At 66.2% G+C, this 443,394-nt stretch carries 459 protein-coding genes, 4 tRNA genes, 5 pseudogenes and 2 riboswitches (2 of these 470 only partly in view); of the genes and pseudogenes, 196 read left to right on the top strand and 272 right to left on the bottom strand.

Translation table 11 applies throughout. From position 1 onward, the window contains the following. A protein-coding gene (locus O2K97_RS08075; protein ID WP_269218864.1) for a hypothetical protein crosses the window boundary here: on the bottom strand, positions 1 to 255 show its start. It extends 513 nt beyond the left edge of the window; the window shows 255 of its 768 coding nt (coding positions 1-255); it begins with the start codon at positions 253 to 255; its stop codon lies off the left edge, out of view. A gap of 51 nt (positions 256 to 306) precedes the next feature. Further along, positions 307 to 1,095: a hypothetical protein gene (locus O2K97_RS08070; protein ID WP_269218863.1), complete on the bottom strand. Its 789-nt coding sequence runs from the start codon at positions 1,093 to 1,095 to the stop codon at positions 307 to 309. A gap of 817 nt (positions 1,096 to 1,912) precedes the next feature. On the opposite strand from O2K97_RS08070, the gene O2K97_RS08065 reads away from it, so the two are divergent. After that, complete coding sequence (locus O2K97_RS08065; protein WP_269218862.1) at positions 1,913 to 2,602, top strand: hypothetical protein; 690 nt, start codon at positions 1,913 to 1,915, stop codon at positions 2,600 to 2,602. A 47-nt stretch (positions 2,603 to 2,649) separates the two neighbouring features. Here the strand turns inward: O2K97_RS08065 and O2K97_RS08060 are convergent, their stop codons facing one another. From O2K97_RS08060 to O2K97_RS08040, 5 genes are all read right to left on the bottom strand, one after another. Further along, positions 2,650 to 4,146: a nuclease domain-containing protein gene (locus O2K97_RS08060; protein ID WP_269218861.1), complete on the bottom strand. Its 1,497-nt coding sequence runs from the start codon at positions 4,144 to 4,146 to the stop codon at positions 2,650 to 2,652. 113 nt (positions 4,147 to 4,259) lie between these two features. Continuing rightward, positions 4,260 to 6,557, bottom strand: coding sequence for an McrB family protein (locus tag O2K97_RS08055; RefSeq protein WP_269218860.1), 2,298 nt, complete (start codon positions 6,555 to 6,557; stop codon positions 4,260 to 4,262). 380 nt (positions 6,558 to 6,937) lie between these two features. Beyond that, the gene (locus O2K97_RS08050) at positions 6,938 to 7,828 is read right to left on the bottom strand and encodes a plasmid partitioning protein RepB C-terminal domain-containing protein (protein WP_240893505.1); all 891 of its coding nucleotides are present in this window, start codon (positions 7,826 to 7,828) and stop codon (positions 6,938 to 6,940) included. Next, positions 7,828 to 8,706 carry a plasmid partitioning protein RepB C-terminal domain-containing protein gene (locus O2K97_RS08045; protein ID WP_269218859.1) on the bottom strand — a complete coding sequence of 293 codons (879 nt, stop codon included), beginning with the start codon at positions 8,704 to 8,706 and terminating at the stop codon, positions 7,828 to 7,830. The genes O2K97_RS08050 and O2K97_RS08045 overlap by 1 nt, the downstream gene beginning before the upstream one ends. Then, on the bottom strand, positions 8,703 to 10,388 hold the full coding sequence (locus O2K97_RS08040) for a recombinase family protein (protein ID WP_269218858.1): 1,686 nt from the start codon (positions 10,386 to 10,388) through the stop codon (positions 8,703 to 8,705). The genes O2K97_RS08045 and O2K97_RS08040 overlap by 4 nt, the downstream gene beginning before the upstream one ends. A 12-nt stretch (positions 10,389 to 10,400) precedes the next feature. Here O2K97_RS08040 and O2K97_RS08035 point away from each other — a divergent pair, with 12 nt between their 5' ends. The 3 genes from O2K97_RS08035 (at position 10,401) to gor (ending at position 12,753) form a co-directional block, all read left to right on the top strand. Continuing rightward, on the top strand, positions 10,401 to 10,709 hold the full coding sequence (locus O2K97_RS08035; RefSeq protein ID WP_088582789.1) for a hypothetical protein: 309 nt from the start codon (positions 10,401 to 10,403) through the stop codon (positions 10,707 to 10,709). Positions 10,710 to 10,775: 66 nt separating this feature from the next. Continuing rightward, on the top strand, positions 10,776 to 11,087 hold the full coding sequence (locus O2K97_RS15705; protein ID WP_174085765.1) for an excalibur calcium-binding domain-containing protein: 312 nt from the start codon (positions 10,776 to 10,778) through the stop codon (positions 11,085 to 11,087). Between the two features lie 283 nt (positions 11,088 to 11,370). Then, positions 11,371 to 12,753: a glutathione-disulfide reductase gene (gene gor / locus O2K97_RS08030; protein ID WP_269218857.1), complete on the top strand. Its 1,383-nt coding sequence runs from the start codon at positions 11,371 to 11,373 to the stop codon at positions 12,751 to 12,753. A gap of 9 nt (positions 12,754 to 12,762) precedes the next feature. Here gor and O2K97_RS08025 read toward each other — a convergent pair whose 3' ends face one another. Continuing rightward, the gene (locus O2K97_RS08025; RefSeq protein WP_269218856.1) at positions 12,763 to 14,283 is read right to left on the bottom strand and encodes a carboxylesterase/lipase family protein; all 1,521 of its coding nucleotides are present in this window, start codon (positions 14,281 to 14,283) and stop codon (positions 12,763 to 12,765) included. Positions 14,284 to 14,442: 159 nt separating this feature from the next. On the opposite strand from O2K97_RS08025, the gene O2K97_RS08020 reads away from it, so the two are divergent. Together O2K97_RS08020 and O2K97_RS08015 are read left to right on the top strand one after the other, a co-directional pair. Then, a complete protein-coding gene (locus tag O2K97_RS08020) occupies positions 14,443 to 15,912 on the top strand; it encodes a sensor histidine kinase (RefSeq protein WP_269218855.1) in 1,470 nt (489 codons plus the stop codon). Then, positions 15,909 to 16,286 carry a response regulator gene (locus tag O2K97_RS08015; protein WP_269218854.1) on the top strand — a complete coding sequence of 126 codons (378 nt, stop codon included), beginning with the start codon at positions 15,909 to 15,911 and terminating at the stop codon, positions 16,284 to 16,286. The genes O2K97_RS08020 and O2K97_RS08015 overlap by 4 nt, the downstream gene beginning before the upstream one ends. 3 nt (positions 16,287 to 16,289) lie before the next feature. Here O2K97_RS08015 and O2K97_RS08010 read toward each other — a convergent pair whose 3' ends face one another. The 5 genes from O2K97_RS08010 to O2K97_RS07990 are packed head-to-tail and all read right to left on the bottom strand — an operon-like array spanning position 16,290 to position 23,028. Continuing rightward, positions 16,290 to 16,877, bottom strand: a complete 588-nt coding sequence (locus tag O2K97_RS08010) for a hypothetical protein (protein WP_269218853.1) — start codon at positions 16,875 to 16,877, stop codon at positions 16,290 to 16,292. After that, positions 16,874 to 19,687 carry a class I SAM-dependent DNA methyltransferase gene (locus O2K97_RS08005; RefSeq protein ID WP_269218852.1) on the bottom strand — a complete coding sequence of 938 codons (2,814 nt, stop codon included), beginning with the start codon at positions 19,685 to 19,687 and terminating at the stop codon, positions 16,874 to 16,876. Before O2K97_RS08005 ends, O2K97_RS08010 begins: the two co-directional genes overlap by 4 nt. Positions 19,688 to 19,721: 34 nt before the next feature. Continuing rightward, positions 19,722 to 20,933 carry an imidazolonepropionase gene (gene hutI / locus O2K97_RS08000; RefSeq protein WP_269218851.1) on the bottom strand — a complete coding sequence of 404 codons (1,212 nt, stop codon included), beginning with the start codon at positions 20,931 to 20,933 and terminating at the stop codon, positions 19,722 to 19,724. After that, a complete protein-coding gene (hutC, locus tag O2K97_RS07995; RefSeq protein WP_269218850.1) occupies positions 20,930 to 21,655 on the bottom strand; it encodes a histidine utilization repressor in 726 nt (241 codons plus the stop codon). The genes hutI and hutC overlap by 4 nt, the downstream gene beginning before the upstream one ends. Continuing rightward, the gene (locus O2K97_RS07990) at positions 21,652 to 23,028 is read right to left on the bottom strand and encodes a formimidoylglutamate deiminase (protein ID WP_269218849.1); all 1,377 of its coding nucleotides are present in this window, start codon (positions 23,026 to 23,028) and stop codon (positions 21,652 to 21,654) included. The genes hutC and O2K97_RS07990 overlap by 4 nt, the downstream gene beginning before the upstream one ends. 77 nt (positions 23,029 to 23,105) lie before the next feature. Between O2K97_RS07990 and hutG the strand changes: the two genes are divergently transcribed. From hutG to hutH, 3 genes are read left to right on the top strand one after another with little or no spacing between them, the layout of a single operon-like run. Next, the gene (hutG, locus tag O2K97_RS07985) at positions 23,106 to 23,924 is read left to right on the top strand and encodes an N-formylglutamate deformylase (RefSeq protein ID WP_269218848.1); all 819 of its coding nucleotides are present in this window, start codon (positions 23,106 to 23,108) and stop codon (positions 23,922 to 23,924) included. Next, the gene (gene hutU / locus O2K97_RS07980; protein ID WP_269218847.1) at positions 23,921 to 25,585 is read left to right on the top strand and encodes a urocanate hydratase; all 1,665 of its coding nucleotides are present in this window, start codon (positions 23,921 to 23,923) and stop codon (positions 25,583 to 25,585) included. The genes hutG and hutU overlap by 4 nt, the downstream gene beginning before the upstream one ends. 3 nt (positions 25,586 to 25,588) lie before the next feature. Further along, positions 25,589 to 27,118, top strand: coding sequence for a histidine ammonia-lyase (hutH, locus tag O2K97_RS07975; RefSeq protein WP_269218846.1), 1,530 nt, complete (start codon positions 25,589 to 25,591; stop codon positions 27,116 to 27,118). A 6-nt stretch (positions 27,119 to 27,124) separates the two neighbouring features. Here the strand turns inward: hutH and O2K97_RS07970 are convergent, their stop codons facing one another. Together O2K97_RS07970 and O2K97_RS07965 are read right to left on the bottom strand one after the other, a co-directional pair. Next, a complete protein-coding gene (locus tag O2K97_RS07970) occupies positions 27,125 to 27,697 on the bottom strand; it encodes a manganese efflux pump MntP family protein (RefSeq protein ID WP_269218845.1) in 573 nt (190 codons plus the stop codon). Between the two features lie 27 nt (positions 27,698 to 27,724). Next, positions 27,725 to 27,867, bottom strand: a riboswitch (yybP-ykoY riboswitch). Between the two features lie 76 nt (positions 27,868 to 27,943). Continuing rightward, positions 27,944 to 29,833 (bottom strand): PPC domain-containing protein, encoded by a 1,890-nt coding sequence (locus O2K97_RS07965; RefSeq protein ID WP_269218844.1) that lies wholly within the window; start codon positions 29,831 to 29,833, stop codon positions 27,944 to 27,946. 92 nt (positions 29,834 to 29,925) lie between these two features. Between O2K97_RS07965 and O2K97_RS07960 the strand changes: the two genes are divergently transcribed. The 5 genes from O2K97_RS07960 (at position 29,926) to O2K97_RS07940 (ending at position 33,902) form a co-directional block, all read left to right on the top strand. Beyond that, positions 29,926 to 30,849, top strand: coding sequence for a bifunctional methylenetetrahydrofolate dehydrogenase/methenyltetrahydrofolate cyclohydrolase (locus tag O2K97_RS07960; RefSeq protein ID WP_269218843.1), 924 nt, complete (start codon positions 29,926 to 29,928; stop codon positions 30,847 to 30,849). A 61-nt stretch (positions 30,850 to 30,910) separates the two neighbouring features. Then, positions 30,911 to 31,594 carry a LemA family protein gene (locus O2K97_RS07955; protein ID WP_269218842.1) on the top strand — a complete coding sequence of 228 codons (684 nt, stop codon included), beginning with the start codon at positions 30,911 to 30,913 and terminating at the stop codon, positions 31,592 to 31,594. Further along, positions 31,591 to 32,415, top strand: coding sequence for a TPM domain-containing protein (locus O2K97_RS07950; protein ID WP_269218841.1), 825 nt, complete (start codon positions 31,591 to 31,593; stop codon positions 32,413 to 32,415). The genes O2K97_RS07955 and O2K97_RS07950 overlap by 4 nt, the downstream gene beginning before the upstream one ends. Continuing rightward, positions 32,415 to 33,092 carry a TPM domain-containing protein gene (locus O2K97_RS07945; RefSeq protein WP_258522496.1) on the top strand — a complete coding sequence of 226 codons (678 nt, stop codon included), beginning with the start codon at positions 32,415 to 32,417 and terminating at the stop codon, positions 33,090 to 33,092. Before O2K97_RS07950 ends, O2K97_RS07945 begins: the two co-directional genes overlap by 1 nt. A 72-nt stretch (positions 33,093 to 33,164) precedes the next feature. Further along, complete coding sequence (locus O2K97_RS07940) at positions 33,165 to 33,902, top strand: endonuclease/exonuclease/phosphatase family protein (protein WP_269218840.1); 738 nt, start codon at positions 33,165 to 33,167, stop codon at positions 33,900 to 33,902. On the opposite strand, the gene O2K97_RS07935 is transcribed toward O2K97_RS07940, so the two are convergent. Then, entirely contained in the window at positions 33,887 to 35,365 is a 1,479-nt protein-coding gene (locus tag O2K97_RS07935; protein WP_269218839.1) for a phospholipase D-like domain-containing protein, read from the bottom strand. The two genes, O2K97_RS07940 and O2K97_RS07935, sit on opposite strands and share 16 nt — an antisense overlap. Before the next feature lie 157 nt (positions 35,366 to 35,522). On the opposite strand from O2K97_RS07935, the gene O2K97_RS07930 reads away from it, so the two are divergent. The 5 genes from O2K97_RS07930 (at position 35,523) to pip (ending at position 40,523) form a co-directional block, all read left to right on the top strand. Beyond that, on the top strand, positions 35,523 to 35,705 hold the full coding sequence (locus O2K97_RS07930; protein WP_269218838.1) for a hypothetical protein: 183 nt from the start codon (positions 35,523 to 35,525) through the stop codon (positions 35,703 to 35,705). A 139-nt stretch (positions 35,706 to 35,844) separates the two neighbouring features. Then, positions 35,845 to 38,427: a tipN gene (locus O2K97_RS07925; protein WP_269218837.1), complete on the top strand. Its 2,583-nt coding sequence runs from the start codon at positions 35,845 to 35,847 to the stop codon at positions 38,425 to 38,427. A 72-nt stretch (positions 38,428 to 38,499) separates the two neighbouring features. After that, complete coding sequence (locus O2K97_RS07920) at positions 38,500 to 39,105, top strand: hypothetical protein (RefSeq protein ID WP_269218836.1); 606 nt, start codon at positions 38,500 to 38,502, stop codon at positions 39,103 to 39,105. 48 nt (positions 39,106 to 39,153) lie between these two features. Next, positions 39,154 to 39,516: a DUF423 domain-containing protein gene (locus tag O2K97_RS07915; protein WP_153924279.1), complete on the top strand. Its 363-nt coding sequence runs from the start codon at positions 39,154 to 39,156 to the stop codon at positions 39,514 to 39,516. Positions 39,517 to 39,542: 26 nt separating this feature from the next. Further along, on the top strand, positions 39,543 to 40,523 hold the full coding sequence (pip, locus tag O2K97_RS07910; protein WP_269218835.1) for a prolyl aminopeptidase: 981 nt from the start codon (positions 39,543 to 39,545) through the stop codon (positions 40,521 to 40,523). Positions 40,524 to 40,571: 48 nt separating this feature from the next. On the opposite strand, the gene O2K97_RS07905 is transcribed toward pip, so the two are convergent. Continuing rightward, on the bottom strand, positions 40,572 to 40,970 hold the full coding sequence (locus O2K97_RS07905) for a DoxX family protein (protein ID WP_269218834.1): 399 nt from the start codon (positions 40,968 to 40,970) through the stop codon (positions 40,572 to 40,574). Positions 40,971 to 41,042: 72 nt separating this feature from the next. Beyond that, complete coding sequence (locus O2K97_RS07900; RefSeq protein ID WP_269218833.1) at positions 41,043 to 41,756, bottom strand: pirin family protein; 714 nt, start codon at positions 41,754 to 41,756, stop codon at positions 41,043 to 41,045. Between the two features lie 120 nt (positions 41,757 to 41,876). On the opposite strand from O2K97_RS07900, the gene O2K97_RS07895 reads away from it, so the two are divergent. Then, entirely contained in the window at positions 41,877 to 42,803 is a 927-nt protein-coding gene (locus O2K97_RS07895) for a LysR family transcriptional regulator (RefSeq protein ID WP_269218832.1), read from the top strand. Positions 42,804 to 42,806: 3 nt separating this feature from the next. Here O2K97_RS07895 and O2K97_RS07890 read toward each other — a convergent pair whose 3' ends face one another. From O2K97_RS07890 to O2K97_RS07870, 5 genes and pseudogenes are all read right to left on the bottom strand, one after another. Further along, positions 42,807 to 43,103, bottom strand: a complete 297-nt coding sequence (locus O2K97_RS07890; protein WP_017506303.1) for a hypothetical protein — start codon at positions 43,101 to 43,103, stop codon at positions 42,807 to 42,809. A 21-nt stretch (positions 43,104 to 43,124) separates the two neighbouring features. Continuing rightward, positions 43,125 to 43,481 (bottom strand): hypothetical protein, encoded by a 357-nt coding sequence (locus tag O2K97_RS07885; RefSeq protein ID WP_017506304.1) that lies wholly within the window; start codon positions 43,479 to 43,481, stop codon positions 43,125 to 43,127. Continuing rightward, on the bottom strand, positions 43,439 to 43,891 hold the full coding sequence (locus tag O2K97_RS07880; RefSeq protein ID WP_269221121.1) for a DNA polymerase III subunit chi: 453 nt from the start codon (positions 43,889 to 43,891) through the stop codon (positions 43,439 to 43,441). Before O2K97_RS07880 ends, O2K97_RS07885 begins: the two co-directional genes overlap by 43 nt. Before the next feature lie 141 nt (positions 43,892 to 44,032). Continuing rightward, positions 44,033 to 44,230, bottom strand: a pseudogene (locus O2K97_RS15700) (endonuclease domain-containing protein); the annotation flags it as partial. Between the two features lie 171 nt (positions 44,231 to 44,401). Further along, positions 44,402 to 45,877: a leucyl aminopeptidase gene (locus O2K97_RS07870; RefSeq protein ID WP_269218831.1), complete on the bottom strand. Its 1,476-nt coding sequence runs from the start codon at positions 45,875 to 45,877 to the stop codon at positions 44,402 to 44,404. A gap of 143 nt (positions 45,878 to 46,020) precedes the next feature. Here O2K97_RS07870 and O2K97_RS07865 point away from each other — a divergent pair, with 143 nt between their 5' ends. The 7 genes from O2K97_RS07865 to O2K97_RS07835 all read left to right on the top strand — a co-directional run bounded on the left by O2K97_RS07865 (position 46,021) and on the right by O2K97_RS07835 (position 55,282). Next, positions 46,021 to 47,157: an LptF/LptG family permease gene (locus tag O2K97_RS07865; RefSeq protein WP_269218830.1), complete on the top strand. Its 1,137-nt coding sequence runs from the start codon at positions 46,021 to 46,023 to the stop codon at positions 47,155 to 47,157. After that, positions 47,154 to 48,293 carry an LPS export ABC transporter permease LptG gene (lptG, locus tag O2K97_RS07860; RefSeq protein WP_269218829.1) on the top strand — a complete coding sequence of 380 codons (1,140 nt, stop codon included), beginning with the start codon at positions 47,154 to 47,156 and terminating at the stop codon, positions 48,291 to 48,293. Before O2K97_RS07865 ends, lptG begins: the two co-directional genes overlap by 4 nt. Positions 48,294 to 48,326: 33 nt before the next feature. Beyond that, complete coding sequence (locus O2K97_RS07855; protein WP_269218828.1) at positions 48,327 to 50,765, top strand: LPS-assembly protein LptD; 2,439 nt, start codon at positions 48,327 to 48,329, stop codon at positions 50,763 to 50,765. A 72-nt stretch (positions 50,766 to 50,837) separates the two neighbouring features. Further along, positions 50,838 to 52,205: a peptidylprolyl isomerase gene (locus O2K97_RS07850; protein WP_269218827.1), complete on the top strand. Its 1,368-nt coding sequence runs from the start codon at positions 50,838 to 50,840 to the stop codon at positions 52,203 to 52,205. Then, complete coding sequence (gene pdxA, locus O2K97_RS07845; protein ID WP_269218826.1) at positions 52,202 to 53,203, top strand: 4-hydroxythreonine-4-phosphate dehydrogenase PdxA; 1,002 nt, start codon at positions 52,202 to 52,204, stop codon at positions 53,201 to 53,203. The genes O2K97_RS07850 and pdxA overlap by 4 nt, the downstream gene beginning before the upstream one ends. 145 nt (positions 53,204 to 53,348) lie before the next feature. Beyond that, positions 53,349 to 54,161: a 16S rRNA (adenine(1518)-N(6)/adenine(1519)-N(6))-dimethyltransferase RsmA gene (gene rsmA / locus O2K97_RS07840; RefSeq protein ID WP_269218825.1), complete on the top strand. Its 813-nt coding sequence runs from the start codon at positions 53,349 to 53,351 to the stop codon at positions 54,159 to 54,161. Beyond that, a complete protein-coding gene (locus tag O2K97_RS07835; protein ID WP_269218824.1) occupies positions 54,158 to 55,282 on the top strand; it encodes a pyridoxal phosphate-dependent aminotransferase in 1,125 nt (374 codons plus the stop codon). The genes rsmA and O2K97_RS07835 overlap by 4 nt, the downstream gene beginning before the upstream one ends. Here O2K97_RS07835 and O2K97_RS07830 read toward each other — a convergent pair. The 8 genes from O2K97_RS07830 to fabD form a co-directional block, all read right to left on the bottom strand. Further along, complete coding sequence (locus O2K97_RS07830) at positions 55,279 to 57,030, bottom strand: ATP-binding protein (RefSeq protein WP_269218823.1); 1,752 nt, start codon at positions 57,028 to 57,030, stop codon at positions 55,279 to 55,281. The genes O2K97_RS07835 and O2K97_RS07830 overlap by 4 nt on opposite strands. Positions 57,031 to 57,225: 195 nt before the next feature. Beyond that, positions 57,226 to 57,867: a guanylate kinase gene (gene gmk / locus O2K97_RS07825; RefSeq protein ID WP_269218822.1), complete on the bottom strand. Its 642-nt coding sequence runs from the start codon at positions 57,865 to 57,867 to the stop codon at positions 57,226 to 57,228. Next, on the bottom strand, positions 57,857 to 58,741 hold the full coding sequence (locus O2K97_RS07820; RefSeq protein ID WP_269221072.1) for a YicC/YloC family endoribonuclease: 885 nt from the start codon (positions 58,739 to 58,741) through the stop codon (positions 57,857 to 57,859). Before O2K97_RS07820 ends, gmk begins: the two co-directional genes overlap by 11 nt. Next, positions 58,738 to 59,898 carry an endolytic transglycosylase MltG gene (gene mltG, locus O2K97_RS07815; RefSeq protein ID WP_153924322.1) on the bottom strand — a complete coding sequence of 387 codons (1,161 nt, stop codon included), beginning with the start codon at positions 59,896 to 59,898 and terminating at the stop codon, positions 58,738 to 58,740. Before mltG ends, O2K97_RS07820 begins: the two co-directional genes overlap by 4 nt. A gap of 1 nt (position 59,899) precedes the next feature. Further along, positions 59,900 to 61,171, bottom strand: a complete 1,272-nt coding sequence (gene fabF / locus O2K97_RS07810; protein WP_269221071.1) for a beta-ketoacyl-ACP synthase II — start codon at positions 61,169 to 61,171, stop codon at positions 59,900 to 59,902. Between the two features lie 151 nt (positions 61,172 to 61,322). Continuing rightward, positions 61,323 to 61,562 (bottom strand): acyl carrier protein, encoded by a 240-nt coding sequence (locus O2K97_RS07805; RefSeq protein WP_008264317.1) that lies wholly within the window; start codon positions 61,560 to 61,562, stop codon positions 61,323 to 61,325. 179 nt (positions 61,563 to 61,741) lie between these two features. Then, on the bottom strand, positions 61,742 to 62,482 hold the full coding sequence (gene fabG, locus O2K97_RS07800; protein WP_055808649.1) for a 3-oxoacyl-[acyl-carrier-protein] reductase: 741 nt from the start codon (positions 62,480 to 62,482) through the stop codon (positions 61,742 to 61,744). 87 nt (positions 62,483 to 62,569) lie between these two features. After that, on the bottom strand, positions 62,570 to 63,511 hold the full coding sequence (gene fabD, locus O2K97_RS07795; protein WP_269221070.1) for an ACP S-malonyltransferase: 942 nt from the start codon (positions 63,509 to 63,511) through the stop codon (positions 62,570 to 62,572). An 802-nt stretch (positions 63,512 to 64,313) separates the two neighbouring features. On the opposite strand from fabD, the gene ettA reads away from it, so the two are divergent. Then, on the top strand, positions 64,314 to 65,981 hold the full coding sequence (gene ettA, locus O2K97_RS07790; RefSeq protein ID WP_269221069.1) for an energy-dependent translational throttle protein EttA: 1,668 nt from the start codon (positions 64,314 to 64,316) through the stop codon (positions 65,979 to 65,981). Between the two features lie 29 nt (positions 65,982 to 66,010). Next, positions 66,011 to 66,937 (top strand): 2-hydroxyacid dehydrogenase, encoded by a 927-nt coding sequence (locus O2K97_RS07785; protein ID WP_269221068.1) that lies wholly within the window; start codon positions 66,011 to 66,013, stop codon positions 66,935 to 66,937. Between the two features lie 2 nt (positions 66,938 to 66,939). Here O2K97_RS07785 and O2K97_RS07780 read toward each other — a convergent pair whose 3' ends face one another. Continuing rightward, positions 66,940 to 67,344: an EF-hand domain-containing protein gene (locus O2K97_RS07780; RefSeq protein WP_269221067.1), complete on the bottom strand. Its 405-nt coding sequence runs from the start codon at positions 67,342 to 67,344 to the stop codon at positions 66,940 to 66,942. Positions 67,345 to 67,463: 119 nt separating this feature from the next. On the opposite strand from O2K97_RS07780, the gene O2K97_RS07775 reads away from it, so the two are divergent. The 4 genes from O2K97_RS07775 to metH are packed head-to-tail and all read left to right on the top strand — an operon-like array spanning position 67,464 to position 73,125. Next, positions 67,464 to 68,423 carry an ArsR/SmtB family transcription factor gene (locus O2K97_RS07775; protein WP_055808527.1) on the top strand — a complete coding sequence of 320 codons (960 nt, stop codon included), beginning with the start codon at positions 67,464 to 67,466 and terminating at the stop codon, positions 68,421 to 68,423. Beyond that, a complete protein-coding gene (metF, locus tag O2K97_RS07770) occupies positions 68,423 to 69,379 on the top strand; it encodes a methylenetetrahydrofolate reductase [NAD(P)H] (RefSeq protein WP_269221066.1) in 957 nt (318 codons plus the stop codon). The genes O2K97_RS07775 and metF overlap by 1 nt, the downstream gene beginning before the upstream one ends. After that, positions 69,376 to 70,458: a homocysteine S-methyltransferase family protein gene (locus O2K97_RS07765; protein ID WP_269221065.1), complete on the top strand. Its 1,083-nt coding sequence runs from the start codon at positions 69,376 to 69,378 to the stop codon at positions 70,456 to 70,458. The genes metF and O2K97_RS07765 overlap by 4 nt, the downstream gene beginning before the upstream one ends. Then, on the top strand, positions 70,459 to 73,125 hold the full coding sequence (metH, locus tag O2K97_RS07760; protein WP_269221064.1) for a methionine synthase: 2,667 nt from the start codon (positions 70,459 to 70,461) through the stop codon (positions 73,123 to 73,125). 45 nt (positions 73,126 to 73,170) lie between these two features. Here metH and O2K97_RS07755 read toward each other — a convergent pair whose 3' ends face one another. Beyond that, complete coding sequence (locus O2K97_RS07755; protein WP_269221063.1) at positions 73,171 to 73,638, bottom strand: hypothetical protein; 468 nt, start codon at positions 73,636 to 73,638, stop codon at positions 73,171 to 73,173. A 234-nt stretch (positions 73,639 to 73,872) separates the two neighbouring features. Further along, on the bottom strand, positions 73,873 to 76,848 hold the full coding sequence (locus tag O2K97_RS07750; RefSeq protein WP_269221062.1) for a TonB-dependent receptor plug domain-containing protein: 2,976 nt from the start codon (positions 76,846 to 76,848) through the stop codon (positions 73,873 to 73,875). A gap of 431 nt (positions 76,849 to 77,279) precedes the next feature. Here O2K97_RS07750 and O2K97_RS07745 point away from each other — a divergent pair, with 431 nt between their 5' ends. Next, entirely contained in the window at positions 77,280 to 77,663 is a 384-nt protein-coding gene (locus O2K97_RS07745) for a hypothetical protein (RefSeq protein WP_269221061.1), read from the top strand. 3 nt (positions 77,664 to 77,666) lie between these two features. Here the strand turns inward: O2K97_RS07745 and O2K97_RS07740 are convergent, their stop codons facing one another. Next, positions 77,667 to 77,813 carry a hypothetical protein gene (locus O2K97_RS07740; protein WP_181669112.1) on the bottom strand — a complete coding sequence of 49 codons (147 nt, stop codon included), beginning with the start codon at positions 77,811 to 77,813 and terminating at the stop codon, positions 77,667 to 77,669. Positions 77,814 to 77,879: 66 nt separating this feature from the next. On the opposite strand from O2K97_RS07740, the gene O2K97_RS07735 reads away from it, so the two are divergent. Continuing rightward, on the top strand, positions 77,880 to 78,782 hold the full coding sequence (locus O2K97_RS07735) for an MBL fold metallo-hydrolase (protein ID WP_269221120.1): 903 nt from the start codon (positions 77,880 to 77,882) through the stop codon (positions 78,780 to 78,782). On the opposite strand, the gene O2K97_RS07730 is transcribed toward O2K97_RS07735, so the two are convergent. Both O2K97_RS07730 and O2K97_RS07725 read right to left on the bottom strand, forming a co-directional pair. Continuing rightward, a complete protein-coding gene (locus tag O2K97_RS07730; protein WP_269221060.1) occupies positions 78,779 to 79,447 on the bottom strand; it encodes a DUF1499 domain-containing protein in 669 nt (222 codons plus the stop codon). The genes O2K97_RS07735 and O2K97_RS07730 overlap by 4 nt on opposite strands. A gap of 18 nt (positions 79,448 to 79,465) precedes the next feature. Then, positions 79,466 to 81,094, bottom strand: a complete 1,629-nt coding sequence (locus tag O2K97_RS07725) for a long-chain-fatty-acid--CoA ligase (protein WP_269221059.1) — start codon at positions 81,092 to 81,094, stop codon at positions 79,466 to 79,468. A 158-nt stretch (positions 81,095 to 81,252) separates the two neighbouring features. Here O2K97_RS07725 and udk point away from each other — a divergent pair, with 158 nt between their 5' ends. Both udk and O2K97_RS07715 read left to right on the top strand, forming a co-directional pair. Then, complete coding sequence (gene udk, locus O2K97_RS07720) at positions 81,253 to 81,900, top strand: uridine kinase (RefSeq protein ID WP_269221058.1); 648 nt, start codon at positions 81,253 to 81,255, stop codon at positions 81,898 to 81,900. A gap of 58 nt (positions 81,901 to 81,958) precedes the next feature. Continuing rightward, a complete protein-coding gene (locus O2K97_RS07715) occupies positions 81,959 to 82,246 on the top strand; it encodes a hypothetical protein (RefSeq protein WP_269221057.1) in 288 nt (95 codons plus the stop codon). A gap of 570 nt (positions 82,247 to 82,816) precedes the next feature. Here O2K97_RS07715 and O2K97_RS07710 read toward each other — a convergent pair. Next, a complete protein-coding gene (locus O2K97_RS07710) occupies positions 82,817 to 83,599 on the bottom strand; it encodes a HisA/HisF-related TIM barrel protein (RefSeq protein ID WP_269221056.1) in 783 nt (260 codons plus the stop codon). A 61-nt stretch (positions 83,600 to 83,660) separates the two neighbouring features. After that, positions 83,661 to 83,861, bottom strand: a complete 201-nt coding sequence (gene thiS / locus O2K97_RS07705) for a sulfur carrier protein ThiS (protein ID WP_066551876.1) — start codon at positions 83,859 to 83,861, stop codon at positions 83,661 to 83,663. A gap of 186 nt (positions 83,862 to 84,047) precedes the next feature. On the opposite strand from thiS, the gene aroQ reads away from it, so the two are divergent. The 5 genes from aroQ (at position 84,048) to lepB (ending at position 87,909) form a co-directional block, all read left to right on the top strand. Continuing rightward, complete coding sequence (aroQ, locus tag O2K97_RS07700) at positions 84,048 to 84,494, top strand: type II 3-dehydroquinate dehydratase (RefSeq protein WP_137721405.1); 447 nt, start codon at positions 84,048 to 84,050, stop codon at positions 84,492 to 84,494. A 47-nt stretch (positions 84,495 to 84,541) separates the two neighbouring features. Next, positions 84,542 to 85,033: an acetyl-CoA carboxylase biotin carboxyl carrier protein gene (gene accB, locus O2K97_RS07695; RefSeq protein ID WP_055808514.1), complete on the top strand. Its 492-nt coding sequence runs from the start codon at positions 84,542 to 84,544 to the stop codon at positions 85,031 to 85,033. A 3-nt stretch (positions 85,034 to 85,036) separates the two neighbouring features. Continuing rightward, positions 85,037 to 86,389, top strand: coding sequence for an acetyl-CoA carboxylase biotin carboxylase subunit (gene accC / locus O2K97_RS07690; RefSeq protein ID WP_269221055.1), 1,353 nt, complete (start codon positions 85,037 to 85,039; stop codon positions 86,387 to 86,389). A gap of 86 nt (positions 86,390 to 86,475) precedes the next feature. Next, complete coding sequence (aat, locus tag O2K97_RS07685; protein WP_419466112.1) at positions 86,476 to 87,066, top strand: leucyl/phenylalanyl-tRNA--protein transferase; 591 nt, start codon at positions 86,476 to 86,478, stop codon at positions 87,064 to 87,066. 78 nt (positions 87,067 to 87,144) lie between these two features. After that, the gene (lepB, locus tag O2K97_RS07680; protein ID WP_269221053.1) at positions 87,145 to 87,909 is read left to right on the top strand and encodes a signal peptidase I; all 765 of its coding nucleotides are present in this window, start codon (positions 87,145 to 87,147) and stop codon (positions 87,907 to 87,909) included. On the opposite strand, the gene O2K97_RS07675 is transcribed toward lepB, so the two are convergent. From O2K97_RS07675 to O2K97_RS07665, 3 genes are read right to left on the bottom strand one after another with little or no spacing between them, the layout of a single operon-like run. Then, positions 87,906 to 88,244, bottom strand: coding sequence for an EF-hand domain-containing protein (locus tag O2K97_RS07675; RefSeq protein ID WP_112861796.1), 339 nt, complete (start codon positions 88,242 to 88,244; stop codon positions 87,906 to 87,908). The genes lepB and O2K97_RS07675 overlap by 4 nt on opposite strands. 26 nt (positions 88,245 to 88,270) lie before the next feature. Further along, positions 88,271 to 88,924, bottom strand: coding sequence for a DUF2155 domain-containing protein (locus O2K97_RS07670; protein WP_017506522.1), 654 nt, complete (start codon positions 88,922 to 88,924; stop codon positions 88,271 to 88,273). Next, entirely contained in the window at positions 88,921 to 89,313 is a 393-nt protein-coding gene (locus O2K97_RS07665) for an NADH:ubiquinone oxidoreductase subunit NDUFA12 (RefSeq protein WP_269221052.1), read from the bottom strand. Before O2K97_RS07665 ends, O2K97_RS07670 begins: the two co-directional genes overlap by 4 nt. A 206-nt stretch (positions 89,314 to 89,519) precedes the next feature. On the opposite strand from O2K97_RS07665, the gene O2K97_RS07660 reads away from it, so the two are divergent. The 3 genes from O2K97_RS07660 to O2K97_RS07650 all read left to right on the top strand — a co-directional run bounded on the left by O2K97_RS07660 (position 89,520) and on the right by O2K97_RS07650 (position 93,581). After that, positions 89,520 to 92,063 (top strand): TSCPD domain-containing protein, encoded by a 2,544-nt coding sequence (locus O2K97_RS07660; RefSeq protein WP_269221051.1) that lies wholly within the window; start codon positions 89,520 to 89,522, stop codon positions 92,061 to 92,063. Between the two features lie 57 nt (positions 92,064 to 92,120). Beyond that, positions 92,121 to 92,612: a pentapeptide repeat-containing protein gene (locus tag O2K97_RS07655; RefSeq protein WP_269221050.1), complete on the top strand. Its 492-nt coding sequence runs from the start codon at positions 92,121 to 92,123 to the stop codon at positions 92,610 to 92,612. An 81-nt stretch (positions 92,613 to 92,693) separates the two neighbouring features. Further along, positions 92,694 to 93,581, top strand: a complete 888-nt coding sequence (locus O2K97_RS07650; protein WP_269221049.1) for a pentapeptide repeat-containing protein — start codon at positions 92,694 to 92,696, stop codon at positions 93,579 to 93,581. A 254-nt stretch (positions 93,582 to 93,835) separates the two neighbouring features. On the opposite strand, the gene tuf is transcribed toward O2K97_RS07650, so the two are convergent. The 3 genes from tuf to O2K97_RS07635 all read right to left on the bottom strand — a co-directional run bounded on the left by tuf (position 93,836) and on the right by O2K97_RS07635 (position 95,329). Continuing rightward, complete coding sequence (gene tuf, locus O2K97_RS07645; protein WP_017506879.1) at positions 93,836 to 95,026, bottom strand: elongation factor Tu; 1,191 nt, start codon at positions 95,024 to 95,026, stop codon at positions 93,836 to 93,838. A gap of 64 nt (positions 95,027 to 95,090) precedes the next feature. Further along, positions 95,091 to 95,164: transfer RNA gene (locus tag O2K97_RS07640), tRNA-Gly, on the bottom strand. A gap of 81 nt (positions 95,165 to 95,245) precedes the next feature. After that, a tRNA-Tyr gene (locus O2K97_RS07635) sits at positions 95,246 to 95,329 on the bottom strand. A 149-nt stretch (positions 95,330 to 95,478) separates the two neighbouring features. On the opposite strand from O2K97_RS07635, the gene rlmB reads away from it, so the two are divergent. Genes rlmB through O2K97_RS07620 form a run of 3 tightly spaced genes read left to right on the top strand, consistent with a single transcriptional unit; the run spans position 95,479 to position 97,533 of the window. Continuing rightward, positions 95,479 to 96,363, top strand: a complete 885-nt coding sequence (gene rlmB, locus O2K97_RS07630; RefSeq protein ID WP_269221048.1) for a 23S rRNA (guanosine(2251)-2'-O)-methyltransferase RlmB — start codon at positions 95,479 to 95,481, stop codon at positions 96,361 to 96,363. Positions 96,364 to 96,394: 31 nt separating this feature from the next. Next, positions 96,395 to 97,201 (top strand): TerC family protein, encoded by an 807-nt coding sequence (locus tag O2K97_RS07625; protein ID WP_269221047.1) that lies wholly within the window; start codon positions 96,395 to 96,397, stop codon positions 97,199 to 97,201. Then, complete coding sequence (locus O2K97_RS07620; RefSeq protein ID WP_269221046.1) at positions 97,198 to 97,533, top strand: rhodanese-like domain-containing protein; 336 nt, start codon at positions 97,198 to 97,200, stop codon at positions 97,531 to 97,533. Before O2K97_RS07625 ends, O2K97_RS07620 begins: the two co-directional genes overlap by 4 nt. A 103-nt stretch (positions 97,534 to 97,636) precedes the next feature. Here O2K97_RS07620 and metG read toward each other — a convergent pair whose 3' ends face one another. Genes metG through O2K97_RS07605 form a run of 3 tightly spaced genes read right to left on the bottom strand, consistent with a single transcriptional unit; the run spans position 97,637 to position 101,200 of the window. Continuing rightward, a complete protein-coding gene (gene metG / locus O2K97_RS07615; protein ID WP_269221045.1) occupies positions 97,637 to 99,337 on the bottom strand; it encodes a methionine--tRNA ligase in 1,701 nt (566 codons plus the stop codon). A gap of 54 nt (positions 99,338 to 99,391) precedes the next feature. Beyond that, positions 99,392 to 100,750: an MATE family efflux transporter gene (locus O2K97_RS07610; protein ID WP_269221044.1), complete on the bottom strand. Its 1,359-nt coding sequence runs from the start codon at positions 100,748 to 100,750 to the stop codon at positions 99,392 to 99,394. 51 nt (positions 100,751 to 100,801) lie between these two features. Continuing rightward, entirely contained in the window at positions 100,802 to 101,200 is a 399-nt protein-coding gene (locus O2K97_RS07605; RefSeq protein ID WP_269221043.1) for a DUF1489 family protein, read from the bottom strand. Between the two features lie 103 nt (positions 101,201 to 101,303). On the opposite strand from O2K97_RS07605, the gene O2K97_RS07600 reads away from it, so the two are divergent. Beyond that, positions 101,304 to 101,594 (top strand): putative quinol monooxygenase, encoded by a 291-nt coding sequence (locus tag O2K97_RS07600; protein ID WP_269221042.1) that lies wholly within the window; start codon positions 101,304 to 101,306, stop codon positions 101,592 to 101,594. Here O2K97_RS07600 and O2K97_RS07595 read toward each other — a convergent pair. Continuing rightward, positions 101,591 to 103,552 (bottom strand): acetyl/propionyl/methylcrotonyl-CoA carboxylase subunit alpha, encoded by a 1,962-nt coding sequence (locus O2K97_RS07595; protein WP_269221041.1) that lies wholly within the window; start codon positions 103,550 to 103,552, stop codon positions 101,591 to 101,593. The two genes, O2K97_RS07600 and O2K97_RS07595, sit on opposite strands and share 4 nt — an antisense overlap. A gap of 87 nt (positions 103,553 to 103,639) precedes the next feature. On the opposite strand from O2K97_RS07595, the gene O2K97_RS07590 reads away from it, so the two are divergent. Beyond that, positions 103,640 to 104,251 carry a TIGR02466 family protein gene (locus O2K97_RS07590; RefSeq protein WP_269221040.1) on the top strand — a complete coding sequence of 204 codons (612 nt, stop codon included), beginning with the start codon at positions 103,640 to 103,642 and terminating at the stop codon, positions 104,249 to 104,251. Positions 104,252 to 104,400: 149 nt separating this feature from the next. Here the strand turns inward: O2K97_RS07590 and O2K97_RS07585 are convergent, their stop codons facing one another. Both O2K97_RS07585 and O2K97_RS07580 read right to left on the bottom strand, forming a co-directional pair. Continuing rightward, positions 104,401 to 105,300 (bottom strand): enoyl-CoA hydratase-related protein, encoded by a 900-nt coding sequence (locus O2K97_RS07585; protein ID WP_269221039.1) that lies wholly within the window; start codon positions 105,298 to 105,300, stop codon positions 104,401 to 104,403. Between the two features lie 50 nt (positions 105,301 to 105,350). Continuing rightward, positions 105,351 to 106,943 carry a carboxyl transferase domain-containing protein gene (locus tag O2K97_RS07580; protein ID WP_091746159.1) on the bottom strand — a complete coding sequence of 531 codons (1,593 nt, stop codon included), beginning with the start codon at positions 106,941 to 106,943 and terminating at the stop codon, positions 105,351 to 105,353. A 219-nt stretch (positions 106,944 to 107,162) separates the two neighbouring features. Between O2K97_RS07580 and rpsF the strand changes: the two genes are divergently transcribed. The 7 genes from rpsF to alr all read left to right on the top strand — a co-directional run bounded on the left by rpsF (position 107,163) and on the right by alr (position 114,444). After that, positions 107,163 to 107,549, top strand: coding sequence for a 30S ribosomal protein S6 (gene rpsF / locus O2K97_RS07575; RefSeq protein WP_026108635.1), 387 nt, complete (start codon positions 107,163 to 107,165; stop codon positions 107,547 to 107,549). A 12-nt stretch (positions 107,550 to 107,561) separates the two neighbouring features. Continuing rightward, entirely contained in the window at positions 107,562 to 107,840 is a 279-nt protein-coding gene (gene rpsR / locus O2K97_RS07570) for a 30S ribosomal protein S18 (RefSeq protein WP_008259463.1), read from the top strand. Position 107,841: 1 nt separating this feature from the next. Beyond that, positions 107,842 to 108,426: a 50S ribosomal protein L9 gene (rplI, locus tag O2K97_RS07565; RefSeq protein ID WP_055754943.1), complete on the top strand. Its 585-nt coding sequence runs from the start codon at positions 107,842 to 107,844 to the stop codon at positions 108,424 to 108,426. Positions 108,427 to 108,807: 381 nt separating this feature from the next. Next, positions 108,808 to 111,231 (top strand): TonB-dependent receptor plug domain-containing protein, encoded by a 2,424-nt coding sequence (locus tag O2K97_RS07560; RefSeq protein WP_269221038.1) that lies wholly within the window; start codon positions 108,808 to 108,810, stop codon positions 111,229 to 111,231. Between the two features lie 160 nt (positions 111,232 to 111,391). Beyond that, positions 111,392 to 111,757, top strand: a complete 366-nt coding sequence (locus O2K97_RS07555) for a hypothetical protein (protein ID WP_269221037.1) — start codon at positions 111,392 to 111,394, stop codon at positions 111,755 to 111,757. A gap of 111 nt (positions 111,758 to 111,868) precedes the next feature. Continuing rightward, positions 111,869 to 113,359 carry a replicative DNA helicase gene (locus O2K97_RS07550; protein ID WP_205680753.1) on the top strand — a complete coding sequence of 497 codons (1,491 nt, stop codon included), beginning with the start codon at positions 111,869 to 111,871 and terminating at the stop codon, positions 113,357 to 113,359. Between the two features lie 38 nt (positions 113,360 to 113,397). Next, positions 113,398 to 114,444: an alanine racemase gene (alr, locus tag O2K97_RS07545; RefSeq protein WP_269221036.1), complete on the top strand. Its 1,047-nt coding sequence runs from the start codon at positions 113,398 to 113,400 to the stop codon at positions 114,442 to 114,444. Here the strand turns inward: alr and O2K97_RS07540 are convergent. Then, positions 114,438 to 115,085 (bottom strand): Yip1 family protein, encoded by a 648-nt coding sequence (locus O2K97_RS07540; protein WP_269221035.1) that lies wholly within the window; start codon positions 115,083 to 115,085, stop codon positions 114,438 to 114,440. The genes alr and O2K97_RS07540 overlap by 7 nt on opposite strands. 172 nt (positions 115,086 to 115,257) lie before the next feature. Here O2K97_RS07540 and radA point away from each other — a divergent pair, with 172 nt between their 5' ends. The 3 genes from radA to purF are packed head-to-tail and all read left to right on the top strand — an operon-like array spanning position 115,258 to position 118,788. Beyond that, positions 115,258 to 116,628, top strand: coding sequence for a DNA repair protein RadA (radA, locus tag O2K97_RS07535; protein ID WP_269221034.1), 1,371 nt, complete (start codon positions 115,258 to 115,260; stop codon positions 116,626 to 116,628). 31 nt (positions 116,629 to 116,659) lie between these two features. Further along, positions 116,660 to 117,256, top strand: coding sequence for a CvpA family protein (locus tag O2K97_RS07530; RefSeq protein WP_269221033.1), 597 nt, complete (start codon positions 116,660 to 116,662; stop codon positions 117,254 to 117,256). A 26-nt stretch (positions 117,257 to 117,282) separates the two neighbouring features. After that, the gene (purF, locus tag O2K97_RS07525; RefSeq protein ID WP_045810557.1) at positions 117,283 to 118,788 is read left to right on the top strand and encodes an amidophosphoribosyltransferase; all 1,506 of its coding nucleotides are present in this window, start codon (positions 117,283 to 117,285) and stop codon (positions 118,786 to 118,788) included. A gap of 11 nt (positions 118,789 to 118,799) precedes the next feature. Here purF and O2K97_RS07520 read toward each other — a convergent pair whose 3' ends face one another. Then, entirely contained in the window at positions 118,800 to 119,114 is a 315-nt protein-coding gene (locus O2K97_RS07520) for a type II toxin-antitoxin system RelE/ParE family toxin (RefSeq protein WP_269221032.1), read from the bottom strand. After that, positions 119,111 to 119,368, bottom strand: a complete 258-nt coding sequence (locus O2K97_RS07515; RefSeq protein WP_269221031.1) for a CopG family ribbon-helix-helix protein — start codon at positions 119,366 to 119,368, stop codon at positions 119,111 to 119,113. The genes O2K97_RS07520 and O2K97_RS07515 overlap by 4 nt, the downstream gene beginning before the upstream one ends. Positions 119,369 to 119,438: 70 nt before the next feature. Here O2K97_RS07515 and O2K97_RS07510 point away from each other — a divergent pair, with 70 nt between their 5' ends. After that, the gene (locus tag O2K97_RS07510; protein WP_269221030.1) at positions 119,439 to 120,194 is read left to right on the top strand and encodes an SDR family NAD(P)-dependent oxidoreductase; all 756 of its coding nucleotides are present in this window, start codon (positions 119,439 to 119,441) and stop codon (positions 120,192 to 120,194) included. 7 nt (positions 120,195 to 120,201) lie between these two features. Here O2K97_RS07510 and O2K97_RS07505 read toward each other — a convergent pair whose 3' ends face one another. After that, positions 120,202 to 121,089 (bottom strand): oxidoreductase, encoded by an 888-nt coding sequence (locus tag O2K97_RS07505; protein WP_269221029.1) that lies wholly within the window; start codon positions 121,087 to 121,089, stop codon positions 120,202 to 120,204. 143 nt (positions 121,090 to 121,232) lie between these two features. Between O2K97_RS07505 and O2K97_RS07500 the strand changes: the two genes are divergently transcribed. After that, complete coding sequence (locus tag O2K97_RS07500; RefSeq protein ID WP_269221028.1) at positions 121,233 to 122,111, top strand: AraC family transcriptional regulator; 879 nt, start codon at positions 121,233 to 121,235, stop codon at positions 122,109 to 122,111. 3 nt (positions 122,112 to 122,114) lie between these two features. Here O2K97_RS07500 and O2K97_RS07495 read toward each other — a convergent pair whose 3' ends face one another. From O2K97_RS07495 to O2K97_RS07460, 8 genes are all read right to left on the bottom strand, one after another. Further along, on the bottom strand, positions 122,115 to 122,576 hold the full coding sequence (locus tag O2K97_RS07495) for an NUDIX hydrolase (RefSeq protein WP_269221027.1): 462 nt from the start codon (positions 122,574 to 122,576) through the stop codon (positions 122,115 to 122,117). 4 nt (positions 122,577 to 122,580) lie between these two features. Beyond that, entirely contained in the window at positions 122,581 to 124,200 is a 1,620-nt protein-coding gene (gene der, locus O2K97_RS07490) for a ribosome biogenesis GTPase Der (RefSeq protein WP_269221026.1), read from the bottom strand. Between the two features lie 31 nt (positions 124,201 to 124,231). Further along, complete coding sequence (locus O2K97_RS07485) at positions 124,232 to 125,614, bottom strand: PQQ-binding-like beta-propeller repeat protein (RefSeq protein WP_045810561.1); 1,383 nt, start codon at positions 125,612 to 125,614, stop codon at positions 124,232 to 124,234. A 26-nt stretch (positions 125,615 to 125,640) separates the two neighbouring features. After that, the gene (locus tag O2K97_RS07480) at positions 125,641 to 126,471 is read right to left on the bottom strand and encodes a tetratricopeptide repeat protein (RefSeq protein ID WP_269221025.1); all 831 of its coding nucleotides are present in this window, start codon (positions 126,469 to 126,471) and stop codon (positions 125,641 to 125,643) included. 79 nt (positions 126,472 to 126,550) lie between these two features. Beyond that, positions 126,551 to 127,387, bottom strand: coding sequence for a 3-methyl-2-oxobutanoate hydroxymethyltransferase (gene panB / locus O2K97_RS07475; protein ID WP_269221024.1), 837 nt, complete (start codon positions 127,385 to 127,387; stop codon positions 126,551 to 126,553). A 71-nt stretch (positions 127,388 to 127,458) separates the two neighbouring features. Further along, positions 127,459 to 127,875: a hypothetical protein gene (locus O2K97_RS07470; RefSeq protein WP_112862236.1), complete on the bottom strand. Its 417-nt coding sequence runs from the start codon at positions 127,873 to 127,875 to the stop codon at positions 127,459 to 127,461. Beyond that, a complete protein-coding gene (locus O2K97_RS07465; RefSeq protein WP_269221023.1) occupies positions 127,865 to 128,422 on the bottom strand; it encodes an RNA polymerase sigma factor in 558 nt (185 codons plus the stop codon). Before O2K97_RS07465 ends, O2K97_RS07470 begins: the two co-directional genes overlap by 11 nt. Before the next feature lie 25 nt (positions 128,423 to 128,447). Next, positions 128,448 to 128,843 (bottom strand): DUF6249 domain-containing protein, encoded by a 396-nt coding sequence (locus tag O2K97_RS07460; RefSeq protein ID WP_269221022.1) that lies wholly within the window; start codon positions 128,841 to 128,843, stop codon positions 128,448 to 128,450. A 175-nt stretch (positions 128,844 to 129,018) separates the two neighbouring features. Here O2K97_RS07460 and O2K97_RS07455 point away from each other — a divergent pair, with 175 nt between their 5' ends. Together O2K97_RS07455 and O2K97_RS07450 are read left to right on the top strand one after the other, a co-directional pair. Further along, complete coding sequence (locus O2K97_RS07455) at positions 129,019 to 129,258, top strand: DUF2188 domain-containing protein (RefSeq protein WP_269221021.1); 240 nt, start codon at positions 129,019 to 129,021, stop codon at positions 129,256 to 129,258. Positions 129,259 to 129,265: 7 nt separating this feature from the next. After that, positions 129,266 to 130,075, top strand: coding sequence for an endonuclease/exonuclease/phosphatase family protein (locus O2K97_RS07450; protein WP_269221020.1), 810 nt, complete (start codon positions 129,266 to 129,268; stop codon positions 130,073 to 130,075). Here the strand turns inward: O2K97_RS07450 and O2K97_RS07445 are convergent. Beyond that, on the bottom strand, positions 130,068 to 130,415 hold the full coding sequence (locus tag O2K97_RS07445) for an ArsC family reductase (RefSeq protein ID WP_269221019.1): 348 nt from the start codon (positions 130,413 to 130,415) through the stop codon (positions 130,068 to 130,070). The two genes, O2K97_RS07450 and O2K97_RS07445, sit on opposite strands and share 8 nt — an antisense overlap. A 121-nt stretch (positions 130,416 to 130,536) precedes the next feature. Then, positions 130,537 to 130,745: riboswitch (cobalamin riboswitch) on the top strand. Between the two features lie 107 nt (positions 130,746 to 130,852). On the opposite strand from O2K97_RS07445, the gene O2K97_RS07440 reads away from it, so the two are divergent. From O2K97_RS07440 to O2K97_RS07430, 3 genes are read left to right on the top strand one after another with little or no spacing between them, the layout of a single operon-like run. Then, on the top strand, positions 130,853 to 131,839 hold the full coding sequence (locus O2K97_RS07440) for a DUF1852 domain-containing protein (RefSeq protein WP_269221018.1): 987 nt from the start codon (positions 130,853 to 130,855) through the stop codon (positions 131,837 to 131,839). Between the two features lie 29 nt (positions 131,840 to 131,868). Next, positions 131,869 to 132,930, top strand: a complete 1,062-nt coding sequence (locus O2K97_RS07435) for a methionine synthase (RefSeq protein WP_269221017.1) — start codon at positions 131,869 to 131,871, stop codon at positions 132,928 to 132,930. Beyond that, on the top strand, positions 132,927 to 133,673 hold the full coding sequence (locus O2K97_RS07430; protein WP_265150033.1) for an acyl-CoA thioesterase: 747 nt from the start codon (positions 132,927 to 132,929) through the stop codon (positions 133,671 to 133,673). The genes O2K97_RS07435 and O2K97_RS07430 overlap by 4 nt, the downstream gene beginning before the upstream one ends. 296 nt (positions 133,674 to 133,969) lie before the next feature. Here O2K97_RS07430 and O2K97_RS07425 read toward each other — a convergent pair whose 3' ends face one another. Next, positions 133,970 to 134,686, bottom strand: a complete 717-nt coding sequence (locus O2K97_RS07425) for a hypothetical protein (RefSeq protein WP_269221016.1) — start codon at positions 134,684 to 134,686, stop codon at positions 133,970 to 133,972. 68 nt (positions 134,687 to 134,754) lie between these two features. Further along, entirely contained in the window at positions 134,755 to 137,373 is a 2,619-nt protein-coding gene (locus tag O2K97_RS07420) for a TonB-dependent receptor domain-containing protein (RefSeq protein ID WP_269221015.1), read from the bottom strand. 173 nt (positions 137,374 to 137,546) lie between these two features. Between O2K97_RS07420 and O2K97_RS07415 the strand changes: the two genes are divergently transcribed. Further along, positions 137,547 to 138,635 (top strand): ABC transporter ATP-binding protein, encoded by a 1,089-nt coding sequence (locus tag O2K97_RS07415; protein ID WP_269221014.1) that lies wholly within the window; start codon positions 137,547 to 137,549, stop codon positions 138,633 to 138,635. A gap of 155 nt (positions 138,636 to 138,790) precedes the next feature. Here O2K97_RS07415 and O2K97_RS07410 read toward each other — a convergent pair whose 3' ends face one another. From O2K97_RS07410 to O2K97_RS07360, 11 genes are all read right to left on the bottom strand, one after another. Beyond that, complete coding sequence (locus O2K97_RS07410) at positions 138,791 to 142,006, bottom strand: discoidin domain-containing protein (protein WP_269221013.1); 3,216 nt, start codon at positions 142,004 to 142,006, stop codon at positions 138,791 to 138,793. 18 nt (positions 142,007 to 142,024) lie between these two features. Further along, positions 142,025 to 142,840, bottom strand: coding sequence for a carbohydrate ABC transporter permease (locus O2K97_RS07405; protein WP_269221012.1), 816 nt, complete (start codon positions 142,838 to 142,840; stop codon positions 142,025 to 142,027). Beyond that, complete coding sequence (locus O2K97_RS07400; RefSeq protein WP_269221011.1) at positions 142,837 to 143,781, bottom strand: carbohydrate ABC transporter permease; 945 nt, start codon at positions 143,779 to 143,781, stop codon at positions 142,837 to 142,839. Before O2K97_RS07400 ends, O2K97_RS07405 begins: the two co-directional genes overlap by 4 nt. Then, positions 143,778 to 145,046: a sugar ABC transporter substrate-binding protein gene (locus O2K97_RS07395; protein ID WP_269221010.1), complete on the bottom strand. Its 1,269-nt coding sequence runs from the start codon at positions 145,044 to 145,046 to the stop codon at positions 143,778 to 143,780. Before O2K97_RS07395 ends, O2K97_RS07400 begins: the two co-directional genes overlap by 4 nt. Continuing rightward, on the bottom strand, positions 145,043 to 146,509 hold the full coding sequence (locus tag O2K97_RS07390; protein WP_269221009.1) for a glucoamylase family protein: 1,467 nt from the start codon (positions 146,507 to 146,509) through the stop codon (positions 145,043 to 145,045). The genes O2K97_RS07395 and O2K97_RS07390 overlap by 4 nt, the downstream gene beginning before the upstream one ends. A gap of 76 nt (positions 146,510 to 146,585) precedes the next feature. Beyond that, positions 146,586 to 149,588, bottom strand: a complete 3,003-nt coding sequence (locus tag O2K97_RS07385) for a TonB-dependent receptor (RefSeq protein WP_269221008.1) — start codon at positions 149,586 to 149,588, stop codon at positions 146,586 to 146,588. Positions 149,589 to 149,637: 49 nt separating this feature from the next. Then, the gene (locus O2K97_RS07380) at positions 149,638 to 150,708 is read right to left on the bottom strand and encodes a LacI family DNA-binding transcriptional regulator (RefSeq protein ID WP_269221007.1); all 1,071 of its coding nucleotides are present in this window, start codon (positions 150,706 to 150,708) and stop codon (positions 149,638 to 149,640) included. Between the two features lie 355 nt (positions 150,709 to 151,063). After that, entirely contained in the window at positions 151,064 to 151,966 is a 903-nt protein-coding gene (mmsB, locus tag O2K97_RS07375) for a 3-hydroxyisobutyrate dehydrogenase (protein WP_269221006.1), read from the bottom strand. A 28-nt stretch (positions 151,967 to 151,994) separates the two neighbouring features. Next, a complete protein-coding gene (locus O2K97_RS07370; RefSeq protein WP_269221005.1) occupies positions 151,995 to 153,044 on the bottom strand; it encodes an enoyl-CoA hydratase/isomerase family protein in 1,050 nt (349 codons plus the stop codon). Next, positions 153,041 to 154,177 carry an isobutyryl-CoA dehydrogenase gene (locus O2K97_RS07365; protein WP_269221004.1) on the bottom strand — a complete coding sequence of 379 codons (1,137 nt, stop codon included), beginning with the start codon at positions 154,175 to 154,177 and terminating at the stop codon, positions 153,041 to 153,043. Before O2K97_RS07365 ends, O2K97_RS07370 begins: the two co-directional genes overlap by 4 nt. Before the next feature lie 7 nt (positions 154,178 to 154,184). After that, on the bottom strand, positions 154,185 to 155,687 hold the full coding sequence (locus tag O2K97_RS07360; protein WP_269221003.1) for a CoA-acylating methylmalonate-semialdehyde dehydrogenase: 1,503 nt from the start codon (positions 155,685 to 155,687) through the stop codon (positions 154,185 to 154,187). A 111-nt stretch (positions 155,688 to 155,798) separates the two neighbouring features. On the opposite strand from O2K97_RS07360, the gene O2K97_RS07355 reads away from it, so the two are divergent. Together O2K97_RS07355 and O2K97_RS07350 are read left to right on the top strand one after the other, a co-directional pair. Continuing rightward, the gene (locus O2K97_RS07355) at positions 155,799 to 156,680 is read left to right on the top strand and encodes a LysR family transcriptional regulator (protein ID WP_269221002.1); all 882 of its coding nucleotides are present in this window, start codon (positions 155,799 to 155,801) and stop codon (positions 156,678 to 156,680) included. 109 nt (positions 156,681 to 156,789) lie between these two features. Then, positions 156,790 to 157,131, top strand: a complete 342-nt coding sequence (locus O2K97_RS07350; protein WP_269221001.1) for a TonB family protein — start codon at positions 156,790 to 156,792, stop codon at positions 157,129 to 157,131. Positions 157,132 to 157,253: 122 nt separating this feature from the next. Here O2K97_RS07350 and O2K97_RS07345 read toward each other — a convergent pair whose 3' ends face one another. From O2K97_RS07345 to O2K97_RS07320, 6 genes are all read right to left on the bottom strand, one after another. Then, positions 157,254 to 158,519 (bottom strand): PQQ-dependent sugar dehydrogenase, encoded by a 1,266-nt coding sequence (locus tag O2K97_RS07345; protein WP_419466111.1) that lies wholly within the window; start codon positions 158,517 to 158,519, stop codon positions 157,254 to 157,256. A gap of 38 nt (positions 158,520 to 158,557) precedes the next feature. Further along, positions 158,558 to 158,983, bottom strand: coding sequence for a DUF2231 domain-containing protein (locus O2K97_RS07340; protein ID WP_269220999.1), 426 nt, complete (start codon positions 158,981 to 158,983; stop codon positions 158,558 to 158,560). 100 nt (positions 158,984 to 159,083) lie between these two features. After that, the gene (locus tag O2K97_RS07335; RefSeq protein ID WP_269220998.1) at positions 159,084 to 159,392 is read right to left on the bottom strand and encodes a hypothetical protein; all 309 of its coding nucleotides are present in this window, start codon (positions 159,390 to 159,392) and stop codon (positions 159,084 to 159,086) included. After that, positions 159,389 to 161,935, bottom strand: a complete 2,547-nt coding sequence (locus O2K97_RS07330) for a cbb3-type cytochrome c oxidase subunit I (RefSeq protein ID WP_269220997.1) — start codon at positions 161,933 to 161,935, stop codon at positions 159,389 to 159,391. Before O2K97_RS07330 ends, O2K97_RS07335 begins: the two co-directional genes overlap by 4 nt. Next, positions 161,932 to 162,909 (bottom strand): cytochrome c oxidase subunit II, encoded by a 978-nt coding sequence (gene coxB / locus O2K97_RS07325; RefSeq protein ID WP_269220996.1) that lies wholly within the window; start codon positions 162,907 to 162,909, stop codon positions 161,932 to 161,934. Before coxB ends, O2K97_RS07330 begins: the two co-directional genes overlap by 4 nt. Beyond that, positions 162,899 to 163,297: a c-type cytochrome gene (locus tag O2K97_RS07320; protein WP_269220995.1), complete on the bottom strand. Its 399-nt coding sequence runs from the start codon at positions 163,295 to 163,297 to the stop codon at positions 162,899 to 162,901. The genes coxB and O2K97_RS07320 overlap by 11 nt, the downstream gene beginning before the upstream one ends. A 225-nt stretch (positions 163,298 to 163,522) precedes the next feature. On the opposite strand from O2K97_RS07320, the pseudogene O2K97_RS07315 reads away from it, so the two are divergent. Continuing rightward, positions 163,523 to 163,987: pseudogene (locus O2K97_RS07315) on the top strand (c-type cytochrome); the annotation flags it as partial. Positions 163,988 to 163,994: 7 nt separating this feature from the next. On the opposite strand, the gene O2K97_RS07310 reads toward O2K97_RS07315, so the two are convergent. From O2K97_RS07310 to O2K97_RS07290, 5 genes and pseudogenes are all read right to left on the bottom strand, one after another. Beyond that, a complete protein-coding gene (locus tag O2K97_RS07310; protein ID WP_269220994.1) occupies positions 163,995 to 164,714 on the bottom strand; it encodes a cytochrome b in 720 nt (239 codons plus the stop codon). Next, a complete protein-coding gene (locus tag O2K97_RS07305; RefSeq protein WP_269220993.1) occupies positions 164,711 to 165,448 on the bottom strand; it encodes a cytochrome c oxidase assembly protein in 738 nt (245 codons plus the stop codon). Before O2K97_RS07305 ends, O2K97_RS07310 begins: the two co-directional genes overlap by 4 nt. A 162-nt stretch (positions 165,449 to 165,610) precedes the next feature. Beyond that, positions 165,611 to 166,477 (bottom strand): aldose 1-epimerase, encoded by an 867-nt coding sequence (locus O2K97_RS07300; protein WP_269220992.1) that lies wholly within the window; start codon positions 166,475 to 166,477, stop codon positions 165,611 to 165,613. Continuing rightward, the gene (locus O2K97_RS07295) at positions 166,474 to 167,328 is read right to left on the bottom strand and encodes an SMP-30/gluconolactonase/LRE family protein (RefSeq protein ID WP_269220991.1); all 855 of its coding nucleotides are present in this window, start codon (positions 167,326 to 167,328) and stop codon (positions 166,474 to 166,476) included. The genes O2K97_RS07300 and O2K97_RS07295 overlap by 4 nt, the downstream gene beginning before the upstream one ends. Positions 167,329 to 167,331: 3 nt before the next feature. Further along, a pseudogene (locus tag O2K97_RS07290) lies at positions 167,332 to 168,288 on the bottom strand (aldehyde dehydrogenase family protein); the annotation flags it as partial. On the opposite strand from O2K97_RS07290, the pseudogene O2K97_RS07285 reads away from it, so the two are divergent. The 10 genes and pseudogenes from O2K97_RS07285 to O2K97_RS07240 form a co-directional block, all read left to right on the top strand. Next, positions 168,288 to 168,857, top strand: a pseudogene (locus O2K97_RS07285) (MBL fold metallo-hydrolase); the annotation flags it as partial. The pseudogenes O2K97_RS07290 and O2K97_RS07285 sit on opposite strands and share 1 nt — an antisense overlap. A gap of 12 nt (positions 168,858 to 168,869) precedes the next feature. Beyond that, the gene (locus tag O2K97_RS07280) at positions 168,870 to 169,304 is read left to right on the top strand and encodes a YeeE/YedE family protein (RefSeq protein WP_228184658.1); all 435 of its coding nucleotides are present in this window, start codon (positions 168,870 to 168,872) and stop codon (positions 169,302 to 169,304) included. Further along, on the top strand, positions 169,301 to 169,720 hold the full coding sequence (locus O2K97_RS07275) for a DUF6691 family protein (protein ID WP_228184657.1): 420 nt from the start codon (positions 169,301 to 169,303) through the stop codon (positions 169,718 to 169,720). Before O2K97_RS07280 ends, O2K97_RS07275 begins: the two co-directional genes overlap by 4 nt. A gap of 29 nt (positions 169,721 to 169,749) precedes the next feature. Beyond that, entirely contained in the window at positions 169,750 to 170,172 is a 423-nt protein-coding gene (locus O2K97_RS07270) for a TIGR01244 family sulfur transferase (protein WP_228184656.1), read from the top strand. Beyond that, positions 170,169 to 171,446 carry an NAD(P)/FAD-dependent oxidoreductase gene (locus O2K97_RS07265; RefSeq protein ID WP_228184655.1) on the top strand — a complete coding sequence of 426 codons (1,278 nt, stop codon included), beginning with the start codon at positions 170,169 to 170,171 and terminating at the stop codon, positions 171,444 to 171,446. Before O2K97_RS07270 ends, O2K97_RS07265 begins: the two co-directional genes overlap by 4 nt. 8 nt (positions 171,447 to 171,454) lie before the next feature. Further along, complete coding sequence (locus O2K97_RS07260; protein ID WP_228184654.1) at positions 171,455 to 172,249, top strand: sulfite exporter TauE/SafE family protein; 795 nt, start codon at positions 171,455 to 171,457, stop codon at positions 172,247 to 172,249. A gap of 9 nt (positions 172,250 to 172,258) precedes the next feature. Further along, the gene (locus O2K97_RS07255) at positions 172,259 to 173,686 is read left to right on the top strand and encodes a cytochrome ubiquinol oxidase subunit I (RefSeq protein ID WP_228184653.1); all 1,428 of its coding nucleotides are present in this window, start codon (positions 172,259 to 172,261) and stop codon (positions 173,684 to 173,686) included. Then, positions 173,676 to 174,677 (top strand): cytochrome d ubiquinol oxidase subunit II, encoded by a 1,002-nt coding sequence (gene cydB, locus O2K97_RS07250; RefSeq protein WP_228184652.1) that lies wholly within the window; start codon positions 173,676 to 173,678, stop codon positions 174,675 to 174,677. Before O2K97_RS07255 ends, cydB (O2K97_RS07250) begins: the two co-directional genes overlap by 11 nt. Continuing rightward, positions 174,677 to 174,805, top strand: coding sequence for a hypothetical protein (locus tag O2K97_RS07245; protein ID WP_266100426.1), 129 nt, complete (start codon positions 174,677 to 174,679; stop codon positions 174,803 to 174,805). The genes cydB (O2K97_RS07250) and O2K97_RS07245 overlap by 1 nt, the downstream gene beginning before the upstream one ends. 71 nt (positions 174,806 to 174,876) lie before the next feature. Further along, positions 174,877 to 175,278, top strand: coding sequence for a methyltransferase family protein (locus O2K97_RS07240; protein WP_269220989.1), 402 nt, complete (start codon positions 174,877 to 174,879; stop codon positions 175,276 to 175,278). A gap of 646 nt (positions 175,279 to 175,924) precedes the next feature. On the opposite strand, the gene O2K97_RS07235 is transcribed toward O2K97_RS07240, so the two are convergent. Further along, positions 175,925 to 176,350, bottom strand: a complete 426-nt coding sequence (locus tag O2K97_RS07235; RefSeq protein WP_008259726.1) for a DUF305 domain-containing protein — start codon at positions 176,348 to 176,350, stop codon at positions 175,925 to 175,927. A gap of 58 nt (positions 176,351 to 176,408) precedes the next feature. Continuing rightward, positions 176,409 to 176,684: a metal-sensitive transcriptional regulator gene (locus O2K97_RS07230; RefSeq protein WP_040349360.1), complete on the bottom strand. Its 276-nt coding sequence runs from the start codon at positions 176,682 to 176,684 to the stop codon at positions 176,409 to 176,411. A gap of 101 nt (positions 176,685 to 176,785) precedes the next feature. Between O2K97_RS07230 and O2K97_RS07225 the strand changes: the two genes are divergently transcribed. From O2K97_RS07225 to O2K97_RS07200, 6 genes are all read left to right on the top strand, one after another. Next, entirely contained in the window at positions 176,786 to 179,140 is a 2,355-nt protein-coding gene (locus tag O2K97_RS07225; RefSeq protein ID WP_269220988.1) for a heavy metal translocating P-type ATPase, read from the top strand. Positions 179,141 to 179,302: 162 nt separating this feature from the next. Continuing rightward, on the top strand, positions 179,303 to 179,782 hold the full coding sequence (locus O2K97_RS07220) for a DUF305 domain-containing protein (protein ID WP_419466110.1): 480 nt from the start codon (positions 179,303 to 179,305) through the stop codon (positions 179,780 to 179,782). A 117-nt stretch (positions 179,783 to 179,899) separates the two neighbouring features. After that, positions 179,900 to 180,262: a copper homeostasis periplasmic binding protein CopC gene (gene copC, locus O2K97_RS07215; protein WP_045811500.1), complete on the top strand. Its 363-nt coding sequence runs from the start codon at positions 179,900 to 179,902 to the stop codon at positions 180,260 to 180,262. A 4-nt stretch (positions 180,263 to 180,266) separates the two neighbouring features. Then, a complete protein-coding gene (gene copD, locus O2K97_RS07210) occupies positions 180,267 to 181,181 on the top strand; it encodes a copper homeostasis membrane protein CopD (protein WP_269220986.1) in 915 nt (304 codons plus the stop codon). A 62-nt stretch (positions 181,182 to 181,243) separates the two neighbouring features. Further along, the gene (locus O2K97_RS07205) at positions 181,244 to 181,576 is read left to right on the top strand and encodes a hypothetical protein (RefSeq protein WP_269220985.1); all 333 of its coding nucleotides are present in this window, start codon (positions 181,244 to 181,246) and stop codon (positions 181,574 to 181,576) included. 48 nt (positions 181,577 to 181,624) lie between these two features. Beyond that, positions 181,625 to 181,771, top strand: coding sequence for a hypothetical protein (locus O2K97_RS07200; protein ID WP_228184644.1), 147 nt, complete (start codon positions 181,625 to 181,627; stop codon positions 181,769 to 181,771). Positions 181,772 to 181,869: 98 nt separating this feature from the next. Here O2K97_RS07200 and O2K97_RS07195 read toward each other — a convergent pair whose 3' ends face one another. Genes O2K97_RS07195 through O2K97_RS07185 form a run of 3 tightly spaced genes read right to left on the bottom strand, consistent with a single transcriptional unit; the run spans position 181,870 to position 183,822 of the window. Further along, complete coding sequence (locus tag O2K97_RS07195) at positions 181,870 to 182,361, bottom strand: YybH family protein (RefSeq protein WP_228184643.1); 492 nt, start codon at positions 182,359 to 182,361, stop codon at positions 181,870 to 181,872. A gap of 49 nt (positions 182,362 to 182,410) precedes the next feature. Further along, a complete protein-coding gene (locus tag O2K97_RS07190) occupies positions 182,411 to 182,671 on the bottom strand; it encodes a DUF411 domain-containing protein (RefSeq protein WP_331276140.1) in 261 nt (86 codons plus the stop codon). Continuing rightward, a complete protein-coding gene (locus tag O2K97_RS07185) occupies positions 182,668 to 183,822 on the bottom strand; it encodes an acyltransferase family protein (protein ID WP_269220984.1) in 1,155 nt (384 codons plus the stop codon). Before O2K97_RS07185 ends, O2K97_RS07190 begins: the two co-directional genes overlap by 4 nt. 128 nt (positions 183,823 to 183,950) lie before the next feature. Here O2K97_RS07185 and O2K97_RS07180 point away from each other — a divergent pair, with 128 nt between their 5' ends. The 7 genes from O2K97_RS07180 (at position 183,951) to O2K97_RS07150 (ending at position 189,014) form a co-directional block, all read left to right on the top strand. Continuing rightward, positions 183,951 to 184,229: a hypothetical protein gene (locus O2K97_RS07180; RefSeq protein WP_269220983.1), complete on the top strand. Its 279-nt coding sequence runs from the start codon at positions 183,951 to 183,953 to the stop codon at positions 184,227 to 184,229. After that, positions 184,226 to 184,666, top strand: a complete 441-nt coding sequence (locus O2K97_RS07175) for a Spy/CpxP family protein refolding chaperone (RefSeq protein ID WP_183204306.1) — start codon at positions 184,226 to 184,228, stop codon at positions 184,664 to 184,666. The genes O2K97_RS07180 and O2K97_RS07175 overlap by 4 nt, the downstream gene beginning before the upstream one ends. A 9-nt stretch (positions 184,667 to 184,675) precedes the next feature. Further along, positions 184,676 to 185,245, top strand: coding sequence for an RNA polymerase sigma factor (locus O2K97_RS07170; protein WP_228184639.1), 570 nt, complete (start codon positions 184,676 to 184,678; stop codon positions 185,243 to 185,245). Positions 185,246 to 185,373: 128 nt separating this feature from the next. Beyond that, complete coding sequence (locus O2K97_RS07165; RefSeq protein ID WP_228184638.1) at positions 185,374 to 187,185, top strand: copper resistance system multicopper oxidase; 1,812 nt, start codon at positions 185,374 to 185,376, stop codon at positions 187,183 to 187,185. Continuing rightward, on the top strand, positions 187,182 to 188,375 hold the full coding sequence (locus tag O2K97_RS07160) for a copper resistance protein B (RefSeq protein ID WP_228184637.1): 1,194 nt from the start codon (positions 187,182 to 187,184) through the stop codon (positions 188,373 to 188,375). The genes O2K97_RS07165 and O2K97_RS07160 overlap by 4 nt, the downstream gene beginning before the upstream one ends. A 17-nt stretch (positions 188,376 to 188,392) precedes the next feature. Beyond that, complete coding sequence (locus O2K97_RS07155) at positions 188,393 to 188,779, top strand: copper resistance protein CopC (protein ID WP_228184636.1); 387 nt, start codon at positions 188,393 to 188,395, stop codon at positions 188,777 to 188,779. Between the two features lie 10 nt (positions 188,780 to 188,789). Beyond that, entirely contained in the window at positions 188,790 to 189,014 is a 225-nt protein-coding gene (locus O2K97_RS07150; protein ID WP_228184635.1) for an ammonium transporter family protein, read from the top strand. Between the two features lie 52 nt (positions 189,015 to 189,066). On the opposite strand, the gene O2K97_RS07145 is transcribed toward O2K97_RS07150, so the two are convergent. Genes O2K97_RS07145 through O2K97_RS07135 form a run of 3 tightly spaced genes read right to left on the bottom strand, consistent with a single transcriptional unit; the run spans position 189,067 to position 190,063 of the window. Continuing rightward, complete coding sequence (locus tag O2K97_RS07145; protein WP_228184634.1) at positions 189,067 to 189,426, bottom strand: bleomycin resistance protein; 360 nt, start codon at positions 189,424 to 189,426, stop codon at positions 189,067 to 189,069. Positions 189,427 to 189,461: 35 nt separating this feature from the next. Then, on the bottom strand, positions 189,462 to 189,680 hold the full coding sequence (locus tag O2K97_RS07140; protein WP_114818253.1) for a GDCCVxC domain-containing (seleno)protein: 219 nt from the start codon (positions 189,678 to 189,680) through the stop codon (positions 189,462 to 189,464). After that, positions 189,677 to 190,063 (bottom strand): MFS transporter permease, encoded by a 387-nt coding sequence (locus O2K97_RS07135; protein ID WP_114818252.1) that lies wholly within the window; start codon positions 190,061 to 190,063, stop codon positions 189,677 to 189,679. The genes O2K97_RS07140 and O2K97_RS07135 overlap by 4 nt, the downstream gene beginning before the upstream one ends. A 62-nt stretch (positions 190,064 to 190,125) precedes the next feature. Here O2K97_RS07135 and O2K97_RS07130 point away from each other — a divergent pair, with 62 nt between their 5' ends. Next, positions 190,126 to 190,530 (top strand): MerR family transcriptional regulator, encoded by a 405-nt coding sequence (locus tag O2K97_RS07130; RefSeq protein ID WP_040349355.1) that lies wholly within the window; start codon positions 190,126 to 190,128, stop codon positions 190,528 to 190,530. A 40-nt stretch (positions 190,531 to 190,570) separates the two neighbouring features. Here O2K97_RS07130 and O2K97_RS07125 read toward each other — a convergent pair whose 3' ends face one another. Then, positions 190,571 to 190,969, bottom strand: a complete 399-nt coding sequence (locus O2K97_RS07125) for a four-helix bundle copper-binding protein (RefSeq protein WP_008261099.1) — start codon at positions 190,967 to 190,969, stop codon at positions 190,571 to 190,573. Between the two features lie 947 nt (positions 190,970 to 191,916). Here O2K97_RS07125 and O2K97_RS07120 point away from each other — a divergent pair. Beyond that, on the top strand, positions 191,917 to 192,345 hold the full coding sequence (locus tag O2K97_RS07120; RefSeq protein ID WP_008263799.1) for a DUF411 domain-containing protein: 429 nt from the start codon (positions 191,917 to 191,919) through the stop codon (positions 192,343 to 192,345). A 19-nt stretch (positions 192,346 to 192,364) separates the two neighbouring features. Here the strand turns inward: O2K97_RS07120 and O2K97_RS07115 are convergent, their stop codons facing one another. Beyond that, complete coding sequence (locus tag O2K97_RS07115) at positions 192,365 to 194,524, bottom strand: heavy metal translocating P-type ATPase (RefSeq protein ID WP_269220982.1); 2,160 nt, start codon at positions 194,522 to 194,524, stop codon at positions 192,365 to 192,367. A gap of 190 nt (positions 194,525 to 194,714) precedes the next feature. Here O2K97_RS07115 and O2K97_RS07110 point away from each other — a divergent pair, with 190 nt between their 5' ends. After that, a complete protein-coding gene (locus O2K97_RS07110) occupies positions 194,715 to 195,254 on the top strand; it encodes a Fur family transcriptional regulator (protein ID WP_269220981.1) in 540 nt (179 codons plus the stop codon). Between the two features lie 71 nt (positions 195,255 to 195,325). Here the strand turns inward: O2K97_RS07110 and O2K97_RS07105 are convergent, their stop codons facing one another. From O2K97_RS07105 to O2K97_RS07060, 10 genes are read right to left on the bottom strand one after another with little or no spacing between them, the layout of a single operon-like run. Then, on the bottom strand, positions 195,326 to 196,315 hold the full coding sequence (locus tag O2K97_RS07105; RefSeq protein WP_269220980.1) for a contractile injection system protein, VgrG/Pvc8 family: 990 nt from the start codon (positions 196,313 to 196,315) through the stop codon (positions 195,326 to 195,328). Next, the gene (locus tag O2K97_RS07100; protein WP_269220979.1) at positions 196,306 to 196,503 is read right to left on the bottom strand and encodes a tail protein X; all 198 of its coding nucleotides are present in this window, start codon (positions 196,501 to 196,503) and stop codon (positions 196,306 to 196,308) included. The genes O2K97_RS07105 and O2K97_RS07100 overlap by 10 nt, the downstream gene beginning before the upstream one ends. Positions 196,504 to 196,511: 8 nt before the next feature. After that, positions 196,512 to 196,904, bottom strand: coding sequence for a phage tail protein (locus O2K97_RS07095; RefSeq protein WP_269220978.1), 393 nt, complete (start codon positions 196,902 to 196,904; stop codon positions 196,512 to 196,514). After that, positions 196,901 to 199,483 (bottom strand): hypothetical protein, encoded by a 2,583-nt coding sequence (locus tag O2K97_RS07090; RefSeq protein ID WP_269220977.1) that lies wholly within the window; start codon positions 199,481 to 199,483, stop codon positions 196,901 to 196,903. Before O2K97_RS07090 ends, O2K97_RS07095 begins: the two co-directional genes overlap by 4 nt. 3 nt (positions 199,484 to 199,486) lie before the next feature. Beyond that, the gene (locus O2K97_RS07085; protein WP_269220976.1) at positions 199,487 to 199,651 is read right to left on the bottom strand and encodes a GpE family phage tail protein; all 165 of its coding nucleotides are present in this window, start codon (positions 199,649 to 199,651) and stop codon (positions 199,487 to 199,489) included. Beyond that, entirely contained in the window at positions 199,651 to 199,905 is a 255-nt protein-coding gene (locus O2K97_RS07080) for a phage tail assembly protein (protein ID WP_269220975.1), read from the bottom strand. The genes O2K97_RS07085 and O2K97_RS07080 overlap by 1 nt, the downstream gene beginning before the upstream one ends. 10 nt (positions 199,906 to 199,915) lie before the next feature. Beyond that, positions 199,916 to 200,419 carry a phage major tail tube protein gene (locus O2K97_RS07075; protein WP_269220974.1) on the bottom strand — a complete coding sequence of 168 codons (504 nt, stop codon included), beginning with the start codon at positions 200,417 to 200,419 and terminating at the stop codon, positions 199,916 to 199,918. 13 nt (positions 200,420 to 200,432) lie between these two features. Beyond that, a complete protein-coding gene (locus O2K97_RS07070) occupies positions 200,433 to 201,647 on the bottom strand; it encodes a phage tail sheath subtilisin-like domain-containing protein (RefSeq protein ID WP_269220973.1) in 1,215 nt (404 codons plus the stop codon). Next, positions 201,644 to 201,850 (bottom strand): phage tail assembly chaperone, encoded by a 207-nt coding sequence (locus O2K97_RS07065; protein ID WP_269220972.1) that lies wholly within the window; start codon positions 201,848 to 201,850, stop codon positions 201,644 to 201,646. Before O2K97_RS07065 ends, O2K97_RS07070 begins: the two co-directional genes overlap by 4 nt. Positions 201,851 to 201,855: 5 nt before the next feature. Beyond that, positions 201,856 to 202,047 (bottom strand): hypothetical protein, encoded by a 192-nt coding sequence (locus tag O2K97_RS07060; RefSeq protein WP_269220971.1) that lies wholly within the window; start codon positions 202,045 to 202,047, stop codon positions 201,856 to 201,858. 83 nt (positions 202,048 to 202,130) lie between these two features. Between O2K97_RS07060 and O2K97_RS07055 the strand changes: the two genes are divergently transcribed. Next, positions 202,131 to 202,745, top strand: coding sequence for a hypothetical protein (locus O2K97_RS07055; RefSeq protein WP_269220970.1), 615 nt, complete (start codon positions 202,131 to 202,133; stop codon positions 202,743 to 202,745). Between the two features lie 198 nt (positions 202,746 to 202,943). Here the strand turns inward: O2K97_RS07055 and O2K97_RS07050 are convergent, their stop codons facing one another. Continuing rightward, on the bottom strand, positions 202,944 to 203,855 hold the full coding sequence (locus O2K97_RS07050) for a phage minor head protein (protein WP_269220969.1): 912 nt from the start codon (positions 203,853 to 203,855) through the stop codon (positions 202,944 to 202,946). A 25-nt stretch (positions 203,856 to 203,880) separates the two neighbouring features. Here O2K97_RS07050 and O2K97_RS07045 point away from each other — a divergent pair, with 25 nt between their 5' ends. Then, entirely contained in the window at positions 203,881 to 204,123 is a 243-nt protein-coding gene (locus O2K97_RS07045) for a hypothetical protein (protein WP_269220968.1), read from the top strand. A gap of 60 nt (positions 204,124 to 204,183) precedes the next feature. Next, a complete protein-coding gene (locus O2K97_RS07040; protein ID WP_269220967.1) occupies positions 204,184 to 204,369 on the top strand; it encodes a hypothetical protein in 186 nt (61 codons plus the stop codon). Here O2K97_RS07040 and O2K97_RS07035 read toward each other — a convergent pair. Genes O2K97_RS07035 through O2K97_RS07025 form a run of 3 tightly spaced genes read right to left on the bottom strand, consistent with a single transcriptional unit; the run spans position 204,339 to position 206,043 of the window. After that, on the bottom strand, positions 204,339 to 204,935 hold the full coding sequence (locus O2K97_RS07035) for a hypothetical protein (RefSeq protein ID WP_269220966.1): 597 nt from the start codon (positions 204,933 to 204,935) through the stop codon (positions 204,339 to 204,341). The two genes, O2K97_RS07040 and O2K97_RS07035, sit on opposite strands and share 31 nt — an antisense overlap. 32 nt (positions 204,936 to 204,967) lie before the next feature. Further along, entirely contained in the window at positions 204,968 to 205,282 is a 315-nt protein-coding gene (locus O2K97_RS07030) for a hypothetical protein (protein WP_191559116.1), read from the bottom strand. Positions 205,283 to 205,290: 8 nt separating this feature from the next. After that, on the bottom strand, positions 205,291 to 206,043 hold the full coding sequence (locus tag O2K97_RS07025; protein ID WP_191559117.1) for a hypothetical protein: 753 nt from the start codon (positions 206,041 to 206,043) through the stop codon (positions 205,291 to 205,293). Positions 206,044 to 206,222: 179 nt separating this feature from the next. Between O2K97_RS07025 and O2K97_RS07020 the strand changes: the two genes are divergently transcribed. Together O2K97_RS07020 and O2K97_RS07015 are read left to right on the top strand one after the other, a co-directional pair. Further along, entirely contained in the window at positions 206,223 to 206,633 is a 411-nt protein-coding gene (locus tag O2K97_RS07020; RefSeq protein WP_153923400.1) for a hypothetical protein, read from the top strand. A gap of 273 nt (positions 206,634 to 206,906) precedes the next feature. Then, on the top strand, positions 206,907 to 207,296 hold the full coding sequence (locus O2K97_RS07015) for a hypothetical protein (protein WP_240893577.1): 390 nt from the start codon (positions 206,907 to 206,909) through the stop codon (positions 207,294 to 207,296). Here O2K97_RS07015 and O2K97_RS07010 read toward each other — a convergent pair. Further along, positions 207,262 to 208,029 (bottom strand): IS6 family transposase, encoded by a 768-nt coding sequence (locus O2K97_RS07010; RefSeq protein ID WP_066521070.1) that lies wholly within the window; start codon positions 208,027 to 208,029, stop codon positions 207,262 to 207,264. The two genes, O2K97_RS07015 and O2K97_RS07010, sit on opposite strands and share 35 nt — an antisense overlap. 91 nt (positions 208,030 to 208,120) lie before the next feature. On the opposite strand from O2K97_RS07010, the gene O2K97_RS07005 reads away from it, so the two are divergent. From O2K97_RS07005 to O2K97_RS06995, 3 genes are all read left to right on the top strand, one after another. Continuing rightward, complete coding sequence (locus O2K97_RS07005) at positions 208,121 to 209,848, top strand: type IV secretory system conjugative DNA transfer family protein (RefSeq protein ID WP_269221119.1); 1,728 nt, start codon at positions 208,121 to 208,123, stop codon at positions 209,846 to 209,848. Positions 209,849 to 209,964: 116 nt separating this feature from the next. Further along, positions 209,965 to 210,243 carry a type II toxin-antitoxin system ParD family antitoxin gene (locus O2K97_RS07000; protein ID WP_021233332.1) on the top strand — a complete coding sequence of 93 codons (279 nt, stop codon included), beginning with the start codon at positions 209,965 to 209,967 and terminating at the stop codon, positions 210,241 to 210,243. After that, complete coding sequence (locus O2K97_RS06995) at positions 210,240 to 210,536, top strand: type II toxin-antitoxin system RelE/ParE family toxin (protein ID WP_021233331.1); 297 nt, start codon at positions 210,240 to 210,242, stop codon at positions 210,534 to 210,536. The genes O2K97_RS07000 and O2K97_RS06995 overlap by 4 nt, the downstream gene beginning before the upstream one ends. Positions 210,537 to 210,547: 11 nt before the next feature. On the opposite strand, the gene O2K97_RS06990 is transcribed toward O2K97_RS06995, so the two are convergent. The 13 genes from O2K97_RS06990 to O2K97_RS06930 form a co-directional block, all read right to left on the bottom strand. Further along, positions 210,548 to 211,090, bottom strand: coding sequence for a PRC-barrel domain-containing protein (locus O2K97_RS06990; protein ID WP_021233330.1), 543 nt, complete (start codon positions 211,088 to 211,090; stop codon positions 210,548 to 210,550). A gap of 91 nt (positions 211,091 to 211,181) precedes the next feature. Beyond that, complete coding sequence (locus O2K97_RS06985) at positions 211,182 to 212,003, bottom strand: family 1 encapsulin nanocompartment shell protein (protein ID WP_062127258.1); 822 nt, start codon at positions 212,001 to 212,003, stop codon at positions 211,182 to 211,184. Then, on the bottom strand, positions 211,996 to 213,093 hold the full coding sequence (locus tag O2K97_RS06980; protein WP_082824898.1) for a Dyp-type peroxidase: 1,098 nt from the start codon (positions 213,091 to 213,093) through the stop codon (positions 211,996 to 211,998). The genes O2K97_RS06985 and O2K97_RS06980 overlap by 8 nt, the downstream gene beginning before the upstream one ends. 56 nt (positions 213,094 to 213,149) lie before the next feature. Then, the gene (locus tag O2K97_RS06975; RefSeq protein ID WP_269220965.1) at positions 213,150 to 215,804 is read right to left on the bottom strand and encodes an excinuclease ABC subunit UvrA; all 2,655 of its coding nucleotides are present in this window, start codon (positions 215,802 to 215,804) and stop codon (positions 213,150 to 213,152) included. A 22-nt stretch (positions 215,805 to 215,826) separates the two neighbouring features. Further along, positions 215,827 to 217,794 carry an excinuclease ABC subunit UvrB gene (gene uvrB / locus O2K97_RS06970; RefSeq protein ID WP_269220964.1) on the bottom strand — a complete coding sequence of 656 codons (1,968 nt, stop codon included), beginning with the start codon at positions 217,792 to 217,794 and terminating at the stop codon, positions 215,827 to 215,829. Between the two features lie 64 nt (positions 217,795 to 217,858). Further along, the gene (locus tag O2K97_RS06965) at positions 217,859 to 219,133 is read right to left on the bottom strand and encodes a DUF3422 domain-containing protein (protein ID WP_082824897.1); all 1,275 of its coding nucleotides are present in this window, start codon (positions 219,131 to 219,133) and stop codon (positions 217,859 to 217,861) included. Between the two features lie 40 nt (positions 219,134 to 219,173). Further along, positions 219,174 to 220,532: an NAD(P)/FAD-dependent oxidoreductase gene (locus O2K97_RS06960; protein ID WP_237237782.1), complete on the bottom strand. Its 1,359-nt coding sequence runs from the start codon at positions 220,530 to 220,532 to the stop codon at positions 219,174 to 219,176. Further along, the gene (gene fghA, locus O2K97_RS06955; protein WP_062126555.1) at positions 220,529 to 221,359 is read right to left on the bottom strand and encodes an S-formylglutathione hydrolase; all 831 of its coding nucleotides are present in this window, start codon (positions 221,357 to 221,359) and stop codon (positions 220,529 to 220,531) included. The genes O2K97_RS06960 and fghA overlap by 4 nt, the downstream gene beginning before the upstream one ends. Before the next feature lie 147 nt (positions 221,360 to 221,506). Next, the gene (locus O2K97_RS06950) at positions 221,507 to 221,905 is read right to left on the bottom strand and encodes a VOC family protein (RefSeq protein ID WP_062126553.1); all 399 of its coding nucleotides are present in this window, start codon (positions 221,903 to 221,905) and stop codon (positions 221,507 to 221,509) included. A 52-nt stretch (positions 221,906 to 221,957) separates the two neighbouring features. Further along, the gene (locus O2K97_RS06945; protein ID WP_017980840.1) at positions 221,958 to 223,067 is read right to left on the bottom strand and encodes an S-(hydroxymethyl)glutathione dehydrogenase/class III alcohol dehydrogenase; all 1,110 of its coding nucleotides are present in this window, start codon (positions 223,065 to 223,067) and stop codon (positions 221,958 to 221,960) included. A gap of 341 nt (positions 223,068 to 223,408) precedes the next feature. Then, positions 223,409 to 224,620 (bottom strand): glutathione-independent formaldehyde dehydrogenase, encoded by a 1,212-nt coding sequence (locus O2K97_RS06940; protein ID WP_020486678.1) that lies wholly within the window; start codon positions 224,618 to 224,620, stop codon positions 223,409 to 223,411. A 231-nt stretch (positions 224,621 to 224,851) separates the two neighbouring features. After that, on the bottom strand, positions 224,852 to 225,772 hold the full coding sequence (locus tag O2K97_RS06935; RefSeq protein ID WP_062126550.1) for a LysR family transcriptional regulator: 921 nt from the start codon (positions 225,770 to 225,772) through the stop codon (positions 224,852 to 224,854). Positions 225,773 to 226,098: 326 nt separating this feature from the next. Further along, entirely contained in the window at positions 226,099 to 226,389 is a 291-nt protein-coding gene (locus O2K97_RS06930) for a metal/formaldehyde-sensitive transcriptional repressor (RefSeq protein WP_062126547.1), read from the bottom strand. A gap of 183 nt (positions 226,390 to 226,572) precedes the next feature. Here O2K97_RS06930 and O2K97_RS06925 point away from each other — a divergent pair, with 183 nt between their 5' ends. The 6 genes from O2K97_RS06925 to O2K97_RS06900 all read left to right on the top strand — a co-directional run bounded on the left by O2K97_RS06925 (position 226,573) and on the right by O2K97_RS06900 (position 231,222). Next, positions 226,573 to 228,090, top strand: a complete 1,518-nt coding sequence (locus O2K97_RS06925) for a cytochrome ubiquinol oxidase subunit I (RefSeq protein WP_240893578.1) — start codon at positions 226,573 to 226,575, stop codon at positions 228,088 to 228,090. Then, the gene (gene cydB, locus O2K97_RS06920) at positions 228,087 to 229,097 is read left to right on the top strand and encodes a cytochrome d ubiquinol oxidase subunit II (RefSeq protein ID WP_205499249.1); all 1,011 of its coding nucleotides are present in this window, start codon (positions 228,087 to 228,089) and stop codon (positions 229,095 to 229,097) included. The genes O2K97_RS06925 and cydB (O2K97_RS06920) overlap by 4 nt, the downstream gene beginning before the upstream one ends. Beyond that, a complete protein-coding gene (locus tag O2K97_RS06915) occupies positions 229,097 to 229,213 on the top strand; it encodes a DUF2474 domain-containing protein (protein ID WP_082824896.1) in 117 nt (38 codons plus the stop codon). The genes cydB (O2K97_RS06920) and O2K97_RS06915 overlap by 1 nt, the downstream gene beginning before the upstream one ends. 67 nt (positions 229,214 to 229,280) lie before the next feature. Next, positions 229,281 to 230,177 carry a bestrophin family protein gene (locus O2K97_RS06910; protein ID WP_062126538.1) on the top strand — a complete coding sequence of 299 codons (897 nt, stop codon included), beginning with the start codon at positions 229,281 to 229,283 and terminating at the stop codon, positions 230,175 to 230,177. Positions 230,178 to 230,304: 127 nt separating this feature from the next. After that, positions 230,305 to 230,568, top strand: coding sequence for a DksA/TraR family C4-type zinc finger protein (locus O2K97_RS06905; RefSeq protein ID WP_024310576.1), 264 nt, complete (start codon positions 230,305 to 230,307; stop codon positions 230,566 to 230,568). A 423-nt stretch (positions 230,569 to 230,991) separates the two neighbouring features. Further along, on the top strand, positions 230,992 to 231,222 hold the full coding sequence (locus O2K97_RS06900) for a WGR domain-containing protein (protein ID WP_205499247.1): 231 nt from the start codon (positions 230,992 to 230,994) through the stop codon (positions 231,220 to 231,222). A gap of 219 nt (positions 231,223 to 231,441) precedes the next feature. Here the strand turns inward: O2K97_RS06900 and O2K97_RS06895 are convergent, their stop codons facing one another. From O2K97_RS06895 to O2K97_RS06885, 3 genes are read right to left on the bottom strand one after another with little or no spacing between them, the layout of a single operon-like run. Further along, positions 231,442 to 232,179: an ATP-binding cassette domain-containing protein gene (locus O2K97_RS06895; protein WP_269220963.1), complete on the bottom strand. Its 738-nt coding sequence runs from the start codon at positions 232,177 to 232,179 to the stop codon at positions 231,442 to 231,444. After that, positions 232,176 to 233,159 (bottom strand): hypothetical protein, encoded by a 984-nt coding sequence (locus tag O2K97_RS06890; RefSeq protein ID WP_037533440.1) that lies wholly within the window; start codon positions 233,157 to 233,159, stop codon positions 232,176 to 232,178. The genes O2K97_RS06895 and O2K97_RS06890 overlap by 4 nt, the downstream gene beginning before the upstream one ends. Continuing rightward, entirely contained in the window at positions 233,156 to 233,788 is a 633-nt protein-coding gene (locus tag O2K97_RS06885) for a recombinase family protein (RefSeq protein WP_419466098.1), read from the bottom strand. The genes O2K97_RS06890 and O2K97_RS06885 overlap by 4 nt, the downstream gene beginning before the upstream one ends. A 203-nt stretch (positions 233,789 to 233,991) precedes the next feature. Between O2K97_RS06885 and O2K97_RS06880 the strand changes: the two genes are divergently transcribed. The 3 genes from O2K97_RS06880 (at position 233,992) to O2K97_RS06870 (ending at position 240,176) form a co-directional block, all read left to right on the top strand. Next, positions 233,992 to 236,895 carry a Tn3 family transposase gene (locus tag O2K97_RS06880; protein WP_419466097.1) on the top strand — a complete coding sequence of 968 codons (2,904 nt, stop codon included), beginning with the start codon at positions 233,992 to 233,994 and terminating at the stop codon, positions 236,893 to 236,895. Positions 236,896 to 236,980: 85 nt separating this feature from the next. Beyond that, positions 236,981 to 238,159 carry a zinc-dependent alcohol dehydrogenase gene (locus tag O2K97_RS06875; RefSeq protein ID WP_165118103.1) on the top strand — a complete coding sequence of 393 codons (1,179 nt, stop codon included), beginning with the start codon at positions 236,981 to 236,983 and terminating at the stop codon, positions 238,157 to 238,159. 827 nt (positions 238,160 to 238,986) lie between these two features. Then, a protein-coding gene (locus O2K97_RS06870) for an IS3 family transposase (RefSeq protein WP_269218895.1) occupies positions 238,987 to 240,176 on the top strand; the annotation gives its coding sequence in 2 pieces (ribosomal slippage) (positions 238,987 to 239,245 and positions 239,245 to 240,176; 1,191 coding nt in all). Positions 240,177 to 240,191: 15 nt separating this feature from the next. Here the strand turns inward: O2K97_RS06870 and O2K97_RS06865 are convergent. From O2K97_RS06865 to O2K97_RS06850, 5 genes are all read right to left on the bottom strand, one after another. After that, positions 240,192 to 240,976 (bottom strand): IS5 family transposase gene (locus O2K97_RS06865; protein WP_419466096.1). Its coding sequence is split into 2 segments (ribosomal slippage): positions 240,192 to 240,614 and positions 240,617 to 240,976, totalling 783 coding nucleotides; the frame shifts between segments, so codons are not numbered across the junction. A gap of 84 nt (positions 240,977 to 241,060) precedes the next feature. Continuing rightward, positions 241,061 to 243,790, bottom strand: coding sequence for an N-6 DNA methylase (locus tag O2K97_RS06860; RefSeq protein ID WP_269220962.1), 2,730 nt, complete (start codon positions 243,788 to 243,790; stop codon positions 241,061 to 241,063). Further along, positions 243,790 to 244,689, bottom strand: a complete 900-nt coding sequence (locus tag O2K97_RS06855; protein WP_269220961.1) for a DNA-methyltransferase — start codon at positions 244,687 to 244,689, stop codon at positions 243,790 to 243,792. The genes O2K97_RS06860 and O2K97_RS06855 overlap by 1 nt, the downstream gene beginning before the upstream one ends. Before the next feature lie 4 nt (positions 244,690 to 244,693). Continuing rightward, on the bottom strand, positions 244,694 to 244,885 hold the full coding sequence (locus O2K97_RS15695; protein WP_419466095.1) for a ribbon-helix-helix protein, CopG family: 192 nt from the start codon (positions 244,883 to 244,885) through the stop codon (positions 244,694 to 244,696). A 187-nt stretch (positions 244,886 to 245,072) separates the two neighbouring features. Further along, a complete protein-coding gene (locus O2K97_RS06850; RefSeq protein ID WP_066521070.1) occupies positions 245,073 to 245,840 on the bottom strand; it encodes an IS6 family transposase in 768 nt (255 codons plus the stop codon). A 211-nt stretch (positions 245,841 to 246,051) separates the two neighbouring features. Here O2K97_RS06850 and O2K97_RS06845 point away from each other — a divergent pair, with 211 nt between their 5' ends. Beyond that, a complete protein-coding gene (locus tag O2K97_RS06845) occupies positions 246,052 to 247,002 on the top strand; it encodes a chromate resistance protein ChrB domain-containing protein (RefSeq protein WP_176695932.1) in 951 nt (316 codons plus the stop codon). Further along, positions 246,920 to 247,408, top strand: coding sequence for a Rap1a/Tai family immunity protein (locus O2K97_RS15690; RefSeq protein WP_367118267.1), 489 nt, complete (start codon positions 246,920 to 246,922; stop codon positions 247,406 to 247,408). The genes O2K97_RS06845 and O2K97_RS15690 overlap by 83 nt, the downstream gene beginning before the upstream one ends. 373 nt (positions 247,409 to 247,781) lie before the next feature. On the opposite strand, the gene O2K97_RS06840 is transcribed toward O2K97_RS15690, so the two are convergent. Then, complete coding sequence (locus O2K97_RS06840) at positions 247,782 to 248,117, bottom strand: hypothetical protein (protein ID WP_269220960.1); 336 nt, start codon at positions 248,115 to 248,117, stop codon at positions 247,782 to 247,784. A 152-nt stretch (positions 248,118 to 248,269) separates the two neighbouring features. On the opposite strand from O2K97_RS06840, the gene O2K97_RS06835 reads away from it, so the two are divergent. Beyond that, on the top strand, positions 248,270 to 248,608 hold the full coding sequence (locus O2K97_RS06835; protein ID WP_153923404.1) for a hypothetical protein: 339 nt from the start codon (positions 248,270 to 248,272) through the stop codon (positions 248,606 to 248,608). A gap of 68 nt (positions 248,609 to 248,676) precedes the next feature. Here O2K97_RS06835 and O2K97_RS06830 read toward each other — a convergent pair whose 3' ends face one another. Continuing rightward, positions 248,677 to 249,414: a hypothetical protein gene (locus O2K97_RS06830; protein ID WP_269220959.1), complete on the bottom strand. Its 738-nt coding sequence runs from the start codon at positions 249,412 to 249,414 to the stop codon at positions 248,677 to 248,679. 42 nt (positions 249,415 to 249,456) lie between these two features. Here O2K97_RS06830 and O2K97_RS06825 point away from each other — a divergent pair, with 42 nt between their 5' ends. The 3 genes and pseudogenes from O2K97_RS06825 to O2K97_RS06815 form a co-directional block, all read left to right on the top strand. After that, entirely contained in the window at positions 249,457 to 249,795 is a 339-nt protein-coding gene (locus O2K97_RS06825) for a hypothetical protein (protein ID WP_269220958.1), read from the top strand. A gap of 202 nt (positions 249,796 to 249,997) precedes the next feature. Further along, positions 249,998 to 250,366, top strand: coding sequence for a hypothetical protein (locus tag O2K97_RS06820; protein ID WP_153923430.1), 369 nt, complete (start codon positions 249,998 to 250,000; stop codon positions 250,364 to 250,366). A 357-nt stretch (positions 250,367 to 250,723) separates the two neighbouring features. After that, positions 250,724 to 251,260: pseudogene (locus O2K97_RS06815) on the top strand (helix-turn-helix domain-containing protein); the annotation flags it as partial. 425 nt (positions 251,261 to 251,685) lie between these two features. Here the strand turns inward: O2K97_RS06815 and O2K97_RS06810 are convergent. Genes O2K97_RS06810 through O2K97_RS15685 form a run of 6 tightly spaced genes read right to left on the bottom strand, consistent with a single transcriptional unit; the run spans position 251,686 to position 254,591 of the window. Continuing rightward, positions 251,686 to 252,450 carry a DNA-binding domain-containing protein gene (locus tag O2K97_RS06810; protein WP_269220957.1) on the bottom strand — a complete coding sequence of 255 codons (765 nt, stop codon included), beginning with the start codon at positions 252,448 to 252,450 and terminating at the stop codon, positions 251,686 to 251,688. Further along, positions 252,447 to 252,923 (bottom strand): hypothetical protein, encoded by a 477-nt coding sequence (locus tag O2K97_RS06805; protein WP_269220956.1) that lies wholly within the window; start codon positions 252,921 to 252,923, stop codon positions 252,447 to 252,449. Before O2K97_RS06805 ends, O2K97_RS06810 begins: the two co-directional genes overlap by 4 nt. Continuing rightward, positions 252,916 to 253,161 carry a hypothetical protein gene (locus tag O2K97_RS06800; protein ID WP_269220955.1) on the bottom strand — a complete coding sequence of 82 codons (246 nt, stop codon included), beginning with the start codon at positions 253,159 to 253,161 and terminating at the stop codon, positions 252,916 to 252,918. Before O2K97_RS06800 ends, O2K97_RS06805 begins: the two co-directional genes overlap by 8 nt. Before the next feature lie 55 nt (positions 253,162 to 253,216). Next, complete coding sequence (locus tag O2K97_RS06795; RefSeq protein ID WP_269220954.1) at positions 253,217 to 253,429, bottom strand: hypothetical protein; 213 nt, start codon at positions 253,427 to 253,429, stop codon at positions 253,217 to 253,219. After that, positions 253,426 to 254,295: a ParB/RepB/Spo0J family partition protein gene (locus tag O2K97_RS06790; protein ID WP_269220953.1), complete on the bottom strand. Its 870-nt coding sequence runs from the start codon at positions 254,293 to 254,295 to the stop codon at positions 253,426 to 253,428. The genes O2K97_RS06795 and O2K97_RS06790 overlap by 4 nt, the downstream gene beginning before the upstream one ends. 26 nt (positions 254,296 to 254,321) lie before the next feature. Next, complete coding sequence (locus O2K97_RS15685; RefSeq protein WP_419466094.1) at positions 254,322 to 254,591, bottom strand: helix-turn-helix domain-containing protein; 270 nt, start codon at positions 254,589 to 254,591, stop codon at positions 254,322 to 254,324. A 56-nt stretch (positions 254,592 to 254,647) separates the two neighbouring features. Here O2K97_RS15685 and O2K97_RS06785 point away from each other — a divergent pair, with 56 nt between their 5' ends. The 4 genes from O2K97_RS06785 to O2K97_RS06770 are packed head-to-tail and all read left to right on the top strand — an operon-like array spanning position 254,648 to position 256,226. Next, positions 254,648 to 255,319 (top strand): XRE family transcriptional regulator, encoded by a 672-nt coding sequence (locus tag O2K97_RS06785; protein ID WP_269220952.1) that lies wholly within the window; start codon positions 254,648 to 254,650, stop codon positions 255,317 to 255,319. A gap of 13 nt (positions 255,320 to 255,332) precedes the next feature. Next, positions 255,333 to 255,758 carry a hypothetical protein gene (locus O2K97_RS06780; RefSeq protein ID WP_269220951.1) on the top strand — a complete coding sequence of 142 codons (426 nt, stop codon included), beginning with the start codon at positions 255,333 to 255,335 and terminating at the stop codon, positions 255,756 to 255,758. Then, complete coding sequence (locus tag O2K97_RS06775) at positions 255,758 to 255,949, top strand: hypothetical protein (RefSeq protein WP_269220950.1); 192 nt, start codon at positions 255,758 to 255,760, stop codon at positions 255,947 to 255,949. The genes O2K97_RS06780 and O2K97_RS06775 overlap by 1 nt, the downstream gene beginning before the upstream one ends. Positions 255,950 to 256,004: 55 nt before the next feature. Beyond that, positions 256,005 to 256,226, top strand: coding sequence for a hypothetical protein (locus tag O2K97_RS06770; RefSeq protein ID WP_269220949.1), 222 nt, complete (start codon positions 256,005 to 256,007; stop codon positions 256,224 to 256,226). Positions 256,227 to 256,690: 464 nt separating this feature from the next. Here the strand turns inward: O2K97_RS06770 and O2K97_RS06765 are convergent, their stop codons facing one another. The 9 genes from O2K97_RS06765 to O2K97_RS06725 form a co-directional block, all read right to left on the bottom strand. Beyond that, positions 256,691 to 257,896 carry an acyltransferase family protein gene (locus O2K97_RS06765; RefSeq protein ID WP_269220948.1) on the bottom strand — a complete coding sequence of 402 codons (1,206 nt, stop codon included), beginning with the start codon at positions 257,894 to 257,896 and terminating at the stop codon, positions 256,691 to 256,693. Continuing rightward, entirely contained in the window at positions 257,897 to 258,319 is a 423-nt protein-coding gene (locus O2K97_RS06760) for a hypothetical protein (RefSeq protein WP_112863181.1), read from the bottom strand. Positions 258,320 to 258,322: 3 nt separating this feature from the next. Continuing rightward, positions 258,323 to 258,766 carry a DUF305 domain-containing protein gene (locus tag O2K97_RS06755; protein WP_114818249.1) on the bottom strand — a complete coding sequence of 148 codons (444 nt, stop codon included), beginning with the start codon at positions 258,764 to 258,766 and terminating at the stop codon, positions 258,323 to 258,325. After that, on the bottom strand, positions 258,763 to 260,829 hold the full coding sequence (locus tag O2K97_RS06750) for a heavy metal translocating P-type ATPase (RefSeq protein ID WP_088582519.1): 2,067 nt from the start codon (positions 260,827 to 260,829) through the stop codon (positions 258,763 to 258,765). Before O2K97_RS06750 ends, O2K97_RS06755 begins: the two co-directional genes overlap by 4 nt. 150 nt (positions 260,830 to 260,979) lie before the next feature. Next, positions 260,980 to 261,669 carry a methyltransferase family protein gene (locus O2K97_RS06745; protein WP_008264189.1) on the bottom strand — a complete coding sequence of 230 codons (690 nt, stop codon included), beginning with the start codon at positions 261,667 to 261,669 and terminating at the stop codon, positions 260,980 to 260,982. After that, positions 261,666 to 262,226 carry a cation transporter gene (locus tag O2K97_RS06740; RefSeq protein ID WP_269220947.1) on the bottom strand — a complete coding sequence of 187 codons (561 nt, stop codon included), beginning with the start codon at positions 262,224 to 262,226 and terminating at the stop codon, positions 261,666 to 261,668. Before O2K97_RS06740 ends, O2K97_RS06745 begins: the two co-directional genes overlap by 4 nt. Before the next feature lie 38 nt (positions 262,227 to 262,264). Next, positions 262,265 to 265,486, bottom strand: a complete 3,222-nt coding sequence (locus O2K97_RS06735; protein WP_269220946.1) for an efflux RND transporter permease subunit — start codon at positions 265,484 to 265,486, stop codon at positions 262,265 to 262,267. Positions 265,487 to 265,497: 11 nt separating this feature from the next. Further along, on the bottom strand, positions 265,498 to 266,706 hold the full coding sequence (locus tag O2K97_RS06730) for an efflux RND transporter periplasmic adaptor subunit (protein WP_040349349.1): 1,209 nt from the start codon (positions 266,704 to 266,706) through the stop codon (positions 265,498 to 265,500). After that, positions 266,706 to 267,959, bottom strand: coding sequence for a TolC family protein (locus O2K97_RS06725; RefSeq protein ID WP_040349348.1), 1,254 nt, complete (start codon positions 267,957 to 267,959; stop codon positions 266,706 to 266,708). The genes O2K97_RS06730 and O2K97_RS06725 overlap by 1 nt, the downstream gene beginning before the upstream one ends. 141 nt (positions 267,960 to 268,100) lie before the next feature. On the opposite strand from O2K97_RS06725, the gene O2K97_RS06720 reads away from it, so the two are divergent. Then, positions 268,101 to 268,436, top strand: a complete 336-nt coding sequence (locus O2K97_RS06720) for a hypothetical protein (protein WP_162790673.1) — start codon at positions 268,101 to 268,103, stop codon at positions 268,434 to 268,436. 223 nt (positions 268,437 to 268,659) lie between these two features. Here O2K97_RS06720 and O2K97_RS06715 read toward each other — a convergent pair whose 3' ends face one another. Next, positions 268,660 to 269,142 carry a hypothetical protein gene (locus O2K97_RS06715; RefSeq protein WP_146756750.1) on the bottom strand — a complete coding sequence of 161 codons (483 nt, stop codon included), beginning with the start codon at positions 269,140 to 269,142 and terminating at the stop codon, positions 268,660 to 268,662. Between the two features lie 204 nt (positions 269,143 to 269,346). On the opposite strand from O2K97_RS06715, the gene lspA reads away from it, so the two are divergent. The 6 genes from lspA (at position 269,347) to O2K97_RS06685 (ending at position 275,815) form a co-directional block, all read left to right on the top strand. Continuing rightward, positions 269,347 to 269,871 (top strand): signal peptidase II, encoded by a 525-nt coding sequence (gene lspA / locus O2K97_RS06710; protein ID WP_008258720.1) that lies wholly within the window; start codon positions 269,347 to 269,349, stop codon positions 269,869 to 269,871. A 190-nt stretch (positions 269,872 to 270,061) separates the two neighbouring features. Then, complete coding sequence (locus tag O2K97_RS06705; RefSeq protein WP_153923203.1) at positions 270,062 to 270,409, top strand: MAPEG family protein; 348 nt, start codon at positions 270,062 to 270,064, stop codon at positions 270,407 to 270,409. Positions 270,410 to 270,487: 78 nt separating this feature from the next. Further along, positions 270,488 to 270,892 (top strand): MerR family transcriptional regulator, encoded by a 405-nt coding sequence (locus O2K97_RS06700; protein WP_008263014.1) that lies wholly within the window; start codon positions 270,488 to 270,490, stop codon positions 270,890 to 270,892. Between the two features lie 112 nt (positions 270,893 to 271,004). Further along, the gene (locus tag O2K97_RS06695; protein WP_228184631.1) at positions 271,005 to 272,264 is read left to right on the top strand and encodes a cytochrome P450; all 1,260 of its coding nucleotides are present in this window, start codon (positions 271,005 to 271,007) and stop codon (positions 272,262 to 272,264) included. A 63-nt stretch (positions 272,265 to 272,327) separates the two neighbouring features. Beyond that, positions 272,328 to 273,740: a dihydrolipoyl dehydrogenase gene (gene lpdA, locus O2K97_RS06690; protein WP_008259848.1), complete on the top strand. Its 1,413-nt coding sequence runs from the start codon at positions 272,328 to 272,330 to the stop codon at positions 273,738 to 273,740. Positions 273,741 to 273,877: 137 nt separating this feature from the next. Further along, positions 273,878 to 275,815 (top strand): cytochrome c/FTR1 family iron permease, encoded by a 1,938-nt coding sequence (locus tag O2K97_RS06685; protein WP_228184629.1) that lies wholly within the window; start codon positions 273,878 to 273,880, stop codon positions 275,813 to 275,815. A gap of 114 nt (positions 275,816 to 275,929) precedes the next feature. Here the strand turns inward: O2K97_RS06685 and O2K97_RS06680 are convergent, their stop codons facing one another. Further along, the gene (locus O2K97_RS06680) at positions 275,930 to 277,141 is read right to left on the bottom strand and encodes an NAD(+) synthase (RefSeq protein ID WP_331276138.1); all 1,212 of its coding nucleotides are present in this window, start codon (positions 277,139 to 277,141) and stop codon (positions 275,930 to 275,932) included. Positions 277,142 to 277,203: 62 nt separating this feature from the next. Further along, positions 277,204 to 277,749, bottom strand: coding sequence for a hypothetical protein (locus O2K97_RS06675; protein WP_269220945.1), 546 nt, complete (start codon positions 277,747 to 277,749; stop codon positions 277,204 to 277,206). 527 nt (positions 277,750 to 278,276) lie between these two features. On the opposite strand from O2K97_RS06675, the gene O2K97_RS06670 reads away from it, so the two are divergent. Continuing rightward, positions 278,277 to 278,558, top strand: a complete 282-nt coding sequence (locus O2K97_RS06670) for a helix-turn-helix transcriptional regulator (RefSeq protein ID WP_228184604.1) — start codon at positions 278,277 to 278,279, stop codon at positions 278,556 to 278,558. Between the two features lie 259 nt (positions 278,559 to 278,817). Here the strand turns inward: O2K97_RS06670 and O2K97_RS06665 are convergent, their stop codons facing one another. From O2K97_RS06665 to guaB, 7 genes are all read right to left on the bottom strand, one after another. After that, entirely contained in the window at positions 278,818 to 279,357 is a 540-nt protein-coding gene (locus O2K97_RS06665) for a hypothetical protein (protein ID WP_228184603.1), read from the bottom strand. A gap of 136 nt (positions 279,358 to 279,493) precedes the next feature. Then, a complete protein-coding gene (locus O2K97_RS06660) occupies positions 279,494 to 280,747 on the bottom strand; it encodes a tyrosine-type recombinase/integrase (protein ID WP_228184602.1) in 1,254 nt (417 codons plus the stop codon). 290 nt (positions 280,748 to 281,037) lie between these two features. Continuing rightward, entirely contained in the window at positions 281,038 to 282,600 is a 1,563-nt protein-coding gene (gene guaA / locus O2K97_RS06655; RefSeq protein ID WP_269220944.1) for a glutamine-hydrolyzing GMP synthase, read from the bottom strand. After that, positions 282,597 to 283,310, bottom strand: a complete 714-nt coding sequence (locus O2K97_RS06650; protein WP_269220943.1) for a 5'-methylthioadenosine/S-adenosylhomocysteine nucleosidase — start codon at positions 283,308 to 283,310, stop codon at positions 282,597 to 282,599. The genes guaA and O2K97_RS06650 overlap by 4 nt, the downstream gene beginning before the upstream one ends. Then, a complete protein-coding gene (locus tag O2K97_RS06645; RefSeq protein WP_269220942.1) occupies positions 283,307 to 284,695 on the bottom strand; it encodes an RsmB/NOP family class I SAM-dependent RNA methyltransferase in 1,389 nt (462 codons plus the stop codon). The genes O2K97_RS06650 and O2K97_RS06645 overlap by 4 nt, the downstream gene beginning before the upstream one ends. Before the next feature lie 9 nt (positions 284,696 to 284,704). Further along, entirely contained in the window at positions 284,705 to 285,100 is a 396-nt protein-coding gene (locus O2K97_RS06640) for an MAPEG family protein (protein ID WP_269220941.1), read from the bottom strand. Between the two features lie 6 nt (positions 285,101 to 285,106). Then, positions 285,107 to 286,564: an IMP dehydrogenase gene (guaB, locus tag O2K97_RS06635; protein WP_269220940.1), complete on the bottom strand. Its 1,458-nt coding sequence runs from the start codon at positions 286,562 to 286,564 to the stop codon at positions 285,107 to 285,109. Between the two features lie 127 nt (positions 286,565 to 286,691). Between guaB and O2K97_RS06630 the strand changes: the two genes are divergently transcribed. Continuing rightward, positions 286,692 to 287,237, top strand: coding sequence for a DUF2061 domain-containing protein (locus O2K97_RS06630; protein ID WP_161638682.1), 546 nt, complete (start codon positions 286,692 to 286,694; stop codon positions 287,235 to 287,237). Between the two features lie 4 nt (positions 287,238 to 287,241). Here O2K97_RS06630 and O2K97_RS06625 read toward each other — a convergent pair whose 3' ends face one another. Beyond that, positions 287,242 to 287,952, bottom strand: a complete 711-nt coding sequence (locus O2K97_RS06625) for an RlmE family RNA methyltransferase (RefSeq protein ID WP_269220939.1) — start codon at positions 287,950 to 287,952, stop codon at positions 287,242 to 287,244. Positions 287,953 to 288,024: 72 nt separating this feature from the next. Here O2K97_RS06625 and O2K97_RS06620 point away from each other — a divergent pair, with 72 nt between their 5' ends. The 3 genes from O2K97_RS06620 (at position 288,025) to O2K97_RS06610 (ending at position 290,702) form a co-directional block, all read left to right on the top strand. Beyond that, a complete protein-coding gene (locus tag O2K97_RS06620; RefSeq protein WP_017504078.1) occupies positions 288,025 to 288,486 on the top strand; it encodes a peptidylprolyl isomerase in 462 nt (153 codons plus the stop codon). A 70-nt stretch (positions 288,487 to 288,556) separates the two neighbouring features. Further along, on the top strand, positions 288,557 to 289,654 hold the full coding sequence (locus tag O2K97_RS06615; protein WP_269220938.1) for a glycosyltransferase family 4 protein: 1,098 nt from the start codon (positions 288,557 to 288,559) through the stop codon (positions 289,652 to 289,654). After that, a complete protein-coding gene (locus tag O2K97_RS06610) occupies positions 289,647 to 290,702 on the top strand; it encodes a glycosyltransferase family 4 protein (protein ID WP_269220937.1) in 1,056 nt (351 codons plus the stop codon). Before O2K97_RS06615 ends, O2K97_RS06610 begins: the two co-directional genes overlap by 8 nt. On the opposite strand, the gene O2K97_RS06605 is transcribed toward O2K97_RS06610, so the two are convergent. The 7 genes from O2K97_RS06605 to O2K97_RS06575 form a co-directional block, all read right to left on the bottom strand. After that, on the bottom strand, positions 290,648 to 291,880 hold the full coding sequence (locus tag O2K97_RS06605) for a glycosyltransferase family 4 protein (protein ID WP_269220936.1): 1,233 nt from the start codon (positions 291,878 to 291,880) through the stop codon (positions 290,648 to 290,650). The genes O2K97_RS06610 and O2K97_RS06605 overlap by 55 nt on opposite strands. Continuing rightward, positions 291,856 to 293,043, bottom strand: coding sequence for an O-antigen ligase family protein (locus O2K97_RS06600; protein ID WP_269220935.1), 1,188 nt, complete (start codon positions 293,041 to 293,043; stop codon positions 291,856 to 291,858). The genes O2K97_RS06605 and O2K97_RS06600 overlap by 25 nt, the downstream gene beginning before the upstream one ends. A 35-nt stretch (positions 293,044 to 293,078) precedes the next feature. After that, complete coding sequence (locus tag O2K97_RS06595) at positions 293,079 to 293,993, bottom strand: glycosyltransferase (RefSeq protein WP_269220934.1); 915 nt, start codon at positions 293,991 to 293,993, stop codon at positions 293,079 to 293,081. Beyond that, on the bottom strand, positions 293,990 to 295,138 hold the full coding sequence (glf, locus tag O2K97_RS06590; RefSeq protein ID WP_269220933.1) for a UDP-galactopyranose mutase: 1,149 nt from the start codon (positions 295,136 to 295,138) through the stop codon (positions 293,990 to 293,992). Before glf ends, O2K97_RS06595 begins: the two co-directional genes overlap by 4 nt. Beyond that, positions 295,122 to 296,372, bottom strand: a complete 1,251-nt coding sequence (locus O2K97_RS06585) for an oligosaccharide flippase family protein (protein WP_269220932.1) — start codon at positions 296,370 to 296,372, stop codon at positions 295,122 to 295,124. The genes glf and O2K97_RS06585 overlap by 17 nt, the downstream gene beginning before the upstream one ends. Before the next feature lie 104 nt (positions 296,373 to 296,476). After that, positions 296,477 to 296,890, bottom strand: a complete 414-nt coding sequence (locus O2K97_RS06580) for a DUF2177 family protein (RefSeq protein WP_269220931.1) — start codon at positions 296,888 to 296,890, stop codon at positions 296,477 to 296,479. An 11-nt stretch (positions 296,891 to 296,901) separates the two neighbouring features. Beyond that, positions 296,902 to 297,927, bottom strand: a complete 1,026-nt coding sequence (locus O2K97_RS06575) for an SAM-dependent methyltransferase (RefSeq protein WP_269220930.1) — start codon at positions 297,925 to 297,927, stop codon at positions 296,902 to 296,904. A 343-nt stretch (positions 297,928 to 298,270) separates the two neighbouring features. Here O2K97_RS06575 and O2K97_RS06570 point away from each other — a divergent pair, with 343 nt between their 5' ends. After that, positions 298,271 to 298,996 (top strand): CoA transferase subunit A, encoded by a 726-nt coding sequence (locus O2K97_RS06570; RefSeq protein ID WP_017504088.1) that lies wholly within the window; start codon positions 298,271 to 298,273, stop codon positions 298,994 to 298,996. 2 nt (positions 298,997 to 298,998) lie between these two features. Then, complete coding sequence (locus tag O2K97_RS06565) at positions 298,999 to 299,655, top strand: 3-oxoacid CoA-transferase subunit B (RefSeq protein ID WP_269220929.1); 657 nt, start codon at positions 298,999 to 299,001, stop codon at positions 299,653 to 299,655. Positions 299,656 to 299,675: 20 nt separating this feature from the next. Here the strand turns inward: O2K97_RS06565 and O2K97_RS06560 are convergent, their stop codons facing one another. Next, entirely contained in the window at positions 299,676 to 300,455 is a 780-nt protein-coding gene (locus O2K97_RS06560; RefSeq protein ID WP_269220928.1) for a hypothetical protein, read from the bottom strand. 76 nt (positions 300,456 to 300,531) lie between these two features. Here O2K97_RS06560 and trmFO point away from each other — a divergent pair, with 76 nt between their 5' ends. Next, on the top strand, positions 300,532 to 301,929 hold the full coding sequence (gene trmFO / locus O2K97_RS06555; RefSeq protein ID WP_269220927.1) for a methylenetetrahydrofolate--tRNA-(uracil(54)-C(5))-methyltransferase (FADH(2)-oxidizing) TrmFO: 1,398 nt from the start codon (positions 300,532 to 300,534) through the stop codon (positions 301,927 to 301,929). Here the strand turns inward: trmFO and O2K97_RS06550 are convergent. The 3 genes from O2K97_RS06550 to O2K97_RS06540 form a co-directional block, all read right to left on the bottom strand. Next, a complete protein-coding gene (locus tag O2K97_RS06550) occupies positions 301,926 to 302,621 on the bottom strand; it encodes a VIT1/CCC1 transporter family protein (protein ID WP_269220926.1) in 696 nt (231 codons plus the stop codon). The genes trmFO and O2K97_RS06550 overlap by 4 nt on opposite strands. An 80-nt stretch (positions 302,622 to 302,701) precedes the next feature. Beyond that, positions 302,702 to 303,337: a squalene/phytoene synthase family protein gene (locus tag O2K97_RS06545; RefSeq protein WP_269220925.1), complete on the bottom strand. Its 636-nt coding sequence runs from the start codon at positions 303,335 to 303,337 to the stop codon at positions 302,702 to 302,704. Next, a complete protein-coding gene (locus tag O2K97_RS06540; RefSeq protein WP_269221116.1) occupies positions 303,334 to 304,275 on the bottom strand; it encodes a polyprenyl synthetase family protein in 942 nt (313 codons plus the stop codon). Before O2K97_RS06540 ends, O2K97_RS06545 begins: the two co-directional genes overlap by 4 nt. 198 nt (positions 304,276 to 304,473) lie before the next feature. On the opposite strand from O2K97_RS06540, the gene O2K97_RS06535 reads away from it, so the two are divergent. The 3 genes from O2K97_RS06535 to tgt all read left to right on the top strand — a co-directional run bounded on the left by O2K97_RS06535 (position 304,474) and on the right by tgt (position 306,882). Beyond that, positions 304,474 to 305,232 carry a tRNA1(Val) (adenine(37)-N6)-methyltransferase gene (locus O2K97_RS06535; RefSeq protein WP_269220924.1) on the top strand — a complete coding sequence of 253 codons (759 nt, stop codon included), beginning with the start codon at positions 304,474 to 304,476 and terminating at the stop codon, positions 305,230 to 305,232. Between the two features lie 63 nt (positions 305,233 to 305,295). Further along, the gene (locus tag O2K97_RS06530; RefSeq protein WP_269220923.1) at positions 305,296 to 305,769 is read left to right on the top strand and encodes a hypothetical protein; all 474 of its coding nucleotides are present in this window, start codon (positions 305,296 to 305,298) and stop codon (positions 305,767 to 305,769) included. Continuing rightward, positions 305,770 to 306,882, top strand: coding sequence for a tRNA guanosine(34) transglycosylase Tgt (gene tgt / locus O2K97_RS06525; RefSeq protein WP_269220922.1), 1,113 nt, complete (start codon positions 305,770 to 305,772; stop codon positions 306,880 to 306,882). A 3-nt stretch (positions 306,883 to 306,885) separates the two neighbouring features. Here the strand turns inward: tgt and O2K97_RS06520 are convergent, their stop codons facing one another. Together O2K97_RS06520 and O2K97_RS06515 are read right to left on the bottom strand one after the other, a co-directional pair. Continuing rightward, positions 306,886 to 307,443 (bottom strand): hypothetical protein, encoded by a 558-nt coding sequence (locus O2K97_RS06520; RefSeq protein WP_269220921.1) that lies wholly within the window; start codon positions 307,441 to 307,443, stop codon positions 306,886 to 306,888. 65 nt (positions 307,444 to 307,508) lie between these two features. Continuing rightward, positions 307,509 to 307,585, bottom strand: a tRNA-Lys gene (locus O2K97_RS06515). Positions 307,586 to 307,673: 88 nt separating this feature from the next. Between O2K97_RS06515 and O2K97_RS06510 the strand changes: the two genes are divergently transcribed. From O2K97_RS06510 to O2K97_RS06495, 4 genes are all read left to right on the top strand, one after another. Beyond that, positions 307,674 to 308,762: a CaiB/BaiF CoA transferase family protein gene (locus O2K97_RS06510; protein WP_419466093.1), complete on the top strand. Its 1,089-nt coding sequence runs from the start codon at positions 307,674 to 307,676 to the stop codon at positions 308,760 to 308,762. 75 nt (positions 308,763 to 308,837) lie between these two features. Beyond that, a complete protein-coding gene (locus O2K97_RS06505) occupies positions 308,838 to 309,104 on the top strand; it encodes a hypothetical protein (protein ID WP_269220919.1) in 267 nt (88 codons plus the stop codon). Between the two features lie 44 nt (positions 309,105 to 309,148). Continuing rightward, positions 309,149 to 310,939, top strand: coding sequence for an autotransporter assembly complex protein TamA (locus O2K97_RS06500; RefSeq protein ID WP_269220918.1), 1,791 nt, complete (start codon positions 309,149 to 309,151; stop codon positions 310,937 to 310,939). Beyond that, on the top strand, positions 310,936 to 315,171 hold the full coding sequence (locus O2K97_RS06495; RefSeq protein ID WP_269220917.1) for a translocation/assembly module TamB domain-containing protein: 4,236 nt from the start codon (positions 310,936 to 310,938) through the stop codon (positions 315,169 to 315,171). Before O2K97_RS06500 ends, O2K97_RS06495 begins: the two co-directional genes overlap by 4 nt. A 21-nt stretch (positions 315,172 to 315,192) precedes the next feature. On the opposite strand, the gene arsC is transcribed toward O2K97_RS06495, so the two are convergent. Beyond that, positions 315,193 to 315,534: an arsenate reductase (glutaredoxin) gene (gene arsC, locus O2K97_RS06490; RefSeq protein WP_269220916.1), complete on the bottom strand. Its 342-nt coding sequence runs from the start codon at positions 315,532 to 315,534 to the stop codon at positions 315,193 to 315,195. Beyond that, complete coding sequence (locus O2K97_RS06485; RefSeq protein ID WP_161638657.1) at positions 315,534 to 316,076, bottom strand: hypothetical protein; 543 nt, start codon at positions 316,074 to 316,076, stop codon at positions 315,534 to 315,536. Before O2K97_RS06485 ends, arsC begins: the two co-directional genes overlap by 1 nt. A gap of 95 nt (positions 316,077 to 316,171) precedes the next feature. Here O2K97_RS06485 and O2K97_RS06480 point away from each other — a divergent pair, with 95 nt between their 5' ends. Genes O2K97_RS06480 through O2K97_RS06460 form a run of 5 tightly spaced genes read left to right on the top strand, consistent with a single transcriptional unit; the run spans position 316,172 to position 322,471 of the window. Continuing rightward, a complete protein-coding gene (locus tag O2K97_RS06480; RefSeq protein WP_269221115.1) occupies positions 316,172 to 317,422 on the top strand; it encodes a hydrolase in 1,251 nt (416 codons plus the stop codon). 1 nt (position 317,423) lies between these two features. Beyond that, positions 317,424 to 318,431: an arginine N-succinyltransferase gene (locus O2K97_RS06475; RefSeq protein ID WP_269220915.1), complete on the top strand. Its 1,008-nt coding sequence runs from the start codon at positions 317,424 to 317,426 to the stop codon at positions 318,429 to 318,431. After that, positions 318,428 to 319,843, top strand: a complete 1,416-nt coding sequence (gene astD / locus O2K97_RS06470; protein WP_269220914.1) for a succinylglutamate-semialdehyde dehydrogenase — start codon at positions 318,428 to 318,430, stop codon at positions 319,841 to 319,843. Before O2K97_RS06475 ends, astD begins: the two co-directional genes overlap by 4 nt. Then, positions 319,840 to 321,177: an N-succinylarginine dihydrolase gene (astB, locus tag O2K97_RS06465; RefSeq protein WP_269220913.1), complete on the top strand. Its 1,338-nt coding sequence runs from the start codon at positions 319,840 to 319,842 to the stop codon at positions 321,175 to 321,177. The genes astD and astB overlap by 4 nt, the downstream gene beginning before the upstream one ends. A 7-nt stretch (positions 321,178 to 321,184) precedes the next feature. After that, the gene (locus O2K97_RS06460; protein ID WP_269220912.1) at positions 321,185 to 322,471 is read left to right on the top strand and encodes an MFS transporter; all 1,287 of its coding nucleotides are present in this window, start codon (positions 321,185 to 321,187) and stop codon (positions 322,469 to 322,471) included. 6 nt (positions 322,472 to 322,477) lie between these two features. Here O2K97_RS06460 and phhA read toward each other — a convergent pair whose 3' ends face one another. Then, positions 322,478 to 323,353: a phenylalanine 4-monooxygenase gene (gene phhA / locus O2K97_RS06455; RefSeq protein ID WP_269220911.1), complete on the bottom strand. Its 876-nt coding sequence runs from the start codon at positions 323,351 to 323,353 to the stop codon at positions 322,478 to 322,480. A gap of 55 nt (positions 323,354 to 323,408) precedes the next feature. Continuing rightward, on the bottom strand, positions 323,409 to 323,717 hold the full coding sequence (gene hspQ / locus O2K97_RS06450; RefSeq protein ID WP_017504111.1) for a heat shock protein HspQ: 309 nt from the start codon (positions 323,715 to 323,717) through the stop codon (positions 323,409 to 323,411). A gap of 145 nt (positions 323,718 to 323,862) precedes the next feature. Here hspQ and O2K97_RS06445 point away from each other — a divergent pair, with 145 nt between their 5' ends. Then, positions 323,863 to 324,963 (top strand): Ppx/GppA phosphatase family protein, encoded by a 1,101-nt coding sequence (locus O2K97_RS06445; protein ID WP_269220910.1) that lies wholly within the window; start codon positions 323,863 to 323,865, stop codon positions 324,961 to 324,963. Here the strand turns inward: O2K97_RS06445 and O2K97_RS06440 are convergent, their stop codons facing one another. The 5 genes from O2K97_RS06440 to gyrA form a co-directional block, all read right to left on the bottom strand. Continuing rightward, positions 324,964 to 325,839: a peptidylprolyl isomerase gene (locus O2K97_RS06440; RefSeq protein ID WP_269220909.1), complete on the bottom strand. Its 876-nt coding sequence runs from the start codon at positions 325,837 to 325,839 to the stop codon at positions 324,964 to 324,966. 26 nt (positions 325,840 to 325,865) lie between these two features. After that, complete coding sequence (locus O2K97_RS06435) at positions 325,866 to 326,729, bottom strand: peptidylprolyl isomerase (protein WP_269220908.1); 864 nt, start codon at positions 326,727 to 326,729, stop codon at positions 325,866 to 325,868. Between the two features lie 13 nt (positions 326,730 to 326,742). Beyond that, a complete protein-coding gene (coaD, locus tag O2K97_RS06430) occupies positions 326,743 to 327,228 on the bottom strand; it encodes a pantetheine-phosphate adenylyltransferase (RefSeq protein WP_039245542.1) in 486 nt (161 codons plus the stop codon). A gap of 53 nt (positions 327,229 to 327,281) precedes the next feature. Next, positions 327,282 to 328,121: an aminotransferase class IV gene (locus tag O2K97_RS06425; protein WP_269220907.1), complete on the bottom strand. Its 840-nt coding sequence runs from the start codon at positions 328,119 to 328,121 to the stop codon at positions 327,282 to 327,284. Between the two features lie 130 nt (positions 328,122 to 328,251). Beyond that, entirely contained in the window at positions 328,252 to 331,023 is a 2,772-nt protein-coding gene (gene gyrA, locus O2K97_RS06420) for a DNA gyrase subunit A (RefSeq protein WP_269220906.1), read from the bottom strand. A 122-nt stretch (positions 331,024 to 331,145) separates the two neighbouring features. Here gyrA and O2K97_RS06415 point away from each other — a divergent pair, with 122 nt between their 5' ends. Further along, entirely contained in the window at positions 331,146 to 331,721 is a 576-nt protein-coding gene (locus O2K97_RS06415) for a superoxide dismutase family protein (protein WP_269220905.1), read from the top strand. A 39-nt stretch (positions 331,722 to 331,760) separates the two neighbouring features. Here the strand turns inward: O2K97_RS06415 and O2K97_RS06410 are convergent, their stop codons facing one another. The 23 genes from O2K97_RS06410 to O2K97_RS06300 all read right to left on the bottom strand — a co-directional run bounded on the left by O2K97_RS06410 (position 331,761) and on the right by O2K97_RS06300 (position 348,856). Beyond that, positions 331,761 to 332,294 (bottom strand): DUF1003 domain-containing protein, encoded by a 534-nt coding sequence (locus tag O2K97_RS06410; RefSeq protein ID WP_269220904.1) that lies wholly within the window; start codon positions 332,292 to 332,294, stop codon positions 331,761 to 331,763. 29 nt (positions 332,295 to 332,323) lie between these two features. Beyond that, positions 332,324 to 333,262, bottom strand: a complete 939-nt coding sequence (locus O2K97_RS06405) for a DMT family transporter (protein WP_199060327.1) — start codon at positions 333,260 to 333,262, stop codon at positions 332,324 to 332,326. 63 nt (positions 333,263 to 333,325) lie between these two features. Beyond that, complete coding sequence (locus O2K97_RS06400) at positions 333,326 to 333,796, bottom strand: DUF2269 family protein (protein WP_199060328.1); 471 nt, start codon at positions 333,794 to 333,796, stop codon at positions 333,326 to 333,328. After that, positions 333,793 to 333,990, bottom strand: a complete 198-nt coding sequence (locus O2K97_RS06395) for a DoxX-like family protein (RefSeq protein WP_419466092.1) — start codon at positions 333,988 to 333,990, stop codon at positions 333,793 to 333,795. The genes O2K97_RS06400 and O2K97_RS06395 overlap by 4 nt, the downstream gene beginning before the upstream one ends. Positions 333,991 to 334,047: 57 nt before the next feature. Beyond that, entirely contained in the window at positions 334,048 to 335,082 is a 1,035-nt protein-coding gene (locus O2K97_RS06390) for an NAD(P)H-binding protein (RefSeq protein ID WP_269220903.1), read from the bottom strand. Positions 335,083 to 335,090: 8 nt separating this feature from the next. Continuing rightward, complete coding sequence (locus tag O2K97_RS06385) at positions 335,091 to 335,546, bottom strand: thiol-disulfide oxidoreductase DCC family protein (RefSeq protein WP_269220902.1); 456 nt, start codon at positions 335,544 to 335,546, stop codon at positions 335,091 to 335,093. Between the two features lie 10 nt (positions 335,547 to 335,556). Then, positions 335,557 to 336,054 carry a single-stranded DNA-binding protein gene (gene ssb, locus O2K97_RS06380; protein WP_017504124.1) on the bottom strand — a complete coding sequence of 166 codons (498 nt, stop codon included), beginning with the start codon at positions 336,052 to 336,054 and terminating at the stop codon, positions 335,557 to 335,559. Positions 336,055 to 336,217: 163 nt separating this feature from the next. Beyond that, entirely contained in the window at positions 336,218 to 336,643 is a 426-nt protein-coding gene (locus O2K97_RS06375) for a hypothetical protein (RefSeq protein ID WP_269220901.1), read from the bottom strand. After that, entirely contained in the window at positions 336,643 to 337,314 is a 672-nt protein-coding gene (locus tag O2K97_RS06370; protein WP_269220900.1) for a hypothetical protein, read from the bottom strand. Before O2K97_RS06370 ends, O2K97_RS06375 begins: the two co-directional genes overlap by 1 nt. A gap of 81 nt (positions 337,315 to 337,395) precedes the next feature. Continuing rightward, positions 337,396 to 340,095 carry a transcriptional regulator gene (locus O2K97_RS06365; protein ID WP_269220899.1) on the bottom strand — a complete coding sequence of 900 codons (2,700 nt, stop codon included), beginning with the start codon at positions 340,093 to 340,095 and terminating at the stop codon, positions 337,396 to 337,398. Positions 340,096 to 340,156: 61 nt separating this feature from the next. Continuing rightward, positions 340,157 to 341,074: a flagellin gene (locus tag O2K97_RS06360; RefSeq protein WP_112862609.1), complete on the bottom strand. Its 918-nt coding sequence runs from the start codon at positions 341,072 to 341,074 to the stop codon at positions 340,157 to 340,159. Positions 341,075 to 341,212: 138 nt separating this feature from the next. Further along, on the bottom strand, positions 341,213 to 341,485 hold the full coding sequence (locus O2K97_RS06355; protein ID WP_269220898.1) for a flagellar protein FlaG: 273 nt from the start codon (positions 341,483 to 341,485) through the stop codon (positions 341,213 to 341,215). Between the two features lie 86 nt (positions 341,486 to 341,571). Next, positions 341,572 to 342,309, bottom strand: a complete 738-nt coding sequence (locus O2K97_RS06350) for a flagellin (protein ID WP_112862419.1) — start codon at positions 342,307 to 342,309, stop codon at positions 341,572 to 341,574. 111 nt (positions 342,310 to 342,420) lie between these two features. Further along, on the bottom strand, positions 342,421 to 343,239 hold the full coding sequence (locus tag O2K97_RS06345; protein ID WP_112862420.1) for a flagellin: 819 nt from the start codon (positions 343,237 to 343,239) through the stop codon (positions 342,421 to 342,423). A gap of 112 nt (positions 343,240 to 343,351) precedes the next feature. Continuing rightward, positions 343,352 to 344,095, bottom strand: coding sequence for a flagellin (locus O2K97_RS06340; protein WP_269220897.1), 744 nt, complete (start codon positions 344,093 to 344,095; stop codon positions 343,352 to 343,354). A gap of 272 nt (positions 344,096 to 344,367) precedes the next feature. Continuing rightward, positions 344,368 to 345,183 carry a flagellin gene (locus O2K97_RS06335; protein ID WP_269220896.1) on the bottom strand — a complete coding sequence of 272 codons (816 nt, stop codon included), beginning with the start codon at positions 345,181 to 345,183 and terminating at the stop codon, positions 344,368 to 344,370. Positions 345,184 to 345,401: 218 nt separating this feature from the next. Beyond that, positions 345,402 to 345,584 (bottom strand): hypothetical protein, encoded by a 183-nt coding sequence (locus O2K97_RS06330; protein ID WP_197458562.1) that lies wholly within the window; start codon positions 345,582 to 345,584, stop codon positions 345,402 to 345,404. Beyond that, entirely contained in the window at positions 345,544 to 346,023 is a 480-nt protein-coding gene (locus O2K97_RS06325; RefSeq protein WP_269220895.1) for a hypothetical protein, read from the bottom strand. Before O2K97_RS06325 ends, O2K97_RS06330 begins: the two co-directional genes overlap by 41 nt. Continuing rightward, positions 346,020 to 346,400, bottom strand: a complete 381-nt coding sequence (locus tag O2K97_RS06320; protein ID WP_269220894.1) for a M15 family metallopeptidase — start codon at positions 346,398 to 346,400, stop codon at positions 346,020 to 346,022. The genes O2K97_RS06325 and O2K97_RS06320 overlap by 4 nt, the downstream gene beginning before the upstream one ends. Beyond that, positions 346,397 to 346,666, bottom strand: a complete 270-nt coding sequence (locus O2K97_RS06315; protein WP_269220893.1) for a hypothetical protein — start codon at positions 346,664 to 346,666, stop codon at positions 346,397 to 346,399. The genes O2K97_RS06320 and O2K97_RS06315 overlap by 4 nt, the downstream gene beginning before the upstream one ends. Next, entirely contained in the window at positions 346,663 to 346,818 is a 156-nt protein-coding gene (locus O2K97_RS06310) for a hypothetical protein (RefSeq protein ID WP_269220892.1), read from the bottom strand. Before O2K97_RS06310 ends, O2K97_RS06315 begins: the two co-directional genes overlap by 4 nt. Continuing rightward, a complete protein-coding gene (locus tag O2K97_RS06305; protein WP_269220891.1) occupies positions 346,815 to 348,251 on the bottom strand; it encodes a DUF2793 domain-containing protein in 1,437 nt (478 codons plus the stop codon). Before O2K97_RS06305 ends, O2K97_RS06310 begins: the two co-directional genes overlap by 4 nt. Before the next feature lie 143 nt (positions 348,252 to 348,394). Further along, the gene (locus O2K97_RS06300; protein ID WP_174087228.1) at positions 348,395 to 348,856 is read right to left on the bottom strand and encodes a DUF4112 domain-containing protein; all 462 of its coding nucleotides are present in this window, start codon (positions 348,854 to 348,856) and stop codon (positions 348,395 to 348,397) included. A 68-nt stretch (positions 348,857 to 348,924) separates the two neighbouring features. Here O2K97_RS06300 and O2K97_RS06295 point away from each other — a divergent pair, with 68 nt between their 5' ends. Continuing rightward, positions 348,925 to 349,878 carry an endonuclease/exonuclease/phosphatase family protein gene (locus O2K97_RS06295; protein ID WP_269220890.1) on the top strand — a complete coding sequence of 318 codons (954 nt, stop codon included), beginning with the start codon at positions 348,925 to 348,927 and terminating at the stop codon, positions 349,876 to 349,878. Here the strand turns inward: O2K97_RS06295 and O2K97_RS06290 are convergent. The 6 genes from O2K97_RS06290 to O2K97_RS06265 are packed head-to-tail and all read right to left on the bottom strand — an operon-like array spanning position 349,856 to position 354,717. Further along, entirely contained in the window at positions 349,856 to 351,067 is a 1,212-nt protein-coding gene (locus O2K97_RS06290) for a CCA tRNA nucleotidyltransferase (protein WP_269220889.1), read from the bottom strand. The genes O2K97_RS06295 and O2K97_RS06290 overlap by 23 nt on opposite strands. Beyond that, entirely contained in the window at positions 351,064 to 351,726 is a 663-nt protein-coding gene (locus O2K97_RS06285) for a CoA pyrophosphatase (protein ID WP_269220888.1), read from the bottom strand. The genes O2K97_RS06290 and O2K97_RS06285 overlap by 4 nt, the downstream gene beginning before the upstream one ends. Further along, the gene (locus tag O2K97_RS06280) at positions 351,723 to 352,268 is read right to left on the bottom strand and encodes a DUF1285 domain-containing protein (protein WP_269220887.1); all 546 of its coding nucleotides are present in this window, start codon (positions 352,266 to 352,268) and stop codon (positions 351,723 to 351,725) included. The genes O2K97_RS06285 and O2K97_RS06280 overlap by 4 nt, the downstream gene beginning before the upstream one ends. A 38-nt stretch (positions 352,269 to 352,306) precedes the next feature. Beyond that, a complete protein-coding gene (locus tag O2K97_RS06275) occupies positions 352,307 to 352,801 on the bottom strand; it encodes a GNAT family N-acetyltransferase (RefSeq protein ID WP_269220886.1) in 495 nt (164 codons plus the stop codon). A gap of 60 nt (positions 352,802 to 352,861) precedes the next feature. Next, a complete protein-coding gene (locus O2K97_RS06270) occupies positions 352,862 to 353,635 on the bottom strand; it encodes an enoyl-CoA hydratase (RefSeq protein ID WP_269220885.1) in 774 nt (257 codons plus the stop codon). Then, complete coding sequence (locus O2K97_RS06265; protein ID WP_269220884.1) at positions 353,632 to 354,717, bottom strand: MBL fold metallo-hydrolase; 1,086 nt, start codon at positions 354,715 to 354,717, stop codon at positions 353,632 to 353,634. The genes O2K97_RS06270 and O2K97_RS06265 overlap by 4 nt, the downstream gene beginning before the upstream one ends. A 126-nt stretch (positions 354,718 to 354,843) precedes the next feature. Between O2K97_RS06265 and O2K97_RS06260 the strand changes: the two genes are divergently transcribed. The 4 genes from O2K97_RS06260 to O2K97_RS06245 all read left to right on the top strand — a co-directional run bounded on the left by O2K97_RS06260 (position 354,844) and on the right by O2K97_RS06245 (position 358,212). Then, the gene (locus O2K97_RS06260; protein WP_269220883.1) at positions 354,844 to 355,809 is read left to right on the top strand and encodes a hypothetical protein; all 966 of its coding nucleotides are present in this window, start codon (positions 354,844 to 354,846) and stop codon (positions 355,807 to 355,809) included. Between the two features lie 101 nt (positions 355,810 to 355,910). Then, the gene (gene xth / locus O2K97_RS06255) at positions 355,911 to 356,696 is read left to right on the top strand and encodes an exodeoxyribonuclease III (RefSeq protein WP_269220882.1); all 786 of its coding nucleotides are present in this window, start codon (positions 355,911 to 355,913) and stop codon (positions 356,694 to 356,696) included. Between the two features lie 5 nt (positions 356,697 to 356,701). Then, positions 356,702 to 357,217, top strand: coding sequence for a hypothetical protein (locus O2K97_RS06250; protein WP_055753176.1), 516 nt, complete (start codon positions 356,702 to 356,704; stop codon positions 357,215 to 357,217). A gap of 89 nt (positions 357,218 to 357,306) precedes the next feature. Further along, on the top strand, positions 357,307 to 358,212 hold the full coding sequence (locus O2K97_RS06245) for a cobalamin biosynthesis protein CbiG (RefSeq protein ID WP_269220881.1): 906 nt from the start codon (positions 357,307 to 357,309) through the stop codon (positions 358,210 to 358,212). Here the strand turns inward: O2K97_RS06245 and O2K97_RS06240 are convergent. Together O2K97_RS06240 and O2K97_RS06235 are read right to left on the bottom strand one after the other, a co-directional pair. Further along, a complete protein-coding gene (locus O2K97_RS06240; protein WP_269220880.1) occupies positions 358,209 to 358,931 on the bottom strand; it encodes a hypothetical protein in 723 nt (240 codons plus the stop codon). The genes O2K97_RS06245 and O2K97_RS06240 overlap by 4 nt on opposite strands. Then, positions 358,928 to 359,401, bottom strand: a complete 474-nt coding sequence (locus tag O2K97_RS06235) for an RNA polymerase sigma factor (RefSeq protein WP_269220879.1) — start codon at positions 359,399 to 359,401, stop codon at positions 358,928 to 358,930. Before O2K97_RS06235 ends, O2K97_RS06240 begins: the two co-directional genes overlap by 4 nt. A 183-nt stretch (positions 359,402 to 359,584) precedes the next feature. Here O2K97_RS06235 and O2K97_RS06230 point away from each other — a divergent pair, with 183 nt between their 5' ends. After that, a complete protein-coding gene (locus tag O2K97_RS06230) occupies positions 359,585 to 360,841 on the top strand; it encodes a S8 family serine peptidase (RefSeq protein ID WP_269220878.1) in 1,257 nt (418 codons plus the stop codon). A gap of 90 nt (positions 360,842 to 360,931) precedes the next feature. Then, positions 360,932 to 361,519 (top strand): hypothetical protein, encoded by a 588-nt coding sequence (locus O2K97_RS06225; RefSeq protein WP_269220877.1) that lies wholly within the window; start codon positions 360,932 to 360,934, stop codon positions 361,517 to 361,519. A 51-nt stretch (positions 361,520 to 361,570) separates the two neighbouring features. Here O2K97_RS06225 and recN read toward each other — a convergent pair whose 3' ends face one another. Beyond that, positions 361,571 to 363,268, bottom strand: a complete 1,698-nt coding sequence (recN, locus tag O2K97_RS06220) for a DNA repair protein RecN (protein ID WP_269220876.1) — start codon at positions 363,266 to 363,268, stop codon at positions 361,571 to 361,573. A gap of 76 nt (positions 363,269 to 363,344) precedes the next feature. Beyond that, positions 363,345 to 364,199, bottom strand: coding sequence for an outer membrane protein assembly factor BamD (locus O2K97_RS06215; RefSeq protein ID WP_269220875.1), 855 nt, complete (start codon positions 364,197 to 364,199; stop codon positions 363,345 to 363,347). A 190-nt stretch (positions 364,200 to 364,389) separates the two neighbouring features. On the opposite strand from O2K97_RS06215, the gene O2K97_RS06210 reads away from it, so the two are divergent. Next, positions 364,390 to 365,325: a ribose-phosphate pyrophosphokinase gene (locus O2K97_RS06210; protein ID WP_039245590.1), complete on the top strand. Its 936-nt coding sequence runs from the start codon at positions 364,390 to 364,392 to the stop codon at positions 365,323 to 365,325. Positions 365,326 to 365,452: 127 nt separating this feature from the next. On the opposite strand, the gene O2K97_RS06205 is transcribed toward O2K97_RS06210, so the two are convergent. The 9 genes from O2K97_RS06205 to O2K97_RS06165 all read right to left on the bottom strand — a co-directional run bounded on the left by O2K97_RS06205 (position 365,453) and on the right by O2K97_RS06165 (position 369,931). Beyond that, the gene (locus tag O2K97_RS06205) at positions 365,453 to 366,799 is read right to left on the bottom strand and encodes a site-specific integrase (protein ID WP_269220874.1); all 1,347 of its coding nucleotides are present in this window, start codon (positions 366,797 to 366,799) and stop codon (positions 365,453 to 365,455) included. A gap of 9 nt (positions 366,800 to 366,808) precedes the next feature. After that, entirely contained in the window at positions 366,809 to 367,111 is a 303-nt protein-coding gene (locus O2K97_RS06200) for a hypothetical protein (protein ID WP_269220873.1), read from the bottom strand. Beyond that, entirely contained in the window at positions 367,108 to 367,524 is a 417-nt protein-coding gene (locus tag O2K97_RS06195) for a helix-turn-helix domain-containing protein (protein WP_269220872.1), read from the bottom strand. The genes O2K97_RS06200 and O2K97_RS06195 overlap by 4 nt, the downstream gene beginning before the upstream one ends. A 35-nt stretch (positions 367,525 to 367,559) precedes the next feature. Beyond that, entirely contained in the window at positions 367,560 to 367,862 is a 303-nt protein-coding gene (locus O2K97_RS06190) for a hypothetical protein (RefSeq protein ID WP_269220871.1), read from the bottom strand. Next, positions 367,859 to 368,068 (bottom strand): hypothetical protein, encoded by a 210-nt coding sequence (locus tag O2K97_RS06185; protein ID WP_269220870.1) that lies wholly within the window; start codon positions 368,066 to 368,068, stop codon positions 367,859 to 367,861. Before O2K97_RS06185 ends, O2K97_RS06190 begins: the two co-directional genes overlap by 4 nt. A gap of 67 nt (positions 368,069 to 368,135) precedes the next feature. Further along, on the bottom strand, positions 368,136 to 368,408 hold the full coding sequence (locus O2K97_RS06180) for a hypothetical protein (RefSeq protein ID WP_269220869.1): 273 nt from the start codon (positions 368,406 to 368,408) through the stop codon (positions 368,136 to 368,138). Beyond that, positions 368,408 to 369,313 carry a hypothetical protein gene (locus O2K97_RS06175; protein ID WP_269220868.1) on the bottom strand — a complete coding sequence of 302 codons (906 nt, stop codon included), beginning with the start codon at positions 369,311 to 369,313 and terminating at the stop codon, positions 368,408 to 368,410. Before O2K97_RS06175 ends, O2K97_RS06180 begins: the two co-directional genes overlap by 1 nt. A gap of 13 nt (positions 369,314 to 369,326) precedes the next feature. Further along, positions 369,327 to 369,590, bottom strand: a complete 264-nt coding sequence (locus O2K97_RS06170; RefSeq protein ID WP_269220867.1) for a hypothetical protein — start codon at positions 369,588 to 369,590, stop codon at positions 369,327 to 369,329. Beyond that, the gene (locus O2K97_RS06165) at positions 369,587 to 369,931 is read right to left on the bottom strand and encodes a hypothetical protein (RefSeq protein ID WP_269220866.1); all 345 of its coding nucleotides are present in this window, start codon (positions 369,929 to 369,931) and stop codon (positions 369,587 to 369,589) included. The genes O2K97_RS06170 and O2K97_RS06165 overlap by 4 nt, the downstream gene beginning before the upstream one ends. Before the next feature lie 135 nt (positions 369,932 to 370,066). Here O2K97_RS06165 and O2K97_RS06160 point away from each other — a divergent pair, with 135 nt between their 5' ends. Further along, positions 370,067 to 370,519 (top strand): hypothetical protein, encoded by a 453-nt coding sequence (locus O2K97_RS06160; protein WP_269220865.1) that lies wholly within the window; start codon positions 370,067 to 370,069, stop codon positions 370,517 to 370,519. Here O2K97_RS06160 and O2K97_RS06155 read toward each other — a convergent pair. Continuing rightward, a complete protein-coding gene (locus tag O2K97_RS06155; RefSeq protein WP_260394559.1) occupies positions 370,516 to 371,121 on the bottom strand; it encodes a helix-turn-helix domain-containing protein in 606 nt (201 codons plus the stop codon). The genes O2K97_RS06160 and O2K97_RS06155 overlap by 4 nt on opposite strands. Before the next feature lie 103 nt (positions 371,122 to 371,224). Here O2K97_RS06155 and O2K97_RS06150 point away from each other — a divergent pair, with 103 nt between their 5' ends. The 4 genes from O2K97_RS06150 to O2K97_RS06135 all read left to right on the top strand — a co-directional run bounded on the left by O2K97_RS06150 (position 371,225) and on the right by O2K97_RS06135 (position 373,495). After that, positions 371,225 to 371,452, top strand: a complete 228-nt coding sequence (locus O2K97_RS06150) for a hypothetical protein (protein ID WP_269220864.1) — start codon at positions 371,225 to 371,227, stop codon at positions 371,450 to 371,452. Between the two features lie 70 nt (positions 371,453 to 371,522). Further along, complete coding sequence (locus tag O2K97_RS06145) at positions 371,523 to 371,699, top strand: hypothetical protein (RefSeq protein ID WP_269220863.1); 177 nt, start codon at positions 371,523 to 371,525, stop codon at positions 371,697 to 371,699. 81 nt (positions 371,700 to 371,780) lie between these two features. Further along, positions 371,781 to 372,053: a hypothetical protein gene (locus O2K97_RS06140; RefSeq protein ID WP_269220862.1), complete on the top strand. Its 273-nt coding sequence runs from the start codon at positions 371,781 to 371,783 to the stop codon at positions 372,051 to 372,053. Between the two features lie 311 nt (positions 372,054 to 372,364). After that, positions 372,365 to 373,495 carry a hypothetical protein gene (locus O2K97_RS06135; RefSeq protein ID WP_269220861.1) on the top strand — a complete coding sequence of 377 codons (1,131 nt, stop codon included), beginning with the start codon at positions 372,365 to 372,367 and terminating at the stop codon, positions 373,493 to 373,495. Between the two features lie 69 nt (positions 373,496 to 373,564). On the opposite strand, the gene O2K97_RS06130 is transcribed toward O2K97_RS06135, so the two are convergent. Both O2K97_RS06130 and aceA read right to left on the bottom strand, forming a co-directional pair. After that, positions 373,565 to 373,774, bottom strand: coding sequence for a hypothetical protein (locus O2K97_RS06130; protein WP_045810109.1), 210 nt, complete (start codon positions 373,772 to 373,774; stop codon positions 373,565 to 373,567). Between the two features lie 19 nt (positions 373,775 to 373,793). Beyond that, positions 373,794 to 375,074 (bottom strand): isocitrate lyase, encoded by a 1,281-nt coding sequence (gene aceA / locus O2K97_RS06125; RefSeq protein WP_066550775.1) that lies wholly within the window; start codon positions 375,072 to 375,074, stop codon positions 373,794 to 373,796. Positions 375,075 to 375,231: 157 nt separating this feature from the next. On the opposite strand from aceA, the gene O2K97_RS06120 reads away from it, so the two are divergent. Beyond that, complete coding sequence (locus O2K97_RS06120) at positions 375,232 to 376,662, top strand: helix-turn-helix domain-containing protein (protein WP_269220860.1); 1,431 nt, start codon at positions 375,232 to 375,234, stop codon at positions 376,660 to 376,662. Positions 376,663 to 376,665: 3 nt separating this feature from the next. On the opposite strand, the gene O2K97_RS06115 is transcribed toward O2K97_RS06120, so the two are convergent. From O2K97_RS06115 to petA, 5 genes are all read right to left on the bottom strand, one after another. After that, positions 376,666 to 378,306 (bottom strand): M28 family peptidase, encoded by a 1,641-nt coding sequence (locus tag O2K97_RS06115; protein WP_269220859.1) that lies wholly within the window; start codon positions 378,304 to 378,306, stop codon positions 376,666 to 376,668. Between the two features lie 72 nt (positions 378,307 to 378,378). After that, positions 378,379 to 380,046 (bottom strand): M28 family peptidase, encoded by a 1,668-nt coding sequence (locus tag O2K97_RS06110; RefSeq protein ID WP_419466091.1) that lies wholly within the window; start codon positions 380,044 to 380,046, stop codon positions 378,379 to 378,381. 151 nt (positions 380,047 to 380,197) lie between these two features. Further along, positions 380,198 to 381,061 (bottom strand): cytochrome c1, encoded by an 864-nt coding sequence (locus O2K97_RS06105; protein ID WP_269220857.1) that lies wholly within the window; start codon positions 381,059 to 381,061, stop codon positions 380,198 to 380,200. A 17-nt stretch (positions 381,062 to 381,078) separates the two neighbouring features. Continuing rightward, complete coding sequence (locus tag O2K97_RS06100; protein WP_269220856.1) at positions 381,079 to 382,383, bottom strand: cytochrome b; 1,305 nt, start codon at positions 382,381 to 382,383, stop codon at positions 381,079 to 381,081. 16 nt (positions 382,384 to 382,399) lie between these two features. After that, positions 382,400 to 382,957 (bottom strand): ubiquinol-cytochrome c reductase iron-sulfur subunit, encoded by a 558-nt coding sequence (gene petA, locus O2K97_RS06095; RefSeq protein ID WP_045810115.1) that lies wholly within the window; start codon positions 382,955 to 382,957, stop codon positions 382,400 to 382,402. A gap of 194 nt (positions 382,958 to 383,151) precedes the next feature. Between petA and O2K97_RS06090 the strand changes: the two genes are divergently transcribed. Then, positions 383,152 to 383,601 (top strand): tRNA (cytidine(34)-2'-O)-methyltransferase, encoded by a 450-nt coding sequence (locus O2K97_RS06090; RefSeq protein WP_269220855.1) that lies wholly within the window; start codon positions 383,152 to 383,154, stop codon positions 383,599 to 383,601. A gap of 109 nt (positions 383,602 to 383,710) precedes the next feature. Then, the gene (locus O2K97_RS06085; protein WP_269220854.1) at positions 383,711 to 384,271 is read left to right on the top strand and encodes a DUF2726 domain-containing protein; all 561 of its coding nucleotides are present in this window, start codon (positions 383,711 to 383,713) and stop codon (positions 384,269 to 384,271) included. Here the strand turns inward: O2K97_RS06085 and O2K97_RS06080 are convergent. Next, entirely contained in the window at positions 384,268 to 385,512 is a 1,245-nt protein-coding gene (locus tag O2K97_RS06080) for a dipeptidase (RefSeq protein WP_269220853.1), read from the bottom strand. The genes O2K97_RS06085 and O2K97_RS06080 overlap by 4 nt on opposite strands. A gap of 103 nt (positions 385,513 to 385,615) precedes the next feature. On the opposite strand from O2K97_RS06080, the gene hemF reads away from it, so the two are divergent. Continuing rightward, positions 385,616 to 386,497, top strand: a complete 882-nt coding sequence (hemF, locus tag O2K97_RS06075; RefSeq protein WP_269221113.1) for an oxygen-dependent coproporphyrinogen oxidase — start codon at positions 385,616 to 385,618, stop codon at positions 386,495 to 386,497. On the opposite strand, the gene O2K97_RS06070 is transcribed toward hemF, so the two are convergent. Beyond that, positions 386,494 to 387,369, bottom strand: a complete 876-nt coding sequence (locus tag O2K97_RS06070) for a LysR family transcriptional regulator (protein ID WP_269220852.1) — start codon at positions 387,367 to 387,369, stop codon at positions 386,494 to 386,496. The two genes, hemF and O2K97_RS06070, sit on opposite strands and share 4 nt — an antisense overlap. A 76-nt stretch (positions 387,370 to 387,445) precedes the next feature. Between O2K97_RS06070 and O2K97_RS06065 the strand changes: the two genes are divergently transcribed. After that, complete coding sequence (locus O2K97_RS06065; RefSeq protein ID WP_269220851.1) at positions 387,446 to 388,507, top strand: YeiH family protein; 1,062 nt, start codon at positions 387,446 to 387,448, stop codon at positions 388,505 to 388,507. Here O2K97_RS06065 and O2K97_RS06060 read toward each other — a convergent pair. Together O2K97_RS06060 and rlmJ are read right to left on the bottom strand one after the other, a co-directional pair. Beyond that, complete coding sequence (locus O2K97_RS06060) at positions 388,504 to 389,235, bottom strand: glutamine amidotransferase-related protein (protein WP_269220850.1); 732 nt, start codon at positions 389,233 to 389,235, stop codon at positions 388,504 to 388,506. The genes O2K97_RS06065 and O2K97_RS06060 overlap by 4 nt on opposite strands. A gap of 22 nt (positions 389,236 to 389,257) precedes the next feature. Continuing rightward, positions 389,258 to 390,073 (bottom strand): 23S rRNA (adenine(2030)-N(6))-methyltransferase RlmJ, encoded by an 816-nt coding sequence (gene rlmJ / locus O2K97_RS06055; protein WP_269220849.1) that lies wholly within the window; start codon positions 390,071 to 390,073, stop codon positions 389,258 to 389,260. Between the two features lie 91 nt (positions 390,074 to 390,164). Between rlmJ and O2K97_RS06050 the strand changes: the two genes are divergently transcribed. The 6 genes from O2K97_RS06050 (at position 390,165) to O2K97_RS06025 (ending at position 394,859) form a co-directional block, all read left to right on the top strand. After that, positions 390,165 to 390,509, top strand: a complete 345-nt coding sequence (locus tag O2K97_RS06050; protein ID WP_269220848.1) for a hypothetical protein — start codon at positions 390,165 to 390,167, stop codon at positions 390,507 to 390,509. Then, entirely contained in the window at positions 390,509 to 391,531 is a 1,023-nt protein-coding gene (locus O2K97_RS06045) for a DNA topoisomerase IB (protein ID WP_269220847.1), read from the top strand. Before O2K97_RS06050 ends, O2K97_RS06045 begins: the two co-directional genes overlap by 1 nt. 67 nt (positions 391,532 to 391,598) lie before the next feature. Further along, positions 391,599 to 392,402, top strand: a complete 804-nt coding sequence (locus O2K97_RS06040; protein WP_269220846.1) for a YgfZ/GcvT domain-containing protein — start codon at positions 391,599 to 391,601, stop codon at positions 392,400 to 392,402. Between the two features lie 9 nt (positions 392,403 to 392,411). Then, a complete protein-coding gene (locus tag O2K97_RS06035; RefSeq protein ID WP_269220845.1) occupies positions 392,412 to 393,170 on the top strand; it encodes a 3-oxoacyl-ACP reductase in 759 nt (252 codons plus the stop codon). A gap of 446 nt (positions 393,171 to 393,616) precedes the next feature. Next, positions 393,617 to 394,225, top strand: coding sequence for a DNA-3-methyladenine glycosylase I (locus O2K97_RS06030; protein WP_269220844.1), 609 nt, complete (start codon positions 393,617 to 393,619; stop codon positions 394,223 to 394,225). After that, complete coding sequence (locus O2K97_RS06025) at positions 394,218 to 394,859, top strand: ribonuclease HII (protein WP_407060802.1); 642 nt, start codon at positions 394,218 to 394,220, stop codon at positions 394,857 to 394,859. The genes O2K97_RS06030 and O2K97_RS06025 overlap by 8 nt, the downstream gene beginning before the upstream one ends. A gap of 8 nt (positions 394,860 to 394,867) precedes the next feature. Here O2K97_RS06025 and O2K97_RS06020 read toward each other — a convergent pair whose 3' ends face one another. From O2K97_RS06020 to O2K97_RS05990, 7 genes are all read right to left on the bottom strand, one after another. Next, positions 394,868 to 395,146, bottom strand: coding sequence for a hypothetical protein (locus O2K97_RS06020; RefSeq protein ID WP_269220843.1), 279 nt, complete (start codon positions 395,144 to 395,146; stop codon positions 394,868 to 394,870). A 62-nt stretch (positions 395,147 to 395,208) separates the two neighbouring features. After that, positions 395,209 to 396,246, bottom strand: a complete 1,038-nt coding sequence (locus tag O2K97_RS06015) for a DNA adenine methylase (RefSeq protein WP_269220842.1) — start codon at positions 396,244 to 396,246, stop codon at positions 395,209 to 395,211. 79 nt (positions 396,247 to 396,325) lie between these two features. Further along, positions 396,326 to 396,982, bottom strand: a complete 657-nt coding sequence (locus tag O2K97_RS06010) for an OmpW/AlkL family protein (RefSeq protein ID WP_269220841.1) — start codon at positions 396,980 to 396,982, stop codon at positions 396,326 to 396,328. 129 nt (positions 396,983 to 397,111) lie between these two features. Further along, positions 397,112 to 398,488, bottom strand: a complete 1,377-nt coding sequence (gene hemN / locus O2K97_RS06005) for an oxygen-independent coproporphyrinogen III oxidase (RefSeq protein WP_269220840.1) — start codon at positions 398,486 to 398,488, stop codon at positions 397,112 to 397,114. After that, complete coding sequence (gene cydX / locus O2K97_RS06000; protein ID WP_017504187.1) at positions 398,475 to 398,624, bottom strand: cytochrome bd-I oxidase subunit CydX; 150 nt, start codon at positions 398,622 to 398,624, stop codon at positions 398,475 to 398,477. The genes hemN and cydX overlap by 14 nt, the downstream gene beginning before the upstream one ends. Before the next feature lie 19 nt (positions 398,625 to 398,643). Then, on the bottom strand, positions 398,644 to 399,792 hold the full coding sequence (gene cydB, locus O2K97_RS05995; RefSeq protein ID WP_269220839.1) for a cytochrome d ubiquinol oxidase subunit II: 1,149 nt from the start codon (positions 399,790 to 399,792) through the stop codon (positions 398,644 to 398,646). 24 nt (positions 399,793 to 399,816) lie between these two features. Continuing rightward, positions 399,817 to 401,397 (bottom strand): cytochrome ubiquinol oxidase subunit I, encoded by a 1,581-nt coding sequence (locus tag O2K97_RS05990; RefSeq protein WP_269221112.1) that lies wholly within the window; start codon positions 401,395 to 401,397, stop codon positions 399,817 to 399,819. A 196-nt stretch (positions 401,398 to 401,593) separates the two neighbouring features. Here O2K97_RS05990 and cydD point away from each other — a divergent pair, with 196 nt between their 5' ends. Then, entirely contained in the window at positions 401,594 to 403,198 is a 1,605-nt protein-coding gene (cydD, locus tag O2K97_RS05985) for a thiol reductant ABC exporter subunit CydD (protein WP_269220838.1), read from the top strand. Continuing rightward, on the top strand, positions 403,195 to 404,841 hold the full coding sequence (locus tag O2K97_RS05980; protein ID WP_269220837.1) for an amino acid ABC transporter ATP-binding/permease protein: 1,647 nt from the start codon (positions 403,195 to 403,197) through the stop codon (positions 404,839 to 404,841). The genes cydD and O2K97_RS05980 overlap by 4 nt, the downstream gene beginning before the upstream one ends. On the opposite strand, the gene O2K97_RS05975 is transcribed toward O2K97_RS05980, so the two are convergent. From O2K97_RS05975 to O2K97_RS05955, 5 genes are all read right to left on the bottom strand, one after another. Further along, positions 404,838 to 405,575, bottom strand: coding sequence for a helix-turn-helix domain-containing protein (locus tag O2K97_RS05975; RefSeq protein ID WP_112862464.1), 738 nt, complete (start codon positions 405,573 to 405,575; stop codon positions 404,838 to 404,840). The genes O2K97_RS05980 and O2K97_RS05975 overlap by 4 nt on opposite strands. An 85-nt stretch (positions 405,576 to 405,660) precedes the next feature. Beyond that, positions 405,661 to 407,076 (bottom strand): TonB-dependent receptor, encoded by a 1,416-nt coding sequence (locus O2K97_RS05970; RefSeq protein ID WP_269220836.1) that lies wholly within the window; start codon positions 407,074 to 407,076, stop codon positions 405,661 to 405,663. 39 nt (positions 407,077 to 407,115) lie between these two features. Beyond that, positions 407,116 to 407,994: a TonB-dependent receptor plug domain-containing protein gene (locus tag O2K97_RS05965; RefSeq protein WP_269220835.1), complete on the bottom strand. Its 879-nt coding sequence runs from the start codon at positions 407,992 to 407,994 to the stop codon at positions 407,116 to 407,118. A 63-nt stretch (positions 407,995 to 408,057) separates the two neighbouring features. Beyond that, a complete protein-coding gene (locus O2K97_RS05960; RefSeq protein WP_269220834.1) occupies positions 408,058 to 409,029 on the bottom strand; it encodes a FecR family protein in 972 nt (323 codons plus the stop codon). Positions 409,030 to 409,114: 85 nt separating this feature from the next. Then, positions 409,115 to 409,678: an RNA polymerase sigma factor gene (locus O2K97_RS05955; RefSeq protein ID WP_269220833.1), complete on the bottom strand. Its 564-nt coding sequence runs from the start codon at positions 409,676 to 409,678 to the stop codon at positions 409,115 to 409,117. 121 nt (positions 409,679 to 409,799) lie between these two features. Here O2K97_RS05955 and O2K97_RS05950 point away from each other — a divergent pair, with 121 nt between their 5' ends. The 6 genes from O2K97_RS05950 to O2K97_RS05925 all read left to right on the top strand — a co-directional run bounded on the left by O2K97_RS05950 (position 409,800) and on the right by O2K97_RS05925 (position 414,650). Beyond that, positions 409,800 to 410,486, top strand: coding sequence for a thermostable hemolysin (locus O2K97_RS05950; protein ID WP_269220832.1), 687 nt, complete (start codon positions 409,800 to 409,802; stop codon positions 410,484 to 410,486). Beyond that, positions 410,483 to 411,907 (top strand): AMP-binding protein, encoded by a 1,425-nt coding sequence (locus O2K97_RS05945; RefSeq protein ID WP_269220831.1) that lies wholly within the window; start codon positions 410,483 to 410,485, stop codon positions 411,905 to 411,907. The genes O2K97_RS05950 and O2K97_RS05945 overlap by 4 nt, the downstream gene beginning before the upstream one ends. Positions 411,908 to 412,057: 150 nt before the next feature. Beyond that, the gene (locus O2K97_RS05940) at positions 412,058 to 412,594 is read left to right on the top strand and encodes a TenA family transcriptional regulator (protein ID WP_419466090.1); all 537 of its coding nucleotides are present in this window, start codon (positions 412,058 to 412,060) and stop codon (positions 412,592 to 412,594) included. Beyond that, positions 412,584 to 413,336 carry an SDR family NAD(P)-dependent oxidoreductase gene (locus O2K97_RS05935; protein ID WP_269220830.1) on the top strand — a complete coding sequence of 251 codons (753 nt, stop codon included), beginning with the start codon at positions 412,584 to 412,586 and terminating at the stop codon, positions 413,334 to 413,336. Before O2K97_RS05940 ends, O2K97_RS05935 begins: the two co-directional genes overlap by 11 nt. 25 nt (positions 413,337 to 413,361) lie before the next feature. Continuing rightward, complete coding sequence (locus O2K97_RS05930) at positions 413,362 to 414,009, top strand: tetratricopeptide repeat protein (protein WP_269220829.1); 648 nt, start codon at positions 413,362 to 413,364, stop codon at positions 414,007 to 414,009. A gap of 11 nt (positions 414,010 to 414,020) precedes the next feature. Then, positions 414,021 to 414,650 carry a methyltransferase family protein gene (locus O2K97_RS05925; RefSeq protein WP_269220828.1) on the top strand — a complete coding sequence of 210 codons (630 nt, stop codon included), beginning with the start codon at positions 414,021 to 414,023 and terminating at the stop codon, positions 414,648 to 414,650. A 33-nt stretch (positions 414,651 to 414,683) separates the two neighbouring features. On the opposite strand, the gene O2K97_RS05920 is transcribed toward O2K97_RS05925, so the two are convergent. The 7 genes from O2K97_RS05920 to O2K97_RS05890 form a co-directional block, all read right to left on the bottom strand. Beyond that, positions 414,684 to 414,770, bottom strand: a tRNA-Leu gene (locus tag O2K97_RS05920). Positions 414,771 to 414,828: 58 nt separating this feature from the next. Continuing rightward, positions 414,829 to 416,274, bottom strand: coding sequence for a M20/M25/M40 family metallo-hydrolase (locus O2K97_RS05915; protein WP_269220827.1), 1,446 nt, complete (start codon positions 416,272 to 416,274; stop codon positions 414,829 to 414,831). A gap of 43 nt (positions 416,275 to 416,317) precedes the next feature. After that, on the bottom strand, positions 416,318 to 416,557 hold the full coding sequence (locus tag O2K97_RS05910) for a DUF3297 family protein (protein ID WP_045810378.1): 240 nt from the start codon (positions 416,555 to 416,557) through the stop codon (positions 416,318 to 416,320). Positions 416,558 to 416,880: 323 nt separating this feature from the next. Next, positions 416,881 to 417,801, bottom strand: coding sequence for a MotE family protein (locus tag O2K97_RS05905; RefSeq protein ID WP_269220826.1), 921 nt, complete (start codon positions 417,799 to 417,801; stop codon positions 416,881 to 416,883). Positions 417,802 to 417,818: 17 nt separating this feature from the next. After that, positions 417,819 to 418,400, bottom strand: a complete 582-nt coding sequence (locus O2K97_RS05900) for a DUF6468 domain-containing protein (protein WP_055754138.1) — start codon at positions 418,398 to 418,400, stop codon at positions 417,819 to 417,821. After that, positions 418,400 to 419,443, bottom strand: a complete 1,044-nt coding sequence (gene fliM / locus O2K97_RS05895; protein WP_017504455.1) for a flagellar motor switch protein FliM — start codon at positions 419,441 to 419,443, stop codon at positions 418,400 to 418,402. The genes O2K97_RS05900 and fliM overlap by 1 nt, the downstream gene beginning before the upstream one ends. Before the next feature lie 2 nt (positions 419,444 to 419,445). Then, positions 419,446 to 420,120, bottom strand: coding sequence for a flagellar basal body-associated FliL family protein (locus O2K97_RS05890; RefSeq protein ID WP_269220825.1), 675 nt, complete (start codon positions 420,118 to 420,120; stop codon positions 419,446 to 419,448). A 179-nt stretch (positions 420,121 to 420,299) separates the two neighbouring features. Here O2K97_RS05890 and flgF point away from each other — a divergent pair, with 179 nt between their 5' ends. From flgF to O2K97_RS05855, 7 genes are all read left to right on the top strand, one after another. Next, positions 420,300 to 421,040, top strand: coding sequence for a flagellar basal-body rod protein FlgF (gene flgF / locus O2K97_RS05885; RefSeq protein ID WP_269220824.1), 741 nt, complete (start codon positions 420,300 to 420,302; stop codon positions 421,038 to 421,040). 14 nt (positions 421,041 to 421,054) lie between these two features. Next, positions 421,055 to 421,843, top strand: coding sequence for a flagellar basal-body rod protein FlgG (flgG, locus tag O2K97_RS05880; RefSeq protein WP_112862478.1), 789 nt, complete (start codon positions 421,055 to 421,057; stop codon positions 421,841 to 421,843). 10 nt (positions 421,844 to 421,853) lie between these two features. Beyond that, on the top strand, positions 421,854 to 422,462 hold the full coding sequence (locus O2K97_RS05875) for a flagella basal body P-ring formation protein FlgA (RefSeq protein ID WP_419466089.1): 609 nt from the start codon (positions 421,854 to 421,856) through the stop codon (positions 422,460 to 422,462). A gap of 12 nt (positions 422,463 to 422,474) precedes the next feature. Continuing rightward, positions 422,475 to 423,197 (top strand): flagellar basal body L-ring protein FlgH, encoded by a 723-nt coding sequence (gene flgH, locus O2K97_RS05870; RefSeq protein ID WP_269220823.1) that lies wholly within the window; start codon positions 422,475 to 422,477, stop codon positions 423,195 to 423,197. A gap of 142 nt (positions 423,198 to 423,339) precedes the next feature. Beyond that, complete coding sequence (locus O2K97_RS05865; RefSeq protein ID WP_112862481.1) at positions 423,340 to 423,768, top strand: hypothetical protein; 429 nt, start codon at positions 423,340 to 423,342, stop codon at positions 423,766 to 423,768. Positions 423,769 to 423,779: 11 nt separating this feature from the next. Then, complete coding sequence (locus O2K97_RS05860) at positions 423,780 to 424,280, top strand: hypothetical protein (RefSeq protein ID WP_269220822.1); 501 nt, start codon at positions 423,780 to 423,782, stop codon at positions 424,278 to 424,280. Between the two features lie 49 nt (positions 424,281 to 424,329). Then, complete coding sequence (locus tag O2K97_RS05855) at positions 424,330 to 426,117, top strand: DUF885 domain-containing protein (protein ID WP_269220821.1); 1,788 nt, start codon at positions 424,330 to 424,332, stop codon at positions 426,115 to 426,117. A gap of 163 nt (positions 426,118 to 426,280) precedes the next feature. Here the strand turns inward: O2K97_RS05855 and O2K97_RS05850 are convergent, their stop codons facing one another. The 5 genes from O2K97_RS05850 to cysG are packed head-to-tail and all read right to left on the bottom strand — an operon-like array spanning position 426,281 to position 431,702. Next, positions 426,281 to 427,279, bottom strand: coding sequence for a cysteine synthase A (locus O2K97_RS05850; RefSeq protein ID WP_184278824.1), 999 nt, complete (start codon positions 427,277 to 427,279; stop codon positions 426,281 to 426,283). A 35-nt stretch (positions 427,280 to 427,314) separates the two neighbouring features. Then, positions 427,315 to 428,391 carry a phosphoadenylyl-sulfate reductase gene (locus O2K97_RS05845; RefSeq protein WP_269220820.1) on the bottom strand — a complete coding sequence of 359 codons (1,077 nt, stop codon included), beginning with the start codon at positions 428,389 to 428,391 and terminating at the stop codon, positions 427,315 to 427,317. Then, entirely contained in the window at positions 428,378 to 430,045 is a 1,668-nt protein-coding gene (locus O2K97_RS05840; protein ID WP_269220819.1) for a nitrite/sulfite reductase, read from the bottom strand. Before O2K97_RS05840 ends, O2K97_RS05845 begins: the two co-directional genes overlap by 14 nt. Next, entirely contained in the window at positions 430,045 to 430,320 is a 276-nt protein-coding gene (locus O2K97_RS05835; RefSeq protein WP_269220818.1) for a DUF2849 domain-containing protein, read from the bottom strand. Before O2K97_RS05835 ends, O2K97_RS05840 begins: the two co-directional genes overlap by 1 nt. After that, on the bottom strand, positions 430,317 to 431,702 hold the full coding sequence (gene cysG, locus O2K97_RS05830) for a siroheme synthase CysG (RefSeq protein WP_269220817.1): 1,386 nt from the start codon (positions 431,700 to 431,702) through the stop codon (positions 430,317 to 430,319). The genes O2K97_RS05835 and cysG overlap by 4 nt, the downstream gene beginning before the upstream one ends. A gap of 123 nt (positions 431,703 to 431,825) precedes the next feature. Here cysG and gcvA point away from each other — a divergent pair, with 123 nt between their 5' ends. Beyond that, a complete protein-coding gene (gene gcvA, locus O2K97_RS05825) occupies positions 431,826 to 432,755 on the top strand; it encodes a transcriptional regulator GcvA (protein ID WP_017504469.1) in 930 nt (309 codons plus the stop codon). A gap of 46 nt (positions 432,756 to 432,801) precedes the next feature. After that, positions 432,802 to 433,533, top strand: a complete 732-nt coding sequence (locus tag O2K97_RS05820) for an NYN domain-containing protein (RefSeq protein WP_269220816.1) — start codon at positions 432,802 to 432,804, stop codon at positions 433,531 to 433,533. A gap of 1 nt (position 433,534) precedes the next feature. On the opposite strand, the gene dxs is transcribed toward O2K97_RS05820, so the two are convergent. The 5 genes from dxs to O2K97_RS05795 all read right to left on the bottom strand — a co-directional run bounded on the left by dxs (position 433,535) and on the right by O2K97_RS05795 (position 438,385). Then, complete coding sequence (dxs, locus tag O2K97_RS05815) at positions 433,535 to 435,448, bottom strand: 1-deoxy-D-xylulose-5-phosphate synthase (RefSeq protein ID WP_269221109.1); 1,914 nt, start codon at positions 435,446 to 435,448, stop codon at positions 433,535 to 433,537. Positions 435,449 to 435,505: 57 nt separating this feature from the next. After that, positions 435,506 to 436,381: a polyprenyl synthetase family protein gene (locus O2K97_RS05810; RefSeq protein ID WP_269221108.1), complete on the bottom strand. Its 876-nt coding sequence runs from the start codon at positions 436,379 to 436,381 to the stop codon at positions 435,506 to 435,508. Between the two features lie 79 nt (positions 436,382 to 436,460). Next, on the bottom strand, positions 436,461 to 436,712 hold the full coding sequence (locus O2K97_RS05805) for an exodeoxyribonuclease VII small subunit (RefSeq protein WP_269220815.1): 252 nt from the start codon (positions 436,710 to 436,712) through the stop codon (positions 436,461 to 436,463). A 48-nt stretch (positions 436,713 to 436,760) separates the two neighbouring features. Then, a complete protein-coding gene (locus O2K97_RS05800; protein ID WP_269220814.1) occupies positions 436,761 to 437,423 on the bottom strand; it encodes a histidine phosphatase family protein in 663 nt (220 codons plus the stop codon). 41 nt (positions 437,424 to 437,464) lie between these two features. Next, positions 437,465 to 438,385, bottom strand: coding sequence for a histone deacetylase family protein (locus O2K97_RS05795; protein WP_269220813.1), 921 nt, complete (start codon positions 438,383 to 438,385; stop codon positions 437,465 to 437,467). Positions 438,386 to 438,458: 73 nt separating this feature from the next. Between O2K97_RS05795 and O2K97_RS05790 the strand changes: the two genes are divergently transcribed. Both O2K97_RS05790 and O2K97_RS05785 read left to right on the top strand, forming a co-directional pair. Beyond that, positions 438,459 to 438,986: a GNAT family N-acetyltransferase gene (locus O2K97_RS05790; protein ID WP_269220812.1), complete on the top strand. Its 528-nt coding sequence runs from the start codon at positions 438,459 to 438,461 to the stop codon at positions 438,984 to 438,986. A gap of 20 nt (positions 438,987 to 439,006) precedes the next feature. Further along, on the top strand, positions 439,007 to 440,185 hold the full coding sequence (locus O2K97_RS05785) for a vWA domain-containing protein (protein WP_269220811.1): 1,179 nt from the start codon (positions 439,007 to 439,009) through the stop codon (positions 440,183 to 440,185). A gap of 68 nt (positions 440,186 to 440,253) precedes the next feature. On the opposite strand, the gene O2K97_RS05780 is transcribed toward O2K97_RS05785, so the two are convergent. From O2K97_RS05780 to O2K97_RS05760, 5 genes are all read right to left on the bottom strand, one after another. Beyond that, positions 440,254 to 440,433, bottom strand: coding sequence for a CsbD family protein (locus O2K97_RS05780; protein ID WP_017504479.1), 180 nt, complete (start codon positions 440,431 to 440,433; stop codon positions 440,254 to 440,256). Between the two features lie 83 nt (positions 440,434 to 440,516). Then, positions 440,517 to 440,960: an NUDIX domain-containing protein gene (locus O2K97_RS05775; protein ID WP_269220810.1), complete on the bottom strand. Its 444-nt coding sequence runs from the start codon at positions 440,958 to 440,960 to the stop codon at positions 440,517 to 440,519. A 14-nt stretch (positions 440,961 to 440,974) separates the two neighbouring features. Then, positions 440,975 to 441,937 carry a histidine kinase dimerization/phosphoacceptor domain -containing protein gene (locus O2K97_RS05770; RefSeq protein ID WP_419466088.1) on the bottom strand — a complete coding sequence of 321 codons (963 nt, stop codon included), beginning with the start codon at positions 441,935 to 441,937 and terminating at the stop codon, positions 440,975 to 440,977. Positions 441,938 to 442,014: 77 nt separating this feature from the next. Next, the gene (locus tag O2K97_RS05765) at positions 442,015 to 442,437 is read right to left on the bottom strand and encodes a response regulator (RefSeq protein WP_017504482.1); all 423 of its coding nucleotides are present in this window, start codon (positions 442,435 to 442,437) and stop codon (positions 442,015 to 442,017) included. Continuing rightward, positions 442,434 to 443,394: the 3' portion of a sensor histidine kinase gene (locus tag O2K97_RS05760; RefSeq protein WP_269220809.1), read on the bottom strand. 485 nt of this gene lie beyond the right edge of the window; only the last 961 of its 1,446 coding nucleotides appear in the window; its start codon lies beyond the right edge, outside the window; it ends in the stop codon at positions 442,434 to 442,436. The genes O2K97_RS05765 and O2K97_RS05760 overlap by 4 nt, the downstream gene beginning before the upstream one ends.

Here is a 443,394-nt window from a genome sequence, read left to right as displayed (position 1 = left end):
GGACCGATAGGTCCGCGTGTCGGTCTGGTTGCCTGTCCCTTCCTCACGCGCGATCGGGGGCGGCCCGCCCCACGCGACTCTGAACGCCAGCGCGGTGAGCTGGTCAGGGGTAAGCGGATCCGCTGTCGGCGTGACGACGGCGGCTGCTGGTCCAGCTTCGGCAGAAGCGCGGTCGGCCGGCGCTTTTGGTTTAGGCGATCGGTCGCAGCTGATCAGCAGAAGGCAACCGAGCGCGATGACGGGAATGGGTTTCACGCTAATCTCCAAGCGCATTCAAAGGTCGGAGCCTCAAAGGCGAGAACCTAATCAGTCGCTGAGTTGAAGGATCCGATCTTCGTACACTTTGTATAGGCAGCCAGTATCCGAGCACGTGTTGCGCATCGCGATCCAAGCAGTCTGCTCACTTCCAGATCCCGGCTGAGCTTGGCGCCGGCGCGCATAGGCGGCTGCCATTTGACGATCGAGTTCGCCCAAACGAGGGTCTGCACAGATCATCTGCTCGACCGAGGTGCGAGCGCGGCGGCAATCGAAGCTCGCGATTCCGACAGATGCCGATGGCTGGACACTGAGTGATGGCGCGGTCGCCGGTGCAGAACTTCCGGAGCGGCTTTGGTTGAACTGACCCAGATCGGCATAGCCAATCAGACCTGGAATGCGCCCAAACTGGTCAACTTGGTAGACAAGCCCGGTTCCGTCTGCGGCTGGTTGCATTGAGTATGTCACATCGGCGACTAGGTCATCAGGACCAAACAGACTGCGGGCGCCGACGGGCACTTCAATGCGAAGACGGCCCGAACAGGTTGTGCGATCTAGCGCCTTATCGTGCGCGTTCAAAAGCGGCATCTCTAGCTTGGCGATCGATTGCCGCTGGAGATCATTCATACGAACCGGATCGGCCGTCGACAGACGTCGGGCTGCATCGAATGCCATCGTTTTGAGCTGCTCAACAGTCTCAGGAGCAATGCACCGAGCATTCGGCTGTAACGCAACGGCGGAAATTTCCCCGTCCGTTCCGGCTGGGGTTTTCGGAGTTTTGTCGCCGCAACCGCATAGAAAAGACGCGGCAATGAAAGCCGCTAGCATCAGTTTTTTCAAATCTGCCCCCATTCCACTGTGCCGTCCTACCACCTCAGATTGGGTTTCGGTTAGCCAAAGAGATGAAAATCCCCACTGCGCCCGCCAGCACTCGGCAGTGCTTCACCAGCGAAACTACGGAATCTTTTTCGCGCGCAGTGTGCTTTCCGAATGTGCACTATGACAGATCTTTGTCGCGAGAAGAGCAGACCGAACTGATGCGATTCACGACCCTTCTAGTCGCCTCGGCCTGTCGTCTCATCACCAAGCAGCAGCATTTTCAGTCTGCGCAGCGCAGCTTTCATCGGAGCTGGAGGCTCTGGAGCCTACGTTCTGGCGAGGCCTCGTCGGAGCGTGGTCTACAAGCTGAGTGATGATCCCGGCATGGCCGCGTTTGCTATCTTCATCCGCACGAACCCATCGCTGCCCGGCTTAGCAACAATCTACCGGATCACCGGCGCTCATCTGGAATGGACAGGGCTCATTCTGGAGAAGCTGCGTCCGATGACGTCAATAGAATTGGCATCTTGGTCAAGCTGGTTCGTGGCTGAGATCATTAAGACCAGGTGCACTCCCTCACCGATCCGTTTGGACTCGCAACCGCCGCCTGCCTGGCATTCCAGCACGCTAGCGCTTCGGGGGTCGGCGTCGATCTTTTAAAGCCGGACAACGTTATGGTGAGCATTTCAAGCGGCGTGATCGTGCTGAGCGACCCGTTTTTCTGACGGAGCCGGCGCGATCGACTTCAAAGCCGAGCGGGCTTCCGGTGCACTTTCCCTCAGCGAGGGCACCAGCTGCAGTATCTTCCATTCCGCCAGACAACCTCGACGGATAGCCCATGTCGCAATCGTCCCCGTTCGAAAAAACCGCCCTCACCGCCCTCTACGAAGCGCACTTCGCTGATCGGCCCGAATACCGTATGGGCTGGTCATTCATGTATTGCCCAGAGGCGCGACTAAAGACCGCCCGACTGGGCATCATCGGGCTGAACCCCGGCGGTGGTGACGAGTCGAGCCCTGAACAGGCCGCCGAAGCCTATTGGGATTGGGACGACGACGGTCTGGCGTATGTCGATCAGCCATGGGGCGCCAATGGCTCGCTCAACCCACTGCAGTGTCAAATCAAATTGCTGCTGGAAGCGCTCAGCGTAGACAGCAGCGAAGTATTCGCGGCGCAACTCGTGCCATTCAGAAGCCAGTCCTGGAACAGCCTTCCCGACCCACATGCGGCGGTCAGAGCCTGTCGTCCCTTGTGGCAGCACATCGCTCGTGTATCGCCGACAATCACGCTCTGGGTTTCTCTCGGAAAGGAGGCCGGGCGAGAGTTAGCGCGTTTGTTGCAAGCGTCAGGTACTCGACGTTTGGACGTGGGCTGGCGTCGCCATTTTGCGGAGCTCTACCAAGCTCCAGACGGCCGCGTCGTGCTCGCCCTTCCCCACCTCAGCCGGTTTAAGCTCCTAAGCACCGAGGATCGTACCGAAATCCTTGCGTGCCTCGCTGAGGCGAAACGCCTCAGCGGACTGGCATGATTTAGGCCTGCCACCGCAGCTCATCCGCTCAGTGCGAAATCCCCCATCTACACCGAAGCCGCTTTTAGCTGATGCAAGACGCCCAGCGCATAGAAGATTGGCGCGCTCCAGCCTTGGCCTGTTAGCTGCAATACGCCAAACCGGTGCACTGAGTGGTAAGCGCTCTGTGCGTAGATCGCTTTATCGTCCGAAACCCGCGGCACGATGATGAAGGCGGCATCCGCGCGCACGCCCCTGACACGCAGGGCGTCCCGGTATCGATGGATGTCTCCCAACCCTTGATCGATTGGCTGGCGGCTTGCGCGATACTTGGCGTCGAGAATGACCCACGACACGACCTTTCCGGCGCGACGTCGTATCAAGACATAGTCGGGAACGTTAACCCCGGACAGACTGCCAAAGTTGCGCTGATCCTCAACATCCTTGGCGCGCGAAAACCACTGTTGATACCTCAGTTCGATAGTCTCCAGGCGTGGACCGACGAACCACCAACTTGCCTGATTCGATGGTCGCTCCTCGCGTCTAGCCATTGCGCGCAGATTAACTTTTGAAAGCCGCCATCCCGCCCCGAGCGTCGCCTCAACTTCGTCGATCAGCCGGTACAGCGTAAATAGCTCGAATAGATCATACGTGCGCTTTAAAGCCGCTTCTAAATTGCCGCTGACATCATAACCAAGACCTGGATCCAGTAGTCGTCTGCCCAGACGTTGGATCGCGCTGTAGAGCGGGTGGTCTCCGATCTGCTGGAGCGCGGTTTCCGCAGGCGGCTCACGACCAGCGCGACGAAACACGCGGCTCTCTGCAAGCGAGTTCAGACGGCCCCGCGCAGCATCTAGTCGTTCAGCAAGAATCTCTGCGTGGGCCTCTGATGCCGGATCTTCAAATGGACCAGCTCGCTTACGCAGAATGGCCGCGCTTTGGTCAAGACGCGCTGTCACCCGACCTAACAGGTGGGCGAAGTAGCGTGTTACTGGATGGTCGAAGGTCTCGATCCCGACCGGCTGATCAATGAGGGCTCGTTGTGCGTCTCCGGCCAGTTCGCGCTTTCGTAAGGATGAAAGCAAAATAGGTCGGCGACCAAGCCAGCGCAGTGTCGCGACGTCCGCCCGGCGAGTCAGATCAAACTGGGCCAGCTGCCGCGTGACACGCCGTACTTTTGGCGGATCAGCCATAAACCGTCGCACAAGGCGCTCGAATATGGGCAGCAGCGCATCTACCACAATGGGGTGGACGACCGCCGGCGCTTGGCCTGCCTCGCTGCCGCCTGTTTTGCCTTGGGATAGTCCCCACAGAAGCGTGGGGGAGCGGACCGACAGCTCTTCAAGCATGTCGTCAAACTCCGCCTCACTGAGCTTATTATCGCTCGGCCGGATGTCGAGCGTGATTTGATCGCAGACGACGTCATCCACGCAAAGCTCGACAGCCATCCTGCCCGCCCAGGTGTCGATCAGAAATTCATACCGTGCTTCAAAACCATCTTCGACCTGCGTGATCTCGGAGTGCTCGATGCGCGAGCCACTCGACCGCAGCTGGGGCAGCCTCACGCTAAAAGTTCGCAAGATTACGCGTTGCCCCTCCGCGCATATCCAGCCGTTCGCGCCCAGCGAGAGAGCGTTGACCTGACCTTTGCTCCAGGCATCTTTGCTAGTGAAGCGGCCTATGACCAAAACCGAACCATGCCCTGCGAGACCAGCGAATCCTGCATCGCCCTCAGCTTATGGGCGGACGCTTCCAGCGCATGCGCTGAGCAAACAGCGTGTGCGTCAGCAAGAGCTTTCCTAAGCGTCGCGGTGTCTTCCCCGCGGACTTTGGGCAGCACTTTTGCGATCACCGCCGCATCCAGGCCCTCCGCTACCGAAAGCCCGTGATTCCCTCCGCAGAACCTGAGCACCTCATCGAACGTGCGATACCCGAAGTGTCGCCGAGCCGGCTCGAGCGCCCCATAGAGATCGCCGAGCACACCCAGCACCTCCTCACGCATCACTGCTTCGTACGACAGCGCATTCTTTTCAGCCCACTTCGCGACATCAGCTGTCCAGAACTCGAACGTGAACGCGCGATCGAGCACCTTGTCGGAGAAGGGGTGCGTCGTCTCATCCATGTTGACGGTGCCGATCAAAAAGAGGTTTTTAGGCCAGGGGATGCTCGACGGAATTTGATCGACAGCATCGGCTCCACCATGAAGCACTAGACGCCCTCCCCGTCCCTCCATTGCGGTTAGGAAGGGCGCGAAATAGTGCTCTACTCGCGCGAGGTTCATTTCATCGAGGCAGAGGAAATAAGGCTCTTCGGGATGCGCATGCGCTCGGAGCAAAAGACGAAGTGCCGGGGTTTCGTGGAAGATCGGTGGATCCGCCAGCGGGTTCGTATAGCCCAGCAACCCGGACGGATCGGTCCAATCAGGCCAGACCGAAACCTGCTCGTAATGTTGCTCGACGCCAAGCCCCAGCTCGTCGCAGTAAGCGCGCGCATAAGTCCGCGCCATCGATGTCTTGCCGGTGCCTGACAGGCCAGCCAGCAAGATAAATCGCTTGCTGTCGCCTGCATGAAGCGCGGCATGAACAAGTCTGATCTGAGCGTCGTCGAAAACGAAACGTTGTAGTTCATCGTCGGCTTTGAAGCGCGCGATCACGCGCTCAACATCGACGGTTTTGAGCACGACATCAGAGACTGCAGCTTCTTGCTCGACGTCAATCGCTATGGCGATCGGGTCTGACGGTTTCGGGAGTTGAGCAGGGTCCCTGATGTCGTCTGGAATACCACTAGCCCAGTACTCTCCGGCCTCTGTGAGCGTGACTCTAGCGAGCTTTCCACCCCCGTCGATCTCAGCGAGACCGAGGTCGCGAAGCCATCTCACCAGCGAGTTAGGTGCAAAATCAGTCGTCCAACCGGCGTAGTAGTCGCGACAACGTTTGGCTATTTCGCCGAGGGTCTTGGCGGTTTCATCGCGCAGGTCCGCGAGGACGAGCCCGAATCCAAAAACGTTTCGCACGAACGTTGGCGTGAGAATGTCAGCAGCGGCACTCCCCTCAAGAAGGGCCTTGCCAGACGGCCCCAGCGTCAGCACCGCCCCATCTACTTTCAGCAAGCTTAGGGACACGGCTTGCGCAATGACGTTCTGACGCGATGACTGCTTCAGTCCAGGAGCTTCCTCGGTAAGCTGATTTACGAGGTCACCTCGCTCCATCCCGTGCTCTGCTGCGCGAACCAGCGACAGCAAGAGATCGAGATTGTTTGAAACATAAAACATCCCCTTGCGCTGCATCTGCGCAGGAAGGAGAGCCAGAGTCGGAGCGTCTGTCGGTCTGTGCGGCTGGTCAGGCTGAGGCGTCGGGCGAGTTCCCTCATCGTCGGCCGCTTTAATGTTTTCCCAGAGAAACCAGCCAAACTGGCTCTGAGATACTGCTTCGGCAATCGAAGAAGGATTACCAAGCTGCTCGATCGCAGTGCGACGCGCTATGACGTTCTGGCCGATCAAACCCAGACTCATCGAGCCTGCCCCGACGTACTGACGCACCTTGATCGTCCGATGCCAATCCATGAGGCAGAACAGGTCTTCAGGTCGCAGCGTCACGAACAGACGTACGAGGCGCGCGAGCGGGCGGCGCGAACTATATCGAGGCGAAACCATGTCGATTATGGTTTTGAAGTCGGCGTCGAGCTGCTGCGCGAGCTGTCGCGCTTCGGTCGCCCGATCGTACTGACGAACTCGCCAAAGCACGTCGACAACGGCAGCGTCCGTGTAGGCTCCCGGAACAGTTACGGAGCTCCCCGGGCCAATTCCAGAGACCTCCCGTTCCTCCCAAAGCGACTGTTGGAAAGCTGCAGATCGAAACTCAGCTTCTGCTGCGTTGCGTGCTCGCTCGCACGCCGCCACGAAGCCCTTGTGCCAGCTCTCATCGTCTGGCCTGCGTTTGGTCTCTTCGTACAGAGCGCGAAGTTCCGGCACCGTCATCCCCCTTAGGTCTCTCGGTTTCAACGAGAGTTCCACTTGGGACCCTAGTGAGCCAATCGCGCTAGTCGAGTGGTGATTGCAACTTTCCCGACGGAGCCCAACGGTAGCAATCCGAAGGAGCCCTTCGGACCAGTGCGTTTGCCTGAATGCACACTGAGACGCCAAATCGATCTTAGTCGAGCGCAGCGGTCGTCGAGCTTGGCGCACGATCCCAACGGCGGGTCGGCCCGCCGGACCGACCCTAGATGGGCAGATGACGCCCATCCTAGCGGGCTCCGAACGGGATCGCCGTCATCCCCGCCACCACCCTTGATCCGCCTCCGCCGACGGCTTCTCCGGTGGTCCCGGCGCTTGAAGGGTCCCGGTCCCCTTAGGCGTGCTCAAGCCGCTTGGGCGGGAGGGTCTAACGAGGTTGCTGCGACAACGGATCGGAAGGTCTCCAGCATCTCGCGATGCGAGTTTGCGAGAAAGGTTTCGATCGACCGTTTGGTGAGCAACCGCTCCAAAAAGCCTGCCGCGATGACCAGCAGCAGCGTGTCGTCGCCAAACGCTGTCTCCAACTCGTGAAAGTCTTCAGACACCGCAGCGAGCTCCCGCTCAAGCCGCTCGATCTGTTCCGGGCTGACGCCGCGTATCGCCTTCGCTTCGGGCTTCACGAGATCGGCGGGTTTGGTCGTGACCAGAAGCGCCCTCGCATATGTGGCGCTGTAGTTGTTTGCCGAGATCATCAGCTCCGCAACTTCGAGCTGACGCATAGCTTTCATCTTGCGCAGCTTCTGAAAGGCATTGATGCCCACGGGCTTGTCCTTGAGCAGCTCAGCGACGTCGTCATGAATCCCGTTGAGCATGTGACGTCTGGCTCGAATTGAGCCGACATCGACATTGAGCGCCCGCGCGAGTTTGGCTTCGGATACCCCTCGCTCAATGGCGCGAACAATCATGTAGTGCTCTTGAATCGGTTGAAGCCGATTGACGCGCTTGTTGTAGGTAAAGGCCTCATCGTCCTTAGCGACGATGCATCGCGCTTCCACTGCGCCCTGCTCCTTCAACACGGCCAATCGCACGTGGCCGTCGAGAAGAGTGAAGGCATCGCCTGACCGGGCTTGGGCGAGGATCAGCGGCTCGACCAAACCCACTTCTAAGATCGATGCGGCGATGCGCTTGTACTTTGCGCTTTCGGTGACCGCCGCCGACAGCATCTTGGAGGGCAGAATGCGGTCGAAAGAGATAGATCGAACGCGTTGCTGGAAGGCGATTTTGACGGAGGCCATCACGGATGCTCCAAACCGACGCGCGCCGCGAGCGCGGACGGAAGATTGGTGATCCCTTCAGCGCGCATAAGCGCAGCGAAATGATCATCGGCAAGCAGATGCTTCAGTGCGTTGACGACAAAAACGAGACGCGTGCGCGTCAGAGAGGCCCGTCTGACAAAGGTCTCGCGACGTTCCGTCTCGCGTTGTAGCGACCGAACAAGCGTGTCGGCCGTGATCGGTTTTTGATTGCGGACGCCACGATTGCGATTGTGGATCCCTTTGCCGCTTGTGCTGCGTTGCTCGATAATGTGGCGAATGGCCAAAACCTGATTGCCCGGAATGGCCTTTTCTTCGAAGGCCTGAGCCAGAGCACGCTGCACCTCCCCTTCCTTGGAATGCGCGATCTCCATAGCGACAGTGTGAGGGATCACGCCGCGCTCGACCGCTGAGATCAGTTTTTCTTCGCCGTTCTCCAAAAGATGGCAGATCGCCCCAACATATTCCGTACTGTAGTCAACCTTCGCAGCGATTTCGCTATGGCTGTACCCACGCTCTCGAAGCGATCCGATGGCTCGAACCAGCTCGAGCGGTGTGTGCTGTCGACGAGCGAGGTTTTCGACCAAGCTCATCACAAAACAGTCTTCCTCGGCGGCATCGATCAACACCGCCGGGATCTGCTCTTGCCCAAGCGCGATGAACGCCTCTAGCCGCCCTTGACCGCAGACCAGATCGTATCGCGCTCGACCGGGCCGCTGACTGACGGTGATCGGCTTTTTCAGCCCGAGATGCTCGATGCTGGTCACCAGCTCTTGAAACACTCTCTTATTTCGAGCGCGAGGGTTCAGCACCGTGATGTCATTGACCGGGATGAGACGAATTTCAGCGACGTCGGTCATGCTGCATGGACCTCCACCCGCTGCGTGAGATCGAAGAACGCGTCGAGTGTGTCGAAGCGAAACGAGTCCAGCAGCACGCCATTGTCGGGCGCCAACCTCATGCTTGGATCCGCGCCACACTCGAACCAGGGGAGCAGGTAGTAGTCGCGGATTTCAGCGTTCCCGACCTCCATCCGCACTGCGATGGTGATGTCGGGGCGCAGACCCTGATCTAGCCGAATTTTCCACCGCAATCCGCCCGCCGGCGTTTCTAGGCAGCGTACGATCACGACCGATGCAGTGAACTCGTCATTGATGGTCAGCAGTCCGTTGCACGGGTCTTCTGAAACAACCGCTCCGCCCCGCTCGATTCCACCAACGACCTGGGCGACGACATCCGGGTGTATCGCCCGGAGAGCCTGATTGATTTCGATGTAGCGATAGTCGCGAGCTGGCGAATAGCCGATCAGTTGGTAAGCACGAACGAGGCTCCCGAACCGGTGGCGAAATGCCGAGCTTGACGGCATGTCATCGACTTCGTCGATCACGAGCCCCGATAGCCATCCCTTTTTCGCCAGCAGGTCAGACAACCGAGCCAGCAGCTCTTCGTCACTGTATCGCACGCACCTGGCCTGGATGATGCGCTGTGCGGCCTCGAAAAAGTCCGGTTCAACGATCCCTTCGAACGCACCGTCGCGACGCACCCAGTTGTCTGGATCGTTCACCACGCGCTTTGCCTTCAACTTGAAGGAAGAGCGATTGTACACATTGTTGCCGATGTACTTTTCGTTCGTAAGAACCTGGTGGACCGTGCCGCGGGTCCAGGGACGTCCCAAATCCGTAAGCCGGCCCTCCCCGTTCAGCACCGTAGCAATTTCGCTTTCTGAGCGACGCTGAACGACGAACATCCGATAGAGACGTCGAACGACTTCGACTTCCTCGGGCGGCCCGGGGGTGAGCACCACACGATCGGTTTGAATGCTCTTTTGCTCGCCTCGCTCAAGCAGACCTTTCGGCGACAAATGCTCATCAACCAGTTGCCGACGCAGACCATATCCAGCCGCGCCACCTTGCCGAAAACCCAGCGTGATGAGGCGACACTGACCAGCAAAGACCTTGGCCGAGAGCTCGCGACTATACTCCCCCGCCATCGCGCGCTTCATGCTCTTTATGATTGTCGCGCTTAGGCTCCCGTCGTTCTCAAACTGCTCAGCACAGTAATGCACCGACAGCCCAGCCTCACGGCAGATGAACTCGTAATAAGCGCTCTCGTCAGCATCCTGGAAACGACCCCAACGGCTCACATCATAAACGAGGATAGCCTCAAATCCCGGAGCGCCGTTGCGAACGTCGGCGATCAGCTCCTGTAAAGCCGCTCGCCCATCAAGCCTCAGTCCGCTCTTTCCCGCGTCTGTGTAGGTACGAACGACATCAAACCCACGTCGAGCCGCGTAGGCCGCGATCGCCTCAGACTGGTTTTCGGTCGAGTACTTTTGGTGCTCCGTCGACATGCGGACGTACTGAGCCGCCCGCACCGATTTTGCGGCTCCCATCTCGTGCTGACCGTCTTTTGGGTCCATAATGCACGCCAGAAACATCCGTCCGAATGGACGGCGAGAATCGAGCCGTAATCGCAGACCGAATGGATGTCCTTTCAAAAGATGGTCTGAAAACTTCAGCCCAAAATCGGAAAACTTCTCCATCAGGAGGCATCGATGCAGGCCTTCCCGCAGTTGATTGCTGGAGCACTTCGCGAGGAATGGGGCGAGAGTCCCTCTGCGCGCAAGGCGGTCGGCCTCATCACCAATGCAAATGAACGTGCTGTGCGAAACTGGTTTGATGGCCGTAACGGGCCCAGCGGCGAAAATCTGGTGCGCCTGATCCAGCACTCAGACGCCGTATTATCAGCGGTGCTACGAGCTTCGCGACGAGATCAGCTCCTACCTGCCGTGGCGCTAATGCGCCTTAAAGCTTCGCTTCAAATGGCAATCGATAGTCTCGACGAAGCCTTTCCTAGCCGGTGACCAAACCACGCGAGCTGGACGCGCGCAAAAGTTGCGAGCTATGAAGCCCTGGCACGGGGCACCGACATGAAGTTCATTATTGCGTTCGTCGTCATTGCGGCCTCGGCGGTACCGATAGCTGTAGCTGCGCATTCCGGCGGACTGAACGCAGAGGGGTGCCACAACGATCGCAAGCGAGGCGGTTACCACTGCCATCGTGCGGGCGGAGGCTCTTCGTCGCCCTCTCGTCCACGGGGCTTGAGGTCGTCGCCCCCGTCTAGCGGCGCGTTTGCGAACTGCACTGCGGCCCGTGCGGCAGGTGCGGCTCCCGTGCGTAGGGGCGATCCCGGTTATGGACGGCACTTAGATCGAGATGGTGACGGCGTCGGCTGCGAATGAGCACGCCCAAACTGAATGGTTTCAATGAGTTATCAAACCGGCAGCAACGCAATTCCATTTGGAAAACCCGCTGTAACCCATTGAATTTGCTCGTATCAGCTTGATCCTGTTTGGAGGCTTTCTTCTTTTATTTCAATGTACTTACAGCGTCTCTTAATCAGCGGGTCGTAGGTTCGAACCCTACATCACCCACCATCGTCTTTCCCTAGCTTCCAAACAGCCTCTTGGATTTCGCGCGGCGCGGCTTAAATGCCGATGCCTGCCGCTGAACGGAATCCGACCTATGGCCGACTACGACTACGACCTTTTCGTCATCGGCGCCGGTTCGGGCGGGGTGCGGGCGGCGCGGCTGACGGCGCTGGATGGCAAGAAGGTCGCGGTCGCCGAGGAATATCGGGTCGGCGGCACCTGCGTCATCCGTGGCTGCGTGCCCAAGAAGTTCATGGTCATGGCGTCCGAGGTCAGCCACGCGCTCGAGATCGCCGAGGGCTACGGCTGGTCGTTCGACAATGCGAAGTTCGACTGGCCCACCTTCCTTGAAGCCAAGGATGTCGAGATCGCGCGCCTGTCCGGCATCTACGCCGCCAATCTGGGCAAGGCCGGGGTCGAACTGGTCCACGGGCGGGCGGTCCTGAAAGACGCCCATACGGTGGAGATCGTCGGCAAGGATCGCACCATTACCGCCGAAAAGATCCTGATCGCCACGGGCGGCCGCCCCTGGAAGCCGGACGAACTGCCGGGGATCGAGCACGCTATCACGTCCGAAGAAGCCTTCCACCTTCCGGAACTGCCTAAGCGCATCCTGATCGCGGGCGGCGGCTATATCGCGGTGGAGTTCGCCGGCATCTTCGCGGGCCTGGGCGTCGAGACGACCCTGATCTATCGCGGCCCCAACATCCTGCGCGGCTTCGACGACGATGTGCGCGCCCATCTAGCAGGCGAGATCGAAAAGCGAGGCATCAAGGTCATCCTGGGCTGCCAGCACGAGAAGATCGAAAAGACCGAGACGGGCCTCGTCAACCACCTCGAAAACGGCATGAAGCTGGAGACGGACGTCGTAATGTTCGCCACGGGCCGCATCCCCTACGTCAAGGATCTGGGGCTGGAGAGCGCCGGCGTCGAGCTGAACGAGGCGGGCGCAATCAAGGTCGATGCCCATTCCAGGACCTCCGCCGACAACATCTGGGCCATCGGCGACGTCACCGACCGGATGAACCTGACGCCTGTCGCCATCCGCGAAGCCGTCGCCTTCCATCAGACCGTCTATCGCGACAATCCCCAGCACTTCGACTACGAGGCCGTGGCCACCGCCGTCTTCAGCCAGCCGCCGGTCGGGGTTGTGGGGCTAAGCGAGGCGGAGGCGCGGCGGTCGTGCTCGAACGGCGTGGACGTCTACGTCACCCGTTTCCGCCCGATGAAATACGCCTTCACCGGCTCGGATGAGCGGGTGTTGATGAAACTGGTGGTCGATGCCGAAAGTCAACGCGTGGTCGGCGTCCATATCGTCGGCCCCGACAGCCCCGAGATGATCCAGCTGGCCGCCATCGCGGTAAAGGCCGGCCTGACCAAGGCGCAGTGGGACGCCACCTGCGCCGTGCACCCCACCATGGCCGAAGAGCTGGTCACGTTGAAGGAGAAGCAGTCGGGCGCGACCTCCGCCGGCTGACGCGTGCGCTCAGGGCCGGGGCCGCTCGCGGAACCGTTCCAGCAGGTCCAGCCGGGCGCTGAACGGCACGGGCGTGACGGTCGGTCCCGGGTTGACGAAGTTCATCAGCCGGGTGTCCCTCAATGTCGCTGTGGGCCAGCGTGGCCGCCCGACGCCGTTGGGATCGCCCGAGCGCGCGAAGGCAGTCCAATAGCCCATCATGGCCTCCGACGCCTTCCGATCCCGATCCTCGACCGGATACGGCAGGGTGTTCAGCGTGCCGAAGACATAGGGCCGCTCGATCGCATGCGTCGCGCCGCCGTGTGGCTCAGGGTTCTGCGGCGACGAGATATCGAATCGATAGAGCCAGGCCGGATGGCCCGCCTTGGCATGCAGCCGCGCCAGCATCCGGGCCGGCTCCGAAAACACCAGATCCGTGATCGCAAGCTTGTCGAACGCTTCCAGCCCGCCATAGGCCTGAACGGCGTCGGCGCGCTCGAGCCAGGTCATGTCGTCGTCGATCTGACCATAGCCGTTACGATCCGTGGGCCGCATCCACCAGAATTCGGCGCTGTTGCTGCCGATGATGAAGGGCACCGGGGCCTGCCGGCCCGCCTTGAAGGCCGCCTCGACGGTGGACGGCAAGATCCGCCCGTCGATCAGCGTCAGGTCGCCGTTGGCGAAGACCGGCGGCGGCGTCAGGAACAGATCGGCCGGCGCCGCGCGCAAATCCGCCGCCGTCCGCAATCCCGCGCCATAGGCCCAGACCTCGCCCCGTTCCCGCGCGGAGGGCGCGCCATAGGCGCCCTTGCGGTCCAGCGGCGTCTGCAACTCCCGCCCCAAGCCGGACTGAACGATCGCCCGGTCGAACAGACCGCGCGCCGGCGGCGAGATCATCAGTCGCGTGACGATCGCCCCGCCCGCCGATTCGCCGAAGATGGTCACGTTCTCGGGGTCGCCGCCGAAGGCCGCGATATTGGCGCGCACCCATTTCAGCGCCGCCGTCACGTCCATCAGCCCATAGTTGCCCGCCGCCTCGCCCGCCGGCCGCTCGGCCGCCAGCGCCGGATGATCGAAGAAGCCCAGCCGCCCCAGCCGATAGTTCAGCGTCACCACGACCATGCCGCGCTTGGCCAGGTTGGTACCATCATACAGCGGCGCGGTTCCCGACCCGTTGACCAGACCGCCGCCGTGAATCCAGATCATGACCGGGGCAGGTTGCGCCGCGCTGATCGGCCGCCAGACGTTCAGGTTCAGACAGTCCTCGCTCATCGGCAAAGGACCGACGCCGGGGTCGCCGTTCGGCGGCGCCTGGATGCACAGCGGACCGTAGGCCGAGGCGTCGCGCTGGCCCTGCCAGGTCGGCGCGGGGCCGGGCGGTCGCCAACGCCGCTCGGCCGTCGGCGGCGCGGCATAGGGAATGTTCTTGAACGCAGCCACTTCGGCATCCGCGCGTCCGGTCAGGACGCCCTGCGGAATGCGGACGGTGGGCTGGTCGGCTGCGGGCGCCATCATGAGCGAGAGGGTGGCGAAAACGCCGGCGATTGTCATGCGCGCTGATTAGCAAATTACGGCGGCGCGCCAATAATCTTGCGATCACAGTTCACGACAGCGAAGCCAGAGAACCGATTTCGATGTCGCGCGTTATCGCCAAGCTGTGCGGGGTAAGCGTTGAACGAAGCGGCAAAATCCGGAGATCCGACCATTAACTTGGGTGCGGCTTTCGAGGCCTCGCCCAATCCCTATGTGCTGCTCACGCCTGACCTGCGGATCGCCGAGGTCAATCAGGCCTATATGGATGTCACGGGCGCCAAGCGCAGCGAAGTGTTGGGCCAACCGCTCTTTGCCGCCTTCGACTCGGGCCCTGGCTCGGACGCCCCGGAGAACGTCCGCCAAGTCCGTGCGTCACTGGAAAAGGCGCGCGACACTCGACAGCGCGATCATCTGGCGGTCGTGCGCTTTTCGATCCCGAAAACGCAGCCCGACGGCAGTGAAACCTTCGAAGAGCGGCTCTGGAGCGCCACCCATACGCCCATACTGAACGCCGACGGCGAAGTGGTCATGCTGCTTCAGCACACCATGGATGTGACGGACCTGGCGCCCGTCATCCGCCCGGACGAGCCGACGACCGCTTTGGACGCCATCATCGGCGGCTCAGTGCTTCGTCGGGCCCAGTCGGTTCAGGAGGACAATCGTCGCCTTGAGACCGAGCGCAATCGTCTCGTTGAGATGTTCATGCAGGCCCCCGGCTTCGTCGCGATCATGTCCGGACCGGATCATCGCTTCCAGATGCACAACGACGCCTACAGCCAGCTCATAGGTCACCGGGATATTGCAGGGAAGCCGGTCAGGCAGGCCCTGCCGGAACTGGAAGGCCAAGGTTTCTATGATCTGCTCGACAGCGTCTTCACCACCGGCGAACCCTATGAAGGCCGCGAAAGCGCGGCGCAGCTGCAGCGACAGCCCGACGGGCTGCTCGAAACCGTCTATCTCAACTTCATTTATCAACCGATCCGCGACGACGCGGGCGCGGTGGTGGGCATCTTCGTGCAGGGCCACGACATCACCGAGAACGTCTTGGCCGCCCAGCGCCAGAAGTTGATGATCGACGAACTGAATCACCGCGTGAAGAACACCCTCGCCACGGTGCAATCCATCGCCATCCAGACCGCTCGCTCCAATACTGACCCGGCCAGCTTCGCCGAGACCTTCCAGTCGCGGATCATGGCCCTGTCGCATACGCACAACCTGTTGACACAAAGCCATTGGGAAGGCGCAGATCTGCGAGCCATTCTTGAGCACGAGACGGAGGCCTATGGACCGACCCGGATCAGCCTCAACGGCCCGCCGATTTCTCTCGAACCTGCTGTCGTCCTGTCGCTCGGCATGATTTTCCATGAACTCGCGACGAACGCCGCCAAATATGGCGCGCTGCATACGCCGGACGGCCGAATCCTCATCGACTGGGGATTGGCCGACCAGAGACACCGAAAGCTGAAGTTGAGCTGGCGCGAAATCGGCGGCCCCACGGTTGCGGTTCCGGCCAGGAAGGGCTTTGGCAGCCGTTTGATTGAGCGAAACATTCGCCATGATCTGGCGGGCGAGATCGATCTGGTCTACGCCCCCGAAGGATTGATCGCGGAACTGACAGTTCCATTGGACAGGACCGCCGCACAATGACCCAGCCCCTCACCGGCCGCCGCGTGCTTGTCGTCGAAGACGAATCGCTCGTCGCCATGCTCCTGGAAACGATCCTGGAGGACATGGAGTGCGTGCCGATCGGTCCCGCGTCCAGTGTGGACGAAGGCCAAAAGCTGGCGCGCGAGACGGAGAACCTCGACGCCGCCCTGCTGGACGTTAATGTCGCCGGTCGTCAGGTCTTTCCCGTCGCCGAGACGCTGAAGGAACGCGGCGTGCCATTCGTCTTTTCGACCGGCTACGGCGAAGGCGGTCTGCCCGACGAATGGCGCGGCCAACCCACGATTCAGAAGCCGTTCACAGAAGTCGCCATCCGCGACGCGCTGATGAAGGCCATGGGCGTGACCCAAGCCTAAGGCCTAGCTCGGCATTCGCCGCGGCGCGAACCATCCGTCATCGGTATTCTGCACGGACCCTGCGACGGCCAGCACCGTGAGTGTGTGTGTAATCAGCCGCTTCGCACGCGGCCGACTGCCCTCGAACTCGTCCATCAACTCGGTCGGCGACATCGGAACCCCCTGTCGGCGCAGGATTGAGAGCAGGCTGGACGCCAGAACGCCGGGCTGTTCGGGAAACAGGGCCTTCTGCTTTGATGTCGGTAGAAGAGGCTGCGGCGGTCTTGCAGTCCCTTGGCGCACCTTGCCGGTTTGATAGTCCGGTCGCAGGAAGTGGATGTCGCCCTGCGCCTCCTGCTCAGCCCTGGCCTGGTTCAGCTGGATCAGGCGCTCGACGATCTGCCTGTCCGCCAGGTCGTCAGGCCAGCCATAGGCCTTGGCGACCAGCTGATCGAGGCGTTGATGCAGATGGTCGATGATGCCGACGCGCCCTTGGTCATAGATCGCACGTTCAGCGTCCGACACGTGATCGCCCAGGCCTATCCTGGCTCTGGCGTTGTAAAGGCCGGTCATCGTCAAGGCGTCGCTGTCGCGAAGGACGTCAGCCCTCACGGCATCGAGTTCTTCGGCCAGGACGCCGATCTCTGCCGCCAAGCGGCGCCTGCGTCCGGAAATGGAAAGGTGTCGAAACAGGCGCCTTTCACATAGACGGCCTCGCGTTCGTATTCGCCGATGCGGCCGGCGTTGGCGGCGAACCACGCGCGATGCTGGCGCGAAGACAAGACGCCAAGCACGAACGGATCATCGCTGGCGATCACCACCAGCTTGTTGTCCGGCAAGGTGGCGGCATCCATGAATCTAAACCAGCGATGTTTGGCGGTTTCTATGGTGACGATAAAGCGGCTCAATCCCTCCAGGGCGTCGCGCAGATCACGACGCGGCTCTCCAAAGATCCACCAGTTTTCGCGATAGGCCGCCCGGTTGTTGCGATCCCGATCCGGCTTCACCGTCTCCAGAAGATGCTGGAACAGCAGCGGATGCCGACGACGCGCCTCGCCTTCGTCCCAGCCGGGGAAATCAATGACCTGCAGCCCGCGTGATCGATCCGCCAGATCTCGGCCATTCCGATAGTCACGAACCGGCGACGGCGCCTGCGGGTCTGAGCCGGACAGGAGGCGTTCGGCCTTCTCTGACGCGACCTGAAACCCCGAGCCCATCAACTGCACGCCGCGATAGGCCAGCACCGCGTTGGCCTTCAGCTGTCGAACGCGCGTCAGTCGACTGTCCAGCATCAGGTCCGCGCCGATGTCGCCGTGACGCTCCTTGAACGTCGTGGCATCCGCATCCTTGACCCTCAGCCATCGTCCCTGTCCGTCCGGCTCGCCCCGCTCGGCGACCGACATGGCGATCCTGACGTCAGCGCATCCTACGCCTCTGGCCCACGGATGGTCCGCGATGGCGAAGACAATCCTGATCGGCGGTCGTTTGGCCAGATGGTGTTCGATCACCCGTCGCGAGAAGGTCTGGGTGATCGAATTGGTGGTGATGAACCCGAAGCGCCGCAACCGCGTATCTGGCTCGATCAGGATTTCCGCCGCCCGATCCCACCAGGCCATGACCAGGTCTGCCGAAAGAAATCGACCGCCCCGGATCGCTGCAAGGGCATCGACGTAGCCGTCGCCCAACTCTCGTCTCAGGCCTTTGCCCCCAATGAAGGGCGGATTGCCGACGATGAATTCAACTTCCGGCCAAGGTGTGGGGCGCGGGTCGATATAGCGAACTCGCTCTCGCTCGGCGTGATCACGCCCATGCACCATCTCGACGCGCGAGAACTCCAGCAGGGCGTCGGCCTGTCGGATGGTGCGAAAGTTCTTGAGGATGGGCTCCGACGGCATCGGCGCGCCGGATATGCGGAAGTGCCACTGAAGATGGCCGATCCACATGACCATCTCAGCGATCCAGGCGGCGTTGGCGTTCTTTTCTATGCCATAGAATTGCTCGGGGCTGACCACCCGCCCGTCGAAGGCCAGCACGCCCTGATGCTCGCCCATCTCTGCCAGTGTGCTGAAGATTTCCTCTTCCAGCTCCTTCATCATCCGCATGGCGACATAGAGAAAATTGCCCGTGCCGCAGGCGGGATCCAGCACGCGCGTCTTGCAAAGCCGATCATGAAACGCGTGCAGGCGGCGACGCGCCTTGACTACGTCGCCCTGCATGAAATCCGCAACCGCTTCGCCCTCCACCGCCTCCCAATCCGCGCGCAACGGTTCCATGATCGTCGGCGCGATCAGGCGCTCGACATAGGCGCGAGGCGTGTAATGCGCGCCCAGTTCGGCCCGCTCAGCCGGGTCTAGCGCCTGCTCCAGCAGGGTTCCGAAGATGGCTGGCTCGACGTCGGTCCAGTCGCTCTTCGCCGCAGCGATCAAGGCCTCCAACTCGCCTTCCTCGATGGGCAGCGTCTCGACCGTGCTGTAAAGGCCGCCGTTGAACCGGCGGATTTGTTGGCGGGTAGCGACGCAATAGCCGCCCTGATCCATCGCCATGAACAACGACCGCGCGCCCTGGTGGAAGCGCTCCGCCTCCCCGCGATAGCTTTCGAGCAAGCTCAGAAAGCTGCGCCGCTCGATCAGGCCGACGCTGTCCGCGAACATGGCGAAGATGCATTGCATCACGAAACGCGCGGTCTTGCTCGCCTGCGCGGCGCGATCGACTGGCCCAAGCCCGACCTGTCGCCGACCGTTAATCGATTTTACCAACCAGGCCAGAGACTTTGCGATTTCCGTCGTGACCGCCGCCGACCGCGCGGCCGGATCGAGCGACATCGGATCGGTCCAGACCCGGCGCAGCCGCTCTCTGACCTCGGGCGAGCGCAGCTGGTCTAGGGTGATCCGATAGCCCGCCCGATCCGGGAACGGCGCATAGATCTTGCCTTGCCTCGCAAAGTCCGACCACAGCTCGATCGACCGTCCGACATCCACCGTGATCAGAAACGGCGGCCATTCGGCCAAGGCCTTGGCGTAGTTTTCAGCCTGCCGCTTGGCGACCCGCATGACGCGATCGAGCGCCTCCACCGACGGGGCATGCGCCTTTCCGGCGGACTTGCCCAATAAGGCCAGTTGCGCGGCGGGGTCCAGCGGACCTCCGTCGCGGCGTTTGCGCGACTGTTTGGCCTCCAGGACGAAACAGTCCCGTTTGGCGCAATCGATCCAGCCCGCCGTCGTCTGCCCATTGTCGTGATGAAAGCGGATCGGCCGCTCGAAGCAATAGTCCAGATCGCCCGCGCGTTCGTCGTCCGGCGCGGGGACGCCGATCAGGCGGCAGAGCTGAATGATGAAGGTCTGATAGTGGGCGCGTTCGCTGATCGGCGCAGCAGACCAATGTTTGATGAAAGCTTCGACATCGTCTGATTGTTCTGCGTCCATGCAGACAATCTATGGTTCGATTCCTGAACGCAATCTATACGTGTTTGCTGTCTCTGTATGCAGCGTTAAGCAAGGGCTTGCCCAGCCAGTAACAAAGCTCGGCCGGTCGCGAGATATCCCAGATCGCAAGGTCGGCCGCCTTTCCGGCTTCGAGTGTCCCAATCTCGGCCAGCATCCCAAGCGCCCGCGCCGCCTCTCGCGTCGCGGCGGCCAAGGCCTCTTCCGGCGTCAGGCGGAACTGAACACAGGCGAGGTTGAGCGCGGCGGTCATCGAAGCGACGGGCGAGGTGCCAGGATTGCAGTCGGTGGCGACGGCCATCCGCACGCCGTGGCGGCGCAGTAGATCGATGGGCGGCGCCTGGGTCTCGCGCAGCATCAGAAAGGCGCCGGGGAGCAGCACGGCGACCACACCGGCCGCGGCCATGGCGGCGACGCCCTCTTCGTTGGCATGTTCGATATGATCAGCGGACAGGGCCTGATATCGCGCCGCCAGGGCCGCACCGCCGCCGTTCGACAACTGGTCGGCGTGCAGCTTGACCGGCAGCCCCAGCGCGCGCGCCTTGCCGAAAAGACGCGACACTTCTGCGGTCGAGAAGGCGATGGGTTCACAATAGGCGTCGACCGCATCGACCAGACCTTCGGCATGGGCGGCAGGCAGGATGTGGTCGATGGCCAAATCGACATAGGCGGCCCTGTCCTCACGATACTCGGGCGGCACGGCATGCAGGCCCAGATAGCTGGTACGGACACGCACGCCGCCCTCTCGCCCGATCCTGCGCGCGACGCGCAGCATCTTCAGCTCCGTCTCAAGGTCGAGACCATAGCCGGACTTGATCTCGACGGTGCTGACTCCGGTGGCCTTCAGCCCCGCCAACCGCGTCATGGCGGAGGCGAACAGCTCATCCTCCGACGCGGCGCGCGTGGCCTTCACGGACGAGACGATGCCGCCGCCAGCTCGCGCGATCTCCTCATAGGTCGCGCCGCCCAGCCGCTGTTCAAACTCGGCCGAACGGTCTCCGCTGAACACCAGGTGGGTGTGGCAGTCGATCAGGCCAGGCGTGATCCAGCGGCCGTCCAGCCGCTGGGTTTCAGCCGCCTCTATGGCCGGCAGGTCAGCGCGCGGTCCCACCCAGGCGATGCGGTCATCGGCGACGACCACGGAGGCGTCATGGATGGCGCCATAAGGGACCGGTCCCTCAACCATGGTGGCGACATGGCAATCGATCAGCAGACGATCGGCCTTCATCGGCGAGGCTCCTTTGCCAAAACGGGTGAATGGGCGGACGAGAAGCGCGCGACCAGATCGTAGCGGTCGCCGGGGAAAATCTGCCACACCCGCGTCACCCCCTGCCCGTCCCGCCATGTCCGGCGTTCGACGCACAGACAGGCGGCGCCGGGCTTGAGTTCCAGCAGGCGTGCAGAGCGGGCGTCCGCCGCAATCGCTGAAATGCGGTTCTCAGCCTCAGTCCAGGGCGCCGAGTCCAGCAGCCAGCTTCCTGGCGGAACCGTATGAAAATCCACGTCTATAGCTTGAGGCGCCGCGCCGACCGCGATGAGCCTGTGTTCCAAGGCCAGGGGCGCGCCGTCGGCGCTGTGCAGACAGGTCAGATCCAGCAGAAGACCACCCGACGCCAGTTCGATTTCGTCCGCACCGTCCGGCTCGCGTTCGAGCCGGTCCAGCAGGACATAGCCGTAAGCCTGCCCGCGCTCGATCACCTCGGCCCGCAGGTCGGGAATAGCCAGGACGGCGGCGTGGGCCTTGGGCTGGGCGACGAAGGTGCCGGCGCGACGCCGACGCGTCACCAGCCCCCGCCCCGCCAGTTCCGAAATGGCCTTGGACACCGTCATGCGTGAACAGCCGTAGCGTTCGGTCAGCTCATGCTCGAACGGAATGCGGTCGCCGGGCGACAGCTCGCCAGACAGGATAAGCCCCTCAAGATCGGCATAGATGCGGCGATGCAGGCTCACCCCAACACCGCCGACAGGGCCTTGCGATAGCGCGCCTCGATGCCGTCCCGCGCGATATGGCGGCCGTTTTTCACGACCTCCCGCCCCGCGCGCCAAACCGAACGGATCGAGCCCGTCGGCGCGCCGAAGATCCAGCTGTCCAACACCGCATCGCCCGACCGTCCCGCAAAGGCGACGCCGCTTGTATCCAGCGATACGATGTCCGCCGACGCCCCGACGCTCAGACCCGACGCCGCGCCCGTCGCCTGAACGCCGCCCGCCAGCGCGCGATCGAACAAGGCGCGCCCCGTCGAGCGTTCAGGATCCGCCATGACGGCGCGACCGCGCAGCGCCAGCCGTTGACTGTATTCCAGCATTCGCAGTTCCTCTGCGACGCCGATCTGCACGTTGGAATCGGTCCCGATGCCGAACCGCCCGCCGGCGCGCGTGAAATCGACCGCTGGGAAGACGCCGTCGCCCAGATTGGCCTCCGTGATTGGGCACAGACCGACCACGGCGTCGCGCGCCACGACGCCCTGCCACTCGGCCTCGGTCACATGGGTGGAGTGGATCAGGCACCAACGCGGATCGACCGGCGCATTGGCCAAGAGCCATTCGACCGGCCGCGCGCCCGACCAGGCCAGGCAGTCCGTGACCTCCTTGGTCTGTTCCGCCACATGGATATGGATCGGCCCATCGCCCGCCAGCGCAGGCATGGCCGTCAGCTCATCCGGGCTGACGGCGCGCAGACTGTGCGGGGCGACCCCGACCACGGCGTCGGGCAGATCGGCGGTCAGGGTGCAGCATCGCGCGACCAGATCGGCGAAACCGTCCAGGTCGTTGATGAAGCGCCGCTGTCCATGCGCCGGCGGTTGACCGCCGAACCCGGCATGGGCGTAGAAGACCGGCAGCAGGGTCAGGGCGATGCCCGTCGCCTGCGCCGCCGCCACGATCCGCGCGGCGATCTCGGCCAGGTCCGAATAGGCCGCGCCGGACGGGTCGTTGTGCAGATAATGGAACTCGGCGACGCGGGTGAAGCCGCCCTCCAGCATTTGCATGAAGGCCAGGGCGGTGATGGCCTCGATCTCTTCCGGCCCGCCCCGATCCAGGAAGCGGTACATCAGCTCGCGCCACGTCCAGAAGTCGTCGTCCGAAGGCCCGCGCGCTTCGGTCAGGCCCGCCATAGCACGCTGAAAGGCGTGGCTGTGGACATTGGCGACGCCCGGCAGGGCGACGCCGCCCCCCTCGTCCGCAGGGCTGCGCGCCACGCCGGCTTCCAGACTGACAATCCGCCCGCCCGCTACACCGACCCGTACATCGCGCGCCCAGCCGCTCGGCAACAGAGCCGCCTCGAACCAGAGGGTGCGATCCACGGGCTGCGGCTGAAGGGTCACTGGACAGGTCCGTGTCGTTTCGATCAATATGTCTAGACATACCACGATAGATCGATTTGGCGAGGGAGGCCGAACGGATGCAGGACTGGCTGACCATCCACGAAGGTTCGGCGCCGCTGGTGATCGGCCTGCCGCACACGGGGACCGAGATTCCGGCCGTCATCGAGGCGCGGATGGCCTCGCCCTGGCTGGCCCGCAAGGATGCGGACTGGTGGGTGGATCGGCTGTACGACTTCGCGATCGATATGGGCGCCACCCTGGTGCGAACGGGCGTGTCACGCAGCGTCATCGACGTGAATCGCGATCCGTCTGGCGTCTCGCTCTATCCCGGCATGACCACGACCGGCCTGTGCCCGACCGAAACCTTCGACGGGGAGCCGCTGTATCGCGCAGGTCAGGAGCCCGACTCGGCCGAAACGGAGGAGCGACGTGCGATCTGGTTCGATCCCTATCACGCCGCCCTGCAGGGCCAGTTGGAGCGACTGCGCAGCAGAGGTCCGGTCGTCCTCTACGACGCCCATTCGATCCGGTCTGTCGTGCCGCGCCTGTTCGAGGGCGAACTGCCGCAGTTCAATATCGGCGACAACGACGACGCCACCTGCGCCAGCGAGCTGACGCAGGCTGTCGAAAAAGCCTGTGCCGTCAGCGGCGACAGCGTCGTCGTCAACGGCCGCTTCAAGGGTGGCTGGACCACGCGCCATTATGGCCGTCCGCAAACCGGCGTCCACGCCATTCAAATGGAACTGGCTGACCGGGGCTACATCCTCGATCCCGCCGGCCCGGTGTCGCCCGACAATTGGCCCAGCCCCTACCAGCCGGACCGCGCCGAGCCGATGCGCGGCCATCTGCGCCGCGTCCTGACCGCCTGCATCGCCTTCGCCGAGAGCCAACGATGAACACGCCCAACGCCCGGATCGTCCGCAGCCCGCGCGGACCCGAAAAGACCGCCAAGACCTGGGCCGCCGAAGCGGCCATGAGGATGCTGATGAACAACCTGGATCCCGAGGTCGCCGAGCGGCCCCAGGACCTCGTCGTCTATGGCGGCATTGGCAAGGCGGCGCGGGATTGGGCCGCGTTCGACAGGATCGTCGAGACGCTGAAGACGTTGGAGGCCGACGAGACCCTGCTGGTTCAATCCGGCAAGCCGGTCGGCGTCTTCCGCACCCATGCCGACGCCCCGCGCGTCCTGATCGCCAACTCCAACCTGGTGCCGAAATGGGCGACCTGGGAGCATTTCAACGAGCTCGATCGCAAGGGCCTGGCCATGTATGGCCAGATGACCGCCGGCTCGTGGATCTACATCGGCACCCAGGGCATCGTCCAAGGCACCTACGAGACCTTCATGGAGGCGGGCCGCCAGCACTACGGCGGCGACTGGTCCGGCAAATGGATCCTGACCGCAGGTCTTGGCGGCATGGGCGGGGCCCAACCTCTGGCCGCGACCATGGCGGGTGCGTCCTGCATCACGATCGAATGCCAACGCAGCCGCATCGAGTTCCGTCTGCGGACGCGCTACGTGGACGTCATGGCCGAAACCCTGGACGAGGCCCTGGCGCTGCTGGAGCAATCGTTCCGGGACAAGAAACCTTTGTCGATCGGCCTGTTGGGCAATGCAGCCGATCTGTTGCCTGAAATGGTCCGGCGCGGCGTGCGGCCCGATCTGGTCACCGACCAGACCAGCGCGCACGATCTGATCAACGGCTACCTCCCCGCGGGCTGGACCGTCGCGCAGTGGGAAGACAAGCGCGTCAGCGATCCAAACAGCGTCGCCGCCGCTGCGCGCACCTCCATCGCCGCTCATGTGAAGGCCATGCTGGACTTCCAGGCGATGGGCGTGCCGACCACCGACTACGGCAACAACATCCGTCAGGTGGCCTTCGACGCGGGCGTCTCCAACGCCTTCGACTTCCCCGGCTTCGTGGCCGCCTACATCCGCCCGCTGTTCTGTCGGGGGATCGGTCCGTTCCGCTGGGCGGCCCTGACCGGCGATCCGGAAGATATCAGAAAGACAGACGCGGCGATGAAGCGCCTGTTCCCCGACAATGCAGGTCTGCATCGCTGGCTCGACATGGCGGGCGAGCGCATTGCCTTTCAAGGCCTTCCCGCCCGTATCTGCTGGATCGGATTGGGTGACCGCCACCGCGCCGGCCTGATGTTCAACGACATGGTGGCGTCGGGCGAACTGTCCGGCCCCATCGTCATCGGACGCGATCACCTGGACAGCGGTTCGGTGGCCAGCCCGAACCGCGAGACCGAGGCCATGATGGACGGATCGGACGCCGTTTCCGACTGGCCTCTGCTGAACGCCCTGCTGAACACGGCCTCGGGCGCCAGTTGGGTGTCGCTGCACCACGGCGGCGGCGTCGGCATGGGCTATTCCCAGCACTCGGGCGTCGTCATCGTCGCGGACGGGACGCCGGAGGCCGCCCAACGCCTTCAGCGGGTGCTGTGGAACGACCCCGCCACGGGCGTCATGCGTCACGCCGACGCCGGCTATGAGATCGCCCGCGCGGCCGCGCGCGAGCACGAACTGAACCTTCCGAGCCTGAAGGCCTGAGCCATGACCGCGATCACCCTCGGCCAATCGCCTCTCACCCTCGCGCAGCTTCGTGCGGTGCTGGAGGGCCCCGCTACCGTTTCACTGACGCCCGCCGCCTGGGCCGATGTGGACAAGGGCGCAGCGACCATCGCAGCCATCGTCGCCGAGGGGCGCACCGTCTATGGCGTCAACACCGGCTTCGGTTTGCTGGCCAACACCTCCATCGCGCCTGAAGATCTGGAGACGCTGCAGCGTAATCTGGTTCTCAGCCACGCCTGCGGGGTCGGGCCGCTGCTGCCGGATGCGGTGACGCGTCTTCTGATGGTGCTGAAAATCGCCAGTCTGTCGCGTGGCGCCTCCGGCGTTCGGCGCGAAACGCTGGAGGCCCTGATCGCCCTGGTCAACGCCGACATCCTGCCCTGCATTCCGTCCAAGGGATCGGTCGGCGCCTCGGGCGACCTGGCGCCCCTGGCTCATATGTCCTGCGTCCTGATCGGCGTGGGCGAGGCGCGGCTGAACGGCGAAACCTTGGAGGCCGAAGCGGCTCTGGCGAAGGTCGGCCTTGAGCCTCTGACGCTGGGCCCGAAGGAAGGCCTGGCCCTGCTGAACGGCACCCAGTGTTCGACGGCGCTGGCCCTTGCCGGTCTGTTCGCGGCGGAGGCGGCGTTCGCCGCCGGCATCGCCGCCGGCGCCTTGTCGGTCGATGCGCTGAAAGGTTCCGACGCACCCTTCGATCATCGCATCCACGCCATGCGCGGCCAACCGGGCCAGATCGCCGTCGCCGCGCGGCTGCGCGAGTTGACGGCCGGTTCCGCCATTCGCGATAGCCATCGCGACGACTGCTCCAAAGTCCAGGACCCCTACTCTCTGCGATGCCAGCCGCAGGTCATGGGCGCGGTCCTCGATGTGTTGACCAGCGCCGCCGTCACGCTGGCGCGCGAGGCGAACGCCGTCACCGACAATCCGCTGGTCTTCATCGAGGATGGCGACGTCATTTCGGGCGGAAACTTCCACGCCGAACCCGTTGCTTTCGCTGCCGATCAGATCGCCATGGCTCTGTGCGAGATCGGCAATATTTCGGAACGTCGCACCTCGATTCTGGTCGATCCCAAGATGAGCGAACTGCCGGCCTTTCTGGTCAAGGAAAGCGGCCTGAACTCCGGCTTCATGATCGCCCAGGTGACGGCGGCCGCCCTGATCGCCGAGAACCGCATGGTCGCTCATCCGTGCAGCGTGGACACCGTGCCGACCAGCGCCAATCAGGAAGATCACGTCAGCATGGCCACCCACGGCGCCCGCCGCCTGCTGGACATGGCCGAGAACACGGCGACAGTGGTCGGTATCGAGCTTCTAGCGGCGGCGCAGGGACTGGAGTTCCATCGGCCGCTCACCAGCTCGCCGGCGCTGGAACAGGTCTTCGCCATCGTGCGAGAAGCCGCAGCCCCCTATGCCAGCGACCACTATTTCGCCCCGGACATCGCCCGTGCGACCGACGCCGTGCGCGCCGGTCGTTACCGAACCTTCGCGGCGGACCTGCTGCCGTCGGCCTGATCCGGCTCAGCCGCCGAGAACACCCAGGTGTTCCAGCAGAATGGCCGTGCCCAGACCGATCAGGGCCACGCCGCCGATGATCTCGGCCGTCTTGCCGAAGCGCGTGCCCACGGCCTTGCCGATCAACATGCCGATGGTGGTCAACACGAAGGTGGTGAAGCCGATCGAGGCGGCGATCACCCAGATATTGGCCCCGATGAACGCCAGCCCAACGCCCACGGCCGCAGCGTCGATGCTGGTGCCGACCGCCGTCGCCACGAGCGCCCAGGGGCCGGACCGGCGCGGCGCCTCATCCTCGCCCGCGCTCCGCGGTTGAACGCCTTCCCAGATCATCTTGCCGCCGACGATCAGAAGCAGGGTGAAGGCGATCCAGTGATCCACCTTTTCGACCAGGCCGGCGGCGATGATGCCCAATCCCCAGCCAATCAGGGGCGTGATCGCCTCGATGACGCCGAAGACCAGGCCGGCTTTGACGGCGTCCTTGACGGCAGGTCGATGCGACGCCCCGCGTCCGACGGCGGCCGCAAAAGCGTCAGTGGACATGCTGAGCGAGAGAATGGCGATGGCGCCTGGGGTCATGGGACAGCACTCGACCGGACGCGTGACAGCGGTCCTGCACCGGCCGGTCGCGGCGTCAGGACACGCTGGTCTCGCTAGGCGGTGGTTCCGCTGATCGCGCCACGCGCCGAAGCGCGAGTATGTTGACGCGATCCCGACGACAACGCCGGAAGCTACTCCCCAACAGGAGGCGGCTCTCTACACGCGGCGTCCCGCGCTTGGCAACCGTGCAGCTCGATCCAAGGGACGAAGGCGCGCGCCTGGCGCCTACTTCGGATTCATGATCATCGGCGGATTCTCGGGCGACGGAGTGTTCGCGCTGGCAGGCTGACGCGCGACCGTCAGGGCATAGGCGCCCATCTGATTGGGCCCATAGGCGCGGGCGCGCACGACATACCAGCCGTCGTCCGGCGCGGTCCAATCCAGCTTTGCGTGCGCGTCGGACAGGCTGTCATCATCGGTGGCCAGGCTGGTGAAATCGCCGTCCTGGTCTTCCTTGCCCAGATCGATGAAGGAATCGAAAGCGTTCGACACCATCGTCAGACGCAGCTTCTCATCCTTCTTGGCCTGGAACCGATAGGCGTCGAAAAACGCGCCTTCGTCGCTCATGGCGGCGCTGTTGGACAGGGTTCCGCGCACGGTCGAACCGACCAGCAGACTGCCGGGCTTGGGCTCCGGCCCGCGATCCAGCAGTTCCAGCGAATAGAGGCCCTTGCTTTCCGCATCCAGCGGCATGGCGCGGACCACATAGTTCCCGTCCGACGGCAGGGTGAAGTTCAGCCGCGAATCCGTGCCCTCGGCCAGGCCGTCGTCATCGCTGGCCAGGGCCTCGAACTCACCGTCGGCCTTGCCGATCTCCAGATAGGCGTTGAAGTCGCCCGACCGCAGGATCGCCTGGACGCGCTGCCCCTCGGTTCCGGAAATGACGTAGGCGTCATAGTGTTTGCCGTCGTCCGCCTGGGGGTCGTCATCCGCGATCTCGCCCTCGACCTTTTGCCCGAGGCTCGCCGTGGTCGGCGGAGGCGGCGGCGCGGTTTCGGTGAGCTTCAGCGTGTAGTCGCCCTCGGCGTCGTCGCTGAACCCGCGCGCCTCGATGATGTAGTCGCCATCGGCATCCAAGGTGCGCGCGATGCGGGCGTCGGTGCCCGAGCCGGCGCCGTCATCATCCTCCGCCAGCACGGTATCGTCCGATGCACGGCGGAGCGTCAGATAGGCGTCGAAGTCGCTCGACTTCATCTCGATGGCCACGCGCTGACCGTTCGTTCCGGTGAAGCGATAGGTCTCCGCGCGCTGGCCGCCGTCGTTCGTGGCGCTGTCCGAGCCCAGTTCGCCCTTGATCTCGTCACCGATCGCGATGGGCTTTGACGGCGGCGCGGGCGGCGCCTCGGCCAGGCCCAGTTCGTAGCGACCCAGCCCGTCTTCCAGCGCCGTTGCGCGGATCACATATTCGCCCGCCGTCGGCGCCGTGAAGGTCAGCCGCGAGTTCAGCCCGCCGCCGGGCGCATCATCGTTCGAACTGATCTCGACGAAATCTGGACCGTTCATCCGTCCCACCCGCACCAGGGGATCGAAGGCCTCGGAGTCCAGCGTCACCACGAAACGATCGCCGGCATTGGCGCGGAAGGCGTAGGCGTCATAGCGCCCCCCGTCTTCCTGCTCAGGATCGCGAGCCGTCAGTTCGCCGCTCTGGGTCGCCCCAACGCGAATGCCGCCGGGTCGCGGCGCACGCGGGGGCGCCGGACGTTCCTGCAACGACAGCTGATAGTCGCCGCCGTCCAGTCCGCTCAGCGTCCGGGCTCTCAGAACATAAGTCCCCGCCTGCTCCGGCGTGAAGCGCAGCCGCGCATGAGTGCCGTCCCCCAATCCGTCGTCGTCGGACGCCAGCGGCTCGCCCGCTGCGCCGTCGGCATAGACTTCCAGATAGGCGTCGAAAGCGTCCGATCTCAGCGTGGCTTCCAGCCGCTGCCCCGCCCGCGCCTCAAACCGATAGTCGTCATAGCGATATTCGTCGGCCGACGCCTTGGCGTCGCCGTCCGTCAGGGCGCCATTCACATCGGCGCCGATGCGCAACGACTGCGCGTCCTGGGCCACGGCCGGCGCGACCGCCCACAACAGGGCCAGGGTGCTGACAGCCACGGCGAGCGACGGACGGTTCATGAATTCCTCCAGCATAGGCTGCGGATCATAGACGCCGAACCGTGACGGCTGTAAATCGCCGCCATCCTGATTTCCCGCCAGACGGAGCTGCCATGTCGGCCCAATCCACGCCTGCGACCCTGATCGACGGCAAGGCTTTCTCGGCCGCCCTAGTGGATCGCGTCGGCGCGGCCGTCGCCCGGCTCGAGGTCGCGCACGGCGTCAAACCCGGTCTGGCCGTCGTCATCGTCGGCGAGGACCCCGCCAGCCAGATCTACGTCCGTAACAAGGGTGAGACGACGCTGCGCGCCGGCATGCGCTCCGACACCCACCGCCTGGCCGACACCGCCAGCCAGGCCGAACTGCTGGCCCTGATCGCCCAGTTGAACGCGGATGCCGGCATCCACGGCATCCTGGTGCAACTGCCCCTACCCTCTCACATCGACGCGACGGTGGTTCTGGACGCCATTTCGCCGGACAAGGATGTGGACGGCTTCCACGTCGTCAACGCCGGTCGTCTGGCCGTCGGCCTGCCGGGTCTGGTCCCCTGCACCCCCCTGGGGTGTCTGATGCTGCTGAAGGATCGGCTCGGCGATCTGTCAGGTTTGAACGCCGTCATCGTCGGCCGATCCAACATCGTCGGCAAACCGATGGCGCAGTTGCTGCTGGGCGAAAGCTGCACGGTCACCATCGCCCACTCGCGCACGCGGGACCTACCCGAGGTCTGCCGCCGCGCCGACATTCTGGTCGCCGCCGTCGGTCGGCCCGAAATGATCAAGGGCGACTGGATCAAGCCGGGCGCGACCGTCATCGATGTAGGCATCAACCGCGTTCCCTCGGCTGATCCCGTCAAGGCCGCCGAGGGCAAGACCCGCGTCGTCGGCGACGTGGCCTTCAAGGAAGCGGTCGAGGTCGCCGGCCGCATCACGCCGGTGCCGGGCGGCGTCGGTCCCATGACCATCGCCTGTCTACTCGCCAACACCTATTCGGCCGCCTGCCGCCTCAACAATCTCCAACCGGAGCCATTGGACGCTTGATGCATTCACTGGGCCGGTGAATAGTCCCGCTCAACGGCGCTATTGCCTAACGGGAGATGTCATGGTCCGCTTCAACGCTCGCGCCTTCGCTCTGACCGGCGCTCTTATGATCGTCCCCGCCGTGGCGGGCTGCGGCTACAACACCATTCCAACCAAGCAGGAACGCGCCGAGGCGGCCTGGGCCGATGTGCAGAGCCAGTATCAGCGCCGCGCCGACCTGATTCCAAACCTGGTCGCGACCGTTCAAGGCGCCGCGATCCAGGAACGCACCACCCTGACGGACGTCGTCAACGCCCGCGCCCGCGCCACCTCGGTCAACGTCTCGGCCGACGACCTCGATAATCCGCAGGCCTTCCAGCAGTATCAGGAGGCCCAAGGCCAGCTGTCCGGTGCCCTGTCGCGCCTGCTGGTGACGGTCGAAGCCTATCCGCAACTTCAGGCCAATCAAAACTTCCTGACCCTTCAGTCCCAGCTGGAAGGCACCGAGAACCGCATCCAGATCGCGCGCCGCGACTACAATGAGGCCGTTCGCGACTACAACACCACCCTGCGCACCTTCCCGCAGGTGATCTGGGCCAAGACCCTGCATGGCGGGTCGCAGCCGATGCAGCTGTTCACCGCCACCGCCGCCGCCCAGTCGGCGCCCCAGGTCAACTTCAACCTGAACGCCCCGCCCGCCAACGCCTCTGCGCCCGGCGGCGGCGCACCGGCCGTGGCGCCGGGCGCGACCCCGCCCGCCAAGTGACGAGCCTTCAAACGGCGGCGCGGCGTTCGCCCGGCGTCGCCGCCCTCCTTTTTGGCGTTGTCATAGCCTTGCTGCTCGTCTTTCCGGCGGCGGCGCAGAGCAAGATCGACTTCCCGCCGCTGACCGGCCGCGTGGTCGATCAGGCCAATCTGCTCGATCCAGCGACCGAACAGGCGCTGACAGAGAAGCTGGCGGCGCTGGAAGCCAGTTCGACCGACCAGTTGGTCGTCGTGACGGTCAACAGCCTTCAGGACCAGGAGATCGAGGACTACGGCTATCAGCTGGGTCGCGCCTGGGGCATCGGTCAGAAGGAAAACGACAACGGCGCCCTGCTGATCGTCGCGCCGAACGAACGCAAGGTGCGTATTGAGGTCGGCTATGGGCTGGAGCCCATCCTGACCGACGCCTTCTCGTCTCAGGTCATCCGCAACGACATCCTGCCATCGTTTCGAGACGGCGATTACCAAGCCGGGGTGATCAAGGGCGTCGACGCCCTGATCACCCAGCTTTCGCTCGACCCGGCTGAGGCGCAGGCGCGCGCCCAGGCCGCCGCTGCCGAGCAGGCCGACACCAAGGGCGACTCCATCATTCCTCTGGTCATCATCGCCGGGCTTTTCCTGTTCATCTTCTTGATCGCCATGCGGTCCGGGCGCGGACGACGCAGCAATGTCAGCTCGGTCCTGCTGTGGGCGGCGTCAGAGGCGCTGCGGAACTCCGGCAGAGGCGGCGGCGGTTGGGGCGGCGGCGGATTTGGCGGTGGTGGAGGGTTCGGCGGCGGCGGCGGCAGTTTCGGCGGCGGCGGGGCCTCGGGGGGATGGTGATGCAGATCACGGACAACGACCGCACCCGCATCGCCGAAGCCATAGCGGCGGCCGAGCGTCAGACGTCGGGTGAAATCTTCTGCGTCGTCGCGCGTCGGGTCTCGACCTATGTGGACGTCAGCCTGGCCTGGGCTGCGGCGATGGCGCTTTTGGCCCCGATCGTCTTCGTTCCGTTCGTGCTGGATCTTCGCTGGCCCGGCGACGGCTGGGAAGCGGCCCACCAGGCCGCGCAGGACGCCACGACAGCGCAGGCCCTGGGCCTCTACGCCCTGTCGCAGGCCGTCGTTTTCGTCTGCGTCTTTCTGATGACCCGTATCCCGGCCGTGCGCCGTCTTGTGACTCCGGCCGGCGTCAGGCGCGGCCGCGTCAGGGAGGCCGCCTTGCAGCAGTTCCTCGCGCACGGCGTCCACGTCACTCAGGAGCGTACGGGCGTCCTGATCTTTGCGGCCCTGGACGAACATCAGGTCGAACTGATCGCCGACGAAAGCATCTACGCCAAGGTCGACGAGGACGCCTGGGCTCAGGCCGTCGCCGTCCTGACCCGCGAACTGCGCGCCGAACGCCCGGTCGATGGTTTCGCGGCCGCCATCGGTCTGTGCGGCGAGGTTCTGGCCCGCCACTTTCCGCCGCGCGCCGACAACCCGAATGAGTTGCCCGATCATCTGATCCTGCTCTGATCGTCGCATCGGGGTCGCATTCGCGCGCCAGAAGGCCTAGCCCACGGTCATCTTTCAAACAGCCGCCAGCTCATGCCTCGCCTTCTTACCTACAATGTCCACCGCTGCGTCGGCACGGATCGTCGTCTGGACGTCGATCGGATCGTCGCCGTCATCGCCGAGTTCGAGCCGGACATCGTCTGCCTGCAGGAACTGGATGTGGGCCGCGCACGCACGGGCGGGGTTGATCAGGCCGAGGCGATCGCCGACGGTCTGGCCATGACCTCTCGCTTTCACCCGGCGATGCGGGTCGAGGCCGAACAGTACGGCGACGCCATTCTGACCTCTCACCCCGAACGGCTCGTCCGCGCCGACGCCTTGCCGACCGTCACCGGCATTCCGGGATTGGAACCGCGCGGCGCGATCTGGTCGGAAATCGAGATCGACGGGACAGCCGTCAACGTCATGAACACCCACCTGGGTCTGGTCCCGCGCGAGCAGCGGCTTCAGGCCGCCGCGCTGGCTGGATCCGGCTGGGTCGGCGGATGCAGGGGCCCGACCCTGCTGGCCGGCGACTTCAACGCCACTTCGATCACCCGCCCCTATCAGACCCTGTGCCGCAGCCTGCAGGACTGCCAGCGTCAGTTGGGCCAGAAACCCAGTGTGAAGACCTTCCCTTCGGCCTTCCCCGCCATCCGCATCGACCACTGTTTCGTCAGCCCGCATATCCGCATCCGCGCGGTGCGAACGGCCTTCTCGCCCCTGGCCCGCGTCGCCTCCGATCACCTGCCGCTGATTGTCGACTTCGAGGTCGTTCAGCCGGGCGCCTGACCCCCCTCGGACGCCGGTCGCGTGCGTTGCGAGCGGTTCAGACGCTTCCACGGTCGCCAGGCGTCGCTGGAAGACGTTGGGTCGCCCAACTGCCATTCGGCGAACATCCGCTGGATTCGCGTCGGCGGCTCCGAGCCCAGCGGCTTGAGCCTATCCGTCTCGAAGTTGCAGATCGCCTGCCCCACCGAGCCGAAGACGCCCTCGACCGCCGCGTAGTCCTCCGTCGCGACGCCCAGCCAATGGGCGATCGTCCGGTGACGATGCGCCGTGATGAAGGCCCGACCCGCCGCGTCGACCGGCTCGGCGGCGATGTCGCATTCGGTATCCAGCCCCATCGAACGGTTGTTCAGATTGGTGGACCCGATCCGCAGCAGCCGATCATCGATGATGGTCACCTTGGCGTGGACGATGATCCGGTCGCCCTCCGCCGTCAGGGGCGCAAAGGCGAAGAAGCGGTTGTATTTGTCCGCCTGTTCCAGCCGGTGCAGCACCTCGGCCCGGGCCGTGTCCATGGTCATGCTGTCGAACCAGCTCGGGCTCTTGGCGGTCGAGATGACGATGACCTGCGGCCCCTCCACCTCGGCAAGTCGTTCGGCCAGCGCGGCGGCGATGACCGGCGAGGTGAAATACTGGTTTTCGATATAGATCAGCCGCTTGGCGCGCCGGATTGATTCTAGGTGCAAGGCCTCGCTCTCGCGCACCTCGTGACGCCCCGACCACTTCGGCTCTGTGCGGGCGATGCCGACGGGCACGTCGGTCATCTGCACCGGCACGCCGTCGGGCCAGGGATCGTCCTCGACCTCGTCCGGGATGGTGCGCTCCCACGTCGCCTTGAACCAGCGTTCGCGCGCCAGATCGCCCAGCGCACGCGCCGCAGGGCCGTCCATCACGCTCATCACCTCGTGACGCGCCTTGCAGATCAGGCCGCTAGGCAGAGCGCGGCGCGGGTCGCCGTCCAGATGTTCGTCGGAATCCCAGCGATCGGTCGAGATGTCGCCGCCGCCGCAGAAGGCCACCTTGTCGTCGATGACCACCACCTTCTGATGATGACAGGCGCCGATAGGACCGGGGGAATCGAGCCGGAACTCCACCATCCGCTTACGGAACCAGCGCTGCGCCTTGTGCGGATAGAAGCCCTGCGACGCGGCGATCAGCAGCGGCGATTTCCAGATGAGCAGTCGCACATCCAGGTCCGGCTTCTTCTTGACCAGCATGCGCAGCTGGCGACCGATTTCGGCCGACTTGTCACCGGGCCGCGTCTCCGGGTCCAGATGGGTGCGTGGATCGAACTGCCATCCCAGCAGCACGATGGAGCGTTGGGCCTTGTGGATCGCAGACGACAGGGCGTCGAAATAGGCTTCGTTTTCCATCAGCACGGAAAAGCGGTGCGCGACGGCGGACGTCCACAGGCCGGGCCCTGGCTCCAGCAGACTGCCTTCGTAAGTGTCGCTGCCGTTCGTCATGCGACCTATCTGTCTGATTCGCGTGACATGGTGTCGAAGCGCATGCATCCTCCGTTCCACGCGCGTGTCCTTCGGTCAATCTTTCAGGGCGGGATTGTGACGTTCGCCGATTTGGCGCATAAGGAGCGTAGCCATACAGGCTGCGAGGGAGGGTAGAATGCAGGCGCTTGTCGAACTGATCGCTGGCTTCATCGCCCTGCTGGCCGCCGCCGTCCTGACGCAGTTCGGCGTCGACACCCACAAACCGAACCAAGGCGACCGCGAAGTGCGTCGTGTGGTGGAGTGTCGTGACACCGGCTCCAACACCACCCTGCTGTCCGAATCCAAGCGCGACTGCTGATCGCGACGTCAGATGTGACGCCGCAAGCCACAGTTCATCGACAGGTTGCGGACTTGAGTCGGTTTCGTCCGCACCAATCATGCTCTAGGGTTTGCATGGCGCTGTCGGACGCCCGCGCAGAGATCGAGTTGTTGAGCTTATGAAGTCTCCCAAACGGCCGCCGCTGAAGCTGACCGATGACGAAGTCGTTGCGCCCATAGAGCTCTCGACGACGGACGAAACGCCGCCCGACGAGGCGACGTCTGAATTCGAACCGATCCCCGAACCTGATTTCGAAATCGTGCAGCCGAAGTTCGAGCCTCCGATGTCGGAGCGCCGTCGCCGGCGCCTGCTGGAAGAGCAGCGGCTGGCCGAGGAACGCGCTCTGGCCGCAGAGCGCAACACTGCCGAGGGCGATAAGAAACCGACGCCCGACGCACCGATCGAGATGGCCGTTACAGCCGGTCAGCCGCCTGCGCCGTTCGAGCTGTCTAAACCGCCGGCTGTGAAAACCGTTCAAGCCAAGGCCCAGGCCGAGCCGTTAGGGCGCCATGCCTATGTGATTGCGGGTATCGCCTCCGCGCTGTGGATCGGCGGCGTCGCGTCATGGGCGGCCTATGAGTTCGGCGCGGGCGGCGCCGAACTGGATCCGCTGCGGATCGCCATCTACGCCCTGATCGCCCTGGCCCCTGCGGGTCTGGCCATCATGCTGGCCCATGCCGTCCGACAGGGCGCCGGTCTGGCCGCAGAGACGCGTCGCGCCCGCCAACTGGCCGAGGCCCTCGTCGCCCCGACCGCCCTGGCCGCCCAGCAGACCGGCGAGGTGCTTCAGTCGCTGCGCTCCGACATCGATCACGCCACCCTGGCGGCGGAACGCGCACGCAACGATATGGCCCTGCTCAGAGAGGCGCTGGCCCAAGAGACAACGCGGCTGAACGAGGCGGCCGAGAACGCCGGCCGCACCGCGCGTCGTCTCACCGAAAACCTGGGCCGCGAGCGCGACCAGATGCAGACCCTGGGCATCCATCTGGATACGCAGGTGTCGGGCGTCATCGACGCCGTCGAGCGGCAATCGCGCATGGTCGCGGACGCCTCTGATTTGGCTCAGGCGCAACTTCGCGAAGCCGAGGCCGCCCTCGCCGCCCGTGCCGCCGACCTCGCCGCCGCCGCAGGCGAAGCGCAGGACGCCGCCCGCGTGGCGTCCGACGATCTGGCGCGCCAGACCATCCGACTTGAGAACGCCGGTTCGGGCGTCGCCGAGCAGATCCAGTCCGTCGAGGAAGGCCTCAGCCAGCAGCGCGCCGCCCTGGTCACTGCCGCCTACGCCCTGCGAACCGATCAGGAAGACTTCTCCGCCCAAGTCGAAAGCCAGCGCGCTCAACTGATCGAGCATCTCTCCGCCACGCGCAGCGCCGCGGGCGATCTGGATCGCACCACCCAGACCTCGGTCGAGTCCATGCGCGATCTGGTCGAGGCCGCCACCGACCAGTTCCGCGCGCTGGTGGATATGTCGCAACGCGAGGCCGACGGCTTCGATTCCGCCACCAAGCTCGCCCTCGACCGCTTCGAGGCCTTGGCGGCCGAGGCGCGCGACGCCCTGATGGAAGAGACGCGCCGCGCCCTGGAGCAGATGCGCGCCACGGCCGAGGATTCTCGCGCCGCCGCCGCCGACGCCGCCGAACAGGCGCGTCTGCGCACCGACCGCCTGGGCGAATCCTTGTTTGACGCGGCCCAAAAGGCCGACACCGCCGCCGACGCCCGCATCGCCGACGCCCGCCGCATCGTCACCGAAACCTCCGGCCTGGTCGAAGAGACCGGCGAGCGGATGGTCAGCCGCCTGGAAACCCTGGTGGCACGCCTCAACAGCGCCTTGTCGGAAATCGACACCGCCGTCGCCGACATCGACGAGCGCGCCGCGCGCCTGCCTCAGGAAGCCCGCGCCCGCGCCGACGCCGTGCGCGCCACTGTCGAAGAAGGCCTGGCCTCCCTTTCCGCCGCCTCGCGAAAGGCGGCCGAGGACACCGAGGCGCTGGATGTCGGCTTCCAGGATCGCGTGCGCCGGAACTACGACATGCTGACCGAGGCCGTGCGTTTGATGGGCGTGGTGTCGGGCGATACGACACCGGCACGCCGTCGCGAGCCCGCCGCAGAGATCGAGGCCCGGCCCGAACCTCGTCCCGAGCGCCGGACCGATCGCCCAACGCCTCCCGCCTCGCCGCCCGTCGAAGAGCGGCGATTCGGTCTGCGCAGTCGCCTGCGGCTCGAGCCCGCAGAGACGCCCCCGCCGTCGGCGGACAAGGGCCTGGACTGGAGCGATCTGATCGACGGCGATGACGACAACGAGGCGCCGCTGGAGCTGGACACGCCCTCCCCCTCGCCTGCCGAGGCCGAGGCCCTGTCCGAGCGGGTCGCCGCCGCCATCCGGCGTATGGGGGTCGATCCCAACGCCCTTCTGCCTCGTTCTCGCGTCGAAGAGGCCGCCCGCGCCTTCAGCAATGGCGACCCCGACGCCGCGCGTCAGATTGTGCGTCGCGTCGCTCCGGCCGCTGTCCGCAGCGTGTCTCGCCGCGTGCTCAGCGACGCCGAACTGCGCGCCGACGCCGAACGCTACGTTCGCAACTTCGCGGTCATGCTGAACGCTTCCGCCCGCGCCGGAGACAGCGCGGCGGTTCAGTCCAGCCTGGCGTCCGACAGCGGTCGCGCCTTCATGTTGCTGGATGCGGCGGTCGGCGACCTGGGCTAAGACTTTTGCGGACTTGACGGCGTCGGGAAGTTACAGCCTCTTGCACGTCACCGAACTGTCATGGATGGGGCTATGGCTGGCACGATGAACCAAATCGACAGTCGTGCCAGTGGTGATCGCCGCCCTGGCATCATCATCTGCGCCTATGACGGCGACGATGACGGGTGGGACTTGGTCGAGGATCTGTCGGGCGAAATCTGGAGTCCCAGCGGGGCCCGCGCCGTGCCCATCGCCGCCGCCGATCCCGACGAGCTCGCCTCGACCCTGGCCGCACGTATCGGCAGCGGGGAATGCCGGGCTGTCCTCCTGGTCGGACGCACGCAAAAGGGCTCTGGCTTCCGGGTCCAGATGCGCGCTGAGAACCGCACTCTCGACTACAAGCACCGCCTGTCCAGCACCGGGCCGGGCGTGGCCCGCACCACGGCGCCCGTCGCCGACATGGTTCGCGCACTGACCGCCGCCGGGCTACAGGCCGACGCCTCGTCCGACATTGAGGAGGACGCCGGCTCCTACCTTCTCTACCGCGTGCTCTCGGACCTGCCGGATGGCCCTCTGACGCCGTCGATAGGCCTGCTGCGCGCGCCCGCCCCCGCCAATGAGGCCGCGGTGCGCAAGGGCGTCAAGGCGGCTGCCTCGGCCATGGCCAGCCACCTGACGCCGCTGCCGCGCATCGGTTAACCCTTTTGGGTCGCAGACATCGGGCGCCCTTCGGTCTAGGGTTTCCAAATGACAGTGAGTCGCAACCTGATCGTCTTCGCCGCATTGAACGGCGCCCTGGCCGTGGCGCTGGGCGCCTTCGCCGCGCATGGCGCCGGGCCGCAGATCAAGACCCTGCTGACCACTGGCGCCCAGTATCAGATCGTCCACGCCGTCTTCGCCTTCGCGTGCGCACAGTGGACAGGGGGCGGCGGGCTGGCCCGGCTTGCGGGCTGGCTCGGATCGATCGGCGGTCTGATCTTCTGCCTCGCCCTGGCGGCGATCGCCTTTCTCGGCGTGCCGGCGTTCGGCGCCGTGGCCCCGATCGGCGGCCTTCTGATGATCGCCGGCTGGCTCTGCCTGGCCTTTTCGGCCTTGCGTTCTCGCCCCTGATTCCCTCGTAGAAAGACCAAGCATCCATGGCCTTCCCCACGCCCGCCGAGCCGCGTCGTGTGCTCCACCCCGAGATCGAGGCCTATGCCTCGGGTTGGATGCCGACCGAAGGCGTGCATGAAATCTATTACGAGGAATCCGGCAATCCGCACGGTCTGCCGGTCCTGGTTCTGCACGGCGGGCCTGGCGGCGCGGTCAATCCGGGCATGCGCCGCTTCTTCGATCCCGCCGTCTATCGCATCATCATGTTCGACCAGCGCGGCTGCGGTCAGTCGCGGCCCCACGCCTCGCTGGAAGACAACACGACTTGGACCCTGATCGACGACATCGAGCGTCTGCGCGCCCTGTGCGGCGTCGACAAATGGGTGGTGTTCGGCGGGTCCTGGGGTTCGACCCTGTCGATGGCCTACGCCATCACCCATCCTGAGCGGGTCATCGCGCTGCTGCTGCGCGGAATCTTCCTGCTGACGAAGAAGGAGTTGCACTGGTTCTATCAGCACGGCGCCTCGATGATCTTCCCGGACGCCTGGGAACGCTTCATCGCCCCCATCCCCGAGGCCGAGCGCGGCGACCTGATGGCCGCCTATTACAAGCGGCTGATCGGCGATAATGTCGCAGAGCGCGAGCGATGCGCCGTCGCCTGGTCCAGTTGGGAGGGCGAGACCGTCAGCGTCGAGGGTCCCAACGCCCGGCCGGACAAGTTCGCCGAGCCCGACTTCGCCGTCGCCTTCGCTCGGATCGAGAACTGGTTCTTCACCAACGCCGGCTTCTTCGAGGAGGACGGCTGGCTGCTGAAGAATGTGGACCGGATGCGGCATATCCCGTGCTGGATCGCGCAGGGCCGGTTCGACGTGGTGACGCCGATCTCAGGTGCCTGGGCGCTGCACCGCGCCTGGCCCGAGGCGCATCTGGACATCGTCGGCGACGCCGGCCACGCCTCGTCGGAACCCGGGATCGTCGACAGCCTGGTGCGCGCCGCTGACTGGGCCGCGAGCCTCAAGGCATGACAAAGCCGCCGCGCAGGACAGCGCGGCGGCTATTCTCATTCTGAAAAATCAGAACCGCTTTGCGGTTCGATTGTCGATGCTCCACGCGCCCGGACCGGCGGTGAAGATATACAGGAAGATGAAGCAGTACAGGATGGCCGCGTCGCCGCCATTCACCGCCGGATAGGGGCTGCTGGAGAAGTGGAACATCCAGTAGGCCACGGCCATCTGGCCCGAGGCGATGAAGGCGGCCGGACGCGTGAACAGGCCCAGGATCAGCAGTAGGCCCGTGATCAGCTCGATCACCCCGCCGATGCCGAACAACGACAGCAGCTCCTGCTGACCGGGTTCGGCCCCGGCCGGGAAGCCGAAGACCTTGATGACGCCATGCGCCAGGAACAACAGACCGGCGACGATCCTGAGCGCCGCCAAGGCGCGGGAAGACCAGCCATTCACTTGATTGAACATTCTCTTTCCTCGCCCTTTTAACGCGGTTGTTCCCGGTCGGATCGGGTCCGACCGTGAAGCTTGTTCCGAAAATCAGGCGGCGTCCACCAGCACGATCTCGGCGTCGGACAGCGCCTTGACCGTCACGACATCCTCTTGGGCGATGGCCGCGCCGTCACGGGCGTTCAGCCGGACGCCATTGACCTCGACCTCGCCCTTCGCCGGGACCAGATAGGCCCGCCGCGCGCCGCCCAGCAGATAGTCGGCGCTGTCGCCCGCCTTCAGCGTCGCCGCCACGATCCGCGCATCGGTACGGATCGGCAGGGCGTCCCCACCGCTTTCAAGAGCGTCGCCCTCGAAGCCCGAGGCCAGGACCACGAACTGACCCGATCGCTCGCCCTTGGGGAAGGGTTTGGTGCCCCAACTCGGCGCATCCCCGCGCCGGGTCGGCTCGATCCAGATCTGAAAGATCCGCGTCAGGTCCGGCTCGGCGTTGTATTCCGCGTGACGGATGCCGGTTCCGGCGCTCATCACCTGGACATCGCCCGCGACGGTGCGCCCCTTGTTGCCCAGACTGTCCTCATGGGTGATGGCCCCATCGCGGACATAGGTGATGATCTCCATGTCGGCGTGCGGATGCGGCGGGAAGCCGGTTCCGGCGGCGATCTCGTCGTCGTTCCAGACCCGAAGATTGCCCCAGCTCATCCGCTTGGGATCATAGTAGTTCGCGAAGGAAAAATGGTGTTTGGCGTTCAGCCAGCCGTGGTTGGCGCCACCGAGGGATTCAAATGGTCTGCGCTCGATCATCGCACTCGTCCTTTCGCGTCGGAACCGTCCGACGCCTTTGCTTGACGCCAAGATAGAGATCGGCGACCGATCAGAAATAGAAACAACCGAAACTCATCGTTTCAGGACGCAAGGCCGCCCATGTCCCGCCTGCCCGATCTGGAAGCCCTGGCCATCTTCGCCAAGGTCGCCGACAGCCAATCCTTTTCCGGCGCAGCCGAGACGCTGAGCCTGTCCAAGGCGACGGTGTCCAAGGCGGTGACGCGCCTGGAACAGCAGCTGAAGACCACCCTGCTCCACCGCACCTCGCGCCGCTTCGCCCTGACCGATGCAGGCCGAACCCTGGCCGCCCGCGCCGCCCACATGCTGGCCGAGGCCGAGGGCGCGGTGTCAGAGGCGCTGGACATGTCCGTCACGCCGCGCGGCCTGGTGCGACTGGCGGCGCCCATGTCGTTCGGCATGGCCTATGTGGCCCCGGCCCTGCCCGAGTTCCTCGCCACCCACCCCGACGTATCGGTCGATCTGCACCTGTCGGACGAGGTCATCGATCTGGTCGGCGGCGGCTTCGATTGCGCGCTTAGGATCGCCGCCCTGGCCGATTCCTCGCTGACGGCGCGCAAGCTCCGGCCTGTGGCGCGCGCCCTGGTCGCCTCGCCGTCCTATCTGGATCAGCGGGGGCGCCCCACCCATCCCGACGATCTGGCCCGTCACGCCTGCCTCGGCTACGCCTATATGCCCAGCCCCGACACCTGGCGGTTCAGCAATGCGGCGGGTGAAGAAGTGGTGGTGCATCCGCGCGGGCCATTGCGCGCCAACAACTCCGACGCCCTGACGGCGTCCTTGTGCGCAGGTCTGGGGCTCTTTCCCCAGCCGGACTTCATCTACTGGAAGGATGTCGCCGACGGCCATCTCGAGACGGTGATGACCGACTGGCGCCTGCCGCCCATCGCCCTGCATCTGGTGGCGCCCAGCGGCGGCCCGCGCCCGGCCAGGGTCACGGCCTTCATGGACTATCTGGCGGCGAAGTTCAGCGGACCGCTGTGGCCGGGCGATACGGTGGGGCGCTAAGGCTCAACCGCACTTCACTTCGCGCACGATATTCGTCGCCTCGTCATAAACGAAGTTCACCCGGTTTTCGCGATAGTCCATGGTCGCCGCGCAGGTGGTGCAGAGCACGCGGAACGTCTGGCCGGCGGGCGCGGTCGGGATGGCCGAGCGGTTGCGGCCGACATAGCTCTGATAGTCCGAAACCTTGCACGCCTTGAAGGCGGTGTCCGATCCGGACGCATGCTCGGCGGTCTGGACCGGCGCGCAGGCCGACACGGCCAAGGCGCCGGCGGCCAGCAGGGTGCTCACAATGATCTTCATGCTCGTCTCCTCGCGTCGGCGTCAGCCGCAGCGAACCTGTTCGATGATGCCGGTCTGTTCGTTGTAGAAGATATTCAGCCGATAGGCGGAAAAGTCGTGCGTCACGGGGCAGGTGGTGCAGGTCACGCGCCGATTGACGACGTCCACGGGCACCGGAATTTCGGTCCGGGACTTGCCGACCAGATACTGCATCTCGCCGGCCTTGCAGAAGTCTTCCGTCTGTCCGGTCGGCATGCGGCTGCCGACGGGCGGGTTCAACTGGGCCTGCTCGACCGCACGCGGCGCAGGCGCCTCGGAGACCGGCGTCGAACAGCCGGCCAGCAGAACCAGTCCGATCAGGCCGCCTTTTCCCAGCGCCCTTCGTCCGTTTGACGCCAATAGGCCAGGTTCGCGCCCTGCCCCTTCAACGCCTTCCAACGTCCCCGCGCATTTTGCAGAGCCGGCTCGTCCCGACCGTCGAAAATAATGAAGCATCGTTCGAAACCCTCCGTCACGCCCAGTTCTGCGTCGTCGATTATGAACAGCGCCTGAGCGCCGTTCAGGTTCTCGCCCGTTTCACTCAACAGCACAGGCTGGCGCTCGGCATGGAGCTGATCAGCCCGGCCATGCGGCAGGAAACTGTCATCGCGAAACGTCCACAGCGTCTCGTCGACCTCGTCCAGTCGATGCGAATGCGACGATTTGATCATGGCCCGCCAGCCCCGCTCGATTGTCTTTTCGAGCAGGGTTGGCAGCACCTGATCCAGCGACGAACGCTCCAGGTGATAGAACCAGATTTCGGGCTTCATGGCCTTCCCCCCTTGCGGGGGAAGGTGGCTCGCGTCAGCGAGACGGATGGGGGGTAAAACTTGGTGATGGCGCTGAGCGACCGCTCGCACCGAATCCAGCACAACGTTGGGATTGCGAGCCGCCGCTTCGTTCGAAAATCTGAGAACTTCAAAGCCCTGTTCTCCTAGCCAGGCGTCTCGCGCAGCATCGCGTTCTTCTCGCAATCGATGGATGCCGCCGTCCAGTTCGATCACCAGTTTCAGGGCATGACAACAGAAGTCCGCAATATAAGGCCCCAGCGGAACCTGACGCCTGAACCTCAACCCCTCCAGTTGCCGATCACGTAGCAATCGCCACATGGCGCGCTCGCTCATCGTCTGCGACTTGCGCAGTTCGCGAGCGAAAGCGTGAGCGCGGTCGGAATGGACGGCCATAAGGCAAAGGCTAACCCGGCTAAGGCCGAGTTTCACCCCCCATCCGACCCGCTGACGCGGGCCACCTTCCCCCGCAAGAGGGGGAAGAATTTAAGATCAGTTTTCGTAGGAATCCGCGACCATCCGGTCCAGCGTCCGCACAGCAAAGCCGACGCCGCCTTCCGGCACGGTGGGGCTGGGGCTCTTGTTGGCCCAGGCCGTCGGGGCGATGTCCAGGTGCGCCCACGGCACGCCATTGGTGAAGCGTTGCAGGAACAGGGCGGCGGTGATCGAGCCACCGGCGCGGCCGTTGCCGGTGTTCTTCACATCGGCGATCTTGGAATCGATGTGCTGCTCGTAGATGGCCGGGATCGGCATGCGCCAGAAGTTCTCGCCGACCTTCTTGGCCGCCGCCAGGATCGGATCGGCGACATCGTCGGAGTTTGAGAAAACGCCGGCGTAATCCAGGCCCAGGGCCACGATCATGGCGCCCGTCAGGGTGGCCAGGTCGATCATGAACTTCGGCTTGAAGCGCTGCTGCGTGTACCAGAGGGCGTCGGCCAGAACGAGACGACCTTCGGCGTCGGTGTTGATAACCTCCACCGTCTGACCCGACATGGACACGACCACGTCGCCCGGACGCTGGGCGTTGCCGTCCGGCATGTTCTCGACCAGACCCAGCACGCCGATGACGTTGGCCTTGGCCTTGCGGCTGGCCAGGGCGATCATGGTTCCGGTCACGGCGGCGGCGCCGCCCATGTCCCACTTCATGTCTTCCATGCCGTCCGCCGGCTTGATCGAGATGCCGCCGGTGTCGAAGCAGACGCCCTTGCCGACGAAGGCCAGGGGCTGAGCGCCGGCTTCGCCGCCGTTCCACTTCATGATCGCAAGCTGGCTTTCGCGACGGCTGCCCTGGCCCACGCCCAACAGGGTGCGCATGCCCAGCTTCTCCATCTCGGCTTCGCCGAGGATTTCGACTTCAAGGCCCAGGCTCTCCAGCGCCTTCACCCGCTTGGCGAACTCGGCCGGGTACAGGACGTTGGCGGGTTCGGACACCAGGTCGCGCGCGAAGATCACGCCGTCGGCCACCGCCGACAGCGGCTCCAGCGCCGCTTCCGCGCCTCGCAGGTCAGTCGTGACCACTCGGATGGCCGTGATGGACGGAATCTTGTCGGCCTTTTGCGTCGTGCGATATTTGTCGAAGCGATAGGCGGCCAGACGCGCGGCGAAACCGACGCGGGCGGCCTGCTCAGGCGACAGGTCCGAAGCGTCGATCGTCAGCACCTCAGCGCCCGACAGCTTGACCGCCGCATAGGCGTTGCCGCCGAAGGCCTCGACCGCCAGATCGTCCAGCTTGTCCTTGGCGCCCGCGCCGACCAGCAGCACGGCGTCCGCCTCGACGCCCGCCGGCGCGGCGATGCTCAGGCTCTGCCCGGCCTTGCCGGTGAAACGTCCCTTGCCCGCCGCCTTGGTCAGGGCGCCGTTGGCCTTGCCGTCCAGCGCGGTCCCGGCGGCGGTGAAGGTGCGGTCTTCAAAAACCGGAACGGCCAGAATCTCGGCGGCGTCCACGGCGGCGGCGAATTCGATCTTCATTCAATCAACTCCAGCCAGGCCCCACCCGGCGTCTGCAAACAGCAAAATGACAACGGCGCGTCTGCTTGTCGCGGACGCGCCCTGATGTGCTACTAGATGCGCCTCAATGTCGCCGCCTGCAACCGGGCGAAGTCCATCCGCCCATGACCCTGATTCAAAGATACCTTTTTCGGCAAATCCTGTTCCCTGTGATCGCCGCGTGCGCAGCGCTGGCGGGAATCGGGATTCTGAGCCAAAGCCTCGACCAACTCCAGGTCATCGTGGAGCGCGGCCAGAGCGTGTGGATCATGGTCAAGCTGACCCTGCTCGCTCTGCCGCAACTGCTGTCGGTGATTCTGCCGATCGGCCTTTTCGTCGGCGCCCTGATCGCCCTGACCCGGCTGCAACGCGAACAGGAGCTGACGGCGGCCTTCGCGGGCGGCATGACCCGGTGGCAGGTCATATCCCCCGCCGCCCGCATCGCCGTGCTGGTCGCCCTGGTCACCTTGCTGGTCAACGTCTTCGTTCTGCCCTGGGCGCAGCAGGAGGCGCGGCGACAGGCGTTCGACATCCGCACCGACCTCGCCGCTCTCTTGGTCGAGGAAGGCCAATTCGTTCAGGGGCCTGACGGTCTGACCGTCTATGTGCAGCAGATCGAGCAGAACGGTCTGTTGAAGAACCTGTTCGTCTATCTGGACGACAAGGACAAGGTCACGACCTGGAACGCGTCCGAGGCGCGCTTCAGCCGGGACGCCGGCGGCATTCCCATCCTGACCATGATCGACGGCTCGGCCCAACGCTACTCGTCGGGCGGCGTGCTGGAGACGCTGTCGTTCGGGCGATACGACTTCTCTCTCGCGCCCTTCGTCGGGGTGACCGACACCCTTCGCTACAAGCCGACCGACCTCTATCTGCGCCAGCTGCTGAACCCGACGGCCAAGGTGCTTGAGGTCGCCGGCTCGCGGGGCGAACTGCTGGCCGAGGCGCATTCGCGGCTGGCCTCGCCGCTCTACGCCATGGTCGCCATGGCGCTGGCGCTTTCGGCCATCCTGGGCGGCGCCTTCAGCCGCACCGGCTATACCTTGCGCATCGCCAAGGCGGCGGGCCTGTTTCTGGTCCTGCGCGTCATCGGTTATGGGCTTGTCGCCGCCAGCGCCTGGAACGGCTGGATGAACGTGCTGCAATATGTCGTGCCGATCGTGGCCATCGTCGTCGCCCTGCGGGTTCTGTTCCGCGCGCTGAAGCCGCGTCGCAGCCGGACCACCGCCGCCCTGCGCGATCTGAGGGCCAAGTTCGCATGACCGCCGTCGCCGCCTCCGCTCGTCGCTCGCCTCATATCCCCCGTCTCGGCGGCATCGAACGCTATGTGCTGGTCCAGCAGCTGAAATCGCTGGGCGTGGCCCTGGCCGTGATTTCGGCCCTCGTCATGCTGATCGACTTCGTCGAGGTCTCGCGCGGCGTCGGCTCCGCCCAGGATCTCTCGGCTGTCCGCATTTTCGGCCTGGTGCTGCTGAAGTCGCCCTCGGTCATCGTACAGTTGATGCCGTTCGTTTTCCTGTTCGGCACCCTGTCGGCCTTCATCAGCCTGAACCGGCGCAGCGAACTGATCGCCATGCGCGCGGCGGGCGTCTCCGCCTGGCGTTTCGTCCTGCCCGCCGCCGGCATGGCCTTCGTCCTGGGCGTGCTGACCGTCACGGTGTTGGGTCCGATGGCGTCGGCCGGCGACGGTCTGTGGCAGCGCGAGCGCGCGCGGATTTCCGGCACGGCGCCCGGCGGCGATCCCAAGGAGGCGATCTGGCTGCGCGAGGGCGACGATCAGCGCCAGATGATCATCCGCGCTGGACAGCAGGATCGCGCCAACGCCCGACTGCTGAACGTCAGCTTCTTCATCTACACGACCGCGCCCGGCGGCGGTCGCACCTTCTCCGAGCGGATCGACGCCAAGTCGGCCTCGCTGAACGCCGGCAGCTGGCGCCTGACCGACGCCGTCGGCGCTCAGATCGGCCAGCGCGCCGTCACCTATTCCAGCCTGACCTTGGTCTCCAGCCTGGCCGACGACGAGGCCTTCGAGCGCTTCGCCCGGCCGCAGGCCACGCCCTTCTGGTCGCTGCCCAACCAGATCAGCCGAATCGAAAACGCCGGCTTCACCTCGACCGCCTACCGCCTGCGCTTCCAGCAACTTCTGGCGACGCCGCTGGTGTTCGCCGCCATGTCGATCCTGGCCGCCGCCTTTTCGCTCAGGCTGATGCGTCTGGGTGACCTGGCGCGCATGAGTGTGGCGGCCGTGGTGCTGGGCTTCGCCTTCTTCTTCCTGAACCAGTTCTCGTCGGCGATGGGATCGGCCGAGGTCGTGGCGCCCTTCGTCGCCGCCTGGCTGCCGCCTGTTCTTACCGCGCTCGCAGCCTTGACCTTGCTGTTCTATACCGAAGACGGCTAATCGGGCGCTCGCTTCTCAGACTACGGATGGCCTATGCAGGGTGATCGGCGCTTCGACGCTTTCAAAGCAAGGCTTCTCGCCGGTGCGGCCCTGGTCGCCTGCGCGCCCTTGGCGACGCCCGCATGGGCGCAGACCACCCCGCCCGCCGCGACCGCGCCGTCCGACGGCCTGCCGCCCGAGGCGGTCTATGTCGATGCCGACAATGCGCGTCGTGAAGGCGACACCATCATCGTCAGCGGCACGCCCGAGAACCGCGCCTATGTCCGCACGCGCGGCCATGTGCTGCGCGGCGAGAACCTGTCCTATGATCTGAACGCCGGTTCGGCGACGGCTGAAGGCCGCGTCGAGGCCATCGCACCCGATGGCGCCGTGGTCTACGCCAGCCGTCTCGAGCTGGACGAAAACCTGGAGACCGGCGTCGCCGTGGATTTCGCCACGCGTCTGGCCAACGGAGCCAGCCTGATGGCGGCAACGGCTGTCCGCCGCAGCGAGAACGTCAGCGAACTGAACTACGCCCGCTTCACCCCCTGCCCGATCTGCGACGATGGCGGCCCCAAGACGCCGACCATCTCGATCCAGGCGGAGAAGGTGACGCAGGACGAGCAGTTGCGCGCAATCCTCTATCGCAACGCCGTCTTCTATATCGGGCCGGTGCCCGTCTTCTACACGCCCTTCTTCGCCCACCCCGATCCCTCGGTGGAGCGGGCCTCGGGCTTCCTGGTGCCGATCGTCAACTATGACGAGGGTCGCGGCGTCTCCGTCGAGGTTCCCTATCTCCACGTTGTGTCGCCGTCCGAAGACTGGCTGATCAGCCCGCAGATCAACACCAGGGTCGCGCCGCTGCTGAACCTGCAATGGCGCCGACGGTTCGCTGACGGCATGATCGTGGCGCGCGGCGGCTATACCTACGAGCGCGAGTTCGGCGACTTCGATCGGGACGGCGACGGCGATTTCGAAAGCAACGTCAAGTTCGGCGACCGCGAGCATCGCAGCTATCTGCTGTCGCACGGCGAGTTTGATCCCGACGGCCCGTGGCGTTTCGGCTTCACGGCCGAGCGCACCTCGGACAAGACGCTGTTCGACCGCTACGACGTGCGCTCTCCCTATCAGGACAACGGCCTCTACTACGGCGACCGGCGTCGCCTGATCAGCCAGATCTACGCCGAACATCAGACTGATCGGTCCTATGTGTCGATCGCGGCCTTCTCGATCCAGAGCCTGCGCCTGAACCCGGCCTTCGCCGCGACGGACTTCCGCGACGCCAACGGCTTCAAGGTGTTCGAGGACGACGACACCCTGCCCTTCGTCGCCCCGCTGATCGATGCCCGCTGGGAGCCGCGCGAACTGGTCTTCGGCGGTCGGCTGCGCCTGAAGGGCTCGGCCGTGTCGCTCTACCGCGACGCCTTCGTCGGCGCGCCGATCCTGAACCCGGAAATTGTTCCCGCCGTCACGACAGGCCTCGCCGGCGTCGACAGCCGCCGTATCACGGGTCAGGCCGAATGGCGCCGCGCGATCATTCTGCCCGTTGGCGTGCGCGTGGAGCCGTTCGTCGACACTCGGGTCGATCTCTATTCCATGTCCGACCTCCCGCCGATGATGGGCATCGACAGCGACGAGACGGTCAGCCGATCCCGGTTCAGCGCAGGCGTGGACGTCGCCTATCCTCTGATCAAGCGCATCGCCGACGCCGACATCATCCTGGAGCCGGTGGGTCAGTTCTCGGTGTCCAACAAGGTCAACCTGGATCGCCGCATCCCCATCGAGGATTCGCAGGTTCTGGAGTTGGACGAGTCGTCGCTGTTCCGCATGGATCGCTTCTCCGGCTACGATCTGCTGGAAGGCGGCGCGCGCGTGACGGCGGGCGGTCGCGCCACCATCCGCTGGGCTGAAGGCCGCAAGGCCAGCCTGTTCGTGGGACGCAGCTATCGCTTCGATCAGCAGGATGACTTCAAGACGTCGATTCCCGATGATCCTGCACGTCTCTACGACCCCACGGGCCTCGCCTCCGAGACCTCCGACTGGGTGGTCCAGGGCGACTTCGCGCCGTCGGATCGCATCCGCAGCTGGTTCCACGCCACGGTGGACGGTTCGGGCGAGGTGCGCCGCGCCGAGGCGGCGCTAGACGGCCGCTGGGGTCGCCGCAACCTGGCGACCGTCAGCTACATTCTGGATCAATCGAACCCGGTCGATGGTCCGCTGAACCGCAACTACGAATTCGTTCAACTGGCGGGCCAGCAGTTCGTCTTCCAGAACTGGGGCTTCACCGTCGCCGGTATCGCCGATCTGGAGGAAAACCAGATCACGCGATCCGAAGTCGGCGTGCTGTTCGATGACGACTGTCTGCGGTTTGAACTGGGTTATCGTCGCGACAACACCCGTGCGCGGCCAGGCGGCCCGTCGGAAGGCGTCTATGTGCGCCTAAACCTCGCCACTTTCGGAGGTTCAGGTTATGGACAGGGCGAAATGCGTTGAGCATGACGCTTCAAGGGGCGCGACTGCCTGCCGGTTTGGCCGGCGGACCGCTGTGAGGAATCAGGACGAACAATGGGTTTGATGCGTTATTCGACGGGGGCTGCGCTCGCGGCAGTCCTCCTCGCCGGTTCGGCCTATGCCCAGACGGCGCCCGCTCCGGCGCAAGCCTCGACACCCGCGCAGAGCCCTGCGGCCGGCGCGCCGAATCCTGCGGCCGAAGAGGCGCCCACGACGGCGCGCGCCGAACCTCAGTTCGAAATGGCCGACGGCATCGTCGCCACGGTCAACGACAAAATCATCACCGGCTATGACCTGCGTCAGCGCATGCTGATGCTTATCGCCTCGTCCCAGGTCCAGCCGACCGAACAGAACCTGCCCGCCATCCAGCAGGCCGCCCTGAACGCCCTGATCGAGGATCGCCTCAAGGATCAGGAGATGGCCAAGTTCGAGAGCCTGAAGGTCACCGACGAGGAAGTGGACGGCGAGATCGCCGAAATGGCCCGCGCCGCCGGCACGACGCCGCAGGCCTATATGCAGTTCCTGCAGCAGGGCGGCATCCAGCCCGCCGCCTTCCGCGACAACCTGCGCACCCAGATCGGCTGGAGCCAGCTGATCCCGGGCCGCTTCAACAGCCGCGCCCGCGCCAGCACCCTTCAGGTCGACCAGGAAGTCCGTCGTCTGAACGAGGCGGCGTCAAAGCCCCAGTTCCTGCTCGGGGAAATCTACATCGACGCCGCTCGTGTCGGCGGTCCGCAAGCCGCGCTGAACGGCGCCCGCCAGCTCGTGCAGCAGATCATCCAGGGCGCACCGTTCCAGGCCGTCGCCCAGCAATTCTCCGCCGCCCCTTCGGCCAGCGCCCGCGTACCAGGCGATGCAGGCTGGGTCGTCAAGGATTCGCTCCAGCCGGCCGTGCAGTCGGTGCTCGAACAGCTCCAGCCGGGACAACTGTCGAACCCCATCGTCGTCGATGGCGGCGTCTATATCCTCTACCTCCGCGACAAGCGTGACGGCGCCTCCACCAGTCTGGTTTCGCTGAAACAGGTTATGGTCGAACTGCCCGAGACTGCGTCGGAAGCCGACGTGGCCGCCGCGACCGCCAAGCTGAAAGGTCTGCGAAATGGCCTGACCTGCGACAACATCATCTCCCAGGCTCGCGCGACGCAGGGCGTCTTGGGCGCCGACCTCGGCGAATCGGATGTGGCCAATCTGGCGCCCCAGTTCCAGCAGTTCGCGCGCACCGGCGAAATCGGCTCGGTCTCGACGCCGATCCGCACCCCGCTGGGCCTGCACCTGGTCGCCGTCTGCGGTCGTCGTGTCGGCGGACCGGAAGCGCCGAACCGTCAGCAGGTCGAAAACCGTCTGCGCGCCCAGAACCTGTCCGTGCTGGAGCGCCGCTATCTGCGCGACCTGCGCAGCGACGCCCTGATCGAGTTCAAATGACCCCAGCGGTCGCGCCTTTGGTCCTGACGCTTGGCGAACCCGCCGGCGTCGGGCCGGAGATCGTGGCCGCCGCCTGGAAGGCGTTGCGCGCCGACCAGACGGCCTTCGCCGTCATAGGCGACGCGGCGCTGTTGCGCGCGCAGGGCGTTGTTGTGGCCGAGGTCGGCGCTCCCGGCGACGCCCATGGCCTGTTCGGCTCCGCCCTTCCCGTCATCCATCGCCCCCTCCCCGCGCCGGTCCTGGTCGGGTCGCCCGATCCGGCCAATGCCTCGGCCGTCGCGGACGGCATCGAGGAGGCGGTTAGCTTCGCCCTGTCCGGCGAGGCGTCCGGCGTCGTCACCGCCCCCATCGCCAAGGCGCCGATGTACGCCTCGGGCTTTCGCTTCCCCGGCCATACCGAGTTCATCGCCGAACTCACCGCCGATGCGCCCTACGCCGGAACGCGCGGACCGGTGATGATGCTGACCGCGCAAGACCTGCGCGCCTGTCTCGTCACCATTCACGTCGCCCTGGACCAGGTGCCTGAACTGGTCACGGCCGAGCGCGTGGCCCGCACAGCCCGCGTCGTCCACGAAAGCCTGAAACGCGACTTCGCCATCGCCCGTCCACGCTTGGCCATGGCGGCCCTCAATCCCCACGCGGGCGAAGGCGGCGCCCTGGGTCTGCAGGAACGCGACCTCCTGATCCCCGTCGCCGAACAGCTTCGCGCCGAGGGGATCGACATCACCGACCCCCGAGCGGCCGACACTCTGTTCCATGAGCAGGCGCGCGCAACCTATGACGCCGCCATCTGCATGTATCACGATCAGGCCCTGATCCCGGTCAAAACGCTGGACTTCTGGGGCGGGGTCAACGTCTCCTTGGGCCTGCCGATCATCCGCACCTCGCCCGATCACGGCACCGGCTTCGACATCGCCGGCAAGGGCGTCGCGCGTCCCGACAGCCTCATCGCCGCCATTCGCCTGGCATCGGAGATGGCGGCGGCCAGGTCTCGCTAGATTTATTCTCCGCTCATCCCCGCGAAAGCGGGGACCCAGTGCTTTAGGCGCGCGGCCGTATGGGGTAGGGCTGGGGGATCGATCCGGAGCCTTTTGCTCTGAAAGAACTGGGTCCCCGCTTTCGCGGGGATGAGCGGAATTTTTCTTGTCCAACGACCTTCCCTCTCTCCGCGAAACCCTCGACGCCCACGGCCTTTCGGCCAAGAAGAGCTTTGGCCAGCATTTCCTGCTGGACCTGAATGTCACCCGCAAGATCGTGCGCCTCGCCGGTCCATTCGACGGTCGCGCGGTGATTGAGGTCGGCCCCGGCCCTGGTGGCCTGACCCGTGCCCTGCTGGAATCCGACGCCGGCCCCGTGATCCTGGTGGAAAAGGATCCGCGCTTCATTCCCCTGCTGACCGAACTGGACGACGGCTCCGGCCGTCTGACCCTCGTCGAGGCCGATGCGCTGAAGGTGAAGGAGGCCGATCTGGTGTCCGGCCCGACCCATCTGGTATCCAACCTGCCCTACAATGTCGGCACCGCCCTGCTGATCAAATGGCTGACTGGCCCGTGGCTGCCCCATAGCCTGACCCTGATGTTCCAGAAGGAAGTCGCCGAGCGCGTCGCCGCGGGGCCAGGGGAGGACGCCTACGGCCGTCTGGCGGTCATCGCCCAGGCCGTCTGCACCGCCCGCATCGTCATGCATCTGCCCGCCGCCGCCTTCACCCCGCCGCCCAAGGTGGCCTCGGCCGTCGTCCATCTGGTTCCGCTGGATGAGCGCCCGTCGCCGGAACGGCTGAAGAAGCTGGAACGCGTCACCGCCGCCGCCTTCGGCCAACGCCGCAAGATGCTGCGGTCCAGTCTGAAACAGCTGGGCGGCGCCGCCCTGTGCGAGGCCGCCGGCATTGAGCCCGACGCCCGCGCCGAAACCATCGATGTCGCGGGCTTCCTGCGACTGGCGGATGCCCTTCAATGACCGTCGAACCGTTCCGCGCCATCTCCGTCAGCCGCCTGGCGCATCAGCTCAAGAGCGAAGGCCGCTCGATCATCCATATGGAGTTCGGCCAGCCCTCAACCGGCGCGCCCGCCGCCGCCATCGCCCGCGCCCATCAGGTGCTGGACGCCGACGCCATGGGTTATTGGGAAAGCCCTGACCTGCGCGGTCGGATCGCGCGCCTGTACGACGAGCGGTACGGCGTCGCCGTCGATCCCAACCGCATCCTGCTGACCTGCGGGGCCTCCCCGGCCTTGGTGCTGGCGCTCAGCACCCTGTTCAAGCCCGGCGACCGGATCGCCCTGGCCCGCCCCGGCTATGTCGCGTATCGCAACACCCTGCGCGCCCTTCATCTTGAGCCGGTCGAGATCGCCTGCGGTCCCGACACCCGGTTCCAGCTCACCGCCGCCCAACTCCAGGCCATGAACCCCGCCCCCGCCGGCGTCATCATCGCCAGCCCGGCCAATCCGACCGGCACCATCATCCCCGTCGCGGAGCTGGCCGCCATCGCCGACGTCTGTAGAGCGCGCAACATCGCCATCGTGTCGGACGAGATCTACCACGGCCTCAGCTACGTCGGCCCGACGCCTTCGATGCTGCAGTTTGCGCCCGACGCCGTGGTCATCAACAGCTTCTCCAAATACTGGAGCATGGCGGGCTGGCGCCTCGGCTGGCTGCTGGTTCCCGAGGACCGGATCGACGCCGCCCGCGCCTATATCGGCAACATGTTCCTGACGCCCCCCAGCCTCAGCCAGCATGCCGGTCTGGTCGCCATGGACGCGATCGACGAGCTGGAAGGCCATATCGAGACCTACGCCCGCAACCGCCAGCTCATGCTGGAGGCCCTGCCCGCGCTGGGTCTGCGCAAGATCGCGCCTCCCGACGGCGCCTTCTATATCTGGGCCGACATCGGTCATCTGACGAACGACAGTGTGGCCTTCTGCGAGCAGTTGCTGCGCGACACCGGCGTCGCCACCGCGCCCGGCGTCGACTTCGACCCTGTCGAAGGCCACCACTTCATCCGCTTCAGCTTCGCCGTCTCGACGCCGGAGATCGAAGACGCATTGAGCCGCCTGCGCCCCTGGTTTGCAGCCTGGGCTTAGGCCGCCTTGGCCTGCGCCGCGGCCGAGGTCGCCCGGTGCAAGGCGTCGTAAAGCTTCTTCGGCTCCAGCGGCTTGGCCAGCCAGTCCGTCATGCCGGCCGCATAGCAGGCCTGCACCTGTTCGGATTCCGTGCCTGCGCTGAACCCGATCACCGGGGTGACGGCGTTGGGCCCGTCCGAGGCGCGCAAGCGGCGTGTCGTCTCGTTGCCGTCGATGCCCGGCATGTTCACATCCATCAGCACCACGTCGAACGCCTTCTCCGACAGCAGCGCCAGCGCCAGATGGCCGTCCGAGGCCGTGGTCAGATCGACGTTCAAAGGTTGAAGCACGAGCGCGATGGTTCGGCGATTGATCTCGTGATCGTCCACGGCCAGCACGCGAAGACGCCGAGCCAGAACGGGCGTCGCCGCCTCGTGTCCGTCCAAGGCCTTCGTCGGCTGACCCGCCGGCAGATCGACACACAGGGTGAAAGCCGCTCCCTGCCCCGCCTTGCTCTCGACCGTCAGATCGCCGCCCATCAACCGCGCCAGTTCCCGACTGACGGTCAGGCCCAGGCCGGTCCCGCCATAGGTGCGCGCCACCTCGGCGGACCCCTGCGCGAAGGGGGTGAAAAGCCGGCTCATCGCCTCGGGCGCGATACCGGCGCCCTGGTCGATCACGGTCAGGGTCAGACAATGCTTGCCGTCCCCGCCCGGCGCCGACGCCTCGAGACGGATCGCGCCCGACGGTGTGAACTTGATCGCGTTGGACACCAGGTTGTTGATGATCTGGCGCAGACGATAGGGATCGCCGCGCAGCCACACCGCCTCGCCGTCCACGCCCGACATCTCCAGCGTCAGCCCCTTGTCCGCCGCCGGCGCCGCCCAGAACCGCACCGTATCGCGCATCAAATCGCCCAGTTCGAAGTCGCGGCTTTCCATCGCCATGGCGCCGGCCTCCATCTTGGAGTGGTCCAGAAGGTCGTTGAGCATGCCGGTCATCAATCGTCCGGCGTCGATGATCAGATCTGCCGTCTCTACGCGGTGTTCCTTCAACTTGCCGTCGCGAATAACATGGGCGCCGGCCAGGATCGCGCTGACGGGCGTGCGCAGTTCGTGGCTGACGATCGCCGCCATCGCCGCGCGATCGGCCATGGCCGCCTGCGCCTGTTCCAGCCGCGTCTCCGCCTCCGCCCGAGATTTCACCTCGGCTTCACGTGATCCGTGCACCCGCCAATAGATGTTCAGCACCATGCCGACGAACAGGACGGCGGACAGGGTCATGACCACGACCCCGCGTGTATCGCCCTGCATCACCTTGATCACCGGCATCAAGGCCAGCGCCGCCAGATAGGGACTGCCACCGATGAAGAAGATTCGACGCGAGGCGATGCCGGACGCGACGTTGGTCAACAGCCCGCCTGCCATCGTCAGGGCGGCGAGCGTGACCAGCGCCGGATGGTTGGTGGACCAGATGATCAGACCCATCGCGGCATAGGTGGTCGCCATCACGGTGGTGGACGCCAGGGCGACAAACACGGCCAGCGGACTCTGTGAGGCCTCGGCGCGTCTGAACGGCGCCATGGCCCACAGTTCGAATGCCTGCACCAAGACCGCGACCGCCAGCCACAGCGGGACCCATCGCAGCATTCCGGCTTCATTCATGGCCCAACCGACCAAGGCGGCGAGCAGAAGCCTGACCGGAACCTGCTTGACCCTCTCCTTGGCGCTGCTGGCCAAAAGAGGCGCGATCGAATGAAGAAAACCCATGACACCCCCGTTCACCACCTGACGTTAGGTCAAGAGGACGAACAGGACGTAAACCTGAGCAGTGGGCAGCTACGGAATAGTCCCTATCGCTGTGTTTACCGTCCGAAATCTCCTTCCCGGCAAAACAGCATCAGTAGCGTAGCGTTGAGTACCCACAGCGCCGCAGGTCCCCATGGCCTGTGGCGCTGTTTCTATTCAGACGGCTTCGCTCAACAGAGCCGCCTTGTAGTCGCCGACCCACAAGTTCCTGAACCGGCGCGAACGCTCGGCGTGATAGATGTGGGCCAGTTCGGCGTAGGAACGGTCGAAGTCCTCGTTCACCAGCACATAGTCGAAGGCGTCGCAGTGTTCGATCTCGCCCTTGGCGTTGGCCACACGGCGCTCGATCACGTCGTCGGCATCCTGTGAGCGGGTGACAAGGCGGCGACGCAGCTCTTCCAGGCTAGGCGGCAGGATGAAGACGCGCACCGCGTCCTCCGGGCATTTCTCGGCCACGTCGCGCGCGCCCTGCCAGTCGATGTCGAACAGCACGTCGCGTCCCTCGGCCAGCGCCTTGTCCACCGGCGCGCGCGGGCTGCCGTAGCGATTGCCGTGGACGTCCGCCCATTCCAGGAAGGCGTCCTCGTCGATCAGGCGCTGAAACTCGTCATGGCCGACGAAGTTGTAGTCGCGCCCATGCACTTCGCCCGGCCGGATGCCGCGCGTGGTCATGGAGACGGACAGCTCCAACCCGCCATGATCGGCCATCAACCGGCGGCACAGCGAGGTCTTGCCGGCGCCCGAAGGACTGGCGACGATCAGGAGGACGCCCCGGCGGGGGCTGCGTTCATTCGACATTCTGGACCTGCTCACGCAACTGTTCGATGACGGCCTTGAGCTCCAGGCCGATTCCGGTGAGCGCGGTCGTAGCGGATTTCGAGCACAGCGTGTTGGCCTCACGCATGAATTCTTGCATCAGAAAGTCGAGTTTCCGCCCGGCGGGCGCCGAGGCCACAAGCTGACGCGCCGAGGCGACATGGGCGGTCAGCCGATCCAGCTCCTCGCGCACGTCGGCCTTGGTCGCCAAAGCGGCTGCTTCCAGGAAGATCCGGTCCTCAAGCCCCGGCGCATCGGGCGCCAGTTCGGAAATTCGGCGGGTGAAGCGATCGCGAATGGCCTCGACCTGCGCGGTCGCCTCGCCTTCCGCCTGGGCGACCAGTGCCTGGATCCGAGCGATGAATTCGTCCAGCACCGGCGTCAGTTGCGCGCCCTCGTTCTGGCGTGACGCCTTCAGCGCATCCAGCGCCTCTTCGACCGTGCGGGTCATGGCCGCCTCGACCGCCGCGCGCGCCTCCGGATCGTCCGCCTCTTCGGGCGCCTCGATCACACCGCGCAGGGCCAGCAGGCCGTCGGCGGACGGCGGCGTTGCTCCGTCCTCGGCCAGTTCGTTCGCCAGCGTCAAATAGCGCGCCAGCACGGCGGCGTTGATCGTGACCGCCGCCTCGCCGGCTTCGGTTCGCTTTGCCTGAACGCCGATGGTGACCTGACCCCGCGCGAACCGCGCCTGGCCGGCCGCCTTGGCTGCGCGCTCCAGCCCGTCGAAACCGTTCGGTCCCCGGAAGCGGACCTCCAGATTGCGCCCGTTGACGGAGCGCGCCTCGACCGACCAGGTCCAGCCTTCGCCGGCCCCGTCGGCCCGGCCGAAGCCGGTCATGCCAGAAAGCGTGCTCATCGGGGCCCCTGCGTCGCGCCGGCCGGAAGGGTGATCGTCGCCTGACCATTCTCGATCGACGCGGCGGCCGGCTCGGTCGTCATCGGCGCCGCACTGGTTCCCGGCGTTGCGGGCGGCGTGGCCTCCGGCGGCAAGCCCGCCTTTTGGCGCTCGATCTGACGCCACCGCGCGACGTTCTGCAGGTGCTCGTCATAGGTCAGGGCGAAGGCGTGTCCGCCGGAGCCATCCGCCACGAAGAACAGTGCCGGATCGGCCGGCGGGTTCAAGACGGCCTTGACGGCTTCCTTACCCGGATTGGCGATCGGCGTCGGCGGCAGCCCGTTGATCTGGTAGGTGTTCCATGGCGTCTGAGCCAGCAACTCCGAACGCCGGATGCCACGCCCCAAAGGCCTGCCCTTGGTCACGCCATAGACGATGGTCGGATCGCTCTCCAACCGCATCCCCGCCCGCAGACGGTTCGTGAACACCGCCGCGACACGCGGCCGTTCCGCCGCCAGCGCGGTTTCCTTCTCCACGATGGAGGCCAGAATCACAGCCTCCTCCGGCGTGCGCGCCACGGTCGCGGGCGACCTCTGGCTCCACAGCAGACGCAGGTTCTCGGTCGCCGCGCGCTGCATCCGGTCGATCACCGACTGGCGGGTGTCGCCGCGCGAAACTTCATAGGTGTCGGGCCACAGGCTGCCTTCCTCGGGCGTCTCGGCGACCGTCCCGGTCAGCACCGCCTCCTTGTTCAGGATGTCCACCGCCTGCAACGACGACCAGCCCTCAGGCAGGGTCACGAAATGGCGCACTACCCGCCCCTCGACCAACAGGTTCAGCACCCCGGCCAGCGACGTGCCGGACGGCACCTCGTATTCGCCGGCCCTCAGCCGACGATCCGCGCCGGTCAGGGTCGCCGCCGCACGGAACAGGTCTGTCGAACGGATCACACCCGCGGCCTTCATCCGCGCGGCGATGGCGGAGACGCCGGACCCGCTGGGCAGGGTGACCACCGTCGTCTGCCCCTGCCGCGCGGACGGTCCCGGAGCATAATAGACCGCCCAGACGGCGATCAGCGCCACCAACAGGAACAGGCCGAAGGTCGCGGACGCGGTCAGCAGCGAGACCGTAAAACCCGACCGCCCGCTGGATTTCTCGACCCGCCCGCGCCCGAACATCTCAGTCGACCTTCTTGAAGATCACCGAGGCGTTTGTGCCTCCGAAGCCGAAACTGTTCGACATGGCCACATCGATCTTCATCGGCTTGGCCTTGTTTGGGACCAGGTCGATGGGCGTCTCCATCTCGGGGTCGTCCAGATTGATCGTCGGCGGCGCGATTTGATCGCGGATCGCCAGCACGCAGAAGGCCGCCTCGATGGCGCCCGCCGCGCCCAGCAGGTGGCCGGTCATGGACTTGGTCGAAGAGACGGTCAGATTCTGCGCATGATCGCCGACCAATCCCTCGATCCCCTTCAGCTCGATCCAGTCGGCCATGGTCGAGGTGCCGTGGGCGTTGACGTAGTCCAGGTCTGACGGTTGAAGACCGGCCCGCTTCAGCGCCGCCTTCATGGCCCGCACCCCGCCTTCGCCGTCCTCGGACGGGGCGGTGATGTGATAGGCGTCGCCGCTCATGCCGTAGCCCACGACCTCGGCATAGATCTTGGCCCCGCGCGCCTTGGCGTGCTCGTATTCTTCCAGCACCAGGATGCCGGCGCCTTCGCCCATGACGAAGCCCGCATGGCCCCGATCATAGGGACGCGACGCCTTCTCGGGCGTGTCGTTATAGGCGGTGCAAAGCGCCTTGCAGGCCAGAAAGCCCGCGATGCCGATCGGCACGACCGAGCTTTCGGCCCCGCCCGCCACCATCACGTCCGCGTCGTCCAGCGCGATCATCCGGGCCGCGTCGCCGATGGCATGGGCGCCCGTGGCGCAGGCGGTCACCGCCGCGTGGTTCGGCCCCTTCAGGCCATGACGGATCGAGATTTGGCCACCGGCCAGATTGATCAGGGCGCTGGGAATGAAGAAGGGGCTGACGCGACGCACGCCCTGTTCCTTCAACACGATGGCCGTGTCGGCGATGGGGCCCAGGCCGCCGATGCCGGAGCCGACCATGACGCCGGTGCGCTCCTTGTCCTCGTCCGTTTCTGGCTTCCAGTTGGCGTCGGCCAGGGCCTCGTCCGCCGCCGCGATGGCGTACAGGATGAAGTCGTCGACCCGCTTCCTGTCCTTGGCGGACATGATCTTCTCGGGGTCGAAGTCGCCCTCGCCGCCGCCGCCGCGCCCATCCACGCTCGGCACTTCGCCCGCGATGGTGCAGCCGTATCCCTCGGTATCGAAGGCCGTGATCGGACCGATGCCCGACCGTCCCTCGACGATGCCCTTCCAGCTCTTCTCGACGCCCCAACCCAGGGGGGTCAGCAGACCGATGCCCGTAACGACGACGCGGCGCATGGTGCGTGCTCCCTTATCTCCAGCCCGACCCTTCGGAATCATCGCGGATTCGCGCGGGTCAGAAACAGTAAAGGCCGCCGGGCGTCTCCGCTAGGAGCGCCGGGCGGCCCTGTGAACCGTCAGCCTGTTCGGCCGAGATCGGCGACTGAGATCAGCCGGCCGACTTTTCGTCGATGAACTTGACCGCATCGCCGACCGTCTGGATGTGCTCGGCGGCGTCATCCGGGATCTCGATGTCGAATTCTTCTTCGAAGGCCATCACCAGCTCGACGTTGTCGAGCGAGTCGGCGCCCAGGTCGTCGATAAAGCTGGCCTTTTCGGTGACCTTGTCCGGATCGGCGTCCAGATGGTCGATGACGATCTTGCGAACGCGCTCGAGGGTGTCGGACATGAGTGTCTCTCTGCCTGTTTGAAATCGCCGTAGAGGCGGGGGTAGCTCAGAAATCGCCGTCTCACGGCAGCGATGGCGACGCAAGCCCGAAAGCCCGAACCGCCGACGCATTCAACCCTTTAGCACAGGCTTTCGGGCTGGAAATAGTCTGTTGCGCGACGTGATAAGGGCCGCAGCCCTTAAATCATCGCCATTCCGCCATTCACGTGCAGGGTCTGGCCCGTCACATAAGCGGCTTCATCGGACGACAGATAGACGGCGGCGGCGGCGATCTCGTCGCCCGAACCCAGCCGGCCCGCCGGAATCCGGCCCAGAATGGTTTCGCGCTGCTGATCATTCAGCACGTCAGTCATCGGCGAGGCGATGAAGCCCGGCGCGATGCAGTTGACCGTGATGCCGCGCGAGCCGACCTCCTGCGCCAGCGACTTGGAAAAGCCGATCATCCCGGCCTTGGACGCCGAATAGTTGGTCTGGCCCGGATTGCCGGTCACGCCGACGACCGAGGTGACGCCGATGATTCGCCCCGAACGGCGCTTCATCATCCCCTTCACCGCCGCGCGGGTCAGGCGGAAATAGCTTTCCAGATTGACGGTCAGGACCGACTGGAAATCCTCGTCCTTCATCCGCATCAGCAGGCCGTCCTTGGTGATGCCTGCATTGGCCACCAGGATGTCCAAGGCTGAGCCCGCCGCCGTTTCGGCTGCGTTGACCAGATTGTCGACCGATTCCGGGTCCGACAGGTTCGCCGTGGCGAAATGCGCCCGCTCCCCCAGCTCCTTGGCCAGATCGGCCAGCACGGCCTCGCGTGTGCCCGACAGCACCACGGTCGCGCCCTGGGCATGCAGCGCCCGCGCCACCGCCCCGCCGATCCCGCCCGTCGCGCCGGTCACCAGCGCGGTCTTGCCTGCAAGATTGAACATTTTGTCTCTCCGTCGTGGCGAGTGATTAGTGCCGAGTGGCGAGGAAAAGCAAAGTCGCGTGACGAAGCCGTCGCCACGCGTCCCGCGTCAGCCCTTGGCGAACGCTTCCAACTCTTCGGGCGTATTCAGCGGCAAGGCCTCGGCGTCCGGTGCGATCCGCTTGGCCATGCCGGTCAGCACCTTGCCCGAGCCGATCTCGACAAAGCGCGTCACGCCGCCTTCGGTCGCCATCCATTCCATGCTCTCGCGCCAGCGCACCCGGCCGGTGACCTGTTCAACCAGCAGGCGGCGGATGACTTCCGGATCGCTCTCGGGCCGCGCCAGGACGTTGGCGACGACGGGCACGACCGGCGCGGCGATCTTCGCCTCGGCCAGGGCGGCGGCCATCTCGTCGGCCGCCGGCTGCATCAGCGGACAGTGGAACGGCGCCGACACGTTCAGCGGGATCGCGCGCGCGCCCAGTTCCTTGGCCTTCTCGATCGCCCGGTCCACGGCGGCCTTCTCGCCCGAGATGACGATATTGCCGTTGTTGTTGTCATTGGCGACCAGGCAGACGCCGATCTCGGCCCCGGCCGCCGCCGCTGCTTCAGCCAGCGCCAGATCGGTCTTGGGCCCGATCAGCGAGGCCATCGCCCCCTGCCCCACCGGCACGGCGCGCTGCATGGCCTGACCGCGCAGCTTCAACAGCCGCGCCGTATCCGACAGCGAAATCGCGCCCGCCGCCGCCAGCGCCGAATATTCGCCCAGCGAGTGACCGGCCACATAGGCCGCGCTCGCCACGTCAAAGCCGAACTCGGCCTTCAACGCCCGGATCGCCGCCACGGACACCGCCATCAGGGCGGGCTGGGCGTTCTCGGTCAGGGTCAGTTGATCCTCGGGGCCTTCGCGCATCAGCACCGACAGCTTCTGGCCCAGCGCCTCGTCCACCTCGGCGAAGACGTCGCGAGCGGATTGGAAGGCGTCCGCCAACGGCGCGCCCATGCCGACGGCCTGGCTGCCCTGTCCCGGAAACAGAAGTGCGAGGGTCATCGACCGCTCCCTGAATCGTTCATCAAGGCGCGGACCCGTAAGCCCAGACTTACCCGAGGGCAAGCACCGCCCATCGTCTCCTCCCCGCTTGGCGGGGAGGGGGACCGCGAAGCGGTGGAGGGGTTCTTCAAGTCCCACGGGCACAGGGGATGCGCGAAGCCCCCCTCCGTCTCTCCGCTGCGCTTCGAGCCACCCCCCCATGAATGGGGAGGAGACGATGCTCAGCCATCGCAATGCCGCTGGTCTATCCGATGCGATTCCAATCGCTTGCCGATTTATGTCCCCCGTCTCCCATCCACGGGGTCAAACGGCCCCATAATGCATCCGTCTCGTCGCATGGAGGGCTCGTAAGGCCTGCGACCTTGCGGCGGCGAGAGCGGAGGGAACGGGGGCGATGGTGAGATCCCATCGCGGCGCCGGGGCTGATCGGTCGGGGAATCGCCCCGGCGTCCGCAGTCGCGTCGCAGGGTCGAGGGGGATACTCGGCCGCACCGGGGATCGGGGATCGCTGCTCCGACCCGCCCGTCGCAGGCTTATGGGGTTAGGCGATAAGACCGCCACCGCTCGGCGCCCCGAGCTTGCAGGCCAACCTTCCGCGCGGAGCGTCATACCCTTCGTCGAAACGGTAACTCCAACCACAGAACTCCGGGCGAAGGCCCGGCGCTCCGCCCAGCCCTCCAAACTTCGCTGCGACCGCGCGAGGGCGAAGACGCTTGCCCGCCATATTTGCCCTTCGCGCGCAGGATCGCTACATCCGGCGCAACTCCCCATTCAGACGAACCCGAAGGGCGCACCGCACCTCATGGCGCAGCAATATATTTTCCAGATGCAGGGTCTGACCAAGACCTTCCCCGGCGGCCGCAAGATCTTCGAGAACATCTGGCTCAGCTTCTACAACGACGCCAAGATCGGCGTCGTCGGCGTCAACGGCTCGGGTAAGTCCACCCTGCTGAAGATCATGGCTGGCCTGGACAACGAGTTCAACGGCGAGGCCCGCGCCGCCGACGGCATCAAGCGCGGCTATCTGGAACAGGAGCCCCAGCTCGATCCCGCCCTGAACGTGCGCCAGAACGTCGAGGCCTGGTGCGAAGAGAAGCAGTGGGTCAACCGCTTCAACGAAGTCGCCGCCGAACTGGGCGAGAACTACACCGACGAACTGATGGAGGAGATGACCTCCCTTCAGGAGAAGATCGACGCCGGCGACGTCTGGGACATCGACGCCCGGATCGACCAGGCCATGGGCGCCCTGCGCTGCCCGCCCGACGACTGGGAAGTCACCAATCTGTCCGGCGGTGAGAAGCGCCGCGTGGCCCTGGCCCGCCTGCTGCTGTCCAAGCCCGACATGCTGCTGATGGACGAACCGACCAACCACCTGGACGCCGAATCCGTCGCCTGGCTGCAGCACCACCTGGAAAACTTCCCCGGCTGCGTCATCCTGGTCACCCACGACCGCTACTTCCTGGACCAGGTCACCAAGTGGACGCTTGAGCTGGACCGCGGCAAGGGCCACCCGCACGAGGGCAACTATTCCTCGTGGCTGGAAGCCAAACAGAAGCGCGTGGTTCAGGAGCAGTCGGAATCCGAAGCGCGCCAGCGCGCCCTCACCCGCGAGCTGGAATGGGTCCGTTCGGGCGCCAAGGCCCGTCAGGCCAAGTCCAAGGCCCGTCTGGCCGCTTACGAGCGGATGGTCGAGGAACAGGAATCGATGCGCGGCGCCCAGACGCACGCCCACATCCAGATCCCGCCCGGACCGCGCCTCGGCAATGTCGTTCTGGAAGTCGAGGGTCTGCAGAAGTCGTTCGGCGACAAGACCCTGTTCGACAACCTGACCTTCAAGCTGCCGCCCAACGGCATCGTCGGCGTCATCGGCCCGAACGGCGCTGGCAAGTCGACCATGTTCAAGCTGATCACCGGCCAGGAACAGCCTGACGGCGGCACGATCCGCGTCGGCGAGACGGTCAAACTGGCCTATGTCGATCAGTCGCGTGACGACCTGAAGCCGGACGAAACCATCTGGCAGGCCATCTCGGGCGGCACCGACGTGATGATGGTCGGCAAGCGCGAGATCAACACCCGCGCCTATGTCGGCAGCTTCAACTTCAAGGGCGGCGACCAGCAGAAGAAGGTCGGCCAGCTGTCTGGCGGTGAGCGCAACCGCGTCCACCTGGCCAAGACCCTGGCCTCGGGCGGCAATCTGATCCTGCTCGACGAACCGACCAACGACCTGGACATCGAGACCCTTCAGAACCTCGAAGAGGCTCTGGAAGAGTTCGCGGGCTGCGCCGTGGTCATCTCCCACGACCGTTGGTTCCTTGACCGTCTGGCCACCCACATCCTCGCCTTCGAGGGCGACGGCCATGTGGAATGGTTCGAGGGCAACTTCGAAGCCTACGAACAGGACAAGATGCGCCGCCTGGGCGCCGACAGCATCATACCCAAGCGTATTCAGCACCAGAAGTTCGGCCGCTGATCGCCTGACCTGACAAGAGGAGCCGCTGCATGACCCAACGCCCCGCCGTTCTCATCATGCAGCGGCATCTTGCGCCGCTCTCGGGATTTCTGGAGAGCGCCTACGACGTCTATCGCTTCTGGGAAGGTCCGCCGATCGAGGCCGCCCATGACATCCGCGTCATGGTCGTCGCCGGCGAGGCGGCCCTGGACAAGGCGCTGATCGAACGCCTGCCCAATCTCGACCTCGTGGCCTGTTTTACCTCCGGCTATGACGGGATCGACATCGACTGGTGCCGCCAGCGCGGCCTGCCCGTCACCCACGCCCCCGGCGTCAATCACGAGGATGTCGCCGATCACGCCATGGGCCTGATCCTGGCCGCGCGTCGCCAGATCGCCTCGGGCGACCGTCAGGTCCGCGCCGGCGGCTGGACCTTCGAGACGCGCACCATCACAACGTCGCTCGCCGGCCAGAAGCTGGGCATCGTCGGCCTGGGCCACATCGGCAGGGCCGTCGCCGACCGCGCCGAGGCCTTCCGCATGGCGGTCAGTTGGTGGGGGCCGCGGCCGCACGACGCCGAATGGCCGCGCGCCGACAGCCTGCTGGCGCTAGCCAAGGCCAGCGACATCCTGGTCGTCGCCTGCAAGGCTGACGAGACCAATCGCGGCCTGATCTCGCAGGACATCATCGAGGCGCTTGGCCCCGACGGCCTGCTGGTCAATGTCTCGCGCGGCCAGGTCGTGGACGAGGATGCTCTGATCACCGCCTTGAAGTCAGGGACATTGGGTCAGGCCGCCCTGGATGTCTTCATCGAAGAGCCGACCGATCCAGCTCGCTGGGCCGACGTGCCCAATGTCATTCTGACGCCCCACACCGCAGGGGCCACGACCGCCGGGGTGCAGGGCATGCTGATGCTGCTGATCGAAAATCTGCAGGCGCATTTCGCGGGCGAGCCGCTGAAGACGCCCGTCGTCTGACTTCAGCGGGGACGCTGCGGCCGCTCGTTCGCCGTCACCACGCCGTCGCCGTTCTTGTCCATCGCCTTGAAGGCGGCGGCGAGGCCCACGTCGAACTCCTCGCGAGTAAGGCGCCCGTCCGCATCGGCGTCGAAGCGCGCCAGCATCCGACCGCCCCGCGCATTGGCCAGTTCACTGGCGTCGACCACGCCGTCTTCATTGGCGTCCAGACGGTTGAACATCTGGGTCATGCGCGCCTGCATCTGGGCCAGGTTTTCGCGCTCCGGCGGCCGCATCTGTCCGCCCATAGGCCGCCCTGACATTTCAGGCCCAGACATTTGAGGCATGGGCGTCTCGGGAAAGTCGCTCTGGGCCAACGCCGGACCGGCGGCGGCGACAGCAAGAGCGGCGATGAACAGGCTACGCATGAGATCACTCCAAGACGGGTCTGCTGGCTTTAACGCGCGCACGAACCATTCCCGTCGATGCGTTTCCAAGAAACCGATTTCGCTTGCCAAATCATATAAGGATATCTTTATATGAGCATATGAGTTTGTCCGCCGATCAGACTGTCGAAGCCCTCCGCGCCGCCGGCGAACCCACCCGTTTGCGCGTTCTGTCGCTGCTCGCGGGCGAAGAGCTTTCGGTCATGGAAATGTCCCGCATCCTGGACCAGAGCCAACCTCGGGTGTCCCGCCATCTCAAGCTGATGACCGACGCCGGGCTGATCGAACGCTTTCCCGACGGCGCCCGCGTCTACTACCGCCTGTCGCATGACGCCCAGGCGCGCCGGCTGATCGACACGGTGCTGGACATCCTGGCCGAGGACGCCGGCGAGGCGGATCATCGGCGTCTGGACGAGGTCCGCAAGGACCGCGAGGAAGCCGCCGCCAGCTATTTCGAACAGGTCGCTCCCCAGTGGGATCGCCTGCGTTCGCTCTACGTGAGCGAAAGCGCTGTCGAGGCGGCGCTGGAAAAGGCGGTCGGTCCCGGCCCCTTCGAACGCGTCGTCGATCTGGGCACAGGTTCTGGCCGGATGCTGACCCTGTTCGGCAAGAAGGCCAAGATGTCAGTCGGGCTGGATCTCAGTCAGAACATGCTGAACATCGCCCGCACCAACGTCACCAAGGCGGGCGTGGAGCAGGTCGAATTGCGCCACGGCGACATCTTCGCCACCCGCCTGCCCGCCGCCAGCGCCGATCTGGTGATCGTGCATCAGGTGCTGCACTACCTGTCCGATCCGTCCGCCGCCGTCGCTGAGGCCGCCCGCCTGGTCAGTCCGGGCGGCCGCCTGGTCATCATCGACTTCGCCCCGCACGACTTCGAACATATGCGCGAGGCGCATCAGCATCGCCGCCTGGGTTTCGCCGACAGCGAGATCAACGGTTGGCTCATTGACGGCGGCCTGACGCCATCGGCCCCCATCGCCCTGCCCCACGATGCCGAGGGCCTGACCGTGACCATCTGGACGGCGGAACGCCGCGTCCAGGATAGAAAGACCGCCTGATGGCCTCCTCCGCCTCCCTCAACCTGGCCGACGCTCGCGCCCTGCTGCTGTCGCCTCTTGGCCCTGTGGCCCGCGCCGGATCGAACCGCGACGCCGTGCGCGTCTCGTTCGAGTTCTTTCCGCCCAAAACCGATGAGGCCGAGGCCAATCTGTGGAAGGCGATCCGCCGTCTGGAGCCGCTGAACCCCGCCTTCGTCTCCGTCACCTACGGCGCCGGCGGTTCGACCCGCGAGCGGACCCACCGCACAGTCCAGCGCATCATCACCGAGACTTCGCTACGCCCCGCCGCCCACCTGACCTGCGTCGAGGCCAGCCGGGAAGAAGTCGATGAGGTCATCGAAGGCTATAAGACCATCGGCGTCGATCACATCGTGGCGCTGCGTGGCGATCCGCCCGGCGGGGCTGGCATCGGCGGCGTCTATCAGCCGCGCGCCGACGGCTATGCCAACGCCACGGAACTGACCGCCGCCATCAACCGCATCGGCGGATTCGACGTCACGGTCGGCGCCTATCCCGAACGCCACCCCGAAAGCCCCTCCATCGATCACGACATCGAGGTGCTGAAGGCCAAGATCGATGCCGGCGCGACCCGCGCCGTCAGCCAGTTCTTCTTCGACATCGACGCCTTCCTGCGCTTCCGCGACCGGGTGCGGGCGGCGGGCGTCACCATCCCCCTGATCCCCGGCGTCATGCCGGTGTCCAATTTCGCCGGTCTTCAGCGGATGTGCGGCGCGTGCGGCGCCAGCATCCCCGACTGGCTGAAGGCGCATTTCGACGGCCTGGACGACGATCCCGAAACCCGCAAACTGCTGGCCGCCTCCGTCGCCGCCGAGACGTGCGCGCGTCTGCAGGAAGAGGGTTTCTCCGACTTCCACTTCTACACCCTGAACCGCGCCGACCTGGTCTATGCGATCTGTCGCGTTCTGGGCGTGCGCGAGACGGCGGCAGCCCAATGACCCGCACGGAACGCATCGCCGCCCTGTATCAGGCGGCCAAGAAACGCATCCTGGTCCTCGATGGCAGTTGGGGCGTCATGATCCAGCGTCGCGGGCTGGACGAGGCCGACTTCCGCGCCAACCGCTTTGTCGCAGCCAACGGCTATGACGAGAAACATCAGATGAAGGGGAACAACGACATCCTCTGCATCACGCGGCCCGACATCATCGCCGACCTGCACGACCAGTATTTCGCCGCCGGCGCCGACATCTCAGAGACCAACACCTTCTCGGGCACCACTATCGCACAAGAAGACTACGCCCTGGACGCCCAGGCGGTGTGGGACATCAATCTGGAGGGCGCGAAACTGGCCCGCGCCTCGGCCGATCGCTGGACCGAGAAGGAGCCGCACAAGCCGCGCTTCGCCGCCGGTTCCATCGGCCCGCTGAACAAGATGCTCTCAATGTCGTCCGACGTGAACGACCCCGGCGCACGCAGTGTGACCTTCGACCAGGTCTATGAGGCCTATCGCCATCAGGTGAAGGCGCTGAACGAAGGCGGGGTCGATCTCTATTTGATCGAAACCATCACCGATACGCTGAACTGCAAGGCCGCGATCAAGGCGATCAAGGACCTGGAAGACGAAGGCATGGACGCTCTGCCCATCTGGATCAGCGGCACCATCACCGACCGCTCGGGCCGCACCCTGTCAGGCCAGACAGCCGAAGCCTTCTGGAACAGCGTACGCCACGCCAAACCGTTCGCCGTCGGCTTCAACTGCGCCCTGGGCGCCGACCTGATGCGACCCTTTATCGCCGAGCTGAGCCGCGTCGCCGACACCCTGGTCGCCGCCTACCCCAACGCCGGCCTGCCCAACGCCATGGGCCAGTACGACGAGGAGCCGCACGAGACCGCCCACTTCATCGAGGAATGGGCCGCCTCCGGCCTGGTCAACATCGTCGGCGGCTGCTGCGGCACGACGCCGGACCACATTCGTCACGTCGCCGAAGAGGTCGCGCCGCTGAAGCCCCGCGCCATCCCGGAACGGCCTGTGGCCTTGCGCCTGTCCGGCCTCGAACCTTTTGAATTGGTAGCGTAAGTGCGTCCTGTCTTCATCAACGTCGGCGAACGGACCAACGTCACCGGCTCGGCCAAGTTCCGCAAGCTGGTGGTCGAGGGCGACTATTCGGCGGCGCTGGACGTCGCTCGCCAGCAGGTCGAGGCCGGCGCCCAGATCATCGACGTCAATATGGACGAGGGGCTGCTGGACGGCGTCGTCGCCATGCGGACCTTCCTGAACCTGATCGCGGCCGAGCCCGACATCGCCCGCGTGCCGGTGATGATCGACAGCTCCAAGTGGGAAGTGATTGAGGAGGGCCTGAAGTGCGTTCAAGGCAAGCCCATCGTCAACTCGATCAGCATGAAGGCGGGCGAGGCTGAGTTCCGCGAACAGGCGGTCAAATGCCTGCGCTACGGCGCCGCCGTCGTCGTCATGGCCTTTGATGAAGTGGGTCAGGCCGACACCGCCGCGCGCAAGATCGAAATCTGCACCCGCGCCTATGACATCCTGGTCAACGAGGTCGGCTTCCCGCCCGAGGATATCATCTTCGACCCCAACATCTTCGCCGTGGCGACGGGGATCGAGGAGCACGACAACTACGCCGTCGACTTCATCGAGGCGACGCGGGAGATCAAACGCACCCTGCCCTACGCCCGCATCTCGGGCGGGGTGTCGAACGTCTCGTTCAGCTTCCGCGGCAACGAGCCGGTGCGCCGCGCGATTCACAGCGTCTTCCTGTACCACGCCATCAACGCCGGCATGGACATGGGGATCGTCAACGCCGGCGACCTGCCGGTCTATGACGACATCGACGCCGAACTGCGCGAGGCGGTCGAGGACGTCATTCTGAACCGGCCGCAGCGAGCCAATGTCACAAATACCGAGCGTCTGGTCGACATGGCGCCCCGCTACAAGGGCGAGAAGGGTCAGGCCCGCGTCGTCGATCTGAAATGGCGCGAACAACCGGTCGGCAAGCGGATCGAACACGCCCTGGTCAACGGCATCACCGAGTTCATCGAGGCCGACACCGAAGAGGCGCGCCAGGCGTCAGAGCGCCCGCTGCACGTCATCGAAGGCCCGCTGATGGACGGGATGAACGTGGTCGGCGACCTGTTCGGCTCGGGCAAGATGTTCCTGCCGCAGGTGGTGAAGTCCGCCCGCGTGATGAAACAGGCCGTCGCTTGGCTGGAGCCCTTTATGGAAGCCGAAAAGGCCGGCAAACCCCGCGAACAGGCGGGCCGCATCCTGATGGCCACCGTCAAGGGCGACGTCCACGACATCGGCAAGAACATCGTCGGCGTCGTGCTGCAATGTAACAACTACGAGGTCATCGACCTCGGCGTCATGGTCCCGGCCGACCGCATCCTGGACGAGGCCAAGGCCCACAACGTCGACATCATCGGCCTGTCGGGCCTGATCACGCCGTCGCTGGACGAAATGGTCTTTGTCGGCGCCGAGATGGAGCGGCGCGGCTTTGACATTCCCCTGCTGATCGGGGGCGCCACCACCAGCCGCACCCATACGGCGGTCAAGATCGAGCCGGCCTATCGCCGGGGCTCGACCACCTATGTCGTCGACGCCTCGCGCGCCGTCAGCGTCGTTTCGGGCCTGCTGTCCAAGACCGAGCGCGCGAAGAACGAGGCCGCCACCCGCGACGAATACATCCGCATCCGCGAGCAATATGCGCGCGGCCAGGAGGTGAAGGCCCGCGCCACCCTGGCTCAGGCGCGCGAGAACCGCTTCCGCATCGACCCCGCCCAGCCCCTGCCCGGCAAGCCGGCCTTCCTTGGCGTGAAGGCGTTTGACGCCTGGGACCTGCAGGATCTGGCCGACCACATCGACTGGACACCCTTCTTTGCCAGCTGGGAGCTGATCGGCCGCTATCCGCTGATCCTGGACGACGAGGTCGTCGGCGAGGCCGCGCGCGACCTGTTCGCCGACGCGCAAGTCATGCTGAAGCGTATCATCGACGAGAAGTGGTTCACGGCCAAAGGCGTCGTCGGCTTCTGGCCGGCGCGCGCGGACGGTGACGATGTCATCGTGTACGCCGACGAAGGCCACGACACGGAAATCGCCCGCTTCCACACGCTACGCCAGCAGATCGAGAAGTCGAACGGCAAGCCAAATCTGGCCCTGTCCGACTTCATAGCCAATGTGGGCGATGACTATATTGGCGCCTTCGCCGTCACCGCAGGACACGGCGAGTTGGAGATCGCCAAACGCTTCAAGGACGTTGGCGACGACTATTCCGCTATCCTGGTCACCGCCCTGGCCGACCGGTTGGCCGAGGCTTTCGCCGAACGGCTGCACAAGGAAGTTCGCACCACCCTGTGGGGCTACGCCGCCGACGAAACGACCAACATCGATGCGCTGATCGCCGAACAATACCAGGGGATCCGCCCTGCCCCGGGCTATCCCGCCCAGCCTGATCACACAGAAAAAGCAACGCTATTCCGCCTGCTTCAGGCCGAGGACAATGCCGGCATGGCCCTGACGGAAAGCTTCGCCATGACGCCCCCGGCCTCTGTCTCGGGCCTCTACTTCGGCCATCCGGGCAGCCACTATTTCGGCGTCGGCAAGATCGATCTCGACCAGGTCGAGGATTACGCCCGCCGCAAGGGATGGGACGTCGGCACCGCTGAGCGCTGGCTGGCCCCCATCCTCAACTACGATCCCTACGCTGCCAAACGCGAAACGGCGGCTTGAGCCGAACTCAAGCCGCCGTCTGTCATCGGATAACCGCCGAACTGATCAGTTGATGCCGACGCTCTCCAGCGTGGCGGGCGGCGTGGTGATGTTGTCGCGCAGGCGGCGCGCGGCGTGCTCGCAGCGGCCCGGCAGACCGAAGAATAGGCCGAACGACTGGCTGCGCGCCTCGGCGTCGGGATTGGCCATCAGCGGGGCCCACTGCGCCTTGACGGCGGCGACGGCCTGCTCGGCCTCAGCCTTCGAAGCGGCCGATTGGCGCGGCGCGGCCGCCGCCAGGGCGCTGCGGAAATCCTGGGCTTCGAGACGGCCCAGACGCACCAGCTCGACATCCTCCGGCGCGCGCGACGTCAGCGTCTCGCCCAGATCGGCGTGCCCGGTCACCAGCGCATCGCACCACGCCACCAGCGGATAGTCGGCGCTCGGCGCGCCCCGCGGCAGCGGCCGTGCATAGGCGATGGCCTCGCGCGTCTTCACCGCATCGGCAGTCTCCGTCGGCCGGTTTCCGGTCACAATCGGACCGTCTTGAGCTACGGCACGATCGTGAGCCGAAAGGTTCGTGATCACAACAGCGGCAGCCAGTAGGGCAGCGGTCTTTAGCATGGTCATCCTTGGGTAAGAGCCTCCCGGCTCTGGTCTTGTGGTCGTCATAACGTTCGTCAAACGAAATGGTTTTTCCATGACTACAAAAAACAAGGGCGGCAAACCCTCAAGTTTGCCGCCCCGTCTCCTAACCGATTTCTAGACTTAGAAGTCGGCCGTTATACCGATGAACATGAAACGTCCCATCGCATCGTAGGTTTGCGGATAGGTGTTGTTGTTTCCGGTCGTGCCAACCGAATACGACAGTGGTGGATCACGGTCGAGGATGTTGTTGATGCCGGCACGCAACTTCAGATTGTCGCGCAGTTGAATGCTACCGGACAGATCGAAGTAGTTTTGCGCATCAAACTTGCTGTCCAGACGTCCGGCGCCAGCGACGTTCTCCACTTCGCCGTAGTAGCGCCATGTCGCCGAAAGATCGGCATTCCAAGGCATCTGCCAGGTCACGCGAGCGCGGTGACGCCATTCGTTCTTGGGCGTGCCGCATTCACCGGCGAACTTGCCGACGCAGTCGTAAGCTGCAGCGCCGGCACCCGGATCAGTTTCAAGCTTCTCCAACCAAGATCCGACCATATTGAATGCCAGACTGCCATAGGATTCGAGCCCAACGCGCTCCAGATCCATGCTGTAGTTGGCGTTGATATCGATGCCCGAAGTCTTTAGGCCGCCTATATTAGTGTTGAAGGCTTCAATATAGCCGCCCGTCGTCCAAAGGGTCCCAATATCGCTGCGGACAATACGGGAGCAGGCAGCCGCTTCATTATTGACGTAGCAGTTATCCAGCGTGACCAGCGGATCGATGATGTCGATCCGGTCCTTCAAATCGATATCGTAATAGTCGATCGAAACGTTCAGGCCCGGCAGGAACGACGGGGTGATAACGGCACCAACCGTAAAGGTGTCCGCCGTCTCCGGAGCCAGATCAGCATTGCCCTTTTGCAGGAAGTTATACTGGCCCGCAGGGCTTTCAAGCAGGCCGCCATTGTCGGTCGCAAGCCCGTACTGCCCGGCAGGAACGCCCGTCGCCACACACTGCGCTAGCGTTGCGGTAGGGTTCGGTCCGCAGGGGTCGCCATCCGCATCATAGAGGTTCAAGCCTTCCGGCCGGAACAGTTCGATCACGTTGGGAGCGCGGGTCGTCCGCGCCAGACTGGCGCGGAAGCGAAGGTCGCTGATCGGCGCCCAGTCGACGCCAAGGCCATAGGCGTCCGAGTTGAACTTGTCGTAAGTCGATCTACGGTAGGAGCCGTTGATCGACACTTGCTCGGCAAACGGACGACCTTCGATCAGCGGCATTCGGAACTCACCGAACAGATCATAGACCTGAACCGATCCGGCCACGCTTTGGGTAGGCCCGCCTTGTCCAGCCAGGTCGCCGGTTTCAAACGCCTGGTCCGATGTGGCGACCAACTTGTCACGACGATATTCGGCGCCGAACGCGACCTGAAGGCCGCCTTCCGCAAGCGGGCTGCGTACATACTGTGTCAAATCGCCCGTGGTCGCCAGGGTGATGACTTGCTGCTCGGTGATGCCGCGCTGCAAACCGGGTACCTGAATATAGTTCAGGGCCGCTTGGGTGACTCCCCCCGGAGCATAAAGATTGTAGGGCACGCAGGCCGCGTCAACGGCCGCCAGCGGTCCGGTCGGCCCATCGGGATCGATCGCAGAAACGCACGCGGCCTGACCTGTGGCGGGATCAATAGCGACATCAAGCGCGCGGCCGATACGAGTGTTCGAAAACTCGTTGCGATAGATGCGGCTCAGGCTGACCTTCGAATAGGATGCTGCCAGATCGTAGCTCCACACATCGCTCAGATCGCCTCGAATGCCAACCACGCCGCGGTAGTTCTGAGAGCTGATGTCATCTTGACGTCCGCCGCCTTCGACGTTGCGGCGACCGATCAGCACTTCGACCGAGCCGACGCCAGGGGCGCATCCCAACTGCGCAGCTTGCGCGGGCGTCAGGAGCGGATTGGAGCAACTGATGTTGTAGCCGCCGTTTGCCGAAGTCCCGCCGCCGAAGAAGATGCCAGACGGCGCGATCTGCGCGACCGTGCTGTAGTCGCTGAAGTTCAGCGACGCGAACGCTTCAATCTTATCGTTGACTTGATAGTTTCCGAAAGCGCCCAGAGTGTAGCGCTCGTCAGGCCGTTGATAATAGTTCAATGGGCCGAAGTTGTAGGCGTCGTTTGCGGTGTAGTTACGGAAACCGCCGCCGTCCGCGACAGTGAGATTGGCCCCGCTGTCCAGAGACAGGAAACGGCCCGTAGCGTTAGTGGAGGAACCACCGCACGTGAAGCTACCCGCCGACTCCCCGCCAAGCGAACAAGCCGAGTAATCACGATCACGGCCAAGAATCTTGTTGTTCTTCCGGTAGCCAGCAAAGGCCGTAACGTTGCCGCGCCCGTCCGGGGCGTTAACGCCCATGGCGATCGTGACTTCACGGCTGAAGCCGTCCATCACATCGTCATCAGGCAGCTTGAACTGAGCAGGGTTGCCCGCAGACCGTCCTTGGATCACGGTTCGCAGATTACCCGGGCCATCGTAGTCGTTGTGGTGCTGGAAGAAGCCGTATTGAGCGTCAACCTGAAGCCCTTCGAAGTCCTTCTTCATGATGAAGTTCACGACACCGGCGATCGCGTCGGAGCCATAAACTGCAGCAGCCCCGCCGGTCAGCACTTCAACACGCTCAACAAGTTGCCCGGGGATCTGGTTAAGGTCAGCAGCAGTGTCGTTGGGCGAGCCGTAACCCATACGGCGACCGTCGATCAAAACCAGCGTTCTGTCCGGGCCAAGCGCGCGCAGGTCCACCGTTGCCGTGCCCGAAGCGCCGTTGGAGACAGTCGAGTTCTGGGCTGCGAACGCTTGAGGAAGTTGGTTCACCAGATCTTCCACGCGCGTAACGCCCTGGACGCGGATATCTTCGCCAGTAACCTGCGTCACTGGGCTGGTGGTGCGCAGATTTGCCTGGGGAATGCGCGATCCGGTAACGACGACTTCATCGACATTTACGGCTTCGTCCGTCGACTGCGCCAGAGCGGGGGTGCTCAGGCCGATCATGGCGAAGCCAGCGATAATGGTGGACTCAAGCAGACGCCTGCGCTGGTTCTGAGATCTCACGTAATTTTCCCCTCTGAGGTTTGCCGAAACTCAGCGACAATAGCCGCCGCAACATTGTCCCCTGACATCTATGCGCTCTGAAGCATGATGTAGACTCAGCGAGAGTGACCCGGCTTTGCTCTCCTCGCCATGGCAATTACACCTGAGCAACACCATTGAGGCAGAACTGTCGCAAAATCACCACGCTTCTTGTAGGCAGAAATATCTGATAGCTTTTAGGTCGATCTGGCCTTTTTTGACCAAATCAACTCCAACACGGCTCTTTTTAGGGTACGAAAATGCGCAATAGGGGGCTGTTTGTAGTCGCCACAGCTTCGGCCTTGATGGTCATTGGTGAGCCGAGGTTGGCCATCGCTCAAACGCAACCAGACCGTGCGGCAGCGCTAAAGGATGTGGCCGCTTGCCGTAGCATCTCAGCAGAGACAGCACGATTGGTCTGCTACGATGAGGCAGTGGCGCGGCTAGATTCTGCCGAACAGACCGGCGACATCGTCGTGATGGACCGCGCCCAAGTCCGAGACGCAAACCGTCAGTTGTTCGGTTTCCAGTTCACCAACCCCTTTGCAGCTCGTCTGGGAGGAACCGCAGAACCTGAAGTGGAAGCCATTGAAACGACGTTGACTTCCGCAACCGCTACCGTCGATGGGAAATGGCTTTTCCGCTTGGCAGACGGGTCTGAATGGCGCCAAGTCGATTCAGATTCAGTGAGGTTCCCCAATAGAGCGGGCGTGCAAGTACGTATCCGCCGCGCAGCATTAGGCAGCTTCATGATGACGCTGGACCGTAGCCGCGCGGTTCGCGTCCGTCGCCAATAGAAGCTACCGCTGAACGAGAACCCGCGCCGCATAGGGTGCGGGCTCCGGCGTGCAGGAGGCGGCGATCAGTTGCACCGCGGCGAGACACAGGATCGCCGCCGCGACGAACGGGAGCCGATTTGATACAGCGTTGGCGATCGAACGGGCCATTGTGGGCGCTCCAGGCATGATTACCGAGACGTTAACGCAAGCTCTGCGCCAAACGCGTCCGTGCCGATGATCCCGTTCGTGAGAGCGTTCGATTTCGCCTATGGGCGGCGCGATCAGTTGTCGCCATTGATCCAGCGGGTGATCGCCGACAATCCGGGGCCTTTCACCTTCACCGGGACGGGGACCTATATCGTCGGCCGGCCGGAGGCAGGCGCCGAGGTCGCGGTGATCGATCCGGGGCCGCTGAATCAGGCGCATCTGGCGGCGCTGATGGCGGCGGTCGAGGGGCGGCTGGTCAGCCATGTGCTGGTGACGCATACGCATCGGGATCATGCGCCTCTGGCCCGGCCGTTCGCCGAGGCGACCGGAGCACGGATTTGGGCGGCCCGGCCTCCGATGCGGGAAACGCATGCGTCGGGTGCGCTGGACGAGGATGAGGATGCGGACTTCGCGCCCGATGTGGTGCTGACGAGCGGCGAGGTCATCGAAGGCGACGGCTGGACGATCGAGGCGATGTTCACGCCCGGCCATGCGTTAAATCATATGGCTTTTGTTCTGCGCGAGGAGAACGCGCTGTTTTGCGGCGACCATGTCATGGGCTGGTCAACGACGGTCGTGGCGCCGCCAGATGGAAGCATGCGCCAGTATATGGCCAGCCTGGAGGCGGTGATCGCGCGCGACTTCGACGTGCTGTGGCCGACGCACGGAGCGCCGGTGACGGAGGTGCGGCCGTTTCTGGAGGCCTATCGCGCTCATCGGCTGGAGCGGGAGGCGCAAGTGCTCCAGCGGCTTGCGGCGGGGGATCGGACGATCGCGCAGATGGTCCCGGTTCTGTACGCCGCAGTCGATCAGCGGCTGTGGCCGGCCGCTTCGCTGTCGGTGCTGGCAAATCTGATCAAGCTGGTCGAGGACGGCGCGGCGATCAGCGACGGCGCGCCCGGCCTGTCGGCGCAGTTCCGGCTGGCCTAGCGTCCCGCCTCCAGGTTTCGAGCAATCTTGGCGGCGAGGCGGCAGGTGGCGCCGCCGTCAGGACGGCTGCCGCGTGCGGCGACGCGGATGTCGGTGCGGCCGGGGCGGATGCGGACGACGGCGTCGGTGGCGAAGCCGAACCAGGCGCCGGCGTGCACGGCTTCGACCTGGAAGGTTGTGGCGCGGGTGACGACGAAGCCGGCGTCGACCAGCGCCGAGGTCGCCTGCTGGGCCAGGACCTGGGTCGGGCTGGCGTCTACGCCCACACAGGTCTGCGGCGTGCCGCTGCGCAGGCCGGCGGCGCGCGGCAGGCCGGGCGGCTCGTCAAGATTGGTGCTGACGTCACGCGGATGGGGCGTCGCATCCTGCCCCTGACGCAGCACGAAGCCGGCGACGGTCGCACCCGAGAGAGCTAACGCCGCCAGCGCATAAAGACCCCTGCCCTTCAGGTCGCGCAGCGCCAGCACCGCCGCCACCAGAGCCGCCGCCAGACCGACCCAGGCCAGGAGGCGCGCTACGGTCCAGGTCAGCAGGTCATAGCCGATCGCCAGATCGAGCCCGCCGAACCGCGTCGCCGTAACGGCCGCCACAATCAGAACAAAGGGCGCCGCCGCAAGCGCCGTCAGCCAGGGCAGAATGGCGGGTACGGGCTTTCTGGTCGGCATTCAGGCTCCGGTTTTCACTTAGGCAGCGGTCGGCAGACGATAGTCCTTCATCCGGTCGCGCAGAAGCTTCTTGTCGATCTTGCCGGTCGCGCCCAGCGGGATGTCGTCCACGGCGACCACATCGTCGGGCATCCACCATTTGGCGATCTTGCCGGTCAGGAAGTCCAGATGCTCCTGCTTGTCCAGCGTCTCGTCGGGTTTCAGCTTCAGGATCAGCACGGGCCGTTCGTCCCATTTGGGGTGGGCCGCGCCGATGACGGCGGCGATCTCGACCTTGGGGTGACCCACGGCGATGTTTTCGATCTCGATGGAGCTGATCCACTCGCCGCCCGACTTGATCACGTCCTTGGCGCGGTCAGTGATCTGCATGAAGCCCAGGTCGTCGACCGTGGCTACATCGCCGGTGTCGAAGAAGCCTTCGCCATCCAGGATCGAGCCGTCTTCCTTGAAATAGACGCGGCTGATCGTAGGGCCCTTGACCATCAGACGACCGAATGTCGCGCCGTCATGCGGCAATTCGGCGCCCGCCTCGTCCTTCAGCTTCAGCTCGACGCCCAGCGGCGGCACGCCCTGCTTCAGGCGGTATTTCATCTGCTCGTCGTAGGAAAGCTTCAGGATTTCGGGCGGCAGGTTGGCGATGGTGCCGATGGGCGAGGTCTCGGTCATGCCCCAGGCATGGGTCACCTCGACGCGGAAATCGTCCTGGAAGCCGCGGATCAGGCTTTCCGGGCAGGCCGAGCCGCCGATCAGCACGCGTTTCAGGGTCGAGAAGCCCAAGCCGTTCTGTTTCATATGGGCGAACAGGCCCTGCCAGACGGTCGGCACGGCGGCCGAGAAGGTGACGCCCTCCTGTTCGATCAGCTCATAGATCGACTGACCGTCCATCTTGGCGCCCGGCATGACCAGCTTGGTCCCGGCGGCGGGGCCGGCGAAGGCGATGCCCCAAGCGTTGGCGTGGAACATCGGCACGACCGGCAGGATCACTTCCTTGGGCGTGGCGCCCATCACCGTGGCCTGAAGGCCCATGAAGGTGTGCAGGAAGTTGGAGCGGTGCGAATACAGCACCCCCTTCGGATTGCCCGTGGTGCCGGAGGTGTAGCAGAGGCCGCAGGCCGTCTGTTCGTCGAAGTCGCCCCAGACGACGTCGGTCGATTGACCGGCGATCGCGTCCTCATAGGCGACGGCCTTGGGCAGCTTCGTCTGCGGCATATGGGCGGCGTCCGTCATGATGACGACGCGCTCGACCTTCGGGATATGCGGCAGGATGGCTTCCAGCAGCGGCACGAAGGTCAGGTCGACGAAGATGATCCGGTCTTCGGCGTGATTGATGATGTAGACGAGCTGTTCGGGGAACAGACGCGGGTTCAGGGTGTGACACACCCCGCCGATGCCCATGATGCCGTACCAGGCCTCGATGTGGTTGGCGGTGTTCCAGGCCAGGGTGGCGATGCGGTCGCCCGGCTGGACGCCCCAATCCTTCAGCGCGCTGGACACGCGTTTGGCCCGGTCGTGGATCTGGGCGTAGGTCGTGCGGACAATGGGCCCCTCGACCGAGCGCGTCACCACTTCGCGCTCGCCATGCCAGTTTTTGGCGTGGTCGATGATCTTGTCGACCGTCAGCGGCCAGTCCTGCATCAAGCCCAGCATGTCGTATCCTTGTCCCTTGGATGCGTCTGCTTTGATGCGACGCTTGAGCCGACGCTAACATCGGTGATCGGCGATAAGCAACGTGACGTAGCGTCAGCAACGGCGCGGCGGATCGTCCCCCGTGGCGTCGGCCGGTTCAGCGGTCTAGAAGGCCGCCCATGACCATATTGATCGCGATCACGGGGGGCTCCGGCTCCGGCAAAAGCACCCTGGCCGAGGCGCTGGTCTCGGCCCTGCCGGAGGGCTCGGCCGTGCTGGTGCGGGAGGACAGCTATTACAAGGATGCGGCCTCCCTGCCCGGCTTCGACGCCGCGACCTTCGACTTCGACGATGTGACGGCGCGCGATCACGACCTGATGATCTCGGACCTGAAGGCATTGAAGGCCGGGCGCGCGGTGACGGCGCCGGTCTATTCCTTCATCCATCACGGCCGCGAGCCGGGCGGCGAGCCGATCCCGGCGGCCGAGGTGGTGATCGTCGAGGGCACGCACGTTCTGTGCACCCCCGACCTGACCGCCCTGTTCGACATCCGGGTCTTCGTGGACACCCCTGCCGACATCCGCTTCATCCGCCGCCTGCTGCGCGACCAGGCCGAGCGGGGACGGTCGGCGGATTCGGTCGTGGCGCAATATCTGGCCACGGTGCGTCCGGGTCACGAGCGCCTGACCGAACCGTCGCGCACCCACGCCGACTTCATCGTTGCCGATGCGACGGCGGCGGTGCGTCTTGAAGATCCCCAGGCCGTGGTGCGTCTCGCCGCGCCTGTCCTGGCCCATCCGCTGCTGCAGGCCCTGCTGGACGATTAGCGAAGACGTCTCCGACCCGGAATTCTCCCGGTCGGAGCGCGACCGGCTCAGCGGGCGGATGACCATTCATCGCCCTGATGCGCGCCCGTTCGGCGGCTTCGGCCTGTTTCTCGACCAGGATGGCGTCCAGCCGGACGTATTCGAGTTCCAGCAGGGCGCGAAGGCGGTCATCCTCGGCCTCTTCCTCGGGCGTCTGTCTGTAGGGCGGCGGCAGGCCGCGCCCGGGTTTGGGACGGCGAGGTTTGGGGCGGGCCATGCGGGTCTCCGAACACGGGTTATCGGCTTCGCGCGGTCGCAGCGAAGTCTGGAGGGCTGGGCGGAGCGCCGGGCCTTCGCCCGGAGTTGATTTGTAGTGTTACCGTTTCGACGAAGGGTATGACGCTCCGCGCGAGGGGTTGGTCTGCAAGCTCGGGGCGTCGAGCGGTGGCGGTCTTATCGCCTAACCCCATAAGCCTGCGACGGGTCGGCGGTCCCTGCGAGGACCGTCCCGAGTGCGGCCGAGTATCCCCCTCGACCCTCCGACGCGACTGCGGACGCCGGGGCGATTCCCCGACCGATCAGTCCCGGCGCCGCGATGGGATCTCACCATCGCCCCCGTTCCCTCCGCTCCCGCCGCCGCAAGGTCGCAGGCCTTACGAGCCCTCCATGCGACGAGACGGGTGCATTATGGGGCCGTTTGACCCCTGGGATGGGAGACGGGGGACATAAATCGGCAAGCGGTTGAAATCGTTTGGGAGCGGCCAGCGTCATTGCGATGGCTGAGCATCGTCTCCTCCCCATGTCATGGGGAGGTGGCTCGAAGCGCAGCGGAGAGACGGAGGGGCTCTTCGCGCATCCCCGACCTCTGTGGGACGTCAAGAGCCCCTCCACCGCTTCGCGGTCCCCCTCCCCGCAAAGCGGGGAGGAGACGGTTGGATCAGATCAGTCCCGCCAGCGGCGACGACGGGTCCGCATACATCCGCTTGGCCATCCGCCCGGCCAGATAGGCGTCGCGGCCGGCGATGACGGCGTGTTTCATGGCGCGGGCCATGCGGATGGGATCCTTGGCCCCGGCGATGGCGGTGTTCATCAGGACGGCGTCGCAACCCAGTTCCATCGCGCGGGTCGCGTCCGAGGCCGTGCCGACGCCCGCGTCGACCAGAACCGGCACCTTGGCCTGTTCGACGATAAGGCGGACGTTGACCTCGTTCTGGATGCCCAGGCCCGAGCCGATCGGGGCGGCGGCGGGCATGATGGCGGCGGCCCCGGCGTCCTCCAGCCGCTTGGCCATCACCACGTCGTCGGTGCAATAGACCATGACGTCGAACCCGTCCTTGATCAGCAGTTCCAGCGCCCGCAGCGTCTCGATCATGTCGGGATACAGGTGGGCGGTGTTGGACAGCACCTCCAGCTTGACCAGACTCCATCCCCCCGCCTCGCGCGCCAGGCGCAGGGTCCGCACCGCGTCCTCGCCCGTGAAACAGCCGGCGGTGTTGGGCAGGAAGGTGAAGCGATCCGGCTTCACATAATCGACCAGCATCGGCTGGGTCGGATCCGACAGGTTCACACGGCGCACCGCGACAGTGACGATCTCGGCCCCGGCCGCCTCGGCGGCGGCGGCGTTCTGGGCGTAGTCGGCATATTTGCCGGTGCCCACGATCAGTCGCGAGTTAAAGGTGCGGCCGGCGACGGACCAGGTTTCGTTGGCTGTATCAGTCATGGATGCTGACCTAGGCCTCTCCGGCGCGCGGGGGAACCCGTCGTAGCCCGATTTGATCGGATCACCCGCCGCCGACGAACTGGACCAGTTCGATACGGTCGCCTGCGGCCACCGGCGTAGCGGCATGAAGGGACTTGGGCACGATCTCGAGATTGCGTTCGACGGCGACCTTGCGCGGGTCCAGCGACAGCTCTTCGACCAGGGCCAGGATGGTGGCGGCTCGAACCTGGCGCGGCTCGCCGTTGAGATGGATCTGGTGCATCGGTCGGGTCTCTCGGCGTTGTCGGCGCGACCTTTCAGATAGCGACTGAAGGATCGGATCGCCAGACCGCGCTGCGCCGGCCCGGTGACCTTGGGTAAGGTTCAACGCCGCGAGCGTTTGACCCACGCCCTGCGTCCGCTAAAAGGCCCCTCTTGCGCCGCGCTGCGCCGGATCGATTCTGGAACCATGGCCGAAACGCCCGTCATTCATGTGCTGAACGGCCCCAATCTGAACCTGCTCGGGGTTCGGGAGCCGGACATCTATGGCCGCGACACCCTGGCGGACATCGAGCAGCGCTGCGTCCGGGCGGCCGGCAAGGCGCAGATCGTGTTTCGCCAGACCAACCATGAAGGGGTGCTGGTCGACTGGATCCAGGAGGCGCGCGAGGGCGCCGACGCCCTTATCCTCAATCCGGCGGCCTACGGGCATACGTCGGTGGCGCTGCACGATGCCCTGAAGACGCTGTCGATCCCGGTGATCGAACTGCATCTGTCCAATCCGGCGGCGCGCGAGGCGTTTCGCCATCACTCCTATGTGTCCTCCGCGGCGACCGGCGTCATCGCCGGCTTCGGCGCGGCGGGCTATGAACTGGCCGTCCAGGCGGCCCTCACCCAGGTTCGGGAACGCGGCTAAGCCCCGTCCCGTTTATCAAAGACCACGAAAGACAAGGCGCAACTCCAATGGCCGATGACAAGAAACACGCCGAAATCGACGCCGCACTGGTTCGCCAGCTGGCCGAGATCCTGAACGAGACCGATCTGACGGAAGTCGAGGTCGAGCGCGGCGAATTGCGCATCCGCGTGGCGCGCGAAGTCACCGTCAACGCCGCCCCGGTTCAGTACGCCGCCGCCCCCGCTCCGGTCGCCGCTGCGCCCGCCGCTGCTGCTGCGCCGGCCGCCATGCCGTCGGATCCCGCCACCATCGTCGCCCGCGCCGGCGAAGAGGTGAAGTCGCCGATGGTCGGCACCGCCTATCTGCAGGCCTCGCCGGAGGCTCCGGCCTTCGTCCAGCCCGGCGACAAGGTCAAGAAGGGCCAAACCCTGCTGATCGTCGAAGCCATGAAGACGATGAACCCGATCCAGGCCCCGCGCGACGGGGTTGTGGCCGAAATCCTGGTCGGCGATGCCCAGCCGGTCGAGTTCGGCGAACCCCTCGTCCTGCTGGAAGCCTAAGCCGTGTTCACCAAGGTCCTGATCGCCAACCGCGGCGAGATCGCGCTGCGCATACACCGGGCGTGCAAGGAGATGGGCATCTCCACCGTCGCCGTGCACTCCGAAGCCGACCGCGGCGCCATGTGGGTGCGGCTGGCCGATGAGAGCGTCTGCATCGGCCCCGCATCGGCCACCAAGTCGTATCTGAACATCCCCTCGATCATCGCGGCGGCCGAGATAACCGGCGCGCAGGCGATCCACCCTGGCTATGGGTTCCTGTCCGAGAACGCCCGATTCGCCGAGATCGTCGAGGCCCATGGCATGACCTTCATCGGTCCCAAGCCCGAGCATATCCGGGTGATGGGCGACAAGATCAGCGCCAAACAGACGGTCAAGGACGCCGGCATCCCCGTCGTCCCCGGCTCGGATGGCGAAGTCGAGACCGTCGAGGCCGCGATTGAGGCGTCCAAGTCCATCGGCTTCCCCCTGATCGTCAAGGCGGCGGCGGGCGGCGGCGGACGTGGCATGAAGGTCGCCCTGACGCCTGACGATCTGGTCGAAGCGGTCCAGACCGCCCAGTCGGAGGCCAAGGCCGCCTTCGGCAACGGCGCCGTCTATATGGAGCGCTACCTCCAGAAGCCGCGCCACATCGAGATCCAGGTCATCGCCGACAGCCACGGCAATGTCGTCCACCTGGGCGAACGCGACTGCTCGCTGCAACGCCGTCACCAGAAGGTGCTGGAAGAGGCCCCCTCGCCCGCCCTGTCGGCCGAAGGTCGCAAGCAGATCGGCGAGACGGTCAACAAGGCCATCGCCGCCATCGGCTACTTGGGCGTCGGCACCATCGAGTTCCTGTGGGAGGACGGCGAGTTCTTCTTCATCGAGATGAACACCCGCCTGCAGGTCGAGCATCCGGTTACGGAAATGATCACCGGCGTCGATCTGGTGCGTGAACAGGTGCGCATCGCCGCCGGTCTGCCGCTGTCCTTCACCCAGGACGACATCCACTTCGAGGGCCACGCCATCGAGGTGCGGATCAACGCCGAAAACCCGGAGACCTTCACCCCCTCGCCGGGCAAGATCACCGACTTCCACGCACCGGGCGGCCTGGGCGTGCGGCTGGATAGCGCCATCTACGCCGGCTATTCGATCCCGCCCTATTACGACAGCCTGATCGGCAAGCTGATCGTCCACGGTCGCGACCGCGAAGAGGCCATCGCCCGCCTGAAGCGGTCGCTGAACGAGGTCGTCATCGGCGGCGTCGATACCACCATCCCCCTGTTCCAGAAGCTGCTGGCCGAGCCGGACATCCTGTCGGGCGACTACGACATCCACTGGCTGGAGAAATGGGCGGCCCGTCAGAAGGGCGACGCCTGACCGACCCCGATTTCAGCGCCAGCGGGCCTTTCGGCGGTTTCGGCCCCGAGGACCTGCTGGCCTGTTACGCCAGGGGCGTGTTTCCGATGGCCGAGGCGCGCGATGATCCGCGCGTCTTCATTATCGAGCCGGAACAGCGCGGCGTCATTCCGCTGGACGCCTTCCACATCCCCTGCCGCCTGCGCCGCACCGTGCGGGGCGAGCCGTTCGAGGTGCGGGTCGATACCGCCTTCGAGGCGGTGCTGGATGGATGCGCGGCGGCGCAAGGGCCGGATCGCGAAGACACCTGGATCAACGGCCCGATCCGGCGGCTGTACGCCGCCCTGTTCGCCATGGGCTTCGTCCATTCCATCGAGTGCTGGCGTGACGAGCGGCTGGTGGGCGGCCTTTACGGCGTGTCGCTGGGCGGGGCGTTCTTCGGCGAGAGCATGTTCAGCCGCGAGCGGGACGCCTCCAAGGTCGCACTAGTGCATCTAGTCGCGCGCCTGCGAAAGGGCGGCTGGACCCTGCTGGACGCCCAGTTCCTGACCGACCATCTCAGCCAGTTCGGTGCGGTTGAAACGCCGCAAGCGACCTATCTTGAGCGACTTCAGCCCGCGCTGTCGGTCAGACCGGACCAAGGCGCGTTGCGCGCACCCCTGACCGGCGCAGAAGCGGTCGCCTTAGCCAGCGCCTAGTCTGTCCGGACACAATTCGGGGCCTGTCCCGACAGCTTAGGATTGGCGTCTTCGCCCGGCCCGGCGGTCAATGGCGGCATGACACAGACCCCGCCAAAAGCCCCGCCCCGCCCGTCCCTTCTTCGCGAGGTGCGAGAGATCGCCCTGACGCTGATCTTCGCCATCATCCTGGCGCTCGCGATCCGCATCGTGCTGTTCCAACCCTTCACCATCCCCTCGTCGTCGATGGAGCCGGGGCTGGTGACCGGCGACTATATCGTCGTGTCGAAATATCCCTATGGCTGGAGCACGGCGTCTCTGCCGTTCAATCCGGCGATGTCGCCGGGACGGCTGTTGGGGCGCGAGCCAAGACGCGGCGACGTCGCGGTGTTCCGCCTGCCGCGCGATCCCAGCGAGGCCTGGATCAAGCGCGTCGTCGGCCTGCCGGGCGACACGGTCGAGGTGCGGGGCGGCGTAGTGTTCGTCAATGGCGATCCGGTGCGCCAGACCCGACTGGATGTGGTCGCCGATCACGATGCGCCGCAGCGACGGGTCCAGCAGGTGCGCGAGACCCTGGCCGACGGACGATCCTACGTCACCTACGACGGCGGGCCGGACCTGCCGGGCGACGACACGCCTGTGCGCCGTGTGCCGGCTGGCCACTATCTGATGATGGGCGATAACCGCGACAACTCGTTGGACAGCCGCTGGCCGCCCGAGATTGGCGTCGGCCTGCTGCCGGCCGAGAACATCATCGGCCGGGCCGAGGTGGTGCTGGCGTCCTGGAAGCCGGGCGCCAGCCTGTTCAAACCCTGGACGTGGTTAGACCTTCAGTGGGACCGATTCCTGGTCCGCATCCGCTAACGCGCGCGGTACTCTTCGAAGCTGACGACGCCGTCGTGATTGCGATCCAGCCGGTCGAAATCGGCGCGGGTGGGCGACGACTGGGCCAGGGAGGGCGCGGCGACGGCGCCGAGCGCCAGGCCCGCGACGGCGGCGGCCAGCAGGGGCCGCCAGCTCAGGCGGGGTTGAGGACGCGCGGATGACGTCGTGTTCAACTCGGCGTCGATGAAGCGGCGAATGGCGTCGCTGGCCGTCCGGCCTTGGTCACGGCACCGGGCCATGAAGGCGGTCTTGGTCGCGTGGGGCAGTCGGATTTCGACCGTTTCGGTCTTCTTGGGCGGCTTGTTGCGATCCATGGCGCGCCTCCTCGCGGCGTCAAAGCTCAGTTCTTACACCCCACGACCCAGGCGTCGTAATAGGGGTTCTGGACCCCGCTGACGGCGGGTGACGAAGCGAACATCCAGCCGCGGAAGATCTGGCGTCCTGCCTGGCGGCCGCGCGGCTGAAGCGAGACGTCCATATAGGCGATGGCGTCCTCGGTCAGTTCGTCGGGCGTCGTGACCTCGCAGGCGCGGGCGGCGAAGATCAGATTCTGGTTGAAGCGCACGGGACGACCGCCGACCTCGACCTCGAACTTCATCGTCTCGGCGGTGACCTTGTCGATGGCCTGGATGATCGCGAACTTGCGACGCTGACGGCGCGCGGGCGTGGCGGGTTGATCGACGGCCTTCTCCGCGACCGGCTTTTCGGCCTTGACCTCTTCCTCGGCCTTTTCCTCGACGGCGGCGTCCTCGGCGATCACTACGGCCGGCGGCGGGGTTACCGCGACGGGCGCTCGAGGCGCGGGCGCGCCCGCGGGCGGCGTCTCGGTCGGGACCGAGGGCTGGGTCGGGGTGGTGCGCAGAATGTCGCCGATCGGATCCTGAACCGGACGCGCATCGCGCGGCGCGTCCTGAAGCACGCTGGCGGTCACCGCACCGGCGCTCAGCACAGCCGCGACGGACGCCGCGCCCAACAGGATGCGGCGGATTTTCACTCGGGCATCCAGGCCTGATAGTCGCCGGTCGCGGCCGGGCGCTTGGCGTCGCCCGCCAGCGAGCCGGGCGGACGCCAGGCCAGAGGCGTGCCGGTCAGATTGGGCAGATGATCCTTTTCCCAGGCGCGACGCGGCAGCGGCTGCTCGGTCGGCGGCAGGTCGAAGGTGTAGTGCAGCCAGCCGTGCCAGTCGGGCGTCACCTTGGACGCCTCGGCATAGCCGTCATAGATGACCCACCGACGCTTGCGGCCGTCGTAGCTGACGTTGTCGCGGCTCTCGTAATAGCGATTGCCGTTCTCGTCCTGGCCGACGAAGCGACCGCGCTTGGCGATGGTGAACCGGGTGCCGATCGTGGCGCCCTCCCACCAGCCGAAAATCTTGCTCAACACGTCGTGGAATCCAACCGTAAGGGGTCGCCGGAAAGGGAGGCGGCGTCTGGGTCGGATCATAGAAACCCGCGCCCTCTTCGTCCAGCGTTCAAGCGCCTGGCGGTGAATCGATATCTTGTGGGCAACCCCGCCCAGCGACACCAGATGTATTGGCTAAGCCGCGTGCGCATCCTAGGCTCGCCCGAACCTTTCCGAGAGACGCCGCCATGCGCTTTCAATCCGGCTTCGCCGCTCGCGCCGACCGAGTCGCGATGGAGACCCGCGCCATCGAGCGCCCCGCCGGCGTGCAGCAGGTCCTGGCCCCCGCCGGCTGGTCCGACGTCCGGATCGAGGCCTGGCTGGATTGGGTCGAGGCGGAAGGGTTCGCAACGCCCCTGTCCGGCGACTGGCTGAATGGCGGCGCCGACGCCTGGGCCGAGCGGCTGGCGGCGACGGGCGTGGCCGAGGGCGTGTTCGACCGGGCCGAGGCCGCCGCGTTCGTCGAGGAGCTGTCGGGCGCCTTCAGGCTGGGCCTGGCGGCGCCGGCGGCGTCTGGCCCTGCGGCCGTCGGCGTCGTCGATCTGAACGACCCCGGCGCGGCCGCGCGTTTGAAAGCGCACGCCGGACGGCGCGCGGCCCTGCGTCTGGGGGCCCAGGCGGCCGACGCCTTGGCCGAAGCGCTGGCCGGCGTGGCCGATGCGGTGGATCGCTGCGAAGGTCCTCGCGGCGACTGCGGCGACCCTTCGCGCAATCCGGCCCTGGGCCGGGCGGCGGCTTTGGCGCGGCGGTGCGGCGCGAGCGACGCCGATATCCTGAGAGCGATCGACGGCGAACGGCCCGCAATGGCCCTGGAGCCTATGGTCGAAGGCGCGCCTTTGGTCGCCCTAGCGGACCGCACCCAGATCGCGGCGGGCGCGCCCGAAGCCCTGCTGGCGGCCGAAGCGGCGCTGGACGGCGGGCTGATCGTCGCCTTCGACCCGCGCGATGCGGAGACCGCGACGGCGCAGACCGCGCGGGCTTTGATCGATCTAGGCGCCGTCCTGGCGCTTGACGGAGACACAGCGACCGATCTGGCGGATATGACCCGCCTGCTGACCGTGGCGCTGGACCTTCAGTCCGCCCGGCCTGGTCCCATCGCGCTGGGACTGGACGGTCTGCTGGACGCTCTGGCGGCCAGCGACGACCGCATGGATCAGGCGCAGGCGCTCGTGGGCCTGATCGCGGCGACGGCGGCGCAGACCTCGGCCGAACTGGCCACCCTGCGCGGTCCTTGCCCCGACTGGGAAGACCCGGAGAAGCCGCGTCGCCATTCGGCCATCGGCCTGTTCGTCGAGGATGCTGAGGCGCGGCTGCGGCTGGGCCTGGGCCGCGTCGCGGCAGTCGACGTGTTCCAGACCGCGGACGGGGAGATCGGTCGCCGGCTGCATCCCGCGCTCGCCACGGCCATCTCCGCCGCCGGCGGCGATGTGGAGGCGGCGGAACGGTGGACGTTCGGTCGTCGCACCCTGGTCGAGGCGCCAGGCATCGACCATACAGCCTTGCGCGCGCTGGGCTTCACCGACATCGAACTGGCCGCCATCGAGACCGCCCTGGGCTGGGCCGAGGATTTCGACACGGTCTTCGCCGCCCCTGTCCTTGACCCCGGCTTCATCCGCGACGTCCTGGGCGTAGAGGACGGCGACGGTCTGCTGCTGACCCTGCTGGGCGTGTCCGAAGAGGCGGAGACGGCGGCGACGCGCTGGGTCTTCGGTCATGGCGATCTGCGCGACTGGCCCGAGGCGCCGGCGTCCGTCGCCGCCCTGCTGGCCGATCCGGCGGCGGCGGCGGCCGACCTGCGGCGCGCCGTCGAACCGTTCAGCGACATGCCGGACATCGCCATCGAACCGATGGACTGGCGCACGACCTCGACCCAGGCCGCGCGCCTGCTGAGCCAGGGCGCGCTGGACGGCCGACGGGCCCTTCGCCTGTTCCGCGCGGCACCGCCAGCGGGACCGTTGCTATCGCTGCCGTCGCTCGACACCGCCCGCCCCGAGATTGGCCGCCCAGAGCCGGCCCGCGAAGCGCCCCGCCCGGCTCCGACGGAACGGGTCGTCGAACGCGTGGTCGAGCGCGAACGCGCGCGCCGCAAACTGCCCGACCGGCGCAAGGGCTACATCCAGAAGGCCGCCGTCGGGGGCCACAAGGTCTATATCCACACTGGCGAATACGAAGACGGCGAGCTCGGCGAAATCTTCATCGACATGCACAAGGAAGGCGCCGCCTTCCGCAGCCTGATGAACAACTTCGCCATCGCCATCTCGATCGGCCTGCAATACGGTGTGCCGCTGGACGAGTTCGTGGACGCCTTCGTCTTCACCCGGTTCGAGCCCGCCGGCCGCGTCACCGGCAACGATTCCATCAAGTCGGCGACCTCGATCCTGGACTACATCTTCCGCGAACTGGGCGTCTCCTATCTGGAACGCGCTGAACTGGCCAACGCCGAGACGGAGGCGCAGAACCCCGACGATCTGGGCGACGGAAAGCCTGACGCCAACGCGGCCGTGCCCGCCGCCCGCTTCATCTCCAAGGGATTTGCGCGCGGTTCCGCGCCCGACAATCTGGTCGTCCTGCCCTTTGGCAAGAAAGGCGATCCAGAGGCTCGCGCCGCCGCCAACAGCGAGGCCGTCGCCTGCCCCGCCTGCGGCGATTTCAGCCTGCAGCAACGCGGCGCCGCCTGGGTGTGCGACACCTGCGGGGCGGCCCCGGCGCTGAAGGGCGGCGATCAGGGCTAGGTTAAGGGTTATGGCCTAGGGTTTGCTGACAGACGATCAAACGTCGGAGCCCGGTCCATGAAACGCACACTTTCCCTCGGCCTGATCGCCGCCCTGCTGGCCGTCGCCGCGCCGGCGCTGGCCCAGAACGCGGGTCAGATCGCCAGCGTGCGGAGCGGCGCCTCCTGCGCCGGTTGCAATCTTTTTCAGGGTGACTTTTCGGGGCTAGAGGCGCGCGGCCTGAACCTGGCCGGCTCACGCCTGCGTCAGGCGGATCTCAGCCTTTCGGTGATGAACCGCACGCGCTTCTCCAACACCGACATGCGTGATGTCGAAGCCTATGGCGGCGTTTTCTCGGGCTCGAACTTCTCGCGCGCCAACCTGACCAACGCCAGCTTCGTCGGCGCCTATCTCGAAGGCGCTAGCTTTGCCGGCGCGACCCTGTCGGGGACCAATCTGTCGGGCGCCCAGCTGGCACGAGCCACCGGCCTGACTCAGGGCCAACTGAACCAAGCGTGCGGCGACGGCTCCACCGTCCTGCCGCGCGGTCTTCGCATTCCGGCCTGCTGAGCGGCGCCGACCTTGCCTCGATTTCATGAAGTTACCTCGATTTAAGTAGGTGCGGCGGGGGTTTCGAGGCATTCAGAGTGCGTGAAACAGATCGCTGAACATATCCGTGTCCGCCCCACATTGGCCCTGCTGACGCTGGGACTGGCGCTCGCCGCCTCGCCCGCCTTCGCCGGGGTCGAGATGTCGATGCAGGACCGCGACGTGGCCCGTTCGGTGTCGCTGGGCGGATCGTGCAATCGCTGCGAACTGTCCGGCCGCAATCTGTCGGGCGCCACCTTCACCGGCGCCAGCTTCATGAACGCCACCCTGGTCGGCGCCAATCTGCGCGGCGCCGAGATGATGGGCTCCAACTTCACCGGCAGTGATTTCAGCCGCGCCAACATGGGCGGCGTCGAGATCGTCGGCGCCAACTTCACCTCCGCCAACTTCACCGGGGCGCAAATCAACGGCGCCGAGGCGCAAGGATCGTCCTTTGTTCGCGCCAACCTGACCCGCGCCAACCTTTCGGGCAGCGAGATGCACGGCGTCAACTTCACCGGCGCCACTCTGGCCGGAACCAACTTCTCCAACTCGGAGCTGTTCGGCGCCACACTGGCCAATGTCCGGGCGTCGGGCGCCAACTTCGCCAGCGCCGAGGTCACAGCCTCGAACCTTTCGGGCGGCGATTTCTCCAACGCGGACTTTTCGAACGCCAGCCTGGATGGGGCGCGGTTGACCGGCGGCAGCTTCTCGCGCGCCGACTTCTCCAACGCCTCGCTGCGTCGAACCGACATTCGCGGCGCCGACCTGTCGGGCGCGCGAGGCCTGACGCAAGACCAGATCAGCGAGGCCTGCGGCGACGGCTCCACACGCCTGCCCGGCCGCCTCTCGCCCCAGGCCTGCCGCAGCAGTTCGATCCGCATCGTCCGCGCAGCCCCCACGCCGCCCGCGCCGCCTCGTGTGCGCAACCTGGTCAACGCCGAAAACTAGGCTGTCCGCCCCGGACTCGTTCTTTGGGACTGCCCCGCATTTCAGGTCGGACCGCGCCACGGAGACCGGAGGCCTTGGCCTGCGGCGCAACCCGGTCGAATTCGGCACTTTAACAGCGCCCTCTGGCCAGGCCTGAAAGATAGCCCGCACAGCAAAACGGCCCCCGGATTGCTCCGGAGGCCGTTCTGTTACGCGACTTTGTCTTTCGGCCGATGCGCGCCTCGCGGAGGCGCGCGGCTTGAGGCCGTTTTAGCTTAGGCGATGATCTTGGCCACGACGCCGGCGCCGACGGTGCGGCCGCCTTCACGGATGGCGAAGCGCAGGCCCTGGTCCATCGCGATCGGGGTGATCAGCTCGACGTTCAGCTCGGCGTTGTCGCCCGGCATGATCATCTCGACGCCTTCCTTCAACTGAACGATGCCGGTCACGTCCGTCGTGCGGAAGTAGAACTGCGGGCGATAGTTCGTGAAGAACGGGGTGTGACGACCGCCTTCTTCCTTGGTCAGGATGTAGGCTTCGGCCAGGAACTTGGTGTGCGGGGTGATGGAGCCCGGCTTGCACAGCACCTGGCCGCGCTCGACGTCTTCACGCTTGGTGCCGCGCAGCAGAACGCCGACGTTGTCGCCCGCTTGACCTTGGTCCAGCAGCTTGCGGAACATTTCCACGCCCGTGCAGGTCGTCTTCTGGACCGGACGGATGCCGACGATCTCGACTTCCTCACCGACCTTGATGATGCCCTTCTCGACGCGGCCCGTGACCACGGTGCCGCGGCCCGAGATCGAGAACACGTCTTCGACCGGCATCAGGAACGGCAGGTCGACCGGACGCTCCGGCTGCGGGATGTAGGCGTCGACGGTTTCCATCAGGGCCAGAACGCGCTGTTCGCCGATTTCCGGGTTCACGCCGTCGGTCGCGGCCTTGGCCGAACCCTTGGTGATCGGAATGTCGTCGCCGGGGAACTGGTACGACGAGAGCAGCTCGCGCACTTCCATCTCGACCAGCTCGAGCAGCTCTTCGTCGTCGACCAGATCGACCTTGTTCATGAAGACCACCAGGGCCGGCACGCCGACCTGACGGGCCAGCAGGATGTGCTCGCGGGTCTGCGGCATCGGGCCGTCAGCGGCCGACACCACCAGGATCGCGCCGTCCATCTGCGCGGCGCCGGTGATCATGTTCTTCACATAGTCGGCGTGGCCGGGGCAGTCGACGTGGGCGTAGTGACGGTTGGCCGTCTCATATTCCACGTGCGCGGTGTTGATCGTGATGCCGCGGGCCTTCTCTTCCGGCGCAGCGTCGATGTCGGCGTAGTTCATCGCCTTCGCGCCGCCGGCCTTCGCCAGCGTCATCGTGATCGCTGCCGTCAACGTCGTCTTGCCGTGGTCAACGTGACCAATCGTGCCGATGTTGCAGTGCGGCTTCGTCCGTTCGAACTTTTCCTTGGCCATGGCCAAACTCCTGATGGCCCGGGTCCGTCAGCGGAGGGGCGCGATGCTGATCTTTTTAAAAACCTGGAGCGGGTAGACGGGATCGAACCGACATCCTCAGCTTGGAAGGCTGCTGCACTACCATTGTGCTATACCCGCGCGGAGACTGCGGAAGTTCTTTCGGAACGCCGCAGCCGGTTCCTCTCCGTCGTCCTGATCCGTCGTATCCGTCAAGGCGCGTGGTGGGGGAAGAAGGACTCGAACCTTCGAAGCTTACGCAGGGGATTTACAGTCCCCCCCCTTTGCCGCTCGGGACATTCCCCCAGCGCGCCTTGTCGAACCGTCGGACCCCTCGTTTCCGCCCATAAAGAAGCGGGACGAAACAAAAGCCTTCGGCTTGTCGCCTCCTCTAGGATAGAGGGGGCGCCCAGACCCGAAAGCCCTTGGGGCTCCAAATCGGAGGGCGTCTTATAGTGTCGTCGAAATCAGAACGCAACGACCGTAAAAGCGGTAAAAAACCGGTCTTCGGAAACCGTCCCGACGGCCCCCGCGACAAGGGTCAAAAGCCCGCTGCGCAAGGGTTTGGCCGGCGCGAGGAAACCCCTCGGCAGCCCCGTTCGCCCGATCGGGGCAAGTCGGACGCCGATAATTTTCTGTGGGGGCGCCACCCGGTTCTGGCCGCTCTGGCGAATCCCGCCCGTCGCGGCATGGGTCGTCTGCTGGCCACGGCCGAGCGCGCCGCCGAGATCGAGAACAATGCTCTCGCAAACGGCCACAGGATCGAGGTGGTCGATATCCCGACCCTGACCCGTATGCTGCCCCCCGGCGCCGTGCATCAGGGACTGGCCTTCAAGGTCCAGCCGCTGGAAGGCGTGTCGCTGGAAGAGCTGGCCGAGCCGGCTGAGGGCGTCATCGTCATGCTGGATCAGCTGACCGACCCCCAGAACGTCGGCGCCATCTTCCGATCGGCCCTGGCGTTCGGCGCGCGGGGGATCATCGTTCAGGACCGTCATGCTCCGGCCCTGGCGGGCGCCCTGGCCAAGGCGGCCGTCGGCGCCACCGAACGCCTGCCCCATGCGCGCGTCACGAATCTGTCCCGTGCGCTGGAGCGGCTGGCCGATCTGGGCTGGCGCGCGGTCGGGCTGGACGGAACGGGCGAACAGACGCTGGAAGAAGCGCTGGATCATCAGCCGACCGTTCTGGTCATGGGGTCCGAAGGCGACGGCATTCGTCGTCTGGTCGCCGAACATTGCGACGTCCTGGCCAAGATCCCCATGCCGGGCGGATTTGAAAGTCTGAACGTGTCCAACGCGGCGGCGGTCGCGCTTTATGAAGCGGCGCGCGCGCAACGCGGCTGACAGAACGCCGCACCGAGGCTAAGGAGCGGAAATGGAATTCCTCTCGTCTCCCGAACTCGCCAGCCAGGCCACGGCCCTGGGCCAGGTCCTGCTGATGGATCTGGTCCTGGCCGGCGACAACGCCGTCGCCGTGGGCCTGGCCGCCGCCGCCCTGCCCCAGGACCAGCGCAAGAAGGCCATTCTGATCGGCCTGGCCGCCGCCGTCGTCATGCGAATCGGCTTTGCGCTGATCACCGTGCAGCTTCTGGCCCTGGTCGGCCTGCTGCTGGCCGGCGGCCTGTTGCTGCTGTGGGTGTGCTGGAAGATGTGGCGCGAACTGCGCGAGCAGGCGACGCACGATCAGGCCGAGGCCGAGAAGGAACTCGAACTGGCCATGAGCATCGAGCACGGCTCTGGTCCATCGCCCGAGGAACTGGGAATCAAGCGCAAGAGCTTCGGCGCCGCCCTGATTCAGATCATGGTCGCCGACATCACCATGTCGCTGGACAATGTGCTGGCCGTCGCCGGCGCTGCGCACGAACACCCGTGGATCATGGTCTTCGGCCTGGTGCTGTCGATCGCCCTGATGGGCGTCGCCGCCACCTATATCGCCAAGCTGCTGCATCGCTTCAGCTGGATCGGCTATATCGGTCTGATCGTCGTCCTTTATGTCGCCCTGCACATGATCTGGGACGGTGCCCGTCAGGTGGTGGTCCGCACCGGCCATATGGACGAGTTCAACGCCTCGGCCCCCGCCTTCCTTGAGATCGGTCCCGAGGAAGCGGCCAAACACCTGGGTCAGAAGCGCACCGAGGACAGCCCGACGCCGGCGCCCGCTGAACCGACGGTCGCGCCATGACCGTCGCCACCGTCACCGTCGAAGAGGCCGCCGCCTGGCTGCAGGCCGGCGAAGCGGTGCTGATCGATGTGCGCGAGCCGGACGAGTTCGCCGCCGCCCGCATCGACGGCGCGATTCTGGCCCCGCTCAGCCAGATGCCCGCCGCCTGGGAGGCGCTGGACCTTCCGGCCGACAAGAAGATCATCGTCCAATGCCTGAAGGGCGGCCGCAGCCACCAGGTCTGCGCCTTCGTCGGGCCGACGGGCCCCGAGGGCCAGCCGCTGTTCAACCTGACGGGCGGCATCCAGGCCTGGAACGCGGCGGGGCTTCCGGTCGTGTTCGCCGAACAATAATACCGCTCATCCCCCCGAAAGCGGGGACCCAGTTCTTTGGGCCGTCCAATGTCGGATCAGTCGAGTACGCTCGCGATCCCACGCATTGGTAGCGGAGTGGAGCTTACTCCGCGCCGCCGAAGCGGTCGGACCATTCCGCGACCTGGGCGTCCTCGATCTTGGCGAACAGCACGCCCTGAGCTTCGACCTTGCCGCCCACAGGCAGGCGGTTCAGCAAATCTTCGTCGGCGCCAGGCCAGCTCAGGTCCTCCACCCCAACCGACGCCGCGATCTTGGGCGCGGTGAAGGGCAGGATCGGCGCGGCCAGACGCGCGAACAGGGCGACCAGATTCAGCCCCGTGCGCACCCCGACCGCCGCGCGGTCGCGATCGGTCTTCAGCGCCGTCCAGGGCGCCGCGACCTGCAAATACTCGTTGCCCAACACCCAGGCGGCGCGGATGGCGACGGCGGCCTTTCTGAACTCCATCGCCTCCAGCTGTTCGGTCGCCTCGGCGACGGCGGCCTTGATGTCGGCCTCCAGCTGGATTTCGACCGGTCCGGCCTCGCCGCCCTCGGGCACCACGCCGTCGAACTTGGATTCCGCGAACTTGACGATGCGGTTGACGAAATTGCCCAGCACATCGGCCAGGTCCTTGTTGGTCGAGGCCTGGAAGTCCTCCCAGGTGAAGGCCGAATCTGCGTGCTCCGGCCCATAGGCCGTCAGGCGCCAGCGCCAGTAGTCGGCGGGCAGCAGCTCCAGCGCCTGATCCATGAAGACGCCGCGCTTTTGGCTGGTGGAGAACTTGCCGCCGTACCAGTTCAGCCAGTTGAACGCCTTCAGCTGGTCCACCGTCTTCCACGGCTTGCCCGAGCCGATGATGGTCGCGGGGAAGCTGACGGTGTGGAAGGCGACGTTGTCCTTGCCCATAAACTGGACATAGCGAACGTCCTCTGCCCCCTCGTCCAGGCGCCACCAGTCACGCCATGACCCGCCCGTCGACTCGGCCCATTCCTCGGTCGCGGCGATGTATTCGATGGGGGCGTCGAACCAGACGTAGAAGACCTTGTCCTCCATTCCGGGACGCGGAAAGCCGTCCTTGGTCACCGGCACGCCCCAGGCCAGGTCGCGGGTGATGCCCCGGTCGATCAGCCCCTCGTCCAAATGTTTGTAGGCGATGGACTTGGCCAACTGTTGCCAGCCCGTCTTGCCGTCGACCCAGGCGCGGATCTCGGGCTCGATCTTGGTCTGGAGCAGATAGAGGTGACGCGTATCGCGCACCTCCAGATTCTTGGACCCCGACACCGACGAATAGGGATCGATCAGGTCGGTCGGGTCCAGCAGGCGGCCGCAGTTGTCGCACTGATCGCCGCGCGCGCCGACATGGCCGCAGTGAGGGCAGGTTCCCTCGACATAGCGGTCGGGCAGGAAGCGCGCGTCGTCGATCGAATAGATCATCCGATCCACCCGCTCCTCGATCAGGCCGTTCTTCTCCAGCGCCTCGGCGAAATGCTGGGTCAACCGGTGGTTCTGTGGGTTCGACGATCGGCCGAACCAGTCGTAGCTGAGGCCGAAGGCCTGACCCGCGGCCTTCTGGATTTCGTGCTGCTCGTCGCAATAGGTGCGCACATCCTGGCCGGCCGCGGCGGCGGCCAGCTCGGCCGGGGTGCCGTGCTCGTCGGTGGCGCAGATGTAGAGGACCTCATGCCCCTGGGCCCGCTTGAACCGCGCCCAGACGTCGGCCGGCAACATCGAGCCCGCCAGATTCCCCAGGTGCTTGATGCCGTTGATGTAGGGCAGCGCCGAGGTGATGAGGATACGGGCCATGATCGTCCAGGTGTTCGGGGAAGCGCAGGGATATAGAGCGGCGGCGCGGTTTCCTCAAACGCCTTGCGGCAGACGGCGCGCAATACGGATGAAACGCCCGGTCAGCAGGGTCGAGGACGCCAGACTGGCGATGACCACCGCCCAGACCAGGCCATTGACGCCCATCTGATGCGCCAGCACCCAGCCCAGCGGCATCATCACCGCGCCATAGGCGGCGAAATGCATGATGGTAGGCCACCAGACGTCGCCCGCCGCGCGGTTGGCCTGGGCCGCAACGACCTGAATGCCGTCCGCAACGAAGAATAGCGTCGCCAGCACCAGGGCCGGCGCGGCGATGGCCAGCAGGGCCGGATCGCGATTATAGGCGCCGACGATCAGATGGGCGCTAGGCCAGACCAGCAGGGCGACCACCAAGGTCAAGGCTGTCACGACGCCCAGCCCCACCAGCCCGGCACGCATCACCCCTCGCCCGTCGCCGGCGCCATAGCTGCGGCCCACCAGCACCGCCGTCGCTGACGACAGTCCCATCGGCAGCATGAAGACGATCGCCGAGACGTTCAGCACCACCGCCCAGGCCGCGGTCTCGGCCGTGCCGATCTGACCAGCGAAGAAGGTGAAGCCCGAAAAGGCCCCGACCTCGATGAAGTAGGAGGCCCCGGCGCCCAGGCCGACCTTGACCTGCTCACGCGCGGCCCCGGGATCGCGCTCGGGCTTGTCGAAGATGCCCAGCGCACGCGCCTCGGGCAGACGCAGGATGTAGATCACCAGAAAGATCGCCAGCGCCGCCCGCGCCCCGAACGTCGCCCAAGCCGAAGCGAAGGCGCCGTCGAAGCCGAAGCCCAGAAGGTCCGGCACCAGCACGATGTTCAGCGCCAGATTGACCCCGTTCGCCACCCACATGGCGACCATGCCGGGCTTGGGCCGGCCCAGAGCCTCCAGGAAAAACTGGCCCGTCACCGAAATCAGATAGAAGGGCATGGACAGGGCGAAGACGACCAGGGCAGGCCCGGCGCCCTCCGCCAGACCATCCTCCAGCCCCAGCTTGCCCAGTCCCCACGGGCCAATGGCGATCAGGGCGATCATCGACACCACGCCGATCTGCAACGAATAGGTCAGACCGCGACGCAGCACTGAGCCGACAGCGTGCCGACGCCCCTCGCCCAGCATCCGCGCCGTCATCACCTGCACGCCCAGCATCAGGCCCACCGCCGTCGTCACCACGATCGACGTCGGCGCCCAGGCCAGAGAATGGAACGCCAGTTCCTTGCTGGAATAGTTGCCCACCACGATGGCGTCGGTCAGCCCCATGGTCATGATGCCGATGCGCGCCAGGATCACCGGCCATGCCAGGTTCAGCAGGTCGCGGAAGGCGGTACGGGTCTGGGGGCTGAGCGCGATCATCGGACGCGGCACAGGCCACGCCGACCCGCCGGGGTCAACTCCCAAAAACTTTGAGGGCTCGGCCTACCAGGCGCCCAGTTCGCGCAGCTGACGCACCAGTTCCTCAGGAGCCTCGCCGGCGTCGAGGTCGGTCAGATCGACCGGCGCATCCTTGGGCTCGAAATATCGCCAGCCCTGGAAGGGTCGCCGGGCCATGGGCGCAGTGCGGATGACCTTGGGTTCGAGGGTGATCTCGCATCGGCTTTGCTTACCTTCGCCGAAGGTGGCGATGTCCAGCACCGGTTGGCGACAGACGATCGTCCCCTTCACCACCCAGTAAAGCGAGCCGCCGTCCTCGATCTCGGTCGCCCGTTTCGGCGTCATGCGCGTGTGGACGACGAGCGGTCCGCCCTTGGCGGCGCGGGCCTCCAGCCATTCGACGTCCGGCACCCCGACGCCCAGCTTGATCATGTGAAGCGGCATGGCGCCCACGTAGTGCCCCTTAGGCACATTAGCCAGATTCTTAATGAACAGCCCGCTAGGGATGGTAGCGCGCTCTCCCCTCCCGGCGCAGCCAGAGACCAGTATGTACGGATTGATTACCCGGCTGTCGGCCCATCCTGGTCGTCGCGACGAACTTGGGCTGTGCCTGATGGACCCGAACATGAGGCGTCCAGGCTGTCACAGCTACGTGGTGGCGCACGATCCGAATGACGCCGACACCCTGTGGGTCACCGAGGTGTGGATGAGCAAGGCGACGCACGACGCCTGGTCGGTTAGCATCCGCGAGACAGGCGTCATGCGACCCGCCCTGGCGCTCATCGCCACCTTTGGCGACACCGTCTTCACCCGCCCCATCGGCGGCGTGGGGCTTTAGTTCGCCTTCACCACCGCCAGCACGGCCGCCTCCACGACCTGATCGCCCAGGGCTGAGACGCTTTCCACCACGCCGTCGAACGGCGCGGTCAGGGCGTGTTCCATCTTCATGGCTTCCAGCACCACGACCGGCTGTCCCTTAGTGACGGCGTCGCCCGCCTTGACCGGCGTCGCCACGATCTTGCCAGGCATGGGCGCGCGCAGCGAACCATCCGACACCGCGCCCGCGCCTGAACCCACGGCGGCACGATAGGGCGTGACGCGACGCGCCTCGCCATCGACGAACAGGACGAACCCGTCGTCGACGGCCTGATAGCCGAACAGGCGATCCCCCGCCTGGACCTGATCGAAGCCGACGTGGGCCAGTTCGCCCTGCGAACCGCGCCAGCCCGTTTCGACCGGCGTCACCGCAGCGGACACGCCCTGGCCGTCGACATGGCCCCAGACGGTCGTCTGCGCCGGCGCATTCAGGCGCACGCCATAGGACAGACCTGGCTGCCCGCCCCAGGGGCTGAAACGGTCCGAACGCGCCTCGACCGCATCCGCCGCCGCTTCCGCAATCAGGGTCAGGGCCGCCAGCGTCGCCGCGTCGGACGGCCGCGGCTGCAACGCCGCCTCCTCCGCCGCGATGAAGCCCGTATCCACATCCCCCGCTGCGAAGCGCGGGTGCTCCAGGCAGCGTTTCAGGAAGCCGGCGTTGGCCTTGACCGGCCAGACCTCGACCTCGCCCGCCGCCTCGGCCAGACGCGCCGCCGCCGCCTCGCGCGTGTCCTCATGCACGATCAGCTTGGCGATCATCGGATCATAGAACTGGCTGACCTCGCCGCCCTGCTCCACGCCGGTATCGACGCGGATGCCTTCAGGCATGACGAAATGCTCCAGCTTGCCGATGGAAGGCAGGAAGCCGTTTGCGGGATCCTCGGCATACAGCCGCGCCTCCATGGCCCAGCCGTTCAGCTGGATCTCGGCCTGCTTCAGGGGGACCGGCTCGCCTGCGGCGACGCGGAACTGCCACTCGACCAGATCGACGCCCGTCACACTCTCGGTCACGGGATGCTCGACCTGCAACCGGGTGTTCATCTCCATGAACCAGACGCCGTCCGCCTTCAGCCCGTCCGAGGCGTCGGCGATGAACTCAATGGTGCCGGCCCCGACGTAGTTCACGGCCCGGGCCGCCTTGATCGCGGCGCCGGTCACGGCGGCGCGCACAGCCTCGCTCATGCCCGGCGCGGGCGCCTCTTCGATCACCTTCTGGTGGCGGCGTTGCAGCGAACAGTCGCGTTCGTACAGGTGGACGACCTCGCCGTGCTTGTCGCCGAACACCTGCACCTCGATGTGGCGGGGGCGGGTGATGTAGCGTTCGATCAGAACCCGGTCGTCGCCGAAGGCCGCCGCCCCCTCGCGCTTGGCGCTGGCCAGACCGGCGGCGAAATCGGCCGGATCATCGACCCGTTTCATCCCCTTGCCGCCGCCGCCTGCGACCGCCTTGATCAGCACCGGATAGCCGATCCGCGCCGCCTCGGCCGTCAGCGTCGCCTCCGACTGGTCCGCGCCCTGATAGCCTGGCGTCACCGGCACCCCGGCCTGGATCATCAGCTCCTTGGCCGCGTCCTTCAGGCCCATGGCGCGAATCGAGGACGGGTCCGGCCCGATCCAGACCAGGCCCGCCGCCGCGACAGCCTCGGCGAAGTCGGCGTTCTCGCTCAGGAACCCATATCCGGGGTGGATCGCCTCGGCGCCGGTCGCCTTGGCCGCCGCCAGCACCTTGGCGCCGTCCAGATAGGATTCGCGCGCCGGCGCCGCACCGATCAGCACCGCCTCGTCGGCTTCGCGCACATGAAGGGCGTTTGCATCCGCCTCGGAATAGACGGCGATGGTGCGGATCGCCATCCGCTTGGCGGTGCGGAAGACACGGCAGGCGATTTCGCCGCGATTGGCGACAAGGACGGACTTGAACATGAAGCGGTCTTAGCCGGATCGTGCGCATCAGGCGAGAGGCAGAGCACGACCCTTCTCACGCGACGCGGCAGGCGTTAAGCCCCTTCCATGTCCCTGCGCCCCCTCTTCGTCACCCAGGTCTATGAAGCCTCCCTCGCCGAAGGGCGTGGCTGGCCCGACATCAACGCACAGCTGATCGACGTCATCCGCATGATGGCCGAGGAGGATGAGGCCGGCCGCCGGTGGTGCAAGGCCAACGCCTATCGAGGCTACACCTCCTACGGATCACTGAACGACCTGCCCCAGCGGCTCCCCGAGTTCGCCGAGCTGAAGCGCCATCTGGATCGCCATGCCGTCGCCTATGCCAAGGCGCTGAACTTCGACCTGGCCCGCAAACCCCGCCTCGACAATCTGTGGGTCAATATTCTGAAGCCCGGCGGCGGCCATACAAGTCATATCCACCCGCACGCCTTCCTGTCGGGCACCGTCTATATCGACGTGCCTGACGGCGCCTCATCGCTGAAGCTGGAAGACCCCCGCCTGCCCTTCATGATGGCCCGCCCGTCGGTGACCGACGACGCGAGCGAGGCCGAGCGGCCGTTCGTCTATCTTCAGCCTCAGGCAGGCACGGTGCTGATGTGGGAAAGCTGGCTGCGGCACGAGGTGCCGACCAACCTGGCCAAGGCCGACCGGATTTCGATCAGCTTCAACTACGCCTGAACGAACTCATCCGTCATTCCGGGGCTGAGCGCAGCGAGGAACCCGGAAGCCAGGGGACGGTCCCAATACCGACCGCGTCATGCGCGGATGAATGCCCCCTGGGTTCCGGGTTCGTCCTTCAGACGCCCCGGAATGACGGTAGGAAAGGATCAAACCGTCCAGCTGGCCTTGCGCTTTTCCAGGAAGGCGGCGACGCCCTCGCGGCCTTCGTCCGAGACGCGGGCGCGGGCGATGAGTTTGGCGGTTTCGTCCATCAGACCGTTGTCGATCTTGTGGTGGGCGATGTCGTTGACCAGACGCTTGGCCTCGCCCATCGCGCCCGGCGCATTGTTGGTCAGGCTGTCGCTCAGCATCGAGATGAACTCGTCCACCGATCCCTCAGGCAGCACCAGGTCGATCAGGCCGGCATGGGCGGCGTAGTCGGCGTCGAAGGCGTTGGCGGTCAGAAACAGCTGGCGGGCGCGGCGTGCGCCGACGGCCTCTATGACGTAAGGGGCGATGGTCGCCGGGATCAGACCCAGCTTGACCTCGGAGAAGGCGAAGCGCGCCCCCTCGACCGCCACGGCCATGTCGCAGGCGGCGACGATGCCCGCTCCACCGCCCATGGCGTTGCCCTCGACCACCGCCACCGTCAGGGCGGGAATGTCGTGCAGGGCCTTCAGCATTTTCGCCAGGCCCATGGCGTCGTCGCGGTTGTCGCTCTCGGACCAACCAGCGGCGTCGCGCATCCAGTTCAGATCGGCCCCGGCGCTGAAGGTGCCGCCCGCGCCCCGAATGAAGACGGCCCGCACCCGGTCCGCGCCGTGCAGCGTTTCGAACGCCTCATGCAGGGCCGCGATGGTCGCGGCGTCGAAGGCGTTCTTCTTGGCCGGACGGTTGATGGTGACGAAGACGACGCCGTCGGTGGTCGAATCGATCTGCACCAGATCATCGTCGGCGTCCGGCGCCGCATCGGGCACCAGCGGCTGGGCGATGCTGTTGATCTCGGCCGCCTCGGCGTCTGTGACGTCCAGGGCGTTCAGGTCGGCTACGGTCGGTTGATCGGCCATGGGGGTCTCCAAACTGCGTGTCCGCTCACAACGAGGCGCGGACCAATAGGTTACATCCGGAACAGGCCGAACGTCGTCTCCGGGATCGGGGCATTCAGGCTGGCGCTGATGGCCAGGCCCAGCACATCGCGCGTCTGCGCCGGGTCGATGACGCCATCGTCCCACAGGCGGGCGGTGGCGTAATAGGGATTGCCCTCGTCCTCATACTTCTGACGGATCGGCGCCTTGAAGGCCTCGGCGTCGTCCGCACTCCAGGTCTCGGCGTCGCGGTGCACGGTGGCCAGCACGCTGGCGGCCTGCTCGCCGCCCATGACTCCGATCCGGCTGTTGGGCCAGGTGAACAGGAAGCGCGGCGAATAGGCCCGGCCGCACATGCCGTAGTTCCCCGCCCCGAAGCTACCGCCGATCAGGACAGTGAACTTGGGCACTTCGGCCGAGGCCACGGCCGTCACCAGCTTGGCGCCGTCCTTGGCGATGCCGCCCGCCTCATATTTGCCGCCGACCATGAAGCCACTGATGTTCTGCAGGAACAGCAGCGGAATCTTGCGCTTGCAGGCCAGTTCGATGAAGTGCGCGCCCTTCTGGGCGCTTTCGGAAAAGATGACGCCGTTGTTGGCCAGGATGGCGACCGGATAGCCCCAGATGCGGGCGAACCCGCACACCAGGGTCGAGCCGTACAGGCTCTTGAACTCGTCGAACTCCGACCCGTCCACCAGCCGGGCGATGACCTCGCGCACATCATAGGGGGCGCGCACGTCGTCGGGGATCAGGCCGTACAGCTCCTCCGCGTCAAAGGCCGGCGCGCGCGGTTCGCGCACATCCATCTCGACGGCCTTGGTCGTGTTCAGATTGGCGACGATGGAGCGCACGATCTCCAGCGCATGCTCATCGTTCTCGGCGACATGATCCACCACGCCCGAGCGACGGCCGTGGGTTTCGGCCCCGCCCAGTTCCTCCGCCGAGATGACCTCGCCGGTCGCCGCCTTCACCAGCGGCGGGCCGGCCAGGAAGATGGCCCCCTGGTTCCTGACGATGATCGTCTCGTCCGACATGGCCGGCACATAGGCCCCTCCGGCGGTGGACAGGCCCATGACGCAGGCGATCTGGGCGATGCCCTTGGCGCTCATCCGGGCCTGGTTGAAGAAGATGCGGCCGAAATGGTCGCGGTCGGGAAACACCTCGGCCTGGTGCGGCAGATTGGCTCCGCCGGAATCCACCAGATAGACGCACGGCAGGCGGTTCTGCTCGGCGACTTCCTGGGCGCGCAGGTGCTTCTTCACCGTCATGGGGAAATAGGCGCCGCCCTTCACCGTCGGGTCGTTGCAGACGATCATGACCTCGCGGCCCGAGACCCGACCGATGCCGGCGATGACGCCCGCCGCCGGGGCCTCGCCGTCATACATGTCGTGCGCAGCCAGTTGCCCGATCTCTAGGAAGGGCGAGCCGGGATCCAGCAGGCGCTCGACGCGGTCGCGCGGCAACAGCTTGCCGCGAGCGACGTGACGCTCGCGGGACTTGTCAGACCCGCCGCGCGCGGCCTTGGCCACATGGTTGCGCAACTCGGCGACCAGGGCGCTGTTGTGCGCGTGCAGGGACTTGTATTTTTGGCTTTGCGGATCGACCGCGGACGTCAGCTTCGGCATGGGGCTGGTTTAGGCGGGGTCGAGGGGCGCCACAAGCGTCTGCCGCCATCCTTGCTTCCTCGCCCCTTTTCGCCTATAGGCCCCGCCTTTCCAGGGCTTCGGTCCTGTCGCGGAGCACCAAAGGGTTGGACGTTCGGTCCGGCCGCCGCGCCAGGAGCCATCGTGGAGACCGACTTACCCGGTCGTTTCCGCGCCGACGTCCACAAGGGAGACTACCGCATGGCTCTTTACGAGCACACGGTCATGACGCGCCAGGATATCTCGGCGCAACAGGCCGAAGCGCTGAATGACACCATCAAGGATCTGATCGTCGCCGGTGGCGGCTCGGTCGCCAAGATCGAATACTGGGGTCTGCGCAACCTGACCTACCGCGTGAAGAAGAACCGCAAGGCTCACTATTCGCTGCTGGCCGTCGACGCCCCTCCGGCCGCCATGGCCGAAGTCGAGCGTCAGCTGTCGATCAACGAAGACGTGCTGCGCTGGCTGACCGTCCGCGTCGAGGAACTCGACCTGGAACTGTCGCCGCTGCTGGCCCGCCGCGAGCGTGAACGCGAGCGTGAGCGCGAGCGCACCCCGCGCGACGACGCCGCCGCCGACGCCGAATAAGGAACCCGGAACATGACCGATACCACCGCCCCGACCCCGGGCGCACCGGCGGGCTCCGGCGCCGCCGGCCGCCGCCCCTTCTATCGTCGCCGCAAGGTCTGCCCGTTCTCGGGCGCCAATGCGCCGAAGATCGACTACAAGGACGTCAAGCTGCTGCAGCGTTACGTCTCCGAACGCGGCAAGATCGTGCCTTCGCGCATCACCGCCGTCTCCCAGAAGAAGCAGCGTGAACTGGCCAAGGCCATCAAGCGCGCTCGCTATCTGGCCCTCCTGCCTTACGTGGTGAAGTGAGATGAAGGTCGTTCTGCTTGAACGCGTCGAGAATCTCGGCGCCATCGGCGACGTCGTGTCCGTCAAGGACGGCTTCGCCCGTAACTTCCTTCTGCCGCGCGACAAGGCCCGCCGGGCCACCGCCGCCAACCTGAAGGCGTTCGAACTCGACCGCGCCGCCATCGAGCAGCGCAACGAGAAGAACAAGGCCGACGCACAGAAGGTCGCCGACAAGATCGACGGCCAGACCTACGTCATGATCCGTCAGGCCGGTGAAACCGGTCACCTGTATGGTTCGGTCGCCGGTCGCGACGTCGCCGAGGCCATCCAGGCCGAAGGCGGCAAGGTCGAGCGCTCGCAGGTCGTCCTGAACACGGCGATCAAGAGCCTGGGCGTCCACGAAGTGCCGGTTCGCCTGCACGCCGAGGTCCGCGCCACGGTCAAGATCAACATCGCCCGCTCGATGGACGAGGCCGAGCGCCAAGCCAAGGGCGAGGACGTGATCCGCAGCCAGTTCGACGATGAGCGCCAGGCCGCCGAGCAATCGGCCCAGGAACTGATCGAAGGCGGCGCCGGTCAACAAGAAGGCTTCGGCGACGAAGCCTGATCCGAGCGGATCCCAAACGACATCAAGGGCGCGTCTCGCAAGGGACGCGCCCTTTTTGCTGCGCGGGAGACGGCAGCCAACCGCACGGGCCATCACGCCGTAGATTTTCTATACGGCCGAGACAGAAAACATGGCGATGCCGCGCGATTGACCCGCCGCACCTTCGCCCTGATATGGCCATGACCGCTGGGACCTCCCCGACCTTGCGGTTGGAGAGGCCATGAAGATCACCACCAATATTATGGCGATGCCGCCCGCCATCGCGCGATGTTGCGGCTGAGACCGCAAGACATCTGCACTTCAGATCGACCTCAAAGCCCGTCGCGGTAAGCGACGGCGATGCGCGCTCGCGCCACAAAACAGACTTTAGGAAATCTCTCAATGCGCTCTCTTTCTCAACGGGCCGCCGCACCGGCCCTGCTCGCCACGGTCTCGGCCTTCGCCCTGCTGACCGCCGCCCCGGCCTTTGCTCAAAGCGCCGAACCCGTCGCCGATGAGGCGGTGCAGGTGGACGACATCGTCGTGACCGGCACGCGGGTCCAAAATCGGTCGCGCCTCGACACCCTGGCCCCCGTCGATGTCGTGACGTCCGAGGCGTTGCAGACGCGCGGCACGACCGAGTTCGCCACCGCCCTGGCTCAGGCCGTACCCTCGCTGACCTTCCAGCGGCCGTCGGCCAACGATGGCTCGGACTCGATCCGCCCGATCACCCTGCGCGGCCTGTCGCCGGATCAGACGCTGGTGCTGGTCAACGGCACGCGTCGCCATGCCTCGGCCCTGGTCAACGTCAACGGCGTGGTGGGACGCGGTTCGGCCGCCGTCGATCTGAACACCATTCCGACCGGCGCTCTGGACCGGGTGGAGGTGCTGCGCGACGGCGCCTCGGCCCAATACGGCTCGGACGCCATCGCCGGCGTGGTGAACCTGCGCCTGAAGGAAGCCTCCAGCGGCGGCGGCGCTAGCGTGACCTACGGCCAGTACTTCACCACCGTGAAGACCGCGCGCGGCGAACGCGACGAAAACGATGGCGGCACCGTCACGGCCTCGGCCTGGCAGGGGTTCTCGCTGGGCGACGACGGCTTTCTGACCCTGTCGGCGGAGTATCTGAACCGCGAGTCGACCAACCGCTCGGACTACGATCCCCGCGCGGCGGCGAACGGCGCGATCACTGCCCGCTTCGGCGACCCGGATGTGGAGCAATGGACCGTCTTCGCCAACGCCGGCAAAGGCCTGCGCAACGGCTGGGAGGCCTATGGCTGGGCCGGGTATCAGGACCGGGACAGCGAAGGCGCCGCCTTCCCTCGCCTGTCCGACAACGTCAACAACGTCGCCTCCATCTACCCGAACGGCTTCCTGCCGAAGGTCGCCATCAATTCGAAGGACGCCTCGCTGGCTGGCGGCCTTCGAGGCGAACTGGCGGGCTGGAACATGGACATCAGCCTGACCTACGGCCGCAATGCCCTGGACTTCCGCACCGAGGATTCGTTGAACTCCACCTATGGCGCGACTTCGCCGACCAGCTTCGATTCCGGCAGCCTGATCTACGACCAGCTGGTTCTGGGCGCCGACTTCAGCCGTGAGTTCGAGGTCGGTCTGTCCGGAGGCCCGCTGAACTTCGCCTGGGGCCTGGAGCAGCGCTGGGAAAACTACAAGATCGAGGCCGGTCAGCCCGAGAGCTACAACCGCGGGCCGTTGGGCGGCAACACCGCCCTGACCGGCGGCGCCCAGGGCTTTGTCGGCTTCCAGCCCTCGAACGCCGTCGATGTTGATCGCGACAACTTCGCCGCCTACGCCGACGTCGAAATTCCCCTGACCGACAAGCTGCGCGTCGAGGGCGCCGTGCGGTTCGAGGACTATTCCGATTTCGGCGACACCCAGACGGGCAAGCTGTCGGCCCGCTATGACTTCACCCCCAGCTTCGCCCTGCGCGGTTCGGTCTCGACCGCCTTCCGCGCGCCGTCGTTGCAGCAGTCCTTCTTCACCTCGACCGCCTCGGTGATCCAGAACGGCGCCGTGGTCGAAACCGGCACCTTCCCGGCCACCAGCGCGGTCGCGACGGCTCTTGGCGCGCGTCCGCTGAAGGCTGAGACCTCGACCAACTATTCGGTCGGCGCGGTGGTGCGATTGGGCCGGTTCGACCTGACCGTCGACGCCTACAAGATCGACATCGACGATCAGATCGTTCTGTCAGAGCTGATCAGCCGGACGTTCTCGGGCCAGGTCGCCAGCCTGCTGGATCCGCAAGGCGTCCAGGCCGCGCGCTTCTTCCTGAACGGCGTCTCGACCTCGACCGAAGGCGTGGACATCGTTGGACGCTATCGCCTGCCGACCGATACGCTCGGCGATTTCGATTTCACCGTCGCGGCGAACTTCAACGATGTGTCTGTCAACCGCGTGCCGACGTCCTCCTCGGTTCTGAACCCGGTCCCGACCCTGTTCGCCCGCCAACGCATCCTGACCATCGAAGACGGCACGCCCGACACCAAGGTGTCGGCGTCGGCGGACTGGAGCCGGGACAAGTGGGGCGCTACGGTTCGCGCCACCTACTATGGCGACGTGCTGCAACCCGGATCGACGGCGGCGAACGACTATAGCACCGGAGCCAAGACGGTCGTGGATCTGGAAGGCCGGTTCCAATTGACTGAGCGCGTCGGCGTGGCGATCGGCGTGGACAATGTGTTCGACGAATATCCGGACTTCGTGCCGGCGTCGCTGAACTCCAACGGCGTTCTGGGTTTCCCCTACTATTCGCCCTTTGGTTTCAACGGTCGTTACGGCTATGCCCGTCTCAGCCTGAAATGGTGAGGTCGGGCTGATCGCCGGTCAGGCAGGGGCGCTCTTCGGAGCGCCCTTTTCCCTGTTTGCATTACCAAACCTTCAGCTTGGCCGTTCTGCTTCGCCCCAGTTGCGACACATATCGTCGTTCAATCTGGGCGTAGCCAGAGGGGGCTTTGGAGGGGACCAGATGAAGACCAAGTCAATTGCGGCCGGCGTCCTGGCGATGTCGCTTTTCGCCGGCGCGGCCAACGCCATGACGGTTCAGGAATTCCTGACCACCGCCAACGCCATCCCTCAAAACCCGACCGCCCTGCTACGCTCCGACACCCGCCGTCTGATGGCCGAGTTCCGGGGCGCCGTTCGCACCGTCCGCGCCGAACAGACCCAGGCCAAGGCGGCCGGCCGTCAGCCCGCGACCTGCATGCCGGACAAGGTCAGCGTCTCGCCCAACGCCATCCTGAGCCGTTTCAACGCCGTCCCGCAAAGCCGTCGCAATATCAGCGTGACCCAGGCTGTGCGCGAATGGATGGCGCACGACTATCCGTGCGCCTGACGCGCGCCGATTGAGGAATTCCGGTTCGTCCCCAAGGCGGGACGATCTGTCCACGGTCCAGGCGGCGTCCGCGTCTGACGCAGGGGCGTGAGAGGGCTAAAGCGTTAATCGATGAACGCCTTCGCCCCCATGCCCTTTTCGTCTTCGCCCATGGACGCCGGCGGCGTCACTTCGATGCCGCACAATCTGGAGGCCGAGCAGGCGCTGCTGGGCTCGCTGATGTTCGACAACGCCGTGTTCGAGCGGTTGAACGACCGGCTGCGCGGCTCGCACTTCTACGAACCCTTCCACCAGCGGCTGTTCGACGCGATCGAGGACCATATCCGCCAAGGCTTGCTAGCCGAGCCCACCATCCTGATGGAGCGGTTCAAGCAGGACCCGGCGTTCCAGGAGTTCGGCGGCCTCCGTTACCTCGCCGACCTGGTCGATCGGGCGCCGCCCGCCGCCAACGCTCCCGACTATGCGCGCGTCGTCTATGACCTGGCGCTGCGCCGCGACCTGATCCGCATCGGCGGCGACATGATCAAGGAGGCGCCCAATCCGGAGACGCCCGCCGACGAGCAGATCGAACAGGCCGAACAGACCCTGTATTCGCTGGCCGAGACGGGCAAGCCCTCGTCCGGTTTCGTCAGCTTCTCCAACGCCTTGTCCGGCGCCGTTCAGATGGCGGCCGAAGCCTATCAGCGCGAAGGCAAGCTGGCCGGCCTCGCCACCGGCCTGAACGATCTGGACCGCAAACTGGGCGGCCTGCACCCATCCGACCTGCTGATCCTCGCCGGCCGTCCGTCGATGGGCAAGACGGCGCTCGCGACCAACATGGCCTTCAACGTAGCGCGCGCCTATCAGTGGGAGCCGACGCCGGAGGGCCGCAAGACGGTCAACGGCGGCGTCGTCGCCTTCTATTCTCTGGAAATGAGCGCCGAACAGCTGGCGATGCGTATTCTGGCCGATGCGTCCGGCGTGTCGTCGGACAAGCTGCGCAAGGGCGAAATCGACGCAACCGACTTCGGCAAGCTGCGCGACGCGGCGGTCGAGATCGGCGAAAGCCCCCTCTACATCGACGCCACCGGCGGCCTGTCCATCTCCAAGCTGGCGGCCCGCGCGCGCCGCCTGAAGCGCATGGAGCATGGGCTGGACCTGATCATCGTCGACTATCTGCAGCTGGTCACGACCGGCAACAGCGGGGGCCAGAAGAACCGCGTGCAGGAGGTGTCCGAAATCACCGGCGGACTAAAGGCCCTGGCCAAGGAGCTGTCGGTGCCGATCATCGCCCTGTCGCAGCTGTCGCGTCAGGTCGAGCAGCGCGACGACAAACGCCCCCAACTGTCGGACCTGCGCGAATCCGGCTCGATCGAGCAGGACGCCGACTGCGTGATGTTCGTCTATCGCGAGAGCTACTACTTGGGTCGAGCCGAGCCGCGCGAGGGGACCGAAGAACATCTGCAATGGCAGCAGGACATGGACCGCCTGCAAGGCCAGGCCGAGGTCGTCATCGGCAAGCAGCGCCACGGCCCGATCGGCATCGTCAAACTGGCCTTCGACGCCGACACCGTCCGCTTCGGCAACCTGGCGCACGGCTATGAGGAAGTCAGCTACGAGTAGCCTCTTCCATCGGCGTGGTGTTGGCGCATAAGGACGCCATGACCGCATCGACCCCCGCCGTCCTCTCCGTCGATCTGAACGCCCTCGCGCGCAACTATCACACGCTGGAGGCCGTCAGCGGCCAGCCGGTGCATCCGGTGATCAAGGCGGACGGCTATGGGCTGGGCGCGCAGGCCGTGGCGACGCGGCTGATGGCCGAGGGGGCGCGGACCTTCTTCGTGGCGCGGGCGGCGGAGGGCGCGCGGTTGCGGGCTGCCCTGGGCGCCGACGGTCCGGTGATCTATGTGCTCGACGGCTGTCACGGCGACGATGCGGCGATGCTGAAGGCGTCGGACCTGCGGCCCGTGCTGAACCATCCGGCGCAAATTCAGGCCTGGAGGGCGGCGGGCGGCGAGACCTGCGGCCTGCAGATCGACACCGGCATGAATCGGCTGGGTATTCGGCCAGAGGACGCACCTGAGGCGTTCGACGGCCTGGCCCTGGTCCTGACCCACCTCGCCTGCGCCGACGAACCGGCCAATCCGATGAACCGGCGCCAGCGTGACGCCTTTGCGGGCGTGCTGGATCGCTATCCGGGCGTGATCCGGTCGTTCGCCAACTCCAGCGGCTGTTTCCTGGGCCCGGACTTCGCCTTCGACACGGTGCGGCCGGGCATCTGTCTTTACGGCGGCGGACCGGAGGGGCTCCCCGATCCCCGGATCGCACCCGTGGCGACCCTGACGGCCGAGGTGCTCCAGGTTCGCGACGTGCCCGCCGGCGAGAGCGTCGGCTATTCGCGCGGCTATATCGCCGAGAGGCCGATCAAGGTCGCCACCGTGGCGGCCGGCTATGCGGATGGATTGCTGCGATCCTATTCGCCCAAGGGCGCCGTCTGGATCGCCAACGAGACCCGCCCGCTGCTGGGTCGGGTCTCGATGGATGTCTGCGCGGTGGACATCACCGGCCTGGATGTCGCAGTCGGCGACCCGGTCGAACTGTTCGGCCCGAACCGCCTGTTGGACGACGCCGCGGCCGCAGCGGGGACCATAAGCTACGAGCTGCTGACCTCGATCACCCCCCGCGTGCCGCGCGTCTATTCTCAGTAGCCGGCGCCCATTCCGGCAAGACCGGCCATGCCGACCGACGCGGCGACGAAGCTCATCGAAATGGCTCCTACGATCGCCGAGATGATGAAATACATCACGACGCCGGCGATCACCGTCACGATGAAATAGCCGACCTTCTTGTCTTCCGGCACTTTCATCAAAATCGGCAGGCCGACGAACAGCAGATAGAAGCTGTACAGGCCCAGGATGGCCATGATGCCCAGCATCGGGATCAGGCCGAACACGCCCGCCAGCCAAGCGGCGGTCCAGGAATAGACGGCCAGTTTCATGGCCTGAACCTTATTGGGCGTCCCGCCGAAGTTCGGCGCCAGCGCATTGATGATCAGTCCCAGCAGGAAGACCCCCAACAGGGACATGCCGTAGCTGACGAGCGCCACGACGATCGCGCCGACGATCGACAGCTTCATGCCCATGATCGGCATCAACTGACCGCCGAGCAGCGAACAGACCGGGCCGATCGCCGCCAGGATCATCGCATAGCGGGTGAACAGGCTTTTGGTCGTGGCGAACTCGCCGTCGATCTTCAGCCATTCAGACTTGGGTTGCAGCAATATGCCCTTGACCCGCGCGACCAGGGCCGGATCGACAGCGGGTTGGGAGTGGGTCGTCGGATCGGTCATGGCAGGCCTCGGCGAGAGAAGATGGGCGGATGTTGACGTTGCGTCGCTTCAAGAAGCAAGGGTGTGCGACAGATTCTCAATCCTTCAATATGGCAAAGGTTGCGCCTGCGACCGAAACTGTCGTGAGCCGACGCTATGTCCGGCGCGACCGTACGATCTGCTAAGGAAGCCCATGGCTCGCGATTCCGCCCTCTACGTCTGTCAGTCCTGCGGTTCGGTCCACAGCAAGTGGTCGGGCCAATGCGGCTCCTGCGGCCAGTGGAACACCTTGAGCGAAGAAAGCCGCTCGGCTCCGCCGGGCGCAATCAAGCCGTCGGCGGCGGCTTCGGCCCGGACGCGCGGCATCCAGTTCGAAACGCTTCAGTCCGACACGCCAGAGCCGCCGCGCATCACGACGGGCGTGGCCGAGTTCGACCGGGTCTGCGGCGGCGGCGTGGTGCCCGGCTCGGCCATCCTGCTCAGCGGCGATCCGGGCGTCGGCAAGTCGACCCTGTTGCTGGAGGTCGCGGCCAAGGCGGCGCTGCGGGGATCGCGCGTGGCCTACATCTCGGGCGAGGAAGCCGTCGAGCAGATCCGCGCCCGCGCCAAGCGGATGGGCCTGGCCGACGCCCCGGTCAATCTGGCGGCCGCCACGGCGCTGCGCGACATCCTGGGCACACTGAAGCGCGAGAATTTCGACATCGTCATCATCGATTCGGTTCAGACTCTTTGGTCCGACGTGCATGACAGCGGCCCCGGATCGATCACCCAGGTCAGGGCTTGCGCGGGCGAACTGGTGCGTCTGGCCAAGAGCGACGGCCCCGCCATCGTCCTGGTCGGCCACGTCACCAAGGACGGCCAGGTCGCTGGCCCCCGCGTCGTCGAACACCTGGTCGACGCGGTCATGACCTTCGAGGGCGAGCGCGGCTATCCGTTCCGCATCCTGCGCGCCGGCAAGAACCGCTTCGGCGCCACAGACGAGATCGGCGTGTTCGAAATGGGCGACGCCGGCCTGCGCGAGGTCGCCAACCCCTCCGCCCTCTTTCTGGGCGAGGGCAAGGAGCGCGCACCGGGCGCCGCCGTCTTCGCCGGGATCGAAGGCTCGCGCCCCGTCCTGGTCGAGATGCAGGCCCTGGTGTCCAAGTCCGCCTATGGCACGCCGCGCCGCGCCGTGATTGGCTGGGAGACGGGACGTCTGGCCATGGTGCTGGCCGTACTGGAGGCCCGCTGCGGCTTCGGCTTCGGCGATCAGGACGTCTATCTGAATGTCGCCGGGGGCTTACGCATCAACGAACCGGCAGCGGACCTCGCGGCGGCGGCGGCGCTGATCAGCTCGGCGACCGGCGTGTCCCTGCCCCAAGGCTGCGTCGTCTTCGGCGAAATCGGCCTGTCGGGCGAGGTTCGCAGCGTCGGCCGCGCCGAGGCCCGCCTGCGCGAAGCGCAAAAACTGGGCTTCGATCAGGTGCTCAGCCCGACTTTGACCGCCAAGACCAAGGGGGTGAAGGTGACATCCGTCACGCGCCTGCCGGATGTGGTCGAACGAATCTCGCAGAACCGCTATTAGACCCTCGTAGCAACCGCAGGATCCCCCACGCGTGACCGGATACGACGTCTTCGCCATCGTGGTGATCCTGTTTTCCGTCGCCGCCGGCTGGGTGCGCGGCGGGGTGCGCGAGGTCATTACGCTGCTCAGCGCGACCCTGGCGGCCCTGGTCGCCCTGATCGCCCTGCCCTGGACCGCCGGCGTCACGCGCGCCTTCGTCGATCCCGAATGGGCCGGGTCGATTTTAGCCGCCGTCCTGACCTTCTTCGTCGTCTATTTCGGCCTGCGCCTGGTCGGTTCAATGATGTCCAAGAGCGCCAAGGACCATCCGCACCTCGGCGTCATCGACCGCATCTTCGGCCTGTTCATCGGCGGCGTCCGCGCGCTGGTCCTGATCGGCGCGGTGCATCTGGTCATCGTCGCAGCCCTGCCAGGCGAGCGCACCCCGCTCTGGCTCGGAAAGGCGGCCCTCTATCCGGTCAGCGCCATGGGCGCGCGGATGATCCAGATCGTCCTGCCCAGCATCGGGCGCGGCGCCGATGCGATCACGCCTGTCGTGGATTCGTCCGTACGCCGGGGGTTTTCCGACGAGGAAGCCTTGCCCCCGACGCAATCACAGCCTAACTCGCGCCGCGAAGCCGCCCCTTAAGTTTCCCCGGTCATCGGAGCCCCACGATGCGCCACCATATCGCCGATCCCGTCGTTCACCGCGAGCACTGGCGCGAGCCGGAGGATGACCAGCTTCGCCTGGAATGCGGCGTCTGCGGCGTCTGGGGCGCGGACGAGGACGAAGGCTCTTCCGTCGTCGCCCTGGGTCTTCACGCCCTTCAGCATCGCGGCCAGGAAGCCTGCGGCATCGCCAGCGTCAAGGACGAGCGCTTCTACACCGAACGGCACCAGGGCCTGGTGGGCGAGGCCTTCGGCGGCGCCGACCTGATGACGCGGATGCCCGGCCGCGCGGCCGTGGGCCACACCCGCTACTCCACCGCCGGCGGCAGCTTCCTGCGCAACATCCAGCCGATGTTCGCCGATCTGGACCAGGGCGGCATAGCCATCGCCCATAACGGCAACCTGACCAACTTCAAATTCCTGCACGCCCAGTTGGTCAGCGAAGGCGCCATCTTCCAGTCGACCTCGGATTCCGAAGTCATCCTCCACCTGATCGCGCGCAGCCGCAAAGCCAAGATCGTCGATCGCTTCACCGACGCCCTGGCCCGGATCGAAGGCGGTTACGCCCTGGTGGCCCAGACCCGCACCAAGATGATCGGCGCGCGTGACCCGCTGGGCATCCGCCCGCTGGTGCTGGGCCAGTTGGGCGACGGCTGGGTTCTGGCGTCCGAGACCTGCGCCCTGGACATGATGGGCGCCACCTTCGTACGCGATGTCGAACACGGCGAGATCGTCGTCATCGACGACAGCGGCCTGCGCTCGCTCAAGCCCTTCCCCGCCCGCGCGGCGCGTCCCTGCCTGTTCGAATACGTCTATTTCTCGCGCCCGGATTCGGTCGTGAACGGCCGCTCCGTCTATGAGGTCCGCAAGGAAATGGGTCGCGGCCTCGCCCGCGAACTGGGCGTCGAGGCCGACATCGTCGTGCCCGTGCCCGATTCCGGCGTTCCGGCCGCCCTCGGCTACGCCCAGGAAAGCGGCATCCCCTACGAAATGGGCATCATCCGCAGCCACTATCTGGGCCGCACCTTCATCCAGCCCAGCCAGGGCGCCCGTCAAAAGGGTGTACGGATGAAGCACAGCCCCAACAAGTCGGCCCTGGCCGGAAAGCGCGTCGTGCTGATCGACGATTCCATTGTGCGCGGCACGACCTCGCTCAAACTGGTCCGCGCCGTGCGCGCCGCCGGCGCGACCGAGGTCCACCTGCGCTCGGCCAGCCCCCAGATCCTGTTCCCCGACTTCTACGGCATCGACATGCCCGAGCGCGCCCAGTTGCTGGCCGCCAACAAGACGCTGGAAGAGATGCGCGACATGCTGGAGGTCGATTCGCTCGGCTTCCTGTCCATCGACGGCCTGTACCGCGCGATGGGCGAGACCGGCCGCAACGCCGCCGCCCCGCAGTTCACCGACCACTATTTCACCGGCGACTATCCCACCCGCCTCCTGGATCGCGAGATCGAGGAAGGCGGCCGTGAGTTCGGCGCCAAACAGCTATCCTTGCTGGTCAGCGCCTGAAACGCGCAAGCCTAGACCTCCTCGTCAGGCGTCGGCGACCAATCGGTCCAGTTCTGGGCGGTGTGGTAGACCCGCAAGACACGCAGGCTGTCGTTCGCACCGCCCACAAGACTGTAGATGATGATGTAGGACGTGCGCAGCACCGCCTTTTCATAGGTGCCTGACCGCTCTCCCGGACGCCCGATCGGTCGACGCGCCAAGGCGTTGATCGTGTCTCGGATGCGATCCGCCACATCCTGCGCCGCATCGGCATTACGTTCCGCGAGATAGTCGATAGCGGAATGGTACTGCGCCAAGGCGACCTGCGACCACTCGACGTGCCTCAAGCGGTCTTCCGATGCCTGTCGATCGTGGCCTGGATCTGACGCATGGCCTCTTCGTGCGGCACGACCCGACCATGTTCGAAATCGTCGAGCGCTGCATCGATGGCGATCTGCATCTCCATTTCACGATCCAGGAAAGCTTCGAGCCCGCGTTCAGCGACCGCCGAGGGCGAACGCTGCGTCTGCTCGGCATAGCGGCCGAGCTTCTCCTTCAGTTCTTGGCTGACCCGAAGGGTAAGCGTAGCCGACTTCGCCATGACCACCTCGCTTAGTTGTCGTGCAAGGTAACACATTGACCCGTCGCCCTGCCACACTTACCACCCGGCCATGACCGACGCCCTGCCCCTGAACGACTGTATCGCCCTCGTCGTCGGCGCCTCGCGCGGCATCGGTTATGAGAGCGCCCTGGCGCTGGCCAAGGCCGGCGCCCACGTCATTGCGACGGCGCGCACCCAGGGCGGTCTGGAAGAGCTGGACGACGCCATCTTCGCCGCCACCGGGCGCCATGCGACCCTTATCCCGTTCGATCTGGTGGACGGCGGGGCCATCGACCGGCTGGGCGGCGCCATCTTCGAACGGTTCAAGAAGCTGGACATCTGGGTCCACTGCGCGGCCACCATGGGCCCCTCGGGCCTGACGCCGGTATCGCACGCCGACCCGCGCGAGTTCGCCAAGGTCGAAAAGACCAACTTCACCGCCGTCTATCGTCTGATCCGCTCGCTCGAGCCTCTGTTGCGCGCCTCCGACGCCGGCCGCGCCATCCACTTCACCACCAGCGTCGCCAGCGCGCCCAAGGCCTTCTGGGGTATGTACGCGGCGACCAAGGCCGGCGCCGAGGCCTTGGTGAAGGCTTGGGCCGACGAGATCGAGAGCACGCCCGTGCGCGTCAGCATCGTCGATCCCGGCCGGATGCGCACCGCCATGCGCGCCCAGGCCTATCCGGGCGAAGATCCGTCCGTCCTGCCCCACCCGTCCGAAATCGGCCCCCTGGTGGTCGATCTGGCCCGCCGCGGCGCCTCGGCCCCGCTGACGATCCGCTTCCGCGACTGGGCGGCCGGACCGACGACGGAAGCGCTGGTCTAGGCTGGTATCAGCCCCAGGCGCCGCCTAGCCTTGGCTCTTCGCGGAAGGTGAAATCGCCATCGGTTGAGGCTGAAAGATCGCGCCAAGCCTCCAGTTCGGCCCTCAGGCTGTCCGCCTTCATCTCGACCACGCCGATGGCGTCCGTGCCCGCAGACCATCGCACCGGCGGGTTTTCCGCATTCGCCAAGATGACCAGCGCCTGACCCAGCTTCGCGGGATCGCCCGCCTGATTATGGCTGCGCGCGTCATAGAAGGCGCGGATGGCACGCGATGCTTCGGCATAGTCGGCGATGGGGTTGTCGCCGTATCGGATCGACGAGGCGTCGAGGAAGTCGGTGCGGAAGAAACCCGGCTCGACGATGGTCAGATGTACGCCAAACGGACGCACCTCTTGCGCGACCGATTCGCTGAAGCCCTCGACCGCGAACTTGGACGCGCAATAGATCGCGCCGCTCTCACCGCCCATCAGACCGCCGATGGACGAGATGTTGAAGACATGGCCCGACCTCTGCGCGCGCATGATCGGCAGCACCGCGCGCGTCATGTCGAACAGACCGAAGACATTGGTGTCGAACTGGGTGCGCGCATCCTGTGCGCTCGTTTCCTCGAAGATGCCGAGGTGGCCATAGCCGGCATTGTTCACCAGGACGTCGATGCGGCCGAAGCGCGCCATGACCGCCTCGACGGCGGCGGCGATGGCGGCTGTGTCGGTGACGTCCAACGGCAGGCTCAGGACCGTGTCGCTGTCCGGTCCGAACGCCTTGATCAGGGCTTCGCGATTTCGACCTGCGACGACGACGCGGTCGCCCGCGTCCAGCGCCGCGCGGGCGATCCCGGCGCCCAGACCACGCGCCGCACCGGTGATGAGCCAGGTCTTTTGTGGGGTTGTTGTCATGGAAAATCTCCTCTGCCTGACCGACGGAGAAGACGCGGTGTCAGGTGGACGGCGTTAGGGCGATCCGGGCGAAGGCTTGCACGATCCTGTCAAACCGCCCTCGCCCGCTTGCGAACAGCCTCTCATGGGGGCTGAATGCCGTCATGAGCCTCTTGCCCGAAATGACCGACATCGTTGCGCGCCACGCGCCGCCTGATCTGTCACGATCGCCCGTGCCCGGTCTGCGCCTGTATGGCAGCGACGCGCAGACGCGGGTGGTCCCCGTCGCCTATGATCCGATGCTGTGCCTGGTCGTGTGCGGCGCCAAACAGACGATCCTGGGCGAAACCGTCTATTCCTATCGCGCCGGCGATTGCCTGGTGGTGTCCGCCGAACTGCCGGTATGCGGCAGCATTATCGAGGCGCCGTATCGCGCCCTCAGCTTCGACCTCGATCCCGCCACCATCGCTGGCCTGATGCTGGAGATCGATGTCCCCGCCCCCTCGGATCAGCCGCCGCCGAGTGGCATCCATGTAACACCGCTGGAGGATGAACTGCTGGAGCTCATGGCGCGCCTGCTGCGCCTTCTGGACCGGCCCGAGGAGATCGCCGTCATGACGCCGATGATCGAACGCGAACTGATCTGGCGGCTGCTCCACAGCCGGCACGCCGCGACCGTGCGCCAGATCGGCTCGGCCGAAAGCCGCCTGTCAGGCGTCAATCGCGCCATCAACTGGCTCCGCGCCCATTACGCCGAACCGGTGAGGCTAGAGACTCTGGCGGACATGGCGGGCATGAGCCTGTCGACGTTCCACCGACACTTCCGCACCGTGACGACCATGAGCCCGTTGCAGTTCCACAAGCAGTTGCGGTTGCGCGAAGCCCGCGCCCGGCTGTTGACGGGCGTTGAGGGCGCGGCCGAGACCGGCTTCGCCGTCGGCTATGACAGCCCGTCCCAGTTCAGTCGCGAATACGCCCGTCAGTTCGGCCTGCCGCCCGGCCGCGACGCGGCCCGCATGCGCGAAAGCCTGATGATGGGCTGAGGCTCAGAGCGTATCGAGGATATCCGCCAGTTCCGCCGGCCAGATCGTCTCGGCCGAAGCGCGGATGTCCGCGACGCTCCACCAGCGGTGATCGACCAGAACCCCCTGTTCTTCCACGGTCCAGCCTGCGGAAGACAGGTCGAACGCCTCGGTACGCAGCAGGAAGAATCTCTGATCCACATCCGCCATCCGGCCGTCGGGCAGGCGGAAACTGACGCGGACCTGGGCGACCTGCGGGCCGGGGTCTTCGACGACCAGCCCAGTCTCTTCGAACAGTTCGCGGCGCGCGGCGTCCTCGAAGGTCTCGCCAGTCTCGCACCCGCCGCCGGGCGTCGCCCAGAAGGCTGTGCCGGCGAGCGGTCCTTCGGAAAACACGAAGTGAAACAGCAGCACCCGCTCCTGGCCGTCTAGGATCAGCCAACGCGAGGTGGGCCGGGCGGGAAGCGCGCTCTCGGCCTCGCTCACGCCGTCACTTCTTGGCGCCGCCCTTTTGACCCGTGCGGATCCGGCCCGAGCGCGACACCTGGCGAGCGCCGCCGCGCGCGCCCTTCTGAACCGCCACGGACGAACCGGCCTTCTTCGATGCGCTGGACTTCAACCCGCCCAGTATCTTGGGCTGGGCCTTGCGGGTCTTCTTCTGCTCCAGCGCCTTGCCGGGCAGTTTGGACAGGGCCTCTTCCTTCTCGGCCTTCTTGCCGCGGCGCGGCGCGGTCTTGGCGTCGCCCTTGTAGCGTTCCGGCCCCGACTTGGCGCCGCCCTCGGCATAGGGGTTCACCCCACTGGACTTGACGTTCAGGCGGATCGGCGTGCCCGGCAGGTCGAAGCTCTCGCGGATCGAGTTGACCAGATAGCGCTTGTAATGCTCCGGCATCGACTCGGCGCGGTTGGCCATCAGCACGAAGGTGGGCGGACGGGCCTTGGTCTGGGCGATGTATTTCGGCTTGATGCGCTTACCGTCCACGGCGGGGGGCGGGTGCCGCTGGGTGGCCATGGACAGCCAGGTGTTCAAGTCCTTGGTCTTCACCTTGACCGACCAGGTGTCATAGGCCTGAAGCACCGCCGGCATCAGCCGCTCGACTCCGCGTCCACTGTGCGACGACAGGGCCACAAAGGGCGACCCCTTCAGTTGCGGCAGCTTGTCCTCAGCCATGCCTTTCAGCTTGGCCATGCGGGACTGAGGCTCGTCCTCCAGGTCCCATTTCGACGCGACATAGACCAGGGCGCGGCCCTCGCGCTCGACCAGATCGGCCAGCTGCAGGTCCTGGGTGTCGAAGGCGTCGTCCTTGTCCATCATCAGGATGACGACTTCAGCGAAGGTGATGGCCCGGATGGTGTCGGCGACCGACAGCTTCTCCAGCTTTTCCTGCACGCGGGCCTTGCGGCGCATGCCGGCCGTGTCGACCAGGCGGATGTTCTTGCCCTCGAACTGCCAGTCGACCGAGATGGAGTCGCGGGTGATGCCCGCTTCCGGCCCCGTCAGCAGCCGGTCGTCGCCGATCAGGCGGTTGATCAGGGTGGACTTGCCCGCATTCGGACGGCCGATGACGGCGATGCGGATCGGCTTGTCCGGCTCGTCGATCTCCTCGACGAAGATGTCCTGCGAGGCCGCGACGATGGCGGCGTACAGATCGGCCATCCCCTCGCCGTGCTCGGCCGAGATGGCGACGGGTTCGCCGAAGCCCAGAGCGTGCGCCTCGCCGACGCCGCCGCCGCTCTCGCGGCTCTCGGACTTGTTGGCCAAGAGGATGATCGGCTTGTGCACCCGACGCAGGCGCTCGGCGAAGATCCGGTCCAGCGACGTCACGCCCTCGCGGGCGTCCATCATGAACATGACCAGTTCGGCGTCGTCCAGCGCGGCCTCGGTCTGCTCGCGCATCCGGGCTTCCAGGCTGTCGTCGGTGACGTCCTCATATCCCGCCGTGTCGATCAGCGTCAGATCCATGTCGCCGATGTTGCCGTCGGCGTATCGCCGGTCGCGGGTCACGCCGGGGCGATCGTCGACGAGCGCCAGGCGCTTGCCGACGAGGCGGTTGAACAGTGTCGATTTGCCCACATTGGGGCGGCCGACGATGGCGACCTTCAGAGCCATGTCGGCCTTCTAGCTTAGTTTGGGCTGAAAATCAGCGGATGCAGATCAGTTGGCCGTTGTCGGTCAGCACATAGAGCGCGCCGTTATAGGCGGCCGGCGCGATATAGGCGGGCGCGCCCAGTTTCAGCGTCGTCTGCGCCACGCCGGTCTTCGGATCGAAGGCGACGGCTTCGCCGAACGAATTGACCATCACCAGACGGTTGGAGGCCAGCAGCGGGCCAGACCATTGCGGGCGGATGGTGCGACGGCCGAAGGTCAGGAAACCGCCCTCGCGGCGCTCGCGGCCCTCGTTCAGTTCGCGCGTCCAATAGATCTGGCCCGTGTCGCGGTTGGCCGTGATCAACTGCCCCGACTTGGACACCACGAAGACGGCGTCGCCGACCGGCAGCGGCGCGTTCACGCCCGTCACCGGCAGCTGCCACTTGGGCTGGCCCGAACGCAGGTCGAGCGCCGACATCACGCCCGAGTGGCTGACGCCATAGACCATGCCGCGGCTGATGACGGGACGGCCCGCCACGTCGCGAACTTCAGACAGGGCGCTGGTGCGGCTGGTGCGCGACAGGGTCTCTTCCCACACCGCCTGGCCGTTCAGGGCGCTCAGCGCGACCAGCTGGCCCGAGGCGAATGGGGCGACGACGGTCGTGCCGCTGACGGCGGGGCTGGAGGCGCGCATGACGCGCGCCGGCTCGGCGATGCCGCGATAGGTCCAGTCCTGGGCGCCGGTGTTGGCGTCGAAGGCGAACAACTGGCTGTCCACGTCCACGACGAAGACCCGGTTGCCCGAGACGGTCGGGGCGCCGTGGATCGGGGCGTCCACCTGCTGCGTCCAGACCACCGCGCCGGTGTTGGCGTCCAGCGCCGTCATCGAGCGATAGCCGGACGAGACGAAGACCTTGCCGCCGCCCACGGCGACGCCGCCGCCGAAGCCGCCGTTGCGGTCACGATCGGCGTTCTTGACGTTGGCCTTCCACAGGATCGCGCCGGTGTCGGCCGAAACCGCCGAAACGGTCGATTCGCCGTCCAGCACGAAGATCTTGCCGTCGGCGGCCACGATCGGGGCCATGACGTTGCCGACGTGGGCCGATCCCGAGCCGATGCCCCGCTTCCACGCAATCTGGAAGTTCGGCGCCGCAATGACGTGCTCGACCAGATTCTCGGACGTGCCGCCCGGCTGCGTCCAGGCCGTCACGGCCTGCGGACCCGGCAGGAAGAAGTCGCGGCCCGACAGGGCGGCCGACGGCGACAGGCTTTGTTCGAACTCCAGCACCGAGATGCGCTGGCCGGCCGAGGCGGTCGCGCCGGCGTCTTCCTTGCCGCCGCCCAGACCGAACGGCAGGTTGCGGCGAACGGTGCCGCAGGACGCCATCGTTGCGGCGACGCCGCAGATCAGCGCGACTTTCAGAACTCGGTTCATCGGGGGCGTCCTGTAAGGGGTCGTCACTATTGGGCGGCCGGCGCGGCGGCGGGAGCCGCCTGAGCGGGTGCGGCCTGAGCCGGGGCAGCTTGGGCCGGAGCAGCCTGAGCCGGGGCAGCCTGGGCGGCCGAGGGCGTCATCGCGTTCGCAGCGCCGGCGGCCGGCGGGGTCGCCTTGGCGGCGGCGTCGATGATGGGCTTGATGGCGGCTGCGGTTCCGGCGTCGATGGATTCCACGGCGATCTGGGCGCGCTGACGGATCGAGTCCGGCACGTCCTGACCCAGTTGCAGCAGCACGAAGGCCTCACGCGCTTCCTTGGTCTTGCCGTGTTGCAGGCGCGCCAGGGCCAGGGCTTCCTGGGCGAAGGCGTGCAGCGGGCGCTTGTCTTCGGCCAGCGGCGTCAGACGCTTTTCGATCTCGGCCAGCGGCGCGGTGTCCATGATCAGGAAGGCGGCCTTCAGGGCGGGCGGGTCCGACAGGATCGGATCGCTGGACGCCTTGGCGGCCTCGTCGAACAGGCGGACAGCCTCGGGGAACTTGTTGGCGCTGACGGCCAGACCGGCCTGCTGCTGCAGGGCCAGGACCTTATAGGCGCCGTTGCCTTCCTTGATCGCTTCCTCGAAGGCGGCGCGGGCGTCCATCGGCTTGTCGGCGCGCAGGGCCTCCATGCCGCGATCATAGGCTTCGGCGGCCTTGGCGGCCTTGTTGGAGTTCAGGCTGTCCCAGCCCCACCAGCCCAGGGCGCCGATCAGGGCGACGACCAGCACCACGCCGAAAACGGGCAGCCAGGTCTTGGCCAGGCGCTTCAACTTGTCGGAGCGAAGCTCCTCCTCGACCTGCTCGAAGACATCAACCACTGAAACGTCGCCCCAAAATCGCGAAATGCAAACCGGCGCGGACCCTAGAAGGTCGGCTCCCCGCCCGCAACGTCGTCCGTTACTGCGAAGCCGGCTTTTTCGAGAAGTAGGTCTCGACTTCGGCAGGAAAACGGCGGGTTTTCACATCGCTGGCGAAAGCGGCGGCGGCGCGGTCGATCTCGGTGCGCAGATCGGCGTATTTGCGCACGAACTTCGGGGTCCAGTCGAACAGGCCCAGCATGTCGTTGACCACCAGCACCTGGCCGTCACAGGCGGCCGAGGCGCCGATGCCGATGGTGGGCACGTCGATCGTCTCGGTGATCTCGCGCGCCAGCGATTCGGCGACGCCCTCGATGACGATGCAGAAGGCGCCGGCCTCGGCAACGGCCCTGGCCTCGGCCAGCACCCGGTCGCGCTCGCTGTCGGTCCGGCCCTTGGCCTTGAACCCGCCCTCGGCCAGGATCGCCTGGGGTCGCAGACCGACATGGCCCATGACCGGAATCCCGCGCTTGACCAGGAAGGCGACGATCTCGGCCATTTCGATGCTGGTTTCCAGCTTCACCGCCTGGGCGCCCGTCTCCTTCATCACCCGCACGCAGTTGGCGTAGGCGACCTCCTTGCCGCCTTCGTAGGAGCCGAACGGCATGTCCACGACCACCATGGCCCGTCTGGCGCCGCGCATGACGGCCTGCCCGTGCAGGATCATCATCTCCAGCGTCACGCCCACGGTATTGGGCAGGCCGTGAACCGCCATCCCCAGGCTGTCGCCGACCAGCAGCACATCGCAGTGCGGGTCCAGCAGGGCCGCCATCGGCGCGTCATAGGCCGTCAGGCAGACGATCGGCTCGCCGCCCTTGCGCCCCGCAATATCGGGCACGGTGATGCGTTTGACGCTCTCTTGGGTATGGACGGACATCGCCGGGCCTCCTGACGTGAAGAGGGGTCAGATAGGCCCCTGCCCCGCCGGTGTCACCCTTGCGGCCGCGCTCACACGTCCTGCGACAGCTTCGCCACGCCCGCCGCCATCAGGGCGACCAGGGCCCCGGCGACGATCCAGAAGGCCATCATGCCCGAGCCGTTCATCACATCCAGCGAGCCGACGCCCAGACCTTGAAGGCCCAGACCGTCCAGGCCCGATTGCGCTGCGCCCTGCGCTGTGGCGGCCGCCGCCCGGAGGCCTTGCGCCAGGGTCGTGTCGCCGTCGGCGGTGAAGTTGATGTTCACCCCCTCGCGCACCGCCAGCACACCGCCGATCAGTCCGGCCGCCGTCAGGGTCAGGGCGCGCCAGCGCGACCGCGTCTCCATGCGCGCCTTGACCGTCGCCAGGAACAGGGCCTCGTCCGGCAGGCTCGGCGCCTGGGCGAACAGCCTTTCGATCATCGGATCGAATTCGTCAGCCGACATGGACCGACCTCCCGCCTGAGCCGTGCGCCGGTTGAAGCCGCGCACGGAGTTTATCCAGACCACGTTTGACATGCGATTTCACCGTGCCAAGCGGCAAATTCATGGCTGCCGCGATTTCCGGATGCGACATCCCCGCGCCGTGGCACAGGGAGACGCAGACACGCTCGGTCTCGCTGAGCGTCTTCAGCGCCTCGTCCAGGTCCATCAGACCGCCGCGATCAACGACTACACCCGCCTGATCGGCCTCGATCTCGGCGACGTAGCGCGCCTCCTTGGCCACCCGCTTCAGATAGAGCCGCGCGGCGATCTTCTTGATCCAGCCCGCAAACGTGCCCTGCCCGCGAAACTCCGCGCACCGCTGGAACCCTTGCAGAAAGGCGTCCTGCGCCACGTCGTCGGACAGGGACGGCGTCGCCCCCATCCGGCGCAGCAGCCCCCGAACCGCCGACCCGTGCCGACGCACCAGCTCGCCATACTCCCGCCGACCACCGGCCGCCGCCTGGGCCGCCAGCTCCACATCGTGGAAGTCGCGTAGAGACTTGCTCATCGGAGCTTCCCCCCGCCCGCCGTGGTCAGTCCGCGCCCTTGTTGAAGAAGCTCAGCACGATGAAGGCCAGGCCGATCGTGACGGGAATGCAGGAGATGCCCAGCAGGCCGCTGTCGAGGTTGCCGTTGAAACCGCCGCCCAGTTCGCTGACGACCGAGAAGGCGGCGATGCCGATGCCGGACGCCAGCCAGATGACGCCGCGCCGGATGTCCTTGGTGCGAGACGGCAGGCTCTTCTGCACGTCCTTGGTCAGGACGTCGATCAGTTCAGGCGGCAGTTGCTGGCCCTTGTCCACCGCATGGCGGATGGTCTCCTGCATATCGCGCTTCTCGCGATATTTCAGAACCTGCGGGCCGAAGACGATGGCCGTGATCGAGCCGAAGACAGAGAATATGGCGAAGATCGGAATGAAGTCATGCATGAAGAATACCCCTTGAACCGTTGCAGCAGCCTGATGCGGCGGCCTTCTGATCACAAGAGGCTGGCCGACGCCTCAACGGATGCGCGGCGTTGCGTGAAATCTTCGTAAGGTCGCCGTTTCGGCCGCCGTCGGTTCGGTCTAGGGTCCGATCTCATCAATCTCAGGAGCGCATCCCATGGCCCATGTCACCTATCGCATCGTCGAACACGACGGCGGCTGGGCCTACAAGTCCGGCGACACCTATTCCGAAACCTTCGCCAGCCACGACGACGCAACGGCCGCCGCCGTGCGCGCCGCGCGCGAACAGCGCGTGCCGGACCAGACCGCCGCCATCGAATACGAGACCGCCGCCGGGGAATGGGTCACCGAAAGCGCGGACGGCTATGACCGCCCCTCCACGGACGTCGAGGGCTGAGCCCGAGATGATCCACCGTCGCACCCTGCTGGCCGCCGCCGCCCTCGCGCCGCTGGCAGGCTGCGCCACGGCCCCAAAGGCTAAGACGCCCACCGAACTGAAGCTCGTCACCTTCAACATCTGGCACAACATGGGCGACTGGGCCGCCCGCCGTCCGCTGCTGATCGCTGCGCTGAAGGCCCAGGACGCCGACGTCATCGCCCTGCAAGAGGTGCTGGAGGACGCCAATGTCGGGCTGGAGAACCAGGCCCGGATGCTGGCGCGCGAGTTGGGCGGCTATCACGTCGCCTTCGTCTCGACCGACGCCGAGGGCGCCCCGCGCCGTTACGGCAACGCCCTGCTGACCCGCCTGCCAGTTCTGGCCGAGGCCTCGACCAAGCTTGAGCCGCTCGACGATTTCCGCACCGCGCTTCGGCTTCGCGTCGCGGTTCAGGGTCGCCCGGTCGATGTCGTCGTCACCCATCTGGCGTGGCAACAGGACGCCGGCCCGGTCCGCGCCCGCCAGATCGCGTCGCTGCTAAGCTGGCTGCCGCAGGACGACACGCCCCTGATCGTCACGGGCGACTTCAATGCGACGCAGGAGGATTCCGGCCTGGCGACCCTGACCGGCCCCCGCTTCTTCAGCGCCCTGCCCCGCGGCGCGGTCACGACCACCCTGAACCCGGCCAAGGGTCACCCCGAGCGTGTCATCGACCACATCTTCGTCGAACAGGCCGCCTTCATCCCCGGCGAGGCCCGCCGCTTCGGCGATACGCCGACCAACGGCGAATACCCGTCCGACCACTTCGGCGTCGTCGCGACCGTGCGGCTCAGGTAAGCGCTGAGGCATAAGTCTCGGGCTTGAACCCCACCAGCCGCCGATCCCCCAGATCCAGCACCGGCCGTTTAATCATCGACGGCTGGGCCGTCATCAGCGCGATCGCCTTCGACCTGTCGATGTCCGTCTTGTCGGCTTCGGGCAGCTTCTTGAAAGTCGTCCCGGCCCGGTTCAGCACCGTCTCCCACCCGTGCTCGTCGACCCACTGGCCCAGCCGCCCCGCATCCACTCCGGCCTTCTTGTAGTCGTGGAAGACATAGTCGACCCCCTGCTGCTCCAGCCAGACCCGCGCCTTCTTCACCGTGTCGCAGTTGGGAATGCCGTATAGGGTGTAGGTCATTGCGGGGGGGTCTCGGAGCCGGTGTCGAACCGCAGCTATACCCGACCTCCATGTCGCTCGACATAGGGCGAAACATATAACGATATCCTTATATGTTTCTTGACTTGTCCCCCCGGCTCGCCGTTGTATGGGGCGTCGAGGTTCTGCGCGTCGCCTCCGGGCGATGCGGAGCTAAGAGGGAAGCCGGTGTGATGCCGGCGCTGCCCCCGCAACTGTGAGCGGCGAGCCGAAGGTCCATTTCGTGTCACTGACGTCTTCTGACGTTGGGAAGGCCGGACCCGAAGCCGTGACCCGTGAGCCAGGAGACCTGCCCCGACAGATAACGTCCTCCGGCGGGGTGTCCGGTCAGGTCGCATGAACGCCGCGACGGGACGACTGCGCGCGAGCGGTCGCGCGTCCCTGTCCGCTGTCTCGCCACAGCATCAACGGCAGAGACCATGGCGAGCACCGACTTCACATTCAGGATCACGCGGACCGCGCTCGACGAAGACTATCGTCCCGCCGACACGACGCGGATCACCACCAATTTCGCCAACCTGGCGCGAGGCGAGAGCCGCCGGGATAATCTGCGCAATACCCTGCGGATGATCGACAACCGCTTCAACTCGCTGGCGCACCACGACAATCCGAGGGGCGATCGCTATGCGCTGGAGCTTCAGATCGTCTCGGTCGAGATGAGCCTTTGCTCGGAGCGCGACGACGCCTTTCCGCTGATCGAAATCCTGCAGACGACGATCATCGACAAGGGGACGGGCCGGCGAATCGATGGGATCGTGGGCAACAACTTCTCCTCCTATGTCCGCGACTACGACTTCAGCGTAGTCCTGCCCGAACACCTGAAAGCGCACCCGAACGGCGGCGTGCCGGACGACTTCGGTGAGCTGCACGGCAAGCTGTTCAGGCACTTTCTGGCGTCGCGCGCCTATCGCGACAACTTCGCAAAGGCGCCGGTCATCTGCCTCAGCGTCTCCAGCAACAAGACCTACCATCGCACCGGCTTCGACCATCCCGTGCTGGGGCTGGAATACGACAACGACGCCTTCTCGCCGACCGATCGGTATTTCGCGAAGATGGGGATGAAGGTCCGCTACTTCATGCCACCGGGCAGCGTCGCGCCGTTCGCCCTGTACCATGTCAGCGACCTCACCAGCGACTACACCGACCTCGAACTGGCCAGCACCATCGCCACGATGGAGACCTTCCAGAAGATCTATCGGCCCGAGATCTACAACGCCAACTCCCCGGCGACTGAGCAGTATCAGCCCAGCCTGAAGGCGCAGGACTATTCGCTGACCCGCATCGTCTACGACCGCGACGAGCGCAGTCGGCTGGCCGTCGAGCAGGGCCGCTTCGTCGAAGAGCGGTTCATCAAGCCGCACCGCGCCCGCCTCGACCAATGGTCGGCCGCCTTCGCCGCCGCCTGAACAGTTTCCAGATTTCAGAGTCTCCCCTCATGAAAACCCTTCTCCCGACCTCGACCGCCGGCAGCCTGCCCAAACCCGTCTGGCTGGCCGAGCCCGAGACGCTCTGGTCGCCTTGGAAGCTGCAGGGCGATGACCTGATCGAGGCCAAACAGGACGCCCTGCGCCTGTCGCTGGACGATCAGCGCCGGGCCGGCATCGACATCTTCAGTGACGGCGAACAGACCCGCCAGCATTTCGTCACGACCTTCATCGAACACCTCGACGGCGTCGATTTTGAGAACCGCAAGACCATGCGAATCCGCAATCGCTATGACGCCAGCGTCCCGGTGGTCGTGGGCGCCGTCAGCCGTCCGAAATCGGTCTTCGTCGAAGACGCCAAGTTCCTGCGGGCTCAGACCGACCAGCCGATCAAATGGGCGTTGCCCGGGCCGATGACGATGATCGACACCCTGTATGACGACCATTACGGCAGCCGCGAAAAACTGGCCTGGGAGTTCGCCAAAATCCTCAATGAGGAGGCCCGCGAACTGGAGGCCGCCGGCGTCGACATCGTCCAGTTCGACGAGCCCGCCTTCAACGTCTTCTTCGACGAGGTGAACGAATGGGGCGTGGCGACCCTGGAGAAGGCGGCCGAGGGGCTGAAGTGCGAAACGGCGGTCCACATCTGCTACGGCTACGGCATCAAGGCCAACACCGACTGGAAGAAGACCCTCGGCTCCGAATGGCGGCAGTACGAAGAGGCCTTCCCCAAGCTTCGGACCTCCAGCATCGACATCATTTCACTCGAAGCCCAGAACGCGCGCGTGCCGATGGATCTGATCGAACTGATCCGGGGCAAGAAGGTGATGGTCGGCGCCATCGACGTCGCGACCGACACGATCGAAACGCCCGAAGAGGTGGCGGACACCTTGCGCAAGGCGCTTGAGTTCGTGGACGCCGACAAACTCTATCCGGCCACCAACTGCGGCATGGCGCCCCTGTCGCGCCGGGTCGCCAATGGCAAGCTGCGCGCCTTGAGCGCCGGCGCCGAGATCGTGCGCGAGGAACTGTCCCGCGACCTCTACTACGGCGCGGAAAGGTGCGAGCCGTGAGGGTTCGCCTGATCGACATGGTGTTCCCCGGTGACGCCAACCACCATGGCACCCTGTTCGGCGGGGTTGGTCTGGCCCACCTCGACAAGGTCGCCTTTCTGGCCGCGAGCCGCCACGCGCGACGGGCCGTGGTCACGGCCGGATGCGAGCGGATCGATTTCGCGGCTCCGGCCCGGATCGGCGAGATGGTCGAGGCGGTTGGCCGCGTCGTTCGGATCGGTCGGTCCTCTCTGGGCGTCGAAGTCGAACTGCACGCCGAAAGCCTGCTGAGCGGCGAGCGCCGCCTGTGTACGCGCGGAGCCTTCAACATGGTCGCCCTGAGGCCGGCGGGCGATGATCAACCGTTAACGCCCCTCGATGAGGCAGGCGAGGCGGACGATGGCTGGCTGAGGACCGCAGAGATGGTCTTTCCCGGCACGACCAACCACTACGGCACCCTGTTCGGCGGCGACGCGCTCAAGCTCATGGGCAAGGCCGCCTTCGTCACGGCGACCCGCCATGCGCGCGAGGTCATGGTCATGGCCGCGACCAACCGCATCGACTTCAAGGCCCCGATCGACGGCGGCGACATGGTCGAACTGGTCTCGCGCGTAAAGATGGTCGGGCGCAGCTCAGTCTCGGTCGAGGTGCAACTCTGGGCCGAACGCCTCCTGACGGGAGAACGGCGGCGTTCCGCCACGGCCGAGTTCGTCATGGTGGCCGTCGATGCCGAGGGACAGCCAAAACCGGCGGCAAGGTTATGAAGCGACTGCGGCTAAGCTCTCACGCAGGGAAAAAACGCGTCGCCATTCCGACCCATCTCCCCATACCATTTCGATAGATGATTTGACGCGAGATCAAGGACTTGAAGGGCCGGAGCGTCAATCGACCGGACATGCGTCAGAGCCGGATAATGATGTCACGGGTCTTTGAAAACAGCAGCGCTCTGAAACTGCGCGATCTTGCACTTTGCTCGCCATTTCTGGGCGTGGCGCCGTTCGCTCTGACGCTGAAATAGACAAATTAGACGAATTAGACGGTGTTTTTGTCAGGCGACCGTCTAGGCCGCAAATCCGGCGAAGACGCCGATGACCATCACGATGAAGGTCGCGACGACGCTGGACAGGCCGATGGCGATCATCACGGCGAAGGCCTTGGCCAAGCCGGGGACCACGCCCCGATACCACCGTCCACGGCCCATCCGCATGAAGGCCACGACGCCCAGTGCCAGCATCACAAGGCTGCACGCCGCGGCCAGCGGGCCGGGGCTGAACATGAACCACGCCAGCGGCAGCAACGGCACGGTCCAGGCGTTAAGATAGGCGAAAGCGGCCCTGAACCCGCGTCTCAGGCCCAGGTCCTCGGCGTCCCACAGGCGAAACAGCGGCATGGCCGCCAGGGCGTAGAAGGGCGCCATGATGGGCACGGCGACCAGGGACATCCATCCGTCGGCGTCCGACATGAATGCGTCGCGCGACTTGCCCGCTTCCTGAAGCAGGGGGTTCAGAACATCGGCCGGCATGCTTTCCAGATAGAAGCTCAAACCGCCGCGCAGGAACACCACCAGCATCAGGATCGCGTTCAGCGCCAGATACAGCTTCAGCGGCTTGGCGTAGCGCCCGCCCCCGGTCGGCCCCTCGATCATCCAGGCCTGAAGGACCAGCCGGGGCCGCACCAGCAGATCGCGCGCGGTCCGCACCTCGGCCCCGCCAAAGCCCAGCGTGTCCTCTGACAGGTCCTTGAACGCCTGTTTGCGCGTCGTCTCGCCGTCGGTCATCGGATTCTCCCCTAGGGGATGCATACACCGCCCGGTTGACCGCGCAACCGCCGATCGGAACCGCTTGGTCAGAACCGCTTGCTGAGGCCAATGCTGACGACCCGCCCGCGCGGATCGGCAACCACCGGGTCATAGCCAAAGGCGAACTGCGCCAGCGGCGGCGCCTTGTCCGCCACATTGACCACCCCGACCGACAGATCGAGGTCAGCGCCGATCGTGCGACGGTAGAACAGATCGACCGTCGTCTGGCTGGCGATGCTGGCGTCGGTGATGCCGCTGCGGTCGTTGGCGTATCCGTCAGTATAGTGGACCAGGGCCGTCACCGCGTTCGCCCCGCCGCTCCAGCCCAGGGCGAACTCGCCGCGATTGCGTGGCAGGGACCGGCCAATGTTGTTCAGGTTGGTCGAACCGACGCCCGACACCTTCGCGGCCGACGCGTCCAGCCGGATGTCGTAGGCGTCCACATAGGTCCAGGTCACCGAGGCCGTCGCCTCCCCGCCCCACAGGCCGCGCCGATAGCGGGCCGACAGGTCGATCCCTTGGGTCTCAATGGACGAGGCGTTTACGAAATACAGCTGCACGAAGGTCAGGGCGCCGCTGGGTGAACGGGTAATGCGGCTCTGCGCCTCCGTGCCGGTCCGCCCCGCCGCCGTATCGGCCGCCGCCTGGTTGATGATGGCCTGGGCCGACTCCTTGACCACCTGATCGGCATAGTCGAACCGCCAGGCGTCCACGCCCAGTTCCAGCCCCTCGATCGGCGTCCAGACCGCGCCCAGGTTCAGGCTCTCGGACTTCTCGGGCTTCAGGTCGGCCCGGCCCGAAGTCAGGGTGTTGACAAAGACGAACGCCCCCCGGTCGAACACCGACGGCTGCGACGCCTGCGCTCCCGACTGGGCATAGACCGACGGCGCGCGGAACCCCTGCCCCCACGACGCGCGCAGGGCCAGGGCGTCGGTGACATCCCAGCGGATCGCGGCCTTGGGGCTGAACCGCCCCTCGTTCCCGTCATAGGATTCGTAGCGCCCGGCGAGCTGCGCCTCGATCCGGTCGCCCAGGTGGAGGCGGGCCTCGGCGAAGGCGGCCAAGGCTTCCTGATCGCCCTCGAAGTCCGGCGACACGCCCGCCGTCAGCAGATCGCCGCGGTTGACCAAGTCGCTCCAGTCGTGACGGAAGCCGCTGCGGCGATACTGGGCGCCGACGGCGACATCGACCGATCCACCGGCCCAGGCCAGGGCCTCGCCGCTGGTCGAGGCGTCCGCCGTCGTCAGGGTCGCCGCGCCCCGCAGGCCGGTCGAGCCGATCAGGCTGTCGATCAGGGCAGTGGTGTTCGCCGTCCCGGTTCCCAGGTAGGCGCTGCCGAACGGGTTGAAATACTGGCAGGCGCCGACGCCAGGCGTCCCCGTCGCGGGATTGCAACCCGCCCCGCCCAGGCCGTTCAACGCATTCTGCAAGGCGCTGCCGATGGTGTCGGGCTTGTCGTAGGCGACGTGCTGGCGGCTGCTGGTCGCCGACAGGTTCCAGGTCCAGCCATTGCCGAAGCGCCCATCCAGCCCGGCCGCCAGACGCCAGGTGCGATAGTCGAACTCGGCCTGCGACGCGCCGGCCTCCGCCCCCAACAGCCGGCCCCGGAACAGCACCGCCTCGCCGAACGGATTGTCGGGATGGGTCGCCGGCACCGTCAGGGATCGCGCCAGGATCGGCAGCGACGGCGACTGGCGCGCGATGGTGTTGGTCGCCGACCACGCCCCTTGCAGCGACAGGGTCATGTCGCCCACAGGCCGTCGGTAGTCCGCGAACAGCTGCGTGCGCGTCTCCTCCGGGACCAGATCGAAGAAGTCCGAATAGTCCAGCCGGCAGAAGATGTCCGTGGGCGAGTTCAGATAGGCGCTGCCGAACGCCGGATCGCCGCACGCCGGATCGGGCGAAAACCCATTGCGGCTGGGTCGGAAATATGAGCCGGGCTGGCCGTAGCTGGTGACGGCCGTCCAGGCCGCGCGGCCATAGCGTTCGGCCTGGGTGAAGTCCCGCTCGTCCGACCCCAGGGCCGAACGATGGAAATGCGAGGCCGCCAGCGTCAGGTCACCGCCCAGCAGGCCGAACCCGCCGAGCGCCTCGATCACGCTCTCTTCCGATCCGTCGGCTACGGCGTATTTGGCGCTGACCTCGGGACGGTCCACGCCCCGCCGAGTGATGAAGTTGACCACGCCCGCCACCGCGTCCGAGCCATAGACCGCCGAGGCGCCGTCCTTGACCACCTCGACCCGCTGAAGCGCGATCATCGGAACCAGCGAGTTGATGTCGACGAAGCCCGAGCCGTCCGTCGCCACCACGGCGCTATTTGTCCAGCGCTGGCCGTCCACCAGGACCAAAGTTGAGCCGAGGCCGAGATTGCGCAGGTTGAACTGGGCCGTGCCCGAACTTTGCGGCTGGTTCAGCTGATCGACCTGGGCCTCCGAGCCCGAATTGGCCGTGACCAGCCGGACCAGCTGAGAGGCATCGGCGATGCCGGCGGCGGCGATTGTTTCGCGGGCTACAGTCTCTACCGGGGCAATCCGCTCGCCGCCCGCGATCCGGGAGCCGGTGACCACCACATCGTCCACGCGCGACTCCTCCTGGGCCTGGGCCGCCGCAGCCGTCGCCAGCCAGGCGATCGAGGCTGTCGCCATCAAGAAGTTGCGCTGCGTCATTCGGATACTCCCCCACGATTGGCAGCGGGCTTCTATCCAGCGCTTCGATTTTGCGAAAGCCTAATTTTGCAGTTTTGCAATTTCAGTTGTCAGCGAGACATCGTGCGCCATTGATCCCGCCATGTAACCGGTTACGGTGCGGCAAAACAGAAACGGTCAGGAAAGCAGGAAGCATGGCGAACGTCCGTCTGGTCGACGTGAAAAAGGCGTTCGGCGCCGTCGAGGTGCTGAAGGGCGTCGATCTGGAGATCGCCGACGGCGAGTTCGTGGTCTTCGTCGGCCCCTCGGGCTGCGGCAAGTCCACCCTGCTGCGCACCATCGCCGGTCTGGAAGAGGCGACGACGGGCCAGGTCTCCATCGGGGACCGCGTGGTCAACGACCTGTCGCCGTCCGACCGGGGCATCGCCATGGTGTTCCAGTCCTATGCGCTGTATCCGCACATGACCGCCTATGAAAACATGGCCTTCGGCCTGAAGCTGGCCAAGACGGACAAGGGCGAGATCGATCGCCGCGTCCGTGCCGCCGCAGAGGCGCTCAGCATCACCGACTATCTGGATCGCAAGCCCAAGGCCATGTCGGGCGGCCAGCGCCAGCGCGTCGCCATCGGCCGCGCCATCGTGCGCGAGCCCGAGGTCTTCCTGTTCGACGAGCCCCTGTCGAACCTGGATGCCGCCCTGCGCGTGCGGATGCGCTACGAGTTCGCGCGGCTGCACGCCGAACTGAAGACCACCATGATCTACGTCACCCACGACCAGGTCGAGGCCATGACCCTGGCCGACCGGATCGTGGTGCTGAACGCCGGCCGGATTGAACAGGTCGGCGCGCCGATGGACCTGTACGAACACCCCGCCAACCTGTTCGTCGCCGGCTTCATCGGCAGCCCGAAGATGAACCTTCTGACAGCCGAGATCGTCGAGGCCTCGACGATCGGCGCGACGGTGAAGACCACGGCCGGCGAGACGATCCAGCTCGCCGTGGACGCCGCTTCGGCCAAGCCCGGCGACGCCGTCACTTTGGGCGTCCGTCCCGAACACCTGAGCCTCGACGACGACGGCGACGCCCTCAGCGCCGAGGTCATGTTCGTGGAGACCCTGGGCGCGACCACAATGGCGCACCTGAAGCATCCGGCGACACAGGACACGCTGACGGTTCAGTTGGCGGGCGAACTGCGGGCCAAGGCGGGCGAGCGACTGACGCTGCACGTGCCCGCAAAACAAGCCCACCTGTTCGACGCGACCGGCAAGGCCTTGAGCCGCCTCTGATCCCTCTCCCTTTGGGAGAGGGCTTGTGCGCCCGAGAGCGTAGCGAACGGTCTTGCGCGAAAGGGTGATGGGCGGATGCTGCGACCTGGCCTACCGGCCGACCCTCATCCGGCCCTTCGGGCCACCTTCTCCCAATGGGAGAAGGAACGTAGTAGTCAGCGCAACTCTACCAGCCGCGCCCCAACCGGAATGAGCAGTTCATCACCCGACCACGTCGCGGACCGGCCATCGATCCGAACGCGCTCCGGCCGCCCCTGCCCCGCCGGCCATTGCAGGACGAAGCCGCCCGGCGGCGTCGCGCCGTCGCCCAGGGTGAGCACATAGCCCTGCCGTTCCTTGCGGTAGGCGTAGGTCAGCGGCCCATAGGCGGTGCGTAGATCCCGCACGCCGACGCCCTCGGCGGTGTCCAGCCACGCCTCCGGCACGCCCGCCGCCAGAACCAAAGCGTGATCGCGGTCCCGCTCATAGGCGAACAGATCCAGCGCCGAGCGGATATAGTCCGAGCTGATCCAGGCGTGCGGCATGTCCCCAATGAAGCGTGGCTCGCGCTTTTCGCGGCCCACCACCTCGGCCCAGCCGTTCCAGGCCTCGGGTCGGCGGTCGGCCATGAGGAAGTCCAGCACATCCAGCGCTCGGTCCTTCTGACCCAGCCGCACATAGGCGCCGACCAGCCGCCATTCGTAGGGGGTATAGTCCTTCCACGCCGTGCGATTGGTCAGCCGGTTCTGGAAGTTTTCCCAGTAGCGATCGAAGGTTCGCGCCAGAAACTCAGGCGGCAGATTATCCTGTTCGCCCGCCGGCGACAGGGCGATGGTTGTCGAGGTGGCGTCGAAATCGCCCCGGTCCGCAGCGCCCGCGATCCAGTCAATGCCATGATGGGCCGCCGTCGCCGTGATCGACGCGCGGATGTCGGCGGCGAACTGATCCCGCGCCGCCGCATAGCGGGCGGCGGCCTCCGCATCGCCCACCGTTTCGGCGATGAAGACCGCATCCTTGTAGCCCAGCAGGCCCCAGAAATCGTCCCAATAGGAATAGGCCGCCTTATCCGAATAGCCCTCGTGGCTGATCGTCGGTGGCAGCAGGCCATATAGGTGACGCTGGTCCGGCGCCTGGAAGGCTGCCGTCCGGGTCGAGGCGCGCAGTTCGTCCATATAGGTGATCGCCTTTTGCACCTGCGGCCAGACCTGGCGCAGCAGGGCTTCGTCCTTTGTGTAGCGATAGGTTTCGGCGGCCAGGAAGACGAACTCGCCGTGGCTGTCGTTCTCGGGCACCGGATCGGCGCCGCGCGCATCGACGCAGCACGGCACCTTGCCGTTCTCGAACACATAGGGGGCGTACCAGCGCAGATAGTCGGCCGAATGCTCGGCCATGCCCAGCCGGTTCAAACCCTCTGCCATCATGGCCCCGTCGCGGATCCAGGAGCGGTTGTAGCTGCGGGTTCCAGGTTGGAGGATCGGCCCCTGACGCGACATCAGCATATGGGCCAGCGAGGATTTCAGCGCGTCCTCGATCCTCTGGGCGGCAGGCGGCAAGGTCAGGTCCACCCGATCCAGTTTCGCGCGCCATTCAGCCGCCAGCCGTGTCTCGACCGCCTCCAGCACAGCCGCCGCCTGTCCCACCGGCTCGGGCGGCAAGGCGTCGCCCGATAGCTGCGACACCCAACCGACCGTGCGCGTCTCGCCGGGTTGCAGCGCCACCTCGTAGGTCAGTGCGCCAGCGGCCAGACCCGTGGCGTCGGTCGTCGTCATGGGCTCGGCGGCCGGTCGTCGCGCAGACGGCAGAATCAGGGACTGCGGGTCGCTGCCGGCGTCGAAGGTCGCCAGCGCGACCTGATCCGGCGTCGCCAACGGCTGCACTCGCACCGCGTCGTTCAGGCTCAACTGCGCGCCGTCCCAGCCGATCGTCTCCATTGGGCTGACACCGCCGGGAATGGCGAGGAACTGACGCGGCGCATTCACCTGCATTGGCCGCGCGGCCAGGGCCAGGGTCAGGGTGCGCGGCCGGCTGGAAGTGTTGGTCAAGTCGTACCGGCCCCAGAGCTGCGCCTGATCGGCCGGTCCGTCGGCGAAGCTGGTGATCTTCAGCGTCCAGTCGTCGGCGGTCCAGGTCACGGACGGGATCGGCAGATCGCCGTCCTTCAGCCCCTGTTCGATATTGACGTCGGCCCAGGTGATCAGCCGCCCGTTGTCGACCACGAAGGGTTCGATACTGGGTCCGGCGCGGCGAAGCTCGATGGCGCCGTCCTCGCCGATCAGGCCGCTCTCCCCGCCCCCATCGACCCCGACCAGGGTCCAGTAGGACTGCTCGCCGGAGAAGCCGCGCGGATAGACGCCGCGCCGGTTTTCCTTGGCCACGGCTTCCAGAAACACGGTGCGGTCCGCGCCGAACGTCAGCGGTTCGACCTCGATCTCGTTCAGCGCATAGGTCGTGGCCTGGGCTGCGCCCAGCCGCTGGCCCGCACCGGACGAACCAACCACGTCCGGCGCCGGGACGGGCTTTAGCGGCTCAAGTCTCAGCCAGCGCGCCGTCGCCTCGGGCGTTCTCAGCCAGTCCACGCCGCCATTGCCGCTCGTGACCGTCGCCAGCTCGCGCCAGTCGCGCCCATCCAGGGAGGCCGAAACGCGATAGTCGCTCGCCGCGCCCCGCTCGCCCCAGCGCAGGGTCAGCCCGCCGAACTCGCGCTCGTAGCCCAGGTCCAGCGTCAGGGCCGACGCCTCGCCCACCGGCGGGGTCCAGGCGGTTTTAGGGTCGAAATCGACGGCGTTGGCGGCGGTCGACGCAGTGCGTCCATCGCTGGCGATCGGCTGGGGCGGAACCGGCGGATCGACCGGTAGGGCGCGCAGGGTCAGTTGGTCGATCTCGACCGAGCCCTTGCCGCCCTCGGCCGCGACCACGACAAACTCGACCCGTTCGGCGCGACGCAGGACGGTTTTAGGACTTGGTCCCCAAGCTTTGGAGACCTGACGGCGTTTGATGACGAACCGGGTCCAACCGTCTGGGAAGTCGTAGCGCGCCGTCTGCTTCCACCAGACGTTGTCGGCCGAGGCGTCGGTCAGCTTGACCTCGAAGGTATTGGTCGGCCCGGCGCCGCGCACCCAGAAGCTGATTTCGTAGTTGTCGGGCAGGTCGAACGGCAGCGGGCGGCTGAGCACCGCATAGCCCGCCTTGCCGTCGAAATCGTAGTCGAGGCGCACCGCTTTCCCGTCATGGCCGGCGACGGCGGAGACAGCGGCGTGAATGTCGGTCGAGGCGCTGGCCTCCCACCGCGTGGCGTCATCCATGCTGTCGAGAACTCGCGTTTCCTGGGCGACGGCGGGCGCGGCCAGGGCGAGGGTCAGGACCGAGGCGGCGGCCAGCAGGAGGTTACGCATCGAAACTCGCAGTTCTGGTCAGCCCTTCACGCTGCCCGCGAGCATACCGCGGATGTAGTAGCGTTGCAGGGCGAGGAAGAGGATCAGCACGGGCGCCACCGTGACGACGGCGCCGGCCATCATCAGTTCGATGTCCTGCACATGCTCGCGCGACAGGGCCGCCAACGCGACCGGCAGGGTGTAGTTCGACTGGTCCGTCAGGATGATCAGGGGCCACAGGAAGTCGTTCCAGCTGCCCAGGAAGACGAACAGGCCCAGGGTCACGATGATCGGCTGCAAGGTCGGCAGGACCACGCGGCGGAAGATCTGGCCCTCGCTGGCGCCGTCGATGCGGGCGGCCTCCAGCATCTCGTCGGGAATGCTCAGCGCATACTGGCGCACCAGGAACAGGCCGAAGATCGAGGCCAACCACGGCACCAAGGCGCCGGCGTAGGTGTTCACCAGCCCCATCCCCTTCAGCATCAGGAACAGCGGCAAGGTGCCGATCTGGGCCGGCACCACCAGGGCGGCGACCAGGAACTGAAACAGCCGCTCGCGCCCTGCGAACTTCAGCTTGGCGAAGGCGTAGCCGGCTGGGACCGTAAACCCCAGCGCCAGGATCGTCGCCAAGGTCGCAAGGGCGAAGCTGTTCCACAGATACCGCCCCATGCCCTGGTTCAGGAACAGATCGCGATAGTGCTCCAGCGTCCAGTGCGACGGCAGCAGCGGCGGCGGGAAGACGGCGGCCTCGCCGGTCGCCATGAAGCTGACCGACACCATCCAGACCAGTGGGAACAGCACGACTAGAGCGATGAGGCCGACGGCCAGATTGAGCAGGATCGCGCGGAGTTTCATTGATACGCCCCCACCCGCTTGGCGACCGTGAGCTGGACCAGGGTGATCGCAAGGATGCACAGGAACAGGACGAAGGCCACGGCGCTGGCGGACCCCAGGTTCCACCATTTGAAGCCCTCTTCGTACATGAAGTAGAGCACCGTCACCGTGCTCTGGGCCGGTCCGCCCTGCGTCATCACATAGGGTTCGGCGAACAGCTGGAAGAAGCTGGCGACCGAGATGATCGAAACCAGCAGCATGGTCGGCGCGATGGCCGGCAGGGTCACATGGCGGAACTGCTTCCACGGGCCGGCGCCGTCGATGCGCGCGGCCTCGTACAGGTCGTCCGGCACGGTCTGAAGCACCGCCAGGAAGATCAGCATGTTGTAGCCAAAGATCTTCCAGACCACGAACATCAGGATCGCCGGGATCGATGTAGACGGGTCGCCCAGCCAGTCCACGGCCGGCAGGCCGATGCTCTCCAGCCCCCAGTTGATGACGCCGTAGCGGGTGTGCAGCAGATAGCGCCAAACCACCGCCGTCGCGACCAGGGTGGTGACATAGGGGGCGAAGAACATCACCCGCCAGATCGGCCGCCACTTCACGACCCGCGCGTTCAGGATCACCGCCGCCGCCAGGGATGCGGCGATGGACAGGGGCACGCCGAGGACGGCGAAGGTCAGGGTGTTCTTCATCGCCCCCCAGAACAGGGGATTGGTCAGGAGCCGCTCATAGTTCTGCAAGCCCACGAAACGCAGGTTGTCCAGGTTCGCCAGGGCGTAGATGTCGAAGTCGGTCAGGCTGAGCAGCAGGGCCGCGATCACCGGAATGGCGAAGAACAGGCCGATGGCGAGCATGGCCGGGGCGACGAAAGCCCAGGCGGCACGCTCGCGAGCGCCGCGTCCACGCGACGGGATGACCTTGGTCTCCGCATTGACTAGTGTCGGATCGACGACGGTCATACGGCCCTGCCCTTTTCCAACATCCAGCGTCGTTTCTCCAGAAGCCGATCGACACGGCGGTCGATCTCGGCGGCGGCGCTCTCGGGCGTGTACTCGCCGCGCACCATCCGTTCGGCGACGATCTGCATCTCCGTAACGATCCGCTCCCATTCGGGCGCCTTGGGCACGGCCTTGGCGCGCGCCAGTTGCCCCCGGAACGGCGCCAGCATCGGATCACGCTCCACGCCCGCGATGTCCCAGGCGCTCTGGCGCGCCGGCAGGTCGCCGACGATGGTGTTGAAGCGGGCCTGCACCGTCGGTTCAGACAGATAGCGGACCAGGGCCCAGGCCGCCTCCTGATGCGGGGAGGATTTGAATACCGCCAGACTGGACCCGCCCGGCGCCGAGGCGCCCAGGCCGTTCGGTCCCGGCACGCCCGCCGTGGCCCAGTTCGGTTGGAACGACGCGGGCAGCTTGCTGCGGAAATCGCCGACGCTCCATGGGCCGGAGAAGTAGAAGCTGAAATAGCCCCTGGCGAACTCGGTCCAGACGTTCGAAATCTGGGTCGACGAGGCCAGCGGCGCCAACTGCTCGTTGAACAGGCTGCGATAGAAGGCCAGGGCCGCGACGAAACCGGGGTTGGAGAAGTTTCCGCGCGTATCCCGATCCCGCAGCAGCGGCTCGTCGATTTGAAGCCCGAAGGTCAGAAGCTGCTCGAACTCGTTCAACGGCAGCAGGATGGCGTAGTTGTCGCCGCCCGCCACACGCTTGATCGCATGCATGGCCCGCTTCCATTCGGCCCAGTTTTCGGGCGGGGCGTCGAACCCTGCCCGCGCCAGCAAGTCCTTGCGATAGAACAACAGCCGCGTGTCGACATACCAGGGCGTGGTCATGGCGCGGCCGGCGATCTCGTTGGTCTCCAGCACCGCCGGAAACTGGTCGGTCAGCAGGTTCGCGGCCTCGGGCGGGGTCGGCGACAGGGCGCCGATGGCGGTCAGCTCCGCCACCCAGGTATTGCCGATCTGGCTGACGTCCGGCAGCGAGGCCCCGGCATAGGCGGTCAGCAGCTTTTCGTGCGCAGCCGTCCACGGCAGAGGCTGGACCGAGACCCGGACGCCCGGATTGCGGCGCTCGAACTCGGGCATCAGTTGCTCGACCGTTCCACCCTCATTGCCCATGGCCCAGAAGCGCAGAACGGTCTCGCCGTCGCGGCGCGGGGTGCAGGCCGCAGCCGCCCCTGCCGCCATGAGGGCCAGAGCGCCGCGCCTATGGGCCGTCAAACTCATCCGTTCATCCAGCCGCCGGTGAAGCCCGCGATGTCGAGCGCCCGGCGGATATTGGGCTCGCCGCGCATATAGCGCCAGACGAACTCGGACCTGTGGTTCTCGGTCATGATGACGATCGGCCCCTGGTCGATGCCCAGATAGTCGCTGTCCACCCAGCCCACGCCGTCCACGATGTTGCCGTGCTGCAGCGGCCCGTCGCGCACCGTCAGGGTCGGGTTGAAGCTGTCGAGGAACCCCCACTCCGTATAGATGCCCGCGCCATATTTGGCCTTCATCGCCTTGATGCAGGGCGCCACGATCTCCGGGGCGAATGCGATGGAGCTGGCCGCCGCCGTCGGCGCGATGGTGCCGTCGTCCCGGTCGCCTGGCCCGCGCGCGGAATAGCTGAAGAACTCGCGCTCCTTGCCATCGATGACCTGTTTGAAGTCGCCCGGCCCGTCGCAGGCCGTCAGCCCCCAGACCTCGGACGAATAGCCGGCCCAGCCGCCAGGGTTGTCGTGGGCGTATTTCTGCTGGGCGTAGACGGCGCGGCGGCTGTTTTCGAAATAGTCGAGGTATTCGCCCAGTTGGGCAGACTGCCCGCGCATCCAGGCGTCCTGAATGCCGCGGAAGTCGATGAACATATGGCTGTACTGGTGCCCGAAGATGGGGGCGAAATTCAGGTGCCAGCTGCCCCAGCGATCGGTCCAGCTCTCGTCGTAGCTGGCCGCCCATTCGTGCCAGACATTGACCGACACCGGATGGGTCGGGCTGCCGATGGCCAGCAGCAGCAACAGCATGCCCTCGTTATAGACGTGCCAGTCGGAGGGAATAAAGCCGCTCTCGGGGTGCCAGCCCATGGTGATGCGGTTGTCGCGGATCACGGCCCACGGCCATTCGATCCGCTCATAGATGGCCTGGGCCTTCTGACGGATTTCCGCCTCGTCGGCATGACGGCCGTCGAAGTAGCGGGCGGCGAACAGCATGCCGCCGATCAGCAGCGCCGTATCGACCGTCGACAGTTCGTTGGTCCGGTAACGAAGCCCCGTCTCCATATCCAGGAAGTGGTAGAAGAAGCCCTTGTACCCCGCCGTGCCGCTGGCCTCCGGGCCCTGCGGTAGGTCATGGAAGAAGCGCAGCGTCGTCAGGGTCCGCTCACGCGCCTCGGCCCGGCTCATCCAGCCGCGCTCGACACCCACCGGCCAGCAGGTCAGGGCGAACCCGACCGCCGCCACCGAACAGAACGACGGCGTCGGCCAGCGATCCGGCGTCAGGCCGGTCCTGCGATCCGTGACCTTCTCGAACCAGCGGAACGTCCGCTCTTGAAGTTCCTCAATCTCTTGATCCAGCCGCATCGGCCGTCTCTGCGTCCCATTGACCGCCCCCGTCGTCGCCGCCTGCTGCGCCGCCGCCATCACCGGAAATCCAACGGCCAGAGCCGCCGCGCCTGTGGTGGTCCGCATCAGGAAGTTTCGACGATTCATGGGCACGCTCACTAGGTCTCAATCGAAAAAAGAAAGGCCGCCTCGCGACAAGCACGAGGCGGCCCAGGCTCAGGATTTAGAAGGCGTAACGCAGGCCGACCTGAAAGCTGCGGGTCGGCGTAAAGACCCCGGTTCCAGCGCCGAAACGTGGGTTGGTGTAGCTGCCTTCGAAGGAGCTGTAGTTTGTGAAGTTAAACAGATTGATGGCGTCTGCGATGAACTCCACACGCTGTCCGCCGAACACTTCGAACGTCTTCGTCAAGCGAAGATCGATCTGACGGTAGGCGAAATTCAGTCCGGGCAGGAAGGCGCGCTTCTCCGGATTGCCAGCATTCCAACAGATGTTGGGACCGCCAGCCGGCGCATCCGGGCAGTTGAAGACATTGTACGGCAAGCCCGAACCCAAGGTGACTATGCCGGACAGCAGGAAGTCGGCCGGCAAGCCCAGTGTGCCCGAAGCAACGATACGATGCCGCTCATCCGTCGCCGAACGGAACTCCGGTGACTGGCTGGGGACATTGTAGTCGAAATCGAAGGCCGCATAACCATTATCGCGGCTCCCGTTCTGGGTCGCATCCATATAAGTGTATGCGAGGTTGAAGCCCCAGTTATCTTGGGCGTTGTATGGCTTGTCCGCCGTCAGATAGATCGCTTTGTAGTCACGTTCTTTATCAGTGTTTTGGAAGAAGATCGCATTCCGGAATTGCGGGAAACCGACCGAGGTAGGCGACGGTCCGTTGAAGCGCCCACCAGTTTCGGTAAGAGCGTTGGCGATATACCAGGCCGATTCACCCTCGGTATGACCCGCAGCAAAGGTCAGCGCCGTCTGCCATTTTCCGAACTTCTGTCTTACGCCGATGTTGAACTGATCGGTGCGCGGCGGCTCAAAGTTGTTCTTTACAAGAAAGACTTCGCCGGCCCCCGGTGAGGCCGCCAGAAGCGGATCAAGGCCTGCAGGCGTGAGGTAAGCAGGGTTCCAAGCAACGGTCTGCTGGCCGCCGACTAGACCGCCATTATTGGAGAAGTAGATCGTCTTGTTGAACTGGAACGGCTTGAACCTCTCATCGAAGGCGAAGTTGAAGCCGATACGGTCGTAGTAGCGACCAGCGCCGCCGAACAGCACCGTCCGCTCGTCGCCGAACACGTCGTAGGAGAAGCCGAAACGCGGCTGGAAGGCGTCCTTGAAAGCCGGCCGATCACCGTCAGATATATAGCCCGCCGGCTTGAAGTAAGATGGGAAATCGTAGTTCGGAAGGTTCTGGATTGCGGCCAGCATGTTCCGGATCGAGTCTGGCGTACGGTAGTCGTTGTTTACCGCGTTGTCCTCGTAGTCCCAGCGAATGCCGAGGTTGATTTCCAGCTTGTCGGTGATCTGCCAATCATCCTGGATATACAGACCGAGGACGTTGTTATCTGCATCAGCGGGAGGCACAGCAACCCCCAGATCAACAGCAACAGGTATAGTACGGCTCCCATTGATTTCGGGGCGAGCCTCTATGTCGTAGGTGAAAGTAGGATTTCGACCGAAATCTTTTTGGACGAAATAGTTCTGCATGGAATACTTTGCACCCATTTTAATGGTGTGTGTACCCATCCAAGACAAATCTGGGATAGTTAGGTCGTTACGAACCGTCGTGCTTTTCTGCCGCAGAAGCTGCGAGTCAGCCCGACCGCCAGCAGTAAATACTGTCGCCTCTCGATTGTTTATATTGTACTGAAAACCAGGGGTGTTCGCGTTGTCGTCGCGGAATATGACGTACCGACGACCGTAGTCACCACCATTGATAACAGACTGTTCATAAGTCGCTTCCAAGTAGTCGACCGCGAACTCGTTCAGGAAGCGATCGCCTTGGTACTGGTGACGCAGGTTGAAAGCCTTATTCTCACCGTTGTTTCGGGCGGCCCTGCTGGGAGAGTTTTGCCCGCTAGCTCCACGGATGTCCTCTTCCGTCTTATATTCCGCACTAAGCTCAAGACGTTGGCGCTCATTGATCTGCCATGACAGCTTTCCAAAGAAGATGTCCTGCTCGTAGGGGGTCGAGGTGGTGCCAAGGTCCGCCGCGAAGAAGTCGTTATATTCCGTGCGGTTCAGGAAGGACTGCGAAATCCGGTCCTCATCTTTGCGCTCATAGGCGCCGAAGAAGTGCAGACGATCCTGGATGATGGGGCCACCCAGGCTGGCGCCGTATTGGAGCCGCTTCAGCGGCGCCTTCTCGGATCCACGGCGTTCCGAAATCTCGTCTTGGGCGATCCAGTCAGGGTCTTGGTAATAGGCGAAGATATCGCCATGGAACTCGTTCGTGCCCGAGCGCGTCACGGCGGTGATGATGGCCGAACCGGCTTGTTCGTACTCGGCCTTGAAGTTCTGGCTGATGACGCGGAACTCTTGGACGGCGCCCTGAGGGAAGGGCGTGCCGCGACTGTCGTCCTGACCGGCGACACCGCCGTCGTTGATCAGCGACTTGCGGTTCTGGCCGTCGATGAAGACGTTGATCGCTTGAGCGGTCTGGCCGCCGGCCGAGATGGTGCGCTCGGTGTCGTCTTCGCGAACTCGCAGCCCCGGGGCCAGGGCGGCGAAGTTCAGGAAGTTGCGGCTGATCTGCGGAAGGTTGTTGATCTGTTGCTGCGTCACATTGGTGGCGACTTCAGGTGTGCGCACCTCAAAGACGCGGCGGCCGGTGACGACGATGTCGCCCAGCTCGGTCGCGCCGTCAGTAGAAGCCGTCGTCGTTGCTCCGGCGACATCCAGGTTCAGCGTGCCCACCTGACCAAGAGCAAGGGTGACCGTCTCTTCTGCAGTCTGGCCGTCAGCGCTCGTCACTTGCACGCGATAAGTGCCCGGACGCAGTCCGGACAGCACGTAGCGACCATCGCCACCGACACTGGCCCGGGTCGCATAACCGGTCGAGACCTCAGTGGCGACAACCGTCGCGCCGGCCTCGACTGTCTGACCATCGTAGACGGCGCCACGAAGCGTGGTTGTGGCGTTCTGCGCCTGCGCGCCGCCGACGACCGCCATGCTGATGGCTAGCGCCGATGCGGCGGCCAAGGCGGCCTTACGCGTGTTGAACTGGGTCATCCTGAACTCTCCCCTCCTGATGGGATCGGTTGTCAGCGACATGGCTGGCCTACCCTTTGTTGAACCTGGCGGACGAGGCCGCCGCGGTGGACTGGCGTTCGACCAGGATCGGCCGAACGATTTCGCAAGCGGTGTCCGTGGCGTCGGCGGTCGCGCCGGCCTGGACCAGGCCGATCAGGCGTTCGACGCCCCTTCGACCGATTTCCGCGATGTTGACGCGCATGGTGGTTAGCGCAGGCCTCATCAGGGCGGCGATAGGCACGTCATCGAAGCCGACGACGGCGATGTCTTCAGGACAGCGCACGCCGGCTTCCTGGAAGGCCAGAAGCGCGCCCACGGCCATCATGTCATTGGCGGCGAACACGGCGTCGGGCCGCTCCGTCATGGCCAGAAGCTGGGTCGCGGCGCGATGGCCCGAGGCTTGAGAGAAGTCGCCCTCGACGATGATCGGGTCATGACCGTCCAGCGCCGCCGTGTACCCGGCCGCGCGCGCGTCCGCCTCGATGTTGCCGGCGGCGCCGCGAATGTGGGCGATCCGTCTGCGGCCGGTGGACAGCAGGTGCTGGACCGCGCCGACGGCGCCGCCGTGGTTGTCGATCATGATGGACGCCCGGACGGGCTCTGCCGCGCCGCCGTTCATCAGCAGGACCGGCATCCGACCGGCGAACTCTGACGACAGGTTCGCCGCGCCCAGATGCGGCGACAGCACGATCATGCCGTCCACACGCCCGCGCATCGACCGCACGGCAGCCAGGGTGTCCTCGGCGCCGTCATGCGAACTGGAGACGATCAGATGCTTCCCATGGGCGCGGGCAGCGAGGTCCATGCCCCGGATCAACTCGGAGAAGAACTCGCCGAACAGGTCAGGCAGGATGACGCCGATCGTGTCGTTCTTGCTGGTCGACAGGCTGCGGGCGCCGAAGTGCGGGACATAGCGAAGGTCCTCGACCGCATCGAGCACCCGCTGGCGCGTCGCGTCCGAGGTCACGCCCAAGCCGTTCAACACACGAGAGACAGAAGCCACCGACACATTGGCGCGTTCAGCCACGTCGCGCATGGTGGCGGCCTTGGCGAAGGGCTGGCCCTCCTGCCGTGCAGACGCAGCGCTAGGCGCAGCCATGTCCAATGCCATTCTCCCTGCTCCCTATCGTCCCGGCCCCTTTTCGAAGATCCGTCGATAGGCGATGTAAGCGGTTACATGACACAGGAGCAATGTGCGCCGCAAGCGCCATTCGGCCACATTTCAGGCGATTTTTGATCTCCGCTGGAGCCGTCCCAACGAGTAACGAAAGCTAAGTCGCTGCTTTGACTGCGCTCTTCACAGGCTCATCCGGCGGTGCGAACAAGGCGAACGCGACAGGCGCGCGCCTTGGTCGCACCAACACCCGGCGATAGGCGTCGCGGCCGCAACCGCATACGAAAAGGCCCGCACCGCCGAAGCTGCACGGGCCGCAATCACGATGCGAAAGACGAATCTATGCCGGGTTAAGCTCATCCAGCTTGCCGCGCAGCATCTGCAGCATGGCGGAGAAATCGCGGCCGCCGTGCCCGATTCCGTCGAACAGGGCGTAAAGCGCCTCGGCCTGTGCGCCCAAAGGCGTCGAGGCGCCCGATTTCGCCGCTGCGTCCTGGGCCAGCTTCAGGTCCTTCAACATCATGGCCGTGGCGAACCCGCCCTTATAGTCGCGATTGGACGGCGCGGTCGGCACCGGACCCGGCCAGGGATAGTAGCTGGTCACGCTCCAGCACTGACCCGAAGACTTGGACGCGATCTCGAAGAACCGTTCGGGATCCAGGCCCAGCTTTTCGGCCAGGGCGATGGCCTCGCACGTGCCCAGCATGGAGATGCCGAGTAGCATGTTGTTGCAGATCTTGGCCGCCTGCCCCACCCCATGATCGCCGGCGCGGATGGTAATGCGGCTCATAGGCTCCAGCGCCGCCTCGACGCGGGCGAAGTCGCCCTCGTCGCAGCCGACCATGAAGGCCAGCGTGCCCGCATCCGCCGCTGCGGTGCCGCCTGACACGGGCGCGTCGGCAAAGGCGTAGCCGGCCGATTTGGCAAGACCGGCGACCTTGCGCGCGGTTTCAACATCGATGGTCGAACAGTCGAGCAGCAGGGCGGTCGACGGCGCAGCGCCGATGATCTGTTCGGAATAGACCTTCAGCACGTGCGGCCCGGCCGGCAGCATGGTGATGACCACCTCGGCGTTCTTGACCGCCTCGGCGACCGATCCGGCCGCGACGCAACCGGCCGCCACCGCCCGTTCCAGCGCCTGCGCCGACAGGTCGAAGGCGACGACTGCATGGCCCGCCTTGGCCTGGTTCGCGGCCATGCCGCCGCCCATATTGCCCAGGCCGATGAAGGCGATCTTGGTCATGGTGTCTCTCCCTTTGTCGGCGCCGTGGTCAGGCCAGCGGCGTCCATTTTTCATTGTCCGGCAACGGCGCGAACAGCGCATCCAGCGTCTCGTCGGTAACGCCCGACAGGTCCGCCGGGGACCATTTCGGCGCATTGTCCTTGTCCACGATCACGGCCCGCACGCCTTCCTGGAAGTCGTGGGTGGCGCCGATCCGGCCGCTGACGGCGTATTCCACGGCCATGTTGTCGTCGAAGGACGCGGCCTTGGCCCCCTTGCGGATGTGACGCAGCGTGACCTTCAGCGAGGTCGGCGACTTGGTCTTCAGCGTCGCCAATTGCGCCGCCGCCCAGCCCGATCCGTCCGATTCGAGCGCCGCGAAAATCTCCTCGACCGTGTCGAAGGCGAACAGCCGGTCGATGGTCTCGCGATGGGCAGCCAGCGGCGACGGCCCCGCGTCCTTCGCATGGCGCGCGGCGACCGACGCCGGATCGGCGGGGCCGGCCAGCAGATCGGCCTTCAACGCCTCGACGTCCTCGGATGGTACGAAGTGGGTATGGATGCCCAGGGCCACCGTATCGGCCGCCTTCAGTCGCGCGCCGGTCAGGCCGATCCAGACGCCCGTCTGGCCCGGCAGGCGCGGTAGGAACCAGCCGCCCCCAACCTCTGGATACAGGCCGATGCCCGTCTCCGGCATGGCGTAGGTGGTGCGTTCTGTCGCCACACGGATGTCCGCCGGCTCCGAAATCCCGACGCCTCCGCCCATCACGATGCCGTCCACGATCGCCGTGATCGGCTTGGGATAGCCGAACATCAGGGCGTTCAGCTGGTATTCCGCCTTGAAGAAGGCCCGCGCATCGGCGCCGTCGCCCGCGCCGCTTTCGGCGATCATGCGGATGTCGCCCCCCGCGCAGAACCCGCGCTCGCCCGCATGGTCGACCAGCACGCACTGCACCGCCGCGTCGTCGCGCCAGTCCAGCAAGGTCGCGATCATCGTCTCGCACATCGGCCGCGTTAGAGCGTGGATCGCCCTGGGCCGGTGCAGCGTGATCCGGCCGACGCCGTTTTCGATGCGGGTGATGACTTCGGCCTCGCTCACTTGGTCATCTCCCGCGCGATGATCACCCGCATGATCTCGTTCGTGCCTTCCAGAATGCGATGAACCCGCAAGTCGCGCACGATCCGTTCCAGCGGATAGTCCTTCAGATAGCCATAGCCGCCGTGCAGTTGCAGGGCCTCGTCGGCGATCTGGAAACAGGCGTCGGTGGCCAGGCGCTTGGCCATGGCGCACCACTTCGTCTTTTCCGGGTGGTCGGTGTCGATGGCCCAGGCGCCGCGCAACACCATCAGACGCGCCGCCTCCAGGTCCGTGGCCATGTCCGCTAGCCGGAACTGCAGCGCCTGGAACTCGCCGATCGGACGGCCGAACTGTTTGCGGGTGGCGACGTAGTCCTGCGCTGTCTCCAGCGCCAGCCGCGCCCCGCCCAACGAACAGGCGGCGATGTTCAGGCGCCCGCCGTCCAGACCGGCCATGGCGTAGCGGAAGCCCGCCCCCTCTTCGCCCAGCAGGTTGGCGACCGGCACGCGACAGTCGTCGAACTGGACGATGGCGGTCGGCTGAGCGTTCCAGCCCATCTTCTTTTCCTGCGCGCCGAACGACAGGCCGGGCGTGCCGGCCTCGACCACGATCGCGCTGACGCCCTTTGGACCCTCGCCGCCCGTTCGGACCATGACGACATAGACGTCAGAAGTCCCTGCGCCGGAGATGAAGGCCTTTGCCCCGTTCAGCACATAATGGTCGCCGTCGCGCATGGCCGTGGTCCGCAGCGCCGCCGCATCCGACCCCGAGCCCGGCTCGGTCAGGCAATAGGAAGCGATCTTCTCCATCCCGACCAGCGACGGCACGAACCGGCCGCGCAGGTCGTCCGACCCGAAGCGATCGATCATCCACGTCGCCATGTTGTGGATCGAGATGAAGGCCGCCGTCGCCACGTCGCCGCGCGAAAGCTCTTCGAAAATCACCGCCGCCTCGACCCGGCCCAGGGCCATTCCGCCGTGCTCCTCAGCCGTATAGATGCCGCAGAAGCCCATTTCGGCCGCCTGTTTCATCACCTCGACGGGGAAATGCTTGTCCTCGTCCCAGCGGGCCGAATGAGGCGCCAGCTCGGCCTCGGAAAAGGCGCGGGCCGCGTCCTGAATGGCGCGCTGATCGTCGTTGAGAGCGAAATCCATGACGGCCTCAGCGCATCGTCGGAATGACGAACGAGCTGTCCGAATGCTCCAGCGCCGAGTCCGGCCACCGCGCCGTCACGGTCTTGGTCTTGGTCCAGAAGCGGACGCCCTCCATCCCGTGCTGGTTGATGTCGCCAAAGGCCGACCGCTTCCACCCGCCGAAGGTGTGATAGGCGACCGGCACCGGGATCGGCACATTGATCCCCACCATGCCGACATTGACCCGAGCGGCGAAGTCGCGCGCCGCGCGTCCGTTCTGGGTGAAGATGGCGACGCCGTTGCCGTACTGGTGGTTCGACGGCAGGGCCAGCGCCTCCTCGAACGTCTCGGCGCGCACGATCTGCAGGACGGGTCCGAAGATTTCCTCCTGATAGGACGACATTTCCGGCTTCACATGGTCGAACAGCGACGGGCCGATGAAATAGCCCTTCTCGTGCCCTTGCAGGCTGAAGTCGCGGCCGTCGACGACCAGTTCGGCGCCTTCCTGCACGCCCTTTTCGATCCAGCCGGCGATGCGGTCGCGGTGCTGGGCGGTGACGACGGGGCCATAGTGGGCGCCCGCGTCGGTCGAGACGCCGACACGCATCGAGGGGATCTCGGCGACCATCCGCTCGCGCAGTTCGTCGGCGGTCTTCTTGCCGACCGGCACCACGACCGGCAGCGCCATGCAGCGTTCGCCGGCCGAACCATAGGCCGCGCCCGACAGGTCCTTGATGACCTGGTCCATGTCGGCGTCGGGCAGGACGATGCCGTGGTTCTTGGCGCCGCCCATGGCCTGGACGCGCTTATGGTTGGCGGCGCCCGTCTGATAGACATAGTGGGCGATGTCGGACGAACCGACGAAGCTGACGGCGTGAACCAGCGGATGGGTCAGGATGGCGTCCACCGCCGTCTTGTCGCCATGCACCACGTTCAGCACGCCATTCGGCGCCCCGGCTTCCAGCATCAGTTCGGCCAGACGCACCGGCACCGACGGATCGCGCTCGGACGGCTTCAGCACGAAGGTGTTGCCCACCGCGATGGCCACGCCGAACATCCACATCGGGATCATGGCCGGGAAGTTGAACGGGGTGATGCCTGCCACCACGCCCAGCGGCTGACGCATCGAATAGACGTCGATGCCGGGGCCAGCGCCTTGGGTGTATTCGCCCTTCAGCGCGTGCGGGATGCCGCAGGCGAACTCGATCACTTCCAGGCCGCGCTGGATGTCGCCCTTGGAGTCGGCGATGACCTTGCCGTGCTCGCTGGACAGCAGCTCGGCCAGTTCGTCCATCCGCGCCTCGACCAGGCGTTTGAAGTCGAACATGACGCGGGCGCGGCGCTGGGGATTGGTCGAAGCCCAGCCGTCAAAGGCGTTCTGCGCCGCCTGGACCGCACGATCGACCTCCCCCGTCGTCGCCAGTTGCACGCGAGCCTGCACATCCCCGTTGTTGGGATTGAACACGTCGCTGAAGCGTCCGGACGCGCCGTCGAAAGCCGCACCGTCGATGAAGTGGCGAATGTCGCGCATGGCCTGGGTGTCCCTGTTGGTTCTTTTGTTGCGGCTATGGCTATCACCCCTGCGCGCGGGTCGATAATGCAAAGTTGCAGGCAACAATCTGCGTTTTTGCAAGATGGCTAGATGGCCATGTACGATTGGGACGATCTGCGCATCTTCATCGCCGCGGCGCGCGCTGGCTCGCTGGGCGGCGCAGCGCAGCGGTTGGGCGTCGACGCCGCCACGGTCGGGCGTCGGGTCGCCCGACTGGAAAGCGCGCTGAAATCCACCCTGGTCGTCCGCTCGACCACGGGGCTTCAGCTGACCGCGGCCGGCGCCCAGCTGCTCGATATCGGTCTGGAGGCCGAAAGCGCGATGGAGGCCGCCGGCCGCGTGACCCAGCCGGACGCGCCCGCCGGCGTCGTGCGCGTCAGTGCGTCAGAGGGGTTTGGCGTCACGCTGATGGCCCCCGCCCTCCCCGCGCTGCGTCTGGCCCATCCGGGTCTAAGGATCGAACTGGCGGCCACCTCCGGCTTCCTGTCCCCGACGCGCCGAGAGGTCGACATGGCGATCACTTTGGCGGCGCCGCACGCCGCACGCCTGATCGTCGAGTCCCTGACGCCGTATCAACTGGCCCTTTACGCCTCGCCCGATCATCTGCACCGCAACGGCGTTCCGAAGACTGTCGACGACCTGAGCCGCTTCGACATCGTCGGCTATATCGACGATCTGATCTATGCGCCGGAGTTGCGCTATCTGGACGAGGTCCAGCCGGGCCTCGCGCCCCACGTCGCCTCGTCTTCGATCCGGGCGCAGCGGGAGATCATCGCCGCCGGGGGCGGCGTCGGCGTCCTGCCGTGCTTTCTGGCCGAGGGTCTGGTGCGCGTGCTGCCGTCGATCCTGATCGAGCGCCGCTTCTGGCTGGCCACCCACCGCGACGTCCACGACACCGCGCGTCTGCGCACCGTGCGGTCATGGCTGAAGACCCTGTGCCAGGCACAACAGTCCAGCTTGAGGCCGTATTAATCTGGCTCAGAACAGCCTGTGTGTTTTTCGGCCCACACCAGCGCGTTTTTGAAAGTTCGGGGAACGGAGGTCTCGTTCAAATCTTAATAGATGACGAACGAGGCCTGCCATGACACTGACTTTCAGCCTGACATTGATGACGGCCCTGCTGGGCGCCCCGACTGGACCCCTGCTCAAGGACGCGGCCCTGTATAGCGCGCCTCAACCCGACATCGAACGCGCCGTCGCCACAAAGGCCGAAGGTAGCGACCGCTTCAGCGTGCGCCTGCGCTGCACCGCGCTGGCTTCTGGTCATGTCACGGACTGCGTGGTGCTGGAAGAGACCCGCCCCGGCATGGGCTTCGGCGAAGCCGCCCTGGCCCTGATGAATGGCGCACAGGTCGCCCCGATCATGGACCGAGGCCGCCCCGTCGATGCGCCGTTCGAACGCACCATCGACTTCACGCCGTAAGGCCTAGCTCAGCCCCACATGGAAAGTCCCCGGTTGCTCGCAGCCGGGGGCTTTTCGTATTCGGCTAAATATCGAGGACAATAGCGATTTCCCTCGCCCTTGGAGGGCGAGGGACGACTCACTTATCGCGACGGCGCGATGCGCCACACCGTGTTCGACAGGTCGTCGGCGACGAACAGCACACGCTTGTTCCCATCGAACGCGACGCCGACCGGGCGTCCGCGCGCCTTGCCGTCTTTCAGGAAGCCTGTCGCGAAGTCGACGGGCTGACCCGCGGGACGGCCAGCGTTAAAGGGCACCCAGACGACCTTGTAGCCGGATGGATCCTGACGGTTCCAACTGCCGTGCATGCCGATGAAGGCGCCGTTGGCGAACGGCCCGCCAAAGCCGCCATTGCGGGCGAAGTCCAGGCCTAGGGCGGCGACGTGCGAGCCCAAGGCGTAGTCAGGCTTGATCGCCTTGGCGACCATCTTGGGGTTCTGCGGCATCACGCGCGGATCCCGGTTCTGGCCCCAATAGCTGTAGGGCCAGCCGTAGAAGGCCCCGTCGCGCACTTGGGTCAGATAGTCCGGGACCAGTTGCGGCCCCAGTTCGTCCCGCTCATTGACGACCGACCACAACAGATTGGTGGTCGGCTCGATGGCCAGGGCAGTTGGATTGCGAATGCCGGTGGCGATCGTGCGCCGTGCGCCGGTCGCCCGGTCGATTTCCCACACTGTGGCGCGCTCTTCTTCGACCGCCATGCCGCGCTCGCCGATATTAGAGTTCGAGCCGGTGCCGACATACAGCTTCAACCCGTCCGCGCTGGCGGTCAGGGACTTGGTCCAGTGATGGTTGATGCGCGAGGGCAGTTCCGTCACCCGCTCGGCGGGCGTGGCGATGCCGGTCTGGCCCGGCTGGAAGGCGAAGCGAACCAGCGCCCCCTGTTCGGCGACGTAAAGATAGCCGTCGACATAGGCCAGTCCGTAGGGCGCATCGAGGTTGTCCACCAGAACGGTCCGCAGTTCGGGCGTGCCGTCATTGTTCGCGTCGCGCACCAGGGTGATGCGGTTGCCGCCTTTGATCTTGGTGTTGCCCTGCTTCTTGATGACGCCGGCGATCACATCCTTGGGCCGCATGGCGGGCGCATGGCCGCCGCGACCCTCGGCGATCAGGACGTCGCCGTTCGGCAGGACCAGCATCTGACGCGGAATTTTGAGATCCGTGGCGAAGGCGCTGATCGTAAAGCCCTGCGGCACCGTCGGCGTCTCGCCGTTCCAGCCTGCCGGCGGGCTGATCTTCATCGGCGGCACCAGCGTCTCGTTGACCTTGGGCAGGTCGGGCGTGGCGCCGGTCTGGTTCAGTTTCGGATCGCTGGCGTTGCCGCACGATGCGACCGTCAGGGCCATGGCCAGAGTGGCGGCGCTTGCGGCAAGCAGATTCTTGTTCATCGGACGCTCTCCCGTGCGGCATAGGCGGTCCAGCCGGCGACGAGGACCAGGATTGTGCAGAGGATCGACAGGATCAGACCGAATGCTCCGACAGAGCTCCAGGCGTCCTGGCTGTGTTTGAAGGCGTTCACCAGCCCCAGCACCCAGGCCAGCGCAAGCGCGACCAGGTGCACCGTCGCCCGCCGCGAACGTCCGTGGCGCAGACCGATGACGAAATCGAAGATCGAAAACAGGCCCGCGACACCGCCGAACACCAGCGCTCCGGTGATCAGCCAGGCTGAAAAATTGGTCCACTGAACCCCGGCCGTCTTCAGATAGGCGATGTCGGTGAACAGGGCGAAGGTGAACAGCGCGATCGGAAACGCCAGTAAAAGCCCATGCAGCGGCCGAACGACCGCGCCTGATAGTCCGTGGGTGTTCATGCTGGCCCTCTCCTGAAGTCAGGCTTGGCTAACCGTCTGATAGGGAAATGGTTCACCGGATGGCCATATCGGCACCGCGTCATTTCGGCCCAAGGGTCGATCAGACTGGCGCGAGCAGCACCAAGGTCTGAAACACGACGCCGATCCCGCCGAGCAGACCGCCGGCGACCGCAAGCCGAAGCCCAAAGGCGCGGGTCTCGTCCCTAGGCTTCATTCTCAGCCAGACGATGCAGCGCCAACACAAGACGGCGATCACCATCAGACAGATCAGGCTGAAGATCAAACCCACTCCGTTCCATGCGCCTGCATCATCGCGGGCCACGTCGCTGGCGCTCGACAGCAGATACAGGCCCAAGAAATGGGCGGCCCAGATCAGGAGGCCGCCCAGCATCAACAGCCAGAACCTCATGCGCCGACGCCCGGGAACAGGCGGATCAGAAGGGTCGTCGCCGCGCCCTGAACCGCCGTGAAGGTCACGAACAGGGCGACCACTTCGAAGGTCGCCGGATAACGGGACGACACCAGGCCGCAAAGCCAGCGCAGCAGGACGAACGGCCCCATCAATAGCGAAATGCCGACGAATGTCCCTTGCCAGGCCAACAGCGCATAGACGGTCGCGCCCTGGCTGGAGGCGTCGGGGCGAAGGCCCGAGCTCCACCAGGCCGAGGCCTCGGCCGCAAAGGCGCCGCCCGCCGCCAGGGTAGCGACCAGCATCAGAATGGCGGCGATGCCGGCGCTGCGCGGCCGGTCCAGCTTCAGCGCGCCTTGAGACGCCCAGGCGCCGATTCCGGCGGCCGCCAGCAAACCCAGGGTCAAAGGCAGCGAGCCGATCTCGGGCGGCGCCTGCCACAGGTCCGGCCGCCGGCTCCACAGGAAGACGTAGGAGAAGCAGGCCATGATCGCGACCATGCCCGACACGATCAGGGTGATGACCATCGCCCACCAGCCGTGACTGCTGGGGCCGGACACATAGGTCGGCAGTCGCACGCCGCCGCCGACGTCCACTGTCGCTGGACCGCTGGGGCGATCCAGTCCCCAGCACCATTTGAGAATGCAGTAGACGGCCAGCACGCCGCTGACCAAGGAGGCGACATAGGCCTGGATCGTCAGGATCAAGAAAAAGCCGGCGGTGAAGATCGCCCCCCAGACATACCAGCTGGACGGCCGGGGCATCCGCTGGAGATATTGAGGCTCGGCGTTGATCGGACTGGTGATCATGGTCTCGCGCTCGCCGCGCGGCGCGCCGGGCAGGAAGTAGCGCCCGGCCTCGACATCGCGCGCCAGGTTCGGCTGGTCCCACACCGGGTACAGGCTCTTGATCACGGGGACGGACCGCAGCGAGTATCGGCCGGCGGGCAACCATTCCAGCCCCGGCCCGCCAAAGACATTGCCCGCGTCCTTCTCTCCGAAGGGCCGGAAGTTGCGGATCATGTCGATCATCCACAACACCACCGCCAGGCCGAACATGAAGGAGCCGACGGTCGAGATCATATTGGGCAGGTCCCAGCCCCGATCCGGCAGATAGGTATAGACCCGGCGCGGCATGCCCATCAGTCCGGTCAGGTGCATGGGCATGAATGTGACGTTGTGACCGACGAACATCAGCCAGAAGATCCACTTGCCCCACCGCTCGCTGAGCGGCCGGCTGCTGGACATCGGCGTCCAGTAGTAGATGGCGGCGAAGAGCGGGAAGACCATTCCGCCGATCAGGACGTAATGCAGGTGGGCGACGATGAAATAGCTGTCGTGGGCCTGCCAGTCGAACGGCACCATGGCGACCATCACCCCGGTCAGCCCGCCCATGACGAAGATCACCAGCCCCCCGACCGCGAACAGGCCGGGCGTGTTGAACCGCATCTTGCCCGCCGCCAGTGTGGCGATCCAGGCGAAGACCTGCACCCCCGCCGGCACGCTGACGGCCATGGAGGCGGCGCTGAAATAGTTGATCGAGATCTGCGGCATGCCCGTGGTGAACATGTGGTGCGCCCAGACGCCGAAGCTGATGAAGCCGGTCGCCAGCATGGCCAGCACCACCAGCCGATAACCGACCAGCTTGGTCTGGGCGACGGCCGGGATCAGGGTCGACATCGCCCCCGCCGCCGGCAGGAAGATGATGTAGACCTCGGGGTGGCCGAAGAACCAGAACAGATGCTGCCACAGCATGGGGTCGCCGCCCTTGGCCGCATCGAAGAAGGGCCAGCCCAGCGCGCGTTCCAGCTCCAGCAGCAGGGTCGACAGAATGATCGACGGGAAGGCGATGATGATCATGCAGGCGAAGATCAGCATGGCCCAGGCGAAGATCGGCAGCTTGTCCAACGTCATCCCCGGCGCGCGCGTCTTCAGCACCCCGACGATGATCTCGATGGCGCCGGCGATGGCCGAGATCTCGATAAAGCCGATGCCCAGGAGCCAGAAGTCGGCGTTAATGCCCGGTGAGTAAGTCGTCGACGTCAGCGGTGGATACATGAACCAGCCGCCATTCGGCGCCAGACCGAAGAACAGCGAGGCGAAGAAGCACAGCCCGCCGACCAGATAGGCCCAGAAGGCGTAGGCGCTCAGCCTCGGGAACGGCAGATCGCGCGCCCCCAGCATCTGCGGCAGCAACAGCACGCCCAGCGCCTCGACCGCGGGCACGGCGAACAGGAACATCATCACCGTGCCGTGCATGGTGAATATCTGGTTGTAGGTTTCCTGCGCCAGGAAACCTGTCATCGGCAGGGCCAGCTGGGTCCGCATCAGCAGCGCCAGCACGCCTGCCAGCACAAAGAACAGCATGGCCGCGCCGACGTAATAGACGCCGATGTAGTTGTTGTTGATCGCCGTGATCCACTCCCACGGCCGCCGCGGGCCGCACCAGACCTCGTCGAGCTGCTCCAGTTCGCCCTCGGGCCGGGCTTCGGTGGTGGGGAAGCGTTTGTAGAGTTCGGGATCGAACCCGGTTTCCGAACTCATTTCAGACTTTCCAGATAGGCGGCGACGGCGCGCACGTCCTGGCCCGACAGGACGGCATAGGACGGCATCCGATTGCCGGGCTTCAGGCTCTGGCTGTCCGAAATCCAGCCGGCCATCGTCCCCTGATTGTTCGGAAGGATGCCGGCGCCCAGCGTCTGGCGCGAGCCGACGTGGGTCAGGTCCGGTCCCGCCAGACCGTTCGCCTCGGTCCCGCGAATGGTGTGACACGCGGTGCAGCCTGAGGCGGCGAAGACGTTGCGCCCCTGATCGATCAAGGCGAGCGGCCCCTGGGCCGAGGGCACGACGGCGGCCGGCCGCGACTGACGCGCCAACCAGGCGGCATAGTCGTCCGGCGCATGGGCCACCACCACCAGCCCCATCAGCGCGTGAGGACCGCCGCAATATTCGGCGCATTGGCCGCCATAGGTGCCAGGCTCATCGGCTTGCAGCCGCATGAAGTTGCGGCGGCCGGGGATCATGTCGGTCTTTCCGCCCAGGCGCGGCACCCAGAAGCTGTGGATCACGTCCGCGCTTTCCAGCTCGAACACGACGGGCTGGCCGGCCGGGATGTGGACCTCGTTTGCGTCCTGCACGATTTCTCGCCCCTGACCGTCCAGATAGGCGACGCGCCACCACCACATTTCGCCAGTGACGCGCACCCGCATTTCGCCGGGCTTGGGCGCATCGGCCACCCGCGCCGTGGTGGTCAGCCCATAGACCAGCAGTCCGGTCAGAACGACCACCGGGAAGACCAGTCCCGCAATCCAGATCAGGCGTTCGCCGCCGACCCGGCGCTTCCATTTGCGCGGACCGAACAGGGCGATGCCCAGCGCCACCGCCACCACGACCATCACCACCGCCGCCATGATGAACAGCACCCAGGCGACGGTCTGGATCGGTCCGGCGAACGGCCCGGCTGGATCCAGCACGGGCGGCGGCCAGCCGGCGATTCCGGGAGGGGCGTCAGTCTTCATCGAGCGTATACAGATAGGCCGCGACGTCGCGGACTTGGTCTTGCGTCAGGGGCATGGGCGGCATGGCGGTTCCGGGGTCCATCGACGGCGCGTCGATCAGCCAGCGGATCAGGACATCGGGCTGGTTCGGCAGACGTCCGGCGATCAGGGGACGCGCGCCGAACCCCGCAAGGTTCGAGCCGGACCGGCCCTCCGGCCAGGCGACGCCGGGGATACGGTGACAGGCGCCGCAACCGACCTCCTTGATCACGGCCAGTCCGGCGGCGGCATCGGCCTGAACCACCGGCCGGGGCAGGTCGGACTTGTCCACGCAGGCGCACAGGGCGAGCGCCAGCGCGCAGGCCGCCGCCCGTCGTCCCATCGCTTCACCCGCTGTCCGCAAACCCATCCGCCCCCAAAGCTTCGCCAGAGCAATCCTCTTGTCGGACGGAGGTTCCCGACTGCGACATGGAGCCTCGGCGCATCGCCGCAAGGAACCTTCGCCATAAGCAGGTGTTGCACCGCCGTGCGCGCCTCCCTTTCCGTCCTTGTTTTGCTGACCGGCCTGGCCGCCTGCGACTCCACGCCGGGCCAGACGGATCGCACCTTCACGGCCAATGGTGGGGTCATCGCCATGAGCGGCGGCGCCGGCGGGGCGGCAAACGCCTGCTTTACCTGTCACGGACTGGACGGAGGCGGGGACGGGGTCGCAGCCCCGAGGCTGGCGGGCTTGGACGCCGGCTATCTGCAAAAGCAGTTGGAAGACTATGCATCGGGCCTGCGTCCCGACGACGCCATGACCCGCATCGCCAAGGCCTTGGACCAACAGGGCCGACGCGAGGTCGCCGCCTACTACGCCGCCCTGCCCGCGCCGCCGACGCAAACGCCCGCGTCGATGGCGCCTGCGCCCGCCCTCTATCTGCACGGCGACCCTTCGCGCGGCATCGTCGCCTGCGCCTCATGTCACGGCGACCGGGGTCAAGGCTCGGGCCAGGGCGGCAATCCGCAGATCGCCGGCCAGCCCGCCGCCTATACGTTGGAACAGATCGACCGCTGGAAAGCGGGCAAACGCCGCAACGACCCGCGCGGCGTCATGGCCGCCGCCGTCAAATCGCTTTCGGACCCAGAAGCCCGCGCCATAGCGTCCTGGCTGTCGACGCAACCCGCTTCTCCAGCGCGCGCCAGCGCCGCTGCCACCGGGTCCGCTTCGGTCGAAGCCGCGGCACGACCGGCAGCATCGCGTGAAACACGTCGTCCCTATCGATCAGATGGTGCTTGAGCGCCGCGCCGGCGTGGATCGGGATCATCAGCAGCAGCGTGATGACCAGTCCCCAGTGCATCCATTCCGCCGCCGCCTCGATCGCCCATAGCTGGGTGTTGGACAGATCCTGCAGCGGCAGCAGCGGCCATTTGATGAAGCCCAACGTCTCCAGCTGACGCGTCCGATCCGTCGCCGAAATCATGGCCCAGCCTGACAGCGGCAGGCCGAACAGGCAGATGTAGAAGACATAGTGGGTCACATGGGCGGCCATGCTTTCCCAACCCGGCTTGTCCGCATCATTGATCAGGTCGGGCGCCAGCAGTCGCCACGACAGCCGGCCCATCACCAGGATCAGCATCAGCACGCCGATCGCGAAATGCAGTTCGTAGGCGGCCATCATGGCCCCGCCCACCGGCTGCCGCCCCATCCACCAGCCCCAGCCGAGTTGGAAGATCACCAGCCCCGCCATCACCCAATGAAAGCCGATGCCGACGGGCGAATAGCGGCCCTCGTCATGGTGACCGGCCGCCCATTCCAGCAGCTGTCTGAACAGTCTTTCGATCATGCCGGATGCGCCTCGGCGTCCGGGCCGATCATCCGCCCCAGCCGCCACAGGGCGGCGAACAGATACAGCGCCGACGCCGGCGCCCACATAATCAGCCCGGCCGCCTGCTGATCCTCGAGCGGCGTCAGGCCCCAGGCCAGGGTCGAATAGGCATGGGGCGCATAGACCGCCTGCCCCGCAAAGGTCAGCACCGCCCCGAGCAGCCCCATCGCCAGCATGGCCGCCAGCAGGGCGATGACCGCCGCCGGCGCAGACGCCGACCGCGCAGCGCACCAGAACCAGACGGCGCTCGCCAGCAGACTGATCTGCATCAGCCAATAGACCGCATCGCTCGACAGGGCGGCGCCATAGGCGTCGGGCGCGTGCCAAGCCCAGAACACCACCGCCTGCACCGCCGTCGCCAGGATCAGCGACCCATATCGTCTTATCGGCAACGCCGCCGCCAGCAGGGGCGCGGCGAGGCCGACCAACAGCACATGATGAACCGTCCGCGCGGAGAAAAGCGCCGAGCTAAGGGCGCACAGCGGGGAGACAAATCCAACGGCCAATACCGCGACGGCCGCCAGGCCATAGCCGCGCCGCCGCCCTTCCAACCGCCAAAGAACCAACCCCGTCGCAGCGGCCAGCAAAAGCAGCAGCACCGGATCAAGGTTCCAGCGCCACTCGCCAAAGTCCGGCGCAGATCCGCAGTAGGGCCGCCACGCCTCACCTGACGTCGTCGTCGGATATTGCACCGCTAGCTGCCCCCTCTCACGCTCAGCTTCCAAAGCGGATGACGGTCCGCGGGGTTCCGAGCTCAACGTTCGACGGCGGTCTCCTGGCTCGGTCGCTCTCCATCCGCGACGACTCGTTGTCGCCGCGCAAGCAGCGGCTTGACCCTGTGGGCGCCATGGTCATCAACTTGACGACACTGCGCCGATCATGATGGTGAGCGACAGGGTTCGGCCGGGCTCCAGGCCGATCAGACCATGATCCTCGCCAGGCGGAGCGTTGTGAGCGTCCGGGCGGTGAGTGACGGGTTCGACGCAACAGAAGTCAGCGTCGACAGGCATATACACCTGGCTCCAGCGCGCGGCCGCGTCGGCGGTCAAGGTAACGCGGCGACCGCCGCCGTTCAGGAACGCCTCTCCGCTCCAGCCAGCGTAGGCGTGATCGACGAAGGGGGCGTCGGCGAGATCTACGCCATTCGACCAGTCCACAACCTCGGCGACCGGTGCCAGCCGTTCCGGAATTTGACGGGCGTCGGTGATCCATACCCCCTCGGCAGGAAGCGTGAGCCGGCTGTCTGGATATCTGTGGAAATAGGGGTGCAGCCCCAGACCTGCCGGCATGGCGTCCTCGCCCGTGTTCGTGACGGACACGCCGATCTGCAGTCCCTCGCTGGACAGGGATACGCTTTGCCGCGCGAACCAGGGCCATGGCCAGCCGTCGGGATCGCCGGCCCAATTCAACGTCATTGCAACTGTATCGGCGGATTGTCTTTCGACCGTCCAGGACTGCAGCCAGCCCTCGCCATGGATCGCATGGGGCGCGAACCGATCACGCACTGGCAGGTGAACCGAGCTTCCCTCGAAAACGAAGCGACCGTCGGCGATCCTATTGGCGTAGGGGACCAGCGGGAAACAGGCCGTCTCCAAAATGTCGCTGGCCCCTTCTGGCGTGGGTCGGAACACCGGCTGACCGCGCCAGTCGAGGCTTAGGACGGACCCACCCAACTCTGGCGCCAAGGTCGCGCGCCAGTCGCCGGCCTTCAGAGCGATCACAGCTTGATCCGGTTCTGCGGCAGGCCCGGCGTCTTGACGCGCACGCGATAAAGCCCGCCCAGGGTCGGCTGCTCGGCCCGCTTGTCGGCGTTCCCCAGCCAAGCCGTGGTCATATAGAGATCGCGCAGGTCCGGGCCGCCGAAGGCCGCCTTGGTCACCGTCTGGACCGGCACGTCGATCTTGCCAACCCGTGTGCCATCCGGGGCGAAGCGGGCGACGCCCCAGCCGTTGAAGAGGCCGACGTGCAGCACGCCGGCCGCATCCATGCTGGGGCCGTCGGCATAGCCGTCCTCGGTCACGGCGAAGACACGCTTGTTCGACAGCAGGCCGTCCGTATGGTCGAAGGCCAGGACCGTCTTCTTCAGCGTGTCGTGGTGATAGAGTGTGCGGCCGTCGGGGCTGAGGCAGGGGCCGTTGGTGACCCCGTAACCGTCATCGTGCCGTGTCAGCTCGCCCCGGAACCAGCGATAGAGCGCGCCGGTTTCGACCTGTTCGCTGTCGTCCATCGAACCGAACCACAGCGACCCGTCAGGCGCGACGAAGCCGTCGTTCAGACGGTTCTGCGGCCGGTCCTCCTCGACCGGATGGAAGCGCGAGAAATCGCCCTCCTCCGGGTCGAAGCGATACAGACCGCCCCGCACGCCGCAGATCAGCGAACCGTCCTCGGCGGGCAGAGCAAAGCCGGTCTGGTCGGGTGTATCCCACGAGCGCTTTTCGCCGGTCGCGGGGGTGTAGCGGTGCAGCTTTCGACCCTTGATGTCGACGAACCACACCGCGCCGCGCGCGGCGTCCCAGACAGGGCCTTCGCCCAGCTCCGCCTGCACGTCCCAGATCAGTTCCGGCTCGCTCATCGATCAGCCCGCCGAATAGGAAGTCTTGATCTGGGTATAGAACTCCACGGCCGCGAAGCCCTGTTCGCGTGAGCCGTAGGAGGACTTCTTCGAACCGCCGAATGGGACGTGATAATCGACGCCGGCGGTTGCCAAATTGACCATGGTCATGCCGGCCCGGGCGTTTCTCTGGAAGTCGCGAGCGTATTTCAGCGACTGAGTGACGATGCCCGCTGACAGGCCGAACTCGACACCGTTGGCGACGGCCAGCGCCTCTTCATAGCTGGCCACGCGGATCGTCGAGGCGACGGGGCCGAAGACCTCTTCGTTGTTGATGCGCGCGTCGGCGGCGGTGTCGGCGATCAGGGTCGGCTGGACGTACCAGCCGGGCGCGTCGAAGGTCAGACGCTCGCCGCCGGTCACGATGCGGCCGCCGGCTTCGCGGGCGATGTCGATGTATTTGTAGGAGACCTCGCGCTGGGTCTCGGTCACGGCCGGGCCCATCTGGGTGTTGGAATCCAGGGCGTTGCCGACGCGCAGGGCCGCGACCTTCTCAGCCAGGGCGGCGACGAACCGGTCGTGGATGCCGTCCTGAACGATCAGGCGGCTGGAAGCGGTGCAGCGCTGGCCGGTGGCGAAGAAGCTGCCGTCCAGGGCAATGTTCACAGCCCGGTCCAGATCGGCGTCGTCCAGAACGATCAGCGGATTCTTGCCGCCCATCTCCAGCTGGACCCGCGCCTGACGCTTGACCGCGCCCTCGGCGACGCCCGCGCCCACAGCCTGCGAGCCGGTGAAGCTGATGCCGTCGATGCCCGGATGGGCCACGATGGCGCGGCCGACGTCGCCGTCGCCGATGACCATATTGACCACGCCCTTGGGCAGTCCGGCCTCATGCAGGATAGCGATCAGGGCCTCGGCCGTGGCCGGGGTCGGGCCGGCGGGCTTGATGACGACGGTGTTGCCGAAGGCGATGGCCGGGGCAGGCGGTGTTCGGCAAGATCTTCAACGAAGGGACCGACTTCCGCCGCGACGGCAGCCAGTTCGACCATCTGTTCAACGACGGCGACGGGTTCGAGATCGGCGGGCTGAAGGCCACGGTGCTGCATGTGCCCGGCCATACCCCTGCCTGTCTGGCCTATGTCATCGGCGACGCTGTCTTTCCCGGCGACACCATGTTCATGCCCGACTACGGCACGGCGCGCTGCGACTTCCCCGGCGGCGACGCCGGGACCCTGTACCGCTCGATCCATCGCCTGACCTCCCTGCCGGACGAGGCGCGGGTCTTCCTGTGCCACGACTACAAGGCGCCGCCGGGCCGGACCGAGTTCGCCTGGGAGACCACCATCGGCGCCCAGCGCACTGGCAACATCCATATTCGCGACGGCGTCAGCGAGGACGAGTTCGTCGCCATGCGCACCCAGCGCGACGCGACCCTGCCGATGCCCAAGCTGATCCTGCCGTCGGTCCAGGTGAACATGAACGGCGGCCGCCCGCCCGAGCCCGAGGACAACGGGGTGCGCTACCTCAAGGTCCCGCTGAACGCGCTGTGAGCCGAGTCCCTAATGCTTGAGCCCCTCCCCTTCGTCTGGCCCCTGGCCGGCGGCCTGCTGGTCGGCCTGTCCGCCGGTCTCTACCTGTTGCTGAACGGGCGCGTGGCCGGAATCTCCGGCCTGACCGCTGCGGCGACCGGCCTGTCGAAAGGCGCGCCGCGTACCCTGGCCCTGCTTTTCATCGCCGGCCTGCTGGGCGGCGCGGCCTTGGCCTCGGCGCTGATCCGCAGGCCCGAGGTGCAGATCACCTCGGACATCTGGCTGCTGGTGCTCGGCGGCCTGATCGTCGGCTTCGGCACCCGCTGGGGCTCGGGCTGCACCAGCGGCCACGGCGTCTGCGGCCTGGCCCGCCTGTCGCCCCGCTCCATCGTCGCCACCGGCGTCTTCATGGCGGTTGCGGCCCTGACCGTCTTCGTCACCCGCCACCTGTTGGGAGGCCTGGCATGAACCGGCTGATCGTCGCCGTCCTGTGCGGCCTGCTGTTCGGCGCCGGCATGGTGGTGTCCGACATGATCAACCCGGCCCGCGTCCTGGCCTTCCTGGATGTAACGGGCGCCTGGGACCCCTCGCTGGCCTTCGTCATGGGCGGAGCGCTGATCCCCTCCGCCATCGCCTATCTGATCCGCCGGCGCATGGATGCTCCGGTCGCGGCCGAGACCTTTCACGTCCCCGAGAGCCGGACCATCGACACCCCCCTGGTCGGCGGGGCCGTCCTGTTCGGCCTGGGCTGGGGGCTGGTCGGCCTGTGCCCCGGCCCGGCGCTGGCGGCCCTGACGACCGGCGCCTGGCAGGCCTTCGTCTTCGTCGGCGCCCTCGTGGCCGGCATGGCGCTGTTCCGCCTGACGCTCGACCGAAACGCCTGAACCAGAAAAGACCCTAGGGAGACAATGCCATGGATATCCGCCCCCTGGACGAGGCCCTATCCGCCTCGCCCCAGATCGCCCCGGAAGACCTGCCCGCCATCGCGGCCCAGGGTTTCCGGTCGGTGATCTCCAACCGACCCGACGGCGAGGAGCCCGGCCAGCCCACCGCCGAGGCTCTGCGCCAGGCCGCCGAGGCCGCCGGCCTCGCCTTCGCCCACGTTCCCGTGGTCGGCGGCGCCATCTCCGACCAGGACGTGGCGGATTTCCGCGAGGCTCTGGCTGACCTGCCCCAGCCCGTGTTCGGTTTCTGCCGCACCGGCACGCGCACGACCATCCTGTGGGCGCTCACGAACGCCGCCTCGGAGAGCCCAGATCATCTGATCGCCCGCGCCAAGACCGCAGGCTACGACCTCGGCGCCCTGCGTCCCCGTCTTGAAGGAGCCGCGTCATGAGCGCCCAATACGCGCCCCTGGAGTCCTGCGATGTCCTGATCGTCGGCGGCGGATCCGCCGGCATCGCCACGGCCGCCAGCCTCCTGCGCCGCCGCACGGGCCTCGACGTCCGCATCATCGAGCCGTCCGAACATCACTATTATCAGCCCGGCTGGACCATGGTGGGCGCCGGCGTCTTCACGCCCGAGCGGACCCGGCGCCGCACCGAGGATCTGATCCCCCAAGGCGCCCAGTGGGTGCGGGGTTCGGTCGCGGCTTTCGACCCCATCCACGATCGCGTCGAACTGACCGACGGCCGCTGGATCGGCTATCGCATGCTGGTCGCGGCGCCGGGACTGAAGCTGGACTGGGGCGCCATTCCGGGCCTGGCGGAAACGCTCGGGCGCAACAACGTCACCTCCAACTACGGCTATGAGACCGCGCCCTACACCTGGAAGCTGGTGCAGGCGATGCAGAGCGGCCGGGCGATCTTCACCCAGCCGCCCATGCCGATCAAATGCGCCGGCGCCCCGCAGAAGGCCATGTATCTGTCGGCCGATCACTGGCGCGACCACGGCCGAAACGACATCGAGATCGAATTCCACAACGCCGGGCCCGTGCTCTTCGGGGTCAAGGACTACGTCCCGGCCCTGATGGAATATGTCCGCAAATACCGCATCGACCTGAACTTCGGATCGAAACTGGTCGCGGTAGATGGTCCTGCCAGGACGGCGACCTTCGCCGTGACGAACGCGGACGGCGAGGTCAGTCAGGTTCGACGCGAGTTCGACTTCCTGCACGTCTGCCCGCCGCAGACCGCGCCGGACTTCATTCGCGAAAGTCCGCTGGCCGCCGAAAGCGGCTGGATCGAGGTGGATGACGCCACCTTGCGTCACAAGCGGTTCGAAAACGTCTTCGGTCTGGGCGACGCCTGCTCGGCGCCCAACGCCAAGACCGCTGCGGCCGCCCGCAAACAGGCGCCCGTGGTGGCCGAGAACATCCTGTCGCTGCTGGACGGCCAGCCGATTCGGGCGATCTATGACGGCTATGGCTCATGTCCGCTCACGGTCGAGCGCGGCAAGATCGTGCTGGCCGAGTTCGGCTATGGCGGCAAGCTCCTGCCCAGCTTCCCGAAATGGATGCTCGACGGGACGAAGCCGACCCGTCTGGCCTGGCATCTGAAGGCCCAGGCCCTGCCCGAAATCTACTGGCTTGGGATGTTGCGCGGTCGCGAATGGCTGGCCGGCCCCCACCACATCGAACCCGCCCCCCAGCTTCGCCCTGCTGTCGCCTGAGCCTGATCATGGACCTGTCTCCGCTGCAGTACGGCCTCGGCGCCGGCGCCGGCTCGCTCGTCGGCTTCACCCTGGGCCTGGTCGGCGGCGGCGGGTCCATCCTGGCCGTGCCGCTGATCGTCTATCTGGTCGGGGTCAAGGAGCCGCATCTGGCGATCGGCACCAGCGCCTTCGCCGTGGCCGCCAACGCCTTCGCCAATGTGATCAATCATGCCCGCCACGGCACGGTGAAATGGAAAATCGCCAGTCTGTTCGCGGTCGCCGGGGTGCTCGGAGCCTTTCTGGGTTCGAGCCTGGGCAAGGCCGTGGACGGTCAGAAGCTGCTGGCCCTGTTCGCCGTCCTGATGCTGATCGTGGGCGTACTGATGTTGCGGGGCCGTTCCGCCGGCGGCGACCCGAACGTCCAGCTTGATCGCCGCAATGCACCCAAGCTCGTCGGAGCCGGCGCCCTGACAGGGATCATGTCCGGCTTCTTCGGCATCGGCGGCGGCTTCCTGATCGTCCCTGGCCTGATGGTCTCGACCCGCATGCCCATCTACTATGCGGTCGGCTCGTCGTTGGTCGGCGTCACCGCCTTCGGCCTCACCACCGCGTTCAACTACGCCCTGGACGGCTGGGTTGACTGGCCCCTGGCGGCCGTCTTCATCGGCGGCGGGGTGTTGGGCGGTCTGGTCGGCGCACGGCTCGCGAAAGCCCTGTCGGGACAAAAAGGCCTATTGAACACATTGTTCGCCGGGCTGATCTTCGTCGTCGCCTTCTATATGCTTTATCGCAGCGCCGGCGCGCTCGGCCTGATCGGGTGAGACCACACCATGGAACTTGACGCCCTGATCCTGGCGCGGATGCAGTTCGCCTTCACCGTCGCCTTCCACATCGTCTTTCCGGCCTTCTCCATCGGCCTGGCTAGCTATCTGGCCGTGCTGGAGGCCCTGTGGCTGAAGACGGGGCGAGACCTCTATCTGAACCTGTTCAAATACTGGCTGAAGATCTTCGCCGTGGCCTTCGGCATGGGCGTCGTCTCAGGTCTGGTCATGTCCTACCAGTTCGGCACCAACTGGTCGGTCTTCTCCGACAAGGCCGGACCGGTCATCGGCCCCTTGATGGCCTATGAGGTGCTCAGCGCCTTCTTCCTGGAGGCGGGTTTCCTGGGCGTCATGCTGTTCGGCCTGAACCGCGTCGGCAAGAAGCTGCACTTCGTGGCCACCCTGATGGTCGCGATCGGCACCTTCGCCTCGGCCTTCTGGATCCTGTCGGTGAACAGCTGGATGCAGACGCCGCAAGGCTACGCCATCAACGAGGTCGGCCAGTTCGTACCGGCCGACTGGTTCAAGATCGTCTTCAATCCCTCCTTCCCCTATCGCCTCGCCCACATGCTGCTGGCGGCCTATCTGACCACCGGCCTCGTGGTCGGCGCAGTCGGGGCCTGGCACCTGATGAAGGAGCGGACCAACAAGGGCGCGCGCAAGATGTTCGCCATGGCCATGGGCATGATCCTGGTCGCCGCCCCGGTCCAGATTTTCATCGGCGACATGCACGGGCTGAACACCCTGGAGCATCAGCCCGCCAAGGTCATGGCGATGGAAGGCCATTTCGAAAGCCACCCGGACGGCGCGCCGCTGATCCTGTTCGGCCTGCCCGACCGCGAGGCCGCCACCGTCCACGGTGCGGTCGAGATCCCCAAGCTGTCGTCGCTGATCCTGAAGCACGATCCGAACGCGCCCCTGGCCGGTCTCGACACCATCGCCCGCGCCGACTGGCCGCCGGTGGAGATCGTCTTCTGGTCCTTCCGCGTCATGGTCGGGCTGGGCATGGCCATGCTGCTTCTGGGGCTCTGGGGGCTATATGCTCGCCTGCGCAAACGCCTCTACGATGCGCCCTGGCTGCACCGCTTCGCCCTGGTCATGGGGCCGATGGGCTTCGTCGCCGTGCTGGCCGGCTGGATCACCACCGAGGTCGGCCGTCAGCCCTGGACCGTCTACGGCCTGTTGCGCACCGCCGACAGCGCCGCGCCCTTGGCCGCGCCTGCCGTCGCAACCTCCTTGGCCGCCTTCGCTGTGGTCTATTTCACCGTCTTCGGCGCCGGGGTCTTCTACATCCTGCGTCTGATGAGCCATGCGCCCCACCGCGACGAGCCGGGCGTGGCGGAAACCCCGATCCGCACGGCGGGCATCACCCCCGCCCCCGCCATCGACCCCGACCGCCCCATCCCGACCGGCGAGGAGACCGATGATGAACATTGATCTGACCCTGGTCTGGGCCGGGCTGCTGGCCTTCGCCGTCTTCGCCTATATCGTCATGGACGGGTTCGACCTGGGCGTCGGCATCCTGTTCCCGACGCTGAAGGCCGGCGATCAGCGCGACAAGGCGATGAACTCGATCGCCCCGGTGTGGGACGGCAACGAGACCTGGCTGATCCTGGGCGGCGGCGGCCTGTTCGCCGCCTTTCCCCTCGCCTACGCCGTGTTGATGCCGGCGGTCTATACGCCGATCATCGCCATGCTGCTGGGCCTGGTCTTCCGCGGCGTCGCCTTCGAATATCGCTGGCGAACGGTGCGGGCCAAGCCCGTCTGGGACGTCGCCTTCTTCGGCGGCTCGCTGCTGGCCGCCTTTTCCCAGGGCGTGACCCTGGGGGCCATCCTGCAGGGGGTCGAGGTGTCGGGCCGCGCCTATGGCGGCGGCTGGTGGGACTGGCTCAGCCCCTTCAGCCTGCTAACCGGCGCCGCCGTCGTCGTCGGCTACGCCCTTCTGGGGGCCACCTGGCTGAACATGAAAACGGAGGGCGCGCTCCAGGACCACGCCCGCGCCCAGGCCTGGAAACTCGGTCCGGCGACCCTGCTGATGATCGGCGCCGTCAGCCTGGCCACGCCCTTCCTCGACGGCGAATACGCCCGGCGCTGGTTCGACTGGCCCGGCGTGCTTCTGACGGCGCAGGTGCCGTTGCTCGTTCTGATCGTCGCGGCCGCCTTCTTCTGGACCATGCGCCGCAAGCGCGAGGTCTGGCCCTTCCTGCTGTCGCTGGGCCTGTTCGCCGTCACCTTCGCGGGGCTGGGCGTCAGCGTCTTCCCCTACGCCGTGCCCGACGAGATCACCCTTTGGCAGGCCGCCGCGCCGGCCTCCAGCCAGCTGTTCATGCTGGTGGGCGCCCTGATCCTGATCCCGATCATCCTGGCCTACACCGCCTATGCCTACTGGGTGTTCCGCGGCAAGGTCGGCGACGACGGTTACCACTGATGCGTCGCAGCTCCACAAACGGACTCCGGCAGGGCCTTTGGTTCGTCGCCCTCTGGGTGCTGGGCGTGGGCGTCCTGGGCGTCGTCGCCTATCTGCTGCGCGGCGTTCTCAAGCTGGCCGGCGGGTGAGGCCGCAGGCACCGAACCGCTGGCCCTGGCCGCCGCTCATCACGGGCGGCGCTGTCCTTGTCGCGCTCCTCATGGCGCGTCTATGGGGCCCGCCCGCCCTCTTCCCCGGCGCCTTCGCCGCCGGCGGCCTCTTGGTCGGGCTCGCCCTTGGTCTGGACCTGTGGGCCATGGTGGAGATGCGGCGGCGGCGCGCCAACATCCTGCCGCACCGGGCGGCGACCGCTCTGGTCACGACCGGTCCGTTCGCCTGGAGCCGCAACCCGATCTATCTCGCTAACGGGCTGCTTCTGCTCGGCCTCGGGGGCCTGTTCGACAACGCCTGGTTCTTCGTGGCCGCCCCCGTCGCCGCCTTCGCCACCGACCGTCTCGCCATCCGGCGCGAGGAACGACACCTGGAGGCCCTCTTCGGCGCGGCGTGGTCCGTGTACGTCGGCCGGGTGCGCCGCTGGCTGGGCCGGCGGATGACGTCGTGATCCCCTTTCGCCCGGCCCACAGACGCCTCCCTATCCCGTCGCTTCGTCACTACCGTGAGGTTACGGGGCGCAGCATGTGAACCAAGCAGCTATGCTCCGCTCACTACTCCGCAATCATCTCGTCAGGGGCCGCCTTATGACTGCCCCTCACTCCCACTCGATTACACAAATTACCCCAAGCCGCTGATCGGCTTGGGGTTTTTTCTCGCATATCGGTCGCCGGACCGATTGAATAACCGACAAACGGGAAGTATTCTGAAAACATTCAGAAAATTCTAAGCAATAACATTTGCGTGAATTCGTCATCTTTTGCGGTCTATCGGACTTTCTGAGCACCGAGATGCAATGCAACGAGTTCGATTCGCCTTGCCACTTTGCACCATCACTCGGACGTACACTGTATCTCATGCGCATGTTCGTCGTCGAGCTTACCGGCTCGATCGTATGGCGATAGCGACAAGCGTCGTCGATGCCTGTCATGCCGCGCTCGACGACCGGAATGCAAACGCCGCACTGGCTTTGCGGCCGACGGCGTCCTGATTTTCGACGACGGCGGGACTGGCCGATCGGTCTTTCGCCACGAGGACGACAGATGGCGGATTACGCACATCCGTTGGTCCTCGGACGCGGTGCCCTGATCTCGCGATCAGGCGGCGGGAGTCGCTGACGCTCCCTTCTGGGCGAGCCAGGCGTCGATCAGGGTGATTTCGCGCTCCTGAGCCGAGATCACCGCCTGGGCCAGGTTCCGCGCTTGGGCGTCCTTGCCTTGCGCGAGCTCCACACGGGCCATCGAGACGGCTGCGACGTGGTGACCTCGCATCTGCGTCATGAAGTCGATGTCCGCGTCCCCGGTGAAGGGAGGCATCGCCTCCATCATCGTGTTCATCGATGCCTTGTAGCCTTGGGTGGCGACGGAGTCGCCGGGCGCAGGCGCAGCCATGCCGCCCTCCATTCCGCCATGGGCGTCCGCCGCTGCGGCGGCCTCAGGCGCGGCTACGGCGGGCTCTTCGGCTTGCGGGGAACAGGCCGTAGCCAAGGCGCAGGCGGCGAGGACGAGGCTGATGCGTTTCATGACGGCTCCTTGGGATCCCGACGTTAGCGACCAGGAGCGCCCATTCGTTCCGCCAACTCTACCGTCCGGCCCGCGCCAAGAGCTCGATCAGCTCGCCGGCCTTTGCCTTGCGATCCTCGGGATCGTCGCCGGTCATAGCGCCCATGACGCAGTGGTCGAGGTGATCCCGTAGCACTTCGGTCTCCACGCGATGGAGCGCGGCTCGAACGGCCTGAAGTTGGGTCAGCAAGTCGACGCAATACCGGTCATCTTCAACCATGCGGGAGATTCCCCGCACCTGGCCTTCGATCCGGCTGAGCCTGTTGAGGACTTTGGGTTTCGTGTCGGTTTGCATGCGGCTGTCCTCCTGAGCACCCCCATATACCCCAGACGGGTATCTTGCGATATACCCCCCATGGGTATATGTTAGCTCTTCGGTCAGCCGGAGAGAGCGACATGTCCACGCATCCTCACAATCATGCCTCGGGTCACGCCTGCTGCGGGGCGAAGGCCTCGGATGGCGCGGCAACGGTCAAGGATCCCGTCTGCGGCATGTCGGTCGATCCGACGGCCACCGCTCACCGAGCCAGTCATGACGGTCAGGACTATTTCTTCTGCTCGGCGGGGTGCCGGACCAAATTCATCGGCGATCCGATGCGTTACCTGAACCCTCCCGTGGAGGCCGAGCCGGCCGTTCCCGGCGCCATCTACACCTGCCCGATGCACCCCGAGATCCGGCAGGAAGGCCCAGGCTCCTGCCCGATCTGCGGCATGGCGCTTGAGCCGGAGACGGTCACGGCGGAGGCCCCGCCCAACCACGAGCTGATCGACTTCACCAGACGCTTCTGGGTCGGTCTGGTCCTGACCCTGCCGGTCTTCGCCCTGGAAATGGGCGGACACCTGGCCAATCTCCACATGTTCATCCCGGGCCAGATGTCGAACTGGATCCAGTTCGCTTTGGCGACCCCCGTGGTTCTCTGGTGCGGCTGGCCCTTCTTCGAGCGCGGCTGGACATCGCTGCGCACCCGGCGGCTGAATATGTTCACCCTGATCGCCATGGGGGTCGGCGTGGCATGGCTTTACAGCGTCGTGGCCGTCGTCGCGCCAACCCTGTTCCCGCCCGCCTTCCTGAAGGCCGACGGCAGTGCGCCGGTGTATTTCGAGGCGGCGGCGGTCATCACCGTGCTGGTCCTCGTCGGGCAGATTCTGGAACTGCGCGCCCGCGAACAGACGTCGGGCGCGATCCGCGCCCTGCTGGACCTCACGCCCAAGACCGCGCGCCGAATCCGGGCGGACGGCATCGATGAAGATGTCTCGCTTGACCAGATCGCCGTCAGCGACCGCCTGCGGGTAAGGCCCGGAGAGAAGATCCCGGTCGATGGCGAACTCCTGGAGGGTCGGGTCGCTGTCGACGAATCCATGGTGACCGGCGAGTCCATGCCGGTGACCAAGGATGTCGGCGACCGCGTCGTGGCCGGCGCGCTCAACAAGACCGGATCCTTCATCATGCGCGCCGACAAGGTGGGCGCCGACACCCTGCTGGCGCAGATCGTCCAGATGGTGGCCCAGGCCCAGCGCAGTCGCGCCCCGATCCAGCGGCTGGCCGATACGGTCTCCGGATGGTTCGTTCCCACGGTGATCGCGATCGCCCTGCTCGCCGCCGTCGTCTGGGGCCTGGTCGGTCCCGAGCCCCGTTTGTCCTACGCCCTGGTCGCCGCCGTTTCGGTGCTCATCATCGCCTGTCCCTGTGCGTTGGGTCTGGCGACGCCGATCTCGATCATGGTCGGGGTGGGACGTGGCGCCCACGCCGGCGTCCTGATCAAGAACGCCGAGGCGCTCGAACGCTTCGAGAAGGTCGACACTCTCGTTCTGGACAAGACCGGCACCCTGACGGAGGGCCGTCCGTCGGTGACGGCGATCCTGCCCGCCCTCGGCTTCGTGGAAGCGGACATCCTGCGTCTTTCGGCCAGCCTCGAGCGGGGCAGCGAACATCCGTTGGCCGACGCAATCGTCCGGGCAGCCAAGGACCGGGACATCCCCCTTACCGAGGCCGCGGACTTCGACAGCCCGGTCGGTCGCGGCGTTCGCGGGACGATTGAGGGCCGCCAGGTCGCCCTGGGCAACACCCGTTTTCTCGGCGAGCTTTCGATCGACGTCTCCGCGCTGGAGCCGAAGGCGGAGGCCCTTCGCCACGACGGCGCCACCGCCATATTCGTGGCGATCGACGGAAAGGCGGCCGGGGTCATCGGCATCGCCGATCCCATCAAGGCCACCACGCCGGCTGCGATCCTCGCGCTGAAAGCGGCCGGTCTGCGGCTGGTGATGATGACCGGGGACAACCGGACGACGGCCGAAGCGGTCGCGCGGCGCCTCGGCATCGACGAAGTCCAGGCGGAGGTTTTGCCGCAGGATAAGGCGTCTGTGGTTCAACAGCTTCGTTCGCAGGGTCGGATCGTCGCCATGGCGGGGGATGGCGTCAACGATGCCCCTGCCCTCGCCGCAGCCGATGTCGGCGTCGCCATGGGGGCGGGTTCGGACGTCGCCATCGAAAGCGCCGGCGTCACCCTGCTGGGCGGAGATCTGCAAGGCATCGTGCGCGCACGGCGTCTGTCCCGCGCGGTGATGGGCAACATCCGCCAAAACCTCGTTTTCGCCTTCGGCTACAACGCCCTTGGCATCCCCGTGGCGGCTGGCCTGCTTTATCCCGTCTTCGGCTGGCTTCTCTCGCCTGCCCTTGCGGCGCTCGCAATGGCGCTCTCCTCGGTCAGCGTCATCGGCAATGCGCTGAGACTGCGCGCGGTGAGGCTTTAGCCAGGATAGGCAATCAACAGTCCGCCCACCCACCCAAGGGAGGAACCGGCTGTGACGGGCCGGATTGATTCAGACGCTGACCGCAGTCTCCAGGCTTTCGCAGCGGCAGGCGAAGACGAACTGAAATTTCTGAAGAGGATACGGACGATGTCTCATCAACAGATGGACCACGGCGGGCAAGGCAACGCTCATGGACTCGGCCCTTATCGGAGCCTGTACCTCGAGTTGGCGCTCGATTTCGTCATCATGTACCTGGTCATGTACACGATGATCGCCACGCTCGGTCACTTCTATCTCAATTTGAACAACGTCTACATGACCCTGATGATGGTCGCGCCGATGGCGGTCCTCATGCTCGTCTTCATGCGGTCCATGTACCCGTCGCGCAAAACGAACCTGGTCATTGGAGCGGTCGCCGTCGTGATCTTCGTCGGCAGCTTCGTCGGCATGCGCACCCAGGCGTTCGTTGGCGACGACGAATTCCTGCGATCGATGATCCCGCACCATTCCGGGGCTGTGTTGATGTGCGAGCAGGCCTCCCTGACCGATCCGGAGATCATCGCCCTGTGCGACGGCATCGTGCGTGGTCAACAGGAGGAGATCGCCCAGATGCAGGCGCTCCTCGAGAAGCGTCGCCGCTGACCCCGGCGTGCGGGGGAAGGCCTCAGCCGCCCCCCGCTTCCTCTTCATGAGGGACGCGGTCGTGTGGCGCGTAGAGAAGCAGAAGGCCGGGACCGGCCAAACGTCTGGAGACTGAGTATGCGTTACTTCAACCCCGCACCCTTCATCGCCGTCGCGGCGGTCGTGGCCTTCGCCGCCGGACCGGCGGCGGCCCACGCTCGCCTGGTCAGCGCCACCCCGGCGCCCGACTCCACCGTGGCCGCGACCCGGACGCTGACCCTGACCTTCAGCGAACGCAGCGTTCCCGCCTTTTCCGGCTTCGACGTCGTCAATGCGGCGGAGGAGAAGATCGCGATCCGCACCTCGGTCGCCGAGGACGGCAGGACCCTCACGGGCGCGCTGGCTCGCCCGCTGGCCGCCGGCGCCTACCGTGTCGACTGGCGTATCGCCTCGAGCGACGGCCACCGCATGACGGGATCCTACACCTTCACGGTGCGCTGACGCCGTGCTGGAAGTCGCGGTCATCGCGCTTCGTTGGCTTCAATACGGTGGCGGCGTCGTCCTTCTCGGCGCGCCGCTGTTCCTTCTCTACAGCTTTAAATACGCCGACGCGCCGAACCTGGAATGGTCGCGACCGACATTGCGCCTCGCGGCGATCATCGTCGCGCTCGGCTCGCTCGCCGCCCTGGTGGCTCAGACTGCCGTCATGGCGGGGTCGCTGAGCGAAGCCGTGAAACCCGCGTCTCTGTCCTTTATGGTCACCGGCACAGCCCTGGGCATGGCGATGGTCGTGCGGGCCGCCGCCGCCTTGCTTGGGCTTGTCGCCTTGGTCGCCCTGAAACCCGGTCGCGCGCTCTGGAGCGTGACGACCGCCTTGGGTCTGATCGTGGCCGCCAGCTTCGCGTGGACGGGTCACGGCGCGGCCACCGAGGGCCCTGGCGGGCCCATCCATCTTGTCGCCAACATCATTCACGCGGTGGCAGCGGCCTTGTGGCTGGGCGCCCTGGCGGCGTTGACGGCCCTGCTTCTGCGCCGAGCCGGTCCGGACGACCTTGCAATCCATCGCGCCCTGCATGGCTTCGCCGGCCTTGGAACGCTCGCGGTCCTGGTGCTGGTGCTGACCGGTCTCGTGAACAGCTGGTTCCTGATCGGTCCCGAGCGCGTGGCGTCGATCGCGGGCAACCTCTACGGCCAGCTGCTGGTCGCCAAGCTCGTCCTCTTCAGCTTGATGCTTGCGCTGGCGGCGAGCAACCGGTTCCGGCTGACGCCGACACTGGGCTCTGCGCTGGAGACGGGCCAACTCTCCGTCGCCGCCATAAGCGCGCTCCGGCGCAGCCTGTTGGTCGAAACGGGTCTGGGACTCGCCCTGATCGGCGTCGTGGCGGTCATGGGAACCCTGCCGCCCGCGGCGTCTCTGTAGGCTCGATTGCGATGATCAAAATGAGCTCGTCGTTCCGCCGACCGTTGAAGTATGATCAGACAATGCCGTTCCTGCGTCATGACCTCGTCCGACTGACGACCGCGCTGCTCGCGGCATTTGCCGTGCTGTTCGTGTCCACCGCTTCGATCGCCTGCGAAGCTCCGGTCGATCAGGATATGGCGTCCATGTCGATGAGCGGCGACGGCGCCCCGTGCGAGCCGAAGACCGTCAGGATTTCGTGCCATAAGGCGTGCCTGGCCATCTGCCAGGGCCTCGTCCCCCAGAGCGGCGAACCCACCCCTGCACGGGTCTATGCATCCGTCCGCTATCCATCCCTTGATACGCGGCATGCCGATTTCACCGCGGAGGCGGACGACCCGCCCCCGCGACGCTGATCCTGTTGAAGAAGACCGAACTCATTCAATCAAACAGAGATCAAAACCATGAAACGCACGCTCACCATCGCAGCCCTGGTGCTGCTGGCTTCCGGTTCAGCCGCCTTCGCGGCCGCGCCGGACGCCGTGGCGCAGGCCGTATGCGCTTGCTGCGACGCTATCGCAGCCTGCGCGGAAGCCTGCGCCTGCTGCTGATCTTATGATCGGGGACGCCCGCCCGCGACGGCGGGCGTCTTCTCGATGTTCCTCACCGACGTCGCAGGGCAGGCGACCCGCTGCCGCGGGCCTGAGCGTCAGCCGGGCGCGCGCGACGACCAGTGAATGTGGTGGATGCGCCAGCCGTCGGCATGGCGTTTGAGCACCATCGTTTCCGTCGTCAGGCGGTCTACGGCGCGGCCGTTGAATTGGCCCGTGGTGCGGCCTTCGCTGGCGATCCAGGCGATGTCCCCGTCGGCCCATCCCGATCTGCGCGTCACCGTCGCTTCAGAGGCGGCGGCGAAGGCGGCGTCCGAGCCCAGGTGATGGGACGCATACTCGTCGCGTGATTGCTCCGCGCCACCCTCCTCGAAGATCATCACATCCGGCGCCATCAGGGCCAAGGCGCCGGCCGTGTCGCCGGCCTTCAGGGCGACGTGAAAGGCGTCGACGGCCTTCGCCGCGTCCGCAGCTTCCGCGGCGACCGAGCCGGCGGCCTGGGCATGCCCGTGGGCGTGGTCCTGGGCGAAGACGGGGGTTGCCGAAAGCACGGCGAGCGACAGGACGAGGGCGAGAGAGGTGCGGGACATGGCGAACTCCGGACTGTGGGTGATCTGAACGGGCTGAGCGCGATCTGCGTCAGGCCGGCGGGTTGTGGCGGGCGAACACGCGGGTCGCGCCCGAGCGAAGCACCAGCAGGGTGTCGTAGGGCTCCTTGTGCCCCTGCGGCGTCTCCATGCCGGGCGAACCGAGCGGCATGCCCGGGACCGCGACGCCCACCGCTGCCGGTCTCTCGGTCAGCAGTCGAATGACGTCCGGGGCCGGCACATGACCCTCGACCATGCCGATGAAGACGGCCGCGCCCATGAGTAGACGACGGTTCAGATTGGCGGGTTTCAAAAGGGTTCTCCCTGATCGCTGTGGACGGATCGCTGCGCCTCGACAGGGTCGGCGCGCTGCGGCGCCAGCCGCGCCCGCAACCACCGTCGGCCAGGCTGCTCGACGAAGACATGGATGGCGGCCGCGGCGGCGAGCGTCAACACAAGCATGGCGGCCAGTTCGACCAGGCCCATTCGATAGTCGGCGCCCCAGCCGGAGAACGCCTGCGCCGCATTGCGCCACACCATCAGGATGGGGATGTGGACGAGATAGAGGGCGAACGACGCTTCGCCGGCGAACAGAAGGACGGGGTGAGACAGGAAGGTCCGGACCGGAGCCTTGGCCAACAGGGCGAGCGACAGGATGAAGGAACCGGCCGCCGCCACGATGACCCGGTCGTCGGCGCCGATCTGCATGAGCGTCAGCAGCAGGGTCGTGGCGACCAGGGCGCCCATGAGGGACATTCGCGGCGAAGGCGTCCAGCGCTGACCGAGATAGTAGAGGCCAATGCCGTAGAGGAATTCGGGAATGATGCGCAGGATCCCGAGGCTGTCCTCGGCGCGAGGCAGCATCCGGCCGAACCAGGCGCGGTAGAAGGCGTCCAAAGCGACGAAAAACAGCATGGCGAGTGCAATCAGGACCCACGGCCTGGCCCGCAGCCGGAGCGCGAGGGCGGCATAGGCGGGGAAGGCCAGATAGGCGAACCACTCCGCCGACAGCGACCAGGCCGGTCCGTTCCAGAGCGCCATGCTCTCGCGCGGGAACCACGCCTGTACGAGCAGAAGGGTGCCCGCGAAGTCGACGGGATTAAACCGGCCAGGCTCCAGCCCGACGCCGAACACCGGCGCGATCAGCACCAGCCCAAGCATGGCCAGGAGGATGAACAGGTGAGCCGGATAGATCCGGGCCAGGCGCGCCGCCAGGAATCGACCGTAGTTCGGGGCCCGGTCTCCCTGCAGGTAGACGTGGGTCAGGATGAAGCCCGACAGGATGAAGAAGACATCCACGCCCAGGCGCGCGCGGTTCAACAAGCCCGCGCTCTCCGCCGGGAGCGTCCAGTAGAGCTGGAAGTGGAACAGCACGACGCCGAGGGCGAGAAAGAACCTCACGCCCGTGAGCGGATCGAGCACGTCGGGGAATGGAACCCGCGTGGGCCCTGCTCTGTCGCTCACGTCTTTTCCCCGGACGACAGGGCGCGTCCCGGTCGTTCTCTGGTATCTACGCGGGCGACGGCTCGTCCCCTCGTGAGGGGACCGGAAGGCCGGCGCGTATGGCAGATGGGGCGTGACGCAGGTGCTCAATGACCGACGACATGAATGAACTGATCGCAGCGGTCGGGCCGGGCGACGCCGGCCGGCTGGTCGGAATGGAAGACGCGGTCTGGGTGCGGATCGGCGAACGCAAGGAGCGCGCCCGCATGGGTCAGGTCCGGGTCGCGGCCGTTGCATTCGCGCTGGTGATCGGCGTTGCGAACGGAGGGCTGATGCTCATGGCTCCGCGGCCGGAGCCGTCCGAGATGCGGATTTTCACCGTCTCGGCGGGCTTGTCGCCTCTCTCCGGCCTGGACGTTCGGGGATGAGGGCCGCCTGGAAGTCGATCGTTATCACGGCCATCCTGGCCGCGCTGGCCAGCGGCGCGGCGACCTGGGCGAGCGCGACCTGGGTCATGCGGGAGCGGCAGCCGCCAAGCCTGCACAGCGTCGTCCATGAGAAACTCGACCTGAGCCCTGAGCAGGATCGACGGCTCGATGTGGTCGAAGCCCGGTTCGCCGCTCAGCGGCCGGCGCTCGAAGCGGAAGTGCGCGCGGCCAATCGCGAACTGGCGGCCGCCATCGCCGCCAGTGACGGCGACACGCCCCAGGTCCAGGCCGCGGTCGATCATTTCCACGCCGCCATGGGCGATCTGCAGAAGGCGACAATCACCCATGTGTTCGAGATGCGATCCGTCCTGACCCCGGCGCAGGCCGAGGTGTTCGACGCCGCGGTCGTCGAGGCCCTGCACGACGACGCCGGCTAAGCGGCGCGCGTGTGTGCCGAGCAGAGCATCGAGGCCCGTGCGGCGACCGGAGACCGGGCCGCCTTCACCGCCTTGATGGCCGCCACAAAGGCCGATCTCTACCGGTTCGTGCGCCGCTATGTCGGCGACGAGTCCGAAGCGCATGACGTGCTTCAGGAAAGCTATGCGTCCGCCTGGCTCGCCCTGCTGCGGTATGATCCGGCGCGGCCGTTCGACGTCTGGCTTCGCTCCATCGCCCTCAACAAATGTCGAGACTGGGGCCGGCGGCGCGCGGTCCGCCGGGTCGTGCGCGGCGTCATGGGCCTGGAGGCGCCCGAGGCGGCGGCGGTGGGCGACGATGCGCCGTCACCCGAGACACGGCTGGACGATCAGCGCAGGGCCGAAGCTCTGCAACGCGCCTTGCGGGACCTTCCCGACGCCCTGAAGGGGCCGCTTCTGCTCGCCACGCTCGAGGGACGGTCTCACGCCGAGATCGCCTCGATCCTCGGTATTACGCCCAAGGCGGTCGAGACCCGCGTCGCCCGCGCCCGCAAGACCTTGACGGCGGCTTTGGCCCAAGCTTCCGGCGGAAACGCTTGACCTTGCCCTGATGGGAAGATGCACAAGCTGCAATCCCGACGTCTGCGGCAACCTGACGCGAGGGATACGCCGCCCGGCCGCGTATCTGAACGAACGGCTGAATAGCCCGACCAAGGAATTTCTCGCCTATGTCCACGCCCCGCCTCGATCGCCGAACGCTTCTCCGTGGCGCAGCCGCCGGCGGCGGGCTGCTGGGCCTGCAGGGTCTGCTCCCCGCCTGGGCGCAAACCGGATCGGCGGGACTGCGGGCGGATCTTCCGACGCTGACGGGACCGAACATCGACCTGACCGTCGGACACACGCCCTTCACCGTGGGCGGCCGCACCGGCCATGCGGTGACCATCAACGGCGTTCTGCCGGCGCCGCTGCTACGCCTTAGAGAAGGCCAGAACGTCCGGCTAGCGGTGACCAATACGCTGGACGAGGACACCTCAATCCACTGGCACGGCCTGCTCGTCCCGTTCCAGATGGATGGCGTGCCCGGCATCAGCTTCCCCGGCATCCGGGCGCGTGAGACCTTCGTCTACGAGTTTCCGATCAAGCAGTCGGGCACCTTCTGGTATCACAGTCACTCTGGCCTACAGGAGGCGATGGGTCACTACGGCCCAATCGTGATCGACCCGGCGGGCGCCGATCCGGTCGCCTACGACCGCGAGCATGTGCTGGTCCTGTCGGACTGGAGTTTCATGCATCCGCACGAAATCCTGGCCAAGCTGAAGAAGAGCCCGGGTTACTTCAACCAGCAGCGCACCACGCTGGCGGGGCTCATGGACGGCAGCGACCGCATGAGCCTGGAGGAACGGCGCATGTGGGGCCAGATGCGGATGGACCCGCGCGACATCCTCGACGTCAGCGGGTCGACCTACACCTATCTGATCAACGGCCATGGACCGCAGGAGAACTGGACCGGCCTGTTCCGGCCCGGCGAGCGGGTGCGGCTGCGCATCATCAACGCGTCGGCCATGTCCATCTTCAACGTTCGCATCCCGGGCTTGCCGATGACCGTGGTGCAGGCCGACGGCGAGAACGTGCGCCCGGTCGAGACGGACGAGTTCCAGATTTCGGTCGCCGAGACCTACGACGTCATCGTCCAGCCGACCGAGGACCGCGCCTACACCATCGTCTCCGAAGCCATCGACCGGTCCGGCATGGGCCGGGCGACCCTGGCGCCGCGCCTGGGCATGACCGCCGAGGTCCCTCCCCTGCGAGAGGTCCCGAACCTCACCATGCGCGACATGGGCATGGGCGGAATGGATCACGGCGCGATGGGCGACATGTCCGGTATGGACCATGACGCGATGTCCGGCATGGACCACGCCGCTCCGACCCAGAACGCGCCCGCAGCCGGCGAGATGGCCGGGATGTCCATGTCGGGCATGAACATGCGCGATCCCGAGAACGCTCCGCCCGACATGGCGGTGGGCGTCGGCGTCGATGCGATCGCCATGGACCCCGCCAACCGTCTGGGTGAGCGTCCGATCGGTCTCACGACCGTCGATCATCGCGTCCTCGTCTACACCGACCTGGTGTCGCTCCAGCCGAACAAGGACCCGCGCCCCCCGTCTCGGACGATGGAGATCCACCTGACCGGCAACATGGAGCGGTTCATGTGGGGCTTCGACGGCCGAAAGTTCAGCGAACTGGTCGAACCGATCCGCTTCGAGCGCAACGAGCGGGTGCGGGTGACCCTGGTCAACGACACCATGATGGCCCACCCGATCCATCTGCATGGTCATTTCTTTGAACTGGTGACCGGCGGACCGGCCGGGCACCAGCCCCTCAAGCACACGGTCAACGTCGCGCCCGGCGGCAAGGTGACCTTCGATCTGACCGCCGACGCGCCCGGTGATTGGGCCTTCCACTGCCACATGCTGATGCACATGCACGCCGGCATGTTCAATGTTGTGACGGTGCGGCCCATGGACGGAGCTGCGTCATGAACCGCCTCGCCGTCGCCCTCGCCCCGCTGGTGCTCGCCGCCAGCGCCTTCAGCGCCCAGGCCCAGGACCCTCACGCGGGCCACACGATGCCGGCGACCGCGGCGCCGACACGCCCCGCGCCAGCACCGCGGCCCACGCCACAGGCGCCGGCCCGACCGGCGCAGGATCCGCACGCCGGTCACGTCATGCCGCCCGCGCAGACGCCGCCCGCCGCGGATCCGCATGCAGGCCACCAGATGCCGGCGCAGCCCGCGCCCGTAGACCCGCACGCGGGACACCAGATGCCGGCGGCGACGCCCGGCCAGGCTGATCCGCACGCGGGCCACGACATGTCGGCCATGTCGCCCGCGCAGACCGACCCTCACGCCGGGCATGACATGTCGACCATGAGCATGGGGCCGCCCGATGTGGCGACCAGCGCCGACAATCCCGGCCGTCCTCCGGAGGACCCGCTCCCGGCCGCCGCCCTGGCCGGCCCTGCCCACGCCGCCGATCTCGTCTTCGGCGCCGAGGCCATGGCCGCCTCTCGCCGGACCCTGATTCACGAAAACGGCGACGTCCGCACCACGGCCGTCATTCTCGATCGCCTCGAAGCCGGCTTCGGCGACGACGGCGAGACCTACCTCTGGGACGTCCAGGGCTGGACGGGCGGCGACATCAATCGCTTCTGGTGGAAGTCCGAGGGCGAAGGCGACTTCGGCGGCGAGCTCGAGGAGGCTGAAGTCCAGGCGCTCTACAGCCGCGCGGTCACGCCCTTCTGGGACGTTCAGGCCGGCGTGCGTCAGGACTTCCGGCCCGACGGCGAGGACACCACGCATCTGGTCCTCGGCCTGCAGGGCCTGGCGCCCCATTGGTGGGAAGTCGACGCCGCCGCCTTCCTGTCGACCGACGGCGACCTGACCGCCCGCGTCGAGGCCGAATACGACCAGCGCATCACCCAGCGCCTGATCCTTCAGCCCCGCCTCGAAATCGACGCTTCAGCCAGCGACATTCCGGAACTGGAGATCGGTTCGGGCCTGTCCTCGATCGAGGCGGGCCTGCGACTGCGCTACGAATTCCGCAAGGAGTTCGCCCCCTATGTCGGCATCGAGTGGAGCCGCGCGTTCGGCGATACCGCCGACTACATCGAGGCCCGAGGCGGCGAGACCGACGACACCCGCTTCGTCGTCGGCCTCAAGGCCTGGTTCTAACCGAAGGAGACCACCCCATGATGATCCGCACTCTCGTTGTCACCGCCGCCCTCGCGTTCGCTGGCGCCGCCGCCGCCCAGGACCCGCATGCGGGTCACGCTATGCCGGCCCAGGCCGCTGTGCCCCAATCTGGCATCACGACCGTCCCTGCGAATGGCGCGATGACCCAGGGGTCGCCCGAGCGGTTCAGCGTCACCTTCCCCCACGCCATGGTCCTCAAGACCGTCGCCCTCTCCGCCGAGGGGCAGGCTCCGGTCGACGTCACTGTCCCCGCCGCACCGGCCGCCGCCACCGTCGGCGTGGCTCTTCCGCGCCTCGCGCCGGGCACCTACACTGCCGCCTGGACCGCCGAAGGCCCGGACGGTCACAAGATGTCCGGTTCCGTCAGCTTCATGGTTCACTAGGAGAACGACGATGAAGGTTTCCAACCTGCTGGCCGCCGCCGGCGCGATCGTGACCCTGAGCGCCGGCGCGGCCCTCGCCGCCGAGGGCTGCGAGTGCTGCAAGGACATGGCCGCGGACGCCGCGATGACGTGCTGCGACGAGATGAAGACCGAGCCCGCCCCGGCCGAACCGGCGCCGCCCGCCCCGGTGCCGTCGGATGCGCCCGCGCCTCAGGGCCACGCCGACCACAACTGATCGTCGCATCGATGGTTTCCGGCGGTTTCCCGTGGGGGAGCCGCCGGACGCCTCAGTTCTGAATCAGGCGGATCAAGTTTCCGTCCGGGTCGATGAGCGCGCCGATCCGCAGTCCCGACTCCTCAAGCTTCGGCGCGTGCAGGCGGGGGTGGCCCCAGCAGGTTTCCGGCAATCCTGAAACGACGCACCCTGCGTAAAACCCGTCCAGGTCGTCCAGCCGCAGGCAGCAGCCGAAGTTGCTGGTCAGCGGATCCACCTCCGGATGCGGGAAGAACTCCAGCGTCAAACCGCCTCTTTTCAGGATCATCCAGCCTTTGTCGCGCCAGTCCTGGTCGAAGCCCAGTCGAGTGTAGAACTGGGACGTAACTTCGAAATCCCGCGACGGTAGGTTGGGCGTGGCGTGGTCGGTCACGGCGAACTCCGGGAATGCAGCAATGCCGCCGTAGCCTAGCCGCAACACCCCTTGCCATCTACCTGGATCGGCGGACACGGCACGTCGGCATAGGAGCAGAACACGCAGCAGTCGCCGGGTAGGGGCTTCAGCTTCATGCCGCAGCCGAGACAATCGTAAAACCAGATGCAGGCGTCGGTGGGCATGGTCTCCGTCGCAACATGACCGCAATCCGGGCAGGTCAGCGTCGAATCCAGAACGATGGCCGGGGTCATCGCATGGCCGCCAGTCGCGGCATGACCCACGGCTCGATGTACGGCTGCCAGGCCATGGAAAGGACGATCAGCAGACTGGCGATCACCAGCAGCCAGAAGGCGAGCCGCGAAGGGTGGCGGCAGGCCCCGTCTTTCCGACACATCCGCAGGCGACGCCAATGCAGCAGCCAGCCCGCGGCCAGGATGACGGCGGCCAGAAGCGTCAGCCAGTTCCGCGCACCCGCGATGACCGCGGCGCCGGCGAAGGATACGCCCGCCACGGACAGAGCCAGAGGCAACACACAGCACGCGGCCCAGGCGAACACCGAGGCGACACCGCCGAGGGCGGCCGAGGCGCTGACGGCGACCTCGGGCATGCGGGGCCGGTCGTAATCGATGGCCATGGGACCTCCCGTTCGATTTCTGCTACAGGCTACAACCCGTAGCCGCTACAGGATCAAGAGCCATGTCCGCACGAAGTTTGACGATCGGGCGCCTCGCTGACAGCGCCGGGGTGAACCTGGAAACGGTGCGCTACTACGAACGTATCGGGTTGATGCCCGCGCCGGCCCGGACCGAGGGCGGCCACCGCAGCTACGAGCCGGAACACGCCCAGCGCCTGCGCTTCATCCGCCGGTCGCGCGAACTGGGCTTCGGCATCGACGCCATTCGGCGCCTGATCGCGCTGAGCGAGCCGGGCGTTCAGGCGTGCTGCGAAGTCCGCGACATGGCCCAAGACCACATCGCCAGCGTGGACGCCAAGATCGAGGATCTGCAGAGGCTACGGAAAGTGCTGAGGCAGGCTGTGGCCGACTGCAGTGAAGGCGGGCGGGTTAGGTGCCCGGTGATTGATGAGCTGGGCTCGAGCTAGCGTCGAAGCTACGACCCAGTGCCGATGACAGCGGTCAGCCTCAGTGCCGTGAAGGCCTGATCGACGCGGCCGCCTCGCGGCAAGCATCTTCGCAACGCCGGCATTCTTCGGCGCAGATACGGCAATGCTCGTGCATCTCGGCGTGCTTCTCGCACTCGATGGCGCAGTCGGCGCAAGCCTCGGCGCAGGTCTCGAGCATGCGCTTTATCAAGGCCTCGTTGCTGCCGGCGCGCCGCACGGCGAGCCCGGCCGTAGCCAGACAGACATCGGCGCAGTCGAGATCGAGCCGGATGCACTGGGTCAGGTCCCTGACCATCTCCTCGGCCAGGCAGGCGTCAGCGCAGATGCGGCATACGGCGGCGCAGCCGTAGCCCGCTTCGATCGCGCGAATGAGGCTGTCGTTCACGCTGCCGCGTACGTCGGGGTGGGTGCTGATCATTGGTTGGATTTGCATCGGAGGCTCCCTCGGGTGATCTGGATCCAACCCCGGCGCCGGGAAGATGTTCCGAACGGCGACGCCTCCCGACCTCGTCAAACCCGTACTTCGCCGAGCCGAGATCATGTGGAAATGCGGTGGACCAGACATCAGGGGCCGGCCGGCGACCTCAAGCTCACATGCATTCGACCACGGATCACTGAACCGCTTGCGATTTGGATCTCCGCACTTGCCCGCGAGAGTTCATCTACAATCGGCGGCGCAACCGAGATTGTGGGGTCGGCGGGCTCCGGAACAGAGAGGCGCTGGTCTTGAGCCAGGGACGTAATGCGTCGGCCCGGGCGCGCCGGGCCGGCCTCGTCCTCGCTGCCCTCGAGGGCCGAAGGCTCGTCTTCGCGAGCGGGCCCGCGCGAAAAGTCAGCCTGTTGGTCGCGCGCGCCGTGTTGCGCCTTATTCGGCCGGGCGGAGGCCGTTGCCGCTCACATGCAGTTTTTGGCGCCTTCGGGGCCCCGCAAGCGTCTGCGGGCTAGCTCTCGACGCCACGTTAGCCGCAGCGGACGCTTCGCCTCCGGCTTCCGCCGGCTCCTCAATCCCGTCGCCCATGACCATTCCGCGGGGATCAGCGCTTGCGTGACCGGCCTCGTACGGTCGCGATACGTCAGCGAAGGCATGGTTGCGAGACCCCGGGCGCCTCAGGCGAACGGATTCGCTTGGCCGCGCCGGCCGAGCAGGGGGCTGTGTCCTGCCCGGGCGGGTGCGGGCCTTCTACCAGAGGTTCCGCTGCGATATGGGCGGGCTTAGCCGGCGCTCCACGCCTGGGCGACGTCAGGTCAGGGCGCGACAACTGCGCCCGTCGCCAAACCGGCCCGCGCCCGCCATGGTGGGATTTGGACTCCCAAGGAGCGCTCACTTTGGTTCAAACTCGCCCGCGCTTGTCCCGCCGGACCCTCGTGTTCGGCCTGCCCCTGGTCGCCGTGCCCGGCCCGGCCCTCGCCGCGCCCCCGAAACGGATGATCGCCTACAAGACGCCATGGTGCGGCTGCTGCGGCGGCTGGATCGCCCACATGCGCCAGGCGGGCTGGATCGTCGAGGTCGTCGAGCGCGAGGATCTCGCCCCGATCCGGGCCCGGCATGGCATTCCGGACCGCCTCGCCTCGTGCCACACAGCGGTGGTCGGCGCCTACGCCATCGAGGGCCATGTTCCGTCGAGCGATGTCGAGCGGCTGCTCGGCGAACGCCCCGCCGCCCGCGCACTAAGCGCGCCCGGCATGCCGGCGGGCTCGCCGGGCATGGAGGCCGCCGGGCGCGAACCCTATGCGACCGTCCTGATCCTCAACGACGGTTCGACCCGCGTGTTCGGTCGCCACAACGGGGCCTGAGAAGGCGCACCGCCGGCAGTCACGACGGTTGACGACGCGGCGTCCAGCGCAGCAGGCGCATGGCATTGGCGGTGACCAGGACCGTGGCTCCGGTGTCAGCGAGGATGGCGGGCCACAGGCCCGTCACCCCGATCACGGTGGTGACCAGGAACACCGCCTTCAAGCCCAAGGCGATGGTGATGTTTTCCCCGATATTGCCCATCACTCCGCGGGACAAGGCGATCATGTCGGGAATGTCCCTGACCCGGCCGTGCAGGACGGCGGCGTCCGCCGTCTCCAGGGCCACGTCGGTGCCGCCGCCCATGGCGATGCCGACATCCGCCTGGGCCAGGGCCGGGGCGTCGTTGATGCCGTCCCCGACCTTGGCGACCACCAGCCCCTCGGCCTGCAGCGCCTTGACGATGACTAGCTTGTCCTGCGGCAGCAGTTCGGCCCGGGGCTCGATGCCCAGGCCGGCGGCGACCGCCTCCGCCGTGCGGCGGTTGTCGCCCGTCAGCATGATGGTCCGGATGCCCCGCGCCTTCAGGTCGGCCAGACCCTGGACTGCGTCGGGCCGCGCCTCGTCGCGCATGGCGAGGAACCCGGCGACGCCATCCCCGACGACAAGGACGGAAACCGTCTTGCCCTCGGCGTTCAGGGCGGCGATGGCCGCGTCCTGGGCCGGCGTGATCGGGGCGCGTCGGGCCGCGGCCTGCGGCGAGCCGAGGAATATGCGTTCGCCGCCGACCTCGCCTTCCACGCCCTCCCCCGGAATGGCCTGGGTGGCCGAGGCCGGCGGCGCCGTGATCTTGTCCGCCTCAGCTCGGGCGAGGATGGCGAGGGCGAGCGGATGGCTCGATCCCGTTTCCAGCGCGGCCGCTAGGGTCAGCAGGGCGGAGGCATCCCGCGTTCCGGCGACGACGTCGGTGACGACGGGCTTGCCGGCGGTCAGGGTCCCCGTCTTGTCGAAGGCGATCGCCGTGATCTTGCCCAGCGTCTCCAGCACGGCCCCGCCCTTCATGAGCAGGCCGCGCCGGGCCCCCGCCGACAGGCCGGCGGCGATGGCGGCCGGCGTGGAGATGACGAGGGCGCAGGGGCAGCCGATCAGCAGCACGGCGAGGCCCTTGTAGACCCATTCGCTCCACGTCCCGCCGAACAGCAGCGGCGGCGTGACCGCGACGAGGGCGGCGAACACGAGCACGCCCGGCGTGTAGATTTTCGAGAAGCGGTCGATGAACCGTTCGGTCGGCGATTTCGATTCCTGCGCCTCCTCGACGAGACGCACCACCCGGGCGATGGTGTTGTCCGAGGCTGAGGCCGTCACGCGCACTCGCAGGACGCTGCCGCCGTTGATCGTGCCGGCGAACACAGGATCGCCCTCGACCTTGCGCTTGGGCACGCTCTCGCCCGTCACCGGGGCGTCGTCGAGGTCTCCCGCGCCCTCGATGATCTCGCCGTCCGCCGGAACGCGGTCTCCGGGCCGGACGAGGATGATCGCGCCCACCGCCACGGTCTCGGCGGCGACCTCCGTGGTCACGCCGTCCACCTCGACGAAGGCGGTCTTGGGCACGAGGGCGGCGAGCCCCTGGATGCTCTTGCGCGCGCGACCAGCCGCCACCCCTTCGAGCATCTCGCCGACGAGGAACAGCAAAACGACGGCGGCGGCCTCTTCCGCGGCCCCGATGAAGACGGCGCCGACGGCGGCGATGGTCATCAGCATTTCGATGGAGAAGGGCGTGCCGTGGCGCGCCGCCGAAAAAGCGCGCGACGCGATCGGAATGAGCCCCACGGCCAGGGCGGCGAGGAAGGCGTATCGTTCCAGGGAGGGGAACAGCGTGCCCAGTCCATAGGCGGACAACAGCGCCAGGCCGCAGAGCGCGGTGAGGCGGGCCTTGCCGGTCCACCACCACGGGGCGCCCCCGGCCCGGGCGGCCGCCGGAGGTGGGCCCGCCGCCGCAGCGACGGCTCCGGACGTCGGCGCGGCCGCTTCTCCGCTGTAGCCGAGGTTGCGCAGTTGCTGCAGGACCGCCTCGTCGGCGAGGTCTCCGCCATGCCGGATCTTGAGCACGCCGGTCTGCACCGCCACCGAGACGTCCTCGACGCCCGGCAGCCTGCGGATCGCCGTGTCGATCTTGCGGCCGCAGCTGGCGCAATCCATCCCGGTGACCCGGTATCGGCTTTCGAGAGTTTGCGCCGTCATGTCTGTTCCTTGTGATCTCTATAGGGCAAGGCTACCTCCTCCAGCGACTGTAGGTGCAAGCTAAAAAATGAGCGCGCCGTTCGGTTGGAGTGGAGAGCGCCGTCCGACGAACCCCGGAGGCGAGCCCAGCCCCTTGATGACCTCGCCTTGTCCGCATGACCGGGAGACCGCGCCGCCGACGGCCGCACAGGTGGAACGCGCCCTGGACGCAGCCGCCGCCAGCGTCGCCGCCGCCGGGGACAAGCTGACGCGCCCCCGGCGCAGGGTGCTGGAGCTCCTGCTCGTCGCGGGCGCTCCGGCCAAGGCCTATGATCTCGTGGCGACGTATCACCGGGAGGCCCGCGTCGCGACGCCGGCGACCGTCTATCGGGCGCTGCAGTTCCTCGAGACCCGCGGTCTGGTTCATCGTCTTTCCAGCCTTAAGGCCTATGTGGCCTGCGATCCCGAACGCCTCGGTTCGCCTGCGGTTTTTCTTCTGTGCGACTGTTGCGGCTTCTGTCGCCAGATTCCTTCGTCCGGCATGGCGTCGCTGGGCGCGGCCGCGACAGCGGCGGGCTACGAGATCGAACGGATCACGCTCGAAGGCCAGGGTCTGTGTCCGGCCTGCCGCCCGCAGCGCCCCGGCGCGGCCCGGGATCCGGCCCCCCAGACAGAGCCGGGGGCGGCCGCGGGGGTCCGGGCCCACAAGCACTGTAGCGCGACATTTGTTTTTAGAAATGCGGACACTTGAAGTTGGAGCAAAAGCGATTGGCATGTAGCGCCCTTCTGAGGGTCGTTTAAGGGGCTTCAAAGGCCCCATTTTCATGACGCCTTCCTTCGGCCGGTCAGGACGGTGGTGAAGCCGCCGCTCTCATAGTCCTGGGTGTGGACGGCGGTCTCCACGATCCAGTCGCCCGACAGCTCGGCGCGCAGGCCTGTGACGATGATGGGCGTCTGGGCCACGATGTCCGCCCGGCCGTCCATCGTCAGCTCCACCCCGTTCTCCGCACCCTTCAACCGGGTCAGCTCGGCCTCGGCAGCCGCCTTCGCCGCCGCCTCGTTCGGATAGAGGTTGCGCAGGGTCTTCACCGGGTCGCCGCTGCCGGCCTCGGCGAACTGGGTCCGACCGGCGCCGGTGTTGCGCCAGCGGGCGCGGACCTTGCCGTGTTCGTCCCGGTCGGCCTGAACGGCGCGCCAGCGGGTCAGATCGGCGCGATCCAGGGTCACGGCGGTAAGGGCCTGGCCCGAGGCCGACAGGCCCGTGGCGGCCGGGGCGAAGACCAGCTTGCCGTCCTTGGGCGCTGCGACGGCTCCATACTCGCGGCCCAGCCGCGTCAGGAAGTGCAGGTCGCTTTCGTTGGCCTGATCCCGATGGGCGACCACACGGCTGGCCAGCTCGGTCGCAACGGCGGGCTGGAGACCGTTTTCATCGGCGATCCGCGACACGATGGCCCCGATGGTGGTGTTGCGAAAGGCGCGGGTGCGCTGGACCTTCAGTCCCTCGCGCATGTCGGCCGCCTTGGCGCGGATGGTGATGATGTCGGGCGGCCCTTCCGGCTCGACCTCGTCCACGGTGAACTTGCCGAGGTAGAACAGGCCCTCGTCGCGATAGCCCATCGACACGGAAAGCACCCGGCCGCGCGGCGGGCTTTCGACGGCGTTGTCCCGATCGTCGATGACGATCTCCAGCGTGTCCGATTCCTCGCCGCTGTTGTCGGTCACGGTCAGGGTCTTCAGCCGGTCGCGGACGACGGCCGTCAGATCGTCGTCGCCGAGCGTCAGGCGGAAGTCGGGGAGCGACCTCAGTCCCACAGGCGCACCGTGGGCTTGGTCTCGGCCGTGGCCAGATCGGGCAGGACGACGACGACGCCGGCCGGCAGTCGGGGCGGCAGGGCGGCGAGCTGGGGATTGGCGTTGAGCAGCGCCTCGGTCGCCCCGGTCGTGCGGCCATAGACTTCCAGGGCGATCCTATCGACCACGTCGCCTTGTCGGGTCGTCATCGTCCTGGTCATGCCGCGTCCTCGCCATAGGCGCCCAGACGGATGCGGAAGTCCTGGCGCTGGGCCACGCCGTTGGACAGCAGCTCCGAACCGCGCTCGCTGACGCCCTCGATCACGAACAGACCCCAGACCTTGCCGGTGCCGTCCGTCAGCATCTGGGGCTTCTGGGTGCGGGCGACCTCGCGGAAGCTGTCCACCCGGTCGCGGGCGTGGCGCTGGCCCGGATAGCAGACGCCTTCGATGTCGATGGTCTCGTCCAGGCCCAGCGTCTGACGCGCCGACTGGCGACCGGCGCGGGCGATCTTCGCCGTCATGATCTCCAGTTCGCGGTTCAGCGAGCGATAGGCCCCTTCCGCCACCGAGAAGCGGATGTCGCCGAGGGTCATCAGGACTTCGCTCATCCGTTCAATCCGTCATAGAGGCGCGCCCGGAAGCTGTCGGCCGCCGCGCGGCCCGCCATGCCGCCCTGACGCGCGGCGTCGGCCCCGGCCGGGATCGAAACCTGTATCAGAACCTGGTCGATGTGGACGCCGTTCGACGCCCTGCCCCGCGCGTCGGCCGAGGCCACAGCCGGCGCGGTCGGCAGGGCGGCCAATACGGCCGGCATGGCGCTCGACGGCGGATTGACCTGTGTGGGCGAAGGATCACGAGACGGCGGGACCGACGCGGGCGGCGGGACAAGGCCGGGAAAGGCCCTGGCGAGGGCAGGCCCTGTATAGGCCATCGCCATAGGCGGCTCGAACGCTGGACCGAACAGTGGACGGGGCGGAACCTCGGCCCCGGCCATCGCGGCGGTCATGGCGCCGGCCGTCACGGTCATCACTCCGACCGCCCGTTTCGCACCCTGGTCGAGACCCTGCGTCAGGCCTTCCATCGTATATCCGCCCAGGGCTGCGAAGACCCGGCTGGGGGACTTGATGCCGAGCACGCCTTTGAACCGGGCAACCGCTCCGTTGGCCACGCCGATCACGGCGCCGGCGACCTCGCCCAGCATGGCGCGAACGCCGCCGATCAGGCCCTGCATGATCGCCCGGCCGAATCCGTTGAACCGCGTGACCAGGCCGCCGAAGAAGCCGTTCACGCCCGCCCAGGCCTGGCGCAGCGTCTCCATCGGCCGCCAGTTCATGGCGCCCTGGATGAAGCGGAAGGCCGTCATGACGCCGCGCGCGAAGATGCCGATCGGCGACAGGTTGAAGGCCAGAACCAGCATCCGGCCGAAGTTGCGACCGGCGTTGGACGCGCCGTCCAACTGCCCCTTGGTCGCCTGCATCGGCTGCATCAGCCGACCGATCCAGCCGAAGAAGCGGCCCACCGCCCCGGCGACCGCATCCCACAGCGGCTTCAAGGGCCGCAGCGCGCCGCCGATGGCGGTCAGGGCCGGCCCGAACGCCTCGCCCAGGGCCTGACCAACGCCGCCGAAGAAGGCCTTGATGGGCTGCCAGTATTTGCGGACCACGACGGCGACCAGGGCCACGGCTGCGACGGCCGCGACGACGCCCAGGACGACAGGGTTGGCCAGCATGGATAGGTTGAACGCGATGGCCGCCATCCGCATCCGAGCAAAGGCTCCGATCACCTGGGCGGCGCCCGCCTTCATCGCCGCGCCGCCCATGCCGCCCATCAGGGTTTTGGCGATCAGCAAGGGGCCGAGGATGCCGACGACGGCATGGCCGACCGCGCCCGCTCCAACCGCGAAGGCCGCCAGGCCGGCGAAGGCCCAGACGGCCGCCTTGGCCAGCAGGCCGCCCTTCTCGCTGGCGTTCGACATCCACGAAGCGATGCGCGTCAGGGCGTCGGCCGCCGCGCCGACAGCGGGCGCCAGGATGGTCCCGGTGGCGATGCCCAGGCGCGCCATGCCCGAGGCGTAGCGACCGAAGCTCGCGGCCGGTCCCTGCATGGCCCGTTCGAGGTCGGCGTAATAGGCTTGGAGCACACCATCACCACGCAGATCGGTGCTGATCTTCTGGAAGCCCTTCAAATCCTGGACGAGGGCCATCATGCCCTCGCGGGCTTGGCGGTCGCCGAACAGCTCACCAAGTCGATACTGATCGCCGCCCTTGGTAAGGCGGTTCGTGACGACCGCCGCCGTTTCCAACGGCGAAATGCCGCGCTGAAGCCCTGCTTTGATTTCCCTTTCGAGGTTGACGCCCATCTTGGAGAAGTTGCGAAGCGTCTCGGGCGAGGTCAAAGCTCCCAGCAGGTTGGACAGGTTGTTAGCAGCCTGTTCGCTGCCCCCCGCAGCGCTTTTCGCGACCTGCGTTGCAGCCATCAGATCAGCCAGACCTCGTTCGCTGTTACCGCCCATCCCGCGCATGGACGCCGCTTGCGCTGGGAGGAATCGCGCGGCAACGCCGATGCCCACGCCACCTCTTTTGGACGCAAGGTTCAACATAGCGTTGGCTTGGTCGAGACGGTCGGCCGAGACGTTGAAGGATCGGGCGAGACCGGCGGAAAGGCCACCGGCCTCATCGCCTGATATCGGGTCTTTCATTGTCGCCGCGAGGGCCTGGAACTTCGCGACTGAACGACCCGCACGAGTGAGGTCCGCCTCGGTTTTGTAAACGCCTTCCGCAAGCACCGAGGAGAAGGCGGACTGAACCGTCGCCGGCAGCGCGCCGAGTTCGGCCGCCGTATCGAGGATCGTTTTTCGCATGGGCTGAAGTTGCCGATCAGTCATCTCGGCTGTGATGCCGATGCCGGTCATGCCTTGACCAAACTCAGCCGCCGCCGCGACCCCGGCGCGCAGGGGGCGGATCATGGCTTGGCCCGCCCGGCCGATCCCATCCGTGATCAGCGAAGCTGACGCCAGCCGGTTCAGCTTTTCGTCGAGCTGTTCCAGCCCGGCGCTCCACTGTTTGGACGCCGCCTTGCCCATATCCTGGGCGCGGTTCAACTGACCAATGGCCGAGACCGCGCCGCGCGACGGGCCGGAAAGCCGATCGACGAAGCGCAGGGTCAGGGCGGCGACGAGGTTCTTCATGGTCTATCCGAAGGCGCAGCGGGCGCGAGCCATGAAGTCGATCCGCTCCTTGGCCCGCGCCCGCCAGGTGTCGAGCTGGTCGAGTGTGAGGTTGTCGAGAACGTCGGGCGTCCAGCCATAGGCGAAGGCGATGACCTCCTGCATCGCCTCCAGACGCCCGCCGTCCATCACTCCCCCACGATTTCGTTCAGCCAGGCGTCGATCTTCTTGATGTCGGCCGCATCCAGATCGTCGATCAGATCGACTTCGCGTTCCGCCAGCGTCGCCATCATCTCGAAGCTGCGATCGATGGCGGACCCCTTGCCGTTCTGCATGGCGCGGATTTCCCGGCCCTTCGGCCGGCGCAGGGTCAATGACGTGACGGTCTCGCCCCGGAAGGAAACCGGGAACTCCAGTTCGAAGGTCTTGTTCGGATCGATCATCATGCCCTCCTTAGGCGCCCAGGGCCGCGCGACGCGGCGCCAACTGGTCCGTGCCGCCGATGCGGCGGATGCCGTTCAGCAGGTCGATTTCGTAGATTTCCTCGCCGCCGATGCGCAGGCGATAATAGTTGGGCGTCAGGGCCAGCTTGACCTCGGCCTTCTTGGGATCGCCCCACTCGCCGGGATCGGCGCTCGTGACCAGGCCACGGAACTGACCGATGACCGGCACGGCGGACGCGGCGCCTTCGCCTTCCATCGACCCGCGCAGGGTGATCGGGGTGTTGCGGGTCAGCACGGCCTTCAGGACGCGCGGGTTCAGCTCGGCGAAGGTCAGCTCGGCTTCCAGCTTCTCGATGCCGAATTCCAGCTCGTCCTCGCCGTCCATGCCGCCGTCGCGATAGGCTTCGGTCTTGGCCTTGATCGGGGGCAGCTTGCCGCCCGTGGTCAGGCCGATCATGCCGAAGCCGTCGATGAAGGCGGTGTAGCCCTTGATGGACCGGGGTAGTGCTCGCATGGGTCAGGTCTCCTTAAGCGGCTTGCGCGCCAGCGCTGGAGACCAGTTCGGCGTAGTAGCCGGTCTCGCGCTGGAACAGGAAGGTCAGGCGGTCCAGCGGGGCGGGCGCCTCGCCGTCCAGGTTCACGTAGAGGCGGCCCGACCGGAACGTCGCCTCGGTGTTCAGCTCGGGGTCGATCCAGACCCGGCCGCCGAGCTGGGCGCCCCGCGCCTTGAGGCTGCGCTGATAGGCTTCCAGCTCGCCGGCGATGTCGTCCAGCAGGTTGGCGCTGAACGGCCGGTCCTGCGCCCATCGGAACGACCCCTCGATCGCGTCGAAGACCATGTCCATGCAACGGCGCTGGGCCAGGAACTCGTATTCGCCGTCGTTGGGCGGGGTCCGGTTGCCGACCAGGCGGAAGCCGTCGTCATTGACGATCACCGCCACGCCGGCTTCGTTCAGGATGTTGGAACTGGCGGTGGCGTCCGAACGGCTGAACTCGATCGGGCGGCCGATGGAGACCACCCCGTTCAGGGTGCGGTTGGACGGCGACCACCAGAAGCCGCGCTCCTGGTCCGACAGGGCGATGACGCCCGCGACATGCGCCGAGGCCGGGCGCTGGACGATGGCGCCCGTGCGCGCCAGGACGCCCACGGTCGGATCGACGGGGTAGATCCGTTCGCCGGCTTCCAGGGCGGCCTTGGACACCGCATGGGCGTCGGTGTCGCTGGGCCCGTCCGTCACGACACAGGCGCGCAGCTTTTCGGCGATGCCCTTCAGCGCCATGACGACCGGGTTAGCCGCCCCGCCCGTCTGCTGGTGGGTGAAGCCGGTGGCGATCAGGATCTTGGGCTGGAACCCGGTCTCGGACTTCGCGGCCAGCAGGGCATAGACGCCGGTCTTGGTCGCGGCGGCGCCCACGACCAGAACCTGTTGGGCGGCCGGGGTGGCGTCGGCCGCCACGCGCACGACCACGATGGGCGTCCGCGTCTGGTCGTAGATGGCCTGGATGGCGATCGGCAGGGTGCCTTCCGCGTCCAGGGCGGCGTTCGCCGGCATCGTCTTGGTCAAACCAGCCGCCTGGGTGGCGCTGGTGATCAAGACCGGACGATCCAGCGGGAAGGCGACCGGATCGGCGAAGGGCGCGGTGCCGACCAGGCCGATGACGGCGGTGGACGGCGTGGTGATCGAACGGTTCGCAGTCGCCAGCTCGACGACTTCAACACCGTGCAGATAGGCGTCAGTCATTGGGGGTCTTCTCCAGGGGTTTGGGTTTCGTTTTGGTGGGGCGGTTTCGCCGGCATTGCCGGCCAGTCGATGGTCTCGGGGAAGCCGGGCTGCGTCGGCACGTCACGCAGGGCCTGAACGTGGTCCAGAAGCGCGGCATAGACCTCAGCCGACAGGGTCGTCGGCCGACCCATCTCGATCTCGTCGCGATGGCGATCGATCATCCACCTCACATCCGCGATCTCGGCGTCACGTCGGGGTTGATCCAGGCCCGGCCGTCACGGCCCTGCACGTCGAAGCCGGCCGGGATCAGCTCGATCCACTCGGGCGCGGTCCCCGCCTCATTGAGGGCGATGGTCTGGATCGGCGTTGCGATCACCGCGCCGGTCTGTTTGTTTGCTGTTGCCGAAGGCGTTCTCATGACGCCATGATCGGGGTGCGGACGGCGTCGCCACACCCCGAAGGTTTTCGGGGTCACGTCGATTTTTGCAGGATGTCCGCGCTATGCCGCCGATCACCAACCTTCAGGTCATCAACACGGCTATACCCGCACTTAGCGGGCTGCTGGGTGTCCTGATAGGCGGGGCCTTGCAGTGGTGGCAAGCCGATAGCATCGCTCGTCGTCAGCGAGCAGACGCGGCGCAAATTGCTGCCCGAGCCGATGCGGCGGCGGCTAAACAAGCTGGCGATAACCAGGCCCGAGCGGCCTACCCTTTGATCCTTCACCTCGAAAAGTTCGCCTACAACTGCGCGGAAGCGGTAGCTGCGAACGACGAGCCTGACGGAAAGGTCACTTGGGTTCCCGAATTGTCGGCCTGGCCGCCAGTTAACTGGGAAAGCCTTGGTCCCGATTGGCAGGTTCGGCTGATGGACTTCGCACGGGTCTTGTCGTTGCGGAAAAGCTACATCAGGGGCGACGCTGCCGAGGCGTTCGACGACGCGGACAAGCGCTATACATACTCGATGGGTGCCGCGAACCTCGGTCTCGACGCCTGGATGCTCGCCGCAGAGCTTCGGCGTGATGCCGGCATCGCCAAGTTCGACTTCCCCACTGATGGTTGGAACTATCCCGAGATGATGCGAGATCATCTTGAGGAAGGCCTGCGCGATCCCGCCTAAGGGCGTTTAAGGCCTCTAATGACGCCCTCGGGGCCGGTTCAGGCGCGCTTGGACCGGCCCCGTCCGTTTCGGCGCTCCTGACGCGGTTTCTGCGAAGGGGTGACTTCGCCGGCCGAAACCCCCATATTGGCGCCAGATCGGGCGAGCCATCCGTTTACCGGCGTCCGCGCCGCGAGGGGGCGACGACCCTCCGCCCGATCATCCCCGCTTCCTGATCTGCCGCGCAGCACGCCGGGGTTCTATCGGATAGAAGGACGCAAGGATCAGCTCGCCCTTCGCCGAGGTCTTCACGACCGCCTGATACCAACCGCCGTCCGTCTCCATCACATAGACCGCGCGGCGATCGACCTGTTCGACCAACACGCCGTCGTCGAGCACCGATTGAACCCGGTCCAGGTCCGCCGCCTTAAGTCCCCGCGATCCCTCTCCATGCTTATCCAGCTTGGTCTTCAGGGTGTCGCTGGACACCATGACCAGCAGGGCCTCGGTTCCAAGCTCCTTCTGAAGCCGGGCCGGAGCGATGGCGGCCGGGGCGAAGGTGCGCGTCGGCAGATGGGTGAAGGCCTCGGGCGTCGAGCCTTTCCAGAAGTCGGTCAGCAGGGCGCGCGCGGCCGGTTCGCCCGAGGCGATCAGCCGGTCCGCCATACTTGTCATCAATGTTCTGGCCCGGTTCAGGCCGGGGTTGGTCTGCCAGCCGGGGTCGATGCCCTGGGGAACCGTGACGCGCTCGGTCGATCCATCGTCCAGGGTGCGGCTGAAGGTGCGATTAGGCACGTCGAACGGCGGCGTGACGCCGCGCCTGGTCGCCTCGGCCTTGGTGATCTGGCGCAGCCAGCATTTGCAGCCCCAGCCGTTCGGCGGGAACCAGGCCGTCCAGAAGGGATCGTCCACCGGGCGGACCACGCCCTCCTTGGCGACGTGTTCGGGCCGGTGCCTTTCGCTGGGGCCGAGCTGGTAGAGGTAGAAGGGCAGCACGGCCTTGGTCCGCTGGCCTCGCTCCCACTGACCGGCCGCCCGCGCGCTGCGCAGATTGGCGTCATAGATGATCCGCAGCCGGCGCGGCGTCCCCAGTTCGCGCGGCTTGACCTCGCCGGTCGCAGGGTCGGCCATCTCGACGGCGTCGCCCCACCAGCCCTTGGCCTACGGGCAGTCCGCCGCGAGCCGTGTTGGGCTGACGAAGGAAGAGATCCGCCGCCATTCCGCCGGCGACGCCGGAGTTGCCTTCGCTGTGGCGGCGCTTTTGGCCGAGTTTACGGCGGACGTCCGCAACCGGCGGGCCTACCTGCTCGGCCTGGTCGCGCGCCTCAACGATCCTCTTGTGACCGTCAATCTCTGGGCCAGCTGGAAACGTCTCGTCCGCGTATCCACACCGGACTGACTTCACTAAGATTCAACCTCCGGACGTCACACTGGCGTCCAAGTATTCGAGGGCGTGACCATGACCTTCCCCGTCGTAGAGACCTTTGCCGACTTCGACAGCCATGCGCGGCGAGCTGCGACCGCGCAGGACGCCAGTCGGGTTCTTGGCGGGCGGCCCGTCGAGTTCGCCAGCGAATACCTCTCGGGCCCGTGGCCGACGCTTGAAGGCTTCGATCAAGACGCCGCGCGCCTCGGCGTAACATAATAGGTGTTCGCCCGGCTGACGCTCTTGTCACCAAGTTCGATTTGGGCGCAGTCGGGCCGGGTCTGCAGTACCATCTTTGCGCCCTTGCGGATGATGTCGATGTCGGCGCGGGTCAGGCCGTCCTCGCCGGGGTTAGGGATCGCGTCGGGCATGATCCGGTCATCGGCATAGTCGGCGGGACCGGCGTAGGCCGGCTTCTCAGGTGGTTGGGTATCGGTTAGCTGCGACAGGCGGGTCCATCGGGGCGTGAAACCGTCCTGGGTGGTCCTGACCCACCCGTCGCGACGCTCATATGCAGTCAGTTTCTGGCGATAGTAGACCCTGTTCACTACCGCTCCTCCGGGAGAGGAATGCTCCGTAGCCACATCGCCAGACACCCAATAAGAGCCCACACCGGCGGCGCGGTCTGCTGCTTCGCGCCGTGCCATCTCCGGGCCCGACTCGCCGAACTTGGGTGCCGCGTCCGGTTCGACGATCTCCACGTCGGCCGGCACGTCGTTTGACGGTCCCGAGTCCCCACAGGCGCCCAGCAGGGCTACGGCGCTGAGTACTGCAAATCGACGCATGGGTTTTCTCACGGTTGCCTGTTCGGCGAGGATCAGTTGATCCGCGTCTGGTTCGTTGTAACCACCTGAATGAATTTCCCTTGGCGATCGAAGGACAGGACGGCCGCGCGGGATTCCGCCGTCCCCCATGCGGTGCCAGTTGAGTGCAACCACATCAGATGGGTGGCGCCATCCGGTAAGGTGGTCCGGCTGTTCGGTTCGCCCAGCAGGGCGATGACCTCCGCCATGGGGGTGCCTGGCGCGATCTGCGACACAGCTACCGGATCATAATTGGTCCCCATGGAGACGCATCCGCCCCCTCCGGCGAAGAGGGTCAGGGCGGTGAACGCTACGGCCAATCGTTTCATCTGTGCTCTCACTCTGAGGTGTTGTCGGGCATGAAGGACTCGACGGGAACGCCAAGATCAGTCGCGGCTTTCATGAAGCCCACTGCGCAACGGAGCCCCGACGACTGAGCTGCTTCAGACGCGGACCGGGCCTCTGTGACCGCCCGTGGGCTCACGTCGCCATTCAGGACCTCGCCCATAGCGCCGTAGGCCGAACTCTTGACGTAATAGGCGTCGCGACAGGTGTCGAACGCCTCATCGAATGAGCGCCGGGAAGCGCGCGGGATGGCATCTGGCACACGGATGCGGCTGACCTCGGATGCAGCGGCCCGGCAAAGCTGTTCGGCCTGTTGCACCATCGGCCACAGATCATAGGGGCTGGGATTCGGACGCCCCGCGACCTCAGCGACATAGCCACTGGCTTGGTCGCATGATGCCAGACGGTTAGTCACCTCCGTCCACATGGATTGAACCGCTGCCGTGACCTCGGGCGTAGGTTCTGTGCGGCCAGGGGTTGTCGCGGCCGGCGCAGCGGCTTCGCGCGCTTTCTCGTCCTCAGCCCGTTTGGCATCGGCGACTGCACGGGCCGCTTTCTCTTCAGGCGTTGGCGGCGGCATGATCGAGGCGCCGACGATGAACAGCACCACTGAGGCGCCCAGCGCGAGCCCGGCGCGCTTTCGGGTGCCAAGCTTGATCCTTTTGATCGGCCGGACGAGGGCTATGATGCTAACGATGAACAGCACCATGCCGATAAGAGCGATAACCCCGCCTAAGTCGCGCATTTAGAATTCCCCCTAGTGTCTCTGTCTGACACAGAGGCCAACTTCGCGCAAAGGTGGGCGTTTGGGCAGGGTGATGGCCTCTCTAGGCCGGCAGCCTCAAATATATTCCAAATATAGTTGGACCGGCCGCTATCTCGTTCCGATAGTCCTTTCCCCAAGGCGGTGTCAGGACGCACCAGATGTCAGGTCAAAACGGTCCAGCACAAGACGTCGCCGTCGCCGGCGCTTCGATCGCGGACCTTTGCGCTCGATGGCTTTCCGTCGACCGCGAGATTGAGCACCTCACCGGTCGATGGTCGGCTCTGGAGGTTTTGGTGTTGAGGCCGCCGCCTCAATCGGGCGACATCAGCCCCGGCGCGGCCGATGAAATGACGCTTATCGATGATCGCCTCGTCTTCCTGGACGCCGACAAGGCCAGCTGCACTCAGGCGCTGGCCAGGACCTCAGCCAGATCGTTCGCCGATGTCGTCGGCAAGTTGGACGTCGCGTCGCGGATTCTCAGCGGCGAAGGCGGCCTCGTGCACGACATGGTCGCTGACGCTGTAGCGCATCTACCCCGGTTCTTTGCTGATCGCCCAGACATCCCCTGAGATGGGCTTCGCCCGGGCTTGCTCAAGGCGACCGCTGGCGCGGTGATCTCGGGCGTCCCCAGCTTCGCCTTCGGCTGCAGCAGGGGTCCCCTGCCCTTCCATCAGCCTTGACCTTGCCCTCCCGGATTGGTTTTTCGCCGCCCTCGCTCAAAGAGCGATGGCCTGCTCTGACTGGATGGTGGGGATTGTCCGCGTCGGCCGACACCGATGGCCAGTAGTCCGGTGAATATGGGTGCGGAGCGATTCCGGCCGACCTCCGTTGGAGTCCGGATCATGGCTCGCAGAAATCAGGATCTAGCGCTGACGCCCTCGATGCCCGGGACTTTCCTCCCCCTGGCGCATCCGACCCTTGTCGCCCGGCCGCCTAGCGGCGTGGGCTGGATCCACGAGATCAAATTCGACGGCTACCGGTTTCAGCTGAACGTCCAGTCCGGACGGGCTACCTGGTTCACCCGCAACGGCCACGACTGGACCCAGAAGCTGCCCTTGCACTCGGCCGCGGCCGCGATGCTCGAGGACTGCGTGCTGGATGGCGAGCTTTGCGCGCTCGATGATGCTGGCCAGCCGGCTCTGTTGCAAACTGTGATGACGGGCGCAGTTCGTCTCATGGCTGTTCGAGCGGTGCCCATTAGGCTGCTTCAAGTTCCATCCGTTTGCCGATGAGTTGAATGGCTTCGGTGAGGGCGCAAGCGCCGAGGCCGAAGGCACGCTCGACCAGCCGCGCCTCGCCGCAAATGTCGCGGGTGAGATTGAAGGCAGCTGCCTGTCCCTTGCGCAGGGCCCGCATCACCTCGAAGCCTTTGATCGTCGCATACGCCGTCTTCAGTGTCTTGAAACCCCGCACCGGCCGGATCAGCTGCTTCAGCTTGCCATGGTCAGCCTCAACGACGTTGTTCAGATACTTCACCTGGCGATGCTGGGTATCCTTGGGACATTTGCCTTCCGCTTTCAGTTCAGCAATGGCGGCGGTGTAGGTCGGCGCCTTATCGGTATTGATGATCTCGGGTTTCTCCCAGTCCTTCAACCCGCCCAGCGCCTTGCCCAGGAAACGCTTCGCAGCCTTCGTATTCCGCGTTGGCGAGAGATAAAAATCGATCGTGTTCCCGTCCTTGTCGACCGCGCGATACAGATACGTCCAGGCACCACGAACCTTGATATAGGTCTCATCGACCCGCCAACTCGTCGAGGCAGGGCGGCGCCATTGCCAGCGCAGCCGCTTCTCGATCTCCGGGGCGTATCTCTGAACCCAGCGGTAGATCGTGGAATGGTCAACATTCACGCCACGTTCGCCCATCATCTGCTCAAGATCCCGGTAGCTGATGCCATACCGGCAGTACCATCGCACCGCCCAAAGCACGATCTCACCCTCAAAATGCCGCCCTTTGAACCCTGACATCGCGCCACCCTCACTCTCGGCAAGACAGATCACCGAAAATCGGATCAGTTTGCAACAGAGCCCATTATGGTCGATGCGCCACTTGCCGATCGTGTGGAAGCCGTTTCTCGCCGGTTTCTTCATCGCCTTCGCGGTCTGCCTGATCGGTATCGTGTCGTCGCTCTTCACGGGACAGAAGCTCCACGGCGAAGCCCGCTGGGCGCGGATCGGCGAGGTCCGCAAAGCCAAGCTCTTGGAGGATACCGGCATTCTCCTCGGCCGCATCAACGGCAAGTTCATGCGCTTTGGGGGAACCGAGCATGTCTTGCTCGAAGCGCCTACCCGCGCCGGCAAGGGCGTCGGCGTCGTGATCCCGAACCTTCTCCAATGGCCGGATTCGGTTGTCGTCCTCGATGTGAAGCAAGAGAATTGGGCGGCGACAGCGGGCTTTCGGATGACGAACCTTCGCCAGCAAACCCTCTTGTTCAACCCGCTCGATGCCCACGGTCGCACATGCCGCTACAACCCGCTCGCCTACATCAATCGACGCGATCAGGTCGAAGTCGTCAACGAGCTGCAAAAAATCAGCGTCATGCTTTTTCCCCTGCCCCTGCAGGGCGAGACGTTTTGGGCGGAAAGCGCAAGGACGGCGTTTCTCGGTGTCGCGGCCTATGTCGCCGCCACGGCGGATGATGGCGACGATGCGCTCCCCTTCACCATCGGCGAAATCTACCGCCAATTCGCCGCCGGCGATGCACAGAAGCGATTTCCCAAAATCATCTCGCAGCGCGAGCGGGAGGGCAAACCGCTATCAGGTGCGTGCGTGTCGGCGCTGCGGGATTGGATCATGGCCTCGGCCAATACCTTCACGTCAACCCGCCAGTCCGTCACCGCCAAGATCAATCTGTGGCTGAACCCCTATGTCGATGCGGCAACGGCTGTCAGCGATTTCGATCTGCGCGAGTTCCGCGACAAGCGGATCTCGCTCTATCTCGGCGTCTCGCCGGATGATCTGGATCGCGTGGCACCGATCTATGGCCTGCTTTTCCAGCAGCTCATTGACCTCAATGTCCGCGAGTTGCCCTCGGGTAACAAGCACCAGGTCCGCTTGCTGCTCTTGCTGGACGAGTTCTCGCGCCTCGGCCGCGCATCGGTGATCGCCAATGGCTTCAGCTACGTCGCCGGCTATGGCATTCGCCTCCTCCCCGTCATCCAGAGCGGAGCGCAGCTCGAGAACGTCTATGGGCCGAAAGTCGCCACGGAGATTGAATCCAACTGCGGCGTCCAGATGGTCATGCGCCCCGCGACCAACGATGATGCGAAGGATATTTCCGAGCGGCTTGGCACTTATACGTTTCGCGCCAAATCGCGCTCCTTCGGCATGTGGGGCCGTGGGGGCGGCTCGGTATCGGAATCCGATCAGCGCCGGCCCCTGATGCTTCCTCAAGAGCTGATGCAGCTCCCCGAAAAGGACATGATCGTCCTGCGCCTCGGCATCCCGCCCGTCTATGGCAAGAAAATCCGCTATTATACGGAGAAGGCCATGGTCGCACTGACCAAGATCCCCGCACCGCAAATGCCGAACATTCGACCCGACCCCACCGCACCGATAAACAGCCTGCGGGTGATCGCCGCGGCCGAGGCGGATGATAATGGCGCCCCTGGCTCGGCCCCGCCTGCTCATGGTCCTGGGCCGCAATCCGGAGGCGGCGGCACGGCCCCGACCCACCACCGCTTGAACCAAGCCGCGATCGCCGCCGCCATGGCCGCCCCTGCCGGGGAACGCACCAGCAAGCTTTTCCAACATATTGTTATGGTGGGCGAGGCAAAGGTCGCTTAGCGTTATGTGATCTTGCCCTCGCCGGTGGGATGACCCGAAGGGGGAACGGCTGCACAAGAGAGGCAGGCGCCTTGAAACCAATGGCAGTTTTTGCCATAATGGTAGTGAGGTGATTTATGGCTTCGATGAACGTCTCCCTTCCAGACCCCATGCGGGATTACGTCCAGCGCCGCATCGACAGCGGGCATTATGCCAGCGTGAGTGATTATGTTCGCGATCTCATTCGGCGCGATCAGGGTGAGACGCAGGATGTCGAACGGTGGCTGCATGATCTTGACGCCTCGATCGAACGCGGCCTTGCCGATGCGGAGGCGGGGCGCACCCACGACCTCGACGACGCCTGCGATGCTATCATCGACAGGATTCGGACACGGGCAAGCGCTCAGCCGCAATGAAAGTCATCCTGACGCCGGATGCGCTGGCCGACCTCGATCACATCGCCGAACATATCGAAAAGGACAATCCCGCGAGAGCCATCAGCTTTGTCGAGGAATTGCGTGAGGCGGCCCGTCGCCTTGCCGATCTGCCCCAGGGCTATCCTCTGGTGCCTCGCTATGAGCGCTACGGTATCCGTCGCCGTTCCTATCGCCGCTATGGCATCCTCTACCGGCCAGAAGCCCACCGTATCCTGATCCTGCGCTTTCTTGGCCCCGGTCAAGATCATGATCGCGCGCTCCAATTGGTTTGAGCGATCGCTTGCTAGGGATTGATCGGAGCGAAGGCGGGCCAGTCACGACTTTTGAGGCCGGGCTGTGACAGGAAGCTCGGGCCGTCCAGCAACAGCGTCATGCGCGTGTAGCCGATCCTGAGGGATTCGAGCGGCACCGCTCGCAATGTCTCTTCAAGACCGGCATATCGCTCGTCCGAGATCACCACATAGTTTATCCTGCCGGTCGAACATTCGATCAGGGCCTCGACAACCCGGCCCAGATTCATCCCGCTCTTGTCATCAACCGCCATGCCGATCAGGCCGGTCGCGGTGAACAGGTTCGGCGTATCGGATCTTTGGCTGGCTGTTTCGGCCGATCGGCCGCCATCCTCATATTTGGTCTGCTGCCCCAACCATCGCCAGATACCGACGAGGTTCGTCAGCATCAGGAATCCATTGGTGGCAACCAAGGCTGTCTGTCCTGTGGCGTAGCCCAATGTGGTCCAGCAAACCGAGCTGATGCTGAACACCACGAAGCCCCAGCCCGTCACGCGCGCGCCCAGGTTGGAAGCCGTCATCATCGCCGCGATCATCGTCGCGATCGTGGCGAGCCAACCGACGAGACTTATCATCGTCCCACCCCTCGCTGCGGCCCGCGTGGGGGCGGCGCAACCGGCAACGCCTTCACGCCGGCTGCGCCGACGCTTCCGCTGTCGGGAGCGAAACAGCCGCCTCGCTCGTCAGCAGCCGGAAGGTGAAGCTCTCTTGCAGGTACAGCTCAACCACCTCGGCGGTGTGGCTGAGATAGCCAATCGACAAGTCCTGTCCGAGATCGAGTTCGAAATCGCCGCCCCGTGTTGTCAGGACGACGCCGCCCGTGATGCCCGGCGCCCAGATGATATCGCCATCCACCAGACGATTGATGTGCTGGAGCACCGGATAGCCCTCCTCGCTGCCGCCGCTGATCGCGGTGAACGGATCATCGCCCAGCACCAGTCGATAAGGCCCCTCGACCCCGGCAAGGCGCAACCGGTCGACGGCTTGGGCGACGATGGCGGGATATCCGGCGACGGCCGTGGGCAGCGGCACCGGCTCGTTGCTCGCGCCGGGACGGATGCCGCCGATATCGGCAGCGGCATAGCCATCAAAGATCGCACGATTTTCGGCAAAGGCGATCGTGCGGGCAGCTTCCTTGAGCGGCTGCCAGTCGGAATCTTCGGAGCCACGCTCCACATCGTCGATCGCAGCGCGGGTCAGCGTGAAGGGCACGCGCAGTTCGACTACGGCATTGGCCGCACGCCGCACGGCCTGGACGCCATCGCTCGGCGCATCGATCGGCTTGGTGTGGCCCGTGCCCACGGCCGCGAGCGTAGCCCCCTTCGGGTCCGGCACGTCCACGACGCGGCGCGCGGCCAGATAGCGCTTGAGGGTTCGGGTCGCCTCTTGTTCGATCTGTGCCCAGGCGGCGTCTGAGATCGGGGCGAGTTCGCGATGGAGGTTATTCATGTCCGGCCTCGTCTTTGAGTGATCCAATGCGGAGCGATCCGTCCAATGCCGTTGGAGCCTCCGGGGTCGGAGCCGTGGGTGCCGGCGCAGCCACCGCTTCATCGCCATTGCTATCGTCGCCATCGGCCGCAGGCGGCCCCGGCGTCACGGCGTCCAGAAAGTCGGCCGACGGCACGAAATAGAGCGAGCCGGTCACGGCCCGGCTGACATCGAGCAGGCGATCGTAGTTGCCGGGCGGCAGGCCGATGAACATATTGTCGAGCATCCGCTCGATCCGCGTGGGTGAGCGGGCGTAACCGATGAAATAGGTGCCGAACTCCCCCTTGCCGACATCGCCGAACGGCATGTTGTCGCGCAGGATCTGGAGTTGCTCGCCGTCCTCCTCGATGTTGGTGAGGACGTTGTGCGCGAAGCTCGGCTTCGCTGCCTCGTCCAGCTCGATGTCCGACAGTTTCTCGCGCCCGACGATCTTCTCCTGTTGCTCGACGGGAATCGCGTTCCACTTGTCGAGGTCATGGAGGTATTTCTGGACGATCACATAGCTGCCGCCAGCGAAGACCGGATCGTCCGCCGCCCCGATCACCGTGGCATCTCTCGCCCCCTGCTCGACGGGGTTTTCCGTCCCATCGACGAAGCCCAGTAAGTCGCGATCATCGAAGTAGCGGAAGCCATGCACCTCGTCCGTGACCGAGGCGACGCCGGCGAGGCGCTTCACGATCTGCGCGGCCATCTCGAAGCACAGGTCCTGCCGTGCGGCGCGAATGTGGAACAGCAGGTCGCCGGGTGTCGAAGGCGCATGATGGACGCCATGAATTTCCCGGAACGGATGCAGCTCCTTCGGCCGCGGTGCCCCGAACAGTCGGTCCCAGGCATCGGAGCCGATCCCCATGATGCAGGAAAGCCCTCCATCCGCTGCCCTAAAGCCGACGCCACGCACCAGCGAGGAAAGGATTGCGCAGAGATTTCGCACCGCCATCTCGGGCTTTGCACCCGCGCCCATCGACACCACGAGGAAGATGGCTGCACGAGTGAGCCGGGCATCGACGGCCTGGGAACGTGCGGTAACATCCTGAGCGACAGTGGAAGGCAAGCTCGTCTCCTATGGCCGGACCCGGCCCATCGTTATGGCACACACCCAAGAGGCGGCTAAAGCGCCGCCTTGAGATAGGGCGCGGTCAGACTGCCTTCCGCCTCTGCAACGTCGCTAGGGACGCCGCTGGCGATGATTAGGCCACCTTCCTCCCCGGCTCCCGGTCCGAGATCGATGACCCAATCCACCTGTGCGATGGCGCGCATGTCATGCTCGACGACAACAACCGTATTGCCCACGTCGACAAGGCCCTGCAGGTGCCGCATCAGCCGGTCCGCGTCGGACGGGTGAAGCCCCGAAGTAGGCTCGTCGAGGATGTAGATGGTGTTGCCGCGCTGGGCGCGTTGCAGCTCGGTCGCAAGCTTGATGCGCTGCGCCTCGCCGCCCGACAGTTCCGTCGCCGGCTGCCCGAGCCTCAGATATCCAAGGCCGATCTCCCGCAGCACATCCAGCGAGCGCATGACGGACGCCTCACTCGCGAAGAAGTCGCACGCCTCGTCCACCGTCAGCTCCAGCACCTGGGCGATGTTGCGGCCGTTCCATTCGACTTCGAGCGTTTGCGGGTTGTAGCGGCTGCCGTGGCAGGTCGAGCACGGCGCATAGACGCTTGGCAGGAACAGCAGCTCCACCATCACGAACCCCTCGCCCTCACATACCGGGCAGCGGCCTTCGGCGACGTTGAACGAGAAGCGGCCGGGGCTGTAACGGCGCTTCTTGGCCAACGGAGTGCCGGCAAAGATCTTGCGCACATGATCGAACAGGCCGCTGTAGGTGGAGAGGTTCGAGCGTGGGGTGCGGCCGATCGGCTTCTGATCGACCCGCACCAGTCTGCGCACATGCTCCATGCCCGCAACGATGCGGCCTTCGGTCTCTTCCTGCGCAACATCAAGCAGCGGATCGGCATCCTCTTCCTCGGCAGCCGGCGAGCCGCCGAGCTGTTCCGCGACAAGCTCCGGCAGCGCCTGGCTGACCAGACTGGACTTGCCCGATCCCGAAACCCCGGTGACAGCGGTGAAGCAACCGATCGGAAGCTCGACGTCGAGGCCGCGCAGGTTGTTGCGCGTCACCCCCTCTAGACGGAGCCAAGCCTTTGCTTCGCGCGGGGTCCGGTCATGGGCGACGGGCTCTGCGAACAGATAGCGGCGCGTGATCGACGCCTCGACGTCGGCCAGTCCCGCGATCGGCCCGCTGTAGAGCACTTCACCGCCCTTTTCGCCTGCTCCTGGCCCTACATCGACCAGCCATTCGGCATGGCGGATCACGTCAAGATCATGCTCGACGACGAACAGCGAGTTGCCCGCCGCTTTCAGCCGCTCAAGGATGGTGAGCAAAGCTTCGCCGTCTGCCGGGTGCAGCCCCGCCGAGGGCTCGTCCAGCACATAGACCACGCCGAAAAGCTGCGAGGACAATTGAGTGGCAAGGCGCAGGCGTTGCAGCTCGCCGGAGGAAAGCGTCGGCGTGCTTCGGTCGAGCGAGATGTAGCCAAGGCCAAGATCGATCAGCGGGCCGAGCCGTTCGAGCAGCTCGGATGCGAGACGCTGCGCGGCGACCCGCTTCTCATCGGAGAGGTTGGGCGTGCGGCGCACGTCGGGCGCTGCCTTGTGCGCCGAGCCTCCCGCCGCGACCCTGCGTTCAACTGCCGCATCGCGGGCCGCCTTGCCAAGAACATGGCCCTTCGGGGCCGCCGCGGCGCCCCCATACTCGCCATGCGCGACAGGCGTGAGCAAGTCCCGGAGCTTCAGCACCGTCAGGTCGCCAAACTCGGCGATGTCGAGGCCCGCGAACTTCACCGACAGAGCCTCGCGCTTCAGCCGCTTGCCGTCGCAGGTCGGGCAATCGCGGCCTATGATATATTGCGAGACGCGCTTCTTCATCAGCGCGCTTTTGGTGTTGGCGAACGTCTCCAGCACATAGCGACGGGCGCCGGTGAAGGTGCCCTGATAGCTCGGCTCCATGCGGCGCTTGAGGGCGACGCGCGTCTGCTCGGGCGTCAGACCCGCATAGACCGGCACCGTCGGCGTCTCGTCGGTGAAGAGTATCCAGTCGCGATCCTTCTTCGGAAGATCCCGCCATGGGGTGTCGACATCATAGCCGAGCGAGACGAGGATATCGCGCAGGTTCTGGCCGTGCCACGCGGGCGGCCATGCGGCGATGGCGCGTTCCCGGATCGTCAGCGTGTCGTCGGGCACCATCGTCTCTTCGGTCGCGTCATAGACGCGCCCGATGCCGTGGCAGGTCGGGCAGGCGCCCGCGACTGTGTTTGGCGAGAAGTCCTCCGCATAGAGCATGGGCTGATTGCGCGGATATTCGCCGACGCGCGAGTAGAGCATCCGTACCAGGCTGGAGAGCGTCGTCACGCTCCCAACCGAGGACCGCGCATTGGCCGAGCCGCGCTGCTGCTGCAACGCGACTGCGGGAGGCAACCCGTCGATAGCGTCAACCTCCGGCACACCGGCCTGATCGATCAGGCGGCGGGCGTAGGGCGCGACCGATTCCAGATAGCGGCGCTGTGCCTCGGCATAGAGGGTGCCGAAAGCGAGGCTCGATTTGCCCGATCCGGATATGCCGGTGAACACCACGAAGGCGTCGCGCGGCACGTCCACGTCGACATTCTTGAGATTGTTCTGCCGCGCGCCGCGTACCTGAACGAAGCCGGAGCGCGGCGCGCGTTCCTTGCCGGGGGTGGTTTGAGGCTCCTGATCCTTGCTCATACGGTCACTTTCACTCGGCGCATCACAGATAGATGAACTGACGGTACAGGCCGTCCAACTCGCCCCGGATCGTCTCCGCCCGATCCTCGTCATCGTTATCTACTGCCGTCAGCAGCGCCTGTTCCTTCGCGGTGATCCGGTCGCACAGCTCGTACAGATTTTCGCAGAAAGCCTCCGAATGGACCGACGGCTCTTCCCGGTCGGGCTGCGCCGACGCCAGGCCGCGAACCGACGAGAGCGGGGTGACATCGTTCTCTTCGTTGAAGGCGATCTGGCGCTGTCGCCGACTCTCGGTCTCGTCGATCGCGGCCCTCATCGCCGGCGTCACGGTATCGGCGTAGAGAACTGCGGTGCCGTTCACGTTGCGCGCGACGCGGCCGATCATCTGGATCAGCGCCTGGGCCGAGCGCAGGAAGCCCGCGCGGTCCGCATCGAAGATCGCGATCAGCGACGCTTCGGGGATATCGAGCCCTTCGCGTAGCAGGCTGATACCGATCAGCACGTCGAACTCGCCCGCGCGCAGGCCCTCGATGATCGCGACCCGATCCTCGACCTTGACGTCAGAGTGCATGTAGCGCGCGCGCACGCCCTGGCTTTCGAGGAATGCGTGCAGCTCCTCGGTCGCGACCTTGGTCAGCGTCGTGACCAGCACGCGCTCATCGCGCTTCGTGCGCTGCGCGATCTCGCGTAGCAAATCATCCCGCGCGCCTTGGGACGGGCGGATTTCCACTTTCGGATCGAGCAGGCCGGTCGGCCGAACGATCTGTTCGACCACCCTGCCTTGCGAGGCCCTTACCTCATAGGCGCCGGGGGTGGCGGACACGAAGATCGTCTGCGGCTTGACCTGTTCGAACTCGTGGAAGCTCAAGGGGTGGCTGTCCTTCGAGGATGGCAGGCGGAAGCCATAATCGATCAGCGTATCCTTGCGGGCCTGGTCGCCCCGGAACATCGCCGAGATCTGCGGGATCATCACATGCGATTCGTCGACGAACAGCAGCCCATCCTTGGGCAGATAGTCGAGCAGGGTTATGGGCGGGAGCGCTGGGTCACGGCCGCTCAGATAGCAGGCGTAATTTTCCATGCCCGAGCAATATCCGACCTCGCGCAACATCTCGGCATCGTTGGTGATGCGATCATAGAGGCGCGCCGCTTCCGTCAGGCGATTTTCGCTGGTCAGCCGCTCGACCTGCGTCTCCATCTCTGCGAGGATCGCCGTTGCGGCCTTGCGGGCCTGATCGGCGGTCGCCGCCAGAACGGTCTTGGGCGATACGAGATAGTGATCGGTGCTCTCTAGCTGCCTTCCGGTCGCCGCATCGAACCACTGGAGGGACGCGATCAGGCCGTTCGCCAATCCGACCCGCAGGGCCTTATATTCCGAATCCGCCGGGTAAACCTCAACAGCGTCGCCATCAGCGCGATAGGTGCCGCGCTTCAGCTTGTGCTCGGCCCGATCATATTGCAGACGCGCCAGGCCGCGAAGAAGCTCTTCCTGTCCCAACCGCGCGCCCTCGGTCAGCGGAACCTGGAGCGCGCGATAATTGTCGGGATCGCCCATGCCATAGATCGACGATACCGAGGCAACGACGATCGTATCGCGGCGCTCAATCAGGGATTTTGTCGTCGAAAGGCGCAACCGTTCCAGATGCTCGTTGATCGAGGAATCTTTCGGAATGAACTCATCGCGGCCCGGCAAATACACCTCTGGCTGGAAATAGTCGTAGTAGGAGACGAAATACTCCACGGCGTTTTCAGGGAAAAATCGCCGCATTTCGTCATAGAGCTGCGTCTTGTTGGGGGCCAGGATCAGCGTGGGACGCTTCAGGCGATGGATCACGTTGGCCATCGTGAACGTCTTGCCCGACCCCGTGATGCCCTTGAGGGTCTGATGGTGCGCCCCCTCCTCGATGCCGGATATGAGCCGCGCGATCGCTTCGGGCTGATCGCCCGCCGGGGTATAGTCGGAGTGCAAAATGAATATGCCAGTCGACATCAGATATCCTCCTGCCAGGGCCAGGCCATGAACGCCTCAAGCGTGCCCAAAAACGATTGTCGGGTCACATCTGCCCCTTCGCGGGCGGCTGTCCATGGTCCTTGTGTGCGTGCCTGATCCGCCGAACGGTCCACCAGACACCAAGGAGGACAAGGGGAACCAAAGCTGCGATCACCAGCTCAGGCGCCACTGCGTCGTGAATGCCCGGTATGCCCTTGATGAAATAGGAGAGCAGGCCGATCACATAATAGGAGATTGCGGCGACAGACAGGCCCTCCACCGTCTGCTGAAGCTGCAATTGCAGCTTCGCCCGGTTGTTCATCGAGGCGAGCAGGTCGCTATTCTGGCGTTCGAGCTGCACATCGATCCAGGATCGCAGCAAGGTGGTCGCGCGCGCCAGCTTGTCCGAGAGATTGGCCTGCCGCTCCTCGATCACGCGACAGGTCCGCATGGCGGGGGCGATCCTGCGATGCAGGAAGCTGCGCCAGCGATAGCAGCCGGGGACGAAGGTTTCGCCGAGTGCGGCAAGCCGTTCCTCGACGATCTCGTAATAAGCGCGGCTCGCGCCGAAGCGGTAGAGGCTGGACGCCGTGTCCGCCTCCAGCTCGGCCGAGAGATCCGTCAATCTGGAAAGCAGCGCCTCGCTGTTGCGCCGAGCCGACTTGCGCATCTCATCCGTGATCGCGGCGAGGCGCTTTTCTATATTGCGTAGATGCGGACCCAGCGATTGGGTCAGGGGAATACCGAGCAGGGCCAACGTCCGATAGGTCTCGATTTCAAGGAGCCGCTGCGCCAGCGCGCCAAGCCGGATCGGCGTCAGGCCGCGATCGAGGATGAGGATGCGGGTCAGCCCATCTGCATCCTGACGGAAATCGGTAACGATATCCGCCATGCCGTCCTCGACGAGCGAATGGCAGCGGCTGATCGGATCGAAGCGGTCAATGTAGGTCGCGGTCTCTTCCGTCCACGCCACCACGTCCAACCGGATGCCGCAAATGACCGGCCCAGGCGGGGTGAAGCCGTGCTTGAACGGGTCTTCGCCCGCCAGATCCCCGGTGTCGGGATCAACAGGCGCGCTCCACAGGTAGGTCGAAAACTCCGTATGCTTCTCACAATGCAATTTGCCCTGATCCCAGGTCAGGCCATGAAGGGGGGAGTTCTGATCGGGCAGCGACGCGCCCATTCGGCTCGATATTTCCGCGAGCGTCGCCTTATCCTTGGCCAGATTGCCTTCATTCATGAAGGCGAGCTGCACCAGGGCGCGCGGTGACTCGATCAGGAGATATGGGCGCGCATGTACCTCGTCGATGGCAACCCGCCTATTTTCATAGGTCGGCATACCATAGACAGTCGAACCGCCATTCGGAGCGCTGCCCGCTTCACTCAATCGGCTTTCCCCCCTTGTCATCCTTCTCCCCCACGTCGCGATGATCTAGATCGCCATAAGTAATCAGCCGAGAGCCACGATATCCTATGCCATGGGTCCACAGCCAGCTTAGTGCCACACTAAGCCGGTTCTGCGCCCCGATCAGGAAATAAATGTGGATGAGCTTCCACATCCACCACGCCAGGGCCCCGCGCAACTTAAACCGACCCATGTCGACGACGGCAAGGCTGCGGCCTATAGTCGCCAAATTGCCCTGATGCCGGTAATGGAAGGGCGCGACCTCGTTCTGCCCCTTCAGGCGCTGGCGGATAAGCCGGGCGACATATTGACCCGCCTGCTTCGCAGCCGGCGCAAGACCGGGGACAGGCTTGCCATCGAACCCGTTCGAGGCCGCGGTGTCGCCGATCACGAAAATGTCGCGATGACCCGGCACCGTCAGGTCCGGTCCGACAATCACGCGGCCAGCGCGATCGGCTTCAGCGTTCAGCCAATGCGCGGCGGGCGATGCCTGGACGCCTGCTGCCCACAGGATCGTTTCGGCGGGAATCTGCTTCCCATCCACGACGACGCCATCGGCGGAGCATTCCGTGACCGGCGTGCCGAGCTTGATTTCGACGCCGAGCTTTTCGAGCGCCTGCCGGGTATAGGCGGAGAGGTCTTCCGGGAAAGCCTGCAAGAGCCGTTGCCCGGCTTCGATCAGCACGACGCGGGTCGCACGCGGGTCGATCGACCGGAAATCCCGCACCAGCGTCAGGCGGGCAAGCTCCGCGATCGTGCCGGCCAGCTCCACGCCGGTCGGGCCACCACCGATGATGACGAAGGTCTGCAAAGCGGCACGGCGCGCGGGGTCCGTCTCACGCTCGGCTTCCTCGAAGGCGACCAGAAGGCGCCGGCGAATGGTGGTTGCATCCTCCAGCGATTTCAGGCCGGGAGCAAACGGTTCCCATTGATCGTGGCCGAAATAGGAGTGCCGCGCGCCCGTCGCGATGACGAGCGTGTCATAGGCAACCGTCGAGCCGTCCTCCAGAATGACGCGCCGACCGCCTGTATCGACACCTTCAACCTCGCCGAGCAGGGTCCGCACGTCCTTCCGCTTGGCGAAGAGCGAACGGATCGGCCATGCGATCTCCGATGGCGACAGCGAGGCGCCCGCCACCTGATAGAGCAGCGGCTGAAAGAGATGGTGGTTGCGGCGATCGACGAGCGTGATGTCCACGCCGCTCCCGGCGAGCCGCTGCACGGTTTCAAGGCCGCCGAAGCCCGCCCCCACGACCACCACGCGATGGCGGCCGTGAGCCGGCTCATGGCTGGGCGCGATTTCGCGCATGGTTGAAGGTGACGGCCCGGTCATTGGGACAACGCCGCGGCATGGTGGGCGATATGTTCGCCGATGAAACTCGCGATGAAATAATAGCTGTGGTCGTATCCAGGCAGCCGATGGAGCGTCAGCGGGTGCTCGGCAGCCTTGCACGCCGCCTCCAGCAAGTCGGGGCGCAGCTCGCGCTCGACAAACTCGTCATCCAGACCCTGATGGACGAGCAACGGCAGACGCTCGCGGGCGGCCTTGATAAGTTCGATGGCGTCATATTGCTTCCACGCCTCGCGATCGTCACCCAGATAGGCCGTGAAGGCACGCTCGCCCCAAGGCACCTGGCTCGGCGCTACGATCGGCGAGAAGGCCGATACGCTGCGATAGCGTCCGGGGTTGCGCAGGGCGGCAACAAGGGCGCCATGCCCGCCCATGGAATGGCCCGCGATAGCCCGGCGATCATCGGCCGGGAATGTGGCTTCGATCAGCGCCGGCAATTCCTCGACGACATAATCGTACATGCGGTAGTGTGCGGCCCAAGGTTCCTGCGTCGCGTTGACGTAGAAGCCGGCGCCCTGCCCCAGATCATAGCCGGGATCGTCGGCCACGCCTTCGCCTCGCGGGCTGGTGTCCGGCACGACGAGGATGATCCCGTGCTCGGCCGCGAAACGCTGCGCGACAGCCTTGGTGATGAAATTCTGCTCGGTGCAGGTCAGGCCGGACAGCCAATACAGCACCGGCACGCGACCGTCCTTCACCTGGGGAGGCAGATAGACGCCGACCTTCATCGGACAACCGAGGCTGATCGAGTCATGCTGATAGACGTCCTGCCAACCGCCGAAGCTGGCGTGATGTTCGACACGTTCCATTTTTGTTTCCTTGCTTCGACGGTTGGTGGACGGTGTGGCGATAGGAGCCCTTTTGCTGGCTGTTGTGCGGGGGGAAGCGCCGGCGCCTGTTTCAGCGCCGGCGACAGCCAGTCATAGGGTTGCGGGTATCGCCCTCACCTTCCGGCTTCAGATGAAGGTGTACGAGCAGACCTTGTTGCCCGCCGGATCACGCAGATAGGCCGCATAGGCACCCGGCAGATGGCCACGCGGGCCGGGCTGGCCCTCGTCGGTGCCACCGGCCGCGAGGCCGGCCGCGTGGAAAGCGTCCACTTCGGCGGGCGTCGCGGCGGCAAAGCCAACCGTCACGCCGTTGCTGGAGGGCGCTTCGCCATTGCCGGGACGGGCAATGATGAAGGCGGGCTTGTCGCGACCGTACAGCACCCAGCCATTGCCGAAGGGGCCGAGGTTCTTGACGCCCAGGGCGCCCAGAGCGGCGTCATAGAACGCCGACGACTGCTCGACGTCGGCAGCGCCGATGAAGACGTGCGAGAACACGCCGTTGCCGGAGATAACGGGGTCAGCCATGATATTCTTCCTTGAGGTTAGTGTTTGAAACTAAACGGCGTAATCTGTCGGATCAGTAGTGGATCACGGTGCGGATCGACTTGCCTTCGTGCATCAGGTCGAACGCCTCGTTGATCTCATCGAGACCCATGGTGTGGGTGACGAAGGGCGCCAGATCGATCTCGCCCTTCATGGCGTCCTCGACCATGCCGGGAAGCTGGGTGCGCCCCTTGACGCCGCCAAAGGCCGACCCCTTCCAGACGCGGCCCGTGACGAGCTGGAACGGACGGGTGGAGATTTCCTGGCCCGCGCCGGCAACGCCGATGACGATCGACTGGCCCCAGCCACGATGCGCGGATTCCAGCGCGGCCCGCATGACATGGACGTTGCCGATGCACTCGAACGTGTGGTCGATGCCCCATCCGGTCATCTCGATCAGCACTTGCTGGATCGGCTTGTCATAGTCCTTGGGGTTGATGCAGTCGGTCGCGCCGAACTGACGTGCCAGCTCGAACTTCGTCGGGTTGGTGTCGATCGCGATGATGCGGCCTGCCTTGGCCTGACGCGCGCCCTGGATCGCGGCGAGACCGATGCCGCCCAGACCGAACACGGCAACCGAGTCACCCGGCTGCACCTTGGCGGTGTTGTGGACCGCGCCGATGCCGGTGGTGACGCCGCAGCCCAGAAGGCAGACATGCTCGGGGTTCGCTTCCGGGTTGATCTTGGCGAGCGAGACTTCGGCGACGACGGTGTATTCGCTGAACGTCGAGCAGCCCATGTAGTGATAGAGGGGCTGGCCGTTGTAGGAGAAGCGCGTGGTGCCATCAGGCATCAGGCCCTTGCCCTGCGTTTCGCGGACCGCGACGCACAGGTTGGTCTTGCCGGACAGACAGAACTCGCACTTGCCGCACTCGGCGGTGTAGAGCGGAATGACGTGATCGCCCGGCTTGACGCTGGTGACGCCCTCGCCGACCTCGACGACGATGCCCGCGCCCTCGTGACCGAGAACGACCGGGAAAATGCCCTCCGGATCGTTGCCGGACAGCGTGAAAGCGTCGGTGTGGCATACCCCGGTATGCGTGACCTTGATGAGCACTTCGCCTTTCTGGGGCGGTGCGACATCGATCTCGACGATTTCGAGCGGCTTGCCTGCCTCGAAGGCTACGGCGGCGCGAGATTTCATTTTGATTTCCCTCGTTGGTTGAATCGGACCGCCGGTTGTGAAGCCCGGCGAAGCGCGACTCTCGGACAAACACATACTGGCGGGAGTATGTCTAATATACTCCTAGCCAGTATGCAAGAGGGATATCGACTGAGGGATGGAGGCGCCTGACAGGACGTCATGGCTTGGGAAAGCGCAGCGCGATCGTTGATGCTGCGTTTCCGGAAAGGGGCGGCTTGCCGATCCGGGGGGGAGTTAGATCGACAAGCCGGAAGGGGGTGTTCGTGCGGAAAGCAGTCCGCCCCCTACGACTCAGAATATCCCCCGGTCATGACCGGGGGATATTCCGGGTTAGAAGAAGATCAGGCCGCTACGGAGCCGTGCGGATCGATGACGTACTTGAACGCCGATCCGTCATCGAACTCCTTGTAGGCCGCCGGCGCATCCTCCAGCTTGATGATCTTCGTGTTCATCATCGGGGTCAGATAGGGCATCCGATCGTTCAGGATCGCCCGCATGAGGGCGTGGTTGTAATTCGCCGTCGGCGACTGGCCTGCCGACATCCGCGGCGACTTGATCCAGCCACTGGCCCAATCGACTTCCATGCTGCCCTTCTTGTTGTCCCTATTCTTGGAGATCGGATTGGGGCAGTAAACGCCGACCGTGCTGGTCATCCCACCGAAGCGGACATATTTCAGCAGCGCGTTGGTGACGGCGTTCTCGACGATCTGGTCGGACTCCGCCCCGAACCCGCGACAGTCGAGGCCCACATAGTCGATGACGCGATCGGCCTCGCGCTTGCCGGTGATCCGTTCCAGATGATCCTCGATCGGAATGCCGTCCGACAGGTTGATGGTCTCGACGCCGTGCGGCTTGAGCAGATCGAGCCGCTCCTGAATGAAGTCGGCGACGATGATGGCGCCGGCACCGAGGAGCTTCGCGCAGGCTGCGCCCGCGCGACCGACAGGCCCCGCGCCGAAGATCAGCACGTTCTCGCCGACGATATACGCAGGCTGCGCCGGCCAGTCGGGCGCGGCGAACCCGTGGAACGCGGTCGGCAGCACGTCCGAAAGCAGCGTCAGATCACGGATCTTCGCCATGGCCGCGTCCTTGTCGGGGAAGGCCAGCAGATTGAAGTCTGCATAGGGCACGAACAGGTAATCCCCCTGACCGCCGGTCCATCCGCCCAGGTTGAAGCCGTAGGCGCCGCAATCGACTTCGGGGTTGGTGTGCTCGCACACGTCCGAGCGCATGTGCTTGCAGTTGTAGCAGCGTCCGCAGCCGACGTTGAAGGGAACGGACACGATATCGCCGACCTTGATATATTCGACGTCGGAGCCGACCTCGATCACCTCGCCGGTCATCTCGTGGCCCATCGTCATCCCCTTGGGGACTTCGAACGAACCGCGGTAGATGTGAAGGTCGCTGCCGCAGATGTTGGTGGTGACGATCTTGAGAATGGCGCCGTGGGGGGCTTTCTTGCCCTGCGGCGTAATCAGCTCCGGGAATTTGAAGGTGTTGACCTTCATCTCCATCGGCTTCTCGAATGTGACGATCCTGTTTCCGGTAGCCATCGAATTATCTCCTAGCTCTCGTCCGCCACCCCTCAATAATGTTGAAGTTTCTACCGGACGCGCCAAAAGAGCTGCGCTGAATTAAATCAACACAATACGCCTTTGGCGATCCAGACCTCTTCATTATCGTCCATGCAGAATGGCTTTGGCTGCATGTGACAGCAAACTCGAAGTTTCTATCTTGAGATAGGAAATTCCTATGAGCGTTTTTCGCACCGCAACATTGCCGGTTCAGCCCTTTCGAGGCTGAAATTGGCGATGCAATGCAAGGATTTCCTGCAAAGGAGACACGACTTTGGGAGTGTGGACCAGCTCAAGAAGGGCTGCCGAGGGCGGCGACTTTGCCTCCCCCTTGACGCTGACGAATCCAACATCTGCGTGCGCGCCCGCACCCGTCAGTGCTGAAGCCTGAAGGTTTGGAATGTGGGCGAGGCGGGTCGCAAGCGATTGGGGCAAGACTGCCGCGTAACGCCCTGTGGCCAGATGCGCCGCCAGAATGTCGATCGTGTCCGTGTTGATCGTCGCGGCCGAGCAGTGCGCGAGCTGCAACTGTGCCTCGCTGGGGAGCGCGCCTGCCAGAATGCAAAGCGGCAGGCTCACGACATGATCCCACGCGACTCGCTTGGGCTGCGGCTCTTTGCTCATCTGGAACAGGGTCGTATGTTCCCGGTAGAGATGATGGGTCTCGAACTCGTCCTTCGGAACCTCGCCGAGATAGGTCAGCGCCATGTCCATTTCGTGATCCAGCAAGGATCTCAACAGCGAAGCAGTGCCACTCGCCGTCACGGTTTGCCCCAGCAAGGGGATTTGATCCGCAAGAGCGGCGCTGACGATCGCGCCGACAGCCGAAGTGCCTGATACCATGCCCAAGCGGAACAGGCCCTCCAGCCCTCGCTTGAGGGCCGACAGGTCACTCTCCAGCCCGTCACAGTCCCGTTCGATCTTCTTGGCCCAGGCGAGCACTGTCCCGCCTTCCAATGTGAGACCGTCATATCGCCGGCCATGCCGCACGATCTCGACGCCCAGATCTTCCTCTAGCTGCTTGATCCCCGCCGAAAGCGTCGGCTGCGACACGTTGCAGCTCTTGGCGGCCCGCCCGAAGTGACCCTCGCGATCGAGCGCTATGAGATATTCGAAATTCTTGACGATCATATGCTATCCCATCTGCCTGCGGCATCCGGCGCAGCGACAATTCGCAATTGCGCTCGACTCGCTCGGGCATGGCGGCGGCAATCCTGCACTGAGACCCTTGGAAGATAGATCGGTCAGGATGCGGCGGCGTGTTGAAGCTGAATCATCAATCCAAGACACGGAACCGGAAAAATATATATCCGCCTCTTCGGACGATCTATGAAAACGCCAACCCACAAATCGTACCAAGCGAAGATTGGTCGTATCTTCATTATTACCACCACATTACCGATACATACGCATCAGATATCCAGATAATTACCTATACGGGATGATCTTGGCCGCGCTCATTTGAGATATGTTCTCAATATCTTCATGACCCCCTCCATGTCATTATCGTAAGAGTCACCGTCCTGCCCCCCAATCGCCTTGCTTGAGGGTCCGAACGTCTCTTTAAGATGGCTCTCCATCACCTCCGCCATCAATCCGTTGGTCGCTCCCCGCATTGCCACGATCTGTTGGAGCAGGGGTGCGCAGTCCGTACCTGCCTCGATCGCCCTTTCCAGCGCTTCCGCCTGCCCTTTGATACGGCGAAGGCGTGTGATGGCCCGCTTCTTGTCCTCTGGTGAATGTGGCATCGCGCTTTCCTGAAAGATCACCACTACATACTATACAGGGGGGGAGTTTCAAGCCGCTTGTGAATTAAGGGTCGCGGCTCGTCGACGGCCTCTGCCGATTCATAGCTGCAACGGCCCGCTTTCCCCCTCCAAACATCAGGAGCTGATCTATGGTTCCCTGCCCCCTTGATACTGGTGGGGAGTATGGTATTAAAGTGCGCAAGGCTGTTCCACCTTTCGCCGAGCACGCGCCGCAGCACCACAACGCTGGTCGCAGTTGAGGAGGCCGAAAGTCAGGGAGAAAATCTGGTGCTTGCGAATCTCGATCCGGTAATCCTGGCGCGCGCGCAATTCGCGTTCACGGTCTCCTTCCACTTCATTTTTCCGGCCTTCTCCATCGGCACGGCAAGCTACCTGATGGTGCTTGAAGGGTTGTGGCTGAAAACGGGGAGCGGCGTTTACGCCAACCTCTACCGCTATTGGCTCAAGATCTTCGCCGTAGCCTTCGGCATGGGCGTGGTCTCGGGCGTGGTCATGTCCTATCAGTTTGGGACGAACTGGTCGGTCTTCTCGGCCAAAGCCGGCCCCGTCATCGGCCCGTTGATGGCCTATGAGGTTCTCACCGCGTTCTTCCTTGAGGCGGGCTTCCTCGGTGTCATGCTGTTCGGAATCAACAAGGTGGGCAAAGGGCCGCACTTTTTCGCGACCTGCATGGTCGCCGTCGGGACGCTCATCTCGGCGACCTGGATCATTTCCGTGAATAGCTGGATGCAGACGCCGGCAGGCTATGCGATCAATGCCAAGGGCCAGTTCGTGCCCGCAGGTTCGTGGCTTCCGATCATCTTCAACGCGAGCTTTCCATACCGCCTCGTTCACACGGTCATCGGGGCCTATCTGACGACGGCGATGGTCGTCGGTGCGGTCGGGGGATGGCACCTTCTGCGCGACCGCGCGAATCCCGGCGCGCGCAAGATGTTCTCGATGGCGATGTGGATGGCGGCGCTCGTCGCTCCGATCCAGATTCTCGCGGGCGATCAGCACGGCCTCAACACGCTGGAGCATCAGCCGGCGAAGGTTCTCGCGATGGAAGGTCATTATGAGGCCAGCCCCGACGGCGCTTCGCTCATCCTTTTCGGCCTCCCGAGCAACAAGGATGCGGTGGTCCACGGCAAGGTCGAAATCCCCTATCTGGGATCGCTTATCCTCAAGCACGATCCCAAAGCGCCCCTCCCCGGCCTCAACGACTTCCCGCGCGATCGCTGGCCGCCCACGCCGATCGTCTTCTGGTCGTTTCGGATCATGGTGGCGATGGGCCTCGCCATGCTGGGGCTGGGACTTTGGAGCCTGCTCGCCCGCTGGCGCGGCAAGCTCTATGACTGGCACTGGCTTCACCGCGCCGCTGTCGCGCTTGGTCCGTCAGGTTTCGTCGCGGTCATAGCAGGATGGGTCACGACGGAGGTTGGGCGACAGCCCTTCACCGTTTACGGCCTGCTGCGAACCGCAGAGTCCCATTCCCCCTTGGCCGCACCCGCCGTCGCGGCGTCCCTCGTCGCTTTCATCCTCGTCTATTTCGGCGCCTTCGGGGCCGGCACCTATTATCTGCTCCGGATGATGGCAAAGCCGCCCGCAGCCGGTGAGCCGGAACCGTCCAAGGTGCCGCAACGCGCGGCGGGCATTACGCCGGCGAGCGGCGTCGTGGCATCGACCGGACGGGAGGCATGAACATGGAGCACCTCGATCTCACCATAATCTGGGCCGGTATCATCGGTTTTGCTGTCTTCGCCTATGTCGTGATGGACGGGTTCGATCTGGGGATCGGCATCCTCTTCCCGAGCCTTTCGGTCGGAGGGGAGCGCGATCAGGCGATGAACTCGATCGCGCCGGTCTGGGATGGCAACGAAACATGGCTGGTGCTGGGCGGAGGCGGTCTCTTCGCGGCCTTTCCCCTTGCCTACGCCATCATCCTTCCCGCGACCTACCCGCTCATCATCGCGATGTTGCTCGGTCTCGTGTTCCGCGGGGTGGCATTCGAGTTTCGTTGGCGAGATCCACGCCATCGTCCCTTCTGGGATGTCGCCTTCAGCTTTGGGTCCGTTCTCGCGGCGTTCTCGCAGGGGATCACGCTGGGCGCGATCCTGCAAGGCGTGCGGGTCGAGGCCGATGCCTATGCCGGGGGATGGCTGGATTGGCTGAGCGCGTTCAGCCTCTTGACCGGCGCGGCAGTCGTAATCGGATATGCGCTTCTCGGCGCGGCCTGGCTGGTCTGGAAAACCGAAGGGCCGGGCCAGGAACGCGCCCGTCGACTGGCATTTTGGCTCGGCGGTGCGACGCTACTCGCGCTTTTCGCCGTCAGTGCGGCGACGCCGTTCCTGACCTATGACTATTGGCGACGCTGGTTTGCGATGCCCGGCGTGCTTCTCACCGCGCAGGTTCCTCTGCTGGTGGCAATCTGCGCTGCAACCTTCTTCTGGAGTCTGAAGCGCGGCGCGGAGCGTCTGCCCTTCATTATGGCGCTTGGCCTGTTCTTTCTCGGTTTCGTTGGGCTGGGGATCAGCATCTATCCCTATGTCGTTCCCCGCGCCGTCACGATCTGGGATGCAGCCGCTCCCCCGCAAAGCCAGCTCTTCATGCTGGCGGGTGCGGCCATCATCATTCCGATCATTCTCGGCTATACCGCGTGGGCCTATTGGGTGTTCCGCGGTAAGGTCGGCGCCCACGGCTATCACTGATGGATGAGCAAAAACCGCTCGGTCGACGGCTCGCCTGGATGGTCTTAATCTGGGCGGCCAGCGTTTTGGCGCTGGGGGCTGTCGCGCAGGTCATTCGCCTCATCCTCAAACCCTGACGGCAGCTCGTTTCGACGAGCTGCCGAGGGAAATGCCGGCAAACAGGCGAAGGACATTCCACGGACCATGATCGTTCGATCGCAACCGAGCTTCCAAGATATCATTTTCACCGTGCATGGCTCGATCTTGCCGCGCATCGCGCGGAGGCTGGCGGCGATAGCGATCGTCAGTGTGATCGCCATCCTGGCCGCCCAAGCCCATCCCGGCATTTTCGCGCGTATCTCGACGATCCCTTTCACCCTGATCGGCATCGCGCTCTCGATCTTCATGAGCTTTCGCAACAATGCCTGCTATGCGCGATGGTGGGAGGGGCGGCAGCTATGGGGCGAGCTGATTATCTCGGCCCGTTCGTTCGCGCGCGAGACATCGCTTCTCCCTGACGAGGATCGGCGAGCGTTGCTCCACAGCATATGTGGCTTTGCCTGCGGCCTCACCGCACGCCTTCGCGGCGAGGACGAAATCGCCGCTATTGCGCCGTGGGTCGAAATCGGCCCGGCGACAAAGAGCCCGAACGTCACCAACCTCGTGCTCGATCGTATGGGGCGTAGGCTGCTCCACCTGAAGCAGACTGGCGTCATTACGCCGATTCACTATGCCGTCGTGGCAGAAGACATGCGATCCTTCGGCAAGGTTCAGGGCGCTTGCGAGCGGATATCCACGACGCCCGTGCCGTTCGCATATTCTCTGCTGCTTCATCGCACCGCAATTATCTTTTGCGTGATGCTTCCCTTCGCGCTCGCAGGATCACTCGACTGGTGGACGCTCCTGCCGGTGCTCCTTACCGCCTATACCTTTTTCGGCCTCGACGCGCTGGGACACGAGCTGGAAGACCCGTTCGGCGTCGAGCCCAACTGTCTGCCGCTTTATGCGATGAAGCGGACAATCGAGCGGGATATGTTGTCGCTGCTTGGCGAAGAAGATCTACCCGCTCCACTGGAACCCCATAAATCCGTCCTGAGCTAAATTTGCGCACTCCTTGATACTGGCAGGGAGTACCCTATATTCGGGTGCTGTGCTGGATAGTCGCGTGCTTGGCCCATGCGCCCCCGACTATCTGACCCCCAAGGTCAAAATCGAGGAGCTTGCGGCGATGGCAAATGGATGGGCACCCGATAGTGCGGTGCAGGACCAGATTGATGCAACGATCATGGACGCGGTTTTCGCCGCCCGATCGCGTCTGCCTTCCGGCGAGGGTAGCACCGACTGCGAGGTGTGCGGCGACGAAATCCCCGCGAAACGCCGCACGGCCATACCCGGCGTAAGAACCTGTGTCGCCTGTCAAAGCGAACGCGATAAGCGCCCCACCTTCACCGGCATCAATCGCCGGGGCAGCAAGGACAGCCAGTTGCGCTGATGACGAATGGAGGGCGGCCAAGGCCAAGAATCCGGTGTATTGTACGACGGAGCTGAAGGCCGCCCAATAGCGAGGCCGAACCTCAGTCGCAGCAGCCGCGCTTGAAATGCCGGATCAGGAACCAAACGGCGCCGGCCAGGATGGCGACGATGACGATGCCCTGAACCATGTGCCGCCCTCCGTTCGCGCAGCTTCATCGATCTTCTAGCAGGCTTCGCCATCTCGGTCATGGGCAAGCCGATCGGGCGGTGTTCAACGGCTGAACACGGTGTATCGAAATCTGCACCACGGGCGCGCTGATCGCTTTTGTGAATCACCGCCCCCGCACTGATTCAGGAATGTCGCCGGACTTCGCGGGCCTGATTTTGTAGGCTTTGCGCCATGAATGGCGCAGCTCTCCCGCTTTGTGATCCGATCGAGCTGGTGGCGCTTGACCCGGCCCGCAACGTCCGGCGCGGCTACAGCATCACCGCGAGCCTCGACCTGTTCGGCATGATCTTGGTGGAAACCCGCTGGGGCCGGATCGGCGCGCGCGGTCAGGCCCGTTCCCACGCCTTCGCCGATCGCGAGGCGGCCGAGCGCCATATCGCCGCGACCTTGCGCCGGCGCAACTCGGCCGAGAACCGGATCGGCGTCGCCTATCGGCCGCTATAGGGCGGACCCGGCCCCGCTCGCGTGATTTCCGCGCAGCCGCGCCCCATAGAGGGTATTCGGGCCGAGATGGATGCCGAGCGCATCGAGCAGGCCTGCGCAGCGGGCGACGGCCGCGATCAGCAGCGGATCGGCCGGGATGGCGCGGCCGTGGCTGGTGATACGCTGTTCCTGCGCGAGCCACGTCAGGGGGGCATCGCAGAATCTCTTTCTGCGCGTACGCTAAGCGTTGGGCGTAGCTGATCCGGATCGCAGGCGGTCGATCGTCTGCCGCTCGAACGCCTGGGGATTCTGGGCAGCAATCCGCAGCATGTCTTCGCCCAGCGCCAGTGCGACCTTGCCATCGGCGAGCATGAGGCCGGCGTCGCACGCCGAGGCCAGCGTGCCGAGGTCGTGGAGGGCGGTGATGAGCGTCAGGCTGGCATCGACCATGTCGCGCAGAACCTCGCGCAGGTCGAAGATCGCGACGGGATCGAGCCAGTTGAACGGCTCGTCGAGGATCACGAGGGAGTGGCCCCCCGCGAACGCCGCAGCGATGGCGATCCGCTGTCGCATGCCCGCAGAGCAGTCGCCGATCCAACGGTCTAGCAGCGGAGCCAGGCCCAAGGCTTCATGCAGGTTTCCCAGGCGGGAGCGGACATTATCGATGCTCCCGCCGACGAGTTCGAGAACGTCGCGTCCACGCAAGGCATCCGGCAGCTTGTCCGCAGGAGGAGAGAAACCGAAACGCAGCGCGCGAGCGGCACGATCGTCGACCAGCTCCTCGCCACCGATCCGGCATGATCCGCCGGCGAAGGGCAGCCGGCCGGCAAGCGCTCTCAGCAGGCTGGTCTTGCCCGATCCGTTGGCGCCGATGAGGCCGAACCACGATCCGGGTGCGACGGTCAGATCGACGTCCTGCACGACGTGCTGTTCGCTCCGCTCGACGGTTACGCCTGTCAGTGCGACAGCGAGGTTCATGCCAGCAGCCACGTCTTCGTCCGCCCGCGGCGTTGCAGCTGCCAGAGCATCGCGAGCGCGAGGACGGGCAAGGCCACCGGCATCGAATAGGCGACCAGCATGAGCAATCCTGTGAGGATGGAGACGAGGAAATCGGCGAACCGCTTGGTATGCAGCCGATAGGCGAGGACGCGCAGCGTCAGGAGCAACAGTATGGCGACGCAAGCGGCAGCGGCGATGCCGCCTGCGACCGGCCCCAGTATGATCCAGCATCCCGGCACCGACACGGCAAGGAAGGTCGCGATCCCCTTGCCGTGGTGAACGAAAATGCGCCGCGATCCGTGTCCGGCGATCGTCATGAAACGGACGACGGCGTCATCGACGCTGGTCAACGTCAGCGCGAGCAGTACCGTGCCGATGCCGACCACCGCCATCAGCGCATTCGTGCCCAGTGCGCGTGCTGGCGATAGCAGCAGGAGCAGGACCGTCGCAGCCGCTACCCCGGCGATCGGGCGGTGCGACCATGCCCGGAGCGTCCATCCCGGTCGCGCCGTGCCAGCGAGGCGCTTCGGCATCCCGAAGTTGCCCGTCAGTCCGGCAACCAGCATGCCGGCGAAATAGGCGGGCATGCTGACGACCAGCAGCGAAGGGCGCACGATCAGGGTCATCACGGCCAGCAGCGCCAGTCCGACGCAATGCCATGCCGCCATGTAACGCCGACGTGCCTGCGGGTGCAGGGCATCGGCCGCGAGCAACCCGTCGAAGGCATGGAAAGCGAGGCGCGCCCTGACAAGGCGTCCTGCCCCGATGCCGATCAGCGTGCCCGCAGCGAGCGCCGCCCATGCCGCAACCGTCCAAGGCCGGTCGACGAACCACGTGCGGGCGGCCGCTAACGCTGCAAGCAGCATGAGCGCGGCGATCGCTTGGTCGTGCCAGCCCGCGAAAGTCGCGCGGATCGTGTTCGAGGCGATCATCCGATCCTGACGAAACAGGCGGTTCATTTTGGCTTGCGCCGGTCGAGCAGTCGCTGCCCGTCATTGCGCAGTTCGCCCTTAGGGCCGACGAAGCGATAGAGCGTCTGGCGGGTGATTCCGAGTTCGGCGCACAGCTCGGCGACCTTGGTTTCCGGTTTACCCATCGCGGCCTGGGCGAGACGCAGCTTGGCGGGCGTCATCTTGAACGGGCGACCGCCCGTACGACCGCGCGCACGCGCAGCGGCCAGCCCGGCCTTGGTACGCTCGACGATCAGCTCGCGCTCGAACTCGGCAAGCCCTGCGAAGATCGCAAAGACGAGCCGGCCATTGGCGGTGGTGGTGTCAATCGACGCGCCCTCGCCGGCGAGTACCTTCAGCCCGATATCGCGCTTGGTCAAGTCGCCGACCAGGTTGACGAGATGGCGCAGGTCGCGCCCCAACCGGTCGAGCTTCCACACCAACAGCGTATCGCCATGCCGCAGCGCCTTGATGCACGCCTCCAGCCCCGGCCGGTCGTCGCGCTTTCCCGATGCGGCGTCAGTATAGAGGTGATGTTCCAGATCGACCCCGGCCTTGGCCAAGGCGTCGCGCTGGAGGTCGATGACTTGGCTGCCGTCCGCCTTCGACACCCGCGCATAGCCGATCAGCGCCGTCACTTTAACGAGCGTCTGCGTGACAAAATCCGCGCAAGCCGGAATTTGGCAGCCGCTCGTCACTTAACCAGTCACTCAGTCTATGTCGTGTGAACGTCATCATCCAGCGGTTGTGTGACTAGAAAGAGAAAGAGGTCAAGATAGTCGGGCATGTTCTGTCGTTTGCGCAACGCGCCGCGCTGTTCGACCCGCCTTCTGATCCGGGCATGGTGGAGCGGCTATACACGCTCGGCCCCGACGATCTGGTAGAGGTATTCCGAAGACGGCGTCCCGCCAACCGCCTCGGCTATGCCGTCCAGCTTGGATACCTCCGGTATCCCGGACGGGCGATCGAACCCGGCGAGGTGCCGCCCTTGGCGATGCTGGCAATCCTCGCTCGTCAGATCGAATGCGCGCCAGAGGTGTTTGCAGATTATGCCACCCGTGACACGACCCTGCGCGAACACCGCGCCGCGATCGAACAGCGGCTGGGCCTTCGTGCCTTCGAACGCGCCGATCGTGCGAAAGCCTTTGCTATTGGCAGCGAGGTCGCGGCGTCCACCGACCGCTGCGACGCCATCATGGCTGCGATGGTCGAACAGCTGCGGGGTGCTCGCATCGTCCTGCCGATCCCAACCGTCCTAGAGCGCATTGCCTTGGTCGCGCGTGCGGACGCAAGACGACAAGCCTTTGCCCGGCTTGGTCGTGATCTGTTGCCGGAACAGATCGAGCGTCTGGACGCCCTGCCGCGGCTCGACGGGGAGGCAACACGCTCGCCACTTGCGTGGATACGCGACTGGCCGGAAGCGCCGGGTGCCAGCAATCTTAAGGCGTTGGTCGAACGTCTCGATCATGTCCGCGCACTTGGTATCGAACCCGATCGGGCGAGACGCATCCATGCCAGTCGATATGCCGTCATCGCACGTGAGGCAGCGATCATGACCGCGCAGCATTTGACGCGCCTCGAAAGCCGGCGTCGTCTTGCCACGCTTGTCGCCTTTGCAATCGAGATGGAGGTAGCGCTGACCGATGCAGCCATCCAGATGGTTGAAAAGTTGGTGGGTGCGATGTTCCGCCGTGCCGATCGCACCCGCTCTGAGCGACTGATCGACCAAGCCCGCTTGTTTAGGGAAACCGCGCGTCTTCATATCCGGCTCGGCCGGATATTGCTTGATGCCCGGGACGGCGGGGCCAATGCGTTGATGCTCGTCGGCGAACGCATCGGCTGGCCAGCGCTCGAACAGAGCCTGCATGCGGCCGAGGACCTGACACGCTCAGGTGAGGACGGCCTTGCCGAGATCGTCGAGCGCTATGCGGCGATACGTCGTTTCCTACCGACGTTTCTTGCCAGGTTTCGCTTCCGGACGGCTCGCGCTGGCGACCCATTGATCGGCGCCATCGAACTCCTTCGCACCGTCTATATGGAGGGGCGCACGATCCTGCCGGGCAAAGCACCCCTCTCCTTTCTCAAGCCGAAATGGCGCAAGGCCGTTCTTCCCCCTGATGGAAAGTTCAACCGGCGCGCTTGGGAGATCGCAGTGCTCGTGCATCTACGCGATAGGCTCGGCTCCGGTGCAGTTTGGGTCGATGGCAGCCGCGCCTATCGCACCTTGGACGATTATCTGCTGCCGTCCGCAGCATTCACGACCATGCGGGACGAGGGGCAGCTCGGACTTGCGGTGACTGGTTCAGCCTCCGAATGGATCGTCCAACATCGAGATCGACTCTGCCGGCGCCTGGACGAGGTAGAACGCGCTGCGGCCGACGGCACGTTGCCAGATGCCACAATCTACAATGGCCGGCTCACCGTCTCTCCGCTGCGGCGCGCGACGCCCGACGAGGCGGAGGATCTGAAAGCGCGTCTTTACGGATTGCTCCCCCGCATTCGGATCACCGATCTGCTGGCCGAAGTCGCAACCTGGACCGGCTTTGCCGATCGTTTTGTTCATGCGCGAAGCGGCATGGCAACAAGCGACCAGCCCGCGCTCATGGGCGCGATCCTCGCCGATGGCACCAATCTTGGCCTGTCGCGCATGGCGGAGAGTTCGCGCGGCCTAACCCATGCGCGGCTGCTTTGGACCGCCGAATGGCATATTCGTGATGAAACCTATGCCAGCGCGCTGGCCGCTATTGTCGACTATCATCATGCCCATCCGTTCAGCCGACTATGGGGACCGGGCGATACCTCGTCGTCGGACGGACAGTTCTTCCGGGCCGGCGGACACGGCGAAGCCCGTGCGGACCACAACGCACGTTACGGCAGCGATCCGGGCGTGCTGTTCTACACCCACGTTTCCGACCGCTTTGCGCCGTTCCACACAAAAGTGATCGCTGCCAATGCCGGTGAGGCCGCGCACGTCATCGACGGCCTGCTCGACCATGAGAGCGACATTGCGATCCGGGAACATACGACCGATACGGCAGGAGCCGTCGATCATGTCTTCGGCCTGTGCCATCTGCTGGGCTTCCGATTTGCGCCGCGTATCCGCGACCTCGGCGAACGCCGACTCTATGCGCTGGGTAATATGTCACGCTGGCCGACGCTGCGGCCCCTCATCGCGGGGCCGATCAACGTCTGTGCTATTGAGGACGACTGGCACGAAACCCTGCGCCTGGCGGCATCGATCCGAGCCGGCACAGTCCGGGCATCAGTGATGCTGCGCAAGCTTGCCGGCTATCCGCGGCAGAACCCGGTCGCACGCGCGCTGCGCGAGATCGGACGCGTTGAGCGCACGCTGTTCATGCTCGACTGGCTCGACGATCCGGACCTCCGCCGACGCACCAACGCCAACCTCAACAAGGGCGAGGCGCGCAACGCGCTCGCTCGCGCCGTCTTTTTCAACCGGCTTGGAGAGCTCCGCGATCGCACCTTCGAGAACCAGCGACACCGTGCCTCCGGCCTCAACCTCATCGTGTCGGCGATCATCCTGTGGAATACGGTCTATCTCGAACGCGCCGTCCGCCACTTGCGCGACCGCGGTGTCGACGTGCCGGACGCGTTGCTTGCTCACGTCGCGCCACTGGGATGGGAGCATGTCAGTCTCACAGGAGACTATCTTTGGAGTGAGATCGACAAACCGCGTGAACGGTTCAGGCCGCTGCGCACACCGGGATCTACCAATCGCTCTTAGCGTACGCGTGGAAAAAGATTCTGCGATGACCCCGGAACGATCGCCGATCCTGAGCGCTCTTCGGTAATAACGTCGGAGAACAATAATGCGCGCACTATGTTGGCATGGAAAAGGTGACGTTCGGGTAGACACCGTTGCCGATCCCGAAATCAAGCATCCTCGGGATGCCATCATCAAGGTTACGGCCTGCGCGATATGCGGATCGGATCTCCACCTGCTCGATGGCTATCAGCCGACCATGGAGAGCGGAGACATTCTGGGCCATGAGAATATGGGCGAGGTCGTAGCGCTGGGCTCGGAGGTGACGAACCTCAAAATCGGCGACCGCGTGGTGGTGCCGTTCACGATCAGCTGCGGCGAGTGCTGGTTCTGCAAGAAGGGACTGTTTTCGGCCTGCTGCACGACCAACCCCAATGCCGAAATGGCGATCAAGGCGATGGGCCATTCGCCCGCCGGCCTGTTCGGCTTCAGCCACATGCTGGGCGGCTATTGCGGTGGCCAGGCCGAATATCTGCGCGTGCCGATGGCCGATTTCGGCCCGATCAAAGTGCCCGACAATGTCACCGATGAGCAGGCGCTGTTCCTCTCGGACATCTTCCCGACCGGTTACATGGCCGCCGAGAATGCCAATATCGAGGAAGGCGACACCGTCGCGATCTGGGGCTGCGGTCCGGTCGGCCAGTTCGCGATCCGCTCGGCGCTGATGCTCGGTGCCGGTCGCGTGATCGCGATCGACGAAGTGCCCGAACGCCTCGCCATGGCTGAAGCCGGCGGTGCCGAAACGATCAACTTCGCCGAAGTCGACAATGTCTATGACGAGTTGCAATTCCGCACCAAGGGCCGCGGGCCTGACAGCTGCATCGACGCGGTGGGCGCCGAAGCTGCCGGGCATGGCTCGGTCGATGCGGTTCTCGACAAGGCCAAGGCCACGGTCGGCCTTGCCACCGACCGCATCCATGTGCTGCGAGAAGCGATCATGAGCTGCCGGATGGGCGGCACCGTTTCGATCCCCGGCGTCTATGTCGGGATGGGCGACAAGGTCCCGCTCGGCGCGATGATGAACAAGGGGCTGACGATCAAAACTGGCCAGACCCACGTCCAAGCCTACACCGCGCCGCTGATGGCACGCATTGAAGCTGGCGAAATTGACCCCAGCTTTGTAATTACTCACCCGGCCAGTCTCGAGGACGCTCCCGAGATGTACAAAAAGTTTCGGGATAAGGAAGACGGCGTCATCAAGGTGGTGATGCGCCCGCACGGTTGAAATGACTTAGAGCCCGCGTACCGTCAAGCGGTGCGCGGGCTTCCTTATGAGCCGTGGTTTTGGCGAGTGTCATAACCGGTCAGTTTTGACACCACCGCTCTGCCCTAGCGTTCCCGAGGTTAGCGAGTGTCATAGACCTGCGTCACAACGTAGGCGGTTATGCTTGCCGGTGCCATCGCGCGTGGCGTGCCGGCAGGCTGGCGATGGCCAGAGAAGATGGCGGCTCGCTCACTTGCCCTATCGATGTGGGGATCGCTTGTTTTCTTACTGAATTTCGAGATGAAATGTGTTCGCACTATCACGCGAGAGGACTATCCGGCGTCCCGCATAACTCGTTCCCTGTAGGATTGCCGCCATCTTTGGAGGCCAGTGGAGCCATGTATTAGGTGCATTGTTATTGTATTGCCGAGAACTATCATGAGTCACGGTAAAAATGACGTTTCCTACCACATGACCCTGCACAGTCACATGGAATGCAACGTCCGCCTCTTCAACAGGCTTGTTGTTGAAGTGCCCGGGATGCCATGAGCAGATACTAAAAAAGCTCTGACGAAACCATGTCTGGAAATGACCGGTTTTCAGATTACTAGAAGTTAGCCTTAAATAAGGAACTATCCCTCCAGTCGTCTGCTGCTGAGCGTCGGTTTTAGAAAGGCTCTTCCACCAGCTTGGCATTATGAAATCCTACCATTTTACCCGATTTTATAGCAGCGTAAGAGCGCGTTTGAGAAGGTCCCGAGATCACGTCCAGCGGCGTAGCAGGTGACGTGACCCCCTGAAACTCCTCCAGGAATAGCTAGAGTCCGCCCCTCGAAAGGACGGACAGAATGAAGCGATCACGGTTCACGGAAGAGCAGATCATCGGAATCTTGCGCGAGCAGGAGGCCGGTGTCCCGGTGGCGGACCTGTGCAGGAAGCACGGGCTGAGCTCGCCGACCTTCTACAAGTGGAAGGCCAAGTATGGCGGCATGGACGTGTCGGAGGCCCGTCGTCTGAAAGCGCTGGAAGACGAGAACGCCAAGCTGAAACGGATGCTGGCGGACTCGATGCTGGACAACGTCGCGCTGAAGGATCTGCTGGGAAAAAAGTGGTGACGCCCGCTGCGCATCGAGAGGCGGCGGCGCACCTGCAGTCGGCCTACGAGATGAGCGAACGGCGGGCCTGCCGGGTGCTGGGCATTGATCGGACGAGCGTGCGCTATCAGGCGACACGACCGGACGATGGCACCCTGCGCGATCGGCTGAAGGCCCTGGCCCAGGAGCGTCGGCGGTTCGGCTATCGTCGTCTGCACGTGATGCTCCGGCGCGAGGGCCATGCGGTCAACAAGAAGCGGGTCCAGCGGATCTACCGCGAGGAAAAGCTGACGGTGCGTCGGCGCGGCGGGCGCAAACGCGCGATGGGCACAAGGCGGCCGCTGGAGATTCCTCTGGTCGCGAACCAGCGCTGGTCGCTGGACTTCGTGTCCGATCAGATGACCGACGGGCGGCGCTTCCGCATCCTGACGGTGATCGACAACTGCACACGTGAGTGCCTCGGACTCGTCGCCGACACCTCGCTGTCGGGCCGGCGGGTGGCGCGCGAACTGGACGCCATCATCCTGCGACGCGGGCGCCCCGAGACGATCATCAGCGACAACGGCACGGAATATACGTCCAACGCCATCCTGGCCTGGGCCGACGGCACCGGCGTGGGCTGGCATTACATCGCGCCGGGCAAGCCCCAGCAGAACGGCTTCAACGAGAGCTTCAATGGCCGCCTGCGCGACGAACTGCTGAACGAGACGCTGTTCCGGTCCCTGCCGCACGCCCGTGCCGTGCTCGAAACCTGGCGGCGCGACTACAACGAAACCCGGCCGCACTCGAAGCTGGGATGGCTGACGCCGCAGGCTTACGCAGATGCGCTCAACGGACAGATCGGCCGGTCCGCTGCGCTGGTTGAAGGCTGCGCTGACCGGCCTCTTGCCAACCCCACCAACCCCAGTTCAGATCAGCAAAGGACTCTCGTTATGGCTGGATGAGAAACGGGGGTCACGTCACAGGGTAGCAGCCGCAGCTATGGTGATGAGGGTTTCAGCCACGGCGGTCAGCTGCTCGTAGTCGCGAACGAGGCGGCGGTTTTTGAAGATCCAGGCGAAGGTCCGTTCGACAACCCAGCGCCTTGGTAGAACCTCGAAGCCCTTGGCGTGGGCACCACGGCGTATGATCTGAAGGGTGATGTGGGTCTTGTCGGCGGCCCAGTGCACGAGACGGCCCGCGTAGCCGCCGTCAGCGAAGACGCGGGTGACAAAAGGATAGCGCTGGCGAGAACCCCTGAGCGGTAGCTTGCCTCCATCGCGATCCTGCACGTCGGCGGCATGGACGCGGACCGTGAGGAGCCGGCCATCAGTGTCGGTCAGAATGTGGCGCTTGCGCCCGGTGATCTTCTTTCCGGCATCATAGCCTTTATCGCCCCCTTTTGATCGGCGGTGCGGACCGACTGGCTGTCGAGGATCGCAGCCGATGGCGACGCCTCGCGGCCACACCGTTCGCGGTCAGCCAGTACGAGCGCATGATGGATATGCTGCCACACGCCTTCTGCCTGCCAGCGGCGCAGATAGTAGTAGACCGTCTGCCAAGGCGGCAGGTCATGCGGGAGCAGCCTCCATGCGACGCCCGCTCGCAAGAAGTAGAGGATGGCGTCAACCAGCTCTCGCGATGTCGCCTTGCGCGGTCGTCCGCCGGCTCGTGCATCCGGGATCATCGGCGCGATCACCTCCCACTGTACGTCGGTCAGATCGGTCTCGTAGCGCCGCCTCGCAGGCGGCTTCCTCTTCGGCATCGGGCGTCGGCTCGCGTCGTTGGTCCGACACCCTATGAATCACACCAAAGCCGCCTTGGGAATCCTTCTCAAACGCACTCTAAGTTATACCTCGACGGCGTGGCGGACCTCGACCAAGGCGCGCAGAGCATCATAGATTTGCTCGCGATTTGCAGGCAAAGCAAAATGTTCAATGATGAGATCGTCAAGACTCTGCCGATCGGCTTGTTCTAGCTCATCAGAAACCTCTAGAACCTTGCGTTTTTTCATGGCCTTGAAAGCCGAAATGATCTCGTTGCGCTGGTTCTTGTTAAGCTCGTCTGGATCAAGCATATGAAGACTGGCCTCGATCCTGTCTTTATTCAGATCGAGAGCACCCAGACCACGGCCAAAGCCTATGCCCTCGATCATAAGCAGCCCAACTGTGCAGTTTAGGAGCGCGTGAGCCAGGTCGATGTTGACGCCGGCATGGGCGTTCAGACCCATGAGCCGCTGATTGACGAACGCAGCTGGATTTACACGGCCCACGTAGAGGCGTTTGCCATAAGCGAGTGGGATCACAAGCTCGGCAACGCGGTCAGCGCGCATCTCATACCAGTGATGCCCCGCCTTCGCCAAAACATCGGGCAGCGGATCACCTGTTCCGTTTCGCACGGTCTTGAAGCGCTTGATCCAGTCTATTGCCCCTGTGTGACCAAGCTTTTTTAGCTGACTTTCGGAGGCGCCGCAGCAGAATGCCTCGCCATCGGCCTTGGCCTCGTAAGTCTCGATCTTAGTTGAGGACTTCAAGACGGACGCGATGTAATCCGCCTCGATTCCATGTCCTTTGGCGGGGTAGAACAGCTTATCCCAGCCTCGTCTCTCACCCCGGCGGATAGTGAACAGGCTTCGCACTGGCACTAGGGGGCAGTCCAGGAGCCAATCTACATCTACGAATTGAGCGGAACCCGCTAAACCGTACGGCCGGGCCTTGATGAGCTGACCGTGGCTTACCGACCTGATGGTCATTACGTCCTCTTGAGCACTGCCGATTTCAATCTGAGCGGCAACGCTGTCAACATGTGCATCGTCGGCCAGCAGATCGACGGGCTGCTTCAGGATAACGAATTTCGTATCCGACAGGCTCTCATCGTTGGCGGCTCGCTTTTCCAGCACCAAGACGTTCGTCACCACATCGCTGTTGGAGAACCAGCGACCGGAACCGGAGGTGATGACCGCGCGAAGATGGTAGAAGGCAACCAGCCGGTCATAAAAGGCCTGTCCCCAAGCCGTGCCCAGCCATGCGTTCGGGATGATGATGACGACGCGTCCCCGCTCTTTTAGTAGATCGTAGAACACGAACGGGAGGTAGGCCGACACGTCCGATCGACCAGGCAAGCCCTCACCATCCTGTTCGAGCAGGGCGTTTACCGACGCCGTCGCGTCACCATAGGCGCGCCTGCCGTCCTGAGCGACGAACGGGAGATTGCTTGCAATGCAGGCGAAGGTTCCAACCGTTTCCTTGATTAGGCTTCCATCGTTCGGGTCGCGAAATTCGATCCTCAGCGCCGGCTGAAGCGTGAACGCATCGAGCGCGAACACCCGTAGGGGCTGACGCGCCAACGTCGGCGTGGAGAGCGAGAATGTCGCGAGCTGGACGGCTTGGCGGTCGATGTCCGAGGCGCAAATCTGGCTTGCAGCCTCAGCTCCAGAGAGGCCACCCGCGAGCTTCGCGTCGAGCGCCGCTCGGATGATGGTGCCGCTGCCGCAACACGGGTCCAGTACGCGATCGGCCAGATCGTTAATTCCTAGCCGTACCACCAGCTTCGCGAGCGGCGCGGGTGTCGTGTACTGCCCGCGCAGCTTGCGATCTCCGACAGAAGCGGCTGCTTCCAAAATCGTAGAAATCTGTGTTTGATCGACCGAGCCAAGCCGCAAATCCGACAGTAGCCGGTTGAACTGGCAAAGCTGCTCCCACGATTGTGAAGGCAGAACGCTGAGGCCCAATGCATCGCAGAAAACAGTCCAAAAGTTGCACTGGTTGGAGATGCCTTGAAAGACACCAAGTGCATCACTGGGGGACATTTCGGTAGAGATAGTCGCGACGGGGCCGGCACGGTCGTCGCGTTCGCGTAGCACATGAGCGAACAGGAACTTGCCAGTCCAGTTCATCAGGTTGGCGCGTGCGAGAGCGGCAAAGCGGTTGCTACCATCATACTCATTCTGGTGCCGATCCCACCACAGCGTGACCTCGGCTCGAAACGTGCCATCCTTCTTGGTCGCAGCTTCCAGCGCCTCGGCTACCAGCCCCTCGTTGGCCAGGATCAGGTTTGAGGGTCCCCCGCTTCGGTACGCATCGACGAACTGGCGACCTTCAAGGCTGCCGTCTGCGAACAGTGCGTTCATCGTTTGTAGGATTTCAGCGCCAAGCGCTTCCCAACGCACGCGGGCAGCACGCACGGCCGAGCGGGTCGTAATATCGCGGAGGTCAGTCCACTCGGTGTGCAGAACGAACTCGTCTGCATCGCGGTCAAGCGCGTAGAGGCGTGCGTAGCGCACGTTCCAAAGCACAAAACTATCAAGACCCAGCATACGGGCCTTCAACTCAGCGTTATCAAAGAACTCTTGATCGGCTATGTCAGTGTCGGGGAGCTTCAGCTCCCACCCTTGAAGGATGCGAGCTGTATCACGATCACCAAACAGCAAAACGTCAGGGAAAAGGCTCCCCGATAAGTCGGTAATTGTCTGTTCGCCGCTTACATCACGGACGGCCCGATTTTCGTTATGAGCAATGCCCTTCAGATATCCGATTAGATCGATAGCCCACGACCGTTCGTTATAGACCGCAATTGCCATTAACGGAACGTGCCCAGCAGTGCCGGGCCGATAATGTCATCAACGTCAATAAGACCACGTCGCTTCGCAGGAATTGTACGGCTAGCAGGCTCGATATCCTTCATCGAAGGAAGAGACTTTTCTATCATCATCCTTTTTGCCTCAGCCAAGCGCATCGTAGCAACCTCTATGTAATCGATGGGCGCACTCTTGAACTTGTGAACGTGCTCGTTCTTTTCGATACCAATGTAATCCCGACCTTCAAGGAAGGCAGAAACTAGGAAACTGCCACTTCCAAACGCATTGTCGAGAACTAAATCGCCGGGTGCTGTGAACATTCGAATGAGGTAGCGCCCAAGAGCAACGGGCTTTTGAGTGGGATGCCATACAACACCGCCGGACTCACTTTCCGCGGTTTTGCAATATAAAGAATCCGTAGGAAAGCGAGCACCATCACTCTTGACCTGGACAGGACGAAAGTCTCCGTAGCTTCCCGTATACTGGGCTTTCCGCGTGCCTTTATCGTAAGGATCGGAATACCACATTACCGGCCGATAATCCGGCTGTTGTTTATAAAAAACGCAAATGTCTTCGTGTTGACGCAAAGGCTGTTTACGAGCGTTCAAAAAGTTTGTTGGTTTACTCTTAATCCAGACAAACTTATACTTGAACCACTTCTCTTTGCTAAGCATGAGCCGAGCGGTAAACAGTCCTTGCGAGCTAAGAACAATGACGCCGTTTGGCTTAACAATACGCTCATAATGCGCCCACAACTCATCGAGTGGAATCAAACTATCCCACTTGTTTTGTGTTGTTCCATAAGGAAGGTCGCACAGAACCATATCCACAGACGAACTGTCGATTTTAGAAAGCAACTTTAGGCAATCGCCTTCATGCAATGTATTCCGTCGAAGGCCCACGAACCTAGTTTCCAGTCCGGAGCAGAGGAATATCGCGATCCAGGTACTCGGACAGCGCCTTACGCACGACCCATGCCAATGACACGTTGTTGCGAGCGGCTTGTGCTTCTAGCTCTTGATGGAGACTATGGGGCACGCTGATCGAGAGTCGCTTGGTATCCAGCTGCTGAACACCATCGGTCCTGTCGCCAGCCATCGCCCCGCTCCTCAGTTTGCACCATCTTGCACCGGAGTGGTGCGACCACATCAAAGCCACAGGCGTGGCCATCACGCAACCCCTAAACGGAACATATAAGGAACAAGGCGCGATATGCTTACGGTGGCTCTGTTGCAAACTGTGATGACGGGCGCAGTTCGTCTCATGGCTGTTCGAGCGGTGCCCATTAGGCTGCTTCAAGTTCCATCCGTTTGCCGATGAGTTGAATGGCTTCGGTGAGGGCGCAAGCGCCGAGGCCGAAGGCACGCTCGACCAGCCGCGCCTCGCCGCAAATGTCGCGGGTGAGATTGAAGGCAGCTGCCTGTCCCTTGCGCAGGGCCCGCATCACCTCGAAGCCTTTGATCGTCGCATACGCCGTCTTCAGTGTCTTGAAACCCCGCACCGGCCGGATCAGCTGCTTCAGCTTGCCATGGTCAGCCTCAACGACGTTGTTCAGATACTTCACCTGGCGATGCTGGGTATCCTTGGGACATTTGCCTTCCGCTTTCAGTTCAGCAATGGCGGCGGTGTAGGTCGGCGCCTTATCGGTATTGATGATCTCGGGTTTCTCCCAGTCCTTCAACCCGCCCAGCGCCTTGCCCAGGAAACGCTTCGCAGCCTTCGTATTCCGCGTTGGCGAGAGATAAAAATCGATCGTGTTCCCGTCCTTGTCGACCGCGCGATACAGATACGTCCAGGCACCACGAACCTTGATATAGGTCTCATCGACCCGCCAACTCGTCGAGGCAGGGCGGCGCCATTGCCAGCGCAGCCGCTTCTCGATCTCCGGGGCGTATCTCTGAACCCAGCGGTAGATCGTGGAATGGTCAACATTCACGCCACGTTCGCCCATCATCTGCTCAAGATCCCGGTAGCTGATGCCATACCGGCAGTACCATCGCACCGCCCAAAGCACGATCTCACCCTCAAAATGCCGCCCTTTGAACCCTGACATCGCGCCACCCTCACTCTCGGCAAGACAGATCACCGAAAATCGGATCAGTTTGCAACAGAGCCGCCCGGAGTCGCGCCAGGGACCTCGTTCCGACCAGACCAACTTCCAGTTTCAGGTGACCAATCGCAGGCGACCCAGGTCATACCACCTCCTCAACTCGCTAGCTCGTTCACCTGTATCATTTGTGGTCATTGAATGATACACCTTGTATATGATTTCGTTCCCCGGCTCGCGCGCCCCTTGGCTGCTGTTGATCCACCAACTGCCCGCCAAGCCCGCCTATCTGCGCGTCAAAGTCTGGCGGCGGCTGCAGGCGATCGGGGCGACTCCGCTGAAGAACGCCGTTCACGCGCTACCGCTTCGCGACGACACGGCAGCTCTGTTCGACGACCTGCTGCGCGAGATCACCGAGGGCGGGGGTGAGGCCATCATTTTGGAGGCTGCGCTGGTCGGTGGCTTGGGAGACGCGGACGTGCGAGCCCTGTTCGATGCGGTTCGCGATTCCGATTACGAGGACCTCGCCCGCGAGGCGCGCACGATCGACGACGGGCAGGTCGCCCGCGAGATTGTTCGCCTGCGCGCGCGTCTGGCCGAAATCGCGGCCATCGACTATTTCGGCACCCACGGCCGGCAAGCTGCCGAAGCGGCGCTCGCAGACCTGGTGACGCGCTCGACGCGGCACCCTGACGTCAGTTCGACGTGTCAGGCGGTGATCGCGACCGCCGACCTGAGACAGCGGGTCTGGATCACCCGGCGCGGCATCCATGTCGATCGTATCGCGTCGGCCTGGCTGATCCAGCGCTTCATCGACCCCGAAGCGACTTTCAAGTTCGTCGACGGCCAAGGCTACGAGCCTGCCGCGGACGAACTCAGGTTTGACATGGCGAATGCCGAGTTCACCCACGAAGGCGAGCGCTGCACCTTCGAGACGCTGCTCGTGCGGACACAACTCGACAATGATACCGCGCTGGTCGCGATCGGCGAAATCATTCACGACCTCGACATCGCTGACAGCCGCTTCAATCGGCCGGAGACGGCCGGCCTGGGCGCCCTCATCGCCGGAATTTGCGCCCGAACGGATGATGACAACGAACGGCTGGCGGAGGGAACCGCCGCGCTTGAACAGTTTTACGCCTATTTCAGCAGAGGGCGAAAGGCGTGAACTGCGAGCTCTGCATGAAAGTTCTCGTAACAGGTTTGACCCAAGGAGGCCGAAGATTATGAACCTCGGTATTTTCTACTTTTCGCTCGCAAGCTTAGTTGTCTCACCGGGATCGGGCGTGACTCAAGATGTTCCGCCTTCCGCAACCGGCTCCGCCCTTTTGGAGCAATGCAGACGCGGGGCGCCCGAGTGCGGAGCCTATCTGCAGGGTATGCTCGATGAGTTGATCGTCCGTCGCGCCGTGTGCGGCGCCCCGAGATATGACCGTCAGCGTCTCCGCCAAGCTTATCTGCGCTGGGCCGAATCAGAGACTTATCTCAGAGACAAGCACATGGCGGCCGGAGCCAACGAGGCGTTGACTAAGGCGTGGCCTTGCGCTCGGCAGATCGATCCCAGCTCCAGCTGAGGGCCTGTTTGAGCCTGCCGACTTGGGCATGCTCGACACGGGCGTGGGCGGGATTATCGCCCTGATCTTCCTGCGGTCGGCAATCCGTGTATTGCGCGAGGCGTTGCCCGCGCGGCCGAGGGCTGGCGCGAGCTGATACACCGGTTCTGTTCGCGCCGTTAGCGGACCTTCCGAACGTCAAGAGCTGACACCAAGTAAGTTGATCAGCGCCAAGATTTCTTCTGACTACGGTTCGATCCCGCGAACGGGCGACTGAGCTTTGTCGAATAGCTCTGTCGCCCGTTCACTACTGCCAAAAACATGCCCAGCGTGGCTCGAGGCGCCCACTCGTTCTGACCGCAGGAGTCCAGTTCGTTGGCGGTGTGCACGCGAGTTACCGCTTCCAGGCCAGACCCGGGATTTCCGGCTCGCCTTCGATGAGGATTGCGGAGGCGCCGGTGCGAGCTTCGATGGCCTGCACCGTCCCTCGGAGCATGTTTTCCGTGAACTCCTGCGGCGTCCCGACCAGACGGTTGGCCAGAGCCCGGCCGAGGCGTTCGGTCACGCCGCCACCGCTCATCGCGGTGTCGCTGGCGAACATGTTCAGGTGATAACCCTGCCGGTCCTCACGCGCGTAGCTGCGCTGACGGTTTTGCGCTTCTGCAGCGCTGGCGATGCCGGCGGCTGCGAGGAGCGCGGCGGCGGCGGCCGCGATGGATTTCATCTTCATTGGTGGGAACCCCTACCCTCACTTGGAAACGATGTTGAAATATCCCACGTCGAGGGTGGTCGACGTAAGTGCAGCGTCACAGATCCGGGCACGCTTGGCGTTTTGCGCGATCTGCGAGATGATGTTGCCGTCCTAGTTGCATGGAGGCCGTCGTGGTAGAACCGAACAAGAACACCAAGGAGACCGATGCCATGCAAGCCGCCCCTTCGTCTTTGAACCTGTCGCCGCAAGCCCAGCGCGTCTTGGAGGCCCAGCTGAATTTCGCGCTCGCGGGTCCGGGACTGATAGCCGGGGCGGTCGCGACCTATGTGTTCGCCGCCATCATGACCGTGGCCCTCCTGGGGGCGGTGTTTTGGGGAATCTCCTACGCCTTGGAGACGGGGAACCCACTGGCGTTGCTTTCGCTGGGACTGCTTCTGTTTCTCGCCGTGCCCTACATCACTGTCCTCAATGCGAACCGACTGCTGAAAGCTCGCCGTTCGCAGGGCTGAAGCGGCTCCCACGAATTCGCAGACGATAGAACGGCCGCCCCTCACCGGGCGGCCGTTTTCTTGTGCGGTCACGTGCCGTACCGGCGGCCCAGACGGGCGCTACCTTGTTCCTGCTGAGTGTCCTCGACATTCCGGCTGTTCCAGAGCGAGGTATCGGCCGGTCGATGAGCATCGATCACGCCGCCGCCCTCCCTGACATCCTCGCGGATAGAGTCACGCAGAGCTGAATTGAACACCGGACGCAGTACCGGTTCGCCGGCGTCGTTGGCCACGCCTCCGCCTGGCACACGACTACGGACGTCGGGCTCGCCGTCACCACTGTCGCCCGCCCCCCGGGCGCTGCGCGAGGTCTGGGCTTCGGCCGCCCGTTCCGCCCGCTCTTCCCGCTCGGCTTGCCATCCAGACGTGCCGGGCGCGAACTCGCTGGTTCCCGATCCGGGTTGACCCAGCCCCGCCAAGGTCACCCCCTGACGGAGGCTGCTGCCGTCCCCGCCGGGCTCGAGCAGCCTTACTTGTTCGGGTTCCATCTGCCGGACGGTCTGGCCGATCTCCCGGCCCTGGACGACCTGTTCCGGCGCAGCAATTTTCATCACCTCTTCCTGACGGAAGGATTGCTCAAGCTCGCGAACCATCGCGGTTTCGCCAGGTGTTCCGACCGATCCTTCAACAAAGGCTTCGGCGGCCGCCCGGGCCACGGCCTGTTTGGCTGTCGACTCCGAGTAGCCATGCGTCCGCTGCAGGTTCTGCGAGACCTGGTCCATCACCTGATAGGTGGAGCCCCACGTGTCCCGTTCCTCGGATCCCACCTCGCCTCTCAAATCCACCTTGACCGAAACGGCGAGCCCTTCGTGAACGACCGCGTCGTGCGCCGCCAGATCCTCGCGCTGCGCTATGACGCCCAGCTTTCCGCATATCTCGCCGGCGAGTTCACGCGCGAGAACGCGAGCGCCCTGCGCTCCTACCTGCGTCGGCCGCCGCGCGACGGCGAGCTGTATATGGCCCACTTCCTCGGCTCCGGCGGAGCTGTAAGCCTCCTGCGCGCCAACGCGCATGATCCGGCCAGATCAGCGGCGGGGCTCTTCCCTCGCGCCGCCTCCGCAAACCCGAGCCTGTTCTATGCCGGCGGCCGTCCCCGCAGCGTCGCCAGCCTCAGGATGCTCCTCATCTCCAAAGGAGAGGCCGCCTAACCGCAGTTTTCAGCGGAGTCGCAAGCTCGGACGTATGTCGTTGGATTCGCGGAATGCCTCTATATTGCGTCGGGCTCCGCGCGGCGCTAATGGTGATCCGCACGGGGCTGTTCGCAGTCCTCATTTTCACATGTCCAGACACCGCCCCGGCCCTTGTTTCGGGGCGTAACTCACCGCATAGTGTGGGCGAGAGGTGCTGTTCGTGTCCGACAAAACCCACGCCAATGTTGCCGCCCGCCTTCCCCAAAGCGTCATCGCTGGGCTGAAGGCTGAACGGGAAGCCCTCGGCCTGCGATCAGTGTCGGCCGTTGTCGAGCGCCGCCTACAGCGTTGTGTCGCCAACGGTTTTGCCGCCGGCATCTCGCGCCAACCTCTGTCGGGAAGCCGCGTTGACCTCGCCTTCAAGCGGCATTTCGTCGATGCCCTCAAAGAAATCGCCAAAGACCAGCAGGCCGACCTGGGCTCGTTGATCTATTCGGCCACCGCAGATCTTCGGGCGCCTTCGCGCCTCGAAGGCGTGTCCACGCGGTCACATCTCTCCGCCGACCTGAGCGGAGCGCGCGCCGCCTAGCGGCCGCATACCCCTCGCCGGGGCCTTTCCAGGACTCAAACATACCGCCGAATTGTAACTTGGCGTTAACCCATTCGGCCGCTCATTGCCCCTGTTTCCCAATTGCTGTTGGGAAAACTTGACGCGAATCGTGGGGCGCCGTCCCATGACCGCACCACCAAGCGAGTCGGAGGGGTCCAGACAAAGAAAAACCGCCGTCCCCAGAGGGAACGGCGGGCGTGCTTCAAAAAAAGCAAGGGTCTAAATTGTGCAGAACCCTTATGCGCGCTCGCTCCCCCCATCGTCAAGACAAAAACGCCCTTTGAGGGCGACGGCGAAGCTTTGCCCGAAATCCCTCCCTGAATAAGGGAGCGACCGATGCTCACGCATCATCAGGCCAGCGCGGGTGCGCGGGGCCTACGACCAGTCACGCCTGCCCATCGGCGGGCGGAGGATTACGCGCGCCAGTGGTCCGGTTTGCCGGATGGAGCGACCAAATCCAGTCTCCTCCGCCTCCTGGAGGACGTCCCTGCCCGCGCTATGGGCCTCAAACCCCGGGAACGGGCGTTCCTGCATCACCTGGTGAAGCTTCAGCCGGCGGAGTGCTTCAAACCCTCGGCGGCCTTGGCGGGGCTCGATCTGGATGCGGCTGGGCTCGCCCTCATCTCGACCTACGCCGACGCCTATCTGATGGCGGATCTCGACGTCACTTGCCGCACCTTGGCTCGCTGGCGCGAGAAAACGAGCCGCCTGGGCTGGATCAGCTTCCGGGACAGCCCCGATCGCACCCGCTACCGGATCGGCGCGGCGGACGCGCCCGAGGAGGCCTACGGCGTCGATCTCCGGCCCCTGATCGTCCGATACCGCGAACTGGAAGCCCTTCGCGACCAGGACCGCGTCGATCGCCACGAGCTGCGCACCCTGCGACGCACCCTCAGCTGCCGTTCAACACGCATTCGCAGCCTGCTTGCCGTCCTCCTCGCCAGCGAGGAACACGGCTTCGCCCAGACTGCTTTGCGCGCCATCGAGGCGGTTCGCCGCGGCAAGGATCTCGACATGGCCCGGATGGCCGTCGCCCAGGCCGACGCAGCCGTGGGACGCCTTGAAGCCCTGCTGGACCACCAGGTCTGGAGTTCTTCAGGGGTGACAGAAGAGTCCGGCGCGCCTGACAGAAACGGCGCCCAATTACTCCCTACTCAGCCTGGAAAAATTCTAATTAGTGAATCTTCTCTAGGTAGAGGGGCTCTCCGAGAGGAGTACGCGGCCTCGACGGAGCCAACACCGGCCGAAACCGACGCCCTGGACGAGGATGGCGAGGTCTTGTGGCAGTCATCCGCTACCTACGACGATGATCCTGCTGAGGATGACCAGGATAGCGTGACCGTCATCGAAATCACACCCGTCTCAACGACCCGCCGACGTCCCCGGGTCAACGCCCCGGCCATAGGCGACATCATCATCGCCCTGCCCGATATCCTCGTCGCCGACGCAAGACGCAGATAGTCGCCTTTCAGGAATTCCCAGGCGTTCGGATCGCACTCGGCCGTCGCCGTTCGACCCTGATGGCGCGGAGCCAGCGCGGGCAACCAGTCGCCCTTGGGCAGGCCTTTGACCGCCTTCTTCCAGTTGGCCACGGTGGCGGCGCTGAAGGCGTGATGATCGCCGTCGCCGGCCCGTGCCCTGGCCTTGTGCAACGCCACGACCTGGGCGACGGCGCCCGTCGCCGAGGCGCCCGCCGTTCGCAGCGCCTCGATCTCGCGCAGCACATCCAGACGGAAACGCGCCTTGGCCTTCTTGTCGTCAGGCAGGGCGTCGAACGCCTTCCAGGCCTCCGAGGCGGGGACGACGACGGCCTGTGCGCCCTGGTTCATGACCAGGCCCCGCGCCGAAAGGGCCGCCACGGCCGGAACCGGCAGGACGGTATAGTGATATTCCAGACCGCCGCCGCGTCCCTTGCGGGGACGGGCCAGCCGGACGCCGGCCGTATTGACGCGCCCGGCCCAGCCCTGCTGCGCCGCCATTTCGTTGATCTTGCGCTTGGTCGAAGGCAGGCCCGGAAGGGTCTGCATCGCCAGTTCCTGCGCCGTCCACCACACCGCGTTCATGCTGTGCGCCCTTCGAAGGGTTGGGCCTTGCCGACGAGGTCGCGTTCCAGCGCCTTCAGTCGTCGCATCTCGGCCTGGACGTGACCGAGCTGGGCCAGCACGAACTCTTCGCCTTCCAGCACCCGACAGCCGATCCGCGTCACCAGGGCGTCCAGCGCGTCCGAGCGTTTGGTGGCGACGATCAGGGCCAGGAACCGGGCGGCCGAGATGTTGTGACTGCCTTTGCCGGGGGCCGAATAGGCGTAGATCATGTCGCCCGAGACGCGCTCGCCCAGCACCGACGACACGGCGGCGGCGATCTCGTCTTTCGACCTTGCGTCGTCCTGGACGATCCGGGCCACCAGACCCGAGACGTAGGTGTCCAGGCCGGCGAGCAGCCCTTCGGTCGGCGTCACGCGAGGCGGGGCGTCGAACGACAGGGCCATCTGGCGCGGGTCTTCGCGGTGGCGTTTGCGAGTGTGGTGCTTAGGCATGTCGCCGGTTCCACGCTTCGGCGGTCAGGCGGCCGGCCTCGGTCAGCATGCCGTTCTCGTCGATCAGGCCGATCTCACGCATGGCGGTGATGGCCCGCGCCCGCTCGGTGAAGGCGTCCTGCGCCTCCGGCGACCGCGCCGGATGGCCGCCCTCCCAGCCGTGCCAGGACGAACGCTGGGCCAGCAGATTGTTCAACACGTCGGCGCCGCCGCGCGGCAAGGAAATGGCGTCGGTCAAAGCAGGCGCTCCTTGCCCGTCAGGCGCAGGATGATGGCGTGGAGGATGGCGAGGATCACAGCAGGCCGTCCTGAAAGCGCGACAGGGCGGCGGCGATGGCTCTCATCTGGTCGGTCGAAAGATCATCGACCTGCGTCAGGGGGCCGTCGTGATCGCGACCGGCTTCGATGGTCCAGCGCATTTCGCCGTCCCGATTGACGCCGATCAGGGCTGCATCGCGGCCTTGGTTGTCGAGCGGCAGATCGTATTCGATGCGCAGGACGTTCATCGGGCCTTCTCCACGATCTCGAAACGACGCGAGCGATCGGCCTTGGCCATGTGCTCCAGCACCTCGTCCCACTCGCGCGCGCCCAGACGGCCAAGTTGGTCGATCAGTTTCGACACCTTCAGCTCGGCGGCAGGCTTCACGACCTTGCCGTCCAGGCGGTCGAAGGCGGCGTTGACCGACGGGGCCGGGTTCTCGGCCGCGAACAGTTGGTCCAGCGCCGCCAACTGCCGCTCGTGGGGTTGTTTCGACAAGGCCTCCAAAGCCGCCTGGTTCGACGCCAGCGGCGTGTCGCGCAGTCGGGCGATTGCGGCAGGGGCGAGGTTCTCGATCAGCGCCACGGCACGAAACACGGTGCGCTCGGAAAGCCCTGTCTTCTCGGCGATGTCGGCGCTGAACGACCAAACTGCCACGTTGGCAGTTTGGTCCGAACGCCGGTCGCCGCCGCGTTTTGCAGCCGGATTTAGCGCCTCGAACAGGCGCTTCCGTTCTGACAGGAACCGCGCACGATCAAGCGCCGTCAGCTCGTGACGGATCAGGTTTTCGTCGATCTCGCGCAGACGCAGCCCGGCGTCTGTCAACGTCACGATCTCGGCGTCGATTTCGTCCCAGCCATTGATCTGGTGAGCGCGCAGACGGTGCGCGCCATAGACCAGCCGATAGCCATCGCCCCGCTGGACCAGTTCGACCGCCTGGAGCTGACGACGACCGCCGGCCTTCTCATGCTCCAGCATGGAGGCCGCGATCACCTGGGCGTGGGCCTCGCTGATTTCGCGAAGCCGCTCGCTGGCGTCGATCTGGTCGATCTTGACCCTGACCACCGAACGAACGGCGGGCGGGTCGATCATGATGGCGGCTGGGGCCGTCATCGGCGTTTCATCACCGCGCGCCATGTCTAACGCGCCTCCGCAGTTAGACGATGCGATCTACGCTGTAGCGGACTATTGTCCGCTTTCAGGGACGAATCATTGAAGCCGTAGCGCCTCGGGAAGACCTTATGGATCGGCAAGTTCAAAGCAGCGGCGATCGCTGCCTCGGCGCGGGACGAACTGCGTCCCCTCAAAGCATCACTGACCAAGCCGCGCGGGAGGCCCACGCGCTCAGAAAACGCGGCAAGGGAGCCATATCGCTTTCGGAGTTCACACTTGATTTCTTCGCGATGCATTAGCGCAATCCGTTACGTCGTAGGTATCTACGTTTTAACGGACACTAATCCGGTATATGGAGTCGGTCAACGTGGTTGATGACGATATTGCGGGGCCGTATTCCGATTTCGCGGATCGGCTGCGATCAGCTATGGGCGTCGTGCCTCAGACGCTGGTCGCCAAGCGTTCGGATATGTCCCTCAGCGGGTTCAGCCAGCTCCTGAAGGGACGAAGCGAGCCGGGAGCTTTCAAGCTTGCCCGTATTGCGAAGGTGCTGGGGGTGAGCCTGGAATGGCTTGCGACCGGCGTGGGCAAGCCGAACTCTGGGCCATTCGGCTATGTGGATATTCCGCTGCTCGACGTTCGCTTGGCGGCCGGCGCAGGCTCCATCACCGACCTGGCGCAACAGATCGGAGTGGTGCCGATGACGCGAGACATGCTGCTAATCATGGGTATGACGAACGCTGAAGGCCTGCGCTTCGTCATGGCCGAGGGCGACAGCATGGAACCGCTGATCTCTGATGAGAGCAACGTCTTGGTCGATACCCGCGACACCCGCCTGCGTGAGGGCGTTTTCGCCTTCCGCCTTGGCGACGAGCTTCGCATCAAACGCCTTCGGAGGCTTGGCGTTGACGGTATCGAGGTGATTTCGGAAAACCCGCGTTACGAACCCGAGGTTCTACAGGGTCAAGACCTCGAACATTTTGCCATCCTGGGCCGCGCCCTCGGCGGCTTCAATATCTACTAGAGGCGGCCTTCTAATGGCTCCCATCCGCAACCTACTCGCGTCGGCGTTGCTGCTCTCGGCATGCGGGGAGGCGCCGACCTCAACACAAGGTGTCGGCCTTTCAGGAGCGGTCGCGCTGAAGCCATGCCCGACCCCCGACCCTGGTCGAGCCTGCGAATACGATCACGCCACCTTGCCGGAAGAGATGACTAAGGCGATGGCCGGCGACTACCAAGCCCAGCGCAACGTCTCCGAGGCGTTCACAAATGACGCGCCGTGGATCGTGCAGGATGCGGTTGCGGGCTGCGCTTGGCGGATCGTCGCAATCGCCAACCGGCCGGACACGTCAACCTATGACGACGACGGCATGTATCGCATCCAATGTGAGCGGCTCTCCCCGACTGACCTCGCCCAGGCCCGTGAACGAGCGGACCAGATCACGCGGTCGATCCGTCCCTGATGTTTGTCCGCTTCACCCAGCCGGAAACCGGCCTGCCGATCCATATTCGGGCGGCGAGAGTTCAGGCCTTCGCGGCGACCGACGATGGCATGACGCGCATCTTTCTTGGCGGCGCCCTGACATGCCTGGTCGCCGAGGATGACGCCGCCGTCCTGGCGACCCTCGACCCGACGCCCGACGATGAGCGCTAAGCCGTCCCCGATCAGGCTCGGCATTCCTGACGGCAAGCGGGGATGGCCCGTCCGCGTGACCGACATCGCCGTTCATGTCGTCGCCGAGGGCGAGGTTCCCAAGGTCAAGATCCACTTCGGCCGGCTGGGCCGTTTCGTCCCGCGCGCCGACCTCCCGCGCTTCTATGGGGGCGATGTCTGGTTCGAGATGTATGTGCAGCAGGGCCGATTCTATGTCGGCGACCAGGTGCCGGCGCCGGGCGAAAAAGCGGTCCCACTTCCGACGCCGCCCACCTGATCCCGTTCGGCCGTCAAACCCAGCGACGGCGGGCCTCACCCGGTTTTCAGCAAACTGGGACCGCCTGGTCCCAGTTCGACCGGCCCGAACCAGACGCCGCGACGCGGTGTCCTCGCCCCATCAACCACCGTCCGACGCCGCCCCTCGGATCACTAAGGATCGCGCCGGTCCCGCCACGCCGGGCTTAAGGGCCTTCAGACGGCCCTCACATCGTCATCTAAGGGCGCTTTGAGGACTTGAACGCCGCCGCGCCCGCCGACGAATTTTTTCTAGGATCAAGTGGTCGGTCGGTGTCTAAATCAACCATCTTGTTAGACACGTGCTCGCCGCTGACCGCCGACGAATTTTTTTGGTCTGAACCCTATGGAGCTTGGGTTTCATCCCACGCAGTCCACGCCGATGCCGCCGTATCCCGCCCTTCTAGTTTCTAATGTCCCCTAACAAGCACTGAGCCGCGCCCCTGATCAAGCCCGGGGCGGGTCGATGGCGGCCTGGCCCGGGCGCCCGGGCGCGGCGACGCCGGGGCCGCCCAATTCCACGGCCCGTTCCGTGGCGGCGGCCGACATTCGGGTCCCCCCCCCCCCCCGTCGGGACGGACTAAGCCAGGTCTGGACCGGTCGGTCGAAGCCGTAGCGAAACACGGCGGCGGCCACGAACGCCCCGACCAAGCCGATCGCCCACAGGACCCAGCGAACGCCGGACGACCACGCCTCCTGTCCAAGGGCGTCGAGCAGGCCGAACCAGACGATGCGGCTCACCTCATTCGTGAGGAACATCGAGAACGACATTAGGGCCAGATGCTCGATCAGCCGTGAAGGACTGCGCACCGGCACGGCGCCGGCGGCCCAGATGATCACGGTCATCAGGCCGAGCGACACCAGGCTGAAGGCGCCGAAGGCCTGCAGCCCCACGAGCGCGAAGGCGGCGGCGAGGCCGATCGCCCTGGCCCGGTGCGGCGCGACACAGACCCGCGAACCGTAGAAGGCCGCCGCGACTCCGAGCAGGAAGAGCGGCATGGCGCGGAGAATGCCGTGGCGCATCGGCAGGCGGTAGATCGGATCCCCGAGCCAGAGCGAGGCCGCGACATCGGCGACGACGACGAGGAGGGCCGCGCCGATCACGACAGCGATCGGCGGCCAGCGCCACAGGGCCCGGCAGATCCAGGGCAGCAGGAGGTAGCAGGCAATCAGGGCCGAGAGCGTCCAGGTCGGGGCGTTCCACCCCTGCCCGCCCGGCACGCCCCAGGCCTGGAGCAGCAGCACCTGGGCCGGCAGCTGCGACCAGTCGAACCAGCGCGGATTGCTGGGCGCGATCCCGGCCAGGGCGGCGCCGCCGACGAGCAGCACCAGGACGAGGCTGACCGCCAGGTGGGCCGGAATGACCCGCAGCAGGCGCTGGCGCGCATAGGCGCGCAGCGAGGCCTGTCCGGACGCGAGGCGATCACCGTAGATGCGGGCCAGGACATAGCCGGAGTCGATGATGAAGAAGTCGGTGAGCAGATAGCCGCGCTCGAAGACTGGATGCAGTTGTCCGAGAGGCACAGGCGCGGCCTCGCGGAAATGGTAGAGGATGATCAGCGCCCCTACGATAAAACGCAGCGCGTCCAGCCAGCCGCCGCGCGCGATCCGGACGGGGCGAGGCGATGGCTCGGTCAGCGCGGCTTCGGGCATTCAGTCAGCCTTCCGTGGCGCAGACTTGGCGGCGGCGCTGCGGTGCTCATGTGGACGCAGGACGATCTGGTCTCGCGAAGCGTAGAGGACGGCCGTTCCCAAAACCCAAACGACGACCAAGCCTCCGACGACCATCAGTCCGGGCCTATCGCGGGGTCCAAACACAAACGAGCAGCCGATCACGCCGCCCAGAATGGCCCCGTAACCAAAATGCAGCGGCACCTTGTGTGCGCCCAGCAGCAGAAGGGCCATGCAGAAGACCAGGCCTCCTGCGAACAGGCTGACCCCGATGGCGACGAGCGTATCGAGCACGGGCCGTGGCTTCAGCGGGCGCGCCTGGAGCCGCCGCCTACCTCGTTGGCGATAGCGGCCTTCCCGCCAACGAATGCTCCGGCCGCGCACGGTGAAGCGTTTGCCGGCCATGCGTCAGGGCCTTGCGTTGGGCGCGGGCGTGTCCTCATGGCGCGCAAGAAGGATTCTCATCCGGACAATTTCGGATTCCTGGGCCGCAATGATCTCATCGGCCAGATTACGCACGTCGCGGGCTTCGCCATGCTCGACGGCGACCTTGGCCATTGCGAGCGCACCCTCGTGGTGGGCGATCATTCCGCGCAGGAAGTCGATGTCGGCGTCGCCCGTGTAGTTGATGCTCATGGCCTGGTGCATCTTCGCGCTGGCCTCGCGATAGGCGCGAGTCGATGGGCTGTCCGTGGTCTCGCCAGCGTGGCTTGCCTCGGTGTCGCTCGGGCGAGAGTCAGCCGCCGACGGCGCCGCAGGGACCTCGCGGGTTTGCCGCGAGATCATCCCGAAGGCGAAGGCCGACAGGGCGAGAAAGACGGCGATGACGGAAATCCATCCGAAACGCTTCATGACGATGTCCTTGAGAGAGCCGGCGGGGCCACGGGGGCGGCCGGGATTGCACTGGGAAGGATGGGCGCCGTTCGGTCGCGGTAGCCGAGCAGGCGCAGAGCGTTGAACACCACCAGCAGGGTCGACCCCTCGTGGAGCGCCACGGCAGGGCCGATGCCAAGGCCGAGGATCGTCGCCGGCACAAGGAAGGCGACGATTCCGAGACTGACGTAGAGATTCTGGAGAATGATGCGCCGCGTCTGTCGGCTGAGACCGACGGTGAAGGGCAGCTGCGACAGGTCGTCGGACATCAAGGCGACGTCGGCGGTCTCAAGCGCAACATCGGAGCCAGCCGCGCCCATCGCGATACCGACGGTCGCCGTGGCCATGGCCGGGGCGTCGTTCACCCCGTCGCCGACCATGGCAATCTTGCCGTCAGCGCGAAGGCGTTTGATGGCGTCGACCTTGTCCTCGGGCATGAGGTCGCCCCAAGCCTCTGTCAGGCCGACCTGTCCGGCGATCGCCTGTGCGGCCTTCTGGTGATCGCCCGAGATCATGATCATTCGCCCGATGCCGAGGGCGCGAAGAGCGGTCAGCGTCGGCCGCGCTGCTGGGCGAGGCGTATCAAGAAGCCCAATGACACCGAGATCGCGCGTGCCGCGTCGCACCACCATCAGGGTTCGCCCCTGCAGTCGCAACTGAGCGACGACAGAGGTTGTTTCGTCGCCGAGCGGCGCTACGCCGTCGACGCCGAACATCTCCGGCTTCCCTATCCAGATCGTCTCGCCGTGCAGCTGGGCGGTCACGCCCTTGCCCGTCAGGCTCTTGAGGTCGATCGCGGCCGGGATGATCGTATCGCGCAAGCGTGCGCCACCGTCGCGCGCGATGGCCTCCGCCAACGGGTGGTCGCTGAGCCGTTCGACCGCCACAGCGACCGCCAGAAGATCGCCCTCCTTCGTCCCGCGCACCGTCATGACGTCGGTGATCCGCGGCCGTCCCTCGGTCAGGGTGCCGGTCTTGTCGAAGGCGATGGCGTTGAGCGAGCCGAGGTTCTCCAACGGCGCGCCGCCCTTGATCAGGACACCGGCGCGCGCCGCACGGGCGACGCCCGAGAGGACGGCGCTCGGGGTGGCGATGGCGAGCGCGCAAGGACTCGCGGCGACCAGCACGGCCATGGCGCGATAGAAGCTGTCGCGGAACGGCTCATCGACGACGACCCAGGCGAACAGCAGGACAAAGGCGAGCGCCAGCACCACAGGCACGAAGATGCGTTCGAACCTGTCCGTGAAGCGCTGGGTCGGCGACTTCTGCGTCTCGGCCTCACTCACCATCCGAACCACCTTGGCCAGGGTGGTGTCGCTCGATGTGCGGGTCGTCTCAATCTCGATGGCGCCTGAGCCATTGATGGTGCCCGCGAAGACGAGAGACGGCGATCCGACCTGGGCCGGTCTCGCCCGCGCCGCCTCGGGGTCCGCGACGGGCTGCTTGTCGACAGGCATGCTTTCGCCGGTCACGGGGGCTTGGTTGATGCTTGTGGTGCCGACCACGACAAAGCCATCAGCGGGCAGTCGTTCGTTTGGACGCACCACCACGGTGTCGCCGACGACCAAATCTTCGACAGGCAATTCGACGACCTGCCCGTCGCGTCGCACATGGGCTGTCCGGGGGGCAAGCTCGGCCAGGGCCTCGATCGCGCGTTTGGCGCGGCCCATGGCGTAGTGTTCGAGCGCGTGGCCGATGCTGAACAGAAACAGCAGGAGAGCGCCTTCGGCCCAGGCCCCGAGCGCCGCCGCACCTGCGGCTGCGACGAGCATCAAGGTATCGATCTCGAAGCGCTTCTGGCGGAGGTTCTCGAACGCTTCTCGCACCGTAAAAAAGCCGCCGAAGATGTAGGCGATCAGGAAGAGGGCGAGGGGAATCCAAGCGGGAAGGCCCGTTGCGAGTTTCTCGAGGGCGAATCCAAGGCCCAGAGCAAGGCCACTTGTCAGGGCGAAGATCAGCTCCGTATTGGAGCCTAGAACGCCACCGTGATCGTGCTCCTCGGACTTGGTGTGGAGATGGTCCGGCAGTGTTGTGCTGGTCATAAATAGGGTCCCGTTGCGGGTTGGGAATCGCGGCTGCTTGCGGCGACCGCCGCGATCGAGGGGGCGGGATAGCGACACGGGCGAAGGCGCGCCGGGCCAGCGGGTTCCAGCGCGATCCGCTCGCAGGTGGTCATCCCGGTTCTCCCGACCTCAGGGCACGGGCACGACGGCATTAAAGCCCCCGAGCCGCTGGAGCTGCTCAATCGCTTCGAAAAGCGGAAGCGCTAGGAGAAAGACGAAGCCGTCGCGCACCGTGCGGACGAAGAATACCGGCCGGATCATGATTTCCGCCTCGTCGCGCCATAGGGAGAGCTTGGGCAGGAACCGAGGGGTGCGCTCACGGTAAGCTTGGTAGTCGTGTCCAAAGGCGTCGGAGAGGAAGCGTTCTTCGCGGCCGACCACGATGCGAAACACCACCCAGCAGGCTAATCCGAAGACCAAACCGACGCTAAGGCTGCCGGACTGGGCGCCGATGCCAAACGCGCCGATGAAGCTGAAGACGTACAGCGGATTGCGGCTGACCGAATACGGTCCTGCGGATATGATCTCCTGTTTCTTCCGGCCACCGATGTAAAGGGAACACCAGGCCCGACCGATGATGCAAACCATGATGGCGATCAGGCCCAGATGCTCGACAGGATGTTCGAGCAAGGGCCAGGATGTGACGAGCGCCGCGCAGACGACAAGAAGCAGGCCCCCGACGAGAATGCCCGCCTTGCGCCATCGTTGAACGGATTGGATATCGACCGCTGATCGACAGGCGTCATCAGGGGGCGAGGAGCCGGACAAAGCGGGGCTTGCGGGCTTGGAGACGCTGTCGGAGGGCTCGAGCGGCATCATTGCCCCTCCCCCTCAGCCGGACGATCCTTAGCCGCATCGCGCAGGATATCCACGCCGCCCTTCAACGCGATGGCGGCCACGAGGACGCCGACGACGAGGTCCGGCCACGCCTGGCCGAGCCAGAGCACCAGGGCCCCGGCGACGAGGATTCCCCCGTTGGAGGCGAAGTCGTTAAAGCTGAACGTCTCGGCAGCCTTCATGTTGACGTCGCCGCTGTGCTGACGGCGGATCAACTGCAGGCAGATCAGGTTGATGATCGCTGCGACGACCGAGAGTCCCATCATGGTCGGGCCGATCGGTTCGGTCCCGATGAGGAATCGACGACCCGCGTCCAGAAGGACGCCAGCGCCGAAGATAAGGAGCATGACGCCCGAAAGGCGCGCCGCCCCCCGCTTCCACGAAACGGGCCGACCGATCGCGAGAAAGCTGATCAGATAGACAGCAGCGTCCGAGGCGTTGTCCACCGCGTTGGCCAGCAAAGCGCTGGAATCGGCGGACAAGCCGCCGATCCCGAGCGCTAATGCCAGGCCCGCGTTGAGCGCGAGAACCGTCAGCAACGTGCGTCGCTGCTGACGGTCATCCTGAGTGCGAGCAATCAATCCTCAACCCCCTCGTCCTTGCGATGACGCACCGCCTTGGCCGCGAAGGTCGGCAGGACCAGCAGGGTCAGGGCCGTCGCGGTCAGAAGGCCGCCGATGACGACCGTCGCCAGAGGCTTCTGAACCTCGGCCCCCGCGCCGTGGGCGAGCGCCATCGGGATGAAGCCGACAATGGCGACCAAGGCTGTCGTCAACACCGCACGCAATCGGCTGGACGCCCCTTCGATCGCCGCGTCCCGGGGCGCGAGCCCCGCCTGCAATCGCTCGCGAATGGCCTGCATCAAAACAAGTCCGTTCAGGGTCGCCACACCCGAGACGGCGATGAAGCCAACGGCCGCAGACACCGAGAACGGCATCCCTCGCATGAGAAGCGCCAAGGCGCCGCCGATCAAGGCCAAGGGCACGCAGGCGAAGACCAGCCCAGCCTCGGAGAACGACCCCAGAGCCATAAACAGCAGCACACCGATCAGGACGAAGACGATCGGAATAACCAGGCCCAGCCGTTGTTCGGCCCGTTTGAGGTTCTCGAACTGACCGCCCCAGGTCAGGCGGACGCCCGGCGGGAGCTGGATCTGATCGACCTTCGCTTGCGCGTCGGTGACGAAGCCGCCCAGATCCCGGCCGCGGACGTTGGCCTGGACCACCATCCGTCGGCTGCCGTCGTTGCGGCTGATCTGGTTCGGCCCCTCGGCGCTCTGGATGCGAGCCACCGAGGACAGAGGCACGGTCACGCCCGTCGCAGAGACGATGGGCAGGGCCGCGAGCGCCGCCGGATCGTTGCGTGCATCGTCCGGTAGGCGGACGACGACGTCGAAGCGACGATCGCCCTCGAAGATCCGGCCGGCCTCCGCGCCGCCGATGGCGGCCGAGACCGCTTCGGAGACGTCGGCTGCGGACAGGCCGTAGCTGGCCGCCGCGAACCGATCGACGCTGACCGTCAGGGTGGGCAAGCCGGACGCCTGTTCGACGCGAACGTCGGCGGAGCCCGTGGTCTGGCGCAGCGCGCCGGCCACCTGATCCGCGACCCGCTGCATGGTGTCGAAGTCGTCGCCATAGACCATGACCGCGAGGTCGGTCCGCACGCCTGAGATCAGTTCGTTGAAGCGAAGTTCGATGGGTTGGCTAAACTCGAAGTTGTTGCCGATCTGCTGATTGGCCAGATCTTCGAAGCGCTCGAGAAGGGCTTCCTTCTCGAGACCGGAATCAGGCCAGTCCTTGCGGTCTTTCAGAACGATGACGCTGTCCGAAATGTTGGGCGGCATCGGGTCGACGGCCGCCTCGGCGGTGCCGGTCCTGGAGAACATGGTCTCGACTTCCGGCTGGGCGGTGATGACCCGTTCCAACGCCATCTGCATGGCGAGGGACTGTTCCAGCGACGCCGAGGGAACCCGCAGCGCCTGCATGGCGATGTCGCCTTCGTCCAGGGTGGGGATGAACTCCCTCCCCAGGGACGAGAAAGCCAGACCACCGACAACGACCGCGCCGAGCGCCGAGATCAAAACGATCTTCGGACGATCGACGGCGGCGCGGATGGCCGGCTGGATCCAACGCCGCGCGTGGCGGAGCAGGAAGGTTTCGTGTTCGTGGGCCTGGCCGTGTTCGTCGGTCTCGACCTTCTTGGTATCCCGCACCAGCAGGGCCGTCATCGCCGGCACGAAGGTGAAGGAGAAGATGAAGGCGCCGACGAGCGCCAGCATGACCGTCGCGCCCATGGGGACGAACGTCTTGCCCTCGACGCCCTCAAGCATCAGCAGGGGAGTGAAGACGAGCAGGATAATCAGCTGACCGAAGGCGGCCGGCTTGACCATCTTGCGAGCTGCGGCCACGGCGACATCAAGGCGTTCCCGACGGGTCAGGGCCCGTCCCAGATCGATCCGCCGTTGCGATAGCATCAGGAGGGTGCTTTCCACGACGATGACCGCGCCATCGACCAGAAGGCCGAAGTCCAGCGCGCCCAGGCTCATCAGGTTTCCACTGATGCCGAACCGGTTCATGCCGATGACGGCGAACAGGAAGCTGATCGGGATCATCAGCGCTGTGATGCTGGCCGCACGAATGTTGCCGAGCAGCAGGAACAGAACGACGATGACCAAAAGCGCGCCCTCGGTGAGGTTGCGCGCCACCGTCGAAATTGTCGAGTTGACCAGGGCGCTACGGTCGAGAACCGTTACCGCCTCGATCCCCGCGGGCAGCGTCTTGCGAACTTCCTCAAGACGCTCCCCGGCCGCCTGGGCCACGGTGCGGCTGTTGCCGCCCGCGATCATCAGCGCCGTACCGAGCACGGCCTCGTGGCCGTCACGGCTGGCGCCGCCCAGGCGCGGAGCCTGGCCGATCTCGACCGTGGCGACATCGGCGACCCGCACGATCAGGCCGTTCCGGTTGACGACCGGCGCCTGAGCCAGGTCCTCCACGGTTGAGGCCAGGGCGTCGGTGCGGACCGTCAGAGCTTCGCCAGCGCGTTGGATATAGCCCGCGCCGGCCTGGGTGTTGGCGCGATCAAGAGCCTGGATAAGGTCGCCCATGCCCAGGCCGTAGGCGGAAAGGCGCGCCGCGTCCGGACGGACCGCATACTCCTTCACATAGCCGCCGACGGTGTCGACGCCCGCGAGACCGGGGGCGGTCCGCATTTGCGGCGCGACGATCCAGTCCTGTACGGTACGCAGATAGGTGGCGCGCTGCTGCGGGGTCGAGAGCAGATCGCCTTCGGGCGTCAGATAGGCTCCGCCGGCCTGCCAGCCCGGCTCGCCAGGCTTGGCGAGGTTCTGACTGTTGAACGGCTTGTAGTCGATCGTCCACATCAGCACTTCACCGAGGCCCGTGGTGATCGGGGCCATGGTCGGCTCCACCCCGTCAGGCATGGCCTCCCGGGCGCCCGCGAGCCGTTCGGCGACCTGCTGGCGCGCGAAATAGATGTCGGTCTGGTCGGTAAAGATGACCGTGACCTGGCTGAAGCCGTTTCGGCTGAGGGATCGGGTCGTGGTCAGGCCGGGAATGCCGGCCATGGCGGTTTCAATCGGGTAGGTGACCTGTCGTTCGATCTGTTCAGGCGCGAGCGCCGGAGCGACCGTGGTCACCTGGACCTGGCGATTGGTGATATCCGGCACGGCGTCGATGGGAAGCCGTGTCAGCTCGAGGAGTCCGTAGGCCGCGACAAGCGCCGTGGCGAGAACCACGAACCATCGGAATTTGACCGAGAGTTCGATGATGAATTTGAACATGCGGTGCGCCCCTAGTGACCGTGCTCGGCCTCGCCCTTGGCGAGCTCGGCTTTGAGGAGGAAGGCGTTCGTGCCGGCGACCCGTTCAGCCCCGGTGAGGCCACGCAGGATTTCAGTCCGCCCCCCGGCCTGACGACCGGCGAGCACCGGACGGGCCTGGAAGCCGTTCGGGACCTGAACGAAGACGACGGTGTTGCCGTCGACGGTCTGGACGGACTCGGTCGGCACGGTGAGACCGCCCGTCGTCTCGCCCGTCACGATCGCCCCCGTGACGGCGGAACCGGCCGGCGGGAGGACAGAGCCCGTCGGCCGGGCCCGAATGACCGTGGCGCCGCTTTCGCCGCCCGCGCCTGCGGCCACGCCGGTGACGATGGCGTCGAAGTCGCCGCTGGGGCTGCTGACCCGCAGAGGCGCCCCGGCCCTTACATTGGCGGCCAAAGCAGGCGGCGCGTTGAAGACGAGCTCAACCCTGGCCGGGTTGGTGACCTCGGCGACAACGCCGCCAGGGGCGACGAAGCCGCCCGGTCCGACCTGGACGCTGGTCACGACTCCGGTGATGGGGCTGGTGACGCTGAGGCGGCCCGAAGCGTTGGGCGAGCCCGCCGCGCTGGACCGCGCGCGAGCCGCGCGGGCGCCGGCTTCGGCGCTGAGCAGTTGCGCGCGGGACGCCTCGACCTCCTGTCGGGCGACAACGCCCTGGTCCGCCAGATTGCGGTTGCGTTGATAAGCCTGGCGCGCCACTTCAGTTTCGGCGGCCGCCGCGTCTGCGTCCGCGCGGAACGTCGCCGCTTCACCGCTGACGACGCTCGCCAGGGGCTGACCGATCCGGACCGACTGGCCCGGAGCTACGAGAACCCGCTCGACCCGCCCGCCGACGGACGCCGCCACAGCGGCGCGCGCGTCGACCATGGGCTCGACCCGCCCGGAGAGCCGGGTTTCGGCGCCCCCTCCCCGACCGACGCCGACCACGATCAGGTTGGCGGCCTGGGCCTGGGCCGCGCTCAGAGCGACGAAGCCTTCCGGCGCTTCGGCCTCGCCTTCGTGGCCGGCTTCGCCCTCGGCGTGGGCGCCCTCTTCTTCAGCGTGACCCGCCTCACCCTCGGCGGCGGCTGGAGCGGCGTCCGGCCCGCGCGTGAGCAGGAACAGCCCGCCTCCGCCAAGCAGAACGACGGCGGCGGCGCCGCCGATCAGCAACGTCTTGTTGGATGTGCGCTTGCGCATCATTGGGCTCCTTGGAAGGGGGCGCGGCCGTCCTGGCGCGCAAGTTCAATCTCGGCCTGGACGCGTGCAAGGCGCGCATCGACGGCCGAAGTTCGGGCAGAGATCAGGGCTGCACGGGTGACCCGCAGCTCGAGTTGGGAGATGCGCCCCGCTTCGGATCCGATCCGCGACAGACGGTAGGCCTCCTCGGCAGACGCCACCCCCGCATCGGCGGCGGAGACCCGGCTCACGGAGGCGGCGAGGCGCGCCCGCGCCGCGGCGCGATCGGCCTGGGCCTCCTGGCGGGCGCCCAGGAGCCGCGCATCCGCAGCCCGGAAGTCGGCCTGCGCCGCGTCGATGTTCCCGCGGTTGCGGTCGAACAGGGGCAGCGGCATGCTGACGCCGAACGTCAGCGCCGTCGCGTCCTCCATCTCGTAGCGACGGACACCAACGCTGGCGTTGATGTCCGGGCGCGAGCGGATCCGCTCCACATCGATCCTGCGTTCGGCGGCCGCGCGCTGAGCCTCGGCGACGCGAACGGCCGGCGCCTCCGCCGGGGGAGCGAAGGTCGCGGCAGGTGCGAGGTCCAGCAGGCTGGTGTCGATCGTCGTGACCGGAGCCGCCAGCATGGCGACTGCGGTCAGCCGCGCGAAGGCCGCGTCGCGCTCCGCGACGGCTTCATCGCGAGAGGCACGCGCCGCAGCCGCTTCGCTTTCCCCCTGGATGCCGCGCAGCAGCGGCTCACGGCCTTCCTCGACAAGAACAAGGGCGGCCCTCGCATCGGCGATGGTCAGGGTGAGGCTTTCCTCCGCGAGAGCAGCCCGCCTTTGGGCGGCTTCCGCATCGGCATAGACCTGAGCGAGCCTTCCGGCGGCGTCGATGATGGCGAGATCCCGCTGCAGCGCCGCGGTTCCGGCTTCCGCGCGGGCGACATTGACCCGCGCGGTCCGACGTCCCCACAGCTCGAGGTCCTGGCTGATCGACAAGGTGGTTTCGGCATTGGCGTAGCCCGAGAAGGGCCCCGTGCCGAAAGCGTTCTCGGCGTCGAGAGCGATCGTCGGATTAGGCCTCGCACGGGCCTGGCGGACACGTGCTTCGGCGGCGTCCGACAGGGCGCCGGCTTCAAGGGTGGCCGGGGTTTGACCCAGCTGGGCGAGCAGCTCGGCGAAGGACGGCGCGGGGTCAGCCCAAGCGGGACTGGCCAGCACGGCCGCGAATGCGGCCAACGCGCAGCCGACCGCGAAACGCGGCGGCCTGCGATATGAGGGAGGCATGATTCATCTTCCAGAAATTTGACACGAGTTCGCGCGCACGGCGGCGCAGACGTCCGGTCAGACTCTGGGAGGGCGCTTCAGGCCGTCGGGAGAGATCGACGACGGAAAATCACTCGAGGGGAAGGCGTGAACAGGCCGCGCGTGGATCTGCATCGCGATGTGGTCGGCGACATCCGCACGGGCAGTTCCGTTGTGGTGGCAGTGGCCGTGGGTGCAGACTCCGTGCCCAGCGCCAGGGTCGACCTGGTCGCCATCGCCCGCATCTTCAACGACCATGGCGTGAGCCGATGCCGTCTCCGGGACGCAGGTCGCGGCGTCAGCGATCGGGGCGACGAAAAACACGGCGGAGACCAGGGTCACCGCCAGTATCAGTCTTGCCCATGTCGCAATTGGCCACGCCATCGCGTGGTGGATACTTTCATTCGGGCGATCAAGCAATCTGTTACAGTGTTCGGGGGCTGCGACTGTTTCGAGTGACCACCAATCCGCGGTGAGGGAGAGGGAAAGTCGACATGCAAGGCCGAGAGTGGCGCGTCGTCGGCCATCTCGACCTATTCAGCAACGTCGAGCGATCTTTAAGCGAGCGCACGCTGATCGCGTCCGATTCTTTCGCTGCGTCTGCAGGTGGATCGAGATTGCAGAATGCGCAATCTTCACCCGAGTAGCGCTCCCGCTATCAGGTCGGGCCATCGTGAACCGGTCAGCCAGACCGCTCCGCCGGTCGCCGCGACGCCAGGCTCTGGGTAAGGTCGTTGCGCGCGCATAGCCAGAGCGAGCGGACGTTGGCGTCGCCTGCGCAGTGGCTTACCAGCAGTAAGCCGGCCAGGGCGTTGGCGAAGAAGCCCAGAGGGCCCAGTCCGGTGATGCCACGGGACGGCGCCCCGGAGGTGGCTCGCGAGATCGCGTAGCTGAGGAATAACAGCACCAACGCAACGAGGCTGGCGCCTTGGCCATTGGCCGCCCCGGACTGCACGGCGACCGAACGTCCGATCACGGCCAGGCTGATGCCGTAGGTGGCGCGTCGGCCAGGAAGTTGAGCACATTGGCGCCCAGGGGGCGCCGAGCCTTGCAGGGACACGCCGCTGGCTATGGCCATAAAGGCGGCGCAGTTGACGGCGATCACCGCGATCATGATGCGCCGGTAGGCGGGGTGGCGCTGTCGAACCTGGAGGCCACGCCGCAACTGCAGCCGGGCGAGGAAGTGCACAGGACGAGAGGGGGTTCAGTCATCGGATTACCCTTTCGCGAGAAGCATGCATCTCCCAATGGCTAGACGATCATGCCGAGAATGCATGGCTTCCATGAAAGAAACGCCTGTCAGATAAAACCAGCTTGATCCTCTAGTAACTAGAGGGCCCAAAATCAGTTGAAATCCATTGGAGGCTTCATGATCACCATGCACCCGACGCGACGCGTTCCCGGCCGCCTGCAGACGATCGCCTTCGCGCTCGCGGCGCTGATCGCCGTCGTGGATCAGGCCGCCAAGGCCGCGGCGCGCGCTCAGCTGGACGCTCCGATCAACCTCACGCCGTTTCTCGCGCTGCGTCTCGGGTTCAACCCCGGCGTCACCTTCGGCCTGTTCGCCGGCTCAGGCGCCGTCGGCCGCTGGGCGCTGAGCGCCGTGGCCTCCCTGATCATCGGCGCCCTGCTGGCGTGGATCTGGCGCACGCGCAGCGCCGTGACGGCGGCCGCCGCAGGCCTCATCGCCGGTGGAGCGATCGGGAACCTCGTCGACCGGCTACGCTTTGGCGCGGTCACCGATTTTATCGATCTTCATTGGGGGGCGGCGCACTGGCCGACCTTCAACCTCGCCGATGCGGCCATTGTCTGCGGCGTCGCGCTGCTCCTCCTCACCGTCCGGGGCTCGGACAGCCGCGCGGCGTCCTCGACCCTGGGACGGGCGGCGCGATGAGGCTTCCCGCCGAACAGAGGGCGATCGCCGTCCGCTCGGCGCCGGCGATTCTCATCACCGCCTCAGCGGCGGCCTCCGCCTGGCTGCGGCTTTCCCCGCCCCTTCTCGGCGCGGCGCGCGACATGGCGACGGCCGATAGGCTGGCCTATGCCCTGCAGGCGAATCTCCCGGTCTTCCTGTGGCTCGCGGGGTGTTTGAGGGTGGTGGCCAGCATCCGGTTCCGGTCCGACGCCGACCGGCCGGGTCCGCCGATGCGGCGCCCGGCGCCAGGCTCGCCCTACCCGCCGCCGTGCTACAGAACTCGCTTGAACAGACCGTTCTGGCGGTGAGCGCCCACCTGGTGCTCGCCACCGTGCTGCGCGGCGAGGAGATGATCCTGCTGCCGGTGTTGGTCCCTCTTTATCTGGTTGGTCGGGGTTTCTTCGCCCTGGGTTACGCGCAGGGCGCGGCGGCCCCGGCCTTCGGCATGGCGCTCACCGGCGCCTCCACGATTGCCGCCTTCGGCATCGCCGTCGTCCTGATGGGGCTGGGCCGATGATCCCTCCCCGCCCCAGATGCCTTTCACCCGCCGTTACGAGCTGACGCGATGCCCCTCCCCTCTCCCGCCTCGTCCGGGTTGCGCCCCATCGGCAAACTGGCCGCCGCCACGGGCGTCAAGGTTCCGACCATCCGCTTCTATGAAGAAATCGGCTTGCTTCCGCCGCCGCCGCGCACCGCCAGCGACCGGCGCATGTATGACGACGCGGCGGAGCGCCGCCTGTCATTCATCCGGCATGCCCGCCAGCTGGGCTTCGATCTGGATTCGATCCGCTCCTTGCTTGATCTGTCGGATCACCCCGATCGACCCTGCGCCGAGGCCAGCACCCTGGCCGAACGTCATCTCGCCGATGTGAAACAGAAGATCGCCCGGCTCCGCGCCCTCCAGCGCGAACTGTCGCGGATGACGACGGAATGCGCCGGGGGCCGGGTCTCCGCCTGCAAGGTGATCGAGGCGTTGCACGATCCATCCGCGCCGCTTTGACCCTGTGGAAGATCCGGAAGGCGCAAAGACCCCGGAGCCATTAGCCCACCGCGACGTTTGGAGGCGATTGGCGGCTCCCGTCGCGGACCGCCCGTCCTTCTGGAGGATTTCGATGACGCATCGGCCGACCTCGCGACACGGCGACCAGACCCTGGCCCTGCTGACAGACCCTTATCGGCGCCTTTCCCACCTGTTCGAGCAGGCCGGCGCCGACGTCGTCGAGACCCGCCTGGCGCTGAAGGAGACGACCTGTCTGAGAGGCCGCGAGGCGGCGCGGATCTTCTATGACGAGACCCGCATCGTGCGGGCGGGCGCCATGCCGGCGCCGGTCCGCCGCACGCTGCTCGGCGAGGGCGGCGTCCAGGGGCTGGACGGCGAGGCCCACCGCGCCCGCAAGGGCGTGTTCATGTCCCTGATGTCGCCAGCCCGTGTCGCGCGACTGGGCGAACTGTTCGAAGCGGAGTGGCGGCGCGCGGCCGTCGAATGGGCCGGCGAGGACGACATCGTGCTGTATGACGCCTTGCAGCCGGTGCTAACGCGGGCCGTCTGCGCCTGGGCCGGCGTGCCGCTCGAGCCGCACGAAGAGGCGAAACGGGTCCGTCACCTGAGGGCGCTGTTCGACGCGGCGGGATCGCGGGGCCCCCGGCATCTGTGGTCGAGGCACGCGCGTCGCCGCGTCGACGCCTGGCTGGGCTCGATCATTGAAGACATTCGCGCCGGCCGTCTGTCGCCGGATCCGGACACGGCCGCCCACGCCTGGGCCTGGACCCGCGCCGCGGACGGCGAACCGTTGCCGATCCACACGGCGGCGGTCGAACTGGCCAATGTATTGCGGCCGACTGTCGCGACCTCGGTCTACATCGTGTTTGTGGCGCACGCGATGCAGGCTCACCTGGATGCGGCCCGTCTGGCCGACGCCGACGCCGGACGTCGCCGCGCCTTCGTCCAGGAAGTCCGACGCTTCTATCCGTTCTTCCCGGCAGTGATCGGGCGTGTGCGCGCGCCGTTTCGCTGGCGCGACCTGGTCTTCCCGGAGGGCCGTCAGGTGGTCCTCGACCTCTATGGCTCCAATCACGATCCCGCACACTGGACTGATCCCGAGGCGTTCCGGCCGGAGCGGTTCAGCGACGGCTCCGGAGATCCGTTCGGTCTCATCCCCCAGGGCGGTGGGGATGCGGCGACCGGTCACCGTTGCCCTGGCGAAGGGATCGTCGTGGAGCTGATGGAGCGCGCCGTCGGCCTGCTCGCCGACCTGAACTACCGGCTGCCGGATCAGGATCTGGAGATCGACTTCCGCCGCCTGCCGGCCCTCCCCGGAAGCGGGTTCCGAATGGAGACGCGCGACGCGGCCCTCAATGAGGGGGGCGCCTGATGCCGCTTCCTCGGGCTGGCCGGGGCCCTTCTCTCCCATCCACTCGCAGCAAAGGCTGACGCCATGAGCCGTTCGACGACCTCCTACGACCTGGTGATCATCGGCGGCGGGCCGGGCGGATACCCGTGTGCGATCCGGGCGAGCCAGCTCGGCCTGTCGGTGGCGGTCATCGACGACCGCGAACTGCTCGGGGGGACCTGCCTGAACATCGGGTGCATTCCGTCCAAGGCGCTGCTCCAGGCCACCGAGCGGCTGGAGATGGCGCGCAATCTCGAAGCGTTCGGCGTCATGGTAGACAATGTGCGGGCCGATCTTGACGGTGTCATGCGGCACAAGGGCAAGGTGGTGACCGAGCTTGGCGAAGGGGTCGCCTACCTCCTGCGCAAGCACAAGGTCGCCCGCTTCCAGGGCCGCGGGCGGCTGCTGGCGCGCGACCGGGTGGAGGTGCGCGCCGCGGACGGCGCTTTCGAGGTGCAGGCCAGCAAGGCGGTGGTCATCGCCAGCGGATCGGAAGCGGCGACCTTGCCCGACCTGCCCATCGACGAGCGGCGGATCGTCACCTCCGCCGGCGCCCTGAGCCTGACGGCGGCGCCGCGCCATCTGGCGGTGATCGGCGGCGGCTACGTCGGACTGGAGCTGGGGTCGGTCTGGCGTCGGCTCGGCAGCGAGGTCACGGTCATCGAGGTGCTCGACCGGATCGCCTCCGGCGTCGACTCGGAGATGTCGGCGGCGCTGCACAAGGTGCTCGAGGCCCAGGGCTTCCAGTTCTGCCTTGGGCATAAGGTGGTCGGATCGCGGATGGAGGGCGACGACGTCGTCCTCGACGTCGAGCCCATGGGCGATGGCGCGCGAGGAACCATCAAGGCCGATGTCGTGCTGGTCTCCATCGGCCGACGGCCCGCAACCGCCAGGCTCGATCTGGAAACGGTCGGCATTGCGCCCGACCGCAGGGGCTTTATTCCGGTGGACGAAGGGTTCCGGACCAGCGCCGACGGGGTCTACGCCATCGGCGACGTCATCGGCGGCGCCATGCTGGCCCACAAGGCGGAGGAGGAAGGGATCGCCCTGGCCGAACGCCTGGCGGGGGGCGCGGGCCATGTGGACTACGGAACGATTCCGGCGGTCGTCTATACCTGGCCGGAACTGGCTTCGGTCGGCCGCACCGAGGACGACCTCAAGGCGGCCGGCGTGGCCTACCGCGTGGGGCGCTTCCCCTTCTCCGCCAACGCCATGGCCAAGGCGCGTCTGGAGAAGAACGGTCTGGTCAAGGTTCTGGCCGACGCCGCGACGGACAAGATCCTCGGCGTGCACATCCTGGGCCCTGAGGCCGGCGGGTTGATCCATGAAGCGGTCGCCGCCATGCAGTTCGGCGCGGCGGCCGAGGATCTGGCGCGCACAAGCCACGCCCATCCGACCCTGCCGGAAGCCCTGCGCGAAGCCTGCCTGGCGGTAGCCGAGCGCACGATCCACCTCTGACGGCCGCGCGTTACGAAGTCTGACCCGACGGCAGCCGCGATCGCGGCCGCCTCTGCGGGCCCGGGCGCGTCCGCGGTTTAGACGCGACAGCGGCGTCGCTTGAATGCTATTGCGAGCCGCTCACAACTAGGTCTCCCATGCGTCCTCTGCTCCGTCTGCTCACCCTGCTGTTCGCCCTAGGGTTGGCCGCCCCGGCCCTCGCCCAGGCGCCGTCCGCCTCGGAGGCCCAGGTCGCCTGGCGGCTGCTGGATTATGTGGCGGTCGACTACGCCGGCGCAGTGGCCGACGGCGAGGTCGTCAATCCGGCCGAATACGGCGAGATGATCGAGTTCAGCACCCAGATCCGGACGCGTCTGGACGCCCTGCCGGCCAACCCGGCCAAGGCCGCCCTGATGCGCGAGGCAGAGGGCCTGCAGGCGGCCATCCGGGACAAGGCGGATCCGGCCGTCGTCGGCGCCCGGGCCAAGGCCCTGGCCGGCGCGGTGCTGACGGCCTATCCGAGCCCGCTGGCGCCCTCGTTCCCGCCCGACCTGGCCCGCGGCGCCGCCCTCTACGCCGAGCAGTGCGCGGTCTGCCACGGCGTGACCGGGCGCGCCGACGGCCCCGGCGCCGAAGGGCTCGATCCGCCGGCGATCGCCTTCGCCGACGTGGAGCGCGCGCGCCAGCGCAGCGTCTTCGGGCTGTATCAGGTGATCGACCAGGGGCTGGAGGGCACGGCGATGGCCAGCTTCTCGCACCTGCCGGCCGAGGACCGCTGGGCGCTGGCCTTCTATGTCGGCCGCTTCGCCTTCACCGACGCCGAAGCCGCCGAGGGCAAGCGCCTGTGGGACGGCGATCCGGCGGTCCGCGCGGCCTTTCCCGACCTGGCCGCCCTCACCCAGACCACGCCGGCCGAGCTGGCCACCCGCCTCGGCGAACCCCGGGCGCGGGCCCTGACCGCCTATCTGCGACGTCATCCCGAGGCCGCGGCGCGCCCGGCCGGATCGACGCTGACCCTGGCGCGGACGCGCCTGGCGGAGAGCGAGGCCGCCTATCGACGGGGCGATCGCAAGGCCGCCACCGACGCGGCGCTGTCCGCCTACCTCGACGGCGTCGAGCCGATCGAGCCGGCCCTCGGCGCCCGGGACAGCGCCCTGCTGCGCCGGGTCGAGACCGCCATGACCGAGCTGCGCGTCTCTATCAGCCGGGGTGCGCCCGCCCAGGAGGTCGCCGGTCGGGTCGCTCGTGCGAACGCCCTGCTGGACACGGCCGAGCGGGCCCTCGCGCCCCAGGAGGCGGACAATCTCGCCAGCTTCCTCGGCGCCTTCACCATCCTGCTGCGCGAAGGCCTAGAGGCCCTGCTCATCGTGGTGGCGATGATCGCCTTCCTCAGGAAGGCCGAACGGCCCGAGGTGCTGCGCTACGTCCACGGCGGCTGGGTCGCCGCGCTGGTCGCCGGCGGGGCTACCTGGGCGGCCGCGACCTTCTTCATCTCCATCAGCGGCGCCAGCCGGGAACTGACCGAAGGGTTCGGTTCGCTTCTGGCCGCCGTCGTGCTCGTCTCGGTGGGCATCTGGATGCACGGTAAGTCGCACGCCGACGCCTGGCAGACCTATATCCGCGACAAGCTCTCCCATGCGCTGTCGAAACGGTCGGCCTGGTTCCTGTTCCTGCTGTCCTTCGTGGTGGTCTACCGGGAGGTGTTCGAGACCATCCTGTTCTATGCGGCGATCTGGAGCCAGGGCGGCCACCTCGGCATGCTGGCCGGCGCCCTCACGGCGGTGGTCATCCTGGCCGTGGTGGCATGGGCCCTGCTGGCCTACAGCAAGCGCCTGCCAATCGGCCGGTTCTTCTCCCTGAGCTCGATTCTCATGGCCATCCTGTCGGTTGTCCTCGTCGGGAAGGGGGTGGCGGCGCTGCAGGAGGCGGGGTGGCTCGACGTCCATCCGCTGGCCTGGATCCCCCGCATCGAAATCCTCGGCCTCTACCCGACGGTCGAAGGCGTCGCCGTTCAGCTGCTGACGATCGTCATCCTCGTGATCGGCTTCTCCCGGCTCCCGCCGCCGAAGAGCGCGCGGCCGGCGGAGAACGGCTAGGGCCGCCAGCCCTTCAGCTAATCTTCCGCCCCGCCGGGGGCCGGATGGGCAGGCGCCGGCTTCCGGTTCCTGAACCGCCCCTCCGACCCCGGAGTTCGCAGCCGGGCGACGGACTTATCGGACGATGGGTTTGCCTCCGACAGGCGACGCCTTGGGCTCTTTCGTTGGAATGTCGTCGCTTGCGGGATCAAGAACCTCCGGCACGTTGCGATGCAGCTCGTCGATCCAGACCTGGCCATGAGCGTCCGAAGGCATGCGCCAGTCGCCGCGCGGCGACAATGAACCGCCTGTTGTGACCTTGGGCCCGTTCGGCAGGGCCGAGCGCTTGAACTGATTGGCGAAAAAGCGCTGCAGGAACACCTCCAGCCAGCTGCGAATAGCCCCGATGGGGTAGGCCCGCTTTTGCTCGTCCGGAAAGCCCGGCGGCCAGTGCCCGGCGGCGGTGTCCCGCCAGGCGTGCAAGGCCAGGAAGGCGATCTTGGAGGGCCGCAGCCCGAACCGGGTGAGATAGTAGATCCAGAAGTCGTGGAGCTCGTAGGGGCCAATCTTGCCTTCGGTGCTCTGCGACTCCCCCTCGGCCGTCTGCGGGATGAGCTCCGGCGAAATGGTTGTCGCCAGAATGTCGAGCAGGACATCGGACACCGCGGGGTCGAACAGGCGGTTCGCCGCCGTCCAACGGACGAGGTGTTGAATGAGGGTCTTCGGGAGCGAGCCGTTCACGTTGTAGTGGCTCATCTGGTCGCCAACGCCGTAGGTGCACCAACCAAGCGCAAGCTCGGACATGTTACCCGTGCCGAGCACCATGCCGTTCCGCTGGTTGGCGGCCCTGAACAGGAGGTCTGTCCGGAGCCCGGCCTGCACATTCTCGAACGTCGTGTCGTACACCGGTTCGCCCCTGGCGAACGGATGGCGCAAGTCCTGCAGCATCTGCTGGGCGAGCGGCTTGATGTCGATTTCCTCGACGGTCACGCCGAGCCCGTTCATCAAGGCGTAGGCGTTAGACTTGGTCCTCGCGCTCGTGCCGAAGCCGGGCATTGTGAACCCGAGAATGTCCGTGCGCGGACGGCCAAGCAGATCGAAGACCTTGGCCGCGACGATCAAGGCGTGAGCTGAATCCAGCCCTCCGGACACGCCGATGCAGATCTTGGCTGTCCCGGTCGCCTCAAGCCTCTTGGCCAGCCCGCTCACCTGAATGTTGAACGCCTCGTAGCAGTCCTGGTCGAGATGGGAGGGATCATCGGGCACAAAGGGAAAACGGTCGATGCATCGTTGCAGGCCGAGGTTGCGAACTGGCGGAACGAGATGGAAGGTCAGCGATCCGTACAAGAGCAGGATCCGGGGCGTCTTCGTCGCGGCCGATCGAGCTTCAAGCTTTCGCTGCGCCCTGTTCAGATTGACCGACGTCCCAGCCTCGGGATGCAGCGGATGTAGACCAACTCCGCCAAAAGCTCGATCAGGGTCTGGGTGACGATGATGGCCGGGACTAGGGGGATGGCGCCGGGCACGACGAGGGCCAGCGGCAGGACCACGAGCGAGTTGCGGGTTCCGGCGCTGAAGGCGACGGCGCGGCCGGCTTCCGGCGTCAGCCGTGCGAGCCGCGAGCCGGCCCATCCGATGAGTGGGGCCAGCACGGCGAAGGCGACATAGACCGGCACGACACTCAGGGTCCGGTCGAGGGTCTGTCCGAGTTGCGGCATGACCGCGGCGACGACGATGAAGAGCACCAAGGCCGTGGCCGGCACCGGCGCCAGGCCGAGACCAGACGAGACTCGCTCGCCCATTTTGCTGCGGGCCGCCCAGGGCTGGACCAGCGCCGCCAGAACGAACGGGATGGCGATCAGCCAGACGAAGGCGTGGATGAACGGACCTGGCTGCACATAGGCCGCCGCCTCGGCGCCGAGGAACAGACGCAGATAGATAGGCAAGAGCGCCATCTGGGCGATCAGCAGCACCGGTGTCGAGGCCAGAGCCCTCTCTTCAGTGTCGAACGTCTGAGAAGCCCTACCCTTCTCGCTGAGGGCGATCAGGAGAACGCCCGCATGGGCGCGCTGTTCAGCGCACTCTATCGACTGAACCGCGAAGCCGCCTTGGTGACCTACTATGGCGAGGGTCTCTGGGAGACCCATGGGGCGTCTGGACGACGTTTTCAGCAAGACCAACCTTCTGGACGCCTTCGTCGACGGCGCAGCGGCGGCAGGCCGGCCCAGTCTCGCTCAGAAGGTCCGTGCGATCAGGCCGGGCAGGTAGCCCCCCGTAGGTTCCGATTGCCGCCGTCACATCGACGATTTGGCGGCTGAACCTCGACCTAAACGGCGTGTGGTGCGGCCTCGTCTACGGCGGTCGGCGATGAAGTGTCCGGGCGGGTTCGTCCCGCAAACGTCACATCGCATCCTGTCGGGTTTCGCCTTCGGTGCGTTTCGGTTCGATTCTATCGGACTGGATAGCCGATGGAGATCGAAAGATGGCCCGCTCAGATTCCCTCCCGCGAACGATCAAGAAACCGGAACTGCGCCAGATGGTGCCACTCGCAGACAGCACCATCTGGGAGATGGAGCAGCGCGGAGAATTCCCCAAACGCTTCCGACTGACGCCGCGATGCGTGGTCTGGGATCTGTCGGAGGTGCAGTCCTGGCTGGAAAAACGCCGCCGCACCCCCGTCACGCCGGCCAAGGCTCCGGATGTGCGCCTGCGCCGATCACGCCCCGTCCACCACGGGGCGAGCGCCTCCCGACCGCACCTGTAAGCCGCGCCTCGATTCAGAAAGCGGCGAGCGGGTCATAGCTTGCTTCAGCCGGGGATGGTTGAGCCCCGGACGACGGGACAGGGGCGTCCATGGCCGATAATTGATTTCTTCACCCCCGCGAGCTATATGTCGTCCCGAGGCCAGATCGGTTGAAACAGCCTCACCCGCCTCTTCGGAGGTCCACGCGTGAGCGAGATAGGGATTTCGATCCCGGAAGCGGCTACCGAGTGACTTCTGATAAGGGCGCCTCCAGGCGCCCTTATCTTTTGCGGTGAAACTTCAGCTTCTCGCCTTTCAGCGTCTTGTCGATCAGGACGGCGAAACGAACCTTGCTCATGTGGGCGATGGCGAGCGCCTGCGCCGGCTCCGGGCTGTAGGCGCTTTCCACGAAGAGCTTGAGATCGACGCCGGCGTCGGCGCCGCGCTTGACCCGAAAGAAGACCCTGTAGTCCCCTGCTCCGCCGTCGTTGCGCACGCCGATCCGCAGGAAGTTCGCCTCCGGGGTCTGATAGACGTGCGCCGTCGGCAGACCCTTCAGGATATGCGGGAGCGCCTGCGACAGCCCATAGCGGATCGGACAGAAGACGCGCCGCCTCGGACCATCCCAGACCGTGACCGCAGTTTCGTCGTGCTGGGCGGCGTCGAAGGTTTCACTGAAGCAGTGGTTGCTGAACCGGACATCGATCTTCACGCCGTTCGGACGCGACTGGGTGGCCATCTCCAGCACGAAGGGCTCGAGATGGTCGAACTCGAGCGTCTGCCCCGCGACTTCCAGCGGCGGAAAATACGGCCCGGCCATGGCCTACAGTCCCAACAGGTCCGGCGACCGCTTGCGCAGTCCCGGCCGGACGGCCGTGCGCTTGGTGGCGGCAGCCTTATCCCGCGCGTCGATCATGTCCTGCTTCCTGCATTTTCTGCTGGCATCCCGACGCATTTCAAAATTTCGGATCAAAACGCGGTGCGCTGACCTCTGACACGGTCAGAACCGGCGTGTAGGCGCGGCCCGCTTCCCAGGCGTCCACGGCGTTCGACCATTCCTGCGCCATGTGGCGGCGCTGGGTCTCGAACTCCGCCTTGTTGTAGACGCCTCGCGAAGATCGCTCTTCGTGAGCGAGCCCTTTCTCGATCCAGTCCGAGTTGAAGCCCATCTCGTGCAGCAGGGTCGAGGCCGTCCGCCGCAGGTCGTGCACGGTGAAGGGCTCGAGCGGAAGGTTACCCTTTCCGGCCCTTTCAGCGATCGCACTGGTGACGCGGTTGAAAGTCGCCCGCGACATCGGCGCATCGGCGTCATAGCGCGACGGCAGGATGTATTTCGAGTTGCCGGCGCAGGTCTTCAGAGCGACGAGGATGTCGAGCATCTGGGTGGAGAGGTAGACGTTGTGAGGGCGTGAGCGCTTCATGCGCGCAGCCGGGATCGACCAGACCGCATTGTCGAAATCCACCTCGGTCCAGACCCCGTCCTGAAGTTCGCTCTTCCGAACCATGCTGAGCAGGATGAACTTCAAGCCGAGCCTGATGGTCGGCAGGGTCGCCACCTCACCCAAGAGCATCAGCATGATCCGGATTTCGGCTGGGTTGAGTGACCGATCGCGCGGTCGGAAGGTGGCGATCGAAGCCGGACCCACGTCATCCGCAGGGTTGTCGATCTTCTCACCGTGGAGGATGGCCCAGCCGTAGATCTGTTTGACGATATCCCGGACGTGGATCGCCGTGGCGGGCGCCCCGCGATCCACAATCGTCTTGCAGTGCGCCCGCAGGTCGTCAGGTGTGATCTCGCTCAGCAGGCGGTTCTTCCACTTTGGCAGAACGTCCCGATTGAAGATGGCCCGGCGCATGTCGCGGGTGCTGTCCGCCATCGGCGCGCGGTCCATCCAGCCTTGGGCGACCTGTGCGAAATCCTGAGCTTCCTTCAGGCGACGTTTGGCGCGCTGCTTTTCGACTGCGGGCGACACCCCGTCCGCGATCGCCTTCTTCACCTCGATAAGCCGCTGGCGGGCTTGGGCCAGCGTGAGTCCGGCCCGACCGTAGCGACCGAGCGTCAAGGTCTCTCGACGGCCGTTAAAGCGATAGTCGTAGCGGAATGAGATTGCGCCGCCCGTCGAGACATAGACGTACATGCCGTCCCTGTCGGTACTCTTGTAAGCCCTTGCTTTCGGGCGCAAATTCTTCAGTGCGGTGTCGGTAAGCACGGTATAATCGCCTCTGTCCGTCGATCCTCGAATTCGGTCACGCCGAGACGGTTTTTTCCTAGTTATCTCAACGACTTGCTGGGAATGAATACCGTCAGGGCGGGGCCCGATGTCACAACGGTATGAGCCCGAGTCCGCCAGATCAATGCAGCCGCGTACCGTCGCGCAGTCCGACAAAACGGAAAAAGACCCTCCGAATGGCTCCGAAGGGTCTCGACAGAATTCACAATGTTGTCAGGCCTTTAGAGTCCGTTTCGGAAGCGATACCGAATGCTACCGAAGGTTCGGGACTATTCCCACTCGATCGTCCCGGGCGGCTTGGACGTCACGTCGTAGACGACGCGGTTGACGCCGCGGACCTCGTTGATGATGCGGGTGGCGGTCTTGCCTAAAACATCCCAGGGGAATTGGTAGAAGTCGGCGGTCATGCCGTCGGTGGAGGAGACGGCGCGCAGGGCCAGGACCTTTTCATAGGTGCGGGCGTCGCCCATGACGCCGACGGTCTTGACGGGCAGCAGGACGGCGAAGGCCTGCCAGATCTCGTCGTAGAGGCCCGCCTTGCGGATCTCGTCGAGATAGATGGCGTCCGCCTGTTGCAGGGTCTCGACGGCGTCCGGCGTGATCTCGCCGGGGATACGGATGGCCAGGCCCGGTCCGGGGAACGGGTGGCGGCCGACAAAGGCGTCGGTTAGCCCCAGTTCGCGGCCCAGGGCGCGGACCTCGTCCTTGAACAGCTCGCGCAGAGGCTCGACCAGTTTGAGTTTCATATAGTCCGGCAGGCCGCCGACATTGTGGTGGCTCTTGATGACATGGGCCTTGCCGCTGGACGACGACACGCTCTCGATCACGTCGGGATAAAGGGTGCCCTGGGCAAGGAATTCAGCGCCCTCGATCTTGCTGGCCTCGCGGTCGAAGATCTCGATGAAGACGCGGCCGATGATCTTGCGCTTGGTCTCGGGGTCCGACTGACCGGCCAATTCGCCGAGGAATTCCTTCGACGCATCAACATGCACCAGCGGGATATTGTAGTGCTCGCGGAACAAGGTCGTGACCTGGGTTGCCTCGTCCTTGCGCAGCAGGCCGGTGTCCACGAAGACGCAGGTCAGTTGATCCCCGATGGCCTCATGGATCAGGACGGCGGCGACCGAGGAGTCCACCCCGCCCGACAGGCCGCAGATCACCTTGGCGTCGCCGACCTGTTCGCGGATCTGGGCGATCTTCTCGTCGCGATAGGCGGCCATGGTCCAGTCGCCCTTCAAGCCCGCGATGCCGTGGGTGAAGTTCTTCAGCATCTGATGGCCGCGAGGCGTGTGCATCACCTCGGGGTGGAACTGCACGCCGTAGAAGCGACGGCTCTCGTCGGCGATCACCGCATAGGGCGAACCCTCGGACGAGGCGACCACGTCGAAGCCTTGCGGAATGGCGACGATCTTGTCGCCATGGCTCATCCAGACCTCTTCGTTCTCGCCGGCGGGGGCCAGGTCAGCCAGCAGCGGCGAGGCCTTCTGAACCGTGATCTCGGCGCGGCCGAACTCGCGCGTGTGGCCGCCCTCGACCTTGCCGCCCAGCTGCTCGCACATCGTCATCTCGCCGTAGCAGATGCCCAGCACCGGCACGCCGGCCTCGAACACGCCCTGCGGCGCGCGGGGACTGCCCTCTTCATGCACGCTCTCAGGACCGCCCGACAGGATGATGGCCGCCGGGTTCATGGCCGTCAGAGCCGCTTCGGCCTTCTGGAACGGATGGATCTCGCAATAGACGCTGGCCTCGCGAAGGCGGCGCGCGATCAACTGCGTCACCTGGCTGCCGAAGTCGACGATGAGGACCTTTTGGTGGTCTTGCGGCGTGGTCATGGCGTGATCGAATCCGGGGCGGGAGGATGGGCGGGGTCTTGGCCGGGCGGGGCCGATATTTCAAGGGCGGGAAACTCAAGAGCGGCGGAGCCGTCGGCCTCCAGCACGGCGATCAGGCGATCGAGGGCGGCGGCCAGGTTCTCGTCCACATGATGCAGGGTCGAGGTCCAATCCTCCAAAGCCTTCAACTCGGCGCGACCGTCCGATACGCCGCGCAGGGCGATCAGAGGCACACCGAAGGTCTGGGCGGCGCGGGCCAGGGCCCAGGTCTCCATGTCCACCATCTCGGCGTCGATGGCGTCATAGGCGGCGCCGGACACGACGTTCGCACCCGTCGACAGGGAGGCCGTCGGCACGCCGGGGATCGGGCACGGCAAAAACAGGACGGCGGGCTGGTCCAGCAAGGGGGTCACGCCCTTCGGAAAACCCAGCGGGCTGGCGTCCATGTCGCGATAGGCGACAGATGAGACCTGATAGACCGCCGCATGATCCAGCACCCGCGATCCGCACGATCCCAGCGATACGATCAGATCCGGCCGATCGCCCGCCGCCTCCAGCCGCGCCAGGGCGGCGCCCAGGCTCACGGCGGCCTCGACCGGACCGACGCCGGTCATCAGCGGCGCGATCCGGGCCTGAAGGTGCGGGCCATATTCAGCAGGCGCGGCCATGACGTAGAGCAGCGAGACCCCGCCATGCCGCGCCAGCTTCATGCCGCGCGCTCGTAGACGGCGGCGAAGAATCCATCGGTGTCGGCCGAGGCCGGCGACAGGCGCAGCCGCGCCCCGGACGCCAGCTCGGCGAACTTCGCCTGCGCCGCCGGCGTCAAAAATCCTCCCCCGTCCACGGGGGAGGGGGCAAACCCATCCCCGACGTCAGAACCGTGGTCGCCCCCTCCACCACGCTGCGCGTGGTCCCCCTCCCCCGCTGCGCGGGGGAGGATCGGAACGGGCCGGAACTCAGGATGTGAAGCCTCGAAGGCGTCCACGCTGGCCTCGTTCTCGCGCGCCAGCATCGAACAGGTGACATAGACGAGACGGCCGCCCGGCTTCACCAGCTTGGTCGCCTGGCTCAAAATACGCACCTGCAGGCCGTGCAGCTTTTCGACTTCTTCGGCGGTCAGACGCCAGGCGTCCTCGGGACGACGACGCCAGGTGCCGGACCCCGAACAGGGCGCATCGACGAAGACCAGATCGGCCTGCCCGTTCAGGTCTTCCAGGCCCCCGCCGTTCTGACCGATCAGGACCAGCTCCGCCTCGACGCCTGCGCGCTGCAGGCGAGGACGGATGTTCTCCAGCCGCTTGTTGACAACGTCCGAGGCGACCAGCTTGCCCTGCCCTTTCATCGCCTGGGCCAGACCCAGCGTCTTGCCGCCGCCGCCGGCGCAGTAATCCACCACCGTCATGCCGGGTGCGGCGCCCGCCAGCCAGCAGACGACCTGACTGCCTTCGTCCTGGATTTCGAACCGACCGGCCTTGAAGCCGTCCAGCGCCTGGATGTTAGGCGGCGGTTCCGACGGCACGCGCAGGCCGACGGCCGACCAGGGCGTGCGCGACACGTCCAGCCCTGCGGCCTTCAGTTCGGCCTCGACCTCATCGACCGTGGCGCCTGCATCATTGACGCGCAGGTCGATCGGCGCGCGCGGCGCCATCAGGGCGTGAGCTTCCTCGGCCCAGCGATCGCCGAAGGTGGCCTTGAAATCCTCGACGACGAACTCAGGCAGGCCGGCGACGACCCAGCCCGGCAGTTCGCCCTGACCGGCCGTGATGCGGCTACGCTCCTGTTTGGACAGCGGGCGCGGGCCATAGCCGTCGCCCGAATGCAGGGCTTCGATCTCTTCCAGCGAAAGACCGTCGATGGCGTGCAGCGAACCGATGACCAGGGCCCGACCGTCTTCACGCCCGCCCATGATCCACGACAGGCGGCCGCGCGCGCGCAGCACCTTATAGACCCGGTCGGCGATGGCGCGCCGATCCTTGGACCCGGCGTAGCGGTTGGCCGTGCCCCAGGCCTTCATGACGGCCTCGGCCGGTTGGCGACCCTGGGCGATGGAGTCCAGGACGGAGGCGGCGGCGGCGAGGCGAGCGGCTGGGGTCAATTCAGGCTTTCAAACGAAGAACAGGGACGCCAGGACCATGACCAGTCCCGCAAGCGAGACCACCCAGACCAGCGACCGGACATAGGGAACGCCGAAGGCGTAGAGCGGCACATAAACCACCCGCGCCCAGAAATAGAGCGCCGCGCCCCACACCGTCAGGGCGCTGGACGCGCCGATGACATGGGCGATCAACACTGCGCCGGTGAACAGCGGCAGAGTCTCGTACAGATTGGCCTGGGCGCGTTCGAGACGGCCGGTCAGCGGCTTCTTCGCCTCCGGCGTCTCGTCGCGCGGACCCGCATTCCATTTCGAGCCGAACTCGGCCGTCCGCGCCCCGGCGGGCAGGAAGATCTGAACCAGGGCCAGGATCAGCGTCAGGGCCAGATAGGTGAGTTCGGTCGTCATGGTCGCCTACCCTTGCCGATAGTTGGGCGCTTCACGCGTGATCATCACGTCGTGGACATGGCTTTCACGCAGGCCCGCGCCGGTGATGCGCACGAAGCGCGCGCGCTCCTGGAACTCGGGGATCGTGCCGGCGCCGACATAGCCCATGGAGGCGCGAAGGCCGCCGACCATCTGGTGCAGCACCGGGCTGATCGGCCCCTTGTACGGCGTCTGGCCCTCGATGCCCTCGGGCACCAGCTTCTCGGACGAGACTTCCTTCTGGAAATACCGATCCGCCGAGCCGCGCGCCATGGCCCCGACCGAGCCCATGCCGCGATACGACTTGTAGCTGCGGCCCTGGTACAGGAAGACCTCGCCGGGGCTTTCGTCGGTGCCGGCGAACATCGAGCCCATCATGGCCACGTTCGCTCCGGCCGCGATGGCCTTGGCCAGGTCGCCCGAATATTTGATGCCGCCGTCCGCGATGACCGAAGCGCCCGTGCCCTTGGCCGCGCGCGCGGAGTCCATCACCGCCGTCAGCTGCGGCACGCCCACGCCGGCGACGATGCGCGTGGTGCAGATGGAGCCGGGACCGATGCCCACCTTCACCGCATCCGCACCTGCGTCGATCAAGGCCCGCGTCGCATCATAGGTGGCGACATTGCCGGCGATGATCTGCAGCCGGTTGTTCTCGCGCTTGATTCGCTCGACCACCTGGGCGACCGAGGCCGAGTGACCGTGGGCGGTGTCGATCACCACGACGTCGCAACCCGCTTCGGCCAGGGCCATGGCCCGCTCGTATCCGGCGTCGCCGACGGTGGAGGCTGCGCCGACCAGCAGGCGGCCCTGCTCGTCCTTGGCGGCGTTGGGGAAGGCCTGGGCCTTCTCGATGTCCTTCATCGTAATCAGGCCGACGGCCCGATAATCCTCGTCCACCACGATGACGCGTTCGATCTTGCGGGTCTTCAGCAGCTCGCGCGCCTCGTCGCGGCTGGCGCCCTCGCGCACGGTGATCAGGTCGCCCGTGGTCATCAGCGAAGCCGCCGTGAGGCTCAGGTCGCTCTCGAACCGCATGTCGCGGTGGGTCAGCATCCCGACCAGCTTGCCCGTCGCCGGATCCACGACGGGGAAGCCGGTGATCTTCTTAGCGGCCACGATCTCGCGCACTTCGCCCAGCGTCGTCTGCGGGCCGACCGTCACCGGATTGACCACCATCCCGCTCTCATAGCGTTTGACGGCGCGGACCTCGTCGGCCTGCTCCTCGATGGTCATGTTGCGGTGCAGAACGCCCAGACCGCCGGACTGGGCCATGGCGATGGCCAGGCGGCTTTCCGTCACCGTGTCCATGGCGGACGACAGCAGCGGGATGTTCAGTTTGATGTCGCGCGTCAGCTGGGTCGAGACATCGACCATCGCCGGCATGAACTCGGATGCGCCGGGTTCCAGCAAAACATCGTCGAAGGTCAGTCCTTCGCGTATCTCCATAGGGAGTCTCCGTTTTGCGGGCCGCGTATAACGGGATGCGGGGGTCGGGGGCAAGGCCGATTGCGGTTATGGGCCCGATAGATTTTATTGCTTTGCAACCTGCAGGGCCGCTCACCATTCTCTCCGCATGGTCGGCGTCATCCTCAGCACCGCGCGCAAACTGGCTCTGAAGATCGCCAGCTATGGCGTCATGCACCTGATTGTCGCCATTCTGGTCGCCTTCGCCATCACCCGCGACTGGCGCATCGCCTTAGCCGTCGGCATGGTCGAGCCGATCTTTCAGACCATCGCCTACACCGTCCACGACCGCGTCTGGCACAAGGTCGAGCGGCGGCGCATGGCCTCCAATATTGAGGAGGCGACAGAGGCCTTCACCGCCCGCCTCGACATCATGTCGCCCGAGGAACAGCGCCGCTCGCACGACGCCCATCACGGCCACAGCCACGCCCTGCCCCGGTCTTTCAAACAGATCGCGCTGAAGACCGTCACCTACGGCGTTATGCATTTCGCCGTGGCGGTCGCCGTGGCCTACGCCCTGACCAACGACATCCGCACGGCGCTGACCATCGGAATGGTCGAGCCTCTGGTGCAGACGCTCTTCTTCACGCTGCACGACCGCATCTGGACCCGCATGGAGGACCGTCGGGCCCGCGCGAGCGCAGCCGCCGCCTGACGCGTCAGCGCTTGTTCAGCGCGACCAGAAACACCTCGGCGCTGTCCTTACGGCTCGACGCCGGCTTGACGTATTTCACCGTCTCGAACTCCTCGCGCAGCCGCGCCAGAACCCCGCCGGCATCCCCGCCCTGGAAGTTCTTGGAGACGAAGTTGCCGCCGGGCCGCAACGTGCGAATGGCGAAGTCGGCGGCGATCTCGATCAGGGCGATGATCTTCAGATGGTCCGTCTGGCGGTGCCCGACCGTATTGTGCGCCATGTCCGACAGCACCAGGTCCGGCGCCCCGCCGATGGCGTCGATCAACTGCTGGTCCACGCCCGGATTTGTGAAATCGGCCTGAAGCAGGGTCGCGCCCGGGATCGGCGCGATCATCAGCAAATCCACCCCCGCCACCGCGCCCGCCCCCCGGTTCAAGGCCACCTGAACCCAGCCGCCCGGCGCCGCGCCCAGGTCTATGACCTTTGACCCGCGCTTGATCAGCCGGAACTTGTCGTCGATCTCGATCAGCTTGAAGGCCGCGCGCGAGCGCCAGCCTTCGGCCCGCGCCTTTTCGGACCATTTGTCCGACAGCTGGCGTTTGATCCATTGCTGGCTCGACATCGACTTGGTGTCGGCCGTCTTCATCTTGGTGCCCATGCCGCGTCCGGCGGCGGTTCCGCCGGTGGGCGGTTTCACCATCCGGCGGCGTTCCTGGGGCTTTTCGTCTTCGCTCATCGTTCCCACATAGCCCCGACCGGCGTTGCGGGCTATGTCCCGCCTCAAATCAACCCAAAGAGGACGACCGACATGGCCGACACCCTGACCTTCACCCTGGACACCGGCGACGGCGAAGCCCGCGACGTGGTCATCAAGCTGCGCCCCGACCTGGCGCCCGGCCACGTCGAACGCATCACCGAACTGGCCAAGGAAGGCTTCTACGACGGCGTGGTCTTCCACCGCGTGATCCCGGGCTTCATGGCCCAGGGCGGCGATCCGACCGGCACCGGCACCTCGGGTTCCAAGAAACCGAACCTGAAGGCCGAGTTCTCGGCCGAGCCGCACGTGCGCGGCGTCTGCTCGATGGCCCGCACCTCGGACCCCAACAGCGCCAACTCGCAGTTCTTCATCGTGTTCGACGACGCCACCTTCCTGGACCGCCAGTACACCGTCTGGGGCCAGGTCGAATCGGGCATGGAACACGTCGACGCCCTGCCCAAGGGCGAGCCGCCGCGCAGCCCCGGCAAGATCGTCAAGGCGACGGTCAACTAAAGCACTCAATCTTGACGTTTCCCGATGATGGCTTTCAGTTGCAACACTGAGCCATCGTCGGGGGACGACATTGCGCATTCTTCTGGTCATCGAGCCGTCCGGCGGCGGCTCGGGGCGTCATGTGGTCGATCTGGCCCGCGCCCTGATCGGAAGCGGCCATCAGGTGTCCCTGATCTGGTCGCCACGCCGCGCAGAGCCTTGGTTCGAGGCCGCGGTCGCCGCCCTTCCCCTCCACGCCAATGAACGCCTGCCGATCCGACGCAGCGTCGGACCGTGGGACGTCGCCGCCCTTCACGCCCTGAACCGCCTGATCGCGCGTCTTGGCCCGTTCGAGATCGTTCACGGTCACAGCGCCAAGGCCGGCGCCCTGGTCCGCCTGGCCCAAGCGCCCGGCGCCGCCAAGATCTACACCCCTCACGCCCTGCCGATGATGGGCCCGGACAGCCTGACGACGATCATCGCCGGCGCGACTGAGGCGCTTTTGGCCCGGTCCGACGACGCCATCATTGCCGTCTCTGAAGAAGAAGCCGTCGTCGCCCGTCGCTGGGGGCTCGGCGGAAACCGCTTGCACGTCGTCCCCAACGGCCTTGCCGCGCCCCCCGCCAACGATCTTCTCGCAGCCCGCCAAGCCCTTGGCGTTCCCGAGGACGCTCTGGTCGTCGGCTTCGTCGGCCGGCTTTGCGCTCAGAAAGACGCCGTCCGGTTCGCTCACGCCGTCCGCCGAGCGAACGCCATCGATCCGCGCATCATCGGCGTCATGATCGGCGACGGTGATCTGGCCTCGGCGGTCAGGACCGCCGGCGGCGACGTCCTCCGTCTGCTGGGTTCACGCGGCGCCGGGCCTTTGATGGCGGGCTTCGATCTTTTCGCCATGACCAGCCGTTACGAGGCCGATTCCTACGCCATGATCGAGGCGGCCGCCTTGGGCCTGCCGATCGTCTGCACCGACGTCGGCGGGATCGGGCGTCTGATCCAGGCTGGCGCGCGCATCGACCGCCTGCCCGTCGACGCCTCGCCCGATCATCTGGCCGAGGCGATGCGCGCCGCGCTGACCAGCCGCGTCGTTCCCCTGCCGATTGCGCCGGGCCTGCTGTCCGCCTCAGGCATGGCCGAACAAACCGTCCAAATCTACCGCGACGCCTTCGCCCGCCGACGTCTCGGTGGCTGAACCCATCTTCATCAACGGCCGCTTCCTGACCCAGCCGATGAGCGGGGTTCAGCGCTATGCGCGTCAGATCGTCCGCGCCCTGGACCAGCGCCCCGACGCCGCCGACCGCTACGTCCTGCTGACGCCCCCCAGCGCCGAGAAACCGAACCTGCTCAACATCCCGACCCGCACGATCGCGGGCGCAGGCGGCCATCTGTGGGAACAGACCGCCCTGGCCTGGACCGCGCGCCATGGCCGGCTGCTTTCGTTAGGGGGTTCGGGTCCGGTGCTGCACCGGCGGCAGATCGTCGTCATCCACGACGCCGCCGTCTTTCGTCCTCCTGAGCATTTCCGAACAGGCTACGCCGCCTTTCACCGCGCCCTAAACAGGATCCTGGCGCGCCGGGCGCGGCTGGCGACCGTCTCCGCGTTTTCCCGGCGCGAGTTGGCCTCGGTCCTAAACCTGTCGCCCGACAGCATCGCTGTCGCCCCGAACAGCGCCGACCATCTTCGCAACATCACGCCGGACCCGGCCGTCATCGAAAGCCTAGGCCTGACGATGCGTCCCTACTTCTTGGGCCTGGGTAATCTGACGCCGAACAAGAATCTCGCCCTCGCCATTCGCGCCCTGTCCCATCTTGCAGACCCCGCCGTTAGGCTGGTCCTCGTCGGCGACCGACCTGGCGCCGTCTTCGACCGTTCCGCCTTTCCGGCCGACCCGCGCCTGACCTTCGCCGGCCGTCGCTCGGACGCAGAAATCGCCGCCCTGCTCGGCGGCGCGCAGGCCCTCGTCTTTCCCAGTCTCTACGAAGGCTTCGGCATCCCGCCGCTGGAGGCGATGAGCCTCGGCTGTCCGGTCATCGCCTCCGACATTCCCGCCACGCGCGAGGTCTGCGCCGACGCCGCCCTCTATTTCGCCCCCGCCGACGACGCCGCCCTGGCCGCCCATATGGCTGAACTGCTCAGCCGACCGGATGTCGCCCGTCGCGACGCCGGCCTTCGCCGCGCCGATCGTTACGCCTGGTCCCGCTCGGCCGAAATCATCAAAGACCTTCTGCTCAGCACCTGACGATAAACGGCCCTGTGGGCCTCGACGATCGACGCCTCGGTCCAGGCCGGCGCACCGACCGCCGCGAAACGCCAGCGTTCCGGCTGGTCCACAGCCGCCTGCATCGCCGCCGTCAGCGCGCCTGTATCCCCCGGTTCCACCAGGGCTGACACCCCTGCCCCCTGCGCCGCCTCCGGCAAGCCGCCGATGCGCGAGGCGATCACGCCCCGCCCCTGCTGAACCGCCTCCGCGACGCTGCGTCCGAACGGCTCGGCCCACAGCGCCGGCGCGACCAGCACATCCACCTTGGGCCAGAACGCCGCCGCCTCCACCTGCCCCAGCCAGACGATGCGCGGATCCGCATACGCCCGCCTCAACGCCTGCAAGTAGTCCGCGTCGCCCCGCCCGGCGATCATTAATCTCCAGTCGCCGTCCAACGTTTTCGTCGCCGTCAGCAGAACCTCGATCCCCTTTTCCGGCTCGACCCGCCCCAGGAACCCGAACCGCATCGTCGGCGCCTCGACCAGCGATGGTTTCGGCGCGATCGCCGCCGCACCCGCTGCATTGCCTATCACCGACGCCGGCGTCCGCCGAAAATATCCCGCCGCCCGGTGCGTCTCCAGCACAGGCCCGCTCAGGCCGATGACATGATCCACCCCTTGCGACCGCGCCCGCCTGCCCGCGGTCAGCAACACGCACGACCCACACCGCCGCTCGCAACGCCGTCCGCGTCGAAACAGCGACGCCCGCGCGCACAGCATCGACCAGTCCCTCAGCGTCTGCACCAGCGGCAGATCCCACAGCGCCGCCGCGCGATAGACCGACAGCGAAAATCCCGTCATCAGATGCAGATGGATCAGATCCGGCCGCACCCGCGCGACCGCCCTATCCACCGCCTGATCCATCAGCGGATTGGCCGCCTCCAACCCATGCCAGACCGCCCGCCGGACCGCCGACCGCCGCGCGCCGTCATAGGGCCAGTACAGATTTCGCAGCGGCAGGCGCTGCACGGGCACGCCGTCGATCCGTTCGTGCACCGTCTCGCGCCCCGGCGTCAGCGTCAGCACCGACGCCTCGACGCCCGCCCGCCTCAGCCCTTGGGCCAACTGCGCCACGCTGCGTTCCGCCCCGCCCACCTGCGCCGGCGGATACAGGGTGTTGACGATCAGCACCCTCACGGCGCCAGCGGCCTTCGCCACGCCAGGACGCCCACCAGACAGCACAGGAAGACCATCCCCGCCCCCTGCGTCAGGTCCTCGCCGAACATCGCCGCCAGCACATAGACCGACAGCGGCGTCAGCGCGTCCAGCCGCGCAGCCGACGCCAGATGCAGCCCCAGCAGCACCAGCGCGCTCATAACGCCCGCCGTCCGCGCGGTGAACAGATAGCCGTTGTGGCTGACCGACAGCGCCCGAAACGCCCCCATCTCGTCCGCCGACGACCACCCCGTCCCCATCGGCCTCTCCACGATCAGATCGACCGTCCGCGTCCAGGTCAGCATGCGTCCGGCCAGATTGTCCTGCAACGCTACCCTATCGAACCGTCCCGCAAACCGGCCGCCGTCGAGGTCGAACCGCCCCGCCTGCAAAGCCATCGCGCCCGCCGCCAGCACACAGACCGTCAGCGCCACGCCCAGCGGCCGAACCTGCTCGCGCCAGCGCCAACCAACGACCATCCTCGTCAGCCCCGCAAGCATCGCCACCATCATGCCGCCCCGCGACAGGGTGCTGACGAACCCCAGCGCCGCCACGCCGACGCCGCCCCACGTCGTCCCGCGCCGCGCCCAGCGCCGTCCCGCCAGCATCACGCCTGCCGGGACCGCCAGTCCGATCATCACCATCGCCGCATTCGGATGCTCGGCCAGGGTCGTCAGCCGCACCTGCGCGGCCGTGGTGGTCACCATCGCACGCGGCGACGCCAGCCCCACGGCCTGCAAAGGCTCCAGCCCGACCAGCATCGCCAGCCCATAGGTCGCCAGATGAAACCCCGCGCCCGCCAGCATGGCCCAGAGGAACAGCCGCCGCCGTCGTTCATCCCTCAGGATCAGGCTCGCCACAGCCGGCCCCGCCAGCGCCGAGGTGATCCATCGAAACCAGAAGGCCAGATCCCCGACATTCAGCCGATCGCCGCCCTGCGCGACCTGCACCAGCAGCGTCATCGCCAAGAACGTCGCCGCGACCACGCCCGCCGCCCTCAGAACCGGCGCCATGCCTCGCCACGTCACACCTACCAGCGGCAAGCCGATCGCCAGCGCCAGATCCCCCAGCCGCGGCCCGCTGACCTGCCCCGGCGTCAGAAACAGCGGCAAGGTCACGCCCACGCCCAGCAAGCCCAACGCCATCCGCTCATAGGCCGCGCGCACCTGCGACCACCGCAGCTTTCCGTGTCGTGATGCGCTCAGGACGGCCTGCAATGCTCGACCTCGGGATCGAACCGCGCCCCGTCCACCACGCCCGCGACCAGCACCCCGGCCTTGCGCCAGCGTCCGCCCAGCGCCAGCCGACCCGCCAGCCTTAGCCGCGACGCGGCATAGCGCAGCGCCGAGCGCCGCCCCTCGTGCCGCCGCTTGGCCAGGATGACGTTGCGCGTCAGATAGCGATGCAGTCGTTCGCGCCGCGCATCCGGCTCGGTCTCGATGGTCAGCCGTCCCGGCGCCGCGCGCACATGCTCGACCCGGCTGGCCGCGATCAGATAGCCCGGCCCCTCGCGCGCCAGCCGCAGCGTATATTCCGTATCGTCGCCCCAGATGAACATGGGCGCCAGCGGCAGGCCGTGCCGCATGACCGCCGCGCGGCTGACCAGAACCGACACGAACGTCGCCTGCCGCACCGACACAATCCCCTGCTCCAGCCGCTCGCCCCAGGCCGGATAGCCCAGCACATTCTCGCGCCGATCGATCTCGGGCGTATTGGTCAGATGCCCCTCAGGCGACCTCACGCTGGAACACAGGAAGGCCGGAACGACGCCCTCATCCGCCAGCCCCGCTTCCGCCGCCAGCAAGGCCTCCAAGGCATCCGGCGCCGCCAGCACGTCGTCGTCCATCAGCCAGACCCGGTCGGCCCCCGCTTCGATCGCCGCGCGAATGCCGGCGTTGAAGCCGCCCGCCCCGCCCGTGTTCACCGGCATCCGCACCACCATCGCCTGCCCCGCCCAGGCGTCGGCCAGCATCTCGGCGGTGCCGTCGTCGCTGGCGTTGTCGACCACCACCACGCCGTCGCAATGCCGCGTCTGGGCGATCAGATGCGCCAGACATTGCTCCAGCAGCGCGCGCCGGTTCCACGTCACCACCACCGCCCAAACCGACGTGCTCATGCCGCCATCCGGGCGATGGCCGGCGCCAGCGATTTCTCGACCAGGCTCAGCGCCCGCCCGACTGCCTGGTCCATGTTGTAGTATTGAAAATCGGCCAGCCGCCCGGCGAACCAGACCTTGCCCGCCAGCGTCGCCGCCATCGCGCGATATTGCCCCGCCAACGCGCGCGACGCCTCCGTCAGGATCGGATAATAGGGGTCGTTCACGCCCGCCTCATAAGCCATCGGATATTCGGTCACCGTCGCCGTCGTCGGCCCGCGCTCGCCGGTCAGGTGGCGGAAATCGGTGATGCGCGTGAAGTCGAAGTCGTTGGGATAGTTGACTGTCCCGACCGGCAGGCCGTCCTCGACGTCCACGACCTGATGGTCGAACCGCACGCTGCGATAGGGCAAGGCCCCGACCGACCGGCCGAAATAGTCGTCCAGCGCGCCGCAATAGACCATCCGGTCCCACGACCCCGCCCCCACCTGATCCATCGGCGTGTTCAGCGACACCGTGATGTTCGGATGGTCCAGCATCCGCTGGAACAGCGCCCCATAGCTGTCGCGCGGCATGGCCTGATAGCGGTCGACGAAATAGCGGTCGTCACGGCTGACCGCGATCGGCACCCGCGCGGTGATCGAGGCGTCCAGCGCCTCGACCGGCAGGCCCCACTGTTTGGCGGTGTATCCAGCAAACACCTTGTCGAAGACATAGTCGCCCAGCCGCCTCAGATCCGGATCGTCCCCCGCCTGTCGCAGGTCATGAATGCTGGGCCGCGCACCCAAACCGAACCGCTGGACCAAGGCCTGCGTCATCCGCTCGGCCGTTGCGGCTGGAAACAGCGTCTCGATCGAATCCAGATTGAACGGCAGCGGAACCCGCCGTCCATCCACCTGCCCCTGAACCCGATGGGCATAGGGCCGCCATGCCGTGAACTGGCTTAGATAGTCGAAGATTCGCGCGCTGTTGGTGTGGAACACGTGCGGGCCATAGGGATGGATCAGCCGGCCGCCCGCATCGCGCCGGTCGTACGCATTGCCGCCGACATGGTCGCGCTGATCGATCACCAGCACGCTCTGGTCCAGTCCGCGCGCCAGTCGTTCGGCGACCACCGCCCCGGTGAAACCGGCGCCGACGATCAACCAGTCATATCGCCGGGACATCGCGCCTCCCGTCGGTCTGGAACAACGCGCCCCAATGCGCCCTCAACCCGATTAGACACGCCACGACCACCGCCGCCTCGCCGATGATCCGCGCGCCCGCCATCCCGACCGCGCCAAGGCCGGGCACCAGCACCACCGCCGGCCCCAGCGTCGCGACACAACCCAGCGCCACGATCAGCGCGAACCGTCCATCCATCCGCAGCGGGTTCATCAGATGCAGCCCCAGCACCTGGCTGACGGCCACCAGCGGCAGCACCCAGGCCAACAGACGCAGCACCTCGACGGCGCCCGCAAACCCCGGCCCGAACAACAGACGGATCAGCAGCGGCGCCGCCAGCGTCAGCGCCGCCGCCAGCAGCACGAACGCGCCGGTCGAGGCGACCAGCGTGCACCGCGCCGTGCGAAACGCCGCCGCCTGATCCTGTCCCAGCAGTCCGGCGATCCGGGGCGCAATCAGACCGGCCAGCGGCCGCATCAGCGATCCGGACGCCGCGACCAGCCGGTCCGCCGCCCCGTACAGCGCCGCCTGCGCCGGCCCGGCCAGCGCCGCGACGACCAGAACACCCGCCCCGGTATAGGCGACGATGACCGCCCGACTGGCGAACAGCGGACCGCCCTGGCTCAGCACGCGTCGCACAAAGCCCCGTTCCGGCGCCTGAACCGCCTGCCGTCGCAGCAGCAGGAGGCCGGTCGCGACCCATCCGGCCCAGACGCCGCCCGCCTGGACGGCCATCACGCCGCCGACGCCCAGACCGGGCATCGCCAGAACGGCTCCCGTCGCGGCTATAGCGAAGCCAACCTCCAGCATCGCCGCCGGACCGGGATCGCGAATGCCCTGAAAGAACCACAGCAGGCTGGCCCCCTGCCCGATGCCCAGCACGACCGCCATGGCCACGACGACGGTCGCGCCTTCCAGCACCGGATTCAAGGCCGCCAGACCGACGCCGACGGCAGCGGCGGGCAGGATCAGCACGCCGCGCATCGCCAGGGCTTGGCCCACCAGGGCGCCGCGCCCTTCGACGGCTCCGGCGATGTCACGCGGCCCCGACAGCGACTGCCCGAAATCGACAAGCACCGACACGACCAAGGCCACGGCGATGGCCGACGCGAACACCCCGAACCCTTCCAGCCCCAGGCGTCGCGTCAGAACCGGATAGAGCAGCAGCGGCGACACATAGCGGGCGACGTGCGCGCCATAGACCCAGCCCGCATCGGCCGCGCCCCGCGCCGACATCAACCGGTGCCTGCCATCCCCCAACTGCCGCCCCCGCGATCAACCCAGACGGGAGCCATAACACGCTTAACGATGTTCGCAAGCTCAGGCTTGGCTTGCGGCTTTTATCCGAAACGGCCCTCGGCCCACCGGGCGGCGAAATAGCCGCCGGTCGCCGACAGCGTGGTCAGAACCGTGCCCCACATCAGGTCGATGATCGTCAGCTTGGTCTGCCAAACCGACAGCGTCGCTTGGTTGGTCAGGTCATAGGTGGCGTAGGCGACGAAGCCCAGCACCGCCCCGTTGATCGCCGCCCGCGTCCAGTTCCCGTCTTTCAGGGCTGGCGCAATCGCCAGAAACACGGTCCCGGCGATGGAGATCAGATAGAAGGCCACCGCCGCCTTCATGTCCGGCTTGTCGGCCATGATCGGCCCGATGACGGGCTTGTACAGCCGGTTCGTCATGGTGGTCAGCCAGACGAAATCGATGGCTGCAAAGGTCAGGCCGGCCCCGAGATAGGCCGCGACATATTTGATCATCCTCGTCTCCCTTAAGCCGGCTTCAGTCGATAGTGGCTGACCGCCCAGGTGCGGCCCTCGTCGTTTCCGAACAGACTGGCCGTCGCCAGATAGAACCGCCGCCAGCGACGGGTCCAAAGTTTGGCGTCGTCGCCATAGGTCTCACGCATCAACACCGCGATCCGCGGGGCGTTCCGGTCCATGTTCGCCAGCCAGTCGTTGGCGGTCTTCGCATAGTGACCGCCGTTCCAGGTCCATTCCTGCTCGACCGCGAACAGGTCGGGAAACTGTCGGATCAGGCCATGGCTGGGCATGACGCCGCCGGTGAAGAAATGCTGGGCGATGAAGTCGCCGCTGTCGGTATGGTCGAACCGATAGGGCGCGTCGCGGTGGGTGAAGACGTGGATGAACATGCGCCCATCCGGCGTCAGCCAGCGTCTCGCCTTGGTCAGCAGGGCGCGCCAGTTGGCCATATGCTCAAACATCTCCACCGAGACGATGCGGTCGAAGCGCTGCTGGGTGTCGAAGGCGTTCATGTCCTGGGTGATGACCGTCAGATTGGTCAGCCCCCGCGCCGCCGCCTGCGCTTCGATATGGCCGCGTTGGCCATGGCTGTTCGACACCGCCGTGATCTTCGCATTCGGATAGGTCTCGGCCATCCACAGCGACAGCGAGCCCCAGCCGCAGCCCATCTCCAGGATCGTCTGGCCGTCCTTCAGATCGGCATGGGCGCAGGTCTCGGCCAGCGCCGCCTCCTCCGCCTGATCCAGCGTCTCGCGGCCCGTGGGATAGAGACAGCAGGAGTATTTCAGCCGCTTGCCCAGGCACAGTTGGAAGAACTCCGGCGGCAGTTCGTAATGCTGCTGGTTCGCCGCATCCGTATGTTCGGCAATGGCGCGCTGCGCCATTTCGCGCGCAAAGGCCGCCTCGTCATGCGGCCCGTCGCGATCCAGACGCTTTCTGGCCTCCGTCACCAGGCTGTCGATCGCCGGACGCGTCACGAAGTCCGGGAACGGCGCGTCCTGAAGCTGGCGAATGGCGACATTGGTCAGGTTCATCGGCGTCCTCGATCGTCGGATCTTGCTGCAGGCTTGACTGCAATACGACGCCTCGGCCCCGATGGATGCCTGATGGATATCTGTCCCCTTGAACACAACCCAAGCGATGCCGACATCCGCCTCCCGCGACGACCGATTCCGTAGAAAGCGCACCAATTGCGCTCTCTTTTTCGAACCCGGCTCGCCGTCGTTTCAGACGAATTAGACGAATTAGACTCTGTTTTTCGCCTTCACCGTCTGAAATCGCCGCGTCGGATCGACGCCGCGTCTTGCCCCCCGCCCGCCCCCGCGTTAGGCGTGGTCAAAAGCCGATATTCATCAGGCAGTGAAAAAAGGGAGAGCGATGGGAAAGATCTACGCTGACGTCACGTCCGCGCTGGAGGGCCTGACCTTCGACGGCATGACGGTCATGTCCGGCGGCTTCGGTCTGTGCGGCATCCCCGAGAACCTGATCGCCGCCCTGCGCGACAGCGGGGTCAAGGGCCTGACGGTCATCTCCAACAACGCCGGTGTCGACGGCTTCGGCCTGGGCCAACTGCTGGGCACCCGCCAGATCGCCAAGATGATCAGTTCTTACGTCGGTGAGAACAAGGAGTTCGAGCGCCAGTATCTGGCCGGCGAGCTTGAGCTTGAGTTCAACCCGCAAGGCACCCTCGCCGAGCGCATCCGCGCCGGCGGCGCGGGCATCCCCGCCTTCTTCACCGCCACCGGCGTCGGCACCTTGGTCGCCGAGGGCAAGGAAGTCCGCAACTTCAACGGCCGCGACTATGTCATGGAGACCGGCCTGGTCGCCGACCTGTCCATCGTCAAGGCCTGGAAGGCCGACGAGCGCGGCAACCTGGTGTTCCGCAAGACCGCCCGCAACTTCAACCCGATGATGGCCACGGCCGGCAAGGTCACGGTCGTCGAGGTCGAGGAGATCGTCCCCGTCGGTTCGCTTGATCCCGACCACATCCACACGCCGGGCGTCTACGTCGATCGCCTGGTCCAGACCGTGTCCGAAAAGCGCATCGAACAGCGCACCGTCCGTCAACGTGCCGCCGGCGCCGCCGCCGGATCGGAGGTCTGATTATGCCCCGCACCCGCGAACAACTCGCCGAACGCGCCGCCCAGGAACTGCAGGACGGCTTCTATGTGAACCTGGGCATCGGCATCCCGACCCTGGTCGCCAACTACATCCCCGCCGGCATGACCGTGACCCTGCAATCCGAGAACGGCATGCTGGGCATGGGTCCCTTCCCCTATGAAGGCGACGAGGACCCCGACCTGATCAACGCCGGCAAGCAGACGATCACCGAGATCCCGGAGTCGTCCTACTTCTCCAGCGCCGACAGCTTCGCCATGATCCGCGGCGGCCATATCAACCTGTCGATCCTGGGTGCGATGGAAGTGGCCCAGAACGGCGACATCGCCAACTGGATGATCCCCGGCAAGCTGGTGAAGGGCATGGGCGGCGCCATGGACCTGGTCGCGGGCGTCAAGCGCGTGGTCGTCGTCATGGAGCACGCCAACAAGCACGGCCAGTCCAAGGTGTTGAAGACCTGCACCCTGCCGCTGACCGGCACGGGCGTCGTCAGCCGCATCATCACCGACCTGGCCACCTTCGACGTCAAGCCGGACGGCGCGGGCCTCGAGCTGATCGAACTGGCCGACGGCGTCACCCTCGACGAAGTCGCCGCCAAGACCGAGGCGGCCTACACCATCGCGGCGGATTTGCAGGCCGCCTGATAAACCTGCGCCGCTCTGGTCTACCGGGGCGGCGCGGGCTCCAGCCGGCGATAGGCGGCGCCCACAAAAGCCATCGTCAGCGGAGCCTGCAAGCCTGTCAGCACGACGGCGAAGACGATCCAGCCCGCCGTGCCAGACATCAGGCCCGCGCCCCACAACAACACCAGCGCGATCTTCGGCGCCGCCGTAACGAAAAGCCCGACCAGCAGGGGCCAGAAGCCGCCGCGCGCGATGCTCATGCTCTGGAGCGACACCATCTGCCCTCGCCCGATCGTCGCCGGCGCGAACAGGGACAGGCGCACCGCGAAGGCGATGACGGCGAACAGGGCGAAGGCCGTGACGACCGCCAGCAGGATCAGCTTCCACGCCGGCCCCACCGCGCTCCACTGGCGCATCTCGATGGCCTGGGCGTTCAACTCGGCCATGCCGAACACGGCCAGCAGGACCAGGGCTACGACCGACAGGATCATGGCGAGAAAGATCGCGCACAGCAGGCCCGCGCCCAGCAACCGGACCTCCGGCCGCCCGAACTGCAACCCGACCGGCCCCAGGCCCAGCCGCCGCGCCCCAGCCAGATCGTCGGTGATGGCGATCCGCGCCAGCGCGCCCGCCAGCACCAGGGTCGAAGCCAGTGCGCACGCCGCCCAGATCAGGCCCACTGCGCCCGCCGCCAGCGGCTTGAGGCTCCAGACCACGGCCGCCAGCACGATCGCGCCGCAAGCCCCGCGCCACAGGCGAGGCAAGGCGCGAACCGCCGCCGACAGCGTCTCGCCCAGTCGCAAAATCCGATGCTCGCTCAATCTACGCCCCCGATGACCGGCGGCGGATATAGCAGGGGGCCATGACACCGCGCCACCCGCCCGCTAGAAGGCCGCGATGAGCGCTTCCCTCTCTCCTTCCCCCATCCACGTCATCGGCGGCGGCCTGGCCGGCTCCGAGGCCGCCTGGCAGATCGCCCAGGCCGGCGTGCCCGTCATCCTGCACGAAATGCGCGGCGTGCCTGGCGTCAAGACCGACGCCCACCACACCGACGGCCTGGCCGAGCTGGTCTGCTCCAACTCCTTCCGCTCGGACGACTGGCAGTTCAATGCGGTCGGCCTGCTGCACGCCGAGATGCGGGCGCTGGATTCGGTCATCATGGCCTGCGGCGACATCAACCAGGTGCCGGCCGGCGGCGCCCTGGCCGTGGACCGCGACGCCTTCTCCCAGGCGGTGACCGCCAGACTGACCGCCCACCCCATGGTCACCATCGTGCGCGAAGAGATCGCCGGCCTGCCGCCGCAGGAATGGGACAATGTCATCGTCGCCACCGGCCCCCTGACCTCCCCCGCCCTGGCCGACGCGATCCTGAAGGCGACGGGCGAAGAGTCCTTGAGCTTCTTCGACGCCATCGCCCCCATCGTTCACGCCGACTCGATCGACTTCGACATCGCCTGGCGGCAGTCGCGCTATGACAAGGAAGGCCCCGGCGGCGACGCGGCCGCCTACGTCAACTGCCCGATGGACAAGGCGCAGTATGAGGCCTTCATGGACGCCCTGTTGAGCGGCCCGAAGGCTGAGTTCAAGGACTGGGAACACGTCCCCTATTTCGACGGCTGCCTGCCCATCGAGGTCATGGCCGAGCGTGGTCGCGAGACCCTGCGGCACGGTCCGATGAAACCGGTCGGCCTGACCAATCCGCGCGATCCGCTGGTCAAGGCCTACGCCATTGTTCAGCTGCGCCAGGACAATGCGCTGGGAACCCTGTTCAACATGGTCGGCTTCCAGACCAAGCTGAAGCACGGGGCGCAGGCCGAGGTCTTCCGCATGATCCCCGGCCTGCAGAACGCTCAGTTCGCGCGCTTGGGCGGTCTGCACCGGAACACCTATCTGAACAGTCCCCAGCTGCTGGATAAGCAACTGCGGCTGAAGGCCATGCCGCGCCTGCGCTTCGCCGGACAGGTGACGGGTGTGGAGGGTTATGTCGAGAGCGCGGCCATGGGCCTGCTGACCGGCCGTCTCGCCGCTGCGCAAGAGCTCGGTCGCGACCTGGCCCCGCCGCCGGCCGAGACCGCCATGGGCGCCCTGGTCGAGCACATCACCGGCGGGCATCTGGCAGGATCGAAGTTCCAGCCGATGAACATCAACTACGGTCTGCTGCCGCCGCTCGAGGCGCCCAAGGTCGATGAGGCGGGCGTCAAGATCCCGCTGAAGGAACGCGGCCGGGCCAAAAAGCGCCTGATGAGCCTCCGGGCGATGGAAAGCCTGAAGGCGTGGCGCGACGCGGCGGCCTAGACCACCGTCCCGAACACCCGTCCGATCACGGCCGTGACCGCCATGGCCAGTACGCCCCAGAAGGCGACGCGAACCACGGACCGGCTGATGTCGGCCCCGCCCGCCCGCGCGCCCAAGGCCCCCAGTGCGATCAGACCGGCGACGGCGCTGGCCGCGACCCACATCAACAGCCCGCTGGTCGGCGCAATGGCGACCGTCGCCAGGGGCAAGGCGGCGCCCGCGGCGAAGGTGGCGGCGGACGTCAACGCCGCCTGGACCGGCCGCGCCGTCGTGAAGCTGGAGATGCCCAATTCGTCGCGCGCATGCGCACCGAGCGAATCGTGCGCCATCAGCTGTTCAGCGACAGCCCGCGCTGTTTCGGGTTGAACGCCCCGTTCGACATAGATCGCCGCCAGTTCATCCCGTTCCGCCTCGGGCGCGGCGGCCAGTTCGGCGGCTTCCCGGGCCAGGTCGGCTTTTTCGGTGTCCGACTGAGAGCTGACCGACACATATTCACCGGCCGCCATGGACATGGCGCCCGCGACCAGACCTGCCACGCCCGACACCAGAACCGCCGTTTTCGGGGCTCCGGACGCGGCCACGCCGACGATCAGGCTGGAGGTGGACAGAAGGCCGTCGTTGGCGCCCAGGACAGCGGCTCTCAGCCAGCCGATACGGGCGATCAGATGACGTTCCAAATGGGTTCGCGACACGGCGGATCTCCACGCTGTTCGTCGCCACAGCAGCCCCTATCGAGGGCCGGCGCAAGCGCGATCTGAAGTCGGTCGCGACTTCAGATGCGTCCGACGAGGGACGCCGCGATCAGCCTGAGCCGCTTCAGCGGTTCGGCCCGGTCGGGATCGGTCAAGGCGGCGTGGGCCACGGCGGGGAATCCCTCGGGCGGCAGCGACTTCAACGCGGCATTGGCTGCTCGCTTCAGGGACGACGCCTCCTTCGCCCGACCGGTCTGCGCCAGTCCCCAGACCCGGCCGACGGGCGCCACGGCTGCATCATGGCCTTCGCCCGCCAGTATCCGCACACCGACCTGCATGGGGCCGACGTAGAAGGCGTCAAGATCGTGCGGCTGTTCGCGCACCCGGCCGATGTGGGCGTCGATCAGGGCGTCGAACGTCGTGCGGTCCGGGCCGTGACGCGCGACGAGATCGGTCAGGGCCTCCAGCACCGGATGGCCCTTGCGCGGCACGCCGGCGAAGACGCCGTCCATCTGTTCCGCCCACCAGGTATAGCGCATCTCGGCCAGGAGCGGCTGGGTCACGCGCGTAGGGATGCTCATCAGCTCGGCTTCGAAGGCGTAGAGCGTGATCAGGTCAGCGCGGGCGCGGCCATCCGCGACCAGGCGACTGGACAGCCAGCGGTCGAGGTCGGCGGTGCGGACCTGTTGGTCGAGCGTATCCGCAGTCTCGGTCAAGCGGCGCGCGACACCGCGAAATCGGCCAGGTCTTCCAGCGCGGCGCGCCAGTCGCTGGACGGCAGGATCGACAGAGCCGCCTTGGCCTGATCGGCATAGTCGCCGGCGAGGTCCAGCGTCGCGCCGATGGCGCCCGAGCCGATGATGAGTTCGCGCGCACGGGTGAAATCTTCGGGCGTCCGCTCGCCCTTGGTCACGGTGCGCTCCCAGAAGGCTTCCTCGCGGCCGCGCGTGCGGGCGACCGCCAGCAGCAGAGGCAGGGTCGCCTTGCCCTCGTTGAAATCGTCGCCGGCGTTCTTGCCCAAGGCCTCGGCCGTCGCGCCGTAGTCCAGCGCGTCGTCCGCCAGTTGGAAGGCGATGCCCAACGCCATACCGTAATCGCGCAGGGCTTTAATCGCGGCCGGATCGGCCCCGGCGCCCACCGCGCCCGCCTCGGCGGCCGCGGCGAACAGTTCGGCGGTCTTGGCCGAGATGATCTGCAGATAGGTGGCCTGGTCCAGATTCAGGTCGTGGGCGCGCGTCAGCTGCAGCACCTCGCCCTCGGAGATCACCCGCGACGCCTCGGCCAGAATGCCCAAGGCGCGCATCGAATCCGTCTCGACCATCAGTTCGAAGGCGCGGGCGAACAGGAAGTCGCCGACCAGGACGCTGGTCGGGGCGCCCCAAATCAGATGGGCCGCGACCTTGCCGCGACGCAGTTCGGACGCATCGACGATGTCGTCGTGCAGGAGCGTGGCGGTGTGGATGAACTCGACCGCAGCGGCCAGCTTGCGCGGCGCGACGATGTCGTCCGTCGCGCCCACGGCGCGCGCCGCGGCGACGGTCATGAGGGGGCGCAGACGCTTTCCACCCGCCGACACCAGATGCTCGGCCAGTTTCGGTATGATCGGCACATCCGACTGCATCCGATCCAGGATCAGGGCGTCCACGGCCACCATATCGACCTCAGCCAGCCGGACAAGGGCGTTGACGTCCCCCTTCGGGCGGTGAGCGGCGGCGATGGCGACGTCCAAACGAATACTCTTTCACTGGCGCGGCGGGCCGCGGGAATGGCTTTTTGCGGCCGGGCCGGCTTGCCCCCGCGAGTTGCGGCGCACAATGATGTTCGACCCCTTGAGGGTCAAGGAGATTGAGGCTTGGAGCCGGTCGAAACCCTGCCGACAACGATCGTCGAGAACGGCCTGTTGAACGGCCGGGTGCGCTTGCGTCAACCCGCGCGCGGCTATCGCGCCGGGATGGATGCGGCTTTGCTGGCGGCGGCGGTCCCGGCCGAGGCAGGCCAGAGCGTGATCGAGGCGGGCTGCGGGGCGGGCGCGGTCCTGATGCAGATCGCGAAGCGACGGCCCGGCGTGACCCTGACGGGACTGGAGCGCGATCCGGCGATGGCGGCGCTGGCGACCGAGAATGCGGCGCTGAACGGCACAGCCGTATCCGCCGTGATTCGTCAGGGCGACGTGGCGGCGGGGGTTCGGGCCCTCGGCGTGGAGCCAGCCGACTGGGCCATATCCAATCCCCCATTCTTCGATGACGCCAAGGCGTTGCGCGCCCCGGCCGAAGGCAAGCGGGGCGCCTGGATGGCCGACGACGGGCTGAAGGCGTGGACCGATTTCCTGTTGAAGGCGGTGAAGGAAGGCGGGCGCATCGTGGTCGTTCACCGCGCCGACCGACTGGCCGATCTGCTGGCTCTACTGGGCGAAAAGGCGGGGTCGTTCGCCGTGCGGCCCATCCATCCCTTCGCGGACGAGCCGGCCAAGCGGGTGCTGGTGCACGCCATAAAGACCGGGCGCGCGCCGCTGCGTCTGCTGCCGCCGCTGATCCTGCACGACCGCGAGGGCGGCAAGCACACCGCCCAGGCCGAAGCCATCCTGCGCGGCGAGGCGTCGCTGGGATGGTGATCGGGTGGTCAATCGCGACCGGAACGCCTAAATGCCGCCTCCTGACGAAATCGAGCCCGCCCCGTGTCACCCGACGACCTTCCGCATGATCTTCAAGACGGCCTGATCGCCGTCGGCGAGGCCGCGCGCGACCTGCGCGAGCCGTGGTGGATTTTCGGCGGAGCGGCGATGGCGCTCTATGGCCTGACCGACATCCATGTGCCCGATATCGACGTGCTGTGCGCGCCGCGCGATGCGCGCAACCTGCTGGGCGCGCTGGGCGGCGTGGTGATACCCGATCCGGGCGAAGGTCTGTTCCGCTCCGCCGTCTTCGGCCGCGCGCCGGATCAGCCGATACTGGTCGAGGTCATGGCCGATCTGGAGACCCGCGACGGCGGCGACTGGACGCCAGTCGCCTTCGGCTCGCGCCGCCGCGTCTTCGTCCAGGACACGCCCCTGTTCGTTCCGGATATCCGGGACCACATCGCCCTGTACCGCCTGTTCGGCCGCCCCAAGGATCTGGCGCGCGTCGAACAGCTTGAACGACTGATCGCCTGAATGCCTTTCCCCTTCCAGATTTCTGCCACCGAGGGCCGCGCCCGCACCGGGGTGCTAAAGACCGCGCGCGGTGACATCCGCACCCCCGCCTTCATGCCGGTCGGCACCGCCGCCACGGTCAAGGCGATGACGGTGGATCAGGTCAAGGCGACCGGCGCCGACATCCTGCTGGGCAACACCTATCACCTGATGCTGCGCCCCGGCCCCGAGCGGATGGAGCGTCTGGGCGGGCTTCACACGTTCATGGGCTGGGACAAGCCGATCCTGACCGACAGCGGCGGATTCCAGGTCATGTCCCTGGCCGGCATCTCCAAGGTCAAGGAGGAGGCCGTAACCTTCTCCAGCCACATCGACGGCTCCAAACACGTCCTGACGCCCGAGCGGTCGATCGAAATCCAGGCCGACCGGATCGGCGCCGACATCTCGATGCAGCTGGACCAGTGCGTCGCCTATCCGGCCGAGAAGGATGCGGCCAAGAAGGCGATGGAGCTGTCGATCCGCTGGGGCGCGCGGTCCAAGGCCCGTTTCGGCGAGCGTGAAAACCAGGCCCTGTTCGGCATCCAGCAGGGGTCCACCTTCAAGGACCTGCGTCGCCAGTCGTCGGAACAGCTTCAAGAAATCGGTTTCGACGGCTACGCCATCGGCGGTCTGGCGGTCGGCGAAGGCCACCAGGCCATGTGCGAGGTGCTGGACTATGCGCCCGAAATGCTGCCGGCCGACCGTCCGCGCTATCTGATGGGCGTGGGCAAGCCCATCGATCTGGTCGAGGCGGTGTATCGCGGCGTGGACATGTTCGACTGCGTCCTGCCGACCCGCGCCGGCCGTCACGGTCAGGCCTGGACCTGGGATGGCCCGCTGAACCTGAAGAACGCCCGCTTCGCCGAGGATCAGGACCCGCTGGACCCGACCATCGATGGCCCGTCATCGCAGTATTCGAAGGCCTATCTGCACCACCTGATCCGCGCCGACGAAATCCTCGGGAAGGTGCTGCTGAGCTGGCACAACATCGCCTTTTACCAGGCGCTGACGGCGGCCATGCGTGCGGCGATCTCCGAGGGCCGGTTCGAGCAGTTCAGGCGCGACTTCCACGCCCGCCACAGGTCGAACGGCTGACGCCTAAGGGTGCGGTCTGAACCAGCTGGGCGCAGCCGGCGGCGCGCAGTTCCGCTGCATGCCCATGCCTTTCAGGAAGGCGCGGCGCATTCGGCCGGACTGGATGGCCGACTGAACGTGCTTTGAGTGCTGTTCGGCGCCGCTCAGCCGACGGATCCAGTTTCGGCCGGGAATAAAGTCGGTCGTCGTGTCGCGAATGGCGTTCAGCGCCGCCTTGGCCGCTGCATCCGCCGCCCGCTCGCTGAGATAGGAGCCGTCCTGACGCGGCGGTTCGTCCGTATCGGGTCCCAGCGCCTCGTCCAACCGTGCGACCTCTGCGCCGATGGTCGTGCACTGATTCAGATTGCGCAGGTCGTAGGGATTGGCTTCGGCCTGAAGCAGCACCGTCGGAATCATCTGACGACGCAGATTGAAGTCTTCCAGCGGCGCCGTCGCCGCCGCCGCGAAGCCCGCCCCGACCTGTTCGGCGCCGCCCATCGCCGACCGACCGGCGTTGCAGCCGCTCAGCGTCGCGATCAGCAGGATCGCGGTCGTCGGACCGTACAGATTGTGATGCTTCATTCTGACTTTAGACCACGCCCAAACGGCGGATCAAAGGCGCCCTTGCGAACTCCGCAAGGGAAAAATGGTACGTCCTCTCGGGCTCGAACCGAGGACCCTCTGATTAAAAGTCAGATGCTCTAACCAACTGAGCTAAGGACGCACCGTGCGACGTCCGGGCTGGCCCGAACCGTCGAAGGGCGCCTTCTGTTGTAATCCGGCCTTCCGGTCAAGACCCGGTCTGCTACTCATTGGGCATGAAACCGTTAAATGGCGTCCGCATCATCGAATTCGACGGCTTGGGGCCGGTCACCTTCGCCGGAATGATGCTGGCGGACCTGGGGGCGGAGGTGGTGCGGCTGACGCGCGACGTCTCGGCCGGACCGTCTGTGTTCGACGAGGTCGGAGGCGAGGTCCTGCACCGGGGACGAGCGGCGGTTCCGGTCGATCTGAAATCACCGGCCGATCGCGAGCGCATCCTGCAACTGATCGATGGGGCCGACGCGGTGATCGAAGGCTTTCGGCCCGGCGTCATGGAGCGGCTAGGCTATGGTCCTGACGTTGTCCAAGCGCGAAAGCCCGCGCTGGTGTTTGGGCGCGTGACGGGATGGGGCCAGACGGGGCCGCTGGCGAACGTGGTCGGGCATGATCTGAACTACATCGGCCTGTCGGGCGTGCTGCATGTCATGGGCGAGGCGGATCGTCCGCCCTCCCCGCCGTTGAACCTGGTCGGCGACTATGGCGGCGGGGCCATGCTGTTGGTGGTCGGGGTGCTGGCCGCGCTGGTGGAGGCCAGGACGACGGGCAAGGGACGCGTGGTGGACGCCGCCATGACGGACGGGGCGGCCCTGCTGGGCGGTCTGTGCCAGGCATTGCGAGGTCGGGGACTGTGGAGCGACCGGCGCGAATCCAACCTGCTGGACGGGGGCGCGCCCTTCTATCGCTGCTACGCCTGTCGCGACGGCGGGTTCGTGGCGGTGGCGGCGTTGGAACCGCGATTCTACGCCGCGCTGCTGGCCGGCCTAAAGATCGATCCGGCCGAGGCGGTTCAATACGACATCGCCGCCTGGCCAGCCCTGCAGACGCGCCTCGCGGCCTTGTTCGCAAGCCGAGACCGCGACGACTGGAGCGCCCATTTCGCCGGGACGGAAGCCTGTGTCACGCCCGTGCTGAGCCTGGCCGAGGCGCCGGATCATCCGCACAATCAGGCGCGTGGAACATTCGACAGCGGCCTGCCGCAACCCGCGCCCCGCTTCGACGGCGTCGTTGCTGCGCCCGCTCCCAAGTCCGAACTGACCTTGGAGCAAATGGTCACAAAATGGTCCGATCACGCCGGATGACCGACGCAATTTTCGGCGCTAAGGGAACAGCTTAGCGCGACAGGCGTTTCCGCCAGCTGAGACCCGGGGACTTTCATGACACGCTCGATTTTTGCTTTGGCCGCCGCCGCTGCGAGCATGCTCGCGCTTTCGGCCTGCGATGACCGTCCGTCACGCTCGGACGACGACTATCGCGAAATGCCGGTCGAGACGGCGCCCCCGCCGGTCAAGGAAGAGACGCCCCCGCCCGCGCCAGAGGTGCAGGACCCGACGCCCACGCCGCCGCCATCGACAACGATTCCGCCTGAGGAACGCACCTCGGAACAGTCGGTCCAGCCCGAGAGCGAGACACTGTTCTACTGAGGAACAGGTATGCCGGGGGGCGTCCTTTTGACGAAAGATCGAGTTTGACGTTCAGGCCTTCCCTGCTGGTCGCCCTCGCGGCGTTTTCGGCCTGCGCCCATGCAGCAGCGGCGGATCCCCGCGCGCAAATCCGGGGCGACATGGACGGCGATCTGCGGCGGGCGCTGGAGCGGGCCGTGGGCGAGGTTGACGGCGCGCCGGCCAGCCGCTTCGAGGCCCGTCGTCGCGCCGAGAGCGCCGTGACCTCGGCGACCGCCCTGCTGCGGTCCGAAGGCTACTATCAACCGGTCGTCGAAGACATCGTCGAGGGCGAGGAGACGCCGATCGCGGTGGTCTCGGTCGAACCGGGGCGCCGTTTCCTGCTGACCGATCCGACGATCCAGTGGGCCGGTCCCGCGCCGGAGGTCCAGGCGGCGGACAAGGCGAAGACTGCGATCGCGCTGAAGGCCGGCGATCCGGGGCGGGCGGCAGACGTCATATCGGGCGAAGGTCGGGCCGTGGCGGCGTTGGTGCGTGACGGCTATGCCGACGCCAAGGCCAATCCTCGTCGTGTCGTGGTCGATCACGCGGCCTTCACCGTCGCCCCGGAGTATCGCATCGCCTCCGGCGCGCTGGTGCGTCTGGACGGCGTGCGCTTGACCAGCCAGGGCCGCACCAATCCAGCCTGGGTCGCGGGCCTGGCGCCGTGGAACGAGGGCGATCGCTACGACCCGGAAATGGTCGCGGAACTGGAACGTCGGCTGCTGGACACTGGGGTCTATGACGGCGTCAGCGTCGCGCTATCGCCGCTGGACCAGATCACCGCCGACGGTCATCGCCCCGTCGTGGTCAGTCTGCAGGACCGGCCGCGTCGCGTGCTGGAGGCCGGCGCCACCTGGTCGACGGCGGAGGGCGCGGGCGTGGATGTGATCCAGACGCACTACAACCGCTTCGGCCGCGCCGACACCCTGAGGCTAGAGGCTCGGCTGGCCGACATCGACAGTCGGATCGGCGCCGACCTGTCACTGCCCCACTGGCGTCGGCCCGGCCGGACGCTCAAACTGGGCGCGGCGGTGGTCAACGAAGACACCGACGCCTATCTGCGCACCGCCGTGGTTCTGTACGCCGACCTGCAACAGCGGATCGGCAAGACCTCCTATTTCAACTACGGAATCGGTCTGGACGCCGGGCGCTATAGCGAGACCCGCTACGATTTCAGCACCCTGCCCCCGCAACGCGTGACCTTTGACCGCGATCTGGCGATCATCACCGCACGGACCAGCGCCTACATCGACCGCTCAAACGATCCGCTGAACCCGACCAAGGGCTGGCGCGTCAATCTGGCGGTTCAGCCGACGGCGGTGACCGGCGAGAGCAACATCCTGTTCCTGCGCACCGAGACGCAGGGCACCGCCTATTTCCCCGTCGCGGGTGATCGCACCATTCTGGCCGGACGGATGAAGATCGGCTCCATCGTCGGCGGCAGCGAGCTGAACGTGCCGGCGGATCGTCTATTCTACTCCGGCGGCGGCGGTTCGGTGCGGGGCTATTCCTATCAGGGCGTCAATCCGCAACTGCCGGACGGCACGCCGCGCGGGGGCCTGTCGCTGTTCGAGACCTCGTTCGAAGTGCGCCAGTCAATCGGTCAGAGCTTCCAGGCCGTGGCCTTCGTCGACGCGGGCTCCGTTGGTTTCCAGGAGACGCCCAACCTGACCAATATGCGCTACGGCGCGGGCGTGGGCGTGCGCTACATGCTGCCGTTCGGGCCGATCCGGGCGGATGTCGCCATGCCGCTCAACAAGCGCGAGGGCGACTCCGCCTTCCAGATCTACATCAGCATCGGGCAGGCGTTTTGACCGATACACCGCCCGAATCCACGCCTGAAGAAAGGACGCCCCCCAAGGCGACGCGGCCCGCAAAGCCGCGTCGCGGGCTGATCAGACGCATCGCCCTGGGCGTTGGCGTGGTGGTGGCCGGGCTGCTGGTGCTGATCGCCGCCGCCCTGGTCGGAGGGCGTTACTACATCGCCTCGGATGGCGGTCGCGACATGGTGCTGCAACGACTTCAGGACCTAAAAATCAGCCGTTACGGCCGGCTGAAGGTCTATGGGCTGAAGGGCGATCTGCTCAGCGATTTCACCATCGACCGCATCACCCTGGCCGACAGCCATGGGGTCTGGCTGGAGGCGAACAACCTCAGCATGGACTGGTCCTATGTGGCCCTGCTGAGCCGCAGCTTCCATGCGAACGACATCAAGGCCGAGACCATCCGCGTCCTGCGCCGCCCCATAATCGACCCGCCTACTGGCGAGCCGCCCAGCCCGCAGCCGATCTCGGTCCGCATCGACAAGTTCGCGGCCAACATCGAACTGATGGAAGGCTTTTCCAAGGAATACGGCCGCTGGAGCCTGTCGGGGAACGCAAGCCTGCCGCGCGCCGGCGCCAAGAGCGCGACGGTCAACGCCGACAGCCTGAACCGACCGGGCGATTTCCTGCGTCTGGCGGCGACTTTCGGCGGCAAGCTGGAAGACACGCGCCTGAACCTTCGCGCCAATGAGGCCCAGGGCGGGCCGCTGGCCGGGGCGCTGGGCTATTCGCCGGATCAGCCCTTCTCGGCGGTCGCGGTTCTGAACGCCGATGTGGTCAATGCGCGGGTCCAGACGGGGCAGTTCGTCCCCCTGATTGTCCAGGGCCATTTCGGCGACAAGGGCTCGCGCGTCGCGGGCTACGCCGACTTCAGCAACTCGGACCTTCTGGCGCCCTTCGTCACCAAGATCGGCCGCACGGCGCGGTTCGGCTTCGCCATGGTCCCGACGCCGGACAAGGCCAGCCAGGGTGTGGCGTGGAAACTGATTTCCGACAACGTCCAGTCAGAGGCGCGCGGCCTGATCCGCAACTCCGACCGCAGTTCGCCCGACGGAATCAGCCTCAATATTCAGACGGCCTCGCTGAGCCGGCTTGTCGGGTCCGATGTGGCGGGACCAGCGGCCTATTCCGGCCTGTTCAAGGGCGACGCCCAGACCTGGACGCTGGACGGCCAGGTCACCCTATTAAACGCCAATGTCGCCAGCTATCGCGCCACGCGCATCGCCGGACCGCTGAATGTCGCGGTCAAGAACGGCCGGATTGATATCGACGGCGACATTCGCGCGAACGGCGGATCAGGCGAAGGCATCATCGGCGGCCTCTTGGGGCCGGCCCCGCGCGTGCAGATGAAGGCGGCGCGGATGAAGGACGGCGCGATCCTGCTGACCAAGGTCGATTTGCAGGGCCAGGGCCTGACGCTGAACGGCTCGGGCTCGCGCAACCTGCTGGGCGGGATGAACTTCCGCGGCGAGGCGCAACTGACCGACGCCAGGCGGGTGCTGCCCGACGCGCGCGGCGCCTTCGGCGGCCCGATCCGGGCCTCGTCGGCGCGGGCCGGCGCGCCGTGGGTGCTGAACATCGACGGACGGGGCCGCAATCTGACTGTCGGTCTGGACGAACTGGATCGCCTGCTCGGCAAAACCCCGCGCCTGCAGCTGGCCGGCAAGCTGAACGGCGGACGCATTGAGGTCGAGCGCGGCGAACTGACCGGCGCGGCCGGTCGCGCTGGGGCCAAGGGCATCATCGAAACCGCCGGCAAGCTGAGGCTGGCGCTGGACTGGAACGCGCGCGGCCCGTTCGCGGCCGGGCCGGTCGAGATCGGCGGCGACATGAACGGACGCGGTGCCCTGACCGGCACTCTGGCGCAGCCGCGCGTCGATCTGACCGCCGGCTTCCAGCAGGTCACGGCCGGCGCCCTGACGCTGAACAACGCCGACCTGACGCTGAGCTTCCGCAAGGGCGCGGATGCGTCGGACGGCCGGATTTCGGTGATCAGCGGCTCGAACTATGGTCCGGCGCGCGCCTCGGGCAACTTCTTCCTGGGCGGCAAGCGCATCCGATTGAGCGACCTGGACGTGGACGCCGGCGGCGTGACGGCCAGAGGCGCCATCGCCCTGTCCGACAGCATTCCCTCCAGCGCGGACCTGACCTTCTCGGCGCGGGCCGGGGCCTTCCTGGCTTCGGGCGAAGCCAACGGACGGGTGCGGCTGACCGACGGCGGCGGATCGGACAGCGCCATTCTGGACATCAGCGGCCGCAATGTCCGGCTGGCGGGTCAGAGCTGGATCATTCGCAATCTGGATCTTGACGGGCGCGGCACGCTGAACAACCTGCCCTTCACCCTGGCGCTGGACGTGGGCGGCCCCAACCCGGCCCAGTTCAACGGCACGGGCGTCTATTCGCGTCAGAACACGACGCACGGTCTGACGTTGCGCGGCGGCGGCCGGGTGCGCGAGGTGGCCTTCACGACCCGCAGCCCGGCCTCGATCACTCTGAACGGGGCCACCCGCACGGCGCATCTGGATCTGGGCGTGGGCGGCGGCGTGCTGCTGGCCGACTTGCGACAGGATGCACGCGGCGCCGCGGTCCAGGCCGACCTGACGCGGGTCGATCTGGGCTCTATCTCGCCCGAACTGCGCGGCAGCGTGACGGGTCAGGTCGCCCTGCGCGGCGCCGGCAGCGACCTGTCGGGCACGGCCAATATCTCGCTTCAGAACGTGCGCAGCATCGATGCGCCGCGCGGCCTGGCCGTCGACGGACGCGTGGACGCCACCTTGGCGGGCGACCGGCTGAGCATCAAGGCGACGGCGGTCGACGAGGGCGCGGTTCAGGCGTCCGCCGATGTCGTCCTGCCGGTCGAGGCCTCGGCCGCGCCGCTGCGCCTCGCCATCGCCCGGACGCGCGAAATGTCGGGCCGGGTGTCGATCAACGGGCAAATCCAGCCGATCTGGGACCTGTTCCTGGGCGGCGACCGCAGCCTGGCCGGTCAGGTGGCGGGTCAGGCGACGATCGGCGGGACGCTGAACGCGCCGCGCCTGAACGGCCGGTTCGATCTGAGCCAAGGCTCCTATCGTGAGAACGCGGTCGGTCTGGTGCTCAGCGACCTGACGCTGCGGACCCGGTTCGACGACACCGCCGCCCAGATCGAAACCTTCACGGCCAACGATGGCAAGGGCGGCACCGTGTCAGGCCAAGGCCGCATAGGCCTGCGCCAAGGATCGGGATCGAACGCGCAACTGATGCTGAACCGCTTCCGGGTCATCGACAACGATATCGCCGAGGCGCGCGCCTCGGGACCGATCACCATCGTTCGCGGCGCCGACGGCAATATTCAGCTGGGCGGCCGGATCGACATCGACGAGGCCAAGATCGAACCGGAACTGCCCGGCGCGACCGGCATCGTCTCGATGGACGTGGTCGAGATCAATCGTCCGGGCGGCGATCCGGAGGAGACCGAGCAGAAGGCGCGCGGCCCGCAGATCGGCATGGACATCGTCCTGCGGTCCAGCGGCGGCAAGGTGCGGGTCAACGGGCGCGGCCTGAACGTGATTCTGGACGTGAACGCCCGGGTGCGCGGCACGATCGCCCAGCCGCAACTGACCGGCACGGCCAATGTGGTGCGCGGCGATTATGAGTTCGCGGGCAAGCGGTTCGTGTTCGACGACACCGGACGTGTCACCCTGTCGACCGATCCCAAGCAAATCCGTCTGAACCTGGCGGCGACGCGAGAGGACGCGGCCCTGACGGCCTCGATCAACGTCACCGGAACGGCCGCCGAACCCAAGATCGCCCTGACCTCCACCCCGTCCCTGCCCCAGGACGAAATCCTGTCGCAGGTGCTGTTCGGTCGGTCCGCGTCGCAGCTGTCGGCCTTCGAGGCGGCGCAGCTGGCGGCCGGGGTCGCAGCCCTGGCGGGCGGCGGCGGGTTCGATGTGATCGGCAACCTGCGCGAACTGGCCGGTCTGGACCGGCTGTCGTTCGGCGGCGACGCGTCTGCGGTCACGGTTGCGGGCGGTCGCTACATCACCGACGACGTCTATCTGGAGGTCATCGGCGGCGGTCAGAACGGTGCGGCGGTCAAGGTCGAGTGGCAGCCTCGGCGCAACGTCGCCATCGCGTCGCAGTTCGGCGGCCAGGGCCAGACCAGCCTGTCGATCCGCTGGCGTCACGAAAGCCGCGAGGCGGGCGATCGTCGTCCAAACCGGGGCGGCCGCAACCGCTAGGCCGCCCCATCGGATCGGTCGCTAGAGAACCTCCAGCACCCGCTCCACGGGGCGGCCGATGACGGCGCCCTTGTCGGTCTCGACGATCGGACGTTCGATCAGAATCGGCTGAGCGATCGCTGCAGCCAGTATGGCTTCGTCATCTGCGCCGACGTCCAGCAGCGCCTTGGCGTCGGCTTCCTTCCTGCGCAGAAGGCCCGACAAACCGAGGCCGGTTCTGGATGCCAATCGCTGCAGCGTCTCGCGGTCCCGTCCGGTCTTCAGATATTCGACGACCGTCGGCTCGACGCCCTGCTCGCGCAGCAGGGCGAGGGCGTTGCGCGACGTGCTGCATTTCGGATTGTGGTAGAGGACGACCGACATCACGCTTCCTGCTTCAGGCGATGCAGCAACATGGCGCCCTGCAGCGACGCGACATAGATCACGCCCGACACGATCATGGCGGGCCAGGTCGTCAGGTTGATCCACAGCGGAAGGTCCGGCGACGGCAGGGTCCCCAGCAGCCGCATCCCCAGATTGGCCACCACGCTGTAGGCGATCAGCGCCAGCATGATGATCGGGATGGCGCGCGTCATCATGCGCCACTGCACCACCGCCACGACGCCATAGAACAACACGGAGAAGATCGCGCCCGAGGCGATAGCGAAGGGCCACATGACCTTCATCATCTCCTGCTGCATGGCCAGCTGATCCGCCGACAGACCCATCTTGGCGTACTCCGCGCTCATCGCCGTCTCGAACCAGCCCGAGGTAAACATCCACCAGGTCGGGATCAGGCCGACGATCAGGGCGATGACCAGGCCGATCACCATCGACCGCGCCGAACGCTGCGCCTCGGCCATGCCGCGCGGCAGCTTCAGCGGGTTCATGGCGCGGAGCCAGAGGTCGATCGTTTTGCGTGTCATAGGGCCCTCGTTTCGAGCGGAGCCTAGCGGTGATCGGCGACGACTTACAGGCCCCGACCTTCACCTTTCAGGTCGAGGCGTCTAGGGTCCGGCCGATGCGGATTCTGACCTCGGACCAGGCCGTCCTCGACCACGTCGCCGCGCGACGCGAGACGATCATCGGCCGTACCATTGACTGGGCGAACATCAACTCGGGCAGCCGCAACGCCGCCGGACTGAATGCTGTGCTGGATGCGCTGGAAGCGGCGGCGGGCGCCCTGCCCGCCCGTGTCGAACGCCTCCCGACACAGGGTTCGACCACCGTCGCCGACGACGGATCGGTGCGGACCGAGGCCCATGCCGACGCGCTGAAGATCACCGCCCGGCCGGATGCGCCGATCCGGGTCGTGCTGACCGGCCACTATGACACCGTCTTCCCCGCCGACAGCCGGTTCCAGACCGTGACCACGCGGGCCGACGGCGCCCTGAACGGGCCGGGCGTCGCCGACATGAAGGGCGGGATCAGCGTGCTTCTGGCCGCGCTGGAGGCGTTCGAGACCCATCCTGACAGACACGGCGTCGGCTGGACCGTGCTGCTGAGCCCTGACGAAGAGATCGGCTCGCCGGCGTCCGCTCCGCTGCTGGCCGAACTGGGCGCGCGCGGCCATGTCGGCCTGACCTACGAACCGGCGCTGGCGGACGGCACGCTGGCGGGCGCGCGCAAGGGCAGCGGCAACTATCATCTGATCGTGACGGGTCGCGCCGCCCACGCCGGCCGCGCCTTCGACGAAGGCCGCAATGCGGTGGCCGGCGCCGCCATCATCGCCGCCGCCCTGCATGGCCTCAACGGTCAGCACGCGGGCGTCACCGTCAACGTCGCCAAGATTTCGGGCGGGGGCGCGCTGAACGTCGTCGCCGACAACGCCGTGGTGCGGTTCAACGTCCGGGTGCCGCACAAGGCCGCCGCCGACTGGATCGACGCATCGGTGCGGTCCATCGCCGCGACACCGCCGTTCGAGGGCCTGACGCTGGATCTGCACGGCGGCTTCACCCGCGCGCCCAAGCCGATGGACGCCGCTCAGACTGCCCTGTTCGAGGCGGTGAAGGAAGCCGGCGCACTGCTGGGCCAGCCCATCGCCTGGAAACCTTCGGGCGGGGTGTGCGAGGGCAACAATCTGCACGCGGCCGGCCTGCCCAATATCGACACCCTGGGCGTTCGCGGCGGCGATATCCATTCGGATCAGGAGTTCGCCTGGCCCGACAGCTTCGTCGAGCGCGCCCAGCTGAGCACCCTGATCCTGTGCAAGATCGCTTCGGGTGAAATCGATGCGGCCAAACTGAAATCCCTGCGGATGGAAACCCTGTAGAATGCTTGTCGTCCGTCCCGCCGGCCCAGCCGATCTCGATCATCTGCTGGAACTGGCCATCCTGTCCGGCCCCGGCTTCACCAGCCTGCCTGAAGACCCCGACGCTCTGGCCGATCGGCTGGAGCTGAGCCAGGCGAGCTTTGAAGGTCGCGTGCCGTGGCAAGAGGCCTGGTACACCCTGATGCTGGAAGACGGCGACACGGGCGACATCGACGGCGTCGGCTCGGTCAAGGCGACGGTGGGGCTGAAGCGGCCCTTCTTCTCGTTCCGCGTCGTCAACAACACCGTCCAGTCGCCCTCGCTGGGGGTGAAGCTGGACCACCAGACGCTGGTTCTGGTCAATGAGTGCACGGGTTGGACCGAGGTCGGTTCGCTGTTTCTGAAGGCGGATCGGAGGAAGGGCGGCGCGGGCCGTCTGCTGAGCCAGTCGCGATATATGCTGATCGGCGCCCAGCCCGACCTGTTCGCCGACAATGTTCTGGCCGAGTTGCGCGGCGTCTTCACGCCCGACGGCGCCTGCCCGTTCTGGGACCATGTGGCGCACAAATTCTTTCCGATGGAGTTCGACCACGCCGATCGAATGACCGGCTCGACGGACAAACAGTTCATCCTGGACCTGGCGCCGCGGCACCCGATCTATGTCGAACTGCTGCCCGAACCGGCCCGCGCGGTGATCGGCAAGGTCCATCCGCAAGGCGTACCGGCCATGGCCCTGCTGGAAAGCGAGGGCTTCCGACCCAATGGGCTGGTCGACATCTTCGACGCCGGTCCGACCGTCGCCTGCGGCCGCGACAATATCCGGACCGTGCGCGACGCCCGGCGCCTGACGGTTCAGATCGTCGAGGGCGTCGAGGCCGAACTGCCGGCCCTGATCTCGACCGACAGCGTCGCCGCCTTCCGCGCCGTCCGCGCCAAGGCCGACATCGACGGCGACGCCGTTCGCCTGACCGCCGAAACCGCCGCCGCGCTCAAGGTGCGCAGCGGAGACCCTGTGCGAGTAAAATCATGACCCGCTTCACCTCCACCGATCCCGCCACCGAAGCGACCAACTGGGAGGGCGAGGCCGCCAGCCCGGCTGAGGTCCAGGCCGCTGTCGACGCCGCCCGCGCCGCCTTCCCCGCCTGGGCCGATGCGCCGCGCGCCGACCGGATCGACGCGGTGAAGCGCTATCAGGCCGTCCTGAAAGATCGCGCGCCCCAGATCGCCGAGGCCATCGCACGCGAGACCGGCAAGCCGCTTTGGGAAACCAAGACCGAGGCCGCCGCCATGATCGGCAAGGTGGATATCTCGATCCGCGCCTATGACGAGCGCACCGGCGAACGCATCAGCGATACAGCGTTCGGCCGCGCGACCCTGCGGCACCGTCCGCACGGCGTTGCGGCGGTGCTTGGCCCGTTCAACTTCCCCGGCCATCTGCCGAACGGCCATATCGTCCCGGCCCTGCTGGCGGGCGACACGGTCGTCTTCAAGCCATCGGAGGAAACGCCCCTGGTCGGTCAGGTGATGGCCGAAGCCTTCGCCGCCGCCGATCTGCCGACCGGCGTGGTCAATGTGGTCCAGGGCGGGCGTGAGACGGGCGCGGCCCTGCTGGACGCCGGCATCGACGCCCTGATGTTCACCGGATCGGGCGCGGCGGGCGCGCATTTCCGCAGGAAGTTCGCCGACGATCCCCACGTCATCCTGGCGCTGGAGCTGGGCGGCAACAATCCGTTGGTCGTGTGGGACGCAGCGGATGCAGAGGCCGTCGCGGGCATCGCGGTTCAATCCGCCTTCATCACCACCGGCCAGCGTTGCTCGTGCGCGCGTCGCCTGATCGTGCCGGAAGGGCCTCAGGGCGACGCCATCGTCGAAGCCATCGCCGCCCTGTCCGACCGGCTGATCTTCGGCCCGTGGGATAGCGATCCCGAACCCTATGCCGGCCCGCTGATCTCGGCGCGTGCCGCCGAGGCGGCGCTAAAGGCTTTGCAGGACCGGATCGACATGGGGACCAAGGTCATCCGCGCGTCGGGGCCGGTCGCCAACCTGCCTGGCGCCTTCGTCAAGCCGGCCATTATCGACGTGACCGGGATCGACGTGCCGGACGAAGAGATGTTCGCCCCCTTCCTGTCGGTAACGCGCGTCGCCTCGTTCGACGCGGCGATCCAGGCGGCGAATGCGACCCGCTACGGCCTGTCCGCCGGTCTGGTCAGCGATGATCCGAAGAACTGGGACCACTTCATCCGCCGCATCCGCGCGGGCGTGGTCAACTTCAACCGTCCGACCACCGGCGCCGCCGGCGACATGCCGTTCGGCGGCTTGGGGGCCAGCGGCAACCACCGGCCCAGCGCCTACTACGCCGCCGACTATTGCGCCTATCCGGTCGCCAGTTTCGAGGCCGACGCCGTCGCCAACATCGAAGGCGAGATCAAGGGATTGCGATGATCAGCGCTGTCGAGGCCAACGCCGACGGTCTGATCGGGCCGACCCATTCCTACGCCGGTCTGTCTCCGGGCAATCTGGCGTCCGGCCTGAACAAGGGCGAGGCGTCGAACCCGCGCGCGGCCGTGCTTCAAGGCCTCGACAAGATGAAGACCCTGGCGGATCTGGGCCTGCCCCAGTTCGTCCTGCCGCCGCATGAGCGGCCGAATATTCCCTTCCTGCGGACCCTGGGCTTCGCCGGTTCGGACGCCCAGGTTCTGGAACGGGCCTGGCGGAGCGCGCCGTCGTTTGCCGCCGCCGCCTGCTCGGCCTCGCCCATGTGGGCCGCCAACGCCGCGACCGTGACGCCCAGCGCCGACGCCGCCGACGGCCGGGTGCATTTCACGCCGGCCAATCTGCACACCAATCTTCACCGCAGCCTGGAGCACCGGCAAACGAAGCGCGCCCTGGACGCCCTGTTTCCCGACGCCAGCCGTTTCGCCGTCCATGACGCCCTGCCCGCGGTCGCGCATCTCGCCGACGAAGGCGCCGCGAACCACGTTCGCCTGTGCGCTCAACATGGCGGTCGCGGCGTCAATCTGCTGGTGTGGGGTCGCGAGGCGTTCGAACCTTGGGACGGCCCCTTCCCCGCCCGTCAGACGCGCGAAGCGTCGGAAGCCATCGTCCGACGACACGAAGCCGGACGGCCGGTCCTGGCCCAGCAATCCCGCGCCGCCATTGGCGGCGGCACCTTCCACAACGACGTGGTCTGCGTCGGGGCGCTGGACACCCTGTTCTTCCACGAGTTGGCGTTCGAGGACACGGCCGCAACCCAGGCCGCCATTCGCCGCGCGGCCGATGGTCTGTTCGAGCCGATCTTCGTCGAGGTCTCGTCCGCCGACCTGCCGCTGGCCGATGCGATCTCGAGCTATCTGTTTAACTCCATGCTGATCCAGGTTCCGGGCGAGGAGCGCCTGACCCTGATCTGTCCGACCGAGACCCGCGACAACCCGCGCAGCCATGCGGTGGCGCAGGCGTTGGCCGCCTCCAACGGTCCGATCGGCCGGGTGAAATATGTCGACGTGCGCCAGTCGATGCGCAACGGCGGCGGACCGGCCTGCCTGCGCCTGCGTGTCGTGCTGACCGAGGCCGAACTGGCGGCGACCAACCCGGCCATGCGCCTGAGCGACGATCTGCATGCACGTCTGTCGGACTGGGCCGGGCGCTGGTACCGCGATGAACTGCGCCCCGCCGATCTGGCCGACCCTGACCTGCTGGTCGAAAGCCGTGGCGCGCTGGACGAGCTGACGACGGTCCTGAACCTCGGAACCGACTTCTACCCCTTCCAGAGAGGCTGATCCGGCCATGACGACCGCAGCGCCCATGAGCCCCGCCCGCCGATTGAGAAATATCGTCGGCGGATCGGCCGGCAATCTGGTGGAGTGGTTCGACTGGTATGCCTATGCGGCTTTCACCCTGTATTTCGCGCCCGTCTTCTTCCCCAGCGAGGACCCGACGGCGCAACTGCTGAGCGCCGCCGCCGTCTTTGCGGTGGGCTTCCTGATGCGGCCCATCGGGGCATGGATCATGGGGGTCTACGCCGACCGCAAAGGTCGCAAGGCGGGGTTGACCCTGTCGGTGACCCTGATGTGCACCGGTTCGCTGATCATCGGCGTGACGCCCGGCTATGGCACCATCGGCCTAGCGGCGCCGGCGCTGCTGCTGTTCGCGCGGCTGTTGCAGGGGCTGAGCGTCGGAGGGGAATATGGATCCAGCGCCACCTACCTGTCCGAAATGGCCGAGCCGCATCGTCGCGGCTTCTGGTCCAGCTTCCAGTACGTCACCCTGATCTCGGGTCAGTTGATCGCCCTGCTGCTGTTGATCGTGCTGCAGAACACGCTCAGCGAGACGGCGTTGGCCTCCTGGGGGTGGCGCATTCCCTTCTTCGTCGGCGCGGGCCTGGCGGTCGTCGTCTTCTGGCTGCGTCGCCGGCTGGACGAGACCCATAAGGCGACCGAGGCCAAGGACGCCCCGAAATCCAGCGCCGTGCAGTTGATCCTGAAACACCCGAAAGAGGCGTTCATGGTGCTGGGTCTGACGGCCGGCGGCACCTTGGCCTTCTACACCTACACGACCTATCTCCAGAAGTTCCTGGTCAATACGAGCGGTTTTTCCAAGAACACGGCGACCGAAATCAGCGCGGCGGCCCTGTTCATCTTCATGCTGCTTCAGCCGACGGTCGGCGCGCTTTCGGACAGGGTGGGACGGCGTCCCGTGATGATCGCTTTCGGCGTGCTGGGGGTGTTGTGCACCGTGCCGATCATGACAACCCTGTCGACGGTCGAGAGCCCTTTCGTCGCCTTCCTCCTGGCGCTGGCCGGGCTGGTGATCGTGTCGGGCTACACCGCGATAAATGCGGTGGTGAAGGCTGAGCTGTTCCCCGCCCACATCCGCGCCCTCGGCGTCGCTCTGCCCTACGCCATCGCCAATGCGGTGTTCGGAGGCACGGCGGAATATGTGGCGCTATGGCTGAAGGGCGCGGGCGTCGAGAGTGTGTTCTTCTGGTACGTGACCGGGATGATCGGGCTGTCGCTGCTGACCTTCATCCGCATGCGCGACACCAAGCACAATAGCCTGATTACGCACACCTGACGCCGATCAGGCCGCGAACCGCCCGCCGCGCTGGGCATAGGCCTGGGTGCCGCGGGTGAAGACCTGGTCGGTCGGCAGGACGGTTTCGATGGCCAGGTCGTCCTTTCCTTTCAGCGCCGCATAGACAGGCCCGAAGTCCTTGAGCGTCTCGTCTTTCAGGGCTTCCAGGCTGTCGATGACGAAATAGACCTGCTGGAAGTCGTCGATCCGGTACAGGGTCCGCATCACCCGCTCCAGGTCGAACCCAAGGCGGTTGGGCGACGGATCGTCCAGAGCAAAGACGCTCTCGGTCGCCGAGGAGACGATGCCGGCGCCGTAGATGCGAAGGCTGTCCTCCTCCTTCATCAGACCAAACTCGACCGTATACCAGTACAGGCGCGCCAGGTTCGGCAGCATGCCCAGGCCGGCCGCCCGCTGCCCACCCTTGCCATAGGCCTCCATATAGGCGGCGAAATCGGGGTCGGTCAGCATCGGCACGTGGCCGAAGACGTCGTGGAAGATGTCGGGCTCTTGGAGATAATCCAGTTGGTCGGGCTTGCGGATAAACTGACCCGAGACGAAGCGGCGATTGGCCAGATGGTCGAAGAAGACCTCGTCCGGCACGAGGCCCGGGACGCAGACAACCGTCCAGCCGGTCAGGGCCTGAAGCTTGGGATTGATCACGTCGAAGTCGGGAATCCCGCCGGCGTTCAGATCCAACGCATCCAGTCCCCGCATGAAGGCGTCGCAGGCGCGACCGGGCAGGATCTTCATCTGCCGGGCGTAAAGCGTGTCCCAGGTTTGGTGCTCGACCTCGGTATAGGCGGCCCAGTTCTGGGGAATGGTCCAGTCGGCGGCCGCGCCCTCGGGCGGCTTTTCGAAGACGTGTTCGAAGTCAGACATGGCGTATTCCTCTTTTGCCGCCATCCTAGCCCGGAGCCGCCATGGCTTCCAACCGTCAGTGCAGACGTTCGTCCAGCGGTGCGTGGTGGCCCATGCCGTCGGTGGTGAACCACCGCTCGGCGTCGTCGGGCAGCAGCACGGAATCGCCGTCTTCCAAAGCGCCTTCGGCCGCATAGGCGACAAAGCCGCCATCCTCTCCCAAGGCGAAGACGCGGTAGAAAGGCTGATCCGGCCTGACCAGGCCGCTTTCACCGGCCGGTCCCTCATAGGCGTGATCCACATCCATCACGACGCCACGAAAGGCGTCGTCGCGGTGGCGGACGATCTGGCCAATGGCGAAACGTGCGGTCTGGATGCGGGTCATCGCGCTTCATACGATTCAGCGCATGACCCCAATGCCTGCCGGTCTGTTCATCTTCCTGACAGAATGGCTTGGCGCGGACGATCCTGGCGGGTTAGGCTGATCAGGACGGGCGCCGCTTTGGACCGCCCACAACGGATGACGGCCCATGCCGGAGACCCACGGCGCGCCTCGACGGCGCGACGAGCGGTCCCAGCCTTCCCGTTCGCGGGATGCGTCGGGTCGAGATGCGCCGGTGTATGGCGCGCTCGATCTGGGGACCAACAATTGCCGGCTGCTGATTGCGCGGCCGTCACGCGAAGGCTTTCGCGTGGTCGACAGCTTCAGCCGCATCGTGCGGCTGGGCGAAGGGCTGTCGCGGACGGGCCTTCTGGACCCGCGCGCCATGGACCGGGCCTATGACGCCCTGGCCCTGTGCGCCGAGCGGATCGTGCGCAAGGGCGTCGATTCGGCGCGATTGAGCGCCGTCGCCACCCAGGCCTGCCGCGCGGCCGAGAACGGCGCCGACTTCATAGACCGGGTGCGCAAGGGCACGGGCCTGCGCTTGCGGATCATCGATCCCGCCGAAGAGGCGCGGCTGGCGGTCGAGGGATGCCTGAACCTGATCGACCCCAAGGCCGAGGCGGTGCTGGTCATCGACGTCGGCGGCGGCTCGACCGAGATGTCGTGGCTGAAACGCAGCGGGACCGACTGGACGACCACCGCCTGGATGTCGGCGCCGGTGGGCGTCGTGACCCTGGCCGAGCGGCATCCCGAGCCGCCGAACTCCGGCGAGGCCTGGTACGAGGCCATGGTCGCCGACATGGGCGCGGCCATTGCAGCGGGCGGGATCGTCGACGAACCGATGCTGGACCTGTTCCGGCAGAACCGGGCGCATCTGGTCGGCACCTCGGGCGCGATCACCAGCCTGGCGGGCATTCACTTGAATCTGCCGCGCTACAATCGCGACCGAGTCGATGGCTTGTGGATGACGCGCGGCGAGTGCGAGGCGGCGGCGGATCGCCTGAAGGCCTTGGGCCCGGACGGACGAGCGCGCGAGGCCTGCATCGGTCCCGATCGTGCGGACCTCGTTTTGGCGGGCGCCGCCATCCTGGAGGCGGTGCAGCGTGCTTGGCCCTCGGAGCGGGTGCGGGTCGCGGATCGGGGCCTGCGCGAAGGCCTGCTGCTGCAACGGATGCGCGAAGACAAGAAGCCGCCGAGAGGACGGCGTCGGCGGCGCGGTCGGGGGCGGCCGGCCCCCGCCGCCTGATCAGGCGGCGGGCGTGACGCGCACCGGCAGTTCGATGTCGCAGACCGAGAAATCCGCGCCACGCGCCTGACGCGCCTGCTGCGCCAGGGTCTGGAAGGTGGCGGAGTTGGTGTTCAGGACGGCGGCCGTCGGACGTTCGGCTGCGGGCAGATCCGACGCCACGCGAACGCGGGTCATCTGATCCGGTCCCTGCACCAAGCCATCCGGCGTGTCGCTGGCCTTCAGCGATCGCACGACGTCCAGGCCGGACACGACCCGACCCCAGACGGTGTAGCGCTTGTCCAGGGCCGGATAGGCCTGACGCATCAGGAAGAACTGGCTGTTGGCGGTGTCATTGCCCTCATCACGCGCCATGCCCGCGACGCCCGGGCAGTACAGGGCCCAACCGTGGACCTTCTTGTCGCTGGTGCCGGACATCAGGGCGTCGGGCTGGGTCTGGACCGGGACGGAATCGACAAAGCCGACCAGCGCGCCGACCGGAGCCGCGACCGGGGTGAAGGCCATGTCCGCGCCACGGCGGAAGGTGAACTCGGCCTTCAGGTCGGGATACCAGCTCTGCCCCTCGCCCGTGCCCAGCGGATCGCCGGTCTGGGCCATGAACCAGTCGATCACCCGGTGCCAGACCAGGTTGTCGAAGAATCCGCGCGACGCCAGCAGCTTGATGCGTTCGACATGGGCGGGCGCGATCTGGGGCGCCAGTTCGACCAGCACCCGCCCCTTGTTGGTGTCGATGACCAGCAGGTTCTCAGGCGCGATCGTGCGCCATTCGCCGGGCGGCGGCGGAGGCGCGGGAACGGCAGTCGCGTCTTGCGCCAGGGCGGCGCCCGCCGTCGCAGCCAGCACGGCCGCCGCCATAGCCATCGTTCGTATCGTCATCGTCCCCTCCCCCGTTTGCGAAAGCGTCAGCCGCCCGTCACTTCGGCGACCGGCTGAATGTCGCAGACGCTGAAGGCCGCGCCGCGCGCAGCACGCGCCGTGGCGATCCGTTCGGCGAAGGCGGCGCTGCCGGCGTTCAGGACGCGCACCGTCGGACGTTCGGCTTCGGGCAGGGCCGAGGCCATGCGGACGCGGGTCATGGTGTCGGGATCGGTCACCTTACCGTCCTCGGCGTCCGACCCCTTCTTCAGCTTGCCGACCACGTCCAGGCCGGACACCACGCGCCCGAAGGCGGTGTAGATACCGTCCAGCTGTTCGCGCGCGCCCATCATCAGGAAGAACTGGCTGTTGGCGCTGTCGGGCGAACCCGAGCGGGCCATGCCCAGCACGCCGGGACAGAACAGGCCGTGAGCGTCGACCTTGAAGTCGGCGGTGACCATCATTTGGGCGTCGGGTTGGGTCTGGACCGGCAGATCGCCGACCAGGCCGCGCACGCCCGCGCCCACGCTCGGCACCGCGACGAAGCCGGCGTCGCGACCACGACGGAAGCTGAACTCGGCCTTCAGGTCCGGCAGCTCGCTGCCGCCCTCGCCCGTGCCCTTCGGATCGCCGGTTTGCGCCATGAAATCAGGGATGACGCGGTGGAACTTCAGACCGTCGTAGAAGCCCTGGTTGGCCAGGGTGCGGATGCGTTCCGCATGGTTGGGCGCGGCGACGGGGATCAGTTCGACCAGCATCCGGCCCTTCGACGTATCGATAACGAGCAGGTTTTCAGGCGCAATGGCGCGCCAGTCGGACGCCGCCGGCGCCGTTTGCGCCACAGCCGGCGCCTGGGCCGCGCCAGCCGCGAGAAGAGCGGCGACGGTCGCTGCGATGATGGCGGTACGCATGGTCTTGTCTACCCTAACCGTTCTTGACCTTGGCCCGCACGCGCTCGGCGATGGCGGGGCTGACGAAACTGTCGATCGCGCCGTCCAGTCGGGCGATCTCCTTGACGAGCCGCGAGGCGATGGCCTGATGGCGCGGATCGGCCATCAGGAATACGGTTTCGATGTCCTGATTGAGGCGCTGGTTCATGGCCGTCATCTGGAACTCGTATTCGAAGTCGGCGACGGCGCGCAGACCCCGGATGATGACGCTGGCGTCCAGCTCTTCGGCGAAGTGCATCAGCAGGGTCGAGAACGGCTGGACCACGATGTCGCCGCCGAGGTGCGCCATCTCGGCCTTCAGCATCTCGACCCGTTCGGCGGTCGAGAACAGCGGCCCCTTGTCGTCGTTCTGAGCCACGCCGATGACCAGCCGGTCCACCAGCTTCAGCGCACGCTTGATGATGTCGGTATGCCCGTTCGTCACCGGGTCGAAGGTGCCCGGATAAAGTCCGATGCGCATGCGTGTCTCCCCGGCCTGTCGCGTGGCGTCAGCGTCGTTTAGCAGGTGCGAAATCAGCGGCCTAGCCGGCTGACGCCTTCGTCATCGTCGCGGGCCGCGATGACTTGCGGCGGCTGGGCGAACCAGGCGGCCTCGATCCGGGCCAGCAAGGCCGGGGCGCTGGCGAACGTCACGTCGTCGATGGCCGTGACCGGACAAACCGGCGTGGCGCTGTTGCACAGGAAGGCGCCGTCGAACGCGGCGATGTCTGACAGGGCCACTGTCCGGGTTTCCGAGGCCAACCGCGCCTCGGCAAGACCGCGCTGGATCAGCGCCTGGGTCACGCCCGCCAACATCGGCGCCTGAGGCCAGACGATGCGGTCGCCCTTGAAAAAGCCGATGTTCCACAGAGCGCCCTCGGACACGCGCCCATTGGCGTCGGTGAACAGCGCATCGTCAAAACCAGCGGCGCGGGCGGCGCGGCGCGCGCGGGTCAGCCCCATGGTCGCGACGTGTTTCAGATGCGGCGCCTCCCGCTCATAGGCCATCGCCTTGAGCCGGACCGAGACGGCCAACGGCGGCGGGGGTGGCGAAACCACCGTCATGACCTTCGGCCGACCGACGAACGACGGGGCGCGATGACCGATCTCCGGCGAGAACAGACTGACCCGCAGCCAGCAGGCGTCGCGGCCCTCGACGGCCTGCGCCATCAGACGACGCAACTCCGCCTCGCCCGGGCTTTCACCGAACAGTTCGACCGCCGCCTGCTCCAGTCGCGCCAGATGCAGGTCCAGGCCGCGCACGGCGCCCTGCTCCACGCGGAACGATGTGTAGGCGCCGTAGTTGACCAGGGCTTGGTGGGCCAAGTCATCGGCCGTGGCGGGGCGACCGTCGATCAGGATTGTCGCGTTCAACCGATCCTCCCCCATTCATGGGGGAGGGGGACCACGAAGTGGTGGAGGGGGCGGACCGAAGGCCAGTGTTTGGGGTCGCCCCTTCCACCATGCTGCGCATGGTCCCCCTCCCCCGCTGCGCGGTGGAGGATCAGCCCTCGCCCTCTTCGCCCGCGATCTCCACATCGTCCCCGCCGCTTTCCGGCAGACGTTCAACCGAGACGACCTTCTCGTCCTTGCCGGTGCGGAAGATGGTGACGCCCTGGCTGGAGCGGCCGACGATGCGGACCTGATCGATGCGAGTGCGGATCATCTGACCGCCCGAGGTGACCAGCAGAAGGTCGTCCGTCTCCTCGACCGGGAAGGCCGCCGCCAGACGCGTGCCGGCGCGACCGCCCAAGCCGTGGGCCGTCAAACCTTGGCCGCCGCGCCCCGTACGACGATACTCGTAGGCCGAGGATCGCTTGCCGAAGCCGGTCTCGGTGACCGTCAGGATGAACTGTTCGGCGGCGCCTAGTTCGGCGATCCGCTCGACCGTCAGAGCCGCATCCGCGACCTCGTCTTCAGCCTCGACCGGAGCCGCGGCATCCTCTTCCACATCCGCACCGGCCAGGGCCTTGCGCATCGCGTTGGCGTGTTTGACGTAGGCGGCGCGTTCTTCCGGAGTCGCGTCCACACGGCCCAGGATGGCCATGGAGATGACCTCGTCGCCGTCCTGCAGGCGCACGCCCCGGACGCCGGTCGAATCCCGGCCCTTGAACACGCGAACGTCGTCGGCCTTGAACCGGATCGCGCGGCCCAGCGCCGTGGTCAGCAGCACATCGTCGTCGGCCGTGCACAGGCCGACGCCGACCATACGGTCAGAGCCTTCCAGCTTCATGGCGATCTTGCCGGCGCGGTTCACGGTGGCGAAGTCCGATAGCTTATTGCGCCTCACATCGCCGCTCGAGGTGGCGAACATGATGTCGTAGTCGCCCCAGGTCGTCTCGTCCTCGGGCAGAGGCAGGACGTTCATGATGCTGTCGCCCGGCTCGATGGGCAGCAGGTTGACGAAGGCCTTGCCCCGCGATTGCGGATTGCCCAGCGGCAGGCGCCAGGTCTTCAGCTTGTAGGCCTTGCCGTTGGTGGCGAAGAACAGGACCGGCGTGTGCGTCGAGGCGCTGAACACGCCGGTGATGGCGTCCTCGTCCTTCATCGACATGCCGCTGCGGCCCTTGCCGCCGCGATGCTGGGTCCGATAGGCGTTCAAGGCCACGCGCTTGACGTAGCCGCCGTGGGTAACGGTGACGACCATGTCCTCGCGCGGGATCAGGTCCTCATCCTCCATCTCCCCGTCGCCTTCCCCGATGAGGGTGCGGCGCGGAACGGCGAACCGATCCTTAACGTCGATCAGGTCGTCGCGGATGATGGCCAGGACGTTCTTGCGGTCCGACAGGATGGTCAAGTGGCCCTGGATGGTGTCGGCCAGGCCGTGCGCCTCGCCGAAGATGTCGTCGCGGCCTAGACCGGTCAGACGCGACAGGGTCAGGGCCAGGATGGCGCGGGCCTGTTCGTCGGTCAGACGGATCTTGTCGCCCTCGACGATGACGGTGCGCGGATCGGCGATCAACTCGACCAGGGCCATCATGTCGCCGACGGGCCAGGCCTTGGCCTGCAGTCGCTCGCGCGCCTCGGTCGGATCGACCGAGGAGCGGATGATATGGATCACCTCGTCGATATTGGCGACGGCGACGGCCAGACCGACCAGGACGTGGCCGCGATCACGGGCCTTGTTCAGCTCGAACTTGACGCGGCGAACCACGACCTCCTCGCGGAAGTCGAGGAAGATCTGCAGCAGCTGGCGCAAACCCATCTGCTCGGGCCGGCCGTGGTTCAGCGCCAGCATGTTGACGCCGAACGAGCTCTGCATGGCGGTATAGCGCCACAGCTGGTTCAGGATGACGTCGCCGGACGCGTCGCGCTTCAGCTCGATCACGATCCGCATGCCCTGGCGGTCGGATTCGTCGCGAACGTCGGAAATGCCTTCCAGCCGCTTCTCGCGCACCATTTCGGCGATGCGCTCGATCAAGGTCTGTTTGTTGACCTGATAGGGCAGTTCGGTGACGACGATGGCCTCGCGGTCCTTGCGGATCTCCTCCACCGAGGCCCGGCCACGCACGACGACCGAGCCGCGACCGTCGCGCAGGGCGTTGCGCGGCGCGGTACGGCCCATGATCTCGCCGCCGGTCGGGAAGTCCGGACCGGGCACGATATCCAGCAGGGCGTCATCGGTGACGTTCGGATCATCCAGCAGGGCCAGGGCCGCATCCACGACCTCGCCCAGATTGTGCGGCGGGATGTTGGTCGCCATGCCGACGGCAATGCCGCCCGCGCCGTTGACCAGCAGGTTCGGAATCCGGCTCGGCAGGACGACCGGCTCCAGCTCCTTCTCGTCGTAGTTCGGCTGGAAATCGACCGTGTCCTTGTCGATGTCGGCCATCAGGGCGACGGCGGCCGGGGCCATCCGGGCTTCGGTGTAACGCATCGAGGCGGGCATATCGCCGTCGACCGAACCGAAGTTGCCCTGGCCGTCGACCAGCATCAGGCCCATCGAGAACGGCTGCGCCATCCGCACCAAGGCCATATAGACCGAGGCGTCGCCGTGGGGGTGGAACCGGCCCAGCACGTCACCGACGACACGGGCGCATTTCGAATAGCTGCGCTCCGGCGTCATGTTCAGGTCGTGCATCGAATACAGGATGCGACGGTGAACCGGCTTCAACCCGTCCCGGGCGTCAGGCAGCGCGCGCGAGACGATCACGCTCATGGCGTAGTCGAGGTACGAACGCTTCAGTTCGTCCTCGATCGTGATCGTGGAAATGTCGGAGCCGCCGCCTCCCGGAACGATGGGAGATGCGGCGTTTTCGTAGCTGTCGTCGGTCAATGAAGCGTGGCTTTATGCGGCCGGAATCGGAACGTGATCCGCTGTGACGATTTCTAGCATTCCAGGGCCTCGGTGGCAAAGCGACGTCGCCGTGAAAGCCCGTCTCTGAAAGGACTTTCGACATGCGCGCCACCCGCCTCGCCGCCGCCCTTCTCTTCGCCTCCCCCTTGGCCCTGACAACCGCCTGCGCCGCGACCGGAAACGCGCCCCAGGCGGCCGTCGAACGCGCGCCCGTCGGCGCGACGGGACAGGCCGTTCTGATCAACGCCTCCGGTGCCAATATCGGCCGCGTCGACCTGCGTCAGGGGCCGACCGGCCTGCTGATGAAGATCGAGGCCTCGGGCCTGACGCCCGGCTGGCACGGCATCCACATCCATGCGACCGGCGAATGCGCCGCCCCCTTCACCTCGTCCGGCGCCCACATCAACCACGGCGAGCCCAAGGCTCCGCATGGCCTGTTGAACGCCGCCGGGCCGGACGACGGCGACCTTCCCAACGTCTGGGCCGGTGCGGACGGCAAGGTGAACGCCGAGCTGTTCACCACCCGCGCCAGGATTTCGTCCGAAGGCCCCGGCCAATGGCAGTGGGACGCCGACGGTTCGGCCATCATCATCCACGCCAACCCCGACGACCATTCGACCCAGCCCATCGGCGGCGCAGGCGACCGAGTGGCCTGCGCGGCGCTCAGCGCAAGCTAAGCCTTTTTCCGAAACGGAAGATGGCCCGCTGGACAGCGTTCAGCGGGTCTCTTTTTGCGCGAGAAGACGGCGGATCATTTCGGTCTGCTCCTCCTGTCGGGCGGTCAGGTGTTCGACCTTTTCCAGCAGGGCCATGATCTCAATCTCGGCCTTCAGATTGACCTGATAGTCATTGCCCGCGTCCAGCCGATCCTTTGACGCCTGGCGGTTCTGGCTCATCATGATGACCGGCGCCTGGATCGCCGCCAGCATCGACAGGACCAGGTTCAGGAAGATGAAGGGATAGGGGTCGAAGGCTTCCTTGCGCAGCTGCAGGTTCAGCCCGGTCCAGATCGCCAGGAAGACGCCGAACGCGATGATGAAGGGCCACGAACCACCGAAGGCCGCCACCCGATCGGCCAGCCGCTCGCCAAAGGTTTGGCGGTCGTCGAAGGTCTCGTTGATGTCTTCGGAAACGGGGCGACGATCGGCGGTGCTCTGAACGACGACGGCTTCGTTCGCCGGAAGATCGTGCTTCGCCTTGCCCAGCCAGCGGCGGGAGACGTGGTCGGCGTCGAGGGGGGCGTGATGCATGGCGGGCTCCTGAAACGATCAGGAACAGATCAAGCCTTGGCGGCCCCAGCGCGCAAGCCCCGTTCGGCCAGGGCCACGAGGGCGACCCCTCCCATGGTGATGGCCGACCCCGTCAGAATCTGCGGCGTCAGGATGTCGCCCATGAAGCTCCAGCCGATGAACATCGACACCACGGGCGTGACCAGCAGATAGGGCGTCACCCGCCCCGCCTCGCGCCGCTGCACCAGCCAGAACAGCAGGGTCGTCGCCAGCACGGACGACACGACGCCCGCCCACAGCAACGAGGCCCAGACCATGGGCGTGGCGCGCTTCACCGCCTCCCACTGGCCATGCTCGAACACCGCCGAGCCGAAGGCCATGACGGGAAAGGCGCCCAGCGCCAGCAGACCCTGCATCTTCAGTGGCGGGATGGAGGTGGTGCGACGCGCGACCACCGTGGTCACGCCCCAGGCGGCGCCGGCCGCGATGGCGACCAGAATGGCCTTCCAGTCCTGCAGCGCATGGGCGTCCAGCGTCATCCAGGCCACGCCGACGAAGGCCACGCCCATACCGACCAAGGCCGCCTTGGACAGCCGCTCGCCCAGGATCAGGAAGGCGAACAGGGTGGTGAAGGGGATCCACAACTGGTTGGCCACGGTCACCGGGCTGACGTCCGTCGCCAGCCAGTAGGCGGTGTAGGCCAGGCCGTACTGGATCGGCCCGCCGATGATGACAATTAGCATCAGGCTCTTCCAGTCCGGGAACGGCGGCCGCACGAAGGCGATCAGACAGGCAGTGGCGATGCCGAACCGGATGGCGCCGACCAGCAGCGGCGACAACTCCTGCGTCGCCAGCTTGGCCCCGGCGTTGTTGACGCCCCACACCACGATGATCGCCACGATGGCGGCGATCTCCAGCCCTGTCAGGGCGTGAGGCCTCTTGGGCAGAGGCGCGGGGGCAGGCGCAACTTCGGAACGGACGTCGGTCATGACCGCCCTATGGCATGACCCGCCCGCCGCGTCGGCTCACTTTGAATGACCTCAGGTTTCCGCTCAGAAATCCGGCTTGGCGACCATCAGCCAGTAGATGGCCAGGACGCCGGCAAAGGCGGGCCAGCCCAGGGCGAACCACCAACGGAACAGCCGATGATAGGCGGACGGCAGGGCGGCGCCCTCCCCTGCCGCTTGTTCGGCCAGCTTCATCATCCGGTACTGGATCCACACGACCGGCAGCCAGCAGACGCCGATCAGGACATAAAGCCCATAGGCGGCCAGCAGCCATGGACTGGTCAGGGACCAGCCCTGCAGATGGATCAGGCCCAGGCCGCTGATTGGCTGGATCACCACGGCGGTCGCGGTGAAGACGAAATCAGCCAGAACGACGATGCGGCCGACCTCGGCGACGGTCCTTGCGTCCTTTGTCGCGTGAGCGCGCAGCATGAAGAAGGCGATGCCGGCGCCTGTTCCGAACAGCACCGCGCCCGACAGGATGTGAACGATCTTGAGCAGCACATAGGCGGTCATCGGCGCGCGTCCGTCGCCGCCACGAACAGGCAAAGGGCCATCATCGGCAGGACCTTGAGCCATGGTCCCAGCGGATCGATCCAGAAGTGCGGCAGGCTGAGCGTCGCGGCCGTCAGATAGCCGACCGTGGCCAGGCACATGAAGATCGCCACGCGCGCCGTCCATGGCCGCACGAACAGCATCAGCCCCAGCACCACGTCCAGCAGCGCGCCCCACAGGCGATGGGGCCGGCCATGTGGCCGTAACCGCCCTCATGCAGGATGGCGACGGCGCGGTCCCAACCCGGGCCGAAGCTGATCAGGCCGGTAATCAACCAGAACAGGCCCAGTGTCACGATGGAGATCGGCCGCACGAACCAGAGCCGCGCGTGCCAGACGTCCTGAACCGAGGCCGGTGTCTCGGCGAGGAAGCGTGTGAATCCGCGCGACGGCACGCCAAGCGCCTGCGCCCAGCCGCTGTCGCGGCCGGACACGTCGTGGTCCATCTGTTTGATCGCCGTCGTGCGGATCGGCGAGGACCAGCCCAGCCGACCCAGCAGATCGCCGATCGCCAGGGCGGGCGCGGCCAGGACACGCGGAACGCGGATCACCGGCGCCGGGCTCAACCCCCATCCAACCGCGGTAAAGACGCATCGTCTCGACCATCGTCACCGGCTCCGGCCCCGGCATGTCCAGCGTCCGATGCGACGGCGCGGTGGGTTTCAACGCCGCGACGACGGCGGCGGACAGGTCGCCCAGCGGGATCGGGCGGAAAATCTGGTCGCCGCCCACGACCGGGCTGAACAGCGGAAACGCCGCCAGCGCACGGATCAGACCCGTGCCGCCGAACGCCGCACGATCCACCACCAGCGACGGCCGCAGGATCAGCCAATCCAGCCCGCTGGACTCGATCAGCCGCTCGGTCTCGGCCTTTGTGCGAGCGTAGTCGGTGCCGGCCCCGTCGTCCGCGCCGACGGCGGAGATATGCACCAGCCGCCGCACGCCCGCCGCTTCGCACGCCGCGATCAGGGCGCGCGGGCCGTCGACATGGGCGGCGCGCGTGCTGTCGCCGGCCCCATTCTGAAGCACGCCGACGCAGTTCACCACCGCCTCCACACCAACCAACACCGGCGCCCAGGCCTGGGGTGTCGTCAGCTTGGCGAAGTCGGCGGCGACCCAGTCGAACGTCGGCGCGCGACGGGCGGGTTCGGCGATGCGGCGCGCCCCGGCACGAACGGACCAGCCGGCCGACGACAGGGCCGCCGCGACATGCGAGCCGATGAAGCCGTTGCCCCCCAGCACCAGCACGCGTCCACTCATTCCAGCACCCGGTCCGTCAGATCGGCACCTTCTGGCGGCATGGCGCACCAGGCCACGCCTGGAAACCGGCGGCGGCGACGCGCGATAAAGTCATAGAGGGTGTCACGGACGATCCGCGGCACGATCCGCCCGACGACGGCCAGTCGATAGGGCGGCGGCAGCAGGGCGGCGATGCCCAGAACGCCGTCGGACCGCACGCGCGCAACGCCGTCCTGGATCAACAGCATCGTATAGGGATCGTCGGGATCGACGCCGTAGTGGACGAGAAGCGCCCGACCCAGGGGCGACTGCGTCGGCGCGAGCCTGATGCTATTTGCCCTGTCATGCTTCAGGATCTTGCGCGCCGAGCCGGAGCAGAGCGCGCAGTCACCATCGAACAGAACCAGGGGCCGGTCGTCCGGAAAGGCCGGAACGGCGGGATCCTCACGATAGCTGTAAGGCCCCCGCCCCAACGGCCTGACCTCAGAACGGGATGTCGTCGTTCAGGTCGTAGCTTTCCTTGGGGCCGCTCGGTTTGTTGGCGCCGCCGGTGGAGAAGCCCGAGGAGTAGTCGTCATCGCCGCGACCACCGCCGCCGCCGTAACCACCGCCTGACGAGCCGCCTTCCGAACGGCCGCCCAGCATGGTGAGTTCACCCTTGAAGCGGCTGACCACGATCTCGGTCGAATATTTCTCGACGCCCTGCTGGTCAGTCCATTTGCGGGTCTGGAGCGCGCCCTCGATGTAGACGGTCGAGCCCTTCTTCACATAGTTCTCGACCACCTTGACGATGTTGTCGTTGAAGATGACGACCCGGTGCCACTCGGTCTTTTCCTTGCGCTCGCCCGAGGACTTGTCGCGCCAGGTTTCCGAGGTGGCGATCGACAGGTTGGCGATCCGGTCGCCATTGGGCATGGAGCGGATTTCGGGGTCGCGCCCCAGATTGCCGACCAGAATGACCTTGTTGACGCTGCCCGCCATGGAAACTTCCTTCTCGTGTGAGGCGGCGACGACTTCGCCCGCCCCGTCAATTCAGTCCGATGTCTGACCGGGGCGACGCCTTATCGCCAGCCGCTTTTGACATCGCACCCGCCAAACCGGTGGATTAACGAAATGTTCCACCTTTGTTCACGCCCTGCAAGTCCTACTTGGCGGCGGGGTCCGCGGCGATCGCGATGGGACGGCCCGCCTCATCGCGCTGGATGGCCCCGGGGATGGCCAAACGGCCGTCGCCGGTGCGGGCCATGGCGAAGAAGCGGCTGCCGTTCAGGCTCTTGCCGATCTTGACCCCCTCGCGGTCCACGAAGATGAAGCGGCCCTGATAGGCGCCGGCGATTTCCTGGTTCGACCCACCCATGCGCAGGAAGCGAAGACGCATCTCCTCCAGCCGCGCGGCGCATTGTTCGAGCTGGGGCTGGTCGTCGGCGATCTTCTGCAAACGCGGCGGCGCATTGTCCGGCGTCGCGACGAAGTAGCAGGCGCCTTGGGCGAACTCATATTTGGGTTCATTGGAGCAGCCGCTCAGCAAAGCGGTTCCGGCGACGACGGCGGCGAGAACGACAAGGCGCATCAATTCATCCCGGGAAACTGGCAGTTGCGATCCTGCTCGGCCAGGGTTCTGAAACGGGCGTTATCGCCAGACTGTTCCACCCGACGCGGCACCAGGCGCAGGGTCATGTCCCCCCAGCGGCCGTATTGGGCGTCGCCCGGCCCGACGCAGGTTCCGGCATAGAGCGCCTGGACGCAGGCGTTCAAGCTCATGTTCGGCGACAGGGTGCGCCAGTCAGAGCCGGTGTGGCGCAGGCAGGGGCTGCCGCTGACCGCGGGGGTTGGACGGGGCGCGGGCGTCTGTTCCACAGCCGCCGGCGGCGGGGTCTCGGCCATTTCAACCGCGGGCAGCTGGGGCGGCGGCGCGAAGGCCGCAGTCGGCGCGGCGGCCAGCGCGCCGGTCGCGTCCAGACCCACGTCCAGAGCGTCCGTCGCCAGACCGTTGCGCTGGGCGCAGACCGCCAGGGTCGCCATGCCGACGAACTGACCGTCGACGAAGCAGCGCAGTTCCCGCGTCGGCTCCAGCGTGGGCGCCTCGGCCAGATTGACCACGAGACCGCCCTTGGACGCCGGCGGCGCTTCCGTCGTCTTGTCGCCGCCGCTCGCAAAGATCAGGGCCAGCACGACGGCGACGACGATCGCCACGCCGGCGCCGACCAACAGGATGACGCGGTTGTCTTTCGGAAGGGCCATGAACGGGCTTTCGCGGATGAGGAGGCCAATAACCCCGACCCGGCCTCAGGCGTCAACCGCCTTGACCGGTCCCGACCGCGATCAGGCCATCAGGCGGTTGAGCGCGGCCTGATAGTTGGCCAGCTGGGTCTGCTGATAGGCGGTCGACGAGCCGGAGCCGGTCTGGGTGTTGGTGATGGCGCCTGTGGACGGCGCCAGGGCGCGATAGGACGAGCGCACCGCCGTCATGGCCTGGGCCAGCGAATCGATCGCCGCCTTGATCGAGGCCGGATCGTTCAGGCTGAGAGTGTTCGGCAGGTTCAGCCCGAAGGTCTTCATCGCATCCTTGTCCGGCTTGACCGGACCAACGAAGCCGGGCGTCAGACCCAACGCGCCCAGGGCGTCCTTGCCGATCGCGCCGGCGGAGATGATGGCCCCCTCCCTGTTGGCCGCTGTCTTGATCTCCAGCCGCTGGACGACCGGTTTGGTCTTCAGGTCGGTGATGACCTTGGCTTCCAGCTGACGGCCCGAGGCGGCGTTGATCTTCTTGGCCAGGCTTTCCAGCGTGTCCTTGGCGTCGATCGTCACGGTGACGGCGCGGCCGCCGCTCGCGGGCGATATCGAGAACTGATCCCCGACCCGCGCTGAGGTGGCGACAGTCAGCAGCTTGGAGTCGGCCTGCATGATCTGACCCTGCGGCAGACCAAGCCGATCGAGCACGCTGGCGCCGTTTGCCGCGATGCTCAAACTGGTCGGCTTGGCCTGGTCGCCATCCGCTCGCCAGGTCCGATTGGATTGAACCGCTCCGCTCGCAAGGTCGATCTGGGCCAGATAGCCGGACGTCGGATCGTCCTTGCCTGCGCCCTCCGCCCGGTTCGTGCCGGTGATCCACACCTTGCCGTCCTTGATGGCGACATCGGCGGCGGTGTCCGCGCCCGCCCCGCCGAAATAGGTCAGTTGGTCGCTACCTGCGGCCTGCAGATCGGCGGACAAGGTGGCGATGAAGACGTCGCTGCCGCCGGCGTGGGCGTTGGTCACCGTGCCGATATCGAGCGCTGCGTTTTCGGTGTGGCCTGTCACGACGACCTTGCCGTTCTCCACCGATATGCCGGCAATGGCGCCTTTGGCGTAGCCGAGGTCGCGCTTCGAGGCCAGGCTCGGCACGCCGTCGGCGTCCAGGGTGAAGCGGCGCACGACCGCCTTCCCGTTCTCGACACCGGCCGTGTAGAGGTCGTTGCCTGACACCGTCATGGCCTGAACGGAATCGTCGCCGCTGGTGCCGAACTGCCTGGTCGCGACGTTCACGCCCACGTCCGGGCCGTTGATCTTGATCGGCTTTTCCTGGAAGGCCTGAAGATAGGAATCCCAGCCGCCCAGGGCCGCATTGCCGGGCATGGCCGATTTCGACCGGCCGGCGACATAGACCATGCCATCGGCGCCGAAACGAACCTCGGTCGCCTCATCGGCCGCCTTGGCCCCGCGCCGCTGGGTCCACAGTTCCTGGCCTGAACTGTCGAAGACCGAAACGAAACTGTCGGCGACAGCCGAGTCATCGCCGCTCTTGCCGGGTTCCAGCGCCCCGGTCACCGATCCGGCCAGGGCGACCCGGCCGTCATCGTCAATGGCGATCGAGAAGCCGTTGGCGCTGGAGGCGGCGCCGAGCAGCTTGGTCTGCATCAGATTGCCGGCGGAATCGTATTTCATCAGGGCGACGTCGCGCTCACCCTTGATCGGTTGACTAGCATCGCCCGCCGTCAGTTCGGCGACGACCCAGACGGAGCCATCCGGCGCCACGGCGCTGGCTTTCACCGCGGCGACGCCGTCGGGCAGATCGGCGTGCCCCACCCTGCCCTCGACCCAGAACGGATCGTCGACGCCCTGGTGGGCGGCCGGCGCCGCGCCGCCGTCGGCCTGGAACTTCAGCAGTTGGCCCGCGCCGGTCTTGCCGACCCCTTGGGTCACATAGACGGCGTCCGAGGTGTCCACGGCCTGGAAGCTGAGGGCCTCGCCTGTTCCGCCGTTGACCTGTAGCGCCCATTTGTCCGGCCCGGCCGGCAGGGTGATCGTCTTGGTCCCGCTCTTGAATGTCTTGGGTTCGGCCGGAATGCGCTGGGACGCGATGCGCGTGGCGACGCCTGCGGCCTCCAGCTTGCCGTTCATGTAATCGACGACATTGACCATCGACCGATCCGACGTCCCCATTTCGGCCAGGTCCAGGTCGACCGTCTGCGTTCCCGTTGCGGTCTTGACCGTCATGGAGAACTTCACGTCCCCCTCGAACGCCTTGACCGAGGCGGTCGGATCGCCGTCGTGCACGGGCGCGGTGACGAAACTGGTCGGCGCCCGCTCGAGCGCATAGGTGCTTTTGACGGAAGTCTTCGAAACCCCTTGCACCAGCCGGACGTCTTCGAAGCTGGCGGTCTTGAGGTAGGCCGACATCTCCGCCAGGCCGTCGCCGAAGCGCTTCGCCAAAAGGGTCGCCTCGGACGAAGCAATCCCCTTTACACCCGCTCGATCGGCCAGGGCGCCGAGCGTGGTCAGCCCCTGATACAGGGCGAACATCTTGCGATAGTCGGTCGAGGCGCCTGCGAGATCGAGGCTGACATTGCCCTCGTCGATCAGCCGACGCCCGCCCAGGGCGGCCCGCACCAGGTCGCTGGCCTTCGCCGGCGTGTTGGTCGACGACCAGGGGGCCGTCGGCTGTGTCTTCTTGGCCTTGACCGTCGCACTCGCGCCGAAGGCCGACGACGACGTGTCCGTCGTCCCCCCGTAAAGACCCAGCAGATAGCTGTTGTTGATCATTCAGACGGCTCCGACCCTATCTTGCGACGGGCGTCGATAAGGAACCGTTAAGCTGTGGGGATCAGCCCTTGAACAGCGACAGGATGATCTGCGGCGCCTGGTTGGCGATCGACAAGGCCTGGACACCGAGTTGCTGCTGGACCTGCAAGGCCTGAAGACGCGCGCTCTCCTTGGCCAGATCCGCATCCACCAGATTGCCGATGCCGGCCTCCAGCGAGTCGGACAGCTTTCCGACATAGGTCGTGTGTCGTTCGATCTGCTTGGCTTGGGCGCCAAGCTCCGACAGGCGGGAGCTGGCGACCGCGATGGCGTCGTTGACGCGTCGCAGAGCGAACTGCGCCTTTTCCTGGGTCAGCAGATCCGGCGCGGCGTTCAGCAGCGTTTCATCTTCCGGCGTGCCGGCGTTATTCGTCCACGCGTCGATCGCTGCGGTCGACTTGTCCGAGTCGTAGGAGTTGGCGGCGAGGCCCAAGCCCGCCAGAGACATATTCTGGCGCTTGACCGCGATGGTCTCCTTGCCATCCGCGCTCGCCAGGAAGGTCAGGTCGGTCGTCGCGGCCCCATCCAGGATGTTGGCGCCGTCGAAGATCGCGTTATCCGCGAACGACTGAATCGAACCCAGAAGCGCCTGAAACTCCTGGTTATAGGACGCGCGCGAGGCTGCGCTTTGGCTGGGATCCGCCGCAGACGTCGCCTTTTGCTTCAGCTCCAGCAGGATGTCCGAAATCTGCTCGCCGGCAGCCAGCGACACGTCGGCGATCGAGGTCGCGCGTTTGAGGCTTGTGGTCACCGCCTCCAACGACCCTTGATCCGCACGCTGGCCCTGGGCCACCGCCCAGACGGCGGCGTTGTCCTTGGCGCCCTGAACCTTCAGGCCAGTATTCACGCGGCTCTGGGTCGACGCCAACTGGTCGTTGGTGCGATTCAGATTCTGCAGGGCGATCATCGCCGAGGTGTTGGTGTGGATGCTGGTGGTCATGGCTTCAAGCCCCCGGACGTTCTGTGACCTGCACGATTAACCATGAGTCGTAATCACATGGTTAATGGCGCAGAAACCATGATTTCGCCGTCCGGCAAGCCGGAGGCGTCGGGCATGTCTATTTCAGCGTCCGACTGTTCAGACAGCTGTATCGATCAATTTTCCCCCGCGATAGGTCGGGTCGCGGCTGAGCTTCTCCACCTCTTCGCGTGGAAGCTGCCGGATCACCTCGCCCGTCACGCGGTCCAGGACCTTGTAGACGAAATGGTGGTCGCCCACGGCTTCGATGGTGAGGCGGTAGCGGCTGGCGTCCTCATTGTCGTTCCTCGCCACAGGCTCGTGACGAACGGAAACGGGGATTTCGGGGATTGGCGGAGGTAAGCCTACTGTTCTTTCGACATTCTGCGTCATGGCTCCATGCGCGGCGATCGCTCGCGCCCCTCAAGAGTGTCAAACGAACGGCCGGAACGGTCGTGAAACCGTTCCGGCCGCGCGTCTTAGCGGAACAGGCCCAGCAGGATCGAGCTGCCCTGGTTGGCGATTGACAGCGCCTGCACGCCCAGCTGTTGCTTGGTCTGCAGAGCGGTCAGCTTGGCGCTTTCCTTGGCCAGATCGGCGTCCACCAGATTGCCCACGCCGGCTTCAAGCGCGTCCTGAAGCTTGTTGACGAAGGTGATCTGACGGCCCAGCGACTTGGACTGGGTGCCCAGGGTCGACAAGGCGCTGGTCGTTGCGGTGATGGCCGCATCGACGTTGGCGGTCGTGGCGTTGGCGGCCGTGATACTGCCGGTGTTCACCGCGGTGATGGCCGCGTTGGATCCCAACGTGGTCAGGCTGTTGACGCCGTCGAACGATGCGCCGGAGATCGCCGAGGCGATTTCCGTACCCAGGGCGTTGTACTCAGCCAGGTAGGACGTCTGGGCCGCGCCGGTGGAACCGGCGATGCTGACAGCCAAACCCTTCATTTCTTCCAGCGCGCTCGTGATCGTGTCGCCGGCGGCCAAGGCCACGTCGGTGATCGATTGAGTGCGCTGCAAGCCGGCGCGGACGGCGTCTTGCGAAGCGGCGGCGGCGCGCTGGGATGTGGCGATAGAGAAAATCGCCCCGCTATCCTTGGCCGACGACACCTTCATGCCGGTGTTGATGCGGTTCTGGGTCCGCTCCAACTCGCTGTTGGTCTTGTTCAGGCTCTGCAGAGCGACTGCGGCGCCGTAGTTCGTATTGATGCTGGGCATTTCTAGCCCTCCTTTTCACTTCGTGAGAGCCCCGGCGTTTTGCCGGGGTGAGCGTTTTGCTCGGGGTTCAAGGCCACGACCCCGCCGCCGAAACGGCGAGGTCTCCGGGCCTTAGCGGAAGAGGCTCAGCAGGATCGAGCTGCCTTGGTTGGCGATCGACAGCGCCTGCACGCCCAGCTGTTGCTTGGTTTGCAGAGCGGTCAGTCGGGCGCTTTCCTTGGCAAGGTCGGCGTCCACCAGATTGCCAACGCCGGCTTCAAGAGAGTCCTGAAGCTTGTTGACGAAGCTGACGGTGCGGCCCAGCGATTTGGACTGGGTGCCCAAGGTCGACAGGGCCGTAGTGACGGCCGTCATGACCAGGTCGACGTTCGCCGAGGTGAAGTCGGCGACCGTCGGCGACGCAGCCGTGAACTTGGCCAGGTCGGTGTTGGCGCTGAGATCGGTGGCGATGCCGATGGTCTTGGTGTCGGTCGCGCCGGTGCCGATACGGACGTTGACCGCCGTACCGCCCGTGGACGCCGTCTTCAGCAGGTTGACCCCGTCGAAGCTGGCGCCGTCCAACGCGCTCTTGATTTCCTGACCCAGGGCCGCGAACTCGTTTTCATAGGACGTCTTCGCCGCGCCGGTGGAACCGGCGATGCTGACGGCGAGGCCCTTCATCTCTTCCAGAGCGGACGTGATCGTATCGCCGGCGGCCAGGGCCACGTCGACGATGGATTGACCGCGCTGGATGGAGCCGCGAACCGAGTCCTGAGCGCTGGCGTTCGCCCGCTGGGACGTGGCGATGGCGAAGATCGCCCCGCTGTCCTTCGCCGACGATACCTTCATGCCGGTGTTGATGCGGTTTTGAGTCCGCTCCAACTCGCTGTTGGTCTTGTTCAGGCTCTGCAGCGCGACTGCAGCCCCGTAGTTTGTGTTTACACTCGCCATTTTGGCGTTCCTTTTCACTTCGTGACAGCCGACGCCGTTTTGGCGACGGGAGCGTTTTGCTCAGGGTTTCAAGACCATGACCCCGCCGCCGAGGCGACGAGGTCTCCGGGCCTTAGCGGAAGAGGCTCAGCAGGATCGAGCTGCCCTGGTTGGCGATCGAAAGCGCCTGCACGCCCAGCTGTTGCTTGGTCTGCAGGGCGGTCAGCTTGGCGCTTTCCTTGGCCAGGTCGGCGTCCACCAGATTGCCCACGCCGGCTTCAAGAGCGTCCTGAAGCTTGTTGACGAAGGTGATCTGACGGCCCAGCGACTTGGACTGAGTGCCCAGCGTCGACAGGGCGCTGGTCACGGTAGCGATGGCGGTGTCGACCTTGGCGGTAGTGGCGTCGGCTCGCGCCTTGCCGCCGCCGCTGACATCCGTGACGCCGGCGACGCCCAGAGGCGTGGTCAGGCTGTTGACGCCGTCGAAGGACGCGCCGGCGATCGCCGACGTGATTTCCAGGCCCAGCGCATTGTATTCGGCTAGGTAGGAGGTTTCAGCCGCCGAGCCCGCCGTCGTTCCGGCGATGCTGACGGCCAGGCCCTTCATCTCTTCCAGAGCGGCCGTGATCGTGTCGCCGGCGGCCAGGGCCACGTCGGTGATCGACTGGGTGCGCTGCAAGCCGGCGCGGACGGCGTCTTGCGAAGAGGCGTTCGCCCGTTGGGCCGTGGCGATGGAGAAGATCGCGCCGCTGTCCTTGGCCGACGACACCTTCATACCGGTGTTGATGCGGTTCTGGGTCCGCTCCAACTCGCTGTTGGTCTTGTTCAGGCTCTGCAGAGCGACTGCGGCGCCGTAGTTCGTGTTGATGCTGGGCATTTCTGGCCCTCCTTTTCACTTCGTGAGTTCCGGCGCCTTTTTGGCGACGGGAGCTTTTTGCTCGGTTGGTGTGAAGCAATTGCCGGGCCAAAATGGCCGGGCAGAAACTAGTTCAAGTTATTGTTTTATTTGATTTACTATTGATTTACCCTCTTCAAGACTCGGCAAAGTCTGCCCACCCGCTGGCGTGGCTAGGCATATTTTGCCGGGCGGCGTGAAAACGAGATCGAACGCGCGATCAGCGGACCACCCGGGCCGACGCCTGCGGTCGCTTAGTTCCGGAACAGGCTCAGCAGCGTCTGGCTGCTCTGGTTAGCGATCGACAGCGCCTGCACGCCCAGCTGTTGCTTGGTTTGCAGGGCGGTCAGCTTGGCGCTTTCCTTGGCCAGGTCGGCATCCACCAGATTGCCGATGCCCGCTTCGGTCGCATCCTGAAGCTTGTTCAGGAAGGTCACCTGGCGGCTGACCGACTTGGATTGGGTGCCGAGGGTCGACAAAGCGTCCGTCACCTTGGCGATGGCGGCGTCGACCGCAGCGGTCGTCGCCGCGCCGGCGGCGATGGACTGGTTGGTGATGGTGGTGATGGCGGTGTCGCCAGCCATGCCACCCGCGACCGTGAAGCCGACGGACGTGGTGCCGCCGCTGACATCCTTGATCACATTGGTCGCAGCAGCGTTGGTCCAGAGGTTCACGCCATCGAACGATGCACCGGCCAGGGCGGAGGTGATTTCGGCGCCCAAGGCGCGGAATTCGGTCAGGTAGGAGGTCTGGGTCGCGCCGGTCGAACCGGCGATGCTGACGGCCAGACCTTTCATTTCTTCCAGAGCCGCCGTCACCGTATCGCCGGCCGCGAGCGACACATCGACGATCGACTGGCCGCGTTGCAGCGAGGCGCGCACGGAATCCATGGCGCCCATGTTGGCGCGTTGTCCGGTGGCGATGGCGTAGATGGCGCCGCTATCCTTGGCGCTGCCGACTTTCAGGCCGGTCGAGACACGGTTTTGCGTGCGCTCCAACATGGCGTTGGTCGCATTGAGGTTTTGCAGGGCGACAGCTGCGCCGTAGTTCGTATTGATGCTCGTAGCCATTTTGGCTGTCCTGTTCACTTCGTGTGATGTCCGACGCCATTTTAGCGTCAGGAGCGTTTTGCTCGGTCTTAAGGAGAGCAAGGGCGGGGCCAGTCCAAAATGCGACGCCGGCCAGACGCCGACATTGATTTCATTGAATTTATCTCGGCGGTTTGCGAAACGACCCGGCAAGCCTGCACACCAGGCGGCAGAAGTTGCCGAGTCGTTTTTGCAGGGCGTCAGTCGCGGCGTCGCACCTGCGCGTCCTGCATCGCGCGTTCGGCCAACAGGGTCTCGACCGCCAGCCGCCGCGCCCCGTCGCAGGTCACGATCTGGGCGCCGCGCAGCAGATAGGCCGCGTCCAGATCGCCGGCCGTCGGTTCAGCCGGCAGGGTCGCCAGCGCGCACGGCCGTGTCGCCACCTCCGGCAAGACCAGTCGCGCCGGCGCAACCGTCGAGATCGGGGGCGATGCGGCACAGTTCGCCGTCATGGTCGCGCAGGCGATCAGCGCGGCGGTTCTCCAAGGGATGGTCGGCATCGTCGGCGCTCCTGCTCTGGGCGACGGCGGCCGTGGTCGCCCGGTCCGCCGCCCCCGTCATGTGGTGATAGTGATCGACGCGCTGGGCCTGAGCCGCAGCGCCTTCGGTTTCGATGCGTCGGGCGTCGGCCTGCGCCGCCGCCACGGCAGTCGCATCCCGCGCCTGAGTGCGCGCGGCCGCCAGACGCTTGTGCTCCAAGTTCAGCGGATCCCAGCGAAAGCCGAGCCCGCCCAGCAGGACGACCCCCAGCGCCAACGATGTCGCACCCACCACCAGCCAGCCGAGCGGCGTCAGCGCCCGCAGTATCGATCCGGCGCTCATGGAAAAGCCTTTCGATCCAGCTCGAAATGCGGACCGTCCCGCAGCGTCTTCCAGTCGCCGCCCCAGATCAGAGGCGTCTTCAGGTCGAGCGCCGCCTTGAACGCCTCGGCGATCCGGCCATACAGCGGCCAGTCCCATCGCGCCTGCCCTTCGACCAGGGCGCCGACATCGACGGCGTGACCCGTCAGATGGCGCGAGCGCGCGGTGCGGCTGGCACCCGCCTTGACCAGGGCGGCCTGACGTTCGGCCGTGCGCAGCCCCTCGGTGATCATGAAATTCACCGGCGTGCGCGCGATCGCCGCCTCGACCACCGCAATCAGGGCCGGATGCACGCCGACGAGCCGTGCCCGCGACCGGCTGGACAGACGAAAGCTCATGGTCGACCTCCGCTGATCCGCAGCCTTGCGGTGGCGATCAGGGTGATCAACTGCTGAGCGGTCGGCGCCACCAGATAGAGCACCAGGATCAAAGCAAGCAGGCCCATCAGCCCGTCCGTGATTCTGGGCAGCATCTCAGGCGGCGTCCGCCCGACCGTGCGCATCAACAGCACCCATAGCCCCGCGCTGACAGCAAAGGCGTAGAGGCGACGAAAAAGCCACCGCCCCTCCGCCAAGGGGATCGACCCCTGCCTGTGTCGGGTCATCGTTCGTCCTCCTCGTCATAGGTTTCGACGGCGCAGCGGCCGTCCCAGCCGAACTGGGCGCGCCATTCCCCGTCGCTGAGGCTATCGGGCGCTTCCCACGCCTCGGCCTCCAGCACTTCGACCGGCTCAGCCGGATGTCCGCGCCGGATCATCCGACGACCGTGATCAGAACCGCGCCGGAAGCGCCCGAACCGCCTTGGCCGCCGAAGGTCAGACCCGCGCCGCCTCCCCCGCCCCCCGCTCCGAACAGCGCGCCTGAGCCGCCGGGACCGCCCGCTCCGCTCGCTGATGCATCGCCGCCTCCGCCGCCGCCGCCAACCATCGACAAGAGCGGCTTGGGCGAGGCCTGACCCGCAGCGCCCGCGACACCGCCAGCCGCGCGAAGGCCCGACCAGCCGCCCACGCCGCCCACGCCTCCGGCATAGGCGACATCCGCCGCGCTCAGACCGCCGCCAGCCCCGCCTCCGCCCGGCCCTTCCGAGCATGTGGTTTCTGCGCCCGTCGCCGCCGTTGCGGTTGTCGAAGAGCTCCCGCCAGGATTGGCGGGCCGCTGGCCGATACCGCCTGCTCCACCAGCGCCCGAACCGGCTGCGGTGCCGCCCGTCGCGCGCAACAGGACCGTGTCACCCGTCGCGACCTCACTATCTCCGCCCGAAACGCCGCTGATCCCGCCGGCGCCGACCGTGATCGTCAGGACGACCTCCAGATCGTCGGTCGACCAGCGCCCGAGGCTCAGGCCGCCGGCGCCGCCTCCGCCGCCGCCCAGGCGCGACGCGCCAGCCGGGCCAGCCAGCCCTGCGCCCCCGCCGCCGCCACCGCCCACGCAGGTCGCCTCAACCCAGCGCGCCCAGGCCGGCAGGGCATAGTCGTCATCGCTGGTGAAGAGCGTCGTCTCGCGCCGGACCGCGCCTTGATCGAAGGCGATACGCCCCGTCCCGCGATCCACGCGGCACACGGACCGCCATATCCCGGCGTCGTCGCAGGCCTTGAGGGTCAGATCGTCGTCGCCGATCAGACCCAGTTCTGCGCGGGCGGCGTATCCGCTCTGGAACAGCATCGACAGGACATCGCCCGCCGTCGCCTTGTTCAGCGTCAGGCGAAGGTCGCCGTCGCCGCCCTCCTCCACGCTGCGCGCCGTCAACAGGGCGGCGTTGATCTTGGCCGCCAGGGGATTGGCTTCGTCGGCGGTCGTCCCGAGACCCAGCCGCTTAAGGCCCTGCACCTCGCCCAGTCGCTGTCCCAGCGCGACCCAGCCCGCATCGGCCCACACCACCACGACGCCTTCGTCCAGAACGCAGGCTATCATGCCGTCCGGCGTTGTCACGACGGTCCAGCCGCCGCGCTCGAACCGCATCAGGGCGCCGGCCGCCCGTCCGGCCCAGGCTGCGCCTTCGGCCTCTTGCGGCAGGATATTGAGATCGCCATCCGACGCATCGGCCGGCTCGATCGCCGTCGTGCGGCTGACCACCGCCGTCTGCAACAGGGCGTCCAGCCGGGTCAGGGCCGTATTCAGGGTCACATGCTTCTGCATCTGCCCCGCCGCCAGATAGGGCAGGTTCAGACGCGCGCTGAAATCGTCGCTCATTCTTCTCTCCGTTGTCGTGGAGATCAGTCTGGGCGCAGCCTTTCCTCAGGCCGGAAGACGGTCGGTCATTTGGACCAGGCTATTGATTTCAGGCGGATTCGTTCCGCGGAAAACGATGGCTCGGCCGCCTTAGCCAGCGCATCTCAATCGTGCAGATAGATGATCCGCTTCAGCGTCTTGTCGTTCTGCACGCGGGCTTCGTGCATCGCGTGATCGCCGGTGGCGCGCGCATTGGCCTCGGTGTCCTCGACCCAGTGGGTGCTTTCGATATGCTTTTGCAGCGCCCGCGCCGCCATCAGCTGTCCGGGAAAGAAGGTGTCGACGATGTCGCCCGCGATGGGCACCGTCCCAGTAGCGGTGTCGATGGCCATATAGGCCCCCATGCGCGCCAGGGTCGCCGGCGTCGCCTTGGCCCGCACGGCCTGAAGCATCAGCCAGCCGCCCGTCCCGACCGTGTATGCCGTGCCGACAACCGGCACCCAGGTCAGCATGGCGTCCAGCCCCATGCCGAAAGGGCCGATGCCGATGACCCGGTCCGACAGTTTCTTGACGCCCTCGACATTGGACCAGATGTTCTCGATATCCCGGATCGACCGTCTGGCCATGTCGCCCTCCAAAGCGTCGCCTTAACGCTGGGCGAGGCTTCCTGTTCAATCCGAGAGATACGTCTTCGATGACCCTGATCAAGCTGGCGGCGAATGTGACGGCGAGCGCCCTGCTGCTGGGCTTGGCGGCTTTCGGCGCAGCGGCGCTCAGCGGCATCGGCCATCGCTGGGTGGATATACTGGCGCAGTTCACATCGCCGGTGTTGCTGGCGGCCGTCGGCGTGACCGTGGCGTGTCTGCTCTTTCGCCTATGGCCGGCCTCGATCGTCGGTGGACTGGCGTGCGTGGTGCTAGCCCTGTCGGTCTGGCCGCAATGGACACCGACGAAGGGCGCGCCGGTTCCCGACCAGCCGATCGTACGGGTCTATTCGGCCAATCTGTATGTGTTCAACACCGATGTCGTAGCCATGCGCCAGTCCATCGCGGCCGCCGACGCCGACATCCTCGTGCTGGTCGAGTTGGGGCAGGCGCCGGCGTCGCGGCTGGACGAGTTGCTGCCGGACTATCCCCATCGCGTTCTGATCGGCCAGGCGCGCGCCGGCGACCACGCGCGCTCGATCATCGCCTCGCGCTATCCGATCCTGCAACGCCTGCCCGAGCGTCCTGACGGCCTCAGCGCCGTGGGGGCGACGGTTCAGACCCCCATCGGTCCGATCAACGTCTTCGGCGTCCACCTGACCCGACCCTGGCCCTATCAATATCAGTGGGGTCAGATCACCCAGGTCATGGCCCTGTCCGAGCGGATGAAGGCCGCACCAGACCATCCCACTATCGCCGCCGGGGACTTCAACAGCGTCTCCAGCGCCCGGATCGGCAAACAGATCCAGTCCGACCTGGGCCTGGTCCCCGCGCCCGGCTGGCCCGGCACCTGGCCCAGCCAGATTCCCTCCTTCGCCGGCATCACTATCGACCAGGTCTATCGTTCGCCGGATCTGGCCCTGATCACGCGCCGCCTGGGGGAACCGACGGGATCCGACCACCGCCCCGTCGTCACCGAGTTCACCCGCGCTCAGTCGCGATAAGGGTCTTCAGCCGCGCCTCAAGGCCTTCGGCAGGGAAGTCGTCAGCGACCCAACCGTCCTCGAACGCCTTCAACAACCGTCCCGTCTCCGGCCCTGGCCTCAGGCCCAGACGCGCCACATCGCGCCCCCCCACCGGCATCTTGGGCGGCGTCCAATCGGCGACCAGCGCCCGCAGCCGCGCGCCATCGCCCCCTCCGGCCGCCTGGGCGCGCATCAGCCGATCTTCGAACGCCCTGCGTCCCAGCCTGTAGATCGCCGCCCGCGCCTCGGCGTCGCTCATCGCCGGCGAAACGGCAGGCCCGTCCGCCACCGCCGCCGCCAGCCGATCTCGCACCGCGTTCGACAATCTCAGACCACCCGCGATCTCCGTCACAGCCGCCACATCGGCCTGAAGCAAGGCTGACATCCGCATCACCGGATCGTCGGTCAGCTCACACATCGCCTCGAACAGAGCCAGTGGCTGCGCCTGCGGCAGTATCTGGGCCAGCACGCCGGTCTCGGCCATCGCCCGCACCGCCGCACGCGGGTCGGGCGCCGCCAGCAGTTTCAACAATTCCTTGGACACCCGCTCGGCCGACAGCTGCGCCATGCCGCCCTTCAGCGCCGCGCACGCCGCCAGCCCGACCGCGTCCGGCTCACCCCGCCCGTACCAGGCGTAGAACCGGAAGAAGCGCAGGATGCGTAAATAGTCCTCGCGGATGCGCGTCTCCGCCTCGCCGATGAAAACGATGCGTCCCGCCGCCGCATCCTCCAGCCCGCCGCCGGTTGGATCGAACACCGTCCCTGCCGCATCTGCGTAAAGGGCGTTCAAACGAAAATCCCGCCGCGCCGCATCCTCGGCCCAGTCCTCGGTGAAGGCGACCACCGCGCGGCGTCCGTCCGTCTCCACATCACGACGCAGGGTCGTGATCTCATAGGGACGCCGCTCCGACACGCCCGTCACCGTGCCGTGCTCGACGCCCGTCGGCACGGCCTTCATTCCTGCCGCCTTCAGCGCTGCCATGGTCTGTTCCGGTCGCAGGCGCGTGGCGATGTCGATGTCGTCGACCGGCTGGCCCAGCAGACTGTTCCTCACGCAGCCGCCCACGAACCGCGCGCAGCCCGCACCGCCCGCCACTTCCAGCGCCCGCATCACCGCCCGCGTCGCTTCGCTTTCCAGCCAGGGCTGTCCCTTCACAGAGACGCTCATGCCGCATCCTCGTCGGCCGCCGCCTCTGGCGCAGCCTCGTCGCCATACAGCCGCACGTGCAACGCCTTCAGGATCCCCGCCGTCACGCCCCAGATGTAGCGCTCGCCCCAAGGCATAGCCCAGAACCAGCGCCGCAAGCCTTCATCCAGATCGTAAAAGTCGCGACGATGGTTGGCGGCGTCCATCAGAAAGTCCCACGGCGTCTCGAACACCTCGGCGACCTCGTCCGGCGACGGCGTCGTGACCGGCGTCTCGCGCAGCCAGCCGATCACCGGCGTGACCAGAAATCCGGTCCCCGTCTCATAGGCGTCCGACAGGCCCAGCACCTCGACCGCCGTCGGGTCCAGCGCCACCTCCTCGTCCGCCTCACGCAGCGCCGCCTGAACTGCGGTCTCGCCAGGATCCAGCCGACCGCCCGGGAAGGCGATTTGCCCCGTATGCCGCGCCAGGTTGTCCGCGCGCCGCGTCAGCAGCACGGTCGCCCCCTCGGGCCGCGCTACGATGGGGATCAGCACCGCCGCCGGCCGAAGCTCCTTGGCCGTCCGTGTCGCTTGAGGGTTCAGGTCGAAGTCTGACCGCGCCGCGACCAGTTCAGGCCGCCACGTCTCGACCGGCGCCAGCCGATCGACCAGCCGGGCCTTCAAGGTCTCCAGGCTCACGTCACCGCGCCCAATGAGAAGACCTGGCCGCCCGACTGAACGACCAGTCGTCCGTCGACCTCTTGGGCCATTTCGACCATTTCATAGAAGACCGACCGCGCGATGCGCGCCCACAGATCGCGTCGCACATGGATGCGCGGCGCCGGCTCACCCGTCGTGGGATCGGTTTCGACGACGATGGGATCGGCTTCGCTGGCCCTCACCTCGTCACCGACATCGGTGGTGAAAATCAGGTCGCCGCCCTCCCGACGCATCGCGACAGCACGGAACGGCAAATCCTCGACGCTGATCTTCAGCTTTTCGACCGGCGTGACCAAATGATAGCCGTCCGGGTCCTTCCTCAGCACGGTCGAGAACAGCCGCACCAATTCCTTGCGGCCAATGGGCGAGCCTTCATGCATCCAGACGCCGTCCGTCCGGATGACGATATCGATGTCGCCGCAATGCTCGGGATGCCACAGGTGGACCGGCGGCAGCCCCTTGCGGGGCGCCTGTTTGGCCGCCTCGGCGACAGCGTTCAGTCCTGACCTGGGATTATCCATCCCCCTGACTTAGGCCCCGCGAACCGTGCGGGAAAGGGTCAGCCGATGCGAACCGAACCCGAAACCTGATCCACCCCGGTCGCCAGCCACAGGACGCGGCGGCGATCCACCGGTCCGGGCAGGATCGCCTCGGGCGCAGGGACGAATCCGAACCGCTCGAAATAGGCCGCGTCCCCAACCAGCAGCACGCCGCCGACGTCCAGCGTCCGTGCGTGATCCACGCACGCCTGAACCAGTTCGGCGCCCAGTCCGTCGCTCCGGCGACCGGCGTCCACCGCGATCGGTCCCAAAAACAGAGCCGGGCTGTCTCCAACCACGACCGGCCATAGCCGCACCGAGCCCACCACTTCCCCCTCGCGCTTCACAACAAAGCCCGCGCTTGGCTGCGAACCTTCACGCAGACGTTCGGCCGTCTTGGAGAACCGTCCCGGCCCGAAAGCGGCCATGACCAGCGCATCCACGCCTTCTGCGTCGGCCGGGGCCTCGGCTTCGATACGGCTTACGGCCGGAGGTATGGAAAGGGCGTGCGACATCGGCGCGCGCACCTAGAAGCAAAGCTGCGCCAAATCAAGGCAAGGCCTTGTGACGTCCGCTTAACCGGCCTTCGAAAAGTCCGGCGCCCGCTTCTGCGTGAAGGCCATGAAGGCCTCCATCGCTTCGGGACTGCGCATCTGCGAGCCGAAGGCTTCGCCCTCGCGCTGCATCAGCGCCCAAATGCCTTCGGCGTCACGCATCAGCCGCTTTGTCTTGCGGATTGAGTTGGGCGCTCGGGCCGCCACCTTGGCCGCCAGCTCCGCCGCCGTCGCCTCGACCCGATCGGCCGGCACCGCGCGATTGGCGATGCCCCAGGCCAGGGCCGTCCGGCCATCCAGCGGCTCGCCCAACGCGAACAGTTCGAAGGCCCGCTGATGACCGATCACGGCCGGCAACAGCAGGCTGGATGCCGCCTCGGGCGCCAAGGCCAGATTGACGAAGGGCACGGACAGCAGCGCGTCCTCGGCCACCACCACCAGATCGCAATGCAGTAGCATCGTTAGACCGATCCCGACCGCCCGCCCCTTCACCGCCGCCACCGCCGGCTTGTCCAGATCAGCCAACGCCTTCAGGAAACGAAACACCGGCATGTCGCCCGGCCCCGCCCCTTGCGAGCCCAGAGCGATGAAGTCCTGAATGTCGTTACCGGCCGAGAAGCTGTCGCCCTCGGCGCGCAGCAGCAGCACCCGCACCGCACCGTCGGTGCGCGCCCGCTCCGTCGCCTCGGCCAAGGCCGAATACATGGCCTGGGTGATGGCGTTCTTCTTGTCGGCCCGATCCAGGGTGACGGTCAGGACGCCGTCGGCCAGTTCGCTGCGGATATGTTCGCTCACGTCGTTTCCTCGTCCTGTGCGACGGCGCTCCACCAGTCGACGCCGCTCTCGTCCCGCGTCCGCTGGGCGCGGCCGCGTCGTTCCAGATAGTTCAGGTGCGCCTGGGCCTCGCCCGTGGCCATGCCCAGCACCCCGTCCCCGACCGCTCGACCGAAGACGGCGGAGAAGCTGTCGATCACCCTAGACGGTTGACGCAACGTCCGCTCAAGCCGTTTCAGCGCCACCTCATGCCCCCGCTTCAGAGCGTCGAGCCGCGCATGAACGCCGTAGAAGGGCTCACCATGCGCCGGCAGGACGAACGCGCCCTCCGGCAACAGCGCCCTCAGCTTGTCCAGCGAGTCCATCCAGTCGCCCAGCGGGTCGGCTTCAGGCTCCGTCGACCAGACCGAAACATTAGACGAAATGCGTGGCAGGATCTGATCCCCAGCGATGAAGACCTCGTCCGACCGCCGCCACAGGCAGACGTGCTCCGGGCTGTGGCCTGACCCGACCACCACCATCCAATCGTCTCCGTCGATCTGAACGATGTCGCCGTCGGACAGTCTCAGATAGCTGCGCGGCATCGTCGCTACGCCCTTGCCGAACCCGCCGTAATCGGCCCGCCAGCGCGCGATCTGCTCATCGTTCCACCCCGCCGCACGATAGTGTCGCTCGCCGTCCGCAGGCGCATCACCCGCCTCCTCGGCCATCAGCATCCTGGCGGTCACATACTCCAGTCGCGACATCAACAACGGCGCGCCCGACCGCTCGCATAGCCAGCCTGCCAAGCCGATATGGTCGGGATGCATATGGGTGCAGATCAATCGCGTCACGGGCCTGCCGCCCAGCGCGCCATTCAGCGCTGTTTCCCACGCAGCGACGGTCGCCGATGTCTTCAAACCCGTATCGACGACGACCCAACCGTCACCGTCCCGGATCGCATAGACATTCACATGGTCCAGCTGAAACGGGAGGGCGAACCTCAGCCACAGCACGCCGGGCGCGACCTCGATCGCCTCGCCCGCGCCGGGCACGGCGTCGAACGGATAGGTCAGGCCCCGCCCATCCTTCGCGGCCGTCGCCGGCGCCGTTCCATCAGCCAAGTCAGTCTCCAATCGAAACGCGCAGATACTTAGCCCGTGTCCCTCGCCGCCGTCCACACCCGCCTTGACCCCGCCCAAATACACCGCCACGAAGCGGCCATGCATTCAGAAACCCAAGGTGTTTCCATGAAGTCCCGCCTCGCCGCCGCCTTTGCGGCGCTTGTGTTCAGCGCCTTCGCCGTCGCGCCCGCCACGGCGCAGGATCAGGAGCGACAGCAACCGCAACAGCAGCAGCAAATTCCGCAGACCGCCGACAACGAGTCTGCCGTAAGGCAGAGCAGCGGCTCGCGAGCCTCTGCCCGTCCACGCCGCGAACGCGCGCCTGCCCCGCCGACGCCCGAGCAAATCCTGGCCGCCGCCCAGGCGCAGATGGCCCTGACGACCACGGGCTGTCAGGTCAGCGAAGCCAAGCTACTGGGCAAGACTGCGGCCGACACGACGGTTTATGAAGTCGCCTGCGGAACCGCACCGGGCTACATCGTCGAAACCAAAACTCCGCCCGAAGCAAGCAGCTGCATCATTCTGGCGCATTCCGCCGACGTGGCGCGCGCAGCCGATCCGACTGCATCGCCCGCTCAGTGCACGCTGGCGGCCAATACCGACGTCCAGAAATTCCTGCGCCAGTATGCGAAGGACGCCGGCGTCGCCTGCACCGTTGATCAGGCTAAGCTGCGCGGCCGGTCCAACGACGGCGCAGTCGTTTATGAGGTTGGCTGCTCGGACGGGCCTGGCTACTGGATCAAGCAGCAGGCCGCGACTTGGACGAAAACACCCTGCATTCAGATCGTCGCTGAGCATGGGACGTGCGAGTTCACAACGACCGCTGAAAACGCCGCCTTCGTGAAGATGCTTCTGGCCGGTTCGGAAGCGGCCCCCTGCAACGTCACCGAAGCCCGCCTGATGGGTCAGAACGCCAACGGCGTCTTTTATGAGGCCAAGTGCGACGGCGCCGATGGCGTCATCGCTCGCTTGAACGCCGAAAACGTCGTTCAGCAAATCTACCCTTGCGCCACCGCCCAGCAGATCGGCGGCGGCTGCAAGTTGACGACGGCTCCGGCCGCTGCTGCGGCGCCCGCCGGCGGTCGTCCGTAAGCCGATCAATCGACTGATCGAAGGGCCGTCGGAGCGATCCGGCGGCCCTTTTCTTTTGCGCCCTCTTTTCCAAAACCGAGACGCAGCCTAGCGTCGCGGTCATGCGCATCGCCACCTGGAACGTGAACTCCGTCAACGCCCGCCTGCCCACCGTGCTGGCGTGGCTGGAGCAGGCCGCACCCGACGTCGCCTGTTTCCAGGAGATCAAATGCGTGGACGAGAAGTTCCCGCGCGAGGCTTTCGAGAGCCTGGGCTACAATGTCGAGACCCACGGGCAGAAGAGCTACAACGGCGTCGCCCTTCTGTCGAAATACCCGCTGTCCGACATCCGGCGCGGCCTGCCTGGCGACGAGACTGACGAACAGGCGCGCTATATCGAGGCCCTGGTCGAGGCGCCCCGGCCCATTCGCGTCGGCGCCATCTATCTGCCGAACGGCAATCCGATCGGGACCGAGAAGTTCGATTACAAACTGGCCTGGTTCGACCGGTTGAACCGCCATGCCCAGGGTCTGCTGGCGTTCGAGGAGCCGCTGGTCCTGTGCGGCGACTACAACGTCATCCCCGAGGCGGAGGACGCGAAAAATCCGGCCGCCTGGACCGACGACGCCCTGTTCCAGCCTCAGAGCCGCCAGGCTTTCCGCGCCCTGAAGAATTTGGGTCTGGCCGACGCGCACGAGATCGGCGGCGAACCGGCCGGGACCTACACCTTCTGGGACTATCAGGCCGGCGCCTGGCAGCGTGACCATGGCATCCGTATCGACTTCGCCCTGCTGTCACCCCAGGCCGCCGACCGGTTCCGGGGGATCGAGACCCATCGCGACGCCCGGGACATGGAAAAACCCAGCGACCACGTCCCCGTGGTGGTCGAGCTCGATCTGGAGGCCTGACGACCATGGCCGACGTCTTGCGGGTGGTGTTGCTGATCGCCCTCGCGGCGGCCCTGCTGACGACCCTGGCCCTGGCGCTGTCGTGGTGGATGGAGCCGCCGCGCCGCCTACACCGCGCCATGCTCAAGACCCTGGGCGCCGCGCCAGAGGTCGAAGCCTTATCGCCTGGCGAAGGTCGCGCCTGCGCCCTGAATTTCGACGTCGAACAGGTCGTCGTGCTGTGGGCCAACGGCGCCCATGGCCTGGTCTATGCCTTCGATGAGGTGGAGGGGGGCGAGATCATCGTGGACGGCCATGTCGTCGCCCGCATCCGTCGCGGCGAGGCGCGCAAGTCGCTGGACGTGCTGGCCCCCGACGCCGAACAGGTGGTGCTGCGGCTGATGTTCGCCGACGCCCGCCACCCGGAGTTCGAACTGGCCCTGTGGGACGCCGCCCTGCCTGTCCAGACCGGCTCCCCCGGCGAGGCGCTTCGTCTCGGCCGGCGCTGGCTGTCGCATCTGGAGGCCCTGCTGAAGGGCTGAGACGGCGTATGGGCCTTTCAGTCGCCGCGATGCGGCGTTAGAAGCCCGGCTCACTCCTAACCGACACGCCTTTTATCAGGGAGGCCGCCTTGGCCCGCCTTTTCGACGCCTATATCGTCGCCGACTGGACCGCCGCCGAAACCAAGAAGCTCGGCGACACCTCGCTGTGGATCGGCGTGGCCAAACGCGACGTGCGTTTCCGCCTCTACACCGAGACGCACAATGTCGCGACCCGGGCCGAGGGCGAAGCCCTGCTGGCCTCGATCCTGGCGGACCACAGAAAGCGCGGCGACCGGGTGCTGGTCGGGCTGGACTTCAACTTCGGTTATCCCGTCGGCACGGCCGCGCGGCTAAAGCTGGACGGAACCCCGTGGCAAGCCATGTGGAAGTTCATCGCCTCCAACATCGTGGACAAGGCCGACAACACCAACAACCGCTATCAAGTCGCGGCCAAGATAAACCGGCTGATGACCGACGAGGCCTGGCCCCTGTGGGGCGCGCCGGCCAAACAGGCCCAGCGCTGGTTGACCACGACCAAACCGCCCGCAGGCTCCGGCGCCGAAATCCCTGAGTTTCGCGCCACCGAAAACGCCGCTCGCAAGGGCCGGCTTCAGCCCAAGAGCGTTTGGCAGATGCACGGCGCCGGCGCCGTGGGCGGCCAGACCCTGGTCGGCATCCCGGCTGTGCGTCGTCTGCTAGAAAGCCTCGGCCCGTCAGGCGCCGTCTGGCCCCTCGGCACCGGCTGGCGCGCGCTGACGCCCGATGACGTGGAACCCCTGTCGGCCCTGGTTGTCGAGGTTTGGCCGTCGATGCACGAGACCAAGCCTCAACCCGGTGAGTTCAAGGACCAGGCCCAGGTCCGCTCCACGGCCGAGGCCCTCGCCCGGATGGACGAGGCCGGCGACCTGGCCAAGGCGTTCGCCCCGCCCAAGGACGCGACGCCCGAACTGATCGCCCAGGTCGAACAGGAAGAAGGCTGGATTCTGGGCGCCTAACGCCAACCGTCGTCGCGCGCGCGCCGTTCGGCGGCGGTGTCCACGGCATCTCCGGCGATGGTCGCATCGACAGCCGCGAGCACGACGGCAGGCGTGTCGCTGGAGGCCGTGCGGATTTCACCCCCCGGAGCCCCAACCGGCGCCAGGGCCTGCAGCCGCCAGGCCTCGCCTTGGCGACAGACCAGTCCCGCGACCCCGTCCTGCTTGGCGGTGAAGGTCCGACACCAGTTTCCTTCCGCGTTGCGGAACGTCAGTCCGACCGCCCGCCCCTGGGCATCAGCCCCGTCGGCCGCCAGGCCCGTGTCGAGCACTCGCACCAGCTCGGCGTCCGCCACGGCGCCGTCGCTGGTCAGGGCGAACCCGTTCGACCCGTTCAGTGACGGCGCGATCAGCAGGCCGGCGACGAAGGCCGTCGTCGCCAGACCGCCCCAGATGACGGCCGACCGGGGCGCAAACGCTTGGCCGAGCCAGAGCTTCCAGCCTGCGCTTTTCGTCGGCGTGGCGCCCGACGCCATGATGAGCCGGGCCAGATCCGCATCGCGCGCATCGCTCTGGATCGGGAAGGCGGCGCGCGCAGCGGCGCCGGTCGTCCGCAGCGCCGCCAGCCGAACCGCCAGATCGGCGTCGCTTGCAGCCGCCGCATCGATCCGGTCACGCTCGACGACGGGCATTTCGCCGTCGATCCGCCGCATCAGGGTTTCGTCGTCGTAGCGGATCATCCGGTTATTCCTTGGGCGGCGAGAACTTCGACCAGGGTCTGGCGGCCCCGCACCAGTCGGCTGGTCAATGTGCCGGCGGGCACGCCCAGAACCTGCGCCGCCTCGGCGTAGGACAGGCCCTCGATCAGGACCAAGGCCACAGCCTGACGCTGATCGTCCGGCAGGGCGTGGATCGCGTCGCGCGCAGCCAGGGCGTCGGTGCGCAACCCCTCGCCGGCCTGGGCCGGATCGGGCGCCTGCGGCGTGGCGTCGTCCTCGGGCGAGACCACGCGGGACCACCGCTGGGCCTTTCGACCGTCGTCTATGGCGATCCGTCTCATGATCGTGAACGCCCAACTGTCCAACCGCGTGCCCGCCCTGAACCCCTTTCGAGAGGCCAGGGCGCGCTCGACCGTGTGTTGCACAAGATCCTGAGCGTCGGCGTCCTGGGGCCGCAGAACGCGCGCGAACCGGCGAAGGCGCGGAAGCATCGCCACCAACTCCGTCTGAAATTCGTCCACGCGTGTTCCTCTGTCATGAGGGATGAAACGCACGGCGCGGCGCGTTTCATCCCTTGTCACAAGCGAATGGGCATAGGCGAATGGATCGCCTGACGATGCAAGACGGCGCAAGGAGCGGATCGGGTGATTTTGAACCGGCTGACGATCGGATGGATGGCGGCGACGCTTGTGGCTTGCGTGGTCGCCTCGCCGGCCATGGCGCAGATCGGCCTGCCGTCAACGCTTCCGTCGCTGCCTTCAGGCCTGACGGACCGCATTCCGCAAAGGGGAACGCTTGAAGGTCTGGCGCGCGATACCGTCGAGGATGCGCTCAGGGCGCCTGGGCGCCTGACCGATCTGGTTCGAGGCTCGCGCGGCGCGCTCCAGACGGATCCGAATGGCTGGCCCGTGGTCACGGGCGAGGTCGTGGCGGTTGATCTGCCGCAGCACGCGCGGGACCAGGCTCTGGCTGCGGGCTTCGTCGTTCTGCGCGAAGAGCGTCTTGACGCGCTTGACCTGTCGATCGTGGTCTTGGCGCCCCCGCGTCGCCTGACGCTGGATCGCGCGGTGCGACGGCTTCGCGAAATGGCGCCCGGCGCTGAAATCACCTACAACCACGTCGCCTCTCCTGCCGGAATGGCGGCCGCACCTTTCGCGCCGCCCGCTTCTGCACAGACGAACGGCGCCGCGCCGGGCGCCCGCCTCGGATTAATCGACACAGGCGTCGAAGCGACCCACCCGGCCCTCGCCGGATCGGCCATCGAACAACGCGGCTTTTCTGGCCCGCCGCAGATGGGCGCGCACGGCACAGCGGTCGCGTCGTTGATGGTCGGGGATGTGGGGGTCTTCAAGGGGGGCGATCCCGGCGCGGCGCTTTTGGTGGCAGACATCTACGGCGGTCGCGCGGCCGGCGGGTCGGCGACAGCCTTGGCCTCGGCCCTGGCCTGGATGGTCGAACGCCACGTCGCCGTCGTGAACATCAGTCTGGTCGGGCCGCGCAACGCCCTGATCGAACGGGCGGTTTCGGCGGCGCAGCGGCGCGGCGTCATCCTAGTCGCTGCGGTCGGAAACGACGGCCCCGCCGCCCCGCCCCTCTATCCCGCCGCCTATCCCCAGGTCATCGGCGTCACCGCCGTCAACGCCCAGGGCCGCCTCCTTCCCGAAGCGGGGCGCGGAGATCAGGTCGATTACGCCGCGCCGGGCGCCGACATGGCCGCCGCCGGACGCGCCGGCAGTTTCGTTTCGGTGCGCGGCACCTCCTTCGCCGCGCCGCTGGTCGCAGGCCTGATCGGGAAGTCCGGCCGCCAGGGTTTGAACGCGATCGACGCCGGCGCATCCGGCCGCGACGCCGTCTATGGACAAGGTGTGGTGGGCCTCTCCCTTCGCACCCCGCCCGCCGCTGTCGGCGCGCGCGGTCGACTGCCGTCGTAAAAAAGATTCGTCTGCCGGGATGAAACTGACCGACGGCGTCGTTGGACGATGTGAGGGCGATCAAAGCCCGGAACAACAGGAGATACGACCATGAAAAAGACCCTGATGACCGCGACCGTCGCCTTCGGCCTGATGCTGGCCGGCGCCTCGCAGGCTCAGATCCTGGGCGGCTCGGGCGGTCTGGGCGGCAATCTCGGCGGCAGCCTGGGCGGCCAGGTCGGCGGCCTGACCGGCGGCGCGACGGGCGCCGGCTCGCTGACCGGAAACCTGGGCGGTTCGCTGGACAGCTCGCGCGTCACCGATCGTGCGACCTCCACCCTGACCCGCGCCGAACGCCGCGCTCAACAGGCCCGCGCCCGCGCTGAGGCCACGGCGGCCCGCACCCGCGACGCCACCGCCTCGACGGCAAGGACGACGGTCGGCACAGCCCAAACCACCGCTGGCGCTGCACGTGATCGCGCGTCCGGTCTGGCTCAAGGCGCCGTGTCGACCGTGAACTCCGCCTCGGTTTCCGGTTCGGCTTCGGGCGACGCATCCAGCTCCGCCTCGACCTCGCGCGGCGATGCGGCGACCTCGGGCTCTGCCAGCGGTTCGGCTTCCGCCTCACGCAGCGGCGTTGCGCTGTCGGCCGGCGCCAGCGCAAACGGCTCGGCCAACGCCGGCGCCAAGCCCAACTGATCCTGAGTTGATTTGGACGGCCCCCGGAGCATGCGCTCCGGGGGTTTTGTCTTACCCGATCAAGGCGCGCGCCGCCGCTCGGGCTTCGTCGGTAATCTCAGCGCCTGACAGCATGCGCGCGATCTCTTCCTGACGACGCTGGTCGTCCAGGGCGACGACGGTGGTGGTGGTCAGGCCGTCGCGGTCGGCCTTCATCACCTTCCAGTGGGCATGGCCGCGCGCGGCGACCTGGGGGCTGTGGGTCACGACCAGGACCTGGGCGCCGCTCGACAGGCGTTTCAGGCGCGAACCAACCGCCTCGGCCACCGCTCCGCCCACGCCTTGATCGACCTCGTCGAAGATCATCACGGGCTGGCGCATGTCCTCGCGGCTCGCCAGGGCGGCCTTCATCGCCAGGGCGAAACGCGCCAGTTCGCCGCCCGAGGCGATGGCGTCCAGCGGGCCGAAGTCGGTTCCGGCGTTGGTGGCGATCTGGAAGCGCACCGTCTCGACGCCGTCCGGCCCGCGTCGGCCCTCGATCGGCTCCAGCGCCACGCGGAACCGCGCGCGCTCCAGCTTCAGCGGGCCCAGTTCTGCCATGACGGCGGCGGTCAGCCGCTCGGCGGCGGCTTCCCGCGCCGAGGTCAGGAAAGTGGCCGCCAGATCATAGGCTTCCGCCGCCTCCGCCGCCTCGCGCCCGGCATTGGTCAGCGCCTCCTCGCCATCCTCGATCAGCCGGAGCTGCTCCCGCAGGCGAATGCGCAGGGTCGGCAGGGCGTCGACGGTGGTGTGCAGCTTGCGGGCGGCGGCGCGCAGGGCGAACAACCGCTCCTCCGCCTTGTCCAGACGGCCGGGCTCATAGTCGAAGGCGTCGGCGGCGGCGTCCACGGCGGCGAGGGCTTCCGCCGCCTCGACCATGGTGCGGTCGATCGCCTCCACGGCGGCCGACAGTTTGACGATGACCGGATGATCGCCCTCGGCGCCCGCCTGCCCTGCCCTCTGGCGCGCATGTTCGACGGCCCTCAACGCCGCGCCCAGCTTCTGGCTCAACTTGTCGCCGCCCAGCTGGGTGCGCGCGTCGCCCAGATCCGCGATGGCCTTTTCGGCCGCGCCCAGCAGGGCGCGTTCGCCTGCCAGTTCCGTCTCTTCGTCGGCGCGCGGATCCAGCGCATCCAGTTCGGACAGGTTCAGGCTGATCTCTTCGCGCCGCGCATCGGCGTCCGCCGCCTGCGCCTTCAGCTCCGCCAGCTTGGCCTCGGCGGCCTTGAGCTTGGCTGAGGCCGAGGCGACCGCAGACAACTGCGGCTGCAGCCCGCCATAGGCGTCCAGCGAAGCGCGATGCGTGCGCCAATCCAGCAGGCCCACCGTCTCATGCTGTCCATGCACCTCGACCAAGGCCGCGCCGATCTCGCGCACGGCGGTCACCCCGGCCGGCTGATCATTGACATAGGCCCGGCTGCGACCGTCGGCGCCCAAGACGCGCCGAAGGATCAAATCCTCCCCCGGCTGCACATCGAATCCCTTGTCGGCGATCAGGGCCAGCAGATCGGGATCGTCGGGGGCGGAGAAGACGGCGGTGGCAACCGCCTGTTTGGCGCCACTGCGCACCAGGCCTGCATCGCCGCGCCCGCCGAGCGCCAGGCCGAGCGCGTCCAGAATGATCGACTTGCCGGCCCCGGTTTCGCCGGTCAGCACGGTCAGGCCGCTCTCGACCTCAAGATCGAGCACGTCCACCAGGACAACGTCACGAATGGAAAGGGCGGTCAGCATCGCGTCAGGCGCCGGCGGAACGAATCATGACCGACAGAATCCCGATCCCCGCCGGATTGCACAAGCCGTCGCGTGATCAGCCCGGAATGATCCGCTGCAGCCAGCTCTCTCGCTTGCCCTCAGGCGCCTTGTCCGGCATCTGGCCGTTCTCGGTCAGCAGCGCATAGGCCTCGGCATACCAGGGGCTGCCCGGATAGTTGTAGCCCAGCACCGCGCCGTTCCGCGTCGCCTCTTCCTTCAGACCCAGCTGAAGATTGACCTCGACCAGGCGATACAAGGCTTCGGGCGTGTGCGAGGTGCGCTGGAAGTCCGGGTTGGCGATCACGGCCTTGTAACGGTTCAGCGCCGCCAGCGGCTGGTTAGCGCGCTGATAGTAGCGGCCGATGTTCATTTCCTTGCCGGCCAGCTGGTCGTTGACCATGTCGATCTTGACGGCGGCGTCCGACGCATAAGGCGTGCCCGGATAGCGGCGCGAGACATCCTTCAGACCCGCCAGGGCGGCGGTGGCGTAACCCTGGTCACGACCGACGTCGGTGATCTGCTCGAAATTGCAGACCGCCTTCATGTAGAAGGCGTAGGACGCCGACGGATTGCCGGGGAACAGCTGGATGAACCGGTCGGCCGCCGCGATGGCGTCGGCATAGGCGTTGTTCTGATAGTAGGCGTAGATCTGCATCAGGATCGAACGACGCGCCCAGTCCGAATACGGATGCTGGCGTTCAACTTCCTGGAAATAGTCCACGGCGTCGGACCAGCGGCGCTGCTGCAGCCGATCATAGCCGGTGTTGTAAAGCGCCTCGACCGGACGTTCCTCATAGGCCAGCTTGGGGCGGTTCTTGCCCGCGCAGCCTGAAATCGTCAGTGCGGCGAGCGCCGCGGCCATCAGCACCATGCCGGAACGGAACTTAGAAGCGGACAAGGACGACCCCATGACGTATGAAGGACGGCCCTGAAGCCGTTCCCCGGAAACCAACGCGGCGACCTCTAGCACCCGCAACCGAGCCGCGCCATGCCGAGGAAAACTCAGCATACGACTTGCCCTGCCCGGCTCCACTGGTAAAGAGCGCGCCAACCGACCGCCGTTCATGGGGGGCGGATGACGGCGAAAGGATGACCGGCCGATGAAGCTGCTCTCAGGCAACTCCAACCGCGCACTGTCCCAGGCGATCGCCGACCACCTGGATGCGCCCCTGACCAAGGCCCAGGTCAAGCGGTTCGCCGACAACGAGGTCTTCGCCATCATCGAGGAAAACGTCCGCGGCGAGGACGTCTTCATCCTGCAGTCGACCTCCTATCCGGCCAACGACAACCTGATGGAGCTGCTGATCATCACCGACGCCCTGGTGCGGGCCTCGGCGAAACGGATCACGGCCGTCATCCCCTACTTCGGCTATGCGCGTCAGGACCGTAAGACCGGCGGCCGTACGCCGATCTCGGCCAAACTGGTGGCCAATCTGATCACCCGCGCCGGCGCCGACCGCGTCCTGACGATGGATCTGCACGCCGGTCAGATCCAGGGCTTCTTCGACATTCCGACCGACAATCTGGTCGCGACCCCCGTGTTGGCGCAGGACATCAAGGAAAACTACGCCCGCGGCGACGACCTGATGATCGTCTCGCCCGACGTCGGCGGCGTGGTGCGCGCGCGTTCGCTGGCCAGCCGCCTGGACGCCGATCTCGCCATCGTCGACAAGCGCCGGCCCAAGGCGGGCGAGAGCGAGGTCATGAACATCATCGGCGACGTGCAGGGCCGCCGCTGCATCCTGTTCGACGACATCGTCGATTCGGGCGGCACCCTGGTCAACGCCGCCAAGGCCCTGATCGACCAAGGTGCGACCGAGGTTTCGGCCTACATCAGCCACGGCGTCCTGTCCGGCCCCGCCGTCCAGCGCATTACCGACGGTCCGCTGAAGGAGCTGGTGATCACCAACTCCATCGAGCAACCCCACGAAGTTTTGAACTGCCCGAAAATCCGAGCGGTTTCCGTGGCTCCGCTGGTCGGAGAGGCTATCCGACGGATCGCGAACGAAGAATCGGTGTCGAAACTGTTCGATTAACCTTCGGATAGCGGCGCGGGTTAATCGACCGGCCACAAAGCCTTGCGCCGCTTGGGTGGCGTCCGACTATTCGGGGTGTTTCCGACTTTGGCGCAAGTCGGACGTCCGACTTGCGTTCACGGATGTTCTAGGCGGCGGTCAGAGCGACGCCTTGGGATTTGGCCCAGGCGTGCAGCTTGGATGCGCTGTCCAGGGCGCTGGCGTCCATCAGGCTGAGATAGTGCTCTCGCAGGATGTTCTTGGCCGTATCGACAGCCCAGCCGCCCCATGAGGCGATGCGATCCAGCGACACGTCGGCCGCCGCCAAGCGAGTGACGCAGGTGTCGCGGGTGTCCTGCAGCGTCTTGTCGAGGAAGGATGGCGGCATGGCCCCGGCGGCGACGGCGGCGCGGCGCGCCTCGCGGAAGCGGGTTCCGATGGTGTCGGACGTGTGCCGGCGGTTCATCCGGTAGTCCCAGAGATAGGGCGTGGCGTTCAGGTGACGCAGCGGCGCGGCGTCGGCCTCGGCCCGGCGACGGGCGACCCGCACCGCCAAGGGCTCCAGAATGCCCGCCAGGGCCTCCTGACCCTTGCGCTCGGTCTTTTGCGGGACATAGCGCCAGGTGGCCCCTTCCAGCTCGTGGACGGCCGCCTTGGCGACATCGACCTGACGCGAACCGGTCCAGAGGCAGGCGGTGGCGGCGTCGGCCACATCGACGAAGCCGTTGGCGTCGCACCAGGCGACGAAGTCACGTTCCTCCTCGACGGTCCAGAAGACGCGGCGACCGGCCGACTTCTGACGGCCGACGCCGACGGCCGGGCTGGCCACGATCCATTGCGGATCCTGCCACATGGCCCAGCGGAAGAAGGCCCCTGCCGCGCCCACGGCCGCGTTGGCGGTGGCGGTCGAGACTTCGGCCTGGAGGTCCAGATACCAGGCGCGCATCTGCGGCAGGGTGATGGTGTCCACGCGGCGTGTGCCGAACCGCTGGATGAACTTGCGCGAGTGGACGCGATAGGCGCGCTGGCTGGCGGTCGAGATCCGTTTTAACGCCTGGGCGTCGGCGAAAAAGCCCTCAACCATGGCGGCGCCGGTGCGCGGCGCGGCCCCCTCGGGCATCAGATCCGGCTCGCGCGCCTCGATCACGGCGCGGGCGCGTTCGATCAGATCCGCGACCAGGGCGCGGCGGTGGCGGGCCTCGACCTCGACCGGCGCGGGCGGCAGGCGTTCGAGGGCGGCGGCCAGCATGGAGCGGGCCTTTGACCCCTCCCCGTCGTCGCGCATGGCCTCGCGCACCAGGCGCGCCCACAGGGTGCGCGCGTCGGCCGCCGTCGTCGCTGCGCCGCGTTCCATCCAGCCCCCGGCATGGTCGCGCAGATCCATGCCGGCGAAGCCGCAGGCCCGGTTGGCGGGCGACGGTTCCCAGCGCGGGCGGCCGTCACGCCATTTCAGGCCGTTGCGGAGGTTGGACGGGGCGGCGGGCTTGCGGGTCATGGCGAAGGGTTAACCGGCATCCGGCGGTGTGGGAAGCGCCAGCAGCGCCGCGTAGCTGACGGCCTGGATCGGTCGGTCGTCGTCTTCGACGAAGGCGTCATAGAAGGCCTCGGCCATGGTGGAGCCGAACATGGACGCCCGTTCGCCGGTCGAAGCCTGACGCGCGTCGTCCAGCGCGGACGGCAGATTAGGGTCCGAGCAGGGTGGCTGGGCGACGAAGATCACCCCCTCGGTGCGATCCTCGTTCCAGACGATGTAGGCGACGCAGTCGTCTGCGGCGACGGCGGCGGCTTTGACATCACGGCCGCTCATTGCATCGGCTCCATGCCGCGCAGATCGACCGTCATGGGCGAGGCCGATCCGGTGACGATCATCGGCGTGGCGGCCTTGGCCAGGTGCAGGACGGCGCGCTGCAGCTGGGGCGACAGGGCGAGCCAGGCGCGGGCGAGATCCGCGCCGGAAGGATGGGCGCACATGACGGCGACAGGGCCAGCGGCGGCGTCCGGCGTTTCGCCCAGCAGGGCGGCGGCCGGAACGTCCAGGGCGCGGGCGATCAGGGACAGGCGGGCGGCGGCGATGCGGTTCACGCCGCGCTCGTATTTCTGGACCTGCTGGAAGGTGACGCCGATGTGGGCGGCGAGCGCGGCCTGGGTCATGCCCTGCTGCTCTCGCCGCGCGCGGACGCGGCTTCCGATGGTTGTGTCGTGGGGCGTGGCGTTGGACATGGTCGTTCCCTTTGGTGGTCAGGTTGGCAGGTGGATCAACCGCCGGCGGCAAAAAGCAGGGCCGCGACGGTGTCGGGGGGCGGACGCCGCACGGGGTCGTTCGCGGGGGTCTTGGCGGCCGACAGGGCGACGGGCGGGGCCTCGGTCGCGGCCCAGCGGCGGCCATGCATGAAGTCGATGACGGCCTGGCGCGCCCAGCGCGGGCGTTCGCCCTTCCCGCCGCCCAGATAGGGCGGCGGGAAGCCGTCGATGGTGCGCCAGGTGCGCTGCAGCTGGCTGTAGGAGACGCCCAGCAGCACAGCGACGCCATGCAGATCGAGGGCGTCGGGGGCGATCATGCGGCGGCTCGCGAAATGGGGCCGCCGTGCTGGATCCGCAGGGCCAGGCATTCGCCCAGCTGGTCGCCGATCTGGCGGCCGACGCCGCGCGCGGCCTCGACCGATCGCAGGGCGTCATAGGATCCGGCGATCTGGGTCGTGAAGTTGCGGCCGTCGATCTCGACCGTCACCGAGATTTCGACCACGGACATGCGGGCGGCGGCCATTACAGGATCCTCCGGCCGCCGGTCAGCAGCCAATGGGCGCCGATGAAGAAGAGGGCGACGACGCGGGTCATCGTTTCGTCGCCCGCAGGTGTTCTTCCGGGTCGTCACGGAAGCTGGTGGGGACGCCGTTCAGCGCCACGATGTTGTAGGGGCTGAGTTCGTCGCTGGTCCGGCTCTCGATGTAGGCGCCGTTCAGACCGCCCCAGCCCACCATGCGGTAGTAGGCGCGACCGCCGCCGCAGATGGTTAGTCCGATCTTGTCGCCCGGCTGCAGCACCGCCTTCGCGCGTTCGACGGCGCGTGCAATGTGATCCCTGACCTCTTTAGATAGTTGCCCCATCACGCGGCCTCGTCGGTCGGGGTGCGGTTCAGGGCCGAACGGCCTTCCGAGGTGACGCGGACGCCGCCCATGTTGCCGGCGGTCGGGACATCCTCAGCCAGGCCCGCCGTGATCCAGGCATCGACGGTGGCCTGATCGACGTAAGGCGGCCCGTAGTTGGAGCTGTAGCCCTCGCGCGACTTGTAGAGGCGGCGGGCCGTGACCAGGATCCGCAGCTCATGCAGGCGCACGGCGACCGGGGCTGTCTCGGTCGGGATGTTGACCAGGCCGTCGTCCAGAGGGGCCGTCGCCGTGGCGGGATCCGCAACGGTTTCGCCCTCTTCGGCGATGACCGCACCCTCCCCGGCCGTCGTGGCGGCCGCGACCTGTTCGGCGTCGAAGGTGTCGCCGGCAGTCTGATCTGCGGCGCCGTCCAGCTGATCCAGGATCGGTGCTTCATCGACGCAGGCTGGGCAAAGATCGTCGTCCAGGACACCGACGGGGTGACTGTCGCCGCAGTGAACGCAGTCGGCATGGGGGTCGTCGGCATCGTCAGCCGCATCACGCGCCGCGTCCCCCTCACCGATCAGAGCGCGAGCGAGGACGGGTGGCAGCTCAATGGACGAGCCGTCAGCGTTCCGCTCGTCGCCGGCCTCGTCCTGATAGCGGCCCTCGGCCGTCATGGCGTCGGCGAAGGCCTCGACCTGCTGGGCTGTATCGTCGGTCCAGCCCGCGACTTCATCGGCAAGGCCCGCGTCGGTCAGGGCCGGATCCAGCGTCACCTGCGCCAGCTGCAGCTTGGCGATCAGGCGTTGGTCGTCGCGGGTCCAGGCCATGGGCGCGGTCTGGTTGCCGGGCAGCGAGCCGCCCGGATCGCCGTCGCCGTCGCGGTCGAGCGGGTGGGTGCGTTTGGATTTGGCGGTCACGTGGGATCTCCGTTCAGTGACGGGTGGGTGGAAGGGTGCGCTGGGCGGCCGTGACCGCGCGGGCGAAGGCGTCGGGGGCGTCGCGGCCGTAGCGGATGACGATCCGGCCGGTCTGGCGCACGACGCAGTAGTCGGGGGTGCGCAGGGCGCAGACGTAGTCACCCGTCTCGGCCTTGCGGATCACGGCGCGCCAGCCCGGCAGGCGCGCATCGCGGCAGGCGCCGGAGATTTCCTCGGCCGACAGCCGGCCGTGGCGCGTGGCGACGACCAGGCTCATGCCGACATCCAGGCGTCGATCTGGGCGAAGGCCAGGACGACGGCGGCGGCGATCAGGCAAAGACGGACGGTCTGAACGATCCGATCCGGCTGGCGATGCCAGACGATGGGCGACGGCGCGTCGGCCGGCAGTTCGGCCATCGGCTCAACCGGCGGCGTGACCTCGGGATCCGGCGCGTAGGCGTATCGGGCGCCCGACCCGAAGACGACGACGTTGCGCCAGGCGTCCATGTCGGCGTCGGTCAGATCAATGCGGACCGCGCGGGCGTCGTCGCCGCTGTTCGGCCGTCGCGGCGATTGCGACCTGGCTCTGGTGAAGTCGAGGGTATGAACGTCGGCCATCCGGCCCTCCCACGTGGAAAGTGTGGAAGATATGGATGGATGATTTTGCGTCCATGTCAACATCCATAGATCGTGGACGTTAAATCTGTGGCCCCGCGCACGTCCCGCCCACTAAGCTGAGCGTGGAGGTGACGTATGGAGGTCTATCTGCCTTGGGGCATTTTCAGCGGCGCGCTCGGCGCAGCTTATCTGTTCATTGAGGCGCTGCCGCTCACCTTCGCTTCTAGGCGTTTCGGCCTGACCGCATCGCTTGGCGAGCGCTTATGGGTCGTTGGTCTGGGCTGTCTGGCAGCCTTAGCCGCGTGGCCGATTTGGGCTGCTGGTCATCTGGACTGGCCTGGGCGAAACCCAAGTTTTCTATCCATCGTCCTGATGGTCGCGGGCGCCGGCTTCCTGGGCTTTGTTGTGGCCCGCGTCGTTGGCAAAGTTGTCGCTGCGCGACTGGAGGGCGACGATGACGCTTTGCCATCGCGCATACTCAGGCCAATCAACACCGCCGTCGTGCTGGCGCTCATCGTTTTGACGGCGTCGGCGTGGTGGACGCTGTGGCCTAATGCGCAGGTCTGTCTGTCTAGCGGATACTGCTAGATCATCCCTGGCTTCCAGATAGTATGGAGCGCCCGAACGCTCGTCGCAGCGAAGTCCAGACCCTTTCGCTCGTTGTATTGCTCGGCGAACACGCGGCCGTCCCGCTGACCTTGATAGGTCTTCACCATGGCGGTGTTGTCGTCGAACTCAATCAGGCAGTCCTGCCCTTTCGCGGGCGGGAGGTTAAGCCGCACAGGCACTATCTCTCCTGAGAAGTATCGCGGCTCCATGCTCTCGCCGACGAGACGGACGTAGGCCAAGTCGTCGCCCCCGCGCCAGAACGGCGGCGGATCAAGGTAGTCGATCACCTGACTGTCGGCATAGGCGATCCGCTCGCCGTCCCCAGCTGCAGCGTAGCCATAGACCGGGATCTTCGTCGGGGTCGCCCGGCGTCTAGGAGCCTGTGGTGCCGCCTCGGTGACGCTAATCGACAGCTTCTCGCCGAAATACTTCTCGATTTCGATGACCTCGGCGGGCTGAACCCGGCGCGTCCCCTTGATGGTCTTGGTCAGCGACGAGGGGTCGAGGTCGAGCTTGCGCGCGAGATCAGCCTGGCTGCGACGCAGCAGGCGAAGGCGGTCGGGTATGTCTGACAGTTCCATGCTGTGGATTGTGGAAAAGAATTCCACTCCACGTCGTTGACGAACTTGCCGAAGCACTTGAGGCATAGACGTGGAAATAACGTCCATATGGATTTTCCACAATATGGCCACGCTGAAAATCGAAACACCCGCCGGGCGCGCCATGCGCCTCCTGTCCGCAAAGAGGATCGCCTATGCCTGCGACCTGACCACGAACGCCGTCTGGAAGTGGGAGACGAGCGGGGGCGGTCGCATTCCGTCTCGGCATCTGCCGACTGTTCTGGATCTCGCGCGACAGATGGGCGTGGATCTCCCGGCAGCTGACCTCATTGAAGCGCGAGGTGCGGCATGACGCCGGTGCTTCACGTCGAGATCGCGCCGTCATGGCGTCGCCGCGTTGATCGTTCCGGCGGTCCCGGCGCGTGCTGGCCCTGGCGCGGCGCGCTGATGACGAACGGCTATGGCCAGATGCGCTGGACCTGGTGGGCGAGAACGCCGCCGGTCGCCGCCGCGAGGTCGAGGTCTTCGCCGAGGCGCTGAAGGCGCGCGGCGACGGCTTCGACGACGAGATGTTCGGGGAGGCGTGTCCGGCCGGTTGAGGTCGCGTTGCCGTCAGCCTCGCGGCCGTAGCCTAGTGATCAGATCGCCATGGTGGCGGTTGTTCTGCAGGAGAGCGCCCCATGGCCCTGAACAAAGCCCAGCTGTCGAAGGTCAGCAACCTCAACTCCGTCACCGTGGCGGCCGCCAGCCGCCAGATCTGGCATTATGACGCCGAGGCCGACAGCGTCGCGACGGCCATCGCCGCCGGCTATTTCAACGACGTGCGCGGCTTCCTGTTCGTCGGCGACGTGATCCACCTGGTCGCCGCCGGCGGGACCGCCTTCCGCGTCCTAACCATCACGGCCGCGCCGAAAACCGGCAACGTCACCGTGGCGGCCGCCGCCTTCAGCTGATCAAGTTCGCCCGGCGGCGCGCGGTCTTGTTCCCGCCGCGCCCGCTGTGAAGCGACGAACGCCCCGGCGGATAATGACGCCGGGGCGTTCTGCTGTCCGATCCGCCGTTTTCGCGGGGTGCCATCCGCTGTGATCGCATCCGACTTATGGCGACGATTAACCCGGAAGTCGGACGTTCGCCCGAAAAAATAGTGCGATATCAAAAGGTCGTTAGGAACCGCGCTTTAACCTTCGGATAACCATAAGGCCCGCCTTATAAGCGCCAACAGTATTGGCGCTTTTTGCGCGCGTAATCGCCTGAGGAAGTCTCCATGAAAACGGCCCTACTGAGCCGCGGCCTCTCGGCCGCCGCCCTCGCCGCCGCTGTCCTGCTCGCCAGTTGCGAGAGCGGACCCTCAAAGGCCGAGCTGGAAGCCCAGCGTCTGGCGGCGGAACTGGCCGCCCGCAAGCCGCCCCCCGTGTCGCTGAATCAGGGCGTGGCGGACGCCGCCGCGATCTACGTCGCCTTCCTGCGCGAAGCCCAGACGATCCAACCGGGCGGCTTCCCCGATGCGGAATCGATTCAGGCCGCCTTGCGCAAGGGTTCCGCCTATGACGCCGACCAGCTGTCGCGCGGCCTGATCGCTTACGGCGCCATCATCGCCCTGCAGTCGCCCGAGTTCGTCGCCGGCGTGCAGCAGTATGCGATCGATCCGGCCCAGCGTCAGCGCATGGTCGCCCAGATCGTCGCCGACCCGGCCTATGCCGCCACCCTGCCCGGCGCCGATGCCGCCGCCGGCCTGATCTCGGCGACGGTCGGCAAGGACGCCATCGCCATGCGCGCCATCGCCGAGGCGATAGAGCAGGACGCCTACACCATCCAGGGACGCAGCGATCCGCGCCGCCAATGGGCCATCACGCCGATTCCGAACCGTGAAGTGCGGCTGGAAAGCGCAAAGACCCTGTCGGCCGTCAAGATGCTGCCGTCGCCGGAGGAATCGAGCCGCCTGTTCGCCGCCGCCAACAGCGGCACGGGTTTGGGATTGGAGCCTTCGCGCAAGGGTCCGCCCTACACCCCCGCCGTCGTGCGCTCTCTGGCCATCGCAGCGCTGGGCGCCCTGGGCTCCGGCGGCGACGAGGCCCGGGTCAATACCGAGGCTCTGACGCACGAGCCGAACAGCGAGTTCTGCATGGATATGTCCAAGCTGATGCTGTTCCAGTGTCTGGCCGCCTCGCGTCCCAGCTATGAGGACATCTTCTGCCTGGGCCGTCACATCACCCGCGACCTGGCGACCTGCACCACCGAGGCGACGCAGATCACAACCATCGTCGTCGGCGATCCTCAGGAAACCGGCGCCGCGCCGGCGCGCACGCCCATCTCGGTCACCGTCCCGCAAGCGACGCCCGTCCCGACCCCGGCGGTTGCGACCACCCAATCGCTGAACACGACGCCGTCGCGCTAAGCGACACTTCTAACAGAGCAAGGCCCGCTCCGAGCGATCGGAGCGGGCCTTTTTTCTTGGGCGATCGGCCTATTCGTAACCGTGCGCCGCTTCGTTGATGACCTGTGACGGCATGGACGAGAAGTCCACGGCGACGGGCGTCGCGGTCTTGGACTGATAGGTCCTCAGCACGTGCGTCAGACGACGACGCACCTCACGTTCGGCCTCCGTGCCGGTATCGAGCGCCAGGGGCGCCAGGCAGAAGTCGATGATGGCTTCGGTTCGGGTCAGCGGTTCCATTTGCGGGTTCCTTTCCGGGTTAAGCCGCGTGGGTGAACTGGGCAGTCTCTGTCGAGTCCTTCAGCGCCGTCGTCGAGGACGTGCCGTTGGAGATGACCGTGGCGACCTGGTCGAAATAGCCGGTGCCGACTTCGCGCTGGTGACGCGTTGCGGTGTAGCCGATGGCCTCGTTGGCGAACTCGCGCTGCTGCAGCTCGGAATAGGCCGCCATGCCGCGATCGCGATAACCGTCCGCCAGCTCGAACATCGCGTTGTTCAGGCTGTGGAAGCCGGCCAGGGTCACGAACTGGAACTTGTAGCCCATAGCCCCCAGCTCGCGCTGGAACTTGGCGATGGTGGCGTCGTCCAGCTTGGCCTTCCAGTTGAAGGACGGCGAGCAGTTGTAGGCCATCAGCTTGCCCGGATGGGCCTTCTGGATCGCCTCGGCGAACTTCTTTGCGTCGTCCAGATCCGGATGCGACGTCTCCCACCACAGCAGGTCGGCGATATTGGCGTAGGACAGACCCCGCGCGATGCAGTGGTCCAGACCCGTGCCCTCCTTCAGGCGGAAGAAGCCCTCGGGCGTGCGGTTGTCGCGATCGATGAAGGGCTGGTCCCGCTCGTCGATGTCCGAGGTGATCAGTTGCGCGCTCTCGGCGTCCGTGCGGGCGACCGTGATGGTCGGCGTGCCCATGACGTCGGCGGCCAGACGCGCGGCGACCAGATTGCGCTCATGCGCCTGGGTCGGGATCAGAACCTTGCCGCCCAGGTGACCGCACTTCTTCTCGGACGCCAACTGGTCCTCGAAGTGAACGCCGGCCGCGCCCGCCTCGATGAAGGCCTTCATGATCTCGAAGCTGTTCAGCGGCCCGCCGAAACCGGCTTCCGCGTCGGCGACGATGGGAACGAACCAGTCACGCTTGGCGCCGCCCTCGGCATGCTCGATCTGATCGGCGCGTTGCAGGGTGCGGTTGATGCGGCGGCACAGTTCCGGCGCGGCGTTGGCTGGGTACAGCGACTGGTCAGGGTACATGGCGCCGGCCGTATTGGCGTCGGCCGCGACCTGCCAGCCCGACAGATAGATGGCCTTCAGACCCGCGCGGACCATCTGCATGGCCTGGTTGCCTGTGACGGCGCCCAGCGCATTGATGAAGGGCTCGTCGTGCAACAACTGCCACAACCGGTTGGCGCCACGCTCGGCCAGGGTATGGGTGATCGGCACCGAGCCGCGCAGGCGCAGGACGTCTTCGGGCGTATAGGGGCGCTCGATACCGTCAAAACGGCCAGCGGGCGAAGGAACCAGGTCGGCGAAGGTGGTCATGATCGAACTCGGTCTCTGAAGGGGCGCGGCCGCAGCCGCCGTCTCAGGGACAAGAACACGCGCCGGTCAAAACTGATACAGATCGAACCTCGTCAACGAAGTCATCTTGTCACACTATGACTTTGCTTAGTTAGTCATGATGTGACATCATGCGACGATGAACGCCGCCGCTGATCGCAAGCTGTTTCTGGGCGCCCGGCTTAAGCGGCTGCGGCGCGATTTGGGCCTAACCCAGACCGCCATGGCCGCCGACCTTGACGTTTCGCCTAGCTATCTCAATCACATAGAACGCAATCAGCGCCCGGTCTCAGCTCAGCTGCTGCTGCGATTGGCGGACGCCTATGATGTCGATCTGCGCGCGCTGAATCAGGGTGGGGCGGCGGACGAGGCGCGTCTTACGGAAATCCTGACCGACCCCTTGTTCAAGGGTCTGTCCGCGCCCCGGCATGAACTGGTGCAACTGCTGGAAGAGGCGCCTGGTGTCGCCGACGCCCTACTGCGCCTCTATCAGGCCTTCGACGACGGCCGCACGCGCGCCCGCGCCGCCGCCGAGACGGGCGAAAGCCCGATCGAGACCAGCCCCGCCGAATGGGTGCGCGAATACATCCAGTCGCGCGGCAACCATTTCCCCGAACTGGACCAGATGGGCGAGGCCCTGTCCGACGCCCTGTCCGCCGAGTCGCCCGCCCACGCCGACGGCTTCGAACCCGCCGCCCGTCATCGGCTGGCGGCCAGGCACGACCTCGGCGTCCGCACTCTGCCGGCCGAGGTCATGGTGGAATGGACCCGCCGCTACGACCTGCACCGCCGCCGCCTGCTGCTGTCGGAAACCCTGGGCCCGTCCTCGCGCGCCTTCGCCATCGCCTATCAACTGGCCCTGGCCGAGCAGGGGCCGGCGCTCAACGCGCTGGCGGAGACCGCCAGCGCCCCGGACGGGCCCACTCGATCGCTGCTGAAGGTCGCCCTGATCAACACCCTCGCCGCCGCGACCCTTATGCCCTACGCCCCCTTCCAGCGGGCGGCGGAAGAGACGCGCTATGACCTGGCCCGACTCCAGGCCCGGTTCGGCGTCAGCTACGAACAGGCCGCGCACCGCCTGACCACCCTGTCGCGCCCCACCGCGCGCGGCGTGCCCTTCTTCCTGATGCGTGTCGATCAGGCGGGCAACATCTCCAAACGCTATGCGGCGGGCGCCTTTCCCTTCTCGCGTTTCGGCGGCGCCTGCCCGCGCTGGCGGCTGCATTCGGCCTTCCGCACGCCGGGCCGCATCGTCACCCAGATCATCGAGACTCCAGATGGCGGCCGCTGGTTCACCTTCGCCCGCACGGTCGAGCGGCAAGGCCACGACGGCTATGGCGAGCGCCACGACCTCGCCGTCGGCCTGGGCTGCGAACTGCGTCATGCGCATCGTCTGGCCTACGCCCACGGCATCGACCTGCAGAACCCCGAGGTCACGCCCATCGGCCCGGCCTGCCGCCTGTGTCACCGTCACCCGTGCGCCGAACGCGCCGCCGCCCCCATCGACCGCCCGCTGGCGGTCGATGACTGGTCCAAGTCCGTCAGCCCCTATCCGTTCGGCGCGGCCTGAGGCCTAGCGCCTCTGATCGGCCGTGCGGTCGCGGATGGCGTTGAACTCGGCCGTCGGCTTCCACGCAGGCCAGCTCTCGCTGTCAGCCACCGTCAGCCCCAGCCGATACAGCAGGTCCAGGTTCTGCAAGGCGGCCGTGAAGTCGTAGTCGGCCCGCCATTCGTCGGTCAGCTTGTGATAATATTTGGCCATCGCGCCCTCGTAATAGGGCTTGCCCGCCTCGATCCCGCCCTCGACGAAATCACGGCCCGTCCACGGCATCAGGGCCGGCACCCCGCCGGCCGCGAAGTTGAAGTGGTCGGAGCGATAGTAGAAGCCTTCCTCCGGATAGCCGTCGCCCGTCACCACCCGTCCCTGCACGGCCGCGAACCGGCCCAGGATATCCTCCAACTCGGACTTGCCGACGCCGAACACCGCCACGTCGCGCGTCGCTGGCGTGAAGGGCAGCATGTCGATGTTGATGTCCGCCGCCGTCTTGGCCAGCGGATAGACCGGATCGGCGGCATAGGCCTCCGACCCCAGCAGCCCCTGCTCCTCGGCCGTGACGTGCAGGAAGACCACGGTGCGCTTCGGCGCCGGTCCAGCCTTGAACGCCCGCGCCATCTCGATCAGACCGGCCGTCCCCGACGCATTGTCCCAGGCGCCGTTGAAGATGTCGTCGCCCTCGGCATTGGGCGTCCGGGCCTTGCCGACGTGATCCCAGTGGGCGGAATAGAAGACGTATTCGTCAGGCCGTTCCGTGCCGGGAATCTTGGCCAGCAGGTTGTTCGAGTGGATGACCTCGGTCATCTCGGCGATATCGACGCTGAGACGCGCGCCCAGATCCAGAACGCCCCCCAAGGCGGTCGTCTTCGCCCGCTCGACGGCGGCTTCCAGGGGCGCGCCGCCGATCGCTGTCGCCGTGGCCATGTTGATGGATCCGCTGAACCGCGGGTCCTGCGCGCCCTTGATCGTCATCTGCGGCCGGGTCGCCCCGCCCACGGCGCGACGCCAGCGGTTGTCCTGGTCCTGAAGCGTGATGACGCCCACGGCTCCCCGCTTCAGCGCCTCCTGGGTCTTGTGCGTGGTCGAGCCGTAGAAGTTGGGATCCTCGCCCATGACCGCCGGCTGCCCGCGCAGAGCGACCACGACCTTGCCGGTCAGGTCCGCATTGCCATAATCGTCCCAGGTCGGCCCCGAAATGCCGTAACCGGCGAAGACCAGCGGCGCCTCGGTCGTCACGATCGGTTCGGCCGACCCGGCGCGCAAGGTGATGTCCGTCCCGGAAACCAGCGGATGCGAGACGCCGTCCGCGCCGGCCCATGACGCCGTCGGCGCCCGCTCTGGCGTGAACCGCACCAGATCGACAGGCTGCAGCCATGATCCGTCGCGCCCGCCCGGCTCCAGCCCCATCGCCTCATACTGCGCCTGAAGATAGGCCAGGGTCAGCCGCTCGCCGATCAGGCCGGGAAACCGGCCCTCCATCTCGTCCAACGCCAGATATTTGATGTGGTCCGACAGGCGTTGGGCGCTGAACTGAGGCGTCGCGGCCGAGGCGACGGAGAAGGCGTCCAGCTTCGGCGCCGGCGATGCGACTGGCGTCGTCGCGCAGGCGGCGAGCGCGAGCGCCGCGAGGGCGATCAGGGGTGAACGGCGATGGATCATTGAACTGACTCGACAGGCGGAATGGCAAAGGGGCGGAGATCCCTCCCCGCCCCATCTCGATTTGTGAAAAGACTAGCGGCGTTCGGACGCTGTCGTCGCGCGCACCGGCGCGAATTCCGAACCCGACTTCCACTGCGGCCAGTCGCGACCGTCCGCCAGGACGCGACCGACATCGTAGAAGACCGTCAGGTCCTCGATCATGCCGCTGTAGTCCCAGTCGGGCGACCACTCATCCGCCGCCTGGTGATAGCGTTTGGCGCCGTATTCCGACCGCGCCGCCTCGCGCGCGGCGATCGGTTCGTCGCGGAACTCGCCGCGGCTGCCGGCATAGGCCATCGGCACGCCACGCTTGGCCAGCGGGAAGTGGTCCGAACGATAATAGGTGCCGGCCGCATTCTCGTAGTCCGGCACCAGCGACCGCCCTTGCGGCTGAACCGCCGCCGCCAGACGTTCGTCGAAGTCCGACTGGCCATATCCGGTGACGCCCAGACCGGTGACGCGGCCATAGACGTTCATGGAGTCCATGTTGAACCCGCCCACCGTCTTGGCCAGCGGATAGACCGGGTTCACCGCATAGTATTCCGAGCCCAGCAGGCCGCTTTCCTCGCCGGTGAAGCTGATCATCACGATCGAGCGTTCGGTGCGCGGCGCGCGACCGAACATGCGCGCCAGCTCCAGCAGACCCGCCGTGCCCGACGCGTTGTCCACCGCCCCGTTGAAGATGCGGTCGCCGGTCGCATCCGGCTCGCCCATGCCAATGTGATCCCAGTGGGCGGTATAAAGGATCGTCTCGTCCGGATGGGTGGCGCCCGGCAGACGGGCGATGACGTTGTGGCTGGTGACCTGATTGGTGGCCACGTCGAATTCGGTCGAGAAGGATGCGCCGGTCAGGGCGACCGGCTGGAAGTCGCGGCTGCGCGCCTGGACCTTCAGCGCGTCGAAATCCAGACCCGCGCGACGGAACAGGTCGACCGCCACGTCACGCTGGATCCAGCCCTCCATAGGCACACGTTCGGCCGCCGCATTCTGGCGCAGGATGTCGAACTGCGACACGCCCCAGGAGTTGGCGACCGTCTGCCAGCCGTAAGACGCCGGCGCCGTCTCGTGAACGATCAGCACGCCCGCTGCGCCCTGTTTGGCCGCCTCTTCGTATTTGTAGGTCCAGCGGCCGTAATAGGTCATGGCCTTGCCGCCGAAGGTGTTCAGCGCTGGCTCCTCGAAGTCGGCGTCATTGACCAGCACGACCAGGATCTTGCCGCGCAGGTCCTGACCCTTGAAGTCGTTCCACTGCCGCTCGGGGGCATTGATGCCGTAGCCGACGAAGACCAGCGGCGCGTCCTTCAGGCTGACGTGTTCGGCCGGGCGGCGGGTCGAGATGGCGACCTCGCGCCCTTGCGTCATCGGCAGGGTCCAGTCGCCCAGCTTCAGCGAGGCCCGCACATTGGACTGGGTGAAGCGGTTCAGGATCACGTCCTGCGTCCACTGGCCGTTCGGCCCGCCCGGCTCGAACCCGGCGGCGGCGTAGCCTTCGCTCAGATAGCGGATGACCTTGTCCTCAGCCGGTGTGGCGATGCCCCTCCCCTCGAAGCTGTCATCCGACAGCGTCTTGATGTCCTGCGAGATGCGCGCCGCATCGAAAGTCGGGGCGGTGTGAACCGCTCCGGGATTGGGCGCCGTAGCGCAGGCGGACAAGGCGACGCTCGCCAAAAGAACGGCGGCGAAAGAAGAGACAAGACGCATGAACTGAAGGCCCCACAGCCGGAAACGATACGGGACCCTAGGGGGCGAACTTCGCCCTGTCGATGCTGCGTGCCGGACCTTTCGTCGCAAACAAAAAGCCCGCCGAGGCGAACCTCGGCGGGCTTACGACTTCGATCCGGCGGCGACGCCCTTAGTGGGCGACGCCCTTCCAGATGCGGCGGTAGGCGACATAGGTGATGCCGGCGAACAGCAGCAGATAGATCATCACGCCGAAGCCGGCCTGCTTGCGCTCGACCATCTTCGGCTCGGACGTCCAGGCGATGAAGGCCGCGACATCCTTGGCGTATTGATCGACCGTTTGCGGCGAACCGTCGTCATAGGTGACCAGGCCATCCTTGAGCGGCGGCGGCATGGCGATGAAGCCGCCGGGCGGAACGTGCTTGTGATCGCCGGTCCAGAACGGCGTCAGGTCGCCGGCCATATAGGGGTTGTAGTGCTGGCCGTCGCGGATCTGCAGGCCGGCCGGAGCCGCCTTGTAGCCCGACAGCAGCGAGTAGATGTAGTTGGCGCCGTCGTGACGAGCCTTGGCCATGACCGAAAGGTCGGGCGGCGCGGCGCCGCCGTTGCCCGCCGCCGCCGCCGTGGCGTTCGGATAGGGTGCGCGGAACTTGTCGGCCGGCGTGGCGTCGCGCTGGATCGGCTCGCCGGTCTCGCTGTCGATGTCGCCGACCTGCACTTCCTTGGCCAGAGCCTTCACGACGGGGTTGTCGTTCGGGTTCGGATACTTCGGATTCCAGAACGGCCCATGACGGTCGCCCAGGTTCCGATAGTGCATCAGGTTCATGCTGTGACAGGCGGCGCAGACCTCGTGATAGACCTTGTAGCCGCGTTGCAGCTGGCCCTGGTCATAGGTGCCGAACGGCCCCTCGAAGCTGAACCCGCCCGAGCGCGGATGGGCCGCGGCGCCCGCCGCCATGGCGGGAGCGGCTGCGCTCAACAGACCCAGGGCGACGGCGGCCGAGGCGATGATTGTCTTGAACGACACGGTCTTCATTCCAATCGTCATGATTTTCAGACCTTGTTCTCGACGGCGCCGGCGCCGGTCAGGACCGGCTCGGAGATCGTCGCCGGGATCGGCAGCGGCTGCTCCTTCAACCCGACCAGCGGCATGATGATCAGGAAGAAGACGAAGTAGTAGAGGGTGAAGACCCGCGTCAGCCACAGGTATGAGTTCAGGTCGCCGTCGATCAGGGTGAAGGTCTTGAACGACCCGATCACCGGCGCGTCAGGCAGCTGACCGCCGCACCAGCCCAGGCCCACGCCCACCACCAGGAAGATGATGAAGAAGGTCCGCATCGTCGGGCGATAGCGCATCGAGCGCACCTTGGACGTATCCAGCCAGGGCAGGACGAACAGCACGCCGATGGCGCTGAACATCGCCACCACGCCGCCGAACTTGTCCGGGATGGCGCGCAGGATTGCGTAGAAGGGCAGCATGTACCACTCGGGCACAATGTGCGCCGGCGTCTGCAGCGGGTTGGCCGGAATGTAGTTGTCGGCGTGGCCCAGAGCGTTCGGCTGATAGAAGACGAAGATGGCGAACAGGATCAGGAACAGGATGATCGCAAAGCCGTCCTTGACCGTGAAATACGGGTGGAAGGGCAGCGTGTCCTTCTTCTCCCGATCCTTCGGAATCAGGATGCCGACCGGGTTGTTCTGACCGGCCGAGTGCAGCGCCCAAAGGTGCAGCACGACGCAGCCCAGGATCGCGAAGGGCAGCAGATAGTGCAGCGAGAAGAAGCGGTTCAGCGTCGCATTGTCGATCGCCGGGCCGCCGCGCAGCCATATCAGGATCGGCTCGCCCAGCACGGGGATGGCGCCGATCAGGTTGGTGATGACCTCAGCACCCCAGAACGACATCTGGCCCCACGGCAGGACGTAACCCAGGAAGGCGGTGGCGATCATCAGGAAGAAGATCACGCAGCCGATGATCCAGATCATCTCGCGCGGCGCCTTGTACGAGCCGTAGTAGAGGCCGCGCAGCATGTGCAGATAGACGGCGATGAAGAACATCGACGCCCCGTTGGCGTGGACATAGCGGATCAGCCAGCCACCGTTCACGTCGCGCATGATACGCTCGACCGAGGCGAAGGCCAGGTCGACGTTGGGCGTATAGTGCATGGCCAAGACGATGCCGGTGACGATCTGCGTCATCAGGCACAGAGCCAGGATGCCGCCGAAGGTCCACCAATAGTTTAGGTTTCGCGGCGTCGGCAGGGACATGTAGTCCGCGCCGAAACGGATGATCGGCAGCCGGGTGTCCAGCCACTTCTCGACGCCCGTCTTCGGGACGTAGGTGCTCTCGTGATCGCTCATGATTCCCCCTTGGTCCTCAGCCGATCTTGACGCGGGTGTCGGACAGATAATCGTATTCCGGCACCACCAGGTTCAGAGGCGCCGGCCCCTTACGAATGCGGCCGGAGGCGTCGTAGTGCGAGCCGTGGCAGGGGCAGAACCAGCCGCCGTAATCGCCCGCGCCAAAGGTCGGCACGCAGCCCAGGTGCGTGCACGAACCGATGACGACCAGATATTTCTCGTGACCCGGCTTGGTGCGCTCTGCGTCGGTCTGGGGCTGTTTCAGGTCCGGAGCGTGATCGTCCGCGATGACCTTCTGCAGCTCGGCCGGGGTGCGGTAACGCACGAACACCGGCTTGCCCTGCCATTTGATGACGACCTGCTGGCCTTCCTGAACCTTGGTCAGATCGAACTCGATCGACGCCAGCGCCAGCGTATCGGCCGCCGGATTCATCTGGTTTATCAGCGGCCAGGCGATCATGGCGCCCGCGCCGACCGCTGCGGCGCCCGCCGCGATGTAGATAAAGTCCCGACGATTGGGATCACCGCCCTCAGGGCTGTGACCGTCTTCCGTATGCACGACCGATTCGGCCACGTTTCCACCTCTCGAACGCCGCAGAAGACCCCCAAGGGCGTCCCCAGCCACGGCACGAACCAACAAAAGACGCCGGGAATCCCCGACGGCCCGTGACTTGCGCCGGTTTGGACGCAAGCTGCTGACGTTTCTTGCGAAACGCTCGCAAACAGACCGCGACAAACCCCCTCGCCGCGCGTATGTCAGGCCTTAGAATGCGTCTCGCCCTTTTTCAACCGGACATTCCTCAGAACGTCGGAGCCTGCATCCGATTGTCGGCCTGTTTCGGCGTCGATCTGCATGTGATCGAGCCGACAGGTTTCCGTTTCGACGACCGCGCCATGAAGCGCGCGGCCCTCGACTACGGCCCCTTGTCCCACATGACCCGCCACGCCGACTGGGAGGCCTTCCAGGCGGATCGTCCCGCCGGGCGGCTGGTGCTGTTGACGACCAAGGGCGCGACGCCCCTGCCCGATTTCGTCTTCCGGCCTGACGACACCCTGCTGTTCGGCAAGGAAAGCGCCGGCGCCCCCGACTATGTCCACGCCGCCGCTGACGCGCGCGTCGTCGTGCCGCTGCGTCCGGAGGCCCGCTCGCTGAACCTGTCGGTCACCGCCGGAATCGCCCTTTGGGAAGGCCTGCGCCAGACCGGCGGAGTCGGGTGAACGGCATTTACCTCGTCTGGTAACGCGCTCTACAATCACGCATTGATAATAAAGCGCCTCCAAGTTCAGCTGCGGGGCGCGAAGCACGATGGACACAACTCCCGCCGTGGTGGCGATCATCGTCTTCCTGGTGATCGTCGGGGCCTGGGAACTCAGCCGCAAGCGTCCCAAGCGCCGCCACACACATCGTTCCAATCTCGGCAGCTTCAGGCCCGGCGCCAAGATCGCGGCTCGACCGAAAGTCGCGACGGCCCAACTTGACACGGTGATGCGCGCCGCCTTTCAGGCTAGGCCTCTGATGTCCCGCGCCGAAGCCTCGGTGTTCTATACTGCCGAACGCGCGATAAAGCGCCTCGACATCAAGGGGCGAGTGATGGCGCAGGTTTCGCTCGGCGAGATTCTGCGGTCACCAGACGACGAGGCCTTTCGCGCCATTAACAGCAAACGCGTCGATATTCTGGTCATCTCCCAAACCGGATGGCCCCTCGCCGCGGTCGAATACCAGGGCGAAGCCCACTACCAGGGCACGGCCTACGCGCGTGACGCCGTCAAGAAAGCTGCGCTCCAACGCGCTGGGATCGCCTATCTTGAAGTGACCCCCCAACACAGCGCCGAAGATATTGAGCGCGATCTCGCCCGCGTCCTGCAGGCGAATATGGCGCCCGCTTAAGACTCCTGCCGCGCCATCGACGGGCGTTCGCCGGCCTTTGACGCCGCGACGGTCTCGACCGCCCGAATGACCCGCAGCAGGTTCTCGCCGGCGATCTTGCGGATGTCGGCCTCGGTCCAGCCCGCCGCCATCAGGGCCGCCAGGATTCGCGGATAGGCATCCACCCCGCCCATGCCTTCCGGCAGGCTGCCGATGCCGTCGAAGTCGGCGCCCAGGCCGACATGGTCGATGCCGGCCACTGCGCGCACGTGCTGAATATGCGCCACCACGTCGGCCAGGGTCGCCTGAGGCGTCGGATTGGCGGCGGTCCAGGCCGTCAGCCCGGCCTCGACCGCGCCGGGATCGCCGGGGTTCAGGGTCTTCAGCCGCGCCTCCTCGCCCGCCTTGGCCCCGTTCCAGGCCCGCACCGCCTCGGACACGAAACCGGGAGCCAGGTTGATCATCACGACGCCGCCGTCCTGCGGCATCATTCGCAGCACCCGATCCGGCACGTTGCGCGGATGATCCGTGACCGCCCGCGCCGACGAATGGGAGAAGATCACCGGCGCATCGGACACGCGCATGGCGTCCAGCATCGTCTCTTCGGAGACGTGGCTGAGGTCGACCATCATGCCCAGCCGGTTCATCTCCTTGACCACCGCCTCGCCAAACGGGCTGAGGCCTCCCCATTTGGGCGCGTCCGTCGCGCTGTCGGCCCAGGTCGTGGTCTTGGAGTGGGTCAGGGTCATGTAGCGCGCGCCGGCCCGGTAGAACTCCCGCAGCAGCGCCAGGGAATCGTCGATCGAATAGCCGCCCTCCATACCGATCAGGCTGGCGATCCGGCCCGATTTGAACACCGCGTCCACCTCGTCCGCCGTGGTCGCCAGGCCGAAGGTGTCGGGATGGGCGGCGATGATGCGTTTGGCCGTATCCATCTGCTCGAAGGTTTCCTCAACGGCCTCCAGCGGCGTCAGGCTGGCGGGCACATAGACGGACCAGAACTGCCCCCCGACGCCTCCTGCCCGCAGGCGCGCGATATCGGTATGCAGTTTGGTCGACACCGCCAGGTTCTTCGTCAGATCAACGGCGTAAACGTCATTCCCATACTGCTGTCGCAGCGCCCACGGCAGGTCATTGTGCCCGTCGATCAGCAGCGTGGTCTTCAGAATCTCCATCACCCGCGCCTCATCGGCGTCCTGGGCCTGAACCGCTCCTCCCAGCGCGAGCGAGGCGACGGCGACGGAGACGAGCCGACGGATCATGGGCGGGCTTCCTGAAAACGGCAGGCGGCCATTAGCGCCCGCGATTCTGCTTATGACAACCTCGTCGGATGACGCCGCCGCCGCGACGTGGTTCAAGCGCGCCATGAGCGACGCCGTCTTCTCCGATCCGCTCGACCTGAAGAAGGTCGAGACCCGCGCCTGGTTCGAACATCTGCGCGACCGCATCCATGCCGCCTTCGAGGCGCTGGAGGATGCCGCGCCTGCCGACCTGTTCCCCGGCGAGCCCGGTCGCTTCGTCCGCACCGCATGGGAACGGCCAGAGGGCGGCGGCGGCGTCATGGGCATGATGCACGGTCGCCTGTTCGAAAAGGTCGGCGTCCACGTCTCGACCGTGCATGGCGCCTTTCCCGCCGACTACGCCAAGAATGTGCCCGGCGCCGACGTCGATCCGCGCTTCTTCGCGACAGGGATCAGCCTGATCTGCCACCCCGTCAGCCCGCGCATTCCGGCCGTTCATATGAACACCCGCTTCATCGCCACGACCAAGAGCTGGTTCGGCGGCGGCGGCGACCTGACGCCCGTGCTGATGGCGGATCGTCGTCAAGATCACCCCGACACCGTCGCCTTCCACGCCGCCATGCAGGCCGCCTGCGACGCCCACGACGCCACCTGGCACGCCAAATACAAGGCCTGGTGCGACGAGTATTTCTATCTGCCCCACCGCAAGGAGCCGCGCGGCACCGGCGGCGTCTTCTACGATCATCACGACAGCGGCGACTATGAACGAGACTTCGCCTTCACCCGCGACATCGGCCTGGCCTTCCTGGACGTCTATCCCCGCATCGTCGCCGGCCGTATGGCCGAGCCCTGGACGGCCGAGCAGCGTGAGGAACAGCTGATCCGCCGGGGCCGCTACGTCGAGTTCAACCTGCTCTACGACCGCGGCACCATGTTCGGGCTGAAGACGGGCGGCAACGTCGACTCGATCCTGTCGTCCATGCCGCCGGTGGTGAAGTGGCCCTAGCCCATCGCCTCGACAAACACGTCGCCGGCGCGGCTGCGATATCGTTCGCGGTGTCGTAACAGGCGGAACGGCCGCTCCGGCAGGGTGAAGGGCGCCGTCACCAACCGCCCGGCCGCCACCGACGCATAGGCCACGCTTTCCGACAGGGCCGTGGCTCCCGCCCCCGCCTCGGCCGCCGCCAGCACGGCTTCGTTCGACGGCAGGGTCATCGACACCGACAGGGTCGTGGGATCGACCCCCATGTCCCGCACCGCCGCCTCCAGCGTCGACCGCGTGCCAGAGCCGACTTCGCGCAACACCCAAGGCTGGCCCGCCAGATCCTTCGCCTCCAGCCGACGTCGCGTCGCCCACGGATGATCCGGCGTCACCAGGACAGCCAGCCGATCCGACCCCACCTGGACCTGCGACAGGGCCGGCTCGTCCACGGCCCCCTCGACCAGGCCGATCTCGGCGGCGCCGCTCAGCACCGCCTGCGCCGCCTCGCGCGTGTTGCCGATCTCGACGCCCAATTCGACGCCAGGATAGGCCGTATGGAAATCCACCAGCCGGCGCGGCAGCCAGTAGCTGGCGATGGTCTGGCTGGCGAACACCGCCAGACGCCCGCGCCGCAGAGCGCTCATGTCCGCCAGAGCCGCCTCGGCCGCCGCCGCCCGCGCCAGCACCGCCTTGGCCTCGGGGAGGAAGGCGCGGCCGGTCTCGTTCAGCACCACGCCCCGCCCGACCCGATCGAACAGCCGCACGTCATGCTCGGCCTCCAGAGCTGCCAGAGCATTCGACACCGCCGACTGGGTCAGGTTCAGCGCCCTTGCCGCCGCCGTCACATGGTCACGCTCGGCGACGGCGACGAAAATCCGCAGGCGTTCCAAGGTCACGATTGATCTCCAAATCGGATTGAACCGACCATAACTATCCGTTGGACCGCCGTCGAGGGTAGGCGCATCACCCTCGATGATGAAGTCCGCCGCCCTGCCCGCCCCGCTTCACGCGCCCACTTTGGCGTCGATGACGGCGTTCGGGCGCACGATCCGGCCGGGCGTCATGCTGTGCCTGCTGGTCACCCTTGCGGCCGTCGGCCTGACCAGCATCGAGCGCGACGTGATCGGCCATGTCTGGCTGGAGCCGCTGGTGCTGGCCATCCTGCTGGGCGCCGCCGTCCGCACCGCCTGGACGCCCGATGCACGGTTCAAGGCCGGGATCGACTTCTCAGCCAAGAGCCTGCTGGAGGTGGCGGTGGTCCTGCTCGGCGCCTCGGTCAGCGCCGCCACCCTGTCGTCGCTCGGCGTAGGCTTCGTCCTGGGCATCTTCGCCCTGGTCGCGCTCGCCATCGTCGTCGGTTTCGGCGTCGGTCGCGCCCTGGGCCTGAACCCCCGTATGGCCCTGCTGGTCGCCTGCGGCAACGCCATCTGCGGCAACTCCGCCATCGCCGCCGTCGCCCCCGTCATCGACGCCGACGGGAAAGAGGTCGCAGCCTCCATCGCCTTCACCGCAGTGCTGGGCGTGATCGTTGTCCTTGCCCTGCCCCTGCTGGGCGGCCTGATCCACCTGAACGGCCTGCAATACGGCGCCCTGGCCGGTCTGACCGTCTATGCGGTGCCGCAGGTTCTGGCCGCCGCCGCGCCCCTCGGCGCCGTCGCCACGCAAACTGGCACGGTGGTCAAGCTGGTGCGGGTGCTGATGCTCGGTCCTGTCATCCTCGCCCTGTCGCTGATCTTTCGAGACCACGCGCCTGGCGCCGCAAAGCCCGGCCTGTCGCGCCTGCTGCCTTGGTTCATCATCGGCTTCCTTGTCATGATCGGCCTGCGCTCGTTTGACCTGATCCCGCAGGCCGCGCTGGCGGCCATGGCCGCCACCTCGAGCCTGCTGACCGTCGTCGCCATGGCCGCCCTGGGTCTCCAGACCGACATCCGCGCCGTCGCCCGCGCCGGCGGCCGCGTCGTCGCCGCCGTCATCCTGTCGCTGGGCGCCCTGGCGGTGCTGGCGCTGGCGCTGATCCGGCTGCTGGGGCTCTAGATCCCGCTGCCGTAATCCTCGACCGGCGGCGGCGTCAGCAGCAGGAAGGCGCGGATCCAGGCCGTCAGCACGGCCCGATCGTTGGGCCGCTTCAGACTGTCGATCGCCTGATCTGCCACCTCATGCGGGATGCGCGCCCCGCGCCGTCCCTCGATCAGGGCCGCCGCATAGTCCGGCTGAAACTCCGGATGGCACTGGAACGAGATCGCATCGTCGCCCCAAGCCAGACCGGCGTAGGGCGTGAACCCGCTGGACGCGATCACCCGCGCGTCGTCCGAAACCGCGACGACCTGATCCTGGTGCGACACAGGAATGGCGATCGTTCGCGCCCGCGGATGCATCCAAGGCGCATCCTCACGCACGTCATAGCGGTGCAGACCCACGCCCCAGCCCTTATGCGACTTCTCGACCACCCCGCCGAACGCATGGGCCAGCGCCTGATGCCCGAAACAGATGCCGACCAGCCGCGTCCGCCCCCGCGCCGCCCTCAGCCAATCGATCAGCTGCGGGATCCACGGCAGGTCGTCATAGACCCCCGCCGCCGACCCCGTGACGATGGCCCCCTGGAAGACCGACGGATCCTCGGGCAGTTGCCCCGACTGCACGTCGAACCGCGTCGTCGGCACGCCCTCGCCCAGCAAGGCCCGAAACCGCGCCGGGTAGTCGTCGAAATCGTCCTTCAGATGCTCCGGCGGGTGTCCGGTTTCCAGAATGGCGATGCGCGTCATGCAATCAACCTAGTGACTGCGGTCAGAAGGTCCAGACCTCGGCCCGCCCGCCCGCTTCGCCCAGCGCCCCCGCGACCCAGCCGCAGATCTCGTTCGCAGCCGCTTCCGCGCCCGCCGGCGGATTGACCACCACCATGGCGCAGCCGTTCATCTTCATCGGATTGGTCAGCGGCCTCAGCCGCGCCTCGGCGACCAGGGTCGGCCCCGCCTTGCCCTGCAGCCGCCGGATAAAGCCGTCGAAGGTCTCCAGATCCTTCAGCGGCGTCCAGATCGCCACCGTCGCCGTCGAATCGCGCCTCACCACCGAAATCGCGGTCTCGGCAGACCGCACATAGTCGTCAGGCTTTTCGAACGGCGGGTCGATCAGCACCAGCGGCCCGCGCACCGTCGCCGCCTCCGCCCCCACCGCCGCATAGCCGTCGCCCTCGCGCGCCTCGGCGTTCGCGCGCCCCGCCAGCGCCTCGGCCAGCATGGCCCGCACCGGCGGGGTCAGCTCGAACCCGACATACCGACCGCCAGGCGTCAGCGCGTCCGCGATCAACAACGGCGACCCCGGATAGAACCGCGACCCGCCCTCAGGATTCAGCGCCGCGACCTCGCCCGCCAGCGCATCCATCAGAGTCGTCCGCCCGTCGGCGGACATCAACCGCGCCACGCCAGCCTCGGCCTCCTTCGATCGCGCGCCGTCGCCCGACAGATCGTACAGCCCCGCCCCCGCATGGGTGTCGAACACCGTCAGCGGCCCGGCCGCCTGCCGCGCTTTCACCAGCCACAGCACCAGGGCGTGCTTGACCAGGTCGGCGAAGTTTCCGGCGTGAAAGCTGTGGCGATAGTTCATGCCGCCTCGTCTCGCGCCCGGCCCGCGCGGTCAAGCGGAACTCGCGCGCCAGACACGGCGTTCGGCCTAAGTCCTTGTACGGAAAGATGCGATGGCCGCCAAAACCACCCTCACCGACGCGCAACGCAAGCCGCCCAAGGGCGTCGCGACCCAGGCCAAGCGGGGTCTCGACCTGCGCGAAAAGCACGAGCGGGGCGGCACCGAGGTCGGCGTACGCCGCGCCCACCAGTTGGCGGATCAGAAGCCCGTCTCGGACAAGGACATCAAGGACATCTACAGCTATTTCGCCCGCCACACTGTGGACAAGGACGGCAAGGGCTGGGGCAGCCGCACCGATCCTTCCGCCGGCTATATCGCCTGGCTGCTGTGGGGCGGCGATCCGGCCGAGCGCTGGATCAAACGGCTGCATGACCGTCTCGAAAAGGCGAACGGGTGATGGCCGACGGATCGCACGCCTTCGACATCGCCGCCGAAGTCCCTCAAGGCCTCAGCTATTGCAGCGACGAGTTCGAGGGCCTGACCCGGCGCCGCGCCGGCAAGGGTTGGTCGTATCGCGACGCCAAGGGCAAGACCGTTACGGACGCCAAGACCTTGGCCCGCATCCGCGCCCTGGCCATTCCGCCCGCCTGGACCGATGTCTGGATCTGTCCCAAGGCCAACGGCCATATCCAGGCGACCGGCCGGGATGTGAAGGGCCGCAAACAATACCGCTATCACAACGACTGGAGCACGGCCCGTTCCGAGAACAAGTTCGACAAGCTGCCGGCCTTCTCGCGCAACCTGCCGAAACTGCGCGAAAAGGTCGAACATGACCTGGCCCTTCGCGGCGTCTGTCGCGACAAGGTGCTGGCCACCGCCGTGCGCCTGCTGGAGATCACCCTGATCCGGGTCGGCAACTCCATCTACGCCAAACAGAACCGCAGCTACGGCCTGACGACCCTGCACAAGCGCCACATCGATGTGGACGGCGCGGCCCTGACGTTCGAGTTTCGCGGCAAGAGCGGCAAGGATCACAGCGTCAGCGTCAAGGACCGGCGCCTGGCCAAGGTCGTGCGGCAGCTGGAAGGCCTGCCCGGCCAGCAACTCTTCAAATACCGCGCGGCCGACGGCGCGCTGTGCCCGGTCGATTCCGACGACGTGAACGCCTACATCCGAGAGGCGATGGGCGAACAGTTCTCGGCCAAGGACTTCCGCACCTGGGCCGGCACCGTCTCGGCGGCGCGGGCGCTGCGCGACACCGAGGCCCCGACCTCGCCCACCGACGCCAAGCGCAAGATCACCGTCTGCGTTAAGGCGGTCGCCGGCCTCTTGGGCAACACCCCCACCGTCTGCCGCGCCTCTTACGTCCACCCCAAGGTCTTCGCCCTGTTCGAAAGCGGCGAGATCGGCAAGGCCTTGCCGGGGCCGGAGACCAAGGGGTTTGAAAAGGCGCTGATCAAACAGCTGCTCGCGGTGTAACGCGGGCGGCGACGTAAATTCGGCGCGGCGTCTTCTGAAGCCACGCCGTCGGCCCTATCTTCGCCCCATGCCCATCGCCCGTCTCGACAGCCGCGCTCTGATCTCCGTCACGGGCGAGGAGGCGAAACCCTTCCTGCACAATCTGCTGACCCAGGACGTGGAGACGCTGGCCGAAGGCGAACTGCGGTTCGGCGCCCTTCTGTCCCCGCCCGGCCGGCTGCTGTTCGACCTTTTCCTTCTGGGACAGGCTGACGGCGTCGTTCTGGATGTCGCCGCCGACCGCCGCGACTCCCTGATCCAGCGCCTGTCGATGTACAGGCTGCGCGCCAAGGTCGCCGTCGCCGCCGACGACCGCCCGGTTTTCGCCGCCTGGCCGGAGACCTCCGCCGGCTTCATCCCCGACCCCCGCACGCCCCTGATGGGCGGTCGGCTCTATGGCGAGGCGACTGCGGACGCCGCCGAGGCCGACTACGACGCCCACCGTCTGTCGGTCGGCCTGCCCGATCCGACCGCCGACGCGCCTCAGGACAAGACCTATCCGATCGAGGCCGACTTCGACCTGCTGAACGGCATCGACTTCCAGAAGGGCTGTTTCGTCGGCCAGGAAACGACCTCGCGCATGAAGCGCCGGGGTACGATCAAGAACCGGATGCTGCCGCTGGACTTCGACGGCTCGCCCCCCGCCTTCGGCGCCGAGGTGCTGAAGGGCGAACTGCGCGCAGGCGAGGTCCTCTCGGGTCGGCAGGGTTCGGCCATGGCCTTGCTGCGCATCGACCGGCTCGACGGCGACCTGACGGTGGACGGCCGTCCGGTGCGCTTGCGCAAACCCGCCTGGATGGGCGAGGACGTCCTTCCCTCCTCCAACGCGTGAGTCCCCCCCATGAAGATCGCCGATCAGATCGTCCTCGTCACCGGCGGCGCGCGCGGCGTCGGCGCCGCCTGCGTCCGCGCCTTCGCCCATGAAGGCGCTCGCGTCGTCATCAACTGGAGGAACAGCGGCGAAGCGGCGAACGCCTTGGCCGCCGAGATCGGCGAGCGCGCCCTCGCTCTCCAGGCCGACGTGACCGACCGCGCCGCGGTGGACGCCATGGTCGCGGCGGCGCAAGACCACTTCGGCGCCCCCGTCACCACCGTCGTCAACAACGCCCTGGACTACAGCTTCAACGGCGACGCCCGGTCCCAGATGACCGCCATCGGCTGGGACGAGATGGATCGCCAGTTCTCGACCGTCGTGCGCGGCGCCCTGAACCTGATCCAGGCGACCGCGCCCGGCATGGCCGCGGCCCGGTTCGGCCGCATCGTCAACATCGGCACCAACCTGTTCCAGAACCCGGTCGTGCCCTACCACGACTACACCGCCGCCAAGGCCGCCCTGCTCAGCCTGACCCGCACCGCCGCCGGCGACCTCGGCCCTGACGGCATCACCGTCAACATGGTCTCGGGCGGTCTCCTGCGCACCACCGACGCCAGCGCCGCCACGCCAGAGGCTGTGTTCGACCTGATCGCCGGCATGACCCCGCTGCGCAGCGTCACGACCCCGCAAGAATTCGCCGACGCCGTCCTCTTTTTCGCCTCACCTTGGAGCCGCGCGGTCACCGGCCAGAACCTGGTCGTGGACGGCGGATTGGTCCGGGACTGAAGGCCGCGCCTGTTTTCGTCATCCTTCGGCAAGCCGCTTGCGGCGCAGACCGGAGGAGCCAGCGGCGCGCGTGAGCGCGAACCTGTCGCGGCTTCTGTGTTCAACCATCCAGCGGCGGACGGATTTCGCCTTCGGCGCCGCTGGGTCCTCCGGTCTCGCTCTGCTCGCCGGAGGATGACGAAAGAGCGACGCCATCCATCGTATCGCCGCAAAACTTCCACCAACATTTCCGCAACTTGTCTGCGACCAGCGTCAATCGACCAGCCCCCGCCGCCGACGCCTCTACAATGCGCGGTTTTACGCTAGAGGCCGCAAAACCTGATCGCATCCACCCCAGCCCAGCCTCCGAGATTAGACGAATTAGACACTTTAGACGGTGTTTTTCCTGCGTCGCCCCGACGCCGAACGCCCTTTCCTCAAGCGGAACAGACTGGCAACATCAGGCCATGACCGACTCACACGCGCCAGAGGTTCCCGGCGGCCGTTGCGGCTGGTGCGGGATCGATCCCCTCTATGTCGCCTATCACGACACCGAATGGGGCGTGCCCGAGCGCGATCCCCGCGCCCTGTGGGAAAAGCTGGTGCTCGACGGCTTTCAGGCCGGCCTTGCCTGGATCACCATCCTCAGAAAACGCGACGGCATCCGCGACGCATTCGACGGTTTCGATCCCGAGATCGTCGCCCGCTATGAAGAGGCCGATATCCAGCGCCTGTTGGGCGATCCGCGCATCATCCGTTCGCGCGCCAAGATCAACGCGGCCATCCGGGGCGCTCAGATCTGGCTTCAGATGCGCGATGACGGCGAGGACTTCTCCGCCTGGCTTTGGTCGTTCGTCGGCGGCGAACCGATCCAGACCCCATACGCCGACTATCGCCAGGCCCCGACCCAGACCGAACAGTCTGTCGCCATGGCCAAGGCCCTGAAGAAACGCGGATTCAACTTCTGCGGCCCGGTCATCGTCTACGCCTTCATGCAGGCCGTCGGCATGGTCAACGATCACCAGACGACCTGCTTCCGTCACGCCCAGGTTCGTGCGATGGCGGGCCATGGCTAAAGCCCCCGCAAATCCGAAAGCCTTCCCGACCCTCGCGCTGGAAACGGTGCTGATGCAGCGGGTCAACGGTCACGTCTGCGGCGTGGACGAAGCCGGGCGTGGTCCCTGGGCCGGCCCCGTCTCGGCGGCGGCCGTGATCCTGAACCCTGACGACCTGCCGCCCGGCATCGACGATTCCAAGGCCCTGACCGAAAAGCGTCGCGCCGCCCTGGAGCCCGAGATCAAGGCCCGCGCCGTCGCCTGGGGCGTCGGCTTCGCCTCGGTGGACGAGATCGAGGAGTTGAACATCCTGCACGCCACGGGCCTGGCCATGTGCCGCGCCATCGAGGCCTTGCAAGTCCAGCCGGTCGCCGCCCTGGTCGACGGCAACTATCGCTTCAAGCTCCCCTGCGAAATCCAGACGGTCGTCGGTGGCGACGGGTTGTCGCTATCCATCGCAGCGGCCTCCATCCTGGCCAAGACCGCGCGGGATCGTTTGATGATCGATCTGGATGCCCAGTATCCCGGGTACGGCTTCGCCAGCCACAAGGGCTACAATGCCCCGATCCACCAGAACGCTTTGAAAACCTTGGGCCCCTGCCCCGCTCATCGGCGCAGCTGGTCGCCGATCAAGGCGCTGTTGCAGGAGGCCTGACGCCGCTTTCAGATGTGCAGGAAGCCGCCCAGCAGCGCGCCCATCAGAGCCGCCACAGCCGCCCCGGCGATCGCCATCATCCAGCGCGGCGGCGGCGCCACCTCCGGCTCCACGTCGATGTGTTCGACGGGCTGAACCGCCTCGACCGGGCGAGCGTAACGCGCGGCGTTGTGGGTAAAGGTCGCATCCGCCGTTCGCGGCGCCCAAGAGCGCGGCTCAGCCGCCGGACGCACACGGTAGTCGTCGGGGCGATCAGTCTTGGGGGCGGTATACGGGTGCGGTTGCATATTCCCACAACGGCACGCAGCGATTCGCGTTCCGCCCTACCCTCCGTTGTTTTTATTGGTGTCTATGCGGCCACGGGCAGGGAGACCGGCCGCTCTGTCACCACGAACAGGTGCTCGACATTCTTGAGCCGCCCCACCTGCCCGACCTTCTCGCCCTTGCGATTATGGATCCCGATCCGGGCGCCGACGTATCGCGGATGCGCCACCTCCAGGACCTGAACATGGCCCCTCGCCGACAGCATCTCCACCAGGTCGGCGCGGCTCAGATACCCCTCGTCATTGAAGCTGACGATCAGGTTCGGCGTCTTGACCCGCTCGATCACGGTCCGCAGCGCCGGGCCGATGCCGGGCCGGCTGTTGAAGGCGCTCTTGCGCGTCCTCACGTCAACGCGCTTGTTGGCGACCCCATAGGTCTCGGGCCGGTCCCACAGCACCAGGCTCTCCCAGCAGTGGTAGTTCCCCAGATAGGAATGCTGATTGTAAGGCGGATCCAGATAAACCAAATCCGCCTCGACCTGTTCGGCGATCTCGACCGCATCGCCCTGGGTCGCTCGGCACGGCCCGTCCACGGCCGGGACCAGATCCGGCGTGCGCAGCTCCAGCGTCTTCAACGCCCTCGGCGCCCATTGCTTCATATAGGCCATCTGAACCCCGGCGGTGGAATCCACCCGGTCCGCCGCCTCCATCAGGCTGACCAGGGCGATGGCCTTGAGTTCCGGCTCCAGTCCCATGGTCTCGATCCGGTCGCGCATGGCGTCGATGCGAGCACCGTTGTCCGGATGGAAATACCGCGCATCCTGACAGAAGGCCTGGGTGAACCAGCCCGCCTCGGGTTTCACCGTCCGCAGCTCGGCCAGGACGACTTCGGCCCGCTCGACCCACCGCTCCCGATCCGCCTGGACATAGGTCGTCGCCAGGGCGTGGGCATAGGCGTTCAGGTCGTTCGACCAGACCTGAAACCCCAGCTTCTTCAGGGCGTGCCCGACCCGCGCCGTGCCGGAAAACAGATCGCACACCCGCCCGCCCTGCGGCAGCACCCCCGCCGCCGCACCCGTCACATGCCCCAGCAAGGCGCGCTTGGAGCCGATATATTTGATCATGACGCGGCCCGACTCATCGCGGCAGCATAGCGGGTTGCAGCGAAGCGCGAGAGGGGCCGCGTCGAGAGCCCTAGTAGCCTCAGAACTTGCGGCTGACGCCCAGAGACACGACCCACGGATCGAGGTTGACGTTGGACTTCAGGGCGCCGTCGTTGATCTTGGCGTCGGTCTCGAACCAGACCTTCTTGACGTCGACGTTCAGGCTCCAGGGCCCCTGAATGCCCACGTCCGCGCCCGCTTGAAGCGCGTAGCCGAAACCGTCGTCCAGATCGACGGTGAAGCCATTCTTGTCCTTGCCGCTGTAAAACAGCATGTAGTTCACGCCCGCGCCGACATAGGGGCTGAAGATCCCCTGGCTCAGCGGGCGGTACTGCAGGGTGACCACCGGCGGCAGGACCCAGGTCTCATGCACGGCCACGTCCGTCGCACCGCCCTGGGCGCGAATCTCGTGCTGGGTCGTGCCCAGGATCGCCTCGACCGCGAGGTGATCGGTCAGGAAGTAGGTGAAGCCCAGGGTCGGCATGACGCTGTCGCCCACATCCACCTTCAGGCCCGTGTCCGCGCCCGCAGCCGTGGTGATGGCGTCATCGGCCTGGGAGAAGACGTCTGTGACGCGCCCGCTCACCAGGAAGTCGCCCTTCTTCGGGGCCTCCCAAGCGACGGATGTCTGAGCGAAGGCCGGCGCCGCGCAGGCGGTGAAGGCGACGGCGGCAAGCAGCAGGGTCTTGGTATTCATCTTCTGATCCCCGACGCCCTGGCCGCCTCGTGCGGCCTTCGTCAGGCGTCTGAGCGGGGATGTGCGCCCCGGCGGACGCCTCGGCCTTGATCCAGCGCAAATCGTTCAGGGGGTGGACAATCTGTCCACTCACACCACCCGCGCATGCCTTTGCTGAAGAGCCACCGCAGCGGGATCGAAGGCGGCGCAAACCGCCCTGACGAAGGGGCGGCCCAGGTCGGTCACCGCCACCACCGTCCCGTCGAGCCGCACCAGACCATCGTCGACGAAGCGCTCCAACAGGGACAAGGCGCCGGCGACGTCCGACAGATCTCGACCGCGACGTCGAACGATGGGCGCAAGATCGACGACGAAGTCGCACATCAGCCGCTCGATGATCTCGCTGACGAACATGTCGCATTCGGTCAGGGCGACGCCTCGCGCGACCGGTAGCTCGCCCGCCTCGACAGCGCGGCGCCAGTCGCGTTCCTGCGCGTGGTTTTGAACATAGCCCCTGGGCGTGCGGCTGATCGACGAGGCGCCCAGGCCGATCAGCACGCCTGCGGCGTCGGTGGTGTAGCCTTGGAAGTTGCGATGCAGCCGTCCGGCCCGGTCCGCCGCCGCCAACCCGTCGTGCGGCAGGGCGAAATGATCCAGCCCGATCGCCTGCCATCCCTTGCCGACCAGATAGCGCGCCGCCGCCTGGCTTTGGGCGAAGCGCGCTTCGGCGTCCGGCAGGTCGGCATCGTTGATCAACCGCTGATGCGGCTTCATCCACGGCACATGGGCATAGCCGAACAGGGCGATCCGTTCGGGCCTCAGCGTCGTGACCTGGCCCAGGGTGGTGATGACGTTCTCGACGGCCTGAAGCGGCAGGCCGTACATCAGATCGAGGTTGAGGGAGGTCACGCCCTGCCCCCGCAAGGCTTCGGCCGCCCAGCGGATGGTCTCGAAACGTTCGGGCCGGTTCACCGCCGCCTGGACACGCGGCGACAGGTCCTGCACCCCCAGACTGGCGCGGCTCAGGCCGATGCGGCCCGCCGCCTCGACCCACTCCTGCGTCAGGACTTCAGGGTCCAACTCGGCGGCGGTTTCGAAACAGTCGCCCAGGTCGAACCGCGCGGACAGACCGGCGAACAGTCGCTCAAGATCTTCAGGCGACAGCATGTTCGGCGTGCCGCCGCCCAGATGGATCGAGCCGACACGGACCGGCCGGCCGATCCGGGCCAGAACCAGATCCGCCTCGCGCAGCAGCAGATCGACATAGCTGGAGATGACGCCCGCCCGGTTCACCGCCCGGGTGTTGCAGCCGCAGTACCAGCACAGCCGCTTGCAGAACGGCAGGTGCAGGTACAGCGAGACGGGCTGATCGGAGGGCGCGCCCCCCAGCCAGTCGGCCCACTCGCCGGGTCCGACGGCAGGCGTGAACTGGGCCGCCGTCGGATAGGAGGTATAGCGCGGCGCATGGGCGTCGTAGCGCGCGATCAGGTCGCGAACGGACAGGCGCGCGGGGCTAGAGAGGGACATCGCCCTCTTTCGATGCGTCGGGCGTGGACAGGCCGGCGTCGCCTTCGTCAAACAGATGGAACTCGTGCCACAGGCCGTTCAGCACGCCGAAACCGACGGCCAGGCCAAGCCCCAGGATCCAGGAAAAATACCACATGGTTCTGCGCTCCTAAGGGTCAGTACAGGTCGGGGTTGGTCTTGAGGGCGGCGGTCGACGTGCGGCCCCACAGCACGCGATAGACCCAGGCGGTGTAGAGCAGCACCAGAGGCAGGAAGATCAGGGTGCAGATCAGCATGATGAACAGGGTCAGATGGCTGGATGAGGCGTTCCACACCGTCAGGCTGGACTGAGGATCGACCGAGCTGGGCAGGATGAACGGGAACATCGACAGGCCGACGGTGGAGATGATGCCCACAGCCGACAGCGACGATCCGCCGAACGCCAGCGGCGCGGACCGCCGCCACATGCCGATCAGGCCGACCAGCGCGCCCAGGAAGCCCAGGGCCGGTGCGACCAGCATCCACGGATAGCGGCCGTAGTTGTCCAGCCAGGCGCCGGGCGCGGCCTGAACCGTCGTGCGAAGCGGATTGGAGAAGCCGTTGACGTCCAGCGCGCCGGTGATCCGGTAGCCCAGCCCGCCATAGGCGACATACAGTCCGCCGACCGCGAACAGGATCAGGGCCAGAATAGCGGCGACCGTTCCGAACAGACGCGCCCGCTCCATCACCGGGCCAGCCTCGGCCTTGACCGACAACCAGGCCGCGCCGTGCAGGACCAGCATGGCCACCGACAACAGGCCGGCGATCAGGCTGAAGGGGGTGAACAGGCCGAGCAGCGTGCCGTCGTAGAAGGACCGCAGGTCGCCATCCAGATGGAAGGGCGCGCCCAACAAAACGTTGCCCACCGCGACGCCGAACACCAGGGCCGGAACGAAGCCGCCGATGAACAGGCACCAGTCCCAAAACGACCGCCACTTCGGCGACGCCCGCTTGGAGCGATATTTGAACGACACCGGCCGCAGTATCAGCGCGGACAGCACCAGGAACATGGCCAGGTAGAAGCCTGAGAAGCTGACCGCGTAGACGAAAGGCCAGGCGGCGAAGATGGCGCCGCCGCCCAGGATGAACCACACCTGGTTGCCTTCCCAGGTGGCGCCGACGGTGTTGATCACCATGCGGCGTTCCTCGTCGGTCTTGGCGACGAAGGGCAGAAGGGCGCCGACGCCCAGGTCGAAACCGTCGGTTAGGGCGAAGGCGATCAGAAGCACGCCCAGCAGCCCCCACCAGATCAGGCGAAGCGTTGCGAAGTCGAGGGGAAGATCCATTGTCGGATGTCCTAAGATCTTGGGTCAGGCCACGGCGGGCGCGGGAACGCGCTCGGCGGGCGCTTCGGGGCTGGGTTCGCCAAACGTCTCCTGTTCGTGGAACGGCCCCTTCTTGATGGCGAAGAGCATCAGCCGCACCTCGACCACCGCCAGCGCACCATACAGCAGGGTGAAGCCGACGATCGTGGCCCACAGCTGCGGCACGGTCAGGGACGAGGCGCCCAGGAAGGTCGGCAGCACGCCCTCCACCGCCCAGGGCTGGCGACCGAACTCGGCCAGGATCCAACCGAACTCGATGGCGATCCACGGCAGCGGGATGGCCAGGACGGCTAACCTCAGGAACCACTTCGTCTGATGCTTGCGCAGGGTGCACAGCACGAAGGCCGTGCCGAACAGGGCGATCATGAACATCCCGATGCCCGCCATGATGCGGAAGCTCCAGAACAGGGCCGGGACGTTGGGCACGGTCTCCCACGCGGTCTGCTGGATTAGCGCAGGCGTGGCCTGGCGGGGATCGGCGACGTGGCGCTTCAGCAGCAGGCCATAGCCCAGGTCGCGGCGGTGGGTTTCGAACACGCCGCGCGCGACGGGATCGGCCGGGTTCGCCTTGACCTTCTCCAGCGCATCATAGGCGATGACGCCGGATTCGATGCGGTCCTCAGCCGTGGCGACCAGTTCGAAGATGCCTTCGACGGGCTTGTCGATGGTGCGGGTGGCGATCAGCCCCATGATCCAAGGCACGTGAACGCCGAAATGGGTCTCGCGGTCCTTCATCGAAGGAACGCCGATCAGCGTCAGGCCGGCGGGCGCAGGCTCGGTGTGCCACATGGCCTCCAGAGCGGCGAGCTTCATCTTCTGGTTATCGGTCAGGGCATAGCCGGACTGGTCACCCAGCACGACGGCCGACAGCGACGCCGCCAGACCGAAGGCCGAGGCCACCGTCATCGACCGCTTGGCGAAACCGACGTGCTTGCCGCGCAGCAGATAGAAGGCCGACACGCCCAGCACGAAGACCGAGGCGCAGACGTAACCGGCGCTGACGGTGTGAACGAACTTGGCCTGGGCCACCGGGTTGAACAACACGGCCATGAAGTCCGTGACCTCCATCCGCATCGTGTCGGGATTGAAGGCGGCGCCGACCGGGTTCTGCATCCAGCCGTTGGCGATCAGGATCCACAGGGCCGACAGATTAGTGCCCAGCGCGACCATGAAGGTGACGAACAGGTGGGCGTGCGGCTTCAGCTTGTCCCAGCCGAAGAACATCAACCCGACGAAGGTCGCCTCCAGGAAGAAGGCCATCAGCCCTTCGATGGCCAGTGGCGCGCCGAAGATGTCGCCGACGTAGTGGCTGTAGTAGCTCCAGTTCATGCCGAACTGGAACTCCATGGTGATGCCGGTCGCGACGCCCAGCACGAAGTTGATGCCGAAGCAGACGCCCCAGAACCGGGTGATCGTCCGCCAGATGGGCCGGCGGGTCATCACATAGATCGACTCCATGATGACCAGCATGAACGACAGCCCCAGCGTCAGGGGTACGAAGAGGAAGTGGTAAAGGGCCGTCAGCGCGAACTGCAGCCGGGACAGGTCGACGACCGCGAGGTCGATCATGGCGTTGCTCCGAGGAATCGGTCTGCTCGACCGACGTTTCGATGGCCGTAGAAGGTGGACGGGGCGCCCGCCTTGATCTCGATCAAAGCGCCGACAAACGCCCGGCCCTATTGGACGCTTGGTCCTTGGACATTTCGTCCAACGACGTTTTGCCCAATGGCGCGCGGCCTGCGCCGAGCGCTGGAGTCCGTTGATGAGCGCCGTGCCAATCGCCCCTGCCTCTGCGGCCGCCTGGTTGAAGCAGATCGGTCGTCCGTGGAGGCGGCTGACCCTGCTGACCGGCGTGCTGACCATTGCGGACGTCGCGCCTGCGATCGGGTTCGCGGCAGGGCTGGCTTTGACGATTTCCAGCCTGACCATATCGCCAGCCGCCGCCGCGCCGTGGCTGGCTTTAGCCGTATTCAGTCTGATCGCGCGGGGCCTGATCGGCCAGGCCGCCGTGATCGTCGGCGCGAAGCTGGGTCGGGCGATAAAGACCGATGTCCGAGGCCGCCTGCTGTCGGACCTGTTCGGGCGAGGACGACGATCCAGCGCGCAGATGACGGCCCTGGTCGAGGGGGTCGGCGCCCTGGACGGCTACTTTTCGCGGTTTGCACCCTTGCGCCTCGCTGCCGGGGTTTCGCCGCTGCTGATCATCGCCGCCGCCGCGATCGCCAGCCCGGTGTCGGCGGGCATCCTGCTGTTCACCCTGTTTCCCTTCATCGTCGGCATGGCCCTGGCGGGCACGGCCGCGGCAGGCGAAAGCCGTCGTCAGTTTCAGGCGCTTGAGCGGCTGTCCGGCCTGTTCATCGACCGTATCCGCACCCTGCCCGCCATTCTCGCCTTCGACGCTGTGGGCCGCACGACGGTGCAGATCGCCCAGGCCTCTGACGAGCTGGAGCGCCGCACCGCCCGCGTCATGCGCATCGCCTTCCTGTCGTCGGGCGTGCTGGAGTTCTTCTCGGCCTTGTCGGTCGCGCTGATCGCCGTCTATTGCGGCTTCAACCTGTTGCGGCTCCTGCCCTTCCCGGTTCCCGAGACCCTGGACCTGTCGCGCGCCTTCTTCGTTCTGGCCTTGGCGCCCGAAGTCTATGCGCCGCTGCGCCGCCTGGCGGCCGCCTATCATGATCGCCAGGCCGCCGAGGCTGCGGCCGCGTCCCTGATCACGCCAGACCTGCGCCCGGCCCAGGGCGCCCCCATCGGCGATCTGGCGCCCGCCATCCATTTCCGCGATGTCGCCATCGCATATGAAGGCTCAGCGCCGGTCATCGACGGGTTCGATCTCGATGTCGCGCCGGGCCAGATCGTGGCGCTGGTGGGCGCCAGCGGCGTGGGCAAGTCCAGCCTTCTGCATCTACTGCTCGGCCTCGCACCCTTGACGCGCGGCGAGGTCGAGGTGGGCGGCGCGCGGCTCAGCCAGTGCGGCGACATCGCCGGGCGGGTCGCCTGGGCCAGCCAGCACCCGATCGTGACGCCTGGGACCCTGGCCGAGAACATCGCCCTGGCGGATCGCACCGCCTGCCCCGGCCGCATCGCCCTGGCCGCGCGCACGGCGGGCCTGTCCGGCGATCTCGATCGCCCCATCGACGAGCGCGGCGGCGGACTGTCGGGCGGCGAGCGCCGTCGCCTGGGCCTGGCGCGCGCCATGCTGAAGCGGGCGCCGCTTCTGGTGCTGGACGAGCCGACCGCCAATCTGGATCCGGCCTCGGAACGCGCCATGCTGGACGTCATCCGTCAGGCCGTGTGCGGCCGCAACACCCTGATCGCCACCCACTCGCCAGCCGTCGCCGCCCTGGCCGACCGCGTGGTGACGCTATGAGAGTCCCGTCACGCATCGCTGGCCTGATCGCCGCCCAGACTCAGGCTCAACGCGCCCGGCTTCGGCTCGCTGCGGCCGGCGGCGCTGTCGTCTCGGTGGCGGCCGTCTGTTTGTTGGGGCTGTCGGGCTGGTTCATCACGGGCGCAGCCTTTGCGGGCCTGGCAGGCGCGGCGGCCGCCCAGAGTTTCAACTACATGATGCCCAGCGCCATCATCCGCCTGCTGGCCATCGTCCGCACCGGCGGCCGCTATGTCGAGCGCGTCGCGGGCCATGAGGCTGCCTTGAAGGCGTTGGCCCGCCTGCGCCCGCAGTTGTTCGACGCCATCGCCACAGGCCCGGCCGAGCGCGCCCTGAACCTGTCGTCCGGCGAGGTCTCGGCCCGGCTGGTTCAGGACGTGGACGCGGTTCAAACCCTGTTCGTGCGGCGCTCGGCGCTCTGGAGCTTGGGCGCCGGCGCCGTTTCCGCCGTTCTGCTGGCCGGCCTCGCCTCCCCCTGGGCCGGCGCGGCCCTGTTCGCCGTGATGATCGCAGCCGTCCTGGGCGGCGTCCTTATCGCCCGCCGCCTCTCCGATCCCGCCGGCCGAGCGGTGCAGACCGGCGCCGGCGCGCTGAAGGATCGCCTCGCCGCCCTGGAGGCCGCCGCGCCCGAGCTGAAGGCCTACGGTCTTGACGACTGGGCGTGCGCGCAGGTCGCGCGGGTCGCCGCCGATCACGACGCGGCGCAGATCGCCCTGACCCGATCGGGCGGCTGGATGGCCGTGTGGCAGGCGGCGGCCAGCGCCCTCGCGGTCGGCGTCGTCATCCCCGCCGCGTCCTCCGCCGACCTGCCGCTGATCGCGCTCGCGGCCTTGGCGGCGGTCATGGGCGTCGAATCCGCCGGGGGTCTGGTCGTCGCCCTGCACCAGAACGGGTCTGCCGCCCAGGCCCTGTCTCGCCTCGACGCCGCCATGCCCACGGCCTTCCCCCGTCATGGCCGACCGCTCAGCGGCGCGGCGCTCGGTCTCGCAAACCTTGGCGTCGACCTGTCGCCGCCCTTCCGCCTCGGCGTCTTCGGTCCCTCCGGCGCAGGCAAGACGACGCTGATCGAACGCCTGATCGGGCTGAGGACGCCCCAGGGCGGCGAGATGCGGCTGGGTGGAATGGACGCCGCCGACATCGCGCCGGAGGATCGGCGTCGGCTGTTCGCCTATGCGGCGCAGGACGTGCGTCTACTGAACGGATCCGTGCGCGAGAACCTGTTGCTTGCAGGGCCCGCCGACGATGCGGCCCTGTGGGCGGCGCTGGACGATGCCGCGCTGGGTGACCGGCTCCGCGCCGAACCGATGGGCCTGGATACGCCCGTCGGACCGAACGGCGAGCGGCTATCCGGCGGGGAGCGACGGCGTCTTGGCCTGGCGCGCGCCTATCTGCGCGATGCGCCCTGGCTGGTGCTGGACGAACCCACTGAGGGTCTGGACGCCACAACGGAGGCGCAGGTCCTGGACCGCCTTCAGAACCGCCTGGCCGCGCGGGGGCAAGGCCTGATCTTGGTCAGCCACCGGGCGCCGCCGATGGCGCTGTGCGAGCGATCCGTTCGGGTCGAAGGCCTGGCCAGCGACGGACATCTTGGTCTGACCTGCTCTCCAGCCGACTTGGCCGCCTAGGATGCGCCGTTCGCCATGTCTTTCAGGCGGTCAGGGCGCTCGATCCGCAAGTCGTGCAGAGAAACGGCATGGATGACGCCGCTGGTCTTCAACTTCGTCAGCTCGCGACTGACCGTCTCAATCGTGAGGCCGAGATAGTCCGCGATCTCGGATCGGGTCATCGGCAGTCGCACGGCGTTGTCGCCGGAGGGACGCAAGGGATCGCGCGAAAGCATCGTCACCAGGAAGCTGGCCAGGCGTTCGCGTGCGGTCTTGCGACCAAGCAGAAGCATCTGATCCTGCGCCGCCGTCAGCTCATGCATCGCTCGGCTCAGCAAGGCGGCCTCCAGGCTGGGCCGCTCCCGCGCCAGGGCGCGATATTCCGAGGCCCGGAAGCGACATACGGTCGTGTCCTCGATCGCCTCCGCAGAGAAGGCGTAGGTCTCCCCCGCCGTCAGTCCGACGAAATCCCCCGCAAACAGGAAGCCGGTGATCTGGCGGCGACCGTCGGGCAGAAGTTTGTAGATCCGCACAGCGCCCGAGGTGATGTTGAAGACACTGGCGGCGGGTTCATCTTCGCTGGCCATAACATCGCCCGCCGCCAAGACGATCCGCTCGGCGATGGCGTCCAGCCGCACGAGGTCATCGCCGGGAAGGCTGGCGCAGACGCTGAAGGCGCGCGCGCCGCAGCTTGAGCAGACGGAGTTCTCCAGTCTGTTGTCGCAGGCGGCGGTCAGGGCGCGCAGTTCAAGCATTCAGCCTCCATGATCCAGACATGACTAGACCCATCGCAAGCTCACCACAATCGCCACGGGCCGGCAGATCGCCTGAACCGAATGTTCAGAACCGCGCCGTCAGGGCCAGGCGGGCGGTGAGCGGTCGCTGCGGCGTACTGATGTCGCCCGAGGCGTAGAAGGGATTGCCGAAGGTGAAGGTGTCGTCGCTGCGGTTGAACAGATTGTCCACCGACGCCCTGATCGCCCAGCGATCGATCTCGACGCCGACGCCCAGCGAACTGGTCAGATAGCCGGCCGAGGCGCCGGTGGAGGTCGGCGACAGGGCGATATCGGTCGGGCCGACATAGCCCAGGCGAAGCTCCGAACGCACCGTCGCTTGCGCCAGATGCGCCTCATGCACGACGCCGCCCTGCACGCTGAAATCGGCGACCGCTGGCAGGCGCGTGTCGGTCCCGAGCGCGAAACCGGGGTCGGGTCGGGTCAGTTCGGGATCATTGACGACGGCGTGCGCATCCAGCGTCCACGGGCCGTCGCGCCATTCGACCTCGCCCTCGATCCCGCGATTGCGGCCGTCGCCCAGATTGGCGGTGAAAGGCAGACCCCGGCCGTCGAACCGGTCCGACTGGATGTTGCGCCAATCGGCGACGAAGACCGCACTTCGCCCCCGCAGTCGCCCTTCGAACAGGGTGAAGCGCGCGCCCGCCTCGCCGGCGACGATTTCGTCCGGCTTCACACGTCGCGCGGGCTGCTGGTCGCCGCCTGGCACGGCGCCGGCGTTGAAGCCCGGCCCGCGATAACCCTCGGTCGCCAGGGCGTAGAAGACGAAGGGGCCGCGATCATATTCGATCACCAGACGCGGGGTGATATCGACCAAGGCATCCTCTCCAGACACCTCCGTCGGATCGCCGTCGGTTTCGCTGCGATGCTCGACCCCGATGCGGAACAGGCGCGCGCCGGCCGTGACCTTCAGGCGGTCGTTCAGCGCATAGGCGGCGTCGCCGAACAGAGTCGCCTCGTCCACATGGTCGCGCCTGTGCTGTCGATAGACCTCCGGCCCGCCCTGCCCGTCCGAGACCGCCACGGTGCGAGTGTGGGTGTATTCCGAGAAGAACAGCCCGGCGCTCCACTTCAGTCGCGCGCCGAAGTCGCCGTTCAACCGCACCTCATGCACCGCAGCCGACAGGTCGTCGGCCTGGTCCAGCGCCGCTGTTCCCGTAAGCCCGAACAGTCCGGCCGCAGGCGTCGCATCGTAGCGCGCGTCGAGACCGTGCGACTGAACGCTGGACGAGGCCCGCAGCCGTGCCCACCCCAGATCCCCGTCCACCGAGGCCCAGCCGCGGTCGAAATCATTGCGGCTGGGCTCCATCAGGCTGCGACGACGCGCATAGGGTTGGTCGGCGCCCAGATTGGCGTACTGGCTGTCGTCGACGTCGATGGTCTGGGCCAGGAAGCCCGCCTTCAAGGTCCAGCCGAGGTTCAGACGCAGCAGCGCCGCCGCCCTCAGCCCCTGCCGATGCATGCCGCCGGTATTGCTCAGTCCGAGGGCCTCGTCATCGATTTAGCCCCCGACCCGTTCGTCATAGCCGACGACGCGGACCGCCAGGCGATCGCGAAGGATCGGGGCGTTGATCATCAGTTCGACGGCGTCGCCCGGCGCGCCGCCGGCCGTCAGAGCCCCCTCCGCCGTCACGCGTCCATAGACGCCGTCCAGGTCCGGCGCGCGGCTGACCATCTGAACGACGCCGCCCATCGAACCGGCGCCGTACAGCGCCCCCTGCGGCCCGCGCAGAACCTCGACCCGTTCGATGTCCGCCAGACGCAACGCCGGGTCGGGCGCGTCGTAGGTCAGGCGCACATCGTCGAGATAGAGCCCGATTAGGCTTTGCGCCTGTCCCGCAACAGGTCCGTCCGCCAGGCCGCGAATGAAGAGCTTGTCGCGTCCCGGCCCCAGATTGGTGACCGTCAGGCCGGAAACGCGCGCGGCGACGCCGTCGAGGTCGCTGACCCCGGCCCGTTCCAGCGTCACCCCGTCCAGCGACGACAGGCCGTAGGGGGCGCGCGACAGCAGCAGATTGTCCGTGCGTGACGCCGTCACCACGACTTCATCCAGGGTCGGCGGGGTGACGGGCGCGGGCGGCGCTGCGATCGTTCGCGCGACGACAGGCGGCGAGGCGGCGACCCGCACGATCCTGTAGGCGCCGTCGCCGACACGGGTCGCGACGCAGTGTGTGCCCAGCATCAGCCTCGACAGGGCGGCATCGACAGAAAGTCTCCCCCTCACCCCGCGCGTCGGGCCGCATCGCTCAGTTCCGGCGGCGTCGATGCTGACGCCCGCCTGCAGACCGAAGTCGAGAACGGCGCTCCGCAAGGGCTGAGGCGAGACCGACACCTGAAGCGCGGAACGGCCTTGGGCCATGCTGATCGACGGCGTGGTCACACCGCAAACGACGACAAGGGCGCAGAGGAAGGCTCGTACCAAAAGGCGACGTCCGAAGCAGGTTCAGCGCCGTTCTAGACGAACCCCTTGCTGGCCGCGAGTGGCCTTGATCGGTAGGAACCGTTCCAGCCGGCCGATCACAGCCGCTTCGTCATCAAGCACCAGCGTGCCGGAGAAGCGCAGGTTCGCCGCGTTCGGCGCCACAGAAACCGGCGTGGCGAAGGCGCGGCTGAGGTCGGCGGCGATCTCGCGCAGCGGCCGATCGTCATAGGCCCGTCGCCCCTGGGTCCAGGCGGCGGCGATGCGGACATCGACAGGGGCCACGGTCATCCGGTCGTCGGCGTCGTCGCGCTGGACCGACTGACCGACCGTCAGACGCACCCGCCGCGCGGGCTGGTTCAGGTCGCTGACCTCGACCACGCCGCGCAGCACCGCAACCTGGGTGTCATCGGCGGATCGGCGTATGTTGAAGGCCGTGCCGACCACACGCACCTGGCTTTCGCCGACGTCGATCAGGAAGGGCCGACCGGCGTCATGCGCGACGTCGAAGGTCGCCTCGGCCTGATCCATATGCACCAGACGCCGTCCCCGCTCCATCTTCACCGACAGGGTCGAGCCGCCGTTGATCTGAAGCCGCGATCCGTCGTCCAGGGTCACCGTCCGCGTTTCGCCGGGCGCGGTGCTGTACACCACGGTCGGCGCGGTTTGCAGCATCGGACCCAGGAAGATCGCCGCGGCGAGGGCTGCAGCCATCGCCGGGACCGCCACCATCCATCGCCGCCCCAGGCCCTTGCGCCGCTCGCGGTGCGCCGACAGGTCGATGACTGGCGTCGGCTGAGCGTTGGCCAGGTCGTATGAAGCGGTCCACAGCCCCTCGGCCTCGTCGAAGGCGCGCCGATGGGCCGGGTCTTGATCAAGCCAGGCCGTCGCCGCGTCGATGTCCGCGATCGCTACGTCATCGGCGCGCAGACGCACGACCCAGGCGGCGGCCTGGGTGGCGATCTCCTCGTCCTTGATGACGTCGTCCTGGGTCATGATCCGGTCCGGGCCCGAGCGGGCTTTGGTGGAGAGACGACGCGGTCGCGCCGCATCCTCAATGAAGAATGGCGAAATCCGGTCGTCATGGCCAACCGACCCGCAGCAGCAGTTCCTTCAGCGAGGCGGAAACGTATTTTTCGACCGCGCTGCGCGAGACCCCCATCCGTTCGGCGACCTCGGCCTGGTTGAGCCCGGCCATCTTATGCAGGCGGAAGGCCTCGGCGGCCTTGGGCGGCATCCGGTCGATCGCGGCGACCACCTTTTCCAATTTCAGCTTGGCCCAGACGGCGTCCTCGGCCGACGGCGCATCCTGGACTTCGGCCGCATCGTCGATAGCGGAAGCGCGTCGCCATTCGAGATCGCGCGCGCCGGCGCGACGCTGCGCCTTGGAAGCATCCAGGGCCAGATTGGCGGCGATCCGATAAAGGAAGGCTTGCGGGTGGCGGACCTCGGCGGCGGCCTCTTCGGTCATCGACTGCAGCCGCACCCAGACATCCTGCGCCAGATCTTCGGCCGCAGCCGATGATCCCGTGCGCGCCGTCAGAAAGCGCACCAGGGCCGGGCGGCTGTCCAGCCACGCGTCCGCCAAGGCTTGCCGCGCCGGTCGGCTCGGGTCGTGCTGAGGGGGACCGGAAGAGGCGTTCACCACCCCATCGTGGGTTGCTGCGCCCTCTGCGGCAACCGCGATTGCGACCGCGAAAGATTTTTTGTGGGGGTCGCCGCACCGCGTCGTCTCTGGCCCGAAGTCCCCCTGGCCCGAGGCCCGCATGTTTCCAGTCCGCCTGCCCGAAGACGCCGATCCGGTTCGCGCGCGCGCGCGCCGCACGCTGTCGTCGCGCGTCATCCGGTTCGACGACCCCTGCCGAGGCGAACGTCGCCGCGTGGAGCAGTTCATCGAGGCGGCCTATACCGAGGCCTATGGCGGCCAGATCCAGGCCCATTTCCCGACCCTGATGAGCGTTCAGGACGAGGCGGGCGTCATCTACGCCGCCGTCGGCTTCCGGCACGCCGCCGAGGCGCCTCTGTATCTCGAGCAGTATCTGGACGGGTCCGTCGAAACGGTGCTGAGCCAGGCCATCGGCGCCGTCATCGACCGCGAGCAGGTGGTCGAAATCGGCAGCCTGGCCTCCAGCGGACAGGGCGCCACCGTCTTCCTGTTCGCCGCCATGGCCCATCATCTGCAGTCCGAAGGTCTGAGATTCGCCGTCGCCACCGCGACCGACGAACTGCGCCGCATCTTCCACAAGGCCGGTCTGGGCGCGCTTCAACTCGCCCGCGCCGATCCGCGCCGCCTCGACGACGGCGGCGGTAGCTCGGGCGCCTACTATCAGACCGATCCGGTGGTGCTGGCCGGCTCGATCGACGCGGCGACCGCGCCGCTGGATCACTTCTCCGAAACGGCGCCGGTCGGACGGGCCGTCCGCACCCGCCTGCACTATGAGGATCGCTCATGAGCGCCGTTCTGAACGCCCTGTCGCGTCGCGCCCGCACCACGCCTGATGATGTGGTGATCCAGTGGGCCGAGGGTTCGCTGAGCGCGGCCGAAATGCTGGCGCAGGTCGGGCAACTGGCGGCCGTCCTGGCCGACGACCCCTCTCCGGTCGGGGTGCTGCTCGACAACGGGCCGGCCTGGGTCGTCGTCGATCTGGCGTTGATCCTCGCTCAGCGACCAAGCGTACCGATCCCGCCCTTCTTCACGGCCGCTCAACGCGATCATGCCTTGGCCGACGCCGGCGCGGGGCTGCTGATCAAGCCGGGCGGGCCGGGCGAGCTGATGGTGGGCGGCGCGCCCATCCGGTTGACGCCGACAGGGCTGGCGGTGCGCGAGCTGCATCCCGGCACGGCCAAGATCACCTACACCTCCGGCTCGACCGGCGCGCCCAAAGGCGTATGCCTGTCGCAGGATCAGATGGAGGCGGTCGCCGCCTCTCTGGTCCAGGTCCTGGGCCGCGATCGCGCCGGGCTGCATCTGCCCGTGCTGCCCTTGGCCGTGCTGCTGGAGAATGTCGCCGGCCTCTATGCGACGCTTCTGGCCGGCGGCCGCTATCATGCCGCCGGCCTGACCGAAGCCGGCATGGGCGAGGCTTTCCGCCCCGACTTTGCGCGCCTGCTGACCACCGTCGTCCAGACCGGCGCCACGACCTTGATCCTGGTTCCGGAACTGCTGCGCGGCCTAATCGCCGCCCAGAGCGCGATGCGGCTGGATCATCGCTTGGAGATGATCGCGGTCGGCGGCGCCCGCGTTTCCCCTGCCCTGCTGGAGGCCGCCGCCAACGCGGGCTTGCCCGTGGTCGAGGGCTATGGCCTCAGCGAGTGCGCCTCGGTCGTGGCGCTCAACAGTCCGGACGACGCCCGCCCCGGCACGGTCGGCCGCCCCCTGCCTCACCTTGCGGTCCATCTGGCCGACGACGGCGAAGTCCTGGTCTCGCCCCATCCCTTCCTCGGCTATGTCGGCCAGGCGCCCGCGCCGGAGCGTCTGCACACAGGCGACATCGGCCGCTTCGACGCCGATGGACGGCTCAGCATCGAAGGTCGCAAGGCCAACACCCTGATCACCGCCTTCGGGCGCAACGTCGCGCCTGAATGGGTCGAGAGCGAGCTTCTGGCCGAGCCCCAGATCCTTCAGGCCATGGCGATGGGCGAGGCGCAGGCGGCGTTGTCGGCCCTGATCGTGGCGACGCCCAACGCCGAACCGGCCCAGGTCGAAGCCGCCGTCGCGCGCGCCAACGCCCGCCTGCCCGATTACGCCCGCATCGGCGACTGGCGTCTGGTGCCGCCCTTCGATCCCGCCGCCGGTCAGGTCACGGCCAACGGTCGTCCGCGTCGCGAGACCCTGCTGCGCACCTACGCCCCCTCCCCCTCGCAAGCCGCCTGAGAGTTCGCATGTCGTTTTTTTGAAACCCTGGTCGCCGCGACCGCAACCGAGCGGGCCGCCTTCGCCGCCATCCCCCAGATCAGGGACGGTCTGGCCGGCCGCATCAGCCGCGACACCTACGTCGCCTATCTGGCCCAGGCCTATCACCACGTGCGCCACACCGTGCCGTTGATGCAGGCCGCTCGGGCGCGGCTGGACGATGATCACGCCGTCTTCAAGGCCGCGCTCGACGACTATATCGCCGAGGAAACCGGCCACGAGCAGTGGATTCTGAACGACATCCGCGCCGCCGGCGGCGACCCCGATCAGACCGTGGATAACGGCCCGAACATCGCGACCGAACTGATGGTGGCCTATGCCTATGACACCATCCAGCGCATCAATCCGATGGCCTTCTTCGGCATGGTCTATGTGCTGGAAGGCACCAGCATCCAGCTGGCCAGCGTCGGGGCGGAGGCCGTGCAACAGAGCCTCGGCCTGCCGCCCGCCGCCTTCACCTATCTGATCTCTCATGGGGCTCTGGATCAGGATCATATCCTGTTCCTCAAGCAACTGCTGGACGGGGTGTCGGACGCCGACGACCGCGCCGCCATCGTCCACATGGCCAAGGTGATGTTCGGCCTGTTCGGCGGGGTCTTCGCCTCCATCCCCCACATCGCAGCGCGGGAGACGGTCGATGCAGTTTGAGGATCGCAACATCTTGGTCACCGGCGGCTCCGGCGCCTTGGGGCGTCGCGTGGTCGAGCGGATCGAGCGCGAGGGCGGTCGGGTTACGATCGTCGCTCGCGCGCCGGTGGCGGGCCATCACACCCTGGTGGGCGATCTATCGACCCCGCAGGGCCTCGACAGCGTCGCCGAACAGGCCCGCGTCCGCGCCTGGGACATTCTGATCAATATCGCTGGCATCCAGCATTTCGGCCCGCTGGAGCAGCAGACGCCCGAGCATCTGCTGGCGACCTATATGGTCAATCTGGTCGCGCCGGCGCGTCTGGCCCAGGCCGTCCTGCCCGGCATGAAGGCGCGCAAGCACGGCCAGATCGCCAACGTCGGCTCCATTTTCGGCTCGATCAACTTCGCCCACTTCGCCAGCTATTCCAGCGCCAAGGCCGGGATGCGGGCGCTCAGCCAATCGCTGCGCCGCGAACTGGCCGGCACGGGCATCGGCATCACCTATGTCGCGCCCCGCGCAGTGGCTACGCCGTTCAACTCCGCCAAGGTCGACGAATATGCGCGCCTGACCGGCATGGCTGTCGACGATCCGGACCCGATCGCCAACCGCATCGTCGCCGCCATCCGCTCAGATCGGCGCGACGTCTACCTCGGCTTCCCCGAAAGCCTGTTCGTCCGCCTCAACGCCTTGGCGCCCAGCCTGATCGACGGGGCCCTGAAATCCAACGACCTGAAGGCCCGCGCCCTGTTCGCTGGCTGAATCACAGAAAAAGGAGAGACACGCCATGAAGACCGCCCTGTTCGCCCTGGCCCTGATGGCCGCCCCCCTGACGGTCGCCTCCGTCGCCCATGCCGATGCCTGCGATGACCGTGCGCGCGGTCTCCAGCAGTCGTGGGACCATGTGAATTTCGAGGTCCCGCAAGGCGTTCGAATGGCGGAAATGGCGCGGCTGAACACCCAGGCCGACGCCGTCGTGGCCCAATGCCCCAACCGCGCCGAACCTCTGGTCTGGGACGCCATCATCACCGCTTCGGAAGCGGGATTGAAGGGCGGCATCGGCGCCCTGGGCCTCGTGCGTGAGGCGCGCACCGAACTGGAACAGGCCGAGCGGATCAATCCGCGCGCGCTGAACGGCTCGGTCTATGTCAGCCTCGGTTCGCTCTACGCCCAGGTGCCGGGCGCCCCGATCGGTTTCGGCAACCGCCAGCGCGCCCGAGACTACCTCCAGCGTGGTCTCGCCATGGCGCCCAACGACGTCGACGCCAACTTCTTCATGGGCGATCTGCTGGTGCGTGAACACGACTGGCACGGCGCCGCCCGCTATCTACAGAAGGCTATCGACGCCCCCGCCCGTCCCGGTCGCGCCGTCGCCGACCGCGGTCGCAAGGCCGAGGCCCGCGCCCTGCTCGTCCGTGCCCAGCAGCATCACTGAACAGACCCGCCATGAGCCCTGTTCCCCCCGCCCTTTCTCTCGACGTCGTTCAACGCCGTCGCAAATGGTTCGCCGGTCTTGTTCTGCTGGCCCTCATCGCCCTGACCGCCGGCGTCCGCTCGGTCGCCGCCTTCGACGGCGAATGGCATGAGGGCGTCGAGGCCCTGGGCCTGGGCGCGATCATCATCGCCATCGTCGGCCGCGCCTGGTGCTCGCTCTATATCGGCGGACGCAAGAAGGCCGAGATCGTCGATCGCGGCCCCTATTCGATCACGCGCAACCCGCTGTATGTCTTCAGCTTCATCGGCGCCTTCGGCGTCGGCGCCCAGACCGGCAGCGTGACCATCGGCGCGATCTTCGCCGTGGCGACCTTCCTGGTCTTCCTGCGCACGGTCGGTCGCGAAGAGGCCTGGCTGGCCGAACATTTCGGCGCGCCCTATGCCGCCTACTGCGCCCGCACGCCGCGCTTCCTGCCCAAGCCCGCTCGCTGGCGTGACGCTGACGAACTAACCATCCGTCCCGCCTTCTTCGTCCGCACCCTGCGCGACGGCCTGGTCTTCCTTGCCGCCATCCCCGTGATGGAAGGCATCGAGCACCTGCAATCGTCGGGGTTGATCGGCTTTCCGATCAGCCTGTTCTGATCGGCGCTTCGATTGGATCTGATGCATCTTGAATGGTGCGGGCGGCCGGGCTTGAACCGGCAAGGACTTTCGTCCGGCAGATTTTAAGTCTGCTGCGTCTACCAGTTTCGCCACGCCCGCAGCCCGGTCTGGCCCGGTTCGGCTCCTATAGACGGAACCGGGCCGGGTCTCCAAGTCGTCAGCGTGTCGGGGTCGCTGGCGTGGTCGCGGGCTTCATCGCCCGGAAGTCCACGTCGGAATCGGCGATCAGCCACAGAAGGCCCGCCCAGGCGGCGACGTTCTGGTTTAGTTGCGCCGGATCGATCTTGTCCAGCGTGTCGTTGGCGGTGTGGTGCAGGTCGAAATAGCGGGTTCCGTCCTGGGCCAGGCCGAAGAAGGGCACGCCCAGCGGGCCCATTGGTCCGACATCGACGCCGCCTTCGGTCTCGACGCGATCGGAGGCCAGGACGCCGATCGGATAGAGGACGCGGGTCGCGGCCTTCTGGAAGTCCGAGCCTTGCGCGCCGGCGGGCAGGCGCAGGGCATAGACGCGGTCGGCGCCGAAATCGCTCTCGCCGGCGATGATGTGCTTGTCCAGCGCCGCGCCCTGGCCGCGCGCGTAGACGCCGCCGCCGTTGCCGGTCTGGGCGGTCGGCTGGGCCACTTCTTCCGAACCGTAGAAGATGACGCGTAGGGTGCGGGCCGGGCGGCGGCCGCTGTCGGCGATGGCCTTGGCGGCGGCGATGGTGATGGCGCCCCCCGCCCCGTCGTCGATGGCGCCGGTGCCCAGGTCCCAGCTGTCCATGTGCGACCCCAGGACGATGATCTCGTCGGGGCGCGTGGCGCCCGGCAGATCGCCGATCACGTTCTGGCTGGTGGTGCGATAGGTGCGGGCGGTCGAGGTCAGGCGCATGCGCACCGGCTGACCGAGGGCGACTAAGCGACTGACCTGATCGGCGTCGGGCGCGGCCAGGGCGAAGGCGGGAATGGTCGGCTTTCCGTCGACATAGCGGGTCGTGCCGGTGTGAGGCATCCGGTCCTCGTCAGAGCCGACCGAGCGCATGACGAAGGCCGCCGCGCCCTTGGCCGCCGCCACGCCGGGGCCGGCGCCGCGCACGCGGGTCTGGGGACCATAGCCCGAGCCGTCCTGCATCGGGTCCATTTGGCCCAGATCGACATAGACGATCTTGCCGCGGACGGCGGCCTCGGGCGCGGCCTGCAGGTCTTCGAAGGTGGAGAAGCGCACGATCTCCGCCTCGACGCCGCCCCTCGGCGTGGCCGGCGAGTGGCCCAGGGCGGCGGCGACCAGGGCCTGGGCGTTGTCACCGACGATGGCGGCCGAGCTTTCGCCCCGCTCCCAGCCGACCAGCGGGAACTCTTCAATCCGGACGTTCTGGAAGCCGTTGGCGCGCAGATAGTCGGCGGCCCAGGCCGCGGCCTGCTGTTCGGAACGTGAACCCGCCGGGCGCGCGCCGAACCGCGTCGTCAGCTGGGTGACATAGTCCATGGCGATGTTCGAACGCATCGCGGCGTCGCGCACCACGATCGCCTGCTGCACCGTCGCCGCATCCTGAGCCTTGGCCGCCGGGATAAACGCGACAAGACCCAGGGCGACGGCGCTGGCGGTCAGCAGACGGATGGACATAGGCAGGCTCCGGATTCAGATGAGAGCCGGACCCTAGGTAGGTTCAGTCGTTCTGGAAATAGGGTTCGACCGGACCCTGCAGTTTCACGGTCAGGGCCTTGCCCTTGCGATCCACGCGGTTGCCGAGCGCCAGACGCACCCAGCCTTCGGACACGCAATATTCCTCGACATTGGTCTTCTCTTCGCCCTTGAAGCGAATGCCGACGCCGCGTTGCAGGACCTCGGCGTCGTGATGCGGGCTGGACGGGTCGACCGAAAGACGATCGGGGGGCGTGTCGGACATGGCGTTGGTCGGGCTCAGATCTCGGGAAGGCGCGGTGATAGACGCGCTGGCGCGCCCTGCCAATCCGAAACCGGGCCAAACCGGGCTCGAAGACCTTTAGGGCAGCAGGTGATAGTGTTGGGCGACGGCGGCCATCATCACGGTTCCGACCGCCGGAACGGCGAGTATGAGCGTTCGGCGCAAGCAGTGCGCGACGTAAAGCAGTTCGCCGATCATGGCGCGGATCCTCGATGTCATCGCTCTCTGACGGAGCGTTCGAAGATCATTGGTCAAAGTATTTTCACTGTCGAGACAAAACGTCCTCCCAGAGATGACACTTAACGTTACTGCACAGTTTGCCGGGGCTGGGCGTTGGGGGCGGCTGACGGCTGATAGGCCTGCGGGCCGGTCGCAGCGGGAGCAGTCGCAGGCGCGGCGGCGGGACGACGCGCCGGGGTCGCGGCCGGGCGAGCCGCCGGTCGCGCAGCGGGACGGTTGGCGGCCGGGCGCGGCGTCGGACGGGTCGTCGGGGCGGCGGCGGGCTGAGCCGTCGGTGTCGCGGGCGGGGTCGTCGCGGCAGGCGCTGCAGCGGCAGGCGCCGCGGCCGGAGGGGGCGTGGCTTCGGCGGCGGCGGCGCGGGCGGCCATCTGTTGAGCTTGGAAGCGGGCGGCCAGCTTTTCGGTCAGCTCCTTGGCCTGCGGCGCGCTCATCTGGGCCATGATGGCGGCCAGGGTGCGCGGACGCATGGCGGCGGCGACCGGCAGGCGCACACGGTCCTCCAGCGCGGCCATGACCGGAGCGGCCTCCTTGGGGCGCATGGCGGAATAGACCTGAACCAGACGGTCGATCTCGGCCTTCTCGCGCTCGTCGACCTGGCCGAGCATCTGCTTCATCTCGGCCTTCAAGGCTTCCAGCGCCTTGACCTTGGCGTCCAGCTTCTGCTCGGCGGCGACCATCAGCGGCAGGGTGGTGGCGAAGTCCTGATCACGCGCGTCCAGCGCCGCGCGACGCTGCGACAACGACTGGATGATCTTCAGCTCGGCCGGCGAAATCCCCGCCTGCTGGGCCAGTTGTTCGGGAGACAAGGCGGAACAGGTGCCGGGCAAAGCTGGCTTGGGCGGCGCGCCGGCCGCAGCGGGAACCGCCTCCTCGGCCCAGGCCTTGGCCCCGTCGAAAAGGCCAGGCGCGACGCCGACGGCGCGCACGGCGACGACCCCGCCGATGGCGATGGCGATCAGGGGCAGGATGCGGGGAAGGCGGGCCATGAAATGGGGTTCCGAACTCAGGCGGCGAACAGGTCGTCGTCGAGATTACGACGCGCGGCGTTGAGGCTTTGTTTGGCGGAATGGTTAGCGGAGCGTCCGGCGGTCAGGGCCTGAACGATCGCGGCGACATTGTCGCGCCCGGCGGGCGCAGCCGCTTCATTGCGACGGTTCGAAGAGGGACCGGCCAGTCCCTGGATGCGTTGAGCAAGGGCCGCCATGCGCTCGGCCCGCTCCTCGTCTTCGGTCGCGGCCAGGGTCGGAGCGAGGGCGACCGGGGGCGCGCGGCGGACGGCCTCTTCCTCGACGATCCGCGCCGGCGCCACGGCCGGCGCGCGGGCAATAAGGGTTTCCAGCTGGGCCTTGACCTCACGCGCCTTGATGATCCGGTCGTGAAGCAGGTCCGTTTCCTGGCCCGAGGCGCGAAGGGTGGCCAGCGCGTTTTCGGCGCGGCCAGCGGCGGCATTCAGTTCGGTGACGGCCTGGGCGAAGGCCAGCTGTCCGGCGCGCAGGGCGGCCAGCTTGCGTTCCAGCTTGATGCCGTAGCCGACCGCCGCGATCAGCAGCACCATCAGCACGCCGTCCATGATCATTCCGGCCATCAGACGTTCACTCCCAGGCGGGCGGCGACTTCCGGATTGACCGGTCCTTCGACGCGTATGGCGATGTGCTGGCCCTTGCGACCCATGCGGCCTGTGGTCAGCGGAATGGAGCCGGCGCGGATCGAAACCTCGGAATCCGGCGTGGCGTTCAGCATCATCGTGTCGCCGACCTTGAGGTTCAGCACGCTGGACAGAGGCATTTGCTGTTCGTCCAGGACCGCGCGGACTTCGGTTTCGGTCGTCCAGATCTCGGTGGCCAAGTGGCCTTCCCAAATGTTGTCGCGGCCGAACTTCTCGCCCATGAACTGCTGCAGCAGCATCTTGCGGATCGGCTCCAGCGTCGCATAGGGCAGCAGCAGTTCGATACGACCGCCGCGATCCTCCATGTCGATCCGCAGCTTGATCAGGATGGCGGCGTTGGCGGGCCGCGCGATGGCGGCGAAGCGCGGGTTGGTCTCCAGCCGGTCCAGGTTGAAGTGGACCGGGGTCAGCGGCTCGAACGCCTGGCGGGCGTCGTTCAGCACAACCTCCACCATCCGCTGCACCAGCACCCGCTCGATGGTCGTGTAGGGCCGGCCTTCGATGCGCAGCGCCGCCGTGCCGCGACGACCGCCCAGCAGCACATCGACGATCGAATAGATCAGGTTGGAATCGACCGTCAGCAGGCCGTAGTTGTCCAGCTCCTCGGCGCGAAACACCGCCAGGATGGCCGGCAGCGGGATTGAGTTCAGATAGTCGCCGAACCGGATCGACGAAATATTGTCCAGGCTGACTTCGACGTTGTCGGAGGTGAAGTTGCGAAGGCTGGTCGTCATCAACCGCACCAGGCGGTCGAACACGATCTCCAGCATCGGCAGACGCTCGTAGCTGACGAGCGCGGAGTTGATGATGGCCCGGATACCCGAGCGTTCTGAACCGTCGTCGTCGCCCAGGTCGAAGCCCAGCAGACTGTCGATCTCATCCTGGTTCAGGACGCGTTCGGACAGGGCGTCTCCGGGATCGCCCAGACCGCCGAACGGATCGAGTTGCGCCGCGTCGGTCATGCCTATTGCACCAGCATTTCTTCGATCAGCACGGCGTCGACCTTGCCCGGAGCGGCGATCAGATTGACGCGGCGCAGGATCTCCGCGCGCAGCTGATAGGTGCCGGCAGAGCCGCTGAGGTCCTCAGGGCGCAGTTCGCGCACGAAGCCGGTGAACATGTCCTGCAAACGCGGCATCTCTTCCTGCAGATGGGTCGCCACCTCGGCGTCCTGCATCTCCAGGGTCAGCTTCAGCTTCAGGAAGGTCGGACGGCCGTCGGGCGACTGAATGTTCATGACCATGTCGGGCAGGGTGTAGAAGGTGACGCCATCCGGCCCCGCGGCGATGACGCCCAGCGCAGGATCGGCCTCGCCCTCCTTGCCGCCGCCGCCGTGACCGCCGCCTTCCTTCTTCTCTTCCTTGCCCTCGGCCTTCTTGTCGGCCTTGTCTTCTCCGTGGCCGGCTTCGGCCTCGGCGCCATGCGCTTCTGCAGGCTTGGGCTTCAGCATGAAGAAGGCGGCCGCGCCCCCACCGCCCAGCACCAACAGGGCGACCGGCGCGATGATGAACAGCAGCGGGATCTTCTTTTTCTTGGGCGCGGCGGCGTCGCCCTCGGCGGCTTCACCTTCGGTCACAGCCGGCAGATTGGCGTCGGCGTCGGCCGCAGGCGCACCCTTCTTCTTGCCGAACTTGAACATGCGCGCGCCCCGGAGACTCTCTCATGGCGAGGATCGTCCGGTTTGGTTAACGCGACGTTTACAATGGGCAGGATTTGCCGGGTCGGAAGCGACCCGATCCCGCTCAACCCCGCATTCCGCCTGAATTAACCCTGTTGGCACGGCCGTTGCGAGGGCTGAGGCGAAGGAGCACGCCTCTCGTGGAAAACGCCGCCTATATCGGACTGTCACGCCAGATGACGCTGCGTCGCGAACTCGACATCGTGGCCAACAACGTCGCCAACGCCAACACCACCGGCTTCAAGGTCGAGCAGCTGATGCTCGGAACCGAGATCGGTCAGCGAGCGCGCAACGACTCGATCCGCCCGTCGGCCAGCTTCGTGCTGGACAATGGCGTCGGTCGCGACTTCGGCCAGGGTTCGATGCAGCAGACCGGCCGCTCGCTGGACTTCGCCATTTCCGGCGAGGGCGCCTTCTTCACCGTGCGTGATGGCGCCAACGGCGAGGCCTACACCCGGGACGGCGCCTTCACCCTGGACCCGGAAGGGCGTCTGACGACCAAACAGGGTCAGGCCGTCCTGGGCGGCGGCGCGGAGATCGTGCTGGACCCTGCGCTCGGCGCGCCCAGCGTCGGCGCCGACGGCACCATCACCCAGAACGGACAGGTCACTGGCCGACTGTCGGTCGTGCGTTTCGATACGCTGGGCGTGCTCGAAAAGGGCGGCGACAGCCTCTACCGCAATAACTCCAACGCCCAGCCGATCGAGGCCGCCGACGCCCAGGTTCATCAGGGCTCGCTGGAGTCTTCCAACGTCAATCCGTTGATCGAAATCACCAATCTCGTCGAAATCAGCCGCGCCTACGAGAGCATTTCCAAGCTGCTCGAAAACACCACAGACCTGAGCCGCCGCGCCGTCGAGCGCCTCGGCAAGGCCGCTTAAGGGAGAGCCGGAACATGCGCGCTCTGAGAACCGCAGCCTCGGGCATGGCGGCCCAGCAGTTGAACGTGGAGGTCATCTCCAACAACATCGCCAACATGAACACGGTGGGCTTCAAGAAGCAGCGCGCCGAGTTTCAGGACCTGCTCTACCAGAACGTCGAACGCATGGGGGCCCAGTCCTCGGCCTCCGGCACCGTGGTTCCGACCGGCATCCAGATCGGCGCGGGCGTCAAGGCCGGGGCCGTCTATCGCGTCACCGAACAGGGCACGCCGCAGATCACCGGCAACCCCTATGACATGGCCATCGACGGCAAGGGCTATTTCCAGATCAGCCTGCCCTCAGGCGAAAAGGCCTACACCCGCGCCGGCAATCTGCAGGTCAATCCGGAAGGCCAGATGGTGACCGACGACGGCTATCTGCTGGAGCCGGCGATCACCATCCCGCAGGACGCGACCAAGGTGTCGATCTCCAAGACCGGCCTAGTTCAGGTGACCCAGGCCGGACAGCCCGCACCGACCACGGTCGGGCAGATCGAACTGGCCAGCTTCTTCAACGAAGCCGGCCTGGAAGCCATCGGCGACAACCTGTTGCTGGAAACCGCCGCGTCCGGGCCGGCGATCGTCGGGACGCCCGGCGATGCTGGTTACGGACAGATCATGCAGGCCTACACCGAGGCGTCGAACGTGGACGCGGTGGCGGAGATCAGCGCCCTGATCGTCGCGCAACGCGCCTATGAGATGAACTCCAAGGTCATCAGCACCGCCGACCAGATGCTGTCGGTCGCCTCGCAAGTGAAGGGCTAGGGCGATGACCATGATCCGTTCTCTGTTGCTCGCCGCCGCCGTCAGCGCCTTCGCCGGCGCCGCCCTCGCCAATCCGGTCGTGCTGCGCGCCAACCCCGTGGACGACGACGGTCGCGTCACCTTGGGCGACATCTTCGAGGGCGCGGGCGCTGCGGCCAATGTCGCCGTCGCCGAACGCGTCGGTCCCTCGGTCGTGCTGGACGCCGGTCAGCTTCAGGCCCAGGCCCGTCAGGCGGGCCTGGACTGGAGCAATCCGAACGGCCTGCGCCGCGTCGCCGTGCGTCGTTCCGCCGGACCCGTTCAGACCCTGGCTGAGGCCGCGCCGACGGACGCCGCCCAGGCCGTCCAGCCCATCGCCCGCGCCGCCTATCGCCCCGGCGCCGCGCCGCAGGTCATCGCCCGCAACGACATGGTGCGCGTCACCTATCAGGTCGGCGGCGTGAACCTAGCCGTCATGGGCAAGGCCATGCGCAGCGCCGGTCTGGGCGAGCCGGTCGCCATCATGAACACCACGTCCAACCGCGTCATCGACGCGGTCGCCTCGGGTCCCGGCCAAGCCATCGCCGGCCCCGGCGCCGACATGGCCCGCGCCAATCTCCAACAGTTCGCCGCCCGCTAGGGAATCCAAGTCATGCGTAAAGCCGTCCTGATCCTCGCCGCCCTCGCCCCGCTCGCCGCCTGCTCGACCGTCGCCGACACGGTGCGCGGTCCGGAACTGGCCCCCATCGGCTATCCCGCCGCCCTGATCCCGGCGCAGCAGGCCTATCTGCCAGCGCGCGAGACCGCGCCGGCCAGCGCCAACAGCCTGTGGCGCACGGGCGCCCGCACCTTCTTCGGCGACCAGCGCGCGCGGCATATCGGGGACATCCTGACGGTCAAGATCGACATCGACGATCGCGCCCAGACCCAGAACTCGACCCAGCGCTCGCGCTCCAACGATATCAATGCCGGCGTCAGCAACCTGTTCGGCCTGGAAAGCAGCCTGGGCCGCGCCTTCCCCGGCGGCTTCGATCCGTCGAAGATGGTTGGCATGGAAGGCGATCTGAAGTCGTCGGGCAACGGTTCGGTCACCCGCGCCGAGAAGGTGTCGCTGACCATCGCCGCCGTCGTCACCGACGTCCTGGCCAACGGCAATCTGGTGATCCAGGGACGGCAGGAAGTGCGCACCAACCGCGAGGTCCGCGAACTGACCGTCGCCGGCATCGTCCGCCCCGAGGACATCTCATCGGCCAACGCCATCAACCACACCCAGATCGCCGAGGCGCGCATCTCCTACGGCGGTCGTGGCGACGTCAGCCGCGTCCAGGCCCCACCCGTCGGTCAAGCGCTGGCGGAACGCTTCAGCCCGTTCTGATGCGCGCTGACCCTGCGGGTTGAACTGCGGACGGATAACCGCGTTCAGAGGAAATGCGGTCGTCCGATCTCTTGCGGTCACAGCCGCGGCTGACGACATTGAAGGCGACGCGGCGCTGCGCGTCGTCGGCGGGGGCTGACACATGATGCTGATTCTCTCCGCCCTGATGGCGGCCGCGATACAGACTGCGCCCGCCTCAGGCTGGACCTGGAGCCTGTACGAGGGCGAGGGACCGATGGTGCTGGCCAACGACATCCCCGACACCGCCAGCCTGCGCGCCACGCTGCAATGCCTGCCGGGTTCGGGCGCGGTCTCGGTCGCGGTCTATGGCGGGGATGCATCCGCCGGCTTTGCGCGCATCACCTCGGGCGGGTCGACGGCCACCAGCGAGGCCCGCGTCGGGCGTGGCGGCAAGCTGGAGACGGCGATCCCCGTCGACCACCCCGCCTTTTCCGCCTTCGTCGCGAACGGCCGGATGACAATCGCCGTCGGCGACGACGCCAACACAATCACCGTCGAACGTCCGCACATGGCCAAGCTGCGTCGCTTCGCCGATCGCTGCGCCGGCTAAGGAACTCACGCATGCGTCTTCGATTGATATCAGCCTTGATCGCCATCTCGGCTCTCGCAGCTTGCGCGACCCAGGCCCCGATGCCCGCAGCCGGCTCGGCAGCGACCGCATCGGCGCCCCCGCCCACGCCCGGTTACGACTGGTTCCTGAACACCGATGGGCAGGAGGCCATGCTGGCCTACGGCGTCGCCAACAGCGACGAGATCAAGCTGAAACTGGCCTGTCAGGCCGGATCAAGCGCACTGGAACTGACGGCCTCGAGCGACAAGCCGGGCCGCGAAATCTACTTGGAATCCGGCGGCGACACCGAGCGCTATCGTGCCGCATCTGAGCCAGCCGTCGTGCATGACGGCGAACTGCTGACGGCGCAGGCCAAGACCAAGGATCCGGTCTTCCAGCGCTTCCGACGTCTGGGCTGGATCGCCGCCTGGGCTGACGACGAACGTCACGTCTATGTCGCCCATCCCGCCGCAAAGGTGCAAATCGAGCGGTTCTTCACCGTCTGCGGTTGACGCATGGGCTCCGCTCGGCTTGCGTGCCTCTCCTGACAGGAGGGGCGTCATGAAGATTTCTTATCTGGCTATCGCAGCCATGCTTGCGGCTGCATCGCCGATCGCGGCCATCGCCCAGACGCCGCCAGCCGCCATGGCAACCGCCCCGGCAGACGCCGCGCTGAACGCGGTCATCGCTGACTACGAGACCTATCTGAAGTCGGTCGATCCGATCTCGGCCAGCGGAGAGGGCGATGTGGAGGCGATGGGGCGGGTGCCTGACCTGTCGCGCGAATTCGAACTGGCCCAGCGCGAGCCGCTGGAAGGGTTCGTGCGACGGTTGGCGGCCATCGACCCGGCAAGTCTTTCCCACACCGGCAGCATCAACCACGCCTTCCTGCTCTATACGCTCAACCGTAGTCTCGAAGGGCTGGATTATGACACCAGCCGCTTGGCCTTTGACTCCGAAGGCGGCCCTGGAACCTGGGCGCTCTACGTCGGCGGCAGCACGCGACTGAACTCCGTCGCGGAGGCCGAGGCCTATATCAAACGTGTCCGCGGCTTCGGCCAAATCTACGCCCAGACGACCGCCAACGCCCGCCGCGGCCTGGACACCGGCCTGGTCCAGGCCCGGTCCGTGACCGAAAGCGCCCGGACGCTGGCGCGAAACGATGTGGCGATCAAGTCGGACGCCGAGCCGCTGCTGAAGCCCCTGTCGACCCTGCCCTCGACCGTGTCTCAGGCTGACAAGGATCGCCTGACCGCAGCGGCGACGGCGGCGGTTTCGGAAACGATCCTTCCCGCACGCCGGGCCTGGCTGGCCTTCCTCGAGAGCGACTATCTGCCCAAGGCGCCAGTCCAGCCGGGCATCGGCAATCGGCCCGACGGCAAGGAACTCTACGCCTATCTGGTGCGCGGCCACACGACGACCGACCTGACGCCGGACCAGATCCACCAGATCGGCTTGGACGAGGTCGCGCGCATCCGCGCGCGCATGGATGTGGAGATGAAGGCGTCGGGCTGGAGCGGCGACTTCGCCGGCTTCCTGAACTTCCTGCGCACCGACCCTCAGTTCTATGCGACCAGCCGCGAGGCCCTGTTGCAGCAGGCGTCGGAGATGGCCAAGCGTGCGGATGGCGGCCTGCCGCCCCTGTTCGCCACCCTGCCCCGCCTCACTTATGACGTGCAGCCCGTGCCGCCGCAGATCGAGGAAAACTACACCACCGGCCGCTACAACGGCGGTTCGATGCAGAACGGCGTTTCGGCCCATTATATCGTCAATACGTCCAAGCTGGATCAGCGTCCGCTGTACGAGTTGCCCGCCCTGACCCTGCATGAGGCCGTGCCGGGCCACCACCTCCAGATCGCCCTGCAACAGGAGGCGCCCGGCCAACCCTATTTCCGCCGTCAGGCCAATGTCAGCGCCTATACCGAGGGCTGGGGCCTGTATGCCGAATATCTGGGCGAGGAGATGGGCTTCTACCGCACGCCTTACGAGCGGTTCGGCCGGCTGTCCTATGAGATGTGGCGCGCTTGCCGACTGGTCGCGGACACCGGCCTGCACTGGATGGGCTGGACCGAGGAACAGGCCCGCGCCTGTTTCCGCGACAACTCGGCCCTCGCGCCCCACAACATCGAGACCGAACTTCAGCGCTACATCGGCTGGCCCGGCCAGGCCACGGCCTACAAGATCGGCGAAATCCGCCTTCGCGAGATCCGGGCGCGGGCCGAACGGGAGCTGGGGCCGAAGTTCAACATCCGCACCTTCCACGACGCCCTGCTGGTCGAAGGCCCGCTGCCGCTGGCGTTGTTGGACCAGCGGATGGACGCCTGGATCGCGGAGCAGAAGGCGAAGTAACCAAACCTGTCTCCTCCCCGCTTTGCGGGGAGGTGGCGCGGCGCTTCTTCAGCGCCGTGACGGAGGGGTTCTGCACCGCATCGCAAATGTCTGTGGGCCTTCGAGCACCCCTCCACCGCTTCGCGGTCCCCCTCCCCATTTCATGGGGAGGAGACTTTGCGGCTTACGCCCAATCCGGCTCCGGCAAACCTTTCGACCGCAGGAATTCCGGGTTGAACAGCTTGGACGCATAGCGCGAGCCGGGATCGCATAGGCAGGTCACGATGGTCTTGCCTGGCCCAAGCTCGCGCGCCAGCCGCACCGCGCCGGCGATGTTCACCCCCGCCGATCCGCCCAGCGATAAACCTTCGTGCTTCACCAGGTCGAACAGGATCGGCAGGAACTCCGCATCCTCGATCCGATAGGCGTAGTCGGGTTTGAAGCCTTCCAGATTGCCGGTGATGCGGGCCACGCCGATGCCCTCGGTGATCGACGATCCCTCGCCCGTCATCTCGCCCTTGGTGAACCAGTTGAACATGGCCGCGCCTGCTGGATCGGCCAAGGCGATAGTCACATCCGGCTTCTGTTCGCGGAGGTAGGCGCCGACGCCGGCGATGGTCCCGCCCGAACCGACGGCCGACACGAAGGCGTCGATCTGACCGTTTGTCTGCGTCCAGATTTCGGGGCCGGTCGTGTTGTAGTGGGCCTCGCGGTTGGCGGTGTTGTCGAACTGATTGGCCCAGATGGCGCCGGCCTCTTCGCTGTCGTTCAGTTCGGCGGCCAGACGCCCGGAATAGTGGACGAAGTGGTTCGGGCTGGAAAAGGGTGCGGCGTCCACCTCGACCAGGCGGGCGCCCAGCGAACGGATGGCGGACTTCTTCTCTTCCGACTGGGTGCGCGGAATGACGATGACGACCGGATGACCCAAGGCGGCCCCGACCAAGGCCAGGCCGATGCCGGTGTTGCCGGCCGTGCCCTCGACGATCGTCCCGCCAGGTTTCAGCGCGCCCGACGCCCGCGCGCCCTGCACGATCGACAGGGCCGCGCGATCCTTGATCGAACCGCCGGGATTCAGAAACTCGGCCTTGCCCAGGATTTCGCAGCCCGTCGCCTCGGACAGGCGGTTCAGGCGCACCAGCGGCGTATTGCCGATCAGGTCGATGACGGATGACGTAGCGGACACGGTGAGGCTTTCAGGCGAGGTCGAAACAGGGCGGATCAGGCGGCGGCCTGACGTTGCCCTAAGTGGATGCCGCACTCGACCTTGTCCATGCCCGACCAACGTCCGGCGCGGGCGTCTTCGCCCTCCTGGACCGCGCGGGTGCAGGGCCAGCAGCCGATGGATCGATAGCCTTGCTCGACCAGCGGATGACGCGGCAGATCGTTCTCCTCCAGCCAGGCCTCGACGTCGGCGGCGTCCCAGTTCGCCAGCGGATTGATCCGCAGCACCCCGTCCAACACCTCGAACGGCTTCAGCTTCGCCCGCGTCGCGGCCTGGTAGCGTTTCCGTCCGGTGATGAGCGCATTGAACCCCGCCGTCGCCCGCGCCAGCGGCCGCACCTTCCTCAGGTCGCAGCAGGCGTCGGCGTCGGTCTTCCAAAGGTCGGCGCGCGCATCCAGCGTCGCCTTCTCGCCCGCATCCGGCGTCACCAACCGCACGTCGGTCAACCCCAGCGCCTTGGTCAGTTGCGTGCGATAGGACAGCGTCTGGAGGAAATGCTGGCCTGTCTCCAGAAACACCACCGGCACTGTCTTGTCCTCGCCAGCGATGATGTCCAGCAGGGCGGCGGACTCGGCGCCGAAGGACGAGATGGCGCCGACCCGCAGGCCCAGCGCCGGATCCAACGCCGCCTTTAGGATTTCGGACGCGTCCCTGCCCGCCGTCTCACGGTTCAGCCGATCCGCCAGGGCGTCCAGATCGCGGTCGTTGGACGCCGCACGCCGCCGCTGCCAGATCGTCGGTGTGGGATCGACGGCGGGCTGGTAGGCGCCGCTGAACGCTCGGTCCATCCGCTCCCAGGCGGCCGGATCCGCACCCTCGGCCAGTTCCACCGCATCGAAGCCCGAACGCCGCAGGTGTCGCGCCTGATCCGGCAGCACCTTACCCGCGGCGATCAGACGCCCTCTGTAACCGCGCTCCCGCAGCACCGCCGCCAGCGAGAAGCCGCGCCCGTCGCGAAAGGCGTCGAACTCCAACACCAGCGTGTCTTCGCTTGCGGCGGCCGCCTCGACAGCCTCCAGCGGGGTCGTCACCGACAGGCGCAACCCGTTCTGTATGCCCTCAAGCCGTTGCATCGAGCGTCTCATAAATGGCGTCGCGGAAGGGATCGGGTCCGACGCGGCGCACCGTGTCAATGAACCGCTCGCCGTCCGTGCGGATTTGCAGATAGCGGTCGAGGGTCCGCTGGATGGCCGGCGCGACCTCGTCTGCCGGCAGGCTCTTGCCGACGATATCTCCCAGCGCCGCCTGTTCGTCGGGCGAGCCGCCGACGGTGATCTGATAGTATTCCTCGCCCTTGCGATCGACGCCCAGGACGCCGATGTGGCCGACGTGGTGGTGGCCGCAGGCGTTGATGCAGCCGCTCATATTGATCCGGACCGGCCCCAGTTTCTCCTGATAGTCGAGATCGGCCAGACGCTTGGACAGGGCCTGGGCCACCGGGATCGACCGGGCGTTGGCCAGGCTGCAATAGTCCAAGCCGGGGCAGGCGATCACGTCCGTCGCCAGATCGGCGTTGGCCGTGGCCAGCCCCGCCTCCCGCAACGCCCGCCAGACCGTCGGCACGTCGTCCAGCTTCACATGCGGCAGGACCAGGTTCTGCTCATAGGCGGCGCGCAGTTCGTCGAACGAATAGCGCTCGGCCAAATCCGCCACCGCGTCCATCTGGTCAGCCGTGATGTCGCCGGGCACGCCCCCGACCGGCTTCAGCGACACCACCACCGAGGCGTAGCCAGACTGGCGATGACGGCGGACGTTGTTGCGGGCGAACCGGGCGAAGTCGGGATCGGCCAGCAGGGCGCGGTCGAATGGGGCGCTGGTCTTGGGCAGGGCCTCGAACAACGGCGAGGCGAAATAGGCCTGAATGCGCGCGGCCTCATCCTCGGGGATGCGCAGATCCTCACGGCGCAAGGTGTCGTAGTGTTTGTCCACCTCCTCGCGGAAGGCCTCGATGCCCAGCGAGGCGACCAGGATCTTGATCCGCGCCTTGTGGATGTTGTCGCGCCGCCCCAGCAGGTTCCAGGCCCGTAGAATGGCGGTCAGATAGGCCAGAAGGTCCGCCGCCGGGACCGCCCGGGCGATCTCCTGACCTATATGCGGCAGACGCCCCTGCCCGCCGCCAACGAAGACGCGGAAGGCCGTTCCACCGTCTTCGCCCTTCACGATCTGCAGGCCGACGTCGTGGGTGCGGATCGCCGCCCGATCCTTCTCCGCCCCGATCACCGCGATCTTGAACTTGCGCGGCAGGAAGCTGAACTCCGGGTGGATGGTCGACCACTGGCGGATGATCTCGCACCAGGGGCGCGGATCCTCGATCTCGTCGTCGGCGGCGCCGGCGAAGACGTCTGTCGTGGTGTTGCGGATGCAGTTGCCGCTGGTCTGGATGGCGTGCATCTCGACATCGGCCAGGTCGCTGAGGATCGCCGGCAGGTCGGTCAGGGCCGGCCAGTTGTACTGGATATTGCAGCGGGTGGTGAAGTGACCGTAGCCCTTGTCGTAGGTCCGCGCGATATGGGCCAGCCGGCGCAACTGACGGCTGCTCATCACGCCATAGGGAATGGCGACGCGCAGCATATAGGCGTGAAGCTGCAGATAGACCCCGTTCATCAGCCGCAGCGGCTTGAACTCGTCCTCGGTCAGGGCGCCGGATGCGCGCCGCGCTACCTGGTCCGAGAATTCCTCAACCCGTTCACGCACCAAGGCGTGGTCGAACTCGTCATAGCGATACATCAGCCCACGCCTCCGACGACGCTGTGACCGACGGTCGGCCCGGCCGAGCGGATGCGCTCCTTAAGCCGGTCGCGGCCTGACGGAGTACGGTCCTGAACCTCGAACAGATAGGGGTTCACAAAGACGTCCGGACGCCCAGCGACATCAGCCAGCACGACCTCGGCCGCCGTATCGTCCAGCACCAAAGCCTGATCAATGTGCTCGACCGGCTGGTTGTCGACGCCTGCAAAGATGACGCGACCGTCCGACAGGCGGTTTGCGGTGACGATCTTCACGCCGCGACCTCCGCTCGAACATCCAGTTGAGCTGCCGACAACGCCGCCGTTTCGCCGACGAACAGCAGGGCCGGGCCGGTCAGGTCGGCGCCGCGCACCATGGCGCCCAGCCCATCCAGTCGCCCGGTCAGAACCCGCTCGTCCGGGCGGCTGCCGTTCTCGACAATGGCGACGGGCGTCGAGGGCGAACGCCCCGCCGCGATCAGGCGCGCAGCCGTCTCCTCGGCTCGGTCCGACCCCATGTAGATTGCCAAGGTGTGATTAGGGCCCGCCAATCGCATCCAGTCCGCCTCGACGCCGCCCGGCTTGGCCTGGGCTGTGACGAAGGTCACCGCTTGGGCGTGATCGCGATGGGTCAGGGGAATGCCCGCCGAGGCCGCGCAGGCCAGGGCCGCCGTCACGCCAGGCACCACGAAGACCGGAACCCCTGCCGCCCGCATCGCCTCCAGCTCCTCGCCGCCACGCCCGAAGACGAAGGGATCTCCGCCCTTCAGCCGCACCACCCGATGTCCGGCTCGCGCCTCCTCGATCATCAGGGCCTCGATCTGATCCTGCGGCACCGAATGCTCGCCGCGCGCCTTGCCGACATACAGACGCTTGGCGTCGCGCCGCGCCCGCTCCAGCACCGCCTCGGGCACAAGACGGTCGTGGATGATGACGTCGGCATCCTGCAACACCCGCAGCGCCTTCAGCGTCAGCAGTTCGGGATCGCCCGGCCCGGCGCCGACGATATGGACCACGCCCGTCTCCGGCGCGTCGACGTTCAGCAGGCGCAGCATCTCGCGCCGCGCCTCGGCCGTCCGACCTTCCGCCGCCAGCGTCGCAGCCGGACCCCGAAAGGCTTTTTCCCAGAAGCGCCGACGCGCCATGAAGTCCGGAACGCTGGCCTTGACCGTATCGCGCAGTTCGCGCGCCATCCGCGCCACATTCGCTAGTCCGGCGGGCAGAACGGCCTCGATGGCGGTGCGGATGTCGCGGGCCAGGATGGGCGCCGAACCGCCGGTCGCCACGCCGATCACCACCTCGTCGCGGTCGATCAGGGCCGGGGTCTGGAAATCGCTCAGATGCGGCTTGTCCACCACATTAACCTGGGCGCCCGCCGCCCGCGCGAGATCGCCCAGCCGCTTCAGCTCGTCCGGATCATCCAGCGCCATGAACACCAGGCGCGCGCCCGCCAGGTCTTCAGCACCTGGCGAACGCAGTACCGGCTCCGGCGCCGTCAACGGCGTCTCGATCTTGGGGGGCGCGCCGTCGGGCGCGAACCATGCCACCTCGGCCGGCGTGTTCAGGAACAGTCGCAGCTTGGCCAGCGCCGGCTCGCCGCCGCCGATGATCACGATCTTTGCGGCCTCCAGCGGAATGGAGGCGAGGAATACACGCATCGTCTTGCTTTCAGGGCCGTCGGGAGAGGAAAAAGGAACGACGGCAGGCGCGAACCTTCGTCTTCCCCGTCCAGAGCCGCAAACCAGATTGCCTTTGTCTCGCTGATAGGATTTCTATCCGCGATGGCCCGTCCTTTGCTCCCGCTCAACGCCCTGCGCGCCTTCGAGGCCGCCGCGCGGCATCTGAATTTCTCTCGCGCCGCCGACGAACTGTCGGTGACCCCCGGCGCGGTCAGCCAGCAGATCCGCCTCCTGGAAGACATCGTCGGCGGGCCGCTGTTCGTGCGCGAGGCGCGGGGCCTGCAACTGACCGATCTGGGCCGCTCCTCCGTGCCGCTGCTGCGCGAGGGGTTCGAGCGACTGATGGACGCCTCGGCCCTGTTGCGCGAACCGCCGCGTCGCAAACAGGTGTCGATCAGCGTGGCGCCCGGCTTCGCCTCCAAATGGCTGATGCCGCGCATGGACGACTTCCACACCGCCCATCCCGAGATCGAACTGTGGATCTCGGCCGACATGGAGCCGGCGGACCTGAGCGAGGGCAAGGTCGATCTGGCGGTGCGCTACGGTCCCGGCGACTATCCCGGCCTGACGGTCGATCGGCTGATGACCGAAACGGTGCTGCCGGTTTGCGCCCCATCGCTGATGGACGGCGACAAGCCGATCCGCAAACCCGCCGACCTGATCGGACACACTCTGCTGCACGACATGTCCAACGACGGCGATCCCAGCCGCCCGGACTGGGCCATGTGGCTGAAGGCGCGCGGCATTCGCCATCCCGACCCGCGTCGGGGCTCGCGCTTCAACCAGTCGGGTCTGTTGATCGAGGCCGCCATATCGGGGCGCGGCGTGGCCTTGGCGAAACGGACCCTGGCCCAGGCGGACCTGGCGTCAGGGCGACTGGTCGCGCCCTTCCCTGACGGGTCCGAGGCGGTCGGCTTCGCATACTATGTCGTCCAGCCCCGCGACCGGCCGCCCTCGCCCAGCGCGACCGCCTTCGTCGGCTGGCTGAAGAAACAGGCCGTGGATCACGACAATACGATGGGTCAGTTGTAGGGTCCGTTTCACCGCAGACTGACGGCGCAGGAAAAGGACATCCGCCATGGCTGACGACAAGGCCCCTCGCCTCGCGGTCCTGATCGATGCGGAGAATGCTTCCGCCCGCATCGCAGAGGCGCTGTTCAGCGAAATCGCCACCTTGGGCGAGGCCTCGGCGCGACGCATCTACGGCGACTTCGCCAGCCCGCAGATCGCCGGCTGGACGCGGGTCCTGGCCCGTTTCGCCATCCAACCGCAGCAGAATTTCGCCAACACAAAGGGCAAGAACTCGGGCGACATAGCCTTGGTCATCGATGCGATGGACCTGCTGCATTCCGGGAGGTTTGACGGCTTCTGCCTGGTGTCTTCCGACGCCGATTTCACCCGACTGGCGGCGCGCATCCGCGAGGAAGGCGTCGACTTCTACGGATTCGGCGAGCAGAAAACGCCCGAAAGCTTCCGTCAGGCCTGCACGCGTTTCATCTATACAGAGAACCTGATTGCGCCGGTTCCGGTCGACGCCGGCGCCAAATCGCCCGTGGCCGAGGCGCCGGCGACCAAGCGCAAGCCATCCGAAGCGGCGCGACTGATCGCGGCCATCATCGCCGACATGGACGAGGACGGCGACGGCTGGGTGGCGGTGGGCGGTATCGGCAATCGGCTGCGCAACGCCCATCCCGACTTCGACCAGCGCACCTACGGCTACGCCAAGCTGTCGGACCTGATCCGCGCCACCGGCCGGTTTGAGGTGGAGACCGGCGAGCGCGGGGCGATGCGGATCCGCGACCGGGCCTGATCTACGCTCTAGCGGCCTGGCTCACCGACACGCCCAAGGCCTGAAGCGCGGCGGCGGTGATGTGTTCGGCGTTCAGGCCGGCCTGGGCGTACATGGCCATCGGCGCATCCTGGTCCTGGAAGACGTCGGGCAGGTTAAGGGTGCGGATCTTGAGTCCACCATCCAGCGCGCCCTTTTCGGCCAGCAGTTGCAGCACGAAGGCGCCGAAGCCGCCCATGGCGCCTTCTTCGACCGTGATCAGGGCCTCATGCTCGCGCGCCAGACGCAGGATCAGATCGGCGTCCAGTGGCTTGGCGAAGCGGGCGTCGGCGACGGTGGCCGACACGCCCTTGGCGGCCAGCATGTCCGCCGCCTTCAGCGATTCCTGCAGACGGGTGCCCAGGCTGAGAATGGCGACCGAAGTCCCCTCGCGCACAATCCGGCCCTTGCCGATCTCAAGCGGAGCGGCCAGTTCCGGGATCTCCACGCCCACGCCGTCGCCGCGCGGATAGCGGAAGGCGCTGGGCCGATCGTCGATGGCCAGGCTGGTCGAGATCATCGCCGCCAGCTCAGCTTCGTCGGCTGCGGCCATCAGCACCATGCCGGGCAGCGCGCCCATGAAGCCGATGTCGAACGATCCGGCGTGCGTGGCGCCGTCCGATCCGACCAGACCCGCCCGATCCATGGCGAAGCGCACCGGCAGCGACTGGATCGCCACGTCGTGGACCACCTGGTCGTAGCCGCGCTGAAGGAATGTCGAATAGATCGCGCAGACCGGCTTCATGCCGTCCGCCGCCAGACCGGCCGCGAAGGTGACCGCGTGCTGTTCGGCGATGCCGACGTCATAGGTCCGCTCGGGGAAGGCCTGGCCGAACAGGTCCAGACCCGTGCCCGACGGCATCGCCGCCGTGATCGCCACGATCGACGAATCGACCTTGGCGTGTTTGATCAGCTCGGTTCCAAACACCTTGGTGTAGCTGGGGGCGTTGGAGATGGCCTTGGCCTGCTTGCCCGAGACCACGTCGAACTTGACGACCGCATGGAGTTTGTCGGCGCTGCTTTCGGCAGGAGCATACCCCTTGCCCTTCTGCGTCACGACGTGAACCAGAACCGGGCGGTCCTCGATGGCGGCCGCCTTTTTCAGGATCGGCACCAGATTGTCCATGTCGTGACCGTCGATCGGACCGACGTAATAGAAGCCCAGCTCCTCGAAGAAGGTGCCGCCGGTGACCATGCCGCGAGCGTATTCCTCGGCCTTCTTGGCCGCCTTGCGGAAGGGGCGCGGCAGGTGCTGGGCCACCGTCCTGCCCAGGCGGCGGACGTTCTGATAGGCGCCGCCCGACACCAGGCCGGCGAGATAGGCGCTCATCCCGCCGACCGGCGGCGCGATCGACATGTCGTTGTCGTTCAGAATGACCATCAGTTGGCCGCTGGTCGCCTCGGCGGCGTTGTTCATCGCCTCATAGGCCATACCGGCGGACATGGAGCCGTCGCCGATGACGGCCACGACGCGGTTCTTCTCGCCCTTCTGGTCGCGCGCGGCGGCGAAGCCCAGGGCGGCGCTGATGGAGGTCGAGGCGTGGGCGGCGCCGAACGGATCGTATTCGCTCTCGCTGCGTTTGGTGAAGCCTGACAGGCCGCCGCCCTGGCGCAGGGTGCGGATCCGGTCGCGCCGTCCGGTCAGGATCTTGTGCGGATAGCATTGGTGGCCCACATCCCAGATCAGGATGTCCTTGGGCGTCTCGAACACATGGTGCAGCGCCGTGGTCAGTTCGACTACGCCCAGACCCGCACCCAGATGGCCGCCGGTGACGGACACGGCGTCGATCGTCTCGGCCCGCACCTCCTGCGCCAGCTGTTTCAACTGGGCGATATCGAAGTCCCGCGTGTCGGCGGGCGTCTTGACGGTATCGAGTAGCGGGGTGTCGGGCATCAGCCGTAAAACCTTGGAAAGTCTGGTCGATCAACCCGCAGGTCGTTTCAACGTTTCGTATCAGGACCGGCGCTTTAGCACAAAGTCCACGCTGGCCCTGAGGATTTCGGCCTCGTCGCCGAACGGCTCCAGATGCGAACGGGCCTGGTTTGCGAGATGCGCGACCCTTTGCCGCGCCGCCTCCAGACCCAGCAGGGTGACGAAATTGGTCTTGCCGAGAGCCGCGTCCTTGCCCCCGGCCGCCTTGCCCATTTCCTCGGCCGAGCCTTCGGCGTCCAGCAGGTCGTCGACGATCTGATAGGCCAGGCCGACATCGTGGGCGAAGCTGATCAGGGCATGACGGTGTTGGGGCGAGGCGTCGGCGATGATCAGGGGAATTTCGAAGGCATAGGCGAACAGGGCGCCGGTCTTCAATCGCTGCATCCGCGCCACGCCGCCCAGGTCGTCGCGCACGCCCAGCAGATCGATCATCTGACCGCCCGCCATGCCCCGCGCGCCGGACGCCAGCGACAGCCGCGCCGCCAGTTCGCAACGCACGGCCGCATCCTCATGGGTGTCTTCGTGCAGGATGATGTCAAAGGCGGCCGTCTGCAGCGCATCGCCGGCCAGCACCGCCGTCGCCTCGTCATAGGCCCGGTGAACGGTCGGCCGGCCCCGGCGAACGTCGTCGTCGTCCATGCAGGGCAGGTCGTCGTGAACTAGGCTGTAGGCGTGCACGCATTCCAGCGCGCAGGCGGCGCGCAACACAGATCGCTCATCGATGTCGAACAGGCGTGCGGCCTCCAGCGCGAAGAACGGCCGCAAGCGTTTGCCGGGGCCCAGCGCCGCATAGCGCATCGCCTCGGTCAGGCGGGATTCCGGGCCCTCGGCGCGCGGCAGCAGTTCATCCAGCGCGACCGTGACCAGATCGGCGACCTCAGCCACGCGATCGATCACCGCCTGTTCCGGCGAATTCGCGGCGATGACCCGGTTCACGAGAACCGGCTCCAGACCAGGCTCGACGACGATGCAGGGATCATTCGAACGACGCCGCCTCGACGCCCTTGGCCTGGCCGTCGGGGCCGACCACGATCTTTTCAACACGCAACTGAGCCGCCTTCAGCCGCGCCTCGCAATGCGCCTTCAGCTTGGAGCCCTCTTCATAGAGGGCGATCGATTCCTCCAGCGGCGCCTGGCCGGATTCCAGGCGAGAGACGATGGTCTCAAGGCGCTTCAGGGCGTCTTCGAAGCTGAGATCGGCGGGGATGGCGGCGGCGGTGTCGGTCATGGCGCGGACCCTAGAGGCGCGCGCGGGGCGCATCAACGTCAGAAGCGGCTATCGTTTCTCGTAGCGACGCTGCGACCAGTATTTGAAGCCCTGGTTCTGGACCAGCTTCCAGCCGTCGGCCTTCAGCGCGCGCCCGACCATATGGTTGAAATAGCCATGGGCGAAGACCAGCACGTCCTGACCGCTCTCGGCTCGCGCGATCAACTTTTGCGCCGCCTGATCGGCGCGCGCCTCGGCCTGGGCGCGGGTCTCTTGGCCGCCGTGATGATCGAAAGCATGCCACCAGAAACGCGACACCACGCCCCACCATTTGGGCGACAGCTTGATCCATTCCGGGATCGGCGGCGGCGGCAGGGGCGCCTCGATGAACATGACGTCGGCCATGACCTCACGCCCGGCGGCGACCGCAGCGGCGGTTTCCTGGGCGCGCTGACGGGTCGAGGCGTAGATGGCCCCAGCCCCTTGGGCGGCCGCAACCAGTTCGGGCGGCGGGGTCTGGCCGGCCAGCAGGCCGCCGATCTCATATTTCGCCCACCAGTCGCCATACTGGCGCGCAGAGATCAGACACTTGCGCGAAAGGGCCGGCTCACCGTGACGCGTCAGGATGATGGTGCCGGGGCGGACAGCGACAAGCGCGCCGACGGATGGTGCAGCGTCAGGCGGGGACACGGACGGTTCGGTCGAATCGAGGGACAGGGCGGGGGCTGACATGACAAACGGACGGGCCTTTGGTTTCAAGGCGTTAAGCGTCCTCAGTCCTCCCCGAGCGCAGCGACGTGGGCGACCGCGGAGCGGCCTAGTCCTTCAAGGTCGTAACCGCCCTCAAGCGCCGACACAACCTTGCCCGAACAGGCCCGACGCGCGACCTCCAGAATCGCACGCGTCGCCCAGGCGAAATCCTCGGCCTCCAGCGACTGATGCGCCAATGGATCGCGCCGGTGGGCGTCGAAACCGGCCGAGATCAGGATCAGGTCCGGCCGGAACGATTCCAGCGCCGGCATCAATCCGCCGGCGAAGGTCGCGCGCCAGTTCTCGCGCGCCGCATGGGGCGTGACGGGGGCGTTGACGATATTGCCGACGCCCGTCTCTGAAGCCGCGCCCGTGCCGGGATAGAGCGGCATCTGGTGGATGGAGGCCAGGAACAGGCGGTCGTCGTCCTCGAACGCCGCCTGGGTGCCATTGCCGTGGTGAACGTCGAAATCGACCACCGCCACCCGCGCCATTTCCTCGGCCTGCGCGACCCGCGCCGCGACGGCGACGGAGGAGAACAGGCAGAAGCCCATTGCGCGGTCCGGCTCGGCGTGGTGGCCCGGCGGGCGCACGGCGGCGAAGGCGCGATCCATCTCGCCCCGCGCCACGGCTCGCACCGCATCGATCGCCGCCCCCGCCGCCAGCCGCGCGGCCGGCACGCTGCCGGGTGAAAGGATGGTGTCGGCATCGAGTTGGACCATGCCAGCGACCGGCGAGGCGTCCAGCAGGCGTGCGAGATAGGCGGCGGGATGCACTCGCTCGAGATCCGCAACCTCGGCCTGCGTCGCGGCGCGCCTGTCGCGGGCCAGGCCTGCGTCCTCCAAAGCATCCAGCACCGCCTTCAGCCGCTCTGGACTTTCGGGATGACCCGCGCCCGGCGCGTGGGACAGCATGGACGGATGGGTGAAGATCGGCAGGGACATTGAAGCGACGATACGACGGGCTTTCGGACTTGTCGCCGGTGACGCGCACCAAGGCGCGCGCTAGAGCCGACGTATGACCGAGATCGTGATCCGCCCTGCTCGCCCCGAAGACGCCGCCGCCCTGGGCGCCCTGGGCCGCCAGACCTTTATCGACACCTTCGTCGAGGGATTCGGCATTCCCTACCCTCAAGCCGACCTAAACGCGTTTCTGGACGCCGGTTTCGATCTGGAGCCGACGCTGAAGAAGTTGGCGGAGCCCGACTGCGCCTGGTGGGTGGCCGACCGCGACGGCGAACTGCTGGCCTTCGCCAACGCCGGGCCCAATGGGCTCCCCCACCCCGAGGCCAGACCGTCGCACATGGAACTGCGCCGGCTCTATGTGTCGAAGGCGGCACAAGGTCTGGGGCTGGGAACCCGACTGCTGAAGCTGTCTCTGGACTGGATGCAAAGCCACACGGACGGACCGCTGTGGATCGGCGTCTGGAGCGGCAACGACAAGGCCCAGCGCCTCTACGCCGCCTACGGCTTCGAGAAGGCTGGAGAATACGACTATCCCGTCGGCGCCTGGCGCGACCGCGAGTTCATCTTGCGGCGCGGCTGATCCGGGTTCACATCCCTCTCATGCTCCTGCCCTTCTTCACCGCGCTGCGCGACGCCAAGGTTCCGGTGTCGATGAAGGAATGGCTCCATCTGATGGAGGCCATGGATCGCGACGTGGCCGGGCGCGAGGTCGAGGCCTTTTATCACCTGTCGCGCGCGGTCCTGGTCAAGGACGAGAAACACTATGATCGGTTCGATCAGGTGTTCGGGACGGTGTTCAAGGGCGTCGAGTCGGTCGGGTCGGGCGAAGACCTGACCACCGAGATTCCCGAGGACTGGCTGCGGCTGCTGAACGAAAAATACCTGACCGACGAGGAGAAGGCCCAGATCAAGGCGCTGGGCGGATTCGACAAGCTGATGGAGACGCTGAAGCAGCGTCTGGAAGAGCAGAAGGAGCGTCATTCCGGCGGCTCGAAATGGATCGGCACGGGCGGGACCAGCCCCTTCGGACACGGCGGCTATAATCCCGAGGGCGTCAGGATCGGCGGTCCGGGCAAGCAGGGTCGGGCGGTCAAGGTGTGGGAAAAGCGCGAGTTCAAAAACCTGGACGACACGGTCGAACTAGGCACCCGCAACATCAAGGTGGCGCTGCGTCGTCTGCGCCGGTTCGCCCGACAGGGCGCGCCGGACGAACTGGATATCGACGGCACCATCGACGGCACGGCGCGTCAGGGCTGGCTGGACATCCAGATGCGGCCAGAGCGGCGTAATACGATCAAGGTGCTGCTGTTCCTCGACATCGGCGGTTCGATGGACGGCCACATCAAGCTGGTCGAGGAGCTGTTCTCGGCGGCCAAGACCGAGTTCAAGAACCTGGAGTTCTTCTACTTCCACAACTGCCTCTACGAAGGCGTCTGGAAGGACAATCGTCGTCGACACACCGAGCGTATCCCGACGTGGGATCTGCTGCACAAATACCCTGGCGACTGGCGCGCCATCTTCGTCGGCGATGCGACGATGAGCCCTTATGAGATCACCATGCCCGGCGGCTCCGTCGAGCACTGGAACGAGGAGGCCGGCGCCGTCTGGATGAAGCGGGCGCGCCAGCAGTGGGAGAAGTCGGTCTGGCTGAATCCCGTTCAGGAGCGGTACTGGGACTATACCGCCTCCGTCGGCCTGTTGCGTGAGGTGATGGAGCAGAGGATGTTCCCGCTGACGCTCGAAGGCCTCGACAAGGCGATGCGCGCATTGACGCGCTAAGGCATGCAAAAAAACGCCGCCCGCGCTTGGCGGACGGCGTTTCTTGTTTTCTCGCAATCCAGTGAGGCTTAGGCCTTGTCGCGGAGGCTGTCCTTGACGCCGCCGACAGTATTCTGGACCTTGCCTTCGACTTGATCAGCCTTGCCCTCGGCTTGCAGCTTGGTGTCGCCGGTCATCTTGCCGACGCCTTCCTTGACCTTGCCGCCCATGTTCTTGGCGGCGCCTTCGATACGGTCGTGATCAGCCATCGAAATCTCCTGTTTTTATCGCCGCGACATGTGTTTGCGGTTCGAAAAACAAACGACTTCGTAGGAAGCCCGTTCCGTAAGGCTCAGCTTGGGCGGCGCAGCCAGACGGCGACAGCCCAGGCGTGAGAATCGTGACGCAAGCGCGAGATGGCGAAGGTCGGATCCAGCCACACCAGTGTGTGATCGTCCTCGCATTTCGCATCGGGATTTTCGGCCGCCACAGCGGCCGTCCAGAAGCCGCCGACATTGTTGACCGGCTCGCGGGTCGAACGCACGAAATATTGGCTGGCCTCGGCGATGCGGTTCAGCGGCGTGACCGTCAGGCCGGTTTCCTCGACGAATTCGCGGATCAGGGCCTGAACTTCTGTCTCCTCGATATCCAACCCGCCCCCTGGCAGATCGAAATAGGGGCCGGTCTCCCGTTCCACGCGCACACAGGCGATCAGGCCGTCACGCTCGACGATGCCGAACGCGGTGGCGCGGTGACGATAATCCGAAGCGGGTTTGCGAACGCCGAACTGCAACATGATGAAAACCGACCCTAGAGGTCGAACGACAACCTGGCGCGCACGCCCTTGTGAGCGCCGTCGAACTCGACGGCCGAACGCAGGCCTGACGCCATGGCGGAAATGATCTTGCCGCCCAGACCCGTGCCCTTGGGCGTTCCGTCGCCCATGCCAGGACCGTCGTCCTCGACTGTCAGCATCACGCGATTCTCGTTCTCGCGGCGCATATGGATGCGGATCTCGCCTCCTTGCCCCGGGGCATAGGCATATTTGACCGCGTTGGTGACCAGTTCGGTGACGATGACGCCGATAGACACGGCCTGGTCGGTCGTGACCGACAACGGCTCGGCGTCCAGCGTCAGCTTGGGCGATCCGTCATCCGGCCCGATGGACTTGGACAGCTCGTCCATCAGCCCGACCAGATATTCGTCCATGGCCACGTGGCTCATGTCGCCGGAGGTATAGAGGCGGCGGTGAACATGGGCGACGGCCTCGATGCGCGCCTGTGATTCCCGCAGCGCGTCCTTGGCGCCCTGATCGGTGACGTGGCGCATCTGCAAGGACATGAAGCTGGACACCAGCTGCAGCGAGTTGCCGACGCGGTGGTTCACCTCACGCAGCATCGCCTCGGCCCGATCGCGCGCCCGGCGGATTTCTTCCTGCGCCAGTTCGTTCTCGCGCTCAAGCCGACCGCGCGACAGGGCGTCCTCGAGCGCCGAGCGCAACAGGGACGTGAAGTCCTCCGAGACGTCCTTGATGACATAGTCCGCCGCGCCCGCGCGAAGGGCCGCGACGGCGATCCGCCCATCCTGCGCGCCCGTCACATAGACGACGGGCGGCGGGGCCGTCAGGGCCAGAATGTCCGGCAGGACGTCCAGCCCGTCTCGCGTCGGCATATAGTGGTCCAGCGCGCAGATGTCGTACTCACCCTGCTGCAACAGCTCCAACCCCGCATCGCCATCCGGCGCGCAGGTGACGGCATAGCCGTGACGCCCCAACTCCTTCTCGACCAGCCGGGACAGACCCCGGTCGTCGTCGATGTAGAGCAGGCGAATAGGCTTTGGCGCGTCGATCGTCAGATCTCCGGCGCCTGGATCACCGAGAGGAACAGACCCAGTTGGCGGATCGCGCCGGCGAAGGATTCATAATCCACCGGCTTGGTGATGTAGACGTTGCAGCCCAGATCGTAGCAGCGCTGGATCTCGACCTTGTCGTCGGTCGTCGTCAGCACGACGACCGGCGCGCGGCGAAGGCGCTCGTTGGCCTTCACCTTTTCCAGAATGTCCGTGCCCGACATATCCGGCAGATTGAGGTCGAGCAGGATCAGCAGCGGGCCATTGGCGAGGATTTCGTCGCTGAACAGATAGTCGAGCGCCGCACCGCCCTCATCAAAGTGCTTGATCTCGTTGTTGATGTTGGCCCGGCGGATATTCTTTTCGATCAGCTTGGCGTGGCCGTGGTCGTCTTCGACCATGATGATTTTGACGGGTTGCGTCACAGCGCGCCTCCGGGTTCAGACAGGATCAGTCGTTTGGGGAATTTCAGCAGAAAAGTCGAGCCTTTGCCCAGTTCGGACTCGACGTCGATGGTGCCGCCCAGGCGACGCACGCTGTTGCGCACAAATGCCAGGCCCAACCCCTCGCCAGAACGATCCTGTCTTCCGGAGCGCCGGAACAGTTCGAAGATTCGCTCATGGTCGCGTGGGGCGATGCCTCGCCCATTGTCGGCGACCCGGTAGACGACCCAGCCGCCGGGTACGTCTTCGCCTGACACGACGATTTCGCCCGGCCGGTCGTGATCCAGATATTTGACGGCGTTGTCGATCAGATTGCCGATGATCTGCTCCATCGAAATGCGGTCGCTCTCGATCTCGGGCAGCGACTGCACCTCGATGCGCGCCCCCGAGGTTTCGGTCTGGTGATGGACGCTGTTGGCGATGTTCTGCGCCATCGCCGTCATGTCCAGCGGCTCTGGAAGCAGGTTGCGACGACCTTCGCGCGACAGCTTCAGGATGGCGTTGATCAGCCGGTCCATCTTCTCGGTCGAGGCGCGGATAAAGCCGATTGCCTCGGGCATTTCCTCTCGCACGGCGGTGACGATCTCGGGATCGACGACGCGCGTCTTTTCCGCCTCGTGGATCGCCTTGTCGACGATCTTGCCCGCCTGCTCCAGTTCGGAGGTGTAGCCCATCACGTTGACCAACGGCGCGCGCAGGTCGTGGCTGACGATATAGGCGAAGCGCTGAATCTCCTCGTTGGCGCGCATCAGGTCGCCGGTGCGTTCGCGGACCTTATCCTCCAGGCTGGCGTTGGCGGCGTCGAGGGTCGCGCGGGCCGATTGGATTTCGGACACGTAACGCCGCACCAGCCATGCTGACAGCAGCGCAAGGACGATGACCAGAAGACCCGCGATGGCGTTCATCGTGACGGTCAGGAGGCCAAACACTTCCGACGCC

Origin of the sequence: Brevundimonas vesicularis (genome assembly GCF_027105095.1) — a bacterium.
GTDB lineage: Bacteria > Pseudomonadota > Alphaproteobacteria > Caulobacterales > Caulobacteraceae > Brevundimonas > Brevundimonas vesicularis_E.
The sequence above is the reverse complement of the archived record's forward strand: the minus strand, read 5'-3'. Positions and strand labels throughout refer to the sequence as shown.

Excerpts from the sequence above, each read along its gene's own strand:
- O2K97_RS08065 (WP_269218862.1), top strand. The coding sequence starts at position 1,913 with ATGTCGCAATCGTCCCCGTTCGAAAAAACCGCCCTCACCGCCCTCTAC.
- O2K97_RS08055 (WP_269218860.1), bottom strand. The coding sequence starts at position 6,557 with ATGACGGTGCCGGAACTTCGCGCTCTGTACGAAGAGACCAAACGCAGG.
- O2K97_RS08050 (WP_240893505.1), bottom strand. The coding sequence starts at position 7,828 with ATGGCCTCCGTCAAAATCGCCTTCCAGCAACGCGTTCGATCTATCTCT.
- O2K97_RS08045 (WP_269218859.1), bottom strand. The coding sequence starts at position 8,706 with ATGACCGACGTCGCTGAAATTCGTCTCATCCCGGTCAATGACATCACG.
- O2K97_RS08040 (WP_269218858.1), bottom strand. The coding sequence starts at position 10,388 with ATGGAGAAGTTTTCCGATTTTGGGCTGAAGTTTTCAGACCATCTTTTG.
- O2K97_RS08035 (WP_088582789.1), top strand. The coding sequence starts at position 10,401 with ATGCAGGCCTTCCCGCAGTTGATTGCTGGAGCACTTCGCGAGGAATGG.
- O2K97_RS15705 (WP_174085765.1), top strand. The coding sequence starts at position 10,776 with ATGAAGTTCATTATTGCGTTCGTCGTCATTGCGGCCTCGGCGGTACCG.
- gor (WP_269218857.1), top strand. The coding sequence starts at position 11,371 with ATGGCCGACTACGACTACGACCTTTTCGTCATCGGCGCCGGTTCGGGC.
- O2K97_RS08025 (WP_269218856.1), bottom strand. The coding sequence starts at position 14,283 with ATGACAATCGCCGGCGTTTTCGCCACCCTCTCGCTCATGATGGCGCCC.
- O2K97_RS08015 (WP_269218854.1), top strand. The coding sequence starts at position 15,909 with ATGACCCAGCCCCTCACCGGCCGCCGCGTGCTTGTCGTCGAAGACGAA.
- O2K97_RS08005 (WP_269218852.1), bottom strand. The coding sequence starts at position 19,687 with ATGGACGCAGAACAATCAGACGATGTCGAAGCTTTCATCAAACATTGG.
- hutI (WP_269218851.1), bottom strand. The coding sequence starts at position 20,933 with ATGAAGGCCGATCGTCTGCTGATCGATTGCCATGTCGCCACCATGGTT.
- hutG (WP_269218848.1), top strand. The coding sequence starts at position 23,106 with ATGCAGGACTGGCTGACCATCCACGAAGGTTCGGCGCCGCTGGTGATC.
- hutU (WP_269218847.1), top strand. The coding sequence starts at position 23,921 with ATGAACACGCCCAACGCCCGGATCGTCCGCAGCCCGCGCGGACCCGAA.
- hutH (WP_269218846.1), top strand. The coding sequence starts at position 25,589 with ATGACCGCGATCACCCTCGGCCAATCGCCTCTCACCCTCGCGCAGCTT.
- O2K97_RS07970 (WP_269218845.1), bottom strand. The coding sequence starts at position 27,697 with ATGACCCCAGGCGCCATCGCCATTCTCTCGCTCAGCATGTCCACTGAC.
- O2K97_RS07965 (WP_269218844.1), bottom strand. The coding sequence starts at position 29,833 with ATGAACCGTCCGTCGCTCGCCGTGGCTGTCAGCACCCTGGCCCTGTTG.
- O2K97_RS07960 (WP_269218843.1), top strand. The coding sequence starts at position 29,926 with ATGTCGGCCCAATCCACGCCTGCGACCCTGATCGACGGCAAGGCTTTC.
- O2K97_RS07955 (WP_269218842.1), top strand. The coding sequence starts at position 30,911 with ATGGTCCGCTTCAACGCTCGCGCCTTCGCTCTGACCGGCGCTCTTATG.
- O2K97_RS07945 (WP_258522496.1), top strand. The coding sequence starts at position 32,415 with ATGCAGATCACGGACAACGACCGCACCCGCATCGCCGAAGCCATAGCG.
- O2K97_RS07940 (WP_269218840.1), top strand. The coding sequence starts at position 33,165 with ATGCCTCGCCTTCTTACCTACAATGTCCACCGCTGCGTCGGCACGGAT.
- O2K97_RS07935 (WP_269218839.1), bottom strand. The coding sequence starts at position 35,365 with ATGACGAACGGCAGCGACACTTACGAAGGCAGTCTGCTGGAGCCAGGG.
- O2K97_RS07930 (WP_269218838.1), top strand. The coding sequence starts at position 35,523 with ATGCAGGCGCTTGTCGAACTGATCGCTGGCTTCATCGCCCTGCTGGCC.
- O2K97_RS07925 (WP_269218837.1), top strand. The coding sequence starts at position 35,845 with ATGAAGTCTCCCAAACGGCCGCCGCTGAAGCTGACCGATGACGAAGTC.
- O2K97_RS07920 (WP_269218836.1), top strand. The coding sequence starts at position 38,500 with ATGGCTGGCACGATGAACCAAATCGACAGTCGTGCCAGTGGTGATCGC.
- O2K97_RS07915 (WP_153924279.1), top strand. The coding sequence starts at position 39,154 with ATGACAGTGAGTCGCAACCTGATCGTCTTCGCCGCATTGAACGGCGCC.
- pip (WP_269218835.1), top strand. The coding sequence starts at position 39,543 with ATGGCCTTCCCCACGCCCGCCGAGCCGCGTCGTGTGCTCCACCCCGAG.
- O2K97_RS07905 (WP_269218834.1), bottom strand. The coding sequence starts at position 40,970 with ATGTTCAATCAAGTGAATGGCTGGTCTTCCCGCGCCTTGGCGGCGCTC.
- O2K97_RS07900 (WP_269218833.1), bottom strand. The coding sequence starts at position 41,756 with ATGATCGAGCGCAGACCATTTGAATCCCTCGGTGGCGCCAACCACGGC.
- O2K97_RS07895 (WP_269218832.1), top strand. The coding sequence starts at position 41,877 with ATGTCCCGCCTGCCCGATCTGGAAGCCCTGGCCATCTTCGCCAAGGTC.
- O2K97_RS07890 (WP_017506303.1), bottom strand. The coding sequence starts at position 43,103 with ATGAAGATCATTGTGAGCACCCTGCTGGCCGCCGGCGCCTTGGCCGTG.
- O2K97_RS07880 (WP_269221121.1), bottom strand. The coding sequence starts at position 43,891 with ATGAAGCCCGAAATCTGGTTCTATCACCTGGAGCGTTCGTCGCTGGAT.
- O2K97_RS07870 (WP_269218831.1), bottom strand. The coding sequence starts at position 45,877 with ATGAAGATCGAATTCGCCGCCGCCGTGGACGCCGCCGAGATTCTGGCC.
- O2K97_RS07865 (WP_269218830.1), top strand. The coding sequence starts at position 46,021 with ATGACCCTGATTCAAAGATACCTTTTTCGGCAAATCCTGTTCCCTGTG.
- lptG (WP_269218829.1), top strand. The coding sequence starts at position 47,154 with ATGACCGCCGTCGCCGCCTCCGCTCGTCGCTCGCCTCATATCCCCCGT.
- O2K97_RS07855 (WP_269218828.1), top strand. The coding sequence starts at position 48,327 with ATGCAGGGTGATCGGCGCTTCGACGCTTTCAAAGCAAGGCTTCTCGCC.
- O2K97_RS07850 (WP_269218827.1), top strand. The coding sequence starts at position 50,838 with ATGGGTTTGATGCGTTATTCGACGGGGGCTGCGCTCGCGGCAGTCCTC.
- pdxA (WP_269218826.1), top strand. The coding sequence starts at position 52,202 with ATGACCCCAGCGGTCGCGCCTTTGGTCCTGACGCTTGGCGAACCCGCC.
- O2K97_RS07835 (WP_269218824.1), top strand. The coding sequence starts at position 54,158 with ATGACCGTCGAACCGTTCCGCGCCATCTCCGTCAGCCGCCTGGCGCAT.
- O2K97_RS07830 (WP_269218823.1), bottom strand. The coding sequence starts at position 57,030 with ATGGGTTTTCTTCATTCGATCGCGCCTCTTTTGGCCAGCAGCGCCAAG.
- gmk (WP_269218822.1), bottom strand. The coding sequence starts at position 57,867 with ATGTCGAATGAACGCAGCCCCCGCCGGGGCGTCCTCCTGATCGTCGCC.
- O2K97_RS07820 (WP_269221072.1), bottom strand. The coding sequence starts at position 58,741 with ATGAGCACGCTTTCTGGCATGACCGGCTTCGGCCGGGCCGACGGGGCC.
- mltG (WP_153924322.1), bottom strand. The coding sequence starts at position 59,898 with ATGTTCGGGCGCGGGCGGGTCGAGAAATCCAGCGGGCGGTCGGGTTTT.
- fabF (WP_269221071.1), bottom strand. The coding sequence starts at position 61,171 with ATGCGCCGCGTCGTCGTTACGGGCATCGGTCTGCTGACCCCCCTGGGT.
- O2K97_RS07805 (WP_008264317.1), bottom strand. The coding sequence starts at position 61,562 with ATGTCCGACACCCTCGAGCGCGTTCGCAAGATCGTCATCGACCATCTG.
- fabG (WP_055808649.1), bottom strand. The coding sequence starts at position 62,482 with ATGTTCAATCTTGCAGGCAAGACCGCGCTGGTGACCGGCGCGACGGGC.
- fabD (WP_269221070.1), bottom strand. The coding sequence starts at position 63,511 with ATGACCCTCGCACTTCTGTTTCCGGGACAGGGCAGCCAGGCCGTCGGC.
- ettA (WP_269221069.1), top strand. The coding sequence starts at position 64,314 with ATGGCGCAGCAATATATTTTCCAGATGCAGGGTCTGACCAAGACCTTC.
- O2K97_RS07785 (WP_269221068.1), top strand. The coding sequence starts at position 66,011 with ATGACCCAACGCCCCGCCGTTCTCATCATGCAGCGGCATCTTGCGCCG.
- O2K97_RS07780 (WP_269221067.1), bottom strand. The coding sequence starts at position 67,344 with ATGCGTAGCCTGTTCATCGCCGCTCTTGCTGTCGCCGCCGCCGGTCCG.
- O2K97_RS07775 (WP_055808527.1), top strand. The coding sequence starts at position 67,464 with ATGAGTTTGTCCGCCGATCAGACTGTCGAAGCCCTCCGCGCCGCCGGC.
- metF (WP_269221066.1), top strand. The coding sequence starts at position 68,423 with ATGGCCTCCTCCGCCTCCCTCAACCTGGCCGACGCTCGCGCCCTGCTG.
- O2K97_RS07765 (WP_269221065.1), top strand. The coding sequence starts at position 69,376 with ATGACCCGCACGGAACGCATCGCCGCCCTGTATCAGGCGGCCAAGAAA.
- O2K97_RS07740 (WP_181669112.1), bottom strand. The coding sequence starts at position 77,813 with ATGGCCCGTTCGATCGCCAACGCTGTATCAAATCGGCTCCCGTTCGTC.
- O2K97_RS07735 (WP_269221120.1), top strand. The coding sequence starts at position 77,880 with ATGATCCCGTTCGTGAGAGCGTTCGATTTCGCCTATGGGCGGCGCGAT.
- O2K97_RS07730 (WP_269221060.1), bottom strand. The coding sequence starts at position 79,447 with ATGCCGACCAGAAAGCCCGTACCCGCCATTCTGCCCTGGCTGACGGCG.
- O2K97_RS07725 (WP_269221059.1), bottom strand. The coding sequence starts at position 81,094 with ATGCTGGGCTTGATGCAGGACTGGCCGCTGACGGTCGACAAGATCATC.
- udk (WP_269221058.1), top strand. The coding sequence starts at position 81,253 with ATGACCATATTGATCGCGATCACGGGGGGCTCCGGCTCCGGCAAAAGC.
- O2K97_RS07715 (WP_269221057.1), top strand. The coding sequence starts at position 81,959 with ATGACCATTCATCGCCCTGATGCGCGCCCGTTCGGCGGCTTCGGCCTG.
- O2K97_RS07710 (WP_269221056.1), bottom strand. The coding sequence starts at position 83,599 with ATGACTGATACAGCCAACGAAACCTGGTCCGTCGCCGGCCGCACCTTT.
- thiS (WP_066551876.1), bottom strand. The coding sequence starts at position 83,861 with ATGCACCAGATCCATCTCAACGGCGAGCCGCGCCAGGTTCGAGCCGCC.
- aroQ (WP_137721405.1), top strand. The coding sequence starts at position 84,048 with ATGGCCGAAACGCCCGTCATTCATGTGCTGAACGGCCCCAATCTGAAC.
- accB (WP_055808514.1), top strand. The coding sequence starts at position 84,542 with ATGGCCGATGACAAGAAACACGCCGAAATCGACGCCGCACTGGTTCGC.
- aat (WP_419466112.1), top strand. The coding sequence starts at position 86,476 with ATGGCCGAGGCGCGCGATGATCCGCGCGTCTTCATTATCGAGCCGGAA.
- lepB (WP_269221053.1), top strand. The coding sequence starts at position 87,145 with ATGACACAGACCCCGCCAAAAGCCCCGCCCCGCCCGTCCCTTCTTCGC.
- O2K97_RS07675 (WP_112861796.1), bottom strand. The coding sequence starts at position 88,244 with ATGGATCGCAACAAGCCGCCCAAGAAGACCGAAACGGTCGAAATCCGA.
- O2K97_RS07660 (WP_269221051.1), top strand. The coding sequence starts at position 89,520 with ATGCGCTTTCAATCCGGCTTCGCCGCTCGCGCCGACCGAGTCGCGATG.
- O2K97_RS07655 (WP_269221050.1), top strand. The coding sequence starts at position 92,121 with ATGAAACGCACACTTTCCCTCGGCCTGATCGCCGCCCTGCTGGCCGTC.
- tuf (WP_017506879.1), bottom strand. The coding sequence starts at position 95,026 with ATGGCCAAGGAAAAGTTCGAACGGACGAAGCCGCACTGCAACATCGGC.
- O2K97_RS07625 (WP_269221047.1), top strand. The coding sequence starts at position 96,395 with ATGGAATTCCTCTCGTCTCCCGAACTCGCCAGCCAGGCCACGGCCCTG.
- O2K97_RS07620 (WP_269221046.1), top strand. The coding sequence starts at position 97,198 with ATGACCGTCGCCACCGTCACCGTCGAAGAGGCCGCCGCCTGGCTGCAG.
- metG (WP_269221045.1), bottom strand. The coding sequence starts at position 99,337 with ATGGCCCGTATCCTCATCACCTCGGCGCTGCCCTACATCAACGGCATC.
- O2K97_RS07605 (WP_269221043.1), bottom strand. The coding sequence starts at position 101,200 with ATGCCGCTTCACATGATCAAGCTGGGCGTCGGGGTGCCGGACGTCGAA.
- O2K97_RS07600 (WP_269221042.1), top strand. The coding sequence starts at position 101,304 with ATGTACGGATTGATTACCCGGCTGTCGGCCCATCCTGGTCGTCGCGAC.
- O2K97_RS07595 (WP_269221041.1), bottom strand. The coding sequence starts at position 103,552 with ATGTTCAAGTCCGTCCTTGTCGCCAATCGCGGCGAAATCGCCTGCCGT.
- O2K97_RS07590 (WP_269221040.1), top strand. The coding sequence starts at position 103,640 with ATGTCCCTGCGCCCCCTCTTCGTCACCCAGGTCTATGAAGCCTCCCTC.
- O2K97_RS07585 (WP_269221039.1), bottom strand. The coding sequence starts at position 105,300 with ATGGCCGATCAACCGACCGTAGCCGACCTGAACGCCCTGGACGTCACA.
- O2K97_RS07580 (WP_091746159.1), bottom strand. The coding sequence starts at position 106,943 with ATGCCGAAGCTGACGTCCGCGGTCGATCCGCAAAGCCAAAAATACAAG.
- rpsF (WP_026108635.1), top strand. The coding sequence starts at position 107,163 with ATGGCTCTTTACGAGCACACGGTCATGACGCGCCAGGATATCTCGGCG.
- rpsR (WP_008259463.1), top strand. The coding sequence starts at position 107,562 with ATGACCGATACCACCGCCCCGACCCCGGGCGCACCGGCGGGCTCCGGC.
- rplI (WP_055754943.1), top strand. The coding sequence starts at position 107,842 with ATGAAGGTCGTTCTGCTTGAACGCGTCGAGAATCTCGGCGCCATCGGC.
- O2K97_RS07560 (WP_269221038.1), top strand. The coding sequence starts at position 108,808 with ATGCGCTCTCTTTCTCAACGGGCCGCCGCACCGGCCCTGCTCGCCACG.
- O2K97_RS07555 (WP_269221037.1), top strand. The coding sequence starts at position 111,392 with ATGAAGACCAAGTCAATTGCGGCCGGCGTCCTGGCGATGTCGCTTTTC.
- O2K97_RS07550 (WP_205680753.1), top strand. The coding sequence starts at position 111,869 with ATGAACGCCTTCGCCCCCATGCCCTTTTCGTCTTCGCCCATGGACGCC.
- alr (WP_269221036.1), top strand. The coding sequence starts at position 113,398 with ATGACCGCATCGACCCCCGCCGTCCTCTCCGTCGATCTGAACGCCCTC.
- O2K97_RS07540 (WP_269221035.1), bottom strand. The coding sequence starts at position 115,085 with ATGACCGATCCGACGACCCACTCCCAACCCGCTGTCGATCCGGCCCTG.
- radA (WP_269221034.1), top strand. The coding sequence starts at position 115,258 with ATGGCTCGCGATTCCGCCCTCTACGTCTGTCAGTCCTGCGGTTCGGTC.
- purF (WP_045810557.1), top strand. The coding sequence starts at position 117,283 with ATGCGCCACCATATCGCCGATCCCGTCGTTCACCGCGAGCACTGGCGC.
- O2K97_RS07515 (WP_269221031.1), bottom strand. The coding sequence starts at position 119,368 with ATGGCGAAGTCGGCTACGCTTACCCTTCGGGTCAGCCAAGAACTGAAG.
- O2K97_RS07510 (WP_269221030.1), top strand. The coding sequence starts at position 119,439 with ATGACCGACGCCCTGCCCCTGAACGACTGTATCGCCCTCGTCGTCGGC.
- O2K97_RS07505 (WP_269221029.1), bottom strand. The coding sequence starts at position 121,089 with ATGACAACAACCCCACAAAAGACCTGGCTCATCACCGGTGCGGCGCGT.
- O2K97_RS07500 (WP_269221028.1), top strand. The coding sequence starts at position 121,233 with ATGAGCCTCTTGCCCGAAATGACCGACATCGTTGCGCGCCACGCGCCG.
- der (WP_269221026.1), bottom strand. The coding sequence starts at position 124,200 with ATGGCTCTGAAGGTCGCCATCGTCGGCCGCCCCAATGTGGGCAAATCG.
- O2K97_RS07485 (WP_045810561.1), bottom strand. The coding sequence starts at position 125,614 with ATGAACCGAGTTCTGAAAGTCGCGCTGATCTGCGGCGTCGCCGCAACG.
- panB (WP_269221024.1), bottom strand. The coding sequence starts at position 127,387 with ATGTCCGTCCATACCCAAGAGAGCGTCAAACGCATCACCGTGCCCGAT.
- O2K97_RS07470 (WP_112862236.1), bottom strand. The coding sequence starts at position 127,875 with ATGTCGGCTGACGAATTCGATCCGATGATCGAAAGGCTGTTCGCCCAG.
- O2K97_RS07465 (WP_269221023.1), bottom strand. The coding sequence starts at position 128,422 with ATGAGCAAGTCTCTACGCGACTTCCACGATGTGGAGCTGGCGGCCCAG.
- O2K97_RS07460 (WP_269221022.1), bottom strand. The coding sequence starts at position 128,843 with ATGCATGACTTCATTCCGATCTTCGCCATATTCTCTGTCTTCGGCTCG.
- O2K97_RS07455 (WP_269221021.1), top strand. The coding sequence starts at position 129,019 with ATGGCCCATGTCACCTATCGCATCGTCGAACACGACGGCGGCTGGGCC.
- O2K97_RS07450 (WP_269221020.1), top strand. The coding sequence starts at position 129,266 with ATGATCCACCGTCGCACCCTGCTGGCCGCCGCCGCCCTCGCGCCGCTG.
- O2K97_RS07445 (WP_269221019.1), bottom strand. The coding sequence starts at position 130,415 with ATGACCTACACCCTATACGGCATTCCCAACTGCGACACGGTGAAGAAG.
- O2K97_RS07440 (WP_269221018.1), top strand. The coding sequence starts at position 130,853 with ATGGCGAGCACCGACTTCACATTCAGGATCACGCGGACCGCGCTCGAC.
- O2K97_RS07435 (WP_269221017.1), top strand. The coding sequence starts at position 131,869 with ATGAAAACCCTTCTCCCGACCTCGACCGCCGGCAGCCTGCCCAAACCC.
- O2K97_RS07425 (WP_269221016.1), bottom strand. The coding sequence starts at position 134,686 with ATGACCGACGGCGAGACGACGCGCAAACAGGCGTTCAAGGACCTGTCA.
- O2K97_RS07420 (WP_269221015.1), bottom strand. The coding sequence starts at position 137,373 with ATGACGCAGCGCAACTTCTTGATGGCGACAGCCTCGATCGCCTGGCTG.
- O2K97_RS07415 (WP_269221014.1), top strand. The coding sequence starts at position 137,547 with ATGGCGAACGTCCGTCTGGTCGACGTGAAAAAGGCGTTCGGCGCCGTC.
- O2K97_RS07410 (WP_269221013.1), bottom strand. The coding sequence starts at position 142,006 with ATGCGTAACCTCCTGCTGGCCGCCGCCTCGGTCCTGACCCTCGCCCTG.
- O2K97_RS07405 (WP_269221012.1), bottom strand. The coding sequence starts at position 142,840 with ATGAAACTCCGCGCGATCCTGCTCAATCTGGCCGTCGGCCTCATCGCT.
- O2K97_RS07400 (WP_269221011.1), bottom strand. The coding sequence starts at position 143,781 with ATGACCGTCGTCGATCCGACACTAGTCAATGCGGAGACCAAGGTCATC.
- O2K97_RS07395 (WP_269221010.1), bottom strand. The coding sequence starts at position 145,046 with ATGAGTTTGACGGCCCATAGGCGCGGCGCTCTGGCCCTCATGGCGGCA.
- O2K97_RS07390 (WP_269221009.1), bottom strand. The coding sequence starts at position 146,509 with ATGAATCGTCGAAACTTCCTGATGCGGACCACCACAGGCGCGGCGGCT.
- O2K97_RS07385 (WP_269221008.1), bottom strand. The coding sequence starts at position 149,588 with ATGACCCAGTTCAACACGCGTAAGGCCGCCTTGGCCGCCGCATCGGCG.
- O2K97_RS07380 (WP_269221007.1), bottom strand. The coding sequence starts at position 150,708 with ATGGCTGCGCCTAGCGCTGCGTCTGCACGGCAGGAGGGCCAGCCCTTC.
- mmsB (WP_269221006.1), bottom strand. The coding sequence starts at position 151,966 with ATGACCAAGATCGCCTTCATCGGCCTGGGCAATATGGGCGGCGGCATG.
- O2K97_RS07365 (WP_269221004.1), bottom strand. The coding sequence starts at position 154,177 with ATGGATTTCGCTCTCAACGACGATCAGCGCGCCATTCAGGACGCGGCC.
- O2K97_RS07360 (WP_269221003.1), bottom strand. The coding sequence starts at position 155,687 with ATGCGCGACATTCGCCACTTCATCGACGGTGCGGCTTTCGACGGCGCG.
- O2K97_RS07355 (WP_269221002.1), top strand. The coding sequence starts at position 155,799 with ATGGCCATGTACGATTGGGACGATCTGCGCATCTTCATCGCCGCGGCG.
- O2K97_RS07350 (WP_269221001.1), top strand. The coding sequence starts at position 156,790 with ATGACACTGACTTTCAGCCTGACATTGATGACGGCCCTGCTGGGCGCC.
- O2K97_RS07345 (WP_419466111.1), bottom strand. The coding sequence starts at position 158,519 with ATGGCCCTGACGGTCGCATCGTGCGGCAACGCCAGCGATCCGAAACTG.
- O2K97_RS07340 (WP_269220999.1), bottom strand. The coding sequence starts at position 158,983 with ATGAACACCCACGGACTATCAGGCGCGGTCGTTCGGCCGCTGCATGGG.
- O2K97_RS07335 (WP_269220998.1), bottom strand. The coding sequence starts at position 159,392 with ATGAGGTTCTGGCTGTTGATGCTGGGCGGCCTCCTGATCTGGGCCGCC.
- O2K97_RS07330 (WP_269220997.1), bottom strand. The coding sequence starts at position 161,935 with ATGAGTTCGGAAACCGGGTTCGATCCCGAACTCTACAAACGCTTCCCC.
- coxB (WP_269220996.1), bottom strand. The coding sequence starts at position 162,909 with ATGAAGACTGACGCCCCTCCCGGAATCGCCGGCTGGCCGCCGCCCGTG.
- O2K97_RS07320 (WP_269220995.1), bottom strand. The coding sequence starts at position 163,297 with ATGGGTTTGCGGACAGCGGGTGAAGCGATGGGACGACGGGCGGCGGCC.
- O2K97_RS07310 (WP_269220994.1), bottom strand. The coding sequence starts at position 164,714 with ATGATCGAAAGACTGTTCAGACAGCTGCTGGAATGGGCGGCCGGTCAC.
- O2K97_RS07295 (WP_269220991.1), bottom strand. The coding sequence starts at position 167,328 with ATGAGCGAGCCGGAACTGATCTGGGACGTGCAGGCGGAGCTGGGCGAA.
- O2K97_RS07280 (WP_228184658.1), top strand. The coding sequence starts at position 168,870 with ATGCTTGAGCCCCTCCCCTTCGTCTGGCCCCTGGCCGGCGGCCTGCTG.
- O2K97_RS07275 (WP_228184657.1), top strand. The coding sequence starts at position 169,301 with ATGAACCGGCTGATCGTCGCCGTCCTGTGCGGCCTGCTGTTCGGCGCC.
- O2K97_RS07270 (WP_228184656.1), top strand. The coding sequence starts at position 169,750 with ATGGATATCCGCCCCCTGGACGAGGCCCTATCCGCCTCGCCCCAGATC.
- O2K97_RS07265 (WP_228184655.1), top strand. The coding sequence starts at position 170,169 with ATGAGCGCCCAATACGCGCCCCTGGAGTCCTGCGATGTCCTGATCGTC.
- O2K97_RS07260 (WP_228184654.1), top strand. The coding sequence starts at position 171,455 with ATGGACCTGTCTCCGCTGCAGTACGGCCTCGGCGCCGGCGCCGGCTCG.
- O2K97_RS07255 (WP_228184653.1), top strand. The coding sequence starts at position 172,259 with ATGGAACTTGACGCCCTGATCCTGGCGCGGATGCAGTTCGCCTTCACC.
- cydB (WP_228184652.1), top strand. The coding sequence starts at position 173,676 with ATGAACATTGATCTGACCCTGGTCTGGGCCGGGCTGCTGGCCTTCGCC.
- O2K97_RS07245 (WP_266100426.1), top strand. The coding sequence starts at position 174,677 with ATGCGTCGCAGCTCCACAAACGGACTCCGGCAGGGCCTTTGGTTCGTC.
- O2K97_RS07240 (WP_269220989.1), top strand. The coding sequence starts at position 174,877 with ATGGCGCGTCTATGGGGCCCGCCCGCCCTCTTCCCCGGCGCCTTCGCC.
- O2K97_RS07235 (WP_008259726.1), bottom strand. The coding sequence starts at position 176,350 with ATGAAACGCATCAGCCTCGTCCTCGCCGCCTGCGCCTTGGCTACGGCC.
- O2K97_RS07230 (WP_040349360.1), bottom strand. The coding sequence starts at position 176,684 with ATGCAAACCGACACGAAACCCAAAGTCCTCAACAGGCTCAGCCGGATC.
- O2K97_RS07225 (WP_269220988.1), top strand. The coding sequence starts at position 176,786 with ATGTCCACGCATCCTCACAATCATGCCTCGGGTCACGCCTGCTGCGGG.
- O2K97_RS07220 (WP_419466110.1), top strand. The coding sequence starts at position 179,303 with ATGGACCACGGCGGGCAAGGCAACGCTCATGGACTCGGCCCTTATCGG.
- copC (WP_045811500.1), top strand. The coding sequence starts at position 179,900 with ATGCGTTACTTCAACCCCGCACCCTTCATCGCCGTCGCGGCGGTCGTG.
- O2K97_RS07205 (WP_269220985.1), top strand. The coding sequence starts at position 181,244 with ATGCCGTTCCTGCGTCATGACCTCGTCCGACTGACGACCGCGCTGCTC.
- O2K97_RS07200 (WP_228184644.1), top strand. The coding sequence starts at position 181,625 with ATGAAACGCACGCTCACCATCGCAGCCCTGGTGCTGCTGGCTTCCGGT.
- O2K97_RS07195 (WP_228184643.1), bottom strand. The coding sequence starts at position 182,361 with ATGTCCCGCACCTCTCTCGCCCTCGTCCTGTCGCTCGCCGTGCTTTCG.
- O2K97_RS07180 (WP_269220983.1), top strand. The coding sequence starts at position 183,951 with ATGACCGACGACATGAATGAACTGATCGCAGCGGTCGGGCCGGGCGAC.
- O2K97_RS07175 (WP_183204306.1), top strand. The coding sequence starts at position 184,226 with ATGAGGGCCGCCTGGAAGTCGATCGTTATCACGGCCATCCTGGCCGCG.
- O2K97_RS07165 (WP_228184638.1), top strand. The coding sequence starts at position 185,374 with ATGTCCACGCCCCGCCTCGATCGCCGAACGCTTCTCCGTGGCGCAGCC.
- O2K97_RS07160 (WP_228184637.1), top strand. The coding sequence starts at position 187,182 with ATGAACCGCCTCGCCGTCGCCCTCGCCCCGCTGGTGCTCGCCGCCAGC.
- O2K97_RS07155 (WP_228184636.1), top strand. The coding sequence starts at position 188,393 with ATGATGATCCGCACTCTCGTTGTCACCGCCGCCCTCGCGTTCGCTGGC.
- O2K97_RS07150 (WP_228184635.1), top strand. The coding sequence starts at position 188,790 with ATGAAGGTTTCCAACCTGCTGGCCGCCGCCGGCGCGATCGTGACCCTG.
- O2K97_RS07140 (WP_114818253.1), bottom strand. The coding sequence starts at position 189,680 with ATGACCCCGGCCATCGTTCTGGATTCGACGCTGACCTGCCCGGATTGC.
- O2K97_RS07135 (WP_114818252.1), bottom strand. The coding sequence starts at position 190,063 with ATGGCCATCGATTACGACCGGCCCCGCATGCCCGAGGTCGCCGTCAGC.
- O2K97_RS07130 (WP_040349355.1), top strand. The coding sequence starts at position 190,126 with ATGTCCGCACGAAGTTTGACGATCGGGCGCCTCGCTGACAGCGCCGGG.
- O2K97_RS07125 (WP_008261099.1), bottom strand. The coding sequence starts at position 190,969 with ATGATCAGCACCCACCCCGACGTACGCGGCAGCGTGAACGACAGCCTC.
- O2K97_RS07115 (WP_269220982.1), bottom strand. The coding sequence starts at position 194,524 with ATGACGGCGCAAACTCTCGAAAGCCGATACCGGGTCACCGGGATGGAT.
- O2K97_RS07100 (WP_269220979.1), bottom strand. The coding sequence starts at position 196,503 with ATGACGACCCGACAAGGCGACGTGGTCGATAGGATCGCCCTGGAAGTC.
- O2K97_RS07095 (WP_269220978.1), bottom strand. The coding sequence starts at position 196,904 with ATGAGCGAAGTCCTGATGACCCTCGGCGACATCCGCTTCTCGGTGGCG.
- O2K97_RS07090 (WP_269220977.1), bottom strand. The coding sequence starts at position 199,483 with ATGAAGAACCTCGTCGCCGCCCTGACCCTGCGCTTCGTCGATCGGCTT.
- O2K97_RS07085 (WP_269220976.1), bottom strand. The coding sequence starts at position 199,651 with ATGGACGGCGGGCGTCTGGAGGCGATGCAGGAGGTCATCGCCTTCGCC.
- O2K97_RS07080 (WP_269220975.1), bottom strand. The coding sequence starts at position 199,905 with ATGATCGATCCGAACAAGACCTTCGAACTGGAGTTCCCGGTTTCCTTC.
- O2K97_RS07075 (WP_269220974.1), bottom strand. The coding sequence starts at position 200,419 with ATGCGAGCACTACCCCGGTCCATCAAGGGCTACACCGCCTTCATCGAC.
- O2K97_RS07070 (WP_269220973.1), bottom strand. The coding sequence starts at position 201,647 with ATGACTGACGCCTATCTGCACGGTGTTGAAGTCGTCGAGCTGGCGACT.
- O2K97_RS07065 (WP_269220972.1), bottom strand. The coding sequence starts at position 201,850 with ATGATCGATCGCCATCGCGACGAGATCGAGATGGGTCGGCCGACGACC.
- O2K97_RS07060 (WP_269220971.1), bottom strand. The coding sequence starts at position 202,047 with ATGAGAACGCCTTCGGCAACAGCAAACAAACAGACCGGCGCGGTGATC.
- O2K97_RS07055 (WP_269220970.1), top strand. The coding sequence starts at position 202,131 with ATGCCGCCGATCACCAACCTTCAGGTCATCAACACGGCTATACCCGCA.
- O2K97_RS07050 (WP_269220969.1), bottom strand. The coding sequence starts at position 203,855 with ATGGCCGACCCTGCGACCGGCGAGGTCAAGCCGCGCGAACTGGGGACG.
- O2K97_RS07040 (WP_269220967.1), top strand. The coding sequence starts at position 204,184 with ATGACCTTCCCCGTCGTAGAGACCTTTGCCGACTTCGACAGCCATGCG.
- O2K97_RS07035 (WP_269220966.1), bottom strand. The coding sequence starts at position 204,935 with ATGCGTCGATTTGCAGTACTCAGCGCCGTAGCCCTGCTGGGCGCCTGT.
- O2K97_RS07030 (WP_191559116.1), bottom strand. The coding sequence starts at position 205,282 with ATGAAACGATTGGCCGTAGCGTTCACCGCCCTGACCCTCTTCGCCGGA.
- O2K97_RS07025 (WP_191559117.1), bottom strand. The coding sequence starts at position 206,043 with ATGCGCGACTTAGGCGGGGTTATCGCTCTTATCGGCATGGTGCTGTTC.
- O2K97_RS07020 (WP_153923400.1), top strand. The coding sequence starts at position 206,223 with ATGTCAGGTCAAAACGGTCCAGCACAAGACGTCGCCGTCGCCGGCGCT.
- O2K97_RS07015 (WP_240893577.1), top strand. The coding sequence starts at position 206,907 with ATGGCTCGCAGAAATCAGGATCTAGCGCTGACGCCCTCGATGCCCGGG.
- O2K97_RS07010 (WP_066521070.1), bottom strand. The coding sequence starts at position 208,029 with ATGTCAGGGTTCAAAGGGCGGCATTTTGAGGGTGAGATCGTGCTTTGG.
- O2K97_RS07000 (WP_021233332.1), top strand. The coding sequence starts at position 209,965 with ATGGCTTCGATGAACGTCTCCCTTCCAGACCCCATGCGGGATTACGTC.
- O2K97_RS06995 (WP_021233331.1), top strand. The coding sequence starts at position 210,240 with ATGAAAGTCATCCTGACGCCGGATGCGCTGGCCGACCTCGATCACATC.
- O2K97_RS06990 (WP_021233330.1), bottom strand. The coding sequence starts at position 211,090 with ATGATCGCGGCGATGATGACGGCTTCCAACCTGGGCGCGCGCGTGACG.
- O2K97_RS06985 (WP_062127258.1), bottom strand. The coding sequence starts at position 212,003 with ATGAATAACCTCCATCGCGAACTCGCCCCGATCTCAGACGCCGCCTGG.
- O2K97_RS06975 (WP_269220965.1), bottom strand. The coding sequence starts at position 215,804 with ATGAGCAAGGATCAGGAGCCTCAAACCACCCCCGGCAAGGAACGCGCG.
- uvrB (WP_269220964.1), bottom strand. The coding sequence starts at position 217,794 with ATGTCGACTGGCATATTCATTTTGCACTCCGACTATACCCCGGCGGGC.
- O2K97_RS06965 (WP_082824897.1), bottom strand. The coding sequence starts at position 219,133 with ATGCCGACCTATGAAAATAGGCGGGTTGCCATCGACGAGGTACATGCG.
- O2K97_RS06960 (WP_237237782.1), bottom strand. The coding sequence starts at position 220,532 with ATGACCGGGCCGTCACCTTCAACCATGCGCGAAATCGCGCCCAGCCAT.
- fghA (WP_062126555.1), bottom strand. The coding sequence starts at position 221,359 with ATGGAACGTGTCGAACATCACGCCAGCTTCGGCGGTTGGCAGGACGTC.
- O2K97_RS06950 (WP_062126553.1), bottom strand. The coding sequence starts at position 221,905 with ATGGCTGACCCCGTTATCTCCGGCAACGGCGTGTTCTCGCACGTCTTC.
- O2K97_RS06945 (WP_017980840.1), bottom strand. The coding sequence starts at position 223,067 with ATGAAATCTCGCGCCGCCGTAGCCTTCGAGGCAGGCAAGCCGCTCGAA.
- O2K97_RS06940 (WP_020486678.1), bottom strand. The coding sequence starts at position 224,620 with ATGGCTACCGGAAACAGGATCGTCACATTCGAGAAGCCGATGGAGATG.
- O2K97_RS06935 (WP_062126550.1), bottom strand. The coding sequence starts at position 225,772 with ATGATCGTCAAGAATTTCGAATATCTCATAGCGCTCGATCGCGAGGGT.
- O2K97_RS06930 (WP_062126547.1), bottom strand. The coding sequence starts at position 226,389 with ATGCCACATTCACCAGAGGACAAGAAGCGGGCCATCACACGCCTTCGC.
- O2K97_RS06925 (WP_240893578.1), top strand. The coding sequence starts at position 226,573 with ATGGTATTAAAGTGCGCAAGGCTGTTCCACCTTTCGCCGAGCACGCGC.
- cydB (WP_205499249.1), top strand. The coding sequence starts at position 228,087 with ATGAACATGGAGCACCTCGATCTCACCATAATCTGGGCCGGTATCATC.
- O2K97_RS06915 (WP_082824896.1), top strand. The coding sequence starts at position 229,097 with ATGGATGAGCAAAAACCGCTCGGTCGACGGCTCGCCTGGATGGTCTTA.
- O2K97_RS06910 (WP_062126538.1), top strand. The coding sequence starts at position 229,281 with ATGATCGTTCGATCGCAACCGAGCTTCCAAGATATCATTTTCACCGTG.
- O2K97_RS06905 (WP_024310576.1), top strand. The coding sequence starts at position 230,305 with ATGGCAAATGGATGGGCACCCGATAGTGCGGTGCAGGACCAGATTGAT.
- O2K97_RS06895 (WP_269220963.1), bottom strand. The coding sequence starts at position 232,179 with ATGAACCTCGCTGTCGCACTGACAGGCGTAACCGTCGAGCGGAGCGAA.
- O2K97_RS06890 (WP_037533440.1), bottom strand. The coding sequence starts at position 233,159 with ATGAACCGCCTGTTTCGTCAGGATCGGATGATCGCCTCGAACACGATC.
- O2K97_RS06880 (WP_419466097.1), top strand. The coding sequence starts at position 233,992 with ATGGTGGAGCGGCTATACACGCTCGGCCCCGACGATCTGGTAGAGGTA.
- O2K97_RS06875 (WP_165118103.1), top strand. The coding sequence starts at position 236,981 with ATGCGCGCACTATGTTGGCATGGAAAAGGTGACGTTCGGGTAGACACC.
- O2K97_RS06860 (WP_269220962.1), bottom strand. The coding sequence starts at position 243,790 with ATGGCAATTGCGGTCTATAACGAACGGTCGTGGGCTATCGATCTAATC.
- O2K97_RS15695 (WP_419466095.1), bottom strand. The coding sequence starts at position 244,885 with ATGGCTGGCGACAGGACCGATGGTGTTCAGCAGCTGGATACCAAGCGA.
- O2K97_RS06850 (WP_066521070.1), bottom strand. The coding sequence starts at position 245,840 with ATGTCAGGGTTCAAAGGGCGGCATTTTGAGGGTGAGATCGTGCTTTGG.
- O2K97_RS06845 (WP_176695932.1), top strand. The coding sequence starts at position 246,052 with ATGATTTCGTTCCCCGGCTCGCGCGCCCCTTGGCTGCTGTTGATCCAC.
- O2K97_RS15690 (WP_367118267.1), top strand. The coding sequence starts at position 246,920 with ATGATGACAACGAACGGCTGGCGGAGGGAACCGCCGCGCTTGAACAGT.
- O2K97_RS06840 (WP_269220960.1), bottom strand. The coding sequence starts at position 248,117 with ATGAAGATGAAATCCATCGCGGCCGCCGCCGCCGCGCTCCTCGCAGCC.
- O2K97_RS06810 (WP_269220957.1), bottom strand. The coding sequence starts at position 252,450 with ATGAACGCGGTGTGGTGGACGGCGCAGGAACTGGCGATGCAGACCCTT.
- O2K97_RS06805 (WP_269220956.1), bottom strand. The coding sequence starts at position 252,923 with ATGCCTAAGCACCACACTCGCAAACGCCACCGCGAAGACCCGCGCCAG.
- O2K97_RS06795 (WP_269220954.1), bottom strand. The coding sequence starts at position 253,429 with ATGAACGTCCTGCGCATCGAATACGATCTGCCGCTCGACAACCAAGGC.
- O2K97_RS06790 (WP_269220953.1), bottom strand. The coding sequence starts at position 254,295 with ATGACGGCCCCAGCCGCCATCATGATCGACCCGCCCGCCGTTCGTTCG.
- O2K97_RS15685 (WP_419466094.1), bottom strand. The coding sequence starts at position 254,591 with ATGCATCGCGAAGAAATCAAGTGTGAACTCCGAAAGCGATATGGCTCC.
- O2K97_RS06785 (WP_269220952.1), top strand. The coding sequence starts at position 254,648 with ATGGAGTCGGTCAACGTGGTTGATGACGATATTGCGGGGCCGTATTCC.
- O2K97_RS06780 (WP_269220951.1), top strand. The coding sequence starts at position 255,333 with ATGGCTCCCATCCGCAACCTACTCGCGTCGGCGTTGCTGCTCTCGGCA.
- O2K97_RS06775 (WP_269220950.1), top strand. The coding sequence starts at position 255,758 with ATGTTTGTCCGCTTCACCCAGCCGGAAACCGGCCTGCCGATCCATATT.
- O2K97_RS06765 (WP_269220948.1), bottom strand. The coding sequence starts at position 257,896 with ATGCCCGAAGCCGCGCTGACCGAGCCATCGCCTCGCCCCGTCCGGATC.
- O2K97_RS06760 (WP_112863181.1), bottom strand. The coding sequence starts at position 258,319 with ATGGCCGGCAAACGCTTCACCGTGCGCGGCCGGAGCATTCGTTGGCGG.
- O2K97_RS06755 (WP_114818249.1), bottom strand. The coding sequence starts at position 258,766 with ATGAAGCGTTTCGGATGGATTTCCGTCATCGCCGTCTTTCTCGCCCTG.
- O2K97_RS06750 (WP_088582519.1), bottom strand. The coding sequence starts at position 260,829 with ATGACCAGCACAACACTGCCGGACCATCTCCACACCAAGTCCGAGGAG.
- O2K97_RS06745 (WP_008264189.1), bottom strand. The coding sequence starts at position 261,669 with ATGATGCCGCTCGAGCCCTCCGACAGCGTCTCCAAGCCCGCAAGCCCC.
- O2K97_RS06735 (WP_269220946.1), bottom strand. The coding sequence starts at position 265,486 with ATGTTCAAATTCATCATCGAACTCTCGGTCAAATTCCGATGGTTCGTG.
- O2K97_RS06730 (WP_040349349.1), bottom strand. The coding sequence starts at position 266,706 with ATGCGCAAGCGCACATCCAACAAGACGTTGCTGATCGGCGGCGCCGCC.
- O2K97_RS06725 (WP_040349348.1), bottom strand. The coding sequence starts at position 267,959 with ATGCCTCCCTCATATCGCAGGCCGCCGCGTTTCGCGGTCGGCTGCGCG.
- lspA (WP_008258720.1), top strand. The coding sequence starts at position 269,347 with ATGATCACCATGCACCCGACGCGACGCGTTCCCGGCCGCCTGCAGACG.
- O2K97_RS06695 (WP_228184631.1), top strand. The coding sequence starts at position 271,005 with ATGACGCATCGGCCGACCTCGCGACACGGCGACCAGACCCTGGCCCTG.
- lpdA (WP_008259848.1), top strand. The coding sequence starts at position 272,328 with ATGAGCCGTTCGACGACCTCCTACGACCTGGTGATCATCGGCGGCGGG.
- O2K97_RS06685 (WP_228184629.1), top strand. The coding sequence starts at position 273,878 with ATGCGTCCTCTGCTCCGTCTGCTCACCCTGCTGTTCGCCCTAGGGTTG.
- O2K97_RS06675 (WP_269220945.1), bottom strand. The coding sequence starts at position 277,749 with ATGGCGCTCTTGCCTATCTATCTGCGTCTGTTCCTCGGCGCCGAGGCG.
- O2K97_RS06670 (WP_228184604.1), top strand. The coding sequence starts at position 278,277 with ATGGCCCGCTCAGATTCCCTCCCGCGAACGATCAAGAAACCGGAACTG.
- O2K97_RS06665 (WP_228184603.1), bottom strand. The coding sequence starts at position 279,357 with ATGGCCGGGCCGTATTTTCCGCCGCTGGAAGTCGCGGGGCAGACGCTC.
- guaA (WP_269220944.1), bottom strand. The coding sequence starts at position 282,600 with ATGACCACGCCGCAAGACCACCAAAAGGTCCTCATCGTCGACTTCGGC.
- O2K97_RS06650 (WP_269220943.1), bottom strand. The coding sequence starts at position 283,310 with ATGAAGCTGGCGCGGCATGGCGGGGTCTCGCTGCTCTACGTCATGGCC.
- O2K97_RS06640 (WP_269220941.1), bottom strand. The coding sequence starts at position 285,100 with ATGACGACCGAACTCACCTATCTGGCCCTGACGCTGATCCTGGCCCTG.
- guaB (WP_269220940.1), bottom strand. The coding sequence starts at position 286,564 with ATGGAGATACGCGAAGGACTGACCTTCGACGATGTTTTGCTGGAACCC.
- O2K97_RS06630 (WP_161638682.1), top strand. The coding sequence starts at position 286,692 with ATGGTCGGCGTCATCCTCAGCACCGCGCGCAAACTGGCTCTGAAGATC.
- O2K97_RS06625 (WP_269220939.1), bottom strand. The coding sequence starts at position 287,952 with ATGAGCGAAGACGAAAAGCCCCAGGAACGCCGCCGGATGGTGAAACCG.
- O2K97_RS06620 (WP_017504078.1), top strand. The coding sequence starts at position 288,025 with ATGGCCGACACCCTGACCTTCACCCTGGACACCGGCGACGGCGAAGCC.
- O2K97_RS06595 (WP_269220934.1), bottom strand. The coding sequence starts at position 293,993 with ATGAGCACGTCGGTTTGGGCGGTGGTGGTGACGTGGAACCGGCGCGCG.
- glf (WP_269220933.1), bottom strand. The coding sequence starts at position 295,138 with ATGTCCCGGCGATATGACTGGTTGATCGTCGGCGCCGGTTTCACCGGG.
- O2K97_RS06585 (WP_269220932.1), bottom strand. The coding sequence starts at position 296,372 with ATGTCGGCGCGGGGCGCGGCCGATGCGGGCTGGGTCTATGGCGCGCAC.
- O2K97_RS06580 (WP_269220931.1), bottom strand. The coding sequence starts at position 296,890 with ATGATCAAATATGTCGCGGCCTATCTCGGGGCCGGCCTGACCTTTGCA.
- O2K97_RS06575 (WP_269220930.1), bottom strand. The coding sequence starts at position 297,927 with ATGAACCTGACCAATGTCGCCATTCGCCAGCTTCAGGACGCGCCGTTC.
- O2K97_RS06570 (WP_017504088.1), top strand. The coding sequence starts at position 298,271 with ATGGGAAAGATCTACGCTGACGTCACGTCCGCGCTGGAGGGCCTGACC.
- O2K97_RS06565 (WP_269220929.1), top strand. The coding sequence starts at position 298,999 with ATGCCCCGCACCCGCGAACAACTCGCCGAACGCGCCGCCCAGGAACTG.
- trmFO (WP_269220927.1), top strand. The coding sequence starts at position 300,532 with ATGAGCGCTTCCCTCTCTCCTTCCCCCATCCACGTCATCGGCGGCGGC.
- O2K97_RS06540 (WP_269221116.1), bottom strand. The coding sequence starts at position 304,275 with ATGGTGGCCGTGGACGCCCTGATCCTGGATCGGATGCAGTCGGATGTG.
- tgt (WP_269220922.1), top strand. The coding sequence starts at position 305,770 with ATGCCTTTCCCCTTCCAGATTTCTGCCACCGAGGGCCGCGCCCGCACC.
- O2K97_RS06520 (WP_269220921.1), bottom strand. The coding sequence starts at position 307,443 with ATGAAGCATCACAATCTGTACGGTCCGACGACCGCGATCCTGCTGATC.
- O2K97_RS06505 (WP_269220919.1), top strand. The coding sequence starts at position 308,838 with ATGACACGCTCGATTTTTGCTTTGGCCGCCGCCGCTGCGAGCATGCTC.
- arsC (WP_269220916.1), bottom strand. The coding sequence starts at position 315,534 with ATGTCGGTCGTCCTCTACCACAATCCGAAATGCAGCACGTCGCGCAAC.
- O2K97_RS06485 (WP_161638657.1), bottom strand. The coding sequence starts at position 316,076 with ATGACACGCAAAACGATCGACCTCTGGCTCCGCGCCATGAACCCGCTG.
- O2K97_RS06480 (WP_269221115.1), top strand. The coding sequence starts at position 316,172 with ATGCGGATTCTGACCTCGGACCAGGCCGTCCTCGACCACGTCGCCGCG.
- O2K97_RS06475 (WP_269220915.1), top strand. The coding sequence starts at position 317,424 with ATGCTTGTCGTCCGTCCCGCCGGCCCAGCCGATCTCGATCATCTGCTG.
- astD (WP_269220914.1), top strand. The coding sequence starts at position 318,428 with ATGACCCGCTTCACCTCCACCGATCCCGCCACCGAAGCGACCAACTGG.
- astB (WP_269220913.1), top strand. The coding sequence starts at position 319,840 with ATGATCAGCGCTGTCGAGGCCAACGCCGACGGTCTGATCGGGCCGACC.
- O2K97_RS06460 (WP_269220912.1), top strand. The coding sequence starts at position 321,185 with ATGACGACCGCAGCGCCCATGAGCCCCGCCCGCCGATTGAGAAATATC.
- phhA (WP_269220911.1), bottom strand. The coding sequence starts at position 323,353 with ATGTCTGACTTCGAACACGTCTTCGAAAAGCCGCCCGAGGGCGCGGCC.
- hspQ (WP_017504111.1), bottom strand. The coding sequence starts at position 323,717 with ATGACCCGCATCCAGACCGCACGTTTCGCCATTGGCCAGATCGTCCGC.
- O2K97_RS06445 (WP_269220910.1), top strand. The coding sequence starts at position 323,863 with ATGCCGGAGACCCACGGCGCGCCTCGACGGCGCGACGAGCGGTCCCAG.
- O2K97_RS06440 (WP_269220909.1), bottom strand. The coding sequence starts at position 325,839 with ATGACGATACGAACGATGGCTATGGCGGCGGCCGTGCTGGCTGCGACG.
- O2K97_RS06435 (WP_269220908.1), bottom strand. The coding sequence starts at position 326,729 with ATGCGTACCGCCATCATCGCAGCGACCGTCGCCGCTCTTCTCGCGGCT.
- coaD (WP_039245542.1), bottom strand. The coding sequence starts at position 327,228 with ATGCGCATCGGACTTTATCCGGGCACCTTCGACCCGGTGACGAACGGG.
- O2K97_RS06415 (WP_269220905.1), top strand. The coding sequence starts at position 331,146 with ATGCGCGCCACCCGCCTCGCCGCCGCCCTTCTCTTCGCCTCCCCCTTG.
- O2K97_RS06410 (WP_269220904.1), bottom strand. The coding sequence starts at position 332,294 with ATGCATCACGCCCCCCTCGACGCCGACCACGTCTCCCGCCGCTGGCTG.
- O2K97_RS06405 (WP_199060327.1), bottom strand. The coding sequence starts at position 333,262 with ATGACCGACGTCCGTTCCGAAGTTGCGCCTGCCCCCGCGCCTCTGCCC.
- O2K97_RS06400 (WP_199060328.1), bottom strand. The coding sequence starts at position 333,796 with ATGACCGCCTATGTGCTGCTCAAGATCGTTCACATCCTGTCGGGCGCG.
- ssb (WP_017504124.1), bottom strand. The coding sequence starts at position 336,054 with ATGGCGGGCAGCGTCAACAAGGTCATTCTGGTCGGCAATCTGGGGCGC.
- O2K97_RS06375 (WP_269220901.1), bottom strand. The coding sequence starts at position 336,643 with ATGCGCCTTGTCGTTCTCGCCGCCGTCGTCGCCGGAACCGCTTTGCTG.
- O2K97_RS06370 (WP_269220900.1), bottom strand. The coding sequence starts at position 337,314 with ATGGCCCTTCCGAAAGACAACCGCGTCATCCTGTTGGTCGGCGCCGGC.
- O2K97_RS06365 (WP_269220899.1), bottom strand. The coding sequence starts at position 340,095 with ATGATCAACAACAGCTATCTGCTGGGTCTTTACGGGGGGACGACGGAC.
- O2K97_RS06360 (WP_112862609.1), bottom strand. The coding sequence starts at position 341,074 with ATGACCACCAGCATCCACACCAACACCTCGGCGATGATCGCCCTGCAG.
- O2K97_RS06355 (WP_269220898.1), bottom strand. The coding sequence starts at position 341,485 with ATGACGCAGAATGTCGAAAGAACAGTAGGCTTACCTCCGCCAATCCCC.
- O2K97_RS06350 (WP_112862419.1), bottom strand. The coding sequence starts at position 342,309 with ATGCCCAGCATCAATACGAACTACGGCGCCGCAGTCGCTCTGCAGAGC.
- O2K97_RS06345 (WP_112862420.1), bottom strand. The coding sequence starts at position 343,239 with ATGGCGAGTGTAAACACAAACTACGGGGCTGCAGTCGCGCTGCAGAGC.
- O2K97_RS06340 (WP_269220897.1), bottom strand. The coding sequence starts at position 344,095 with ATGCCCAGCATCAACACGAACTACGGCGCCGCAGTCGCTCTGCAGAGC.
- O2K97_RS06335 (WP_269220896.1), bottom strand. The coding sequence starts at position 345,183 with ATGGCTACGAGCATCAATACGAACTACGGCGCAGCTGTCGCCCTGCAA.
- O2K97_RS06325 (WP_269220895.1), bottom strand. The coding sequence starts at position 346,023 with ATGAGCGCCGGATCGATACTGCGGGCGCTGACGCCGCTCGGCTGGCTG.
- O2K97_RS06320 (WP_269220894.1), bottom strand. The coding sequence starts at position 346,400 with ATGAGCTTTCGTCTGTCCAGCCGGTCGCGGGCACGGCTCGTCGGCGTG.
- O2K97_RS06315 (WP_269220893.1), bottom strand. The coding sequence starts at position 346,666 with ATGACCCGACACAGGCAGGGGTCGATCCCCTTGGCGGAGGGGCGGTGG.
- O2K97_RS06310 (WP_269220892.1), bottom strand. The coding sequence starts at position 346,818 with ATGATCCGGCGCGGACATCCGGCTGAGCCGGTCGAAGTGCTGGAGGCC.
- O2K97_RS06305 (WP_269220891.1), bottom strand. The coding sequence starts at position 348,251 with ATGAGCGACGATTTCAGCGCGCGTCTGAACCTGCCCTATCTGGCGGCG.
- O2K97_RS06300 (WP_174087228.1), bottom strand. The coding sequence starts at position 348,856 with ATGGCCAGACGGTCGATCCGGGATATCGAGAACATCTGGTCCAATGTC.
- O2K97_RS06295 (WP_269220890.1), top strand. The coding sequence starts at position 348,925 with ATGACCCTGATCAAGCTGGCGGCGAATGTGACGGCGAGCGCCCTGCTG.
- O2K97_RS06290 (WP_269220889.1), bottom strand. The coding sequence starts at position 351,067 with ATGAGCGTCTCTGTGAAGGGACAGCCCTGGCTGGAAAGCGAAGCGACG.
- O2K97_RS06280 (WP_269220887.1), bottom strand. The coding sequence starts at position 352,268 with ATGGATAATCCCAGGTCAGGACTGAACGCTGTCGCCGAGGCGGCCAAA.
- O2K97_RS06275 (WP_269220886.1), bottom strand. The coding sequence starts at position 352,801 with ATGTCGCACGCCCTTTCCATACCTCCGGCCGTAAGCCGTATCGAAGCC.
- O2K97_RS06260 (WP_269220883.1), top strand. The coding sequence starts at position 354,844 with ATGAAGTCCCGCCTCGCCGCCGCCTTTGCGGCGCTTGTGTTCAGCGCC.
- xth (WP_269220882.1), top strand. The coding sequence starts at position 355,911 with ATGCGCATCGCCACCTGGAACGTGAACTCCGTCAACGCCCGCCTGCCC.
- O2K97_RS06250 (WP_055753176.1), top strand. The coding sequence starts at position 356,702 with ATGGCCGACGTCTTGCGGGTGGTGTTGCTGATCGCCCTCGCGGCGGCC.
- O2K97_RS06240 (WP_269220880.1), bottom strand. The coding sequence starts at position 358,931 with ATGATCCGCTACGACGACGAAACCCTGATGCGGCGGATCGACGGCGAA.
- O2K97_RS06235 (WP_269220879.1), bottom strand. The coding sequence starts at position 359,401 with ATGCTTCCGCGCCTTCGCCGGTTCGCGCGCGTTCTGCGGCCCCAGGAC.
- O2K97_RS06230 (WP_269220878.1), top strand. The coding sequence starts at position 359,585 with ATGGCGGCGACGCTTGTGGCTTGCGTGGTCGCCTCGCCGGCCATGGCG.
- O2K97_RS06225 (WP_269220877.1), top strand. The coding sequence starts at position 360,932 with ATGAAAAAGACCCTGATGACCGCGACCGTCGCCTTCGGCCTGATGCTG.
- recN (WP_269220876.1), bottom strand. The coding sequence starts at position 363,268 with ATGCTGACCGCCCTTTCCATTCGTGACGTTGTCCTGGTGGACGTGCTC.
- O2K97_RS06215 (WP_269220875.1), bottom strand. The coding sequence starts at position 364,199 with ATGGGGTCGTCCTTGTCCGCTTCTAAGTTCCGTTCCGGCATGGTGCTG.
- O2K97_RS06210 (WP_039245590.1), top strand. The coding sequence starts at position 364,390 with ATGAAGCTGCTCTCAGGCAACTCCAACCGCGCACTGTCCCAGGCGATC.
- O2K97_RS06205 (WP_269220874.1), bottom strand. The coding sequence starts at position 366,799 with ATGACCCGCAAGCCCGCCGCCCCGTCCAACCTCCGCAACGGCCTGAAA.
- O2K97_RS06200 (WP_269220873.1), bottom strand. The coding sequence starts at position 367,111 with ATGAGCGGCCGTGATGTCAAAGCCGCCGCCGTCGCCGCAGACGACTGC.
- O2K97_RS06195 (WP_269220872.1), bottom strand. The coding sequence starts at position 367,524 with ATGTCCAACGCCACGCCCCACGACACAACCATCGGAAGCCGCGTCCGC.
- O2K97_RS06190 (WP_269220871.1), bottom strand. The coding sequence starts at position 367,862 with ATGATCGCCCCCGACGCCCTCGATCTGCATGGCGTCGCTGTGCTGCTG.
- O2K97_RS06185 (WP_269220870.1), bottom strand. The coding sequence starts at position 368,068 with ATGGCCGCCGCCCGCATGTCCGTGGTCGAAATCTCGGTGACGGTCGAG.
- O2K97_RS06180 (WP_269220869.1), bottom strand. The coding sequence starts at position 368,408 with ATGGGGCAACTATCTAAAGAGGTCAGGGATCACATTGCACGCGCCGTC.
- O2K97_RS06170 (WP_269220867.1), bottom strand. The coding sequence starts at position 369,590 with ATGAGCCTGGTCGTCGCCACGCGCCACGGCCGGCTGTCGGCCGAGGAA.
- O2K97_RS06165 (WP_269220866.1), bottom strand. The coding sequence starts at position 369,931 with ATGGCCGACGTTCATACCCTCGACTTCACCAGAGCCAGGTCGCAATCG.
- O2K97_RS06160 (WP_269220865.1), top strand. The coding sequence starts at position 370,067 with ATGGAGGTCTATCTGCCTTGGGGCATTTTCAGCGGCGCGCTCGGCGCA.
- O2K97_RS06155 (WP_260394559.1), bottom strand. The coding sequence starts at position 371,121 with ATGGAACTGTCAGACATACCCGACCGCCTTCGCCTGCTGCGTCGCAGC.
- O2K97_RS06150 (WP_269220864.1), top strand. The coding sequence starts at position 371,225 with ATGGCCACGCTGAAAATCGAAACACCCGCCGGGCGCGCCATGCGCCTC.
- O2K97_RS06140 (WP_269220862.1), top strand. The coding sequence starts at position 371,781 with ATGGCCCTGAACAAAGCCCAGCTGTCGAAGGTCAGCAACCTCAACTCC.
- O2K97_RS06135 (WP_269220861.1), top strand. The coding sequence starts at position 372,365 with ATGAAAACGGCCCTACTGAGCCGCGGCCTCTCGGCCGCCGCCCTCGCC.
- O2K97_RS06130 (WP_045810109.1), bottom strand. The coding sequence starts at position 373,774 with ATGGAACCGCTGACCCGAACCGAAGCCATCATCGACTTCTGCCTGGCG.
- aceA (WP_066550775.1), bottom strand. The coding sequence starts at position 375,074 with ATGACCACCTTCGCCGACCTGGTTCCTTCGCCCGCTGGCCGTTTTGAC.
- O2K97_RS06120 (WP_269220860.1), top strand. The coding sequence starts at position 375,232 with ATGAACGCCGCCGCTGATCGCAAGCTGTTTCTGGGCGCCCGGCTTAAG.
- O2K97_RS06115 (WP_269220859.1), bottom strand. The coding sequence starts at position 378,306 with ATGATCCATCGCCGTTCACCCCTGATCGCCCTCGCGGCGCTCGCGCTC.
- O2K97_RS06110 (WP_419466091.1), bottom strand. The coding sequence starts at position 380,046 with ATGCGTCTTGTCTCTTCTTTCGCCGCCGTTCTTTTGGCGAGCGTCGCC.
- O2K97_RS06105 (WP_269220857.1), bottom strand. The coding sequence starts at position 381,061 with ATGAAGACCGTGTCGTTCAAGACAATCATCGCCTCGGCCGCCGTCGCC.
- O2K97_RS06100 (WP_269220856.1), bottom strand. The coding sequence starts at position 382,383 with ATGAGCGATCACGAGAGCACCTACGTCCCGAAGACGGGCGTCGAGAAG.
- O2K97_RS06090 (WP_269220855.1), top strand. The coding sequence starts at position 383,152 with ATGCGTCTCGCCCTTTTTCAACCGGACATTCCTCAGAACGTCGGAGCC.
- O2K97_RS06080 (WP_269220853.1), bottom strand. The coding sequence starts at position 385,512 with ATGATCCGTCGGCTCGTCTCCGTCGCCGTCGCCTCGCTCGCGCTGGGA.
- hemF (WP_269221113.1), top strand. The coding sequence starts at position 385,616 with ATGAGCGACGCCGTCTTCTCCGATCCGCTCGACCTGAAGAAGGTCGAG.
- O2K97_RS06065 (WP_269220851.1), top strand. The coding sequence starts at position 387,446 with ATGATGAAGTCCGCCGCCCTGCCCGCCCCGCTTCACGCGCCCACTTTG.
- O2K97_RS06060 (WP_269220850.1), bottom strand. The coding sequence starts at position 389,235 with ATGACGCGCATCGCCATTCTGGAAACCGGACACCCGCCGGAGCATCTG.
- rlmJ (WP_269220849.1), bottom strand. The coding sequence starts at position 390,073 with ATGAACTATCGCCACAGCTTTCACGCCGGAAACTTCGCCGACCTGGTC.
- O2K97_RS06050 (WP_269220848.1), top strand. The coding sequence starts at position 390,165 with ATGGCCGCCAAAACCACCCTCACCGACGCGCAACGCAAGCCGCCCAAG.
- O2K97_RS06045 (WP_269220847.1), top strand. The coding sequence starts at position 390,509 with ATGGCCGACGGATCGCACGCCTTCGACATCGCCGCCGAAGTCCCTCAA.
- O2K97_RS06040 (WP_269220846.1), top strand. The coding sequence starts at position 391,599 with ATGCCCATCGCCCGTCTCGACAGCCGCGCTCTGATCTCCGTCACGGGC.
- O2K97_RS06035 (WP_269220845.1), top strand. The coding sequence starts at position 392,412 with ATGAAGATCGCCGATCAGATCGTCCTCGTCACCGGCGGCGCGCGCGGC.
- O2K97_RS06030 (WP_269220844.1), top strand. The coding sequence starts at position 393,617 with ATGACCGACTCACACGCGCCAGAGGTTCCCGGCGGCCGTTGCGGCTGG.
- O2K97_RS06025 (WP_407060802.1), top strand. The coding sequence starts at position 394,218 with ATGGCTAAAGCCCCCGCAAATCCGAAAGCCTTCCCGACCCTCGCGCTG.
- O2K97_RS06020 (WP_269220843.1), bottom strand. The coding sequence starts at position 395,146 with ATGCAACCGCACCCGTATACCGCCCCCAAGACTGATCGCCCCGACGAC.
- O2K97_RS06015 (WP_269220842.1), bottom strand. The coding sequence starts at position 396,246 with ATGATCAAATATATCGGCTCCAAGCGCGCCTTGCTGGGGCATGTGACG.
- O2K97_RS06010 (WP_269220841.1), bottom strand. The coding sequence starts at position 396,982 with ATGAATACCAAGACCCTGCTGCTTGCCGCCGTCGCCTTCACCGCCTGC.
- hemN (WP_269220840.1), bottom strand. The coding sequence starts at position 398,488 with ATGTCCCTCTCTAGCCCCGCGCGCCTGTCCGTTCGCGACCTGATCGCG.
- cydX (WP_017504187.1), bottom strand. The coding sequence starts at position 398,624 with ATGTGGTATTTTTCCTGGATCCTGGGGCTTGGCCTGGCCGTCGGTTTC.
- cydB (WP_269220839.1), bottom strand. The coding sequence starts at position 399,792 with ATGGATCTTCCCCTCGACTTCGCAACGCTTCGCCTGATCTGGTGGGGG.
- cydD (WP_269220838.1), top strand. The coding sequence starts at position 401,594 with ATGAGCGCCGTGCCAATCGCCCCTGCCTCTGCGGCCGCCTGGTTGAAG.
- O2K97_RS05980 (WP_269220837.1), top strand. The coding sequence starts at position 403,195 with ATGAGAGTCCCGTCACGCATCGCTGGCCTGATCGCCGCCCAGACTCAG.
- O2K97_RS05975 (WP_112862464.1), bottom strand. The coding sequence starts at position 405,575 with ATGCTTGAACTGCGCGCCCTGACCGCCGCCTGCGACAACAGACTGGAG.
- O2K97_RS05970 (WP_269220836.1), bottom strand. The coding sequence starts at position 407,076 with ATGCATCGGCAGGGGCTGAGGGCGGCGGCGCTGCTGCGTCTGAACCTC.
- O2K97_RS05960 (WP_269220834.1), bottom strand. The coding sequence starts at position 409,029 with ATGACCCAGGACGACGTCATCAAGGACGAGGAGATCGCCACCCAGGCC.
- O2K97_RS05950 (WP_269220832.1), top strand. The coding sequence starts at position 409,800 with ATGTTTCCAGTCCGCCTGCCCGAAGACGCCGATCCGGTTCGCGCGCGC.
- O2K97_RS05945 (WP_269220831.1), top strand. The coding sequence starts at position 410,483 with ATGAGCGCCGTTCTGAACGCCCTGTCGCGTCGCGCCCGCACCACGCCT.
- O2K97_RS05935 (WP_269220830.1), top strand. The coding sequence starts at position 412,584 with ATGCAGTTTGAGGATCGCAACATCTTGGTCACCGGCGGCTCCGGCGCC.
- O2K97_RS05930 (WP_269220829.1), top strand. The coding sequence starts at position 413,362 with ATGAAGACCGCCCTGTTCGCCCTGGCCCTGATGGCCGCCCCCCTGACG.
- O2K97_RS05925 (WP_269220828.1), top strand. The coding sequence starts at position 414,021 with ATGAGCCCTGTTCCCCCCGCCCTTTCTCTCGACGTCGTTCAACGCCGT.
- O2K97_RS05915 (WP_269220827.1), bottom strand. The coding sequence starts at position 416,274 with ATGTCCATCCGTCTGCTGACCGCCAGCGCCGTCGCCCTGGGTCTTGTC.
- O2K97_RS05910 (WP_045810378.1), bottom strand. The coding sequence starts at position 416,557 with ATGTCCGACACGCCCCCCGATCGTCTTTCGGTCGACCCGTCCAGCCCG.
- O2K97_RS05905 (WP_269220826.1), bottom strand. The coding sequence starts at position 417,801 with ATGGCCCGCCTTCCCCGCATCCTGCCCCTGATCGCCATCGCCATCGGC.
- O2K97_RS05900 (WP_055754138.1), bottom strand. The coding sequence starts at position 418,400 with ATGGCCGGAATGATCATGGACGGCGTGCTGATGGTGCTGCTGATCGCG.
- fliM (WP_017504455.1), bottom strand. The coding sequence starts at position 419,443 with ATGACCGACGCGGCGCAACTCGATCCGTTCGGCGGTCTGGGCGATCCC.
- O2K97_RS05890 (WP_269220825.1), bottom strand. The coding sequence starts at position 420,120 with ATGTTCAAGTTCGGCAAGAAGAAGGGTGCGCCTGCGGCCGACGCCGAC.
- flgG (WP_112862478.1), top strand. The coding sequence starts at position 421,055 with ATGCGCGCTCTGAGAACCGCAGCCTCGGGCATGGCGGCCCAGCAGTTG.
- O2K97_RS05875 (WP_419466089.1), top strand. The coding sequence starts at position 421,854 with ATGATCCGTTCTCTGTTGCTCGCCGCCGCCGTCAGCGCCTTCGCCGGC.
- flgH (WP_269220823.1), top strand. The coding sequence starts at position 422,475 with ATGCGTAAAGCCGTCCTGATCCTCGCCGCCCTCGCCCCGCTCGCCGCC.
- O2K97_RS05865 (WP_112862481.1), top strand. The coding sequence starts at position 423,340 with ATGATGCTGATTCTCTCCGCCCTGATGGCGGCCGCGATACAGACTGCG.
- O2K97_RS05860 (WP_269220822.1), top strand. The coding sequence starts at position 423,780 with ATGCGTCTTCGATTGATATCAGCCTTGATCGCCATCTCGGCTCTCGCA.
- O2K97_RS05855 (WP_269220821.1), top strand. The coding sequence starts at position 424,330 with ATGAAGATTTCTTATCTGGCTATCGCAGCCATGCTTGCGGCTGCATCG.
- O2K97_RS05845 (WP_269220820.1), bottom strand. The coding sequence starts at position 428,391 with ATGCAACGGCTTGAGGGCATACAGAACGGGTTGCGCCTGTCGGTGACG.
- O2K97_RS05840 (WP_269220819.1), bottom strand. The coding sequence starts at position 430,045 with ATGTATCGCTATGACGAGTTCGACCACGCCTTGGTGCGTGAACGGGTT.
- cysG (WP_269220817.1), bottom strand. The coding sequence starts at position 431,702 with ATGCGTGTATTCCTCGCCTCCATTCCGCTGGAGGCCGCAAAGATCGTG.
- gcvA (WP_017504469.1), top strand. The coding sequence starts at position 431,826 with ATGGCCCGTCCTTTGCTCCCGCTCAACGCCCTGCGCGCCTTCGAGGCC.
- O2K97_RS05820 (WP_269220816.1), top strand. The coding sequence starts at position 432,802 with ATGGCTGACGACAAGGCCCCTCGCCTCGCGGTCCTGATCGATGCGGAG.
- O2K97_RS05805 (WP_269220815.1), bottom strand. The coding sequence starts at position 436,712 with ATGACCGACACCGCCGCCGCCATCCCCGCCGATCTCAGCTTCGAAGAC.
- O2K97_RS05800 (WP_269220814.1), bottom strand. The coding sequence starts at position 437,423 with ATGTCAGCCCCCGCCCTGTCCCTCGATTCGACCGAACCGTCCGTGTCC.
- O2K97_RS05795 (WP_269220813.1), bottom strand. The coding sequence starts at position 438,385 with ATGTCCCTGCCGATCTTCACCCATCCGTCCATGCTGTCCCACGCGCCG.
- O2K97_RS05790 (WP_269220812.1), top strand. The coding sequence starts at position 438,459 with ATGACCGAGATCGTGATCCGCCCTGCTCGCCCCGAAGACGCCGCCGCC.
- O2K97_RS05785 (WP_269220811.1), top strand. The coding sequence starts at position 439,007 with ATGCTCCTGCCCTTCTTCACCGCGCTGCGCGACGCCAAGGTTCCGGTG.
- O2K97_RS05780 (WP_017504479.1), bottom strand. The coding sequence starts at position 440,433 with ATGGCTGATCACGACCGTATCGAAGGCGCCGCCAAGAACATGGGCGGC.
- O2K97_RS05775 (WP_269220810.1), bottom strand. The coding sequence starts at position 440,960 with ATGTTGCAGTTCGGCGTTCGCAAACCCGCTTCGGATTATCGTCACCGC.